The organism is Selenomonas timonae, assembly GCF_014250475.1.
Taxonomy (GTDB): domain Bacteria; phylum Bacillota; class Negativicutes; order Selenomonadales; family Selenomonadaceae; genus Centipeda; species Centipeda timonae.
In genome coordinates this window covers 287,936-690,000 of the sequence record NZ_CP060204.1, presented here as the reverse complement: position 1 = coordinate 690,000, position 402,065 = coordinate 287,936, and the positions used below count along the sequence as shown (strand labels likewise).

At 58.5% G+C, this 402,065-nt stretch carries 362 protein-coding genes, 7 tRNA genes, 2 rRNA genes, 1 other RNA gene, 4 pseudogenes and 1 riboswitch (2 of these 377 running past the window's edge); of the genes and pseudogenes, 189 read left to right on the top strand and 187 right to left on the bottom strand.

Annotated features, from left to right (window positions below; genetic code table 11):
- The 3 genes from rpoN to H1B31_RS03175 form a co-directional block, all read right to left on the bottom strand.
- A protein-coding gene (rpoN, locus tag H1B31_RS03185) for an RNA polymerase factor sigma-54 (RefSeq protein ID WP_226372140.1) crosses the window boundary here: on the bottom strand, positions 1–1,262 show its 5' portion. The gene continues 97 nt to the left of window position 1, outside the view; 1,262 of the gene's 1,359 nt are visible here — the first part of the coding sequence; it begins with the start codon at positions 1,260–1,262; its stop codon lies beyond the left edge, outside the window.
- Positions 1,263–1,289: 27 nt separating this feature from the next.
- On the bottom strand, positions 1,290–2,042 hold the full coding sequence (locus tag H1B31_RS03180) for a nucleoside/nucleotide kinase family protein (protein ID WP_185980878.1): 753 nt from the start codon (positions 2,040–2,042) through the stop codon (positions 1,290–1,292).
- A 420-nt stretch (positions 2,043–2,462) separates the two neighbouring features.
- A complete protein-coding gene (locus H1B31_RS03175; RefSeq protein WP_009440632.1) occupies positions 2,463–4,727 on the bottom strand; it encodes an anaerobic ribonucleoside triphosphate reductase in 2,265 nt (754 codons plus the stop codon).
- Positions 4,728–4,933: 206 nt separating this feature from the next.
- Here H1B31_RS03175 and H1B31_RS03170 point away from each other — a divergent pair, with 206 nt between their 5' ends.
- A complete protein-coding gene (locus tag H1B31_RS03170) occupies positions 4,934–5,197 on the top strand; it encodes a hypothetical protein (RefSeq protein WP_185980877.1) in 264 nt (87 codons plus the stop codon).
- Positions 5,198–5,602: 405 nt separating this feature from the next.
- Here H1B31_RS03170 and csaB read toward each other — a convergent pair whose 3' ends face one another.
- The 8 genes from csaB to H1B31_RS03130 all read right to left on the bottom strand — a co-directional run bounded on the left by csaB (position 5,603) and on the right by H1B31_RS03130 (position 15,506).
- Entirely contained in the window at positions 5,603–6,700 is a 1,098-nt protein-coding gene (gene csaB, locus H1B31_RS03165) for a polysaccharide pyruvyl transferase CsaB (RefSeq protein ID WP_009440635.1), read from the bottom strand.
- 268 nt (positions 6,701–6,968) lie between these two features.
- Positions 6,969–9,020: a DUF5693 family protein gene (locus H1B31_RS03160; protein WP_185980876.1), complete on the bottom strand. Its 2,052-nt coding sequence runs from the start codon at positions 9,018–9,020 to the stop codon at positions 6,969–6,971.
- A gap of 10 nt (positions 9,021–9,030) precedes the next feature.
- The gene (locus H1B31_RS03155; protein WP_185980875.1) at positions 9,031–9,705 is read right to left on the bottom strand and encodes a DUF2993 domain-containing protein; all 675 of its coding nucleotides are present in this window, start codon (positions 9,703–9,705) and stop codon (positions 9,031–9,033) included.
- 10 nt (positions 9,706–9,715) lie between these two features.
- A complete protein-coding gene (prfB, locus tag H1B31_RS03150; RefSeq protein ID WP_009440638.1) occupies positions 9,716–10,822 on the bottom strand; it encodes a peptide chain release factor 2 in 1,107 nt (368 codons plus the stop codon).
- Between the two features lie 230 nt (positions 10,823–11,052).
- A complete protein-coding gene (gene secA / locus H1B31_RS03145; protein ID WP_185980874.1) occupies positions 11,053–13,701 on the bottom strand; it encodes a preprotein translocase subunit SecA in 2,649 nt (882 codons plus the stop codon).
- Positions 13,702–13,871: 170 nt separating this feature from the next.
- Complete coding sequence (locus tag H1B31_RS03140) at positions 13,872–14,270, bottom strand: putative toxin-antitoxin system toxin component, PIN family (RefSeq protein WP_009440640.1); 399 nt, start codon at positions 14,268–14,270, stop codon at positions 13,872–13,874.
- The gene (locus tag H1B31_RS03135) at positions 14,254–14,523 is read right to left on the bottom strand and encodes an AbrB/MazE/SpoVT family DNA-binding domain-containing protein (protein WP_037346205.1); all 270 of its coding nucleotides are present in this window, start codon (positions 14,521–14,523) and stop codon (positions 14,254–14,256) included. The genes H1B31_RS03140 and H1B31_RS03135 overlap by 17 nt, the downstream gene beginning before the upstream one ends.
- Before the next feature lie 80 nt (positions 14,524–14,603).
- Positions 14,604–15,506, bottom strand: coding sequence for a LysR family transcriptional regulator (locus H1B31_RS03130; RefSeq protein WP_185980873.1), 903 nt, complete (start codon positions 15,504–15,506; stop codon positions 14,604–14,606).
- A 233-nt stretch (positions 15,507–15,739) separates the two neighbouring features.
- Here H1B31_RS03130 and H1B31_RS03125 point away from each other — a divergent pair, with 233 nt between their 5' ends.
- Positions 15,740–15,904 carry a hypothetical protein gene (locus H1B31_RS03125; RefSeq protein ID WP_009440643.1) on the top strand — a complete coding sequence of 55 codons (165 nt, stop codon included), beginning with the start codon at positions 15,740–15,742 and terminating at the stop codon, positions 15,902–15,904.
- Positions 15,905–15,990: 86 nt separating this feature from the next.
- Here the strand turns inward: H1B31_RS03125 and hypE are convergent, their stop codons facing one another.
- The 23 genes from hypE to H1B31_RS03010 form a co-directional block, all read right to left on the bottom strand.
- On the bottom strand, positions 15,991–16,998 hold the full coding sequence (hypE, locus tag H1B31_RS03120) for a hydrogenase expression/formation protein HypE (RefSeq protein ID WP_185980872.1): 1,008 nt from the start codon (positions 16,996–16,998) through the stop codon (positions 15,991–15,993).
- Entirely contained in the window at positions 16,988–18,097 is a 1,110-nt protein-coding gene (gene hypD / locus H1B31_RS03115; protein WP_185980871.1) for a hydrogenase formation protein HypD, read from the bottom strand. The genes hypE and hypD overlap by 11 nt, the downstream gene beginning before the upstream one ends.
- Positions 18,094–18,333 (bottom strand): HypC/HybG/HupF family hydrogenase formation chaperone, encoded by a 240-nt coding sequence (locus tag H1B31_RS03110; RefSeq protein ID WP_009440646.1) that lies wholly within the window; start codon positions 18,331–18,333, stop codon positions 18,094–18,096. Before H1B31_RS03110 ends, hypD begins: the two co-directional genes overlap by 4 nt.
- 180 nt (positions 18,334–18,513) lie before the next feature.
- Positions 18,514–20,850 carry a carbamoyltransferase HypF gene (gene hypF / locus H1B31_RS03105; RefSeq protein ID WP_185980870.1) on the bottom strand — a complete coding sequence of 779 codons (2,337 nt, stop codon included), beginning with the start codon at positions 20,848–20,850 and terminating at the stop codon, positions 18,514–18,516.
- Complete coding sequence (locus tag H1B31_RS03100; RefSeq protein ID WP_009440648.1) at positions 20,847–21,380, bottom strand: HyaD/HybD family hydrogenase maturation endopeptidase; 534 nt, start codon at positions 21,378–21,380, stop codon at positions 20,847–20,849. Before H1B31_RS03100 ends, hypF begins: the two co-directional genes overlap by 4 nt.
- On the bottom strand, positions 21,377–22,048 hold the full coding sequence (gene hypB / locus H1B31_RS03095; protein ID WP_185980869.1) for a hydrogenase nickel incorporation protein HypB: 672 nt from the start codon (positions 22,046–22,048) through the stop codon (positions 21,377–21,379). The genes H1B31_RS03100 and hypB overlap by 4 nt, the downstream gene beginning before the upstream one ends.
- A gap of 3 nt (positions 22,049–22,051) precedes the next feature.
- Positions 22,052–22,390, bottom strand: coding sequence for a hydrogenase maturation nickel metallochaperone HypA (hypA, locus tag H1B31_RS03090; protein ID WP_185980868.1), 339 nt, complete (start codon positions 22,388–22,390; stop codon positions 22,052–22,054).
- Between the two features lies 1 nt (position 22,391).
- Positions 22,392–22,634 (bottom strand): hypothetical protein, encoded by a 243-nt coding sequence (locus H1B31_RS03085; RefSeq protein WP_185980867.1) that lies wholly within the window; start codon positions 22,632–22,634, stop codon positions 22,392–22,394.
- Positions 22,635–22,889: 255 nt separating this feature from the next.
- On the bottom strand, positions 22,890–23,573 hold the full coding sequence (cybH, locus tag H1B31_RS03080) for a Ni/Fe-hydrogenase, b-type cytochrome subunit (RefSeq protein WP_009440652.1): 684 nt from the start codon (positions 23,571–23,573) through the stop codon (positions 22,890–22,892).
- Between the two features lie 12 nt (positions 23,574–23,585).
- On the bottom strand, positions 23,586–25,499 hold the full coding sequence (locus H1B31_RS03075) for a nickel-dependent hydrogenase large subunit (protein ID WP_185980866.1): 1,914 nt from the start codon (positions 25,497–25,499) through the stop codon (positions 23,586–23,588).
- Complete coding sequence (locus H1B31_RS03070; protein ID WP_185980865.1) at positions 25,496–26,584, bottom strand: hydrogenase small subunit; 1,089 nt, start codon at positions 26,582–26,584, stop codon at positions 25,496–25,498. The genes H1B31_RS03075 and H1B31_RS03070 overlap by 4 nt, the downstream gene beginning before the upstream one ends.
- 257 nt (positions 26,585–26,841) lie before the next feature.
- Positions 26,842–27,011, bottom strand: a riboswitch (molybdenum cofactor riboswitch).
- 258 nt (positions 27,012–27,269) lie between these two features.
- On the bottom strand, positions 27,270–28,061 hold the full coding sequence (locus H1B31_RS03065; protein WP_185980864.1) for a hypothetical protein: 792 nt from the start codon (positions 28,059–28,061) through the stop codon (positions 27,270–27,272).
- A 12-nt stretch (positions 28,062–28,073) separates the two neighbouring features.
- On the bottom strand, positions 28,074–28,997 hold the full coding sequence (locus H1B31_RS03060) for a M23 family metallopeptidase (protein WP_185980863.1): 924 nt from the start codon (positions 28,995–28,997) through the stop codon (positions 28,074–28,076).
- 94 nt (positions 28,998–29,091) lie between these two features.
- Positions 29,092–29,613, bottom strand: a complete 522-nt coding sequence (locus H1B31_RS03055) for a DUF4446 family protein (protein WP_009440659.1) — start codon at positions 29,611–29,613, stop codon at positions 29,092–29,094.
- Positions 29,614–29,650: 37 nt separating this feature from the next.
- The gene (locus H1B31_RS03050) at positions 29,651–30,655 is read right to left on the bottom strand and encodes a ParB/RepB/Spo0J family partition protein (protein ID WP_185980862.1); all 1,005 of its coding nucleotides are present in this window, start codon (positions 30,653–30,655) and stop codon (positions 29,651–29,653) included.
- Complete coding sequence (locus H1B31_RS03045; protein ID WP_009440661.1) at positions 30,642–31,406, bottom strand: ParA family protein; 765 nt, start codon at positions 31,404–31,406, stop codon at positions 30,642–30,644. Before H1B31_RS03045 ends, H1B31_RS03050 begins: the two co-directional genes overlap by 14 nt.
- A 38-nt stretch (positions 31,407–31,444) precedes the next feature.
- The gene (pfkA, locus tag H1B31_RS03040; RefSeq protein ID WP_009440662.1) at positions 31,445–32,428 is read right to left on the bottom strand and encodes a 6-phosphofructokinase; all 984 of its coding nucleotides are present in this window, start codon (positions 32,426–32,428) and stop codon (positions 31,445–31,447) included.
- 124 nt (positions 32,429–32,552) lie between these two features.
- Positions 32,553–33,875, bottom strand: a complete 1,323-nt coding sequence (gene dnaB / locus H1B31_RS03035) for a replicative DNA helicase (RefSeq protein WP_185981218.1) — start codon at positions 33,873–33,875, stop codon at positions 32,553–32,555.
- The gene (gene lonC, locus H1B31_RS03030; RefSeq protein ID WP_185980861.1) at positions 33,875–35,917 is read right to left on the bottom strand and encodes a Lon family ATP-dependent protease; all 2,043 of its coding nucleotides are present in this window, start codon (positions 35,915–35,917) and stop codon (positions 33,875–33,877) included. Before lonC ends, dnaB begins: the two co-directional genes overlap by 1 nt.
- A 77-nt stretch (positions 35,918–35,994) precedes the next feature.
- Positions 35,995–36,438, bottom strand: a complete 444-nt coding sequence (gene rplI / locus H1B31_RS03025; RefSeq protein ID WP_185980860.1) for a 50S ribosomal protein L9 — start codon at positions 36,436–36,438, stop codon at positions 35,995–35,997.
- Positions 36,410–38,422 carry a DHH family phosphoesterase gene (locus tag H1B31_RS03020; RefSeq protein WP_185980859.1) on the bottom strand — a complete coding sequence of 671 codons (2,013 nt, stop codon included), beginning with the start codon at positions 38,420–38,422 and terminating at the stop codon, positions 36,410–36,412. The genes rplI and H1B31_RS03020 overlap by 29 nt, the downstream gene beginning before the upstream one ends.
- A 44-nt stretch (positions 38,423–38,466) precedes the next feature.
- Entirely contained in the window at positions 38,467–39,423 is a 957-nt protein-coding gene (locus tag H1B31_RS03015; RefSeq protein WP_185980858.1) for a YybS family protein, read from the bottom strand.
- 93 nt (positions 39,424–39,516) lie between these two features.
- Complete coding sequence (locus H1B31_RS03010) at positions 39,517–41,298, bottom strand: MutS-related protein (protein ID WP_185980857.1); 1,782 nt, start codon at positions 41,296–41,298, stop codon at positions 39,517–39,519.
- A gap of 169 nt (positions 41,299–41,467) precedes the next feature.
- Between H1B31_RS03010 and H1B31_RS03005 the strand changes: the two genes are divergently transcribed.
- From H1B31_RS03005 to H1B31_RS02960, 10 genes are all read left to right on the top strand, one after another.
- On the top strand, positions 41,468–41,689 hold the full coding sequence (locus H1B31_RS03005) for a V-type ATP synthase subunit D (protein ID WP_226372139.1): 222 nt from the start codon (positions 41,468–41,470) through the stop codon (positions 41,687–41,689).
- Between the two features lie 33 nt (positions 41,690–41,722).
- A complete protein-coding gene (locus H1B31_RS03000) occupies positions 41,723–41,998 on the top strand; it encodes a hypothetical protein (protein WP_185980855.1) in 276 nt (91 codons plus the stop codon).
- A 423-nt stretch (positions 41,999–42,421) separates the two neighbouring features.
- The gene (locus tag H1B31_RS02995) at positions 42,422–43,126 is read left to right on the top strand and encodes a hypothetical protein (protein WP_185980854.1); all 705 of its coding nucleotides are present in this window, start codon (positions 42,422–42,424) and stop codon (positions 43,124–43,126) included.
- A gap of 258 nt (positions 43,127–43,384) precedes the next feature.
- Entirely contained in the window at positions 43,385–44,050 is a 666-nt protein-coding gene (locus H1B31_RS02990; RefSeq protein ID WP_185980853.1) for a D-sedoheptulose-7-phosphate isomerase, read from the top strand.
- Between the two features lie 22 nt (positions 44,051–44,072).
- Positions 44,073–45,581, top strand: a complete 1,509-nt coding sequence (locus H1B31_RS02985) for a phosphohexomutase domain-containing protein (RefSeq protein ID WP_185980852.1) — start codon at positions 44,073–44,075, stop codon at positions 45,579–45,581.
- Between the two features lie 187 nt (positions 45,582–45,768).
- Positions 45,769–47,502, top strand: coding sequence for a sensor domain-containing diguanylate cyclase (locus tag H1B31_RS02980; RefSeq protein WP_185980851.1), 1,734 nt, complete (start codon positions 45,769–45,771; stop codon positions 47,500–47,502).
- Between the two features lie 229 nt (positions 47,503–47,731).
- A complete protein-coding gene (locus tag H1B31_RS02975; protein WP_185980850.1) occupies positions 47,732–49,456 on the top strand; it encodes a GGDEF domain-containing protein in 1,725 nt (574 codons plus the stop codon).
- A 423-nt stretch (positions 49,457–49,879) separates the two neighbouring features.
- Complete coding sequence (locus H1B31_RS02970; protein ID WP_185980849.1) at positions 49,880–50,389, top strand: DUF805 domain-containing protein; 510 nt, start codon at positions 49,880–49,882, stop codon at positions 50,387–50,389.
- Positions 50,390–50,395: 6 nt separating this feature from the next.
- Positions 50,396–51,502, top strand: coding sequence for a DUF805 domain-containing protein (locus H1B31_RS02965; RefSeq protein ID WP_185980848.1), 1,107 nt, complete (start codon positions 50,396–50,398; stop codon positions 51,500–51,502).
- Positions 51,503–51,565: 63 nt separating this feature from the next.
- On the top strand, positions 51,566–51,844 hold the full coding sequence (locus tag H1B31_RS02960) for a zinc ribbon domain-containing protein (RefSeq protein ID WP_185980847.1): 279 nt from the start codon (positions 51,566–51,568) through the stop codon (positions 51,842–51,844).
- 58 nt (positions 51,845–51,902) lie between these two features.
- Here H1B31_RS02960 and H1B31_RS02955 read toward each other — a convergent pair.
- The 3 genes from H1B31_RS02955 to H1B31_RS02945 form a co-directional block, all read right to left on the bottom strand.
- A tRNA-Arg gene (locus H1B31_RS02955) sits at positions 51,903–51,979 on the bottom strand.
- Between the two features lie 94 nt (positions 51,980–52,073).
- Positions 52,074–52,292 carry a DUF2922 domain-containing protein gene (locus H1B31_RS02950; RefSeq protein ID WP_009440684.1) on the bottom strand — a complete coding sequence of 73 codons (219 nt, stop codon included), beginning with the start codon at positions 52,290–52,292 and terminating at the stop codon, positions 52,074–52,076.
- Positions 52,293–52,328: 36 nt separating this feature from the next.
- Complete coding sequence (locus H1B31_RS02945) at positions 52,329–52,544, bottom strand: DUF1659 domain-containing protein (protein WP_009440685.1); 216 nt, start codon at positions 52,542–52,544, stop codon at positions 52,329–52,331.
- A 238-nt stretch (positions 52,545–52,782) separates the two neighbouring features.
- On the opposite strand from H1B31_RS02945, the gene H1B31_RS02940 reads away from it, so the two are divergent.
- From H1B31_RS02940 to H1B31_RS02930, 3 genes are all read left to right on the top strand, one after another.
- Complete coding sequence (locus H1B31_RS02940) at positions 52,783–53,304, top strand: hypothetical protein (RefSeq protein WP_185980846.1); 522 nt, start codon at positions 52,783–52,785, stop codon at positions 53,302–53,304.
- Between the two features lie 101 nt (positions 53,305–53,405).
- A complete protein-coding gene (locus H1B31_RS02935; protein WP_185980845.1) occupies positions 53,406–53,846 on the top strand; it encodes an Rrf2 family transcriptional regulator in 441 nt (146 codons plus the stop codon).
- A gap of 47 nt (positions 53,847–53,893) precedes the next feature.
- Entirely contained in the window at positions 53,894–54,340 is a 447-nt protein-coding gene (locus H1B31_RS02930; protein WP_185980844.1) for a metal-dependent hydrolase, read from the top strand.
- 217 nt (positions 54,341–54,557) lie between these two features.
- Here H1B31_RS02930 and H1B31_RS02925 read toward each other — a convergent pair whose 3' ends face one another.
- The 4 genes from H1B31_RS02925 to H1B31_RS02910 form a co-directional block, all read right to left on the bottom strand.
- Positions 54,558–55,664, bottom strand: coding sequence for an ABC transporter permease (locus H1B31_RS02925; protein WP_185980843.1), 1,107 nt, complete (start codon positions 55,662–55,664; stop codon positions 54,558–54,560).
- 4 nt (positions 55,665–55,668) lie between these two features.
- Positions 55,669–56,589, bottom strand: coding sequence for an ABC transporter ATP-binding protein (locus H1B31_RS02920; protein WP_185980842.1), 921 nt, complete (start codon positions 56,587–56,589; stop codon positions 55,669–55,671).
- Positions 56,579–57,571 (bottom strand): HlyD family secretion protein, encoded by a 993-nt coding sequence (locus H1B31_RS02915; protein WP_185980841.1) that lies wholly within the window; start codon positions 57,569–57,571, stop codon positions 56,579–56,581. Before H1B31_RS02915 ends, H1B31_RS02920 begins: the two co-directional genes overlap by 11 nt.
- A 724-nt stretch (positions 57,572–58,295) precedes the next feature.
- Entirely contained in the window at positions 58,296–59,480 is a 1,185-nt protein-coding gene (locus tag H1B31_RS02910; RefSeq protein WP_185980840.1) for an iron-containing alcohol dehydrogenase, read from the bottom strand.
- A 171-nt stretch (positions 59,481–59,651) separates the two neighbouring features.
- Between H1B31_RS02910 and H1B31_RS02905 the strand changes: the two are divergent.
- Positions 59,652–61,146, top strand: a pseudogene (locus H1B31_RS02905) (SLC13 family permease).
- 57 nt (positions 61,147–61,203) lie between these two features.
- Here the strand turns inward: H1B31_RS02905 and mnmE are convergent.
- The 6 genes from mnmE to rpmH form a co-directional block, all read right to left on the bottom strand.
- Positions 61,204–62,580 carry a tRNA uridine-5-carboxymethylaminomethyl(34) synthesis GTPase MnmE gene (mnmE, locus tag H1B31_RS02900; RefSeq protein WP_185980839.1) on the bottom strand — a complete coding sequence of 459 codons (1,377 nt, stop codon included), beginning with the start codon at positions 62,578–62,580 and terminating at the stop codon, positions 61,204–61,206.
- Between the two features lie 292 nt (positions 62,581–62,872).
- Positions 62,873–63,991 (bottom strand): RNA-binding cell elongation regulator Jag/EloR, encoded by a 1,119-nt coding sequence (gene jag, locus H1B31_RS02895; protein WP_185980838.1) that lies wholly within the window; start codon positions 63,989–63,991, stop codon positions 62,873–62,875.
- A gap of 1 nt (position 63,992) precedes the next feature.
- A complete protein-coding gene (locus tag H1B31_RS02890) occupies positions 63,993–64,664 on the bottom strand; it encodes a YidC/Oxa1 family membrane protein insertase (RefSeq protein ID WP_185980837.1) in 672 nt (223 codons plus the stop codon).
- 63 nt (positions 64,665–64,727) lie between these two features.
- Positions 64,728–64,937 carry a membrane protein insertion efficiency factor YidD gene (yidD, locus tag H1B31_RS02885; protein WP_185980836.1) on the bottom strand — a complete coding sequence of 70 codons (210 nt, stop codon included), beginning with the start codon at positions 64,935–64,937 and terminating at the stop codon, positions 64,728–64,730.
- Complete coding sequence (gene rnpA / locus H1B31_RS02880; RefSeq protein ID WP_185980835.1) at positions 64,937–65,323, bottom strand: ribonuclease P protein component; 387 nt, start codon at positions 65,321–65,323, stop codon at positions 64,937–64,939. Before rnpA ends, yidD begins: the two co-directional genes overlap by 1 nt.
- A gap of 48 nt (positions 65,324–65,371) precedes the next feature.
- Complete coding sequence (gene rpmH, locus H1B31_RS02875) at positions 65,372–65,506, bottom strand: 50S ribosomal protein L34 (RefSeq protein WP_006305399.1); 135 nt, start codon at positions 65,504–65,506, stop codon at positions 65,372–65,374.
- Positions 65,507–65,860: 354 nt separating this feature from the next.
- Here rpmH and dnaA point away from each other — a divergent pair, with 354 nt between their 5' ends.
- The 11 genes from dnaA to H1B31_RS02820 all read left to right on the top strand — a co-directional run bounded on the left by dnaA (position 65,861) and on the right by H1B31_RS02820 (position 76,993).
- On the top strand, positions 65,861–67,297 hold the full coding sequence (gene dnaA / locus H1B31_RS02870; protein WP_185980834.1) for a chromosomal replication initiator protein DnaA: 1,437 nt from the start codon (positions 65,861–65,863) through the stop codon (positions 67,295–67,297).
- A 282-nt stretch (positions 67,298–67,579) separates the two neighbouring features.
- Positions 67,580–68,722 carry a DNA polymerase III subunit beta gene (gene dnaN, locus H1B31_RS02865; protein ID WP_185980833.1) on the top strand — a complete coding sequence of 381 codons (1,143 nt, stop codon included), beginning with the start codon at positions 67,580–67,582 and terminating at the stop codon, positions 68,720–68,722.
- Positions 68,719–68,934, top strand: a complete 216-nt coding sequence (locus H1B31_RS02860; protein ID WP_185980832.1) for an RNA-binding S4 domain-containing protein — start codon at positions 68,719–68,721, stop codon at positions 68,932–68,934. The genes dnaN and H1B31_RS02860 overlap by 4 nt, the downstream gene beginning before the upstream one ends.
- A gap of 2 nt (positions 68,935–68,936) precedes the next feature.
- On the top strand, positions 68,937–70,058 hold the full coding sequence (recF, locus tag H1B31_RS02855) for a DNA replication/repair protein RecF (RefSeq protein WP_185980831.1): 1,122 nt from the start codon (positions 68,937–68,939) through the stop codon (positions 70,056–70,058).
- 50 nt (positions 70,059–70,108) lie between these two features.
- Entirely contained in the window at positions 70,109–71,020 is a 912-nt protein-coding gene (locus tag H1B31_RS02850; RefSeq protein WP_185980830.1) for a DciA family protein, read from the top strand.
- A gap of 22 nt (positions 71,021–71,042) precedes the next feature.
- A complete protein-coding gene (locus H1B31_RS02845; RefSeq protein ID WP_185980829.1) occupies positions 71,043–71,384 on the top strand; it encodes a nucleotidyltransferase family protein in 342 nt (113 codons plus the stop codon).
- Positions 71,329–71,721 (top strand): HepT-like ribonuclease domain-containing protein, encoded by a 393-nt coding sequence (locus H1B31_RS02840; RefSeq protein WP_185980828.1) that lies wholly within the window; start codon positions 71,329–71,331, stop codon positions 71,719–71,721. The genes H1B31_RS02845 and H1B31_RS02840 overlap by 56 nt, the downstream gene beginning before the upstream one ends.
- 18 nt (positions 71,722–71,739) lie before the next feature.
- Positions 71,740–73,794: a DNA topoisomerase (ATP-hydrolyzing) subunit B gene (gyrB, locus tag H1B31_RS02835; protein ID WP_185981217.1), complete on the top strand. Its 2,055-nt coding sequence runs from the start codon at positions 71,740–71,742 to the stop codon at positions 73,792–73,794.
- Positions 73,795–74,706: 912 nt separating this feature from the next.
- Positions 74,707–75,336 carry an NAD(P)-dependent oxidoreductase gene (locus tag H1B31_RS02830; RefSeq protein WP_185980827.1) on the top strand — a complete coding sequence of 210 codons (630 nt, stop codon included), beginning with the start codon at positions 74,707–74,709 and terminating at the stop codon, positions 75,334–75,336.
- On the top strand, positions 75,333–76,106 hold the full coding sequence (locus H1B31_RS02825) for a protein-ADP-ribose hydrolase (protein WP_318842522.1): 774 nt from the start codon (positions 75,333–75,335) through the stop codon (positions 76,104–76,106). Before H1B31_RS02830 ends, H1B31_RS02825 begins: the two co-directional genes overlap by 4 nt.
- Positions 76,103–76,993, top strand: a complete 891-nt coding sequence (locus H1B31_RS02820) for an SIR2 family NAD-dependent protein deacylase (RefSeq protein ID WP_185980826.1) — start codon at positions 76,103–76,105, stop codon at positions 76,991–76,993. Before H1B31_RS02825 ends, H1B31_RS02820 begins: the two co-directional genes overlap by 4 nt.
- A gap of 84 nt (positions 76,994–77,077) precedes the next feature.
- Here H1B31_RS02820 and H1B31_RS02815 read toward each other — a convergent pair whose 3' ends face one another.
- The gene (locus tag H1B31_RS02815; RefSeq protein ID WP_185980825.1) at positions 77,078–77,197 is read right to left on the bottom strand and encodes a zinc-ribbon domain-containing protein; all 120 of its coding nucleotides are present in this window, start codon (positions 77,195–77,197) and stop codon (positions 77,078–77,080) included.
- A gap of 161 nt (positions 77,198–77,358) precedes the next feature.
- Here H1B31_RS02815 and H1B31_RS02810 point away from each other — a divergent pair, with 161 nt between their 5' ends.
- Positions 77,359–78,027: a TNT domain-containing protein gene (locus H1B31_RS02810; RefSeq protein WP_185980824.1), complete on the top strand. Its 669-nt coding sequence runs from the start codon at positions 77,359–77,361 to the stop codon at positions 78,025–78,027.
- A gap of 71 nt (positions 78,028–78,098) precedes the next feature.
- Here H1B31_RS02810 and H1B31_RS02805 read toward each other — a convergent pair whose 3' ends face one another.
- The 7 genes from H1B31_RS02805 to H1B31_RS02775 form a co-directional block, all read right to left on the bottom strand.
- Positions 78,099–79,877: an AlwI family type II restriction endonuclease gene (locus H1B31_RS02805; protein ID WP_185980823.1), complete on the bottom strand. Its 1,779-nt coding sequence runs from the start codon at positions 79,875–79,877 to the stop codon at positions 78,099–78,101.
- A 12-nt stretch (positions 79,878–79,889) separates the two neighbouring features.
- Positions 79,890–81,782 carry a Dam family site-specific DNA-(adenine-N6)-methyltransferase gene (locus tag H1B31_RS02800; RefSeq protein ID WP_185980822.1) on the bottom strand — a complete coding sequence of 631 codons (1,893 nt, stop codon included), beginning with the start codon at positions 81,780–81,782 and terminating at the stop codon, positions 79,890–79,892.
- An 85-nt stretch (positions 81,783–81,867) separates the two neighbouring features.
- Positions 81,868–82,779, bottom strand: a complete 912-nt coding sequence (locus tag H1B31_RS02795) for a DUF8370 family protein (RefSeq protein ID WP_185980821.1) — start codon at positions 82,777–82,779, stop codon at positions 81,868–81,870.
- A gap of 93 nt (positions 82,780–82,872) precedes the next feature.
- Positions 82,873–85,320, bottom strand: a complete 2,448-nt coding sequence (locus H1B31_RS02790) for a S8 family peptidase (RefSeq protein ID WP_185980820.1) — start codon at positions 85,318–85,320, stop codon at positions 82,873–82,875.
- Entirely contained in the window at positions 85,298–86,416 is a 1,119-nt protein-coding gene (locus tag H1B31_RS02785; protein WP_185980819.1) for an AAA family ATPase, read from the bottom strand. Before H1B31_RS02785 ends, H1B31_RS02790 begins: the two co-directional genes overlap by 23 nt.
- 446 nt (positions 86,417–86,862) lie before the next feature.
- Positions 86,863–87,756, bottom strand: a complete 894-nt coding sequence (locus tag H1B31_RS02780; protein WP_221933452.1) for a 5'-nucleotidase, lipoprotein e(P4) family — start codon at positions 87,754–87,756, stop codon at positions 86,863–86,865.
- A gap of 96 nt (positions 87,757–87,852) precedes the next feature.
- Positions 87,853–88,368, bottom strand: a complete 516-nt coding sequence (locus H1B31_RS02775) for a cysteine hydrolase family protein (RefSeq protein ID WP_185980817.1) — start codon at positions 88,366–88,368, stop codon at positions 87,853–87,855.
- Between the two features lie 206 nt (positions 88,369–88,574).
- Here H1B31_RS02775 and H1B31_RS02770 point away from each other — a divergent pair, with 206 nt between their 5' ends.
- Both H1B31_RS02770 and mcrC read left to right on the top strand, forming a co-directional pair.
- Positions 88,575–89,996: an AAA family ATPase gene (locus H1B31_RS02770; RefSeq protein ID WP_226372138.1), complete on the top strand. Its 1,422-nt coding sequence runs from the start codon at positions 88,575–88,577 to the stop codon at positions 89,994–89,996.
- Positions 89,989–91,023: a 5-methylcytosine-specific restriction endonuclease system specificity protein McrC gene (mcrC, locus tag H1B31_RS02765; RefSeq protein ID WP_221933451.1), complete on the top strand. Its 1,035-nt coding sequence runs from the start codon at positions 89,989–89,991 to the stop codon at positions 91,021–91,023. Before H1B31_RS02770 ends, mcrC begins: the two co-directional genes overlap by 8 nt.
- 49 nt (positions 91,024–91,072) lie before the next feature.
- On the opposite strand, the gene H1B31_RS02760 is transcribed toward mcrC, so the two are convergent.
- From H1B31_RS02760 to H1B31_RS02730, 7 genes are all read right to left on the bottom strand, one after another.
- Positions 91,073–91,357, bottom strand: coding sequence for a cell invasion protein SipA (locus H1B31_RS02760; protein ID WP_185980815.1), 285 nt, complete (start codon positions 91,355–91,357; stop codon positions 91,073–91,075).
- Positions 91,358–91,458: 101 nt separating this feature from the next.
- Positions 91,459–91,881, bottom strand: a complete 423-nt coding sequence (locus H1B31_RS02755; protein WP_185980814.1) for an MFS transporter — start codon at positions 91,879–91,881, stop codon at positions 91,459–91,461.
- 198 nt (positions 91,882–92,079) lie between these two features.
- Positions 92,080–93,801 carry an adenine deaminase C-terminal domain-containing protein gene (locus tag H1B31_RS02750; protein WP_185980813.1) on the bottom strand — a complete coding sequence of 574 codons (1,722 nt, stop codon included), beginning with the start codon at positions 93,799–93,801 and terminating at the stop codon, positions 92,080–92,082.
- 9 nt (positions 93,802–93,810) lie between these two features.
- Positions 93,811–95,139, bottom strand: coding sequence for an NCS2 family permease (locus tag H1B31_RS02745; RefSeq protein WP_009440721.1), 1,329 nt, complete (start codon positions 95,137–95,139; stop codon positions 93,811–93,813).
- Positions 95,140–95,421: 282 nt separating this feature from the next.
- Positions 95,422–96,045 carry an N-acetylmuramoyl-L-alanine amidase gene (locus H1B31_RS02740; protein ID WP_185980812.1) on the bottom strand — a complete coding sequence of 208 codons (624 nt, stop codon included), beginning with the start codon at positions 96,043–96,045 and terminating at the stop codon, positions 95,422–95,424.
- Positions 96,042–96,215 (bottom strand): hypothetical protein, encoded by a 174-nt coding sequence (locus H1B31_RS02735; protein ID WP_009440724.1) that lies wholly within the window; start codon positions 96,213–96,215, stop codon positions 96,042–96,044. Before H1B31_RS02735 ends, H1B31_RS02740 begins: the two co-directional genes overlap by 4 nt.
- An 82-nt stretch (positions 96,216–96,297) precedes the next feature.
- Entirely contained in the window at positions 96,298–97,659 is a 1,362-nt protein-coding gene (locus H1B31_RS02730) for an alanine/glycine:cation symporter family protein (RefSeq protein ID WP_185980811.1), read from the bottom strand.
- 462 nt (positions 97,660–98,121) lie between these two features.
- Between H1B31_RS02730 and H1B31_RS02725 the strand changes: the two genes are divergently transcribed.
- The 10 genes from H1B31_RS02725 to H1B31_RS02680 all read left to right on the top strand — a co-directional run bounded on the left by H1B31_RS02725 (position 98,122) and on the right by H1B31_RS02680 (position 109,693).
- Positions 98,122–99,132, top strand: coding sequence for a C4-dicarboxylate TRAP transporter substrate-binding protein (locus H1B31_RS02725; RefSeq protein ID WP_185980810.1), 1,011 nt, complete (start codon positions 98,122–98,124; stop codon positions 99,130–99,132).
- Between the two features lie 81 nt (positions 99,133–99,213).
- Positions 99,214–99,696 carry a TRAP transporter small permease gene (locus tag H1B31_RS02720; protein WP_185980809.1) on the top strand — a complete coding sequence of 161 codons (483 nt, stop codon included), beginning with the start codon at positions 99,214–99,216 and terminating at the stop codon, positions 99,694–99,696.
- A complete protein-coding gene (locus tag H1B31_RS02715) occupies positions 99,696–100,988 on the top strand; it encodes a TRAP transporter large permease (RefSeq protein WP_185980808.1) in 1,293 nt (430 codons plus the stop codon). The genes H1B31_RS02720 and H1B31_RS02715 overlap by 1 nt, the downstream gene beginning before the upstream one ends.
- Positions 100,989–101,017: 29 nt before the next feature.
- On the top strand, positions 101,018–102,856 hold the full coding sequence (locus H1B31_RS02710; RefSeq protein WP_185980807.1) for a sigma 54-interacting transcriptional regulator: 1,839 nt from the start codon (positions 101,018–101,020) through the stop codon (positions 102,854–102,856).
- Positions 102,857–102,890: 34 nt separating this feature from the next.
- On the top strand, positions 102,891–103,931 hold the full coding sequence (locus H1B31_RS02705) for a zinc-binding dehydrogenase (RefSeq protein ID WP_185980806.1): 1,041 nt from the start codon (positions 102,891–102,893) through the stop codon (positions 103,929–103,931).
- Between the two features lie 240 nt (positions 103,932–104,171).
- A complete protein-coding gene (locus H1B31_RS02700) occupies positions 104,172–105,632 on the top strand; it encodes a tagaturonate reductase (protein ID WP_185980805.1) in 1,461 nt (486 codons plus the stop codon).
- Between the two features lie 2 nt (positions 105,633–105,634).
- Entirely contained in the window at positions 105,635–107,140 is a 1,506-nt protein-coding gene (locus H1B31_RS02695) for a UxaA family hydrolase (protein ID WP_185980804.1), read from the top strand.
- Between the two features lie 14 nt (positions 107,141–107,154).
- Positions 107,155–108,108 (top strand): sugar kinase, encoded by a 954-nt coding sequence (locus H1B31_RS02690; protein ID WP_185980803.1) that lies wholly within the window; start codon positions 107,155–107,157, stop codon positions 108,106–108,108.
- Entirely contained in the window at positions 108,101–108,748 is a 648-nt protein-coding gene (gene eda / locus H1B31_RS02685; protein ID WP_185980802.1) for a bifunctional 4-hydroxy-2-oxoglutarate aldolase/2-dehydro-3-deoxy-phosphogluconate aldolase, read from the top strand. Before H1B31_RS02690 ends, eda begins: the two co-directional genes overlap by 8 nt.
- A gap of 234 nt (positions 108,749–108,982) precedes the next feature.
- The gene (locus tag H1B31_RS02680; RefSeq protein WP_185980801.1) at positions 108,983–109,693 is read left to right on the top strand and encodes a DUF554 domain-containing protein; all 711 of its coding nucleotides are present in this window, start codon (positions 108,983–108,985) and stop codon (positions 109,691–109,693) included.
- Between the two features lie 72 nt (positions 109,694–109,765).
- On the opposite strand, the gene H1B31_RS02675 is transcribed toward H1B31_RS02680, so the two are convergent.
- The gene (locus H1B31_RS02675) at positions 109,766–110,278 is read right to left on the bottom strand and encodes a hypothetical protein (RefSeq protein WP_226372137.1); all 513 of its coding nucleotides are present in this window, start codon (positions 110,276–110,278) and stop codon (positions 109,766–109,768) included.
- Between the two features lie 144 nt (positions 110,279–110,422).
- Between H1B31_RS02675 and amrA the strand changes: the two genes are divergently transcribed.
- The 4 genes from amrA to H1B31_RS11360 all read left to right on the top strand — a co-directional run bounded on the left by amrA (position 110,423) and on the right by H1B31_RS11360 (position 117,549).
- Positions 110,423–111,805 carry an AmmeMemoRadiSam system protein A gene (gene amrA / locus H1B31_RS02670; protein ID WP_185980799.1) on the top strand — a complete coding sequence of 461 codons (1,383 nt, stop codon included), beginning with the start codon at positions 110,423–110,425 and terminating at the stop codon, positions 111,803–111,805.
- Position 111,806: 1 nt separating this feature from the next.
- Positions 111,807–112,646, top strand: a complete 840-nt coding sequence (amrS, locus tag H1B31_RS02665; protein ID WP_185980798.1) for an AmmeMemoRadiSam system radical SAM enzyme — start codon at positions 111,807–111,809, stop codon at positions 112,644–112,646.
- Positions 112,647–112,695: 49 nt separating this feature from the next.
- On the top strand, positions 112,696–114,234 hold the full coding sequence (locus H1B31_RS02660) for a WG repeat-containing protein (RefSeq protein WP_185980797.1): 1,539 nt from the start codon (positions 112,696–112,698) through the stop codon (positions 114,232–114,234).
- A gap of 360 nt (positions 114,235–114,594) precedes the next feature.
- The gene (locus H1B31_RS11360; RefSeq protein WP_226372136.1) at positions 114,595–117,549 is read left to right on the top strand and encodes an autotransporter outer membrane beta-barrel domain-containing protein; all 2,955 of its coding nucleotides are present in this window, start codon (positions 114,595–114,597) and stop codon (positions 117,547–117,549) included.
- 171 nt (positions 117,550–117,720) lie between these two features.
- On the opposite strand, the gene H1B31_RS02650 is transcribed toward H1B31_RS11360, so the two are convergent.
- Positions 117,721–118,122 (bottom strand): hypothetical protein, encoded by a 402-nt coding sequence (locus tag H1B31_RS02650; RefSeq protein WP_185980796.1) that lies wholly within the window; start codon positions 118,120–118,122, stop codon positions 117,721–117,723.
- A gap of 137 nt (positions 118,123–118,259) precedes the next feature.
- Here H1B31_RS02650 and H1B31_RS02645 point away from each other — a divergent pair, with 137 nt between their 5' ends.
- On the top strand, positions 118,260–119,294 hold the full coding sequence (locus tag H1B31_RS02645; RefSeq protein WP_185980795.1) for a threonine aldolase family protein: 1,035 nt from the start codon (positions 118,260–118,262) through the stop codon (positions 119,292–119,294).
- A 504-nt stretch (positions 119,295–119,798) separates the two neighbouring features.
- On the opposite strand, the gene mnmG is transcribed toward H1B31_RS02645, so the two are convergent.
- From mnmG to H1B31_RS02625, 4 genes are all read right to left on the bottom strand, one after another.
- A complete protein-coding gene (mnmG, locus tag H1B31_RS02640) occupies positions 119,799–121,679 on the bottom strand; it encodes a tRNA uridine-5-carboxymethylaminomethyl(34) synthesis enzyme MnmG (RefSeq protein ID WP_185980794.1) in 1,881 nt (626 codons plus the stop codon).
- Positions 121,680–121,945: 266 nt separating this feature from the next.
- Positions 121,946–122,422 carry a deoxycytidylate deaminase gene (locus H1B31_RS02635; RefSeq protein ID WP_185980793.1) on the bottom strand — a complete coding sequence of 159 codons (477 nt, stop codon included), beginning with the start codon at positions 122,420–122,422 and terminating at the stop codon, positions 121,946–121,948.
- 470 nt (positions 122,423–122,892) lie between these two features.
- Positions 122,893–123,570 (bottom strand): MgtC/SapB family protein, encoded by a 678-nt coding sequence (locus H1B31_RS02630; RefSeq protein WP_009440738.1) that lies wholly within the window; start codon positions 123,568–123,570, stop codon positions 122,893–122,895.
- A gap of 346 nt (positions 123,571–123,916) precedes the next feature.
- Positions 123,917–124,396, bottom strand: a complete 480-nt coding sequence (locus H1B31_RS02625) for a CYTH domain-containing protein (RefSeq protein ID WP_185980792.1) — start codon at positions 124,394–124,396, stop codon at positions 123,917–123,919.
- A 188-nt stretch (positions 124,397–124,584) separates the two neighbouring features.
- On the opposite strand from H1B31_RS02625, the gene H1B31_RS02620 reads away from it, so the two are divergent.
- The 12 genes and pseudogenes from H1B31_RS02620 to aepY all read left to right on the top strand — a co-directional run bounded on the left by H1B31_RS02620 (position 124,585) and on the right by aepY (position 141,694).
- Entirely contained in the window at positions 124,585–125,907 is a 1,323-nt protein-coding gene (locus H1B31_RS02620) for an LCP family protein (protein WP_185980791.1), read from the top strand.
- A 310-nt stretch (positions 125,908–126,217) separates the two neighbouring features.
- Positions 126,218–127,462, top strand: coding sequence for an NAD(P)-dependent malic enzyme (locus H1B31_RS02615; protein ID WP_009440741.1), 1,245 nt, complete (start codon positions 126,218–126,220; stop codon positions 127,460–127,462).
- A gap of 237 nt (positions 127,463–127,699) precedes the next feature.
- The gene (gene trpS, locus H1B31_RS02610) at positions 127,700–128,710 is read left to right on the top strand and encodes a tryptophan--tRNA ligase (protein WP_185980790.1); all 1,011 of its coding nucleotides are present in this window, start codon (positions 127,700–127,702) and stop codon (positions 128,708–128,710) included.
- Positions 128,710–129,429 carry a phosphocholine cytidylyltransferase family protein gene (locus H1B31_RS02605; RefSeq protein WP_185980789.1) on the top strand — a complete coding sequence of 240 codons (720 nt, stop codon included), beginning with the start codon at positions 128,710–128,712 and terminating at the stop codon, positions 129,427–129,429. Before trpS ends, H1B31_RS02605 begins: the two co-directional genes overlap by 1 nt.
- A 93-nt stretch (positions 129,430–129,522) precedes the next feature.
- A complete protein-coding gene (gene aepX, locus H1B31_RS02600; RefSeq protein WP_185980788.1) occupies positions 129,523–130,818 on the top strand; it encodes a phosphoenolpyruvate mutase in 1,296 nt (431 codons plus the stop codon).
- Complete coding sequence (locus tag H1B31_RS02595) at positions 130,818–131,525, top strand: class I SAM-dependent methyltransferase (protein ID WP_185980787.1); 708 nt, start codon at positions 130,818–130,820, stop codon at positions 131,523–131,525. Before aepX ends, H1B31_RS02595 begins: the two co-directional genes overlap by 1 nt.
- Positions 131,526–131,528: 3 nt before the next feature.
- On the top strand, positions 131,529–132,623 hold the full coding sequence (locus H1B31_RS02590; protein WP_185980786.1) for a 2-aminoethylphosphonate aminotransferase: 1,095 nt from the start codon (positions 131,529–131,531) through the stop codon (positions 132,621–132,623).
- Between the two features lie 23 nt (positions 132,624–132,646).
- Positions 132,647–134,050: pseudogene (locus H1B31_RS02585) on the top strand (hypothetical protein).
- Between the two features lie 26 nt (positions 134,051–134,076).
- A complete protein-coding gene (locus H1B31_RS02580) occupies positions 134,077–136,230 on the top strand; it encodes a sulfatase-like hydrolase/transferase (protein ID WP_185981213.1) in 2,154 nt (717 codons plus the stop codon).
- Between the two features lie 17 nt (positions 136,231–136,247).
- Positions 136,248–138,374: a sulfatase-like hydrolase/transferase gene (locus tag H1B31_RS02575; protein ID WP_185980785.1), complete on the top strand. Its 2,127-nt coding sequence runs from the start codon at positions 136,248–136,250 to the stop codon at positions 138,372–138,374.
- Positions 138,371–140,518, top strand: coding sequence for a sulfatase-like hydrolase/transferase (locus H1B31_RS02570; RefSeq protein ID WP_226372135.1), 2,148 nt, complete (start codon positions 138,371–138,373; stop codon positions 140,516–140,518). The genes H1B31_RS02575 and H1B31_RS02570 overlap by 4 nt, the downstream gene beginning before the upstream one ends.
- A gap of 60 nt (positions 140,519–140,578) precedes the next feature.
- Positions 140,579–141,694, top strand: coding sequence for a phosphonopyruvate decarboxylase (aepY, locus tag H1B31_RS02565; protein WP_185980784.1), 1,116 nt, complete (start codon positions 140,579–140,581; stop codon positions 141,692–141,694).
- Positions 141,695–141,893: 199 nt separating this feature from the next.
- Here the strand turns inward: aepY and H1B31_RS02560 are convergent, their stop codons facing one another.
- Positions 141,894–143,522, bottom strand: coding sequence for an IS1182 family transposase (locus H1B31_RS02560; RefSeq protein WP_185980783.1), 1,629 nt, complete (start codon positions 143,520–143,522; stop codon positions 141,894–141,896).
- Between the two features lie 353 nt (positions 143,523–143,875).
- On the opposite strand from H1B31_RS02560, the gene nagB reads away from it, so the two are divergent.
- The 7 genes from nagB (at position 143,876) to H1B31_RS02525 (ending at position 150,582) form a co-directional block, all read left to right on the top strand.
- Positions 143,876–144,625 carry a glucosamine-6-phosphate deaminase gene (gene nagB / locus H1B31_RS02555; protein WP_185980782.1) on the top strand — a complete coding sequence of 250 codons (750 nt, stop codon included), beginning with the start codon at positions 143,876–143,878 and terminating at the stop codon, positions 144,623–144,625.
- Positions 144,622–145,779, top strand: coding sequence for an N-acetylglucosamine-6-phosphate deacetylase (nagA, locus tag H1B31_RS02550; protein WP_185980781.1), 1,158 nt, complete (start codon positions 144,622–144,624; stop codon positions 145,777–145,779). The genes nagB and nagA overlap by 4 nt, the downstream gene beginning before the upstream one ends.
- Positions 145,780–145,806: 27 nt before the next feature.
- Positions 145,807–147,384 (top strand): PTS transporter subunit EIIC, encoded by a 1,578-nt coding sequence (locus tag H1B31_RS02545; protein ID WP_066845155.1) that lies wholly within the window; start codon positions 145,807–145,809, stop codon positions 147,382–147,384.
- 132 nt (positions 147,385–147,516) lie between these two features.
- Positions 147,517–148,188, top strand: coding sequence for an N-acetylmannosamine-6-phosphate 2-epimerase (locus tag H1B31_RS02540; RefSeq protein WP_185980780.1), 672 nt, complete (start codon positions 147,517–147,519; stop codon positions 148,186–148,188).
- A gap of 150 nt (positions 148,189–148,338) precedes the next feature.
- Complete coding sequence (locus H1B31_RS02535; RefSeq protein WP_185980779.1) at positions 148,339–148,791, top strand: NanQ anomerase/TabA/YiaL family protein; 453 nt, start codon at positions 148,339–148,341, stop codon at positions 148,789–148,791.
- 25 nt (positions 148,792–148,816) lie between these two features.
- Positions 148,817–149,707 carry an ROK family protein gene (locus H1B31_RS02530; protein WP_185980778.1) on the top strand — a complete coding sequence of 297 codons (891 nt, stop codon included), beginning with the start codon at positions 148,817–148,819 and terminating at the stop codon, positions 149,705–149,707.
- A 32-nt stretch (positions 149,708–149,739) separates the two neighbouring features.
- Positions 149,740–150,582 carry a MurR/RpiR family transcriptional regulator gene (locus H1B31_RS02525; RefSeq protein WP_185980777.1) on the top strand — a complete coding sequence of 281 codons (843 nt, stop codon included), beginning with the start codon at positions 149,740–149,742 and terminating at the stop codon, positions 150,580–150,582.
- A 53-nt stretch (positions 150,583–150,635) separates the two neighbouring features.
- Here H1B31_RS02525 and H1B31_RS02520 read toward each other — a convergent pair whose 3' ends face one another.
- Positions 150,636–151,652 (bottom strand): CatB-related O-acetyltransferase, encoded by a 1,017-nt coding sequence (locus H1B31_RS02520; RefSeq protein ID WP_185980776.1) that lies wholly within the window; start codon positions 151,650–151,652, stop codon positions 150,636–150,638.
- 144 nt (positions 151,653–151,796) lie between these two features.
- On the opposite strand from H1B31_RS02520, the gene H1B31_RS11355 reads away from it, so the two are divergent.
- From H1B31_RS11355 to dsdA, 7 genes are read left to right on the top strand one after another with little or no spacing between them, the layout of a single operon-like run.
- Positions 151,797–152,378 carry a hypothetical protein gene (locus H1B31_RS11355; protein WP_226372134.1) on the top strand — a complete coding sequence of 194 codons (582 nt, stop codon included), beginning with the start codon at positions 151,797–151,799 and terminating at the stop codon, positions 152,376–152,378.
- On the top strand, positions 152,353–153,531 hold the full coding sequence (locus H1B31_RS02515) for a DUF456 domain-containing protein (protein WP_226372133.1): 1,179 nt from the start codon (positions 152,353–152,355) through the stop codon (positions 153,529–153,531). The genes H1B31_RS11355 and H1B31_RS02515 overlap by 26 nt, the downstream gene beginning before the upstream one ends.
- Positions 153,524–153,754 (top strand): hypothetical protein, encoded by a 231-nt coding sequence (locus H1B31_RS02510; RefSeq protein ID WP_009440768.1) that lies wholly within the window; start codon positions 153,524–153,526, stop codon positions 153,752–153,754. Before H1B31_RS02515 ends, H1B31_RS02510 begins: the two co-directional genes overlap by 8 nt.
- Positions 153,751–154,203, top strand: a complete 453-nt coding sequence (locus tag H1B31_RS02505) for a hypothetical protein (RefSeq protein WP_009440767.1) — start codon at positions 153,751–153,753, stop codon at positions 154,201–154,203. Before H1B31_RS02510 ends, H1B31_RS02505 begins: the two co-directional genes overlap by 4 nt.
- A 14-nt stretch (positions 154,204–154,217) precedes the next feature.
- Complete coding sequence (locus H1B31_RS02500; protein ID WP_185980775.1) at positions 154,218–155,792, top strand: AAA family ATPase; 1,575 nt, start codon at positions 154,218–154,220, stop codon at positions 155,790–155,792.
- Between the two features lie 53 nt (positions 155,793–155,845).
- The gene (locus tag H1B31_RS02495) at positions 155,846–156,331 is read left to right on the top strand and encodes a hypothetical protein (RefSeq protein WP_037346264.1); all 486 of its coding nucleotides are present in this window, start codon (positions 155,846–155,848) and stop codon (positions 156,329–156,331) included.
- 20 nt (positions 156,332–156,351) lie between these two features.
- Positions 156,352–157,680: a D-serine ammonia-lyase gene (gene dsdA, locus H1B31_RS02490; protein WP_009440764.1), complete on the top strand. Its 1,329-nt coding sequence runs from the start codon at positions 156,352–156,354 to the stop codon at positions 157,678–157,680.
- Between the two features lie 67 nt (positions 157,681–157,747).
- On the opposite strand, the gene H1B31_RS02485 is transcribed toward dsdA, so the two are convergent.
- The 3 genes from H1B31_RS02485 to gyrA all read right to left on the bottom strand — a co-directional run bounded on the left by H1B31_RS02485 (position 157,748) and on the right by gyrA (position 160,885).
- Positions 157,748–158,014 (bottom strand): type II toxin-antitoxin system RelE family toxin, encoded by a 267-nt coding sequence (locus H1B31_RS02485; protein WP_185980774.1) that lies wholly within the window; start codon positions 158,012–158,014, stop codon positions 157,748–157,750.
- Positions 158,011–158,232 (bottom strand): type II toxin-antitoxin system RelB family antitoxin, encoded by a 222-nt coding sequence (relB, locus tag H1B31_RS02480; protein ID WP_009440762.1) that lies wholly within the window; start codon positions 158,230–158,232, stop codon positions 158,011–158,013. Before relB ends, H1B31_RS02485 begins: the two co-directional genes overlap by 4 nt.
- 205 nt (positions 158,233–158,437) lie before the next feature.
- Positions 158,438–160,885, bottom strand: a complete 2,448-nt coding sequence (gene gyrA / locus H1B31_RS02475; RefSeq protein WP_185980773.1) for a DNA gyrase subunit A — start codon at positions 160,883–160,885, stop codon at positions 158,438–158,440.
- A gap of 136 nt (positions 160,886–161,021) precedes the next feature.
- Here gyrA and H1B31_RS02470 point away from each other — a divergent pair, with 136 nt between their 5' ends.
- Together H1B31_RS02470 and H1B31_RS02465 are read left to right on the top strand one after the other, a co-directional pair.
- Positions 161,022–162,761, top strand: a complete 1,740-nt coding sequence (locus H1B31_RS02470) for an O-linked N-acetylglucosamine transferase, SPINDLY family protein (protein ID WP_404828668.1) — start codon at positions 161,022–161,024, stop codon at positions 162,759–162,761.
- Positions 162,762–162,900: 139 nt separating this feature from the next.
- Positions 162,901–164,529: an IS1182 family transposase gene (locus H1B31_RS02465; protein ID WP_185980772.1), complete on the top strand. Its 1,629-nt coding sequence runs from the start codon at positions 162,901–162,903 to the stop codon at positions 164,527–164,529.
- A 194-nt stretch (positions 164,530–164,723) separates the two neighbouring features.
- Here H1B31_RS02465 and H1B31_RS02460 read toward each other — a convergent pair.
- The 6 genes from H1B31_RS02460 to H1B31_RS02435 form a co-directional block, all read right to left on the bottom strand.
- A tRNA-Gly gene (locus H1B31_RS02460) sits at positions 164,724–164,797 on the bottom strand.
- 50 nt (positions 164,798–164,847) lie between these two features.
- Positions 164,848–165,279 (bottom strand): LktC family protein, encoded by a 432-nt coding sequence (locus tag H1B31_RS02455; RefSeq protein ID WP_185980771.1) that lies wholly within the window; start codon positions 165,277–165,279, stop codon positions 164,848–164,850.
- A gap of 122 nt (positions 165,280–165,401) precedes the next feature.
- Positions 165,402–167,510, bottom strand: a complete 2,109-nt coding sequence (locus tag H1B31_RS02450; protein WP_185980770.1) for a TonB-dependent copper receptor — start codon at positions 167,508–167,510, stop codon at positions 165,402–165,404.
- A gap of 202 nt (positions 167,511–167,712) precedes the next feature.
- A complete protein-coding gene (locus H1B31_RS02445; protein ID WP_185980769.1) occupies positions 167,713–168,885 on the bottom strand; it encodes a phosphoribosylaminoimidazolecarboxamide formyltransferase in 1,173 nt (390 codons plus the stop codon).
- A gap of 98 nt (positions 168,886–168,983) precedes the next feature.
- The gene (locus tag H1B31_RS02440) at positions 168,984–169,769 is read right to left on the bottom strand and encodes an SDR family NAD(P)-dependent oxidoreductase (protein WP_185980768.1); all 786 of its coding nucleotides are present in this window, start codon (positions 169,767–169,769) and stop codon (positions 168,984–168,986) included.
- Between the two features lie 326 nt (positions 169,770–170,095).
- On the bottom strand, positions 170,096–171,187 hold the full coding sequence (locus H1B31_RS02435; protein ID WP_185980767.1) for a zeta toxin family protein: 1,092 nt from the start codon (positions 171,185–171,187) through the stop codon (positions 170,096–170,098).
- Positions 171,188–171,600: 413 nt separating this feature from the next.
- Between H1B31_RS02435 and H1B31_RS02430 the strand changes: the two genes are divergently transcribed.
- The 7 genes from H1B31_RS02430 (at position 171,601) to H1B31_RS02400 (ending at position 177,950) form a co-directional block, all read left to right on the top strand.
- A complete protein-coding gene (locus tag H1B31_RS02430; RefSeq protein WP_185980766.1) occupies positions 171,601–172,194 on the top strand; it encodes a hypothetical protein in 594 nt (197 codons plus the stop codon).
- Between the two features lie 19 nt (positions 172,195–172,213).
- On the top strand, positions 172,214–173,044 hold the full coding sequence (locus tag H1B31_RS02425; RefSeq protein WP_185980765.1) for a menaquinone biosynthesis protein: 831 nt from the start codon (positions 172,214–172,216) through the stop codon (positions 173,042–173,044).
- Positions 173,045–173,155: 111 nt separating this feature from the next.
- Positions 173,156–173,857, top strand: coding sequence for a 3D domain-containing protein (locus H1B31_RS02420; RefSeq protein WP_185980764.1), 702 nt, complete (start codon positions 173,156–173,158; stop codon positions 173,855–173,857).
- Between the two features lie 11 nt (positions 173,858–173,868).
- Positions 173,869–175,752 (top strand): phosphoethanolamine transferase, encoded by a 1,884-nt coding sequence (locus H1B31_RS02415; RefSeq protein ID WP_185980763.1) that lies wholly within the window; start codon positions 173,869–173,871, stop codon positions 175,750–175,752.
- A gap of 100 nt (positions 175,753–175,852) precedes the next feature.
- Entirely contained in the window at positions 175,853–176,854 is a 1,002-nt protein-coding gene (locus H1B31_RS02410) for a pyridoxal-phosphate dependent enzyme (protein ID WP_185980762.1), read from the top strand.
- Positions 176,855–176,858: 4 nt separating this feature from the next.
- Entirely contained in the window at positions 176,859–177,770 is a 912-nt protein-coding gene (locus H1B31_RS02405; protein WP_185980761.1) for a Ppx/GppA phosphatase family protein, read from the top strand.
- 21 nt (positions 177,771–177,791) lie between these two features.
- The gene (locus H1B31_RS02400; protein ID WP_185980760.1) at positions 177,792–177,950 is read left to right on the top strand and encodes a hypothetical protein; all 159 of its coding nucleotides are present in this window, start codon (positions 177,792–177,794) and stop codon (positions 177,948–177,950) included.
- A 471-nt stretch (positions 177,951–178,421) separates the two neighbouring features.
- On the opposite strand, the gene H1B31_RS11350 is transcribed toward H1B31_RS02400, so the two are convergent.
- The 5 genes from H1B31_RS11350 to H1B31_RS02375 form a co-directional block, all read right to left on the bottom strand.
- Entirely contained in the window at positions 178,422–178,985 is a 564-nt protein-coding gene (locus H1B31_RS11350) for a type II toxin-antitoxin system RelB/DinJ family antitoxin (RefSeq protein ID WP_226372132.1), read from the bottom strand.
- A gap of 112 nt (positions 178,986–179,097) precedes the next feature.
- Entirely contained in the window at positions 179,098–180,333 is a 1,236-nt protein-coding gene (locus H1B31_RS02390) for a PLP-dependent aminotransferase family protein (RefSeq protein ID WP_185980759.1), read from the bottom strand.
- Between the two features lie 165 nt (positions 180,334–180,498).
- A complete protein-coding gene (locus tag H1B31_RS02385) occupies positions 180,499–181,818 on the bottom strand; it encodes a serine hydroxymethyltransferase (RefSeq protein ID WP_185980758.1) in 1,320 nt (439 codons plus the stop codon).
- Positions 181,819–181,953: 135 nt separating this feature from the next.
- Positions 181,954–183,213, bottom strand: a complete 1,260-nt coding sequence (locus tag H1B31_RS02380) for an SLC13 family permease (RefSeq protein ID WP_185980757.1) — start codon at positions 183,211–183,213, stop codon at positions 181,954–181,956.
- Between the two features lie 228 nt (positions 183,214–183,441).
- The gene (locus H1B31_RS02375) at positions 183,442–183,696 is read right to left on the bottom strand and encodes a DUF1653 domain-containing protein (protein ID WP_185980756.1); all 255 of its coding nucleotides are present in this window, start codon (positions 183,694–183,696) and stop codon (positions 183,442–183,444) included.
- 225 nt (positions 183,697–183,921) lie between these two features.
- Between H1B31_RS02375 and H1B31_RS02370 the strand changes: the two genes are divergently transcribed.
- Positions 183,922–184,776: an aldo/keto reductase gene (locus H1B31_RS02370; RefSeq protein WP_185980755.1), complete on the top strand. Its 855-nt coding sequence runs from the start codon at positions 183,922–183,924 to the stop codon at positions 184,774–184,776.
- A gap of 72 nt (positions 184,777–184,848) precedes the next feature.
- Here H1B31_RS02370 and H1B31_RS02365 read toward each other — a convergent pair whose 3' ends face one another.
- Entirely contained in the window at positions 184,849–185,577 is a 729-nt protein-coding gene (locus H1B31_RS02365; protein WP_185980754.1) for a FadR/GntR family transcriptional regulator, read from the bottom strand.
- 259 nt (positions 185,578–185,836) lie between these two features.
- On the opposite strand from H1B31_RS02365, the gene H1B31_RS02360 reads away from it, so the two are divergent.
- Genes H1B31_RS02360 through H1B31_RS02330 form a run of 7 tightly spaced genes read left to right on the top strand, consistent with a single transcriptional unit; the run spans position 185,837 to position 192,519 of the window.
- Positions 185,837–186,718 (top strand): transketolase, encoded by an 882-nt coding sequence (locus H1B31_RS02360; RefSeq protein WP_404828684.1) that lies wholly within the window; start codon positions 185,837–185,839, stop codon positions 186,716–186,718.
- A gap of 1 nt (position 186,719) precedes the next feature.
- Positions 186,720–187,658, top strand: a complete 939-nt coding sequence (locus H1B31_RS02355) for a transketolase family protein (RefSeq protein ID WP_185980752.1) — start codon at positions 186,720–186,722, stop codon at positions 187,656–187,658.
- Positions 187,659–187,701: 43 nt separating this feature from the next.
- A complete protein-coding gene (locus tag H1B31_RS02350) occupies positions 187,702–188,568 on the top strand; it encodes a phosphogluconate dehydrogenase C-terminal domain-containing protein (protein ID WP_069179636.1) in 867 nt (288 codons plus the stop codon).
- A gap of 52 nt (positions 188,569–188,620) precedes the next feature.
- Positions 188,621–189,679: a DctP family TRAP transporter solute-binding subunit gene (locus H1B31_RS02345; RefSeq protein ID WP_185980751.1), complete on the top strand. Its 1,059-nt coding sequence runs from the start codon at positions 188,621–188,623 to the stop codon at positions 189,677–189,679.
- Between the two features lie 36 nt (positions 189,680–189,715).
- Positions 189,716–190,228: a TRAP transporter small permease gene (locus H1B31_RS02340; protein WP_185980750.1), complete on the top strand. Its 513-nt coding sequence runs from the start codon at positions 189,716–189,718 to the stop codon at positions 190,226–190,228.
- Entirely contained in the window at positions 190,228–191,505 is a 1,278-nt protein-coding gene (locus H1B31_RS02335; RefSeq protein WP_221933450.1) for a TRAP transporter large permease, read from the top strand. The genes H1B31_RS02340 and H1B31_RS02335 overlap by 1 nt, the downstream gene beginning before the upstream one ends.
- Positions 191,506–191,556: 51 nt before the next feature.
- A complete protein-coding gene (locus H1B31_RS02330; RefSeq protein ID WP_185980749.1) occupies positions 191,557–192,519 on the top strand; it encodes a D-2-hydroxyacid dehydrogenase in 963 nt (320 codons plus the stop codon).
- Between the two features lie 529 nt (positions 192,520–193,048).
- Here H1B31_RS02330 and treC read toward each other — a convergent pair.
- Positions 193,049–194,686, bottom strand: a complete 1,638-nt coding sequence (gene treC, locus H1B31_RS02325; protein ID WP_185980748.1) for an alpha,alpha-phosphotrehalase — start codon at positions 194,684–194,686, stop codon at positions 193,049–193,051.
- A 257-nt stretch (positions 194,687–194,943) separates the two neighbouring features.
- Here treC and H1B31_RS02320 point away from each other — a divergent pair, with 257 nt between their 5' ends.
- From H1B31_RS02320 to H1B31_RS02285, 8 genes are all read left to right on the top strand, one after another.
- Entirely contained in the window at positions 194,944–196,173 is a 1,230-nt protein-coding gene (locus H1B31_RS02320; RefSeq protein ID WP_185980747.1) for a glycerate kinase type-2 family protein, read from the top strand.
- A gap of 22 nt (positions 196,174–196,195) precedes the next feature.
- Positions 196,196–196,918 (top strand): 16S rRNA (guanine(527)-N(7))-methyltransferase RsmG, encoded by a 723-nt coding sequence (gene rsmG / locus H1B31_RS02315; RefSeq protein ID WP_185980746.1) that lies wholly within the window; start codon positions 196,196–196,198, stop codon positions 196,916–196,918.
- Positions 196,919–197,039: 121 nt separating this feature from the next.
- On the top strand, positions 197,040–197,804 hold the full coding sequence (locus tag H1B31_RS02310; protein ID WP_185980745.1) for a hypothetical protein: 765 nt from the start codon (positions 197,040–197,042) through the stop codon (positions 197,802–197,804).
- On the top strand, positions 197,804–199,981 hold the full coding sequence (locus tag H1B31_RS02305; RefSeq protein WP_185980744.1) for a putative bifunctional diguanylate cyclase/phosphodiesterase: 2,178 nt from the start codon (positions 197,804–197,806) through the stop codon (positions 199,979–199,981). The genes H1B31_RS02310 and H1B31_RS02305 overlap by 1 nt, the downstream gene beginning before the upstream one ends.
- 191 nt (positions 199,982–200,172) lie before the next feature.
- Positions 200,173–200,838: a sigma-70 family RNA polymerase sigma factor gene (locus tag H1B31_RS02300; RefSeq protein ID WP_226372131.1), complete on the top strand. Its 666-nt coding sequence runs from the start codon at positions 200,173–200,175 to the stop codon at positions 200,836–200,838.
- 55 nt (positions 200,839–200,893) lie between these two features.
- Positions 200,894–201,118: a type II toxin-antitoxin system RelB/DinJ family antitoxin gene (locus H1B31_RS02295; protein WP_185980743.1), complete on the top strand. Its 225-nt coding sequence runs from the start codon at positions 200,894–200,896 to the stop codon at positions 201,116–201,118.
- 174 nt (positions 201,119–201,292) lie between these two features.
- Complete coding sequence (locus tag H1B31_RS02290) at positions 201,293–202,063, top strand: class I SAM-dependent methyltransferase (protein ID WP_185980742.1); 771 nt, start codon at positions 201,293–201,295, stop codon at positions 202,061–202,063.
- Between the two features lie 57 nt (positions 202,064–202,120).
- Positions 202,121–204,346 (top strand): TonB-dependent receptor domain-containing protein, encoded by a 2,226-nt coding sequence (locus H1B31_RS02285; protein ID WP_226372130.1) that lies wholly within the window; start codon positions 202,121–202,123, stop codon positions 204,344–204,346.
- A 116-nt stretch (positions 204,347–204,462) separates the two neighbouring features.
- Here H1B31_RS02285 and H1B31_RS02280 read toward each other — a convergent pair whose 3' ends face one another.
- Both H1B31_RS02280 and H1B31_RS02275 read right to left on the bottom strand, forming a co-directional pair.
- Positions 204,463–205,215 carry a phosphatase gene (locus H1B31_RS02280; RefSeq protein WP_185981207.1) on the bottom strand — a complete coding sequence of 251 codons (753 nt, stop codon included), beginning with the start codon at positions 205,213–205,215 and terminating at the stop codon, positions 204,463–204,465.
- An 85-nt stretch (positions 205,216–205,300) separates the two neighbouring features.
- Positions 205,301–207,274, bottom strand: a complete 1,974-nt coding sequence (locus H1B31_RS02275; RefSeq protein WP_185980741.1) for a methyl-accepting chemotaxis protein — start codon at positions 207,272–207,274, stop codon at positions 205,301–205,303.
- Between the two features lie 294 nt (positions 207,275–207,568).
- On the opposite strand from H1B31_RS02275, the gene H1B31_RS02270 reads away from it, so the two are divergent.
- The gene (locus tag H1B31_RS02270) at positions 207,569–207,829 is read left to right on the top strand and encodes a DUF997 family protein (RefSeq protein WP_185980740.1); all 261 of its coding nucleotides are present in this window, start codon (positions 207,569–207,571) and stop codon (positions 207,827–207,829) included.
- Entirely contained in the window at positions 207,826–209,277 is a 1,452-nt protein-coding gene (gene panF, locus H1B31_RS02265; RefSeq protein ID WP_185980739.1) for a sodium/pantothenate symporter, read from the top strand. The genes H1B31_RS02270 and panF overlap by 4 nt, the downstream gene beginning before the upstream one ends.
- A 328-nt stretch (positions 209,278–209,605) precedes the next feature.
- On the opposite strand, the gene H1B31_RS02260 is transcribed toward panF, so the two are convergent.
- The 8 genes from H1B31_RS02260 to H1B31_RS02225 all read right to left on the bottom strand — a co-directional run bounded on the left by H1B31_RS02260 (position 209,606) and on the right by H1B31_RS02225 (position 217,679).
- Entirely contained in the window at positions 209,606–210,907 is a 1,302-nt protein-coding gene (locus H1B31_RS02260) for a glutathionylspermidine synthase family protein (protein ID WP_185980738.1), read from the bottom strand.
- 1 nt (position 210,908) lies between these two features.
- Positions 210,909–211,475 (bottom strand): hypothetical protein, encoded by a 567-nt coding sequence (locus H1B31_RS02255; RefSeq protein ID WP_185980737.1) that lies wholly within the window; start codon positions 211,473–211,475, stop codon positions 210,909–210,911.
- Positions 211,476–211,486: 11 nt separating this feature from the next.
- A complete protein-coding gene (locus H1B31_RS02250; RefSeq protein WP_037346792.1) occupies positions 211,487–211,918 on the bottom strand; it encodes a DUF350 domain-containing protein in 432 nt (143 codons plus the stop codon).
- A gap of 45 nt (positions 211,919–211,963) precedes the next feature.
- Positions 211,964–213,064, bottom strand: a complete 1,101-nt coding sequence (locus H1B31_RS02245) for a DUF4178 domain-containing protein (RefSeq protein ID WP_185980736.1) — start codon at positions 213,062–213,064, stop codon at positions 211,964–211,966.
- Positions 213,065–213,146: 82 nt separating this feature from the next.
- Positions 213,147–213,458 carry an AzlD domain-containing protein gene (locus H1B31_RS02240; RefSeq protein ID WP_009441531.1) on the bottom strand — a complete coding sequence of 104 codons (312 nt, stop codon included), beginning with the start codon at positions 213,456–213,458 and terminating at the stop codon, positions 213,147–213,149.
- Positions 213,451–214,191, bottom strand: coding sequence for an AzlC family ABC transporter permease (locus H1B31_RS02235; protein ID WP_009441530.1), 741 nt, complete (start codon positions 214,189–214,191; stop codon positions 213,451–213,453). Before H1B31_RS02235 ends, H1B31_RS02240 begins: the two co-directional genes overlap by 8 nt.
- A 300-nt stretch (positions 214,192–214,491) precedes the next feature.
- On the bottom strand, positions 214,492–214,995 hold the full coding sequence (locus tag H1B31_RS02230; RefSeq protein WP_185980735.1) for a hypothetical protein: 504 nt from the start codon (positions 214,993–214,995) through the stop codon (positions 214,492–214,494).
- A 47-nt stretch (positions 214,996–215,042) separates the two neighbouring features.
- A complete protein-coding gene (locus H1B31_RS02225; RefSeq protein WP_185980734.1) occupies positions 215,043–217,679 on the bottom strand; it encodes a heavy metal translocating P-type ATPase in 2,637 nt (878 codons plus the stop codon).
- Between the two features lie 160 nt (positions 217,680–217,839).
- Here H1B31_RS02225 and H1B31_RS02220 point away from each other — a divergent pair, with 160 nt between their 5' ends.
- Positions 217,840–218,274 (top strand): flavodoxin, encoded by a 435-nt coding sequence (locus tag H1B31_RS02220; protein WP_185980733.1) that lies wholly within the window; start codon positions 217,840–217,842, stop codon positions 218,272–218,274.
- Between the two features lie 83 nt (positions 218,275–218,357).
- On the opposite strand, the gene H1B31_RS02215 is transcribed toward H1B31_RS02220, so the two are convergent.
- Genes H1B31_RS02215 through H1B31_RS11340 form a run of 3 tightly spaced genes read right to left on the bottom strand, consistent with a single transcriptional unit; the run spans position 218,358 to position 219,206 of the window.
- Positions 218,358–218,633, bottom strand: a complete 276-nt coding sequence (locus H1B31_RS02215) for a GNAT family N-acetyltransferase (protein ID WP_185980732.1) — start codon at positions 218,631–218,633, stop codon at positions 218,358–218,360.
- Positions 218,630–218,788, bottom strand: coding sequence for a hypothetical protein (locus H1B31_RS11345; RefSeq protein ID WP_226372129.1), 159 nt, complete (start codon positions 218,786–218,788; stop codon positions 218,630–218,632). The genes H1B31_RS02215 and H1B31_RS11345 overlap by 4 nt, the downstream gene beginning before the upstream one ends.
- Before the next feature lie 52 nt (positions 218,789–218,840).
- Positions 218,841–219,206 carry a DUF4303 domain-containing protein gene (locus H1B31_RS11340; RefSeq protein WP_226372128.1) on the bottom strand — a complete coding sequence of 122 codons (366 nt, stop codon included), beginning with the start codon at positions 219,204–219,206 and terminating at the stop codon, positions 218,841–218,843.
- A gap of 151 nt (positions 219,207–219,357) precedes the next feature.
- Here H1B31_RS11340 and H1B31_RS02205 point away from each other — a divergent pair, with 151 nt between their 5' ends.
- Positions 219,358–220,986 carry a malolactic enzyme gene (locus H1B31_RS02205; protein ID WP_185980731.1) on the top strand — a complete coding sequence of 543 codons (1,629 nt, stop codon included), beginning with the start codon at positions 219,358–219,360 and terminating at the stop codon, positions 220,984–220,986.
- A gap of 237 nt (positions 220,987–221,223) precedes the next feature.
- On the opposite strand, the gene H1B31_RS02200 is transcribed toward H1B31_RS02205, so the two are convergent.
- The 6 genes from H1B31_RS02200 to H1B31_RS02175 all read right to left on the bottom strand — a co-directional run bounded on the left by H1B31_RS02200 (position 221,224) and on the right by H1B31_RS02175 (position 227,578).
- Positions 221,224–221,439 carry a hypothetical protein gene (locus tag H1B31_RS02200; RefSeq protein WP_185980730.1) on the bottom strand — a complete coding sequence of 72 codons (216 nt, stop codon included), beginning with the start codon at positions 221,437–221,439 and terminating at the stop codon, positions 221,224–221,226.
- A 58-nt stretch (positions 221,440–221,497) separates the two neighbouring features.
- Complete coding sequence (locus H1B31_RS02195) at positions 221,498–223,531, bottom strand: autotransporter outer membrane beta-barrel domain-containing protein (protein WP_185980729.1); 2,034 nt, start codon at positions 223,529–223,531, stop codon at positions 221,498–221,500.
- A 1-nt stretch (position 223,532) separates the two neighbouring features.
- Positions 223,533–224,495, bottom strand: a complete 963-nt coding sequence (locus tag H1B31_RS02190; protein ID WP_185980728.1) for a glycosyltransferase family 8 protein — start codon at positions 224,493–224,495, stop codon at positions 223,533–223,535.
- A gap of 275 nt (positions 224,496–224,770) precedes the next feature.
- On the bottom strand, positions 224,771–225,880 hold the full coding sequence (locus H1B31_RS02185; RefSeq protein ID WP_185980727.1) for a Txe/YoeB family addiction module toxin: 1,110 nt from the start codon (positions 225,878–225,880) through the stop codon (positions 224,771–224,773).
- On the bottom strand, positions 225,880–226,134 hold the full coding sequence (locus tag H1B31_RS02180) for a type II toxin-antitoxin system Phd/YefM family antitoxin (RefSeq protein WP_185980726.1): 255 nt from the start codon (positions 226,132–226,134) through the stop codon (positions 225,880–225,882). The genes H1B31_RS02185 and H1B31_RS02180 overlap by 1 nt, the downstream gene beginning before the upstream one ends.
- A 121-nt stretch (positions 226,135–226,255) precedes the next feature.
- Positions 226,256–227,578, bottom strand: coding sequence for an S-layer homology domain-containing protein (locus H1B31_RS02175; RefSeq protein WP_185980725.1), 1,323 nt, complete (start codon positions 227,576–227,578; stop codon positions 226,256–226,258).
- Between the two features lie 264 nt (positions 227,579–227,842).
- Here H1B31_RS02175 and dpaL point away from each other — a divergent pair, with 264 nt between their 5' ends.
- Positions 227,843–229,042: a diaminopropionate ammonia-lyase gene (gene dpaL, locus H1B31_RS02170; RefSeq protein ID WP_185980724.1), complete on the top strand. Its 1,200-nt coding sequence runs from the start codon at positions 227,843–227,845 to the stop codon at positions 229,040–229,042.
- A gap of 299 nt (positions 229,043–229,341) precedes the next feature.
- On the opposite strand, the gene H1B31_RS02165 is transcribed toward dpaL, so the two are convergent.
- The 6 genes from H1B31_RS02165 to H1B31_RS02140 form a co-directional block, all read right to left on the bottom strand.
- Positions 229,342–229,716, bottom strand: a complete 375-nt coding sequence (locus H1B31_RS02165) for a TIGR02328 family protein (protein WP_185980723.1) — start codon at positions 229,714–229,716, stop codon at positions 229,342–229,344.
- Between the two features lie 259 nt (positions 229,717–229,975).
- The gene (locus H1B31_RS02160; RefSeq protein WP_185980722.1) at positions 229,976–230,866 is read right to left on the bottom strand and encodes an LPP20 family lipoprotein; all 891 of its coding nucleotides are present in this window, start codon (positions 230,864–230,866) and stop codon (positions 229,976–229,978) included.
- A gap of 66 nt (positions 230,867–230,932) precedes the next feature.
- Entirely contained in the window at positions 230,933–231,601 is a 669-nt protein-coding gene (locus tag H1B31_RS02155; protein ID WP_185980721.1) for a CsgG/HfaB family protein, read from the bottom strand.
- A gap of 331 nt (positions 231,602–231,932) precedes the next feature.
- Complete coding sequence (locus tag H1B31_RS02150) at positions 231,933–233,057, bottom strand: hypothetical protein (RefSeq protein WP_185980720.1); 1,125 nt, start codon at positions 233,055–233,057, stop codon at positions 231,933–231,935.
- A gap of 101 nt (positions 233,058–233,158) precedes the next feature.
- Positions 233,159–234,082 carry a DUF3829 domain-containing protein gene (locus H1B31_RS02145; protein ID WP_009441512.1) on the bottom strand — a complete coding sequence of 308 codons (924 nt, stop codon included), beginning with the start codon at positions 234,080–234,082 and terminating at the stop codon, positions 233,159–233,161.
- Between the two features lie 132 nt (positions 234,083–234,214).
- A complete protein-coding gene (locus tag H1B31_RS02140) occupies positions 234,215–235,234 on the bottom strand; it encodes a hypothetical protein (RefSeq protein WP_185980719.1) in 1,020 nt (339 codons plus the stop codon).
- Between the two features lie 640 nt (positions 235,235–235,874).
- On the opposite strand from H1B31_RS02140, the gene H1B31_RS02135 reads away from it, so the two are divergent.
- The 4 genes from H1B31_RS02135 to H1B31_RS02120 all read left to right on the top strand — a co-directional run bounded on the left by H1B31_RS02135 (position 235,875) and on the right by H1B31_RS02120 (position 238,831).
- Positions 235,875–237,080 carry a hypothetical protein gene (locus tag H1B31_RS02135; protein WP_226372127.1) on the top strand — a complete coding sequence of 402 codons (1,206 nt, stop codon included), beginning with the start codon at positions 235,875–235,877 and terminating at the stop codon, positions 237,078–237,080.
- 55 nt (positions 237,081–237,135) lie between these two features.
- The gene (locus tag H1B31_RS02130) at positions 237,136–237,660 is read left to right on the top strand and encodes a hypothetical protein (protein ID WP_226372126.1); all 525 of its coding nucleotides are present in this window, start codon (positions 237,136–237,138) and stop codon (positions 237,658–237,660) included.
- Positions 237,661–237,747: 87 nt separating this feature from the next.
- Positions 237,748–237,823 (top strand) — tRNA-Thr (locus H1B31_RS02125).
- 123 nt (positions 237,824–237,946) lie between these two features.
- Positions 237,947–238,831: a DMT family transporter gene (locus tag H1B31_RS02120; protein ID WP_185980717.1), complete on the top strand. Its 885-nt coding sequence runs from the start codon at positions 237,947–237,949 to the stop codon at positions 238,829–238,831.
- Between the two features lie 165 nt (positions 238,832–238,996).
- On the opposite strand, the gene H1B31_RS02115 is transcribed toward H1B31_RS02120, so the two are convergent.
- The 6 genes from H1B31_RS02115 to H1B31_RS02090 all read right to left on the bottom strand — a co-directional run bounded on the left by H1B31_RS02115 (position 238,997) and on the right by H1B31_RS02090 (position 245,653).
- Positions 238,997–239,728, bottom strand: a complete 732-nt coding sequence (locus H1B31_RS02115; RefSeq protein ID WP_185980716.1) for an NAD-dependent protein deacylase — start codon at positions 239,726–239,728, stop codon at positions 238,997–238,999.
- A 359-nt stretch (positions 239,729–240,087) separates the two neighbouring features.
- Complete coding sequence (locus tag H1B31_RS02110; protein WP_185980715.1) at positions 240,088–242,013, bottom strand: TonB-dependent receptor plug domain-containing protein; 1,926 nt, start codon at positions 242,011–242,013, stop codon at positions 240,088–240,090.
- A gap of 12 nt (positions 242,014–242,025) precedes the next feature.
- Positions 242,026–243,060: an ABC transporter substrate-binding protein gene (locus H1B31_RS02105; protein WP_185980714.1), complete on the bottom strand. Its 1,035-nt coding sequence runs from the start codon at positions 243,058–243,060 to the stop codon at positions 242,026–242,028.
- Positions 243,057–243,830 (bottom strand): ABC transporter ATP-binding protein, encoded by a 774-nt coding sequence (locus H1B31_RS02100; protein WP_185980713.1) that lies wholly within the window; start codon positions 243,828–243,830, stop codon positions 243,057–243,059. The genes H1B31_RS02105 and H1B31_RS02100 overlap by 4 nt, the downstream gene beginning before the upstream one ends.
- Positions 243,827–244,852 carry a FecCD family ABC transporter permease gene (locus tag H1B31_RS02095; protein ID WP_404828683.1) on the bottom strand — a complete coding sequence of 342 codons (1,026 nt, stop codon included), beginning with the start codon at positions 244,850–244,852 and terminating at the stop codon, positions 243,827–243,829. Before H1B31_RS02095 ends, H1B31_RS02100 begins: the two co-directional genes overlap by 4 nt.
- Positions 244,853–245,020: 168 nt before the next feature.
- Positions 245,021–245,653, bottom strand: a complete 633-nt coding sequence (locus H1B31_RS02090) for a PdaC/SigV domain-containing protein (protein ID WP_185980711.1) — start codon at positions 245,651–245,653, stop codon at positions 245,021–245,023.
- Between the two features lie 251 nt (positions 245,654–245,904).
- On the opposite strand from H1B31_RS02090, the gene H1B31_RS02085 reads away from it, so the two are divergent.
- On the top strand, positions 245,905–247,332 hold the full coding sequence (locus tag H1B31_RS02085) for an aldehyde dehydrogenase family protein (RefSeq protein WP_185980710.1): 1,428 nt from the start codon (positions 245,905–245,907) through the stop codon (positions 247,330–247,332).
- 59 nt (positions 247,333–247,391) lie between these two features.
- Here H1B31_RS02085 and H1B31_RS02080 read toward each other — a convergent pair whose 3' ends face one another.
- The 5 genes from H1B31_RS02080 to H1B31_RS02060 form a co-directional block, all read right to left on the bottom strand.
- On the bottom strand, positions 247,392–247,880 hold the full coding sequence (locus H1B31_RS02080) for a pyridoxamine 5'-phosphate oxidase family protein (protein WP_185980709.1): 489 nt from the start codon (positions 247,878–247,880) through the stop codon (positions 247,392–247,394).
- 63 nt (positions 247,881–247,943) lie between these two features.
- Positions 247,944–248,019, bottom strand: a tRNA-Ala gene (locus H1B31_RS02075).
- A gap of 65 nt (positions 248,020–248,084) precedes the next feature.
- On the bottom strand, positions 248,085–249,842 hold the full coding sequence (locus H1B31_RS02070) for a 1-deoxy-D-xylulose-5-phosphate synthase (RefSeq protein ID WP_185980708.1): 1,758 nt from the start codon (positions 249,840–249,842) through the stop codon (positions 248,085–248,087).
- Between the two features lie 148 nt (positions 249,843–249,990).
- Positions 249,991–250,542 carry an NAD(P)H-dependent oxidoreductase gene (locus H1B31_RS02065; protein WP_185980707.1) on the bottom strand — a complete coding sequence of 184 codons (552 nt, stop codon included), beginning with the start codon at positions 250,540–250,542 and terminating at the stop codon, positions 249,991–249,993.
- 3 nt (positions 250,543–250,545) lie between these two features.
- Positions 250,546–252,303 carry a 1-deoxy-D-xylulose-5-phosphate synthase gene (locus H1B31_RS02060; RefSeq protein WP_185980706.1) on the bottom strand — a complete coding sequence of 586 codons (1,758 nt, stop codon included), beginning with the start codon at positions 252,301–252,303 and terminating at the stop codon, positions 250,546–250,548.
- Between the two features lie 170 nt (positions 252,304–252,473).
- Between H1B31_RS02060 and H1B31_RS02055 the strand changes: the two genes are divergently transcribed.
- From H1B31_RS02055 to H1B31_RS02045, 3 genes are all read left to right on the top strand, one after another.
- Positions 252,474–253,037, top strand: a complete 564-nt coding sequence (locus tag H1B31_RS02055) for an acyl-CoA thioesterase (RefSeq protein WP_185980705.1) — start codon at positions 252,474–252,476, stop codon at positions 253,035–253,037.
- A 130-nt stretch (positions 253,038–253,167) separates the two neighbouring features.
- Positions 253,168–253,437, top strand: a complete 270-nt coding sequence (locus H1B31_RS02050) for a type II toxin-antitoxin system RelB/DinJ family antitoxin (RefSeq protein ID WP_009441494.1) — start codon at positions 253,168–253,170, stop codon at positions 253,435–253,437.
- Complete coding sequence (locus tag H1B31_RS02045) at positions 253,430–253,687, top strand: Txe/YoeB family addiction module toxin (RefSeq protein ID WP_185980704.1); 258 nt, start codon at positions 253,430–253,432, stop codon at positions 253,685–253,687. Before H1B31_RS02050 ends, H1B31_RS02045 begins: the two co-directional genes overlap by 8 nt.
- Here H1B31_RS02045 and H1B31_RS02040 read toward each other — a convergent pair.
- The gene (locus H1B31_RS02040; RefSeq protein WP_185980703.1) at positions 253,678–254,166 is read right to left on the bottom strand and encodes a methylated-DNA--[protein]-cysteine S-methyltransferase; all 489 of its coding nucleotides are present in this window, start codon (positions 254,164–254,166) and stop codon (positions 253,678–253,680) included. The genes H1B31_RS02045 and H1B31_RS02040 overlap by 10 nt on opposite strands.
- 124 nt (positions 254,167–254,290) lie before the next feature.
- Here H1B31_RS02040 and H1B31_RS02035 point away from each other — a divergent pair, with 124 nt between their 5' ends.
- Both H1B31_RS02035 and H1B31_RS02030 read left to right on the top strand, forming a co-directional pair.
- Positions 254,291–254,494 carry a Clp protease gene (locus tag H1B31_RS02035; RefSeq protein WP_185980702.1) on the top strand — a complete coding sequence of 68 codons (204 nt, stop codon included), beginning with the start codon at positions 254,291–254,293 and terminating at the stop codon, positions 254,492–254,494.
- Positions 254,469–255,074 (top strand): ATPase, encoded by a 606-nt coding sequence (locus H1B31_RS02030; protein ID WP_185980701.1) that lies wholly within the window; start codon positions 254,469–254,471, stop codon positions 255,072–255,074. The genes H1B31_RS02035 and H1B31_RS02030 overlap by 26 nt, the downstream gene beginning before the upstream one ends.
- An 81-nt stretch (positions 255,075–255,155) precedes the next feature.
- On the opposite strand, the gene H1B31_RS02025 is transcribed toward H1B31_RS02030, so the two are convergent.
- The 9 genes from H1B31_RS02025 to H1B31_RS01985 form a co-directional block, all read right to left on the bottom strand.
- The gene (locus tag H1B31_RS02025; RefSeq protein ID WP_185980700.1) at positions 255,156–255,728 is read right to left on the bottom strand and encodes a hypothetical protein; all 573 of its coding nucleotides are present in this window, start codon (positions 255,726–255,728) and stop codon (positions 255,156–255,158) included.
- Positions 255,729–255,741: 13 nt separating this feature from the next.
- Positions 255,742–257,052 carry a TPM domain-containing protein gene (locus tag H1B31_RS02020; protein WP_185980699.1) on the bottom strand — a complete coding sequence of 437 codons (1,311 nt, stop codon included), beginning with the start codon at positions 257,050–257,052 and terminating at the stop codon, positions 255,742–255,744.
- A gap of 12 nt (positions 257,053–257,064) precedes the next feature.
- Positions 257,065–258,186: a TFIIB-type zinc ribbon-containing protein gene (locus tag H1B31_RS02015; RefSeq protein ID WP_185980698.1), complete on the bottom strand. Its 1,122-nt coding sequence runs from the start codon at positions 258,184–258,186 to the stop codon at positions 257,065–257,067.
- A gap of 11 nt (positions 258,187–258,197) precedes the next feature.
- The gene (locus H1B31_RS02010; RefSeq protein WP_185980697.1) at positions 258,198–259,034 is read right to left on the bottom strand and encodes a TPM domain-containing protein; all 837 of its coding nucleotides are present in this window, start codon (positions 259,032–259,034) and stop codon (positions 258,198–258,200) included.
- A gap of 12 nt (positions 259,035–259,046) precedes the next feature.
- Positions 259,047–260,165 carry a TFIIB-type zinc ribbon-containing protein gene (locus H1B31_RS02005; protein ID WP_185980696.1) on the bottom strand — a complete coding sequence of 373 codons (1,119 nt, stop codon included), beginning with the start codon at positions 260,163–260,165 and terminating at the stop codon, positions 259,047–259,049.
- Between the two features lie 29 nt (positions 260,166–260,194).
- A complete protein-coding gene (locus tag H1B31_RS02000; protein ID WP_185980695.1) occupies positions 260,195–261,619 on the bottom strand; it encodes an SPFH domain-containing protein in 1,425 nt (474 codons plus the stop codon).
- A 169-nt stretch (positions 261,620–261,788) separates the two neighbouring features.
- The gene (locus H1B31_RS01995) at positions 261,789–262,409 is read right to left on the bottom strand and encodes a response regulator transcription factor (protein WP_185980694.1); all 621 of its coding nucleotides are present in this window, start codon (positions 262,407–262,409) and stop codon (positions 261,789–261,791) included.
- Entirely contained in the window at positions 262,406–263,794 is a 1,389-nt protein-coding gene (locus H1B31_RS01990; RefSeq protein ID WP_185980693.1) for a sensor histidine kinase, read from the bottom strand. The genes H1B31_RS01995 and H1B31_RS01990 overlap by 4 nt, the downstream gene beginning before the upstream one ends.
- Entirely contained in the window at positions 263,782–266,235 is a 2,454-nt protein-coding gene (locus H1B31_RS01985) for a type 2 periplasmic-binding domain-containing protein (RefSeq protein ID WP_185980692.1), read from the bottom strand. Before H1B31_RS01985 ends, H1B31_RS01990 begins: the two co-directional genes overlap by 13 nt.
- A 213-nt stretch (positions 266,236–266,448) precedes the next feature.
- Between H1B31_RS01985 and H1B31_RS01980 the strand changes: the two genes are divergently transcribed.
- Positions 266,449–267,639 carry a hypothetical protein gene (locus H1B31_RS01980; RefSeq protein ID WP_226372125.1) on the top strand — a complete coding sequence of 397 codons (1,191 nt, stop codon included), beginning with the start codon at positions 266,449–266,451 and terminating at the stop codon, positions 267,637–267,639.
- 65 nt (positions 267,640–267,704) lie between these two features.
- Here the strand turns inward: H1B31_RS01980 and H1B31_RS01975 are convergent, their stop codons facing one another.
- Together H1B31_RS01975 and H1B31_RS01970 are read right to left on the bottom strand one after the other, a co-directional pair.
- Positions 267,705–268,562, bottom strand: a complete 858-nt coding sequence (locus H1B31_RS01975) for an RsiV family protein (RefSeq protein WP_185980691.1) — start codon at positions 268,560–268,562, stop codon at positions 267,705–267,707.
- A 12-nt stretch (positions 268,563–268,574) separates the two neighbouring features.
- Positions 268,575–269,117 carry a hypothetical protein gene (locus tag H1B31_RS01970; RefSeq protein ID WP_226372124.1) on the bottom strand — a complete coding sequence of 181 codons (543 nt, stop codon included), beginning with the start codon at positions 269,115–269,117 and terminating at the stop codon, positions 268,575–268,577.
- 243 nt (positions 269,118–269,360) lie between these two features.
- Between H1B31_RS01970 and H1B31_RS01965 the strand changes: the two genes are divergently transcribed.
- The 5 genes from H1B31_RS01965 to H1B31_RS01945 all read left to right on the top strand — a co-directional run bounded on the left by H1B31_RS01965 (position 269,361) and on the right by H1B31_RS01945 (position 275,123).
- A complete protein-coding gene (locus H1B31_RS01965; RefSeq protein WP_185980689.1) occupies positions 269,361–269,726 on the top strand; it encodes a hypothetical protein in 366 nt (121 codons plus the stop codon).
- A gap of 195 nt (positions 269,727–269,921) precedes the next feature.
- Complete coding sequence (locus H1B31_RS01960; protein ID WP_185980688.1) at positions 269,922–271,460, top strand: ABC transporter substrate-binding protein; 1,539 nt, start codon at positions 269,922–269,924, stop codon at positions 271,458–271,460.
- Positions 271,461–271,613: 153 nt separating this feature from the next.
- The gene (locus H1B31_RS01955; protein WP_185980687.1) at positions 271,614–273,518 is read left to right on the top strand and encodes a hypothetical protein; all 1,905 of its coding nucleotides are present in this window, start codon (positions 271,614–271,616) and stop codon (positions 273,516–273,518) included.
- Entirely contained in the window at positions 273,502–274,377 is an 876-nt protein-coding gene (locus H1B31_RS01950) for a hypothetical protein (RefSeq protein WP_185980686.1), read from the top strand. The genes H1B31_RS01955 and H1B31_RS01950 overlap by 17 nt, the downstream gene beginning before the upstream one ends.
- Positions 274,374–275,123: a DUF6339 family protein gene (locus H1B31_RS01945; protein ID WP_185980685.1), complete on the top strand. Its 750-nt coding sequence runs from the start codon at positions 274,374–274,376 to the stop codon at positions 275,121–275,123. Before H1B31_RS01950 ends, H1B31_RS01945 begins: the two co-directional genes overlap by 4 nt.
- Positions 275,124–275,166: 43 nt before the next feature.
- Here H1B31_RS01945 and H1B31_RS01940 read toward each other — a convergent pair whose 3' ends face one another.
- Positions 275,167–276,786, bottom strand: coding sequence for a DNA cytosine methyltransferase (locus H1B31_RS01940; RefSeq protein ID WP_185980684.1), 1,620 nt, complete (start codon positions 276,784–276,786; stop codon positions 275,167–275,169).
- A 205-nt stretch (positions 276,787–276,991) separates the two neighbouring features.
- Here H1B31_RS01940 and H1B31_RS01935 point away from each other — a divergent pair, with 205 nt between their 5' ends.
- Positions 276,992–277,873 carry a restriction endonuclease gene (locus H1B31_RS01935; protein ID WP_185980683.1) on the top strand — a complete coding sequence of 294 codons (882 nt, stop codon included), beginning with the start codon at positions 276,992–276,994 and terminating at the stop codon, positions 277,871–277,873.
- A 109-nt stretch (positions 277,874–277,982) separates the two neighbouring features.
- Here H1B31_RS01935 and H1B31_RS01930 read toward each other — a convergent pair whose 3' ends face one another.
- Positions 277,983–278,870 carry a fructose bisphosphate aldolase gene (locus tag H1B31_RS01930; RefSeq protein ID WP_185980682.1) on the bottom strand — a complete coding sequence of 296 codons (888 nt, stop codon included), beginning with the start codon at positions 278,868–278,870 and terminating at the stop codon, positions 277,983–277,985.
- A gap of 207 nt (positions 278,871–279,077) precedes the next feature.
- Here H1B31_RS01930 and H1B31_RS01925 point away from each other — a divergent pair, with 207 nt between their 5' ends.
- On the top strand, positions 279,078–279,887 hold the full coding sequence (locus tag H1B31_RS01925; protein WP_185980681.1) for a DUF6630 family protein: 810 nt from the start codon (positions 279,078–279,080) through the stop codon (positions 279,885–279,887).
- Between the two features lie 58 nt (positions 279,888–279,945).
- Here the strand turns inward: H1B31_RS01925 and H1B31_RS01920 are convergent, their stop codons facing one another.
- From H1B31_RS01920 to H1B31_RS01880, 9 genes are all read right to left on the bottom strand, one after another.
- The gene (locus H1B31_RS01920; protein ID WP_226372123.1) at positions 279,946–280,815 is read right to left on the bottom strand and encodes a hypothetical protein; all 870 of its coding nucleotides are present in this window, start codon (positions 280,813–280,815) and stop codon (positions 279,946–279,948) included.
- A 5-nt stretch (positions 280,816–280,820) separates the two neighbouring features.
- The gene (locus H1B31_RS01915) at positions 280,821–281,684 is read right to left on the bottom strand and encodes a hypothetical protein (RefSeq protein WP_226372122.1); all 864 of its coding nucleotides are present in this window, start codon (positions 281,682–281,684) and stop codon (positions 280,821–280,823) included.
- Between the two features lie 14 nt (positions 281,685–281,698).
- Positions 281,699–281,911: a hypothetical protein gene (locus H1B31_RS01910; protein WP_185980679.1), complete on the bottom strand. Its 213-nt coding sequence runs from the start codon at positions 281,909–281,911 to the stop codon at positions 281,699–281,701.
- 191 nt (positions 281,912–282,102) lie between these two features.
- A complete protein-coding gene (gene sucD / locus H1B31_RS01905) occupies positions 282,103–283,008 on the bottom strand; it encodes a succinate--CoA ligase subunit alpha (RefSeq protein WP_185980678.1) in 906 nt (301 codons plus the stop codon).
- Positions 283,009–283,027: 19 nt separating this feature from the next.
- The gene (gene sucC / locus H1B31_RS01900) at positions 283,028–284,218 is read right to left on the bottom strand and encodes an ADP-forming succinate--CoA ligase subunit beta (protein ID WP_185980677.1); all 1,191 of its coding nucleotides are present in this window, start codon (positions 284,216–284,218) and stop codon (positions 283,028–283,030) included.
- Between the two features lie 210 nt (positions 284,219–284,428).
- Positions 284,429–285,502, bottom strand: a complete 1,074-nt coding sequence (locus H1B31_RS01895; RefSeq protein ID WP_185980676.1) for an aldose epimerase family protein — start codon at positions 285,500–285,502, stop codon at positions 284,429–284,431.
- Positions 285,503–285,606: 104 nt separating this feature from the next.
- Positions 285,607–285,801, bottom strand: a complete 195-nt coding sequence (locus H1B31_RS01890; RefSeq protein ID WP_037346837.1) for a ferredoxin — start codon at positions 285,799–285,801, stop codon at positions 285,607–285,609.
- A gap of 123 nt (positions 285,802–285,924) precedes the next feature.
- Positions 285,925–287,658 (bottom strand): phosphoenolpyruvate--protein phosphotransferase, encoded by a 1,734-nt coding sequence (ptsP, locus tag H1B31_RS01885; protein WP_185980675.1) that lies wholly within the window; start codon positions 287,656–287,658, stop codon positions 285,925–285,927.
- Positions 287,659–287,744: 86 nt separating this feature from the next.
- Entirely contained in the window at positions 287,745–288,011 is a 267-nt protein-coding gene (locus H1B31_RS01880; RefSeq protein ID WP_006696600.1) for an HPr family phosphocarrier protein, read from the bottom strand.
- Between the two features lie 277 nt (positions 288,012–288,288).
- Here H1B31_RS01880 and H1B31_RS01875 point away from each other — a divergent pair, with 277 nt between their 5' ends.
- From H1B31_RS01875 to H1B31_RS01840, 8 genes are all read left to right on the top strand, one after another.
- Positions 288,289–289,032 (top strand): tetratricopeptide repeat protein, encoded by a 744-nt coding sequence (locus H1B31_RS01875; protein ID WP_185980674.1) that lies wholly within the window; start codon positions 288,289–288,291, stop codon positions 289,030–289,032.
- Between the two features lie 28 nt (positions 289,033–289,060).
- Positions 289,061–290,020 (top strand): PRC-barrel domain-containing protein, encoded by a 960-nt coding sequence (locus tag H1B31_RS01870; RefSeq protein ID WP_185980673.1) that lies wholly within the window; start codon positions 289,061–289,063, stop codon positions 290,018–290,020.
- A gap of 187 nt (positions 290,021–290,207) precedes the next feature.
- The gene (gene cytX / locus H1B31_RS01865) at positions 290,208–291,383 is read left to right on the top strand and encodes a putative hydroxymethylpyrimidine transporter CytX (protein WP_185980672.1); all 1,176 of its coding nucleotides are present in this window, start codon (positions 290,208–290,210) and stop codon (positions 291,381–291,383) included.
- The gene (gene thiM, locus H1B31_RS01860; protein ID WP_185980671.1) at positions 291,380–292,201 is read left to right on the top strand and encodes a hydroxyethylthiazole kinase; all 822 of its coding nucleotides are present in this window, start codon (positions 291,380–291,382) and stop codon (positions 292,199–292,201) included. The genes cytX and thiM overlap by 4 nt, the downstream gene beginning before the upstream one ends.
- A gap of 12 nt (positions 292,202–292,213) precedes the next feature.
- Positions 292,214–293,014, top strand: coding sequence for a bifunctional hydroxymethylpyrimidine kinase/phosphomethylpyrimidine kinase (thiD, locus tag H1B31_RS01855; protein WP_185980670.1), 801 nt, complete (start codon positions 292,214–292,216; stop codon positions 293,012–293,014).
- Between the two features lie 10 nt (positions 293,015–293,024).
- Positions 293,025–293,513 carry an energy coupling factor transporter S component ThiW gene (thiW, locus tag H1B31_RS01850; RefSeq protein WP_185980669.1) on the top strand — a complete coding sequence of 163 codons (489 nt, stop codon included), beginning with the start codon at positions 293,025–293,027 and terminating at the stop codon, positions 293,511–293,513.
- Between the two features lie 51 nt (positions 293,514–293,564).
- Positions 293,565–293,753: a type II toxin-antitoxin system HicA family toxin gene (locus H1B31_RS01845; protein WP_009441442.1), complete on the top strand. Its 189-nt coding sequence runs from the start codon at positions 293,565–293,567 to the stop codon at positions 293,751–293,753.
- The gene (locus H1B31_RS01840; protein ID WP_009441441.1) at positions 293,750–294,172 is read left to right on the top strand and encodes a type II toxin-antitoxin system HicB family antitoxin; all 423 of its coding nucleotides are present in this window, start codon (positions 293,750–293,752) and stop codon (positions 294,170–294,172) included. Before H1B31_RS01845 ends, H1B31_RS01840 begins: the two co-directional genes overlap by 4 nt.
- Positions 294,173–294,322: 150 nt before the next feature.
- Here the strand turns inward: H1B31_RS01840 and H1B31_RS01835 are convergent, their stop codons facing one another.
- The 4 genes from H1B31_RS01835 to H1B31_RS01820 all read right to left on the bottom strand — a co-directional run bounded on the left by H1B31_RS01835 (position 294,323) and on the right by H1B31_RS01820 (position 298,874).
- Positions 294,323–296,137, bottom strand: coding sequence for a TM1812 family CRISPR-associated protein (locus tag H1B31_RS01835; protein WP_185980668.1), 1,815 nt, complete (start codon positions 296,135–296,137; stop codon positions 294,323–294,325).
- Positions 296,138–296,167: 30 nt separating this feature from the next.
- On the bottom strand, positions 296,168–296,569 hold the full coding sequence (locus tag H1B31_RS01830) for a hypothetical protein (RefSeq protein WP_185980667.1): 402 nt from the start codon (positions 296,567–296,569) through the stop codon (positions 296,168–296,170).
- Positions 296,570–296,662: 93 nt separating this feature from the next.
- Entirely contained in the window at positions 296,663–297,649 is a 987-nt protein-coding gene (locus tag H1B31_RS01825; RefSeq protein ID WP_185980666.1) for a WCX domain-containing protein, read from the bottom strand.
- Positions 297,624–298,874 (bottom strand): WYL domain-containing protein, encoded by a 1,251-nt coding sequence (locus tag H1B31_RS01820; protein WP_185980665.1) that lies wholly within the window; start codon positions 298,872–298,874, stop codon positions 297,624–297,626. The genes H1B31_RS01825 and H1B31_RS01820 overlap by 26 nt, the downstream gene beginning before the upstream one ends.
- A gap of 195 nt (positions 298,875–299,069) precedes the next feature.
- Between H1B31_RS01820 and H1B31_RS01815 the strand changes: the two genes are divergently transcribed.
- Positions 299,070–299,303, top strand: coding sequence for a hypothetical protein (locus H1B31_RS01815; protein ID WP_185980664.1), 234 nt, complete (start codon positions 299,070–299,072; stop codon positions 299,301–299,303).
- Between the two features lie 49 nt (positions 299,304–299,352).
- Positions 299,353–300,591, top strand: a complete 1,239-nt coding sequence (locus tag H1B31_RS01810) for a M48 family metalloprotease (protein WP_226372121.1) — start codon at positions 299,353–299,355, stop codon at positions 300,589–300,591.
- Between the two features lie 54 nt (positions 300,592–300,645).
- Here the strand turns inward: H1B31_RS01810 and H1B31_RS01805 are convergent, their stop codons facing one another.
- The 3 genes from H1B31_RS01805 to H1B31_RS01795 form a co-directional block, all read right to left on the bottom strand.
- The gene (locus H1B31_RS01805) at positions 300,646–301,065 is read right to left on the bottom strand and encodes a pyridoxamine 5'-phosphate oxidase family protein (protein WP_185980662.1); all 420 of its coding nucleotides are present in this window, start codon (positions 301,063–301,065) and stop codon (positions 300,646–300,648) included.
- 19 nt (positions 301,066–301,084) lie between these two features.
- The gene (locus H1B31_RS01800) at positions 301,085–301,567 is read right to left on the bottom strand and encodes a DUF4879 domain-containing protein (protein ID WP_185980661.1); all 483 of its coding nucleotides are present in this window, start codon (positions 301,565–301,567) and stop codon (positions 301,085–301,087) included.
- Between the two features lie 126 nt (positions 301,568–301,693).
- Positions 301,694–303,721 carry an OPT family oligopeptide transporter gene (locus tag H1B31_RS01795; RefSeq protein WP_185980660.1) on the bottom strand — a complete coding sequence of 676 codons (2,028 nt, stop codon included), beginning with the start codon at positions 303,719–303,721 and terminating at the stop codon, positions 301,694–301,696.
- 835 nt (positions 303,722–304,556) lie between these two features.
- Between H1B31_RS01795 and H1B31_RS01790 the strand changes: the two genes are divergently transcribed.
- The 3 genes from H1B31_RS01790 (at position 304,557) to H1B31_RS01780 (ending at position 307,216) form a co-directional block, all read left to right on the top strand.
- On the top strand, positions 304,557–305,324 hold the full coding sequence (locus tag H1B31_RS01790) for a cyclase family protein (RefSeq protein WP_185980659.1): 768 nt from the start codon (positions 304,557–304,559) through the stop codon (positions 305,322–305,324).
- Positions 305,325–305,456: 132 nt separating this feature from the next.
- Positions 305,457–306,542 carry an aminofutalosine synthase MqnE gene (gene mqnE, locus H1B31_RS01785; protein WP_185980658.1) on the top strand — a complete coding sequence of 362 codons (1,086 nt, stop codon included), beginning with the start codon at positions 305,457–305,459 and terminating at the stop codon, positions 306,540–306,542.
- Positions 306,543–306,580: 38 nt separating this feature from the next.
- A complete protein-coding gene (locus H1B31_RS01780; protein ID WP_185980657.1) occupies positions 306,581–307,216 on the top strand; it encodes an LUD domain-containing protein in 636 nt (211 codons plus the stop codon).
- Between the two features lie 68 nt (positions 307,217–307,284).
- Here the strand turns inward: H1B31_RS01780 and H1B31_RS01775 are convergent, their stop codons facing one another.
- The 5 genes from H1B31_RS01775 to H1B31_RS01755 form a co-directional block, all read right to left on the bottom strand.
- On the bottom strand, positions 307,285–309,807 hold the full coding sequence (locus H1B31_RS01775; RefSeq protein ID WP_185980656.1) for a tetratricopeptide repeat protein: 2,523 nt from the start codon (positions 309,805–309,807) through the stop codon (positions 307,285–307,287).
- Between the two features lie 13 nt (positions 309,808–309,820).
- Complete coding sequence (locus tag H1B31_RS01770) at positions 309,821–311,791, bottom strand: suppressor of fused domain protein (protein WP_185980655.1); 1,971 nt, start codon at positions 311,789–311,791, stop codon at positions 309,821–309,823.
- Complete coding sequence (locus H1B31_RS01765) at positions 311,769–312,200, bottom strand: hypothetical protein (RefSeq protein WP_009441424.1); 432 nt, start codon at positions 312,198–312,200, stop codon at positions 311,769–311,771. The genes H1B31_RS01770 and H1B31_RS01765 overlap by 23 nt, the downstream gene beginning before the upstream one ends.
- Before the next feature lie 9 nt (positions 312,201–312,209).
- Positions 312,210–313,295, bottom strand: a complete 1,086-nt coding sequence (locus H1B31_RS01760; protein WP_185980654.1) for a hypothetical protein — start codon at positions 313,293–313,295, stop codon at positions 312,210–312,212.
- Positions 313,296–313,434: 139 nt separating this feature from the next.
- Positions 313,435–314,763, bottom strand: coding sequence for an MATE family efflux transporter (locus H1B31_RS01755; RefSeq protein ID WP_185980653.1), 1,329 nt, complete (start codon positions 314,761–314,763; stop codon positions 313,435–313,437).
- A 129-nt stretch (positions 314,764–314,892) separates the two neighbouring features.
- Here H1B31_RS01755 and mqnE (H1B31_RS01750) point away from each other — a divergent pair, with 129 nt between their 5' ends.
- The 5 genes from mqnE (H1B31_RS01750) to H1B31_RS01730 all read left to right on the top strand — a co-directional run bounded on the left by mqnE (H1B31_RS01750) (position 314,893) and on the right by H1B31_RS01730 (position 319,833).
- Entirely contained in the window at positions 314,893–315,990 is a 1,098-nt protein-coding gene (gene mqnE, locus H1B31_RS01750) for an aminofutalosine synthase MqnE (RefSeq protein ID WP_185980652.1), read from the top strand.
- Complete coding sequence (gene mqnC / locus H1B31_RS01745; protein ID WP_185980651.1) at positions 315,987–317,012, top strand: cyclic dehypoxanthinyl futalosine synthase; 1,026 nt, start codon at positions 315,987–315,989, stop codon at positions 317,010–317,012. Before mqnE (H1B31_RS01750) ends, mqnC begins: the two co-directional genes overlap by 4 nt.
- 1 nt (position 317,013) lies before the next feature.
- Positions 317,014–317,862 carry an MTAP family purine nucleoside phosphorylase gene (locus tag H1B31_RS01740; protein ID WP_185980650.1) on the top strand — a complete coding sequence of 283 codons (849 nt, stop codon included), beginning with the start codon at positions 317,014–317,016 and terminating at the stop codon, positions 317,860–317,862.
- A gap of 535 nt (positions 317,863–318,397) precedes the next feature.
- A complete protein-coding gene (locus tag H1B31_RS01735) occupies positions 318,398–319,357 on the top strand; it encodes an L-lactate dehydrogenase (protein WP_185980649.1) in 960 nt (319 codons plus the stop codon).
- A 119-nt stretch (positions 319,358–319,476) separates the two neighbouring features.
- Positions 319,477–319,833, top strand: coding sequence for a winged helix-turn-helix transcriptional regulator (locus H1B31_RS01730; protein WP_185980648.1), 357 nt, complete (start codon positions 319,477–319,479; stop codon positions 319,831–319,833).
- On the opposite strand, the gene H1B31_RS01725 is transcribed toward H1B31_RS01730, so the two are convergent.
- The 5 genes from H1B31_RS01725 to H1B31_RS01705 are packed head-to-tail and all read right to left on the bottom strand — an operon-like array spanning position 319,825 to position 323,095.
- A complete protein-coding gene (locus H1B31_RS01725) occupies positions 319,825–320,316 on the bottom strand; it encodes an NAD(P)H-dependent oxidoreductase (RefSeq protein WP_185981203.1) in 492 nt (163 codons plus the stop codon). The two genes, H1B31_RS01730 and H1B31_RS01725, sit on opposite strands and share 9 nt — an antisense overlap.
- A 51-nt stretch (positions 320,317–320,367) precedes the next feature.
- Positions 320,368–320,898, bottom strand: coding sequence for a 2-oxoacid:acceptor oxidoreductase family protein (locus H1B31_RS01720; protein ID WP_185980647.1), 531 nt, complete (start codon positions 320,896–320,898; stop codon positions 320,368–320,370).
- A 1-nt stretch (position 320,899) separates the two neighbouring features.
- On the bottom strand, positions 320,900–321,751 hold the full coding sequence (locus H1B31_RS01715) for a thiamine pyrophosphate-dependent enzyme (RefSeq protein WP_185980646.1): 852 nt from the start codon (positions 321,749–321,751) through the stop codon (positions 320,900–320,902).
- Positions 321,748–322,899 (bottom strand): 2-oxoacid:acceptor oxidoreductase subunit alpha, encoded by a 1,152-nt coding sequence (locus H1B31_RS01710; RefSeq protein WP_185980645.1) that lies wholly within the window; start codon positions 322,897–322,899, stop codon positions 321,748–321,750. Before H1B31_RS01710 ends, H1B31_RS01715 begins: the two co-directional genes overlap by 4 nt.
- Position 322,900: 1 nt before the next feature.
- Positions 322,901–323,095 (bottom strand): 4Fe-4S binding protein, encoded by a 195-nt coding sequence (locus H1B31_RS01705; protein ID WP_185980644.1) that lies wholly within the window; start codon positions 323,093–323,095, stop codon positions 322,901–322,903.
- Positions 323,096–323,313: 218 nt separating this feature from the next.
- Between H1B31_RS01705 and H1B31_RS01700 the strand changes: the two genes are divergently transcribed.
- Together H1B31_RS01700 and H1B31_RS01695 are read left to right on the top strand one after the other, a co-directional pair.
- The gene (locus tag H1B31_RS01700) at positions 323,314–323,766 is read left to right on the top strand and encodes a DUF3290 domain-containing protein (protein ID WP_185980643.1); all 453 of its coding nucleotides are present in this window, start codon (positions 323,314–323,316) and stop codon (positions 323,764–323,766) included.
- 1 nt (position 323,767) lies between these two features.
- Positions 323,768–324,403 carry a DUF421 domain-containing protein gene (locus H1B31_RS01695; RefSeq protein ID WP_185980642.1) on the top strand — a complete coding sequence of 212 codons (636 nt, stop codon included), beginning with the start codon at positions 323,768–323,770 and terminating at the stop codon, positions 324,401–324,403.
- Between the two features lie 85 nt (positions 324,404–324,488).
- On the opposite strand, the gene H1B31_RS01690 is transcribed toward H1B31_RS01695, so the two are convergent.
- Together H1B31_RS01690 and H1B31_RS01685 are read right to left on the bottom strand one after the other, a co-directional pair.
- Entirely contained in the window at positions 324,489–327,524 is a 3,036-nt protein-coding gene (locus H1B31_RS01690; protein WP_185980641.1) for an efflux RND transporter permease subunit, read from the bottom strand.
- Positions 327,521–328,570, bottom strand: a complete 1,050-nt coding sequence (locus H1B31_RS01685; RefSeq protein ID WP_185980640.1) for an efflux RND transporter periplasmic adaptor subunit — start codon at positions 328,568–328,570, stop codon at positions 327,521–327,523. The genes H1B31_RS01690 and H1B31_RS01685 overlap by 4 nt, the downstream gene beginning before the upstream one ends.
- Positions 328,571–328,706: 136 nt before the next feature.
- Here H1B31_RS01685 and H1B31_RS01680 point away from each other — a divergent pair, with 136 nt between their 5' ends.
- A complete protein-coding gene (locus H1B31_RS01680; RefSeq protein WP_185981202.1) occupies positions 328,707–329,399 on the top strand; it encodes a class I SAM-dependent methyltransferase in 693 nt (230 codons plus the stop codon).
- 25 nt (positions 329,400–329,424) lie between these two features.
- Positions 329,425–329,895: a DUF3887 domain-containing protein gene (locus H1B31_RS01675; protein WP_185980639.1), complete on the top strand. Its 471-nt coding sequence runs from the start codon at positions 329,425–329,427 to the stop codon at positions 329,893–329,895.
- A gap of 52 nt (positions 329,896–329,947) precedes the next feature.
- Here H1B31_RS01675 and H1B31_RS01670 read toward each other — a convergent pair whose 3' ends face one another.
- Both H1B31_RS01670 and H1B31_RS01665 read right to left on the bottom strand, forming a co-directional pair.
- Positions 329,948–330,952: a hypothetical protein gene (locus H1B31_RS01670; RefSeq protein WP_185980638.1), complete on the bottom strand. Its 1,005-nt coding sequence runs from the start codon at positions 330,950–330,952 to the stop codon at positions 329,948–329,950.
- Between the two features lie 13 nt (positions 330,953–330,965).
- Positions 330,966–331,376: a hypothetical protein gene (locus H1B31_RS01665; protein WP_185980637.1), complete on the bottom strand. Its 411-nt coding sequence runs from the start codon at positions 331,374–331,376 to the stop codon at positions 330,966–330,968.
- Between the two features lie 197 nt (positions 331,377–331,573).
- On the opposite strand from H1B31_RS01665, the gene H1B31_RS01660 reads away from it, so the two are divergent.
- The 14 genes from H1B31_RS01660 (at position 331,574) to H1B31_RS01595 (ending at position 345,450) form a co-directional block, all read left to right on the top strand.
- The gene (locus H1B31_RS01660) at positions 331,574–333,100 is read left to right on the top strand and encodes an LPS-assembly protein LptD (RefSeq protein WP_185980636.1); all 1,527 of its coding nucleotides are present in this window, start codon (positions 331,574–331,576) and stop codon (positions 333,098–333,100) included.
- On the top strand, positions 333,094–334,092 hold the full coding sequence (locus H1B31_RS01655) for a bifunctional heptose 7-phosphate kinase/heptose 1-phosphate adenyltransferase (RefSeq protein WP_185981201.1): 999 nt from the start codon (positions 333,094–333,096) through the stop codon (positions 334,090–334,092). Before H1B31_RS01660 ends, H1B31_RS01655 begins: the two co-directional genes overlap by 7 nt.
- A complete protein-coding gene (rfaE2, locus tag H1B31_RS01650) occupies positions 334,086–334,550 on the top strand; it encodes a D-glycero-beta-D-manno-heptose 1-phosphate adenylyltransferase (RefSeq protein ID WP_185980635.1) in 465 nt (154 codons plus the stop codon). The genes H1B31_RS01655 and rfaE2 overlap by 7 nt, the downstream gene beginning before the upstream one ends.
- Positions 334,551–334,612: 62 nt before the next feature.
- Entirely contained in the window at positions 334,613–335,635 is a 1,023-nt protein-coding gene (gene waaF, locus H1B31_RS01645; RefSeq protein WP_185980634.1) for a lipopolysaccharide heptosyltransferase II, read from the top strand.
- Positions 335,636–335,672: 37 nt separating this feature from the next.
- Positions 335,673–336,869, top strand: coding sequence for a glycosyltransferase family 9 protein (locus H1B31_RS01640; RefSeq protein ID WP_185980633.1), 1,197 nt, complete (start codon positions 335,673–335,675; stop codon positions 336,867–336,869).
- 45 nt (positions 336,870–336,914) lie between these two features.
- On the top strand, positions 336,915–337,913 hold the full coding sequence (rfaE1, locus tag H1B31_RS01635; protein WP_009440982.1) for a D-glycero-beta-D-manno-heptose-7-phosphate kinase: 999 nt from the start codon (positions 336,915–336,917) through the stop codon (positions 337,911–337,913).
- Entirely contained in the window at positions 337,910–338,881 is a 972-nt protein-coding gene (gene rfaD / locus H1B31_RS01630) for an ADP-glyceromanno-heptose 6-epimerase (RefSeq protein ID WP_185980632.1), read from the top strand. The genes rfaE1 and rfaD overlap by 4 nt, the downstream gene beginning before the upstream one ends.
- The gene (gene gmhB, locus H1B31_RS01625; protein ID WP_185980631.1) at positions 338,871–339,377 is read left to right on the top strand and encodes a D-glycero-beta-D-manno-heptose 1,7-bisphosphate 7-phosphatase; all 507 of its coding nucleotides are present in this window, start codon (positions 338,871–338,873) and stop codon (positions 339,375–339,377) included. The genes rfaD and gmhB overlap by 11 nt, the downstream gene beginning before the upstream one ends.
- An 18-nt stretch (positions 339,378–339,395) precedes the next feature.
- On the top strand, positions 339,396–340,664 hold the full coding sequence (locus H1B31_RS01620; protein ID WP_185980630.1) for an AAA family ATPase: 1,269 nt from the start codon (positions 339,396–339,398) through the stop codon (positions 340,662–340,664).
- Between the two features lie 5 nt (positions 340,665–340,669).
- A complete protein-coding gene (locus H1B31_RS01615) occupies positions 340,670–341,338 on the top strand; it encodes a hypothetical protein (protein ID WP_185980629.1) in 669 nt (222 codons plus the stop codon).
- 15 nt (positions 341,339–341,353) lie between these two features.
- The gene (locus H1B31_RS01610) at positions 341,354–342,121 is read left to right on the top strand and encodes a glycosyltransferase family 2 protein (RefSeq protein WP_185980628.1); all 768 of its coding nucleotides are present in this window, start codon (positions 341,354–341,356) and stop codon (positions 342,119–342,121) included.
- A 25-nt stretch (positions 342,122–342,146) separates the two neighbouring features.
- Complete coding sequence (locus H1B31_RS01605) at positions 342,147–343,352, top strand: O-antigen ligase family protein (protein ID WP_185980627.1); 1,206 nt, start codon at positions 342,147–342,149, stop codon at positions 343,350–343,352.
- Positions 343,353–343,390: 38 nt separating this feature from the next.
- Positions 343,391–344,536, top strand: coding sequence for a glycosyltransferase family protein (locus H1B31_RS01600; RefSeq protein ID WP_185980626.1), 1,146 nt, complete (start codon positions 343,391–343,393; stop codon positions 344,534–344,536).
- Positions 344,537–344,550: 14 nt separating this feature from the next.
- Positions 344,551–345,450: a DUF535 family protein gene (locus tag H1B31_RS01595; RefSeq protein ID WP_185980625.1), complete on the top strand. Its 900-nt coding sequence runs from the start codon at positions 344,551–344,553 to the stop codon at positions 345,448–345,450.
- Between the two features lie 59 nt (positions 345,451–345,509).
- Here H1B31_RS01595 and H1B31_RS01590 read toward each other — a convergent pair whose 3' ends face one another.
- The 7 genes from H1B31_RS01590 to H1B31_RS01560 form a co-directional block, all read right to left on the bottom strand.
- Entirely contained in the window at positions 345,510–346,613 is a 1,104-nt protein-coding gene (locus H1B31_RS01590) for a tyrosine-type recombinase/integrase (protein WP_185980624.1), read from the bottom strand.
- Between the two features lie 133 nt (positions 346,614–346,746).
- On the bottom strand, positions 346,747–347,874 hold the full coding sequence (locus tag H1B31_RS01585; RefSeq protein ID WP_185980623.1) for a M20/M25/M40 family metallo-hydrolase: 1,128 nt from the start codon (positions 347,872–347,874) through the stop codon (positions 346,747–346,749).
- A 6-nt stretch (positions 347,875–347,880) separates the two neighbouring features.
- Positions 347,881–349,161, bottom strand: coding sequence for a C4-dicarboxylate transporter DcuC (gene dcuC, locus H1B31_RS01580; RefSeq protein WP_185980622.1), 1,281 nt, complete (start codon positions 349,159–349,161; stop codon positions 347,881–347,883).
- A 113-nt stretch (positions 349,162–349,274) separates the two neighbouring features.
- Positions 349,275–350,660: an aspartate ammonia-lyase gene (locus H1B31_RS01575; protein WP_185980621.1), complete on the bottom strand. Its 1,386-nt coding sequence runs from the start codon at positions 350,658–350,660 to the stop codon at positions 349,275–349,277.
- A gap of 32 nt (positions 350,661–350,692) precedes the next feature.
- The gene (gene pcp, locus H1B31_RS01570) at positions 350,693–351,313 is read right to left on the bottom strand and encodes a pyroglutamyl-peptidase I (RefSeq protein ID WP_185980620.1); all 621 of its coding nucleotides are present in this window, start codon (positions 351,311–351,313) and stop codon (positions 350,693–350,695) included.
- Between the two features lie 37 nt (positions 351,314–351,350).
- Positions 351,351–352,211, bottom strand: coding sequence for a DUF979 domain-containing protein (locus H1B31_RS01565; protein WP_185980619.1), 861 nt, complete (start codon positions 352,209–352,211; stop codon positions 351,351–351,353).
- Between the two features lie 12 nt (positions 352,212–352,223).
- Entirely contained in the window at positions 352,224–352,907 is a 684-nt protein-coding gene (locus H1B31_RS01560) for a DUF969 domain-containing protein (protein ID WP_185980618.1), read from the bottom strand.
- Between the two features lie 62 nt (positions 352,908–352,969).
- Between H1B31_RS01560 and H1B31_RS11330 the strand changes: the two are divergent.
- Positions 352,970–353,092: pseudogene (locus tag H1B31_RS11330) on the top strand (secretion protein HlyD); the annotation flags it as partial.
- A gap of 2 nt (positions 353,093–353,094) precedes the next feature.
- Here H1B31_RS11330 and H1B31_RS01555 read toward each other — a convergent pair.
- On the bottom strand, positions 353,095–353,541 hold the full coding sequence (locus H1B31_RS01555) for a gamma-glutamylcyclotransferase family protein (protein WP_185980617.1): 447 nt from the start codon (positions 353,539–353,541) through the stop codon (positions 353,095–353,097).
- 246 nt (positions 353,542–353,787) lie between these two features.
- Between H1B31_RS01555 and H1B31_RS01550 the strand changes: the two genes are divergently transcribed.
- The 6 genes from H1B31_RS01550 to H1B31_RS01525 all read left to right on the top strand — a co-directional run bounded on the left by H1B31_RS01550 (position 353,788) and on the right by H1B31_RS01525 (position 359,612).
- Positions 353,788–355,770, top strand: a complete 1,983-nt coding sequence (locus H1B31_RS01550) for a BglG family transcription antiterminator (protein WP_185980616.1) — start codon at positions 353,788–353,790, stop codon at positions 355,768–355,770.
- Positions 355,771–355,774: 4 nt separating this feature from the next.
- A complete protein-coding gene (locus H1B31_RS01545; protein WP_185980615.1) occupies positions 355,775–356,230 on the top strand; it encodes a PTS sugar transporter subunit IIA in 456 nt (151 codons plus the stop codon).
- A 2-nt stretch (positions 356,231–356,232) separates the two neighbouring features.
- The gene (locus H1B31_RS01540; protein WP_009441603.1) at positions 356,233–356,511 is read left to right on the top strand and encodes a PTS sugar transporter subunit IIB; all 279 of its coding nucleotides are present in this window, start codon (positions 356,233–356,235) and stop codon (positions 356,509–356,511) included.
- Positions 356,512–356,523: 12 nt separating this feature from the next.
- On the top strand, positions 356,524–357,798 hold the full coding sequence (locus H1B31_RS01535; protein ID WP_009441604.1) for a PTS ascorbate transporter subunit IIC: 1,275 nt from the start codon (positions 356,524–356,526) through the stop codon (positions 357,796–357,798).
- A gap of 63 nt (positions 357,799–357,861) precedes the next feature.
- On the top strand, positions 357,862–358,680 hold the full coding sequence (locus tag H1B31_RS01530; RefSeq protein ID WP_185980614.1) for a transketolase: 819 nt from the start codon (positions 357,862–357,864) through the stop codon (positions 358,678–358,680).
- Positions 358,680–359,612, top strand: a complete 933-nt coding sequence (locus H1B31_RS01525) for a transketolase family protein (protein WP_185980613.1) — start codon at positions 358,680–358,682, stop codon at positions 359,610–359,612. Before H1B31_RS01530 ends, H1B31_RS01525 begins: the two co-directional genes overlap by 1 nt.
- An 87-nt stretch (positions 359,613–359,699) precedes the next feature.
- Here H1B31_RS01525 and H1B31_RS01520 read toward each other — a convergent pair whose 3' ends face one another.
- On the bottom strand, positions 359,700–360,158 hold the full coding sequence (locus H1B31_RS01520) for an Hsp20/alpha crystallin family protein (protein ID WP_185980612.1): 459 nt from the start codon (positions 360,156–360,158) through the stop codon (positions 359,700–359,702).
- Between the two features lie 222 nt (positions 360,159–360,380).
- Here H1B31_RS01520 and H1B31_RS01515 point away from each other — a divergent pair, with 222 nt between their 5' ends.
- The 4 genes from H1B31_RS01515 (at position 360,381) to H1B31_RS01500 (ending at position 364,630) form a co-directional block, all read left to right on the top strand.
- Positions 360,381–360,746 carry an arsenate reductase family protein gene (locus tag H1B31_RS01515; RefSeq protein ID WP_185980611.1) on the top strand — a complete coding sequence of 122 codons (366 nt, stop codon included), beginning with the start codon at positions 360,381–360,383 and terminating at the stop codon, positions 360,744–360,746.
- A gap of 101 nt (positions 360,747–360,847) precedes the next feature.
- Positions 360,848–362,818 (top strand): methyl-accepting chemotaxis protein, encoded by a 1,971-nt coding sequence (locus tag H1B31_RS01510; RefSeq protein ID WP_185980610.1) that lies wholly within the window; start codon positions 360,848–360,850, stop codon positions 362,816–362,818.
- Positions 362,819–362,949: 131 nt separating this feature from the next.
- Entirely contained in the window at positions 362,950–363,933 is a 984-nt protein-coding gene (locus H1B31_RS01505) for a YeiH family protein (RefSeq protein ID WP_185980609.1), read from the top strand.
- Between the two features lie 79 nt (positions 363,934–364,012).
- Positions 364,013–364,630 (top strand): hypothetical protein, encoded by a 618-nt coding sequence (locus tag H1B31_RS01500; protein WP_009441612.1) that lies wholly within the window; start codon positions 364,013–364,015, stop codon positions 364,628–364,630.
- A 54-nt stretch (positions 364,631–364,684) separates the two neighbouring features.
- Here H1B31_RS01500 and H1B31_RS01495 read toward each other — a convergent pair whose 3' ends face one another.
- Positions 364,685–365,971, bottom strand: a complete 1,287-nt coding sequence (locus H1B31_RS01495) for an adenylosuccinate synthase (protein ID WP_185980608.1) — start codon at positions 365,969–365,971, stop codon at positions 364,685–364,687.
- A 26-nt stretch (positions 365,972–365,997) separates the two neighbouring features.
- Positions 365,998–367,290: an adenylosuccinate lyase gene (gene purB / locus H1B31_RS01490; RefSeq protein ID WP_185980607.1), complete on the bottom strand. Its 1,293-nt coding sequence runs from the start codon at positions 367,288–367,290 to the stop codon at positions 365,998–366,000.
- A gap of 176 nt (positions 367,291–367,466) precedes the next feature.
- On the opposite strand from purB, the gene H1B31_RS01485 reads away from it, so the two are divergent.
- The 6 genes from H1B31_RS01485 (at position 367,467) to H1B31_RS01460 (ending at position 374,000) form a co-directional block, all read left to right on the top strand.
- The gene (locus H1B31_RS01485) at positions 367,467–368,204 is read left to right on the top strand and encodes a metallophosphoesterase family protein (protein ID WP_185981200.1); all 738 of its coding nucleotides are present in this window, start codon (positions 367,467–367,469) and stop codon (positions 368,202–368,204) included.
- A 79-nt stretch (positions 368,205–368,283) separates the two neighbouring features.
- Positions 368,284–369,591, top strand: a complete 1,308-nt coding sequence (locus H1B31_RS01480) for a purple acid phosphatase family protein (protein WP_185980606.1) — start codon at positions 368,284–368,286, stop codon at positions 369,589–369,591.
- Positions 369,592–370,158: 567 nt separating this feature from the next.
- Entirely contained in the window at positions 370,159–370,695 is a 537-nt protein-coding gene (locus tag H1B31_RS01475) for a biotin transporter BioY (RefSeq protein WP_037346944.1), read from the top strand.
- 12 nt (positions 370,696–370,707) lie between these two features.
- Complete coding sequence (gene bioD / locus H1B31_RS01470) at positions 370,708–371,388, top strand: dethiobiotin synthase (RefSeq protein WP_185980605.1); 681 nt, start codon at positions 370,708–370,710, stop codon at positions 371,386–371,388.
- Positions 371,389–371,409: 21 nt separating this feature from the next.
- On the top strand, positions 371,410–372,756 hold the full coding sequence (bioA, locus tag H1B31_RS01465; RefSeq protein WP_185980604.1) for an adenosylmethionine--8-amino-7-oxononanoate transaminase: 1,347 nt from the start codon (positions 371,410–371,412) through the stop codon (positions 372,754–372,756).
- A gap of 143 nt (positions 372,757–372,899) precedes the next feature.
- Positions 372,900–374,000, top strand: a complete 1,101-nt coding sequence (locus tag H1B31_RS01460) for a hypothetical protein (protein ID WP_185980603.1) — start codon at positions 372,900–372,902, stop codon at positions 373,998–374,000.
- Between the two features lie 54 nt (positions 374,001–374,054).
- On the opposite strand, the pseudogene H1B31_RS01455 reads toward H1B31_RS01460, so the two are convergent.
- From H1B31_RS01455 to H1B31_RS01435, 5 genes and pseudogenes are all read right to left on the bottom strand, one after another.
- A pseudogene (locus tag H1B31_RS01455) lies at positions 374,055–375,529 on the bottom strand (MATE family efflux transporter).
- Positions 375,530–375,875: 346 nt separating this feature from the next.
- Complete coding sequence (locus tag H1B31_RS01450; protein WP_185980602.1) at positions 375,876–380,642, bottom strand: TonB-dependent receptor plug domain-containing protein; 4,767 nt, start codon at positions 380,640–380,642, stop codon at positions 375,876–375,878.
- Positions 380,643–380,918: 276 nt separating this feature from the next.
- Positions 380,919–381,731 carry a MetQ/NlpA family ABC transporter substrate-binding protein gene (locus H1B31_RS01445; RefSeq protein WP_185980601.1) on the bottom strand — a complete coding sequence of 271 codons (813 nt, stop codon included), beginning with the start codon at positions 381,729–381,731 and terminating at the stop codon, positions 380,919–380,921.
- Positions 381,732–381,937: 206 nt separating this feature from the next.
- Complete coding sequence (locus tag H1B31_RS01440) at positions 381,938–382,591, bottom strand: methionine ABC transporter permease (RefSeq protein ID WP_185980600.1); 654 nt, start codon at positions 382,589–382,591, stop codon at positions 381,938–381,940.
- Entirely contained in the window at positions 382,560–383,612 is a 1,053-nt protein-coding gene (locus H1B31_RS01435; protein WP_185980599.1) for a methionine ABC transporter ATP-binding protein, read from the bottom strand. Before H1B31_RS01435 ends, H1B31_RS01440 begins: the two co-directional genes overlap by 32 nt.
- Positions 383,613–383,906: 294 nt before the next feature.
- On the opposite strand from H1B31_RS01435, the gene H1B31_RS01430 reads away from it, so the two are divergent.
- From H1B31_RS01430 to H1B31_RS01415, 4 genes are all read left to right on the top strand, one after another.
- On the top strand, positions 383,907–384,473 hold the full coding sequence (locus H1B31_RS01430; RefSeq protein ID WP_037346953.1) for a DUF3793 family protein: 567 nt from the start codon (positions 383,907–383,909) through the stop codon (positions 384,471–384,473).
- A 43-nt stretch (positions 384,474–384,516) separates the two neighbouring features.
- Complete coding sequence (locus tag H1B31_RS01425; protein ID WP_009657010.1) at positions 384,517–384,951, top strand: flavodoxin; 435 nt, start codon at positions 384,517–384,519, stop codon at positions 384,949–384,951.
- 180 nt (positions 384,952–385,131) lie between these two features.
- Complete coding sequence (locus H1B31_RS01420; RefSeq protein WP_185980598.1) at positions 385,132–386,049, top strand: hypothetical protein; 918 nt, start codon at positions 385,132–385,134, stop codon at positions 386,047–386,049.
- Between the two features lie 371 nt (positions 386,050–386,420).
- Positions 386,421–386,954 (top strand): hypothetical protein, encoded by a 534-nt coding sequence (locus H1B31_RS01415; protein WP_185980597.1) that lies wholly within the window; start codon positions 386,421–386,423, stop codon positions 386,952–386,954.
- A 31-nt stretch (positions 386,955–386,985) separates the two neighbouring features.
- Here the strand turns inward: H1B31_RS01415 and H1B31_RS01410 are convergent, their stop codons facing one another.
- From H1B31_RS01410 to H1B31_RS01400, 3 genes are all read right to left on the bottom strand, one after another.
- The gene (locus tag H1B31_RS01410) at positions 386,986–388,269 is read right to left on the bottom strand and encodes a glucosaminidase domain-containing protein (protein WP_185980596.1); all 1,284 of its coding nucleotides are present in this window, start codon (positions 388,267–388,269) and stop codon (positions 386,986–386,988) included.
- Between the two features lie 76 nt (positions 388,270–388,345).
- Positions 388,346–389,122, bottom strand: a complete 777-nt coding sequence (locus tag H1B31_RS01405) for a class I SAM-dependent methyltransferase (protein WP_185980595.1) — start codon at positions 389,120–389,122, stop codon at positions 388,346–388,348.
- Positions 389,119–389,697: an HD domain-containing protein gene (locus H1B31_RS01400; protein WP_185980594.1), complete on the bottom strand. Its 579-nt coding sequence runs from the start codon at positions 389,695–389,697 to the stop codon at positions 389,119–389,121. Before H1B31_RS01400 ends, H1B31_RS01405 begins: the two co-directional genes overlap by 4 nt.
- Before the next feature lie 169 nt (positions 389,698–389,866).
- Between H1B31_RS01400 and pheA the strand changes: the two genes are divergently transcribed.
- Both pheA and aroF read left to right on the top strand, forming a co-directional pair.
- Positions 389,867–390,721, top strand: a complete 855-nt coding sequence (gene pheA / locus H1B31_RS01395) for a prephenate dehydratase (RefSeq protein WP_185980593.1) — start codon at positions 389,867–389,869, stop codon at positions 390,719–390,721.
- 16 nt (positions 390,722–390,737) lie between these two features.
- Positions 390,738–391,772 carry a 3-deoxy-7-phosphoheptulonate synthase gene (gene aroF, locus H1B31_RS01390; RefSeq protein WP_185980592.1) on the top strand — a complete coding sequence of 345 codons (1,035 nt, stop codon included), beginning with the start codon at positions 390,738–390,740 and terminating at the stop codon, positions 391,770–391,772.
- Between the two features lie 69 nt (positions 391,773–391,841).
- On the opposite strand, the gene H1B31_RS01385 is transcribed toward aroF, so the two are convergent.
- Positions 391,842–392,213 carry a RidA family protein gene (locus H1B31_RS01385; protein WP_185980591.1) on the bottom strand — a complete coding sequence of 124 codons (372 nt, stop codon included), beginning with the start codon at positions 392,211–392,213 and terminating at the stop codon, positions 391,842–391,844.
- Positions 392,214–392,382: 169 nt separating this feature from the next.
- Positions 392,383–393,798, bottom strand: a complete 1,416-nt coding sequence (pyk, locus tag H1B31_RS01380; protein ID WP_185980590.1) for a pyruvate kinase — start codon at positions 393,796–393,798, stop codon at positions 392,383–392,385.
- Positions 393,799–393,976: 178 nt separating this feature from the next.
- Between pyk and H1B31_RS01375 the strand changes: the two genes are divergently transcribed.
- The 11 genes from H1B31_RS01375 to H1B31_RS01325 form a co-directional block, all read left to right on the top strand.
- Positions 393,977–395,410 carry an alanine/glycine:cation symporter family protein gene (locus H1B31_RS01375; protein WP_185980589.1) on the top strand — a complete coding sequence of 478 codons (1,434 nt, stop codon included), beginning with the start codon at positions 393,977–393,979 and terminating at the stop codon, positions 395,408–395,410.
- Between the two features lie 132 nt (positions 395,411–395,542).
- Positions 395,543–395,633: transfer RNA gene (locus tag H1B31_RS01370), tRNA-Ser, on the top strand.
- Between the two features lie 33 nt (positions 395,634–395,666).
- Positions 395,667–395,766: signal recognition particle sRNA small type (gene ffs, locus H1B31_RS01365), an RNA gene on the top strand.
- An 85-nt stretch (positions 395,767–395,851) separates the two neighbouring features.
- A complete protein-coding gene (gene dnaX, locus H1B31_RS01360) occupies positions 395,852–397,690 on the top strand; it encodes a DNA polymerase III subunit gamma/tau (protein WP_185980588.1) in 1,839 nt (612 codons plus the stop codon).
- 59 nt (positions 397,691–397,749) lie between these two features.
- Positions 397,750–398,076 (top strand): YbaB/EbfC family nucleoid-associated protein, encoded by a 327-nt coding sequence (locus tag H1B31_RS01355; protein WP_009441643.1) that lies wholly within the window; start codon positions 397,750–397,752, stop codon positions 398,074–398,076.
- A complete protein-coding gene (gene recR / locus H1B31_RS01350; RefSeq protein WP_185980587.1) occupies positions 398,076–398,672 on the top strand; it encodes a recombination mediator RecR in 597 nt (198 codons plus the stop codon). The genes H1B31_RS01355 and recR overlap by 1 nt, the downstream gene beginning before the upstream one ends.
- Position 398,673: 1 nt before the next feature.
- Positions 398,674–398,913 (top strand): pro-sigmaK processing inhibitor BofA family protein, encoded by a 240-nt coding sequence (locus tag H1B31_RS01345; protein WP_185980586.1) that lies wholly within the window; start codon positions 398,674–398,676, stop codon positions 398,911–398,913.
- Between the two features lie 301 nt (positions 398,914–399,214).
- A 16S ribosomal RNA gene (locus tag H1B31_RS01340) occupies positions 399,215–400,758 on the top strand.
- Between the two features lie 97 nt (positions 400,759–400,855).
- A tRNA-Ala gene (locus tag H1B31_RS01335) sits at positions 400,856–400,931 on the top strand.
- A 310-nt stretch (positions 400,932–401,241) separates the two neighbouring features.
- A tRNA-Ile gene (locus H1B31_RS01330) sits at positions 401,242–401,318 on the top strand.
- 181 nt (positions 401,319–401,499) lie between these two features.
- Positions 401,500–402,065, top strand: a 23S ribosomal RNA gene (locus H1B31_RS01325); it runs 2,370 nt beyond the window's last position.
- Together the 16S and 23S rRNA genes with 2 tRNA genes alongside form the textbook arrangement of a ribosomal RNA operon.

The window sequence follows — 402,065 nt, the reverse complement described above, 5'->3', positions numbered from 1 at the left end:
ATCTCAGCGATGTGCGCGTCCGAGAGCGGTTTCGCCGCATCCTCTGCCGCGATGATAGCGCCGATCGCCGCGCGCACCTCTCCGGCGCTGTGCGCTCCCGCTTCCGTGCCGACGGCAGAGGAGAAGAACGATTTGAGCGGGACGAGTCCGCGCGGCAGGTCGATGTATTTGTTCGCAACGGCACGGCTGACGGTCGACTCGTGCATCCCGAGCGCCGCCGCGACGGTCTGCATCGTGAGCGGCCGCAGTGCCCCTGTCCCATGCAGGACGAAATCCGTCTGCCGCCGCACAAGCTCCTCCGCAACGCGGCGCAGGGTCTCGCCCCGCTGCTCGATGCTGCGGATGAGTGCGCGTGCCGCATAGATGCGCTGTGCGATGTAGTCGCGCGTCTCCGCATCCATCTCCGCCGTATTCCGATAGAGACGGGAGACGCGTAGGCGCGGCAGCTGCTCGTTGCAGACAGCGAGCTCAAATCGTCCGTCTGTCACCGTAAGCCGCACATCGGGGCGGATGTAAGCGGGCGCCTCCTTCCCATAGGCACTGCCGGGCTTGGGCGAGAACGTCCGCAGGATGTCGACAGCCGTCTGCACGTCGGCAAGTGCCGCGCCCTCCGCGTGTGCAATCGCACGATAACGCCCGTCCGCAACGGCGCGCAAATGCCGCTCGATCATGGCGCGCAGCAGCCCCTCATAGATGCCTGCCCGCTCTGCCTGCAGGCGCATGCACTCGGTGAGGTCACGTGCACCGATGCCCGCCGGCTCAAAGCTCTGCAAGATGCCGAGGATGTGCTCGACCTCTGCCTCATCCGCACCTGTCGCACGTGCCGCCTCGGCGAGCGGCACAACGAGATAGCCGCGCTCATCGAGCGAACCGACAAGGAAGACGGCAATGGCCTTTTCACGCAGATCGGCGAAGCGGATATCCACCTCGCGCAGAAGCTCCTCCTCGAGCGTGAGGGCAACCGGCGCAGAGAGCTCCCGCTGCTCGTGCGCAGTCTCCGCCTCATAGAAGTCATCAGCATCATAGGGCGCGGCGAAAAAATCCCGTTCCTCTGCAAGGGAGCGTTCCGCAGCCTCGTACGTGGAGGCCGACTCCTGCACAGGATCAGCGTCCTCCATCTCAAGGAGGGGATTCTCGAGAAAGGCGTGCTCAATCTCCTCCTGCAGCTCGGGTGTCGACAGCTGCAGGATGCGGATCGCCTGCTGCAGCTGCGCCGTCATCACGAGGCTCTGCGTCTGTTTGGTCTCCTGTGTCAGCCGCAAGGACAGCCCTCCTTTCATCGTTCTGCGCTATCCGCGCACGAAGTCGCCGTCTGCCTCCATGCGCCAGACCTCGTCAGCTGCTCCTGCGTGCGCCGCGAAGCGCAGGACATTCGGCGCGTCGCTTCTCTCGTAGAACGCTCTCGCGTCCTTCACCGAAAGCCCGCCCTGTACCTTGCGGGCGATGAGACGGTCACGCAGGAGTTCAGGCGACACGTCGATGCGGAGGGTGTAGTCGGCGAGGGCATGCAGATTGCACCACGGCTCCTCATCGAGCAGCAGCCAGTTCCCCTCGACGAGGAGAATGGGTGCATCCACTGTAAGCGCATCGAGACGCGGGTCGTGGATGCGGCGGTCATAGACGGGAAACGCCGTCACGCCCTTCTTTGCCGCGCGGAGCTTTTCCGCAAGCAGCGCCACGTCGAAGGTCTCGGGCGCACCCTTGATGTTTTTCAGCGGAATCTCCGCGCCGTCCCGCAGAATCGTATGCGCGGCAAGATAACTGTTCAGGTAGTGAAAGCCATCCATCCCGAGCGCCTGTGCGGGTGTCAGCACCGCGTGAATGCGCGTCAGCTCCTCGAGAAATTGAAGGAGGGTAGATTTGCCCGTCGCGGGCGGCGCAGCAAGAAACACGAGGATGCGGCATCCCGCTTTCCGCTGCATCTCCGTGAGGCGACGCAGCAGCGGCAGAAACAGCCCCTCCACCGTATCGGCGTTGTAGCGGATCTTCTGCGGCAGACCGTTCACCGTCATTGCGTAGCTGCGCCATCGTTTCTCGTGCATGAGGATCTCTCCTTTCATTGTTTTATTGTAGCAGAGAGTCGGGGGTTTGGAAATACTGAAATCCCTTGATTGACGGTGCATACGATACTTCAACTGCATCGTTCATGGCACCCCTTCCACCGCTTCGCGGTCCCCCTCCCCCGTGGCGATCAACGTCATCCAATCACACTTCGCTAACGCTTGTGTTCTTGGGACGTTTTCGCATACGACCTGTTGCCCAATCAGCTGTGTCCTTTCGGACTTGCTTCTTGGACAGGTCAGCAACGGGGGAGGCTTGGGAGAGCGGTATATGAACTTCCCCCGTCACAACGGGGAAGTGGCACACCATAGGCGTGACGATAGGGGCGCTTCGAACGAGCCGCACAAAAAGAGCTGCTGCACGAGTCAAAACAACTCATGCAGCAGCCCAAATATTCTATTTTAGTCCTTCATGCGCGGCACGGTCATGGTGCCGAAGGTATGCTCCTTGCGGTGGCAGTGCGGGCACTCGTTCTCGATCAGTCCCGTGTAGCCGCAGACAGGGTCGCGGTCGACGGGGTGGTTGATGGAGAAGTAGCCCATGTCCGCGTCGTGCATGGCGCGCACGACCTTCTCGAACGCCTTGACGTTCTTCGACGGGTCGCCGTCCATCTCGATGTAGGCGATGTGCCCCGCGTTCTCAAGCGCGTGGTACGGTGCCTCGATGCAGATCTTGTCGTACGCGCTGATGTCGTAGTAGACGGGGACATGACTGGAGTTCGTCATGTAGGAGCGGTCGGTGACGCCGGGGATGATGCCGTACGCCTTCTTGTTTGCACGCTGGAACTGTCCCGCTGTGCTCTCCGCCGGCGTGCCGAAGGTCGACCAGTTGCGGTGCTCCGCCTCGGTGTACGCATCGGTACACTCCCTCATGTGTCCGACGATCTTGAGCCCGAGCTCCTGCGCTGCCGCGCTCTCGCCGTGGTGCTTGCCCGTGAGGACGACCAGGCACTCGGCAAGCCCGCAGAATCCGATGGAGAAGGATGCGTGCTTGAGGAGATCCTTGATGGAGTCGACGGGGTTCGCCTTCTCGCTGTCGAGCCACACACCCTGTCCCATGAGGAACGGATAGTTGTAGACGTGCTTCTCCTCGATGATCTTCAATCGGTCGAGGAGGTAGTCATGACACAGCTCGATGTAGTAATCGTAGAGCTCCCAGAATTTATCGAGGTCGCCCTTCGCCTCGAGCGCAAGCTTCGGCAAATTGATCGTCGTAAAGGAGAAGTTGCCGCGGCTGCCCGACTGCTCGGGACCGTTGACGTTGCTCATGACGCGCGTGCGGCAGCCCATGGTCGCGACGCAGCTGTTGTAGTCGCCAGGCTTGTAGTACTGGAGGTTGTACGGCGCGTCGAGGTTGACGTAGTTCGGGAACAGTCGGCGCGCACTGACGCGGCAGGACTCGATGAAGAGGTCATAGTTCGGATCCTCGGGGTTGTAGTTGACGCCCGCCTTGAGCTGGAAGACGGAGATCGGGAAGATTGCCGTCTCGCCGTTGCCGAGCCCCTGCCAGATGGCGCTGAGCACCTCGCGGATGACGAGGCGTCCCTCGGGCGAGGTGTCCATGCCGTAGTTGATCGAGCTGAACGGCACCTGTGCGCCCGCGCGCGAGTGGAGCGTGTTGAAATTGTGGATGAGCGCCTCCATCGCCTGATGGGTCTCCTCCTCGACGCTCTCGCACGCAAGCTGATAGACGGTGTGTGCATCCGCCTCGAGTTCCTGTGCCACAGGCGTCTCGAACGCGGCGCTGTAGACAACGTTCAGCGCGCGCAGGAGTTCGGCACGCGCCTTCTCCGCGCGCTCATCATCCTGCTTCTCTGCATAGACGCAGACGGCAAAGTCGAGCTCTGCACGCAGTGCTTTCTTGAACGCCTCATGTGTGAAATGGCCGCGCCCAAGGCGGTAGAGCAGCGCCTTCCATGCCTCCTCGACAATCGCCTTGCGGAAGGACTTCTTCACGCCGTCCGCCATTGCGTAGTCAAACGCGTTGATGCTCTGCCCGCCGAACATATCGTTCTGGTTCGACTGGATCGCAATGCACGCGAGGCTCGCGTACGCGCGGATGGAGTTCGGCTCGCGCAGGAATCCGTGTCCCGTGGAGAAGCCGCCGCGGAAGAGTTTCAGCAGGTCGATCTGGCAACAGTTGAACGTGATGAGCGAGAAGTCCTTGTCGTGGATGTGGATGAAGTTCTCGCGGTCAGCGGTCGCATAGCGCTCGTCGAGGACGTAGTTGTCGACGAAGTGCTTCGCGCCCTCCGCGCCGAGCTTCAGCATGATGCCCATGGACGCGTCCGTGTTGATGTTCGCGTTGTCGCGCTTGAGGTCCGAGTCGACGGAGTCCGCGAAGAAGATGTCGCGGTAGCTCGCCATGAGGTGCTTCTGCGCAAGACGGCGCTGCGCATGGCGCTGGCGATACGTGATGTAGCGGCGCGCGATGTCGTAATGGCCGTGCGCGAGCAGCTGCTTCTCGACGAGATCCTGAATCTCCTCGACGCTGATCTCCGTGCGTGCACCGAACGCCTCCTCAACTGCCGTCGTCACCGCGTCGATCTCGAGCGCCGTCATCGGATGGACGTACTCCTTGCTCGCCGCCGCGATTGCATTGCGGATCTTCGCACGATCATAGGGCACGGCATGCCCCGCGCGCTTCGTCACCGTTGTCACTGTCATGTTTTGAACTCCTTTGTAAAACACTATATCTTGTGTTTATCATGTCGTTGTAGCAGAACATATTGTATCAGAGGATGAGGGAATTGGCAAGAAAATTTTGCGAGGGGTGCTCCCTTATTTTCCGATCCGCAAACTATACAGACAATTCTGAACCACGTTATGCTATAGGAAGAAATTTCCTCTGCAAAAAGAAAGGAGCTGTCCCCATGGGTCCCATCCTCTCCATCGGACTCATCGCCCTCCTACTCTCCACGGCGGGCTGCGCGAATCCCGTCACCAAGGTGATCGACAAGCTGACGGATGATGAGCCCGCCACTTCGCAGCAAACGACAGAGAGCGCCCCTGCACCCGCACAGACGCAGACACAGGGGCAGCCCACCGCGCAGCAGCAGAACGCCGCCCTCGCCGCACAACAAGCGCAGCCCGCAGCGCCTGCATCCGCATGCACAACAGCGATCTCCTCACGTTGAAGTCACAGATTGATGTCGGTACGCAGGTGGCAATCGAAGAGTAAGAGCATACAAAAAGCCGCCCCCTTGCATGGAGATGGCTTTTGTGTAGAAAATCTGTTTGTGTTTTTTCGTGCCACAGTGTATAGTGCAAATGAAACGTCCTTGGGCGGGAGCAATCTCGCGGCGGTGTCTTTCCCCCGAAGGGGGGTGAGCGGATATGTCTGAGATTGGAGCGATTCTTTTTTGATCGTTGCCACAGGCTACATGCTCGCGATGACAAAAAAGTAACCGCCCATTCCCACAAATGAGCGGTTATAGATCATAACTTAGCGACTTTGGAAAGATGCCGTCATAGGACGTTTCTTTCTGTTTTCATTATAGCAACGATTGTATTGATTGACAAGAAGAAAATGCAACGAGAAATTACAATTTTTTCCGCACAAGCCCCATCGCGAGCTCTGCGTTGCGCGCCGCGAGTCCCCGCATCTGTGTGAGGAGGTCGGCGTTCGCCGCCGTGAATTCGTGACGCGCCGCCCATTTGCGGCGCACCTCCTTCAGGACGCTCGCAGTCGTAATGTCCTGCAGATCGTTGACGGGCTTCTCGCCGATGGAGCGGAGGAAGCGGTCGACCTTCGGATCATATGAGATGCCGATCATGGGAACGCCCATGACGCCCGCAAAGATGAGGGCGTGCAGACGCACGCCGATCATGAGATCCATGTTTGCGACGAGGGAGAGCAGCTCACTCGTACTGTACTCATCCGCGAGGACGGTGCACTCCTCCTGCGTCCATGCGGCAACGGTCTTTGCCGTCTTTACATCCTCGGGGTACTGCATGGGCAGGAAGATGACGCGCGCGCCGAGTTCGCGTACAACAGCATCGCTGATCTCGGCGAGGATTTCCTTGTAGTGCTGCCAGCCCTGCCAGTCGCGCACGGAGATGCCGACAACGGGCTTTGCCCCATCTGCGCCGCAGCTGCTGAGGATGGCGCGCCCCGCCTCACGGCCGACGGGATGGATGCCGAGTACGGGATCCGCCGTGCATTCCATCGGCGGGCGCGTGATGCCGAGGCGGCGCAGCTCCGCCATCGAACCCTCGTCACGCACGGTGATGAGCGAGACGCGGTTGCCGAGCCAGCGCATGCAGTGGCAGGCAAAACGCCCCGTGACAGGGCCAATGCCCTGCGCATACAGCATGACCTTTTTCCCGAGGAGGAGGGCAAGCAGGATAATGCCCATGTAGTAGTAGAGGCTGCGACGACTTGTGACGTTCTGCAGGAGGCTACCGCCGCCGCTGATGAGGAGGTCGGCGCGGCGCAGTGCACCGAGGATGCCGCCCATGTCAAAGGAGCCGACAGCGTGCACGCCGTGCCGGCGCTCGGTGTCAGCAGGGTCGGCGGTGATGACGGTGATATGAAGTTCCGGGTCCAAATCCGCGAGTACCTCGAGCATCGCCGCGAGCATGGCTTCATCGCCTGCGTTCTTTGCCCCGTAGTACCCCGATACAACGATCCGCTTCATCGGGTAGAATGCCCTCCGTTCCGTTTCCCATTCCTATGATTGCTTCCCCCGCTGCGGCAGGGAAGGCTTTGTTATACGGTATTGCCGTACAAAATGATGCGATGCTCTGAGCGAACCCTAGTGGAGCAAGCGGAGCAGAGTGTGCGACCCGCCCCCGACGGATTTCTACCGTTCAAGCGAAGCGCGTTTGAAATCCGTCGGTATTTAGGCGGACGAGCACACGACCGCTTGCGCAACTAAGCGTTCGCGAAGAGCACGCATGAAAAGGCTATCCTTCCCTTTTCACGCGCTCCAAGAGATGATTCCATGCGGCGACAAGTGCCACGAGTACCGCGCCGATTGCACCACCGAGGAAGATGCCGCCGATGCCACGCACAAGCGACATCTCGATCGGCGTGCGCATATGCGCAAAGGTTTCCACCATCGACCCCTGTCCGATGGTCGCGACGAGCACGAGTCCGAAGATGATCCACGTCCGCCACCTGCGCGCCGCACCATAGAGCGCGAGCAGGAACGCAGGGTGCCCGATCAGGAACTCCTTCGTGCGGGGGCGCGCGTAGAAGAGCTGCTCGAGTGCCGCGCGCATCTTCAGCTCGATGCCGGGCACAGGCATGCCCGAGGTATGCCCGCTGCGCAGGACGAGCACGACGAGCGCCCCGATGAGGACGAGCCCGCCGAGGAGTGAGCCAACGCGCACGGGCGTCGCCATGATCTCGCGCAGCTGCCCAAGCACCCCCGCCGAGGCGTCGAACTGCCCGTCAAAGATGTCAAACCGCTGCATGAAGGCAATGGCGACGAGCACCATCGGCAGGACAAAGGTCAGCTTAATCCCACGGAAGATGTCGAACTCGAGAAGATAGCGCGTGTCCGTGAGTGCACCCGAGAGATAGGACGCGCCGATCAGCGACAGCGCGCTCGTGATACCGAGCAGCACAAGACCTGCGACGAGGATGCGCCACGTAGGCGCGTTCTTCTGGAAGCGCCGACCACGCAGGAGATCGAGAAGCACAACGATGGCGAGCGTTGGAAAGAGATTTGCACTCGCAAGTGCCGCGACAACCCGCACCTTGCTCCCCGCGCCGATGAGGATCGGCATCATCGTGATGAGAGCCGAAACGGCGAAGAAGAGCAGGACGGCTTTTCTGCGGCGATTGAACGCAGGAATGACAAGCGAGAGATAGAGCACACCTGCCGCCGCAACGCCCATGATGACGAGGGCGCGCAGTACGCGCGATGGTTCATAGGAGGCGAACATGCCAGCCCGCCCGATCTTGAATCCGTGGGACTCGAGCGCCGCGCGCGTGTCTCCGAAGTACTTCATATTTGTCTCGAGGAGGCTCATGTTCGGCGCGGGTTCGTCGTAGATGCGCAGGAGGTTGATGCGGATGTTCCGCTCCTCGTCCGTCGTCACCCAGCGCTCGACGGCATCTGCGATCTTGAGCTTCTTCAGCTCGTCCTTCGGGATCGAGTAAAGGCGCGCAACATTGCCGTAGCCGACGCCCTCCGCGATCTCGTCCATGCCCTGCTGGCGGTAGAACTGCAGCTGGGTCACGCCCTCGATGAGACCGAGGGGGAGACGGCGTGCGCGCATCTCGTCGATCGTCGTCTGTAGCGCCTTCGGTGCACCGAGGGTCTCCTGCCCCGAGAACACAATCGCCGAGACCGCAATCCCGTCCATGCGTGAAAATACCGCACGCACATCGTCCGGCCTGCAGTCGTGGTAGTTCGAGGGACGCGCGATCACGTCGAAGCCCGCCGCATTGACGGCGCGCATCTCATTGGACGGCAGCCCGATGTTGCGCTTTTCAAATGCTTCGTAGTGATCCTTGACGGCGATGACCTCGTCCGCACCAACTGTGTGGACGGTGACGCGCGCCGCGCCGAAGCGGCGGAAGAGATCCTCCTTGAGCTCGGCATAGGTCACGGGGTCATGTGAAACAACATAGATCTCCGTACCGACAATCTTGCCTTCCTCGACGAGCGCACGCCAGCGCGGGTCGGTGAGCGTTCCCGTATGGTAGGCGGCAAGGAGATCCGCGCCCTGCACTGCGTTTGCCTTCCCGTTTTTGTTGAATTTTTCAAAGGTCGTCTCGTAGACAGCGAGCGAGGTGATGCCCACTTCCCTGGCGCGGGCAAGCACATCCTCTGCGGGCAGTCCCTCACGCGCGGCGAGCTCGAGCAGCCCCTCGTAGTCGACGGCGAGCTCCACCGTGCGTGAGTTCTCCTCTACAGCGTGGCGCTCCATGCCGATCACGAGGCTCGCGATGAAGCCGACGAGGATCGCCGCCAAGAGGATCGGATGATAGTGAAATTTCTTCATGTATGATTCCTTATTTCCCCGCCGTCAGAATAACCACGCCGTCCTTCTCCTCGACGGTCTGGAACGCGAGCCCGAACGGCAGCGTGTCAGCTCGTGCGACGAGCACATCCGGGAAGAGCCCATCGAGACTCAGCACATTCAGCCCCATCCCACGCGCAGAGATACGGCGTGCCTTGTAGTAGAGGTCGCCGCTGACGATGGAGAAGCCTCCCTCAATCGTGACCTCAAAGGTCTGTCCGAACGCGCGCGTCTTTGCTGTTGTGAGGACGCTTCCCGGATGCACCGTGACGGCAACATCGGTGAATTTATCCGCTGCATTCGTAATGAGCTCGCGAATCGCGTCCGCATCGACGATGCCGCGCATCTCGACGCTCTCTGCTGCGGTGAGGACAAGCTGCTGCTCGGAGAGGAGCTGCCTCATGTCAAAGCGCAGGTTCGTGCCCGTGACGGTCAGCTCGCGCACGAACACCTTCCCGATGCGTCCCTGTCGGATGACGCCGTCCAGTGCACCGATCTCGCCGAAGACGAGGCGCGGGCTGTCCGTGATCGAGATCTGCACATCCTCCGCGCTCGTGCGGTCACGCAAGGCGTCCGTAATCATATGCGTGACCACAGTGGGAAGCGCAAAGATGCCCGCAGCGACGGCAACAACGATGGCAAGGACGACGGCTGATGCTTTCCACATGGGATTCTCCTTAGAATTCGTGATTCGCCTTTGCGTTTAGATACGCACGGATAAAGGGATCGATCTCCCCGTCCATGACCGCCTGCACATTGCCCGTCTCGGCGTTCGTACGCACGTCCTTCACCATCGTATATGGCTGGAATACATAGGAGCGGATCTGGCTGCCCCACTCGATCTTCTGCTGTACGCCCTCGAGTTTGGCAATCTCCTCTTCCTTCTTCTCCTGCTCGAGCTCAAAGAGCTTTGCACGGAGCATTTTGAGGCACTGCTCCTTGTTCTGCAGCTGCGAGCGCTCGTTCTGACACTGCACGACGATGCCCGTCGGCTCGTGCGTCATGCGAACGGCAGACGAGGTCTTGTTGATGTGCTGTCCGCCCGCGCCGCTCGCACGGAAATAGTCGACGCGCACATCGTCCATATTGATCGGGACTTCCACAGCATCGTCAATCTCGGGCATCACATCGCACGCAGAGAACGAGGTGTGGCGCCGCGCCTGCGAGTCAAACGGAGAGATGCGCACGAGGCGATGCACGCCCTTCTCGGATTTCAAAAAGCCGTAGGCATTGTGTCCCTTGATAAAGAGGGTTGCAGACTTCACGCCCGCCTCATCGCCCGGCTGCAGGTCGGCGGTCTCGACGGTAAAGCCGTGCCGCTCTGCCCAGCGCCCGTACATCCTAAGGAGCATCTGCGTCCAGTCCTGTGCCTCCGTGCCGCCCGCGCCCGCATGGAGCGTGAGGATGGCGTCGTTTGCGTCGTAGTCGCCCGAGAGCAGCACCTCAAGCTGGAGTGTCTCAAGCCCCTCGGCAATGAGGGTCAGCTCCGCGCGAATGTCACCCTCCATCGTAGGATCGTTCTCCTCGATGCCCATCTCGTAGAGCGTCTCGGCATCCTCGTATTTTGCCTTGAGCTCCTCGTAGGTATCGACGCCGCCCTTGAGCGCGGCGAGCTCCTGGTTCAGCTTTTGCGCCGCCGCCGCATCGTCCCAGAAGGACGGCTCGCTCATCTTGTACTCGAGCTCGGCGATCTTCTCCTCCTTCGCGGGGATCTCCAGAGAGATGCGCATCTGATCGAGCTTTTCGCCCAGATCATTCAGTATCGGTTTCAGATCTTCCAGCATAGTTTCCTTAAATTCTCCATTTATTTCCGTATCAGACTGACACGCGTCAAGGTGTGGGGTATACTGCCCAAAAGTGAACCCTAGTGGAGCAACCGGGAAAAGCGTGCGGTATGCCCCGGCGGATTTCGTTGTTCAACCGAAGGGCGTTTAGAAATTCGCCGGTATTTGAGCATACAAGCACGCGAACGGTTGCAGAACGAGGCGTTCACGTTGGGTAGTGGCCTCCTCTTTTATTTATCCTTCCCGTGGCAGTTCTTATACTTCTTGCCGCTGCCGCAGGGACACGGATCGTTGCGCCCGACCTTTTTCCCTTCCTCGTTCTTTGTCGCCTTTGCCTCGGCGGGGACGGACTCGTCACCATGCGAGGCGCGTGCGTTCATGAGGTGATCCTCAAGCTTCGAGCGCTCGCGTGCAAGCAGCTGCTCGGCGCGGCGCTGTGCCCCCTCGTCCATAACGGGCGCGGGACGCGGCGTGCCGTCTGCGGAGACAGGCGCCTCTGCCTGTGCCGCTGCAGCCTGCGGGGTGACGATGCTCACATGGTACATGAGGGAGGCAATCTGATCCATGATGGACGCCTCCATCTCCTCGAACATCGTGAGTGCCTCGATCTTGTACTCGACAAGTGGATTGCGCTGTCCATACGCACGCAGGTTGATACCCTCACGCAGCATATCCATGTGGTCGAGGTGATCCATCCACTTCTGATCGACAACACGGAGCATGACGACCTTCTCGAGCTCGCGCATATTCTCCTCGCCGAACATCAGCTCACGTGAGCGGTAGCCCTCCTCCGCGACCTTCTCGAGTTCCTCCTGGATCTCGTCGCGTGCAAGTGCCTCGAGTTCCGCTTTTTTCAAGCGACCCGCAGGTGCATACACCTTCTCCGCATCCTCGATGAGCGCGTCAAGCTGCCACTCCTCGGGGTAGAGTTTTTCGTTTGCGTACTGCGTCATCTCGTCCTTGATGATGTGCTTTACCATCGCAAGGATATTCTCGCGCAGGTTCTCGCCGAGCAGGATCTTCTTGCGCTCGCCGTAGATGACCTCGCGCTGCTGGTTCATGACATCGTCGTATTCGAGGACGTGCTTGCGGATGTCGAAGTTGCGCGCCTCGACCTTCTTTTGCGCGTGCTCGATCGAGCGCGTGATGATCGCGTGCTCGATCGGCTCGTCCTCCTCCATGCCGAGGCGATCCATGATGCCCGCAATACGGTCGGAGGCAAAGAGCCGCATCAGATCGTCCTCGAGCGAGAGGAAGAACTTCGACGCGCCGGGGTCGCCCTGACGCCCCGAACGTCCGCGCAGCTGGTTGTCGATGCGCCGCGACTCGTGGCGCTCCGTGCCGACGATGTAGAGTCCGCCGAGCTCCTCGACGCCCTCACCGAGCTTGATATCCGTACCGCGTCCCGCCATATTTGTCGCGATCGTAACCGCGCCCTTTTGACCGGCGTTGGCGACGATCTCGGCTTCCTTCTCGTGGAATTTTGCATTCAGGACGACGTGCGGGATGCCGTTCTTCTTGAGGACATTCGACATCTCCTCAGACTGCGTGATCGAGGTCGTGCCGATGAGGATCGGCTGCCCCGTCTCGTGGATCTCCTTGACCGCACGGCCGACGGCGCGGTACTTCGCTGCCTTCGTCTTGTAGATGACATCCGCCTCGTCGACGCGCTGAATGGGCTTGTTCGTCGGAATGACGATGACGGGGAGGTTGTAGATCTTGAGGAATTCGTTCTCCTCCGTCTTTGCCGTGCCCGTCATGCCCGCGAGCTTGTCATACATGCGGAAATAGTTCTGGAAGGTGATGCTCGCGAGCGTCTGCGACTCGCGCTGGATCTTGACGCCCTCCTTCGCCTCGATTGCCTGATGCAGACCGTCGGAGTAGCGGCGTCCCTCCATCAGACGTCCCGTGAACTCGTCGACAATGACGATCTCGTCATCGCGCACAACGTAGTCTCGGTCGCGATGCATCAGCGCCTTTGCGCGCAGCGCTGCCGTGAAACAGTGCGAGAGCTCGATGTTCTCGGGCGCGTAGAGGTTCGTGATGCCGACGATCTTCTCGATCTTGGGCACGGCGGAGTCGGCAGGCGCGACGGTCTTTGCCTTCTCGTCCACCGTATAGTCCTCGCCCTCCTTGAGATGGCGCACGGCCTCCGCCATGACGCGGTAGTTGTCCGTGGACTTCGTGCCGGGACCGGAGATGATGAGCGGCGTGCGCGCCTCGTCGATGAGGATGGAGTCCACCTCGTCGACGATCGCATAGTGCAGGGGGCGCTGTACCATCTGTCCCTCGGAGAGCACCATGTTGTCACGCAGGTAGTCAAAACCGAACTCGTTGTTCGTGCCGAATGTCACGTCTGCGGCATACGCCGCCTTGCGCTCGGGGAAGTCCATGTTGTGTGCGATCAGACCGACCGAGAGCCCGAGATAGCGGTAGAGCTTGCCCATCCACTCGCTGTCACGGCGCGCGAGGTAGTCGTTGACCGTGACCATGTGGACGCCCTTGCCCACGAGCGCATTGAGGTAGACCGCCGTGGTGGCGACGAGGGTCTTGCCCTCGCCTGTGCGCATCTCGGCGATGCGCCCCTCGTGGAGGCAGATGCCGCCGATGAGCTGCACGTCGAAGTGGCGCATGCCGAGCACGCGGCGCGAGGTCTCGCGCACGACGGCGAACGCCTCGGGCAGGATTTCCTCCATCGTTACGCCTTCTGCGAGCTGCTCGCGGAATTTCCGCGTGTAGCCCGTCAGCTTGTCATCCGTGAGGTTCATCATCGTGGGCTCAAGCGCGTTGATCTGCTCCACGATCTCACGGTAGCGCGCGATCTCCTTGTCATTGTTGTCGCCAAGGAAGCGTTTTAGAATCGAAGATATTCCGAACAAGTAGTTTCACACTCCTGTATATGATAATAGCGTACCATTCGTTGAAAGACAATATTCGTTTCATTATAACACAAAGCCCCCGCCTTTGCATAGGGAATATACAAAGACGGGGGCGGGAGGGAATTGCAAGACGGAATTGGTTGAGTAGACTGCGATGGAAAAGATTGCTTCTACGCTTCAATCCCCTCGTGCATGAGGAAGTCAGCCGCCGTCATACAGGTGGGACGCACGATCGCAAGGCTGAGAAAGTCCTTATCACCCGTAAGAATCACATCCACATTCGATGCGATTGCGGCATTGAGAATCGGCTGATCCTTCGCGTCCCGAATGCGCTCAGATGTGCGTTCCTCCTCGGGAATCAATTCATATGCCATCGTAGCAAGAAGCTCCTCCGCGGCCGCCAAATACCTCACAGCCTTACGCTGCAAAATCTCACGCAACTCACTCACATTGCGTTCGCACAAGACAACATGATGATGTTCCACAGCATGAATCAGTGCGAGCGCAGGCTTGGAGCGCGGGAAGAGGAGCGCCGAGAACAGGACATTCGTATCAATCAGTATCCGCATAGCGTACACCGCAGCGCAGTTCATCGACAAGCGCCTGCACCTCATCCTCACTATGTACGCCCATATCCTCGGCCGCACCGGCAAACGCTTCCTGTGCCCGCTGGATTGCCGCTGTCGAGGCGTTGCTCACAACGATTTCGCCGCCATGTGTTTGAAAAAAGAGGATCTTATCACCGGATTTTAGCTTGAGCATACGCCGGATTTCGAGGGGAACCGTAATCTGACCGCGCGCGGAAACTTTCGCCAAATTCATAAGAAACACCTGCCTCTGCATCGTGAGATAAAAGCGCTCGTTCTATCCCATCATAGCCCCTCGCAGCCGAAATGTAAAGATCAGCGTCCCTTCTTCCCGCCGCCCAGCAGCTCCTTTGTCAGGCCGCGCAGGTAGTTCATGACGAGGCGCACGTCGTCGAAGGTCTGGCGTCCCTTCTTCGTGACGAGCCCGCTGTTGATGAAGATCGGGTCGATGAGCGGGATCTGGACGAAGTTGTCCGTCGGAAGCACGGACGGGCGTGCGAGGAAGGTCGAGCCGATGCCCGCGTGCACAAGGTTCTTGACCGTGTGCAGATAGGGCGAGTAGTGGATGACATTCGGCTTCTCGCCCATGCGCCCGTATGCGTCCTGCACGAGGCGGTCAACGAAGAAGTTGCTGTCGAGCATGATGAGCGGCTCGTCCCGCAGGTCTGTAATACTGAGTGAATGCCGCTCCGCAAACGGATGGTCGGGCCGCGTGACAAAGGTGCACTCGCAGTCGAAGAGCTTTGCATAGGAGAGGCGCGCGCTGAAATCGACGGTGTAGTTCGTCAGCGCAAAGTCGAGTTTTTCCTCCTCGACCATCTGCAGGGCGCTCACGCCGCCCGTCTCGATGATCTCGAGGTCGATCTCGGGATGATCGCGGCGGAAGTCGCCGAGGATGTGCGGCAGGAAGACGACGCCGAGCTGCAGGGGCATCGCAATCCGTACCTTTGCGTGGCGGTGTGCCATATTGCGGATCTCATCGTCGAGGCGCGAGACCTCCGTGAGGATGTAGGAGACCTTGCCGAGCAGCTTTGCGCCGTCGGTTGTGACGGTGATCTTGCGCCCCTCGCGGTGGAAGAGGTTCAGCCCCGTCTCCGCCTCGAGCGCCTGCATGGCGACCGTGACGGTTGGCTGCGAGACGTGCAGATGCTCTGCCGCCTTCGTGATGTTCTGCCATTGGCAGACCTCATAGAAATACCGCATTTGTACCAACGTCATCCGATCATCTCCCTTTTCACAGAGCCATGCATCCTTCGATTTATGATTCAGAAAAACTATTTCGCTTATTAGTTTACTATATATGTCAACAAAAGAACAGTATAAAAGTCACAGATAAAATATTTTTATAGTCGCAGGCTATTATTTTATCGTAAAGAAATATTTTTATTTATGCGGAAAAAGTGCTAAGGTAAGGTCACTACAGAAATATGCAATAGAAAAGGGGAACTGAGATGGCAGTATATTTCGCAGATGCAGTGGAGCGTTTCGTAGAGGACATGCTCGAGGCAAACGCAGACAATCTGAAGGCATTCGAGACAAAGACGGGCGTGTATTCCAACGTCGACCCGGACACGCATCACGATGTCCAGATTCCCGACGTGCATCTCACAAAGTAACCTACTATCATCCTACTACAGATAGATAAGGGAAAAAGCGGGCGGCTGACCACTGCCCGCTTTTTTCGTGCGCGGAAAACAGGATTTCAGCAAATCCTTGGCACAAGCTCCCCGAGGGGCAGATCGACGATGCGGATGCCGCCGAGAGCGGTGCGCAGCCCCACTTCGCCCGGTGCCTCCGCCGTTGTGTGCCCGATGACGCACGCCGCACGCCCATGCGGGTCGGCGTGCATGACATCCAGCACGCGTGCCGTGTCCTCGGGCGGGACGAAGGCGAGGAGCTTGCCCTCGTTTGCAAGCGTGAGCGGGTCGAATCCGAGGAGATCGCAGACACCCTGCACGGCGGGATGCACGGGGATCGCGCCCTCCTCGAGGAGAACGCCGACGCCCGCCGCTCCTGCAAGTTCGTTCAGCGACGCCGCAACGCCGCCGCGCGTCGGATCGCGCAGGACAGCAATGGAGGGTGCCGCCGCGAGCATCGCCGCCGTCATGTGGCAGAGCGGTGCGCTGTCGCTCATGATCTCGGGCGGAAGCGTGAGATTGTGCCGCGCCGCCATGACCGTTGCCGCATGATCGCCGAGCGTGCCAGAGACGATGATGTCCATGCCCGGTTTGATATTCACGGGGGCAATGTCCACGCCCTCAATCATCTCGCCAACACCCGCCGTATTGATATAGATGCCGTCCCCGCAGCCGCGCGGCACGACCTTTGTATCGCCCGTCACGAGGAGGACGCCCGCCTCATCTGCCGCCGCGCGAATATCGCGCACGATGCGGCGTAGGGTCTCGATGGGGAAGCCCTCCTCGAGGATGACGGCGAGCGAGAGCCAGCGCGGTACTGCGCCCGTCATCGCGAGGTCGTTGACCGTCCCGCAGACGGCGAGCCGCCCGATGCTCCCGCCCGGGAAGAAATGCGGCTGCACGACATAGGAGTCCGTCGTAAACGCCGCGCGTCCCGCGAGCGGCAGGACAGCGCCGTCATGCAGCGTATCGAGAATCGTATTGCCGAGCTCCGGCAGCACAACCTCCTCCATCAGCGCGTGACTCATCTGTCCGCCCGCCCCATGTGCGAGCGTAATGACCTCATGCTCCATAGCGGAACCTTCCTCCCCCATATTTATACCATGCAGCGCACGTCCCCTCAACCGAGACCATGCACGGCCCTATGGCGTGCTCCGGCACACACGCCTTGCCGAAAAGATTGCAGTCACGCGGCACAATCGCCCCGCGCAGCACCTCGCCGCAGCGGCAGCCGTGGCGCCCGTCACCCACAGTCTCCACCGAGAGCGGGCGCACGCGTGCAAAGTCAAATGTCGCGTACTCCTCGCGCATGGCAAGCCCCGAGGCGGGAATCTCGCCCAGTCCGCGCCAGCGCACCGATGCAGGCTTATAGACGCGCTCGATTGCCGCACGCGCAACGGGATTGCCCGCAGGGCGCACAACCGTCTCATAGGCGTTCTCGATGCGCGCCTCCCCCGCCCCGATCTGGCGCACGAGCAGCTGAATCGCGCGCAGGATCTCAAGCGGCTCGAATCCGCCCACAACCCCCGGCACAGAGTAGTCCCGCGCAAGGAACTCGAACGTCTCCGTCCCCGTCACCACCGAGACGTGTCCCGGCAGGAGGAAGCCGTCAACATGCGTCTCCCCGCCGTCGAGAAGCGCGCGCATGACGGGCGGCACAAGCTTCTGCGCCGAAAAGAGGAAGAAGTTCCGAATCCCCTGTGCCTCTGCCGCGAGCACCGCCGCCGCCTCGGTCGGTGCCGTCGTCTCAAAGCCGACGGCGAGGAAGACAACCTGTTTCGTCGGATTCTCCGCCGCAATCGTGAGTGCATCAAGTGGCGAGTAGACGATGCGGACATCCGCACCTGCCGCCTGCGCCTCGGCAAGGCTCGAACGCGTGCCGGGCACCTTCAGCATATCGCCAAACGTCGTGATGATGACATCCTCCATCCCCGCGTACGCAATCGCCGCGTCGATGTAATCGTCCGCCGTTACGCAGACGGGGCATCCGGGTCCTGAGACGAGCTCCACCTCCTCGGGGAGAATCTGACGCAGTCCCGCGCGAAAGATCGCAACCGTATGCGTCCCGCAGACCTCCATCAGGCGGATGCGCTTTCCGTGCGTGCCGACAATATCGCGCAGCTCTGAGATAATTTCCGCCGCACGTGTCTGCGTGTCCTGCGCGCTCCTCATGGGATACTCACCACCGTACGCGGTGCACCACGCATCTCCGCACGCAGCGCCTCGATCCGCTCCGCCTCGTCCGCCTCGACGATCTGCATCGCAAAGCCCGCGTGGACGAGCACATAGTCGCCAATCGCCGCCTCGGGCAGCAGCATGAGGCTCGCCGCGCGGCGCACCCCGTTCACCTCCACCGAGGCAAGCTGATCCTGTATCTCAACGACTTTCGCCGGAACTGCCAAACACATATTTTCTCCTTTATCTTAACCCATCATGGGGATGTATCATCCTATCGTTATGCTGCACCCAATCGTTCAAGGCGCCCCTTCCACCGCTTCGCGGTTCCCCTCCCCCGTGTCGCACGGGGGAGGCTTTTTATATCGTGCTGCCGTCAGCGGCGCAAACACACTGTATTAGCCGCTTTTTCCTCACATTCCCATCCTTGCCAACGCGACCGCCGCCTGTCCGTATGCAATCCCACCATCGTTCGGCGGCGCAGCGTGCGGCAGAAGCACGCGGAAATCCGCGAGATACGCAAGCAGCTCCTCAAGGAGCAGCGCGTTCTGAAACACGCCGCCCGAGAGCACCGCCGTGCGCAGCCCTGTGAGCGCCGAGAGCAGATGCAGCACCTCTGCGACCGCCGCCGCCATTGTCACATGGAAGTCGAGCGCACGCCCCGCACGTTCTTCCGCCGAGATGCACTCCACACCGTCCGCAAGCGCTGCGAGCACGGGCAGGAAGTCCACCGTGATCGGCGCCGCCGTTAGGTTCACACGATAGGGCAGGATAACGCCCGCGCGCCGCGCACGCCGTGCAAGCAGCTCCAGCCCAATCGCCGCCTGCCCCTCGTACGCATTCATGCGGCACAGGCCGAGGAGCGCCGCCGCCGCATCGAAGAGACGCCCCGCGCTCGACGTCAGCGGTGCATTCACCCCTGCCGCCGTCGCCTGCACGAGCAGCTCCCAGCCCGCAGGAAGCGCCTCAATAAATTTCGGCGCGCGCCGGGCTATTTCCTCCCCGTACATCGTATGCAGTACCCAGAGCGCAAGCCGCCACGGCTCTTTTGCCGCGCGGTCGCCGCCCGGCAGCGGGAGATAGGCGAAATGTGCGCGCCGCTCGTAGTCCCTCATATCCGCCGCGAGGAACTCCCCGCCCCACGAAGCCCCATCCGCGCCGTAGCCTGTCCCGTCGAGCGTGACACCGAGGACGCGCTCCCACACATCATGCTCTGCGAGCACCGCTGCAATATGCGCGTGATGATGCTGAACACTGACGAGCGGCAGCCCCTCGTGCGCCGCACGCGCACGCATATACTGCGTCGAGAGATAGGCGGGATGGAGATCAGCGGCGAGCAATGCGGGGCGCACCTCGAAGAACGCCTCGTAGTGCGCGATCGTCTCCTCGTAGGAGCGGAGCACGGCATGCTCCATCAGGTCGCCGATGTGCTCGCTCAGAAAAGCCTCCTGCCCGCGCGTCAGGCAAAAGGTATTCTTTAGCTCCGCCCCACCCGCAAGCACCGATGTCCCCCCATCAAAGGGCAGCGCGAGCGGCGTCGGCGCAAAGCCCCGACTGCGGCGTACGATCTGACGCCCGCCCGCCGTCATGCGCAGGACGGAATCGTCCACGCGATGCACAATCTCCCGATTGTGCACGAGAATCGCATCCGCAATCCCCGCAAGGCCGCGCACGGCAATGTCATCCTCGTAGATGATCGGCTCACCACTGAGATTTGCGCTCGTCATCACCCAGAGATCATCCTCCGCAAGCAGGAGGAGATGCACGGGCGCATACGGCAGGAGCACGCCGAGGTATGCGTTCCCCGGCGCAACACTCTCCGCCGCCGGGTTCCGTGCATCGGCGCGCCGACGCAGAAGGACAATCGGTGCAGCAGGCGATGTCAGCCAACGCTCCTCCTCATCCGAGACCGTGCAGAGCCCCCGCACCGTCTCCATACTGCCCGCCATCACGGCAAGCGCCTTCGCCTCGCGCCGCTTGCGCTGTCTGAGCCGCGTGACCGCCGCCTCGCTGCGCGCATCGCACGCGAGATGATAGCCGCCGATGCCCTTGACGGCGAGAGTGCCGCCCCCTGCCACAATGCGCCGCGCCGCCGCAAGCGGGTCACCCGCTGCCTCCGCCCCGTCCACGAGGAGACGATAGGAGGGGCCGCACGCCCCGCACGCATTCGGCTGCGCGTGAAAGCGGCGGTCGGCGGGATCATCATACTCGTGCTGACATGCGGGGCACATCCGAAACGGAGCCATCGAGGTCAGCGGCCGATCGTAGGGCACACCGCGAATGATGGAGTAGCGCGGCCCGCAGTTCGTGCAATTCGTAAAGGCGTAGCCATGCCGCCGATCTGCCGCAGAGAGGATCTCACGCCGACAGTCCGCGCAGACCGCAAGATCGGGCGAGACGAGCGTCCGTGCCGTCGCCCCCTGCGGGCTCTCCAGAATGCGGAACGCCTCCTCCCCCTGCGACGGAATATCCGTGAACGTCACAGCCGTCACCGACGCCGCAAGCGGCGCCTCCGTGCGCAGGGCATCTGCAAAGGCGTCGAGTGTCGCCGCCGTGCCCTCCGCCTCGATACCAACGCCCGCGCTGTCATTCAGCACCCAGCCGCTAAGACCGTATTTTGCAGCGAGCCGATAGACGAAGGGACGAAAGCCCACGCCCTGCACAATCCCTGAGACACGAAAGGCGCGCCTTTCCCGCGCGCCCCCGTTCACGGGGCTCTGCCCCGGCGGCGTATGTCCACAATCCGTCATGCCGTCTGCCTGCGCGGCACACTGCGCTCCTTCGGAATAACGCCGAAGCGCACGAGCTCCTCCACCGCACGATGCGCAAAGGAGGGGAGCGCCGCCGCCATCTCGGGGCTGAGCGTCAGCCCCGCCGTCAGCTCATAGGGCTGCATGCCGAGCACAACGACGTTCGGAATCGACCGCCCCGTCACCGTCAGCCATGCGAGCACGTCCTGAATCCCGATCTCATGCGAGGACATCTTCTCCTGAAAATGCGCCATCACCGCATCGTTCTCGAAGCGATAGACCGTTCCAGGCGCGGCGTCACCCGCAACAGCGTCGAGGATGAGCAGCTTCTCCGTGCCCGTCACGAAATGCAGCAGCTCGGGGCCAAGCGTCCCGCCGTCGAGCAGGCGCACCTCCTGCGGGAAGGAGTAGTGTTCCTCGAGATACTCCATCGCACGCACGCCGAAGCCCTCGTCGCGCAGGATGATATTGCCGATCCCGAGCACCGTCACAGGCGCAACGGGAACAATTTCGTCATAGATGCTCTTCACTGCTGCCCTCCTCCGCGCTTCTTTGCTGCAATCTCCGCGCGCAGCCAATCGTACCACGCCGCAAGACCCTCGCCCGTCCGACACGAAATCGGCAGAACGGAGATCCCGGGGTGGAGCGCCGTAATGTCCGCGCGCGCCGCCTCCATATCGAAATTCGTATAGGGCAGGATGTCCACCTTGTTGAGGAGTGCAACTGCCGACTCCTTGAAGATCAGCGGATATTTCAGCGGCTTGTCGTCCCCCTCCGTGATGCTGAGCGCGACCGCCTTCCGATCCTCACCGAGCGCAAACTCGGCGGGGCAGACGAGGTTACCCACGTTCTCGATCACGATGAGGTCGAGCGCCGTGAGATCGAGTTTCTCCAGCGCCGCCGCTACCATCGCCGCATCCAGATGGCAGCCGCCACTCGTGTTGATCTGCACGACAGGGGCGCCGCAGCGTTCAATGCGCGCCGCATCCTTCGTCGTGAAGAGATCGCCCTCGATCACCGCCATGCGCAGCTCTTTGCCGAGCGCCGTGAGGGTCTGCTCGAGCAGTGAGGTCTTGCCGCAGCCGGGCGATCCGAGGAGGTTCAGCGCGTAGATCCCGTGCCGCGCAAAGAGCGCCGCGTTCTCCGCCGCCGCCACCTCGTTCCTGCCGAGGATGTCCGCCTTTACAACTACCTTCATAACCTATTCCATCTCTATATAGTCCACGCGCATCTCGCGCCCGCCGATGATCTCCATGCCGCCGCCGCAGTCGGGGCAGAGGTAGTCTGCGGGGCGTATGCGGCGCTCTCTGCCGCAGTCATGACAGCGCCCCGTAAACGGAACTCGCTCCCATGTTAGCGCGGCGTTCTCTGCAATCGTCCCGCGGATGACCGAAGAGAACGCAAGAGAGAGCGCCTCCGTCTCCACCCCCGAGAGTTCCCCGAGGAGGAGATGGATGCGCTCAATCCGCTGTGCCGCGTGTGTGCGCGCATGGTCGAGGGCGATATCGAGGATGCCCTCTGCAATCGCCATCTCGTGCACCCTAGAGCTCCGCCGTGAGACCGTGCGCGGCAAAGGTGCTGATGAGCTCCGTCATCTTCGTCTTTGCCGGGTCATAGTCCACCGTCGTCTCCCCGTCATGCGTATGGATATGCACATAGAGGACACCCGAAAGGCCAAGGAGCGCCTTCTCCACAGCGGCGGCATTCTCCTCCGTATAGCCCTTCACAAAAAACTGCAAATGCGTCGTGCTCTCCGCGAGCCCGCAGCCGCATTCCTTACACATAGTTTACTCCTTTATTTCCAAATCAACGTACTTGATGAAGCGCCTCCCTCGTCGAAACGGGGGAAGCTAAGGAAGCACTGATAAATTCAGCACCATCATCTTGACGCATCTTTTTTGCCCGCACTGTGTCGGCAAATCCTCCACATAGCTTTGGCTATGCGTCCGGTTTGCCTCCTTGTTCGGACGAAAAAATCTACGCCAATCTGACGGACTTCATTTTATCAGCGATTCCCTAATATCGCGCCCCCAATGCACCTACTCCACATCCCTCGCATCAACAGGCGTATGACGCAGGAGCTTCGAGCCTGCGAACATGCTCGATACCTCCGCCTCGCCCTCCATGAACTCGGCACGCACAACCATGTAGAAGTGCCCAATCGCGAAGAGGATAATCGCCCACGCCGTATAGTGATGGACGAAGTGCGACATAAACTCGTTGCCGAGCATGCGGTTCACCCACCCGAACATGATGCCGCCGGGGGCAAACGGCTCTGTCATATAGTACATGGCAAAGCCCGTGAGCACCTCGATGGCAACGAGCACATACAGCCCTGCGTACGAGGCGCGCGCCAGCGGATTGCGCAGGAACGGCTCATGCGACGGCTTGATGAGCATGTAGTGCAGCCCAACGTCCATCATGTCGCGGTAATACTGCTTTTTCCAGAAATGCGGGAAGAGGCGGTCGCCGCGGTTGATGATGAAACCGTAGACGCGCCCAATGAAGCCCGCACAGAACGCAAACGCCGCAATGAAGTGGATGTTGCGCACGAGGTTCATGAGGAGCGGCGTATTCGTCGGCTCCGAGGCGAGGATCACGGGCGGCTTCGTGATGAGAAAGCCTGTGATAAAGAGGACGATGATCGCAATGACCATCAGCCAGTGAAAGATACGCAGAAAGGGACTAAAGAGGTAGTACTCCTGCCGCTGTTCTTTTTTCATGCGGATCGCCCCCTATTCGTCCACGCGCACGCCCGCATAGGGATCGGTCGTGACGACGCGGATCTTCTCCCCCTTCGCGTTAAAGAGGTGCGTCGAGCACGCCATGCACGGATCGAACGAGCGCACCGCCTTCACGATCTCGAGCGGCTTGTCCGCGATCTTCACGGGCGTATCCATCATCGACATCTCGTACGCGCCGTGTCCCGCCGCATCATCGCGCGGGCAGGCGTTCCACGTCGTCGGCACGACCGCCTGATAGTTCGCCACCTTGCCGTCCTTGATGACGACCCAGTGACTGAGCGCGCCGCGCGGTGCCTCGTAGAACCCGACGCCCTTTGCCTCCTTCGGCCATGTCGAGGGATCCCACTTGTCGTTGTTCACCACGCGCGTGTCGCCGCTCTTGATGTTCGCAACGAGCTTGTCAAAGAAGAACTTGCTGATCTCCGCCTGCAGCTGCGCATCGAGCGCACGCGCCGCCGTGCGGCCGACCGTCGAGGGCAGCCACGCCTCGGCGGGAACGCCGAGCACCTTCGTCACTGCGTCGATCTGGTCGACAATCATCTGCTCCGCCCACGTGAGGTCGCCGAGCAGCCCCTGCTTTGCCTTCGTGTAGAGGACGATGTAGCGCGCGAGGGGGCCAACCTCGCAGAGCTTGCCGCGCCACTTTGGCGTCTTGAGCCACGAGTATTTGCCCTGCTCGTTCAGCGCCTTCCACTCCGTCTTCGTGCCTTCCTTCGGCTCCGTGTAGTGCGGCTTCGTCTCGCCCTCCCACGGATGCAGCCCCTTGCTGTCGCCGCCGCTGTACTCGTACCAGCCGTGCTCGACGCTCTCGCTGATAACCTCGGGGTCGGAGACATCCTCCATCTTAAAATCATAGACCTTCGCCTGCATCACGCCGCCCGCAAAGTTCTCGACAACGCCGTTGCAGCGCACGAGCAGATCCTTGAAGAAATCGCCGTTCGTCGCGCCGCTGAACGGCTCCTGCGGGAACATACCGAAGGCGAGCACGCGCTCCTTGGCGAGGCCGCCGCCCGAGACATAGCCCTTCTGCACGTAGAGATGCCCGATGGCGAGCACGTCCGGCAGGTAGTAGTCGTTCATCATATGACGCGCAGACTGGATCGAGCGATCCACGATCGCGAGGCGTGCCGTATTGATCGGGGCGTTTCCGTCCTCCATCGAGATGGAGCAGGGCATGCCGCCGAGCACATAGTGCGGATGCGGGTTCTTGCCGCCGAAGACGACGTGCGGCACGACGAGGTCGCGCTGCTTGTCCAGCATCTCGAGGTAATGCGAGATCGCCATGAGGTGCACCTCGGGCGGCAGCATCTGATAGTCGGGGTGATCCCACCACTGCGCGGAGAAAATGCCGAGCTGGCCGCTCTCCACGATCTTCTGCACCTTCGCCTTGATCGCCGCATAGTACTCGGGGTTCGAGACGGGCACGTCGTGCGGATACGCCTCCGTCTCAAGCCCCGCAGGGCCACGGAACGGCAGACGATAGGTCGCGAGCACCGTGTTCTGGAGCGCCGCCGTCGCCGCCGGATCAGCCTTCAGCGCCTCGAGTGGGCTGACCCAGTCGAGTGCGTGCAGATGGTAGAAATGGATGATATGATCCTGATGCCCAAGGCACGCCGCGATGATGTTGCGGATGTAATGCGCGTTCTTCGGGATCGTGATGCCGAATGCGTCCTCCACGGCACGCAGACAGCCCAGCGCATGGGACGACGTGCAGACGCCGCAGATGCGCTGAATGTATGCCCACGCATCGCGCGGATCACGGTCGTTCATGACGAGCTCAAGCCCGCGCCATGCCGTACCGGAGGAAATGGCGTCCTCCACCTTGCCCGTCGCCTCATCCACCTGGATCTCGACGCGCAGATGTCCCTCAATGCGGGTGATCGGATCTACGACTACGTGTTTCATTCATGCACCTGCTTTCCCTCTTGCTCCAACTGCTTCTCATGATGCTTCTTCTGCACAAGGCTCGCGCCCGCATGCGCCGCAACGCCGACTGCCGTCGCGACGGCAAGGCCTGCGCCGACCATGTCGACATCGATGCCGTCGTACTCAGGCAGACGCCGCGAGAAGGGCGCATCGTCCCAGAAGTTTGCATTGCTGCAGCCGATACAGGGTGCGCCGGACTGGATTGGATAGGACATCCCCTGATACCAGCGCAGATTGCCGCAGGAGTTGTAGGTCTCAGGGCCTCTGCACCCGAGATGATAGAGGCACCAGCCCGCCTTTGCGCCCGCATCGTCGAAGCGGTCGGCAAACATGCCCGCATCGAAGAAGGGACGGCGGTAGCAGGTATCGTGGATGCGGTTGCCGTAGAACTGGCGCGGACGCCCCTCCGCGTCAAGCGGGGGCAGCGTGCCGAAGAGCGCGACGTGCATGACGACGCCCGTCATGACCTCGGCAATCGGCGGACAACCGGGCACGGCAATATACGGCTTCGCGCCGATGAAGGCACGGATGCCCTTGGACTCCGTCGGATTCGGCGCCGCCGCCTGAATGCCGCCCGCCGTCGCGCACGTGCCGTAGGCGATGACCGCCTTTGCGCCCGCCGCGACACGCTTCAGCGTCTCCTCGAAGGGATGCCCGCCCGACATGCAGGTGTAGGCATGATCGCCCGTTGCGACCGCGCCCTCGACCGCGAGGATGTACTCGCCGTAGTACTTTTTCATCGTCGCCTCGAGATGCTCCTCGAACGGCTCGCCGCAGCCCGCACTGAGGACGTGCGTGTACTCGAGCGCGATGCTGTTCAGGACGAGATCGGATGCGAGCGGCGCACCCGAGCGGATGAAGGACTCATCGCAGCCCGTGCACTCGTGCCCGTGAATCCAGATCACGACCGGCAGCGGCTTCGTCTCTGCCGCCTCGACGACCTTCGTCATCATGTCCGTGCTGAGTCCCATCAGCGAGGTGAGCGTCACGCAGCCCTTCAAGAAGCTGCGCCGACTCATACCCTTCGCGAGATAGGACTCCCACAAGCTCTCCCTCTTACTCACATGAATCCTCCTAACAAATACACAGGCGTCCTTTTGGGCGCTTTATTGAGAACCAATACTAATCATAGAAAATATTTATTATTATACATCCTGAAGGGCGAAAAAGAAACATTGTTTTCGCTATTCTAGGAGCTAATTTTATGTTCGATTTCTATGCCTAAAAAGGCTGTCCCCCGCACCAAAGGTACGACGAACAGCCTTCAAAATTCGATGGGTAGGAACGCACGCCGAAAAAACAGCGTACAACGCTCTGTAATGAGGCAATTCTGTCGCTTCCTTTTCAAGGGGAGGCGCGAGCCTCCAAGGGGAAGGCCCGCGCATTTCTGTGTGAACCCTGTGCGCGTTTTGCATAGACCGCTCAGCGCAGGCGCAATATCATAGGCTCTGCTCAGCCCTTAGATATTTTTGCTCGGAAACGTGGAGGGATGCGACGCCCTCCCGCATATTTAATTGCAGGTTAATTCTAACAGGAATCGCCTGCACTGTCAATATGCGACATAAGAAAGCGCTGATACATTCAGCACCGCCATCTTGGCACATCCTTTTCGCCCTGCCTGTGTCAACAAATCCTCCACATAGCCCCCGCTATGCGTCCGGTTTGTTTCCTTGGCAGGACAAAAATTCTGCACCAATCTGACGGACTTCATTGTATCAGCGCTTCCTTTATTCTCACAATGCCTTGGATTTATTTCTTGTATTTCAGCTTCTTCGCCGCCTTCTTTACGGCATCGCGCTCTTTCTCCGCCATGGTGTTCGGGCGGATCTCGGCAGCATGACCGTCGCGGTCGCCGTCCGTGATGACCGTGTTTTCGCCGTCATAGGCGATGATCTCATAGGTGCGGATTGTGTTCTTTTTGAGATCCAGCACGCGGCGCTGCAGTGTATACGCCAGCTTGTCATATTCTGCATCGTGCATTGCTTCAACGAACTGTGCCCGTCCGAGGTCATTGTAGAGGATGAGCTGCCAGTAGGAGATCGTGCCGTCCGTGTTCTTCGCCATCATCGAGCGGTCGAAGAACCAGCCGCGCCGCTCATCCCCCTCGATGAAGCCCCAGTCGCCGCCCGCAAGGCTGACGGGCATGATTGCAGTGAGGTCACCGTAGGCAGCGGCATCATAGGCGGAGGAGCGTCCCTCATCCGTACCGTAGCCGTACCCAATCGCCTCCTGCGGGGCTTCGTCCTTAGCCTTTTCGGCGGACGCGTCCTTTGCGGTCGTCTCTCCGTCATAGGGCACGGGGATGATCTTGCCGTTCTCATCGCGCTCGTCGAGAGACTCATCGCCGAGATCGTCCATCTCCTCATCGAGGGCAGACTCCCCCTTTTCGGGCGCTTTTGCCGTGTCTGCAGACGCATCCGACGCGGTGCCCTCCGACTCCGCCGCCGTCATCACCGCATGGATGTCCTTCTTCTCCGCGCTCTCCCCGTAGGCGGGGAGGAGGAAAATGCCTGCGGCAAGCAGGAAATAAATCGCTTTCATTGTGTTCCTTCCTTATAGATACCCTGCGGGGTTGACGGGCTGACCATTGACGCGTACCTCGTAGTGGAGATGCGGGCCCGTGGAGTAGCCCGTGGAGCCGACGTAGGCGATCACCTGCCCGCGCCGTACCTCCTGACCAACCGTCACGGCAACAGCGGAGGCGTGCCCATAGCGCGTCACGATCCCGCCGCCGTGGTCGACATCGACCATGTTGCCGTAGCCGCTGCCGTTCCATCCCGCTGATGTCACAACGCCGTCTGCCGTCGCAACGATGGGCGTGCCCGTCTCAGCGGCGATATCGATGCCCTGATGGAACTCCGTCCCGTTCCAGCGCAGTCCGTAGGGCGAGCTGACATAGCCCGATGTCGGCCAGATCGACGGCACAGTATGTGCCGCATCGTCCGAGGTGTAGGCGGCTGCGCCCGGGAAGTTCGCACGCATCGTCTGCGCAAGCAGATCGAGCGAGGAGCGGCGTGCTGCCATGCGTGTCTCGATCATCTCGAGCGCCTCGCCGAGTTCGTCCGTTGTCAGGTCATGCGGTGCGCCGCCCGTGGGTGCCTCTGCCGCCTCCCGTACGGGTGTCACCTCGTCCGCTTCGGCAGGCGGCGCACCAATGAGCGCACGCAGACCATCCTCGGAGCGATGGAGCGTGTCGAGATCCTGCTGGAGCGCGGCTGCCTTTTTCGAGACCTGCAGGATCTGCTCCTGCTGGATGCGGTTTACCTCGCGCAGCTGTGCCGTCTCCGCCTCATGCGCCTGTCCGTTCATAAGGGTGTAGACAGAGAGCACGGATGCCGCTGCGAGGACGGCGACCGCTGCCCCGGCTCCGACGGCAATCATGCGCAGGGAGCTGAGGGAGAGCTTCACCGTGCGTGTTACGTCTTCCTCATTGTCGATGAATTGGATTTTATAGCGCTTTTTCTCTTCTTCGTTCAAGTTCTTCTCCTCTATATGTCATCCGTATTTCGTCCTCCTATCCTAGCCGAAAAAAATGAAAACCTGCTGAGTGTCAGCAGGTTTAATATGAGTCTCAATACTGAATCGGCAGGGGCTGAGACATTGCCTCTTTCAGCACGCCCTTTTCCTCGTCCGTAAGCGAATACTCCGAGGAACCGTTCTTGATTGGCTTGATGTAGCTGCGCGAGTCCGCACGTGCGAAGATGCTCGAGAAGATCACGCCGTCGTTGTTCGCGTCGAGCATGGCGACAGAGTAGCTGAGATCGCCGCCCATATCCTCGAATGCGCGAAAGCGCACGGAAGCAACGCGCACGAGCGCCTTGCGGATGAACTGGCGAATGAGTTCATTTTCCTCGAGGATGCGCGCGTTCGTCGCAGAGACCTTCTCCACCTCATGAACGTGCTGGATCAACATGCTCTCGAGATCCTCCGTCTCCGAGCCGCGCATCATCGCACGATAGCGGCTGTTCATCGTCGAGAGGCGCACCATCGTGTAGATGACCAGTATCAATAAGACCAAAATCAGCAGCATGGAGGCGAGCAGGAGCGTCGTCTCATGCGATGCAATATAGTTGACGAGATTGTTCAGAAACAATGCTTTCTTCCCTTCTTTCCTACATTTCTCGGCATGTTCACACGGTAAATTTTTGTGTGGAGATGGCGCGCAACGCCGCCCGCTTGTCCTCCTTTGCCGCGCCGTCTGCGCCGGTGAGCAGTCCCAGCAGACGCTCAAGATCATCTGCGGAGAAATAGCTGATCTCGAGGCGTCCCTTGCCCTGCTCACGTCCCTCCTGTATGCGGACTTTCGTCCCAAGGCTGCGTGTCAGGCGCTCCTCCGCCTCGCGCACGAAGATATCCGGGGTGCGCTTTGTGACGGGCTGCGCCGTCTTCTTGAGTGCGTTCGGATCTTTGATGAGACGCTTCACAAGTGCCTCTGCCCCGCGCGCGGAGAGCTCATGCTCCTGGATATACTCTGCCGCCTCGCGCTGTAGTGCCGCACTGCCGAGTGTGAGGAGGGGACGTACCTGTCCCATCGTGAGGACACCATTTGCAACAAATGCCTGTACCTCATCGGCGAGCCGCAGGAGACGGACGCTGTTTGCAATCGCCGAGCGGCTGCGCGCAACGCGTCGCGCCAGCTCCTCCTGTGAGAGGCGGAACTCCGTCAAGAGGCGCTCGTATGCACGCGCCTCCTCGATCGGGTTCAGATCCTCGCGCTGGATGTTCTCGATGAGTGCCATCTCCGCCAGCTCTGCATCCGATGCCGTGCGAAAGACGACGGGGACAGTCGCGAGCCCTGCGAGTCGTGCCGCGCGCAGACGGCGCTCGCCCGCGATGAGCTCGTACTTCCCTCCGCCAATATCGCGCACGGAGAGGGGCTGGAGGATGCCATGGCGCACGATGGATTCACGCAGCTCCTCGAGCGCAGCTTCGTCGAACTCGCGGCGCGGCTGGAAGCGGTTCGGAACGATGGCGTCCACGGGCAGCTCTGCTGGTTTTCCCGTCTGCGCCGCAGGCGCCTCTGTCTCCGGGGGAGCGGGCTGTTCTGCCGGTTTCGACGCGCCTGCAAGGGCATTTTTCCCAAGCCCGAGTGCACCGAGTCCGCGCCCGAGTCCGCCTGTCTTAGCTTTCTTCACGCTTCATGACCTCCCTTGCCAGTGCGATATAGGTCTCCGCGCCGCGCGATGTGATGTCGTAGGAGGTGATCGGCTGCCCGAAGGACGGTGCCTCCGAGAGGCGCACGTTGCGCGGAATCAGGGTTTCGTAGAGTGCCGCACCGAAGACATTTTTCACCTCATCGACCACCTGTGTCGCGATGCGCGTGCGGCTGTCGTACATGGTCATGACGACTCCCTGCACGGTGAGCGCAGGATTCACGCTCTCCTGCACGAGGCTGATTGTGTTCATCAGCTGCGCCACCCCCTCGAGCGCGTAGAACTCGCACTGGATCGGGATGAGGACGGCGTGCGCCGCCGCGAGCGCGTTCAGCGTGAGGAAGCCGAGGGACGGCGGACAGTCGATGAAGATGTAGTCATAGTCATGCTCCACGACAGTCAGGGCGTCTCGAAGGCGCGTCTCCCGCCGCTCCATCCCCGCGAGTTCCACCTCCGCACCCGCGAGTTCGACGTTCGCGGGCAGGACATCGACGCGATACTCCGAGGCGACGATAGATTCCCGAAGGCTGCGCCCCTCAATGAGGACGCGATAGGTCGTGGACATGAGCATATTCTTGTCGATACCGAAGCCGCTCGTCGCGTTCCCCTGCGGGTCGATGTCGACGAGCAGGACGCGGCGTTTTGCGCGTGCGACAGCAGCGGCTAGGTTGACGGCTGTGGTCGTCTTCCCGACGCCGCCCTTCTGGCTGGCAATCGCTATGATCTTTGCCACGGGATCATCCTTTCTGCGCGGATGTGGAATCTTTCTTTTTAGAACAGCACCTTCGCGAGGTGCAGATACTCAGGGTCGAGCTGCTTCTTGTTGTTCACGGCATCGTAGAGGTTGACCGAGACGACATGCCCCTTGCTGTATCCGAAGACAACGCCCGAGAGACCCGAGATCAGAGCAAGAGCCGCCTGCTCACCGAGCTGGCTCGCACGGACGCGGTCGATGACCGTCGGTGCGCCGCCGCGCTGAATGTGCCCGAGCACGGAGACGCGCGTCTCGATGTCCGTATGCTTCGCGATGTAGTCGCAGACTTCCTGCCCGCTCGCCGCCCCCTCGGCAACGACAATGAGGATGTAGCGCTTGCCCCTGTCATACGCGGCAGTCAGGCTGTTCGTGATCTCCTCAAGATCGAACTCCTCCTCAGGAACGAGGATGTACTCCGCGCCGCCCGAGATGCCCGCAACGAGTGCGAGCCAGCCGCAGTTGCGCCCCATGACCTCGAGGACAATGACGCGGCGGTGTGCCGACGCCGTGTCGCGCAGCTTGTTGATTGCATCGATGATTGTGTTCGCAGCCGTATCGCAGCCAATCGTGTAGTCCATGCCCCAGACATCGTTGTCGATCGTGCCCGGCAGGCCGACGATGGGGAAGCCATATTCCTCCGAGAGCAGCTGCGCGCCGCGCAGAGAGCCGTCACCACCGATGACGCAGAGCCCCTCTATCCCACGTTTAATGAGATTTTCATGGCCAAGGCGGCGTCCCTCAGGCGTCTGCCAGCGCTTGCAGCGCGCCGTCCCGAGAAAGGTGCCGCCACGCTGGATGATGTCGCCCACATCCTTGGACTCCAACTCACGCAGATCCTCCTCAAGCAGCCCGTGATAGCCGTCGTTGATTCCCCAAACTTTCACACCCTCGTAGAGTGCAGTGCGTGCAACCGCGCGCGCTGCCGCATTCATCCCCGGGCTGTCTCCCCCGCTCGTCATGATTGCAATACTCTTTAACACGACTCTTCCTCCCCTGCCCATTTGTATATACGCACAAAAAATGCGCTTCCATATTCATTGAACTTCCTTCATCATATCATAAATGACAAAAAAAATCCCCTCTTTTTTGAGAGGATTGCATGAAATTGTTTCACGTGAAACAATTTCATCCTTCACGTGCGAGATCACGGAAGCGCGTGTATTCCTTCTGGAAGAACATCTTCACTGTGTCGGTCGCGCCGTTACGATGCTTTGCAATGCTCAGCTCCGTGATATTTGCATTTTCCGTGTCCTGATTGTAGTAGTCCTCGCGATAGAGGAACATGACGATGTCAGCGTCCTGCTCAATGGAGCCGGACTCGCGCAGATCGGAAAGCATCGGTCGCTTATCCGAACGCCCCTCCGTTGCACGTGAGAGCTGCGAGAGGACGATGATCGGCACACTCAGCTCGCGCGCCAGTACCTTGAGTGAGCGCGTCATCTCTGCAACGGCAAGCGTGCGGTTCTCAGCGCGCCCCGGTGCCTGGATGAGCTGGAGGTAGTCGATTGCAATGAGATCGAGTCCGCGCTCCGCCTTCAGACGACGTGCGCGCGTGCGAATGTCCATCACCGTCGTGCTGCTCGTATCGTCAAAGTAGAGGTTCGTCTTTATCATGCGGTCTGCGACCTTGACGAGGCGGCTCCACTCCTCCTCATCCAGCTCTCCGCGTGCCAGATGGGTTGCATCAATCTGCCCCTCGGCACAAAAGATACGATGCATCAGCTGCTCGCGCGGCATTTCGAGGGAGAAGAATGCAACCGTGCCCCCCTGCAGGGCGACATGGGTCGCGAGGTTGAGAACAAACGCCGTCTTGCCCATTGCGGGGCGTGCCGCAACGATGATAAGGTCGGATTTTTGGAGGCCACGCGTGACGGAGTCGAGGGTAGCCAGCCCCGTCGATAGGCCCGTAATGCCGCCCTTGGACTGCGCGAGCTGATTCACACGATCCACGGCATCAAAGACAACGTCCTTGATCGGCGTGAAGGTGCCTGTTGTACGCCCGCCCGCAATCGCAAGGATCTTCTGCTCGGCACCATCCAGCTGGACAGCAATATCCTCGCTCCCCTCGTACGCCATGCCCGCAATCTCCGTACTCACATCGATGAGTGAGCGTAGGATCGCCTTTTCCTTGACGATCTTCGCATAGTGGGCGAGATTCGCCGTACTTGGCACACTGTTCGTCAGATTTGCGAGAAAGGTAATTCCGCCGACCTGTTCGAGGAGCCCGCTCTTTCTAAGCGACTCCGTCACGGTCACGATGTCTACGGGTTCGCCCTCACGCACCAAGCTCTCCATCGCCTCGAAGACAACGCGGTGCGCCTGGCGATAAAACTCATCTGAACGCAGGAGTTCAATCGCCTGCGTGACAGCCTCCTTCTTCAGCATCATTGCCCCGAGCACGGACAGCTCCGCCTCGATGTTCTGCGGTGGAACGCGTCCTTCCGGCATCATTCTCCCTCCTTCTCTTTCCACTTCTCATCCGCAAAGAGCACGGAAAACGCCTCCTCCGCCTTCTTCAGGCGATGGATTGTGAGCCCTAGATGCTCCTCGGGGATGTCCTTCTTGTTCTCCCACGGGATGATGAGCGTTGAGATACCCGCCTGCCGTGCGCCGTACGCCTTCTCAAAGACGCCGCCCACGGGTTTGATCTCTCCCTGCAGGGAGATCTCGCCCGTCACAGCCACATCCTGCCGAATCGCTGCGCCCGTCACGGCACTCACGATTGCAGCGAGAATTGCCGTACCCGCGCTCGGGCCGTCGATGTTGCCCCCGCCAATCACGTTTACGTGGATGTCATAGTCGTGGATGTCTCGTCCTGTGAGCTGTCGCATGACGGACGCTGCATTGAATACGGAGTCCTTCGCCATAGAGCCCGCCGTCTCATTGAAGCGCACGGTTCCCTTCCCCTTCTCCGCCGCAGGAAAGGCGACCGCCTCGATCTCGATGATCGATCCGAGGAAGCCCGCAACACCGAGGCCAAAAACTCTGCCGACGGCGGGTGTATCTGATGCCTTTTTCCGCCCAAATTGATAGAGGCGGCTGACCTGGGCGACCTCGTAAATGTCGTCCTTTGTGACGAGGAGAGGGGGCGCGGCGGGGGCGGATGATGTTTCACGTGAAACATTGCCTTCGCTTTGCTCCGTATCCTGCGGCACGATTGTTTCACGTGAAACAATCTGCTCGATCTCCGTATCTGCAAGGCGGTTCAGCGCGAGACTGTAGGCGTCCGCGAGGATGTTGATCGCCTTGCGACCCTCAATCGTATACTCGCTGATAAGCTGCGCCGCGCCGTCGCCAAGCCTGACATTCAGCCTCTCAGCCGCATTCTCGACAATCGTCAGGATGTGCGCGGGTGTCAGCGGCTCGAAGTAGATCTCCGCACAGCGTGAGCGCAACGCAGGGTTGATATGCTCTGCGTCACGCGTTGTCGCACCGATGAGGACAAAGTCCGCAGGCGCACCCTCCTCAAAGAGCTTGCGAATATAGGGAGGCACGCGCTTGTCGTCGGGATCGTAATACGCCGACTCGAAGTAGGCACGCTTGTCCTCGAGCACTTTAAGCAATTTGTTTTGCAGCATCTCGTCCATCTCGCCGATCTCGTCGATGAATAGAATACCGCCGTGCGCATCCGTCACAAGTCCCGGCTTCGGCTCGGGGACGCCGCTGTCCGCGAGGCTCTTCTGTGCACCCTGATAGATGGGGTCATGCACGGAGCCGAGCAGGGGGTTCGTCATATCGCGCGGATCCCAGCGCAACGTCGTCCCATCCGTCTCCACAAAGGGAGCCCTCTCGCCGAACGGCGATACGGCACGCTTCTTCGCCGCCTCGAGCACGAGGCGCGCTGCCGTAGTCTTGCCCACACCCGGCGGCCCATAGAGGAGGAGATGCTGCGGATAGGGCGAGGAGAGCTTTGCCATGAGCGAGCGCACAGCGCGCTCCTGCCCCACAATCTCATCGAAGTTCTGCGGACGCAGGAGCTCCATAACAGACTGTGTAAGGCGGATACTCTCGAGCTCCTCGAGATCCTCACGCTTTTTCTTGTCGTGCGGCGACTCCGTCCCCGGGCTTTCCTCGGAGATCACCTGCCGGCGTATGTCGTCCACATACTCCTCGTGATCCTTCTCGAGCTTCTCGCTTACCTTGCGCTCGATCCGATCCTCGAGATCACGGCGTGCGAGGATACCCGCAAGCTGCTCCGTCATGCGGTTCAGGATCTCGGGAAGCTCTGCCTCCGACGGCGGCGGCGAGAGCAGCGGATCCTCCTCGAGAATGCGCATGAGCGCCAACACACGCTCACGTCGGTTCTCCGAGCGCATGAGCGCCATTGCGTTCATCTTACCCGCCTGAATGACGAGTCGTTCTGTACCCATCGAGTCGGCAAGCATGCGAAAGATCACCGCAATCTCCGCATCAATGCGCGCCTCGGGTGACAGCTCGGGCGGCTTCTCCTTGTGCCCGTCGCCACCGAATAAGTCCTTAAAAAATGACATAGAAAATGTTTCCTTTTGTATAAGAGAGGCTGATGAGATGATCCTCATCAGCCCGATGGATGAAATTGTTATACTTCCTACTCTTTCTTCACGTGAATCTTGATCGTGGTGGAGATGTTCGGATGCACCTTGACGATTGCCTCGTACAGCCCCTCACCCACAACCTCGCCGCGAATCATAATCTTCCGGCGATCCACGTCAATGTTCTTCTTTTTCAGCGCCTCGGCGACATCCTTGCCCGTCACAGCGCCGAAGAGGCGCCCGTTCTCGCCGATGCGTACGGGAATCTCCACCTCGACCTTCTCGAGCTGGGCGGCCATCAGCTTCGCCTCATCGACCGCCATCGCGTCCTTGCGCGCCTTTGCGCCCGCCTGCGCCTTTGCAACATTCACATTCTCGCTGCTCGCGGGCAGCGCGAGCTTCTTCGGCAGGAGGAAATTGCGTCCGTAGCCGTCCGCAACCTCCACGATCTCGCCCTTTTTTCCGATATTCTTAACGTCCGCCTGCAGTATGACCTTCATGGTTGTCACTCTCCTCTATATATGCCCTAGCGCGCTCGACGACATTGCCCCGCACCACGCTGAGCGGCACGCCCTTCACCTGCGCGCCTGCCACATTTGCGTGCCCGCCGCCACCGAACGCCTCCATAATCACCTGAACATTCATCTCGCCCGTCGAGCGCGCACTGATGCCGACCACATCGCCGGGCAGCTGGAAGACGTAGATGCTCATGCGCACCCCGTCCACGCGCAGCATGCCGTCCGCCGCCTGCGCCGCGATGATCTGCCCATTCGGCAGACGCTCGGGAATGCTTCCGACGATCAGCCCGCCGGGGAAATACTCCGCATTTGCCTTCGCGCGGGCGAGCGCCACCGTCGTTTCATAGTCACTCTGGAACAGCGCCCGGACGAGCACGGGATCTGCGCCCGCACGTCTGAGGTACGCCGCCGCATCAAAGGTGCGGACACCCGCGCCGACGTTGAAATTCTTCGTATCTACGACCACACCCGAGTAGAGCGCCGTCGCATCGAGACGCGTCGGCCGCACACTGTCGCCAAAGTACATGAGCAGCTCCGTCACCAGCTCACTCGCCGAGCTGGATGCTGTCTCGATGTAAACGAGCAGCGGATTCTTGACGAAATTCTCGCTGCGGCGGTGATGGTCGATCACAACGATCTTCGGAATGCGGTCGAGCAGCGTCGGATCGGCAAGGATGTGCGGGATATGCGCATCCACCACAACGAGCAGCGCAGAGAGGGATGCAACGCCCGCAATATCGCCGGGACGGACAAAGAGACCGTCGTATGCCTCATCCTTCTGCACCATGTCAAGAATGCGGTCGATGCCCTCGTTCATATCACTGAGGACGATGTGCACGGGCTTGCCGAGCGCGCGTGCCATGCAGGCAACGCCCATCGCAGCGCCGAAGCAGTCGTAGTCCTCGTTATGGTGCCCCATGACGTAGATCTCGTCCGCACCCTCCATAATGTCGCGCAGAGCATGTGCCACCACGCGCGCCTTGACGCGTGTGTGCTTCTCGACCGCCTTTGCCTTGCCGCCGAAGAACTGCGTCTTGCCACCAATATCGAGCGCCACCTGATCGCCGCCGCGTCCGAGTGCGAGATCGAGCTTTGCCTCTGCCTCCTCGCCGAGCTCCTTCAGCGACTGATCGTCCGCGAGCGAGAGCCCGATCGAGAGCGTCACGGGGAGCCCCTTCGAGTTGACAATCTTGCGCACCTGATCGAGGATATCGAATTTCTCCGCAATCGCGTGATCGAGCGAAGAGCGATCCAGCATCGCCACGAACTCTCCATCGGAGATGCTGCGCATAAATCCGCCGAGTCCATTCATCCAGGCATCCAAACGCTCACGCACAGCGAGCAGCAGCATGGACTTCTCCGCCTCCGACTGCCCCTGCATGATCTCATCGTAGTTGTCGAGCTGAATGTAGAGGAGGGCAGTACGGCTTGCGCGGAAGCGCTGCTTGAGATCGGCAAGCTCCGTCTCATCCTCGACGTAAAACGCCATCAGAGGATCCATCTGCGGCGGCGTCGGCACCGTACGATGGTAGACATGATAGGTGCGCCCCTCATGTGCGAAGCGATACTCCCCCTCCGTGCCCCAGATCTCCTCGATTTTGAAATCCGGCCAGAAATCCAAAACCGGCGTCCCCTGCTCCGGCTTTATCCCGCCGAGATACTCCTCGACCTGACGGTTGCACCATTCGAGGTGTCCGTCCTTCTCCACCACGAGGATCGCCTGCGGGAGCCGATCCACAGCGTAGTTCATCACATCGTTGACATTGCGGATAATGCCCATACAATAGCGTTCAAATCGCCGTTCCCTGTCACGACATCGTTCCCACGCAAACGCCGCAAGCAACGCCCACAAAAGGAGCGCGGCAGTCCCCACGTAGGAGTTGTAGCAGAACGTCACAAGTGCAAGCGCGAGCATGACGATCAGGTGGACCATGAGATCGACCCACGCGGATAAATTCCGCGGCATAGAATCACCTTCTTTATATGGATAACGTATATACAATATATTTCTTATTGACGTTCACGGAACTTCTTTCGATAGTCAAACGCGATGTCGAACAGCCCCGTCCACGAAACGATCTGCGTCATAAAGCCGTTCACCGCAATGAAGATATAGATGATGATGCGCATGAACGAGGACACATTGAACCGCTTCATCAGGAACTGCACGAGGGAGAGCCCCTGCACGAGCCCCGCAGCAAACGAAATGAGATAGCCGTTCAGCGCCGCCTGATAGAGCCACGAAATATCGCGGGTTGTGCCCCAGTAAATCCCGATCAGCGAGAACGCAAAGAGATAGGAGAAGAAGATCGGCAGCCGCCACTCTGTAAAGGCCGGCAGCCCCTTCGCCGGAATCCCTAGGCGGACGAGTACCTTGCGCAGCACGACAAACGATGCCGTGACCTCAATCACGGAACTCCCGAGGAAGAGCGCGGGCAGCATCAGCACAAAGAGCTCAAGCACCTGCGTCGACGCCGCGCGTGTCTCCTCCAGCTGCGCCTCGTCCATTCCGAGGGAACGGTACATAGCAAGGGTCTCATCCATCGTCTCATTTGCCATCGAGACATCCATCGCGAACGGATTCAGCCCGAAGATCAGGAGCATCATCCCCGCAGCAGCCGCCTTGCCCGCGAGTGAGGCAAGCGCCCCACCTGTAAGGGCGCGTACGGTGTCCGCACCGCGCCGAAAGAGCGCCCCGAGGACAAGCCCCGTCGGCGCAAACGAGAGGACGAAAAACGCCCCCGTCACGGGCGTTGCAAAGAGCATCGTAAGGATGAGAGATGCCGCTGCCGCAAGCATCCCCCAGCGCAGACCCTCGCGCACAGTCACGAGCGCGATAAAGACCGGCCAGAACATCCCCATCATCATTGTCAGCATGGGCAGATAGATTGCCGCGAGCGCGTAGACCACCGCCGCGGCAGTCATCACCCCCGCCGTCGCGGCGGGTCTTGCACCTTGCTCACTCATTCCATATCCTTTCAGCGGATTTGTCCGCATATCGTTACATGTTGAAAGACTTACCTATTATAGCAGATTTTAGCTGTGCTGTCACGGAGTCCATCAGTCCCCCATAATGCCCGCCATCCTGAGCAAGTACTGCGCATTCGTCGTGCGGCAGCGCCCCTCGCGAATCTTGAAGTCAAAGAGGATCTTGTCCCCCTCGTAGTGCTCCTCAAAATGCGCATTCTCCACGGGCACGCCCTCGCTCCCGAGATCGCAGAGCTCGAAGTCATGCGTCGTCACAATTGTGATCGCGTGCGGCAGGGTCAGACGACGGATCGCCTCGCGCGCGCCGACAATGCGGTCGGCAGAGTTCGTCCCGCGAAAGATCTCGTCAATCAGGATCAGCATGGGACGCCCGCGCTTGCTGTACGTCATCATCTTCTTGATGCGCAGGAGTTCTGCGTAGAACGTCGAGATGCCGCCCGCGAGATCGTCGCTGATCTGAATGGAGGTGTAGACTGCCATCGGGGTGAGGGCAAAGGACTGTGCGCACACAGGAGCTCCAGCGTATGCCAAGACAGCGTTAGAGCCCAGCGTTCGCATATACGTTGTCTTGCCAGACATATTCGAGCCCGTGATGACGAGCGTGCCCGCAGAGAGATGCGCATCGTTCGGCGTCGCCGCCTCCTCGGAGATCACGAGCGGCATTGCCCCCTCTGCCATGAGCTGCGGCGCATCCCCCTCCAGGAACGTCGGGAAGGCATGCACTGCACGCGTATGTCCGATGCGCGCGAGTGAGAGCAGCACCTCCACCTCTGCCCAGACCTTCAGCCAGCCTGCAGCAGCTTTTCCCGCCTGTATCCGCCAATGCGAAAAATACGCCATGCAGTGCAGATCCCAGAGCAGAATTCCATTCGCAAGGAAGAAGAAGACAATGTTCCGCCGCGTAGCCGCACACTGCGCGAGCGTCGTCAGACGACTCTGCGCCTGTGTCGCACGCACGGGCGCAAAGAGCGGCGCAAGCACCTCGCGGAACGCTTCCCCGCGCAGGGGTGCGCGCTCGAGCGTGCGAAAGATCCGCCCGTAGAGCCTGAGTTCTCGTGCCATATGTCCGAGCGGGGCGAGTTCGCGCTGCGTGCGCGTGTAGAACGCCATTGCCACCGTCAGATTGAACATGAAGAGCACAATCGGAATCGTCCACGCGCCATGAAAGAACGCCGCCCAGAGAAAGGAAAGAACGAACGCATTTGCAAATACAATGCCAATACAAGAGATGAGTTTTAGCGAGCCTTTAAGAGGATGTGCGAGCTCCTTTGCCAGTTCGCGTGTATCGTGCCCATCCGGCAGACGTGCCCCGCGTGCCTCAAGCTCGATGCAGAGCAGGGGATGCGCGAGGAGCTCCGCCACCGCCGCCTGACGACGCCGCGTGCGATCCAGATCGCGCGGCGTCGCCGTGAGCGCCGCCGCCAGCCGCTCGCGCCCCGCCTGTGTACGCGCCGCGCAGAGATACTGATAGAGGGATGCCGTGCCGAAGATATGCAGATCGCGGTCGGGCGGACGCTTTTCCTTTCCATAGGCAGCACCGTCCTCGGGCAGATTCTTCCACGCTCCCGAGAACCGCTCGAGATAGCCCGCCGTCACCGCGAGATACGCCTTTGTCAGGAGACGCAGGCGCTCCAGCTTCCGATGGCGCGCCACGAGCACGACGAAGAGCAGCAGGAGAAAGCCGCCCAGCATGAGTTCTGCCGCCGACTCCACATCATAGCCGTGAATCAGCGTGATGAGCATCGCGGGAAAGACAACGGTGCGCGCCAGAATATAGCGCGTGCGCTGCGCATTCTGTGAGCGCTCGAGCGCAAGGGTATTCTCCCGCACATTTTCATAGAACAATTTATTCAAGAGGAGACTCCTTCATAAGGAGGCACTGATAAATTCTGCACCAATCTGACGGCCTCATTATTACCAGTGATTCCTTGATTTTTACAATAATTTTTATTATAACACAGGATCAGCACCTCATGTAGACAATTTTTCCCAAAACTGTTACAATATGCAGGAGATTGGAGGGATGCTCTTGCATGATTTGGACGCTGCCATCCGACGCACGGAGGAAGCCATGCGGATCCTCGAGCGACGCATGCAGCACGCTGTCGGCGACCTCGACTACGAGTCCTATCTCCACGAGAAGCGCGCCCTCACCGCCGCCCTCCTCGCCCTCCGAAAACGCCGGGAACGGGAGGAAAATTTCAGTCAAAATTCAGTATCGTCGGATAGGATAAAAGACAAATAGTCAGATGTTTGATGAGAAAGAAAGGAAATTACGATGTCACAACGCATGACCATGGAGGAAGTCCTCAAAGAATACGGCGTCCCGCAACTGCGCCTCGACGTGCACGCGACGCGCACCGACCTGCTGAAGCTGCGCGAGAAGCTCATGGCGATCCGCGACCTCTCGGACGGGCGCGAGCAGGGCTATCTCGACATTGACTGCAAGCTCTACATCGACGTGGACGACATCGACCGCTATCTCTCGGGCGAGCTCGACACGGTCGGCGAGATCTACGCCTTCCCCGAGGACGTGAAGTCCTATCGGGAGTAAGGCATCCTCGCGTGCTCCTCGCAGAACGCCTCGTTACGCAAGCGGTCGTGTGCTCGTCCGCAAGGGAATCACGGACGCATTCAGTTGTCCATCTTGGCACATCTTTTTCGCCCTCTCTGTGTCGATAAATCCTCAGCATAGCCACCGCTATGCTTCCGGTTTATCTCCTTGATAGGACGGAAAATCTGCACCAATCTGAACAGCATCATTGCGTTCGTGATTCCCCAATACCTGCGGATTTCAAACGCGCTTCGCTTGAACGGTCAAAATCCGCAGGGGGCGGGTCGCACACTTTTTCCCGCTTGCTCCACTAGGGTTTGCTACGGAGCACCGCTCGTCAAGGTATTAATTTGCGTTTTTCAATTCAGTTACGAATACCGGGGTTATCCCCGTATCGAATGATATATTAAAGGAGAACATCGAATGAAACTAAAGAAACTTATCGCTGCGGCGATGGTCGGCTCGCTGACCGTTGCCACCGCCCCCATCATTGCGCCGAACGCCGTGCAGAGCGTCATCGTTTCGCAGGCAGAGGCAGCAAAGGGCGGCGCACGCATCGCGCCGAAGTCTGCGCCCGCGCCGAAGGCAGCGCCGAGCACGCAGAGCGGCAGCCAGAGCAAGTCCGTCTCCGGCAATGGTGAGGGATATGCACCGTCCAAGAACGCAAGCCAGCTCGATAAGAACGCACCCACTGCAGGGGCAAAGGCGAATACGCCCGGCGCAGCAAATGCCGCAAACGCAGCGCAGAGAGGCACGGGCTGGGGCAACACCCTGCGCAACATCGGACTCCTCGCGGGCGGTATGATGCTCGGCGGACTCCTCGCCTCCATGTTCGGCATGGGCGGCGGAATGCTCGCCGACATCCTCGGTGTCCTCACGAACGTCGCCATGGTATTCGTCGCATTCATCGCGATCCGCTGGCTCTGGAACCGTTTCCGCGGACGCAAGGAAGAGAACGTCTACCAGAATGCGGCGCGTCCGCAGCAGGCAGCAGCACCGCAGCCGCCCATCACGGACATCCGTCCGCAGGGCGCACCTGCGCCGCGTATGGCATCCCCTGCACACACGCAGATGGATGTTGCCGGCGAAAGCCCGCGCACGATTGCCGACCATTATCGGAACCGCTAAAATAAAAAGGAGCTGCTCTGAGAGCGCCCCTTCCACCATGCTTCGCATGGTTCCCCTCCCCCGTACTGACGGGGGAGGCTTTTTATTTCCCTAGCTTTATGATAAATAAAAAACAATTATATAAAATAACAATAAATATCTATAAATTAGAATAAATAACGATAGAAAATACCTGCATTCCCACAGATTTCCCCTTGAAAAAGACTTTCATATCGTCCATAATAAGAGACAGCTAGGATTTGTAAAGGAGAATATCATATGAAAGCATCAGCCCTCGCCGCCGTCGACACCCTCATTGCGCGCTATCCCGCGCTCGAGCCCTGCGGCGGAGATATCCGCGCCGCGATAGAGGCGCTCACCCTCTGCTACCGTGCGGGCGGCAAACTCATCGTCTGCGGCAACGGCGGCTCTGCCTCGGATGCCGAGCACATCGTCGGCGAGCTGATGAAGGGCTTCCTCCTGCCGCGTCACCTCGATGAGCACATCCTCTCAAAACTCCACGCAGCGTGCGACGCAACCGATCCCAGGACGGTCGACTACTTCATGCAGAACCTCCAGGGCGCACTCCCTGCAATCTCCCTGCCCTCCCAGCTCGCGATCAGCACGGCATTCTCGAACGATCAGGCGCCCGACCTCACCTTTGCCCAGCAGGTCTTGGGACTCGGAAAGCCCGAGGACGTCCTCCTCGGCATCACAACCTCGGGCAACTCGACGAACGTGCTCTATGCGTTCCGCATGGCGCAGGCGCTCGGACTCACAACCATCGCCCTCACAGGCGCCTCGGGCGGCAAATGCGCGACGGGCGGCTACGCCGACATCACGATCAAAGCACCCGAGGAGGAGACGTACAAGATTCAGGAGTACCACCTCCCCATCTACCACACCCTCTGCATTGCCGTCGAGGAGGAGTTTTTCGGCGCATAATTTTATTAAAGGAGGAATTCCCATGCCACTCACCCACGAGGATTTCATGAAGCTCGCAAACGGCAGTGACATCCGCGGCGTCGCCGTCGCGGGCGTCGAAGGCGAGCCCGTCACCCTCACCCCCGAGGCTGCGAACCGCATCGCGGCGGGCTTTGTCCGCCTGCTCACGGAGAAGACCGGCAAGAAGCCCGAGGAACTGCAGATCGCCGTCGGCCACGACTCGCGCATCTCTGCGCTCGCGATCAAGGACTGTGTGCTCACAGGTATCACCCACACGGGCGCACACGGCATCGACTGCGTCCTCGCCTCCACCCCCGCCATGTTCATGGCGACCATCTTCGAGGACACAGCGGCGGACGGCTCCATCATGATTACCGCGAGCCACCTCCCCTACAACCGCAATGGGCTGAAATTCTTCACCTCAGTGGGCGGCGCGGAAAAATCCGATATCCAGAAGATCCTCACCTACGCTGCTGAGGCCGAGGAGGCGCACGGCACCCTCGACAACGTGCTGAAATTCGACCTCATTGGCCGCTACAGCGAGCACCTCGTCCAGAAAATCCGCACAGCACTCGGCGGAGAGGAAAAGCCGCTCGCGGGCATGCACATCGTCGTCGACGCGGGCAACGGTGCGGGCGGATTCTTCGCGGGGCGCATCCTCACCCCGCTCGGCGCGGACACCTCGGGCAGCCGCTACCTCAACCCCGACGGACACTTCCCGAACCACATCCCGAACCCCGAGGATCCGAAGGCAATGCTCGCCATCAAGGAAGCCGTCATCGAGAACGACGCCGACCTCGGACTCATCTTCGACACCGACGTCGACCGCATGAGCGCCGTCCTCGCGGACGGTACGGATGTCAGCCGCAACGCACTCATTGCCATGATGGCGGCAATCCTCGCGCCCGACTACCCCGGCTCCACCATCATCACGGACTCCGTCACCTCCGACGGCCTGCACGACTTCCTCGAGAACGACCTGCACCTAAAGCATCTGCGCTACATGCGCGGCTACAAGAACGTCATCAACGAGTGCATCCGCCGCAACGAGGCGGGCGAGGTCTCACCACTCGCCATCGAGACCTCGGGGCACGGCGCACTCTCTGAGAACTACTACCTCGACGACGGCGCCTACCTCGCCGTGAAGCTCATCATTGCAGCCGCAAAGGCACGCGCCGAAGACAGAACGCTCGACAACCTCATCGTAAACCTCCGCCAGCCGGCTGAGGCACGCGAAATCCGCATCAAAATCAAAGATGTGGACGATGTGAAAGCGTACGGCAAGGAAGTCCTCGCCGCGTTCGAGGAACGAGCAAAGGCAAAGGGCCTCACGATTGCAGAGCCGTCCTACGAGGGCGTGCGCATCGTCTTTGACGGCGGCTGGGCACTGCTGCGCATGTCCCTACACGACCCGAACATGCCGCTCAACATCGAGGCGGATGCCGCGGGCGGCGCAGACGAGATCGAGCGCACGGTCAAGGAGCTCATCAGAGGCTTTGACGCCCTCGACCTCTCGGGCTTCCAGAACTAAATATACACACAGACTGCCGCATGACGCACTCATGCGGCAGTTTTTCTATCCTCACTTAGCCCCACAGTCTCATTTTACAATTTGCGCTCCATATTATAGTATGCATTATCCTTATTTTATGATATACTATTCATTATTCTAAAGGAATCGGAGCCTCCCCACCCGAGACCAGAGGGAAAGCAGGAACATGACAAAATTCTTTCACAACATATGGGACAGCCGTGTTCTGCTCCTGTGCGGCGCGCTGATTGCAGCGCTTGCGGCGCACACATGGCAGACGCTTTCGCATGCGCCGTACACGCCAACCCATTTGCAGTATGCCGTTCTCGAGGGAGAACCCGAGTACAAGGACATCATCAGCTTCGACCCCGCGCATTTCGATTGGCAGCCGTATGACTATCCCATCCCGCCGCCCATGCCGCCGGGGACGACCACGGTCTACCTCTCGTGGCAGATTCCTGCAACAATACCACTCTTTGTCGACCATGTCCTCTTTACGACGACAAATCAGGACGCCTACGTCTACCTCGACAACGAGCTCATCTACATCCACGGCGACTGGTCCGATCTCACGGACTCACGCGGGCGGACGCTTCATTTCCTCCACGTAGACGAGGATCTCGCGGGGAAGCGCGTCACAATCATGCTGCACACGGGCTATGCGAACTGGCTCGGCAGCCTCGATTACTTCCTCATCGGCAGCGAAAAATCCCTCATCCGCAAGATCAGCACGGCGGATGCAATCTACATCGCGAGTCTCTCGATCGCACTCTCCCTCATTGTCTTCCTCGTCATGGATCTCGTCTGGCGCGACATCCGTACACGGCGCAAAATACAGGTCTACCTCATTGCCTTCCTCGTGAGCTTCATCCTGTGGACGGCGGGCATATCGTCCTTCTTCCCGCGCCTCCTCGGCATCCCTGAGCTCTGGTGGGAGCTCCACCTCATGATGCTCTACATCATGCCGATCACATTCGCCAAGATCACGCAGGAGATCACGGCACCACAATATAAGAAAGCCGTGCGAGTCGTCATCATCGCATATGCAAGCCTCTTTGCAATTGCCACGATCCTTGAAATCTGCGGGCTCGACGGCTATATGAACCTGCTCTTCCTCTTCTATCCGATTCTCCTCGTCAGCTGCCTCGCGCTCATCTACATGCTCTTCCGTTCAGATTGGTCGCAGTATCCTGCTTGTCGTTACGGCGTGATTGCAATGCTTTCGCTGACCATCTTCGTCGGCATCGATGCCCTGCATTGGGAGTATCACCTCCTCGCATCTATGCTCTCGACCACGATCTTCTCGATCTACGCCGTCATCCCCTTCGTCTTCTTCCTCATCCGCGAGCAGATGCAGATGGACGCGCAGCTCGCACAGCAGAATGAAGTGCTCGCGCGCGAGCTGCAGGAGTCGCAGGACGAAGCGAGCCGCGACTTCCTCACAGGTGCGTTCAACCGCCATCAACTCGCAGACGGCATTACGAAATACGGATCACTCGCCAACACGCGCGGATTCAACTTCTCGTTCGCCATCTTCGACGTGGATCACTTCAAAGAGGTCAACGATACGCGCGGCCATCTTGGGGGCGACCGCGTGCTGAAGCAGATCGCGGATACGGTTCACGCACACATCGACCGCCGCCATATCTTCATCCGCTACGGCGGCGATGAATTCGTCCTCCTCGCCCTCCATCACAATCTCAAGGAGATGGTCGCATTCTGCGACGCGCTGCGCCAGACTCTCGCGGAGACATTGGACGGCGTTACCCTGAGCTTTGGCGTCTCGACATGGCACGGCGAAGCGGATCATATGGCGGCGCTCATGGAGCGCGCCGACCGCGCCCTCTACCGCTCGAAGGAAAAGGGGCGCAACGCCGTCTCCGGCGAGGACGAATGTCTGGAGGAGCCCGAGACAGTTTGACGCGCGGCATAACAATAGCGTAACTTTCCCCATAAATACAAAACATAGCTGCCACATGAAAGCATTTGCTCTCATGTGGCAGTCTTTTTTCGTGTATACCTCGTTCTTGCTTAGCAAAATTCGTATTCTTTTTCATTTTCCTATTGTTCTCTATCTAATAGGATGATATAATCAAGATAAATATAAGTGAACGATCGTCTCTGCTCCTCTCTCGAAGGAGGTGCACCCCATGAATAAAATACTTGTGTTTCTGCGGGGGAATGTACTCACACTGCTCTGTGTATCGCTCCTGATTGGAGCAACGGCGCTCGCGTGGAGCCTCCTTGCGACACCGCTCGATCCCTATATGCGTGCCGAGTACGCCGTCATGAAGGGGAACCCGGAGTACAAGGACATCATCGGATTTCGTGCGGGCAATTTCGACTGGCAGGAGTATGACTACCCGGCGCCGCCGCCTATGCCGGATGACACCACGACGGTCTACCTCTCGTGGCGCATCCCGCTCTCCGCGCGCTTTGTGAACGACCACATCCTATTTGCGACGACGAATCAGGATGCCTACGTCTACCTCGATGACGAGCTCATCTATATGCACGGCGACTGGAGCAAGCTCACGGACTCACGCGGGCGCGCGTTCCACTACGTGCATCTCGATCAAGATCTGGCGGGCAAACGCCTAACGATCATGCTGCACTCGGGCTATCCGAACTGGCTCGGCAGCATCGACTACTTCATGATCGGCTCCTCGCACCTCTTTCTGCGGAACCTCAGCCTCGCCGATGCAATCTACATCTCGAGCCTGTCGGTCGCAGTCGCGCTGATCGTCTTCCTCGTCATGGATCTCGCCTGGCGCGGCGCTCATGCACGGCGGCGCCGCATGCAGCTCTACCTCATTGCCTATCTCGCGGGCTTTATCCTGTGGACAACGGGCACCTCCTCCTTCTTCCCGCGCATCTATGGCATGGCAAATTTCTGGTGGGAGCTCCACCTCGTCACGCTCTACGTCATGCCCCTGATCTGTGCGCAGATCACGCAGGAGGTCGTCTCGCCGCAGTTCGTCACGCATGTAAAAACAACAATGAAGGTGTTCGCCCTGCTCTTTGTCACGGCGACCATCACGGAGATTGCAGGCCTCGACGGCTACATGGAGCTCCTCTTCCTCTTCTATCCGCTGCTGCTCATCGGCAGCCTCATCCTCATCTACACCCTCGTCCGCTCGAACTGGGAGTATCACCCCGCCTGCCGCTACGCTGCCTTCGCCATGACCGCGATCGTCATATTCGGCGGCATCGACGCGCTGCACTGGGAGTATCATCAGCTCTCCGTCATGCTCTCGACCACCGTCTTCTCGATCTATGCGAGCATCCCCTTCATCTTCTACACGATCCGCGAGCAAATGCTGAAGGACGCGGCGCTTGCGCAGGAGAACGAGGAGCTCGTACGCGAGTTGGAGATCTCACAGAACGAGGCACAGCGTGACTTCCTCACGGGCTGCTACAACCGCCACCAACTCGGCAATGGCTTTGCAAAGTTCTCCGCCCTCGCCTACAAGCGCGGATTCAAATTCTCGTTTGCCATCTTCGACGTCGACCATTTCAAGACCGTCAACGACACGAAGGGGCATCTCGCAGGCGACCAGATCCTCAAGGAGATCGCGGATACCATCCACGAGGAGATCGACCGCCGCCACCTCTTCATCCGCTACGGCGGCGACGAGTTCGTCCTCCTCGCCCTGCACTACGACCTCGAGGCAATGGTTGCGTTCTGCGAGCATCTCAGACGCATCCTCGAGCAGCGCCTCGACGGTGTCACGCTCAGCTTCGGCATCTCCACCTGGCACGGCAAGAAGGATCGTCTCCGCGCGCTCATCGACCGCGCCGACCGCGCCCTCTACATCTCGAAGAAAAAGGGACGCAACACCGTCTCCGCCGAGAACGAGGAGGGTGCAGCGTAGATGCGGAAAAGATGCACCCGACTGAGGAACACCTCGGCTTGGCAGCAGATTTTACGTCCAAGCGGAACGTATCCGTGCGATACTCCTAAGCAAACCCTAGTGGAGCAAGCGGAAACGAGGGCACGTTCTGCCCCCTGCGGATTTCTACCGTTCAAGCGAAGCGCGTTTAGGAATCCGCAGGTATTTAGGCAGATAAGTGCCCGACTGCTTGCGCAACGAGGCGTTTGCGTGGAGTTCGCACGACAACGACACCCATTGACGCAGCCCCCATACCACAACCTTCTATATAGACATGGAGAGAGCGCCGTTTCCGCAGACGGCGCTCTCTCCATTTTCTTCTCATCCTGTTTTTTTGCCAAGACCCCTGCAATATGCTACAATGAGGGCGTTTTCATCTATCATCGATATAGTAAGGAGAATCCAATGCACCAGATCGATACCGGCATCAAAGAAAACTTCTTCCAGTGGAAGGGCCGCCTCAACCGCAAGCGCTACCTCAACCGCACCATCGTCATCTTCCTCGCAGGCCTCGCCATCTACATCCTCATGGCACTCCTCGCGCTCCTCGTTGGCGGCGACCCCGCACACCCTGACGAGACCGCCGCCATGGGCGTCGTCGGCTTCTTCACGCTCCTGCGCATCCCGCTCACCGTCGCGAGCTTCATGCTCATGATCCGTCGTCTGCACGATGTCGGACTCTCAGGCTACTTCTGCCTCGCGGCATTCGTCCCCTTCGTCAATCTCGGACTCGTTCTCTACCTCTTCTTCAAGCAGGGCACAGTGGGCGATAACGCCTACGGCCCCGACCCGCTCGGCGGCGCAGTTGGAGCAGCTGCACCCAGCACCCCTCAAAGACCGGAGAACCCCTACGCACGCGCCACCTACGGCGACACACCGACGGACATCGCACCGCCGCGCGATCAGAAAGACTGACCGCGCATGAACGAACATTTTTTCAGCGGAACAGGCAGGCTCACGCGCCGCGACTACGCCCTCCGGATCGGGGCACTCTTCGGCGCGACAACACTCGCCCTCAACATCGCGTTCTACCTCCTCGTGCCCGCCGCCTATACTGCGGCAACAGCCTTCTTCCGCGAGGCGACCGCCGCGTTCTGGATCTTCCTCATCATAGGATTTGCGCTCATCATCACCCTCGTCTACACCCTCTTCCCGCTGCTCGCCATCCCGGCCACCGTCCGACGCCTGCACGACATCGGCTGCAGCGGCAGCCTCGCCTTTCCCCTCCTCTTCGCGGGTCTCATCCCCATCGGGCTGCCCATGCTCGCTCTCCTCTTTCTCGCTGGCGTGCTTGAGATGATGAACCTCAGCCCCGACCTCATCTTCTTTGACAGCCCCGAGGAGGTTGGACTCGTACTCGGCGGCTTCGCATTCGTTTACATCTTCCTCGTCTTTGTCGGCATTTTCGTGCTTGCCCTCTTTTCCGCGTGGATCTTCCTCAAAAAGGGGGATCCGATGGCAAATCGCTACGGAGAACCGCCCGTCGAGGAGGAGCTGCCCTCCGTCCGCGCGGCATACTTCCCGACGCAGGGAACGATTGCGCGCACGCCGTTCATCATGCGCTCCCTCCTCCTCCTCGCCGCTGCCGCCATCCTCGTCCCCTCCCTCATCGAGGCGACCCTCTACCCCGTCGTCCTCATGCTGGACGGCATACGCATTCTGCCCACGGGACTCGACTTCTTCGTCCTCCTCCTCAGCCCGAATCTCTTCCCGCTCGCGCTCCTGCCGCTCATCCTCTGCCGTCTGCGCACCCTCGGCAGGAGCAAATGGGAGGCGGCGCTCACATGCGCACCGTTCCTGCCGTGCCTCCTCCTCTCCTGGAAGATCTCCGCCGTCCTCGGCGAACTCGACCGCGTCGACGATGCCACCCCGCTCGACAGCATACCTCTGTATGACTACATCTCCATCAGCAGCGACGGCAACAGTTTCTTGATCGCGCTCTCCATCCTCTGCGGCATCCTCGCCCTCATCGGCATCATGCGGCTGCTGCACAGAGATGCGGAATACGATAACACTTCATCGTCCTGATGTGCGGCAGATTCCCATCTCCTGCCGCATACTCTCTGACCTCATAGAGAAAGCGAGGCAACCATGTTCTGTCCGAAATGCAGCAAATTCGTCCCCTCCTCCGCAAACGCCTGCCCGAACTGCGGCATCCCCATCATCACGGGATTCTCGCCGAACTACGGCGCGGGCTTCGACCTCGGCGACGACGACACGGAGAGCCGAAACGATGCAAAGCCACGCAAAATCATGGACAGCGACCTATATGACGATGTTCCCGATAATGACATCGTCATAACAGACAGCGACAAACCAACAGGCATCGGCAGCAAACTCAAATCCCTCTTCGGCTTCGGCAAAGGCTGAATCTACTCATACAAAAACGCCCCCATAAGCGTCGGGGCGTTTTTTCATATCAAAGAAATGGTGCGATTGGCGCGAGTCGAACGCGCGACCCTCTGCTTAGGAGGCAGATGCTCTATCCATCTGAGCTACAACCGCAAGCCTATTGCATTTTATCAAAAGACAGCGCGATATGCAAGTGCATACAAAAACCCCGCAGGCATTCCTGCGGGGTTCGGGTGACGGAGCGCTCTTAGGCGAGCTTCTCCGTATCCACCGTCTGAATCGCGATGTCCTTCACCGAGACGGGGTACGCCTCGCCTGCGACAATCGCCTTCTTATCGATGACATCCTGCAGGCAGGTCGTGACCTCTGCCTTCGTCAGACCGTCCTTCGGATCCATCAGGCTCACCGTCATCTCCTTGCCGCTCGACATCTTCATCGTCATGCGCAGCTGTTTCTTCGTCGACATATGAACTCCCTCCTTTCTATGATCTTAGTAGCGTTCTCAGTCCTCGAGAACGGCCGTGTCCGTGCGCGTCACGAGGCTCAGGCCGTGCTTCTGGAGACCCGCGAAACCGCGGCCCACCGTCAGCGCATCCGCATCCGTGAGGCTCGGCGCAATCCCGCTGATCGTGCGGTTCTTGTAGAGCGTCTTGCCGTCCGCGCCGACTCCCGTCGTCACCTTGAGCGTGATCTTGCTCGCTGCATCTTTGCGTGCCATGTGGATCAACTCCTTTCTCTTTGTTCTCCGTAAGCGCTTTACACATGGATACCTGCCGCAAATAGAAAAAGGAGGAGGCACACTCAAAAAATTCTTTACACAAGAACACATTTTCTATATAATATCATCCAGAAAGGAACAGGTGATTGTTTTTAATTGCTCGTGCCTGTGCGCTGCGCCGGCGGCAGGCAGGAGGGGCAGCAGGTACTGCCCGTTAGGGAATGAAAGGAGATCCGAAATGAACCGGACGAAGAGAGAAATCCTCATGCAGAGACTTCCCGCAGCGGCGGACATTCTCGCACTCGTACCCGACAGTGGCGCAAACGGCTCCGGCGAGACCGTCGTCCATACCGCCGCAGGGGACAGACTCAAGCTCCCCGCAACCACCGAATACGTCCTCTCCTGCCTCGCCGAGCGCGAGGACAAGGAGATCCGCCTCATCCGCAGGAACGCCGCGCGCCTCCTCGCACGCCGCCGCAACATCATCCTCCCCATCCTGCACGGCTGCGTCCTCGCCCCCGTCATGGTGCGCCCCGTACAGAAGCGCTGCGGCAGACTCGGCTACATCAACATCGCCCGCGCCCCACTCGTCGCACACAGCGCGCACGGCACCGACGTTGCCCTCACGAGCGGCACCGTCATCCACTCCCTCTGGCAGCCGCCCACCGTAAAGAAGCTCGTTCAGGAGGGGCGCGCCGTCCACTACAAACTCCTCCTCGACGTACGCCGCCAGCTGCGCTCGGCGGAGGAGCTGGGCTGAGCGTTATTAGGCTGCGAAAAGGATGTGTCCCTAAGCGAACCCACTTGCATTTTCCCTTCATTCATTGTATGATATAGATACAGAACAACGGAGGGTACAATATGCAAATCTCAAGCCGCTTCACCATCGCCATCCACATCCTCATCTGCGTCGAACTCTACGGCAACGACGCCCCCGCCACGAGCGAGAGCCTTGCGGGCAGCATCGGTGCACATCCCGTCGTCATCCGCCGCATCCTCGGACAGCTGCGCCGCGCGGGGCTCATCACCGTTGCGCGCGGACGCGAGGGCGGCGCCCACATTGCGCGCCCCCTTGCGGACATCACCCTCGCCGACGTATTCCGCGCCGTCGAGAGCATCGCAGACAACACACTCTTCAGCTTCCACGAGAACCCGAACCCCGCCTGCCCCGTCGGCCGCAGCATCCACACAATCCTCGACGGCCACCTCGCCGCAATCCAACGCGCAATGGAGCGCGAGATGGAGAAGACCACCCTCGCGGACGTGATGAACGAGGCGCGTGTGGAGGTCGACGCAATGTGAGTAATGGCGGCAGGGCGGATCAACGCAACATGAGAGGAGACTCCTGAATGAAGTGGGTATCCCACGTCACCCTCACGGGCACCATCGCCTACGCCATCACCGCCGATCCCATGTGTACCGCAGCCGCAGCGCTCGGCGCCGTCCTCCCCGATAAGATCGAGGGCACGCCGGCGAGCCAAGGATGGAGTACATGGCGCAGCCGCCATCGCGGCTGGTCGCACTGGCCCGTGCTCTACCTCGCCCTCATCGGCGGACTCGCACAGGCAAAGGCGTACTTCTTCTATGATGCCGCATTCTTCTCCGTCCTCACATGGCTCTTCATCGGCGCTCTCCTGCACATCGCGGAGGACGCCGTCTGCGGCAAAGTCCCCGGCATCACGCCCACGCAGAAGGTCGGCATCCGCCTCTTCTCTGTTGGTTCCTTCCGTGAATATGCATTCGTGCTCTTCTGTATCGTTGTTGTATATGCAGGACAATATATTCTACGCATATAAAAAGCGCCCTTGTCAAAGAAGGGCGCTTTTGCTATAATGTGAATAGAAGGAAACGTCCTATGCGGCATCTTTCCTTGGTTGCGAATTGTTTTTGAACAACCGCTCACTTGGCAGAGTGGGCGGTTACTTTTTTGCTATTGTAAGCAGATATCCGGTGGCAACGACCAAAAAGGGCTATTGCACGAAGTCGTTTTGACTTGTGCAATAGCCCCTATTTTTATACCACCGACCGCTTGAATTTCCGTACGGCGGTGCCGAAGAACACGAGGGTGAAGAGCGCGAGGAAGGCGGTCTCGTCCCAGAGTGCCGTGATGCCGCCGCCCTTGAGGAAGATCATGCGCAGGATCTCGATATAGTGCGTCATGGGGATCGCGAGGCTGATGTATTGAAAGAACTCGGGCATTGCCGCGCGCGGGAACATGAAGCCCGAGAGCAGCATGCCCGGCAGTAGGGTCGCGATGCTCATGAGCCCTGCCTGCAGTTGGTTCTGCGCGAGCGATGAGATCATGAGCCCCATCGTGAGGGAGGCGAGGAGAAAGAGGGTTGTGAGCGCGTAGAGGAGGACGATGCTCCCGCGCAGAGGTACACCGAACACAGCCAGGGCGACGAGGACGCAGATCGTCGTCTGGATGTAGCCGAGGATGATGTAGGGCAGGATCTTGCCGACGAGGAGCTCCCATACCGAGAGCGGCGTCACAAGAAGCTGCTCGAGCGTCCCGGCCTCGCGCTCACGCACGATCGACATGGAGACCATGAGCACCATCGTGATCGTGAGGATGATGCCCATGAGCGCGGGCAGCATGTAGTAGGAGGTGACGGCGTCGGGGTTGTACCACGCGCGGATTCGCACGTCGTAGGCGGGTGCTGCGGCAGTTGCGGCGCGTGCAGCGACGGGCTGCAGCCGCATCCCGAGCCCCGTCACCGCCGCGATGGCGGAGGTCGAGGCGATGGAGTCCGAGGCGTCGACGATCACCTGGATCGGCACCGTATGCCCCGCATTTGCCTCACGCGCGAGATCGGGCGGAAAGACGACGCCGATCTTCGCATCGCCGCTCTCGATGCGCGCGTTCAGCTCGTCATAGCTCCACGCGATATAGCGCAGGTCGAAATAGCCGCTCGCCGTCATCGCCGCGAGGAAATTGCGGCTCTCCTCGCTCCGCGACTGATCGAACACAACGGTCGACTGATGCCGCACGTCCGTACTGATGGCAAAGCCGAACACGACGAGGTAGATGACGGGCAGGAGAAAGGTCACGCCGATCGTCATGGGATCGCGCCGCATCTGAATGAGCTCCTTGACGAGGAGCGCCCATATGCGCATCATCCCCTCACCCCCTCTGCCGCCGATCGTAGTAGATAAAGACGTCCTCCATCGTGAGCTCCCACGGCGCTGCGTGCAGCTCCTCGGGCAGGACGGCATCCCGCGGGACGAGCGCGCGCACCTGCCGTCCGAACACATAGACCTCGTCGAAGGCAACCCCCGCCGCACGGAGCGCCGCCTCCCCCGCCTCCGCAGCCTCCTCTGGGAGGACGTAGAGCCGCGCGGGCAGTTCCTCCTTGAGCCGCGTCGGCGAGCCGGAGGCGATCTTCCTGCCGCGCTGCAGAAAGGCGATCTCGTCGCAGTGCTCTGCCTCATCCATAAAATGCGTTGTGACAAAGATTGTCGTCTGCTCCGTGCCCGCCATCTCCGAGAGCAGATTCCAAAAGAGCCGCCGCGAGGTCGGATCGACGGCGGAGGTCGGCTCATCGAGGACGAGGAGCGCCGGCCGATGGAGGATCGCACAGCCGAGCGCGAGCCGCTGCTTCTGCCCGCCCGAGAGACCGCCCGCAAGCACATCGCGCTTGTCCGTCAGCTGCATCCGCACGAGCACCTCCTGTGTACGCGTGCGCCGCTCGTCGCGCGTGAGGCCGTAGAGCCCGCCGTAGAACATCATATTCTCCGCTACGGTCATATTCGCATAGAGGCTGAATCGCTGTGACATATAGCCAAGTGACTGCCGTGCGCGCTCGGGATGCGCGGCCGTGTCGCAGCCGAGCACGTACGCCGTGCCGCTCGTCGGCGGCAGGAGCCCGCAGATCATGCGGATCGCCGTGGATTTGCCCGAGCCGTTCGATCCGATGAACCCATAGATTGCCCCGCGCGGCACGGCGAGGTTCAGCCGATCGACAGCCGTGTAGCTGCCAAAGACGCGCGTGAGCGCGTGCGTCTCGATGACGGGCGCGGCTGCGGCGCTTTTCCTACTGTCCATCGCGCAGCTCCAGATCGACATCCGCCGGCATGCCGGGCTTTAGGATGCCCGCGGCATTGTCCACCGCGACCTTTACGGCAAAGACGAGATTCGCGCGCTCGTTCTTCGTGATGCTCTGGCGCAGGGTGAACTCCGCCGCATCGCTGATCTCCGTGACCGTGCCGGGAAGAGCCTCCGCCTGCCCGTCGATGTAAATCTTTGCGGGATTCCCGATGCGCAGGTCGCCGAGCACGTCGGTCGTCACGTAGACCTTGACCCAGATGTCCTGCGGATCGATGAGCGTTGCGAGCGGCGTACCCGCGCGGACGAATTCGCCCGGCTCATAGTTTTTCGTGAGGACGACGCCGTCCTTCGGTACGCGGACGGTGAGATCGCTGACCGCAGACGAATCGATTGCGAGGATTGCCTGCTGACGCCGCACATCCTCCTCCGCCATCTGGATGTCCTCAGAGCGGCTGCCGCGCTCCATCAGCCGCTGCTCCTCCTCACGCGCGCGCAGATTCGCGTCCGCCGTATCGCGTGCCTCACGCAGGGCATCAAACGCCTGCTGCGAGATCGCCCCGTCTGCGATGAGCGCCGTTCCGCGCGCATAGTCCGCATTCGCCTTCTCGGCGGCGGCGCGTGCCGCGCGTGTCCGCTCCGCCGCCGCGCGGATCTCCTCCGCGCGGTTCCCGCTGCGCGTCCGCTGAAGGCTCGTCTCGGCATGTGCGAGCGCCGCCGCATCGCGCAGGAGGGCGGCATCCAGATCGCGGCGCCCAATGCGTGCCGCCACATCGCCCGCGTGCACCGCCATTCCTTCCTCCAGGAAGAGCTCCTCAATGTAGCCGCTCTCCTTCGTGCTGACCTCCACGCGCCGCGCCTCGACCGTCCCAGTGAGGAGATGCGCGCGCTCCTCCTGCGCCGCGTATTCACGCCAAGCAAATGCGCCGAGCAGTGCGAGGGCGATCAGAACGAGCACGATCCGCACCGTCTTTGTCTGCATGCGGCTTCCCCCTTTTCACCAAATCGGAATATCGCATATAGGAATCGCTGATAAAAATACGCCAAGATGGCAGTGCTGAATTTATCAGTGCTTCCTATAGTATAGCACCGACAGGAAGTGAGAGGAATTGATATGCGATTAGGAATGTGAAACAGAGGACGCTGCACGAGACAGAACGACTTTGTGCAGCAGCCCCATTGAAAAATGAGGAAATCTATGCTATAATCGTCATCGAAGTGAAAAAGTGGAAAATGATCCGCAGGGGCGCGCAAGCCGCATTCTACCGCTCTGATTTTCCAAAACGGCGCAGCCCGCGCCGCACAAGGAGTAGAGGCGATCTGCCACGCGATTTTCCGTTCGGAGAACGCATTTTGGCAGCAAAAACAGCGCGAAAAACGGACGACTTTCCAAAATGGCTTCTCAGCCCACGTGGGACAAGGGCTGGGGACGACAGAGTCCCAACACATAGAATGCTGCGTGCGGCATTGAAACTCAAAGATGCTTTCTACCACAAACAGTACATCCCTTGTCCCAACACATAGAATGCTGCGTGCGGCATGGGACAACAAAAAAACACTGTGCTTTTCTGCACAGTGCTTTTTTTATGCCGAAGAAACGGCGCTGCTGCATGAGCGCCCCTTCCACCGCTTGCGCGGGACGTGTAGAAGTGGCGAGTGAAACGAGCCGATAGGGGCGCTCCGAGAGCAGTCCCATTTCATATCCCTCAGTGATTCGCCGCCTCGTAGATGGCGATGGCATCCGCGCGCGTGAGCGGGCGGAAGTCGCCGAGGCGGATTGTGTCGTTCGCCGTCGCGGCGCTTGCAATCTCCTCGATCGCGCCCTTTGTGAGCACGCCGACACCGAGTCCCGCGAGGCTCGTGGGCATGCCGATCTCGGTGAAGAACTCCTCCATCTTGCGGATGCCGGCGCGTGCGCGCTCCTCATCCGTGCCCGCATCGACGCCGAAGATGGCAGCGGCGAAGTGGGCAAAGCGCGCCGCGTCGTCGTGATAGACATGCCGCGCCCACGATCCCCAGAGCGCGGTGAGCGTCATCGCGTGCGTCGCGTCGTAGCGCGCGGAGAACTCGTGACCGAGCTTGTGCACAGAGAAGTCCTTTCTGCGCCCGAGCTCCGTGAGTCCGCTGTGCGAGACGCTGCCCGCCCACATGAGCTCGCTCATCGCGTCGTAGTCCTTGCGGCTGACGAGGAGGCGTTTGACCGACTCCATGACGGTGAGGAGCAACTGCTCGGCAATGCGGTCGGTAAAGAGATTCGTCTCCTTGACACTCGTAAAGTAGCGCTCCATCGTGTGCATCATGATGTCCGCCGCCCCCGCCGCGATCTGCTCACGCGGCAGGGTGAAGGCGAGCTCGGGGTTCATAAAGGCGATGACGGGACGGTTCAGCTGCGTGTTCAGCCCGATCTTTCGCCCCGTATCCTCGTTCGTCAGCACCGCCGAGTCGCTCGTCTCGCTGCCCGCAGCGGGGATTGTGAGGACGGAGCCAAACGGCATGGTCTTCGTCAGCTCTGCCTTGCGCGTCCAGATGTCCCAGATATCGACGGTCGGGTTCGCAATCCCGTGTGCGACCGCCTTTGCCGAGTCGATGACACTGCCGCCACCGACCGCGAGGACGAAGTTCACATCCGCCGCAATCCCCTCGCGGATTGCCTCACGCACGAACGAGACGCGCGGATTCGGACGGACACCGCCCATGACGAGGAACGCGAGCCCCGCAGACGTCAGATTCTTCTCGATGCGCGAGAGCAGCCCCGAGCGCTCGGCGCTGCCGCCCCCGTAGAGGATGAGCACGCGGCTCGCCCCGAACGCGCGCAGTTTTTCGGCGACCGCATTCTCCGCGCCCCGCCCGAACACAACCTCGGTGGGGCAGTGAAAGGTAAAGCTTTGCATGAAAATCCTCCTCTGTATCCTGCACAAATTTACCCCTTCATTATAGCAGAAAACGCAGAAAAAAAAAGTTAATCTATCCAACAGAAAATAGTTGCCAAAAGGGTTGAAAATTTCGTATAATAATAATCGGGCAAGGAAATTATTACCTAAATGTATAAGGAGGCTGAAAAAATGAGTGCTGATCAAAGCAAAGAAGCCCAAAGAATTCATGAGGCAGAACAAAAGTTTGATCGGACACGACGTCTCGTCGGATTGTTCGGCGCACCAGTGCTTGCCCTGCTGGTGTTCCTGACACCCATTGAGGGACTGACTGTCGCATCACACAAGCTGCTCGCCATCATGGTTCTCGTTGCTCTCTGGTGGATCACCGAACCCGTTCCCATCCCCGTTACCTCCCTGATCGGTCCGACGCTCGCCGTCGTCACCGGTGTTGTCACGGCAAAGGATGCCTACGCCGCCTTTGCAAACCCGATGATATTCCTCTTCATGGGCGGATTCATCCTCGCCAAGGCGATGATGGATCACGGGCTGGACAAGCGGTTCGCCTACTGGCTGCTCTCGCGCTCATGGGTCGGCTCGAACCCGCGCCGCATCTTCCTCGCGATCGGTCTTGCCGCAGCGCTCTGCTCCGGCTGGGTCAGCAACACGGCAACTGCCGCGATGATGTTCCCGATCGCCCTCGGTCTCCTCGGCGCCATCAAGGAAATGATGGCCGCCAACGGCAAGGAGATCGACCTCCACGACTATAAATACGCAACGGGTCTCATGCTGATGACCGCGTACTCCTGCTCGATCGGCGGTGTTCTCACCCCGATCGGCACACCGCCGAACATCATCATGCTCGGCTTCCTCGATCAGATGGCGAACATCCATATCTCGTTCTTCGAGTGGATGACGTGGGGCGTTATCGCAATGGTCGTCTATTTCGTCATCACATACTTTATCCTCATCCGCATGTTCCCGCCCGATGTGGAGCGCATCGACGGCGCAGAAGAACACGCTCGTCTGCTTCCTCGTCGCTGTTGTCCTCTGGGTCTTCCCGGGCATTCTCTCGATGACGCTCGGCAGCACGAGCCCTGTGCTCAAGATGTATAACCATCTCTTCCCCGAGGCGGTTGCGGCGATGTTCGGTGCGCTACTCCTCTTCCTCATGCCGATCAACTTCAAGGAGCGTCAGTTCACGCTCGAGTGGAAGTCGGCTGTTGCAGGTGTCGAGTGGGGCACGCTGATCCTCTTCGGCGGTGGTCTTGCGATGGGCGGCATGATGTATAAGACCGGCCTCTCGCAGTGGGTCGGCGACAAGATCGTCGGCATGCTCGGCGGTGAGCCCTCCGAGTTCGCACTCGTTGCGATCTTCTGCGTCATGGCGCTGCTCCTCTCTGAGCTCACAAGCCACACGGCAGCGACCAACATGATTGGCCCCCTCGGCATCACGGCAGCAGTTGCTGCGGGCTTCAGCCCCGTGCACGTCGCAGTCGGCATCGCACTGTCGTCCTCACTGGGCTTTATGCTGCCCGTGTCGACGCCGCCGAACGCCATTGTCTACGCGTCCGGCTACATCCCGATCACGAAGATGATCAAGACCGGTGTCTACATCGACTTCATCGGCATCTTCTGCGTCACCATCCCGCTCGTCCTCTACTTCGTCGTCTGGGTCGTGGGATAATACTTCTTTTCGTACACAAGAAAAGAGCCGCTCTGCGGCTCTTTTTGTTTTGTGTCTTTATTTCCCAATGCAGAACTCGCTGAAGATGCGGTCGATGAGGTCGGTGTCGACGGTCTCGCCGAGAATCGCGCCGAGGGTGTCGTAGGCACCGCGCAGGTCGATGGAGATAAAGTCCGTGCCCATCTCCGCCGCGAGGGTCTTCTCCGCCTCGGAGAGGTGACGTGCGGCGCGCTGCAGCGCCTCTACCTCGCGCTCCTTGTTCGGGAGTGCACCGTCGCTGAGATCGCCCTCCATCATCTGCACGCGCGCGGCGATGGTCTCGCGCAGGGCATCGAGTCCCGTCCCCGCCTGTGCGGAGATCATGAGGACGGGCGCATTCACACCGTCAAAGTCCGCGACGCGCAGGACGCGCGCGCAGTCCTCCTTGTTGCAGAGGATGATGGTCTCGGCGTTCATCTCGCGCAGACGTGCAATGAGCTCATGATCCTCCTCTGTGAGCTCACTGGAGCTGTCAAAGACGGCAAGCACGAGCTCCGCGTCCCGCATATGCTGCTCTGTGCGCGCGACGCCAATCTGCTCCACCGCATCCTCTGCCGCGCGCAGCCCTGCCGTGTCGAGGAGGCGCAGGGGGATGCCCTCGATGCTGATCTCCTCCTCGATGACATCGCGCGTCGTGCCCGGCACATCGGTCACAATGGCACGCTCTGTGCCGACGAGGGCGTTGAGGAGGCTCGACTTGCCGACGTTCGGACGCCCGACGATGACGGTCTTGACACCCTCACGCAGGATACGCCCCGCATTTGCCCCCGTGAGGAGACGCCGAACAGCTGATGCCGCCGCCGTAATATCCTCTCTGAGTGCGGCAGCGGAGGCGGCGGGGATGTCGTCCTCGGGGAAGTCGATGCCCGCCTCGATGCGCGCAATCGCGCCGAGGAGGCGGTGGCGGATCGCTGCGATCTCCTGCGAGAGGGCGCCTGCCATGCGCTCGCGTGCGGCGCGGGCGCTGCGTGCGCTCTTTGCCGCGATGAGCTCCATGACGCCCTCGGCACGCGTGAGGTCGAGCCGTCCGTTCAGAAAGGCGCGCTTCGTGAACTCGCCCGCCTCGGCAGGACGCGCACCCGCCTCCCACGTCCGCAGCAGCACCTCACGCAGGACGATGCTCCCGCCGTGGCACTGCAGCTCCACGACATCCTCGCCCGTATACGAGTGCGGTGCACGCATGGGCAGCAAGATCCCCTCGTCAATGACGCCGCTGTCCGCCGCTGTGATCTGTCCATAGTGCGCGCGGTAGGGCGTGATCTCCCCAAGATCACCCCGCACAGGGCGGAAGATCTGCCGTGCAACGGCAAATGCGTCCGCTCCACTCACGCGAATGATGCCGATGCCGCCCGCGCCGTATGCGGTGGCGATCTGGCTGATCGTATCCTCTGTCATTTTCCAATCCCCTGTTCCCGTTTCCATATGTAGTTTATAGAAGAGCGCACCCAACGCGAACGCTTAGTTACGCAAGCGGTCGGGCACTTATCTGCCTAAATACCTGCGGATTCCTAAACGCGCTTCGCTTGAACGGTAGAAATCCGCAGGGGGCAGAACGTGCCCTCGCTTCCGCTTGCTCCACTAGGGTTCGCTTTTGGGCAGCGCTCTTTCTCTCCCCGATACTGAAATCATGCAAAGAGAGGTGCTGTACGAAGTTCCCTCGCTTCGTACAACACCCCTTTTCCTATCTTCACCGCTCGTAGCGGTCGTAGCTCGGCTCCTCGTAGTCACGCGTGTAGCGCCGGCGACGCGGCACGATGACAACGTAACGGCGCGGATTGTCGCCCGCGCTGTAGGTGGTGACGCGGCGGTTGTCCTGCAGCGCCATGTGGATGATCTTGCGCTCGTGGCGGCTCATCGGCTCGAGGTGGATCTCCTCGCCGATGCGGCATGCCTTGTCCGCGAGATGCCCCGCGAGGCGCGTGAGGGTCTCCTCACGGCGCGCACGATAGTCCTCCACATCGAGGATGATGCGCGCATAGCCCGTCTCGGGAATCTTGTTCACAACGAGGTTCGTGAGGTACTGGAGCGAGTCGAGCGTCGCTCCATGCTTGCCGATCAGGATGCCGAGGTTCTCGCCCTCCATGTTAAAGATCGTGCCCACAGGCGTGTCCGTGCGCGTGAGCGTGACGCTGAGATGCATCGCGGCGAATATATCGCCAAGGAATGCCTCTGCGGCTGCATGCATCTCATCGGTAAGCGGGATGAGCTGACTGTCCGTCCGCTCGCGGTGGCTGCGCTCCTCATAGTTCGCATCGCTGCGTTCGTAGGAGGGACGTTCTCTCCGCTCCTTGCGGAAATCCTGTCCCTGACTGCGGCGCTGCTCACCGTAGCCGCCGCGTGCGGAACGCTCCCGCCGCTCTCCATAGCCGCCCTGCCCGCTGCCCTCGCGCGGCGCACGACGATCCTCGCTCGTACGCGCAGGCCGCTCCTGACGGTCGCCATATCCACCGCGTGAGACAGACTGCTCCGAACTCTTGCGCGCCGAGGAGCGCAGATCGGTATGGAAACGCTTGCGTACGCCGAATCCATCCTCCTGCTGTCCCTGCTCCTGAGATGCAGGAGCAGGGGACGATGCGATCACGGTCGGCGGCGCAGGGGTCTGGATCTCCGTGCGCTGCGGCGGAATGACAGGGCGCGTCGTGACGCGGATGCGCGCCTCGCGTTTGCCCCAGAGCCCGAGGAATCCACCCGACGGCTCCTGTACGATCTCGTAGGTGACCTCGGCTCTGCCGCAGCCGAGTTTGTCAAGCGCATGCGAGAGTGCATCCTCGACGGTCTTGCCGGTGGTCTCGATGATCTCTGCCATGTCAGTGTGCCTCCTTCGCTGCGCCCTCGCCGCGGTACATCCACCACTGCTGCGTAATCTGCACGATGTTCATCGTGACCCAGTAGAGCACGAGTCCCGAGGGGAATGTGAGGCTGATCCAGCCGATGAAGAGCGGCATGACGGTCATCATGATCTTCATCTGTGCATTCATCTCGGTGGAGGTCATCTTCTGCTGGAGATAGGTGGTCGCCGCCGAGAGCACGGGCAGGATGTAGAACGGGTCGGGCTCGCTCATGTTCGGCAGCCAGAAGAACGCCGCCGCCTCCGGGCTTGGGAACGTGAAGTTAAACAGCGCGTAGTACATGCCCATGAGGATCGGCATCTGCACGAGCAGCGGCAGACAGCCGGCGAGCGGGTTGACGCCCGACTCGCGGAAGAGCTCGCCCGTCTTCTGCTGGAGCATCTGCGGGTTGTTCTTGTACTTTTCCTGGATCTTTTTCATCTTCGGCTGGATTTCCTGCATCGCCTTCATGGATTTGATCTGCTTGACGGTGAGCGGGTAGGTCACAAGCTTGATGAGGATGGTGAGAAGAATGATGGGAAAGCCGTAGCTGACGAGGCCTGCAGCGCTCGTGACGGTGTAGAATCCCCCGAGAATAAACTGCAAAATATGAATGATCGGCTGAAAGAGATTGCTAAAAAATTCGATCAACTGTAGTTCCTCCTACTGTGCGGAAGTATGTGTTATTTCGTTCAAAATACGCAATAAAAATTTTCATGGTACGGGGTCGTAGCCCCCCTTGTGAAACGGATGGCAGCGCAGGATGCGCCGGAGTGCCATCCAGCCGCCGCGCCATGCGCCGTAGCGCTCAATCGCCTCCAACGCATATGCCGAGCAGGTCGGATAGTAGCGACACGATGGGGGGAGGAGCGGCGAGATGCCGCTCCGATAAACGTGCACGAGAAGGAGGAGCAGCCGCTTCATCACTGCTCCCCCGTGCGGCTCTTTTCCCGTCCGTCCGCAAAGATCTTGGCGCGGCGTGCGAGCATTCTGAGCTCTGCGGCGGCGTCCTGCATTTTGCCCGCAGAGAGTCCTGCGCGCCCGATGAGGAGTATCCCAACATCACCGCGCAGCTCGTGCTGCATATGGCGATATGCCTCGCGCAGGAGGCGCTTCGTACGACTGCGCACAGCGGCACAGCCGAGCTTTTTCCCTGCGGCGAAGCCGACCTTGCCCGCAACGCGCGCGTCACGCAGAACGTAGAGGATCATCCGCCGCCCCGCGAAGGATGTCCCCTTTTGATAGACATGTTGAAAATCGCTGCGGCGCTTGATCATCTTTGCGCGCGGCAGTGTGAGTTTTTTTTCCATATCGTTAAAAAAGAGGTCACCCGCGGTGACCTCTGATCGTCTGAGGGCTTACGCCGACAGCTTCTTTCGTCCGCGCTGACGCCTTCTCTTCAATACGAGGCGGCCGCCTTTCGTCTTCATGCGCTCACGGAAACCATGTGTCTTCTTTCTCCAATGATTGTTGGGCTGAAATGTTCTCTTCACCTCACGTCACCTCCTTTGCTGCCGCGCTTCGCGGCATATGCCGTGCGGCGATTCAATAAAATAGATTGCTAGGCGACATTATAGACGAAAAAAACCGGCACTGTCAAGGCGTGGACACGGTATTTACGCGTTTTTTTCGCCGGATGAGGCAAAAGCCCCTGTTGATAAGTCGCCATTTTTTTGCTAAAATATCCTCATTGTATTTGTGGAAAACCTGTGAAAAAGACGTGCATAATTTTGTCTCTTCACATTTTATCTCTCCTTGTTCGTCGCCGCATTTATCAACAACTGTGAATAAGTCTGTGGATAAACGCTCATATCATACCAAAAATTTTTTTGAAGGGACGCAGATGTATGTCCGTAGAACAGACCGCCGCCCTCGCGCAGGAATGGCAGAAGGTACTTGAAAAGACCGTAGGTATCATCCACGAGGATGCCGTGAAGAAGTGGATCGCGCCCATGATCCCCGTCGCTCTCGAAAACAAGGAGCTCATTCTCGCCGTAGATACCATCTTCACGAAACAGTACATCGAGCAGCGCTACCTCGTCCTGCTCGGCGATGCCGTACAGCAGGCGCTCGGCGCAGGCTATACATTCAAGATCATCGTCGACCCCGCGATCGCCGACGCACAGAAAGAACCATCCGCACAAAAGGAAGCGCCCGCAGAAAAAACCGAAACCGCAGAGGCAGAGGAGGAGAGCGCACCTACACAGGGCAGCCTCCCGCTCGCATCGGAGGGGACGCATGCGCCCGCACCCGACGACGCGACAACGCTGAATTCGAAATACACCTTCGATGCCTTCGTTATGGGACGCTCGAACCAATTCCCATACGCAATGGCAAAGGCGGTCGCAGACGCGCCGGGACTGCCCGCGCACAACCCGCTCTTCATATACGGCGGCGTGGGACTCGGCAAGACCCATCTCATGCACGCAGTCGGACACAAGATTCTCGCAGACCATCCCGAGAAGCGCGTCCTCTACATCGCGAGCATGGACTTCACGAACGAATTCATCCGCTCCATCCGCGAGAAGAGCATGGACGCATTCCGTGAGAAATACTACAACATCGACATGCTGCTGATCGACGATATCCAATTCTTCGCGGGGCAGGAGCAGACGCAGACCGAGTTCTTCCAGACATTCAACAAGCTGCGCGACAGCGGCAAGCAGATCATCCTGACCTCTGATCGACAGCCACAGGACGTTAAGGATCTCGAGGATCGCCTCATCTCGCGCTTTGCGGGCGGCGCAGTCGTGGACATCCAGCCGCCGGAGTTCGAGACGCGCGTTGCGATCCTCCAAAAGAAGGCGCAGACCGAACAGGTCGACATCCCCGAGGATGTTGTGACCTATATCGCAAGCCGCGTCGACAGCAACATCCGTGAACTTGAGGGTGCGCTCACGCGTCTCATCAAATACGCCTCGATGATGCGCATGCCGATCGACGAGACCACCTGCGTCGCCGCACTCGGCAACTATCTGCACGGCGAGAAGGGGCGCCGCATCACAATGGAGATGATCGAACGCATCGTCTGCACCCACTTCAAAGTAACGAGCGAGGACATCCGCTCGACCAAACGCAGCAATGACATCGCCTACCCGCGTCAGATTGCAATGTTCCTCTGCCACGAGCTGACCGAGGTCTCGTGGCCAACCATCGGCGGCTTCTTCAACCGCGATCACTCGACCGTCATCCACGCGCACAAAAAGATCCAGAACCTCACGGAGTCCGACGGCGCCACCAAGGCGCTGATCGAGTCGCTCACCATCCAGATCAAGGGGATCTAGCGACCTGTGGATATCCCTGTTCACATCACGCCGCATTTCATGTGGATGTTTTGTGGATAATAGTCCATCCACCGCTCATCTGTGTAAACTGTGGATAACTAAAGCATAACTCCGCCCAACTTATCAACAGCCCTCCCCGTGATTTTCTAGGGCATTTTCCACTTTTCAACCAATCCACAGCCCCTACTACTATCACTACTAAATTTATTTACTACACGCATTTATAGAAAAACGAGTACACGGATGAGCAAAACGCTCTCCTCCCATTGGAAAGGAAATACTATGAACATCACGCTTGCAAAGAGCGATCTGATCTCCGCGCTGCAAATTGTCAGCAAGGGACTCTCCACCAAGCCGCAGACCCCAATCCTCTCAGGCATCTACATGACAGCAAAGGAAGGACAGCTCGAACTCCAATCCACAAACTACGAGCTCGGCTTCATCGTCACCATCCCCGCCGAGATCCACACCATCGGCACCGCAGTCCTCCCCGGCAAATACCTCACAGAATTCGCACGCAAACTGCCCGCAGAGGAAGTCTCCATCGACACAGGCAGCTCTGACGGACTTGCCGTCATCCGCTCCGGCAGCGCACGCTTCACCCTCCGTACAATGGAGGTTAGTGACTTCCCAGTCCTACACCGTATGGAAGGAACACTGCAGTTTACTATCAAAGACCGTACGCTCGCGCGCCTTGTCAAGAAATCAACCTTCGCCTGCCTGCGCGAGGAGCAGCGTGACCGCCGTCCCATCTTCACGGGCTGCCAGCTCGAAGTCGAGGGCAAGGAAGTCACATTTGCCGCCACGAACGTCCACCGTCTCGCCGTCAAGAGCGAGCTGCTCGAAGAGGATGCAGGGCAGATCCGCATCATCATCCCTGCGAAATTCCTCGAGGAGGTCACGCGTACCATCACGGGCGACGTACCGACCGACATCCACGTCACCTGCTCCTATAACCAGATCAGCATGTCATCCGGCAGCATCTACATGACATCACGCCTCATCGAGGGCGCATTCCCGGACTACCGCCGCGTCATCCCGCAGGAGGAGAACATCCGCACGCGCGTCACACTCGACGCTGCTACCTTTGCCTCGGCGGTCGAACGCGCCTCGCTTATCGCACGCACCGATCAGTATAACATCGTCAAACTCGCATTCGAGCAGGGGCTCATGCGCATCTCCTCGAACAGCCCCGAGATCGGCGAGGCAGAGGAGACCATCGCCGCAGAGGTTACGGGCGATGATGTGACGATTGCATTCAACGCCTCCTATCTCATGGATGCTGTGAAGTCCCTCGACAGCGATACCTTCATCCTCTCGTTGCAGGGGGCGAACGCACAGGGCATGAACCTCTCGCCGATCACGATCCGTGAGGAAGCCGATCCAAACTATATCTACGTTGTAACGCCTGTGAGGACACATTGACAGACATCGAGATTCACACTGAGAATATCCAGCTCGACCAATTCCTAAAGCTCGCGGGCGCTGTACCAAGCGGCGGCGTCGTAAAGGAACTCATTGCAGAGGGAGCTATCCTGCGCAATGGGGAGGTCGAGACTGCACGCCGCCGTAAACTTGTCCAAGGTGACATCATTACAGTAGATGGTACAGATATTTACCGTGTTACGCGTGCGTAATTATGCGAATTACATCGTTACAACTGCGTTCCTACCGTAACTATGATGAACTGCACCTCGACTTCGATGCGGGTGTGCAGATCTTTCTCGGTGCGAACGCGCAGGGCAAGACGAATATCATCGAGGCGCTCTACTATGCCGCCTTTGGACGCTCCCATCGCACCTCGAGCGATGCGGAGCTTATTCGCATGGGTACGGACGGAGCGCATATCGCGCTCTCCTTTCTGCGGCACGATGTTCCTGCGGAGCTTTCCTTTACCTTTCGGCGCGGCATGCGGCGGCGCATCGAGTACGCGGGGGAGCATCTGAAACAGCGCGAATTGGTCGGCATCCTGCCAATGGTGCTCTTTTCCCCCGAGGATCTCTTCCTCGTCAAGGGCGCGCCTGCACTGCGTCGTCGCTATCTGGATGCCGAGCTCTCTCAGGCAAGCCCCGCCTACTACGGCGAGCTCCTGCGCTATACGCACATCCTGCGCCAGCGCGGAGCTCTCCTGAAGGACATTCGCGAGCGGCTTATCCCGCCCGATGCACTTCTCCCGTGGGACGCACAGCTCGCAAAGAGTGCGGCGTACATCGTCACGCGCCGCATCGCAGCAACGGAGCAGCTCGGTGCGCTCTCCGCGCGCGTGCAGGCGGTGCTTGCGGCGGGCGAGGAGCTCGCGCTCTCCTATGAGATCGCGCATGCGCCTGCAGAACTCACGCGTGATAAAGATGGCATGACAGAACGCCTCGAACTATGGTATAATGAGATGTTGCATGATGGGCGTACGCGCGACATTGCACGCGCCACAACGGGGATAGGGCCGCATCTCGACGATATCGTCCTCAGCACCTCCGGCATGAGCCTCAGGAGCTACGGCTCGCAGGGACAGCAGCGCACGGGCGCGCTCGCGCTGAAGCTCGCCGAGCTCTTCTACCTGCGCGAGCACGTCGGCGAGGCACCCATCCTACTGCTTGACGATGTGATGAGCGAGTTGGATGCCGCACGCAGGTCTGCGCTCCTCTCCTTCATCGAGAGCGAGCAGATCCAAACATTCATCACCGCAACCGACGCGGCATATTTCCCCAGTGAGCGCATGGGCACGTACCGCTATGTGGAGGCGGGACGGGTGAGGGAAGAGTAGAAACATTGGAGATTAGGGGAACATATGGCAAGCTGATAGGAGGCACAGCGATGCGCACAACACTTGGCACAGCGGATACGGGCGAAGACGTGCGCGCCGCCATCCACCGCCTTGGCCCCGCCTTCGAGCGCGACTATATCACGCACACCACCCTCTCCCATTGGGCAGACATCATGGGCGACATGATCGCGCGCCGCGTCCGCGCTGTCGCCGTGCGTGACGGCAAACTCTTCCTCTATACACCCGACGCCACATGGAAGAACGAGATGCGCATGAGCGCGCCCGAGATCGTCCAGTGTGTCAACAACTACGCGGGCGGGCGCATGGTCAAGGAGATTGCCTTTGCCCGCTCTGCGCGCCCCGAACCCATTCTGAGCGAGGAGGGGGTGGATACAGAGACGCCTGCCGCCTATGCGCGCGCCGTCGTGCAGACGGGACTCACAGATGAGGAGATTGCACGCGGTACAGCGCTCGCGGAGACGGTCAGTGACGGCGAACTCGCAACGCGCATTCAGCGTGCCTATCAGATCTCGCGCAAGGCACAGCGCCTCAAGGAGCAGCGCGGGTTCGCCTCCTGTCCCTCTTGCGGACGCATGGTGCAGGGCGTCTGCCTCGACTGCCGGCGCGCAGAGGAGCGGAGCGTGCGCCGCGAGGTACGTGCCATCCTCCGACGTGAACCGTGGGCAAAGCTCGCCGACATCGTGCGCCGCGTCCCATCCTGTGATGCCCTTATGCTCGGCAGCGAGCGCGCCGACCTCGTCCGTCAGATCGCGGGCGAGAGCGAGTACACCGCACAGGACAGCGAGAACGCACGCTTTCTCACCATGCTCCATCGCGGACTCCCACCCGAAGAGGTCACGCCGAAAAAAATTCAAAGCACCTTCTGGGAACTCAGGAACGAACTCATCACCACGCGTGAGTTCTGGGAAGAGATGAAGAAGCGCAAGGCGAAAAAGAAATAATTTACAGAAAGGGGCGATCCCCATGATTCTCACCATCGACGAAATCCGCACGAAAATCCGCCCTATTTGTGAACAATATAAGATCGAAAAAGTCTGGCTCTTCGGCTCGTATGCACGCGGCGAGGCGCGTGAGGACAGCGATGTAGATGTCTATGCGGAAACTGATCGCAGCATGAAACTGCTTGATCTGGTTGCCTTTCATCTGGATATAGAGGAAGCTCTTGCGAAAGAGGTGGATATCATCACGCGCATTCCGACAGAGTATCCGATTTTTACGAAATACATAGAGAGAGAAAAGGTACTGCTTTATGAATCTCAGCTCGAAAGACGCGCAGATCCTGCAAATCATCGTGCAGTACTGTGATGATATCATCAGCGCAATAGAGCGTTTTGGTGCTACACAGGAAGACTTTATGCGGGATCGTCACTATCAGCATACGTGTTCCATGGCATTGCAGACCATCGGAGAGGTGGCAAAATCCTTTTCCAATGAATTCATCACGACTCATACGGAAGTTCCGTGGAGACTTATCAAGGGAATGCGTAACTTCTTCGCACATACCTACCACAGCTCCATCGACATGACTGCAGTCTGGGACATGGCTCACGATGACATTCCGCCGCTGCGCGTATACTGTGCTGATTTGTTGAAGGAAAACAACTGCGAAATCATTCGTATAAAGCCGATTCCGAAAAAGTAGACCCCCAAGGAGGACATGATGGCAAAGAATATCGACCTGAATGCAAACGAGGAGCAGGCGGAGGTACGTCCGCTTACGCCGGAGGAGGCGAAGGAAGCCGCTGAGATGGCAGATATGCCCGACCTCTCGGGCATCGCCATCTCCGCCGAGGAGATGGGCGACGAGGTGACCGCTGTCGATGCCGACTACGGCGCGGGACAGATTCAGGTGCTCGAGGGACTGGAGGCGGTGCGCAAGCGTCCCGGTATGTACATCGGCTCGACATCAGAACGCGGACTGCACCACCTTGTCTATGAGGTTGTTGACAACTCCATCGACGAGGCGCTTGCGGGCTACTGCGACACAGTCGAGGTCGTCATCCACAAGGACAACAGCATCACCGTCACCGACAACGGGCGCGGCATCCCCGTCGACATGCACGAGAGCGGCATGCCCGCCGTCGAGGTCGTGCTCACCGTTCTCCACGCAGGCGGCAAGTTCGGCGGCGACGGCTATAAGGTCTCGGGCGGTCTGCATGGCGTCGGCGTCTCCGTCGTCAATGCACTCTCCTCGACGATGGATGTTGAGGTGCGCCGCGACGGAGAGATCCATGCCATCTCCTTTGCGCGCGGCGTCACGCAGAAGAAGCTGCATACGATCGGCACCTGCGAGACCACGGGTACGCGCGTCCACTTCGTCCCCGACCCCGAGATTTTCACCGTCACGACCTACGGCTTCGAGACGCTGAAGCATCGTCTGCGCGAGCTGGCGTTCCTCAACCACGGCATCACCATCACCCTTGTGGATGAGCGCGGGGAGGAGGAGCGCCGCGAGACCTTCCACTTCGACGGCGGCATCCGTTCGTTCGTTGCGCACCTGAACCGCAAGAAGGAGACGATCAACGAGGAGCCGATCTACTTCAACGGCGTAAAGGATGATACGGTCGTCGAGATCGCGATGCAGTACAACGACAGCTATCAGGAGAACATCTACAGCTTCGTCAACAACATCAACACCGAGGAGGGCGGCACGCACCTCGCGGGCTTCAAAATCGCCCTCACGCGCGCGGCGAACGACTTCGCGCGGCGGCTGAACGTGCTGAAGGACAAGGACGGCAACCTCTCGGGCGAGGATGTGCGCGAGGGTCTGACCTGCGTCATCAGCCTCAAGGTGCGCGAGCCGCAGTTCGAGGGTCAGACCAAGACGAAGCTCGGCAACTCCGAGGTGCGCGGTATCGTGGACTCCATCGTCACAGAGGGGCTGATGGAGTACTTCGAGGAGAACCCCGCCGTCACAAAGAGGGTGCTCGACAAGGCTCTCATGGCGTCCCGTGCGCGCGAGGCTGCGCGAAAGGCACGCGAGCTCACGCGTCGCAAGAACGCGCTCGAGGTATCGAGCCTCCCCGGCAAGCTCGCTGACTGCTCTGTGAAAGACCCTGACCAGTGCGAGATCTACATCGTCGAGGGCGACTCTGCGGGCGGCTCTGCAAAGCAGGGACGCGACCGCCGTTTCCAGGCGATCCTGCCGCTGCGCGGAAAAATTTTGAACGTCGAAAAGGCGCGTCTGGACAAGATCTTTGCCAACGCCGAGATTCGTACGATGATTACTGCGTTCGGCACGGGCATCGGCGAGGAGTTCGACCTCGCGAAGCGCCGCTACAGCAAGATCATCATCATGACGGATGCGGACGTGGACGGCGCACACATCCGTACGCTGCTCCTCACCTTCTTCTACCGCTACATGAAGCCGCTCGTCGATCACGGGCACGTCTACATCGCGCAGCCGCCGCTCTATCAGATCCGCAAGGACAAGAAGCATTTCTACACTTACTCCGACGAGGAGCAGGCGAAGAAACTCGACGAGATCGGACGCGACGGCGTGACGATCCAGCGCTACAAGGGTCTCGGCGAGATGAACCCCGAGCAGCTCTGGGAGACGACGATGAACCCCGAGGGGCGCACCATGCTGCAGGTCGGTGCGGAGGACGCAGAGGCGGCGGACGAGCTCTTCACCATCCTCATGGGCGACAAGGTCGAGCCGCGCCGCCAGTTCATCGAGGAAAATGCACGTCTCGTGCGGAATCTGGATATTTGAAGAATCGCATATAGAAGAATCCCCTTGACGCTGTGTGCATCAAGGGGATTTTCTTGTCATACGTATGTTCTTGTGTTATACTAAACGCAAGCACTGTCGAAAGGGCGGTCGAATCTTGCCCCCTGGAAAGGGGGAGGTTGGTATGGAGACCTACGAATTTCTCACTTTTCTCGTAGTGTTCACCGTGCTGATTATATCCGTGAAACGATAAAAGAGAAAACCCCGCCTTGCGTCTACCAAACCCTGGCGGGGAAATCTCGCTTGTAATGGGGGCGACCGCTAGACAGTGCCCTTTTGTATCTCTATTCTATCATTTGTGTGCATCTGCGTCAAGAAGCGATGCCATATCAACTGCATATGAAAAGCGTTACGCTCGCCAAGAGGCAAGTGTAACGCTTTTTTGTGCCTAACACCAATCTGGACAAAGCCGCACGCAGCATTACATGTGTTGGGACCTTAAACGAAGGGAAGGACTTTTCTATAATTAAGGGTTTCAATGCCGCACGCAGCATTCTATGTGTTGGGACTCTGTCGTCCCTAGCCCTTGTCCCACGTGGGCTGAGAAGCCATTTTGGAAAGTCGTCCGTTTTTCGCGCTGTTTTTGCTGCCGAAATGCGTTCTCCAGACGGAAAATCGCGTGGCAGATCGTCTCTATTCCTTGTCCGGCGCGGGCTGCGCCGTTTTGGAAAGTCGCAACGGTGGAATGCGGCTTGCGCGCTCCTGCGGATCATTTTCCACTTTTCGCTTCGATAACTATCATAGCACAGATTTCCTCATTTTTCAATAATGCGCTTCGTACGCTGATTATTTTTCAAAAAAGTTTTATTGTATCTCTTGACGTTATGTTTTCTCTGTGCTATACTTCTCTTGTAATCAAGTTAATTACAAAATAATTTTATGGAGAGGTACAATATGAAAATCGCAGTTGTAGCAGCAAATGGAAAGGCAAGCCGTGCGATCATCGAGGAGCTCATCGCACGCGGACATGCGGTGACGGCATTTGCACGCAGCGAGAACAAGAGCGCGGCAAAGGACTTCGTACAGAAGGACATCCTCGATCTGACGAAGGTGGATCTCGCGGGATTTGATGTGGTGGTCGATGGATTCGGCGCATATACGCCCGATACCCTGCCGCTGCACACGAAGACGAGTCAGCATCTCGCCGATCTCGTGGCGGGGACAGCGACGCGCCTCTACATCGTGGGCGGTGCGGGCAGCCTCTATGTCGATCCGGCGCACAAGGTGCAGCTGCTCGATACGCCGGAGTTCCCCGCAGAGTTCTACGCGCTCGCGAAGGCGCAGACGGATGAGCTCGCGGCGCTGCGTTCCCGCACGGATGCAAAGTGGGTCTTTGTCAGCCCTGCGGCGGATTTCCAGGCGGACGGCGCAAAGACGGGCAAGTACATCTTCGGCGGCGAGGAGCTGACGCTGAGCGGCGCGGGCGAGAGCGTTATCAGTTACGCGGACTACGCGCTCGGCATGGTCGATCTGATCGAGAGCGGGGCTCATGTGGGCGAGCGCGTGTCATTGGTGCAAGCGTGAGTATTCAAAAACTCAACACCCTACTCCTCGATGAGATGCCGGAGTACCGCGCACAGGCAGTGCAGGTGGGGGAGGATCATGCGGCACAGCGGGGTCTCCTGCGCGCGCTGATGAATGCCCGTCCGCCGCGCCCGATCTCAGAGGAGTTCCTGCGCCTGCAGGATGAGCTGCTCTCGGCGGAGCGGGAGGGGCGCGGCGTGGTGGACGTGATGACGCTCCCCGCCGTGCCCTCCGACCCGCGCATTGTCCTCTGGCAGGGTGACATCACGCGCCTTGCAGCAGATGCAATCGTGAACGCGGCGAACTCCGCGCTCCTCGGCTGCTTCATCCCGTGTCACCGCTGCATTGACAACGCAATTCACTCGGCGGCGGGCTTGCAGCTGCGTGCGGAATGTGCTGCGCTCATGGAGCGACAGGGACATCCAGAGGAGACAGGCAGGGCGAAGCTCACGGCGGGCTACAACCTCCCCGCGCGCCACGTCCTCCATACGGTCGGCCCCATCGTCGCGGGCGCGCTGACGGATGAGGATCTGGCGTTGCTCGCCTCCTGCTATCGCTCCTGTCTCTCCCTTGCGGCGAAGCACGGGCTGAGCTCCATCGCATTCTGCTGCATCTCCACAGGCGAGTTCCACTTCCCGAATGAGGCGGCGGCAGAGATCGCCGTGCGTGAGGTGTGTGCCTTCCTGCGCGAAAATGACAGCATCGAGCGCGTCATTTTCAACGTGTTCAAGGACGAGGATCGCGCGATCTACGAAAGACTTTTACGATGAACGAATCCATTGCAAAACTAAAAAATGCCCTCGCATCTGTCGAGTGCATCCTGATCGGCGCGGGGGCGGGACTATCAACGGCAGCAGGATATGACTATGCAGGGGCACGTTTTCTGAAATACTTTTCGGATTTTCACGCGCGCTTCGGCATCGAGGATATCTACAGCGGTGGATTCTATCCGTTCCCGTCGCGTGAGATGTTCTGGGCGTGGTGGAGCAGGAGCATCTACATCAACCGCTATGCGCCGCTGCCGGGTGATGTGTATGGGAATCTCCTGCATCTGGTCGCAGGGCGGGACTACTTCGTACTGACGACGAACGTCGATCACGCCTTTCAGCGGGTGGGTTTTGAGAAGGAGCGGCTCTTCTATACGCAGGGCGATTTCGGCCTCTTTCAGAGCAGTACACCGCATGGGGCTTCTGCGCGGAAGACCTACGATAACGAGGAAATGGTGCGCGCCATGCTCACGGCGCAGGGGTTCACGTTCGATGAGGATGGAACGCTGCTTCTGCCGACGGACGGCGCGCCCGCGATGGAGATCCCGACGGCGCTCATCCCATACTGTCCCGACGACGGCGCGGAGATGACGACGAACCTGCGTGCGGACGCGAGCTTTGTCGAGGATGCGGGCTGGGATGCTGCGGCTGCGCGCTACACGGACTTCCTCGCGCATACGGAGAGGAAGCGGACGCTCCTCCTCGAGCTCGGCGTTGGAATGAATACGCCCGGCATCATCAAGTACCCGTTCTGGCGCATGACGGCATCGCGCACGGATGTCACGCTCGCAAGCGTAAGCCTCGGAACAGCATTCGTGCCCGACGAGATCGCCGCGCAAAGCATCGTGATCGACGCGGATATTGCAGAGGTGCTGCGATTGATGGCATAGGAAAAGTGATGTTACACGAAAGTCGTTTTGATTCGTGCAACATCACTTTCTTGTAGTTTTTCGTGCTGGGTGCTCAAAGCGCCCCTACCACCGCTCACGCAGTCCCCCTCCCCCGTGTCGCACGGGAGAGGGCTGCGCGCCGCAGTTGGTACAGAACCGCTCTCCCGCGCCGAGCTGATTCCCGCAGTTTTCACAAAATGCCATGATAATATCTCCTTATACGATGAGTTTGAATATATATTTCCAAAAAAAGAATAACATAAATGGATTGTTTTGATTAGAAGGTCTTTCGTATTGTATTTTTTCGTATTCTACTATATGATATAGGTATTAAATTATGAGAATTTCCAGAAAGGAGCATTTTCATGAAACTCATCGACCGCCTCCTCCCCATGACGGCGCGTGACGCAGGAGGGCACATGCGCCGCTCCATCCTGAGCGCTGTCAGTGCTGCACTCTTCGTCCTCACCACGCTCGTCACGCCGCAGATCGGCACGGACACCGCCCCCTCCATCGGACAGACCGCTGTCGCCGCAGAGGTGCGTGCGCAGGAGCAGCCCCCCTACTGGAAGATGTACTACAACTTTGCCCCGCCGACCGATGAATTCATCGCGGAGCTTGCCGCCGAACAGGGCATGACGTACACCCTCGGCAAGGGGGGCGAGGCGCGCTTCTATGCCGACGACGGCCGCCCCATCTACCCGAGCAACGACGGCGCGGTTGGTGTGATTGTGACGGTTACGCTCCCCTCGGGCGATGTGCTGACGCGCTACGGGAAGCCGACGGGTCGCTATGTCTCGCCCGACGGCATGACGTTCGAGCAGCGGGCACTGCCGAGCAGCACGAGCGAGGGCGACTTCCACATCTACATCGTCGAGCGCAGCATTGACGGCGTCGAGAAGGGCAAGATCGCCCCGTGGTTCGGCCGCGCGGGCGGCGGCATCCAGTACAAACTCCCCGACCGCATCGTCACACTGATGGAGGCACAGCCGCCATTTCTGAGTGAGATGGAGGAGGAGAGGGAAGCGGCGTAACGGAATAGACAAAAGTATAGGGCACATGCACGAAGAAAGCATCGTACATGTGCCCTATTTTTGTGCAGCTCCTATTTCCTATACGAAGAAAACTCCTCTGCCGCTTTATGTGCTTCGACATCTTCATATACATATGTACTCCGCGCGCTCTCCATGAGCATCTGTGCGCGACTTTGCACAATCTTCTCCACATGCGCCTTCCATAGAGGCGCATCCATTGCCGCACGATCTTTCGCACAGAGGAGGAGCAGCTCGCGCACGCGTGTCGGCACCGCATTGCCGGACGCAAACATCGCATTGAAATACGTCCGATACTGCGCGAGCGTCAACGGGACGATCTGAAGCTCCTGCCGCTCCTCCTGTTTCGTATACCATATCCCGTGACGGAAGGTTTCGGCGGTATTCGTATCAATCTTCACCGCGATGAAGAGTCCGTAAACAGGCTTTGGTGCCCAGCGCAAAACAGCGTCAGAGACATGCCGCCGCACCGGCTCCCCCTCCATCGCTTCCTGCCGCGAGGACGAGGACATCGTAACCTCCGTGAGGATCGCAAAATCGTCGAACTCGCTGTAGAGATCGCCCTTGCCGCCGCCTGCGGTGCTGACCGGCATAAAGTCCGCATCCATCTTGAATCCGCGCACCTCGTACGGCATTGTAGTCAGGTGATTGATGGCAAGAATTGCACGCCACAGAATCCACTCGAGGTACACAGGCAACTCATCCCGCGGCACCTCGATTTCGTAGTCCTCATCATAGCTCTTCTTCCCGCCGCCGCGCAGGATAAGTGTCATATAGTCCGAGATCTCACGCCACTCGTGGCATTGGCGCTGCGCATACTGTAATTCGTCCGTCTGCGCCAAGAGCTGCTCAAGTCTCTGTCGTGCAACATTGATCTGTACCGCTGTCTCGAGAGGTGGCGCGGGAGGCTCAAATGCGATGTGCCGCTCCTTTAGGAGTTTTTGCAGCGCATCCAACAATTTACGCGCAACGGGAACATCGTCCGTCGGCAGAGGAGCTCCGGCACACAGCATTTTATATGCATGCAGGAGCGAATTCTCCGACACCGATGACTGCGCAAGTTGCTCCGCCAGAACATGCTTCGTCGGCAGGATCATCAGACCTCTGCCTCTGCGTTGGAAGATGCCTGTGATCCTGAGATAGCGCATATTCATATCTGCGTAGTCGAGAAAATTATCCGCTTTCTTGTGGTAGCACTCCGCACGCCGCTCGATTTCGCCGCGATCAAATTTCCTCTTCAACGCAGCATGTTGACGACGCTCCCTGAGGTCAAGTATGCGATCCACAACGGCAGAGAGATCGTCCTGCGGTGTTGTCGTCTGTGCCCAGAGGGCAAACTCGATGCGACTGATCTCAGACAAGCCCGTGCGTCGCTCGAGTTCCAACATAATTGTCAGCACCCAACGCAGTGGTGCGAAATAACCTTCCCCCGGCAACGGAAACTGTGCAACGCTCATCGCACGCAGAAAGCACTCCTGCATTGCAGGATAGGTATCCGCCGCGAGGAATGTCCGCCCAAACGGCGTAATCGCATCAAGCGCGCCAAGCTCCGCCTGCGATCCGTCCACCTTTTTCAGCGGTGGATAGATCAGCCCATTTTTCGCAAACATCAGCCGCCACTTGCGCGCATGACTGCCGGACGCATCCTTCCCCGCCTCGTTGTGAATAATCCCGCGCTCGTTCAGGAGATTCATAAAGCCGATCTCATTGTCCCGCCCGCGAAAATTCCCCACAAAGGGAGACTCCGCATAGATGCGAAAGCCCTCTTGAATGCGGTTCGGACTGCGCAGCCCCGTATTGCCGACCAGCCAGATGTCAATGTCCCGCTCCATCTGTGCGCCCCCTCAATAGCCAACGAAGAGATATTCCTGCACCACATTCCGATGCGTTTTCGCCGCCGCCTGATTGCCAAACGCATACTTGTAGTCCACAGGGATCACCTCAACGTGCTCCTTGTACTTTGCCATCAGCGCGAGCATCTCATCCTGCGTCGGTAGACTGTTCGAGGAATAGGAAACCACGAGTACGCTCCGCGCGAATTTCCGAAACAGGCGGTCAAATGCCTCTGCCGCCCCGAGCCGTGTCGAAAAGGGCGTCGGATATGATTTAAACTTCTTCGTCAGCGTATGCTCCTGAATCTCCACTCCCTGCCAATCGCGCGCCAGACCCTCGACGAAATGATAGCGCCGCACATATTCATTGTCCGAGAGCGGCGAGTAGTAGGGCGGATCCATGTAGACGAGATCCGCCTGTGTGCGCAGTGTCATTGCATCGCCTAAGCGTGAGCGATGCGTCCCGCCGTTGTCAAAGACCGCCGCATTCACCGCCTCCACCGCCGTGAGGAAATGTTCCTCTAGCGACTTTTGCAAGTCCTTCCTGCCATCGTCATAGCGATGTCCCGTATATGTAAATATACCGCGGGGACGTTTCTTGATGCAGGCACGGATAAGCGCGGTCATCGCAATCGCACGCTCATAGGGGCTCCGAAGCGCGGCGATATTCGTCCGCAGCGTATCAATCAGATCATTCTCCGCGTCCGTATAGTAGATTCCCCGAAACGTCCGCGCCACAAAGTGATCCGATTCCCTCTGCGGGACGAGCAGTCGTTCCGCCATACTGCGCGGCAGAGTCGTCGTACTGTTTTCCACCATCGCCTTGGAAAACGTCGCCGCCATCGCCATATAATCATTGCTCAGGACAGTCTTGCCCTGAGCCTTGAACATATAGCTGACAATCCCCGAGCCAGAAAAGAGATCTGTAATGGTCTCTGCGCCAAACTGTGACGCGACCGCCCAAACCTCATGGAGAAGCTTCTGCTTCGACCCCATGAAGCGCGTCGGCGGATAGTGTGAAACCTGCGGCGAAAGGGGAGCCTCACCGAGCGTAATACTCGAGTACGGCGCAGGGATTGCCGTTACGATTACATCTTCCCCTTTACGACTCTTTCCATTGCAGGAAATATGGCGCTTTGTCTGGATGGTGTCAATCCGGTATGGCGCATAAAGCTCATGCACGAGCGGATGATTCGAGTTCGTAAGGATCACATAGCAGCCACGCTCGTGGAGGCGTGCAACCATCTCTGCGAGGCGCACATGATCCTCCTCGTAGAACTGCTCCTTCGTATAGCGCTTGAAATCCGCATACGCCGAGATCGGCAGATACGGCGGATCCAGAAAGATCAGATCCCCCGCCGCCGCATGATGCTCCAATACATCCAGATAATCGCCACAGATGATCTCTGCACGCGAAAGGACACGCGACGCCGCAAGAATCGCCGCACGATCACAGATTTTTGGATTTTTATACCGCCCAAAAGGAACATTGAACTGCCCCTTTTTATTGACACGATAAAGCCCGTTAAAACATGTCTTGTTGAGGAAGATCATCCGTGCAGCAGCCTCTGCTGGAGGCAGGTACTTCCAATCGAGTGCTCGCACCTCATAGAAGCGCTCGCTGGTATTCTCATACTGCTCCAGATATGCGATAACCTGCTCTGCGTCCGATGCGACTTCACGGTACATATTGATGAGCTCCGGATTGCTGTCCGCAAGAACGGCGTACTCCGGCTCCAACGCGAAAAACAATGCCCCGCCACCAAAAAACGGCTCAATGTATTTCCCATAGTGCGACGGTACCTTCGCGCACAACTCCCCGAGCAGCTGCGTCTTCCCGCCTGCCCACTTTAGGATGGGCTTTGCCTTATATTCTTCTGTCATGTCCATATTCGTTGCTGTCATGTACGCGTCGCTCCGACCTCCATGCTGGTATTATAACATATTCGAAGGGCTTACGGAATGTTTGCATCCTTCGAATATCTATTCCTTATCTAACGATATATCCATATACCCATCTGTCTAAAGTATTGTCGTCTACGATATTCCTTTTTTCTTTATAAAATAAAGGTAATTTTTCATGATATTCTCCTAACGCATCATTCTGATTTTGTGTGTGTAGAATTGTTTCATCATATTCCCAATGTTTTCCGCTTCTCCTTTTCTTTTTTACGATCTCTCGTTTAGGTATGGGTTTTCCATCAAACATATACCCTCCATCTTTTCGTTCACGATCGATAATAATTCTAGTAAAATATTGATGTACACTAAAAAGATAATTCTTTCGAACAATATTCTTAGGCACAAGAAGTAATTCCTTCCCCTCAATGGCGTAGGCCGGTCTTTCTACTTCTATCCACATCTTATTTTCGCCATCCCACGTCCAGAACTTCAGCAAGTCTTCACTCTCGATGCCGTATTTAGCCATTTGGTAAGACGTAAATTGATTTAACTCATCATGTAGAATATTGGTCAACATATCTGAGAGCCCGTCTTCTGCAAAGTTTGGAATAAGTATGGATAAATCTTCGGCTTTTTCTATCGTTGAAATTTTGAAAATATGCTCTTCTAACGGAGCAAAAATTTCAAGGAGACCTTGTGCCGTATTTCCTTTTCCGTTATCTCCACGACCATAACCAAAACGTGTTCCATTTTGTTCACCAGCATGTGATAACAACTCTTTTTTCCGTATATTATCTGCCTGACGATATGCCTCATAAAAAGCATCAAAAAAAGATTGTATCAATACATTTGCCTTTTTACTCCACTCATCGCTGTTGTTTTGAATCAATATAGGATCAATAAACAGTAAATTGTCACTATTCGTTGCTACATCTATAAACTCATGATGTTTATGTCCTTTCACACTATTCCAGCATTCTGATATATGTTTCTTTTTCATAATACTCCTCCTCTGCAAAACCTTTTCTTACAACCTAGAGGCTCTATCTTCCCCATTGGAATATATTAAATGATTTAACCATACCGCAATCTCTCAGTCTGTATTAGAATCCTTTTCTATACGGACATATTCTCTTATCTCATTCTTGAGTTTCACATCCGAATACACAAAACCTCTATCCTGAAGCTGCTGCGTGACCTCATTATATACTGGCGCTTTCCCCTCGGGATCTCGGATCGTGAGCAAAACGCAAAACTCCTGCTCCAGTTTTTCTCCCGTTTCTCTGAATTCCCGTTCGATTGCCTCACGGCACAGCATCTCGATCCTCATATACCATTTGCGATCCTTCCCAAGGAGCTTCTTTCTATTTCCGGCGGTCATCTCGTCAAGATCAATCGCATATTTTTTGATCGGGTGAAACTTCTTTCCATACCGTAACAGAGTTCTTTCCTTTGCAAATGCTTTCTCTTCCGTCACACCAAGTATTATTTTGCTGTAGTAATCTTCCCGCAGGAGGTTTGCACCATTTTCCGAGCCATAGGGGTTTAGAATCATTGGCTTACTGGTATCACGCCGCTTGATTCCCGTCATCGTTCCAAATCTCACGCTGATATCCGACTGGCAGTATTCCGCTCCTTCCGATGCGCGCAGAATGGGCGCACTGACTACGGTAAGCGTAATCTGACCACGATAGAACCCATCATCACGAACCAGGCTCTTCGGAAAGGGAAACTCTAAAATGTTGATAAACTGACTTTTGGGAAGTGAGTCCCGCAGGATCAGCGTGATCTCATGCTCCGAGTTATACAGAATATCCCGGATTCCAGGCGGCATTCCAAACCCCATGAATTTGACCTTGTCTTCCATGTTCATGCGCTGTCCCGCGGGATAGCCTGCATTATGAACCATGAGAGCCTTGATGAGCAGCGGGTCGAAATCCTCCGCCAGGAGGTGATTCAGCTCTGCCGCGATTCGCGCGATCCACGGCGTGGAAAAGCTCGTCCCCGGTGCGCGTGCAACCATCCCTGCACGATCAAGAACCCTCACGCCCGTCATTGTAGTAGTGCCATCCGGACGCCTTCCCGTATTGCCCCCGTAAGCGACAAGATCCGGCTTGATAACGTAGGCAGGTCCGGGACCGCATCTTGTAAACGGAGACGGTGTATCAATCTCAGCGATATCATACTGCCCTTTCTCCCCCGCAATGGAGCCGACAACGAGTGCCCTGACGGAATCTGCCATCTTTGTAATCCGCTCATGTTCGTCCCCGTACAGAAAAGCGTTGCTGTTACCAGCAGACTTGATAATGAGCACATTGTTCTCATCGGCAATATTATCCAGTGCTATTCCGTATTGCGAAAATGAGTTTTTGGCACATTCCTCAATCGTACCAACGGACATCGTCCAGATCTTGATGTCCCGGTGTCGCTCAATTGCATCTCTGACGTTATCAATGATATCCTCCGGATAAACCGTTTCTTTCCGAAGATCGGGGACAATGACCGCATCCATCATCATGACACCTGTGGCTGCAGTATCGTCCGTACCATTGAGTTCATCGCTGTATTCCAAGACGGATGCCACCATGGTACCGTGCCCTCTGTCCTGATACTGGCCTTCATAATATTCCTCACCGGCTCTAAAAATCCATGGTGACAGGTATTTGTTCTTTTCGATTCCGCTGTCAAGGACACCGACAACGGGGTATGTTTCACCTTCTACAGGCTGTTTTGCCGTTGGTACGAGAGTATCATCAAGGGAATCCATATCCATGCGGATCGGAATCGCCTCTTCAATCGAAAAGATACCCTCAAAGCCAAGCATGATCTCCAAATTGGTCATGCTGTCGAGCGATACGCGATACAGATTCATATCCCTGGTGTATCGGGTCTCCCGTTCAATTTTTATTCCATGCGCATGGCATTTAGCCTTGAACAAATTTTGTGCCAAGGTGTTTGTATGCGGATCCCGATAGTCAATCAAACGGATACGATACAGACGATTGTCCGGGTTATAGTCAACACGTTGCGCTTCAAACGGCTCGATTTCTGCAATCGCCGAAATCAGTTTGGCAAAATTTTGTGTGTCCTGCAGCGCGTGCTTGATACGCAAGATGAGCTCGTCTGTGGTCACTACGGATAGGAGCCGCCGTGTTTCTTTCGATTTCGGCGGCCCTTTGTCGCCCTTTGCTGGATTGGACACATTTGAGGGTTCATCGAGCTGCACAGCAGATGCAATGCCGATGACATTGGACTTCCGATCACTGTCGAGGAGGTCAACCACCTGCCCGCGATGTGACTTTGCAATCGCATCCTCTACAATCGTAGTTGCAACGACCATGGGGAGTTTACGTTTTTCCTGTTTGCGTGTTGCAAAGGTGGCAGCGACCTGTGACATATTTGATACAAGCTGCTGCGAGCGGTGCGTAAGTGCATCCCCGTGCAGAATCCATGAATCTTCTCTTTGGCTGCCGCCACCTTCGGTGCGCTGTTCGTCTCTTATTCTTTTTTCAAAGAATTTAATTGGAAGCCGTTTCTCCATAGTTACGCACTCCTTTCCCCAGGTAGTTTCTGACCTGCCGTTCAGAGATCCTGAAGTGGTCACCGATCACTTTCTGAGTCACGCCATGATCGCTTAGATACTGTATCATGTCCACCTGACTGTAGTTCCCATGATGTTTGAACAGGAATACCTCGATAATGTAATCCAGTATCCCAATCTCCATCTTTTTTTGAAGCACAGCCTTTTTCAGCATATTTTGGACGATGTCCTTGATATCGGAATATGAGAGCCCTTCCATCGTTCCCAGTATGTGTTTCCATTGCGTCTCGGTAATACCTGAATCATCCGCAATCTTGGGGAACTGCCTGATAAATCTGCGAATCTCATCGCGCTCCGGCGCAGGAAGTTCAATGACAGTCTGAAACCGACGCCAAACCGCCTTATCGAGCATCCCGGCATGATTGGTCGCTGCGAGGAGTATCCCCTCCTGGGAAAAATCATCAATGTTCTGGAGGAGACTGTTCACCACCCGTTTCAGCTCACCAAGCTCATGTGCGTCATCTCTGGCCTTTGCAATCGCATCAAATTCATCCAGGAACAGAATGCACGGCTGTTTTTTTGCATACGCAAAGATACGATGAATATTCTTCGCCGTATTCCCGAGCAGTGATGATATGAGGGTGTCAAACCGTGCCGTAACAAGAGGAAGCTTCAGCTCCGAAGCAAGATATTTTGCTGCACTTGTCTTCCCACAGCCTGGAGGTCCGTAAAGGAGTAGTGTTGTACGGAGGTTCAGCCCCATGGATATCATTTTGTTTTTACTTTGGATGGTATCCCTGAAGTCATCCAATACTGCCTGAACCGATTTACTAAGAATAATGTGCTCAACAGAGGGCGCATAGTCAATCTCCGCAATATCGAGGCGGCTTTCTTGATCTACAGGCAGCGTTGTCAATGTGTCCATAACCGCCTGACTTCCACCCACACGATTCAATGCAGACAGGATACGTGTGCTCCCCCTGTTTTCCCCGTCAGCCTCCATCTTCTTTGCAAGGAGACGGGAATAACTGGCAACTTTGACTGGATCCTTTCGCATTCCGGATTCTATGATTTTTATGATTTCTGTATAGTACATAGACGCCTCCTTCTATACGTTTTTATTCTATCACTATGATTTCCTCTTTTCAAGTTTTTTGCTATTTATTTTATAAAAACGTCGATTTATTTATATATAACGTCATTTTTACGTCTATCTCGTGCCGCTTAGTTCGATGATTCAATAATATATCACACTACTTGTCATTCGAAAATACGATCTCATGATACAGGAATGCACCTCCTTTATATAGAATTGTAACTCCTCAGATTGGCGTAGATTTTGCTGTCCGATTGAGGAAGCAAACCGGACGCATAGCCAAAGCTATGTGGAGGATTTGCCGAAAAAAACGGGAAAAAAGATACGCTAAGATGGCGCGGCTGAATTTATCAGGGCTGCCTATAGTGTCCGATCTTCTATAAAAGCCCGCCCCTGCTCTCCTGTGCAACAAGAGAGCAGAGACGGGCTCTTTTCATTGTGTTCTGTTACTCCGTCAGTGTCTTTGCATAGAACTCCTCGCGCGCCTCGGGGGTCATGGTCATATATTCCTTCGACATCGCGCTGATCCACGCGCCGTAGGCGGGGTTCGGGAAGACGATGTACTGGGTGCCGAACTCCTCCCGCGCAGCATCAATGGCGGCATTGCGTGCGGCGCGGTTCATACCCTTTGTGCCGAGCGGCAGATCGCCCGCATTGTCGCCCATGTAGACGACGATGTCATAGTCTGCGGCGATCTTGTCAAAGCGCGGCTGCTTGTCGCTCTGTGTCCGATCCTCCATGAGGAGAACGTGCTCCGCGTCCACGGAGGGGAAGCCGAGTGCCTTGAGGTTCTCGATGGTCGGCTCGTAGTTGACCTCACTCCAGCGGTTGCTGACGTAGAAGATGGCAACACCGCGCCGTACGACTTCGTTCAGGAAGTCCGCCGCGCCCGGCAGTGCCTCGGAGCGTCCCTCGTGCACGGTCGCGCGCCACCAGAGCGCATCAAACCGACCGCTGCCTGCGGCGACGCTCGCCGCCATGGCGCGTGTGTTGTCCGTGACGGTCTCATCGCAGTCGAGAACGATGGCGAGCGGCTTGCCGCTACGGGCGGCAGGGTTCGCCTGCGCCCGGTCGATTGCCATGAGCGCCGCATTGTAGCCCTGATAGCAGAGCGCACGGTATTCTGCCGACGTGCGCATCCAGAGGAGTGCCATGTACTCGGCATCGGCAAGCTGCTGTGCGCTCACCTCCTCCTCGGTGAGCGGCAGGGGCATCGGTGCGTTCGCTGCATTCTCCGCATACGTTGCGCCTACTGCCGCAGGTTCCGCCGCCCATGCCGCCCCGCTGCCGAGCAGGAATGCCGCAGCGCCGAGTGCAAAAGATTTCTTCCATGTTGTCATTTGTCCTTCTCCTTTATGACGTAATTTTCGTTCTATTATAACATAAATACGCAAATAAAAAAGCTGCCATCGCATGAAAACGACAGCAGCCTCATTTCATCTCACCTCCACCTGACACATCCGCATCGCCGCGAGCGCATTCGCGTGACTCTCAGGCGTGACGCCCGCGCAGCAGGAGGCGTCGACGGAGACGGGCTTTTCGGGGTAGAATGCCTTCACGAGGAGGGCGTTGGAGATGACGCAGATGTCGGTGCACAGACCCACCAGCTCGATCTCGTCATAGTCCGCGAGTGCGGCGGGCAGCGTCATCGCGCCGAAGGCGGGCTTCTCGATGACAGCGGTAGCCTCACGCACGAAGGGGTGCAATGCGGGCGCGATCTCCCAGCCCGCCGTGCCGCGGATACAGTGCTCCACGGGCAATTTCTTCCCCTCCTGCGTCGTGAGGTAGTCCGCGCCGTGCGTATCCATTGTGAAGATGAGCGCCGTGCCCTCTGCGCGCGCGGCGGTGAGCTTGTCCACCATATGCGGCAGCATCTCCTGCGCCTCCCTCGTTCCGAGTGCCCCGTCGATAAAGTCATTCTGCATATCTACAACAACGATTGCTTTGCGCATGATGTTTTCCTCCATTTACCCGTACATGGTCTTTCTATGCCCCGATTTCCTAAATCACTGGAATGTCAAGGGCGCACAGCGACACATACCCATCAATGTGATAATCATTCGACAAAAGGAAGAGAGACTCCTTCATAAAAGGAATTTTTGAATATTCGAAGAATCATATCTGTAGAATTGCTACGATGGAGAGAAAGGGGTTCCATATGACAGACATGGAAAATACGCCGAAGCTGACTAAAGGGGGACAGCCATCTGTGACGAATAGCGCCCGTCGTTATTGGATCTATTCTCCCGGCGAGAAGGCGCGGCACTGGCAGGAATTCTACGCAGATAAAATTATGGGGATTGGTTGGGACGAGCTTGGTGATCTTTCGCAGTACACCTCAAAAGAGGATATGAAAACAGCTATGAGAGACAAGTACGACCCTGACAAATCCTATATAAATGACGGTCATGCCGTATGGCAGTTCGCAAACGTCCTCAAAGTCGGCGATGTTGTATTCGCCAAACGAGGGAAAAAGGCCTTGATTGGACGCGGCATCGTTACATCGGGCTATGTCTATGACAAAACGCGCGGCGAGTACAAACATATCCACAATGTAGATTGGACACATAAAGGGGAATGGGCGCATCCAGGGGAGGCAGTAACCAAGACACTGACCGATATTACACCATACACCACGTACGTTGAGGAGCTGGAATCGCTCGTACTTGGCGAAGCAGTCGATTTAGAGCGAGACGATGAACCCGTTGGCAAATTCCCTGCTTACACCAAAGCAGATTTCCTTCGCGAGGTCTATATGAGCGAGGATGCCTTTGAAACGCTGAAAGCTCTGCTCCATCGCAAGAAAAATATCATCCTTCAGGGGGCGCCGGGTGTCGGTAAGACCTTTGCCGCAAAGCGGCTGGCATACGCCATCATGGGCGAAATGGATAAACGCCGCGTGAAAATGATCCAGTTTCACCAGAGCTACAGCTATGAGGATTTCATCATGGGCTATCGCCCGAATGAGACTGGTGGCTTCAAACAAAAATGCGGACCTTTTTATGATTTCTGCAAGAAAGCAGAGGAAGACAACGAGCGTCCCTATTTCTTCATCATTGACGAGATCAACCGCGGCAACCTCAGCAAGATCTTCGGTGAGCTGCTCATGCTGATCGAGGCGGACAAGCGCGGTGCATCAAATTCGCTCCGCCTGCTCTACAACGATGAGCAGTTCTGCGTGCCGGATAACGTCCACATCATCGGTATGATGAACACCGCCGACCGCAGTCTCGCCCTGATCGACTATGCCCTGCGCCGCCGCTTTGCCTTCTATGATATGGCACCGGCATTTGACTCCGATGGATTCAAACAGATGAAAAGTGCGATTAACAATAAGAAATACAACGCACTGATCGACAAGGTCATCGCACTGAATCAGGAGATCAGCAATGACTCGGCGCTCGGCGATGGCTTCCGCATTGGGCACAGCTATTTCTGCACGGATGCCCCCATTGATGATGCATGGCTGTCCTCGGTTGTTGAGCACGAACTGATCCTGCTGTTGCAGGAATACTATTTTGATGCACCGGACAAGCTCAATAATTGGGTCGGGGAACTGAGGAGTGCCCTAGATGTCTGATAACCACATGATTCGCAACATCTACCATATGCTCGCCTATGCATTCGAGGCTCTGCGCAAGGATGACTGGGATACGCTTGCTGCCGAGGATTTCGAGCACATACATGACCTGCTTGCGGCAATCCTCGTGTATGGTATCCCCATACAGATCAAGCGAGGTCTGCACCGTGATTATCTGCGGCAGGAAGGAGGTATTGCAGGTGTACGGGGGCAAATTCTCATCTCTGAGACCCTGCGGCAGCAGACTCTGCCGCAGGGCAGACTCGTATGTGCCTACGACGAATTCGTCACGGATACGCCGCATAACCGCATCCTGAAGACAACCATGCTTCTCCTGCTGCGGCATGGCAGCGTGAATGCCGTACGCAAGCAAATCCTCCGCAAGCTGCTTCTCTATTTCGCAGAGGTTCATGAGATCGCACCTGCCGCTATCCATTGGACTGCGCTGAAATACCATCGCAACAACGCCTCATATCGGCTGCTGCTCGGCATCTGTCAGCTCGTCATCGAAGACTTGCTGCTCACGACAGAGAAGGGGACGCATCGCCTCGCAAATTATTTTTCAGCCAAGGCAATGCACTGGATCTATGAGCACTTCGTGCGGAACTACTATAGGGCAGAGCATACGGATCTGAGGGTCAGCGCCATGCATGTCAAGTGGGACACCACCACGCCCAGTAGATATCTGCCTGCGATGAAAACGGATGTTTCGCTGGAGAAGAATGGCAAGCGACTAATTATCGACACAAAATATTATTGCCATACCATGCAGACAAATGAAAAATACACGAGCACAACATTTATCTCTCACAATCTCTATCAGATCTATGCCTATGTGAAGAACTGTGACACCCATCGAACAGGAAATGTCGCAGGCGTCCTGCTCTATGCCATGACCGACGAAGCGATTACGCCGAATGAGGATATGATGATTGCAGGCAGCCGAATCAGCGTGAAAACGCTCGATCTTGGGCAGGATTGGTCTGAAATCAGAAGACAGCTCGATCAGTTCTGCAGCTGGTTCTAACATAAACCCCCCGCTTCAGCCGAAGCGGGGGGTTTATCATATGGAGATATTAGGTATTCTTCGCGATGATCGCGCCAATGACGGCACCCGCGATGATGGCGGTGTTGACACTGCCCTGTGAGTACTTCTTGCCGCCCTTCTTCTTGCGCTTGCCGCCCCATGCGAGCTGCTGCATGTCCGCGCTGCCGTCCGCCGTGGTGAACGCCGTCTGCGTGACGCGCTGCGGCGCATTCAGTGCGCTCGCAGAGACCTCTGCCGCACCGACAGCACCATAGCCGAGCACACCGACGAGAGCAGCAACAGCCGTTTTCTTCATCATCTTTGTATTCATCATGTGACTCACATCCTTTTCGCGATTGGAGAAATCTCTTCCCGTTACATGGCCATAATAGCGCCCATACATGGGAAATGTATTCGATGGGGATGCGAGTTTCGTTAGGACTTGCTCCTAATTTTTGTTGTTGAATGAAAATTCTTCGATGCCCCATCTGGTTCCGAGAGGAATGCCATTGCCGCCGCGCACAGGACGAATGCGGCGATGATGATGCACATTGCCGCGGGCGTCCCGTCGGAGAAGATGGCGAGGAGGACGGAGGAGATCATGCCGCTGCCGTATTGGAGCGCGCCGATGAGCGCCGCCGCCGAGCCTGTCACCTCGTCGGGGACGCACGAGAGCGCAGCTGCGTTGGAGCACGCCGCAATGATTCCGTTCGTGCTGAAAACGATCAGCATTGGAAGGGCGATACCCCAGAGCCCAAGTGCCCCGGTGAGTCCGTCCACGAGCAGCCAGAGCGAGGCAAACGCCATAAATGCGCTCAGAATAACGAGCAACGAGATGCTCCTGCTGCTGCTGTCCATAAAATCCTTCCCTCCTCGTGACAAGTGACTGCATTATATAACGCGGTGCGCGCTTTATCAATTTGTTTTTCCAATCGAAAACAGCCCGCCTGCCTATGCAGGGGGCTGTGCTTGGATAACGGCAGATTAGCTTCTCCCGCCAATGCAGAGCCTGTGCGCGGGACACGTAGAAGCGGCGATCACCGGAGGCAGTCAACGTCAGCCCCTCGTCTCCAAAATCAGCGGCGCAACGGCGCCTTTTTTCACGTCGATGATCCCCTTGTCGGTCAATTTGAAATACGGGCTGACGGGCAGGGAGAGGGTGCTCAGGGACATGATGACGTTATCGTGGCGGTAGCCGCAGTCCGTGAGAGCGCGGCGGACGCCGGCGATCTGTTCGCCGAGGACGGGCAGCGGGCGATCGGAGAGGATGCCCGCGATCGGCAGCGGGGCAAACGCCTGCACACTGCCGTCCCGCACCGCGACGAATCCGCCCTGCGCCTCGATGACGGTGTTGGCCGCCATCTGCATGTCCGCCGCCGTCTGCCCGAGGACGAGCAGATTGTGGCTGTCATGCGCGTAGGTGGTCGCCGCCGCACCGCAGGTGAGCGCCGTCCCGCCGATGAGCGCCATGCCGCAGCCGCCATTTTTGCCGTGCCGTTCAAAGACACAGGCAAGGTTGTAGGGGCTGCTCTCCCAGTCGATCACGCCGCCGCGCACAGGCAGCTCCGCGCGCTCCTCCGCAACAAAGGTCGTATGCTCCTGCACCGCGAGGATGCGGCAGAGAGCCGTCCCCTCTCTGATCGGCGCACGCAGGACGAAATCCTCGGCCGTGCGCGGCGACAGATGAACGCTGTGATAGAAATGCGCCGGGAACGACGTATCGCGCTCCGGCTCCTCCCACGCCTCGCCGCGTGCAAAGACCTGCGCCCCCGCGTGCCAGACGCTCTCGATGGCAAAGGCTCGCAGGTCGGAGAGCACGACAAAGTCAGCGATGCGCCCGGGCGCGATGGCGCCCTTGTCCCGGAGTCCCATGTGCTGCGCGGGCGCATAGGTCGCCGCATAGATCGCCTCCTCCGGCGCGAGGCCGAGCTCGATGCTCCGCTGCACGAGATGGTTGAGCTGTCCGCGCCGCACGAAATCGTCCGGCATTGTGTCGTCCGTGACGAGGGCAAAGCGCCCCGACAGGCGGTTCTCCATGAGGTAGTCGAGGAACTCCTTCTTCAGCGTCTTTTCCTGCAGCTGGATGAACATTCCATTCGCGGCACGCGCGGCGAGCCCCTCCATCGACTGATCCGTATGATCCGAACGGATGCCGCGATAGAGGAGCTGCGCGAGCTCCCATCCGACGAAGCGCGGACAGTGCCCCTCGATGGAGAAATCCGGCCGCCCGTGCTGGATCTGCCGGATCAGGCGGTTCGTCTTGGAATGCGCGTCCGCGAGCACCGCGCGGCAGTCCATGACCTCGCCGAGGCAGATGACCTGCTCCATGTGCATGAGCGCCTCGACATCATCGTTCTCGATCGCAGCGCCGGCGGTCTCGAGCGTCTCATTCGTCGACGGGACAGACGAGGGGATGGCGATCCGAACGTCGCAGGGGCCGTTCTGCGTCGTCTGCATCAGCGCGCGGATGCCCGCAAGGCCGAAGACGTTTGCAATCTCATGCGGCTCGGGAATGAGTGTTGTCACGCCGTTGCGTGCAGCGCCGTTCATAAATGTACGTGGAGCGCACATCGTACTCTCAATGTGCATATGACAGTCGATCAGTCCCGGGATCACATACTGCCCCGCAAGATCGATCGTACGCTGCGGCGCGATCGGTAGCGCATCGGTGCCGACATAGGCAAAGCGGTCGCCGCTGACCGCAATGTTTCCCGCGACGAACTTTTTGAGATAGCTGTTGTAGACCTGACCGTTCGTCAGAAGTACGTCGATGTTCATGGCGACCCCCTATTTCACGCCCGCAATGGCGTAGAAGTAGTATGCGAGGAGGAGCGCGAGCAGATAGTGCCCCTTGTGCAGCTCATGCATGCGCCCAGCGGCGAGCTTCATGAGGACGAACGCGATGAACGCGACGGAGATGCCGTTCGCAATGTTGAACGTGTACGCGGTAAAGGCGATGCAGAGGAACGCCGGGATGTACTCGGCAATGTCCGTGTAGTCGAGGTTGCGCATACCCGCCATCATGCTGACCCCGACGTAGATGAGGACGGGTGCAGTCGCCGCCGCTGGGATCATGAGCGCGAGCGGGGTCACCGCGAGGATGAGGAGAAAGGCTGCCGCTGTCGTGCATGCCGTCAGCCCCGTACGTCCACCCGCCTCCACGCCCGCGCCGGACTCGAGGTAGGTGATGAGAACCGGGATGGTGAAGAAGGAGCCGACCGTCGCGGCGATGGAGTCGACGTGGAAGACCTTGTCGATGTCGGGCAGGTCGCCATTCTTGTCGAGGAAGCCCGCCTTGCCGCCGATGCCGATCGCCGTGCCGAAGCTCGAGAAGAAATCCGGCAGGAAGAACGCAAAGAGGAACGGCAGATACTGAAGGTCAAGTGCGCCGACAAGGTCAAAATTGAAGAAGATCGGCGCAATGCTGTCCGGCATGCGAAAGATGCTCTCGGGGATCTTCGTGAGCCCCATCGGGATGCCGATGACCGTCCCCGCGAGGATGCTGATGAGTGCCGCGCCGCGCACCTTGCGTGCCGTAAGCACGAGGAGGATGACGAAGGTGATCGCAGCGAGGATGACGACGGGCTGCGTGAGATCGCCGAACGAGAGCGCAACCTTCTTTGCGTTGACGGCGAGCAGCTTTGCATTGCGCATGCCGATCACAGCGAGGAAGATGCCGACGCCCGCGCTGATCGAGATCTTGATACCGCGCGGGATCGTCATGACAATAACCTTACGAATACCAAGCACCGTAACGATGATGAACAGCAAACCACTCAGAAAGACGATGGCACTCGCGACGCCGATCGGCACATTTTGAAGCTGCACCATGGTGATCGAGAAGATCGCAACGCTGCCCATGCCGGGCGCGAGCGCAAAGGGGCGGTTCGTGTAGAGCCCCATCGCCATCGACGTGAGGAAGATCATCAGCACCATGCCGGTGAGCATCGCTCCCTCGGGAACGCCCGCCTCGCCCATCATGTGCGGCACGACAGCGAGCACATAGCCCATCGTCGCGAACGTCGTGAGACCCGCGATGATCTCCGTACTGACGGAGGTCTGGTGCTCCTGCAGTCGGAACTGCCGTTCAAACTGCTCCTCTAGGAATGAATTCATTGGATGTCCCTCCCAAAAAGACTGCTAGGGAATCACTGATAAAATGGAGTCCGTCAGACTGCTGCAGAATTTATCGGTGCTTCCCTAAAATAATCCATCTTCATTATAACCCCATTACGGAGCTTTGCCAAATAATTTCATCTTCTTTAGCGTAAAACGGAGCTGTTGCACGAAGGCAGATATAGTCTGCGTGATGCACTGTGGGGCTTGGGCGTCGCTTCTGTTTTTTGGCAGAGGTATAACAGCGCATGAAAAAAGACCGGCATCTGCCAGTCTTTTTTCTTAGAAAATACCATGTGCCCGATAATACTGCGCTTTCCCGCGCAGGACATCGCCGCCGCGCGTGCCATCCGTCGCCCACGGGTCGAACACGGGGCTCTCCTCTGTGCCGAGGTACTCCAGATCCCAACGCTCGCAGGTGGAGCGCGGGCCGTAGGGCGCGTGTGCGCGTATGCCGTCCTCGTTGTCCGCCGCCTCGCCGTGGGTGAGGATGCGCTCCTTGTCGATCGTGAGCCAGAGGCCGTCCGCGAGCGCCGCCGTTGTCTGTGCCATCGACTCGATCTGTGCGGCGGTCGGCGGCTCCGTCCCAAGATCGTCGGTGGTTGCACCGCACGCCGCGAGGAGGGCGATGCTCACGCTCCCGCTGTTACGCAGATAGGTCGCAGCAAGCAGTTCGTCAAGTGCGCCCGCGCCAATCACATAGATGCCGCCATCCGCATCGATCTGCACATGGTAGTCCGCAAAGAACTGCCCGTAGTGCCCCGCCGTCCAGTGGAGGTACAGCTTCGTCTCACGCGCGCACCGCGCGGCGGCGTACATCAGGGCGGGACGGTACGCCGCAGCGAGTTCACGCAGTTCGGTGCAGGTGACGCGGTGCATGGCAGAGCGGGGGAGGACGGCGCTCATCGCGTCCCCTCCTTTTCACCCCGCATCATGACCGTGCGCCCAAGGAAGCCGATGAGTCCCGAGGCGATATTGCTCGTCAGCTCCGCACTCCCATAGAAGACGGAGAGGATCGCAACGATGACGAGTCCCGTCCCGACCATCCAATCCACGCGCGGCAGATAATTTCGCATAAAAATTCTCCTTTCTCTTGTCTGCAAAATTTCTTTCCATAAGAAATACTTGCTGCAAACAGGAAAAAGGAGAGTGTGGTATTTATTTCCGCATCCGCGCCCCGCGCCGCACCTTCTCGAGATAGTGGCGCGTCTCGTGGACGACGATCCCAGAGAGGGCGATGAGTGCGATGAGGTTCGGGATCGCCATGAGCCCGTTCACAATGTCGGCGAGCACCCAGATCGCCTCGAGCTTCAGGAATGCACCGCACGCAATGAGCGCGATGAAGACGAGACGATACGGCAGGATGGCGCGCACGCCCGCGAGATAGAGCACGGCACGCTCGCCGTAGTAGTTCCAGCCGAGGATGGTGGTGAACGCAAAGAGCGCGAGTGAGATGGTGAGGAGTGCGCCGCCGATGCTACTGTAGAGGCTCGAGAACGCCGCGCCCGTCATCGCCGCGCCGGCAGTGTCGCCGTGCCATGCGCCCGTGAGGACCAGCACAAGCCCCGTCATCGAGCAGATGATAATCGTATCAATAAATGTACCTGTCATAGAGATCAGCCCCTGCTCGGCGGGCTCCTTCGTCTTTGCCGCCGCCGCCGCAATCGGCGCGGAGCCGAGACCCGACTCGTTCGAGAAGACGCCGCGCGCAATGCCGTTCTGCATCGCCATCATGACGGTCGAGCCGGCGAATCCGCCCGCCGCCGCCGTGCCCGTGAACGCACTGTCGAGGATGAGTGCGATTGCCGCAGGGATCTCACCGATGTGCATGAGGATGATCCCCGCGCAGATCACGATGTAGAGCACCGCCATAAAGGGGATGATGCGCGAGGCGACCTCGGCGATGCTGCGCAGCCCGCCAATCGTGATCGCCGCGATCAGCGCCGTGAGCGCGAGATCGGTCACGATGCGCGGCACGCCAAAGGACAGCTCCACAGAGTCGACAATGGCGTTCACCTGCGGGAACGTGCCGATGCCGAAGAACGCCACGAGCACCGCCGCCGCCGCGAAGAAGCCCGCCATTGGACGGTATTTCTCCCCCATGCCGCGCCGAATGTAGTACATCGGGCCGCCCGCGATCTCGCCGCGCTCGTCCGTCGTGCGGTACTTCACGGCGAGCAGACCCTCCGCGTACTTCGTCGCCATGCCGAAGAACGCCGCCATCCACATCCAGAAGATTGCGCCGGGGCCGCCGACCTTCACCGCCGTTGCAACGCCGACGATGTTGCCCGTGCCGATCGTCGCGGCAAGCGCGACGCAGAGCGCCTTGAAGCTCGAGATGTCGCCCGCGCCGCGATTCTTTGCCTTGAGGATCAGCCCGAGCGCGCGCGGCAGGTGCACCACCTGGATCAGCGAGAGGCGCACGGTGAGGAGGATGCCCGTCCCCACGAGCAGCGTGATGAGCGGAACGCCCCAGAGAAACGAGTCAATGGCGTTCAGCATGGGAAGAAATGATTCCATGTAGATACCCCCTAATTAGTTCATTTTCATTTCTCTAAAAATGAAAATATGCGGGTATTCTACCATGATAAAGGATGAAAGTCCATGTATACATGCATTTCTGTACCACATTTTACAGCTGCCGTAAAATAAAGTACAATTCAGTTATAGAGCCTCTCTAAAAAGATATCAATTCTCTATTTCAAAAACGAATAAATCATCGATTCATTTCATCAAGAAAAGCATGGTTTTACAAAATGAAATATCTCTCCTTTTCCATTTGAAATACTTCGCCGAGCGATGTGATTTTTCGTCCGATGCAGAAATTTTTTCCAGCCGCAAACAGGCGTCATGATGCGATATTTTTATTTTATGATAAATTTGAGTTAGGATGCCAGCAAGGTTGGCACGGAACTTGCTCTATACTATAGGCAGAAGCAGCAATGTTTCAGATCGGGCAAAATCAAAGGAGGAACTATCATCATGAAACGTATTCTATTCGGACTCTTGAGCACAGTCCTCGCGATCACCCTGCTCGCGGGCTGCGGCGGTCAGCAGTCGGCATCGAAGGACGGCAAGGTCGTCATTCAGGTGGGCTACGAGAACAACCCCGGCGAGCCGTTTGACAAGGGCGTGAACAAGTGGAAGGAGCTGCTCGAGCAGAAGTCGAACGGCACGATGACGATCGAGACCTATCCGTCGAGCCAGCTTGGCAGCAAGAACGATCTCATCGACCAGATGATCGCAGGTCAGCCGGTCGTGACGCTCGCGGACGGCGCGTTCTACGCGGATCGCGGCGTGAAGGATTTCGGCATCGTCTTCGGCCCGTTCCTCTTTGACAACTGGGACGAGTGCTGGAAGCTCGTCAAGAGCCAGTGGTACGCAGACAAGAGCAAGGAGCTCGAGGGCAAGGGGCTGAAGCTCCTCGGCTCGAACTGGGTCTACGGCGCGCGCCACACGCTGACGACGAAGCCCGTGAACACCGTCGAGGATCTGAAGGGTCTGAAGATCCGCGTCCCAAACAACGGCATCCAAGTCAAGGGCTTTGAGGTGCTCGGCGCGGTGCCGACGCCGATGCCGCTTGGCGACACCTATACCGCTCTCCAGCAGGGCACGATCGACGGCGTGGAGAATCCGCTGCCCGTGCTCTACAACGGCAAGTTCCAGGAGGTCGCAAAGTATCTCATCCTCGACGGTCACGTCAAGAATTTCACGACGCTCGTCTGCGGCGCACAGTTCTTCAACAGTCTGACGCCCGAGCAGCAGAAGCTCCTCGTCGAGACGTGCGAGGAGGCGGGTCTCTACAACAACGAGCAGCAGGCAGCCTCCGAGAAGGAAGTGCTCGAGAAGTTCCGCAGTGAGGGCGTGACAATCGTCGAGCCCTCCGATACGGTGCTCGCGGGATTCCGCAATGCGTCGCAGAAGTTCTACACGCTGCCCGACTTCGGCTGGTCGAACGGCCTCTATGACACGGTCAAGGCTGCGATGAAGTAAGCGATTCCGATCTGCAAGGACGCGCCGCCTCGGCGGCGCGCTTTTTCATCAGAAATATTTTATGGGAAAAGGAGAGATTATATGGAAGCGAAAGACAAGGAGCTGGGGATTCTCGAGAATCTGGACTATGTCATCGCAGGGATCGCGCTCTCGGTGCTTGTCCTCGTGACATTCGTCGGCGTCTTTACGCGCTACTTTCTGAAGATGCCGTTCGCGTGGGGAGAGGAATTCCAGCTGGCGTGCTTCGTCTGGATCACATTCCTCGGCGTCGGCGCCGCGTTTCGCTCGGGCAGCCACGTCGCGATCGAACTGCTCGTGGAGCGCATGCCAGAGCGGGTCGCACGCTATGTCGAGCTGGGCGGCTACGCTGTCTCGATGATCATCTTTACATTCTTCCTTTACTACGGCACGCAGATCGTACTCTCGATGGTCGCGATGGGGCGCACGACGAACATCCTCGGCATCCCCTATGCGGCGATCTACATCGTTGTGCCCATCGGCTGCCTCCTGATGATGTATAATTACACGCGTATCATTTTGAAAAAAGGAAAGGAGGCACACTGATGGAAGGCACAGTCATGCTTTCGGCAGCCGTGCTGCTCGTACTGCTCTTTCTCAAAGTTCCCGTCTTCGTCTCCGTCCTCGCGGGTGGCGTGACGTACTTCCTCATGGTGCCGAATCTGCCAGGCACGATCTTCGTCCAGCGCGTGATCGCGGGCACGGAGAGCATCCCGCTGCTCGCGATTCCGTTCTTCGTCTGCGCGGGCGTGTTCATGAACTACACGGGCGTAACGAAGCGCATCATGAACTTCTGCAGCGTACTCCTCGGCACCTTCGTGGGCGGTCTTGCACAGGTTGCCATCCTGCTCTCGACGCTGATGGGCGGACTCTCGGGCTCGAACCTCGCGGATGCAGCGATGGAGGCCAAGATGCTCGTCCCCGAGATGACGAAGCGCGGCTTCTCGCTCGAGTTCTCATCCGTCGTCACGGCGACCTCGGCGATCATCACGCCGCTGATCCCGCCCGGCATTGCAATGATTATCTACGGCTCGATCGCAAACCTCTCGATCGGCAAGCTCTTCGTCGGCGGCGTCGGGCCAGGCCTCCTGCTCTGCGTGGCGATGATGATCCTCGTCTCGATCATCTCCCATCGGCGCGGCTACAAGCCGATCCGCACGGAGCGCGCCACCCCCGAGGAGTTCTTCACTGCGCTGAAGGCCGCGTTCCTCCCGCTCTGCCTGCCGATCATCATCATCGGCGGCATCCGTATCGGCCTCTTCACGCCGACGGAGGCGGGCGCGGTCGCGATCATGTACTCGCTTTTCCTCGGCATCATCTACCGCGAGATGCACCTGCACGATGTCATCACGGGCATCCGCGAGACGGTTACGACCTCCGCGTCCATCATGATCATCATCGGCGCAGCGTCGACCTTTGCATGGATTCTCACGAAGGAGCGCATCCCGCAGGAGCTCGCACAGATGATGATCGTCTTCCTCGAGACGCCCGCACTCTTCCTCATTGTCGTCAACATCTTCCTGCTCATCGTCGGCATGTTCCTCGAGGGCAATGCAGCAATGATTATCCTCGTGCCCCTGCTCGCGCCGATCGCAGCATACTTCGGCATCAACGAGTATCAGTTCGCGATCATGTTCATCTTCAACCTCGCGATCGGCGCGCTCTCGCCGCCGATGGGCACGCTCATGTTCGTCACCTGCGGCATTACGAAATGCAAGATGAGCGCATTCATCAAGGAGGCAGTTCCGTTCTACATCCTCCTCGTCGTCTGCCTCGCACTGCTGACGATCTTCCCGATCTTCAGTTCTGGGTTCATCGACTTCGTCTACGGCGGGTAATTTTATCTTGAAAGGGGAGGCGCAGCCTCATGTCACTCATTCTGTTTGCCGCACCGGCGGCGGATATCGCCCAGAAGGCGGAGCGCATCATACGCCGCCGTCAGCTCGACATGCCCGTCATCACGGCGGATGACAAATCCGTGCGCGATGCGGTGCTCGCCTACCCCGACCCGTTCGTCGTCATCAGCCGCGGCGGTGTCGCCGAGGAGATCAAACAGATCCCCGGCCGCACGGTCGTAGAGGTCACAACCTCGTTCAACGACATCCTCGCCGCCGTCGCCTCCCTCGATGCGCATGGCATGCGGCGCATCGCCGTCGTCATGCGCGGCAATATCCTCTTTGAGACGCCGCAGAACTTCTCGCTCTCGGGGTTGGATATCCTCGTCCGCCCCTGTGACACGTACGAGGAGATCGAGGCGACGGTGCGCAGCCTCGCACAGACGAAGAAGGTGGACGGGATCGCGGGCTGCCGCTACGCCGTGCGCGTCGCGGAGGAGGTGCGCATCCCGAACGCCTACGTCGATACAAGCGAGAAATCCATCGAGAAGGCAATCGACGACGCACTGAAGATCCTCGACGCAAAACGCAAGGAGTCGCTGCAGCTCGAACGCCTCGAGGCAGTCATCGAGAACATCGACGAGGGCGTTGTCGTGCTCGACGAGCAGGATCGCCCCGCATTTTTCAACGACGAGGCGAACGACCTCTTTCGCGGCAGCCTGCACACGGATTTCGCCGAGGTCATGGGTACGGAGCTCAAGGAGTACGCGGGCGAACGGCTCGTGACCATCCAGGGGCGCAAGGCACTCTTTCGCATGGTGCCCGTCGGGATGCGCAACCGCCGCGAGAACACGGTGCTCATCTTCCACGAGGCGGAGGCGATCTCCAAGCAGGAGCAGAAGGTGCGCTCCTCCCTCTACCAAAAGGGATTCTACGCGCGCATCCGCTTCCCCGACATCCGCACGGAGTCCGAGCGCATGAAGGAGATCATCGCGCGCGCGGAGAAATTCGCGCGGACAAACGCGAACGTCCTCATCCTCGGCGAGACGGGCACGGGCAAGGAGGGCATGGCACAGAGCATCCACAACGCAAGCCATCGAGCAAAGAAGCCCTTCGTCTCCGTGAACTGTGCGTCCATCCCGCCGTCGCTCATCGAGAGCGAGCTGTTCGGCTATGTCGAGGGCGCGTTCACAGGCGCGCGGCGCGCGGGGAAAAAGGGGCTCTTTGAGCTCGCGGACGGCGGCACGATCTTCCTCGACGAGATCGCAGAGCTGCCGCTCGACATCCAAGGGCGGCTGCTGCGCGTCCTACAGGAGCGCGAAATCATGCGCGTCGGCGACGATCGGATCATCGCGCTCGACATCCGTATGATCTGCGCGACGAACAAGGATCTGCGCGCGCTCGTCGCGGAGAACAAGTTCCGCGAGGATCTCTACTACCGCGTCAACGTCCTCAAGGTACAGCTGCCGCCTCTGCGCGAGCGGCGCGAGGACATCCTGCCCCTCCTGCGGCACTACTTTTCGCGCTACGCACCGCAGGAGGACTTCGACCAATTCATTCAAAAGCACCTCCAAGAGCGCCTGCTCGCCTATGATTGGCCGGGCAATATCCGCGAGCTGCGGAACATCGCAGAGGTCTTTGCCAGCCTCGGCGACGCGGCACCGGATGCGGCGCAGCTGGACGAGCTGCTCGGCGCACACCGCGCATCGGCAGCGCGCGACACGATCGAGATCCCGCTCGGGCTCTCGCTCAAGGAGGTCGAGCTCGCACTCATCGAGCGCATGCTCGAGACCCATACGCCGGACGAGACCTGTGCGGCGCTCGGCATCAGCCGCGTGACGCTCTGGCGGCGCCTGCGGCGTGAGATATGAGATAGACAACAGCTTCGGAAAAGGAGTTTTACAGATGAAAGCAATACGTATCAATCAGCCGGGAGAAGCGGAGATCTTTACCGCCGAGAAGCCGACACTGGGTCCCGGTGAGGCACTGCTTAAGGTGCTCTACGGCGGCATCTGCGGCAGCGACCTCGGCACCTATCGCGGGACGTTCGCCTACGCGTCCTATCCGCGCATTCCGGGACATGAGTTCTCGGCGCAGATCATGGAGATCTCGCCCGAGGACGCCGCGCAGCGCAATCTCCACGTCGGACAGATCGTCACCTGCAACCCGTATTTCAACTGTGGGAGCTGCTACTCCTGCACGCGCGGCTTCGTCAACTGCTGCGAGCACAACGAGACGATGGGCGCCCAGCGCGACGGCGCGTTCATGGAGTACATTACGATGCCCGTGGAGCGCATCTACGACGGCAAGGGGCTCTCGCCGCTCGAGCTGACGCTGATCGAACCGTTCTGCATCAGCTATCACGGCGCAAGCCACGCGAACATCCAGCCGGGCGAGAAAGTACTCGTCATCGGTGCAGGCACGATCGGCGTACTCGCTGCTGCGGCGGCAAAGGCGGCGGGCGCAGAGGTCTACATCGCGGACATCGCGCCGAAGAAGCTCGACCACGCCGTCGAGATCTTTGACCTCGCGGGGCGCATCCTCAACGACAGCCCGGAACACTTCGCAGAGCAGGTGCATGAGATCACGAACGGCAACGGATTCGACGTGACGATCGAGGCGGTGGGGCTGCCCGCAACCTTCCTCTCCTGCGTGGATGCAGCGGCATTCGGCGGGCGCGTCGTGCAGGTCGGCGTCGGCAAACGCAATGCGGATTTCAACTTCACCCTGCTGCAGAAGAAGGAGCTGAAGCTCTACGGCTCGCGCAACGCGCTGAAGAAGGACTTCCTCGCGCTGATCGACCTCGTGAAGGCCGGGAAGATCGACATCACAAAGGTGGTCACGAATACGTACGAGCTCGCGGATGCACCGCAGGCGTTCAAGGATTTCTCCGAACACGCCGACACGATGCTGAAGGTCGTCATCCACTTCGCCGATCCGGAATGAACATCGTCCCGTAAGCTTCTGCAATGCGACCCCGACGCGAACGCTTAGTTACGCAAGTGATCGCGCGCTTATTCGCCTAAATACATGCGGACTTCTTAAACGCGAGCTGCGCGCTTGAACGAAAGAAATCCGCAGGGGGCGAAACGCCCGCTTTACTCGCTTGCTCCACTAGGGTTCGCTTAGGGGCGTCGCATTGCATTCCATAATCGCATATGAAGCCCAACAAAGGAGAGTGCCGCAATGAAAGAAATTCAGGAGATCTACAGCCCCGAATCGCATCCCGTCCGCATCATGCAGTTCGGCGAGGGGAACTTCCTCCGCGCCTTCGTCGACTACGCCGTCGACGTCGCGAACGAGGAGAACGACCTCGATGCGAGCGTCGCCATCGTCATCCCCATTGCGGGCGAGCGTCCTCAGTTCGCCGTGCAGAAGAACCTCTACACCGTCTGCCTGCGCGGCCAGCAGGAGGGTGCGGCGTACAAGGAGAACCGCGTCGTCCGATGCGTCGATCGCGTTCTGAGCGCATACGCCGACTACGACGCCTATATGCAGCTTGCGGAGCTCGATACCCTGCGCTTCGTCGTCTCCAACACGACGGAGGCGGGCATCGTCTTTGACCCTGCCTGCGCGCTTGCGGATCGCCCGCCAAAGGCGTTTCCCGCGAAGCTGACCCAGTTCCTCTACGCGCGCTTCCAGCACTTTGGCGGCGCGGCGGACAAGGGGCTCCACATGCTGCCCGTCGAGCTGATTGAGCACAACGGGCAGGAGCTGAAGCGCTGCGTTATGGAGTATGTGAAGCTCTGGAGCCTTCCCGCAGACTTCGCCGCGTGGCTCGATACGGCGTGCACATTCTCCGACACCCTCGTCGACCGCATCGTTGTCGGGTATCCGCGCGCAGAGGCAGCCGCCTATGAGGAGGAGCTCGGCTACCGCGACGCACTCCTCAACCAGGCGGAGCCCTTCTCCCTCTGGGTCATCGGCAGCGAGGCGGTCGGAAAGGAGCTGCCGCTCGCCTCAAGCAAGTTCCACGCCATCTTTACGAGCGACGTGGTGAAGTACAAGGAGCGCAAGGTGCGCATCCTGAACGGCGCACACACCTCGATGGTGCTCGGCGCATACCTTGCAGGGCTCGACTACGTCGGCGACTGCATGAAGGATCCCATCATCCGCCGTCAGCTCGATCAGTCCGTCTACGACGAGATCGTCCCGACGGTACACCTGCCCGAGGCGGAGTCGCGCGCATTTGCTGCGGCGGTCTTCGAGCGCTTTGAGAATCCCTTCGTCCATCACGCGCTGCTCTCCATCTCGCTCAACTCCATCTCGAAATGGCGCGCGCGCGTCCTGCCCTCGTTCAAGGACAGCCTCGCCAACACGGGCAAACTCCCGAAGTGGCTCACATACTCCCTCGCGGCGCTCCTCGTATTCTACCACACGACGGAGCAGGGCAATGGCTGCCTCATTGGACATCGCGGCGCGGACAGCTACGAGATCCACGACGACGCGGACAAGCTCGAGCGGCTCGCGGTATGGGCGGCACTCCCGAACAGCGCATATGTCCACAATGCGCTCGCGGCAGAGGATTTCTGGGGCGAGGATCTGACGAAGATCGCAGGGCTCGAGGCAAAGGCGCTCGAACACTTTGAGCGCATCGGTGCCGTCGGTGCGAAGGCACACATCGAAGAACTTGGGAAGGTCTCGTAACGATGGCGGAAAAACTCTTTCAAATCCAGCCGCAGGACAACGCCGCCGTCGCGCTCTCGGACATCACGGCGGGCGAGACGGTCACGCTCGGGGATGCCTCGTACACGGCGCGGGTGGCGATCCCTGCGGGACACAAGATGGCGATCCGCCCCATCCGCATGGGCGAGGACGTGCTCAAGTACGGCTTCCCCATCGGCACGGCGCGGCGCGACATTGCCGTCGGCGAGCATCTGCATACGGACACGGTGAAATCGAAGCTCGGCAGCCTGCTCGAGTACCGCTACGAACCGGAGAAGGCGCCGCACTGGGATCCTGCGCAGTACAGCTATCTGCGCGGCAAGACGTTCGACGGCTACGCGCGCCCGGACGGCAGAGCCGGCATCCGCAACGAGATCTGGATCATCCCGATGGTCGGCTGCGTCAACGCCATCGCGCAGGCAATCGAGAAGCGCGCGCAGGAATATCGCGAGGGCTCGATCGACGGCATCTACGCCTACGGTCACCCCTACGGCTGCTCGCAGCTCGGCGGCGACATGACGAACACGCAGAAGTACCTCGCCGCGCTCGTCCAGCATCCGAACGCGGGCGGTGTACTCGTCCTCGGCCTCGGCTGTGAGAACAACGAGATGGCGCAGATGCGCGATCTGATCGGCCCCGTCGACAGGCGCCGCGTGAAGTTCCTCCTCTGTCAGGAGGTGGAGGATGAGGTCGAGGCAGGCGCACGGCTCGTCGCGGAGATCGCGCGTGAGGTGCGTGACATCCCACGCACGCCGCAGCCGATCGAAAAGCTCGTGCTCGGACTCAAATGCGGCGGCTCCGACGGATTCTCGGGCATCACGGCGAACCCGCTCGTCGGCGAGGCGTGCAACGAACTCGTCGCGGCAGGCGGCACGGGCATCCTCACGGAGGTACCCGAGATGTTCGGCGCGGAAACGCTGCTGATGAACCGCGCAAAGGATGAGCGTGTCTTTAAGGACACCGTGCAGCTCATCAACGGGTTCAAGGAGTATTTCATGCGCCACGGCGAGAAGGTCGACGAGAACCCCTCGCCCGGCAACAAGGCGGGCGGCATCACAACCCTCGAGGACAAGTCCCTCGGCTGCGTGCAGAAGGGCGGCATTGCGCCCGTCATGGACGTGCTCGCCTACGGCGATGTCGCGCGGGAAAAGGGGCTCCTGCTCCTCTGCGCGCCCGGCAACGACCTCGTCGCGTCGAACGCCCTCGCGGCCGCAGGCGCGCACATCGTCCTCTTTACCACGGGGCGCGGCACACCGTTTGCCTGTCCCGTACCCACGGTGAAGATCGCGAGCAATCCGCATCTCGCGCAGTACAAATCGGGCTGGATCGACTTCAGCGCGGGACGCCTGCTCGAGGGCGAGACGATGAAGGAGGTCACGGCGGACTTCCTTGACCTCCTGCTCGCCATCGCCTCCGGCAAAGCGCACGCGAAATCCGAGGCGCTGGACAAGCACGACCTCGCGATTTTCAAGGATGGGGTAACGCTATAGGAAAGAGGTACGGAATGAAAGGGCTGATTCTCGCAGGGGAACCGATGGGGCTTCTCATCGCGCAGAGCGAGGGGGCACTCGGGGATGTGTCGGGCTACGATCTCGCTGTCGCGGGCGCGGAGTTCAACGTCGCGGTCGGCGTTGCGCGCCTTGGTCACCGCGTCACCTACATGACGAAGCTCGGCCGCGATCCGTTCGGTGAGCGCATTGTCCGCGTTCTGGGTGCGAACGACATCGGCACGGAGTTCGTCGCGTGGAGTGCGGATCGGCGCACGGGCTTCATGCTGAAGGGGCGCGTGCACGAGGGCGATCCACCGATCTTTTACTTCCGCGCGGGCTCTGCCGCATCGACGCTCGCGCCCGAGGATGTGGAGGCAATCGACTTCTCTGCCTACAGCCACATCCACCTGACGGGCATCCTGCCCGCGCTGACGAACGAGACGCGCGCGGCGGTGAACCTCATGTTCGAGCGCGCACGCGCAGCGGGGCTCACGATCTCCTTTGATCCGAACCTACGCCCGCAGCTCTGGCCGGACGAGCGCACGATGCGCGAGACGATCAACGCCCTCGCTGCACGCGCGGACATTGTCCTGCCGGGCACAGCCGAGGGGAAGATCCTTATGGGCAGCGACGATCCCGCCGCCATCTCCACGTTCTATCAGGAGCAGGGCGCGCAGATCGTCATCACGAAATGCGGCAGCGCGGGCGCGTATGTCGCCGACGGCGCAGAGCGCTATCACGTACCGGGCTTCCGCGTGCGCAAGGTTGTCGATACGGTCGGCGCGGGTGATGGCTTTGCCGCAGGCGTCATCACGGGTCTGATGGAGGATCTGCCACTGCGGGATGCCGTGCGGCGCGCGGCGGCGATCGGGGCGATCCAGGTCATGAGCCGCGGCGACAACGAGGGGCTGCCGACACGGGCGGCGCTGGAGACATTTATGAAGGAGGCGGATTCTGCTCATGAGTAAACAACTGAAGACCATATCCGAGATCGGCCTCGTGCCGCTCATCGTGCTTGAGGATGCTGCGTGTGCAAAGCCGCTCGGCGAAGCGCTCGCTGCGGGCGGCATTCCCGTCGCCGAGGTCACGTTCCGCACGGATGCCTGCCTCGACATCATCCGCGCGATGAAGGAGATCCCGAATCTCATCGTTGGCGCGGGCACGGTACACACGGCAGAGCAGGCGGCTGCAGCCGTCCATGCAGGTGCGACCTACATTGTGACGCCCGCGTACAATCCTGGCGTCATTGAATGGTGCCTTGCACACGATATCGATGTGATCCCAGGAACAGTCACGCCGGGCGAGATCGAGGGGGCATACGCATACGGCATCCGCCTCTGCAAATTTTTCCCCGCCGCCGCATATGGCGGTACAATGACGCTCAAGGCGCTCGCAGGCCCGTTCGCCGACGTGCGCTTCCTGCCGACGGGTGGCGTGAGCCTCGAGAATATGATCGACTATCTTGCCCTGCCGAACGTCGCGGCAATCGGCGGCAGCTTCATGACACCGGAGAAGCTCGTCGCGGCGCAGGACTGGGCGGGCATCACCGACACCTGCCGCACGATCGTTGAGAAAATGCGCAGCGCGCTGCCCATGCGCCAGAAATAGGCCTGAGAAAGCACACAGCCTCACCATGTAATCATCTGCATGATGAGGCTGTTTTTCATGAGTACGTACAGCGCCCTATTCGTCCCTGACGATACCGATGCGCGTGTGCGGATTTTTCGCGCTGCCACGCCTTTGCTGACCCGCTGTTGATCTGTGTTTCCTCTCCCCATTTTACATATGCAGATAAATAGGGTACAATGAACCTTTCAATGAACTGAAACGGAGGGGCGCAATATGCCGGGCATCGGAATCATTACAAACGTCGTCGCCATCCTGCTCGGGGGACTCCTCGGGCTCGGGTGCGGGCGCTTCATCTCGGAGCGCTTTCAAGAGACGCTCATGCGCGCGTGCGCGCTCGCGGTGATCTTCCTCGGGCTCGGCGGAACGCTGCGGGAGATGCTGCGCATCGGCACAGATGGGCAGCTCATCTTTGGCGGCGCGCATATGATGCTCGCCAGTCTCATCGGCGGCGCACTCATTGGCGAGCTCATCAACATCGAGGATCGCATGGAGGCGTTCGGCGCGTGGCTGAAACGTGTGTCTGGCAGCAGCGGCGATGCACGCTTTATCGACGGCTTCGTCACCGCCTCGCTGACCGTCTGCGTCGGTGCCATGGCGGTCATCGGCTCGATCAACGACCGCCTGCTCGACGACCCGTCCGTGCTCTTTGCCAAGAGCGTCCTCGATGCGGTTGTCGTCATGCTCCTCACCGCGACGCTCGGGCGCGGCTGCATCTTCTCGGCGGTCTCGGTCGGACTCTTTCAGGGCGCGATCTTCCTCGTGGCCGGCGCGATCGAGCCCATCATAACACCCGCAGCACTCGCGAATCTCAGCTACATTGGCAACATCCTCATCTTCTGCGTCGGCACGAACCTCCTCGGTCTGCCGCACATCCGCGTCGCGAACTTCTTCCCCGCTCTCGTCATTGCCATCCTCTGGCAGTGAATTCTTCACATAAAACAGCCTACATACTGTCCATAATCGGACGGAATGTAGGCTGTGTTCGCATATGCACGATTATTCGTACCCGACAATGCCGATGCGCGTGATGCGGCCTTTCTCCACACTGAATCCGATGTGAATATCGTACGGATCGCGGTAGACGAAGCTCTCCTCGCCGCTCTCATAGCGCGTATAGCGCTGCGGCTTGCCGTACGTGCGGGTGATCTTGTCGGCCGGGTCGCCAACCGTCACGCCTGCCGGTGTTGCAATCCCGTTGTGCGCACTCGTATTGATATACATGACCGTATCGCCGACAAATGTAACCTGAAACGACGTGCCGTACGTATAGCGATCCATCATCTCATCGAGTGCCGCGCTCTTCGCCGGCTCCGTGCGCTCGGTCGGCGCACCGTAGATCGCCTCGACCTGTGCGCGCTTCATCCCGACCATGATGCCGCCGAGCGCGATCTCATTGTACTGCAGGACATGATCGTCCCGATTGATCTGGTTCGCGCCCGCAGCCATAGTAACTGCCGAAAACGCCAGTACGAGCACAGCCACCAGCCCGACAATTCTCTTCCCCATCATTCTCATCCTCCTTGCAGATGTTAAAATCTCTTTGATTTTTTCGACAACAAAACGCAAAATCCTCTCTCATATTAAAATCATGAAGGGCTTTTTCATCATGTGGCGAATCAATAGACATATAGAATTCCGTAAGGAGGTTGTCCTATGTCAATCCTTGCAGCCTATGTCGTCCCCCATCCGCCGCTCATCATCCCCGAGGTCGGGCGGGGCGAGGAGAAGAAGATTCAGCTGACGGTAAATGCCTACGAGCGTGCGATGAAGGAGGCAGCGGATTTTGCCCCCGATACGATCATCGTCGTGAGCCCGCACACGGTCATGTACGCAGACTACTTCCACATCGCACCGGGCGAGGAGGCGTCGGGCAGCTTCGGTCAGTTCGGTGCGCCCGAGGTCGCGGTGACAGCACGCTATGACAGCGTGCTCGCAAAGGAGCTTGCGTCCGTGGCTGCGGCGGAGGGCATCAAGGCGGGGCCCGTCGGCGGGAGAAATGCCGCGCTCGATCATGGGGTCATGATCCCCCTGCACTTCCTGCACGCATATACGCGCGACTTTCGCCTCCTGCGCGTCGGCATCTCGGGGCTCTCGCCTCTCGCGCATTACAACTTCGGCAAGTGTATTGCACGCGTGGTCGAAACGCTCGGACGCCGCGCCGTCTTCATCGCGAGCGGAGACCTCTCGCACAAGCTGACGCCCGAGGGACCCTATGGCTTTGCGCCCGAGGGACCGCGGTTCGACAAGGCGTGCATGAAGTATCTCGAGGAGGGCGACTTCCTCAAGCTCCTGCGCATAGCCCCCGCGCTCTATCAGGCGGCGGCAGAGTGCGGTCTGCGCTCGTTCTGGATGATGGCGGGTGCACTCGATGCAAAGGCGCTCAAGATCAAGAAGCTCTCCTATCAGGGGCCGTTCGGCGTCGGCTATGGCGTTGTCTCCTGCAAGGTGACGCGCGAGGATGCGCGCCGCAGCTTTGCCGAGCGCTATGAGATCCTCGAGAAGCGTGCACGCGAGGAACGGCGTGCCGCTGAGGATGACTATGTGCAACTCGCACGGCACGCGATTGAGACCATTGTCCGTACGGGTGAACCCGCTGCACGCCCGCAGGGACTTCCGTCCGAGATGGCAGAGCGCGCGGGTGTCTTCGTCTCGCTCAAGAAGGACGGGGAACTGCGCGGCTGCATCGGGACATTCGAGCCGACAGCGAAGAATATTGCGGAGGAGATCATAAAGAACGCCGCCTCCGCCGCCCTGCGCGACCCGCGCTTCCCGCCCGTACGCGCAGACGAACTGGATGAGCTCGTCTACTCCGTCGATGTGCTGACGGAGCCGGAGCTCGTGGACAGTGCGGACGATCTCGATGCGAAGAGATACGGCGTCATTGTCGAGTCACGCGGGCGCAAGGGGCTGCTCCTGCCCGATCTCGCGGGCGTCGACACGGTGGAGGAGCAGCTGCGCATTGCACGCAAGAAGGGCGGCATCCCCGAGGACGCCGCCATCCGTATCTGGCGCTTTGAAGTGACGCGGCACGTCTGAAATGAACGCCGCCCTAGTGACCTGCCGCCTCTGCCCCCATGCCTGCCGCCTCGACGCGGGCGAGACGGGCTTCTGCCGTGCACGCGCGAACATTGGCGGCACCATCCGCCCGAAGAACTACGGGCGGCTGACCTCACTCGCACTCGACCCGATCGAGAAGAAGCCGCTGTATCACTTTCACCCCGGCGGCTTCATCCTCTCGGTCGGCAGCTTCGGCTGCAACCTTGCCTGCCCCTTCTGCCAGAACGCCTCCATCGCAATGGCGGACACCTCGATTGAGACGGAGAACGTGTCGCCCGCGCAGCTCGCCGCACTCGCCGAGGAGCTGCGGCATCAGCCGCGCGGCAATATCGGCGTTGCCTTTACCTACAACGAGCCGCTCGTCGGCTATGAGTACATCATGGACACCGCGCCCCTTCTACACGCGGCAGGGCTGAAGGTGGTGCTCGTGACGAACGGCATGATCTGCACGGAGCCGCTCGCGCGCCTCCTGCCGCACGTCGATGCGATGAACATAGATCTGAAGGCATGGCACACGGACACCTATCGGCGGCTCGGCGGCGATCTGGAGGCGGTGAAGTCGACCATCGCACGCGCCGTCGCCCACGGCGTGCACGTCGAGGTGACAACCCTCGTCGTCCCCACGATGAACGACAGCACCGAGGACATGGACGAGGAAGCGCACTGGCTTTCCACCCTCTCGCCCGACCTCCCGCTCCACATCAGCCGCTATTTCCCGCGTCACCGCATGAGCACACCACCAACACCGATTGCCGCCATCGACCGTCTTGCTGTCATTGCCCGCCGTCACCTGCGGCACGTCCATCGTGGGAACTGCTGAGCGAAGTATAAGTATTGTATAATGATATATTTTCAAAGGAGATGACCCCATGACAAAACACAAGAAGCTGCGCGGGATGATCGCCGCAACGACGGCGGCGGGTGTACTTTGTGCGATGCCCGCAGGATTTGCGGCAGAGGAACAGGCTGCACCCGCCGCAGCGCAGGCGATGTCCGCCGCGCAGACGCAGGTCGGCACCTCCACCCCTGCACTGCAGTCCTCCAAACCGATCGCCGTTGTCCGCGTGGGCAAGAAGTGGGGCGCCGTCGCCCCCTCGGGCAGCCTCACCATCCCGGCGGAGTACGATGAGATCGCCTCCTACTCAGCGGACGCGGTCGCCGTCCGCCAGGGCAAGACATGGGGCATCGTCCGCCTCGACGGAACGCTCATCGTCCCCGCCATCTACAAGACCATACAGCCGCTGTCTGCGGATGTCATCATTGTCAGCGACGCAAAGGACAAGGTCGGCGCGTACAATACGGCGGGCAAACAGATCCTGCCCGTCGAGAACCTCGCAGTCGGCTCATTCAACGATGGAATTTCCTGCGTACAGCGCCCCGACAAGAAGTATGTCTTCTGCCGCCGCGACGGCAGTCTGTTGACGAACGATGTGTACGATGCGGCGTATTCCTTCTCCGAGGGGCTTGCTCCCGTCAAAACACCAAGCGGGAAGTACGGGTTCATCGATACCACGGGGACGTTAGTCATTCCTGCCGCCTATGATTGGGCAGGCGGTTTTCAGGAAGGACTGAGCCGCGTCGAAATCAAGAAGAAGATCGGCTTTATCGACAAGTCCGGCACAATGGTCATCCAGCCGCAGTACCGCCCCGGAGACGTCTGGGACTTCCAGGACGGGCTTGCAATGGTGAAGGAAAAGAAGTACCGCGCATTTATCGACAAGACGGGCGCAAAGGTGATCCAGACGCGCTACAGCGACGTCATGCCGTTTGAGAACGGGCTCGCCGAGGTGCGCCGCGAAGTCAAGGTCGGACTGCTCGGCGGCTTCCTCACCAGTGCCGTCTCCTTTGCCACGGGCGTGCCGACGTTCGGGGTCGGTACCGATCTCATCGGCGAGAAGGTCAAGCGCGGCTACATCGACAAGACCGGCGCAGAGATCATCTCGACGAAGAACGACTACAACTCCATCTTCATGGACGGCGTTGCGCTTGTCCGCGTCAAGAGCAAATGGGGTATCGTCGATCGGAAGGGTGCTTACGTCGTCGAGCCGAAATATAAGGGCATCCACTTCTTCTATGACGATCGCGCGGCAGTGCAGGACGGCGACAAGTGGGGCTTTGTCGACCGTACGGGCACGGTCGTCATCGAACCAAAATACGACGAAGTACACGACTTCACCGACGGAATCGCCGCCGTACGGCAGGGATCAAAGTCCTTCTTCATCGACAAGACGGGACGCGTCCCCTTCCTCCTCCCCAGCACAGTCACGGAGATTGGAATGTTCAACGAGGGATTTGCACCTGTGAAGATAAACGACAAGTGGGGGTTTATCGACCACACGGGCACGGTCGTCATCCCGCCCACATACAACGAGGTGCGCACGCACCAGTACGAGACGGACCGTCTGTAACGGATACAGATGATCCTTTCAGGAAAAAATCATCTTTCTTCAATAACATTTAATGCGTCAAAATAGGACTGTATTGCGTCATATCGCACTACAGTCCTATTCGTTTGCGCGAAACTCTAAGAAATGCGAAACACATTGTCAAATATGCGTCTGCAGAACGGTTTGCACAAATGATCCGATTTGATATTTAATACTACGCCCACACTATCCGAAGAAGGCCAAGGAAGTCCCGATCCACCTCCTCCTTTTATCTCATTTACCCCCTCTATGGATTATGTTATGAAATAGATAGATAGGTTTTCGTTCATTTGTTCCAGATTAGTGTATAGGTGAGCGGGATTAGCGAAAGGAGTCAATTTTATGAGGAGCCACGGAAAACACACGCGCAGAGGCCTCGGCGCACTGATCGCGGCAGGACTGGTACTCGGAGGGACGAACGCATCTGCATCACCAATCGAGGACAATCATAATATCACGGTGACGGACGGTAGTCAGCGCGCGGTATACGGTGGAGATGCCGAGCTGCGGCACGATAACGGAGACGGCACGGCGTCGGCGAGCAGCAATACACTTACCGTGCGGAGCAATGACGAGCTCGGCTTCCTCGCAGGCGGCTGGGTCGAATATCAGCGCTACAATAACGCGACAGCGCCGGGCGCGACCACGCTCACGGCGAGCGGGAACACCGTCACGCTCACGACGGGGAAGACGACCCATCTCTACGGCGGCAATATTCGCGTTTATGCGACGCAGGGAGGTCCCGTCACCTATCGGACCAATGAGAATACAATTCTCGTTGATGCGGGAGGCACGCAGATCGGCGACCTCTACGGCGCGCACATCGAGCAAAAGGCTGCGGGTGCGGGTACGTCCTTTACCGCCGAGGCAAAGGGGAACCGCGTGACCAACACGGGCGGTGCGATCAATCACGCCGCCGCCGCCTCGGTCGATCTCATCGGAACGACTGCCACGCGCGTCAGCGTGACGGTTGATGACAACGACATCAGCGGCACGGGCGGCAAATACTCCTATGTGTTCGGCGGCGGCTTCGGCTCGATCAAAACGGACAGCGGCGTGGCGGAGACAATCGTCACGAACAACGATATCACGATCGACGGCGGCACGCTCACGCATGGATTCTCCGCGCAGGGCGGCTTTGCCCGAGCCGAGACGGGGAACGGCGCAGCAGAGGCGCACGCGGACGTGAACAGCGTCACTCTCAAGAATTTATTGAGTGACAACGGCGGCTACATCGGCGGCTCAGCCTATGCCAACGCCTCGGGCGCACGCGGGACAGCATCGGCAGATCGGAACGTCGTCACCATCACGGGCGGCAGCTATTTGGACGGGCGCAATGTCATAGGCGGCTCTGCAACTGTCCTGAACGGCGCGGGCACAAACCTTGCGACGGCAAACGCAAACCGCGTCACACTCAGCCCCACGAACGCCGCATGGAAAGAGATCAGGGGCGGTAGGGCGATTGCGAAGGGGATATCTGCCGCGTCCACGGCAACTGCGGACGGCAATATCCTGACGCTCAGCGCGGGCACCTTCGAGGAGCCTGTCTACGGCGGTGATGCGAGTGCCGCATCGAGCAGCAATACGGCAGTCGCTGCCGCAGAGAGCAATGAGCTCCATATCAGCGGCGGAAAATATGAGGACGCGATCTATGGCGGGCGTGCAACGACGGACGGCTCTGCGGGAACAACGGCGATTGCGCGCGGCAACATCGTCGAGATCTCAGGGGCTCCCGATCTCAGCGCGGCACACCTCCACGGCGGCGTGGCTACGGCGGCAAATGTGACACGGGAAAACAATGCACTCATCGTGCGCGAGACCAAGGGGATCACAGCCAAGAGCATTGCGGATTTTCAGCGGCTTGCGTTCTACGTGCCCGCAGGCATGACTGCGGACGACACAATGCTGCGCGTCACGGGGAGCACGAATACGAACCTCAACGGCGCCGCACTCGAGGCGTACATGCCGGGGAGCAGCACAGCGAACCGCCTCCGCCTCCTCTATACAGAGAACGCGCAGATCGATACGGACGCCGCGACCACGATGACCGTCTACGAGGGCGTCTCGGGACATCGAACGGCAAAGATGGGCGTAACGAACAATAAGAAGGAGCTCGTGGTGAAGGTCGACGGCAGCGCCATCGACGGGGGTACAACACCAACGCCGAATCCGAACCCGAATCCCAATCCGAACCCCAACCCGAACCCCAACCCGAATCCAAATCCAAACCCGAACCCGAACCCGAACCCGAATCCAAATCCGAATCCGAACCCAAACCCCAACCCGAATCCAAATCCAAATCCGAACCCCAACCCGAATCCCAACCCGAATCCAAATCCAACCCCCGGCAATAACGGATTTGTCCTGCATGAGAACACGAAGTCCCTTGCTGAGACCATGACGGGGACTGCCGCATTCCTCGGCGCGAGCGGCGATCTCATCGCGGGCGGCGGCATGACAATCGCCTCGGCAGAGGCTGCAGGAGCGAGCGGATTCGCCCCCTTTGCTGCCGTCGGCGGATCGAGCCTGCGCCACGAGACCGGTTCGCACGTCAACGTCCGCGGCATGAATCTCGCCGTTGGATTCTCCCGCGAGGTCATGCGCGGTGATGACCGCATCCTCTTCGGCCCCATCGTCGAGTACGGACGCGGCAGCTACGACTCCTACCTCGACGACGGCACCCATGGTGAGGGCAATACCCACTACGTCGGCGGCGGCGCCTTCCTGCGCCAGGAGAAGAAGGGCGGCATGTTCTACGAGGGCAGCCTGCGCTTTGGCCGCATGAGCACGGACTACGAGGCAGACCTTCCCGTCGGAGGGATCACGCGCCGCGCATCCTACGATACGGACGCGAACTACATCGGCGCACATCTCGGCGTCGGCCACACGGCAAAGGCCGCAAACGGCACCGAGCGCGATCTCTATCTCCGCTATTTCTACACGCGGCAGAACGGATCGAGCGCGACCCTCTCGACGGGCGACAGCTACGACTTCCACGCCGTCGAGAGCCACCGTCTGCGCACGGGCGCGCGTTGGACGATCCCACAGGGGAGCGGCGCGCTCATCCTCGGCACCTCCCTTCAGTACGAGTTCAAGGGCGATGCGGGGGCGACATACCACACGGGCGGCTTCTCCTACGATACGCCAAGCCCTTCGCTCAAGGGTCTCTCGGGCAGCCTTGAGCTCGGTTACCGCGCGAACCTCAGCAAGCGCGCCACCGCCGACCTCAGCGTCGAGGGCTGGGCTGGCAAGCAGCGCGGCGTCACCTTCAAGGCAGGACTGGACTGGAGATTCTAAAATATGCCGTAATGAAAAGCCTCCCCCGTGCGACACGGGGGAGGGGAACCGCGGAGCGGTGGAAGGGGCGCTTTGAGCGTCTGAACAACACGAACAAAAGCATAACGAAGGGGTGTTGCACGAAGTCGTTTTGACTCGTGCAACACCCCTTTTTTGCGGCAGTCCAAGATGCTAAAGCATCGCGCTGACGAGCCCTGCCGTTGCGACGGACGCCTGTGCCGCCTTTGACGCGAGCAGCGGATCCGCCGACTCCTCGAGCGTGTTCGGCTTCAGCTTTTCGATGCGCTCGGTGATGACCGCCTTGCCGCGTTCAGGGTGCGCGCCGCGCGTCATCGTCTGGGCGATGAGCTTATTCCCCTGATAGATCTGCGTGACAACCGAGCCGTCCGCGAGCACGCGCGTGATGACGGTATCGCCCTCCTCACGCTCACGTGCATCCGCAGATTTCGACTCTTTCAGATTTTGCAGCATTCGCGCAAACGTCTCATCGACCGCCTCTGTCTTGGATGCCTTCGTTTTTGCAGGCGCGTTCGCCGTAATGGCACGGCTGCCAAAGATTTTCTCCAGCTCCATTCATGTCCCTCCCTTCGCGCTTCCTGCCGTGAATTCTTTTCCTTACCATTTCTATCGGAGAAAAAGCGGTGTCCTTAACAATTTCCCTTGAATTTGCGCGGCTTTTTCGCTACTATAAAAATACAAAGGGAGGACATATGATGAATGGAATGCTTTCGTTCGGCTCGGACTATATGGAGGGCGCGCACCCGGAGATCCTGCAGCGCCTCATCGAGACGAACATGGATCAGACCGCAGGCTATGGACTGGACGAATACTCTGAGGCGGCGCGGGAGAAGATCCGCAAGATGTGCCGCGCACCGCACGCAGAGATTCACTTCCTGTCGGGCGGCACGCAGGTCAACCGCATCGTGATCTCGGCGCTGCTGCGCCCCTATGAGGGCGTCATTGCCGCCGATACGGGGCATATCACCGTGCACGAGGCGGGCGCAATCGAGTGCGGCGGTCACAAGGTGCTCGCCCTCCCGCACACGGACGGCAAGCTCACTGCACGCGCCATCGAGGAGTGTCTACGCACCTTTCACGAGGACGCAAACCGCGATCACATGGTGCGCCCCGGCATGGTCTACCTCTCGCATCCGACCGAGTACGGCACACTCTACACGATGGACGAGCTTGAGGTCATCAGCGCCATCTGCCGCGCGAATCGGATTCCGCTCTTTCTCGACGGCGCGCGGCTTGCATACGCCCTCGGCTGCCCTGCGAATGAGCTGACGCTCCCCGCCATCGCGCGCCTGTGCGATGCGTTCTACATCGGCGGGACGAAATGCGGTGCACTCTTCGGCGAGGCGGTCGTCTTCCCGAAATCTGATACCGTGCCGCACTTCTTCACCATCGTCAAGCAAAGCGGCGCGCTGCTGGCGAAGGGACGCGTGCTCGGCATCCAGTTCGACATGCTCTTCACGAACGGCCTCTATGAGCGCGGCGGCGCGCACGCGATCGCCATGGCTGACCGCATCCGCGCGGCGCTCACGGAGAAGGGCTATCGGCTCGCCTCCGACGCACCGACGAATCAGATCTTCCTCTCCCTCACCCCGGAGCAGCTCGCCCATCTCTCTGCACACGTCGCGATGGGCTTCTGGGAGAAACAGGGCGATACGACCGTCATGCGCATCGCCACGAGCTGGGCGACACGGGAGGAGGATGTGGAGAGGCTGATTGCACTGCTGTAAACCCGTACGAAGCGCCCCATTGAAAAGTGCAGAAATCTATGCTATAATCGTGATCGAAGCGAAAAGTGGAAAATGATCCGCAGGGGCGTGCAAGCCGCATTCTACCGCTATGATTTTCCAAAACGGCGCAGACCGCGCCGCACAAGGAGTAGAGGTGATCTGCCACGCGATTTTCCGTTCGGAGAGTGCGTTTCGGCAGCAAAATCAGCGCGAAAAACGGACGACTTTCCAAAACGGCTTCTCAGCCCAGATGGGACAAGGGCTGGGGACGACAGAGTCCCAACACATAGAATGCTGCGTGCGGCATTGAAACTAGAGATCCGCTCCAAATATGTTGCCATATCCAGGTCCCAACACATAGAATGCTGCGTGCGGCATTGAAACCTCTCCAAGTCAACGGCATAAAGCTTGGACTTCTGTCCCAACACATAGAATGCTGCGTGCGGCATGGGACAACAAAAAAGCACCTGTCCTACAAAGGCAGGTGCTTTTTATATGCTGAAATTATTGTGTCCGCCGCTCCTTCTCCAGATAAACGAGCAGGACGGAGATGTCGGCGGGCGAAACGCCGCTGATGCGCGCCGCCTGTCCGATGGAGCGCGGGCGGATGGCGGCAAGCTTCTCCGCCGCCTCGAGGCGCAGGCTCGTGATGGCGCTGTAGTCGAGCCCCTCGGGAATGCGGCGGCTCTCGAGACGCTCCATACGCGCGATCTGCTCCTGCTGCTTTTTTATATAGCCGTCGTACCGCGCCATAATCTCGACTTCCTCCTTGACATCCGCCGCAAGTGCGGGGAGGTCGAAGAGGGAGGCGAGCACATCATAGCGCCCCTCACGCGAAAGGAGGGCGCGGAGCGTCATCGGCACGCGCAGGGGCTGCAGTCCTGCCTCCGCAAGACGCGCCTCGGTCTCGGCGCTCGGGCTGAGTTTCGTACAATCGAGGAGGCGCAGGGTCTCCTCGATCGCATCCCGCTTCGCCGTAAAACGTGCCCACCGCTCATCGCTGACAAGGCCGATGGAGCGTCCCATCGGTGTGAGGCGCAGATCGGCATTGTCCTGCCGCAGGATGAGGCGATACTCGGCGCGGCTTGTCATCATGCGGTACGGCTCGTCCGTCCCCTTCGTCACAAGATCATCGATGAGGACGCCGATGTAGCCATCGCTGCGGCGCAGGATCAGCGGCTCCTCGCCCGTGATCTCCCGTGCGGCATTGATACCTGCGATGAGTCCCTGTGCCGCCGCCTCCTCGTAGCCGCTTGTACCGTTTGCCTGTCCTGCGGAGTAGAGTCCCGCAATGTGCTTGACGGCGAGTGTCGGAGTAAGCTGCAGTGGGTCAAGGCAGTCGTACTCAATGGCATAGCCAGGCCGCATGATGCGTGCGTGTTCGAGTCCCGGGATGGTCGTGAGGAATGCCTCCTGCACATCCGTTGGCAGGCTGGTGGACATACCCTGCACATAGATCTCATTCGTATGCAGTCCCTCAGGCTCGAGAAAGAGCTGATGGCGCTCCTTGTCCGGAAAGCGCGCAATCTTCGTCTCGACGGACGGGCAGTAGCGCGGTCCCACCCCCTCGATGACGCCGTTCGCCATCGGTGCGCGGTGGAGGTTCGCGCGAATGACCTCATGCGTCGCCTCGTTCGTATAGGTGAGGTAGCAGGGCGTCTGCTCCGCGCGCATCTCCGTGGTCAGAAAGGAGAAGGCGGGCGCGGTCGGATCGCCCTCCTGTACGCTGGTCTTTGTGAGGTCGAGCGTGCGGCGATCAACGCGCGCGGGTGTGCCCGTCTTAAAGCGCATGAGTTTCAGCCCGAGCGCGCGGAGCGAGTCCGAGAGCGCCATCGCAGGGCGCTGACCGTTCGGCCCGCTGTCGTAGATGGTCTCGCCGAGGATGATGCGCCCGCGCAGATATGTGCCCGTTGCAAGGATGACTGCGCGTGCCGTGATGCGCTCCCCCGTCTCGCAGAGAACCCCCGTGACGCGTGTTCCCTCTGCATTCCCCTCGGTGAGGAGCTGCGTGACGAGGAGCTGCCGCACATCGAGGTTCGCCGTATTCTCGACGGTTTCCTTCATGATACGTTGGTAGAGGAATTTGTCCGACTGCATGCGAAGGGAATGGACGGCAGGCCCCTTGCCTGTGTTGAGCAGGCGTCTCTGAATGCTCGCCCTGTCCGCCGCAATCCCCATCTCACCGCCGAGCGCGTCGATCTCGCGGACGAGGTGGCTCTTGCCGGGGCCGCCGACAGACGGATTGCACGGCATCATCGCGATATTGTCCAGCGAGAGTGTGACGATGAGGGTACGCCGAGCCATGCGCGCCGCCGCAAGCGCCGCCTCGACGCCCGCATGCCCGGCGCCAATCACGATGATATCATAATCTGTAGAGGTATTCACATCAGGATTCCTTTGGATTATATCACATAAAATATGTTATCTTTGTATTATCTCGATGTTTGATACGCTGTAATCATATTGCCATGCAGCACTCTACGCAAACCCTAGTGAAGCAAGCGGAGAATAGCGTTCGACTCGCCCCCTGCGGATTTCTTTCGTTCAAGCGAAGCGCGTTTAAGAAGTCCGCAGGTATTTAGGCGAACGAGAACGCGACCGCTTGCGTAACGAGGCGTTTGCGTAGAGTGCTGTTTGTGCATTCAGATCGTTTAACTCACAACCTCGAACTTCACCGGCACCTCGTCGAGATCCGTCTCCATGCGGCGCCAGCGAACGCCCGCAGAGTCAAACATCCGCTTGGAGATCTTCGTCGCCTCGGTCGCGGCGTACTTGTCCGATAGGTAGATGACCTCGCGGATGCCGCTCTGGATGATCGCCTTGCAGCACTCGTTGCACGGAAAGAGCGACACGTAGATACGGCACCCCTTGAGCGAGGTGCTCGCGTTGAGGATCGCGTTCAGCTCCGCGTGCACGACGTAGGGGTATTTCTGCTCGGCGAATTCGCCCGTCCGCCCCCACGGGTACTCTCTGTCGTCGCAGCCGTTCGGCATGCCGTTGTAGCCGACGCCGACGATGTGCTTGTCCTCGTTGACAATGCACGCGCCGACCTGTGTGTGCGGATCCTTGCTGCGGTAGGCGGAGAAGATGGCAACGCCCATGAAGTATTCGTCCCAAGAGATAATCATATCGGTTCCTCACTTGCACAACATATGTTCGTCTGTTATAATGGAAAAAGGCACTGCTATCAAATACGGTAGGCGGTTAGGCGTCCCTCATGGAATCAGCCACTCATCTTGACTTATCTTTTGTGCCCTCTCGTCGTCGACAAATCCTCCACATAGCCACCGCTATGCGTCTGGTTTGTCTCCTCGATAGGACAAAAAACCTAAGCCAATCTGAAGCGGCTTCACCCCATGAGGGACGCCTTTTCTCGCCCCCGAAAGGGGGAATATATATGGATACCTATGAGTTCCTATCATTTCTCATAGTATATACCATACTGATTCTATCAGTGAAAAGATAAATGAGAAAACCCCGCCTTGCGCTCCAAATCGTAGGCGGGGAATCTCTCTGTCATAGCGTTAGGGGCGGCCGCCCATCAGCAGTGCCCTTTTTCTATGCCTATTTTACTGCAAACGGCGGATTTCGTCAATCCTCACACGAGATCCACGCGCAGCACGCCGTCGATTTGGCGCAGGGTGTCTACAATAAATGTGGGCTTTAGATGCTCGCTGTTGTACACCTCGAAGTTGAGGTAGACGCGCCGCTCGCCGCCCGTCTCTGCCTCGTCCTCGTCGGTCTTCACCTTGACGCCGCGCGAGCGCAGGTGCAGATCCTCGATGCAGGCGCTGATGCGCATGATCTGCCCCGGCCGATCGACGGTATGGATGGAGAGCGAGAGCATGTGGTCGTGGTCGACCCACGCGTCGAGGCGCGAGAGATTGCCGAGGATCAGGAAGACGATTGCGGTTGTGACGCCCGCGCTGAGGTAGAAGCCCGCACCAACGGCAAGCCCAACACCTGCGACAACCCAGAGCGTTGCGGCAGTCGTGAGCCCCGTGACGGTCAGCCCCTCCTTCATGATTGCGCCCGCACCGAGAAAGCCGATGCCACTGACGACCTGCGCTGCGAGACGCGCGGGGTCAGCGTTCGTCCGCCCCTCGACGTTATCATAGAGCGCCTGCGACATGAGCATGATGAGGCAGGAGCCGAGCGCAACGAGCATATTCGTCCGAAGCCCCGCCGACTTGTGCCGCAACTGCCGCTCGTAGCCGATGATGCCGCCCATCGCGCAGGAGAGCACGAGGCGCAGGCAGATTTCCCATTCTTGCATTGGTAAAAATCCCTCTCTCATGTAGTAAATTGCTGAAATCCACAGCTCGAAAAAGTTATCCCCTGCTGTGTAGAACTCTGTGGATAAATTTGTTTAAAAGCCCGAAAAAGCCTTTATCAACAGTCTTTTACACAGTGTGCATAATTTTAGCGAACGATTTTTCAATTTCTGTGGATAATGTGGATAAAATAGTGGATAACCCCATATATTGGATGATTTTCTCCCTCAAATTCTATATTTTGTAGCATATCTTAGGGGATTTGTCCACAGCTTTGTGGAAATCTCCCGCAGATTTTTCCCCTGTTATCCTCATCGTTTTCCACAGTATACACAGAAAGGCACCGCCTCAATCTCCGCGCTCCTCCGCACTCCATATATTGTAGGGATGTGCGATCAGTGCGGAATTATAGTAGCGCTTTTCGCCCGTGACCTCCGCGCCCGCCCATGCAGGCAGGACGAAGGTCTCCACCTCAGAGGAGAGCTCGATCTCGGCGATGACAAGTCCCGCGTTCGCGCCGTGGAAGACGTCGACCTCCCAGACATGCCCCGCAACGGTCTCGCGGTAGCGCGTCTTCTCCACGAGCGGCTGCTCGCAGAGCGCAAGCAGCTCCCGCGCCTCCTCTGTGGGGATCTCATACTCGTATTCGAGCCGCGCCGCACCGTGCGTTTCGCTCTTGATCGTGAGGTATCCCTGCATACCTGCGATTCGGATTCGTACGGTTCGCTTCGGATCGCGCGAGAGATAACCCTGAGCCATTGAGATTCCGACGCCCGTCGGTCGGAAATCATCGGCAACCTTGAATTTTCGTTCGATTTCAACGCCCATGAAGCCGCGTCCTTCCTAGATTCTTATTGAAGTATACCTTGCATATTCCGCGCGTTTGCTATATATTATGTGATACTGAACGGATGAGATTATTTTAGCAGTGCGTGCACAGGAACGCAACCGCACCGCGCTGAATACACATCCGTAGGTAGGGAATCCATCTAAGGGAGGAAAGGATCGATCCCGTTTTGACAACATTACCACCGAAAAGACAATCAACGAAGAAACGCGTCTGGCCGTACGTCCTGCTCGGAACCATCCTCGTCTTTGTCCTCGCTGCCGTCGCGGGCGCGTTTTTCGCGCAGAGCAGCCTGCTCGACCGCGTGCAGAAGGAGCACAAGGAGGAGCTGCTCACGGCAAAGGACAAGGCAACGATCATGATTATGGGCGTCGACGAGCGCGAGGGCGACGTGGGGCGCAGCGATACACTCATGGTCGCGACCATCGACCCTGTAAAGAATGAGGCCTCGCTCCTCTCCATCCCGCGCGACACACGCGTCGCCATCCCGCGCAACGGCTACGACAAGATCAACGCCGCGTACGCCTACGGGGGCGAACAGCTCACACAGCGTACAGTGGAGGACTTCCTCGGCATACAGATCGACCACTACGTCATCATCAACGTCCACGCCTTTCAGAAGATCGTAGATGCCATCGGCGGTATCGACATCGACGTCGAGAAGCGCATGTACTACGAGGATCCGTGGGATGACGACGGCGGGCTCATCATCGACCTGCGCCCAGGGATGCAGCACATGGACGGCAAGACCGCCGTCACCTACGTGCGCTACCGCGACGAGGAGGGCGACATCGGCCGCGTCAAGCGCCAGCAGAAATTCATGCGCGCCTGCGTCGACGCCGTCACCACACCCGCCATCCTGCCGCGCCTGCCCGCGATCATCTCCAGTGTCATCGACAGCGTAAAAACCGACCTCAGCGTCCGCCAGATGCTCGAGTTCATCGGCACGCTCAAGGAGTCGCAGGCAAAGGGGCTCCGCACCGAGATGGTGCCCGGCCGCCCACTCTACATCGACGAGGTGAGCTACTGGATCCCCGACATGGCTCAGCTGCGGCGCGGCATGGCGAACGCCCTCGGCGTCACCCTCACGAGTACCGAGCGCAGCCGCATGGAGCGCGCCGTGCGTGAGTACGAGGAGTCCATCCCCGCAGACGCCACCGAGCTGCCCGCAGGAGATACCTCCGTCGGACGCGCCGTCAGTGCGGACGAGGCGCTCGATGCACGCAGCCGCAAAAAGTCCTCCGACAAGGACGATACCGACGCGAAGGACACGCGCAGCAGTAACGACCGCACGCGCACAAACGGGCGCGACACATCGGACGAACGCACCACGCGTCCCGGCCGTGCGAGCGAGACGACAAGCTCCTCCGACACGCGCCACGCAAGCTCGCGTCAGAGCGCATCCGACTCCGCCGAACAGCCATCGCAGCGCTCCTCGCGCGCAGACAGTGATGCGCCGGCACGCAGCGGCAGCCCCGGCAAAGGGGAGTAGGGCGATAAAAGCCTCCCCCGTTGCTACGGGGGAGGGGGACCATGCGAAGCATGGTGGAAGGGGCGCTTTGGGCGACGTATATTTCTCTATCGTAAGAAAGTCGCGATCGTCACTGGCGCCCCTATCGGCGCACGATGTGCGCCACTTCCCCCACTCCGGCGGGGGAAGCTCATATACCGTAGGCCAAAGCTGCCCTATCACTATCAGCGTTTTTTAAACAAATCATATATCATCAACATAACAGGGCACTGTACTGTGCATTGCCCAAGGAGAGCAAACGGGAGATTTCCCGCAGAAAGGAAGATTCATCATGGCAAGTAAATTTGATGCAGAGGCACTTGAGCTCCACGAGCGCCATCACGGCAAACTCGCGATCACCCCGACCGTCCCCATCGCCACGCGCGACGACCTCAGCCGCGCCTATACGCCGGGCGTCGCGGCACCGTGCCTCGCGATCAAGGATAACCCGGACAAGATCTACGACTACACGACCAAGGGCAACATGGTCGCCGTCGTCACGAACGGCACCGCCGTCCTCGGCCTCGGCAACATCGGCGCGGGCGCAGGTCTCCCCGTCATGGAGGGCAAGTCCATTCTCTTCAAGGGCTTTGCGGGCGTCGACTCCGTCCCCGTCTGTGTGAACAGCCAGAAGGTCGAGGACGTCGTCAAGGTCTGCCAGCTCATCGCCCCCACCTACGGCGGCATCAACCTCGAGGACATCAAGGCGCCCCAGTGCTTTGACATCGAGAACGAGCTCAAGAAGACCCTCGACATCCCCGTCTTCCACGACGACCAGCACGGCACCGCCATCGTCGTCGTCTCCGCGCTTCTCAACGCGTACAAGTACCTCGAAAAGGATCTGCGCACGGCGAAGATCGTCATCAACGGTGCGGGCGCGGCGGGACAGGCAATTGCGCGCCTCCTCTTCTCCTACGGCATCCAGACCGTCGTCCTCTGCGACACCACAGGTGCGGTCTACGAGGGGCGCACGGAGAACATGAACCCGTACAAGGACAGCCTCGCAAAGGTCTCCAACCGTCAGAAGGAAAAGGGCACCCTCGCACAGATTATCAAGGGCAAGGACATCTTCATCGGCGTCTCCGCGCCGGGCAGCCTCACCCCCGAGATGATCAAGAGCATGAATCCGGATCCCGTCATCATGGCGATGGCGAACCCCGTCCCCGAAATCCTGCCCGACGAGGCAAAGGCGGCGGGCGCGCGCATCGTCTGCACGGGTCGCTCCGACTTCCCGAACCAGGTCAACAACCTCCTCGCATTCCCAGGCATCTTCCGCGGTGCGCTCGACGTGCGTGCCAAGGAGATCAACGATAAGATGAAGATCGCCGCCGCAGATGCGATCGCCTCCCTCATCTCCGAGAGCGAGCTCAACGAGACCAACATCATCGCCAGCCCGCTCGACCCGCGCGTTGCGCCCACCGTCGCTGCCGCCGTTGCAAAGGCAGCGCTCGACACCGGCGTCGCACGCCGCACCGACATCACCCCTGAGGACGTCGCCAACCATACGCGCGAGCTTCTGGGGCACGCGGTTGGCTAAATAAATAAAAAGCAGGGACTGCTGTACGAAACATTTGTGCAGCAGTCTTTTTTGTTGGAAAATAAATCAGGAGGGATTTGTATGAAATTCAGCGAGGCTTTGTTGATCCTTGGTAGGAAAATTTCACATTTTGCTGCTGCGGATACCTGCGCACAGGCACAGGCGATTCTTCCTTTGCTTATACCGCTTTAATGGTATATAATGGAGAAACATTCTACAGATAAAGGAAGGTACGTCATGAACGACACGAACGCAGTCACCCCCCGCCGCAAGATTATTCTGAGCGGCATCCAGCCCACCGGCACATTCACCCTCGGCAACTATCTCGGCGCGGTGAAGAACTGGCGGCGCTTGCAGGAGGAGTATGACTGCTATTATTTTGTCGCCGATCTGCACGCGCTGACGGTGTACCACGAGCCTGCTGCACGGCGCAAGGCGAGCCGTGAGGCGTTCGCGCTGCTCCTCGCGTGCGGGCTCGATCCCGACGAGAGCCTCGTCTTCATCCAGAGCCACGTGCCCGCGCACGCGCAGATGGGCTGGATGCTGTCCTGTCTCAGCCCGTTCGGCGATCTCTCGCGCATGACGCAGTTCAAGGACAAGTCGGCGAAGCACCCCGAGGACATCAACGCGGGTCTGTTCACGTACCCCGCGCTGATGGCGGGCGACATCCTGCTCTATCAGGCGGACTACGTGCCCGTCGGCGCAGATCAGACGCAGCACCTCGAGTTCACGCGCAATGTCGCAGCGCGCTTCAACCACGTCTACGGCGAGACGTTCCGCCTGCCTGAGGGCTATTTCCCGAAGGCGGGCGCGCGCGTCATGAGCCTACAGGAGCCGACGGCAAAGATGAGCAAATCGGACGAGAACGCAAAGGCGACGATTTACATTCTCGACGATGAGAAGACAATCCTCAAGAAATTCAAGTCCGCCGTGACGGACAGCGAGGCGGAGGTCGCGTTCCGTGAGGGCAAGGATGGCATTAACAATCTAATGACGATTTACGCGGCGATCACGGGCAATTCGATGGAGGAGATCACGGCGGAGTTCGCGGGCAAGGGCTACGGCGACTTCAAGACCACTGTCGGCACGGTGGTCGCCGAGGAGCTGCGCCCGATCCGAGAGAACTACGCGCGGCTGATGGAGGACAAGGCGTATCTCGACGCGGAGATTGCAAAGGGCGCGGAGCGTGCCACGCACATCGCGGAGAAGACGCTGCGCAAGACGATGCGGCGCATGGGGCTCGCCTGATGGGTGCGCATCGTGTGACGCGCGCCGTGATCCTCGCAGCGGGACGCGGGACGCGTCTCGCGCCGCTGACGGATCGCGTGCCGAAGCCGCTCGTGCCCGTGAACGGCACGCCAATTATCACAACCATTCTCGATGCACTTAACGCGGCGGGGATTTCGTCGATTACTATTGTGCGGGGCTACTGCGGGGCGGCGTTTGACGCGCTGCACGCGGCGTATCCGCACCTCGCCTACATCGACAATCCCGACTGGGAGACGGCGAACAACATCTCCTCGATTGCGCTCGCGGGGCGTGATGGGCTGCTCGAGGACAGCTACGTCATCGAGGGCGACCTCTTCCTTGCAAATCCCGCAGTCATCACCCCCACGCAGGAGCGCACGAACTACATTGCCTTCCCCGTGGAGGCGACGGACGACTGGTGCTTCGATACGGACGCGGCGGGGAAGATCACACACATCGACACGGCGAGCGACCATCCCTGCCACCAGATGCTCGGGCTGTCCTACTGGACGGCAGAGGACGGACGGCGCCTTGCAGCGTGTGCAAACGAGCTTTACCGCGAGGAATGCTATCGTCAGCTCTACTGGGACGAGATTGCACTGAAATACTATCTGCCCGAGTTCTCCGTGCACATCAGGGAGTGCACGCGCGAGGACGTGTGGGAGATCGACACAGTGGAGGAGCTGCGGGCACTCGAGGAGCGGATAAAGAGCGTTTAGTATCGTGGTCGGATGGAATCTCAAATCAGCTTCCCCCGTCAAGACGGGGGAGGCTCAGAAATACGATATCATGGGAATAGAGGGAAACAAAGAATGAAGAAAGTATATACCTGCTTCTGCACCGACATCATCCACGAGGGGCATCGGAACCTCCTGCGTGCGGCGGCGGAGCTCGGCGAGGTCACGGTCGGCGTGCTCTCCGATCCGGAGATGGTGCGCTACAACCGCTTTCCGACGAAGACGCTCGAAGAGCGCATGGAGATGATCCGCGTGCTCCCCGAGGTCGCAGAGGTCGTCGTGCAGGAGCATATCATGTACGACGAGATCATTGACCGCCTGCGCCCCGACTACGTCGTGCACGGGAGCAACTGGGCGCAGGGACCCGAGTCCTCCATCCGCAAGAACGTATGCGTATGCCTTGCGCGCTATGGCGGTCAGCTCATCGAGCCGCCGTACACCGAAAACGCCGAGGTACGCAACATCGACTGGCGCATGCGCGAGCAGCTCGCAATGCCCGAGGCGCGGCGCGGGAGACTCCGCCGTCTCCTTGCGATCGTGCCGATCGTCAAGACAATCGAGGTGCACAACGGGCTCACGGGGCTCATTGCGGAGAAGACTGTCGTCGAGAGCGACGGTGGGCTTGACCAGTTCGACGCCATGTGGATCTCGAGCCTGTGCGACTCGACCTCGCGCGGCAAGCCTGACATCGAGCTCGTCGACCTCTCCGACCGCATCCAGACCATCAATGAGGTCATGGATGTCACGACGAAGCCCATCATCCTCGACATGGACACGGGCGGCACAGCGGAGCATTTTGCCTACAACGTCCGTACCCTCGAGCGCCTCGGCGTCTCTGCCGTCATCATCGAGGACAAGACGGGCGCGAAGCGCAACTCCCTCTTCGGCACGGAGGTCGCACAGACACAGGACACGATCGAGAATTTCTCCGAGAAGATCGCGGCGGGCAAGGCGGCACAGCGCACAGAGGAGTTCATGATCATCGCGCGCATCGAGAGCCTGATCCTCGAAAAGGGTCTTGACGATGCCCTCGCACGCGCGGAGGGCTACGTTGCGGCGGGTGCGGACGGCATCATGATCCACTCGCGCGCGAAATCGCCCGACGAGGTCATTGCATTCTGCGACAGCTTCCGTGCGAAGCATCCGAATGTCCCCATTGTCGCCGTACCCTCCTCCTACAACACGATCACGGAGGCAGAGCTCGCAGCGCACGGCGTGCGCATCGTCATCTACGCGAACCAGCTCACGCGCAGTGCCTTCCCCGCGATGGAGAACGCGGCGCGCTCCATCCTCACGCACCACCGCGCACACGAGATCGACAGCACGCTGCTGCCGATCAAGGATATCATTCGACTGATTGAGGTGGTATAGTGAGCAATGAATGGAAAGCCGTCTGGAACCGGCGGCAGGCAGCGGAGGTCGCCCTCTCGGGCGACTGGCAGGATGTATTCCTCGAACTGAAGCGCCTCAACGGATTTGACGTTGTGGACGGCGGCATTCCCCTCGACTCGCTGCTCATGCAGGGGCGGCGGATTGTAGAGCTGTTGCACCTCTCGCCGGGCATGAGCGTCTACGATGTCGGATGCGGCGCGGGAGCGAACCTCTACCTCATGCAGCGTGAGGGCATCGTCGTCGGCGGCACGGACTACGCCGCCACCCTCGTCGAGACCGCGCGCAGGGTACTCCCCGGGGCACGCGAGCTGACCTGCGGTGAGGCAGACGCGTTCGATACCACGCTCAAATACGACGCTGCGCTCTCGAACAGCGTCTTTTCCTATTTCCCGAGCGAGGACTTTGCCGCGCGTGTGCTCACGCGCATGCTGGAGAAAACGACGGGTGCAATCGGACTGATTGATCTCCACGATGCGGCGAAGGAGGAGGATTTCCTCGCTTACCGCCGCGCCACCATCCCCGACTACGATGAGCGCTACAAGGGGCTCAGCAAGTTCTTCTACCGCCGCGCCTTCTTCGAGGATTTTGCACGCGCACACAACCTCTGCATCGAATACCCCGCCATCGAGATGGAGGGGTATTGGAACACCCCGTTTGTATTCAACGTATTTATGTATCGGAAATAAACTATGAACATACAGAGAAATATCCTCCTCAACCCGGGACCGGCGACCACGACCGACACGGTCAAGATGGCGCAGATCGTCCCCGACATCTGCCCGCGCGAGCGGGAGTTTGGCGCACTGATGCGCGAACTTGGCACGGATTTATTAAAGGTTGTCCATGCCGATCCTGCGGACTGGACGACCGTCCTTTTCTGCGGCTCGGGTACGCTCTGCATGGACGCGTGCGTCAGCTCGCTCATCCCCGCTGACGGAAAGCTCCTCATTGTCAACAACGGAGCCTATTCCGCGCGGGCGGCAGAGATGGCGCGTGCCTACTCTGTGCCGCATATCGACCTGAAATTCCCAATCGACGGGCTGCCCGATCTCGCTGCGGTCGAGCGCACACTCATCGAGCATCCCGACATCACTGCCGTCTACACAACGCATCAGGAAACGGGTACGGGCATCCTCAATCCCGTACGGGAGATCGGTGCGCTTGCCCATGCGCACGGCGCGGTCATGATCGCGGACACGATCTCAACCTACGCCATGATCCCATTCAGCGTCGACGAAATGAACGTCGATGTATGTATGTCCTCGGCGCAGAAGGGCATTCAGGGCATGACGGGGCTTTCGTTTGTGCTCGCAAAAAAATCCGTCCTCGATGCAGCAAAGGCGTATCCCGTGCGCTCGTACTACACAAACCTCGTCATGCAGTACGAGGGATTCGAGCAGACGGGCGAGATGCGCTTTACCCCGCCCGTGCAGACCGTCTATGCGGCAAAACGCGCCCTCGCAGAGTATTTTGCCGAGGGCGAAACGAAAAAATGGGCACGCCACACGCGCACGATTGACGCCATCCACGCAGGGCTTGCACGGCTCGGTCTCACGGAGGTCATCCCGCGCGAGCTCCAGTCGGGACTGGTGGTCGCTGTTGCATATCCGTCGGCGGACTTTGACTTCACGCGCGTGCATGACTACTGCTACGAGCGCGGCTATACGATCTATCCGGGCAAGATGCAGACCTCAGCGACATTCCGCCTCTGCGCTCTCGGTGCGATTGACGAGACGGACATTGCGGGCTTTTTCCGCGTGTTTGAAGATGCGCTGAACGCGTAATCCATGTGAGGGGATAGGGAGAAATGCAGGACGATTTTACGGTATTCTGGCACAATGATGAGCACGCCTCTGCGCTCTTTTACGATCTCCTCGACCGCGCAGAGCACAGCGCATACGACGATGATTTCCTCGCGCAGCTTGCCGCCTATCGGGAGGCTGCGCCGGATTCAGAACGCGCAGATATCTTCGCTGCACAGTACCTCCTCCACCACGGTGATGCAGAGAATGCCGTCATCTGCGCGGAGCGCGCGTATGCCCGACGCCCCGTGAACTATATGGTTTGGACTCTGCTTGCTGAGATCTACACAAGGCTGGGGCGCACGGTGGACGCCCTCACAATGTACGGCTATGCGCACGGCCGGTATCTCACGCCGGAGATTCCAATGGGGGGCTGCTCCATCGCGGCGGCATCGAGGGGCTGAACCGCCTCTCCGTCGCCACGGGGCTTGGCACGGGTGCGCCGCTGTCACAGACGCGTGCCGTACTGAATGACGGAGAGTTATATATGATCCTCGACGCGTTTGTCGGGGAGCATCTGCCGCTGACACCACCCGAAGGATGTGCGCGCCACTGGGTCGGTGCCTATGTCGAAAACGCCTTTCTCTCAGACAAGAGTGCCCTCATCGAGGAAATACGTCATTCGTCCGTCTTTGTCGACAAGATGCAGCGTGATTTCCCGTTCCAGTTGCAGCGTGCGGAAGAAATCCGTGGCACGGTGACGATCGAGATTCCGGAGGGAATGGAGGTCATCCTCCCCGTCGCAGGAACACAGTACCTGCAGGAGCTGCAGATCGAGAGCGAGCATATGCCGCCCGCAGCAGCATATCTTGGGAAATGGGCATTCAGTCATTTTCGCCTCACGGAGACAACCCGTCTGACGGGCACAGATGCTGCCCTCTATGCCGTGGGCACGCCGAAATTCCGTATTCACAACGCCGACGGGCGGCGTCATTGATATCATCGGAGAGAACTCGACGCGCGCAGCATGGATGATGCGCGGTGCGGGCATTCCAAAGGGATTGGTCGCAGACGAGCTGACGAGCATTGCAGACATCTATCCGACGCTCGCACATCTCTCAGGCTTCCCAGTCGCCGAGGACATCGACGGCAATCTGCCCGCCGTGTTCGGCGGCACCCCACGAGACGCAGTTTACAGTCTCTCGATCTTCCCGCGACAGACGTTCAAGCTCGCCGTACGTACACACACGCATGCGCTGCGCCTTGAGACGCGTGGCTATACCGAGGATGACGGTACGGTTGACTTCGCAGAGGCTCAGGTCGGGATCTATCCGCGCGGACATGAACGCGAGGAAGGCTACGCGATGGATTCCCCAGAGCTGCGCGCGTTCTTCTACCCGCGCGCCCGCGATTTCGTGCGCGAGATTGCAAACAACGGGGAAAGCTTTCCCCTGCCGGAGCAGGTATGAGCCAAATCGACGGAAAGGACGGCCGTATGACGGACGATTTCACCATATTCTGGCGCAATGATGAGCATGCCTCTGCGCTCTTTTACGATCTTCTCGCGCGTTCGGAGCGCGGCGCATACGACGATGATTTCCTCGTGCAGCTGGCTGCATATCGGGAGGCTGCACCGGAATCCGAGCGTGCGGACATCTTTGCCACACGCTATTTACTTGCGCATGGCGATGCAGAATCCGCAGTTATTTGCGGTGAGCGCGCCTATCGAAAACGCAGCATCAATCTTGAGGTCTGGAAGGTCCTCGCTGCCGCTTACAAAGCCCTCCATCGGGAGATGGAGGCGCTCGAAATACAGGGCCGTGCTTATGGCCTCTATGGTGCACCGAAACCTGTAATCAATCTGCCGGAGACCGATGTAAAGGAGGGCTTGGGGCGTCTTTCCCTTGCCATGGGGAACGGCCTGTATACGCCCAATTCGACTGGCCGTGCCTGCCTAGAGAACGGAGCGCTGCACTTTCGTCCCGATATCTTTATCGGCGAGGAGATTCCGCTCACGATGCCGCCCGACAGCGCACGTTTTTGGAGTGCCGTTTATACGGAAAACTCCTGTCTGTCCGATCACAGCCATATGCTGTCCGCACTGCGCCATACGGATGCGTTTTCCCGCTACGAGCATCATGAGTTCTTCTTCAACCTGCAAAAGGCAACGGAGGTGCGCGGCACAACGAATATTCAGCTCCCTCCCGGCACGGAGGCGATCATCCCGATCGCTGGAACTGCAGTAAACCAGCCGCTCTCCGTAACCACCGCATCGGGCGGCGCGCAGGAAACTCCACTCGGCAAATGGGCATTCAGCTACTTCCGCCTCAGCGAGGACACTGCCCTCCGCTCCGCGGAGGATACGCCCTACGCTGTGGGCACTCCGATCCGCCTCGGGCACAGCCCGCAGCGGCGCAAGGTTGTCCTGAATCTGTTCATCGATGGTCTGTCATGGGCTGCGACACGCCCCTATGCGGCGACACATATGCCGAACATCATGCGTTTCTTCTCCCGCGGCGTGATCTTCGATCAGCATTTCTCGACCTCAGAGTACACACTGCCCGCGCACCCCGCCATCGAGACCGGCTGTTATCCCCATCATACGCAGATATTCAACATAAAGGCCGGGGGTGAGCTCCCGCGGAACATGCCGACCATCGCGGAACGCATGAGCGCGCTCGGCTACTACTGCGCGGCTCCGGCAGCATCCACACAGGGCATTTCTCATGGTGTGTTGCGTGGATTCGATCGCGCAATTGCTGCTTCCTGGATACTGAACTCCTCCTTTGGCGCGGACTCCGCAATTCGTCACATCCGGGCATTCGATGAAGCAGACCAATTTCTCTTTCTCGATATACTTGACATACATCCGTACAATGCCATCGGATTCAAATTCGATACCGCCGTCGAGACCCACCTGCCTCTCTCGGAGCGGTTCTTCCCTCATGATGCAAACACGGCAAGCGTTCGCTTGCCCAGCCTCAAAATCTATCAGGAGCAGTATCTCGAACGGCTGCAGCAGACCGACCGCAATCTTGGCCTTTTACTCGCCTACCTGGAGGATCATTTCACAGAGGATGAATTCCTCGTGAACCTCTACTCCGATCACGGCATTGCCATATTCGGAAGCACCTCGACGGGCATCATCGACGTCATCAGCGAGTGCTCCACCAGCGCTGCGTGGATGATGCGCGGTGCCGGTGTGCCGGAGGGCGTGACCGTCAATGACCTCACCAGCTCCATTGACATTTACCCCACCCTTGGAAAACTCTGCGGATACCCCGTCACAGACGATATTGACGGCCAGCTTCCCGCCATCTTCGGCGGGACGACACGTGACGCCGTGTACAGTGCCTCCCAATATCCAGGACAGACATATAAGCTCGCTGTACGCACGCATGAGCACGTGCTGCGCCTGGAGACACAAGAGGTCGTTGACGAGGACGGAACGGCCGACTTCATGATTACGCGCACCGGCATCTATCCACGCGGACATGAGCTCGAGGAAGCGCATCGCATCGACTCCGCAGAGCTGCGTGCATTCTTCTGGCCGCGTGCGCGGGACTTTGTCAAAGAAACGGCCAACAACGGCGAGTTCTGGCCCGCGATGCGCGCAGCGCGTCCCGCGTGGTTCGGCGGGCCAGCCTAGTGTTTGGAAAAGAGGCTATGATGGACGATTTCACCGTATTCTGGCAGAACAACGACCGTGCCCATGCGCTCTTCTACGATCTCCTCGACCGCTCGGAGCGCGGCGCATACGACGATGATTTCCTCGTGCAGCTGGCTGCATATCGGAAGGCTGCACCGGAATCCGAGCGTGCGGACATCTTTGCTGCACAGTATCTCCTCCATCATGGAGATGCGGAGACCGCAACGCTCTGTGCCGAGCGATCCTATCGCGCACGGCCTGTCCAGCATGCGGTCTGGTCTGTGCTCTCCCCTGCGTACAAGGCGCTCGGACGCTATGCAGATGCACTCGTCATGCAGGGGCATTCTGCACAGCTCTATAATGTTCCGATTGCAGTCGAAGACTACCCCTCAGAGGCAATTACAGAGGAGGCGCTCGATCGCCTGTCCATCATGCTGTCCCGTCCGGGTTTTGGGCCAATGGCGACACGTGCATCCTATAATCCGGAAAAGGGGATTACGACGGAGGGCGGTGTTTTTGCAGGGGAATTTCTCCCCATCTCACCGCATATTGCGCCGCTCTACTATGTCGGTGTCTATGCCGAGCAAGGTCTTCAGGGCGATAAGGCATGGCAGCTGAACACGCTGCGCAACGCTTTTGGCGTTACATATTTCGGCGCAGGAGATTTCACCTTCGATGTGCTTCGTGCACAGCGTGCCCCGGGTGCGGCGCATATTGAACTGGATCCCGGGGAGGAAGTCGTGCTCCCCATCATTGGGACGGTGCTCCCCGCGTATGGAATGCGCGATCCGCAGCGCATCCGTGTGCGTACCGACCACATCAACGAGCTCGGGTGGCTGAACGTGGCAACCCCGAACTACTTTCGACTGAATGAGTCGACCGACTTCACCTCGGAGCAGGATTTTCTTGTAGGTCGACCAATCCCGGTGGGCAGAAAATCGTCACGCCCCCGTCTCGTCCTGAATATTCTTGCCGATGCGATGCCGTGGCAGATACTCCGCAGCTGTTTTGCGGAGCAGATGCCGCAGACGGCACGCTTTTTCGCGCAAGGACTCATCTTCGATCAGCATTTCTCCGTGGCAGAGTATACCTACCCGTCCTTTGCCACAATTGAAACGGGAATGTATCCGCAGCACAGTCAACTCTTCAACAACAAGATTACCGTTACGCTGCCCGAAGACTATGTGACGCTCTCTGAACGGATGCGCAGCGCCGGCTATGCGACGGCAAATCTCATGGGTATTGGCGACGGCATATACAACGGTGCAACGCGCGGCTATGACCGTTTCCTGATCTCACCCTATCGACAGCAGAACTATGAAGCCATGGAACGCGTTATTCGCCAGCTCGAGAGCATGGGGGATGCTGATAATTTCATCCTCGTTCACTCCTCCGATGTGCACCCCTGGCCTTCTCCAATGTTCCAATATCCGACAGCCGCACAGGCGCGTCTGCCGCTTGCAGAACGCATGACCGAGACGATCGAGACCCCGCCGAGCCCGTATCTGCGCCCCTGTCCCCTGAATCAGGAGGCATTCTGGCTGGGCGTGCGGGAGCTTGACCGGACGCTTGGCATGCTCTTTTCCTATTTGGAGCAGAACTATGCTCCAGATGAGTATATTGTAAATCTCTACTCCGATCACGGCGTTTCGATCTTCAGCGAGCAGCCGTACATTGTGGATCCGTTTCTCACAGGGGCAACGTGGATGATGCGTGGAGCAGGCATCCCTACGGGCGTGGTCTCAAATGAGCTGACAAGTCCCGTGGACATCTATCCGACACTGGGACATCTGCTGGGTTTCCCCGTGGATGACTATATCGACGGCGCTGTGCCGCGCGCATTCGGCGGAACGGGACGTGAGATCACGTTCAGCAACTCACTCTTCCCGACAAAGCCCTATTTCCTCGCGGTACGCTCGGTGACGCATACCCTCTGCCTTGAGACGGAGGAAGCGGTCGCAATGGACGGAACGGTCGATATCGCAAAGGCGAAGGTCGCCATCTATCCGCGTGACCATGAACGTAAAGCAGGCTATGAGGTGGACAGTGAGGAGCTGCGTGCGTTCTTCTATCCGCGTGTGCGCGAATTCCTGAAGAGGATCGCAAGCAACGGGGAAAGCTTTCCCCTGCCGGAGCAGGTATGAGCCAAATCGACGGAAAGGACGGCCGTATGACGGACGATTTCACCATATTCTGGCGAAATAACGAGCGCGCCTCTGCGCTCTTTTACGATCTCCTCGCGCGCTCGGAGCGCGGCGCATACGACGATGATTTCCTCGTGCAGCTCGCGGCATATCGAGAGGCTGCACCGGAATCCGAGCGTGCGGACATCTTTGCTGCACAGTATCTCCTCCATCACGGAGATGCGGAGACCGCAACGCTCTGTGCCGAGCGATCCTATCGCGTCCGTCCCATGAGCCCCGCCGTCTGGGAGATACTTGCCCGTTCGTACAAGACGCTCGGCCGCTATACAGATGCGCTCGTCATGCAGGGCTATCTGACCGGCTGCGGCATCCCCCTCGCGCTCAATCTTCCGCGCGCAGCATTGAACACACATGCACTCGACCGTCTCTCTATTGCCATGTCCGCGCCGTCCTACGCTCCATTTGGCACGCGCATGGGCTATAACCCGGAGGAGGGACTGGTCGAGCGCGACGCGCTTTTTCTCGGCGAGACGCTGCCCGTCAGCTCCCACATCGAACCGCCCTACTACGTCGGCGTCTATGCAGAGCAGGGGATGCAGGGCGATCACGTGTGGCAGATCGACGCGCTCCGCAACGCACCAGGTCTCTCCTATTTCGGCGGCGGCGACTTCACATTCGATCTCATCCGTGCACAGCAGGTGCCAGGGCGTGCCGATCTGCAGCTTGCTCCGCAGGAGGAGGTGATCCTCCCCGTCCTCGGAACAGTTCTCCCTCTGCTGGATGTGCAGGAGGCACAGCAGCTTCGCATACAGACGGACGAGCTGGATGATACGGCATGGCTGAACATCGGAACGCCGAATTTCTTCCGTCTGAATCAGAGTGCGACACTCTCTTCGGCGCAGGATTTTGTCGTTGGTATACCGATCCATATCGGGCACAGTCCCACGCGGCGCAGATTCGTGCTAAACCTCCTCATTGACGCACTCCCTTGGACTGTGCTGCGCGACTCTTTTGCCGACAAAATGCCGCAGACCCACCGTTTTTTTGAGAAGGGAACGATCTTCGATCAGTGCTTCTCCGTGGCGGAGTACACCTATCCGTCAATCGCTGCGATCGAGACGGGAATGTATCCGCAGCACAGCGGCATCTTCAATGACAGATTCACCATCGATCTTCGTCCCGATGATGTGACGATCTCGGAGCGAGCGCGGACGGCGGGCTATGCGACAGCGCAGCTGATGGGATTTGGAGGCGGGGTATACAACGGCATTGCGCGCGGTTATGACCGCCTCATTGTCTCCATGTACCGCGCACAGATCTATGAGGGTGTCGAGCGCGTCATTCGCCATCTGGAGGCATTTCCCGATATCGACCATTTTCTCCTGCTTCACGCAAGCGAGGTGCATCCGTATCCGTCGCCGCTCTATCAGCTCCCAAGTAGCGTACAGGCGCATCTCTCCCTCGCAGAGCGCGTCACAGAGGCTCCGTCTATGCCCAGTCCCTATATGCGCCCGAACGCGGTGAGTCAGTGTGCATTTTGGCAGAGCATCCGCGATACGGATCGTGCGCTCGGTACGCTCTTCGCCTATCTTGAGCAGCACTATGCGCCCGAAGACTACCTCGTGAATCTCTACTCCGATCATGGGGTTGCCATCTTCAGTGAGCCACACGACATTGTGGGCACGCATCTGACGGGGGCGGCATGGATGATGCGCGGCGCGGGTGTGCCCGCGGGTGTCATCGCGGATGAGCTCACGAGTACGGTGGATATCTACCCTGCACTCAGTCATCTCCTCGGCTTTCCCGTCGGCGGAAATGTGGACGGTGTGCTGCCCAAAATATTCGGCGGTACGGGTCGTGAGGTCGCATTCAGTAACTCGCTCTATCCGACGAAGCCCTACTTCCTCGCGGCGCGCTCCCTGACACATGTACTTCGTCTCAATACGGAGGAGGCGGTTCTCACGGACGGCACGGTCAATCTCGAAGGAGCATGCGTCGCCATCTACCCGCGCACGCATGAAGGAGAGCTTGGCTATGAGATCGACAGCCCGGAACTGCGTGCATTCTTCTATCCGCGCGTGCGGGAATTCCTGCAGGGGATCGGAAACAACGGAGAAATGTTCCCCCTGCCGGAGGAAATGTAGCAAACTATGGCGAGCGCCGGCCGACGATATACCTGGCATAGTCACATAGAAGGAGCATCTATGAACGTCAATGATTTTATCTCTGCACTCGGTACGGAGTTCTACGCGGGCGTGCCGGACTCGAAGCTGCGCCCGCTCGTCGACTGTCTGATGGATATGTACGGCGCGAATAGCCCCACGCATATGATCGCCGCAAACGAGGGGAATGCAGCGGCGCTCGCGGCGGGCTATCACCTCGCGACGGGCAAGACGCCGCTCGTCTACCTACAGAACAGCGGGCTCGGCAACATCGTCAACCCCCTGCTCTCCCTGCTACATGAGGAGGTCTACGGCATCCCCTGCATCTTTGTCATTGGCTGGCGCGGCGAGCCCGATCTCCACGATGAGCCGCAGCATCTCGTGCAGGGGCGGCTCAGCCTACCACTGCTCGAGACGATGGGCGTTCATACGATGGTGCTCACGCAGGAGACAACGCCTGCAGATGTTGCACAGTGGATCGAGAAGCAACGCACGCATCTCGCGGCAGGCGGGCAGTGCGCCCTTCTTGTATGCGATGGGGCGCTCACGTATCCGAAGCGGAAATATACAAATGACTTCCCCCTGCGCCGTGAGGAGGCAATCGCCACGATCCTTGCTGCCGCGGGAGACCCCATTATTGTCGCGACCACGGGAAAAACGGGGCGTGAACTCTTCGAGCTGAGGGAGGCGCGCGGTGAGGATCATGCCCATGACTTTCTCACCGTCGGCTCAATGGGCCATGCAGCGGCAATCGCCCTCGGCATCGCACTCCACCGCCCGGAGTGGCGCGTGATCGTGCTCGACGGCGACGGCGCCGCACTCATGCACATGGGTGCAATGGCAACCATCGGTGCAGCCGCCCCGACGAATCTCGTGCACATCCTCCTCAACAACGAGGCACACGAGAGCGTCGGCGGTGCACCGACGGCAGCACACAGTGTCAACTTCCCCGCCATCGCTGCGGCCCTCGGCTATCAGGCGATACAGACGGCAGATACAAAGGATGACCTTACGTGCGCGCTTGCCGAACTCCAAACCGCTGACGTGCTCTCCTTCCTGGAGATACGCACAGCAATCGGCTCACGCGCCGATCTCGGCCGCCCCACCACGACACCGCATGAAAACAAAGAAGCCCTGATGCAGACGCTGCAGGGATGATACCACGAAATATATAGGGGGCTGTTGCACGAAGGTAAATTTATCTTTGTGCAACAGTCCATCTTTTCGTATAGGGGCAGATCGGTGAAACAACGGTAACGAAAACTTGCACCTCTACAGAAATAGGGCACACGAATAAGGACGATTGCAATGCTCGCCCTTATTCGTGTGCCCTTATTGATTTATTTCCGACGTCTTCTTATGCCGCTTCTCTCAATGATACCAGATGCCGCTCCAACGTGCCGCTCTGTATCTTTTGATGCAGTTTGAAGACGTTGTGTGCCAGTGCCAGCAGAATCGTCTCACCCAAGACATTCGCACGCCCCCTCGTAAGAAAGCGGCGAAATCCAAAGGCTCCCTTGATCTGTGCAAAGACACCCTCTGCTTGGATACTGCGGTTCATCCGCAGGACGATTCCTTCCGTGCTCTTGGTCCGTGCAAGGTTCTTTGCACGCTCTCGTTGAAAGACCTTGGCAACCTCCAATCTCTTGGTTCGTTCCTCCATTGGTATCTTGCTGTGGTTGCCATGGATGCACTGCTTCTTTCTTTCGCAGCCGTTGCAGTCGGTACACGTGTACATGGTCTTTTCGCTCACATACCCGCGCGCACTCTTTGTCCTGCGCGTCCCCGTCACAACAAGTCGCCGCCCCTCAGCGCACCGGTAGACATCCTCCGCCGCAAGGTAGTTCATGTTCTCCCGCCGCCCGATGTCCTGCTTCCATTTGCGCTTCTTGCTCACTTCGTAGTTGTTCGGCTTGATGTAGGAGGCCTGTCCCTTTTCCCTCAAATACAGGTAGTTCTCCTCACTCTCATATCCTGCATCGGCGACGAGTTTTCGGCTCCTTTTTCCGATGTGTGCATGAAAATCCTCCAAAAACGGGATGAGTGTCCGTGTATCTGTTGGGTTCGGGTAAACACCTGCCCATACGATAAAGGATGCCTCCACGCCATATTGCAGATTATATGCCGGCTTTAACTGACCGTTCTTCATTGCATCTTCTTTCATCCGCATGAAGGTTGCTTCATAATCTGTCTTGGAAAAGCTGTTGCGCTCCCCACAGATGTGCAGTTTCTTTGTGTAGTCCTTCAGACGGCTGATGTAAGAGTCCAATGTCTCCATGGTACGCTGAAGCACGGTCTTTCGTCTTCCACTCCCGTAAACGAAGATGATGTTTTGCTCTTTTTGGATGCGTTTCAAACGTCGGCGCAGACGTTTCAGATGGTGCAGGCGAATCTCAGAGCCACGGCGCAGGTGAATACCGAACTCTTTTTCTACGCCGGCAAGAAAGGTGTCGAGTTTCTCCATGAGTTTGGTACGGTTCTTTGCAACGCCTTTTTTCCAAACGAAGGTGTACTTGCCCGCAACGGCTTCGATCTTTGTACCGTCGACAAAGAGGTTCTCAAACGAGATGGCTCCAACGGATGCAAGAAACTGTGCCATTTGTGCCAGAATCTCCTTGGCGCAGGGGGCAAAGTGATCCCTGCGAAAACGGGCAATGGTTGTGTGATCCGGTGCGGGTTGCCCTTCGAGCAGATACATGAAGTGGATGTCCCTTAGGCATACCTCCTCGATGCGGCGGGAACTGTAGATTTGATTCATGTATGCGTAGATGAGGATGGCAAGCAGCTGATGCGGTGATACGAGATTCCGCTCGGCACGCCGAAAGCTCCTGTACAGTGGTGTAAGATCCATTTGATGGATGCAGTGGAGCAGGAGGCGAACGGGATCGTCCTTCTTGATTTGAAATTCAAAGTTGAGGGGGAGGCTGGGTTGAAATGTGCCTCCGTAGGATGTATAATCCTTATGTAAAATTTGTTGCATACTCATATTTTACGCCAGAAGCCGGTGTTTGAAAACACCGGCTTCTGTGTTTTTTCACAAAATTGAGGCTTCTGCACGTTGGTTTCGTGCAACAGCCCCTTTTTGCGCGCTCACCGCTCATCTTACCGCTCCACTCTTAATTTTTGATTCTGTTACGCTCTGCTGTCCGATTTGATATTCCAATTTAGGATGAGAACACATCACGTGCGTATTTTTATATCTAAAAAAGAAATATATTTTCTTTAATTATGCAAATAAAATATTTATCAGCAATTTTATGAAATATAATTGCATTATTTTTTGAATTGTGCTATATTATAGGAGAATTCAGGACAGATCCTATAGAAGGGAGTATCGCAATGCGTATCATTTTTACGGATACCTATAAAAAGATGAGCGAGGAGGCGGCAAAGATCATTGCGGGGCAGCTCTGGATCAAGCCGGACTCGGTGCTCGGGCTTGCAACAGGCAGCACCCCGGTCGAGCTGTACCAGAACCTCGTCTGGCTGTATCAGACGGTTGGGCTGGACTTCTCACAGGCGACTTCGTTCAATCTGGACGAATACGTCGGGCTTCCGGCGGACGATCCGCAGAGTTACCATCGCTTCATGCACGAAAACCTCTTCGACCATGTGAACATCCGCAAGGATCACGTCTTCTTCCCCAACGGGCTTGCGAGCGATCCCGCGCGCGAGGCGGAGGAATATGAGGCGGCAATCATGGCGGCGGGCGGCATCGACATGCAGCTCCTCGGCATTGGGCGCAATGCGCACATCGGCTTCAACGAGCCGGGAGAATCGTTCACACGCACAACGCACAAGGTCGCGTTGAAGGAGAGCACGATCGAGGCAAATGCGCGCTTCTTCGCCTCGGCGGCGGAGGTGCCGCGCGAGGCGATGAGTATGGGCATTGGCACGATCTTTCGCGCGCGTCATATCGTCCTGCTCGCGAGCGGCGCGGAGAAGGCAGAGGCGGTGCGCGACGCGGTCAAGGGCGCAATCACCCCGCAGGTGCCTGCCTCCATCCTGCAGCTGCATCCGAGCGTGACCCTCATCGTCGACCACGAGGCGGGTGCACTCCTGAGCGAGGGAAAGCGTGACTCCCGATGAAGGCGATTCGCAACGGTGTCCTCATCATTCCCGATGAAGACGGACATTTTAAGGCACAGACAGACGATGTCCTCTGCTATGATGAGCAGATTATGCAGATCATCCCTGCCGCGGAGTTCAGTCCGTCCGATGCGGATGAATTAATCGATGCTGCGGGTGCGTATGTTGCGCCGGGCTTTCTGAACGTCCACATCCACGGCTGCGACGGCGCAGATACAATGGATGAGGACGCGGGAGCACTCGCACGGATCGCCGCATTCCAAGCGAGGACGGGCGTGACCTCCTTCCTCCCGACCACGATGACCTGCGCGTTCGATTCCGTGGAGCGTGCACTCGTGCGCATCCGCGCGGCAATGGCAGAGCAGGGGTTGCGCGGGGCACGCATTCTCGGGGCGCATATGGAGGGGCCCTTCATCAGCCCCGCGAAAAAGGGTGCACAGGACGAGCATTACATCCTCCCCGCTGCATTTGAAAAAATTGAGCCTTATGCGGATGTCATCAAGATCATCACGATCGCACCCGAGACGCTGACGGAGAAGGACTTTATCGAGAATTGCAGGGCGCACGGCATTGTCGTCTCCATCGGTCACACGTCGGCGGACTACGAGACGGCGCGTGCGGCAATCGCGGCGGGCGCGACGCACGTCACGCATCTGTGCAACGCAATGACGCCACTGAATCATCGTCATCCGGGCCTGCTCGGTGCGGGACTTGATACGGAGGCGAACTGCGAGCTGATCGTGGACAATGTGCACGTCCATCCCGCAATGCAGCGCATCATCTATCATGCAAAGCGCGGGAGAAACCTAATCCCCATCACGGATTCCCTGCGTGCCTGCGGTCTCGGCGAGGGTGTCTCGGAACTCGGCGGGCAGAGGGTCTACGTCAAGGGCACACTCGCAACGCTCGCGGACGGCACGATCGCGGGCAGCGTCCTCTGCATGAACGACGGGCTGCGCATCCTACGCGCGAATACGGGCGCAGAGATTCCCGCCGTTGTGGAGATGGCGACGCGCACCCCCGCCGAAGAACTGGGCGTCTACGACGACCTCGGCTCGCTCAGCGTCGGAAAATATGCGGACATCGCGATCTTTGACGAGGAGTTTCGGATACGGCGTACAATTGTTGGCGGGCGGGATTGCTTTGTTCCATAAAATGTTATTTTATGAGGAGGTATTTTTATGAGTTTATTCGGACAAACAAGCGGCGAGAGTTCATTTTTCGCCAAAGCACAGCGGTTCGGGAAATCCTTTATGCTGCCGATCGCTGTGCTTCCTGCCGCAGGCCTTCTGCTCGGCATTGGCGGCGCACTGTCGAATCCAAATTCGGTCAAGGCGTATCCATTCCTCGATATTGGTTGGCTGCAGAATATCTTCACAATTATGGCATCCGCAGGCAGCATCGTCTTTGCGAACCTCGCTATTCTCTTTGCTGTCGGCATCGCCGTCGGACTTGCGCGCAGCGATAAGGGAACGGCAGGTCTTGCCTCTGTGCTCGCGCTGCTTGTGATGAACGCGACCATCAATGCACTCCTTATCATTACGGGGACGCTTGCGAAAGAGAACCTTGCAAGTGTCGGGCAGGGAATGAGTCTCGGCATTCAGACCTTGGAGACGGGTGTTTTCGGCGGCGTTGTGGTTGGTCTTATGACGTATCTCCTGCATAAGCGATTCAATAAGATCGAGCTTCCGCCGTTCCTTGGATTCTTTGGCGGATCGCGTTTTGTACCGATCATCTGCTCTTTTTCCTCGATTTTTCTCGGGTGTATTATGTTCTTCGTATGGCCGCATTTCCAGCAGCTGATCTTTGGGCTTGGCGGTATTGTTGATGCAACGGGGTACATCGGCACACTGATCTATGGATTTGTCCTGCGTATGCTTGGCCCGTTTGGACTGCACCATATCTTCTATCTTCCTTTTTGGACAACGGCGCTCGGCGGCTCTGAGATCATCAACGGGCAGCTCGTCGAGGGGACACAGCGCATCTTTTTCGCCCAGCTTGGCGATCCGAACACACAGCATTACTATATCGGCATCTCACGTTTCATGTCAGGACGCTTTATCACAATGATGTTCGGACTTATCGGCGCATGTCTTGCCATGTATCAGACGGCAAAGCCGGAGAATAAGAAGGTCGTTGGCGGTCTCCTCTTCTCTGCGGCACTGACCTCCTTTATGACCGGCATCACGGAGCCGATCGAGTTCTCCTTCCTCTTCGTTGCACCGGCACTCTATGTGCTGCATGCGTTCTTTGACGGCTGCGCCTTTATGATTGCGCATATCCTGCAGATTACGGTCGGGCAGACGTTCTCGGGCGGCTGTATCGATCTCATACTGTTCGGTGTGCTGCAGGGCGATGCAAAGACGAACTGGCTCTACATCCCGATGGTCGGTATCCCCTGGTTCTTCCTCTACTACTTCTCCTTTAAGTATCTCATTCTGAAGTTTGATTTCAAAACACTCGGACGTGAGGATGAGACGGAGCCGCAGGAAGCACCCGTCGCCGCGGAGAGCGCGTCGGATCATTATCGTGCCGATCTCGTGATCGAGGGACTCGGCGGCAGGGATAATATTGAGGAACTTGACTGCTGTGCAACGCGCCTTCGTGTGACGGTAAAGGATGCCGGCAAGGTCAGCGAGCGTCTGCTCAAGGAATCCGGCAGCCGGGGATTGCTCGCGAGCGGGAATGGTGTCCAGGTCATCTATGGACCGCAGGTAACTGTAATTAAAAATGAAGTTGAGGAACAGTTGAACCTCTGACGAATATGATTGTGAAAAATACGGAAATATATCTCCTATGGCTGAAAATATTTTCGTATTTTTCTTTTTAAAAACAATATAGAATAATATATAATAAATTATTATAAATAAAAATAAATTGGAGGGCTTTGGATGAATTTCTTTGATCAAGTGAAGGGAAAACTCATCATTTCCTGTCAGGCACTGCCCGATGAGCCGCTGCACAGTCCGTTCATCATGGGGCGCATGGCACGCGCGGCAAAGGAGGGCGGCGCGGTCGCGATCCGCGCACAGAGCGTTGCGGACATTGAGGAGATCCGCGCCGTCGCGCAGCTGCCCGTCATCGGTCTTATCAAGCAGAACTATGCGGACTCCCCCATCTTTATTACGCCGACCATGCGCGAGGTTGATGCACTCATCGGCACGGGCTGTGAGATGATCGCGCTCGACATGACGGCACGCGACCGCCCACAGAAAACCGACGTACGTGATCTCATCGCACGCATTCACGCCGCGCACCGCCTTATTCTCGCCGACATCTCTACCTATGAGGAGGGCATGAGGGCGGCGGAGCTCGGCGTCGATGCGATCTCGACCACGATGTCGGGCTATACTCCGTACAGCCCGCAGATCGCGGGACCAGACTTCGAGCTGATGCGCCGCCTCGCGCAGGATGCGCCCATCCCCGTCTTTGCCGAGGGGCGCATCAATACGCCGGAGGAACTGGTGGAGGCGATGCAGACGGGCGTCTTCGGCGCGATCGTCGGCTCCGCCATCACGCGCCCACAGGTTATAGCGCGTCGTTTCGCCGACGCGATTGCATGAGGCACCTGCAGGGACGACGGTCTTTGGCGGGGGAGAAAGAGGAGGCGTGGAATGCGTCGTCGAACAAAGTGGTCGGCTGATCTTCGTCCGTACAGTTGCGCGGCACACGCGGGACTGATACAATAGGGAAAAAGCTTCAAGGAGGTTTCTATGATCTACGGCAGCATCCATCACGAAAAGACCTATGCATTTCTCCCGCCGCGCATCCAGCAGGCGCTTGCCTTTGCACGGGAGCACGACCTCGCGGCGCTGCCCACGGGGCGCAACGAGATCGCGGGAGACGATCTCTACGTCAACATTGCGCACTATACAACGGGTGAGCGCAGTGAGAAGATCTGGGAGGCGCACCGCGCCTACATCGACATCCACGTTCTCTCCGAGGGCACGGAGATCATCGACGTGAGCCTGATCGAGCGGATGCAGATCCATCCCTACGAGGAGGACAAGGACTACGTGCCCGCAGACGGCGCAGTCACGTCCTCGACCATCATGCGTCCCGGTGACTTCCTCATCTGCTATCCCGAGGACGTCCACCGCTCCGGTGTGAAGGTGGACGAGGCGGCACCGCTGAAAAAGGGGATTTTCAAGGTGCGCGTGGAATAGAGGGGATAGAACGGAGGGGAAATCCATGGTTATCTGCATCGACATCGGAGGCACCGCCATCAAATACGGCGTGGCAACTGCGGAGGGCATATTTCTCACGCACGGCTCCGTCCCCACCGAGGCAAGGGAGCACGGCGGCGCAGGTATCGTCCGCAAAGTCACGGCGATCGTGCGTGAGGCTTTGGCGGCACATGCGGTGAAGGGCGTCGCCATCTCCACGGCAGGCATGGTTGATCCTCAGGAGGGCTGCATCGTTTACTCCCTTGAGGATGCCATCCCGAACTACACGGGCACGAACTGGAAAGCCCTGATGCACGATGCATTCGGCCTCCCCACCTCCGTCGAGAACGATGTCAACTGCGCCGCGCTCGGCGAGATGTGGAAGGGCGCGGGACGGGGCTGCTCCTCCCTCTTTGCCATGACCGTCGGCACGAGCATCGGCGGATGCCTTATCGTGGATGGGCGCGTCATACACGGCGCATCCATGAGCGCGGGCGAGATCGCCTATATGCGCGTCCCCGGCGGACGTCTGCATGACCGCTGCTCCGCAACCCATCTCGTCAGCTCCGTCTGCCGCACAAAGGGACTGCCCTCGGGCAGCATCGACGGGCGCGCCGTATTCGATCTCCTCGCCAAGGGCGACCCTGCGGCGGCAGAGGAAGTCACCGCGCTCGTCACCGCGCTTGCGGATGCAATCACTAATGTCGTCGCAGTCGTCAATCCTGAGTGCATTGTCCTCGGCGGCGGCATCATGGCGCAGGAATCAGCGCTGCGCCCGCCCCTTGAGGCAGCGCTCCGCGATCGTTTACCGCCACGCGTCTACGAGGTGACCAAGATCGCATTTGCTGCAACGGGAAACGATGCGGGGATGCTTGGCGCACTCGTACATTTCTTGCAGGAGCATGGGGAGAGCTAAAAAATCTGCTATGATAGCAGCGAGGTGATACGGTGAAGATACTCAGCCAGCTGGACAACCCGCCGTTCCGTGTCTCCAAGGGCGACCGCAAAATCATCAACTGCATCCGCGCGCGCCTTACGGACATCCCGCGCATGACCATTCGCGAGATTGCGCTTGCGTGCGGCACAGCGGAGGCGACCTGCACGCGCTTCGTGCGGAAGATGGGCTTTGCGAGCCTCGCCGACTTCAAGGCGGCGCTCGCCGAGGAGGGCGCGGAGCTCGGACGCTATCTCGACCGCGGCAACATTCGGAACAACGAGAGTGCGCGCGAGACCGCACGCAAGCTCCTCTCCACGAACATGATCGCCCTCGAGAAGACGCAGGACATCATCCGCAACGAGACCATCGACACCTGCGTTGATCTCCTCATCGGGGCGCAGCGCATTGCCTTCATCGGGCTGGGCTACTCAGGTATCATCGCGCAGGACTCCTATTTCAAATTCCTGCGCATCGGCATGAACTGCATCGCGCCGCGCGACAATCACACGATGCGCATGATCGCCGCCATCATGGAGCCGGGCGACGTCATCTTTGCCATCTCGCACTCGGGCGAGACAGCGGAGATCCTCGAGACCGTCGACATCGCACGCGCGCGGGGACTTCGGATCATCTCGCTCACGGAGAACCATCCGTCCAGCCTGCGCCGCGCCTCCGACGTGAGCCTCACCTACATCGCCGAGGAGACCCCGCTCGAGACCGGCTCCATTGCGTCCAAGATGGCACAGTTCTTCCTCGTCGATCTCGTCTACACAGAGGTCTTGAAGATCCTCCCGCCGAGTGCGATGGAAAAGAAAATCCGCACAACCGAAGCCGTCTGGCACAGTAAGATATAGCAACACGAAAACGCTCCGCCTCTCCATGTGGGACGCGGAGCGTTTATATGTCATCAGTCGATTGGGGGGAAGAGCAGTGCCCTCTGATCCAGCCCGTAACGAATTGCAATCCCAGCGTCCGCCGCGTAGTCGACAGCATAGGAGCAGACAGGCTTACGCGTCGTGATATAAGCGTTCGATGCCTTGAGCGCGGCGATGGAAAAGGGAAAATTCCTGCCGCACGTATGCGTAAGAATGAGCGGTGCACGCGCCCCGACCTCTGCGATGCGGGCGGCGATTGCCTGCGCATAGGTCTCTACGCCCTTAGTATCGGGCAGGGCAATGATAAGTGCCGCCTTATCTTCGCTCGTATACGTCTGAAGGAAGCTGTCAATCACGCGTGTCCATACAGTGTACGGGAATTGTATTTCAAAGTCGGGAATAAGGTAGGAGACCTCATAGCCCTCGGCGCGCAGATCCATGATGGAGGTAGCCGTTTTATCCGGATTCTCCCCTATCTCTGGTACATCAAATTTGTCGAGGAATCCCGCCATATCGTCGCCATACGCTGGAATATATTTTTCAATCTTTTCTTGCGGCCAATTCCACCACTTGATCCGCTGAAGACGCGCAATGGTCTCTTCATCGAAGCGATACTTGACGACGTGTGCGGGATTCCCGACTACAATCGCATACGGCGGAACATCCTTTGTCACCACGGCATCTGCGCCGATCACCGCCCCGTTTCCTATATGGATACCACTCATCAGCGATACGCTTGCGCCGATCCAGACATCGTGCCCGATGATGATCTGATGGTGATTATACGACGCATGCTGATTTTCATCCGACGCATTGAGGATAGATGCGAACGGATACGAGCTAATCGCATGATGATTGTGGTTCATCCCAAGGTAAAAATCCAACTCATGTGCGAGAGAGCAGTAATTACCGACGAGGATATGCGCATCTGTAGTAAAGGCATGCGCCGTTCCCGATGTCAGATAGCTCCGTATACCGAGCGTCAGAAGCGCCATCTCTGGATAGGCGTCAAACGGAACACTGCGAACGCGTGGTGAGAAATCCGACATATTGATATCCTGATATATGACCCTCAGCCTCCTTTCACTCTATATCTGAATATATTCGTGTTCTTGCAGGAGATTTCCTGCTTCTCGAAAACGACAATCAATGCTATAATCATCTCGTATCATTGGAAGAAAGAAAGGAAATGTATGAGCAATCGGGTGATTGCGCAGGCGGATCTGTCGCATATCGCGAGCCGTCTGCGGGAACTGGGCGACTATATCGACACAACGAATGGGAATGTGATTGCTGTCGGCAGGGAGGTCGAAGCTCTGCGCGACGACCTCGAGGAGCTGACGCAGGATTTCCACGCATTCGTGGATGCGCAGAAACTCTCGAGCCGTGCGCAGCTGGCGGAGACGCGTCTCGTGAAGCTGCGGCAGGAACTAGAGCAAAAGTATGGACATTACGCAGTCATTCGCCGCACTACGAAGGGAATATTGCAGGCGAATGACCTTGCTATTGTGCGGCAGGAGACGATCCGTGCGGCGAGTGAGGAGCTGATGCTGCGCGCGCCCGAGTATTGGCTCGCGCCCGCGCTCGTCTCCCTCTCGGCGTGGATCAGCGACAACGAGGAGATCGCACAGCGCGCGCTGAAGGAAGCCCTGCGCCGCGACGAGGAGAAGACCTCGCTCTTCTTCGCGCTCGTCTGTCGCCGCGCGGAGCGCAGCGCATCCGCCCCTGCGCTGGGCACAGCACTATCTCATGCGGCAGGACGAGACATCGCTTGACCGCAAGGCGATTCTCATCGTCGACGCCTATGCGAGCGGCCTCCTCGGACGCGATACGGAGGGTCTGCTCACGCGGCAGATCGATGCGTGGATCGAACGTCTCTCGGAGAAGGCGGGCTTTGTCGAGGAGCAGGAACGCCGCTGGAAAAAGGCGCTCGACGTCATGCAGCCGGAGAAACCCGAGGAGGACAGCTATCCCTACCTCGCGAAGTACAGCCCGCTCATCGTCCACATGCAGCGCGTCCTCGGCGGCGCATATCTGCACGAGAAATTCTACGGCCATCTAAAGCAAGTCTTTGAACAGCAGCCGCCCCTGCGCACTCTCGTACAGGAGCTCGACCGCATCCTCACGAGCCTTGTGACCGACTTCGACGCGGCGGAGCAGCCCCTGCGCGCGGCGGCGGCACTCGAGCAGCTCGTCGTCGATGCGGGCGGCGATGAGGAGCGCGCAAAACGCGAGATGAAGCTGAAGGAAAAGGCATTCGAGGAGCGGCGCGACTTCATGCAGCTCCTCACGGATGCCGCCATGAATCCCGCGGAGTCGCATGCGAGCGTCATGACACAGAAAATGGCGCTCGCCGTATCGCGTGACTGGATTCTCTCGGCCTACCGTGACCACATCGCCGAGAATCGCGCCGCCGTTCCGAACATCATCTCGTTCAAGATCGGCGGATTCGAGGGCGAGACGGCGGACGGCGAGAACGAAGCGGAACTGCTCAAGCGCTTTCAGGCGTGGAACGACTACGAGCGCGACCTCGCGCTTGCAAATCTGCGCCTGACGAACGGACAGAAATTTGCGCAGTGGGGCGGCATCCTCACAGCCGTCCTCGGATTCTACCTCGGCGGCGCCGTCGGGCTCGTCATCGGCATTGCCATCGGCGCGTATATGTACTACTCCTACCGTACGGCTGTACGCGCACTCGAGGAGCAGCGCGCTGCCCTGATGGAGGACTATGCAAAGCAGGGAGAGTCGGGCATGGCAATCCTGTGCGGCATCCTCGCCGAGGTCGTGGACTACCGCGACGAGTTCGCACAGCGCGATGCGGAGAGCAAGAACGTCATCGATTTCCTCTCGGAGCTGAACCCCGCAGAATTCCGCGTCAGTATGGACAAAGGTCGTCGTATACAGATACAGGAGGGGAGCCATGTCTGAACAGAACCCGTTTGCGGCGATTCCAAAGGAGTCGCTGCGCAACGATGAGGGAAAGCCCATGCGCCCGTCCGAGCGGCACAGAGCCGCATTTGCGCCCATCCGTCCCGCTGCCCCGGCAGCGGAGGATATGAGCGCCTATGGAACGACGGAGGTGCTCGCCGAGGGGCTGCCCGCGTGGAACCTCGAGCCGCCGATGGCGCCCGTGCGGAGGAAGCGCCCATGATCGCTCCGCCGAAGACCTATGCGGAGTGGACGGCACTCCTGCGGCAGTTCGCGGAGGGCACGGCAGATGAGGATATATTGCACGCGCTGCAGACAGGAACGCTCGCATGGCAGTCCGGCGTTGCCGAGCGATTTGCAAAGCGCTTCTCAGATGCAATCAACGCGCGCATCAACACGGCATCTGACCGATTTGACCGCGATATGCAGCACGCGACGGAGGAGCGCGGTATGATCGGCGCGCTCCTCAGCCTGCGCCGCACCCTCGCCTACCTGCGCACGGCAGCAGATCTCCCTGCACTCCCAGAGGAGCAGCGCGCGTCCTTCGTCGACCTCGTACAGCACGCCGCCGACCATATGCAGGAGAGCCTCGAGAACTCTGCAAAGAGTGACCGCAGCGGCAAGATGAGCGCCCTCGTGCGCAGTCATCGGGTGAACATTTTAGTATCTTGACAGGGAGGTTTCCTATGACCGCACGAAACGAGTGTAAAGAACTTCTCGCGCGCTACGGCATCGCGCGCATCCCCTTCATCGCGCTCCACACCGTTGAGCGCGCCCGCGCCCTCGACCTGCTGAAGGAAGTCGCGGCAGAGCTCTCCCTCCCGTTCTGCATCCACACCCTCTCCAAGGGCGTCTACGACCTCGCGACCGATAAAATTCTGAACGAGGACAAATCCATCTACGGCGCCATCGACTTCATCGGCGAGCAGATGAAGCACCGCGCGAACCTCACCCTCGTCCTCACCGAGATCCCCGACCTCTCGACCGACACGAGCGACGCGCGCCAGCTGCTCGACCTCGTGACCCTCGCGAACGAGACCGGCGGGCAGATCATCGTCCTCACAACCTCCCCCATCTGGAACCCCCTGCAGCGCCTCGGGCTCACCCCCTCGCCGCCGCTCCCCCATGAGGACGAGATGTACGCCATCATCCGCGGCTATATCGACGACTACCGCGCAGAGATCACAATCGAATGGGATGATATGGACATCCGCGAGGCAGCGTCCATACTCAGTGGAGTCACCGCCATTGAGGCAGAGAACGTCATGGCGGCGCTCATCGCGAAGAAATCCATCCGCAAGGAGGACATGGACGAGGTGCGCACGGCAAAGGATCGCCTCTTCTCCGACATCTCCGGACTCGAGAAGATCGAGGTTGACGAGAGCGTGCGCGATGTCGGCGGGCTTGCGGGTCTCCGCAACTGGCTCGACGAGAAACGCCTCCTCTTTACGGCAGAGAAGCGGAGCCTCCTGCGCGAAAAGGGGCTCAAGTCCCCGCGCGGCATCCTCCTCGTCGGCGTGCCCGGCTGCGGCAAGTCCCTCTCAGCAAAGGCGATCTCCGCGAACTGGAAACTGCCGCTCTACCGCCTCGACTTTGCAACCGTACAGGGCAGCTACGTTGGGCAGACCGAGCAGCAGCTGCGCGACGCACTCACCACCGCCGAGAACGTCGCGCCGTGCATCCTCTGGATCGACGAGATCGAGAAGGGGCTCTCGGGCGCAGGCAGCTCGAATGACGGCGGCGTCTCCACGCGCATGGTCGGGCAGTTCCTCTTTTGGCTGCAGGAGTGCCGCAAGCAGGTCTTTGTCGTCGCAACTGCGAACGATGTCTCCATGCTCCCCTCCGAGCTCTTGCGGCGCGGGCGCTTCGACGAACTCTTCTTCATCGATCTGCCGACCGCTGACGAGCGCCGCGACATCCTGCGCCTCTATATGCGGAAATATCTGGAGCTCGACTTCGCGGGCGCATTCGCTGACACCCTCGTCGCCATGACCGACGGCTTTACGGGCGCGGATCTTGAGTCCACCGTGCGCGATCTCGCGTATCGCGTCATCGCGAATCCCGATTTCCAATTAAATGAAGAAAATCTGCGCACGGCATTCGGCAACGTCGTCCCGCTCTCCGAGACCGCACCCGAGAAGATCGCCGCCATCCGCGACTGGGGACGCGAACGCGCCGTCCCCGCGAGCGGCCGCCCCATCGGCAGCGAGACCGAGCTGAAGAAATCCACTGAGACACGCACGCGCAGAGTGTTGGTATAATGCGTTCGCGTCGCCGCGGCGCAGCATTATGATACATTTCAGGGAGGAATAATATGCCGCGACCATTACTCAATCGTACAGAGAGTATGCAGACGGCGAAGCTGAGTCTATCGACAGCGGCGCCCGCAAAGACCGAGAGCAAGACCGACGCGATGCAGACGGCGCGCCTCCTCAAGAAGCAGCGCTCCAAGGCATACATCGAGGCAATTCATAAACTCGACGCGGGCGGACACACAATGAACGCAGCGGAGCGTGAGGCAATCCTCGCCGCCATCCGTGCAGAGTTCCCCGACGTACTCGATCTCGCGGGCGTCCTCATCGGCATTGTCTCGAAATGCTACCTCGGCGACCCGTACGAGGTGCACACCCTCACCATCGCAGGGGGCATCATCGAGCACTACAAGCGCGGAGAGCCACTCCCCGCAGGGATGGAGCGCGCCCGCTCCCTCGCCGCACGCGGCGGCTACGAATTCGTCGAGGTCTATACCGACGTCTGCCGCGCCATCAGCAGCGACGGTTCCGTCTCTGTCGTACAGTAAATGAACAGGAGGAGATTTCAATGAACAGAGACGCCCTTATCGCCGCTGACCCCGCACTGCGCGCGGTCGCGGATGCAGAGGAGACCGCGTGGATCAACCCGCGCCTCCTGCCGTTTGACATGGTGGACGGTCTCTCTCAGCTCGTCGTATCCGATGCAGATATTGCGGATGCAGCTGCGCGGCTCCAGCGCTTTGCCCCGTTCATCCGCCGTGCATTTCCCGAGACGGAGGAGACGAACGGACTCATCGAGTCGCCCCTGCGCCCGATTCCGAAGATGCAGCAGCGCCTTGCGGCAGAGTATCACGCTGTGATCCCCGGCCGCCTCCTGCTCAAGATGGATAGCCACCTCGCCATTGCGGGCTCAGTCAAGGCGCGCGGTGGCATCTATGAGGTGCTGAAACACGCGGAGGATCTGGCGATCGGTGCAGGACTTTTGACCATAGATGACGACTATGGTAAGCTCGCCGATATGCGTGATTTTTTCGCACGCTACACCATGCAGGTCGGTTCCACAGGCAACCTCGGCATGTCCATCGGCATCATGAGTGCGGCGATCGGCTTCCGCGTGCGCGTGCATATGTCGGCGGATGCAAAAGCGTGGAAAAAGAACCTCCTGCGCAGCCACGGCGTCGAGGTCATCGAATATGCGGATGATTACTCGCGTGCAGTTGCAGAGGGGCGGCGTGCCTCGGACGCCGATCCGATGAGTCACTTCGTCGACGATGAAAAGTCCGTCGATCTCTTCCTCGGCTACGCCGTCGCCGCCGAGCGCCTTGCCGCGCAGCTTGCCGACCTTAATATTACAGTGGACAGCGAGCATCCGCTCATTGTCTATATTCCTGCGGGTGTCGGTGGTGCGCCGGGCGGCGTCTCGTACGGACTGCGCCGCCTCTATCACGACAACGTGCACTGCTTCTTTGTCGAGCCGGCACAGTGTCCCTCCGTCCTCCTCGGCGTCGCGACGCAGCGATACGAGCAGGTGAGTGTGCACGACATCGGCATCGCGGGCAAGACGGATGCGGACGGTCTCGCCTGTGCCAGCCCATCCAGCCTCGTGACGCGCATCATGACGAACCATATGGCGGGTGTATTTACGGTCTCGGAGGCGCATCTTTACGACTATCTGCGCGACCTCAATGCGAGCGAGGGCATCCGCATCGAGCCGTCGAGCTGTGCCTCGTTTGCAGGGCCGCTCGGACTCCTGCGCTTCCCCGATGCGCGCGCCTACTGCGCCGTGCACGGACTTACGCCAGAGCGCCTCGGGCATGCGACGCAGATCGCGTGGGCGACAGGCGGCCGACTCGTCCCCGAGGAGATCTGGACAGAATATCTCGCGACATATCGCTGAAGTTCATATTGTTGCACGTAAAAACGCTCCGTTTCTCTGGGTGAGAAGCGGAGCGTTTTGATGTCCGTTAATCGTAGACGGCGCAGCGGTGTGCAACGCGCACAACGAGGATAATGACCCTGTCGTCCTGAATGTCCGCAATGAGGCGGTAGTCGTTTACGCGGTAGCGCCACTGACCGCTGAGGTTCGCCGTCAGTCCTTTGCCGTGAAGGCGCGGGTTAGTGCATCCTTCGAGATTACGACGAATCCATGCGATGATTGTTGCGTAGACGTAGCGGTCGAGTTTCTTTAACTGCTTTTTCGCCTGTGGGCTGAACTCGACATGATAACTCATGCAAGTCCCAGCTCTTTCTCTACCTCTTCCAAGGTGTAGGTAATGGGGTTCTTGCGGAACTCTGCCATGGCCTCCTCATATGCCTGACGGTCGAGTTCGTCCTCCATGCGCTCGCGCATGGCCGCAGCGGCGAACGCGGAGAGGGTCATGCCGCTACGGGCTGCGTGCTTCTTAAAGAGCTTCGCATCGCGCGGGTTCAGATGAACGGCAAGGCTCATGGGACGCCTCCTTTCTGACGACGAGAGATTTCAGTTCCCTCTAGTGTTTTCGTCTACAGTATACCATAGGCGTGGGAGAGCCGCAAGAATTCCGACAAAAAGCATCCAATCGACGCGATCGGAATGGGGCGACTCCCCAGACGGAGGCAATCGATTGGATGCTTTTTCATTCTATCAGATGGTTGCGCCTTTGTAAATCCTGTGCTTACTCGCTCGGCGCGTCAACGATGCGGTTCATCGTCGCCATCGAGGCGACGCGGTCGCTCTCGCCGAGGGTCATGAGCTTGACGCCCTGCGTGTTGCGGCTGATCAGCGAGATCTCGTCGACGGTCGTGCGGATGACGATGCCGTCCGTCGTGATGAGCATGAGCTCCTGATTCTCGCGCACAACGCGGATGCCGACGACGGAGCCGGTCTTGTCCGTGACCTTCATGTTGATGAGTCCCTTGCCGCCGCGCGTCTGCGTGCGGTACTCCTCGGCGGTCGTGCGCTTGCCGTAGCCGCCCTCGGTGACGGTGAGCACCTCGGAGTCGCTCTTGAGGATGTCCATCGCGACAACTTCATCGCCGTCGCTGAGGCTGATGCCGCGCACGCCGCGCGCGATGCGTCCCATCGAGCGCACGCCGTCCTCAGGGAAGCAGATTGCCTTGCCGCCGCGCGTACCGAGCATGATGCGGTTCTCGCCGTCCGTGAACTTCACGCCGATGAGCTCGTCGTCCTCGTCAAGGTTGACGGCGCGCAGCCCACTCTTGCGGATGTTGGCAAACTCGGCGAGCGGCGTCTTTTTCACCACGCCGCGCTTCGTGCCAAGGAAGAGGAAGCGGTCGGGCTTGAACTCCTTGACCTGAATGACGGCGGTGATGCGCTCGTCGCTCTCGACAGCGAGGAGGTTCACGATGGCGGTGCCCTTCGCCTGCCGCCCGCTCTCGGGGATTTCGTATGCCTTCAGCACGAATGCGCGCCCGCGGTTCGTAAAGAAGAGGATGTCGTGATGCGTCGTCGTGATGAGGAGGTCGCTGACGATGTCCGTCTCCTTCGTCCCCATGCCCTTCACGCCGACGCCCCCGCGCCGCTGTCGGCGGTAGGTGTCGAGCGGGATTCGCTTGATGTAGTTGTTCAGCGTGAGCGTGACGACGACATCTTCCTCGGCGATGAGGTCTTTGATGTCCATTTCGCTCGCGTCAAACGTGATCTCCGTGCGGCGCGCATCGCCGTACTTGTCGCGTACCTCGATGAGCTCGTTCTTGATGATGGCGAGCACCTTTATGCGGTCGGCAAGGATGCCCTTCAGCTCCTCGATCATCTTCAGAACTTCCTGATACTCCTCCTCGATCTTCTCGCGCTCAAGTCCCGTGAGGCGCTGGAGACGCAGATCGAGGATCGCCTGTGCCTGCTTCTCTGTGAGCTTGAACCCATCCATGAGTGCCGTGCGTGCGATGTCCGCTGTACGGCTCTCGCGAATCGTTGTAATGACAGCGTCGAGATGATCGAGGGCAATGGTCAGACCTTCGAGGATATGGGCGCGTGCTTCCGCCTTTGCGAGCTCGTACTGCGTGCGCCGCGTGATGACCGTTTCCTGATGGCTGATGTAGTGCCCGAGCATCTGCTTGATGTTCATGATGACGGGCTGCCCGTCGACGAGGGCGAGCATGATGATGCCGAAGCTGTCCTGCAGCTGCGTGTGCTTATAAAGTTGGTTCAGTATGACGTTGGGGGCACTGTCGCGGCGCAGCTCAATGACGATGCGCATACCACTGCGGTCGGACTCGTCGCGCAGATCCGTCACACCGTCGATCTGCTTGTCGCGGACGAGCTCGGCGATCTTCTCGATGAGACGTGCCTTGTTGACCTGGTACGGGAGCTCGGTGACGATGATGCGCGGCTTCCCGTTGCTCATGGTTTCAATGTGGGCACGGGCACGCATTTTCACCACGCCGCGTCCCGTCGTATATGCCTTGCGGATCTCCTCGGTGCCGAGGATGAGCCCTGCCGTCGGGAAGTCGGGGCCCTTGATAACGCCCATGAGTTCCTCGATGGTCGTCTCAGGATTGTCAATGAGCATCAGCGTGCCATTGATGACCTCGACCATGTTATGCGGCGGGATGTTGGTCGCCATGCCGACGGCGATGCCCGCCGTGCCGTTGACGAGGAGCTGCGGGAATTTCGCGGGGAGAACGGTCGGCTCCTTCTCCGAGCCGTCGTAGTTGTCCGTGAAGTCCACCGTTTCTTTATCAATGTCGCGCAGCATGAGCTCGGCGATTTTCGACATGCGCACCTCGGTGTAGCGCATTGCCGCCGCCGAGTCGCCGTCGACCGAGCCGAAATTGCCGTGCCCGTCCGCGAGCATGTAGCGCATGGAGAAGTCCTGCGCCATGCGGACGATCGCATCGTAGACGGAGGTGTCGCCGTGCGGGTGATATTTACCGAGCACTTCACCGACGATGCGCGCGGACTTTTTGTAGGGCTTCGAGCTCGTCATGCCCGAGCCCTGCATCGCGTAGAGGATGCGGCGATGCACGGGCTTCAGACCGTCGCGCACGTCAGGCAGGGCGCGTGCGACGATGACGCTCATCGCGTAGTCGATGTAGGAGTTCTTCATCTCGTGTTCGAGGTTGACTGGGACGATGCGCCCCTGTCCAAAATCCAGATCCAAAATGTCACCTCTTCGTGTTCGTTCCACAATAATCCACGATGATTATAGCATTTTCGCGGCGAAAAGTCTATGTTTTGCGAGACAGAGGCTTCTCCAAAAAGGATTTCACATCATCCCGTCGAATAAGGAGGGAGCTATGTATAGAGAGAGGGGTGACGCTGTGGAGGATGTGCAGGGGCTGCGGCAGGAGATTCTCATGCAGGTGAATGCGCTCTACGAGGCGAAGGAGTACGCGCGGGCGGCGGACATAGCGCAGGAATTCCTTGCCGTATTGCCCGAGGATGCGGAGATGCGCTATATCCGTGCGGCAGCGCTGACGGGCTGCGAGGCGTACGATGAGGCGCGTGCGGAGATTGCGCGGATTCGCGCAATCGAGCCCCACCATGCAGGGGCAGCGCGTCAGGAGATCTACATCGACCGCGCGGAGGGGAAGATTCGCACACAGGTTGCGCATCTGCGCGCGTTCATTGCCATGCTCGAGGAGCGGATCGACGCAGGAGACAGAGCCGCCTATCACACGGTATTCCTTGCGAGCGCGTACAGCCTCCTCGGGGAGGCTCTGACGCTGACGGGAGAGAGTGCGGAGGCGGTGGAGGCATTTCTCGCCTCGAGCCGCCTTGAGACAGCTCGTGAGAAAAAGGCAATCGAGTACAGCAACGCGCTCTTTGCCTCGAACTATCTGCCCTCAGAGCGGCGTGCCGCGTATGCGAAGCTCGCACGCGGCTACGGGGCGCTCTATGCGGATGTTCACCCGCTCTCAACTGCGTCGGATGCGCGGCGCGGACATGACCGCATCCGCATCGGCTACATTTCACCCGATCTGCGCACGCACCCCGTCGGTACGCTGATTCGTCCGCTCCTCACCGCCTATGACCGCACGAGATTTGCCGTGTACTGCTATGCAAACTGCGCGGAGGACGGTCTCTCGCAGGAGTTTCGCGCGGCGGTCGATATGTGGCACAATATCTTGGGCATGCCAGAGGAGGAGACGGCGGCACTTGTGCACAGCGACGAGATTGACATCCTCGTGGATCTGGCGGGGCATACGCAGCACAACGCTCTGCCCGTGCTCGCCCATAAACCTGCGCCCGTGCAGGTGACGGGCATCGGCTACTTTAATACAACGGGACTGGCTGCGGTCGACTATATGCTCTCGGATGTGCACGTCGATCCCCTCGAGACGGATGACGATGCCTTTACCGAGGAGATGATCTGCCTGCCGCACAGCCATTTCTGCTACACTCTGCCATCGGATCTGCCCGCCATCGCCCTGCCCCCAATGGAGCGGCGCGGATATGTGACGTTCGGCAGCTTTAACAATTTCAGCAAGGTGACGGATGATGTGCTGCGCCTCTGGGGCGCTCTGCTCGAAACGGTGCCAAGCTCACGTCTTCTCCTAAAGAGCAAACTCTTCGGCAGCGCCGAGGGGCGGGAGATCGCGGCGGAGCGATTCACGCACTACGGGATTCCCACGGAGCGCGTGGAGCTGCGCGGATTTGGGCCGCATCATCTCGCAGAGTACGGGGATATGGACATCGCGCTCGACACCTTCCCCTATACGGGTGGCATCACCACCTGCGAGGCGCTCGCGATGGGCGTGCCCGTCGTGACTCTCTGCGGAACAAGCCACGGCGCGCGCTTCGGCGAGAGTCTGCTCATCAATGCGGGACTGCCCGAGCTCATTGCGGCAACGCCCGAGGGCTACGTGCAGATCGCGGCGGCGCTCGCCTCCTCACCCGATACCCTGCACGCCCTGCGCACGAATCTGCGCAGTATATTGGCGCATTCGCCGCTCACGGATGCACGCACGTATGTCCGCGATGTGGAGGCGGCATATATGGAGATTTGGGAGAGCTTTGTGCGCAGGAATGCGTAGATATGAACTGCTATGACTCAGCGTCTATGGCAGGGTATAATAATAGGGGGCTGTTGCACGAAACCAACGTGCAGAAGCCTCAATTTTGTGAAAAAACACAGAAGCCGGTGTTTTCAAACACCGGCTTCTGGCGTAAAATATGAGTATGCAACAAATTTTACATAAGGATTATACATCCTACGGAGGCACATTTCAACCCAGCCTCCCCCTCAACTTTGAATTTCAAATCAAGAAGGACGATCCCGTTCGCCTCCTGCTCCACTGCATCCATCAAATGGATCTTACACCACTGTACAGGAGCTTTCGGCGTGCCGAGCGGAATCTCGTATCACCGCATCAGCTGCTTGCCATCCTCATCTACGCATACATGAATCAAATCTACAGTTCCCGCCGCATCGAGGAGGTATGCCTAAGGGACATCCACTTCATGTATCTGCTCGAAGGGCAACCCGCACCGGATCACACAACCATTGCCCGTTTTCGCAGGGATCACTTTGCCCCCTGCGCCAAGGAGATTCTGGCACAAATGGCACAGTTTCTTGCATCCGTTGGAGCCATCTCGTTTGAGAACCTCTTTGTCGACGGTACAAAGATCGAAGCCGTTGCGGGCAAGTACACCTTCGTTTGGAAAAAAGGCGTTGCAAAGAACCGTACCAAACTCATGGAGAAACTCGACACCTTTCTTGCCGGCGTAGAAAAAGAGTTCGGTATTCACCTGCGCCGTGGCTCTGAGATTCGCCTGCACCATCTGAAACGTCTGCGCCGACGTTTGAAACGCATCCAAAAAGAGCAAAACATCATCTTCGTTTACGGGAGTGGAAGACGAAAGACCGTGCTTCAGCGTACCATGGAGACATTGGACTCTTACATCAGCCGTCTGAAGGACTACACAAAGAAACTGCACATCTGTGGGGAGCGCAACAGCTTTTCCAAGACAGATTATGAAGCAACCTTCATGCGGATGAAAGAAGATGCAATGAAGAACGGTCAGTTAAAGCCGGCATATAATCTGCAATATGGCGTGGAGGCATCCTTTATCGTATGGGCAGGTGTTTACCCGAACCCAACAGATACACGGACACTCATCCCGTTTTTGGAGGATTTTCATGCACACATCGGAAAAAGGAGCCGAAAACTCGTCGCCGATGCAGGATATGAGAGTGAGGAGAACTACCTGTATTTGAGGGAAAAGGGACAGGCCTCCTACATCAAGCCGAACAACTACGAAGTGAGCAAGAAGCGCAAATGGAAGCAGGACATCGGGCGGCGGGAGAACATGAACTACCTTGCGGCGGAGGATGTCTACCGGTGCGCTGAGGGGCGGCGACTTGTTGTGACGGGGACGCGCAGGACAAAGAGTGCGCGCGGGTATGTGAGCGAAAAGACCATGTACACGTGTACCGACTGCAACGGCTGCGAAAGAAAGAAGCAGTGCATCCATGGCAACCACAGCAAGATACCAATGGAGGAACGAACCAAGAGATTGGAGGTTGCCAAGGTCTTTCAACGAGAGCGTGCAAAGAACCTTGCACGGATCAAGAGCACGGAAGGCATCGTCCTGCGGATGAACCGCAGCATCCAGGCAGAGGGTGTCTTTGCACAGATCAAGGGAGCCTTTGGATTTCGCCGCTTTCTTACGAGGGGGCGTGCGAATGTCTTGGGTGAGACGATTCTGCTGGCACTGGCACACAACGTCTTCAAACTGCATCAAAAGATACAGAGCGGCACGTTGGAGCGGCATCTGGTATCATTGAGAGAAGCGGCATAAGAAGACGTTGGAAAGAAACCAATAAGGGCACACGAATAAGGGCGAGCATTGCAATCGTCCTTATTCGTGTGCCCTATTTCTGTAGAGGTACAAGTTTTCGTTACCGTTGTTTCGCCGATCTGCCCCTATACGAAAAGATGGACTGTTGCACAAAGATAAATTTACCTTCGTGCAACAGCCCCTATCTTCTCATATGGAGCGGGCAATGGGAATCGAACCCACCTCTAAAGCTTGGGAAGCTTTCATTCTACCGATGAACTATGCCCGCGATGTTGAGTATCATAGCAGATTCGCGGCGTTTTGTCAAACGCGAATGTCTCACTCCTCAGGCAGGAGCAACGCGAGCTCGGGCATGAGCTTTGTGATGTCGCGGATGAAGACGCGCAGGACGCTCACCATGACCTCGGGGTCGAATGCCTCGGGGTTGTGCGGGACAACGACGTCGGCGAGGATGGTGGTGTCGGAGGTGAGATAGAACTTCACGAGGCGGCTGTCCTGATTCTGCCGCATGAGCCAGCCCGTGAGCAGCATGGCGTTCGTGTCGTCGACAGCGTTCTGAGCGAGGCGGATGCGAATGGTGGCGTATGCGGTGGAGTCGATGATGACGACGATCGGGAGCCGCCGCCCCTCGACCTCGATCTCGCTCTCAAAGATGGCGGTATTGCGGTCGTCGCCCGCCTCACGGATCTGGAAGCCCGTGATATTTTCCTTCTTAATATATTCCTCGAATGTTTTGGCCGCTTCGATCACGACCAATCACCTCCCCATTCTGTGCGCATCATTCCAATAATAATTTATTATAGCATAGAGGAGCGAAAAGGGGAAGAAAAAAAGCCGCCGCACGATGTGGCAGCTTCGTCGGGAAATATGTGTCAGAATTTATAGCTGCTCTTGAACCAAAAGGTGCGTCCGGGCTCTGTGATGTGACCGCCGGCGGGGATGCCGAGGGAGGCGATTGCCGCCTCGCTGTAGTTGACGAATTCGGCGTAGGTCTTGTTGAAGAGGTTGTCCACACCGAAGGAGAACGTCAGGTTCTCGTCGGGTCGGTAGGCGAGACTAAGGGAGAAGATGCCAAAGCCGCCCGTCGGGCCGTAGTCCGTGCCCGTGACGCTGCCGTAGCCCTTGTGGAAGCGGTTCTGGTGGCTGACGAGCCGCCAGACGGCGTTCGTCTCCAGCTTCTTGTGGCTGTATTTCGCCGTGAGCGTCGCCTCGAGAGGGGCGATCTGCGGGAGCGCCGCATCGTTCGTGCGGTCGTCGCCGCGCGTGTAGGCAAGCGATGCGCCGAGCGTCCAGCGCGGAGAGACGGTGCGCGTGACCTCCGCCTCGAAGCCGTAGAGGCGTGCATTCACGTTGCCGTAGGGGGTGCGTGCATTCATGCCCATGCCGATCTGCGGCAGACGCAGGATGAAATCATGGATGTGCGCATAGTAGAGGGAGAGACTTGCATTCGTCTTCTCGCCCGCGTAGACCCAGCCGAGGTCGAGCTGCGTATTCTTCTCCTTGCGCGGACGTGTGGCGGCGGGGGTGGCGTTCATGCCGAGACGGCGATTGCTGTAGGCCGCCCACGTGTGATACGCCTCCCAGTAGTCGGCGGGGCGCTCCGCGTGGCCGAGGCCGACGTAGAACGTCAGCGGCTGCTTCTTTGCCGTGTTTTCCCAGCGAACGAAGCCGCTGACGGCGTGATCGCTCGCACTGCCGGGAACGAGGTTGCGCATGAGCATCCCCATGGGATTGCGGAAGCGGGCGTTGTGGTAGTCCGTCTCCGTCCGATCATAGCGCAGTCCTGTGCGCAGGCGGCTGCGCGCGGCAAGGTCACGGTTGTACTCGAGGAAGATGCCGAAATTCTTGATGTCCATGTCGTTGTTCGGCGACCCCTTCAGCCGTCTGTGCGCCTCGGCGAAATAGTGTGCGTCGCGGCGCAGATCGATGCCGACGGCGCCCGTTGCCTGCGGGGAGAAGCGCAGGTCGGTGACGGCGCGCATACCGTACTGCACGCGCTTGACATCCGTGCCCATCATTCCACCCGGACGGAATGTGTAGTTGTCCATGATGTGGTCGATGGTATCGTTGTTGAAATTCAGCGTGAGTTTCTCCACGACGGGTGAGAGATGCGCCCGCTCGAACTTCACGGCGTAGCTGTCGCGGTCGAACTGACTGCCGTCCATCATGCCGTGTGCGTACTTCGCCCAGCCGCGGCTGCGGTCGTAGGAGACCTCAAAGAGGGTGTCGGGGTCGGGCGTGAGACCGACGATGCCCGTGAGGCTGTGGCGGCCGTAGCCGGAGTGGATGCGGCGTCCGCTACCGTCTGCGTAGTCACGCGCATAATTGCGCGTCTGGATGATGCGCGCGTAGCCCTCTTTTCCCCCTGCCGTGACATCGGTCAGCTCGTCAAAGCGGTGGTTCGATGCACCGAGGACGGAGATGTTGCCGCGTACGCCGGGCTTTTCAAAACGCTCCGTCTCGCGCTCGAAGATGACGCTGCCCGCAACGCTCGCGCCATAGCGGACACTCTGCGGCCCCTTGTTCACGATGATGCGGCTGAACGTCTCGGGGAATGCGTAGGTCGATGTGGGGTCCATGCGGTTCGGGCAGCCGCCCGACATACCGCCGCCGTTCATATCCATCACCATGCGCGAGCCGCCCATGCCCCGCATCATCGGGTCGCCGCCGAGCCCGCCCTTGCGGACGACGGAGAAGCCGGGGATGGTCTTGAGGTAACCTGCACCATCGGCGGCGGGAATGGGCTGGCGCGGACGCTGCGGGTCGGTGGAGAGGGTGAGCGGCGTTGCCGTGCGGTAGCCCGTGATGATGACCTCATCGAGGGTGAACTCGTACATTCCGTCATCAGCGGCAGCGGGCGTGCTGTTCATCGTGCCGTGCATATCCATCTGCATTGTTTGGGCTGCGTATGCGTGCGCACCAAAACATGCCGTACTGAGCGCCATGCCGAGCAGAGCAAGGCGGCGGTGTGATCGGTTCATTCCGTATACCTCCTGTAGAATAGAAAATGAGACTTATTATACAACAGATAGCAGAATGATAGCACAATTCTGATAGGAAAATCAAATAGAAATATTTAATAACAGAACGATATATGAGAATAGGATGCGAAAAACATTCAGTGAAATGAAACAGCCTCCCTCATATCGTGCGGGGGAGGCCGGAAAACGGAGGTGATGTATCTCAATGATGGAAGAGGCGGATGTGGGTCATCGCCATTGCGATGCCGTACTTGTCGCACGTCTCAATGACGTTGTCATCGCGGATGGAGCCGCCGCTCTGTGCGATGTAGGAAACGCCGCTCTGGTGGGCACGCTCCACGTTGTCGCCGAACGGGAAGAATGCGTCCGAGCCGAGCGCGACCCCCTTGACGGTGCGGAGGTAGGCACGCTTTTCCGCACGCGTGAACGGTGCGGGTTTCTCGGTAAAGAGCCGCTGCCAGTCCGCCGTGAGCAGGGCGTAGTCGTCCTCGTCACCCGCCGTGTATACGTCGATGGCGTTGTCGCGGTCGGGGCGGCGCACATCGTCCTTGAACGGGAGGGCGAGCACCTGCGGGCTCTGGCGCAGCTGCCAGATATCCGCCTTGTTCCCCGCGAGGCGCGTGCAGTGGACGCGCGACTGCTGTCCTGCGCCGACCCCGATCGCCTGTCCGTCGACGGCGTAGCAGACCGAGTTGGACTGGGTATATTTCAGCGTGATGAGCGCGAGCAGGAGGTCGCGGCGAGCCTCGGCGGGGATGTCCTTGTTCGCCGTCGGGCGGTCGGTTAGGCAGTCCTCTGTGATCGCTACTTCGTTGCGCTGCTGCTCGAAGGTCACGCCGTACACGTCCTTGCGCTCCAGCGCGGGCGGCGCGTAACTCTCGTCCATCTGGAGGATGAGATAGCCGCCCTTGCGCTTGCTCTTTAGGATTTCAAGTGCTTTCTCCGTATACCCCGGTGCGATGATGCCGTCGGAGACCTCGCCGCGCAGGAACTCCGCGAGGCTCTCGTCACAGATGTCCGAGACGGCGGCAAAGTCGCCGTAGGAGCTCATGCGGTCCGCGCCGCGTGCACGCACATAGGCACACGCCACAGGCGAGAGCTCGCCTTTCGGCGCATGGGTCGCCCGCGCGAGCGTCTCCGTGAGCGGGAGGCCGAGCGCCGCACCTGCGGGGCTGACGTGCTTGAACGATGCGGCGGCGGGCAGCCCCGACATTTCCTTCAGTTCGCGGACGAGCTGCCAGCTGTTCAGTGCGTCGAGCAGATTGATGTAGCCGGGGCGGCCGTTCAGTACGGTGAAGGGCAGTCCTCCGTCCGCGTAGACGCGTGCGGGGGTCTGGTTCGGGTTGCAGCCGTATTTGAGTGCGATTTCGTTCATTGTAAGCGCTCCTTTTTCGCAGTGTATTGCTTTGCTTCCATTATAACGGCGCACGGGGAGATTTTCAACCGGGGAAGACGCACGCATCCTTTGCCCCATCATACCTTTTGATTGCGCGCGGAATTGCCGGCATAGGGGAGCTGTGGTGCGCACAGGCGGAAGGTATAGGTCTCGCGGTCGACGATGCCGAGCGTTTCGTCGCTGTCGTAGAGGGTGAGCAGGAAGTCTGCCATCTCGGCGCTCGTGTGGTAGGTGCCGAACGCCTTGTCGTAGTCGTAGGCGGGGTTGTCGTTCGCGACGGCGCCGAACTCGGTCTGCGTTGCGGCGGGGGCGAGGAGCTTTGCACGGAGTTTCGCGCCGCGTGCGCTCAGCTCGTGGGCAAGCCCCTCGGTAAAGGCGCTGACGTAGAATTTTGTCGCGCAGTAGGTGACAACGGTCGGGACGATCTGGTAGCCGCCGACAGAGGAGATGTTGATGAGCTGCGCATCCGCAACATCGGCAAAGTCGCGTACAAAGAGCGTGGACAGGATGGTCAGTGCCTCGATGTTCAGGTGAATCATCTGCGTGATTTTGCCGAGCTCCTGTGCGCCGACGATGCCGTAGCTGCCGAAGCCGGCGTTGTTGATCCACGTTCCGATCGGGAGTGTGCGCAGATCGTCATAGAGGTGTATGACGTTCTCGGGGACGGAGAGATCGGCAGTCCTCACGATGATGTCGAGCGACGGATGCGCTGCGTGAATTTTGTCCTTGAGCGCGTGCAGCCGCTCGGTACGGCGCGCAATGAGGACGAGATTGTGTCCGCGCGCGGCAAATGCCGTTGCTGCGGCGGCGCCGATGCCCGCGCTCGCGCCTGTGATGACGGTGTATTTGTTGTTCTGATTCATATAAAATCCTCCTTGACCGATGCGGCGAAAATGATTTGACGGATTTTCTCTCGTGTCGTATAATGAGCGTAGAAAAGGTGCTATCGTGTAAACGGTCAGCCCTTATATAGTGGAAAAGTAACCGCCTATAGATTGGACTCCTAGGGGCGGTTTACTTTTTGGTTAAAAGTAAAACTAGAACGATGAACAGCAACAGAGTTACATTTGTTTCGTTCATAGCCAATCACCGCCGATCTAAGGCTTCGATTGACCGCCTACCGAATAGATAGCACCACAGCTATTATAGCACAGTATGACAGCTTCGGCTGTCTTTTTTGCTGCAGAACTCAGTAGGAGTGCAGCGCCTCATCAAGCAGCTCTTCTGGCACATAGGGCGCGTAAATGCGGCGGAGGTCGTCGCGCTCTTCGGCGGAGAAGGGGCGTGCCATTGCGCGGCGGAGTGCTTCGGCGGGGCTTCCTCCCTGTTGGTTCTCCTCATACAGACAAGCACCTGTGCGGTCATAGAGGCGGATTGCATCGAATCGGTGCATCTGGTCGAGGGCATCGAGGTTTGCGGCGATGTCCCGCACGACGCGGTCGTGATGATCGCGCGGCGTCCTGCGCGGATGCATGCCGAATTCCCGCATGCGCGCATAGCGGCGCAGCGTGCCGAGGTATGAGAGGATGGGCGGGACGGCGAGGACATTCAGCGAGACGCGATAGCCGCGCGCGGCGAGGAGCTCTCGTGTGCGCACCGGCGCTTCCTGTGTGCGGAGCGTGCCCTCGATGATGAGGTGATAGCCCTGTGCGTTGAGTACGTCGATGAGTGCCTCGGTCATTTTGCCCGCGAATTCCTGCGTGTGGAGGACGGCATCGTCACCGAAGTGCGCACGGAGCTCCGCAATGTGCGGGTGAAATGGGCGATAGGCATCGCCGCTGATGAAGATGATGTTGGCCGCGTGCGCGCGTGTGAAGAGATCTGCCATCGTGGTCTTGCCCGCGCCGGGCTGTCCTGCAATGAGATACGCCTGCGGGGATTCGGCGGGCGTGCGTCCCTCGGTGAGGATGCGGATCAGTGCGTCCCGTTGGTGTTGGAACTCTTCGGATGTGACGCTTGCAAGCGATTCGAGCAGCGTGCCGTCCATCTCCTGCGGAGCAGCTGTGCGGGCGGGCGTGTCGTCATCTTGCATACCCGCAAGGAGCTCGCGGGCAAGTCCATATGCGCCGCGCAGCATGGCGATCTCCTCGCGCGTGCGGTAAGTCGTGCCGAGCAGTGTGTTCCACATACGGCACAGGGCGTCATAGAGAAGCGTACGCGCGTGTGTTTCTGCGTCCTCCATCTGCCGCAGGGCGTTCGCGAGGAGCGCGGCAATCGCCTCGTAGAGGGCTTCCTTCTGCTCGGTGACTTCATAGTCGAGTGCAATCTGTTCGTGCTGCATATTGTTCTCCTCTGTTGGCAGAAAAATGATTTGACGCAGTCTTCGTCCTGTCGTATAATAAGCGTATAAAAGGTGCTATCGTGTAAACGGTCAGCCTCAATACGTGTTTTGGTGAGAGACCCGCCTAAACTTTGCTGGAGCAGGCGGGTTTTCTTATGCCTTTAACGCAACAATGCAGATTGTTACGAGGAATACCAACGACAAAAAATCGTAGAACTCCATGAGCTTCGCCCCCTTTCAGGGGCTGAATTGACCGCCTACCGAATAGATAGTACCAAAGATATTATATCACGAAAGGCAGCACTTGGCTGTCTTTTTGTTTCCCATAGTGTCACAAGCGATTGTGAAAATACTGTATTTTTCCACGAAGAAGGATTATAATAGAGGATATGAAGAGTGAACGGAGGTAGATCATGGAGGAGCAGAGGCTTTCGACGATTGAGATTCTGGAGGGGCATCAGGGCTCGGCGTGTTTTCGGATCATGCCGGTGGCACTTCCCGATGAGGGCCTGTTGCCGGGCGCGGGCGATGAGGTTTTCACGCAGGTTCTGCGGCGTACGGCTGAGGAAATCTCCATCGATGAAGACGATGTGGAGATGTTTTTGTTTTATTTCCTCAAGCGGAATTACAATCAGGAGCGCTCCATGCGCTACCGCAGGCTGGAGCATCCCGAGCCACTCGGCGTGGAGTTTGAGTGGAATCTGGAGGATAACGTATACAGTTATGACGAGATGCGTCGGCTGCTCGCGGAGATGCGGGAGACGGCTGCGCGGCTGGTCTTGGACTACGATGATCCGTCTCTTGCGGGTGTGAAGGAACGCTTTCGTGCGAGCGCCTTTGTGCATGAGTCTGTGTCTGTTTGGGAGATGACTCCAGTGCAGGAGCAGGTGTTCATCCAACCCAATATTGCTGTGGCAACGGATTTCTACGAGCGCTTTGCGCGGCGCATGGAGTTGATGATGGCGCGTGCGCCGCAGTTCTCGGACATTTCGTTTACAGGCCCGTGAGGAGAGAAAGGGAGAATGTATGAGTGTGCGGCTGGGTCATATCGCGTTTTTGAATGTGCTGCCGCTGACGTATGCGCTCGCGCACGGGGCGGCGGAGGGGCTGGATATCCTGCGCGCCTCACCTGCACAGCTGAACGGGCGGCTTGAGGCGAAGAATCTGGATGTGTCGGGGGTGTCCTCGATCACGTATGCACGGCACGCGGCAGATCTGCTCATCCTGCCTGATGTGTGCATTGCGTCCGACGGCGATGTGCGGAGCGTGCTGCTCGTCTCGCGCGCCCCCGCCGAGGAGATCAAGGACGGCCGCGTCCTGCTCTCAGATAAATCGGCGTCCTCGCACGCCCTGCTGAAGATCATACTGCGCCGCGCGTATGATGCAGCGCCAGTCTATGAAACACGGGCGCTCACGCCGGCTGACCCCGTGCCAGATGGGGCGGTGGGCGCGCTCTTCATCGGGGACGATGCACTCGAACTATATCATCACCCGCCCGATGGGATCTACATCTACGATCTCGCACGCGAATGGAAGCGGCTCACGGGCATGCGCATGGTGTTCGGTATCTGGGCGGCGGCACGCGCATTTGCGGCGGCGCATCCCGAGGAGCTGCGGCTCGTTCACGGGCGGATTGCGGCGGCGTTTCGCGACTGGCAGACGGTCAAGGATGCGGCAATCAGCGAGGTGCTTGCAGATGGGCGTTTCACGCGCGAAGAGCTGCGGGCATACCTCGGCAGCGCTGTCGTTTGGCAGCTGGATGAGGAGACGATCGCTGGACTGCGCCTATTCTATCGGTACGCGGCGGAGGACGGGCTGATTGTACGTGCGCCTGAGATCGAGCTTGCCTGTGTTTGACGTGACTTCCACTTTATAGTAAAATATTCCCAACAAAACGTAATATGATTGGCGCGCGCCGCATATGGCCGGCGCAGAATAAAGATCGCAAAGTGAAGGGAGCACGATGGAATGAAGATACGGAAACTCCTTTTGGCAGCACGAAAATTGGTACAGGGAGCGCGGCGGCACAGGGAGCTGCGGCGCTTCAGAGGAGCACTCTCGATCGGTACGGCACTCGCCGTGACTGTGCCGCTTGCACTCCATGCGCCTGCCGAGGCGGCACATATCCTCGTAAAGGAGGGAATGCGCGGTGCAGCGGTGCAGCATGTGCAGGAGCTCCTCATCAGGGGGGGCTATCTCGATGGTGCAGCGGACGGCGTTGCAGGCCCTCTTACACGCGCGGCAATTGAGCGCTGTCAGGAGAAGAATGGCCTCGAGGTGGATGGCATCTGCGGTCAGGCGACGTATCTTGCGCTTTCGGGCGGTGTCCCGTATGACCCTGTGGCGCTCGGGATTCGTGAGGAGCGCGCGCATGAGGTCAGCCGCGGCAGTAGCCGCTCGGTATATGTCTCGGCGACGGGCTACAGTGCGTTCGATCCGGGCAACGGGAATCGTACGGCGACGGGGACGATGGTACGGCGCGGCGTGATCGCTGTTGATCCGTCTGTCATTCCGCTCGGCACACGCGTCTTTATTCCGGGCTATGGTGAGGCTGTGGCGGAGGATGTTGGCGGCTCAATACATGGTTATCGTATTGACGTTGCATTTGATAGCCACGCTGAGGCACTGATGTTTGGCAGACAGGATCTCGAAATCTTTATCATGGAGTAGTACGGCAGAATATGAAGGTATCGACAGAGCGGGCAAATGAATGGATCCGCTATGCGGCGGCGGCAGGAGCGTATTTTCTGACGCTCGTCGCATGTTACATCAATATGGGGCAGGATATGGGCGCGGAGTATTTTCTCCCCGCGCTCCTTCCTGTCCTTGCGGCGCTTATGCTCATGCAGTATGGGACGGGTGTTCCGCTCTTCTCGCGTGGAATGCTCGGGGCGATGGTGCCCGGGCTGCTCTGGTGTCTTACCTTTCCGCTTCTCTATGCGTGGACGTATCGGCAGGACTGGTATCGCTCGCTGATCTTCTATGACTTTCTCATCGGGACGGCGTATATGCTCGTGCTCGCGGCACTGGGCGGTGTCCTTTTCCACCTTGGGCATCGGCGGCTGACGGCAGCGCTCCTCTCTGTGCTCGGCTTCCTCATGTCGCTCATCCCACTGACGCAGATTGCCTATTATATGACGGTCTGGCATGCGCTCAGCCCGGCATCGCTCATGGCGCTCTATCTGACGAACTGGCATGAGGCGGGGGACTATATCCAGTCGACTGTGGGGGTTCTGCCCGCTGCGCTCGTTGTACTCCTCCTGCTGTTGCTCATCTATCTCTCCTACCGCAGCTACCTCGTGTTCGCACGATGCATCTATCCGAGCGCGGAAGGATCGCGCATGGGCAGCCTTGTTCTCGTCATGATCGCCGCAGCAGGGATACATGTCGCACTCATCCCCGAGAGTTCGATTGCGGGCCTCTACAAAGATGTGACGAGCTATGTTGAGGAGACGCAGTCGTATAGCCTGCATCAGGACGAGAGATATGCGTCACTCATCATCGATATGGAGAATACCCTTGCGACACGTGCGCCGGGGACGGTGATCTTCGTCATCGGCGAGTCTGCTTCGCGCAACTATATGCACTACTATACGCCGTCCTTCCCGTATGAGAATACACCGTGGATGGAGCAGATGGCGGCCGAGCGTGAGGGCTTCCTCGTCTATCGGAATACCTACTCCTCGTGGACGCAGACGGTGCCTGTTCTCGAGCGCGCGCTGACGGAGAAGAGCCAGTACAACGACAAGGAGTTCTTCGAGTCGGCATCGCTCCTCGATGTGGCGAAAAAAATCGGCTACCATACCTACTGGTTCAGCAATCAGGGGCGCTACGGGCAGTTCGACAGTGCGATCACGATGGTCGCGAAGACGGCAGACGTGGCGGAGTGGACGGATGATTCGTACACCTTTACGACAAAGTATGACGAGAGCCTGCTCCCGTATCTCACGCGCATTGACCCGAATGTGAATAACTTCATCGTCCTACATCTGATGGGCAGTCATATCTACTACAACAACCGCTATCCCGATGAATGGGCGAAGTTCGCCGCCGAGGACGGCGAATCGGCGATGACAAGCGCGCCGTCGTATGCGAACAGCATCCTCTACACGGACTACATTCTCTCGCAGATCTTCAGCTACGCCGAGAAGAATCTGAACCTCCGCGCGATGGTCTATTTCTCTGACCACGGCGAAAATCTCAAGATCTCACACAATCCCGACGTGTTCAGCTTCGATATGGTGCGCATCCCGTTCTTCATTTATCTGTCGCCCGAGTACCACGCGGCGTTGCCGCAGCGTGCAGCGATGCTCGAATCCCGCCGCGATGCGTATTTTACGAACGATATGATGTACGATACGGTCTGCGGACTCCTCGGTGCGCCGAACAACCGCTACGATCCGCGGCAGGATTTCTCGAGTCCTGCCTACGGCTTCACGCGTGAGACGCTGACGACCATGTTCGGCAACCACGCGCTGACCGAGGATCATACGGATGAGGGGACGGGCGGTAATTTAGCTTCCCCCGTCGCGACGGGGGAAGTGGCGAACGAAGTGAGCCGATAGGGGCGCCCCTTCCACCGCAAGCGATCCTCCTCCCGCATTGGCGGGGGAGGCTTATCTCCCTATATCGTTACAATCTCATACGTTCCGAAGGAGGTTCATCATGCACTTCTACTGTGAGCGCTGCAAAAAGGAATACCCCGTCGCAACGCACGCCTATGCGTGTGAATGCGGTGGGCTTTTTCGTCTGTATCAGAGCGCGATGGACGCGGGCGACCGCCACGAGGCGGTGACGCTCGGTGAGGTGGAGACGCCGCTCCTGCCGCTCGTCATCGACGGATGCCGCTACTACTTCAAAATGGAGGATCGTCAGCCGACCGGTTCGTTCAAGGATCGCGGGGCGAAGCGCCTCATCGGCGAGCTTGCACATCTTGGCATCGACCGTGTCGCAGTCGACTCGGCGGGCAATGCGGGCGCGGCGGTCGCGGCATATGCGGCGGCGGCGGGCATCGCGTGCAGGGTCTACGTGCCCGATGACATCTCTGCCGAGCGCGCAAAGCAGATCACGGCGTACGGTGCCGATGTCGTGCGCGTGCCGAACGGGCGCATGAACGCAAGCAGTGTCCTGCGCGCGGAACTCGGCAGCGACTACTATGCCTCGCACGTCTACAATCCGCTCTTTGCCGATGGGATCAAGAGCATGGCACACGAGATCTATCACCAGCTGGATGATAACGTGCCCGACTACATCATCGTCCCCATTGGGAACGGTTCACTTCTCCTTGGGCTCTATCAGGGCTTTGCAGAGCTCGGCCGCCTGCCGCATTTCGTCGGCGTGCAGAGTACGAAATGTGCGCCCGTGGTCGAGGCATTCCACGATCTGCCCGAGACACCGCGCAAGAATACGATTGCCGAGACCATCCGCGTGGGTGCGCCGCCACGCATGGAGGACATCCTGAAGGCACTGCGCCGCAGCGGGGGCGATGCCGTCGCCGTCGAGGACAGCGAGATCCTCAAGGCGGCAAAGACACTCAACCGACGCGGCATCTACGCCGAGCTGACCGCAGCGGCGGGGCTTGCGGGCGCGCGTGCCTTCTTTGCGGACGGCATGCCCGACAACTATCGCGTCATCATCCCCGTGCCCGGCAGCGGGCTGAAGCGGTAGCCCCATGCTGCACGCAATCATCGACATCGGCTCGAACACCATCCGCATGGCGGTCTACCAGATCGATGGCAGGGAGTTCACCCTCCTGCTGAAACGCAAGCATACGGTCGGGCTTGCAGGCTATCTCTCGCACGGACGGCTCGTGCGCGAGGGGGTAGAAAAGACGGTCAAGATCCTGCGCGGCTTCATGGAGTTCATCGAGACATTCGGCATCGCGCACGTTCATGCCTTTGCGACGGCGGCACTGCGCTCTGCGACCAACAGCCGCGCCGCGACCGAGGAGATCACGCGGCGCACGGGCGTCTCCATCCGCATCATCAGCGGCGAGGAGGAGGCTGCGTACGACTTCATCGGCGCGACCGCAAGCATCGCCCATGCGGACGGCATCATGGTCGACATCGGCGGCGGCAGCACCGAGATCATCTCCTATGCGGCGCATAAGATGCAGGGGCGTTGGAGCCTCCCGATCGGCTCGCTTGCCATGTCGAAGGCGCACGTTGCGGGATTGCTCCCGAGTGGTGACGAGTGTGCGGCGATTCGTGCGGCGGTCACAGCAATACTGGACAGTGCCCCCGAGGTGCGTGCGCTGCGCGCGCAGCATATGATCGGCATGGGCGGCGTCCTCAGCAGCGCGAGTCGCATGCATGGGCTGCTTTATCCCGATGAGACGCCGCGCCTCATCGACGCGCGTCATCTGCCTGCGATGATCGGCCTGTTTTCTACGGGACAGACCCTCAGCGAGGCTGATACCGCCGTCCTCCTGCGCTCCGCCCCCGACCGCCTCCACACAATCATCCCTGGCATGGTCATCGCTCACACCCTCGCCGAGATCTTCGCGGCCGAGGACATCCTCTACAGCGACTCAGGCGTCAGAGAGGGATATATATGGAAAGAAATCATCGGGGTGGAGCAGTGATGATGGGAGGACATAGATCTCGTGCATGTTATTTGTAAAATTGACCGCACAATCTATTCCGTTGTAACGCCCTGCATCACGACGGATGCGGTTATCATTACGGATGCGCAGATTGACCATATTAAAGATCACCATCCACAGGATTACGAGGAGATGCTGCGTATCTTCCCGATGCGTTGATACAGCCGGATTATATTCTGGAAGCGAATCGTCCTCATACGGCGTTTGTACTCAAGGCGTTTCGGGTGGATGGCGTTCGCTTTCAGCTAATTCTGCGGCTTGTCACTGTTGAGGACCCTGAGGGGTACTCCAACTCAATTATTACATTTCTAAAAATCAGTGAGAAGAAATGGAATAAATATCTGCGCAACAAAAAATCCTTTACAGTCGCATGGAGAGTGATTTATAATAAGGACAAAGAAAGAGACTCTTTGAGGTGGTAAATTTCGTGTCAACCACACGCCGCTGGTACGGACAGGGGAAACCCGAGAGATGCAGGGGAACGGCACGCCTGCCAAAGAGTCTCTTTACGACAAGGACGCCCTGCGGGGCGTCTTTTTCTATGCGCTGATACATTCCCATGAAAATGTATCACTCGCTCTATGCCTCTTGTCAAAGCCCCTGCGGATATCTATAATGGGAATATAAGTGTTACAGGTGTAACATGATGAAAATAGGGAGGATGCGATGAAATACACAGGGACAACTTATCGGCCGCCGTATGAGGCGGATTCGCTGCTCGTGTAGGTGACGCAGGGGTGCAGCCACAATCGGTGCAGCTATTGCACGATGTACCGCGACGTGCCGTTCGCGGTGGAGACGATGGAGCAGATCGAGCGCGATCTGCGCGAGGCGCGGCGGTACTACGGTGCGGTGGAACGCATCTTCCTCCTCAACGGGGATGCGTTTGTGCTGGGCTTCGACCGTCTGCGTGCGATTGGGGAGAAGATCATCGAGATCTTCCCAGAGGTGGGGTCGATTGGATGCTATGCCCTCTTCGTGTGCAATCATCGAGGCATGCTGCATTGCGCGGATGCCGCGCATCATCGGCGCGTCATCCAGATGCATGTGAAACGGGATTCCGCGCTCGCGGACGAGGCGGGAGACACACATACGAAGATAGGTCGGGAGATCCATGCCGAGTGCAGCACAGATTGCAGCGGCTTTCGTCCGCTCCGTCTCATCTGTGCGAAATTGTACCAAAGCGTTTGCCATAGTGAGCACCTCCTTTTTGTTTTCAGCATAGCATCAAATGCATTCATCTGCAACGAAATACGCCCCGCCGATCATTCTCGGTGGGGCGCGTTTCTATGCAAATATTGTGTGGTCAGCCCTCGGAGTCGCCCATCCACTCTTCGGAGAAGACGGGGGCATCCTTGACGAGGGCGACGATCTCCTGCCGCGTCTTCTCGATCTCCTCAGGGGAGAGGACGGTGGTAAGCGGTTTTGCGAGCAGGGAGCCGATGTAGGCGATGTCCTCCTCGCGCATTCCGCGCGTCGTGGGGTTCGAGGTCGAGAGGCGCAGGGCGTGGAGGAAGAGGCCGGAGTTCATCGTGGGGACGTTGTCGGTCTTGACTCGGATGCCCATCTGTCCGATTGCCTTGACCGCCGCATCTGTATCGATGCCGGCGGCGGCAGAGGCGAGGACGAGGTGGGTATCCGTACCGCCGCAGAGGACGGAGGCGCCGTGGTCGGCGAGGGTGCGCGCGAGTACCTGTGCGTTCTGTACGACCTGCGCGGCATAGCTGCGGTAGCGCTCACTGCCTGCCTCGCGCAGGACGACACCGAGCGCGGCGAGGTGGTTCATGTGCAGCGCCTCATGCCCCGTGTTGATGACGGCGGCATCCATGCGCGCGGCGATGTCGCGCTTCGTGAGGAGGACGGCGCCGTCGGGGCCGCGCAGCGAGTCGCGCGTGGAGAAGGTGACGACATCGGCGAGGGGCACAGGCGAGGGCACGAGCTTTGCCGCGACGAGTCCGACGGACTGGCTGATGTCGACCCAGAGGTAGGCGTCGACGGTCTGCGCAATCTCGTAGAGGATCTGATAGTCGATGGTACGCGGGTAGCTGACGGGCGAGAAGATAATGAGGCGCGGCTTTACGCGCTCCGCCTGCTCCCGTACTGCCCCCCAGTCGATCTCCTGCGTGCCCGGCTCGATGCCGTAGTTCTCAAAGTTGTAGGAGAGTCCCGCGACGTGATCCTTTTTCCTGAGGTTGAAGGAGAGGACGGTGTCGCCAGGCTCCAGCAGCGCCTGAAAGACGACACGCGAGGCGGCGACAATGTTGCCGAGGCGCACGATGGCGTGGTCGCTGTGGAAGAGCTCCATGGCGCGCTTGCGCACGATGGCGTCAAGGTGGAGGCCGCCGCTCGTGGTCTCGTCGTGGCGGTCAAAGAAGCTGTTCGTGAGGACGCTGCCCTCGAGATATTTCGCGAACGGCGACATGGCGTTCATGTTCGGCATGAGGGAGAGAGTGTAGCGCTGGCGCTGGCGTTCCTCCTCCAAGAGACCATAGATCTCGGGGTCGAATGTCTTCAGGTGGTTGACGACTTCTTCACGTTTCATGGGCAATTCTCCTCTTCCGTAAAAATGGGATTCGTTCAGTCTTGTTCCTTTAGTATAGCACAATGCGGCGTACAAATCATCCATTTGTTGACGCTTCTGAATATTTTACGATAAAAAATCCGACCGCATACGACTGCACGCGGTCGGAGGTTGTTTGATGCTCCGTTATTTGAATAAGCTCTTGAGGATCGTTTTCCGCTCGTTGGCGGCGTGCTCATGGACGCTGCCCGTGTCGGAGGTGGGCGCGACAGTCTGTGCGGCTGCGCCCTCGTTCATCCACTCCTCGGAGAAGGTGGGCTTGTCCATGAGGAGCTTTGCGATCTTCATGCACACCGAATCCTCCTCCTCGGCGGGGCATTTCCCGCTGAGGGTGCGCGCGAGTACGTCGGCAATGATGGACATGTCCGCCTCCTTGAGCCCGCGCGTGGTCGGGTTCAGTGTCGAGAGGCGCAGCGCGGAGAGCATGATCTCGGGGCGCATGGTCGGGATCTTGTCGCGTTTGACATAGATGCCCATGCGTCCGAGGGCGTGCACCGTGTCCACGATGTCAACGCCCGCCGCAGGAGCGGCGAGGATGAGATGGGTCTCGGTGCCGCCCGCGAGGAGGTTGATGCCCTGCTCCTTGAGGGCTGCGGCGAGCGCGCGGCTGTTCGCGAGCACCTGCTCCCCGTACGCGCGGAAGCGCGGCTGTGCAGCTGCATGCAGGGCAAAGCCGAGCGCGGCGAGGTGGTTCATGTGCAGGGAGATATGCCCCGTGTTTGCGACGGCGGCGTCCATCTGCGGCGCAAGCTCCTTCGTGCAGAGGAGGATCGCGCCGTCAGGCCCGCGCAGCGAGTCGTTCGTCGGGAAGCTGACAACATCGGCAAGCGCTACGGGCGAGGGGATGAGCCCCGCCGCAACGAGCCCGACGCACTGCCCGATGTCGACCCAGAGATATGCGCCCACGGCGCGCGCAACGGCGGCGAGCCGCTCGTAGTTCGGCACGCACGGATAGCTGACAGGCGAGAAGATGATGAGGCGCGGCTTCACACGTTCGGCGAGCTGCATGACCTCGTCCCAGTCCACCTTTTGGAGGGCAGGGTCAATGCCGAAGTTCTCGAAATGGTAGTTCAGCCCCGCACAGTGCTCCTCTTTCCTGCGGTTGAAGGAGAGGACGGTATCGCCCGGCTGCAACAGCGCAAGAAATGCGACACGCGAGGCTGCGGCGATGTTGCCGAGCCGCACGACAGCGTGCGCGCTGCCGAAGAGTTCCTGTGCGCGCGTGCGGACAAGCTCCTCGACGGAACTGGCATGACGTGCTCCGCAGCCCTCGAGGGTGCTGTTTGCGAGCGCACTCCCCTCGAGAAAGGCAGCGAGCGGCGACATGGCGTTGACCGTCGGGATCAGCGAGAGAGTGCAGCGCTGCCGCTGGATCTCGTCCTGCAGGAAGGTGAAGATCGCGGGGTCGAATGCCTTCAGATGGTTCAGCATTTCTTCTTTTTTCATGATATTCTCCTTGTGTGCCATGAAATGACAGGTGTACCCGAGGATACACCTGTCATGCGGTGAACGACTTTTCAGTTCAGTTCGATTCATTCACGGTCGTGCAAGGAGACGCCGTTTATCTATATATGCTCTCGATTAGAACGGCCAGACGAGGGGGATGACGACAAGGCAGACGATCAGCGAGACGAAGACGAGCGGAACGCCGACCTTGACGTAGTCCATGAAGCGGAACTGTCCGGGGCCGAGAACGAGGGTGTTCGGCGGCGTTGCAACCGGCGTCGTAAATGCGCAGGATGCAGCGATGCCGATCGCCATGACGACCGGATATGGGGAGACGCCGATGGACTGCGCGATGGAGATCGCAATCGGCGCGAGGAGCGCGGCTGCCGCCGTGTTCGACATGAACTGCGTCAGGCCGCACGAGAGGGCGAACATTGCACCGACGATGAGCATCGGGGACGGATGGTCGCCGATGAGTCCGACGACGAAGTCTGCAATGAGCTTGCCTGCGCCGCTGTGATCCATCGCGCTGGCGAGCGGGAGCATACCTGCAAAGAGGAAGATGGTCGTCCAGTCAACGCCCTGATACGCCTGCTTCTCCGAGAGGCAGCCCGTGAGGACGCAGAGGAGACCGCCGATGATCGCCGAGGTCTGCATCGGGACGTTGATCTGCTTTTCGAGCACCATTGCGACGACAACGCCGATCAGGATGACGGCGCAGATGACCATCTTGCGCGGATCCTTTGCCTCCTCCGCCTCACCTGCGACCGCCTCGCTGTCCACGAGCTTGCGCGGGCAGAGCTTGCGGCCGATCGTGAGCATGTAGATCATGCCCGCGATGGAGAGCGGGATACCAATCCATGCGAATTCGAAGAAGCCGAACGGCGTTAGTCCCGAGGCACCGAGCGTCGCGCTCATGAGGATGTTCGGCGGCGTGCCGATCATCGTGATCGTACCGCCGACATTTGCCGCGACGGCGAGCGCCATGAGCTGCGGTGAGACGGGCAGTTTTGCCGCAGCGCAGATCTGGATGACGACGGGCATGAGGCACGCGACTGTCGCCGTATTCGAGGACACGGACGAGAGCACGATCGTTATGAGCATCAGTGCCGCCATTAATGCACGCTCGTCATTGCCCGATTTTTTGACGACGGCGATGCCGATTTTTTGCGCGAGTCCCGTCTGGAACATCGCGGCGCCGATGATGAACATACCGGCGAAAAGGACGACCGTGGAATTGGACAGTCCTGAGAATACCTGTGCCGGGGTGAGCACCCCCAAGAGTCCGAGCGCGATCGCCGCGCCCATTGCCGTGACGGCGAGAGGGATAATCTCTGTGGCGAAGAGGAACGCCGCCACCCCGAGAACACCCAATGTCAGCATTGCTGCATCCATGAATACATCTCCTATTCATACAGTTCGTTCGGGATTGCTGCGGGTATCAACAAGCCCGATTAGTTTCCGTAATATATTTCGGAAACTTTCTTTCGACGAATTCTTATAATTCTCTCTCTATTCCGTTTTTCCTGCTATATTTTGGACAAAAGCCCTATGAAACTTTGACATTGAAAACATAAATGGCAGTTATGTTTTATTTATGGTCATATACTACGGCGTTTATTTTCAGAGGAGAAAAGCGTCCTTTGGCTGCACTCTTTCGAAGCGATATTTCTGTGTTGCATCCGGGTACTTGGCGCGATCGACCTCGCTCAGGAACATCGCGAGCGGGCGCGCGTAGATGCCGTACGTCCCGTAGAGTGCCTGATAGACGGCGAGCAGTTCGCCCGTCTCCGTGTGCTCCGCCACTGTCTCAATGCGGTAGAGATTCCCCTTGAAATGCCGCCAGATCTCGCCGTGCTTTGGTTGTTTGCGTGTCATATTCTGCTCCCTGTTTCCTGTATTATGGGATGCTCCCTGCACGATTATAGAGATTTATTGAGCCACTGTCAAAAGTCCTTTTCTTACGTATTTTTGAAAAAGAAAATCGTGCAAAGGGTTTCATCATGCCAAGTATTCGTGTAGAATTGTAAATGAAAGAGTACCGAGATAATGGTATTTGCCCAAAGGTCATGTACTCTTCCAATAGGTAAGGAGCGTGATAATATGAAACACATGGTCAAGCTGTCAAGCGGGGTCTCTGTCCCCGCACTCGGGCAGGGGACATGGTACCTTGGGGACTCCGCCGAAACACATGCGCGGGAGATCGAGGCACTGCGTGCAGGCATCGAGGCGGGCATGACCCTCATCGACACGGCGGAGAACTATGGTGACGGGCGCTCGGAGCGCCTCGTAGGTGAGGCAATTCGTTCCTATGACCGCACCAAGCTCTTTCTCGTGTCGAAGGTCATGCCGTCGAACGCGTACGGCACACGGCTCATGGAGTCGCTCGACCGAAGTCTCTCCCATCTCGGGACGGACTATCTCGATCTCTACCTCTACCATTGGCGCGGCAGTCACCCTCTCGCGGACATGGTCGCGGCGATGGAGAAGGCACGCGCGTTGGGCAAGATCCGCGCGTGGGGCGTGTCCAACCTCGATACGGCAGATATGGAGGAGCTGTGGCGTATCGATGGCGGCAGGAACTGTGCGGTGAATCAGGTGCTCTATCACATGGGTTCGCGCGGCATCGACTACAGCCTCCTGCCGTGGATGCGGGAGCATCATGTTGCGCTGATGGCGTACTGCCCGCTCGCGCAGGTGGGGCGGCTCGGCTGCGACCTCCTCGGGAGCAGTGTGCTCGGTGAGATTGCGGCGAAGTACGGCGCGACACCGGCGCAGATCGCACTCGCATGGGCGATCCGCGACGGCAATACGATCGCCATTCCGCGTACGGGACGGCGGGAGCACGCCGTCAGCAATGCGGGCGCGGACGCATTCGACCTCACGGCGGAGGACTGCGCCGCGATTGACCGCGCGTTTCCGCCGCCGACGCGCAAAGAGCCGCTGCATATTGAGTAAAAAACGACAACCCGCATAGCAAAAGACCCCGATGGTATAATACAGCCATCGGGGTCTTTTGCTATGTGTGTGCTACGCCTGTGGACGCCAAGGAGCGAGGGAGAAGCTTACACTCTCCTCAACACGGTCGATGGCGCGATCGTCGATTGTGGATAGGAGACTGCGATGGCTTTCGAGGACGCGCTCAATACTCTGCGCGGCGTAGGAATCGGCCATCGAGCGTTGGAGATAGTCGATAAGACTCCGATAGATGGAGCGGATGACGTGGTTTTTACACGCATCTGCCATGATTTTATGGAAGTCCATATCATTCGCAAGCAGTGTGTTGCTGTCACAGTTCGTTGAGGCAAGTGCGGTGAGTTCGTTGAAATTCTCATGCAGGAGCACCCGCTCAGGGGCGTTGCGTTTGTAGTTGCGGATGATGAGCTCCATAATATCAATCTCAAGGATCTTGCGCAGCTCCTCGATCTCGTCCAACTCAGGATCTGCAAGACAGAGATTGTAGAAGAGAGTATCGCGAAACGCTTTGCCGCGGCCGTCTGATACGAACGTTCCGACACCGGGCTGCAGCTCGAGCAAACCCTGTGCGCGCAGTGTGCGGATTGCCTCGCGCAGGGAACTGCGGCCGACGCCAAAGACCTCGCACAGTTCTGTTTCGGGCGGCAGTCGGTCGCCCGCGCGCAGACGGCGGTCAATCAGTTGCTGTTTGATGCCGGTGACGACAAGCTCCGCAGCAGACATGGATTGGTGTTTGAAATCCGGTTGTAAATGCACGGCGGTGCCGTTTGCCTTCATAAGCATCGATAGATCCTTCCTGCGTCCATTCCCTGTTCTCTGTGCCCCATTATAGCAGAAGCGATATGAAAAGGCGAATAAATCATTTTGCGTACAACAGTTTTTGATTTATCAGAGAAGTTGGTGAAGTTGTTCTATAGCGAATTTGCGCAGTTTTTGCACAAAAACCGATAAATATCCTTTACATTAAGATAATAATATGTTATATATAGAGTATAAGAATCAGACGTCTGATGTCTGACCATAGTTAGGATGGAGGAAGAGGATACGGCCGCATCGGAAACAAAGTCTGCCGCATCTTCCCCAAGTAGAAGGAGGAAAACGTATGGAATCTGCGGAACTGAAAAAGATCGCAAAGAAGCTGCGGTTCGAGGCTGTTCGCATGATCTATGAGGGCAAGGACGGGCATCCGGGGCCTGCTCTCTCGATCGCCGATATCATGGCGGCGCTTTACTTTGACATCATGCGCGTAAATCCTGATCGGCCGGACGATCCGGATCGTGATCGCTTCATCCTCTCTAAGGGGCATGCATGTCCTATCTTTTACGCGGCACTGAATGAGCGCGGCTTCGTAAAGCCGAAGGTGCAGGACTATCGTCTGCGTGCACTGGACAGCATCTTCCAGGGACATCCGTCCATGCACAGCGGTGTCCCCGGGATCGACATGACGAGCGGCTCCCTCGGGAACGGCATTGCAATTGGAGCGGGGATGGCGATCGCAGCAAAGGTGCACAAGAAGGATTTTTACACTTACGTGATCTGTGGTGACGGTGAGCTGCAGGAGGGCGTCATTTGGGAAGGGGTGAATATCGCGACCGGACGGAAGCTCGATAACCTCATCGTCTTCATCGACAAGAACAACTGGCAGAGCTACAAGTCGGTGGAGTTCACCGTCGGCCTCAATAATGTTGCGGAGCGCTTCCGTGTATTCGGCTGGGACACGCAGGAGATCGACGGACATGATATGGATGCGATCAAAGCGGCTGTAGCGAAAGCCAAGACTGTTGCCGGCAAGCCGCACGCGATCGTTTGTGACTGCATCAAAGGCTGCGGCGTGAGCTATATGGCAGACAACAACGCATGGCATAAGGGTGTTCCGACGGATGAAGAGTGGGCGATTGCAAAGAGCGAGCTGGGAGGCGAGTGAGATGGCAAAGTTTAAGGGAACCCGCGAGGCCTTTGCGGCAGCAATGATGGATTTGGCGGATGAGGGCAAGGATGTCTACGGCGTCTACCCAGATGCGCTCAAGGCAATGCGCGCGGTTGCGTTTGGCGATAAGTACCCGGAGCGCTACATCGAGTGCGGGATTGCCGAGCAGTGTGCAGTTGCTGTTGCCGCCGGCATGGCGAGCGCGGGCTGCATTCCGTTTGTCGGTACCTACTGCGGCTTTATGACGATGCGCGCGGGTGAGCAGATGCGCACCTTTGTCGGCTATACGGATCTCAATGTGAAATGCGCGGGCTTCAATGCGGGCTGCCTCGGCGGCGAGCGCGAGGGTGTGACGCATCAGTTCTATGAGGATCTGGCGTTCGTCAGCTCCCTGCCGAACTTCACGATTCTGACGCCGGCGGACGGCAATCAGATGTATAAGGCTGTGCGCTATGCGGCGGAGATCGAGGGTCCGGTCTATATCCGCGGCGGCTCGGGTCGCGAGGCGGATGTCTTCGCACCGGAGGCACCCTTCTCTCTCGACGGCATCACCGTGCTGAAGGAGTACGGGACGGATGCAGTGATCTTCTCGAACGGCTTTGTCCTTGACCGCGTGATGGCGGCAGCGAATGAGCTGAAGGCTCGCGGCGTGAATGTCACAGTTGCGGACATCAATATCCTCTATGGCAAGAATCCGCAGAAGATCCTCGATGTCATGGCTAAGACCGACTGCGTTGTCACGGTTGAAGATCACAACATCAACGGTGGACTCGGCTCCTACATCAGCCGTTTGGCGACCGAACATAAGCCGGTGCGTGTGAAGCGGATTGCACTCACGGATTATGCGGAGTCCGGTGCGGCAAAGGAACTCGGAGACCGCTACGGATTCAGTCCTACAGGCATTGCGGAGGAGACGCTGAAAGCCCTTGGAAAATAATCTCTGAACACTTTGTTCAGAGCGGCAGAAAGGAGCCGAATCTATGAGTAAGATCAAGGTCGCAGTCATTGGTGCAGGCGGCAAGATGGGGACGCGCACCTCGAATAACCTCATCACGAAGTTCCCTGATAAATTTGATGTGAAACTGGTGGAGACTTATCCGCCTGCTGTCGAGCGCATTGAGAAGGAACGAGGCCTCTCGGTGACCCCTGTCAAGGAAGCCCTTGACTTCGCCGATGTCGTCATCTTCGCCGTACCGGATACGATGATCCGGACACTTTCGGCAGAGTATGTGCCGCTCCTGCGCCCCGGTACGGTGTTTCTCATCCTCGATCCTGCGGCTGCAGTCGCCAAGGAGCTGACGCTGCGTGATGACTGCACCTTCGGGGTTGCCCATCCATGTCATCCGTCTTATTTCAAGTGGCAGAAGGAAGAGGATGCATATCTTGACCGTTTTGGCGGCGAGGGCGGACATCAGGACATTGTCATGTCGAAAATATGCGGCGATGATGCAAAGTTCGATCTGGCACAGGAGACGGCACGCTGCATGTACCGTGCGGACAAAGCGTACATCATGACCTCCGAACAGATCGCGTTCCTCGAGCCGACACTCGTAGAGATCCTCGGCGCGAGCACGCTGTACGCGATGGCAGAGACGGTGGATGAGGCGGTGCGCCGCGGCATTGAACGAGAGGCAGCGGTCTCCTTCCTGACGGGACACATCTTCAACCTAAGTGCGAACTTCCTCGGCTATCTGCCGGGCAATCCGCCTGTCTCGGACGCCTGCAAGGTCGCCATTGGCATTGGTAACCGTCATGTGCTACGCGACGACTGGAAGAAGATCTGGGAGGACGATATGCTTGAAAAGGCGATCGCCACGATGCTTCACCCTGAGAATCCCAAGCTTTGAGGCTCCTGGGCAGATGAGTTTTATTTTCTAAGAGAGAAAAGGAGAATCCAACATGTTGAAGCGACTGACACTCCTTGCCATGACGATGATTATGGCGCTCACAATGATTGGCTGCGGCGGCGGGGATAATGGTGCTGCGCCCAAAAATCAGCAGAAGGGCGATGAGGTGAAGCTCCTCGGCAGCGAAACGGCAAAGACACATCTCAAAGTCGGTACGACAACGGCACCGGACGGACACTATGTTCTCGGATTGGTCGAGATGCAGAAGAAGCTCGAGGAACTTTCGGGCGGCACCATGACCATTGATATCTACCCGAACTCTGCACTCGGCGGCGAGTCCGACATGATCGACAACGTTTCGCTCGGTACGCAGGATATGGTGCTTTCCTCGACTGGACCGATCTCGACATTCTCGGATGCGACGAAGAACTGGAGCACGCTTGACCTGCCCTATCTCTTTGAGTCGCGCGAAGAGGCATATAAGGTGCTCGACGGTGATATCGGCAAGGAGCTGCTGGGGGCATTTAACGGCACGGGTGTCAAGGCAATCGGCTTCTGGGAGAACGGATTCCGTGAGCTGACGAACAATAAGAAGGAAATCAAGACACCGGCAGACCTTGCCGGCATGAAGATTCGTACGATGGAGAACCACGTCCATATGGCGAGCTACACGGCTCTCGGAGCAACACCGACGGCAATGGCGTGGGGTGAGATTTTCTCCGCACTCCAGCAGGGCACTGTCGATGGGCAGGAGAATCCGCTTGCGATCATCCTGACGGCAAAGGTCTATGAGGTGCAGAAGTACATCTCGATGATCGACCTGTTCTACAGCCCCTGTGTACTGATGATCAACGAGGATACCTACAACAAGTTCACCGACGAACAGAAGAAGTGGTTCGATGAGGCAGCTGAATACGGCAAGATGAAGGAGCGCGAAATCTCCAAGAGCATCGATGCTACGGCACGTCAGCGCATGACGGAACAGGGAGTTGTATTCACGGATGTGAACAAGGCAGAGTGGATGAAGGTGACGGAAAGCGTCTATCAGGATTCCTCCCTCAACATCGACCAGGGTCTGCTCTCTCGCATCCGCGCCATTACTGGACGCTGAGTATTTGCAGCGAATCGCCGAATCTGAGGTGGGCTTATGAAAAAATTGGTTGACTGCTTTGCGAAAGTCGTCGAAGCCTTTTTGGTTATCCTCATGGCGCTCATGGTTCTGGTCGTCTTTCTGGCGACCGTCGGGCGGTACTCGCAGCTTTTTGCCATTCCGTGGAGTGAGGAGTTCGCGCGCTACTGCATGGTTGCGATTGTCTACCTCGGACTGATGCTTGCATCCCTGCAGGAGCGCCATTTCATCGTCGAACTCGTACCTCTGCTCTTTCGAAAATCGCCGCGCATCATTCTCGGAGTGAGTGTCGTCGTCACCATCCTGCTCGATGTGTTTGCCGTATTCATGGCGAGGTATGGTTGGGACATCGTATCAAAGATGCTCACACAGGGGAAGCTCAGCCCCATGCTGAAACTCCCCCTCGGCGGTGTCTATGCGCTGATCCCCATCGGGATTGTCCTCATGGCGGTATTCTATACTTATCGTACGGTGCAGAAAATCCGTACGGCGGGAGATGCCCCGCAGGATGAGAAGGAGGCGGCGGGCTGATGGGAATTGCAGGAATTCTCTTTGCAGTACTCTTTCTTGTTCTCTTTTTGGGTGTTCCCATTGCGATCAGTCTCGGCATTGCAGCAGTTGTCACCATGTTGGTAACGAGCAATCCGCAGTATCTCGCCTCGGTGCCGACGCGTATGTTTACGCAGCTGGATAGTTTTACCCTTATGGCGGTACCGTTTTTCATCCTCGCAGGCAACATCATGGCGGTCGGCGGTATCTCGGATCGCCTGATCGGCTTTATCGAGCTGCTGTTGCGGCGTCTGCCCGGACGTCTCGCGTGTATCTCTGTTGTTGCGTCGGCATTCTTCGGTGCGATCTCGGGCTCCAACCCCGCGACGGTGGCTGCTATTGGCGGCATCACCTCACCGAAGATGCTCGAAAAGGGATATCCGCGTGACGTGACGGCGGCAATCGCGGCCTCTTCGGGGACACTCGGCGTTGTTATCCCGCCGTCCATCGGCATGGTCACCTATGCCGTGACGGCAGGTGTATCAGTTACGGCAATGTTCATGGGCGGATGGATTCCGGGCATTATGCTCGCAGTTGGCCTATGCGTCATGAATATGTTTAAGTGCCGCAAGTTTGATACACCGGATCGTACACCGTACCCTGCAAAAGAATACGTCGTACGGTTTAAGGACGCGTTTCTCGCACTCCTGATGCCTGTGATCATCCTCGGTGGCATCTATACGGGCGTATTCACGCCGACTGAATCGGCGGCAGTTGCCTGCGTCTACGCACTGGTCGTTTCTGTCTTTGTCTTCCGCGAGGTGGATGCAAAGAAGCTGTACGATATCTTTGCAGAGAGCTGCGTCAGCTCGGCCATCGTCATGTTCATCATCAGTATGTCGGCACCGTTCAGTTGGTTTATGACGACGGAGAATATCCCGACGATCCTTTCGACTACGATTATGGCAGCGTTCAGCAGCAAGTATGTCATCCTTCTGATGATGAACCTCCTGCTGCTCTTCCTTGGCTGCTTCCTTGAAACGCAGTCCATCATCCTGCTTGTAACACCGATCCTGCTCCCGATTGCTGTGGCACTCGGCGTTGATCCAATTGTTCTGGGGCTGATCATTATCGTCAATACCTCAATCGGTATGATTACTCCGCCGATGGCAGTCAACATATTTGTTGCAAGCAGTATTACCAAGGCGAGTATCGGTGCAATTTCGAAACGGGTCATGCCTTACCTGATCCTCGAATTTGCCATATTGCTCTTCTATATGTACGTGCAGGTCGTCTTTGACATCTCCTTCGCCCCATGATAGAATTTTCTCACAGAGACAAGGACGTACATTAACAAAGGAGGAAATGCGATGAAGATTGTTGTACTCGATGGATATACGGAGAATCCGGGGGATATCAGCTGGGCGCCGCTGGAGGCGCTTGGCACGGTGACGGTCTATGACCGCACTGCATACGAGGAGTCGCCGCTGATCGCCGAGCGCATCGGTGACGCGGAGGTCATTGTCATCAACAAGACGCCAATCTCGAAGGCGACGATGGACAAGTGCCCGAATCTGAAGGTGATTGCCGTGCTCGCGACGGGCTACAATGTTGTGGACTACGAATATGCGCGCACGAAGAACATCCCTGTCATGAATGTGCCTGTGTATGGCACGGACAATGTCAGTCAGTTCGCGATCGGGCTTCTGCTTGAGGCGTGCTCGCACATCGGCGATCATGACCGCTCCGTTCATGCGGGCGAGTGGGCATCGAATCCGGACTGGTGCTACTGGCATCATCCGATGATCGAGGTGAGCGGCAAGACGGCGGGTATCATCGGCCTCGGACGCATTGGCGTCAATACGGCGAAGGTGCTGCGTGCGCTCAATGTACGCGTTCTCGCGAGCGATGCGCATGAGTCGGATGCAGGGCGTGCGGTTGCTGAATACGTCAGCCTAGACGAGCTGCTTGCGCAGTCGGCTTTCATCTTCCTGCACTGCCCGCTTTTCCCCGCAACGGAGGGAATTATCAACGCGGCAAACATCGCGAAGATGAAGGACGGCGTCATCCTCATCAACAACAGCCGCGGACCTCTCGTTGTGGAGGCGGATCTGGCGGCTGCGCTGAACAGCGGCAAGGTCGCGTGTGCGGCGCTTGATGTTGTGTCGACAGAGCCGATCAAGGCGGACAATGTGCTGCTCACGGCAAAGAACTGCATCATCACGCCGCATATCTCATGGGCGACGAAGGAGGCGCGCGAGCGCATTATGCAGACCACGGCAGACAACGTGAAGTCGTTCATCGACGGAAAGCCTGTCAATGTTGTGAACTGAGGACGCTCTGACCGAAAAAAGCCCGTTTGGACTGTGCTCCAAACGGGCTTTTTTCGGAAATATGTTTGGCTTTTACTGTTCACGCCCAATATAATAGAAGCGAAACGTCCTGGGCGGGAGTACTCCCGCGGCGGTATCTTTCCCCCGAAAGGGGGAAGGCTGCACAGACTCGTTCAACCATCCGTCTCACAGCATCTTTTTCGCCCTGCCATCGTCAACAAATCCTCCACAGAGCACCACTCTGCGTCCGGTTTGTTTCCTTGGCAAGACAAAAAATCTGCAGCAATCCGGACGGTCTCACTTCGTCCGTGCAACCTAGCTCGTATGTCTGAAATTGGTGCGATCGTGTTGTTAATCGTCGCCACAGGCTATATCTTAGCGATAACCCAAAAGAAATAACCGCCCAGCTTTGACCGGTCGAGCGGTTATTCTCTATGAATATAACACTTGATTATGGAAAGATGCCGCATAGGGCGTTCTTTCTATGTCCATTATAACAGGCGGGCGTGCGATTGACAAGGGCTGTTTCTCAGTCTTTCTCTAACACAACGACCTCGTAGGGACGCAGCTCCGCCGCAAGCCCCTCGTAGTTGCCGAGGAGCTTTGTCCAACCTGCGTCCGCAAGAGATGCGAGGGTGTCTTCCATCAGGGGGACGTTCGCTGCGCGAAAGTTGCAGTAGACGCGCAGCTTTTGCCCTGCATGGGCGCGCTCGTAGGCGATGACGCTCGCGTTTTCGCGCTCGAGGAAGAAGATGTCGCCCTTCTGGATGATGGGCTGCTCCTTGCGCAGACGGATGAGCGTCCGATAGAAATGGAAGATGGAGTCTGCGTCCGCGCGCTGCGCCTCGGCGTTGATCGTGCGGTAGTTCGCGGGCGGGGCGAGCCACGGCGTGCCCGTGGTAAAGCCCGCGTTTTCGTCTGCGCTCCACTGCATCGGCGTGCGGCTGTTGTCGCGCGAGCGCGCGGCGAGGATGGCGAGTGCCTCCTCCCGCGATTTCCCCTCATCGAGCAGGATCTGGTAGTAGTTCAGGCTCTCCACGTCGCGGTACTGGGCAATGTCCGTGTACTTCGCGTTCGTCATGCCGAGCTCCTCGCCCTGATAGATGTAGGGCGTGCCGCGCATGAAATGGATGCACGCGGCGAGCATTTTCGCGGATGCGACGGGATAGCACGCGTCGTCGCCGAGGCGGCTGACGACGCGTGGCTGATCGTGGTTGCACCAGAAGACGGCGTTCCATCCGCCGCCCGCCGCCATGCCCTCCTGCCAGATGCGGAAAAGGTTCTTGAGCGCCATGAGGTTCGGCTCCTGCAGTGCCCACTTCGCCCCATCCTTATAGTCGATCTTCAGATGGTGGAAGCTGAACACCATCGAGAGTTCCTTCTCGGCGGGGTTCGAGTAACGGATGCAGTTCTCGAGGGTGGTGGAGGACATCTCCCCGACGGTGATCATGGCGTCGATCCCTGTGTCGCGCGTGAGTTCCTTGAGGAATTCGTGGACGTGGCGGCCGTCGGTGTAGAAGCGGCGGCCGTCGCCCTCCGTGTCGTTTTCGAAGACGGCGGGCTTGGAGATGAGGTTGACGGCGTCGAAGCGGAAGCCCTCGACGCCCTTTTCCTTCCAGAAGCGGACGACGTTCTTCAGCTCCTCGCGCACGCGCGGGTTCTCCCAGTTGAGATCTGCCTGCGTCACGTCGAAGAGGTGGAGGTAGTATTTTCTGAGTGCGGGGACATACTTCCACGCGTTTCCGCCGAATTTCGAGACCCAGTTCGTCGGCGGCGCGTCGGGCGTGCCGTCCTTGAAGATGTAGTAGTCCATATAGGCGGGATCGCCCGTGAGCGCGCGCTTGAACCACGCGTGCTCGGTCGAGGTATGGTTGAAGACCATGTCGAGCATGATGCCGATGCCGCGCGCCCGTGCCGCGTGGATGAGTGCATCGACGTCCTCCATCGTGCCGAAGCGCGGGTCGACGGCGCAGTAGTCGGCGACGTCATAGCCGCCATCGTTCTGTGGCGAGATGAAGAACGGCGTGAGCCAGAGGAAGTCGACGCCGAGTTCCTTCAGGTAGTCGAGCTTCGCGGTGACGCCGGGCAGATCGCCGAGGCCGTCGCCGTTCGTGTCATAGAAGGATTTCGGGTAGATCTGGTAGACGACCTTGTCCTGTATATTCATGTTGTTCTCCTTATTGTATCTATAATAAGCTTCCCTCACTTTTGCGGGGGAAGCTTATATGCCGTGCCTCAAAGCCTCCCCCTCCACAGAGGGGGAGGCGAACCGCGCAACATATCCCTTATGAGCCTATTAGACCATAGAAAGGTGTTTCGGTCAACGGGGGACTTTTGGAGTGAGAGCAACTTGTGATATAATGAAGTCAAATTGCCATATACGTTGTGCAGCAAGCACAGGCTCGAACGAAAGAGAGGAATAATATGAACCTGCGGAACGATGCCGACGGCATCATCAAGGAATCATTGGCGGCAATCTTGCCGGATGCGGCGGTGGAAAAGGCGCTGAAGGGACATACCTTTGCAAACGGGCGGATTGTGCTCGTCTCGGTCGGCAAGGCGGCGTGGCAGATGGCGCGCGCGGCGGCAGACGTGCTCGGTGAGCGCATCGACACGGGGCTCGTGATTACAAAATACGATCATGTGATGGGCGAGATTCCGCGCGTGCGCTGCATGGAGGCGGGGCATCCCGTGCCCGATGAGAACTCATTTGCTGCGACCCGTGAGGCGCTTGCGCTGACGGAGAACCTCACGGCGGAGGACACGGTGCTCTTCCTGCTCTCGGGCGGCGGGAGTGCACTCTTCGAGCAGCCGCTCATTCCTGCCGCAGAGCTGACAGATCTCACGGAGCAGCTGCTCGCCTCGGGTGCGGACATCGTTGCAATGAATACGCTGCGCAAGCGCATGAGTGCGGTGAAGGGCGGCCGCTTCGCGGAGCACTGTGCGCCCGCTGCAGTGTTCTCGATTGTGCTCAGCGACATCCTCGGCGACCCGCTCGACATGATCGCATCGGGCCCCGCGCATCCCGACAGCTCGACAGCGGCAGATGCGCACGCTGTCGTGGAGAAATACAGGCTGCGTCTCTCGCCCACCGCGACCGCGCTCCTCGACAAGCCGCTGCCGACGGCGCTGCCGAATGTGGAGACGCATATCACGGGCAGCGTGCGCGAACTGTGCGCGGCGGCAGCGGCGGCAGCAGAGCGGCGCGGCTATACGCCCGTCCTCCTGACCGATCAGCTGGCCTGTGAGGCGCGCGAGGCGGGACGCTTCCTTGCGGCGATTGCGCGCACGCACGCGAGCGAAGGATCGTACGCCTATATTGCGGGCGGCGAGACCGTTGTGCAGCTGAGGGGCAAGGGGCGCGGCGGGCGCAATCAGGAGCTTGCCCTTGCAGCGGCGGAGGGCATCGCAGGTCTCATGAACATCGCCGTGTTCAGCGTCGGCAGCGATGGGACGGACGGCCCCACGGATGCGGCGGGTGGCTATGTCGACGGCGGGACGGTCGCGGCACTCGCACGCGAGGGGAAGAGTGCCGCGGCGGCGCTCGCCGAGAACGATGCCTACCCTGCGCTGAACGCCGTCGGCGGGCTCATCATGACGGGGCCGACGGGCACGAATGTGAACGATGTCGCCGTGCTGCTGATTCGCGGATGAGCTTTTCTTTCAGGAGGGACGTATGACCGAATTCGAGGAGATTCTGACCGCGCGCGCGGCAGAGGTGCAGATTCCGTTGACGGAGGAGCAGGTTGCGCAATTCAGCGTCTACAACGAGCTCCTTGTGGAGTGGAATGAGCGCATGAACCTCACGGCACTGACCGCGCCCGCCGACGTCGCGGTGAAGCATATCATCGACAGTCTGACGGCGTACGATGCCGCGCTGTTCGATGCTGCGCAGACACTGATCGATGTGGGGACGGGCGCAGGACTCCCCGGCATCCCGCTCGCTGTCTATGCGCCGCACATCGAGGTGACACTGATGGATGCGCTGGCAAAGCGCGTACGCTTCCTCACGGAGGTGACGCGCGCGATGAATCTCACGAACGTGCGCTGCATCCACGCACGGGCGGAGGAGGCGGCACGCCAAAAGGAGCACCGCGCGCACTATGATATTGCGGTGAGCCGCGCGGTGGCGCGCATGCCCGTGCTGCTCGAGTATACGCTGCCGTTCGTACGCGTGGGCGGCGCGGTGCTCGCGCTCAAGGGACGCGCGTACGCAGAGGAGGCAGCGGAGGCGCGCGGGGCGGCGGAGCGCCTTGGGGGCGGTGCGATCACGGCGCGTCCCGTGCAGCTGCCGGGGCTTGACGATGTGCGTGCAATTCTCTCGGTCACGAAGGAGCGCCCGACGCCGAAGGCGTATCCGCGCCGCGCGGGACAGCCGGAGCAAAGTCCGCTGAAATAATTTAATAAAGGATTTATCTGCTTTATGTCGAAAATAATTAAAGACGTATATGCGTATATTTGCTGTGCAATTTTCGGTGCGGCATAAGATAAGGAAAGCGATTCGATAAGGGGATGACGAGATGAAACGATGGAGAGGTCTTGCACTCGGAACGCTGACGGCATTCCTCCTGTCTGCACCCGCTGCAGATGCGGCGGAGAGCACGGTGCAGGAGCGGGGCAACGTGCAGGAGGCGGCTGTAGAGTCTCAGCCGATGTCGCTGGCTGAACGTATGGAAAGTCAGCGTGCGGCTGTGAGTGATGACAAGGCGACAGCAAAAGCGGAGAAAAAGGCCGTTGCGGCTGCGGCGAAGGAAGAGAAAAAGGCACAGCGTGCGGCTGTGCGTGCGCAGAAGAAGGCTGCAAAGGCAGAAAAAAAGCGTGAAAAGGCTGCCCGCTATAAAACGCTTTTTACCGACAACGGTTTTACTTACTACATGGATTCTAAGAATACGCGCTGGATTCCTAAGCCGTACCGTCCCACAGAGAAGATCCTTGATGTCTGGATCCGACTTGTGGAGAATCAGACGGGGGATGCTGTGGCGGAGGATGGGAAGATCCGCCCGACAAAGTACTTCTTGGAGCACTACTACATCAGTCCGGATGAGCGCAAGATTATGTTCATCTCGGAACTCGAGGTCACGGGAAGGCCTGAGAACGCAATTAAGGAGCGTTCCTACGATCCGGCCAATTGGGAGCATCTCGTTCCTGGCTCTGTTGAGGATGAAATTTTCGATGCGGTTGTGGCACGTGCGAAGAAGCCGGGGCAGCGCTCAGGGATCCTCAGCGGAACGAGTGGGATGAGTTTGCGTGATATGGTGGAGGAATTTGGCCGTATCTCACTCTAATGGTTACGGATGGGAATGGGGGACTCAGTTTGCTGGAACAATACGGCGAGCGCGATCTCTGTCAGGTCACGGGGTTGCTGAATATGATGCAGTTTATGCGCCATGCATCGGCGCATCTGCAGGATGTGTTGGCGGATCCGCTGACGTTCATGTATTTCGATATCGAGAATTTCAAGAGTTTTAACCAGCGCTACGGATTCCAGCAGGGCAACCGCCTGCTGCGCTATGTGGCAGATCTCCTGCGCGAGACGTTCGAGGGGAATCTCGTCGCGCGCTTTAACGACGATCATTTCGCGGTGGCGACGCACAGCGAAAATCCAGCGGACTGCATCCAGTTCATCCACGAGCGCATCCGCGTCTATGATCTGGGGCTGCCGATGGAGGTAAAGGCGGGGATCTATCACCCACCGGAGGATGTAACGGATGTCGCGCTCATCATGGATCGCGCGAAGATTGCCTGCAACAGCATCAAGAATACCTACGATCTGACGTGGGCGGAGTTTGACCCCGCGATGGAGGAGGAAATTAATTTCCGCAGCCATATCATTCGCTCATTCCAGGAGGCGATGATCGAGGGCTATATCGAGGTGTTCTATCAGCCTGAGATACGTACGATGACGCGTGAAATCTGCGGGTTCGAGGCGCTCGCGCGCTGGCGCGACCCTGTGCATGGGATGATCTCGCCGGGGGTGTTCGTGCCCGTGCTTGAGGATGCACATCTCTCGCCGCAGCTCGACCTCTACATCATCGAGCGGGTATGTCAGGATATCTCCCGCATCCGTCGTGAGCTGCCGAGCTGGGAGCTGCTGCGCGTGTCGGTGAACCTCTCGCGCGCGGATTTCCGTCTGATGGATATGGTGCAGGCGGTCGAGGATGTCCGTCTGCGCTACGATATTGCACGTTCGTTGCTCAACGTCGAGGTGACAGAGGGCGCGCAGAGCGATGATGAGAAGTTCCTGCAGGGCGAGATTGCACGCTTCCGCGCGGCGGGGTACGAGGTCTGGATGGACGATTTCGGCAGCGGCTACTCCTCGCTGAACAATGTCAAGGACTATGTCTTTGACGTGCTGAAAATCGATATGAATTTTCTGCGCTCGTTCGATACGAATCCGAAGTCCGCGATTGTCATCCGCTCGATTGTGAATATGGCGAAGGAGCTCGGGCTGCATACGCTCGCGGAGGGCGTGGAGACGGAGGCACAGTTCGAGTTCCTGCGTGAGATCGGCTGCGAGAAGGTGCAGGGCTATCTGTTCAGCCCGCCGATGCCGCTCGACAAGGCGATCGCATACTGTCATGGGGAGACGGCGCAGGTGAAGGTGGAGCCGCTGCGCCTCGGCAGCTACTATGCGGAGATCGGTGCGATCAATGTGCTCTCGAGTGAGGCGATTGAGCGGCGCGGTTCGCCGGAGATCGGGGATGCGCTCTCACTTGCGGTGCTCGAGGAGGAGGGCGGGGAGATCCGCTATCTCTATCAGAGCCGCATGTTCAAAATGTTCCTGCAGAACATCGAGCTGGATCAGGACAGCGTGCATACGCCGCACTACGAGCGGCGTAAACGCCAGAATGAGCGCATGATCGCGCGCATGATGGAGGAGGCCGACCGCACGGGGCGCGAGGTCTATACGGACTTTATCACGCGCAACTCGTTCAACTCGGTGCGCCTGCGGCTCGTGACGCGCGATGTGGATGATACGCGTGCGGTGTTTCTGATGGCGACGGTGAACATCTCGCGGTTCAGCCCCGAGGCGGGTTCAATGCAGGAGGCACTGAACCAGATTGTTGCGCTCTATGACCGCGTGGATCTCTTCGATCTCGGCTCGCGCAAGCTCACCCAGCTCTATCGAGATGTCTATGAGCCGAACTATACGCAGGAGTATGGGCACTTCGAGGAGCTGGTCGCCCACTATGCGGAGGAGAAGATTCTTCCCGCCGAGCAGAAGCTGTTCAAGAAGTTTTACAGTGAAAAGCATCTGCGCGCCGTCCTTGAGGATAAGGCGGGGCGTGAGGAGGTCGCGGTACTGTTCTACAAGCGTATGCCGGACGATGGGCGCATGTTGCGGCTGCACCATCTCGTGCCGTTCCGGCTCGAGCAGCGCGACTATGTGATCTCCTGTGTGCAGGCGATCAATGAGAATATCATCACCGCCGTGACGGCGGCACTCGCGGAGGATACGTAGGCGGGCAGGGCTCGGGTGGTACGTGGAGCGTATGCGCAGTATGCTGTAGAAGGGGCGCCTTGGACGATCAAAGGCGCTCTTTTTTGTACGCATCTTTTATGCCCATCGCGCTGATACGATTTTTGCATCGTATGTTTTCTTTTGTTATACTTCTTTTTGATAAAAACATTTGTTTGAAGGAGGTATATCAAATGAAGGAACGAAATGACGTGAGGACGCCTGCGGAGCGGCAGAAATGTTCGGTGCGTGAGACCCGTTGGGCGCATCCGCCGCTGACAAAGGCGGAGGAGGATGTGCTGATTGCGCGCGCGGTGCGCGGGGAGGCGGGCGCAATGGCGGAGATGCACGCGCGCTACCGGGGGCTGATCGTCGCCGAGTCCCGCGCCTCATATCTCAGGAATGCCGCACTCGCGGCGGATGCAGAGAACATCGGCGTGCTCGCCTTTATTGAGGCGCTGCATGACTACGATCCGAAGCATGGCGCGCCGTTCGCGGGATTCGTGAAGGGGCGCGTGCATCACGCGCTCTATACGGAGTTCCGCCGCGAGCGGCGGCTCTGGGAGCGGACATCACATCCCGAGCAGACGGCTGATGGGCGGGATGCGTGGGAGCACTGCGGCGGGACAGAGAATCCGACGGAGTGCGCAGATCTGCGGCTTCTTGTGCGCGGGCTGCTGAGAAATGTGATGCACCGCCTCACGGAGCGCGAGAAGGAGATCCTCTCCCTGCACTACTTCCGCGATCTGACACTGCGGCGCATCGCTGTGCTCCTCGGCACCTCGGCGAGTGCAGTCTCCAAGAGCAAGGCGAATCTCCTGCGCAAGCTGCGCGCAGGTGCAGGGGTTGCATATGTATGAGAAATGTGGTATTCTGGCTGTGAGGGAATATGGAATTGTAAAGGAGATGTCCTACATGGCACAGACCAGCATTAGCATTCGCATGGACGCTGAACTCAAAAAGAACTTCGAGACCTTCTGCGGCGCAGTCGGCATGAATATGTCTACGGCGATCAACATGTTTGCCATCGCCTGCGTGCGCGAGCAGCGCGTCCCGTTCGAGATCTCCGCGCAGCGTGCGCTGCCCGGCGAGTCGCTCGATCTCTTTACGGATACATCGTGGAGCGACGGGGAGAATTGAAAAAAGAGGGGCGGTCGCCCCTTTTTATATGAGGAGCGCCTTGGCCGATCAAGGCGTTCTTTTTTTGCGTTTTTTTCAGCATGTGACTATTGCAACAGAATCGCGAAGCATTCTCATCTATAATGAACGCATCGATGATAGATGTTTTCAATTATATAGATGGGAGCGATAGCGATGACAGAGGAAAAGATGCACGAGCCGGGACATGAATTCCTTGCGCGTCTGGGCAAGACGCGGCTGCGTCCGGGTGGACGCGAGGCGACGGAGTGGCTGCTCGGCCACGTTGACTTTACGGCAGATACGCGCGTGCTTGAGGTCGCGTGCAACATGGGCACGACGATGGTCGCCCTGGCAGAGACGCACGGCTGCCGCATCACGGGGCTGGACATGAATCCGAAGGCGCTCGAGAAGGCGCGTGCGAATATCGAGAAGCACGGCCTCGGCGATGTGATCGATGTGGTGGAGGGGAATGCCCTCGCGCTGCCGTTCCCCGATGCGTCGTTCGATGTGGTCATCAATGAGGCGATGCTCACGATGCTGCCGCGCGAGAACAAGGCGAAGGCGATTGGCGAGTACTTCCGTGTGCTGAAGCCGGGCGGCATCCTCCTCACGCACGATGTCGCGCTGCGCGTGACGGATGAGGCAGAGGCGGCGGAGCTGCGTGCGGGCATCTCCCGTGCGATCAATGTGAACGTCGATCCGCTCCCGCACGCGCTCTGGGAGAAGCTCTTCCGCGACGCGGGCTTTGCCATCGAGGTACAGACGGGCGATATGACACTGCTCGATCCTGCGGGGCTCGTGCGCGACGAGGGATTCGACGGTGCGATGAAGATCATCCGCAACGGGCTGCGGACGGAGAACCTCGACCGCTTCCGCAAGATGTTCAACTTCTTCTTTGACCACAACAAGGAGTTTTCATACATCGCCATCGTCAGCAAAAAGTAGGTGGATCAGGAGAGCGAACGAAGGCATCCATGTGTCGGACAGATGAGGAGGAATCGTATGCGAATGACAAAGCAGAGGGCTCTTGCGGCGGCGGTCGCGCTCACACTTTCGGGCACGGTGCACGCCGTCTATGCAGAGGATACGCAGGCGCAGAAAGAAGGCTATGAGACAGCTCCCGTTGTGGTGACGGCATCGGGCTTTGAGGAGGATGTGCGCTTTGCGCCCGCGAGTATCTCGGTCATCAAGGCGGATGAGATCGCGCAACGCGGCTATACAGATCTCCGTCAGGTGCTTGATATGGTGGAGGGTGTCGACACGTTCGGCGCGACGGGGCGGTTCGATACGCCCGCAGTCTCGATTCGCGGGATGGACGACGGCTATACGCTGCTCCTCGTGGATGGGGTGGCGCAGGTGGGACCCGGCATCGCGGGCGGGATGATGCGCAGCTTCAACCAGCTCGCGAACACGAGCCTGCCCACACCGAGCCAGATCGAGCGCATCGAAGTGGTGCGCGGCCCGATGTCGACACTCTACGGCTCGGATGCGATGGGCGGTCTCATCAACATCATCACAAAGAAAGTGACGGACGAGTTCCACGGCTCTGTCTCCGTCGGCAGTATCCTTGAGACGACGGACGACAAGTCGAACACGATGAAGTACAACTTCAACGTGGCGGGGCCCATTACGCGCGGCAAGGTCGGGATGCAGATGCGCGGCAGCTATCTGAAACGCGGCCCGTCAGCATTCGGTGTGGACAAGGAAAAGCGCGACTACGACAACTGGAATCTCGGGACGCGCGTGACCTACACACCCGCCGCAGGGCACAGCTACTATCTCGATATCGATCGCGGGCAGAATATGCGCGACGGTGATTTTGCTCAGCGCGGCAAAATGAAGCCCCCCTCCCCGCCCGCGCCGCCGTACGCAGAGGTGGTGACGAAGCTCGACGGCGATGTCGCGCAGCGGTTCGACCGCATGAAGATCGTGCTCGGCGCGGAGAACAAGGTCGGCAAGGAGGGAACGTGGACGAATACCCTGTCCTTCCTGCGCAACGAGATGCACCTCGATGCGGATATGACGGGGACGGCAAAGCCGAACATCCTGCCGCTGCGCATTCCGATCCGCTCACAGATCCGCAACAACGTGAAGAATGACTTTGTGACGTTCGACACGAAGTATGTCACGCCGCTCGGCGACGATCACACACTGGCGGTTGGGGCACGCTGGCAGCGCGAGGGCGTGGACTACCATCTGAAGCGGCAGATGAGCCCCATCTCTCTGTCGATGCTGCCGCCCGCGCAGCAGGCAATGTTCCGAAACATGATGCGTCAGCGCAGCTCGAACGACAACGGCAGCCTCTCGCGTTCGAGCTGGGCGCTCTACGGCGAGGATACGTGGGCACTCACGAAGAAGCTCGTCTTTACCTACGGTCTGCGCTACGACCACCCCGAGGACTACGACGACAATCTCAGCCCGCGCGGCTACCTCATCTATATGCCGAACCGCAACTTCACGGTGAAGGGCGGCGTTGCAACGGGCTACAAAGCTCCGACGATGCTCCAGTCCGCGCCCGTGGACATCCACCTCAATATCACGGGCGAGATCTATCGCGGCAATACGGGGCTGAAGCCGGAGAAGTCGACGACGGAGGAAATCGGGTTCTACTACCACAACGAGCACGATACGGATGCACACGTGACGTTCTTCCATACGGATTTCAAGAACAAGATCGACCTCAGTGATGCGGTGAGTGTCGCGGGTGTCGGCGATGTCCGCACCTATGAGAATGTCGGCAAGGCACGCATCCACGGCGTAGAGGTCGGAACGAAGTTCGCGATCGCACCGAAGGTGACGGCGGGACTGAACTGGACGCTGCTCACCAGTCAGATAAAGAGCGGCAAGAATGTCGGTCAGCCGCTGCGCTCCACGCCGAAGCAGGCGGTCAACCTGAGACTCGACTGGATGCCGACGGATGCGACGGATGTCTGGCTCAGTGCGCAGTACCGCAGTGGGATGTACCGCTCGAAGCAGGCAGCGGGGATCGCCTCGCACTATCGTCCGTTCACCGTCCTCAACATGGGCGTGACGCACAAGTTGCGTGACGGGCTCTCCATGCAGTTCGCCGTCAACAATCTGCTGAACCGCAACTTCGACCAGACAAGAACAGCGGCAGACGGCACGAAGTACGGCGACTACTATGACGAGATCGACGCGGACGGCATCGCGGGCGGCTCGTATCTCTCCCGCCGCAGCTACTGGCTCGGTCTGACATACGACTTCTGATGATCGGATAAAAAAAGAAGCTGCCTCCGCCGATTTATTTTCGGTGGAGGCAGCTTCTTTGTATTTATAAAATAAATAACGATAAATATATATAAATAACTATAAAAAGAAAACAATTAAGAAAAATATTTTAATCCATGTACGCCGTTTCGTGCGTGACGCACTGCAATCCATGCCTTGAGGCGGGCGGGATCTCTGTTCAGCACGAGTTCCTCGGGGAAATCAATGTCCGCGAGAATGGCGTGCGTATGACTGTGCTCGCCGACATCGATGTCGATGTGCGCGTCGCTGCCGATGAGGATGTGTGCGCCGTGACGGCGGCAGGCGGCAAGGAGATCCCGTGCGAGGAGTTCCGAGCCCTTGCGCGGGCCGTCCGGGTTGTGCGAGGCGTTGTTTGCCTCGATGAGGACGTGCTCTGCGGCGGCGGCACGGGCAAGCGCATCGAAGTCCACGGGGTAGGCGGGGTTGTCGGGGTGTCCGATGACCGTGACGTAGGGATTTGCCATTGCACCGAGGAGGGCGCGTGTATTCTCCTCCTGTGTGCCGGGCGCAATCACGACATCGTGCAGACTTGCGATGGCATAGTGCATTTTCTGCAGGACGCGCTCAGGCAGATCGACGCCGCCCTCGTAGTCCATGATGTTCAGCTCCGCGCCCATGATGATGTCGATGCCGTAGGCGGCGGGGCGGATGACCTTGAAGTTGCGAAAGTACATCTCGTGAAACGTGCCGGGCAGCGCGGGCGCATGGTCGGAGATGCCGACGAGGGCGAGCCCCTTCTCCTTTGCCATCGTCGCGATCTCACGGATCGTGCTGTAGGCGTGCATACTGGCGATGCTGTGCGTGTGGATGTCGATGATGTCGGTCATGCGTGCGCCTTTCTTTCCAATCAAATGGAGCTGCTACACGAAGAAGAAAATGTCTTCGTGCAGCAGCCCCACATCTCATTTATGCTCAGAGCTTGAACTTGTTTGTTGTGTTCTGGAGGTCGGTCGCAAGCGTTGCGAGCGACTGGGATGCGGAGGCGATCTCCTCGCTCGATGCGGACTGCGACTCGGACGAGGAGGAGATGCTCTGCATATTCTCCGCCGTTTTCTCCGTAATCTCACCCACTGTGGTGGCGGACTGGATAATCAGCTCCGTGCCATGTGTGACGGTCTGCATGGACTTGTTGATGTTCGCGATCTGCTCCTTCATCTCGTCGACCATGCGCGTGATGTTCTCGAACTGTGTGCCGACCTCGCGGATGGCAGCCGTGCCCGCCTGCACTTCGCTCGTGCCGCTCTGCATGGCGGCAACTGCCTGTGCGGTGTCGCGCTGGACGCCCGCGATGCGCTCCTTGATCTGGTCGGCCGCCTCACGCGACTGTTCGGCGAGCTTTCGGACCTCCTCGGCGACGACGGCGAAACCGCGTCCCGTCTCACCCGCACGCGCTGCCTCGATGGCGGCGTTGAGGGCGAGGAGGTTGGTCTGGTCGGCGATGGCGGAGATGGTCTCGACGATCTCGCCGATCTGCTTGGAGCTCTCGCCGAGTTTCTCGACGACCTCGGCGGAGCGCAGGACGCTCTGCTCGATGCCGTTCATCTTTGCCATGGCGTCGTTCATGAGGCTCTCGCCCTTTTCGGCGGCCTCGGCGGTCGCGGTCGAGCTGCCCGCGACGCGCTCCGCCTCGTGCGTGACACGCTCGATGTCGCCCGAGACGATGTCGATGTTCTTCTTCGCGCCCGCGAGGCTGTCCAGCTGACGCTCTGTGCCGTCGGCGACGGCGCTGACAGTCCCCGCGATCTCGGTCGCCGCCTCGGCGGTCTGATGCGCCCCCGCCGTGAGCTGCTCAGAGGCGGCGGCAAGCTGCTCGGCGGTGCCCGCGACCTGGCGGATGACGTTGCGAATGTTCTTCATCATCGTGTTGAAGTTCGCGGCAAGCTGCCCAAGCTCATCCTGCGAGGTGACCGGCAGGTCATCGAGGCCGAGATCGCCCTTGGCGAGGGCATCGACGTGGTGCATGAGACGTCCGGTCGCCCCCGTGATGGTCGTAGCAAAGCGCAGGAGTGCAAAGATGATGCCCGCCACGAGCAGGATACCAATGAGGCTCAGCACGCTGTAGGTCATCTTGAGGCTTGCGAGCTGTGCAAAGGCGACACTCTCAGGTACGGCGACAGCGACAATCCAGCCGGTGGAGGGAACCGTCGCATAGGCGATGATCTGCTCCTCGCCGTCCTTTTCCATGGCGAAGTAGCCGTTCTTTTTCTCGCGCATCTCGGGCAGGCGCTCCTTGAGCACAGGGTTCTCCTCTGCCTTGTGCATTGCCATTCCCTCGGTAGAGGCAATGATGAGGCCGTTCGGGTCAATGATGATGCCCTCTCCCTCCCCGTGGTATTTCAGATGTGTAACGCGCTCTCCGAGTGTATCGAGTGTGATGTCGGAGCAGATCGCGCCCGCGAATGCGCCGTCCTTCCCATAGTATGGAACAGCGACAGAGACGATCATCTTCTTCGAGATGGCATCCTGATAGACCTCGGTGAAGAGCGGCTTGCCGGCCGCCTTCGCCTGCTTGTACCAATCGCGGCCGCGCGGGTCGGTGTCGGAGATGTCCCCGTCAGTCCAGCTGATGAAACGCCCATCTTCCGCACCGTTCGCGAGATCAAGTACCTCCTTGTCGTTGGAGGCGAGACTCATCATCTCGCGATCCATCATGACAGGATTGCCGTCGTATGCCTCGAGCAGGTTCGCAGCGCTCACCGCCAGCTGCTCCTTCCGTGCAAGCCAGGCGTTGAGATCCGCCGCCTGGACGTCGAGGAGTGCCTCAACTTCCCCTGAGATGCTCTCTGTAAGAGCTTTCTGCGCTTTGTAGTAGCCGATGCCGCAGATTGCCACGACGAGCAGTGCCATGAGTACGCCCATCAGCAACAATTTTTGTTTAATTCCCAAAATTCTTCCTCCATTTCATATATTTAATAGATATCTTCAATTTTATACTTTTTTTAGGGCAGAATCAAGGAGTTTTATCATTTTAAACCAAAAATCTATGACCGTTGAAGGCCGTATATATGACTAATGGATCGGCTGAACAAAGAAAATTTTGAATAAAGAACGATTGCGCATATCTCAAAGGTGTGGTAGGATAGGGCGGTATTTGTGAGAGTGTCGCCGATGTGCCGGCAGCGCTCGGGATGCTGCGGAGAGTGAGAGCCTCCGACGGCACAACTGTATAGGAGGTTCATCATGCACGATGAAAAAAAGGCGGCGGACGCCATCGCTCGCGAGGCGAGGCGTACCGCTGCCGCAGGTATTCTCTTTGCCGTCCTCTGGACGGTGCTTGGCTTCGGTCTTGCAGAGGTCGATGTGACAATCGCGGGATTCCCACTCTGGGCGGTTACGTCGAGTGTCGGCGTGCTCGCCGTGGGGGCTGTGCTCGCCGTCTATCTGGCATTTGCAGCGGAGGACGTCCCCCTCGATGAACGCGGAGAGGGGGCGGCACGATGAACGGGAATCTCATGGTGCTCCTGCCGCTCCTCGGCTTCATGGCGGCAATGCTCGCGCTCGGCATCTATGTGCGGCGGCAAAGTCACGCGGGTGGCTTCCTCTCGGGCTACTTCGTCGGCGGGCAGACACTTGGCGCGTTCGTGCTCGCGATGACGATGGTCGCGACCTACAGCTCGGTCAGCTCGTTTGTCGGCGGGCCGGGTATGGCGTACGAGATCGGCTTTGGCTGGATCTACATGGCGGTCATCCAGACCATGACGATCTTCCTCGTGCTCGGCATCTTCGGCAAGAAGGTCGCACGTCTGGCGCGGCGCATCCACGCTGTCACCATTGTCGATATCATCCGTCACCGCTATCAGTCGGACGCTCTTGCGGCACTCGCGGCATTCGCCATCGTGGTTTTCTTTGCCGCGTCGATGGTCGCACAGTTCGTCGGCGGGGCGCAGCTCTTTGCCGCCGTCACGGGCTACAGCTATGAGCTCGGTCTGGTGCTGTTTGGTATTGTGGTTGTTGTCTATACGTCGATCGGCGGATTTCGTGCCGTTGCACTGACAGATACCTGCTGTGCGATTGTCATGATGCTCGGCATCGTCCTGCTGTTTTACTATGTACTTGAGGCGGGCGGCGGTCTTGCAGCGATTCTGGCGAATCTGCGTGCGGCACATCCCGAGATGCTGACACCGACGGCAGCGGGACGTATGCCCATCTCCCTCTATATCTCACAGTGGCTGCTCGTTGGGGCACTCACGATTGCCCTGCCGCAGTCGGTTGTGCGCGGCATCAGCTATCGGAGCAGCCGCGATATGCACCGCGCCATGATTATTGGCACGGTCGTCATCGCCTTTATGAACATCGCCGTGAACCTCGTCGGAGTCCTCGGACGTGGGGTGCTCGGTGTCGATGCAAAGGCACTCGGTGGTGTGGACAGTGTCATCCCACAGCTCATGGCGCAGGTCATGCCCCCCGAACTCCTCGGATTTGCCATCATCGGCCCCTTGGCGGCGTCGATCTCCACCATCTCGGGCGTGCTTATCGTCGCCTCGTCGGCGGTGGTGAAGGATGTCTACCTCCACCATCAGCAGCAGCGCGGCAAATGCGTCGAGGAAAAGACGCTGCGCCGGCTCTCGATGGGTGTCACCGCCACGCTCGGCATCATCGTGTTCGTGCTTGCCATTGCGCCGCCGTCGCTCATCTGGCTCATCAATATGTTCGCGTTCGGCGGGCTTGAGACGGCATTCTTCTGGGTGCTCGTCTTTGGGCTCTTTACCACATGGGCGCGGCGCACGGGCGCACTCGCCGCAATGGGCGGCGGCACGCTCATCTACTGCGCGGCGATGGCGGTGGGATTCAAACCGCTCGGACTGCACCCCATCGCCGTCGGCATCACCGCCTCGCTCGTTCTCTTCCTCGCGGGAAGCTATTGGGAGCGGAGCAGAGAGCGCGCTTGACAATCTTTTGTTGTAACGATATAATAAAGACACAAAAAGAGTGACTGACGAGTAGTGACGTCGGTCTCTCCCTAGTATTTTGGTACTTGAAGAAGGAGCCGGCGTAACCGCGTACGGTTCTTTTTTCTGCTTACAGGTGTAGCAGATTGAAAATGATGCTAGTTATGAGTGTGAGCACTGCAACTAGAAGCGACAGCTTTTCATAAAGCGTCACATGCATCACCTCCCCTGAGGGAGGCCGAACCTTGTCAGTCACTTAAGTACATTATAGCACAAAGTTTCGATGAACGGAATAGGCAAAAAGCCTGTTCCGTTTTTCTTTGGCCCATTATTCCCTCACGACAAGCGGCAAAAAGTATGCCTCTGTGCCCGCGATCTCGGCGGGGGAGAAACGTGCGCCGACGGCAGAGGGCGTGTCAAAGAGCATGAAGCACGAGAGGGTCAGACAGCCGTCGATCGTGCCGGAGTCGACGGTATGGACGAAGCGCGGTTGACGGACAAAGTCCTGATACATCGCCGCGCGGCTCTCGCGGCAGATGATCTCGTCCGCGTTGTCGGGCTGCTTCTCGTGCACGGTTTTCGCGTGCTCGCCCTGCTTTTCGACCAGACGGACGTTCTTCCCCTCGCGCCCCCAGATCTCTTTGCGGATGTATGTGCCGTCCATGAGCGCGGCAAAATCCTCCTCGAAATACGAGGGGACGAGATAGCGGCGAACAAGCGCACACTCCTCGGCGGTTAGGAACTGCTCCGTCCGCGCGAGTGCATAGACGAGTGCCATAAAGGACTTGTTTTGCAGGAGAATCGCCTCGGGCGGATTCATCAATGCAAATTTTCCTTCCTTATATAAATCCAGAAATATCGCACCGAGCGGTTCACCGTCCGCTGTGCACTCATCAATCAATATCTCCATCGGGTGCAGGCGATAGAGTGCTGTCGCATATCTGCTGTCTATGAGAGGGATCCCCTCATCGTCAATCTCCATCTCGTAGAACGAGAGAAAGCGGATATCGCCGTGCGGAACCCCCTCCTGCATCTGCTCCATGAGGAAGCGCGTCGTTGCCAGATCCTCGGGATAGTCGTCGAAGCAGCTGAATACGAAGGGGCGGTGCGTGAGCGTTTGTCGCTTTAAATCGGCGATGGGTGCAGCAAGCTGATTGTGGATGTGCGTGAGGAAATCCCGCAGCTGCGCCCGTGCCCCCGCGTTCGGGTCACGTCGGCCATGGTACGCTGCCGCAACCCCATTGGCATAGAAGGATTCTACAATAAAACAGGGCGTATCCGCATTGATCTCGACCATGCGGATATGCCCTTTCTCGTCGAGGACAAAGTCAAAGCGCGAGAGCCACGTCGGCAGTCCGAACGCATTCGGTATGCGCAGATAGGGAAGCAGTTCGCGTGGCAGATCCATCGCACGCGCAAAGTCGTCGGGAGCGTTTTGCAGCACCTGCGCTGCCTTGCAGAAGATGTGAAACAGCCCCGCTGAGGCACGGCGCATCTCGTCATAGAACTCCTGTGGGAACTCCTGCACCGTATGTGTGGGGTAGCGGTCAGCATAGTCACCGTATTGGATATAGGTGAAGATTGTCGGGTCAAGTGCGTCGATGTAGGTCTCTTTGTGTGTGCTGCTCACGTTACGAACCTCCCGAGGAGCGGATGCCCGCCTGTCCGAAGCCGGATCTGCGACTGACCTCGCCCGACTGGGAACTCTTTCGCTCGTTGTAGTTGCCGCGCCCCGCATAGCTGTGATTTATCCCGTGTGCATGTGTGCCCGTGCCGGATGCGGTATATTTTTTTGGCAGCGGCGTGAGCGGAGCGTTTGCGCGGTAGGTCATCTGCGCGAGATCCATTGTGCCGCCCGCGTAGGAAAATCCGTGAAATGCGAAATAGTTCGGCGCGAGGGGGGCGAGGAGACTTGCCGTGCCGTAGAGCCAGACGAGGTCGCCCGCGCCGTCGTGGCGAAAGGTGACGGCAGTGCTGTCGTCATAGAGCGCGGTCTCCGTACCGTCGCCGTTGTTGAGAAGAGTATAGCGGCGGTCATAGGCATCCGCAAGCCGCGCCTCGCCCGCATTCCACTCGGGATGCACGGCATCAGCGATGGAAAAAGCGATGTCATGGCGATAGACGTATGCCGCGCCAAGTGCTCCGACGGAGGCAAATGCAGCGGCGAGAATGGCTGCCTTGCGCCCTATGTTTTCCATGCAGAATCACCTCAATGCACTGCGCCGCTGATGACGAGCGACAGCCCGACGAAGATCCCGAACACGAAGATGCCCGCTGCCGTATTGCCGCGCTGAATCTCGGCGGCAAGCTCATATTTGCGGTGCCACGCGTTGATAATGAAAAAACCGACGATGAAGCAGAGGATGCCGACGGCGGCGTAGACGGCACTTGCGACAACTCCCTGCACGAAGTCCGCCGTCAACGCCTCGTATGTGGGAGACATGATGACAGCACGCAGGATCTCACCGATGCCGATGAACGAGCCCGCCGACAGCCATGCGACCGCACGGTTGCCGCGCCGAATCTCGGCGGCGAAATCGCCGGGGATGAATAGGTCGATCACAATGTTGGATACAACCATGAGCAGAATGCCGAATGCGGCATAGAATACGGTAAGCATCAGGGTGGACAGATCGATCATGTGGGTTCTCCTGTCTTTCATATCATTGCCCGCAGAGCGGTGCAGTCAGTGTGCAAGATGGCGCATTCGGCGCGGTGTCTCCTCGCTCGCGGAGGTGGTCGGTGCGGGCGCAGTCGTAGGGGGTGCTGCTGCCGTTGCCGCTCTATCCGCAGGTGCGGCAGAGGGAGTGTCGACCCTCGGACTTTCCTGCAGCACCACGCCGGCACGCCCGCGCTGATCGCCCGTGCGTACAAGCTCGGCATAACGCATGAGGACGTAGCCGCGTTCCAGTTTTTCGGCAGCAGGTGTGAGGTCGGGCGTTGTCTCCGTGAGGATGATGTGCGTTGTGCCGTCCGCTGCGCTCGTAATGCGTGCAGTCTCCTGTTGTGTGCGAATCACGAGCGGGGCATCCGCAGCGGCCTTTTCGATAAAGGCATCCTGCACCATACCGTCCACCCCCTCGATGAGGTCGAGGGCAGCCGTACCGTCGTCGATCTGCGCCGCATAGAGCCGTGTACCGTTCTCCGCAGCCCCCTCCTTGTAGTAGGGGGCATCTGAGAGCCGCTCATGCAGCGCATAGGGCATGCTGACGAAGCGGCGGAAATCATGCCAGTCCCGCGTGTCGAAGTCGGGCACGCCGGATAGGAAGAAAAGGACGATGCCGACGGCAGCCAGACCTGAGCCCGCATGGACGGCTAAATCGCGCAGCCCCGAGCGCAGATACACCGCTCGTGCTCTCTGCCGCGCACCGACATCCGTGTCTGCGACGATGACAGCGGCGGAGATCTTTCGTCCCGCGGAGCTGCTGCGCCTGCCGTTCCAATGTTCGACAAAGAAGGTTGCGTTGCCGTCTGCACTTTCATACTGTTCGTATTCCGTCTCATCGCCGACGGAGGCATCCGTATCGCCCCATACACCCGTTACGACCTCTGTGCCGCTGTCATGGAGACGGTAGCCCTTCGGCATTTTGTTTCCCACAGGGGAGGAGAGGCTGCACGATAGTCCATCTTCTGCGATGCTCAGCCAGAGACGCACATCACTTTTGTCTGTGATAAGTCCATACTCTGTCCATACATCATCTGATGTTTTCTCCTTGTAGCGGATCTTTTCTGCGATGATGTAGGATGCTTCTCCGATTTTGAGACTTGTCCAGCAGTCGAAATCCATGCATTCACCTCCAATTCTCATTTTATCAGTCGATTCTTAAAACTTTATGACATAGAAAAAGAGCCGCGCGCGCAGCTCTTTTTTACAGCGAAAACACAATTCCCTCCACGATCAGCACCATCACGGATGCCCCTGCCGCACAGCGAAAGAGGCTCGCGCCGTTCCACGCGAGATAGAGGGCAAAGACGAATGCCGCCGCGCCCGCGACGGGGGTACGGGTCGCCTCCACAATCGCAGGGAAGGTCATGACGGCAAGCGTCACATAGGGAACGTAGAAGAGGAAGGAGCGGACAAATACATTCTTGATCTCGCGCCGCAGGAGGAGGGCGGGGGTCAGACGAATCGCAAGTGTCACCGCGCTCATGACCGCGATGTATAGCCAGATGTCATTCATGTTCTGCCTCCTCTTCCTCGTGGACGGGGAAGAGCGCCGCGCCCACCCCTGCGATCAGCAGGGTGAGGAGGATCGTGCGCGTGCCGCCCGAGAGCTCGCTCGTGACGGGTGCATAGGTTGCCGCGAGCGAGAGAACGCAGCTCGCCAGCACCATGCCGCCGATGGGGCGGCTCCGCTTCGCGGCGGGGAGGACGACCCAGACGAACATCCCGTAGAGGGCGACCGAGAGTGCGGAGACAACGGCGGAGGGGAGGATGCCGCCCGCGAGGATGCCCGCCGACGTGCCTGCCGCCCACGCGGGCACGGAGATCGCCATTGCACCGTAGTTGTAGTAGGGACTCACGGCTCCGCCGCGCGCGACCGTGATGCCGAAGATCTCATCCGTCACGCCGAAGCTCACGGCGAGCCGATGGAGGAGCGATGTCTCGGGTGCGAACCGCTGCGTCAGTGCCGCCGCCATGAGGAAGTAGCGTGCATTTGCAACGAGCGTCAGCACGGCGATCTCAAGGTAGGGTGCTTGTGCCGCAATCACCGTAAAGCCCGCGTACTCGCCCGCCGAGGCGATGTTGACCGCACTCGTCACGAAGCCCTGCCACGGGGTCAGCCCCGCCGTCTTCGCGAGAATACCGAGCGTGAACGCCACGACGAAGTAGCCGAGCGCAATCGGCACGCCATCGTGTACGCCAGCCATAAACACCGAGCGTCGCGATGTGTCAAGTCTTTCCTCCATCATCGTCACCTCACAGATTGATTTTCTTATTGTAGAATAAATCTGTCATTTTGTAAATCTATGTGAGGATACTTTTCTTTAGGGAATCGCTGATAAAATGAAGTCCGTCGGATTGGTGCAGATTTTTTGTCCTGTCAAGGAGACAAACCGGACGCATAGCCAAAGCTATGTGGAGGATTTGTCGACGATGGCAGGGCGAAAAAGATGTGCTAAGACGGCGGTGCTGAATTTATCAGTGCTTCCTTTAGTGCATAGAAAAACGTCCATGCGCATACATGGACGTTTCCCGCTGTATGGAGAACATTACCACGTCACATCAAGCTGCTGATAGAGATCGGGACGGTCGAACTTGACATGCTGCATGACCATCTGTGCCATGCCGGAGAGGTTCACCGCCCATTTCTGCGTTACGGGATCAAAGGGCTTGTGCTGTGGCGCAAAATCTTCGATTTGCTCCCATTTGATCGGGTTGCCTATGCCCCAAAGCTGATTTTTGGGGTCGACCGAAAAGAGGAAGCTGCTGAAATGCTTCAGGTTCTTCCCGCGCAGGATATGGACAGGCAGCTGAATGATCCTGCGTCCGCCCACGGTGACAACGCGGACATCCGCATCGTGAAACACATAGTACCCCTTGAGGTTCGCGCCCGACTCGGGTGTCCATCGCAGCGTCTCGGCGACGATCCAGTCTGTATTCTCGATCTTCTGCAAATAGTCGTAGATCGGAAACGGCTTTGCCAGAGCTGTACTCGGTGGAGTGCAGACGATGAGGGCAAATGCGGCGAGAACGAGCGGAATCATTTTTTTCATAGGGCATCACCTTTCCTTCCACAATGATATAGGAAGCACTGATAAATTCAGCCCATCTCGTAGCCCGCGTCGTCGAGGACGGCGGCAAGTTCTGTGTCGGGGATGTCGCGGGCGGCGGTGAAGGTCACCGTACCTGCTTCGAGGTTGACGGTGACATCCGAGATTCCGTCCATACCGCTGAGTGCCTTCGTGACGTGCTTGACGCAGTGCGGGCAGGTCATGCCCTTGACATTGATGGTCTTTTCCATGGTAAAATCTTCCTTTCCCTGTGCGGCGGAAGTATCCGCCGTTTCTTCATGTATGTCATCCACCGCGAAGGCGATGGGGCTGACCGTGACCTCATGGCGCGTATGCGCCGTCTCCGCTGCAGGTGCGTGTTCGATGGCGAACAGGCGCAGACGCAGCGCGTTCAGTACGACGCAGACGCTCGACAGGCTCATCGCCGCCGCGCCAATCATGGGCGAGAGCTTGATGCCAAAGGCGGGGTAGAGCACGCCCGCCGCGAGCGGAATGCCGATGACATTGTAGAAAAATGCCCAGAAGAGGTTCTGCTTGATGTTGGTCATGACGCTGCGCGACAGACGGATCGCGCTCACAGCATCGAGGAGGTCGCTCCGCACGAGCACCGCGTCTGCGCTGTCGATGGCGACATCCGTGCCCGCGCCGATGGCGATGCCGAGATCCGCCGCCGCGAGTGCAGGCGCATCGTTCACACCGTCACCGATCATCGCGACGCGGCGACCCTCGCGCTGCAGACGCTCTACATGGGCGCGTTTGTCCGCAGGGAGAACGCCCGCAATCACTTCCGTGATGCCAAGCCGCGCGGCAATCGCTCGTGCCGTGCGCTCATCGTCGCCTGTCAGCATGACGGGTATGAGGTTCATCGCCTTCATCTGCGCGACCGCCGCCGCACTCGTCGGCTTCTCCGCATCGCGCACACCGAGGAGGCCGACGATGCGCCCCGCGCGTACAACGATGAGTGCCGTCTCGCCGCGCTCTGCCATCTCCGCCCGCGCCGTCTCAACCGCGTCCGCGAGCGGGATGCCAAGCTCCGCGAGGAGTGCCGCATTGCCCGCCGCACAGTCCACGCCCGCCACACGCGCACGCACACCCTTGCCGAACACCGCCGCGAAATCCGCAGCAACGGGGACGGTCAGCCCCTTTTCCGCAGCATAGCCCGTAATCGCTGCTGCAATCGGGTGCTCGCTGCCCTGCTCAAGCGCGGCCGCCAGTGCGACAAGTGCGTCGGCATCCATCCCGACGGGACGGATGCTGACGAGCTGCGGGCGACCCTCGGTGAGCGTGCCCGTCTTGTCCATCAGCACCGCGCTGATGCTGCCCGCCGTCTCCAATGCCTCGCCCGACTTGATGAGAATGCCGTGCGCCGCGCCGCGCCCCGTACCGACCATGATTGCGACGGGGGTTGCAAGCCCGAGCGCACAGGGGCAGGAGATGACGAGAATCGAGATCGTGATGGAAAATGCGAACTCCACCGTCGCGCCCATCATGAGCCAGATGGCGCCCGCCGTGAGGGCAATCGCAATCACGACGGGGACAAAGACCGCCGAGACGCGGTCGGCAAGACGGGCGATCGGAGCCTTGGACCCGCTCGCATCATCCACCAGACGGATGAGCTGACGGATCGTCGTATCCTCACCGACCCGCGTTGCGGTGAAGCAAATCGTCCCCTCGACGTTCAGCGTGCCCGAGGTCACGCTGTCTCCCTCCGTTTTTGGAACGGGCATGGATTCGCCCGTCACGGCGGATTCGTCGATGCTCGTCGCACCGTCCGTCACCGTTCCGTCCACGGGGATGCGTGCGCCGGGACGCACGATGACCGTATCGCCGAGGACGAGCGTCGCCACAGGCACGACCTGCTCCACGCCGCCGCGCACGACCGTCGCCTCGGCGGGTGCAAGCTGCATGAGGGCGCGGAGTGCGCCCGTCGTCTGCCCCTTCGCCCGCGCTTCGAGATATTTACCGACTGTGATAAGCGTTACGATCATACCCGCCGACTCGAAATAGAGGTTCGTGCTGTATTCCGCCGCGAGCGCGAGATCGCCGTGCCCCAGCCCCCAGCTCATGCGGAACATCGCGAACACGCCGAACAGCGCGGATGCCATCGAGCCGATCCCGACGAGCGTATCCATATTCGGCGCACCGTGCAGGAGATTACGGAATCCATTGACATAGTATGGACGATTCACATACATGATTGGGAGAACGAGCATGAACTGCGCGAGTGCGAACGTCAGCGCATTCTCCGCACCCCAGAACACCGCCTTGAAGCCCGCCGCATAGGGCATGCCCCACATCGCGAACATTGGGCTCATCGCAAGATACATCGTCGGCAGGAGGAAGAGGATGGACGTGAGAAGCCGCGACCGCATGGCACGCGTTGCCCTCTCTGCGGCATCCGCCCCTGCATCCGCTGTGCTTCCACCCTGCGGAGCTGCCTGTGCGCCCCCTGTCCCCTTCACGCTCGCGCCGTACCCCGCGTCCTCGACCACGGCGATGATCGCGGCGGGACTTGTAACTGCTGCATCATAGGCGAGTGTCATCGTATTCGTCAGGAGATTGACGGAGACCTCCGCCGTTCCCTCCATCTTCTTTACGGCGCGTTCCACCCGCGCCGAACACGCCGAGCATGTCATGCCCGTTACCTTGAATGTTTCTTTTTGCATATCATACCTTTCAATATTTTAGAAGATATTTTGTTACAGTATAACATTCCTGTCAAGTACAAATAGTAATGAGAAAAAATTTCAAAATAGATTGCATGAGAGCCTGAGAAATGTTATCATCGTAAAAGTAAGTGAATATAATCCCAAAGGAGGTTTTTACATGGCAAAGATTGCAGTTGTATTTTGGAGCGGCTCGGGCAATACCGAGGCGATGGCGAACGCGGTCATGGAAGGGGTTGCAAAGGGCGGCGCGGAGGGCGAGCTCATCCGCGTCGGCGACTTCTCCGCTGACCGCATCGCGGACTACGACGGGATCCTTATGGGCTGCCCCGCCTGCGGTACGGAGGAGCTCGACGAGGGCGAGTTCGAGCCGTTCTTCGTCGAGGCGGAGAACCATCTGAAGGACGTGAAGGTCGGGCTGTTCGGCTCATACGGCTGGGGCGGCGGCGCGTTCATGGACACGTGGACGGAGCGCGTCAATGCGGCGGGCGGCACAATGGTCGCGGACGGTGTGACCTGCGAGCTCGAGCCGGATGACGATGCACTCGCTGCGTGCACGGCACTCGGTGAGGCGATGGCAAAGGCGGTCGGCTGAAAAGAATAAATGCAGAAAAAGGGACTGTTGCACGAAGTTTTCTAACTTCGTGCAACAGTCCCTTTTTGTCGAACGGATTCCACTCAGTCTGCAAGCACGTCGGTGTATTCCTCCCTGCCGCGCATCATCTTCTCTGCATAGGAGCAGATGGGGACGATCTTTGCCCCGTCACTGCGTGCCGCCGCGATGAGCACCTCGATCAAACGGCGTGCGATGCCCTGCCCTCCATAGGCGGGGTCAACCTCTGTATGCGTGATGACCCAGCGTCTGCCCTCGTCCTCGATCTCTGCAAATCCGACGCGTTTTTCACCGTCATACGCCGCGCTGCGGCTCGCCTCGGCTTCCCATATGATGTTCATGCCAATGCTCCTTTCACACCCGCCCTTGCAAGCGCATCTGCGGGATCTTCGTCATGGTCGATGCAGAACGAGATAAAGTCCGCTGTTTTCGGTATGCGCTTGAACACGTCCGTTTCGCGAAACGCCGCCAGAATCTCATCACAGAGTTGGAGCATGTCGGCGCATTGCCGTTCGATATCGTCCTGATATTGCGCAGCAAGTTCGTCTTCACTGAATAACTCGATCTCCGAGTTGGAGCATGTCGGCGCATTGCCGTTCGATATCGTCCTGATATTGCGCAGCAAGTTCGTCTTCACTGAATAACTCGATCTCCGAGATATCCGTATGCTCCCAATCGCCGGGATTGTATCGGAGATCCTTTATGGACGCCGCATCCGTGCAGTAGCGCTTGTCGTCCTCCTGATAGTCCCGCAGCGTCTGCCGGAAATCGTCCTCTGTGTTCATACAGACTAGAAATTCAGCGTATTCCGTATTGCAGTCAAATGCCAGCGCGTAAAATGCCGAATGCAGATGTTCGTTTAGAAAATTTTCCATATCGGCAGAAATCTGCGTAATGATCGCTTCTTTTTGCATGTCCGTTCACCTCGCTGGAATTATTATATCATAGCCGGGCAAAAAAGGGGCATTGCAGTGCAGCTGATTATAAACATCTGAGATACAGGAAAACGACGCGCGCTTCCCGAATATAGACAGAAGGGGATTCATCTGCGAAAAGGAGAAAAATATGGACAAGAAGGGGTACGAACTGCTGGGCGATCCGTTTCTGAACAAGGGGACGGCGTTCAGCGCAGAGGAGCGCGCCGCATATGGGCTGACGGGGCTGCTGCCGCCGCACATCGACACGATCGAGGAGCAGGCGGAGCGCATCTATCAGCAGATGGAGCGCAAGAGTTCGGGGATCGAGAAGCGCCGCTTTCTCATGGAGGTATTCAACCGCAACCGCCGCCTTTTCTACTATGTATTCCGTCAGCACATCGTGGAGTTAATGCCGACCGTCTACGATCCCGTGATCGCGGAGAGCATTCAGCAGTACAGCGAGCAGTTCATCAACCCTCAGGAGACCGCCTATCTCTCCATCGACCGCCCCGAGGAGATCGAGGAGACACTGCGCGCGGCGGCGGGCGGGCGTGAGATCCGCCTGATCGTTGCAACGGATGCGGAGGGCATCCTCGGCATCGGCGACTGGGGGACGAACGGCGCGGACATCGCCGTCGGAAAATTGATGGTATATACAGCGGCGGCGGGGATCGACCCCGCGTCGGTGCTGCCCGTCATGCTCGATTGCGGGACGAACCGCGAGAGTCTGCTCCGCGACCCGCTCTATCTCGGCAATCGGCACGCGCGCGTGCGCGGCAAGGCGTATGATGATTTCATCGACAGCTTTGTGCAGACAGCGGAGCGGCTTTTCCCGCAACTCTACCTGCATTTTGAGGACTTCGGGCGGCCGAACGCCGCGCCTATCCTACGCCGCTACCAAAAGACCTATCCCGTCTTCAACGACGACTGTCAGGGGACGGGCATCATCACGCTCGCGGGGTTGCTCGGCGCGATGAAGATCAACGGGCAGAGGCTCACGGAGCAGACCTATATGTGCTTCGGCGCGGGCACGGCGGGCGCGGGCATCACGGCGCGCATCTGCCGCGAGATGGTCGAGCAGGGGCTGAGTGAGGAGGAGGCGCGCGCGCGTTTCTACCTTGTGGATAGGCAGGGGCTGCTGTTTGACGATATGGGAGATCTGACGCCCGAGCAAAAGCCGTTTGCGCGCAGCCGCAGTGAGTTCGACCATGCGGACTCGCTGACGAGCCTGACCGCCGCCGTGATGGCGGTGAAGCCGACCATCCTCGTCGGCACGTCGACGATGCCGGGCGCGTTCACGGAGACCATCGTGCGTGCAATGGCATCGTGGTGTGACCATCCGATCATCTTCCCCCTGAGCAATCCGACGGAACTTGCCGAGGCGACGGCGGAGGATCTGATCCGCTGGTCGGACGGGCGCGCGATGGTCGCAACGGGTGTTCCACGTGATCCCGTGTCCTACCGTGGCACGACGTACGAGATCGGACAAGCGAACAATGCGCTCATCTACCCGGGGCTTGGGCTTGGAAGTATGGCGGTCGATGCACGGCTCGTCACAGATGAGATGATCTCCGCTGCGGCGCACGCGCTCGGCGCGTTCCTCACGCCAGAGGCAAAGGGGGCTGCTGTTATCCCTCCCGTCGCACGTCTCACAGAGTTCTCGGCTGCCGTTGCCGTTGCCGTTGCAGAGTGCGCCGTAAAGCAGGGGCTGAACCGTCAGCCCGTATCGGATGTGAAGGCTGCCGTCGAGGCGATGGTCTGGAAGGCAGAGTATTAGGGAGGCGCTGAGAATGCGCTCAAGATCTCGGAGAATGGTCTGCTCAGACTGCTCTGAGCGCGTAGGAAAAGACAACCGTACGAAGGTCAAACGCCTTCGTGCGGCTGCCTTTTGTGTTCCTGTGCGCCCTTGCTCAGTCGGCAAGCACGTCCGCGTATTTCTTCCTTTCCGTGCAAGCGGTCAGAATAAATCGCTGTGCGTGCCGGTTCGTACAAGTGTGAGAGTAATTTTTGCTCTTCAAATTTGTAAAGCCTTGAGATCCCTCATCAGCTCCTCTACGCTGTGGAAGGGACCCACGAGGTTTCGTTGATGCTCAACGTCCTCAATGGCGGCACGCGTTTCCTCATTGTAGGCGGCGGTGTATGATGTGAGGGAGCGGCGGGCAAGTTCTTCCAGCGTGATTTGCTGATCGGCAGCAACGCGGGTGAGATGCGCCGCGAGTGAATCTTTCATGGATAGAAAAAAGCTGCGGCACGGGGATTTTGCCCCCATGCCGCAGCCTTTGTGTTTCTTAGAACCCAACACGCACGCCGAGGTTTGCTTTCCAGTTCTCCTTGATGGCATCTGCGCCCGCGGTGCGGCTGACCTCGCCGTAGAGATCAGCTCTGCCGACGCGGCGCGCAAAGCCGAGACCATACTCGAAATAGCTGTCCCGCGCCGAATAGCTGCGGTCAATGGCGGTGGAGCCATAGGTCGCACGCATATGGAGGTCGCCCTTGAACTCATGCAGGAAGCCGAGTTTCAGATAGACCGAGCCCATCGCGTCCTCATAGCCGATCTGCGTGCCGATGCGCCCGATGAGGGTGGTGACGGCATCATTGTCAACGCGCGCGCCCGGCAGTCCCGCCGCACGCATTGTGTAGGAAGTGCCGCCGATGCGTCCGTAGTTCAGCTCCGCCTGTGGCGTCCAGTAGAAATGACCGCGCAGGGGCATCCGCCGCCCGTATTCGACGGAGATATTCCAGCCGTTCACGCCGTAGCCGCCCGTAAATGCCGACCCATCAAAGACGGCAGTCGCATTGTTCGTCATGCGCCCGTATTTCACAATCGCGTCGAGGTAGTCGCCGCGTTTGCCCATGTAGCTGCCGTATGCACCGAAGAAATGCGAACGGTAGCTGCCGTCGAGATCGCTGTTGCGTGCGCTGCCGTTCATCATCGAGGCGGCGACACCCGTAAAGAGGGTGCCGTCCTTCAGCGGGGCTGCGCGGTCAATGCCGACCTGTACGCCGCTGTACCGTCCCGTCGTAGAGTGTCTGCCGAACTCGTTCCTGCCGCCGTAGCCGCGCACCCATGCGCCGGACTCCCCGCCCGCACGCAGCGCACCCATGCGCCGATGGAGATCGTTGTTCTCGCCGCGCCATGCGCTCATCTGGGCAACCGCCATATCCATGAGGACATCGGCGGCCTGCAGCGCAGGACCCTCCGCCTCCTCATCCGTTACTAGGAGCTTCGTTATGCGCACAACCTTGCTGCCGCTCTCCACCGCCTCACTGAGCACCGGCTTTAGCGTGAAGTCGCTTCTCAGGAGACCCGCCACCTCGGTTTTCCGCATGGTGTACTCCGACGCCTCCACCGTATCGTTCGCATTGGATGAACGGAGCACCTCGATGCCGCCCGCCACCGTGGGCGCAATCTCATAGTTCGCCCGGCGCAGGGCATCGTTGACCCTCGGATTGGAGGCAACTTGCAGCTTGTAGTTATTGCCCGCCCCTGTAGCACCATTCAGCACGATATTGTCCGCCTTGTTCTGCGCGAGGTCGGTGGAGATGCGGAAGGTCGCGCCATTCAGAGCCGTCTGCGTATTGTTAAAGATCAGCGTGCGCTCCCCGACGGCAGCCGCACGCGGTGTATGCGGTGCGGCAAACGCCATGTCGATCACGCCGCCGTTCGCCGAGAGGTGGAGGCCGCGCGGCTTATTCGGATTGGTGACCCCACCCGTCCTGCCAAAATTAGCGGGGTTATTGGGATCGGAATCTGAGAGCCTATGTTCCTCCCACTCCGGGTACCACGTCGCCCCCTCCGAGAGTTCGAGGCGCACGCCGCCGTAGGCTTCCAGACTATCAGTCGCGTTCTCTTTAGTATCGCCCGCAAAGTAGGAGTCCTCGCCCCTCAGATAGAGATTAATATAGCCGTGTTTCGAGCCACCAGACGTAGACACATGGATTTTTCCTTGCAGCTGCACCGTCTTCGTTCTGTCCGGATTGATGATCAGAATCCCCGTATAATCGCCACTCGTCGCACCCCCTCTTCTGAGCGACTCAAGGATTTGGCGCGGCGAATTCAACGGATTTATAATCCTGACGTTGCCCTTGAGGGTTGCTGTATGGTCCTCATGCCGCCTTGACCAGTCATTGAAGCCCGTCACGATGATCGTTCCATCCGCTATATCCACATCATCCGTCACCGTCACATTCTCTTCATAGGTCCGAGACGTTGTGATGGTCTCAGCGAGCGCCGCTGCAGGCAGGATGCTCATGCCTAGCGTGAGTGCGAGCGCGACCTGCGCGCGCAGGCGCATCTGTTTCTTTTCTGCATTCGTCTTCATTTCAATTCTCCTTTTCGTTTTTTCCCATACGGTGTGTATGCTCCAGATAGAACTCCATCAGCCGCTCCGCCGCTGCGTGAAAGTACTGCGCCGCCGTGCGGTAGTCCTCCTCCTGCTCGGCGTGATAGCCCGCGAGGTAGGCGATGCGTGTCTCCCACGGCTCGGAGGGCGTGAGATCGCTCCACGGCGAGCCGCGCACGACCTCCCAGTACGGCGCGCGCACGCGCGGGTCTGCATAGCGAATCCACGGCTTCCCCTCGTTGAGGAAATGCCAGATCGTGTACTGCGCAGAGAAATCCACATCCCACGGCGCAAAGGCATCCATCATCCGCACATATTCCTGCCCGAGCGGCAGGAAGTCTCCGTCCAGTACATAGTTGAGCGCGTCCTGTTCGAGCAGCACGAATGACGCGCCGTGCTCCGCCCATGCCGCGAGCGTGCGTGCCGTGAGCTGCTCTGTGCGCCAGCGCGCGAGGTCGATGAGCATGACCCCCGCATTGAGGTATGCGGATCCCCTCATCCCGATCTGCGCCGCCCTCTGCTGCGCATCTCCCTCGGGTGCGGCGGCGAGTGCTGCACCCGCGAGATCGAGCGACCGGAGCGCATCCATGCGTCCGACGCAGAGCGTGTCGGCGTCGAGATAGAGGATGCGGTCAAGGCTCTGCGGCACGAGTTCCGGCATGAGAATCCGCGTAAAGACGCTGCGGTTGAGCCGCTCACGCGGGATGCCGCGCGGGAAGGCGATCTCATCCAGTGCCGCGCGTGCGTCGTAGATGCTGACCTCAGTCTGCGGAAAAGCAGTACGAAATGCTGCCAGACGGCTGATATCCTCGTCCGCAATCCCGTCGCAGACGAGATGGAACCCGAGGGGCTGCCCCTCGCTCTGCATGGCGACGGATGTCATGGCGATGCCCGCATACTTCACATAGCGCGCGTCCACACCGAATGCAATCTCGCAGCGCATTATTTTCACCACTCTCTGAAAGAATCTGTTTATACTATTGTTATTTTCTCATATATTAAGAAAAAACTCAATAAAAGTTGTCATAAACGCTGAAAGTATGTCATGAACGCAAAAGGTTTCAAATCATACGTGTGTATTTTAGTTTTTCATAGAATATTCTAAGAGGAATATCCCGAAGCCTTTACCGCAGGATTGGATAGAAAAAGGCTGCGGCATGGGGGATGACCCCGTGCCGCAGCCTTTGTGTTTTTCGAGATGTGGGAACTCCTCGCACATCATATTTTCTGATTGCCGACGCTCCAGACCTTTTTCTCGCCGTGTGTGGCGGGGCTGTTCTGCGCCATGACGCCCGAGAGCGGGTGGGGGCGATACGGCTCCTCAAGATACGCAATCTCCTCGTCCGTGAGCGTGAAGTCCACCGCCGCGACGGGGGCATCGATGTGATGCAGCTTTGTTGCGCCGACGATGGGCGAGGTGACCTTCGTGAGCAGCCATGCGAGTGAGATGACCGACATCGGGACATCGTGCCGATCGGCAAGCTCCATGACGCGCGCAATCACAGGCGCGTCCATCTCTGCCGCCGCATCGTACTTGAACCGCGCGTAGCTGTCGGCGGCAAGGCGCGCGGAGGTCTCGCCGGGACGGCGTGCGAGCCGTCCGCTTGCGAGCGCACTGTAGGGCGTCGCAGCAATGCCGCGCTCCGCGCAGTACGCCATCAGCTCGCGCTCGTCCTCGCGGTAGATGAGGTTATAGTGGTTCTGTACGGAGATGAACTCTGCCCAGCCGTGTTCGCGCGCGAGGGCGTTCGCCTCAGCAATCTGCCACGCATAGGCGTTTGCGATGCCGATATAGCGCGTCTTGCCCGATTGCACCACCGTATTCAACCCCGCCATCAGCTCCTCCATCGGGGTGTTGTAGTCCCACATATGATAGATGTAGAGGTCAACGTAGTCCATGTCGAGATTTGCGAGACTCTTGTCGAGCATGCGGCGGATATGCTCCTGCCCCGAGATGCCCGCAGCGACATCATCCGCTGTGCGCGGCAGTGTTCGGCTTCGTATCGAATCTGCATGGCGATTCCTCCTTTGTCTATTCGTAATGCATCCACATCCGTTTGACGAGAATGATGCCATCGTAGAGCTCTCCTGTCGGCGCAGCATAGCCCTCGATGTTTTCCAGCACGCATATACCAGTCGATGTTGGATGTTGATACGCCGCGAAAGATTCCCGCTCAGATTGCCAACGAGTTTTTCGTATGGCGGCGGGTTCTGAAATGGGTTGTCCTGCATGAGATTCAGCAGTGAATTTGCCTTTGTCTCAAGTCCCGCGGCCTTGAGGCGTGGCTTATCCTTTTCCGTCTGTTTGCTGAACTTAATGAGGTACATCACCACGCCTCGTCTGGGTCATACGTCGCACAGGTATCGAGCGGCTCGTGGTCAGCGGCGAGAATGCTCGCGGTCATGCCGGGGATGGCGTTCAGATAGAGCGTTTCCTGTACAGCGTTCCAGTCCTCCTCGGAGAGCAGAACCGCGTTCTTGCCGCGTGTGTTCGTGATGATGACAGGGCTGCAGTTCTCGTTTACCTCTGAGATGAGCTGATAGAGATTCCGACGTGCCGCAGTGGCGTTGATCGCAGTCATATACGCTCCTCCTTTCCATGCTTTCATTATATTGCACGCTTTTGCGTGCGTCAACGATATGTATGTGTACAAAAATACCGCAGACCGAAATCTGCGGTATCTGTGTGTGAAAATAGGGGAATCAGAAGAATAACTCGACGCGGCCGAAGAATTTGTTCATGCCGGTCTTTCCCTCGGGTTCTGCAGAGAAGATCTGATTGCCGCGGAAGTAGATAAGAGAGCCAACGATGTTCTTCTGCAGAGTGTACTGTCCGCCGAACTCCCAGCCTTTCGTGTTCCACATCGCGCCATCGAAGGTCGGGGCGATTGTTCCTGCACCGCCGATGTAACGATAGGCTGCGTAGATGCCGAATGAGCCGGGATCTGCCTCGTTTGCGCCCTTGTAACCGAGCTCAATGTTGTAGGACTTCAGATGTTCTTTCTTGATCTCTGCCGTTTCGTTGCTGTTGTTCTTCCAGTAGCCGCCAGAGAGATAGACCGTCTGCGTGGGGTGATAGGTCATGCCGAAACCATAGAAATTAAGTGGATTTTTCATCCCGATCATGTCATGGATGGCGGCCTTGTTGCCGACTCGTAGGTAGTCGATACCAAGGTGGAACTTCTCCGAGGGATCCCAGTTTGCCGTCACGCCCTGCACACTCGCCGTGGTGCCGCCAGAATAGAGCCCTTTTTCGATCGACTCCTGGATCTCATCGCCCCATGCGGCGTTCAGGAGGTTGTAGCGTCCGGCGTAGATCGTGCCCGAGACCTGCTTGTCCTTGCCGAGGGTAACAGCTGCGCCCGAAATCGTATCATCGAACAGCATCCCCTGCTCCGTGAAGATGGGCAGCTTGCCGAGCTGAATCACGGTTGAACCGTACTTGCCCTCTGCATAGGCGCGTTTGAGTTTTACATTGCCGTCATTGCCGCTGTCGGTTCGGAGGTCGATCTTGGAATCCAGTCGCGCCTTGACCGACCAGTGGCTGTTGACCTCAGCGGTGGGGTTGAGACGGAAGAGCAGCTCGTTATTCGTCTTTTTTCCGCCCGCATATTTGTCCAAGAATTCGCCGCCTGTGCGCTCATAGGTGTACTGGAGTTTTCCCTCCCACTTCACCATATCCGCATGCTTTTCGAGGTTCGACACACGTACGCCGAGGTTGTTCAGCTCGTCCGCGAACTCCGCAGCGAGGCGGTCGACGAGTGCCTTGTCCGATGCGGACATATCGCCCTTTGCCATCGCCTTTGCCGTCATCTGCGCCATCTCATAGCGCGTGATGTTGCGGTCGCCGCGATACGTGCCATCACCGTAGCCCTCGACCACCCCGTCGGCGGCGAGCTGCGACACCGCATCGTACGCCCAGTGGTCGCGCGGCACATCGCTGAACGGGTTTGCTGCCGCGAATGTCGTCGATGCTGCGCCGATGACGAGCGCCGCGCTGAGCGCGGATACCAGAGATTTCTTCATGAGAACTCCTCCTTTTGAATCTGCGGGAGGAAGACGTGCCTATGTTTCCAATGAGATGCATTGTGTCTGCGGCGAATATCTTCCTTCCGCACCAATACTGAGATTAAATCTTATTATATAGCGCAATGAAAACAATTGTCAAGCGAAAGATTCAGAAAAATACATCATGAAAAGAATATATTCGATGATTTCCTTACTAATGATTTGCGTGTGTGCTATAATGAAAGAAAAACGTGGGACAATGATTGTTGGGAGGAATCTACGATGAACGAATCCATCAAGGCGGTGCATCTTGCACATATGGACAGCGCACGTGCAGATGCCACGGCGTTCGATTCGGGCGCAACGGCACGCGCGGTCGCGTTCCATCGGAGCCTGCCGGACTATGAGCCGACGCCGCTTGCCGATCTTCGGCGGCTCTCGACAGGACTCGGACTCGGGCGGCTCGCGGTGAAGGATGAGAGCAAGCGGTTCGGGCTGAACGCATTCAAGGGGCTCGGCGCAAGCTACGCAGTCGCATGTTATCTCGCGCAGTACCTCGGACTCTCCGAGGGCGAGATGACCTATGAGAACCTACAGAAGCCCGCGTACCGCGAGCAGCTGCGCAAGGTCACGCTCGTCACGGCGACCGACGGCAACCATGGGCGCGGCATCGCGTGGGCGGCAAAAATTTTTGGGCTGTTTGCCCATGTCTTTATGCCCAAGGGCGGCTCGACCGAGCGTCTGGCGAACATTCGCGGACTTGGTGCGGAGGCATCGTTTACGACGTACAACTATGACGACACCGTGCGCCATGCGGCGAATCTCGCAAAGGAAAAGGGCTGGGTGCTCGTGCAGGATACGGCGTTTGACGGCTATACCGAGATCCCGCTCCGGATCATGCAGGGCTATACGACACTTGCACATGAAGCCATAGAGCAATACGGCGAACTGCCGACGCACATCTTTTTGCAGGCGGGTGTCGGGTCGCTGCCCGCTGCGATCACGGGCTACTTCGCCGCACACGATCGGGAGAAGCGCCCCGTCATCACGATTGTCGAGCCGAACCGCGCGGACTGCATCTACCGCACGGCTGCCGCCAGCGACGGTGAGCGGCATATCGTGACGGGCGAGATCAACTCCATCATGGCGGGGCTGTCCTGCGGCGAGCCGAATCCAATTGCATGGGAGATTCTGAAAGACTACGCCGACCACTTCGTCTCCGTGCCCGAATGGGTCGCGGCAAAGGGCATGCGCATCCTCGGCAATCCGCTCGATGATGATCCGCGCGTCATCTCGGGCGAGAGCGGTGCCGTCACCACGGGTCTCATTGCCGAGCTCATGCAGAACACGAGCCTCGACTACCTGCGCGACCGCATCGGACTCAATAAGGATTCGCGCATCCTCTGCATCTCCACCGAGGGCGACACCGACCGCACGAACTATCGGCGTGTGGTGTGGGATGGATTGTATCCGAGCTATTGATCATAAATAGACACAAAATGCCCCTGCGCCGAAACGGTGCAGGGGCATTTTCATAGGCGAAAGTGTTCCTGTCGCATCATATCAAATAAGGATCTTGCAGTTCTTGTACATCTCCCTCAGCCAGAGAAGCCTCCGCTCTTGCAGTCGTGCGACAAATAGTACCATGAGAAGTCGTACCGCTTCTATATTTCAAGGATTACAGTATGTTATTTGTCTGCGAAGTTTGAGTCATATAATATTTCTCTTGATACAGCTCCCTTTTCCAGTTTATCTTCAACTTCTTTTATTTTTATATCAATCTACTCCTCCACAACTAAATGTATCCCTTTATCTCTTAAATTTTCTATGCAATCAGCCAGATATTCAATATTATGCTCTTTGTAAATTGGACTGCCTATAATTTCCTCTTTAAGATTATCGTACTTTTCTGCTGTCCTTCCTCTATAATTTTTATCTTTCCATTCCGCAGAAACATTATATCCTCTTTTTTCCATCTCCTCCATAACCAATACATGGTAAATAAAAAGATGATACGGGGAATATGTAAACACATAGTCCACAGTTTTATGTTTCTTTTTCCATCCATTGCCCCTCAGAGCACAACATTCCCTATGTTGTCCAAGAAGCTGATTTTTGGGCAATAAGTGGATAAGTTTTTCATGCCATAGTCTCATATTGTTCTCCTGTTAACAAAGTTGATTTTTCTAAGGAATCGCTGATAAAATGAAGTCCGTCAGATTGACGCATCTTTTTTGCCCGCACTGTGCCCACGATCCTCCACATAGCTTTGGTTATGCGTCCGGTTTGCCTCCTTGTTCGGACGAAAAAATCTACGCCAATCTGAGGGTCTATTTTATCAGCGATTCCCAAGATTCATAACGCAAAAACTCCCGAGGCTGCCCTCGGGAGTTTCGTATCTGTCGTTCTTGCGGATCAGCGGACAAAGACGACGGAGCCGTTCATGAGCATCTGACTCTGTGCATTTGCCGCGAGAATGCGGTCGCCATCGTCAACGGAGACAACGACGTTGACAGGGTTCGTGGAGTTGTTGCCGCCACGCACCTGCACTGCCTTGACGACGAGCGGGCTGCCGCCAATGCGCGGGAGGGTCTGCGCGGAGGAGAGGCTGCTGGAGTAGCCAACCATGCCCTGCGAGATCGCCTGATCGTAGTTGATGTTGGAGACGCCGTAGATGGCGCGGCCGTTCGTGTCATAGATGACGGGGGAGAAGCTGGGCTTGAGACCCATGCCGCTTGCATCCACAATGACGCCCGTATAGCCTACGCCGCTGGTCTGGATCTGCGCGGTGATGGTGGCGGAGATGACCGGCGGAGGCGGGGTGGGCGCCGTGTTCTGACGGATGGCGGGCATGATCGCGGAGGAGAGTCCCTGCGTGCCGTACATCGGCATGGACATGACCACGTGGTAGCTGCCGTCGGGCATGAGCTGCTCTTCGACGACCGTCGCGCCCTTGACGAGGGCGCTAACCTTGGTCTTCACGACATCGCTGGTTGTGACGAAGTTCTCGACGGTGGTCTCAGCGTCCACCTGCACGCCATTGATCTGCTCGGCAAGGTTGCGCTGTGCATCCACGATTGCCGCACGGCGCGCCATGATGTTTGCACGCGAGCCGTATACGCCGGTCGGCGGCGTGCCGAAGCCCTCTGCTGTGATCGCGCCCTCGTCCCACATGGCTGCCGCATGGGCGGACTGCATGAGGGAGATGGAGGGGAGGAGGGTGTCCGGCGTTGCCGCAAAGCCTGCGCTCAGGGCGAACACGCCTGCCATGGCGCTGACGAGCGCCTTTTTCTTCAGGTTCTTCATAGTCGTCGCTCCTTTGAATTGAATCGGAAAAGTTCTGGGGAGACAGATCCCGTGGAATCCGTCAAATTAATGCTTCTTTCCCTTGTTGACGCCCATCTTCGTAAAGATGCCCTCTTTGCCGTTCACAGCGTCCTTGGTCGCCTTGGAGACGGCGTTGAACGCCATCTCTTCGCTGATGCCTGTCGAGCCGACCATGATGATACCGCCGTCCGTGGCAGCGCCCGCAGAGACGTGCTTCGAGGTGCCCTTGCCCTGTCCGACGAGGACGACGCGTCCCGTGGAGACCTCGACGATGCGGATTGTGACGTTCGCGGTAACGCTATCCTGACTGCCAACCATGCCACCGAGGAGTGCGCCGAGTGCCATCGTATTGCTTTTTGCCGAGAGGTTCGTGACGGCGCCGAAGATCTTGTACTCCGCGCCGCTGAGATTGCCGACCTCGACGGCGGTATCCGGGTTAACGAGACCGGTCATACCGAGGCTCTGCTCATCCACGAGTCCCTGCAGCTCGATACGCTCGATGACCTGGAAGACATCGGGGCGGTCAGTGATGAGGGCGGTAAGCTCCTCGGTTGCGATGCCCGCGCGGTCGCCGAATCCGTCCCACTGGTATGGCACCTTGTTCTGGAAGGGCATGATTGCCACAGTGGGGTTGTCGTAGAGTCCCGCCTGACAGACGGAGCCCACCATCAGGCCTCCGAGAAGGACAATGATGCCCATCATTTTTCTAAACATACAATTCCTCCTTAAATGATCCAATGGCTCCCTGCGTGCACCGCGCGGACGGGCGGAGGTCGATGGGGGCAGAAAACACGCGCACTGCCCACCGTGGGTGCATGGATGATGACATGGATATGTCGTCTCATATTTTAACATAAATGAAAAGAAATGGGAACTGTAGTATATGACAGGTTAAAAAGTCCTGTTTTCTGAATAGTTACGTGAAATGACAGGATTCGCGCGGCTTACGGGGATTGCAGCGGACTTAGGAGGTGGAAAAATTTTTTTCAAAAAAATTAAAAACCGTCCACATGAAGCTCTACTTCATGTGGACGGTGGATTCTCCTCAGCGGAGGGTAATCTTGATTTCGCTTGCGCTGGTGCTCTCGACGAAGATGGAGAGGCTGGTGTCGCGTTGGAGCATCTGAAGGATGGTGAACGGCTGCTGCGAGGAGGCGATGTCGATGGTCGTCTTGCCCGCATTCGTGCCGCGCACGTAGACATCCTGTACCCCGCGCAGACCCTTCAGCTCCTTGACGAGCTGCTCGACGAGCGAGAAATCGCTTGCGCGGACGGTGAGCTGGATGCCGGAGAAAGCGCTCGCCGCTGCCTTCAGGAACTGCTGCTCGAGCTTCTCTGCCGCCTTGACGGCTGCCGTCTGACGCGACTTGCGGCGCGCGAGGTTTTCACTGTTCTCGACGCCCTGACCATCGACGGAGTAGGTGCCGATGATTGTGCCTGTGCCGAACGAGATGATCTTGAGGTCGAGATGGGTACGCGCCGAGGACATGGGCGACGTGATGTAGCCGCCCTTGTTGTTCGGGAGCTTGATATCATAGCCCTCTGCGTGGCTGCGTCCGATGACGAGGTAGTCGATCGGGCGGTCAGCACTGCTCGTACCGTATGGGAGGAGGCTGTCGCCGCGGTACATGGCGTTCAGCACGGCAGAGTCCTGCAGCTGCGAGACGAGGTTCACGTCGACGACGTGCTTGAAGCCGACCTCGAGCAGACGCTCGTTGAGTGCGGTCTCGAGGATCGTGTCATGACCGGGGAGGCCGTTGTAGCTGTTGTCGAGATCCGAATCGTCGGAGAGAATGACGACGCCGATGCGCGGATCATTGAGGCGCATGACGGCATCGAGACGCTTCATGAACGCTGAGTTCGCATCGGTGTTCACGTCGACGTTTGCACGGACGCGGTACTCGCCGCCCACGTTGGACTCGCTGATGACCTGGATGTTCTGAACGTAGCCCTGGGCGTGGGAGAGGATCTCATCCAGCTCCACGGCGGTGTTCGAGACAACGGTATTGGAGTTGATATACATACCCGCGACCTGCTCCACGGCAGTGCGTGCAGCGTCGCGCATGGCGGAGTCGCGATCGACGCCCACGCCGTCAACAGTGACGGTCTGTGCGAGCGCAGTCTGTGCAATCGCCATGCAGAGGAAAAGCGCGATGAGAATTTTCTTCATAACGATAAAACGCTCCTTTCTTTGCTCAAAGAAATGCGCGTGTTTTCTGCATTCTCATCATACCATAAATTTTCCCGCGCGTATAGGGGGGAGAAGTCATATTACTTCTTCTTGTCCAGCTCGGCGAGATCGAGGTTCGAGGAGGAGCGCACGAAGTCGTTGAAGTCGTCCACGACCTCGTTGCCGTCTTCCTGCCCTGCGACATAGCTGCGGAACGTGCCGATGAAGCGGTTGAGGCTCGACTTGTACGTGGCGAGCGAGGGGATGTCCGGCACCTTCGGGACGAGCGCGTTGATCTCGGCGATCTTCGCCTCGGCAGCGGCGTTATCGATCTGCTCCTGATCGAGCATGTCCGCGAGCTCACGCACCTTCATGTTCAGCTCGAGGAATGCTGCCGCGTTCACTCGACCCTCCTTGCGCATATCCTCGAGGCGGGCGAGCTGCACTTCCTTGAAATGTGTCGTGACGGCGGCGTCGAACTTGTCATACGCAGGCTCGAATGCGTCATAGAGCGGGAGGTACTGCGCGATCATCTGCGTGCCTGCCGCATAGTCGTCCGCCAAATATCCCTTGGAGGAGTAGTAGGACTCCATCTTCTCTGAGAGCGGGGCGAGATCCTTGAGGATTGCAAGCACGGCGTCCGCCTCTGCGTCGATGTCCTTGTAGACGCCCGCCGTCTTCGGGTTCGCGCGTGCTTCCTCGAGCGCTTTTTTCAGCTCACTGAAATGTGGGAGGGAGACGTAGGTCATGCGCTTGCCGCTGCGCATATCCTCGAGCGAGGGCGTGAGGGCGTAGTCGAACGTGACGATGTGGCGGTTGTAGTCGTTCGTCGCGTCGAGGTAGGGCGAGATGGCATCCACCTTGTCCTCGGTCGTGCTGCCGCCGAGCAGTGCACTCACAGCTGCGGCGGGGTCTTCGCCCTTGCTCTCATCGCTGCCAAAGCAGCCCGTAAGGAGCACGGCAGGTGCACAGAGGAGACCGCCGACGGCGAGGATGGAGAGTGTACGACGCATGGGATGAAACATGTGAATCCTCCTTAATATAGGCCATAAAACAAACGGGGCGATGTGCCCCGCACCTAGCAAAGTATAGCGGAAGGGGCTGGCGCTTGTCAAAGCAGGACAAAAGGCTCTGCAGTGTGTTTGCCGTTTCGCTGCCTACGGAACGACCACGACGCCCCAGCTGTGCGCGCCGCCGTCCCCGTGCACGCGATGGCGGCGCTCCTGCTCGGCTCTGCGCTCGGCGCGGCGCAGGCGCATCCACAGCGTATCGTCCGTCTTGTCCGAGGCATCCCACGCGCTCATGAGGTCGCTGACGGCATCCTCCCAGCGTCCCGCATCGTACGCGATCAGCCCGCGGTACTCGTAGAGGCGCCAGATCGGGTACGTGCCGTTCGTGTGCGGCGTGCGCTCCGCTGCGTCGAAGTCCGCGCGTGCGAGGCGTGGGCTCCGTTGGTCGTAGTAGGCGCGTCCGCGCAGAACGTAGGCGTAGGCGCGCGCGTCGCCCGTGACACTCGGATCCTGCAGCAGCAGGGAGAGGTCGGCGACGGCGTGTGCGTACTCTCCGCGCATGATCATCGCCTCCACATCCGCGAAGATGGTCGGGGTGGGAGTGGGCTCATGGGAGCGCGGCTCCTCTCCATAGACGGGCACAGAAACGCCGCCCGTCTCGCCATAGATGGGGGCGGGCGGGATAAGGACTGCGCCGCGCGGCATCGTCGGGCGGCTGCGCAGATCGTTGTTCTCGCGCTGCAGGGCGTCGCGCTCCCGCGTCAGGCGCGCCAGCTCCGCCTTGTCCCGCGCGAGTGCGGCGAGGTCGATCCCATCCGTATCCACAGAGCAGACAAGGTGGACGCGATAGCGCCACGCATCGCCGACGAGCTCGGGCGTTACCTGCTCGTCGAGCACGCGCAGGACGGCGGCGGCGACCGTGCGGATCTCGTCGCGCGTCAGCGCATAGTCCTGCACCTCACTCACACTCTCGATGTAGACGCCCGCGCGCTCCGTCGCTGCGCGCATGGCTTCGTTTCGCGCGGCATCGCGCGCAGATTTCGGTGTATCGTTGTCGCCCATCATATAGATGCCGTCCGTCTCGATGATCTCGGGCGCGGCGAGCGCACCCGCAGGGATGATGAGGAAGAGCGCGCAGATGGCGGCGCACAGAATTTGTTGTAACATTGCATTCACTCCCGCCTGTATTGTTCCAAAATGTGATTAAAGTGCAGTGAAAGAGGGATTAGGTACGTGTTGAATTTTGCGCTGAAAAATTTTATATGCAGCAGGTGTTTTTCCATCGTGAGCAGAATGTATAGGGGATATTAGTTTATTAAGGAAGGGAATACATATGACTGTTTCAATGGAACGAATCGAACTGAAAACCATACCTTTTCCTTCCCCGAATGAGGGGAACGAAGAGGAATCTGTTGTCGTAAAAGTAAACCCTTTTCAAAATTTGCTTGAGATGATTACCTTTTATTATGGTGTCGCAGAGCGGAATGATCCTGATGAGCTGGATGCGTTTCTTGACAATGCGTTTTCAAAAAATAAGGATAAGTATCCTAAGCTTATCAACGCAGAGGATATTAACGATTTTATTATCTGCTCCGTTTTTGACAGTACGCTTGAGAAGAATAGTCAGAGCGAAAATGAACCGTGGATGGATTTTGATGAGGAGACTCTAAAGGAGCTGCTTCAAAAACCGTTCTTTGATGAATACAATGCCATCGTTATCCATCGAGAAAAGGATCTGTGTGATGGAGCGGAGTCCCAAAAATCAGAAGTGACGAAGCAAATGAAACCTTTCAAAAGAAACTATGGTATGCTCGAACTCTATACCTATACGAGGCTCCAAGCGCAGGCTGCATGTGCTCTTACGGAAAATCGGGCGAGCATGATGTGGCATCTATGGTGTTTTGATGACGTGATTGAGCAGCTTTATGAATGCGGCTTTTATACGTGCATCGGTCAGACATACAGGAAGTACGGCAAAGAATGGTTTTTCCGGTCAAAGATGAATGGGACGAACTTTGATCCCATCCTGTTCAAATGGGCGGCCTATGCGATATATGCCGCCCATCGTGCAGAAACGGTCGAGGACGAAAAGTTAAAACATGATCTGGTAGACCTGATGAGCGAGTTTGTCCTATCGGCGGCACTGACAGAAAAAATGTCCCTTGAAGCCGAAATCGCCCTGTGGCTGAAAAATGCGATTGTCCACTTCGATGACGAACAGGACACGCTCCTACAGGATCGGATTGCCGGGCTGGAGCATGAGAACTATCAGTTGAAAAAAGACTATGAGACCCTGCAAAAGAACTACGAGATGCTGCGTGCGCAGATTGAGGATATGCAGGAAGATCATACGCGAACGGACGATGAAAAAATCGACGCAATTCTGAAGCGAATTTACACCTTCATGCCGGAGGACATCAGCTTTGACCAGGATGCGCATCGGCTCGCAGATATCTGGGAGAGTTTTTCTCCGGCAACGCAGAAGGACATCAGAACCTCGCTCGCCCTCTACGAGAAGATGAAGACGCCCGATCTGGCTGCGCTCGTCTTTGTCAGCAGCCTGGAGCGTGAGATGAAGCGCAACTTCTTCGAGCCGTTCAAGGAGAGCGCGGCATTCAAGAAGATCAAGAATAAGTTCTGTCCCAACAAGAATTTGTTGGATGTTCATCGAGCGCTCGCGGAGATCGATCGTCATCCGACGCTCGGCAATATCCCCTTTATCAAAAAGGCGATTCTGTCTCAGCAGTCCAAGCGTGACAGTGCGGTTGTTGCAGCCTTTGCGCAGTTTCTCGGGAAGGACAGAGAGGCGTTCTGCAGCATCTGCGATGCCGTTGAGAAATATCGGCTCGGCACGAAGAAATATACGGTCGTCAAACTCCGCAACGGCCTCGCGCATGGTGACGAGGCGGTGAAGGAGGGCTGTGATGAGCGCTGCTATCATGATTTGATGAAGATGTTCTACGAGCCGCCGATTCAGATCATGTTCTCGATTATTGCACATTCCAAGAAGTAGGGGAGGTGTCTGTCCCATGTCGATCTTTTTGAAGGGCTGGAATGGAGGTATCTTGATGAAACGATTTTTTGCACTGGTGGTTGGCCTCTGCGTATTTATACTCTCGGGAGTGGCATTTGCAAACTATCCGACGTATCTGAACGGTGACCGCAATCTCATCCTGTGCGACGGGCATATGGGAGTCGCATGGTATGTTGACCGAACCTCGCTCGTTGTGCAAAAGTACGAGCCGCCGCAGTACATCATCGCGGTGAATGTCGTTACGGCGGACAGCGCCGTTGGTGATGAGCGCGACTTTTACAGCGGCGGTAAGGGCAGGATCAAGGAAGTGCGGACAATGCGCTTCTTCTATAATTGGGATCTGCGGCAAATGTACGTGGGGAAGGGCGGAGCCGATGATTGGCGGTTCATTCCTCCGACGGGCTCGTGGGCGGAGACGGGCATCTCCATGCCTGCGGGCGAGATCGCGTTTGCGCTTGCCTACAATATGCGCTTCTATGGGAGTATGCCCTTTTATGACAAGCTTCTGAAGCGCGAGGTTATGGTTTTTAACGACGATTTTTATGCGCGGATTCCGTGAGGCGCGCAGGATGAAAATTTTTCTCCGGCGGGGTTGACAGGAACGCCGCCCTCGGGTATAATTCCACTATCGCTTGTGAGGCGGTATGCTGATTTAGCTCAGTTGGTAGAGCAGCTCATTCGTAATGAGCAGGTCGTAGGTTCAAGTCCTATAATCAGCTCCATTTGAACAAAAAGGCTTTCGAGAAATCGAAAGCCTTTCTTTTTTGTGTATGCAGGAAAACAGGTGCGTGCGGCGAAGTAGGGGACAGTGGTCAAGTAAAGGCGATGGATGAAGGAGTCTTGTCATGCAGGGGCAGAAACGTGTCTATTTCTATGCGGTCAGTGCGGTCGTGATCTGGTCGACAACGGCGGCGCTGGTAAAGAGTCTCCTCTCGACGATTCCAACGTATGAGGCGCTCTTTCTGAGCACGTTTGCTGCGAGCCTGTTCCTGCTTGGCGTGCAGCTGGTGCGCGACGGTGGGCGCGTGTTTCGCACCTATGACATACGCAACTATGCGGCGATGGTGGGGCTGGGCTTCCTCGGGCTTTTCCTCTATTCGGGGCTTTACTACTATGGTCTGACGCAGCTGACCTCGCAGGAGGCCTGCATTCTCAACTTCCTTTGGCCGATGATGATCGTCCTTTTTGCGGCACTCCTTCTCGGGGAGCGGATCACGGTGCGCACCGCCGCTGCGCTGCTCCTCTCGTTCTCCGGCGTGGTGGTACTCACCCTCGGCGGGGAGGGCAGCGCCGAGGGAAATGGAATGCTCGGCGCCGCCGCCTGTCTGCTCGCGGCACTCTGCTACGGCCTTTTTTGCGTGCTGAACAAGCGGCGGAACATCGACCAGACAGTAATGATGATTATGGCATGGGGAACGACGGCAGTCTGCTCCCTGCCTATGACACTGCTCGTGGAGGAGTGGGTCTCTCTCTCGTGGACACAGTGGCTCGGCCTCTTGTGGCTCGGCGTCTTTATCGATGCCGTGGGCTATCTTTGGTGGGCGATGGCTCTGCAGGAGGCGCAGAACGCAGCAATGGTGGCGAACCTCGCCTACTTCGTCCCACTCCTCTCGCTCGTCGTCTCTGCCATAACGCTTGGTGAGGAGATGAGCAGCGCGGCGTTCCTCGCGCTCGTGCTCATCATGGGCGGGATACTGCTGCAGAGTGTAAGGCGGGGGAAGGTGCGTTGAAAAACAAAAGGAGGGCTGCTCTCGGAGCGCCCCTTCCACCGCTTACGCGGTCCCCCTCCCCCGTTGTGAACGGGGGAGGCTGAGGTTACGGTATATTGGCTTCCCCCGCCGAAGCGGGGGAAGTGGCGAGCTTGCGAGCCGATAGGGGCGCCCCAAATGAAGCCTTTATTCCTCTGGCAGCGCCTCGTGCAGCACATCCCCGATCGGTTCGCGGATGACGAGCTCGGCACGTCTGTCTGCGCGCGTCTCGCTCCTGTTGATGAGGACGAGGTGTGCCCCACGGAAATAGTCGATCAGCCCTGCCGCAGGGTAGACGATGAGCGAGGTGCCGCCGATGATGAGTGTGTCCGCCGCGCGGATCGCCGCGATCGCGCCCTCGATGGTCGCATTGTCGAGACTCTCTTCATATAATACGACATCGGGGCGGACGATACCGCCGCAGGAGCAGTGCGGCACGGGGCGATGGTGCAGGATGTAGTCGAGCTCGTAATGCGCGCCGCAGTCTGTGCAGTGTGCACGGCGGATCGAGCCGTGCAACTCGTAGACCGTCTTGGAGCCCGCTGCCTGATGGAGGCCGTCGATGTTCTGCGTTACAACCGCCGCGAGGTGTCCCTGCCGCTCAAGCTCCGCGAGGGCGTAGTGTCCCGCGTTCGGCGCGGCGGAGAGATAGACGAAGCGTCGCCGATAGAAGTCGAAGAACTCGGCGGGGTGCGCCATGAGAAAGCTGTGCGATGCCATCTGCTCGGGGGCGAACTCCCTGTGCAGCGTCTCGCTGTAGATGCCGCCAGCGCTGCGAAAGTCGGGGATGCCCGACTCGGTCGACATGCCCGCCCCGCCGAAGAACACCGCGCAGCGGCTCTCCGTGAGGATTTCTCTGAGTCTTGCAATCTTCTCCATCGTATACCTCCCTTGACAACTTTTTCGTGAATCGATATAATGAGAATACAAAAGGACGACTGGTGATTGGATCCGCCGGTCTCTCCGCAGAATTTTATGTTCTTGAAAGAGGAGCCGACGTGAACCGCGCGTACGGTTCTTTTTTCTGTTACTTCATCAGAAATATGATGTTGACTACGAGCGTTGCCGCCGCAATCAGAAGCGATAGCTTTTCAAAAAGCGTCACGCACATCACCCCCACAAAGGGAGGAAACCGACATTCACCAGTCGCTGGGTTCATTATAGCACATAGATTCGTTATGAGGAAGTGAAAACGGAGCAGATATTTGTCTGCTCCGTTTTTGTGTGCGATGGGGAAATCAGAAATTGTACGTTCCACCAAGGATGAAGTGGCGGCTCGGTGCCGCATAGCCGCCCAGGGGCGACCAAATAGACGGTGTTGCACCCATGGATTCATACGATTCATCGGTGAGGTTGACGCCCTTCAAGTAGATCTTGAAATCCTTCGTCACATGATAGTTTACGCCGAGATCAAGCGTCAGATAGCGAGAGTCGGTATAGTGTACCGTGCTGCGTCCTGTCACATAGTTGAGGTCGAGATCCGCATCCCATTTTCCCTGCGTGTAGGAGACACCGAGATTGTAGCCGTTCGGGCGTGTATTCGTCCGAAGGAAGTCCTTGGCGGGATCGGTGGAGTCGACATGCGCATAGCTGTATGCCGTGCGGATTGTCCAGTGGTCGTCGGCGCGATAGCGCGTGCTGAGTTCGAGTCCACGGCGGTATTCCGTATCGACGTTCTCGTAGTGACCCGGATTACCGCCCGTTCCGTTCACCCAGTTGAGCGCATTCTTTAGCTTGCTCCAGTAGATGCTGGCAGAGACGTTCCACTTGCGCGTGATTTGACTGTCCGCGCCAATGGTGAAGGTGTGGGATTTCTCCTGTTTGAGATCAGGATTCCCAATCCAGAAGGGCGTTCTTGCATAGCGCATCTTGAGGGACGGATTGTTGACCGCCTGCCCCCATGAGATATAGGCGTGCGTTTTGCGGTCGAACTTCTTGTTGAGGCTGATGTGCGAGGTGACATCCGTGCCGAAGTCGTTGTGATGTTCGAGGCGCGAGCCGAGCTTCAGCGAGTAACCGCGCCCGAGCTGCCAGTCGTCCTCAAGGAATAGTGCCTTTGTAACAGCAGAGGCGTCCATCGGAACATAGCCGCTGACTTCACTGATCTTCTCTTGCGACCAGAGGAAGCCGCCGATCAGCATATTCTTGTCGCCAAGCATCCAGAGCTTCTGCCCCTCGAAGGCGTTGCGGCGCAGGTCGTGACTATATTGAGAGTTAAAGCCGCCGTCCGCTGTGGACTCATTCCGATAGAAGCGTAGGAATGTGCCCTCGCCCTCCTTCTCCGAGCCGAACATATAAGTGATGCCGTAGCCCGTATCGACGATGTCTGTGCGTCCTTGATACATGGATGCACCGGTTCGCGGATTGCTCAAAAGAACGCCGTAGCCGTCGTCCGCCTCGTGGCGACTGAACTCGAGGCGCAGGCGGTCATTGCCAAGGATGCGGTCAAATCCGACATTGTAGTCCGTGCGGTTGATGTCACTGTTCTCAAAGGTGTGCTTTTCGCCATAGGCGTTCTTATATTGGAAGTTCCTGCGGCGCTCATGCGCGATGCCGACCTTGATGGTGTTCTTTTCATCGCCGCCGCTGACGTTCACCCCCGCACGCTTTTCGCCCCACGAGCCAAGCTGCATGTTGAAACTGCCGGACGGTTTTCCCGTCGTCGGACGCTTTGTGATGATGTTGATGACGCCCGAGATGGCACGTTCACCGTACAGCGAGGAGTTCGGCCCGCGTACGATCTCAATGCGCTCCACGTCGCCGATGGCGATCTGATCCACATCGACGGCGTTCGTGTCCCCACTGACGACGAGGTGATCCCAGTTGACCTTCTTGCCGTCGACCATGACGAGGACGCGCGAGTCACCGTTGATGACGGGATAGGCGGCAAAGCCCTTCTGCACGACGTTGATGTTCGCACCCTTGAGCGCATCGGAGACGCTCTTGTAGTTGCCGCGCTCGATCTGCTCCTCCGAGATCAGCGTGACATCTGCGGGTACGTCGCTGATTGCCGTCTCGCTGCGGCTTGCCGTAACGACAATGTCGTCCAGCACATAGGTCTGCACCGCATCATCCGTTGCCTCTGCGGCGCTCACGGGGAGCGCATAGCCCGTTCCGACGGTCAGCGCAGTCGCGACGAGTCCGCTCAAAATCCTTTTTCTCATCTGTATCCCTTCCTATTCATCCATGAGGGCATCCAGCCCTGCAGCTATATCCTCAAGCGCCGTGATACAGCGCCCGTTCCCATTGTTCACGTCGGAGAAATTCACGACGATGATGCGGTTCTTCCGCACAGCTTTCATATTCTGGAGGTTCGGATCGGCGCGCAGCTCTGCGCGCGCCTCCTCCTCCGAGATGTCCTTCGGATTGACGTAGATGATGACATCGGGCGCAAAGCCGAGGACGCGCTCAGGGCCAACCGAACGCATCTGACGGTCGACAATGTTGTCTGCGCCCGCCTTGCGCGCAATGTCGTCGATGATGTAGGCGGGGCCGTACATGCTGTAAAGGCTTGTCCCGTGTGACTGCAAAATCATTGCGGAGAAACGCCTCCCACGCGCCTCGGTGCGATGCTCGACAGCGGCAACACGTGCCTCAAGTCCCGCAGTATAGTCCTTTGCACGGTCTTCCACGCCGAAGATATGCCCTATATCCGCAATGAACGGATAGACCGTCTCCTCGAACGTCGGGCGTCCCTTGCGCACGGTGGCGGGCACGATGTAGGCGCCGACGCCGCGATCAAAGTACGCATACACATCGCCAAGTGCATCAGGCGTGAAGTGGTGCGACCAGCCGATGATGAGATCGGGACGCAGAGCGACGACCTCCTCGCGGCTCGGTACGTAGGGCGCGGCGAGAATCGGGAGCGCGGCATAGGCATCGGCGTATGCGGGCGGCTCTGCGCCGTAGGGCGCAATCGTGCCGATGATGCGATCCGTGAGACCTAGGTCGATCAGAAGCTCCGTCGCCCCCGGATAGGAGACGAGCACGCGCTCAGGCGTACGGGGAAGCGTGAACTCTGTCGGTCGCCCCTCACTGTCCGCCGTCGTGTAGGTGATTCCTTCGGTGATTGGCTCTGCCGCCTGTGTGCCGCGCCCGTCTCGCATGGAGAGTGCGAGGACGAGTACAGCGCACGCGAGAAAGGGCAGGAGCCTCAGGGCGTTGCCCATGCGTTTCAAGGTGCGCCCCGAATTCTGCTGTGCGCCGCTCATTGCAGCTGCTCCGTACGGTAGTCGACGAGTGGCAGCCCCGCAGCGTCGTAGGTCACATTCGCATTTACGCCGTAGATGTGTGCGAGCATTTCCGCCGTGATGATCTCATTCGGCGTTCCGATGCGTTCAATGCGCCCCGCCTTCATGACGACAATGAGGTCGGCATACATGGCGGCGAGGTTGAGGTCGTGGAGGGCTGCGATCACGCCGATATTCAGCCCTTTGACCAGCTCTAGTATATGCAGCTGATATTTGATGTCGAGATGGTTGGTCGGCTCGTCGAGGATGAGCAGCTGCGGCTCCTGTACGAGCACACGTGCGAGCATGACACGCTGCTGCTCGCCGCCCGACAGTTCATTGAAGGAGCGTGCGGCGGCGTCCGCCATGCCGACGCGTTCGAGTGCGTCGCGGACGAGCGCGTAGTCCTCCTCCGTGTCGTCCTCAAAGCTCTCCTTGTACGGGGCTCGCCCCATGAGGGCGATCTCCTCGACGCTGAAATCGAAGTCGACGGCGTGGAACTGTCCCATGACGCCGATCTCCTGCGCCGCCGCGCGCAGTGGAATGTCTGCGAGTGGGGTGTCGTCCATCGTGACGCGCCCCTCCTGTACCCTGTGCACGCGGTAGAGATGCTTGAGCAGGGTGGACTTGCCGCAGCCGTTCGGCCCGAGCAGTGCGACAAAGCGGTCGGTCGGGAGGTCTGCGGTGATGCCGTGGAGGATTTCCTTGGCGCCGATGCGGAATTTCAGATTTTCGATGTGGATTGGTTTCATCGCGAACCTCCGAAATTCCCGCTGCTGCCGAAGAGCAGCTTCATGAAGAGCGGCGCGCCGATGAGTGCGGTGATGATGCCGATGGGCAGATCGCCCGCGGGCAGGAGGGTGCGCGCGAGGAGGTCGGCGACAACGAGGAAGATGGCGCCGACGAGGAGCGCGGCGGGGAGCAGTCGGCGATGCGATGCGCCCGTGAAGGAGCGCACGAGATGCGGGACGACGAGTCCGACGAAGCCGATGATGCCGCAGGTTGCGACGAGGACGCCCGTGAGGAGGGCGAGCAGACCCATGTAGAGGCGGCGCTTTGCACTCGCGTCGATGCCGAGCGTCACGGCAAGCTCCTCGCCGAGGAGCAGCACGTCGAGTGTGCGCAGCTGTGAGAGGAAGTAAACGACGAGCCCCGTGACGATGAGGACGGGCAGGAAGAGGCTGTGCCACTTTGCATCGGCGAGCGAGCCCATCGTCCAGAACGCCGCCGACTGCATGCCCTCCGCATCCGCCGCCATGTAGACGATGAAATTCGTTGCCGCCACGCAGAGTGCGCTGATCGCCGCACCCGCGAGCACGAGCTTCACCGTCGAGACGCGGCGGTGCATCCCTGCGAGCATGAGCACGGCGAGTGTGGCGAGGATTGCGCCGAGGAAAGCGCAGCCCGGCACGCCAAAGGGGATTGCCGCCGTCCCAATGAGGATCGCGAGTGTCGCGCCGACGGATGCGCCCGAGGCAATGCCGAGGATGAACGGCTCTGCGAGGGGATTCTGCACACTCGCCTGCATGACGACACCCGCAAGTGCCAGTCCCGCTCCCGCTGTCATTGCGAGCAGAACGCGCGGCACGCGCAGCGACCAGATGATGTCTGTGATGGCGGGATCGACTACAGGGACGCTCCCCGCCAGCTTCGCCGTGATGACGGCGAGTGTATCGGCAGGTGGCACGGAGACACTGCCTGCCGATATTGCACAGACAGCTGCGAGGACGAGAAATATGGTGAGCGCGAAGGGCGAGGAGAGTAGTTGGCGGATAGGCAACGTAGGCTCCTTTCTGTGAGTACATTGAAACGTTCTTAAAAAGGAATGATATTCATGTTGAGAATACGGCATTTTATGATCGCTGTCAATGAAAATCTTTCGCAAAATAAAATCCGTCTGCACCGCGCGGGTACAGACGGGAAATGGGAGGTTTGGGAAGTGTTATGCGTCGAGGTCGATGTCGAGGACGCCCGCCGCATAGGAGGCGGCCTCATAGCGCTGAATGAGTACGTGGATGTGGCCGTCGGCATCCATGTAGATGTCCTTGGGGGCAGCTTCAAGCGGCTTATATCCCTCGGGCGCACCGTTCTTCGGCTCCGTGAGGCGGTGGTTCAGCGCGTCCAGCGTATAGCGGGCGGCATGATCCTTTCGATCTGACATTTGCTGCACGTCGTCGAGGGTGAGCGCCTTGCCGTCGGACAGGCGGAAGAGATAGCCGTGCGTGTAGGACATCGGGTGTGCCGCGCCCTCTTCGGAGATGAGTTGCTCCGTCTTCAGGCTGAGCAGGTCGTCGCCGCTGTTTGTGATCTTGTAGCTCATCTCGGCAGAGGTCTTCTTGTTGCCCATGCGTGCCATATCGATTTCCTGCATGAACGCCTTTACATCGTCCTCGATCACAGTGTTGATGCGCTGCTGTGCGTCAGCCGCGTCGGTTTGGACGATGGGATAGGTGAGGACTGCGCCCTCACTGGTCTCCTGTCCGTCAGTGACGGTCGGCATGGCGAACGCCGCACCGGAGAGCATTGCTGTCATTGCCGCGGTAAGCGCCGCAGCGCGCAGAGTTTTCTTCATCATGGTTCCTCCGTTGTTCTCTAAGGATGCGCCGACAAAATGAAGTCCGTCAGATTGGGCTGAATTTATCGGCGTTTCCTTAATTGTTATCGACGAATGATAGTGTAGCAGATCGAATGGAGGAGGGCGTAAGGATGGCGTTATATATCCGTAAAAATACGACGCCTGTGATTTCTTGATTTTTGGAAGAAGTGTCCCTATAATGAAAACAAAAAGACAGCCAACATGAAGCTTTCGAAGGGAGACCGATAATAATGAAGACCATCGAGATGTTCATTGGCGGCGTTCGGGTCGCGGGCGAGGGAACACTTCCCGTTTATCACAAGGCGACGGGCGAGGTGATCGCCGAGATCGCCGCAGCGGGCGCAGAGCATGTGCGTGCGGCAGTGGATGCGGCGGAGCGTGCCTTCCATGAGGTACAGCTCAGTCCCTACGAGCGCTATGAGATCATCATGCGTGCCGCAAATCTGATGAAGGAGCGGCGTGAGGAGTTTGCTGAGGCGCTCTCTGCCGAGGCGGGCAAGCCCATCCGCGACGCACGTGGTGAGATCGACCGCGCCTATCAGACGCTCATCCTCTCGGCGGAGGAGGCGAAGCGGCTGCGCGGGGAGACTGTGCCTCTGGCGGGCGCACCGGGCTGCGAGCGCCGCATGGCATTCACGATCCGCCGTCCACTCGGCGTCGTCTGCGCCATCACGCCGTTCAACTTCCCCGTGAATCTCGCTGCGCACAAGATCGGTCCTGCGCTCGCAGCGGGTAATACCGTCATCTACAAGCCCGCCTCTGCCACGCCGCTCACCGCATCCCTCCTCGTCGAGGTGTTTCAGGAGGCGGGATTGCCTGCGGGCTGCCTCAACCTCATCTACGGTGCGGGCAGTGCGGTCGGGAGGCTGCTCACGGCGGACGAGCGCATCCGCATGTTCTCGTTCACAGGCAGCGTCCCCGTAGGCAAGACACTGCATGAGGCGGTCGGTTTTCGCCGCATCGCCCTCGAGCTCGGCTCGAACTCCGCAAACATCGTGCACGAGGATGTGGCAGACGTTGCGTGGGTCGCCGAGCACTGCGCGCGCCATGCGTTCGTGAACGCGGGACAGGTCTGCATCTCCTGCCAGCGCGTCTATGTCGCGCGCGCGATTTACGAGGAGTTCTGCGCGGCGGCCGTCGAGGCGGCGCAGAATTTCAAGAGTGGCGACCTCATGGATGTCCACACGCAGATCGGCTCGATGATCTCGGAGCGCGAGGCGGAGCGCATCGAGGCGTGGGTCGATGAGGCGGCGGCGGCAGGTGCGCACCTCCTCGCGGGCGGACATCGGACAGGCGCGTTCTACGAGCCGACCGTGCTCACGGATGTCACGCCCGCGATGAAGGTCGTCTCCGAGGAGACCTTTGCGCCGGTCTTCAGCATCATCCCCTACGACACAATCGAGGATGCCGTACGCATGGTCAACGATACGCGCTACGGCCTGCAGGCGGGCGTCTTTACGCGCTCGCTTGCAGTCGCGAACTACTGCGCCGAGCACCTCGATGTCGGCGGCGTCGTCATCGGCGACGGTGCGACCTTCCGCATGGACAACATGCCCTACGGCGGCGTCAAGGACAGCGGCATCGGCCGCGAGGGTCCTGCCTATGCCATCCGCGAACTCACCGAGGAGAAGCTGATCGTGCTGAACGTCGAGGGATAGATGTTGTTGCTCCGTCAAAAAACGGTCACGCATATTGCGTGACCGTTTTTGTCGTTGTATTATCTTTTCTCTGTGAGGACACGTCCTTCTTTGCCCGTCATATGTGCGATGCTCATCTCAAGCATACAGAACCGCTCCCATGTACGGTCGATCATCTCGTTATGCTGCTGCTCAGTATTGTCGGGCGCGTATTTGAGGGCGAGCTTGCGGACGGCAATACGCTTTTCCTCCTCGTCCTCGATGGTGCGGATGCTGCCGAAGACAATAACGCTGCGGTATGCAGTCGTGTATTTCTCGGGGATGACCTCATCCTGATCGATCACGGCGAAGGATGCGTTCGGATTCCGCTGGATGGCGTCGATCTTATGCCCCTCGAGCGCACTGTGGAAGTAGATGTGCTCGCCGTCATAGACGTAGCTGATGGGCACGGCGTATGGGAATGCCTTGTCACCCGTGAGGGCGAGTACGCCTGCCGTTCCGCGCATAAGCACAGCCTCCGTCTCCTCTGGTGAAAGCTGCTGTACCTTGCGGCGCATTTTGTGGAACATCACGCACCTCCATATCAAAAAAAGGAGGATATCCGAATGGATTCCTCCGTATATGGTCAAAAATGGTGGAGACGAAGAGGATTGAACTCTCGACCCCCAGATTGCGAACCTGGTGCTCTCCCAGCTGAGCTACGTCCCCGTGACTGACAAGGGACATTATAGCGCGCGCGCGTGAAAAATGCAAGCCCTTTTTTCACCAAGCTCTCACGCAAGTTCCCGCAGGACATCCGCTGCGATCTGCGTGGCGGTGAGGTGGTACTCACGTGCGAGTGCCGCAGGGGTATAGCGATTGAAGAACTTCTTTGGCAGACCGTAGTTCCGCACGCGCACGCCGCCCGTACGGGCGTAGAATGCGGCGACTTTCTGCCCGAAGCCACCCGCGAGGATGCCGTCCTCGAGTGTGAGGATGAGGCTGTGCTTTTCCTTTAGTGAGTCGAGCAGCTGCTCGTCGAGTCCCGAGAGATAAAGCGGATTGATGACGGCTGCGTGAATGCCCTCGTGTGCGAGTTCCTCTGCCGCCTCGGAGGCGAGCGCGGCGAAGTTGCCGACGCCGATGAGGGCGACATCCCTGCCCTCTGTGACGACGATAGATTTGTTCAGATCTCTGTAGTCCGTGCGCACGGGATAGGGGCTCTCCTCGTAGCCAGAGAAGGGCATGCGGATCATGACGGGGTGCTCCCGCTGCTCCACTGCCCAGCGTAGGACGGCAATGTGCTCGGCGACGCTCGTCGGCGCGAGGTAGACGAGGTTCGGGATGTTCGAGAAAATGGAGATGTCGTAGAAGCCAAGGTGGGTCACGTCGGTGGAGCGGTAGAGCGATGTGCCTGTCGCGAGAAAGACGGCAGGACTGCGGTTGATCGCGACATCCTGCGCCATCTGATCGTAGGTGCGCTGGAAGAATGTGCTGTACGTGCCGAAGATCGGACGCGCGCCCGCGCGTGCAAGCCCCGACGCCATCGCGACGGCGTGCTCCTCGGCAATGCCGACGTCGACATACTGGCTCCCAAGCTCCGCTCGCTGAGCAGGGCTGAGGTTGATGCCCCCGACGATGCCCGCTGAGAGGTAGATGAAGTTCGGATTTTTCCGCGCCGTCTCGAGGACAAAGTCCACGGTTGCGGCGGCGTATGGCTCGGACGAGGCTGCCTTCTTTGCTATGCCGGTCTCAAGGTGGAAGGGGGCATGGCGGTGCCAACCCTCGGGATCGTTCTCGGCGAAGGAGAGTCCCTTGCCCTTTGTTGTGTGGATGTGGATGACGACGGGGCTTGTACTGTCCTTTTCCTCGGAGAATACGCGGATCAGCGCCTCCGCGTCGTTGCCGTCTGCGACGTAGCGGTAGCGGAGTCCCATCGCGCGGAAGAGGTTGTCCTCCGCCTGACCGTTTGTCTCGCGCAGTTCTTTGAATTTGCGGTACATACCTCCGTGGTTCTCGGAGATGGATTGATCGTTGTCATTGAATACGATGATGCAGTTCGTGCCCATCTCGCCAACGACGTTCAGTCCCTCGAGCGCCTCGCCGCCCGACATGGAGCCGTCGCCGATGATGGCGATGATGTTCTCCGTGCCGCCCGCGAGGTCACGCGCCTTTGCAAGTCCAGAGGCGAGACTGATCGAGGTTGAGGTGTGCCCAATGTTGAAGATGTCGTGTGCGCTCTCGTCCGGGTTCGTAAAGCCGGAGACGTCGTTGTACTCTGCTGCGCGCGTGTATGCGCCAGCGCGCCCCGTGAGCATCTTGTGTGGATAGCACTGGTGGGAGACATCGAAGATGATCTTGTCGCGCGGCGAATCAAAGACCGTGTGGAGTGCGATGGTCGCTTCGATGATCCCAAGGTTCGGCCCGATGTGCCCGCCGACGAGGCTCGTGCGCTCGATGAGCGCCTCGCGCATCTCCTGCGCAAGGATGCGGCGCTGCTCCGCCGTATAGCCCCGCAAGTCTCTGGGCGCGTTGATGTTTTCAAGATACAAGGGAAAAGCCCTCCATTGACATATGCTAATATCTGCACTCTATTATAGCATAAATTCTAAGAAAACGCCGATAAAATTCAAAACGTTCCGCACATAGGCAGACAAAAACCTCGGAGCGCGTGGCTCCGAGGTCTGTAAAACAGCGAAACTACATCAGGGAGGCAATCTTTTCAGCGAGGCGTTTTGCATGCGTGTGCGACACGGCTGTCATATCGGCGGCGCGCGCGGGATCGGTGCGGTCGGCGTAGGAGACACCGCCCGTGTAGACATAGCCCTCGTAGATCATGCCCGTGAGCCCTGCCGTCTGAACAAAGCGCCCCGTCAGCGCATCCACGGGGAATGCCGCGTCATACGCGCTCTCAGGTGCGCCCGTGGTAAAGGACAGCACGAGTTTCTTGCCCACGAGTGCCTTGCCCTGCGAGCCGTGCGAGAAGCCGCGCACGAAGACATCCTCCATCCACTTTGCGAGCAGTGCCGGCATGCTGTACCAGAAGATCGGGAACTGCAGAACGATGACGTCCGCATTCCGGAGTTTGTCCTGCTCCGCCGGAACGTCGATGCGGTAGTCCGGATAGAGCGCACTGAGGTCGTCGATGACAGCGCTTGGCAGCTGCTCCGCCAGATCGGCAAGGATGATCTTGTTCGCGAATGAGTCGCTTGCGAGGTCGGGATGTCCTGAGACGATGAGAACGTTTTTCATAGATTATCCTTTCAATGCAAAGAGCGTATCTGCTACGATCTGTTCGGCAGTGAGGTGATACTCCCGTGCGAGTTCGGATGCACTGTAGCGGTCGTGGAACTCCTTTGAGAGCCCGTAGTTACGGACACGGATCTGCGTGTCCATGCCGTAGTACGCGGCGATCTTCTGTCCGAATCCGCCGTCGAGGATGCCGTCCTCGAGCGTGAGGATGAGGCGGTGCTTTTCCTTGAGGCGGTCAAGGAGGGCGGTGTCGAGACCCGAGAGAAAGATCGGATTGATGACGGTTGCCTTGATCCCCTCTGCCTCAAGCTGTGCGGCGGCAGCGCCCGCAAGCGCGGCAAAGTTGCCCGCACCGATGAGGGCGACATCTGCGCCCTCCTGCACGACCTGATACTTGTTGAGGTCGCTGTAGTCTGTGCGCACGGGGTAGGGGCTTTCCTCATAGCCGCCGACCGGCATGCGGATCATGACGGGATGGCGCGTCTGCTCCACCGACCAGCGCAGCACGGCCATGTATTCGTCGAGGCTCGCGGGTGCGAGGAAGACGAGGTTCGGGATGTTCGCAAAGATGGGGATGTCGAAGAAGCCGAGGTGCGTCACATCGTTCATATAGTAGATGGACGCGCCGACGGAGAGAAAGACGGCGGGGCTGTTGTTGACCGCGACATCCTGCGCCATCTGATCGTAGACGCGCTGGAAGAATGTGCTGTACGTGCCGAAGATCGGACGTGCGCCGCCGCGTGCAAGTCCCGATGCCATCGCGACCGCGTGCTCCTCGGCGATGCCCACGTCGACGTACTGATTGCCAAGTTCCGCGCGATCCTTGGGTGAGAGTCCAATGCCGCCCATCGTGCCGGCCGCGAGAAAGACGAAGTTCGGATTCGTCTTTGCCTGCTCTTTGAGGAAGTCCTTGGTCGCCTCCTGATACGGGTCGGTGTACGGATGCTTCAGCGCACCCGTCTCGATGTCGAATGGCATACGATAGTGCCACGTCTCTGGATCCTCCTCGGCGAACTGGTATCCCTTGCCCTTCTGCGTGACGATATGCACAACGACGGGCTTTGTACTGTTCTTGACCGCAGAGAACGCCGCAATCAGTGCCTCGCAGTCGTTGCCGTCCGCCACATAGCGGTAGTCGAGTCCCATCGCGCGGAAGAGGTTGTCCTCCGCTGTGCCGTTTGTCTCGCGCAGCTCCTTGAACGTGCGGTACATCCCGCCGTGGTTCTCTGCGATGGAATGCCCGTTGTCGTTGAATACAATGATGAAGTTCGTCTCCATCTCACCGACAACGTTCAGCCCCTCAAGTGCCTCGCCGCCCGACATGGAGCCGTCGCCGATGAGGGCGATGATGTTCTCCCTGCGCCCCGCGAGATCCCGCGCCTTTGCAAGCCCCGAGGCGAGACTGATCGAGGTCGACGTGTGGCCGACGTTGAAGAAGTCGTGCGGGCTTTCCTCCGGATTCGTATAGCCCGACACCTCGTCGTACTGCGCCTCGTTGATGTACGCCTCCACGCGCCCCGTCAGCATCTTGTGCGGGTAGCACTGGTGTGATACGTCATAGATGATCTTGTCCGTAGGCGAGTCAAAGACCGTGTGCAGTGCGATGACCGCCTCGATGATGCCGAAGTCCGGACCGAAATGCCCGCCGTGAATGCTTGCACGCTTTAGGAGTGCGTCGCGCATCTCCTGCGCGAGCATCGTGCGCTGTGCCACCGTATAGCTCTTGATGTCGGCGGGCGATGTGATCGTTTCCAAATACATAGAGATCCCTCCCCTTGGGGGCAACTGCGCCCCATTCCCTTTGCCTAAGCAGGATTATATCATCTGCGCGTATGCGGCTGTCAAGGGAATGTATCCGATGCAACGGATTATTTTCAGCAAAGTATGGTAAAGTGAAGGCTCTGAAAAAATATTTTGATGGGGGCATATAAATGAAAGAATGCAAGATGAAGGACAGTCGCATCGTTATCAGCGAGGTTATGATGCCCAGTCAGGCGAACCCGAACGGGAATGTGCATGGCGGCGAGATTATGAAGTTGATGGATTCGGCGGCGTACGCGGCGGCGCGGCGGTATGCACGGTCGAACGTCGTGACGGCACGCGTGGACGAGCTGGAGTTCCACCTGCCCATCCGCATCGGCGACCTTGTCGTTGTGACGGCAGACATCGTCTATGTCGGGCACAGCTCGATGGAGGTCGCCGTCAACGTCATCGTCGAGGATCTGGACGACGGCGGCGATCCGCAGCTCGGCCTCTCGGCATACTTCACCATGGTCGCACTCGACCGCAACGCACGGCCGAAGTCCGTGCCGCCGCTCATGCTCGATACCGAGGAGGCGCGTGCCGCGTTCGAGGAGGGGAAGCGCCGCTACGCAGAGCACAAGGCACGCAAGCGCGGCGCGGTCGCGCCCGCAGGCGGCTGCGTCTGTGAGGCCATTGCGCAACAGGCGAAGGCGGCAAACACCGCGCACACGCCAAACGAAGCGAAGAAGTAAAAACAGCACTTCGCATATTGTAAACGAAAAACGCAGCTTCGTGCGAGGGCTGCGTTTTCTTGTGTGGGGGAGAATTTTTGTGGTATAATGAATGCAGCATTTGGCGGATATATGATAGGAAGTGATACAGATGGCGCAGGATGTTATGGTGCGTATGGATGATGATTTGTCGATGCGTCTGCATGAAGTTTGTGACGAGATCGGGTTGCCTATTTCCACCGCATTTCTGATTTTTGCGAAGCGCGTCGCACGAGATCGCAAAATCCCATTTGAACTCTCTGCGGAACCGGATCCGTTCTACTCGGAAAGCAATATGGCACACCTGCGTCGGGGAATTGCCCAGCTCAATGCCGGCCGGGGCGTGCAGCATGACTTGATTGAGGTAGCAGACGGTGAATAAGACATGGTCGGATGAGGCGTGGGAGGATTATATCGGCTGGCAGTCAGAGGACAGGAAGACGCTGAAACGGATCAATCTCCTGCTCAAGGATGTGGAGCGACATCCGTTTGACGGCGTTGGAAAACCGGAACCGCTCAAGGGTGAGCTCGGTGGGTTTTGGAGCAGAAGAATTGACGAAAAGAATCGACTGATCTATCGCATTGTCCCAAATGGATTGGAAATTCTTTCCTGCAAAGGACATTATGAATAAAAACCCTCCGTCCGCAGCAAATACTCCTTCTTATCGAGTCCGCCCGCATAGCCCGTGAGGCTGCCGTCCGCACCGATCACACGGTGACATGGGATGAGGATGGAGATCGGATTGCGCCCGACCGCGCCGCCGACCGCCTGTGCCGACATTCGCTTTTTCGTTTCTTCTTCGAGGCGGCGTGCGATCGCGCCATAGGTCGTCGTTTCTCCGAATGGGATAGTCTGCAGGATTGCCCATACCGACATCTGAAACGCCGTGCCTGTGGGATTGAGCGCAGGGCTGAAGTCCGGCTCCTTGCCGGCGAAATATAGATCGAGCCAACGCATGGCCTCTCCGAATACGGGGAGGTCTTTTTTGTGCGCTGCCGAAAGATCGGGGAAATCCCTCTCCCCATCGAAGTACAGCCCCGTGAGTGCGATGCCGTCACTTGTGAGCGTAATCCCGCCGAGCGGGGAATTGTAGTGTGCTGTGTAGATCATGGGCGTTCTCCTGTCAGTTGATGTAGTTCTATTATAAGGGAAATAATTGCGCTGTGATAGTCCCCCGTGTGTTTTCAATCAAAATATGATATAGTGAAAGAAAGATACCGAAGGAGGCTGCACGATGGCGACAACGGAGATGACGGATGATATGGTTGTGCAGGGGGCTCGCGCGGCGGTGCGTATTGCACTGGCGAAGAACAAGGCAAGAGGCGTGTCGAGTGTTGTTTACGACCGCAAGACGAAGACACTCTATGAGATCAGGAGCGATGGGCAGCGTGTGCCTATACGAGCAGAATGTGATGGAAAACGTGCAGAAGAAGCCTGAAATCATCGTTTTTGCGGGGCCGAACGGATCGGGCAAGAGCACGTTTACAGAAATTCTGCGTCCTCCTCAGATGGATTATATCAACGCGGATGAGATTAAGAAAAACCTCAAGTGTGATGATCTTGAAGCGGCGCAGACTGCCGAACGGCAGCGAGAGGCATGTCTTTCTGACAAGAGAGAGTTCTGTTTTGAGACCGTACTTTCCACGTCGCGTAATTTGAACCTTTTGAAACGTGCGCGGGAAATGGGCTATTTTATTCGCTGTTACTATGTTCTGACCATAGACCCGATTATCAATGTCTATCGTGTAAAAGCGCGCGTGGCATCGGGCGGGCACGATGTTCCCAAGGAGAAGATCTATGCGCGCTATGATCGCGCAATGGCTCTCGTTCCAGAGATCATTGCCGTAAGTGATATTTGCCACATCTATGACAACTCAGAGGAGGAGCCGTTTCGTATCTTCAAGAAGCGGAAGGATGAATACTTTTACGATGAATGCGATGACTGGCAGAGGGAAGACATTACGGCTCTTACGGGGATAACGGAGATGGAGCAGAAAGACTTGAATCAGCGCGGATAAAATATTTATACATAACAAAAGGGCGGATCGTGAAGGAAGATTTCACGGTCTGCCCTGTTTTATACAGCAGAGGGAAGAATCTCAGATCTCGGTGCGGAACTTGATCGCCTGAATGATCCCTGCGCCGTCGATGTCGAAGGTGAGCTCGGCTGCTTTGTCATCAAATGAATAGGTGCAGGCGGTGAGTCCGTCATCGCTCGTGTCGACAGAGGAGGGTTCGCCGTACATCTCTTCGATGTCCTCGTAGCTCTTTCCGACACGGAGTCCGCCGAGGGTGCGGACGCTCTGTCCCATGATATCGTAGCTCGTCACGGTCAGCGCATCGGCGTCGCGCGTGTCCTTCGCTCCTGTGACAGCGCGGAAGACGAAGGGCTCGGCACCGTTGAAGGTATAGGTGACGAAGCACATGCCGTCGCCTGAGGAGTCTTTCTTCTGGTAGTCATCCGCAAGTCCTGCGCGGACGATAGCCCTGCGAGCATCGCCGAGAGTGGCTTTGCCCGCTTCCAGCCTCGTCTCCCCGCCCGTAGCCGTATCATCCAGCACAAGTGTCGCTTCCCAATAGGTCATGCCGTGGGCAGATGCTGTCGCCGCGCCGAGGAGGATGCCTGCGGCAAAGAGGGCGGTGCAGAGAAGGCTGAGGAATCGTGTTTTCATGATAATCACTCCTTTAGTATTTCCCGCCGCCGCCGCCGTGGCTTTCGTCGCGGCTGGAGGTGGAGATGTAGGAACCCGAGGAGGATGATGATGTCTCCTTGTGCTTCGTCTCACGGGACTCTGTGGTACGGAGGAAGACGTCCTCTCGGTGTGTGAGGCGGAAGCTGCCGCGCTCGACGTAGTCGTCTGCCTCGTGGGCACTTCGGACACTGAACATGCTGTCCGAGAGATTGGCAAGGATGAACCAGTAAACGATGGCAGCAGGGATCAGCGCACCGACGAGGGTGACGATGGTGAGCAGGAAGGCATCGGGATTGAATGGTTTGCCTTCCTTCTCGTAGTATGTCACCATCTCATCCACAGCGGCGGCAAATGCGGTGAATCCCTCGGCGTATTTGTTCTCCTTCAGGGAGGGGACGAACTGCCCCGCGAGGTGTTCGATGCCGTCGTCGTCGGTAATGCGCACGCGCATCTTGTTGTCGGTGGAGATGTAGAAGTCGCGCTCCTTCGGTGCGAGAAGGAGGACGATGGTGCCGTTTGCACCGCCGTCCGCGATGCGGTCGACGACGGCATTGGCAACCTTGCCGAGCACCTGTTTGTGCGTGTTCTTGACCGTGCCGATGAGGATGCGAATGCCGTGCGCCTGTTCATACGCGGCGAGCTTCGCGTCGAGTGCCTGCTCCTCGGCATCGGTGATGAGGTCGGACTCGTCGACCACGCGCACAGTGCCCAGTCCCGCATCCCCTGTCTGTGTTCCGCCAGCTGCGACGGCACGTGCAACGGCACTGAGTGCGCCGCCCGAGGTGAAGGGCTTGCCCTCCTTCTCGTAGTAGGTGAGCATTTCGCCCGCGACTTGACCAAATGCCGTGAACATATCGGCGTATTTCTTGCTCTCGAAGGCGGGCAGGAATTTCTCCGTGAGGTGCTCAATGCCCTCGTCGGTGATGCGCGTAGCGAGCCTTGCATCGGTGGCGACGTAGTAGGTCTTATTTTCGGGCGAGAGGAGGAGCAGGACTGCGCCGTGCTCACCGCCGGGGGCAATGGTCTTGATGATGTTCTCTGCGAGCGGCTTCAGCGGCTTGTCTTTCCAATCACCGACGATTGCCGCGAGGATGCGGATGCGGTGTGTCCGTTCCACTGCCGCGAGCTGCGCATCGAGTTTTTGCACCTCGGCGTCAGAGAGGAGGTTCATCTCGTCGATGACGCGTGCGTTTCCGATGCCCGCCGCATCTGCCGCCTTGGGGACGGCGAGGACGAAGATGCTGAGGCAGAGGAGGAGCAGGGCGAGGAGCGTGCTGCGTCCATATTTCATTTCGTTCATCATGTGCCGCACCTCCTACAAGTTAAACATGAGCCGGCCGAGCCAGAAGAGGACGGCGAAGACGAGGGCGGACGGGATGAGCGGGTAGACGTACTCCTTGAATGTATCCTTGGGCAGATCCGCACCAACGAATTTGCCGGTCTGTCCGTTCATCATGAAGGTGTAGGGCTTGCCCTGATAGTTCGTGGTGAGGATCCAGACGGGCATCATGGCGTAGCGGACATCGCCCGACTGCTTTCGGATCTTCGAGCTGCCGCTCGGGGCGGTGCTGTCGTAGCCGCTGACGGTTTTGCTCAGCGCGTGGATGACGCTCGCCGTGAGGCGCGTGTCGGCGCGCGGCAGGGATTCCTTGACATCGACATCGAATTTGTCGGCGAGGTGTCCCGTGAAATACGCAGCGGAGAACGGGCGGAGCTCGCTGTAGTCGAACGGCTCGATGCTGTCCATGTACTTGTCGTCCAGGCGTTTGCTCGCGTCGACGGGGATGCCGCGGAACGTCATCTCGCCGCTGCGCTCACAGCGGTAGTGGCTGGTCTCGGTGATGATCTCGTCCGCCGTATCGCGCCGACTCCTCGTTTCCGCGCTGAAGTCCATGCTGGCGCTTACCTGCGCGTCGAAGAGCCAGAAGGGGACATACATGGACTGGATCTCCTTGATGCGGTTCTCGTCGCGGAACGCCTTCGGGAGCAGTTTTTTCCCCTTATAGAATTCCTTGAGTGCGGCGATGGCATCCTCCTTCGTCTTCTTAAATGGAATGACATAGTCGGGGCGCAGCATACCGTCGAAGCGGCGCGGGATCATGTTCGGGCTGCCGCAGTAGGCGCACTGGGTCGCCATGGTGTTGCCGTCGGAGACGAGCTCCGCACCGCAGGAGGAGCAGGTCTGGATCATCATGTGCGCCGTCTCGGCGCCGTCCCATGCGCTGCCTGCATTCTCGGTGTTCCACTGTGCTTCTTTTTCCTCTGCCTTCTCTGCCGCCTGTGCCGCCTGCTCCTCTTTCTGTGCATAGAGGGCATCCATCTCTGCAATGCTGATCTTGGCATCGCAGAACTCACAGGTCACATGGTTGTGCCCCGGGAGGAAGGTGAGGGGGGCACCGCATTTGGGACATTTGTAGCTGACACTTGTATCTGCCATAGTGTTGCCTCCTAAAACTTTCCACCGCCGCCGCCGTGGCTGCTGTCGCTGCTGGAGGTGCTGACATTGGAGCCGGAGGAGGAGGATTCCTTCTTTTCCTTAGTCCGACGTGTGACGGTGGTATAGAGAAAGTTGTCCTCGTCCTGCGTGAGCCGGAAGCTGTCGTGGTTCAGGTAGGCATCCGCCTCCGCTGCAAAGGTGACGTTGCTCTCGTACTCGTACAGCACATAGTAGATGGTGCCGCCGAGGATGAGCGCACACGCGAGGGCGATGCCGAATGCCATGAGGTTAAAGGCATTCGCTGGATCGTACGGCTCGCCTTCCTTCTCGTAGTAGGTCAGCATCTCGTCCGTGGTCGCTGCAAATGTGGTGAATGCAGCGTCGTATTTGTTCTCCTTCAGATCGGGGAGAAATTCGCCCGCAAGGTAGTCCACGCCCTTGCCGTCGGTGATGCGCGCACGCATCTTGTTGTCGGTGGAGATGTACCAGTCGCGCTCCTTCATCGAGAGGAGGAGGACAATGGTGCCGTTGTCGGCGGGGATCTGGTCGACCACGTTGTTCGCGATCTTGCCGAGCGGCGTGCCGTCCGTACTCTTCATCGTACCGATCAGGATGCGTACCTTGTGCGACTGCTCGATTGTGGCAATTTTCGCATCAAGTTCCTTTTCCTCACTGTCTGTGAGAATATCCGCCTCGTCGATGACGCGATCCGCGCCGATGCCCTGTTCCTGTGTCTGCGCCTTCGGCGGCGGCGCCTGTTTCGACACGGCGAGAGTGATAGAGGTAAAGCAGAGGAGCAGGAGGAATGCAAGGAGTGCACTGAGGCGCTTTTTGTTTTTTGTAAACATCGCTGCACCTCCTCAGTCCGACAGAACGAATTTCGCGAGGTAGTAGAAAATGGGGATACTGACGATGGCGAGAATGACGGAGTAGAGCAGCACCTTCGCCCGGTCGATGGGGACGGAGCCGACGACCTTGCCGGTCTGTCCGTTCATCATAAAGGTGTAGGGCTTCTCGTGATATTTCGTCGTGAGGATCCAGACGGGTGCCATCGCGTAGCTGACGGTGCCGTCCTCCTTGATGACGGTTGCCTCGCCGTCGAGGGAGCAGCGATCGTAGCCCTTGACGGTGCTCTCAAGAACACCGATCGCGCTCTCATTGACGCGTTTGTCGGCACGTGGGACACTCGCCTCGGCATCCACGTCGTATTTGTCCGCGATGTGCCCCGTGAAGTAGGCGGCGGAGAAGGGGACGAGCTCCGTGTAGTCGAACGGCTCGATGCTCTCCATGTACTGATCGTCCATGCGCTCGCTGCCGTCGACGGGGATGCGCTCAAACGCCATGGAGCCGCTGCGCTCGCAGCTGTAGTGACTGGTCTCGGTGATGATCTCGTCCGAGGTCTCGTGCACGCTGTCGTTCTCGGCGCGGAAGGTCGCGCTCGCGCGTACCTTTGAGTCGAACAGCCAGAAGGGGACGTACATGGACTGGATTTCCTTGATGCGGTTCTCGGATGTGAACGTGCTCGGGAGGATGTATTTCCTGAGACCCTCGCTGTAGAACTCTTTGAGGGCGGCGATGGCGTCCTGCTTCGTCTTTTTGAACGGAATGACGTAGTCGGGGCGCAGCATTCCTCCGAACTGGCTTGGGATCATGTTCGGGCTGCCGCAGTAGGCGCACTCGGTCGCCATCGTGTTGCCGTCGGAGACGAGCTCCGCGCCGCAGGAGGAGCAGGTCTGCACCTTCATTGTCTCTGCCTCGGCACTGTCCCATTCGCTGCCCGCGCCATCGGTGTTCCACTTCGATTCCTTCGCCTCAGCGGCAAGCGCTGCCTTTTCCTGCGCTTTTTGAAAGAGATTTTCGACGGTTGCAACGTCGAGCTCGGTGTTGCAGTACTCGCAGGTTATGTGGTCGTGTCCCGGGAGGAAGGAGAGGGGCGCGCCGCAGTTGGGGCATTTGTAGCTGACGCTTGTGTCTGCCATATCAGTCACCTCTCTTCTAAAAGAAAGATTTACTGCTTGTCGTTCTCGTCAAACACGTCGCCGCACTGCGGGCAGAACTTCGGCGGGTGGGTGGGATCGTCGGGCTTCCAGCCGCACTTGTCGCACGCATAGAGCGGTGCGTCCGCCGGTTTCGGCTTGCCGCAGTTCGCGCAGAACCTGCCCTGATTCATTGTGCCGCAGGAGCAGGACCACCCCTCGGCAGAGGGCTGCGGTTTGCCGCACTCGGCGCAGAACTTCCCGGTATTGCCCGTGTGTCCGCAGGGGCAGCTCCATGTATTCACAGGGGCGGGCTGTGGTTTGCCGCACTCGGCGCAGAACTTGCCCGTGTTGCCCGTATGTCCGCAGGGGCACGCCCATCCTGCCGCGCCGCCCGCTGCCATGCCGCCGACTGCGGCGCCTCCTGCGAGCGGATTGCCCTGCGGAGGCGTGCCGCCCTGTGGACCGAATGCGCCCATCGCACCGGCACCTGCGTTGCCTGCCATTCCCATACCCATGAAGCCAAATGCACCGCCCATGCCCGCCTCGTTGCCGGCGGCAGTACGCATGGCATCTGCCGTCGCGCCCGCGAGACGACCGGCGCGCAGATTCGGATCGCTCATGATCGCGCTGTCTTGGATCTCCTTGATGCGTTTTTCGTCCTCTTCGTCCGCCTTGACGCTTGACACACCAAAGGAGACGATCTCAATGCCGCGCCGCTTGCCCCAGTCGTCGGACAGTTCGTCGGCGAGCTCGTTGCGGATATCCTTCGTATAGTTGATCAGCTGGGTGTAGCGGATGCCCTTCGCGGCGATGCGCCCGAACGCGGGCTGCAGCGCGGTCAGCAGCTCGCTTTTCAGCTGTGAGTCGATCTCGCTGCGCTCATACACGTCCGCAATGTTGCCGCAGACGTTCGTATAGAAGAGGATCGGGTTCGTGATGCGGTAGCTGTACTCACCGAAGCAGCGGATGTTGACGTTCAGCATGTATTGGCCGATCATGGTCTCGAACTGGATGGACTGCGCCGTCCCGTACTTGTTGCCCATGATCTCCTTTGTGTTGAAATAGTAGATGCGCTGATCCTTCGGTGCGTCGCCGCCGAATGTGAAACGCTTGCCGATGTTCTTCAACACGGACACGAGGTCGCTCGCGAGATCGCCGCCGAAGACGGTCGGCTCGGTGGAGCTGTCGTACGTGAACGCGCCAGGCTCGGCACAGATCTCGACGACCTTGCCCTGCTCGACGATGATCATGCACTGCCCATCGTTCACGGCGATGCCGGAGCCATTGCTGATGATGTTGTCCGTTGCACTCGTATTCGAGCTGCGCCCACTGACGCGCTTCTGTCCCTTTGCGACGAGCGTGTCCTTGTCGAGGCTGTCGCAGTAGAAGAATTCCTTCCACTGATCAGCGAGGACGCCGCCGACCGAGCCGACGGCAGCTTGGATGAGGCCCATAAATCTTCCTCCTATTCCGGATAAACGTGAGTGTTCTGAAAGTTCTTCTCTATTGTAACATACCATGAGAAAAAGCGTACTGTCATAAATAACAGGTCGGACGAAAAATTTTGAAAAAAGCCGCAAGAAAGGTGCTGCACGGAGCCTGAAACACCTTCGTGCGGCACCTCTATTGGGCACTGTCCGTATAGCCCTTCTCCGTTGCCTCGACGGCGAGCCCGACGATGCTCTTGTAGCCCGTCTTGACGAGCATGTTGCCGACGTGGAAGTTGACCGTTCGCTTGGTGATTCCGAGCGCAGCGGCGATTTCGTCATAGGACATACTGCGGCAGATGCAGCGGAGGATGTCGAGCTCGCGGTTCGTCAGCGGTGCCTTAGTACCACCGAAGGTGGAGTCGGCACACACGTCGGGATAGATGTGCGCGCCCTCCATCGTCGTGCGGATGCAGGCGGCGAACTCCTCGCCCGATGCCTCCTTGTAGATGAAGCTGTCCGCGCCCGCTGTCTTTGCCCGCGCGAGAAAGGCGATCTCCTGCATGCCTGTCATGAGGATCACACGCAGCTCTGGGAACCGTGCTTTGAGATGCGCGCAGATCTGTATGCCGCTCGTGCGCCCCTCCATGCAGATGTCCATGAGGACGAGATCGGGTGTAAGGCGTGCGCACGCCTCCTCCACGAGCTCTGAGAGGAGGAGGCTGCCGACCACCTCCATGTCGTCGAGGGGGGTGAAGATCTGCTCCAGTCCTTCGAGCAGAATTTTTTGATCGTCCACGAGCAGAATTTTGATCATCCTGTGTTCTCCCCTATCCGTGCATCTATTTCAAAATGTGGTGTATGGGTAATGGTGAGCCGTCCGCCAAGCTCGTTCACACGGTGCATCATCCCCGACAGTCCGCCGCCGGGGTGCAGCTCTGTGCAGCCGATGCCGTTGTCACGGATGTGCAGCCGCCGCTCGTCGAGCGTGATCGTGACCGCATTCGCACGCCCGTGGCAGACCGCGTTGCTGAGTGCCTCGCGCGTAATGGCGGCAAAGGCGCGTGCGCGCCGCAGATTGTGCGGCAGGCTGCCTGTGACCGTGAGCCGTATGCCGAGCCGTCGGTAGGTGTCCGTCATATCGGCAAGCAGGGTTGCGGGATGGGGCTCCTGCTCGAGCGGAACGGACTCCAAGAGGCTGTCGATGCGGACAATCGTACGGAGCGCATCCTTTGGTGCAGAGCTTGCAAGCAGCTGCTGGAGCATACTGATCCGCTGCCCGAGGATATCGTGCACGCGTGAGGTGATCTCCTGCAGCGTTCGGCTGCGCTCCGTACGCTCGAGATTTTGAAGGAGCTCCTTCTGGGCGCTGAGCGTAGTGCTGAGCTCCTCATTCTTCTCTCTGAGTTCCTGCGTGACGGCGTCCAGCTCCGTAACGCAGGAGGCTGTCAGCTGCCAGCCAGGGAGCGCACCCAGCAGCTGCACGCGCTGCACGAGCCACACATCGCCTGCGGTAAAGCGCAGGAGCACGGCACCCTCGCGCTGCCGTTTCTCTGCGACAGCGGGCGCGTCAAACGCCGTGAGAGCCTGCCAGAACACCGCTGCATTCCGATACTGGCGCCCGAAGAGGCGCTCCATGAAGCGCAGCATGGTGATGTTGACGAGTACCGCAGCGTGATCCTCACGGGCAAAGAGGATTCCCTCGGGCAGGAGGTCGAGTCCTGCACGGATGGAGGAAACCGTCACCTCGCGTGTCCTGCGTGCACGTGCACGTGCAGCAAGCAGTACGAGCCGTACGCCGAGCAGCAGAAGGACGAGCGCGGCACTCATCGGGAGGAAGGCGTCCATCATCGGCAGCGAGCAGAGACCCGCAAATGCGAGCAGGAGCGCAGGAAGCAGTCTGCGCTCGCAGGCAGTGAGCCCGACGACGAGGGAGAGGAGCCCCGCTGTCCACCGCTCCGCTGCGAGCCAGCCAATCGGCGGCAGCTCTGCAAAGAAGAGCTTCCATGCACCGCCGAGCAGCAGCGTTGTGAGGAGAACGACGGAGAGTGCCGCCGCCTCCGGCAGCAGGTAGCGGATCCGGCGGCGCGGGAGATGGGCGAGCGCCCAACAGAGCGCGGCACTCTGGGCGATGAGGACAAGGCTCGCAAGCAGTACAAGGATGAGAATCTCCCCATAGCTGTATGTGGTCAGCCGTTCCATGGCGCATCCCTCCGACCCTCGTCCTGTGTACTGCGGGCATCCTCTGCAGCGTATGCGGCTTTGCCGCCGGTTCTCTTCCCCGCCGCCGCGGTGGGATGGATGGTCAGCGTGTGCGCATAACCGCGATCCTCTGTGGTGACGGCTGTACCGTGTTCCTCCTGCCATGCCGCAGCCCACGGCGCGATCCAGTCGGCGTCTTCCAGCAGGAAGGTCAGCGTGTCGTCCGTGAAGCGGCAGAAGATGCGCTCCATCCCCGCAGCGGCCGCGCGCGTCAGGAACTCTGCAAACGCATCGAAGAGTGCGAGCGCCGTCTCCGTGTACAGCAGCTCCGTCTGCGTCCATTCCACACCGACGCGCAGTCCGAGGGGACGCAGGTAGGTGCAGGTCTCCGAGACTGCCATCGCGAGCTCGTCGGTGCGGACCGTACCGTCCTCCTGCCCCTTGAGGAAGAGTACGCAGCGCTTCTTCAGATAGGAGGAGAGCAGATTGAGCCGTCGGATGAGACGCACGATCTTCTCCTCGTCCTGCGTTTCCATCAGCTCCTCGCGAAAGCGGCGCAGAAGCGGACGTTTGGCGGCAAGGATCGCCTCCAATTCCTCGGAGAGCTTTCGCCGGAGCGTCAGGGCGAGCAGTTTTCTACGGATTGTGTGCTCTGCACGCAGGAGGGAATGGGAACGCTCCAGTGCATCGCACGCGAGGGCGAGCTGCCGCTGCCGCTCATGCAGGAGCCGCAGATCCTCCTGCCAGAGGAGAGCACCGCCGTGGATCTCCATGCGCGAGGTGCGTGTATCGCGTCCGGATTCATCCCACTGCAGCGCCGAGGCAAAGACGGGAGCCCCCTCCGCATTCACAAGCCGCATCGCGAGCCGTGCGTGCGTAAAGAATGCCTCGTGCAGGCGGTTCGACGGCATGAGCCCCGTGTGCAGACAGATCTCAAGGAGTGCGAGGAAGAAGAGCGCCGTCAATGCCGTCAGCTCCGGCCACTGCACCCACGCCACATACTGATAGGCGATGGAGTACGCGATAAAGAGCACGAAGAAGACAAACGGGAGCATCATCATGGGGCGCAGCACCTGCTGCTGTTTTGCCTTTTCGAGGAGGAGGAGGAGCGCCGCGAGGATCTCGCCGAACCAGAGCGTCCAGTAGACATACGCGCCCCATGCGAGAGCCTCCTGCCACTCCTGCAGAATGTTGTCCCATGTGAACACGAAGAACTGCTGGTGGAAGTCGTTGCAGAGGATGAGTGCGGCGAGCAGGAGATTGAGGCCGAACACCGCCTTCAGCCACGGCGGCATCCTGTGGTTGATCGCGTCCTCGTCCGCGCTCCACGCGATCCAGAGGAGTGCGACCGAGAGCCCCGCACGGAACATGTAGAAGAGGTACCAGAGCGTGCGCTCCAATGTGCTGTCGTGTACGAACGTGAGGATCTTCGCCATACGCGTCAGCTCCCAGAGGAGCAGCATGGCGATGAGGAGGACAACGGCACGGCGCGCCCCGTGATGGAGCACACGGCGGTAAATGTACGCGCCCCAGATGACCGTGAGCGGCAGCATCAGCACGAGAACCATAAATCTCTCGTGCGCCTCTGCAGGCATGAACGCAGGTCGCTCCATGATCTGTGCATGATAGCGCGTGTTCACCGTGCGGAGGACGTGCGGGAAATCAGGCGGCATTGCGTGGACCGTTGGGGCAGACGGGGGGAGCGGCGGATAACCTGCGGCATCCAGCTCCTTTGGGAGCGTCTCTGAGAATGTGATGGGGGCACGTGAGAGCACACCCTTTGTCAGTGTGATCGTCCCCTCGGCGGGCACGACGATCCGCAGCTGTGCACCGCGTCGAATGAGGCGTTCCGCCTCATGGGCAAAGAGGACGTAGACATCGTTTGCACCCGCATTGGCAAGAATGCCCCACGTTCCGCGGTGCATCGCGTAAAAGCGCAGCCGCCCCTCCGCCTTCATCTGTGCGAGGTGCGCAAACGCCGTATCGCGATTGGCGGAGAGCCCCTGCGTCAGTGCCAGAAAGAAGATCTCACGCTCCGGCGACTGCTCGGGCATGGCGATCGTGACGCCCTCCCTGAGATCCGCCCATCCGTGGACGGGGATACGGGGATCCGTGCGTACGGCGAGCACCACCGTTGCTGTGTAATGCGGGTACCAGTAGAGCTCCTCTGCCGCCCCGCGCAGGAACTGTTCTGCCTGAAAATCATAGACCTCGGCCGCGTCCACGCGGCGATCCTGAAACAGCTCAAGCTGTCTTCGCGTATACCCCTGCGCCTCGATCGGCACATCGGCGGTGCTCTGCAGGATGGTCACATACGCCGTACCGTAGTTGCGGTCGTAGGCGAGCGAGAGCGCATCCGCATGGGCGGCATGCAGGAGGAGTGTACAGAGCAGTGCGGGCAGGAGGGCGAGGAGCAGAGGGAGACGCTGCAGTCTGCCCATTCCCCCACCTCCCTTGCACGATTCCTATGTATTGAATCATATATATTTCGCCTGTTATCAACAAAAATCCTTGTGAAAAAAGTCCTAACATGTAAAATATATATGTAAATTATGAATAAAATTTTATGATTTGTTGTGAAAACCGTGTTTTCATGCTAGAATAGCATAAAATTGCGACGGAATGTGTCATGCTGTTTCGAATGGAGGATGCCCATGCGACACATTCATCAGGTTCTGCCCCTCGCGTTCCTCTGTGCGCCGCTCTCCTGCGCTGCGGCGATGCCTGCTGCCGCAGAAGCGCCTGTCGTACATGCGGAGGATGCAGATCGCCGCGCAGCGGAGGAGGCCGACGCGCAGGAGAGTGCAGCCGCTGCACCCGCCGACCGCACGCAAAAGGTGCCGCGTCTCGATGTCTGGGGCGACTACCGCTGGCTCTACGGCAAGGCACGCATGGAGCTGCCCTCCGTACACCAGAAGCGGGACGTGTTCCTCTCCACGCGTCGTTTCCGCATTGCCCCGACGGTTCACCTTGGCGGCGGATGGAGCGTCGGCGGGATGCTCGAGGACAGCCGCTATGACAAGGACACGATCGCGGGTGCGCACAAGAACGATCGACATCTCTACCTCTCGCGCCTCTACGCCGAACACGAGAACGGACATGGTGCGAAGATCCGCGCGGGCAGATTCATCTTCACCCCGTTCGAGGGCAACGTCTTCGACAAGCGTGTCGAGGGGGTGCGCTGGCGGTACGGCGACAAGAGCGTCGGGATGACCTCCGTCTTCTATGGGCGCACCGTCGCGCCGACGGGGGACAAGCGGAAACGCGGCATCATCCTCGGCTATGAGCGGAACTGGACGAAGTGGATGGGCGGTGCGTTCTACTACGATATGGAGACGGAGCTGCCCGCTGTCACGCGGGCGGCGGTGAGAAGGAATCCGCTTGCCCTCCACAACGGGATCGATCGGCAGCGCATCCTCGAACTCCTCGCGGGCTATCGGTTTGATCGATACCGCAGCCTCGAATTCGAATATCTGCACGGGCACGCGCGCACCGATCTCGACCGCTATGACGACAAGGGGCACGGGTATGTGGCGACGCTGCGTCTGCGCCCCTCGCCCGATGTGGAGAAGGCGGGCGACTACGGCGCATGGATCTCGTACTACCATCAGCCGCGTGCGACCTATCTCCACCACGCGATGGACGGCGATCCGACCTTCTTTGGGCGTGCGGGATTCCGCGGCTGGGGGGCGCGTGCCGACATCGTCCTCGTGCGCGGCGTTGCGCTTGCCGTCGAGGGATTCGACCTGCGCCCCGCACGCCCCTCGACGCCCCTTTTCATGGGGCGCACCTTTAGCGGCGCACGACAGAGAGTGCTCGGGATGAGTTTGACGGCGTATTTTTGAAAAATAACAAAACAGGTCTTTGATGCAAAATCTCGCTTCGAAGACCTGTTTTTTGTACGACGATGTCAGTTCATTGGATACGCCGCCGTAAAGAGGCGCGGTGCATCCTGCCGTGCAATCGTGAGGGTGAATGCACCCGCTGCGTAGGAAGCGAGCACGGAGTCCGGGTAGTAGATCACGAGACTCCCGTCCGCTGCCATGTACCAGCAGAACGACGCGAGCCCCTTCTCTGACGGATGTTGTATGAGCAGCGCCTCCATGACACCGTGCGGGAAATCCCGCTCCACTGCTGCGGGATACTGCGTTTGGAATGCCGCCTCGATGGCGGCGATCAGGAGCGTTCGGTTCGTGACAATCTCATCGAGCGCGATCTGCCGCCCCGTTTTCCGATCAAAGGTATACGCATCGACATGGGCGATGGGATGTGCGCCGCCCACATACGATGACCCCTCCATAAAGAACGATACGAGATGCTCATCCACCCGTCCCCACCGCGAGATCGGCGTGATGTCGCTGTAATAGAAGGGGAGCTCGTACCCGTCCCTGCGCGCTTCCTCGCTGGCGGTACGGATCGAGCTGTGCCATGCGCCCATGCTCTGCTCCGCAGACCACTCTCTCAATGCCTTTGCCAGCGGTGAGGTGTCATCATCCACGAGTGCAATCTCGGGATAGACGGCGCGGTAGGCTTTGCTGTCGTTCTTGTCGTAGACCGTCAGGACATGATCCTCGACCGTGAGCCACGAGACAGGGGTCTCTACGGAGCGCGACCAGTCCCGCGCAGCCCTGTCCTGCACGTTTTCCAGGGACTGCGGCGGCCGCGTGTGCTCCTCCGTTCGGTCGCTTAGGACATTTTCTGCCGCCGAGAGAGGCGCGCAGAGCAAGACGGCGGACAGGAGGGCGGATAGAAACGTTTTGGTATGCATGATTGTTCCCCTTTACTTCTCGTGCAGCCAGATGGAGCGGATGCCGGGGCTGTGCTCGGCGCAGATGTAGAATGCGATCTGCGCTGTGTCGCCGTCGTAGAAGTAGCCGCAGACGGGCGGCGCGTTGTTGCTGCACTTTGGCTTCGGCAGGTAGCCGTATGCCTCCTCAAGATCCTCCGTCGTACTGTCCAGATGGATGCCGCGCGGTGTCTCAAGGCTCTGCGCCTCCTCGGACGGCTTCACGTTGTACTCGTTTACGTCGTTCACGCCAAGATGCACACTGATGACGTGCCAGCCCCTGTCCGAGCTGCGGTACGTCACGCTGAGCGACGCGCCGTAGTCGATGACGTGTATGCCGACATCCTCGCCGTTCCATACATCTACGCCGTCCGCGACACGATTGCCCCTGCCGTAGAGTTCCTCTACCTCGGCACGCGTATCGCCGATGTGGATGCCGCCGAGTGCGAACTCCTCCTCCGGAAGATTGGCTGCCGCACACAGCTGCGCGGGGACGAGCAGGATGCACATGAGCAGGGCGTACAGTATTTTTTTCATCATGTCCTCCTTCGTTCGGTGATTCCTATAGATAAAAATGTGAGAATTCGATTGATTTCATCTTAGCATAAAGAGAAACGCTTGTGACCTGTCATAAATGACAGGTTTTTGAAAAATTTTTTGCGCGACCTGTTATTTATAACAGTACGATTCTCCATCATTCTCGGATATAATAAGAGAAATGAACTGCGCAGTTTCATTTTCCGAGCTATCTGTGTTGATGTGAAAAGGAGATGATGTACGATGAAACGGGCAGCAAAGGTGATGGCGCTGGTCTTTACGCTGATGCTGGCAATGTCCTCTATGACATTTGCCATGTGGAGCGGAACGATCAGCCAGAGCGACTTCCAAAACCATGTGAAGGCGGGCAAGTTCGCGATCTTCGTCAAGGACGGCAGTTCGATCAAGATGTACGAGCCGAGCTCGCCGTCCTCTGCGGTCAGCGAGTTCAAGAGTGCGCTGCCGAGCGGCAGGTACACAGTCTATACGGGCAACAATGCCGTGCGCGACTACCTCGAGGAGTATGGCTACTACGACTACTACCATCAGGATGTGGACATCGGTGGAGGAGCGCGTGCCTACGAGTTTACCGCATGGGAGAAGATGTGAGTAAAGCCGTAAGTATGCGAGCGTAACGCGGGGCTGTACGTCGAAGCTGAAACGTTTCGACGTACAGCCCCTTCTTGATTCAGTACAGCATGGAGCGAAAAATTTTGAAAAATGCACGACAATAAGCAGGAATACAATAAGGGGATAACGAAGCTCTACCAATCATAAATTTGCTTTGATAAAGGGAGGGATGAGATGAAGAAGCTGCTGCTTTTGTGCCTGGCGTTTGCACTGCTGGCACTTGCGGGCGGCTGCGGCGGGGAACGCGCCGATGAGGCGCACGGGGGGCAGCTCGTCTATGCCACAAAGGACTACGAGGGGATCAATGTACTGGTGGGTGAGTACGCCGAGATCGGGCAGCTGCTGTTCGACGGGCTGATGCGCCGCGATGAGAACGATGCCATCGTCCCCGCGCTTGCCGCGTCGGTGGAGTACGATCCCGAGACCTACACCTATGTATTTCGCCTGCGCGAGGGCGTGCACTGGCATGACGGGAAACCGCTGCGGGCGGCGGATGTGAAGTTCACCATCGAGGCGATTAAGAATCCGCTCGTCGATTCCCTCCACGCACCGAACTTCGAAGAGGTGCGCGAGATCACGGAGGTCGACGATCGGACGGTGCGCATTCGCCTGTCCGCACCGAACGCGGCATTCCTCGACTATATGATGCAGCCGATCCTGCCGGCACATCTCCTTGAGGGCCAGGACCTCACAACGACGGGATTCTTTCGCAGCCCCGTCGGAACGGGCCCCTTTCGCATGGAGAGCTGGGAGGCGGGCAAGGAGATCGTTCTCGTAAAGAATGAGGACTACTATCGCGGCGCACCGAAGATCGATCGCTTTGTCGTCAAGATCGTGGCGGACGATGCCGCCGAGGCAAAGGCACTTGCCGATGGGACGGCGGATCTGGCACGGCTGTCACCACGAGCAGCGGCACCCTTTGAGGGGAAGGACGGCTACCGTTTCTACGCGATGAAGACCGCGAACTTCGGCGCGATTTTGATTAACTGCGCCCATCCCTACTGGCAGCGCAACCGCGACCTGCTGCCTGCCATCGCCTACGCCGTTGATCGTGCGGCAGTCATAAATGACGCATTGCTCGGGCATGGGATTCCTGCATACAGCCCCCTGCAGCGCAGTTCTTTCAACAATCCGAACGTAGAGCACTATGACTATAATCCTGCGAAGACACAGGAGATTCTCGAGGCGGCGGGCTGCAGGAAGGGGGCCGATGGTTACTACACACGCGGCGGAGAGGAGGTCGGATTCATCCTCACCGTGAAGAATGACAAGTACAGCCGCATCGATATCGCCAACGTAGTGGCAGCGCAGATGCGCGCGGTCGGAATTCACTGCACCGTGGAGACCCCCGCAAAGGTCGACTGGGACGGGCAGATGGCATACCTCAGCGGCGTGGGGAACGAGATCGACCCGGATGCACATACCTATAAGGTGTTCTCGACCAATGGGCGAGGGAATGACGGCCACTACGCAAACCCACGCGTGGACGAATACCTCCTCGCTGCCCGCCGCACAACCGACACCGCCGAGCGGATGCGCCTCTACGGGCTCTTTCAGGAAGAAGTGACGAAAGACCTCCCCTATATCTATATCTGCTACCTCGACTTCATCTACGTGACGAACGCACGCGTCCATGGCATCACCCCGAACCGCATGCTCGGCTACAACGGCGTCGGCTTCTTCTGGAACGTCAACGAGTGGACGGTGGAGTAGGGCCAGAGAGATCTGTGGTATGAAGGTGGTTTCGGCGCAGTGCCCCCAATGTTAGACATGGGAAATCTATTGAATTCTAGATTACAGATTATGAATGGGTTGAAGGTCGTTGTTGCAGATGTTGAAGGCTTATCATAGAAAGCGTAGGTTGATATGGGGCAGAAGCGCAAATGGAACTTTCCATCCAATAATTTCGGGCAGATTTTTGGAATCGCGGATTCCGGCGTTGAGACTTTCAAAGGAACGCCGATGAAATCTCTGGCACGCGAGATTTGCCAGAACTCCCTAGATGCCAATGATCAGAGCGGACAGCCGACGAAAATCGAATTTAAGGCTTTTCAGCTTGCACCTTCGGACATTCCGGATTTCGAGGGGTTATACGACGCACTGAAGCGTTCGCTGGCGTTCTGGTCTGGGCAAACGACGGATCGGGCAAAGTCTTTTTTTGAGACGGCACTCTCCGTCGCCAACAACGTCGCAATCACTTGCTTACGCATTAGTGACTACAATACAACCGGACTCACGGGAGCGCGAGAAGAATATAACTCCGCGTGGTGCAACTTGACGAAGTCGTCCGGTGCATCGGACAAAAGCGGGAGCAATGGCGGCTCGTTCGGTATAGGGAAGTATGCCCCTTTTGCCTGCTCGGTATTTCGGACCGTGTTCTACAGCACCTTGGATTCAGCCAATCAGTCTGCTTACCAAGGTGTTTCGCGTCTCACATCGTTCCGAAACGCAAGCGAGGAAATCACACAAGGCATCGGGTTCTATGGGGGAGAAAAAAATGCACCTGTCTATGAGCAAATCTCTCTGGACTCGGAGTATCATCGCCCTGTGGGGCAACATGGAACGGACATCTTCATCCTTGGATTTAATGGGGATGAACATTGGCGAGAGCAGATGGTGGCATCTATTTTGGATGGGTTTTTATACGCTGTTTTCAATGGGACTCTTGTCGTGGATGTGGATGGCACTCAGATTTCTAAAGATACGCTTGACGGATTGGTCGAATCGCATAAGGATTATTTTCGTGAACGCGCAGATGAATACTATCAGACGCTACTCAATCGTACAGAAGTGTGTACGTTTGAAAAGCTGTTTACAGAGGATCCGGAAACCTGTGGAAAGGTTACACTTCGCCTCATGATCGAAGCCGGGTTTCATCGTCGGGTTGCGATGGTTCGGCAGACTGGGATGAAGATCAAGGACAAAGGACATATTAACGGCATCATTCCATTTGCGGGTGTGCTCTATATCGAAGGAGTGGAACTCAACACGTATCTGAGGACCCTTGAGAATCCGCAACATCTCGAATGGGAAGTGGAGCGTGCCGACAATCAGAGAAAGGCAAAAAAACTGTTGCAGCAACTCTCTCAGTTTATTCGTGAGAGCTTGAATGAGATGCGGGATGACAGTAGTGAGGAGGAACTGGATCCCCCTGTTGGAGAGTATCTGTCTGCAAAACAGGAAGAAGAGGCGGCAAATGAGAAAAAGGAAGAGCGTATCATGGATACCATCCATGATGTTGATTCCCGTGTGACTGAGGTGAAGCCACCGTCGTCGGGCGAACAGGATGAAGACACGGCAGAGACACAGCACCCGAATGATACGGGAGAGATTTCGGTTTCTGGGTTTCCGGGTGAGGGGGGAAGTGGTGATCAGGGCGCAGGAAATGGGGGTGGTAATGGAGGCGGACATCATGCAGGTAATGGTGGTGGTGATATTCCCAAAGAACATAGACAGGCACTGTCGACAATCCCGGCAAGCCATATCCGCAATCTGGTTCGAGATCGGAAAGAGGGCAAGTATACCATCATCTTTACACCGGCGATCTCTGCCTGTGATGGCGTGATTGAGATATTCATGTCCGCAGAATCCCAGGCATATGATGCTAACATTCTATCAGCACATTGCGCGACACATCCAAATCTGACGGTTGAGGGAAACAAAATTCAAAACATCAACTTTACAAGACAGCAACCGCTAAAGATTGATGTTCAAATCGACTATCATGACTACTGCCCGATGGAGGTGAAAGGGTATGGAAATAAAGTATAGGCTCTATCCCTATCCGGTTCTTTCCACCTATTCCGATGATTATCAATCGGGAAAATTCAATGCCGTGATTGAACCCCGCAAAGAAGGATATCACCTGCGCGTTGACTTCACCGCAGAGCTAACAAATGATGCACTAAAAAAACTGATCCGATCTGGTCAGGCAAAATATGTCTATCATATGGAATGTGCACAAACGGGCTTTCGTAAGGTATTTCAGACAGGAGAGGTCATAGCTAGTGAGCTGCTCTCCGATAAAAACCTCAATGGGACGCTTCAAATTTGTTCGTTTATCGTGGCAGTTGAGGATATTCAAGGATATTCCAGCGAGGATTTTCATGAGGACTATCGTGGTATCTCCTTTGATATCGAGGCTGGCTGCATTATGGCATCCGGAAAGATGGTAGCGGTACATATTTCAAAGGATGTTGATGAACTGGAGCACATGCCGTCCATATTCAGTATCGCGCGAAATGCCGATGATACTTGTAAGCACATGATGGTGGACTACTCTGGCAGAAAGATTGTCATTAAGTTGCCTATGGATGACTATTATAGTTATAAGCAACTGAGTAAGACACCTCAAATTCAAGCAGTGCTGAACTCCCTGACGATAGTGCCAGCTCTCATCTATGTCCTTGGTGAGTTGAAAAGAGTATCTGTGTCGGAGCGTGAAGAGAACGCAGAGAATCTATGGTATCGCGTTTTAGCCAAAACACTTGCAACAAAATTTGACTGTGACATTTCTTCAGAAGAATTTGAGGAGCAGGATGTGATGCGTCTTGCACAAAGCCTCATCAATGAGCCTGTATCAGATGCCTTTAAGATGCTTGCGGGGTTCTCCGGAGGGGATGACGAATGAAAATTCAATTCGTGAGCTACGATAATATCGATCTCATTAAGACGAATCTTTCAGTGTGGATAGAGCACTTTCGGGCAGAGTCATCAAAACAGTTGGAGGCGGAGCTGGAACATCCGCTCTTTACGGATAGCAAATTTGTGGAAGTTCAGGATGTCGTGCTTGATATGTCAGCAGAAAAAGGATTTCGGACAGACGCGGAGAATGCGAAACGCATCTATGAAAACTTCCGGTTTCTATCCGAGTCGCAGGCATCGGATGAGCGATTGTGGGCGGGACTTTGCCTTGGCCCGTTTTGGAAATACGTCAAATATCGCTGGGATGTTGATGCAAAATGTACGGTACCTCATATCACACAGCACTTTTTCTTTGGGTTCGGGCCACGTCGATCCCTCACACGCAATGCGCTTTCTCGTCTCTGGTGGATTGGCCGCTTAACTCATGATGAGAGACGAGATGATCCGTGGGAGTTGACGCGGTTCATATGCGAAAATGCGGACTACATCATGCACGTTTTGGAGCGTAATACTTCGAATAATCCATCGATCACACGCGGGTTTCTGTCTGCCGTTATTGATGCGCGCAACAACGGGATGCGGATCGATACAAATGTTGTCGGAGAGCTTGCAAAGTATCTCAATCTCCTTGGTGGCGTATACATTCTAGACTGCTTGCCCGAAAAACATATATATGAGAAAATATATGAAAAAGCAAAAGAAATAAATTCTGTGCCCACACAGGCAATATGAAAAATGGGGCGATTCATCCGATGCGGACGAATCGCCCCATTTTTCATTCATCTGGCAGTTGATCCAATACGTCAAGGAGACTGTGTGCAATCGCCTTTGCTAAAAATGGAGGAACAGCATTGCCAACTTGTTGATATTGGGCATCTTTTGTCCCTTCAAAGATAAAGGAATCTGGAAAAGTCTGCAACCGTGCCGCTTCTCGGATGGAGATTGCACGATCCAGCGTGGGGTGAATCCACATGGATTTCCGGACGTTTACGACCGTTCCGCAGGGCTCGTCATAGCGTAGACGCATGTAGATCGTATTCTGTGTGCGCGTGGTATCGGTATATGTGGTCTTGAGGGAGGAATCGAGATCGTGGAAGTTCTGACCTTCCTGTAACGCACGGAATCGTGTCAATGCAGTATCGCCTGTTGCTGTTACTACATGGTTGTAAAGACGCATTCCTCGCAGATTTTTTGCAAGCACGGAGACATCGCTCCGTGGAGGGAGTTTAATGGAATCACTATCGACATCAACAGATGGAGAGATTTCCTGAAGATCGCCGATAGCATCGCGCACGGTCCGATAAAAGCCCTCATGATAGAGCGCTGTTGGCGGTGTATATTCTGCTTGGCAACTGTGTGATAATCCGACGAGGATAAAGCGCTCCCTTCGCTGTGGTGCGCCATAGTGTAGCGCATTCAGTGTGTGCTCGTACAAAGTATATTTATGCGGCTCAGCATCCAACATTATTTTGATGTAGTCAAGTACGGCATAGGACTTGACTAGGGCGACAATAGTCCCTTTCTCTTCGCAATAGTCAAAGATGTGAATGCGATTTTGTGCAAGCTCCCTTGATTTTCGGAACGCATGCTGCAATAGAAGCACTTCCTCCATGCTTTGTATCATCATGGAAAAGTCGGTTTGTTGCGCTATGTATGTGAGCAGTCTCTCTGCGAAGGCGGCATCCTTTTCCTGTAGGAGCTCGGAGGCCGCATCCGTTTTCTCCCTCTGCCCGAGTTGTTTTAACTGTGGCAGGAGTGTCGAGCTATGTTTTTGTAACGAGGCATCGAATTTATCTTGATTTTTACGGAAACGATAGAGTGCTCGGATCGTTTTATAGAACGATTCTACCCAAAAATAGGAATCATTGTTGTCAAACGTTCGCATAAATTCCAGTGCGCCGTTGAACACTGCCCTTGCAGGAAGTATATCGAGGGAATCATCTCGTAGCGTCAGTCTCATAGTACGCTCGTTGCTCAGGTCTGATTCGTCTACAAGGAAACGGTGAGCTTCTGAGCGCAGTGCCGCGACGTTTTCCATGATGAATGCCGTCGGTCGCAACGTACAGATTGCATGAACGTATTCTTTTACAAGGCGATTGTTCATATTGATCAGGTTGGTATGCTGGCGATTTGCATTGGAAAACCCCTGACATGGTGGTCCTCCGATCACCATATCAATCTGTCCGACGGATGCTTTTAGTTCTGCATAATCAATCGCACAGACATCTGTATAGAGTTGTTTTACATGAAAGTTTCGTTTGTATGTCTTTCTTGCGTTGGGGTTAATCTCTGCCGCCGCGACGATGTTCATCCGTCCGGTTTGTCGGAATCCAAGGCTAAGACCTCCAGCGCCGGCAAAGAGATCGATAATGTTATATGTCTTGATAAACGTCACCTAATTTCTGATTGTTGCTATGGCAATATTAGACGATTTATGATCGATATGCAAGAGAAAACAACTCTTATAATCGAAGCTGATGGCTCTCATATGAAACCTGAGACAGTTTGGTGGGAGAATGATTTCTCCTACATAAAGGCAGGTAAACTGTTTCTGTAAGTCGAATATAGTGTATATCGATTTGAGAGGTGGATTATCGAATATGACGCGCAAGAAGAAGCAGACGAAATGCCCTGATTATCGACTGTTGATAGAACCAACATGGTACGCTCTCGTTCAATTAGGAGGCTCAGGTACCAACAGTGAGATTGATGCAGAGATTATCAGACAGTTGGGGTTATCGGATGAAATAGTTGATGAACCCCACAAAGAGACTGGAAATGAGACAGAGCTCGAATATCGTGCAAAATGGGCGCGAACATATTTGAAAAAATATGGGTTGATCGAAAATAGTGCTCGGGGCGTATGGTCAATTGCTCCTCAGTATCAGAAAATGGTGGAACAGGTAGAAATTGATAAAAATGAAATTATCCGTACTGTGCGGCAACAGCTTTCCCCCAACAGAAATGACTTCGCTGACAATACGAATGAACAGGGGCTGACAATAGCAGAGGTTCCGGATGAGAGACAATCATGGGAACGGCGTCTTTCGGGTATTCTCATGGAGATGAACCCCTATGGATTTGAAAAATTAGCGCAACGGCTCTTGCGAGAATGTGGATTTTCTCAAGTCACTGTGACGAAGAAATCGGGGGATGGGGGCATTGATGGGAATGGAAAGTTGAAAGTCAATGGCGTTCTCACATTTAATGTGGCGTTTCAGTGCAAGCGATATAAAGGTGTTGTAGGAGCAGCAGATATTCGAGACTTTCGTGGATCATTGACTACGGATATTGAAAAAGGTATCTTCATTACAACAGGCACCTTTTCTAAGGCGGCGAGAGATGAGGCGGTTAGTCCCGGAAAACAACAAATAGACTTGATCGATGGAGAAGAACTGGTGCAAAAATTAGCAGAGTATAACATAGGCCTCTATCCAGTCAATAGTTATGAAATTGACGAGGAATATTTTATGAGCCTTTGATGGCATTCTGGGATGATGAAGAATATTTTTAACAACAAATCCCCCGCCACAATTGGCGGGGGATTGTTCGTGAGAATATAGGGGAAAGGACGGCACTGTCAGGCTGGCATCAGGTGATGGATGCCTGATAGATGCTGTCGATTGCCTTCTTGAGGACGGCGTTGAATTCATCGTCGCTCTGCGAGAAGCGCAGATCCTGCGCGAGGGCGCGGGAGAAGCTGGCGATGAGCCCGTGGTTGCGGGCGAGTTTTTCGTTCGCATCGTCCATGGTGTAGCCGCCGCTAAGGGCGACGACACGGACGACGTGGCTGTCCTTCATGATCTCTGCGTAGAGGTTGTCGACGGTCGGGATGGTGACCTTGAACATGATCTTGGCATCGGCGGGCAGCTTTGCGAGGTGCTCCTTCATGCAGCCGAGCATGATCTCCTCTGCCTTTGCTTTGTCGGGGCAGTGGATGTCGACCTCGGGTTCGAGGATGGGGACGAGCCCCTTGCGGACGATCTGCATTCCGACCTCGAATTGCTGGTCGATGATGGCACGGATGCCGTCGGGGTTCGCCTGTTTGATGACGGAGCGCATCTTTGTGCCGAAGATGTGACGCTCGTTCGCGCGGTCAAGCAGCTCGTCGAGTCCCGGGATGGGCTTCATGAGCTGAACGCCGTCCTTCTCGTCGGCAAGTCCCTTGTCGACCTTGAGGATGGGGACGATGCCCTTCTGATTCCAGAGGAAATCAGCGGAAAAGAGGCTGTCGATCTTGCGATCCATCGTGTTCTCAAAGAGGATTGCCGCGAGGATACGGCTCTTGTCGAACGAGGGGCTCTTGATGATGCGGGTGCGCATCTCGTGGACGCGCGTGAACATCTCCTCCTCGCCGTGATAGGCGCTCTCGTCGACGCCGTACGCCTTGAGTGCCTTCGGCGTGGAGCCGCCGCTCTGGTCAAGTGCGGCGATAAAGCCTTTGTCCTCGGTCATGCGTTTGAGCTGCTGCTGATTCATTGGACATACCTCCTAGTTGTGAACATATGAGAGAGGGGAAAACTCCCCTGTTGGATTCTGACCTTATTATAACGCAGTTGAGAAGTGAAATCAATTGTTATAAGAGGATTTATCAAAAATAAATGATGTTCGTGTATCCTTGTGCTTGACCCACCCGCTGAAATATCGTAAGGTAACGGCATCGAATATATGGGGAGGATTCCGCTGATGCGCTTATATCATTGGATTCAGGCAAAGATGTTCAGCACCTATGAAGACTGGTGCCTGAAGTGCAGTTCGATGAACCGTCACGGCTTTCATATTGTGGGGACCGAGAACGAATTGAAGTCCATGCGGGACGGATACAATATGTTTGTGGAGATCTGCCCGCCGCAGGCGGTCGAGGGCTGCACGTCGATGAAGGCAATCAGCGGGGCGACTGCCGATCAGGTGAATTTGCTGTTGGAAATGGAGGGAAAAAGATACTGTCGCGCGGGACTTTCGTATGACGATGCGGCGCAGATCATGAAGGCCTTTGTGCAAAAAAGAGTGCTCCCCGATGTCGCGGAATATGAGCCGACCGAAGACGATCCAAAAGCGATTGCGGACACATTCGCTGCGCTTGCCAATATTCTGTGCGTGGATGTCGCAGATGGGAAGCGGCTGCGGAAAAAGTTACAAGCATCGGGGGCAAAGGGCATTGACGCCGCATGGGAGGCACTTTGCAAAAAACTGGTGCGCAGCGGCAGGGCAGTGGGGCTTGACTGGAAGAGCGAGAAGGAGGACTTCGTCGCTGCCGTAGAGGCCCTGGCGGCGGATATGGGACTTGCTGTCGATGCGGATCTGCTCGGCGAAATGGATGGGATTCCTGCCTGGAGCAAGGCGGTGAATGCGCCGTGGGAGGATCATGTCCTTGCCGCACTGGATATGAACAGCGAGGACTATGTTCTGCTTGTTTTGACAAGGGCAGATTTTGTGCGCGCGGCAGAATGCGCCCGTGTTCTCCTGCACCGAATCGCGCGGGCAGAGGAGATGTGAGATATACAAAAACAGCGATTTGCACGCCTTTGCAAATCGCTGTTTTTGTATGTCGTGATTATTCCTCGCTTTCGTACGACCAGCCGTACCACGAGGAGGCGAGGGCGGTGCGTGCATCCTTGTCGAGTGCCTGCCAGTCGACGAAGTTGATGCGGCGTCCGCCTCTATCGAGTCGTTCGCGCTGGAACTTCTCGGCTTCGATGCCGTAGGGGTCGACGTCCTTGTTCAGATAGAGGAGGTTCATGGAGGTGTAGAACGGCTCGACCTGCTCCCCATGGACACTTGCAGTCCCTTCCGCATGGGCGTTCGTTCCGACGCCAAGGTCGACGTCGGCCCAGAGAATCTGGGCATCGTATACGATGTCGTAGCGATCCGTTGCGCTCGTCCAGCTTTTGTTGCGCGGCATGCGCTGCGTATCGACCATGTAGATGTAGTGTCCATCCGTCTTTCTCCCTCGGATGTGGAGACGCGTGAGGTCGGGGAACTGCGTGTTCGCATGATTGATGGCGTACGGCTCGAGCGTCGATCCGTCCACGCTGATCTCGTATGCCTCGCCGTAGACCTCGCTCGGATAGTTGTTGCAGAGGTATTGGAGACCCTTTTTCTGCTCCTCTGAGATGCTGTCCCCTGCATAGTAGAGTGGATCTCTGTTCAGGAAATGGCTGCTGATGAGGAGCTCGAGTCGTCCGTTGTGGTTGAGGTCGGTGACGGCGGCATAGAACGTGTAGTGACTGCGCTTCGCCATGCCGCTCTTTAGGATGCCGTCCCATGTGTGATAGAGGGTGTTGATCTCCTCCTGGATCACACCCGATGCCGCCATGACATCGAGCTGCGCTTCGGCATCGGGCGCGGGCGCAAACGGCTCGGCTGCCACAGAGCCTGCGGTGAGTACGAGGGCGGCAAGTGCCGCGCAAAAGAGTTTTTTCATGGCATTCACCCCCTTGCCTCGCGCAATGCGCCGTAGGCGAATCCGCGCCATGAGGAGGAAAGTGCCTCGCGCGGGTCGCGGTTGAGTTCGTCGCCGCTCACCCAGCGGATGGAGCTTGGCGGCAGGAGTGACTCGTCAAAGGTCTGATACAGATATGTCTGCTGAAATTGCCGTCCACTCATATTCGTATGGGCGGGATCGCCGTCAAAGACACTGGCGGAGACGTGGATTTTCCTGCAGGTGGAGGGGCTGTCCACGTCCCGATAGCTGCCTTTTTCCACGGCGAGCAGCTGACAGCGCAGCGTTCCATGGTCGAGGGCGACGCGCTGATAGGACGCTGTATAGGTGTAAGAAGGATCGTTGTCCGTGAAGCAGCTGCCCCGGGAGACGGTCACGGTGCGGACATGATGCCAGCGCGTGCCGTGCTCGTCAACCTCACTGAGGGGGTGGAGGTTCATCAGATCGGGCCAATCGTAGCCGTTCTCTGTGCGGAGGCGTTCGAGCCGTCCGTCCGCAGAGATCTCGTAGGCGGACAGGCTGATATCGATCGGGATATCCACAACACCCGCCGCATGGGGGCCGGATATATCCATCAGCGTCATCGCATGGCGTACGAGCAGCTCAAGTCTGCCGTTGTGGTCGAGGTCGGTGACGGCGATGTGCGTCAGACGGCGGTTGAAGCGCATGAGGTAGGGATACGGTGTCTGCCCCTCGTCCCAGCGCGCGACGAACTCATCCTTCCACAGCGGTTCTGCCTCCGCGATCATCTGCAGCTGTGCCTCGGGGCTTGGCGCGGCTGCGGCGGGGGCTGCGGTAAGTGCAAACGCGGCAAGCGCTGCACCGAGCGTTTTTTTGAGTGAGATTGTCATAATGTGCCTCCTTTTCATGAATGGTTATCCCTTTCCGTCGATGACACCGTAGACAAAGCCTGCCCACGAGGCGGCAAGGGCTTTGCGAGCAGATCGTTTGCCGTGACGGTCGTCGTGCCGAGCAGCCGGCTTCCGGCGGCATCCGCCGCAGGACTGCCGCCGAGAAGCAGGAGCGTGAGTGTAAGAAGGGATGCAAAGAGTGTGTGTACACATCTGCTGCCGTTCATACCTTCCATATCCTTTCAAACAGAATCCGTTGTATATCAATCTTACTCTAACATATTCTTTGAATTTTTGTAACTGTCATATATAACAGGTTCAAACGTCCTTCTTATAGAAAAAGTACCGAAATTCTCTTTTGCACACAAAAAAACGCTCCCGCATACGCAGGAGCGTCTGATGTGTTATGAAATTCGCCTCAGCAGGTGTGGCACTTGTCGTAGAGTCCCTTTTCCTTGAGGAGCTTGACCATGGTCTCGCCGATATGGGCGACGGTGTCGGCGACGGGGATGCCAGCAGCGTTGAGGGCCGCGACCTTATCCGCTGCCGTGCCCTTGCCGCCGGAGATGATCGCGCCTGCGTGACCCATGCGCTTGCCCGGAGGCGCCTGACGACCCGCAATGAATGCGGAGACCGGCTTATCCTTCATGTTCTCCTGAATCCACTTTGCAGCGTCTTCCTCCGCCGTGCCGCCAATCTCGCCGATGATGAGGACGGCGTAGGTGTCGGGGTCGTCCTTGAAGAGCTGGAGCGCGTCGATGAAGTCCGTGCCCTTGACGGGGTCGCCGCCGATACCGACGGTGGTCGTCTGGCCGATGCCCGCGTTCGTGAGCTGGAATGCCGCCTCATAGGTGAGTGTTCCGGAGCGCGAGATGAGTCCGACGTGGCCGGGCTTGCTGACCGTGCCGGGCGTGATGCCGAGCTTCGACTGACCGGAGGTGAGGAGTCCGGGGCAGTTGGGGCCGACGAGGCGCGTCTTTTTGCCCTGCATATAGCGGCGCACCTTCACCATGTCGAGCACGGGGATGTGCTCGGTGATGCAGACGACGAGATCGAGCTCTGCGTCGACCGCCTCAAGAATGGAGTCCGCCGCAAAGCGCGCGGGGACGTAGACGACAGAGGCGGTTGCGCCCGTTGCCTTCACAGCGTCCGCAACGGTGTTGAATACGGGCACGCCCTCGACGGTCTGACCCGCCTTGCCGGGGGTGACGCCGCCGACAATCTTCGTGCCGTAGTCGAGCATCTGCTTCGTGTGGAACATGGCAGCCTTGCCCGTGATGCCCTGTACGATGACCTTGGTATCTTTATCAATCAGAACTGACATTGTATGACCTCCCTTTCGATCAGGCTTTTGCCGCCGCAACGAGTTTGACGATCTGCTCTGCGCCGCCTTCCATCGTGGGCGCGGGGAAGACGTTGGCGATCGGCGTGTTCTTCAGGATCTCGCGACCCTCTTCGACCTTCGTGCCCTCGAGGCGCACGACGACGGGAACGGGGAGGGATTTCCCATCCGTGGAGATGATCTTTGCCGCCTCGATGATGCCGTTTGCAATGTTGTCGCAGCGGTTGATGCCGCCGAAGATGTTGACGAAGATGCCCTTTGCCTGGCCGCCCTCGAGCATGATGCTGAACGCCTTTGCAATCTTCTCGGGCTCGGAGTCGCCGCCGACATCGAGGAAGTTTGCGGGCTCGCCGCCGTAGTGCTTGATGATGTCAACGGTTGCCATCGCAAGCCCTGCGCCGTTGACCATGCACGCGACATCGCCGCCGAGGTTGACATAGTTCAGCCCCGCAGCCGCAGCCTCACGCTCCTTCGGATCCTCCTCCGTCTCATCGCGCAGCTCCGCAATGTCGGGGTGGCGGAAGAGCGCGCTGTCGTCGAAGTTCAGCTTCGCGTCGAGCGCGATGACATCGTCGTCCTCGGTGACGACGAGCGGGTTGATCTCGACCTGCGAGCAGTCCTTGCCGATGAATGCCTCATAGAGTCCCTGCATGAGCGCCGCTGCCTTGCGGACTGCAGGTCCTGGGATGTTGATGGCGTAGGCCATGCGCGTCGCCTGGAACGGTGCGAGTCCGATGACGGGGTCGATGTACTCCTTGATGATCTTCTCGGGGGTCTCCGCCGCGACCTTCTCGATCTCGACGCCGCCCTCCTCGGAGCCCATCATGACGATGCTTGCCGTCTGACGGTCAACGACGAAGGAGAGGTAGAATTCCTTCTTGATCTTCGAGCCTTCCTCGATGAGGAGGCGTCCGACGACCTTGCCCTCGGGGCCGGTCTGATGCGTGACGAGGGTCTTGCCGAGAAGCTCCTGCGCGTAGGTGCGGACTTCCTCTTTATTCTTTGCGATCTTGACGCCGCCTGCCTTGCCGCGGCCGCCCGCGTGGATCTGTGCCTTGACGACGATGACGGGGGAGCCAAGCTTCTCCGCGTTTGCAACAGCCTCGTCGACGGTGAACGCCGGCAGACCGTTCGGTACGTTGACACCGAACTCCCGCAGAACCTGCTTGGACTGGTACTCATGAATATTCATTTAGTCAATCCTCCCTTAATTTTTGTGAGCAGAAGTCTTTATAACTCCTATCTTACGCTTCTTTGATAGAAAAGTCTAGCTGTTTTATATAAATGAGTAATTGAAAAAATTGACTTGTTATAAGTATCTGCTATAGATGAGATGTGATCATAAAGATAGAAAAGGGAATTATACGAAGTCGTTAGCTTCGCATAACACCCTTTTCCTTCCTCATAAATTATCGAGTTTGTAGACGGTCTCCGCTTCCCAGACCTCATCCATGCGCAGTTCGGGCTGGGGGAATGCCGGATTCGCGGGCGCATTCGGGAAGAACTGCGTCTCGAGGCAGAAGCCGCCGCGCCGTGGGAACTGCCTGCCGCCTTTGCCGATGAGTGGCTTCTTCGCGAGGGCGTTGCCGGTGTAGAACTGCATGCCGACCTGCGTCGTGTAGCAGGAGAGGGCAAGCCCCGTCTTCGCAGAGGTCACGCGCGCCGCCTTCTTCAGATGCGAATACGGCTCGGGTGCAATGTCGCCGCGCAGCACCCAGTTGTGGTCATAGCCACCCGCCATCTGCAGCTGGTCGTAGTCCGCGTCGATGCGTTCGCCGATGCGGTGCGGCGTCGTGAAGTCCATCGGCGTGCCGAACACCGTGAGGATGCGCCCGTCGGGCAGGGACTCCGCATCCGCCCACGTGAACTCGTCCGCGTAGATCTCCGCCTCGTGATCGAGCACGCTCTCCGCCGCCCAACCCTCGAGGTTGAAGTAGGTGTGGTTCGTGAGGTTGCAGATCGTGTCCGCGTCACTGACAGCACGATAGGAGATGTGGAGTGCGTCGTCATCCGTGAGGCGGTAGGCGACCTTTGCCTCGAAATTGCCGGGGTAGCCACCCTCGCCGTCGGGACTGATCGCGGTGAACTCTACGCCGCCGTCCACGATCTCCGCCGTCCAGAGGTGATAGTGCAGCCCCTTTGTGCCGCCGTGGATGTGGTTCTGCTTGTGTGAGCCCGAGTTCAGCTCGAGCTGATAGGGGCGCCCTGCGATCGTGACGCGCCCGCCCGCAATGCGGTTCGCGTGTCGTCCAACAATGGCACCCATCGAGGCGGTGTCGGCAACATAGTCCTCGCCCGTCTCATAGCCGAGCACGATGTCGAGCGGCGCGCCGTGCACGAGTCGCTCGAATTTCACGAGGCGCGCGCCGTAGGTCGTGATCGCGACCCGTGTGCCGTGCTCATTCGTCAGCGTGTAGAGATCGATCCGATCCCCGCCCGGCATTGTGCCGAACGGCTCCAACTTCAATTCCGTCATTGCAGATTCCCCCCGAAACAGAAACGACAGTCGAAAACCCTTCTCTATTGTAGCACATTCTCACGTATTTTCCACGAAAAAAAGATAGGGAAACGCTGGTTTTATCAGTGCTTCCTTAAAACAATCGCGCCCGCAGGGCAGTCCTCCGCCGCCTCGATGGCATCGTCCTGTTCGGCGGGCCGCGGCTGGCGCACGATAACCGCAGCGCGTGCCACGCGGTCGATGCGGAAGACGTCGGGCAGCCGCTCCGCGCACATGCCGCAGGAGACACAGGCGTCGGTGTCGATGGATAGTTTCATCGCGCTCTCCAAATGAAAATTTCCTGCTGCACCGAGGCGCAGCAGGAGTCTTTTCATATCAAATATAACACACGCCTACAGTATGAGCTATATGTGCGCAGATGTCTGTGACTGTAGCAACAATCAGATCCCCGTGCTTGCGTCCGAGCCCTCGAGCATCTTGTGCAGGTATGCGCGGATCTCGACGCCGTGCTCCATCTTCATGACATCGGCGAGGAGTTCCTTTGCCTGCGTCGAGGTGACGGAGCGGATCATTTCCTTGACACGCGGGATGCTCGGCGCACTCATGGAGAGCTCCGTGATGCCCATGCCGAGGAGGATGACGGCGGCGTACGGGTCGCTCGCCATCTCGCCGCACATGCCCGCCCAGATGCCGCGCTCGCGCGCGCTCTGGATCGTGCGCTGGATGAGGCGGAGGACGGCGGGATTGAACGGGTTGTAGAGGTTCGCGATCTGTGCGTTGCCGCGGTCGACCGCGAGCGTGTACTGGATGAGGTCGTTCGTGCCGATGCTGAAGAAGTCGACGTACTGGGAGAGGAGTGGGGAGACAACAGCGGCGGCGGGCGTCTCGACCATGATGCCGATCTGCACGTCGTCGGAGTACTCCTTGCCCTCGTGGGCGAGCTCGACCTTTGCCTGCTCGACGAGCTTCAGTACGCGCTGGATCTCGCTGACGCTGATGACCATCGGCACCATCATCGCCGCCTTGCCGTAGAGTCCTGCGCGCAGGATCGCCTTGATCTGTGGGAGGAAGAGGTCATGACGGTCGAGGCTGATGCGCAGTGCGCGGTAGCCGAGGAACGGATTCTCCTCGGGGTCGATGTTGAGGTAGGGCAGGGGCTTGTCGCCGCCGATGTCCATCGTGCGGATGACGCAGATGTGGCCGCCGCATTTCTCGACAGCGGCGCGATATGCCTTGAACTGGTCTTCCTCGCTTGGGATTGTCGTGGAGCCCATAAAGACGAACTCGGAGCGGAAGAGGCCGACGCCCTCCGCGCCGTATGTGAGCGCGTTGTCCACGTCCATATGCGTGCCGATGTTCGCCGTCAGCTCGATGCGCACGCCGTCCTTCGTCACAGCCGGGAGATCCTTGAGTGCCGCGTAGTGCGCCGCGAGCTTCTTCTGCTCCTCGATCTTGCCCTGATAGAGTGCGCGCTCCGTTTCGGTCGGACGGATGATGATGTCGCCGCGGCTGCCGTCGAGGATGAGCTCGTCGCCGTCCTGGATGAGGTTGATCTTGTCGCCGATGCCGAGCACCGTCGGAATCGCACGTGCCTTTGCGATGATGACAACGTGGCTCGTTGCACTGCCCGAGCCGAGGATGACGCCCGCAATCTGCTCCGTGGGCATCCCCGCCACAACGGACGGCTCGATCTCCTCGCCGCAGAGGATGACCTGACCCGCGCCGATCTCAGGCTCCTTGACGCCGAGAACGTACTTGGCGATGCGCTTGCCCACATCGCGCAGGTCGATCGCGCGCGCGGCGAAGTACTCGTCCTCCATCTGTTCGAAGAGCTGTGCCTGCTCGTTCGCCGCGTCGAGGATGCCCTGCGGTGCGCTGCCCGATGCATCGATCTTTGCCTTGATGTTCTCCGCCATCATCGGGTCCTGTACCATCATGCGATGTGCCTCGAGGATGGCTGCCTGCTCCGCCTGCTCCTCTTTGCGCAGACGCTCGATGGTCGCGAGCAGAGTCTCGGTGACGGCGACGAGTGCCGCCTCCGCCTTGCTCTGCTCCTCTGCGACGGAGCCGGGCTTATAGGCTGCAAGATAGCCGTCGAGGTTCTGCCCTGCGAGCATGACCTTGCCGACGGCGATCCCGGAGATGACGCCTTTTCCACGGATTGTTTCCGCCATATCTAACACCCTCCCTATTCCTATGAAAAAACGCCGCGAGGCAAACAGTGTACTGCAAAACCTCGGGGCGTCCCGTAGTTATCCGATTACTCTTCGCCGAACTTCGAGTTGACGAGATCTGCGAGCTCCTTCACGGCTGCTGCCTCGTCCTCGCCCTCGGCGATGATGGTGAGCTCCGTGCCCTTGACAAGCCCCATGCTCATCAGCATGAGAATGCTCTTGGCGTCAACTTTCTTGCCCTTTGCCTCGATCTGGATCTTGGACTTGAACTTCGTTGCCGTCTGAACGAACACCGATGCGGGACGTGCATGAATGCCCGTCTTGTTCTCGATCATCACTGTTTCCTGCGTCATGTGAACCTCTCCCATCCGTTAGTGAATCAGCCTATATTCCCCTCACGCACACGACTTGCATCTGCGCACGCGAATGAATGTCACAGCCATTATACTATAAAATAAGAAATGAAAAAAGAGCCGAAAGAAAAAAGTTTTGGAAAAAGAGCGGCGAAATTTTTTAATATTTACGGTATCCAAAGAAGGAATTTGCGCGTTCATGTCGAAATCGTCTTAGAATACCTATCAGTATGCCCGCTGTATCGGGGGTTGGTCGTGTGAAAAGGGGGCGACGGCATTGCAGCAGCAGATTCGCCTTTCCTCGCTCATTTTTGCCGTCCTGATAAGCATCGGCGTCGTTGCGGGGCTGATCGCTCTGCGCCCGCCGCTCACCGAGGTCTACTATATGCAGATGGGCGCGCTGATTGCGGGTGCGGGACTCATTGTAACGCTCTACAACCGCTTTCTCACGGCGCGTGCAGGGCGACGTGCGCAGACGGTCGAAATGCAGGAGGCGCTCGCGGCAGAGCCGGAGGCAGAGACGCCGACGGTGGATCGTGTGCCCGCGCTTGCACCGGCGGTCTACGCCGAGACGCAGGAGTGCGAGCTCCCCACGGAGACGCTTCCTGAGCCGCAGCTGACACAGCTGCCGGAGCTGACAGCGGAGAGTCTGGATGCACTGCTGGATATTGCATACGAGGCGGCGGAGAGCGAGCCGCTGCGTGCCATTGCGGCGTATCGCAGAGCGCTTGCGCGCTATCCGGATGACTCCTATATGCCGTATCTCATCATCGAGCTCTCGACGCTTTACAAGCGACGCGGGGACTACGATGCGGCGCTCCGCCTCTTTGACGAGGCGCGCGCGCTTCCCATCATTGCACAGAACGCCGTCATGGCTCAGGAGTTTGAGCGCTCCCGCAGAGCCCTGACCGTCGTTTCTCATATGCTCGCGGCGCAGGGAACGCCCTCGCTCCCCTTTGGCGATGTTCCAAAGGAGATCATTGTGGAGGCGGATCGGCGCGCAGATGAGCCGAACACCTGACATTTTATAGTAAAATGGAGGAATACACATGAAGAAAAGCGTTGACATTCTGGGACTTCCCGTCATCAGCATCACCGAGGGGCGCGAGCTCGGCATGAGCAAGACCCTTCTCATCGATGCACCGAACCGCGTTGTAGCGGCAATTACAATTGAGGACGAGGACTGGTATCGCGGAGTCAAGCTCATTCCCTACGATAATGTCATTGCGGTCGGCGAGGATGCCGTCACGATCAACAACAGCGAGAACATCCTGACGCTCGATGCGGCGGGCGATTTCGAGACCCTGCTCGACGACAACATCCGCGTCATCGGCACGAAGGCAATCACGCGCACGGGTGTCATTCAGGGCACGATCACCGAGATTTTCATCGGTGACGACGGCAACATTGAGAAATGCGAGATCACGACGCCCGAGGGCTCGACCTCCGAGGTGACGGCGGATCAGGTCTCGATCTTTGGCAAGGAAGTTACGGTTATCTCCCCGGAGGGCGATGCCGGAAAAAAATCTGATGCAGCGGTTGCACCGGCGGCACCCGCTGTGACAGCGCCCGTGGTCGAAGAGGCTGCGGCTGAGCCGGTGGCTGAAGTTGCTGCACCCGCGGTGGAGGAGCCTGCGGCTCCTGTTGCTGAGGTTCCCGCCGAGGAGCCGGTGGAAGAGGCTCCGGTCGAGGAGCCCGTACCTGCAGAAGAGCCTCCTGCTGAGCCCGAGCTGCCTGTTGTGGAGGAGGCACCCGTTGAGGTTCCTGCGGAGGAGCCCGCAGCACCTGCCGAGGAGCCGGCAGCGGCAGAGCCCGCTGAGGACAAGAGCACGGATCGCGTGAACGAGGATCGTCATCGCCGCTTCCTGCTCGGCAAGAAGGCGACGCGTACGATCAAGATGGACAACGGCGTTGTCATCGTCGAGGCGGGCGCGGACATCACCGAGGAAGTCCTGCAGAAGGCGAAGCTTGGCAATAAGTTCATCGAGCTGTCGATGAGCGCACAGTAAGAGCAAGTATAATAGAATAGGGGAGCTGCCATGCGGCGGTTGAGAGGGGACAATGCGTCCCGACCCACGACCTGATTTGGATAATGCCAACGTAGGGAAAGACGCACGCAGCGCGGCTATGTCATTGGCATAGCCGCGTTTTTGATATTACGCGGCGGTATCCCCACATAGTGAGGAGAGATTCATCATGGAAAAGAGGACAGGACTCGGCGCGAATGCGCTGATTTGGTTTGGTGCGGGCGTCTCGCTCGCGGAGATATTGACGGGCACGTTTTTTGCGCCGCTCGGCTTTCGCGACGGCGGTATTGCCATCGTTGTCGGGCACGTGATCGGCTGCGCGCTGCTCTTCCTTGCGGGGCTGATCGGCGCGCGGACGCGGCGGAGCGCGATGGAGACGGTCAAGATGGCGTTCGGGGCGCGCGGTGGACTCCTCTTTGCTGCACTGAACGTCCTGCAGCTCATCGGCTGGACGAGCATCATGATCTATGACGGCGCGCTTGCAGCGGGCAGTGTCATGGCGATATCGCATTGGATCTGGTGTCTCGTAATCGGGGCTCTGATTATTGTATGGATTCGCATCGGTATCCTGCGCATTGAGCGCGTGAACGTCGTCGCGATGACAGCGCTCTTCCTTCTCACCGTGCTCCTCTGCTCCGTCATCATGGGCGGCTCGGGCGCGGCGGAGTCCTCGCCTGCGGGCGAGGCAATGAGCTTTGCGATGGCGCTCGAGCTGTCGATTGCAATGCCTCTCTCGTGGCTGCCGCTCATCTCGGACTATACGCGCGAGGCGGAGAAACCCGCCGCAGCTGCCGCCGTCAGCGCTGTTGTCTACGGTCTTATCAGCTGCTGGATGTACTTCATCGGCATGGGGGCGGCAATCCTCACGGGGGAGTCGGACATCGCGCAGATCATGCTCCACGCAGGGCTCGGCGCGGCGGGGCTCGGCGTCGTCGTCCTTTCGACGGTTACAACCACCTACCTTGATGCCTACTCGGCGGGCATCTCGAGCGAGAGCATCGTGCGCGGCATCTCGGGGCGCGCGGTCGGCATCGGCGTCACTGTCTTCGGCGCGGTCGCGGCATCCCTCTATCCGATGGATGACATCACGGGCTTCCTCTACATCATCGGCTCGGTCTTTGCACCGATGATCGCCGTCCAGATTGCGAGCTACTTCATCCTGCGCGAGGATGCGACGGGGCGCTCCGTCCACGCGGTCAACCTCGCTGTCTGGCTCGTCGGATTCCTCTGCTATCGCTATCTCATGACACTCGACACTCCAGTCGGAAGTACACTGCCGACCATGACAATCACCCTCGTGCTTGCACTGCTGACGCATCGCATATTTGAAAGGAAATCCCAATGAACAGCTCCATCATCGAAAAGATACGCCTCGCTGCGCCCCTGATCCACTGCATCACAAACTACGTCACGGTCAACGATGTGGCGAACGTCCTGCTCGCCATCGGGGCGCGCCCCGTCATGGCGGACGACCCGGAGGAGGCGGAGGAGATCACCGCGCTCTCTGCGGGGCTCTGCCTTAACATCGGCACGCTGAACGCGCGTACGATCCCGAGCATGCACGCCGCAGGAAAGCGCGCGCGTGACCTCGGGCATCCCGTCGTCCTCGATCCTGTGGGTGCGGGCGCGAGCAAGCTCCGCACCGAGACCGCGATACGTCTCCTCGATGAAGTGCATCCCACTCTTGTGCGCGGCAATATCTCCGAGATTCGGACGCTTGCCGTCGGTACGGGCACGACCTCGGGCGTCGATGCGGATGCGGCGGATGCCGTCACCGAGGAGAACCTCTCAGCGTCGGCAGATTTCGTGTGCGCCTTTGCAGCACGCACGGGCGCACTTGTCGCTGTCACGGGCGCAATCGATCTTGTGACGGACGGTAGCTCCTGTTATGCTGTGCGTAACGGACGTTCCGAGATGGGGCGGGTCACGGGCACGGGCTGTCAGCTCTCCGCGCTCCTTGCGGCGGCACTTGTCACAGCACCGAGCGATCCCATTGTCGCTGTCGCGGAGACGGTCGCCCTTATGGGCGTGGCGGGGGAACTCGCTTGGGATCGTATGGGGGAACATGACGGCAACGCCTCGTATCGCACGCGCATCATCGACAGCATTTACTGCATGACAGACGAAGAACTTGCGGCACACGCGAGCATCACCAAACTTTGAGGAGGGAACACGATGAAAATGTATACGGCACTCACGATTGCGGGCAGCGACTCGAGCGGCGGCGCGGGCATTCAGGCGGATTTGAAGACCATGACCGCGCACGGTGTCTACGGCATGAGTGCACTTACCGCACTCACGGCGCAGAACACGACGGGCGTCACTGATATTCTCGCCGTTCCGCCCGCATTTCTCGCGGCGCAGCTCGACGCCGTATTCACCGACATCCCGCCCGACGCCGTGAAGATCGGCATGGTCGCGGATGCGGCGCTCATCCGTGTCATTGCGGAGAAGCTGGATGAATACAGGGCAAAGAATATCGTTGTCGATCCTGTCATGGTTGCAACCAGCGGTGCGCGGCTCATCAGCGAGGATGCGGTCGATGCGCTCGTGGAACTCCTCCTGCCGCGCGCGGCGATCATCACGCCGAACATCCCCGAGGCGGAGGTGCTTGCCGATATGTCGATCACCGACCGCACGGCGATGACTGCGGCAGCGGCGCGCATCTACGAGCGTACGCACAGCGCCGTCCTCATGAAGGGGGGGCACAGCGTTGACGATGCAAACGACCTGCTCGTCGATGGGGCAGGTGCACGCTGGTTCGAGGGGCGGCGCATTGCGACCGCGAATACCCACGGCACGGGCTGCACTCTATCGAGTGCGATTGCCTCGAATCTCGCGCGCCGTATGAAACTCGACAGCGCGGTCGAACGTGCCAAGGCGTACCTCTCTGGCGCACTCGCAGCGGGGCTCGACCTCGGCGCGGGCAGCGGCCCGCTCGCGCACAGCTTTGACCTCAAGAGTGAATACATCTAAGGAGACTCCAATGCTTGACACACGTACCCGCAAACTCACACTCGCCGGCATCCTCGTTGCCGTTGCTGTCCTCGGCGGACTCTTCAGCTTCCCCGTGCTCGGTAGCCGCTGCGCCCCCGTGCAGCACCTCGTTAACATCCTCGCCGCCGTATTCCTCGGCCCCGTGTGGGCGGTCGGCGTTGCATTCGCTGCAAGCCTCCTCAGAAACATCGCGGGGCTCGGCAGCCTCATGGCATTCCCCGGCAGCATGATCGGCGCACTCCTCGCGGGGCTCGCTTTCTATTACACACGCCGTCTCGAACTCACTTGCATCGCGGAGATGCTCGGCACGGGGATCCTCGGTGCACTCGCCGCCTATCCCGTCGCTGCCCTCCTTATGGGGCTGACGCCCGCGAGCTACACCGTCTACATTGTCCCCTTCCTCCTCTCCACAGGCGCGGGCAGCATCCTCGCGTATGTCCTCCTGCGGTTCCTGTTGCCGAAGATTCGGCGGGATTGAAATACGTGTTGATATGTGTTAGTATATAGTCAGCTTTACTGTGAGGAGGCGATGGCTACGACCTCGAAGGAATTGCTGAAAATCCTAAAGAAACATGGATGGTATGTTGAGCGTGTACACGGTTCACATCATATACTAAAACATGATGAAAACCCAATGACTATTGTGCTTCCACTACATAATACGGACATGAAGCCGGGGATACTACATTCTATTTTACGGGATGCAGGATTAAAATGAGGAGTTGGTTTAAGATGTCGAAAAAACAATATACCGCAGTTTTTCATCCTGAACCGGAGGCTGGGGGATACTCTGTTTTTTTTCCTGACTTACCGGGGTGCTATACACAAGGCGATACACTCGACGAGGCAATCTCTATGGCGGAAGATGCGCTCGGACTCTACCTCTACACACTGAAAGTGGACAAGAAGCCGTTCCCACCTGCGACTGACCCCGCCGACATCAAGACGAGCGGGCGCGACTTTACGACGCTCATCGCGTGGGATGAGGCGGCGTACTTGCGGCGCGTGGACAGCCGCTCGGTCAAGAAGACCCTCACCATCCCCGCATGGATGGATACGCTTGCGCGCGAACGCAACATCAACTTCTCTCAGCTCCTGCAGAATGCAATCCGCAGGGAGTGTGGGATTTCTACTTAACGAAATAACATAGAGCATCCATCGACTGTTCTACGTATAAAGAAAAACCACGTGATAGTCGCGTGGTTGGAGAGCGTTTAAGCGGTGAATAGAAGAGGCTGTTGCACAAGTCAAATGACTTCGTACAACAGCCTCTTCCGTATATATGGCTCAGGGGGTGACTGCGCGCTGATAGGCGCGCAGTTTTTCGATGTATGCTGTAATGGTCTTTTCGAGCTTGCTGCTCTCCTGATCGGCAGTGACGACAGCGTGGTTCGACTGGTTGCGCTCCTCGCGGATGTCGAAGTAGCCGCGCAGGTAAGCAAGTGCCTCATCGGGTGGCAGGTCGCTGCGCATTATACGATTTGAATCGCTGAACATCCTGCGGTAATCTGCTTCGCGATTTGCCCACTTCTCCTCGCGCTGCGCGCGCAGATCCTCGACCGTGGGTTGCGGTGCAGATGTTTTTGTCGGGCGGGCAATATCCGCAGCGGAGAGGCTGAAGATCTTCATGACGAGGGCTTCGGAAAGGAATCCGAGGCGCTCGGGGATCAGCCGATAGAATAACCCTTTCACTTGCTTTTGTTGTTTTGCAGATTTCTTGAGCTGATCGATGGCTCGCCTTAGGGATGCGTTATTGGTATTGATCGAATCCAGTAATATATCCTTGTTGGCGTATACGCCAAGTTTACTGTTGTAGGCATGAAAGAAGCTGTGTAGGGGCTTCTGTAAATCCTCGGGCAGCTCCGCGATAAGGTCGTTTCGATTGTATTTCAAAATATAGCGGAACATGTCGCCTGCATCACCATAAGGGATTTTTTCTTCTTTTTGGCTGTTTGTGGAGTCATGCGAAATAATGAATTCCTGCTGCCAGCTGCGAAGACTGCTCTTTGCTTTTTTCCTACAGCTGCGCATGGCAAAAATATCCTCTGTATAGCATATTCTCTTATCCACGATGATCTGCGGAATCCATTCGGTGCAGAGGGTCATTGCCTGCTGAAGGAATTTCTTGCGCAGACACCATGCGATGATGTTCAGGCGGCGCTCCTCGCTCGTGCCGCTGCCGAGGACGGTGCCGTATTCCCGTTCGAGTACGCGGATGATCCGCCGAAAGAGCTCCTCCTGTATGGGGCCGCCGCTCTGATTGCGGAACACGCGGATGTGTTCGCCGAGGCTTTCCAGTTCCTTCTCGATGATGCTCGTGCGGCAGATGCGTATGGCGTCGGAGAAGCTGCGCATTGCGCCGAGGAGGCTGCGGAATGGCTCGCTGTACGCTCTGGTGTCACCAAAGTATTCGTCCAGTGCCTGTACGCTGCCGTATTTTTGAAACTCGTCCATGCCCGCGATCATGTCGAACATGCGATGGATATCGTCGGCAAACACAATGTTCCCCTTTGGTGCATTCCGATCTTTTCCTGCATAGAGGACGTGACCAATGCGAATGCCCATGTATTTCGAGAGCTGCATGATGGCGAGCATCATCATCGAGGTATGGCGAAATCCACCCGTCATGTCGGCGTGCAGGACAATGTCGTGCAGACCCGCTGCCTCCGCCGCCTCCTGTTCACGCTGGATGACGTCGCCGAGGGCGGCGATGTAGCGCATTGCCCCCTCCGTGCCGGCGTCCTCATCGAAGGCGCTTTCCTCGAATCGCTCTGCGAGTTCCGGGTGTTTTTCCTTAACTCGCTCCTTTAAGAAGCCGATGGCGGACATGGCGGGGCACCCGTATTCCTCAAAAAGACTTTTCCATGCCTCCCCTAAATGCGTTTCTCTGACCGCTTTGCTTGTGACGAGGATGATCCGATCCAGTCCTCCCGCCTCGCGGAGACTGTGCTGCAGCTGATAGATGCCTGCCTCATTGGTCTGTATACCACAAAAAGCGGTGCCGTCGTCCGCACCGCTATACTCCACCGTCTCCGGGATTCTGGGCAAGCTGCTCACAAATGCAATCATGATGTTGTAGGTCTTTTTGTCCAAGAGGATCATCCTTTCTTCTCAGTGCTTTGAGAGATTTCCTTAGAAAAAGTCGGAGCCTCCTCCCCATGAGCTGTCATCGCTGCTGCTCCAACTGTCGTCGCTCCCCCAACTATCACTACTATCCCAACTATCGCCGCTGTCCCAACTGCTGTCGCTGCTCCAATCACTGTCATCCGAGGAACTCATCATATCATCCGCCTCCCAATGCGCATCATCCATCGCTCTGTTCATATCGTCCGTCATCATCCGCATGCTCTCCTCCGATTCCCACATTGCCTCATCAGTTACCCGCTGCGCCTCCTCTGTCGTCCACTGAGCCACTTCGTCCGACTGCCGCATCGTCTCGAACATCTGCCGCTGCTGCTCATCCTCCATCCATGTCTGCTGTGCCTCTTCCTCCGACGAGCGGAACATACCCATGATTGCCGAAAAGATACTCATACTTTTTTCCTCCTTGATTCCTAACTTCTCTTGTTGACAGGATGTATTATATCCAATCGGAGGAATGAAGTCATTGCAATAAACCTGTGGAGTTCATTGCATAGGAGAAAAATTGCTGTGGGCGCGTTGCCATGCCGTGCGCCATGTCTCGGCGACGGAGCTGCGGAGCTCCTCGGGCGCGAGCACGATGGCGGCGGCACCGAGGGAGAGGATGTGGCGGCGCACCTCCTCGTAGTCGAAGTCATAGTAGTGGATGGTGAGGAGATAGCTGCCGTCCGCGCTGTCGACGGCGGCGTCTTTTTCGTAGCAGGCAAAGATCATAAAACAGCGCTCGACGGCGTTGTTTCGCGGCAGAACCCGCATGCGGAAGCTGCGGCGCCTGCCCTCCAAAAATCCGCGAAAGTCCGCCTCGGTATCTGCGGGGATGGGCGCATCGAGCACGTGCAGTGTGCGGATACTGCGGAGGTTCAGCTTGACCGCACGCATCTCCACCGTATCCCAGACGATCGCGCGGAAGCGATTGCTCTGCGCGTCGTATTCCAGACGGCAGGGCGCAGCTGTGTGCGCGTGGCGTTTGCCGCGGCCGTCGATGTTGACGTAGGAGATCATGTGTCCTGTGGTCAGCGCCTGCCAGAATGAGGCGAGCGTCGTTTGGAGTGCGGGCAGATCATCGCCCTGCTCCCGCTCTGCCTGCCATATATGTGTCGGGTAGGCAGGTACGTCGGCGAGGCGCGTGCACAGCTTTTCGCGCAATTCTCTGGGGAGAAGGAAAGCTGCCGCGGGATCTGTGAGCATGGTTTTCAGCCAGCGCAGCTCATCCGTAGTCGGGCGATGGGGAACGGGGAGATCTGCTGCGAGGACTGCTCTGCCCGCCTCGTCGAAGGAGAAGACCGCGTCCGTCAGCGCTGCAAGACGCTCCTGACTCAGGTGATCCACGAGGTCGAGCCCCTCCATCTGTCCGAGGCGGCGCAGGATGTCTGCGCGCGAGAGTCCGGCGCCCGCATGAACCTCGTTGCAGAGGAGGCAGAGCCAGAGGTATGGATAGGAGTGAACCTCATGAAAGAGCGGGCTGTATGCCATAGTTCTTCAGCGCCTCCTCGGCATCATCTCTCATGCGCCGGGCCAAACACGGCGAGGCATCGTCTGCAATACAGATCCACGGGTGAAAGGTGCGGATCCACGGGAGCAGGCTCAGATCGTCCGCAATCTCTACGGCGGCGTAAAAGCAGCCCTCTCCTTCCGTGAAGACGGCAGTGGGGAAACGCGCGCGGATGCGCTGTGTGAGGCGCGCGCGGTGACGTTCGCTCTCATAAAAGAGCGTGAGTGTCAGCGTATGCGGGGGCGGTGCGGGGCACGCAGCAGCGCATATAGGCTTTGCGGGAGCAACGCGCTCCATGCAGTCGATACGGAACCGGCACGTCTTTGTAAACGCGGCAGATCCCCTCCGCTGTATGGCTGCGCACATATACTGCCGCCCCGTGTGAAAGTCGGTGATGATCTCCTGCGGGACAGCGATCGTCTCACGATTCCGATAGGAGAAGGTGACGGCGCATTGCTCCTCGATGGCCGTGATGATCGTATGCAGCACCTCGTCGTCGAGAATGCGCGTGATGGGGCTGTGCTTGATCTGGACGGGGAGAAACGGCTCCGCATCCTCCGGATATAGGCAGCGGAGTGTCGCCGCGAGGAAGTATCCGGGCACGGAAAGGACGGCGACAAAGCGATAGAAGCCGATGGCGTAGTAGAGCGTGCGCCGTTCGTCTGCCGTGAGCTCCGCGAGCGGCTGCTCCGCCATGGCGTAGCAGAGGGCGTTCCCTCGCATTGTGCGCCGCAGAATCCCGAGAGACTCCAGCTCACCCAACTGGCGAAACACGGTTGCAGGGCTGACCTTCGGCGCAGCCTCTGCCTGTTGCTCGCTGATCGGCAGCAGATCGTACGCACGGACAAGCGCCGTTTGGCGCATTGGTTCCTTTGCGGTGGCGAGCGTCTGGAGGAGAAAGATGAGTGAGGCGATTGCCCGTCCCGTGAGCGCCTTGATCTGATAGGTACGCGCGAGGAAGTTGCCGGCGAGCTGATAGGGATCGCTGCGCAGTCCGTGGATCTCGCGGCGTGACTGCCGCGCGGAGAGCAGCATCTCCCCCGGCAGACAGAAGCATACGCGCGCCCAGTTGTCCTCGGCGCTGCGCGTGCTCTGTCCAAGACGCTGCGCGAGTGCCTCCTTGTCGTAACAGCCGTAGGAGACGAGGCGCAGAAACGGGCGCAGCGTGTCATAGTCGCCGATGAATTTGTTGAAGCCGGTGCCCATGCCATCCCCCTCTCATTTTTACCATTATAACATGCGAGATGTGCAGGCGTGAAGAAAATCTGCATTTTTATGAAAATCCAGAAAATAGGAGTTGACAAGGCGTTTTTCTCATGATAATATACGAATCTTTCCCGTCACAGGGAAGCAGATGTATACACCCCACGGATGGGGCGATGAAGAAAGGGATGTGATTTGATGTTGGATGCATTTGCAGAGTGGTATTATTATCATTACATTGAGGTCTTTACGCGGCTGTTCGGTACGACGCCCGACACCGCCCTTGGCACGGCGATCAGGGTGCTCACGATGCTCGCGTATCCGATCACATGGTATCTCACGCAGAATCGACGCTGTCAGCGGGGATGGGCAGCTGCGAAAAAGTATGTGACGCCGGCTGTGCGCCGGGCAGCGCACCGAGGAGAGGAATAAGGGACACTCCCTACGGATGGGGAGGAGATTTACAAAGGAGATGTATGGAATGAAGAAGTATATATTTTCCATGGGGCTTATGTTTGGGCTTTTGCTGGCAGCGGCGCAGCCGTTCTCGCCTGCACAGGCGCACTTTATGACGAGCGCGGAGGAGCGCGAGATCGGTGCAGCTGCGGCGGAGCGTACGGAGGAGAAGTACGATGTCGCGTGGGACGATGACATCGTCGAGATCCAGAAGCGGCTGATTGAGTGCAACCCCACGCAGCTCAACTGGAATGACGGCAGGCACACGCGCTGGCTGGCGCCGATGAAGCTGTACCATTCCGATCATCCGAATGCATTTATGCTCCGGGGCGGGTATTCGTATATGGCGGATTCGATGGTGAACTTTATGAACACTTATCAGAATGACGGCTATACGAATAGTAACAACCTACGCCCAATGAATAGGTCAAATATTTATAATACGTCGTCTGTTGCTTTTGTGATGGGGCACGAGTTCGGGCATTGGGCTGGAAAAGATCATCTTGAGGGTTATGATAAACAGTTTGGTTTGAATCTACTTGTTGGTATCTTTGGTGGACAGGCTGGATCTGTTGGTGGCGCTCTCGCTCAGAGTGCTGGTGTGAACCTTGTTGATACACTTATTGATCGTCAGATGTCGTTCAATCAGGAGAAGGGTGCTGACGAGTGGGGGATTAAATTCCTTGAAAACGTTCCTGAGTATTCAACTGGTGGAGCGTTAACGAAGTTTTATAGGTTCATGAAGCTTGAAGAGATTCGTTATCCCGATGGAAAACGCCCTAAGAATTTCCGAAACCCTCATCCTGAGACACAAAAGCGTTTTGATCGCGTGGCAGATTATATTAAGAAAAGTTCGAATGGGCGGGTTGGTGTTAATAGTTATGGAAACGTATTCTTAGACAGAGTACACCTTGATATTCCTTCACGTATGGATGTTGCTGATGTAGAACGCAGCTTTTACATTGCAGGACAGATTGCTGCGGCAATTAAAAAAGATATTTTTCATCGTGAAAACATAAGCGTTGTTGCACCGAGCGAAAGTCGGTATGGATATGATCCAAACATCCCAAGAATGAGTTATGTTGTGTTTTCGAGCAAGGATGGTTCAGAGGTTAAGATCCTTGATTTGATTGCATACGATAAGACGCGATCTTATGAAGAGAATCTTAATAGCAGCATCTATGGTAAAGCTGAGATTAAGATGATGGATCAGATTATTGGTCTTATGGAGGAGTACGATCGTACGCATCCGCGCAGAAGGTGATTGACAGAATATGGATGCAAAAAGGCTGCGAATTCGCTTCGCAGCCTTTTTGTGTTAGAGTACGATTGTCTCGCGCTTTCCAAGATCGAGGTTTACGACTGCCTCTGTCAGCGTGATCTCGTAGAGGATGAGGTCGTCGCCGACGGCGTTGATGAACTCGCGCACGCGCGGGCATTTCTCCGCAAAGACATCGGCGAGCTCGTGGATCGTGCGGGCAGATTTGACCGCGTGTCCCTGTGCGCGGATGTGCTCCATCGTGTTGTTGTGCGGCACGGTGCTGAAGGCGATGTTTGGGTTAGCGGCAAGCTCGACGACCTTCTCGTTGTCCTTCAGCGTGGCGAAGTAGACGCGATGCTCCTTAGATGCATAGTAGAAGTTTACAATGCGCACATGCGGCAGCCCGTCCGTCATCGTCGCGAGTGCAATCTCGTACTGCTCGCGCATCATGCGCTCGAATTCTTCCCTCATGTTCATTTCTCTTCCCTCTGTTTCCTTACTGTGGTGCTTTTTCCGTCCGTATCCCGCGGACATAGGCATATCTCGGCGCGCCGCTCCCCGCATCGGCTGCCGCAATGCAGAGGTCGACTTCGCCCGTGCCGAGCTCTGCAAATGGGATCATAACCGTCTGTTCGTAGCCGATGATGATGCGTGTGCTGTCTGTGAGCGGTCTGCGCTCCACCTCGGTATAGGAGAGGTCGCGCCCCGTCTCCGACACGCTCCGATACGTCAGCAGATTCCACGCGGGGTAGCCGATGAAGCGGGTCTTCACGTAGAGGTGCTCTCCACGAAAGACCACGCCCTCGGGCAGACGGTTCGGGTACGCCTCCTCGGCAGGGATCCATACGGTCTCCTCTGCGCGGAGCGCGATGGGTACAACCTGCGTGAGCGCGGGTGCGGGCGCGGCGCTGACCTGCGCCGCAGAGGCGAGGCAGAGGAGAGCGAACACGGCGCAGAGCGTACAAAGTATTTGACGCATACAACCTCCTTTATTGTTTGTGACTAGGACAAAAGTTCGATCTGTGACTGTATTGTATCACAGAACTGTGGCATTTTGAACATATAAATACGCCGGCAGGATGCTGCCGACGTGTTTAGCGTATGATTACGAGGATTTCTTCCCGCTCAGTACCACCTTACTGAAGAGGGCGAGGATGGCAAGGAAGACGATGAGGCCGAGCATCTCGGCGGTGTCGGCGAAGTCGCTGCCGACCATCGCGAGCGGATTCTCGTCGCCGCCGTTCGAGACGGAGAGGACGATGAGTCCTGCAAGCAGGACGCCGACGATGGACTCGCCGACGATCAGCCCCGAGGCAAAGAGCGTGCCGCGCCTGAGACCCGTCGCCTCCGCCTCCGCACCGCCCGTCTTGCGCAGGTGGCGATTCAGGAAGTAGCCGAGGATCGCGCCGACAACGAGCGGTGTCTGGATGACGGGCGGGAGGTAGATGCCCATGCCGACAGCGAGCGGCGGTAGGCAGAGATTGCGCGTCGTGCGCTTGAGGAAGAGGTCGATGAGGACGAGCACGATGCCGACACCGATGCCAATGTAGATGTATTCCCACGCGAGCTTGCTCGAGAAGATGCCCTGTGCAATCGTCGTCATGAGTACCGCCTGCGGTGCGGAGAGCGCCTGTGCCGGATCCATGCCCTCGCGCGGCATTGCACCGGGGAAGCCGTATGCCTCGTAGAGGAGGTTCAGCACGGGGGCAATGACGAGCGCGCCGACCACGCAGCCGATGAGCAGCGCGACCTGCTGACGCCAGGGCGTTGCACCGACGAGCCAGCCCGTCTTGAGATCCTGCATATTGTCGTTCGAGATACACGCAATCGCGAGGATGATCGAGGTTGTAAAGATGGCGGTCGCCGTCGCAAACTTCTCGCCGCCGGGCATGTCAAAGATGCCGAACGAGGCGCAGAGCGAGTACATGACGAGGGAGGCGACGATGATACCGAGGATGCCGATGCCCGAGATCGGGCTCGAGGATGTGCCGACAAGCCCTGCCATATAGGCACAGGCAGCGGCGACGAAGAATCCCATGAGCACGGCGACACCGACGCCGACGATGGTGAAGATGAGTTTCTGACTCGGTGGGATGTTCTCGGGGCTGACAAAGACGTAGAAGATCGCGAGAAGTCCGATGACCGTCACACCGAAGACGAGCGCAATGCTCTTCATCGTCATGTCGATGTCCATGCGGTGCAGACCCCTTTCCGCGTCATCCGCGCGTGCGCCTGCGATGGATTCCTTCACGCCGTCGATGACGGGGCGGGCGAGGGTGATGAGCGTCCAAATCGCTGCGACGCCCATCGCGCCTGCGCCGATGAGGCGTACCTTCTGCTGATAGACGGCTCCTGCAAATTTTTGGAGGGTCATGCCGTCGGGCAGAGCCTCCGTCATGGTGAAGTAGGGGACGAAGCCCGCCCATGCGATGCCGATACCCACCAGCATGGCAAGTCCACTTGCAATGCCGATGAGGTAGCCCGCACCCACGAGCGCGGTGGAATAGCCGAGCGGCAGCTGGGTCATGCCGCGGCCGACGTGGAACCACGCCGAGAGCGAGCCACCGAGCACCTGCAGACCGTTCGTTAGGAATGCGATGATGCCCGCGACGGCACTGCCTGCGAGGATTTCCTTCAGACCTGAGTCTGACTTGCCGTCCTCCTTTGTGTGGCTGCCGACCTTTAGAATCTCAGCAGCGGCAACACCCTCGGGGTAGGCGAGGTCGCTGTGCACGACCATTGCGCGGCGCAGGGGAATCGTGAAGAGCACACCGAGACAGCCGCCGCACGCCGAGACGACGAGCGTCTGCCAGAACTCGAAGCCCTGCCAGTAGCCGATCATGAGCATACCCGGGATGATGAAGATGATGGCGGACAGCGTTCCCGCCGCCGACGCCTGCGTCTGCACCATGTTGTTCTCGAGGATGTTCGCGTCCTTTGCCATCTTGAGCACTGCCATCGAGATGACCGCCGCCGGAATCGCGGACGAGAACGTCAGACCAACCTTGAGGCCGAGGTAGACGTTCGAGGCAGTGAAGATGATCGTGAGGATCGCGCCGAGCAGCATGCCGCGCACGGTCAGCTCAGGGAGTCTGAGCTCGTGCTGCATGAACTCGTTCTGCGAATCTTTCATGCGATAACCACCTATCCTTTTCTTCGGTAAATTGAAAAATAACATCAGTATTATAGCATAGAAATCTGGAATGTAAAATCACAGATTCTTATGTATACAGAAAATTTGCGAAAAATAAAAACTCTGGACAAAACAAAACCGCCGACAGGCTTTCTCGTCACCTGTCGGCGGTCATGAGGAAAATACGGGAAGTGATAGGTAACTCTCTTGCATCCAAACGATCTTTGCTTCGTTCCTCTCCGCAGCTAGCATGTGGTGGGGAACTTTCCTCCAAAACGCTGAAAAACAAAACGCTGAGAAACTACCTCGACGTACATGCGGCACAGACGCCACGACTCCACTCGTGGGAAAACGATCTCATATCTGTGTCCTATACGCCCCTGCGCCCGTCCTCTGCGGGCTGCCGCATCCTCCTTGCCGCACCTTCGCTCGGCACCTCTTCCCATCACGTGCTAGGACGCTGTGCACTCGTGCGGACAACCCTGCGGCCACTCAATGACCCATCGGAATCTCCTCCCAGTCCGTCGGGGAACTCCGGCCGTGCCGGCTCCGCTCAGCCAGCGAAGCTGCACCGCCGTAATCCCTCTCCAACAACCGTCGGTCAACACTGTGGAAACTCCGGAGAACTCTGCCCACACGCTTACGGATCGTATGGACGCTGCCTGTCCTGAATCAGGCTGCTACGAATCCTCCTTAACTATCTTTAGTATAGTCAAACTTCAGAAGATTGTCAATACCGTGCTGAGAAAAACTTTATTTTACGAGGATTGACAAATTCTCCGTTTTGTCATAGGATAAACATATATTTTTTATATGAAATAAAGGAGATGGGGATATGGCATATCATCTGTGGAATGTTCTGGACGAGCTGAAGTCCGACGCGTATGAGTGGGTGGATCTGACGCATCCGCTGAACAACGACAGTCCGTATTGGGCGGGGATTCCGGAGGGATCGGTGGAGCTGTCGAAGACCTGCTTTGACTGGGGCAATCCGATGCTCGACTGCCTGATCCAGACGTTCAAGTTTCCGGGGCAGTTTGGGACACACATCGACTTTCCGGGGCATTTCGTCCGCAACCGTCCGCTTGCTGAGTCCTACGGGGCGCAGCACATGCTCTATCCGCTGTGCGTGATCGACGTGACGGAGCAGGTCGCGCGCGATGTGCACTATGCGGTGACGGTGGAGGACATCAAGGCGTACGAGGCGAAGTACGGCGCAATCCCAGACGGTGCGTTCGTTGCGCTCTACACGGGGTGGAGCAAACATTGGCCGGATATGGATGCGATCTCCGGCACGGCGGAGGACGGCAGTGAGAACTTCCCCGGCTGGTCGATGGATGCGCTGAAGTACATCTACGAAACGCGCAATGCAGCGGCGAGCGGGCATGAGACACTCGACACGGACGCCTCGGTGGAGGCGGCAAAGGCGGGGGATCTTGCGTGCGAGCGCTATATCCTCGACAAGGGGAAGCTGCAGGTCGAGGTGCTGACGAATCTTGACCGCATTGCACCTGCGGGCGCGCTGCTCTTCGTCGCGTGGCCGAACATCGAGGGCGCGACGGGGCTGCCTGCGCGCGTGATTGCGATTACACCGAAGAAGTAAAGATAGGCACGGGACTGCTGCATGTTAGAGTGGCAGTCCTTTTGTTTGCCCTGCGCACGGGTATATTGGCAGGAGTTTTACTGTTGTGCGTCGAATTTTCAATCGAATATATCTATTTTAGGAGAAGAACGATTGCACAGCGAATACTTGGATATTGAGAAAAAAATCGAGTGCGGCGAGCGGTTGACGCGCGAGGATGGGCTGCGGCTCTTTGCGTGCCGTGACATCGCATGGATCGGTGCGCTTGCCGACCGCGTGCGGCGCGAGAAATGCGGCGATATTGTCTACTACAACGTGAACTGTCACGTGAACCTCACGAATATCTGCCTTGCGCACTGCAAGTTCTGCGCGTTCGGACGCGATGCCGAAGACAAGGGCGCCTATGAGATGAGCGTGGAGGATGCGGTGGCGCACGTTGCGGATGCGATGCGTGATCCGCATCTGGCGGGGCTGCACGTCGTGAGCGGTCTGCACCCGGACTGGACGTTCGAGGACTATCTTATGCGTCTCAAAGCTCTGCATGAGGCATTTCCAACGCTCTACCTGAAGGGCTTTACGGGCGTGGAGATCACGCATTTTGCAAAGAGTTCGGGGCTCTCGGTGCGCGAGGTACTCGTGCGTCTCAAGGAGGCGGGGCTTCAGTCCATCGCGGGCGGCGGTGCGGAGATCCTGACCGACCGCGTGCGCGAGGAGCTATGCCCGAACAAGGCGACGGCAGACGAGTGGCTCGAGACGCACCGCACGGCGCACGAACTCGGCATCAAGACGAATGCGTCGATGCTCTACGGACACATCGAGACGCACGAGGAGCGCGTGGAGCATATGATGCGTCTGCGCGATCTGCAGGACGAGACGGGCGGCTTTCAGACGTTCATCCCGTTCCCGTTCCTGCCGTCGAATACGGAGCTCGGGCGGACGGTGCGGCAGACGTCGATGTGGGACGATCTCCGCACGATTGCGATTTCGCGTCTGATGCTCGACAACTTTAAGAACATCAAGGCGTACTGGGTCATGCTGACCGTCCCCGTGGCGCAGGTCGCGCTGTGCTTCGGTGCGAACGATATTGACGGCACAGTGCACAAGGAGACAATCCTGCACGATGCGGGAGCAAAGAGTCCGCGCGCTCTCTCGGAGGATCATATCATCCGCGTCATCCGCGAGATCGGGCGTACGCCCGCCGCGTGTGACTCGAACTTCAATATTATTGAGACGTATTGAGGTTCTGCCAATATGTCCCGAGCGAAGGAGGAAGGGCAATGTCTGACACGGCATATGAGGAGCGCATTGTCCGCACGCTTGCGGCGTTCCAGAGGAATCGCTACGATGTTGCACGCTTCGCAGAGCGCACGGCTGCGGCGGACTATCTCGCCCGCGAGATTCGCGGCAAGCGTGTCGGCTTCGGCGACTCCGAAACGCTGCGCGCCCTTTCCCTCTATGAGCGGCTGAGTGAACACAACGAGGTCATCGACCCGCCGCGCGCGGGGCACGTCGGCGGCATCGAGGCATTTCTCGCGGCAGGGCGAGAGGCGCTGATGACGGATGTGTTCCTGCTCTCAGCGAACGCCATCACGGAAGAGGGGCAGATTCTCAACATGGACGGTGCGGGCAATCGTGTCGCGGGCTCGCTTTTCGGGCATGAAAAGACCTACTTCGTCGTCGGCATCAATAAGCTCGTCCCCAACATCGAGGCGGGGATTGCGCGCATCCACGAGATTGCCGCTCCGCGCAATGCACACCGCAAGGGGAAGAAGACGCCCTGCGCAAAGGACGGTATGCGTTGCTACGACTGCGCGGCACTCGAACGCATCTGCAACGCCCTCACAATTCACTACAAGAAAATGAGCTACCGTCCGATGGAGTTGGTGCTGATCGAGGAGGAATTGGGGCTGTAAAAGCAGCAAAATCAACACATTGGACACAAGAAAAGGCGGCTTTATGCCGCCTTTTCGTATGATGTTATTTACTCCTCCGCCTCATCTTTCGGGTTGCCGTCCTCATCGAGCGGGATGTAGACGGGATTCTCCTGCCACGGGTATTGATACACGAGTGTGACACTGTTGTCGAGCTCGAAATGCACGGCGGTGAGGACGCCCGTGCCCTGCTCGTCCGTGCGGCTCGCCCAGCGCCCGTCGTCGAGGCGTGTCTTCTGCGTGCGCAGCCATGCAGGATCGCGCTTTGAGATCCCTGCCTCGTTCATGCGGAAGACGAGCTGCACCTGCGTGTCGCCGACGGGATAGTGGAAGCTGCAATAGGGCGCGTTCTTCTCGTAGTCCTGCGGGTCGGGGCGGAAGAGCTGACGGAAATAGGCAAGCCCCGCTTCGTTCACGCGAATGCACGCGATGACGCGCTGCTTCTCGTACATATCCTCCGTCGCATCTACGGTTGGGTGCGGTGCGAGCTCCTCTCCCTCAGCCGTCGCCTCCTGCAGTTCACGGTCAAAGTTGGGATCGATCCAGTGGTAGGACATCTGCTCGATGGTTGCACCCTCCTCGATCTCACGTGCAAGCGTCAGAAATTCATGATCGTCCGGCACGAGCGCAAGCCCCTTTGCCACGGCGTCGAGTGCACCATCGCGGTCACCAAAGTGAGCGCGCAGCTTGCCGAGTTCAAGATAAACCCACGGATAGTCCGGCTCCTCGCGTGCGCCCTGCTCGGCATAGCGCAGCGCATCGTCCAGCCGCCCGCAGTGCATGAGCGCGACGGCGTAGCGATAGTAGTACGTGCCGCACCCACGCGCATTCGCCTCTGCTGCCGCCAGATACATTGTGCTCTGGTAGTAGTACGCATAGTCGTCGATGTTGTTGCACGCATAGGCGTACCAGAGGGCGATTTGAAGATCGGCGAGCGCCTCCTCGCGCGTAAAATTCCCCTTGATGACGCCGTTGCGGATGTAGCCGTCGAGATAGTTCAGCATCTTGTAGAAATAGCCGCTCGAACCCTCGTCCATCGCTTCGAGCTTCCTGACTGCGGCGGCGGAGAGCAGGGACTTTGCGGGCGTGCCCGCATTCTTTTCGCTCTCGTCTTCTGTTCGGTCAAACAGGGTAACAGGCTGTGCATCGCGGCGGAAGGAGTGGAAGACCGCCCAAGGCAGCTCACTCTGCTCGAGGTGCGCCTTTGCCGCATCCAGTACCGTCTGCGCATCCCACGCGAGGAAGTCCAGATAGCCGACCTCCGTCCCTGTCGCGGCACCGAGGAGGCAAAAGGCATCACCGTCCGCAGCCTTCGTGACCGCCGTGATAAGATCATCGCGGAAATCGAGAATAGCTTGTGCGTCACCGTCGAGTGCGCCCATCAGCGGATAGGCGATAAAGCCAGCCACAATCCCGTCCGCATGGTAGTCGTCCACGAGCTTCGGGTCGCCGGACAGATAAGTGCTGATCGCGGAGGGCAGGCGTATGAGGCCCGTATAGATATCGTCACGCCAAGTGAGCTCAGAGCCGGTGTCCGGCTCACGCTCGTAGGCAAGGTATGCGTTATCGAGATATTCCTCCGCGTCGTTTGTGAGGGAAAGGCCCTCTGCGCGGAGGGCATCGGGCAACTCTCTGAGCGTGACCGACGCACCCTCTTGCGGCGTGTCGACGATATCGAGATCGTGCAGAAGCCGCATGGCGGCAATCTCGCCGAGCGTCTGGTCGAGGAGCAGGGTGAGCATCCACCACACTCTGTTTTCGTCCCTCTGCAGGAGCGGCAGGAGCTTTTTGCAGTAGAGCGTGAGCGTGACTTCCGACTCTTCCGCGCGCTCATAATAGACCGTGACGTCCTTTGCCTCGACGCTGTCCTCCTTCGCACGCAGGGCAAAGCCGACGGATGCCGCGCGTCCGACGCGGATGTTCCAGTGCTCCAGCACAGAGGCGGGAGCTTGGCGTGCAAAATAGACGAGCGCGAAGAGTTTGCGGCGCTCCCCCTCGGGCGAGAGGATCAGCTCGTATTTCTCCGCGCTTTTCCCCATCTCGAACGACACGTCGTCAAAGGCAATGTGCAGGATGTCTCCGCAGCGCGCGATCATCTCCTCGCCCTGATCCTCCGCGTCCATCAGCGCGCGCAGGTCTGCCTCCGCCTCCTCGAATGCACTCCATGCTTCCGTGACACGCGTGCGGAATGGCCGTTCAAAGAGCGGCAGCGTGATGCGCTCGCGGCACGCCTCAATCAGCTGCTCCGTGTCCGCATCGCCGGGGAGTGCGGCGAGCGCCGCTTCGAAGTAGGGCAGGGCACGCCCCTCCTGGTCGAGATAGTAGTAGGCATAGCCCATGCGGAAGTTCCAGAGATGATCGCCCTCGAAATGCTCTGCGTGCGGTTTGAGGAGTTCGATTGCACGCTCGTAATAGTCCCTCTGCCCGAGATCCGCTGCATTGTTGTACGCGCGCGCCAGCTCGGAGTCCGTCTCCGGCGTGCGCTCCTCTGCGGGCAGCGCCTCAAGCGCCTCGATGATCTTTGTGAATTCGTTCGCCTCGTGCCAGACTTGGCACTGCTCCAACAAGGTCATAGAAAAGCCTTTCTTAATCCCACCAGAAATACCAGATATTCGAGCTGCGCAGCTCGTTTGCCAGCTTGCCGACGCTCATGCCAGGCGTGCCCTGATCGATGATGTCGGCGCAGAACGCATACTGCTCCTTCGCCAGATCCAAGGCGCGCTCCTGCGGCTCTATGGGCGCGGGAACGCTGTATTCGAGCGTATCATAGGTGAGGACGGCAGGCACAGCGCCGTGCCGTTCGTGCCAGTATTTCGACACCGCCATCAGCGCGGCGGTGTCGGGGCAGTCGTTCCACCCGCCGAACGGCAGATATGCAAACACTGTCCACGGATGTTTCACGGGAATCTTGGCGAGAATCATCGGCTGCGTTTTCTGCGTCTCGTAGTCCCAGTAGCTGATAAAGTGGTCGGTCTCACGGAACTCTTCCCCATCTCCATCGTCCGGTGCCTCCTCTCGGCTCAGTTCAAAACGTTCGCCGAGCCGCTCCGTCAGAATCAACTTGCCGTCTCCGATGGGCTGTGCAAGGATTTTCTTGCGGTACTTTTCCACGGCATCGGCATCGAAATCATAGTCCTTGAACGCGCCCTTCTCCGCTTCCACATTCATCGTCAGGCTCTCCCACAGTGTATCGCTCGGGACGATGAGCAGGGGGACATAGCCCTCGCGGACGCCAAGCCGTGCAGCGTAACTATATGCCGCGACAATCGGATCATCGTCCGCCATCGGTGGGAAATACATCAGGGAGCAGTCCGCCCTGCCGCAGTTCAGGTACTGCATGATTGCGGCAGCGACGTCGCTTGGCGCCTCATCTTCATTTTCCTTTCGCTCGTCGCTGTTCCGCTTCCATGCGTCCCATCGCTGTGCGATGAGCTGCGCCATCGCCGCATAGTAGTCCTCGTCGAACGGGACAAAGAGGTATGCCTCCTGTTTGAACTCGTTCGAGTGGTAACGCGCCGCACCGAAGTAGGAGAGGGCATAGTTGTCGATGTCCGAGGGGAAGGAGGGAGCTTCACCATCGTAGTAATACTGTGCGAACGCCGTGCCCTCCTCGCCAAAGAAACCGCGCATCAGAATGCCGTGCAGGTCGTCGCGGATAAAGGGGCGCAGGTCGGTATCTGCCGGATGCTCCCGCACAGCGCGGACGGTCGCCGCATACTGGCGGACGAACCAATCCGCCATCAGCTCGTGCTCGATGCAGTAGCGCAGATAGATCGCGAGGTGGTTGTACGCCGTGATTTCGTCCACGGGCAGCTTCTTTTCGCGCAGGCTGTCGAGGTGCCACTGCGCATTGTCCATTACGAGATCGGTGAAGTCCTCGGACGCGAGTGCGCTGCGCCTCTCCGGATCAATGACGAAGCTCACACGACGCTCGGCGAAACGGTCGAGCAGGGCATTAGCGTCATGTTTCAGTTTATATTTGAGTTCGTCCTTGTGGAGCGGGATGATCTGATAGAAATTGACCTCATCGCCGTTCGCGAGGGGGCAGACGGTGTCTCCTCCGCCTTTGACCTGCGCGCTGACGAGCAGGGCAGCGCGCAGATTGGTGCTTGCGGCATAGGGCGATCGGTTGCTGATCGTGTGTCCCCATGCGAGCCATGTATCGTTCTCGATCGGCAGACGTGCGAGGTTCTTCAGCAGGCGGATCGGCCAGTAGTGCACTTCGTCGTCCTCGTGGATCTTCCAGTCGGGGGGCAGGGCGATCGCGAGTTCCGCGCGTTCGAGCTTATATTCGGCGAGCTCTTTTGGCACGTTCATGCGGTGCGCGCCCATTCCGAGGGTGACGAGCATATAGTAGTTGCGTTCCTCGGTCGGATCGATAATGCAGATGTCCAGGTGGATGTCCGGCGAGACAATCTCATGAAAGACGTTTGCATACGTGCCGAAGTTCGTCTCAATGTAACTTTCGACGGTCTCCAGTTCTTCCTCAGTATAGACCTCTGTGGGCATGGGGGCTTTCTTTTTATATGCAGAGTTATTTCTGCCAATTTTTTTCATCGTGTTCTCCTTTATGACTGAGGAGCAGGCTCTCCAGCATCGTTTCCAGAAGGCTTGTCGGTGTGATGACGAATCCCTCCGCCGTAATTTTTTCATTGAAGAAATCAACGGAGCGGTCGTGGTCAAGGAAGTGATTCCGTGCCAGGTATTGCCTGACATCGTCGAGGGTAAAGGCACATTCCCTGAGCACCGTGTCGGTGAAGGCGTTGGCGTAATGGATGCTCTTCATCATGCGCTTCAGCTTTGTCGCTGGGTAGGCATTGCATAGTGCCTGTCGGAGAGCTGTCGCCATTTGTGCGGGCGAGGCATCCTCTGTGACCGGCATGGATGGGAGGATGCGCTCACGGCAAAGGTGCGCGTACAGTGTGCGAAACTTTTCTGCAAGTACGGTATCATCATGGTCGGTCATGGCTGCGCCTCACGTCTGCTGGTGCTGCATGGAGACAAGCTGACAGTCGGGGCAGAACTCGATGTAGAGCGTGCCCTCCATATAGTCCGTCAGCGCCTCCCAATGAATCTGCATGAGGTACTTCATCGGCTGCCCGCAGTCGGGGCACGCTGTATACTCCCAGTCCTGCCACCAGAGCGCAAAGCCACCGAGCGTGCAGGTGTCCTCGAAGCGTGCGCCGTAGAACAGAGGAACGGGCGTCTCGCCGAGGATGAGATCGTTTTCAAAAATCCTGACAAGCTCCTCTTCGATATACGTGGTATCGCCCGTATCTTCGTAGGAAAGCACCTCGCTGCCGCCGTCGAGCGTATAGCGGCTCAGTATCGGCTCTGCATAGGCAACGCAGTTCGGACAGCAGGTCGCTGTGAGGATGCCGTCGATGCCGAGGAAGCGCAGGCGCGCATCCCGTCCGTCGAGGACGAGCATATCCGCCATGCGGCTGCCGCAGTGCGGGCAGTTCTCCTCCCGTGGTCGGGCAATGCGGACGGGCGAGCGGCAGAGCTCTTCCTCCGATGCGGCGTGCACCAGCGTATAGCAGGTGTCGTAGTTCAGCGTGCGGCGCCGTCCCTCGCGGTCGAATGTCCAGCCGCCGCACTGCGCATAGACGGAGGGCTCGACGTGCAGCTTCCCGTGCCACGGGCGCGGATTGCGTTCGAGCGCAAGGAGTGCCGCAAGGGATTGGTCGTCTCCCTGCATACCGAGGCACATCATAAGCTCGTTCGCCTCATGTGCGGCATCCGTCTCCATCAGTGCTGCGATCAGTCCGTCCCGCACGTCCGTCGGTGCATGATAGTAGAGTGCCGAGGGCCAGAAGGAACGTGCCGCGAGTGCCGCGCGTGGGATCTCCGGCGCGAGCCGTCCGCGACAGCAGAGCAGATACCAGAAGTCATCGGGAACATCCTCGATCTGCGCGATGATCTCCTGCTCCTTTGCCGAGAGCTCCTCGGGCGTCCATGCGAGTGCCGCACGGCGATTCGCCGCCGTCCTGCAGCGCCAGCAGAGTCCCTTGTAGCCGAGCTCCGTGCCGCAGTCGGGGCACTGGTAGGGCAGCGTCATGATCGGCTCCTTTCCGTGATTCCTGTTGTGGGAATATTCATCTGTTTTATGATAATATAGATGTATTACGGCTTCAATAGGTCTTTTGGGTAAGATTGACCATCAAGAACAGTCTTGACATGGATCAAGGCAGTCTTCCCTACAGATATCCGTATTGCTTCCACTTCTGCCAAAGGAGCAGGAAGGTGAGCGATGCGCCGAGGAAGTCTGCGGCAGGCGTCGCCATGAATACGCCGCCCACACCGAAGATGTGCGGCAGGAGGAGCAGGAAGCCGAGCAGACAGACGAGTGTGTCCCAGACGGAGAGCAGGGCAGAGGTGCGCCCGTCGCCGAGTGCGGTGAAAAGCGACGAGCCGTACATGCTGAATCCGAGGAAGAGGAAGGCGATCGCGTGGATGCGGAAGCCGTGTACGGCGAGTTCGTAGACGTGCGTGCCCTCGGCGGCGAAGATGCCTGTGATCGGCGCGGCGATGAGGATGCTGAGGGCGGTGGTAAAGAGGGAGAATGCGGCGATGAGTGTGAGACTGCGGCGCAGAATTCCACGCAGGGCGTGCGTGTCACGTTTGCCGTAGTTGAAGCTCGCCAGAGGTGCGACGCCCTCGGCGTAGCCCATGTAAATGGCGGTAAGCAGACCGGAGATGTACTCCGAGATGGCGATTGCCGCCACACCGTCCGCGCCCGCCAGACGCATCATCGTGTTGTTCATGACGATCATGATGAGGCTCATCGAGAGCTGCATCACCATCTCGCTTGAGCCGTTGCCCATCGCGGAGAGGACGGCACGCAGCCGCCAGACGGGACGTACGAACCGCAGTGTGCCGCGCCGATGAATGGAGAAGTAGTAAAGTCCTACGAATGCGGAGATGGAGTAGCCCGTTGCTGTGGCGATGGATGCTCCCTCCAGCCCCCAGCCGAGGATAAAGAGGAGGAGGTAATCGAGCACCATGTTGACGATGCCGCCGACGAAGGAGGAGAGCATCGCGAGACGCGGCTGTCCCGCCGCAACGAGGAAGATGTCGAGGATCAGCCCCGCCATTGTGAGCGGTGTCGAGACGAAGAGAGGTACGGCGTACACTTCGCAGAGCGGATAGAGGGCATCGTCCGCGCCAAAGAAATAGAGAATCGGGTGCAGGAAGGTCATGCCGAGCACGGCAATCATCGTGCTGAGAATGACGCAGACGAGGACGAGCAGGGAGAAATTTTCGCGTGCATGGCGATTTTCGCCCGCGCCGAGCTGTGCTGCAACGAGCGCACTCCCGCCCGTGCCAAGCATGGTTGCAAGCACAATCGTGAGCGGGATGAACGGCATGACGATGTTGATCGCCGACAGCCCGTCCGTCCCGACGGCGTGCGCCACAAAGAAGCCGTCGACGATGAAGTTCACATTCATAAAGAGTTGAGACACGATCATCGGCACGGCAAACGCGAGCAGTGTGCGGTAGGTGATGGGCTGGGATAGCTGCGGCATTTCGTCTCCTCCGTTGATAGTAGGCGCTATCATAGCATGGAACACGGGGGAAAGCAAGCGCGGAGGATTTGCAAAATCCCGCCGCTTTTGGTACACTTGCGGGAGTGTTGTAAGGAGAGAATATCGTACATGAGTGATCGAAAGAAAGCCCGTGCCGCCGCCGAGCGCGGGGCGCGGCTGACGAGGGAGGATGCGCTCGCCCTCTATGAGGATAACGACCTCCTCGCGCTCGCCGCATGGGCGCGTGCGGCGAAGGAGCGTGCGAGCGGGAAGAACGTCTACTATACGGTGAACCGCCACATCAACCTCACGAATATATGCAGCGCGAACTGCCCTCTCTGCGCGTTCCAGGTGGAGCAGGGAGATACGCGCGGCTATATTATGGAAACGGATGATGTCGCACGCGTGCTGGAACTGGCGAAAAATACGCCGCGCCTCACGGAAATCCATATCGTGAGTGCCCTGCATCCAGATCGTCCCTTCTCCTACTACGAGGGCGTGGTGCGGCAGGTGCGTGCGGCACTTCCGCACGCGGATATCAAGGCGTTCACGCCCGTGGAGGTTGTGAACTTTGCAAAGACGGAGGGGACTTCTGTCCGCGACATTCTGCGTACGCTACAGGCGGCGGGACTGTCATCCCTCCCCGGCGGCGGCGCGGAGATCCTGTCCGACCGCGTCCGCGCAATCATTTGCCCGAACAAGGCAACGCGTGCCGAGTGGCTCGACTGTATGCGTACGGCGCACGAACTTGGCATCCGCACAAATGCGTCCATGATGTACGGGCACATCGAGACGGTGGAGGAGCGCATTGACCATCTGCTTGCTCTGCGCGAACTGCAGGATGAGACGGGCGGCTTCCAGGCGTTCATGCTCTTTCCGTTTCATCCCGAGAACACGGCTCTCGGTGCAGAGAAGAAACTCATGCGCGTCGGCTCGTGGGAGGATATGAAGATGCTTGCGCTCTCACGCCTTGTCCTCGATAATGTCGCGCATTTTAAGGCGTTCTGGGTCATGTTGACGCAGCCCATCGCACAGCTCGCGCTTGGCTTCGGCGCGGACGATCTCGACGGCACGATCGGCGAGGAGAAGATCATCCACGCAGCGGGCGCACAGACGCAGACGGGCATCACGCGGCGCGAACTCGACGCAATGATTCGCGAGGCGGGCTATGAGCCTGTGGAGCGCGACACATTTTATCAGCCGATTGCGGCGGGGGAGGGCGCATGAGACTTTCGGAGCGGGAGGCGGCAGACCTCCTCACGAGCGGCGACCCCATCGACCTCGGACGCGCGGCGGACGCGGAGCGGCGGCGGCGGTTCGGCGATACGGTGACGTTCATCGTTGACCGCAACATCAACTACACGAATATCTGCGTGAACGAATGCCGTTTCTGTGCGTTCTATACAAAGGTGGGCGCGGAGGATGGCTACCTCCTGCCGATGGAGGAGATTCTCGCGAAGGTCGGCGAGACGGCGGCAGCGGGCGGCACGCAGGTCATGATCCAGGGCGGCATTCATCCCGATCTGCCGCTTTCCTACTATGAGAATATGCTGCGTGCGATCCGCGATCGCTATCCTTCCATCGTGATCCACTCCTTTACGGCGACGGAGATTCTGTACTTTGCCGAAAAGGAGGGCATTACGATTGAGGACACGCTGCGGCGGCTGCAGGATGCGGGGCTTGCCTCGCTCCCCGGCGGCGGTGCGGAGATCCTCGTCGACCGCGTGCGAAGGCTCATCGCACCGAAGAAGATCATGACCGAGGATTGGCTGCGTGTGATGCGGACGGCGCACAAGATTGGGATGGAGTCGACGGCGACGATGGTGATTGGTTTTGGCGAGACGATGGCGGAGCGCGTGGAGCATATGGAGCATATCCGGCGGCTTCAGGAGGAGACGGGCGGCTTCCGCGCGTTCATCACGTGGACATTTCAGCCGGGCAATACCGCACTCGGCGGGGAAAAGACTTCGAGCTGGGACTATATGCGGACGCTTGCCGTCACGCGTCTCTACATGGACAATGTCGCGCATATCCAGGGATCGTGGGTCACGCAGGGAGAGCGCATCGGACAGCTGACGCTCGGCTTTGGCGCGGACGATCTTGGGAGTATCATGCTTGAGGAGAATGTCGTGCGTGCGGCGGGAACGCGGTACAATATGTCGATTAAGAAGATGATTGATCTGATACGCGGTGCGGGCAGAGAGCCGGCGCAGCGCGACACGCGCTACCGCGTGATACGGAGGTTTTAGCATGGCAGAGCAACAGGTTCCTGCGGCGGGATATGCCATCATCGGCGGCTCGGGGACGCTGTCGAGCGACTTCCCGCGTGCCTCGATGGCGGACGATGTGGAGATCCTCGCAGATGGGCTGCACTTTGCGACACCGTACGGCGAGAGTCCCGCATTCCGCCTGTTCTCCGTCGCGGGGCGGCGCGTGCTGACCTGTCGTATGCACGGCTGGCGCAGCGGTGTGACGCGCGCGGACGCATCGCGGCAGGTGTTCTGGGTGCTGCGAGACGCGGGCGTGCGGCGCATCCTTTCCGAGGGCGGCGTGGGGACTGTGAATCCCCTGCTCGATCCGCGTGACTTCCTCATCCCCAACGACTATCTCGACCTCTCCGTACGCAAGGATGTCATGCTCGACGGACGCTATCTGCTCGTGATGCGCGACGCACTCTGCTCGGAACTTCGCACGACGCTCGTTGCGGAGACAAAGAAACGCTATACGGGGCGCATCTTTGACCGAGGCATCTACGCCGTCACAGATGGGCGGCATTTCGAGAGTCCCGCCGAGATCGCCATGCTGAAGGGGCACGCGGACATCGTCGGGCAGAGCCTTGCACCCGAGGTCTATCTCGCACGTGAGATCGGCGCGTGCTATGCGGGGCTGTACTTCGTCGTCAACTATGGCGAGGGTATCCGCCCGTGGTCGCACGATACACTCTCACAGATTTTCTACGACGATGCGCCCATGATCGGCGACATCCTGCTCGCCACCATCCGCAGCGTCCCCGCCGAGGAGAGCGCGTGCGAATGCCGCAGCCTGCGCAAAGAGACACTGCTCAAGGATGTCTACAATGCAGAGTCGGATAAGGGTTGACGGAAATACACGGAAATTGTATAATAAACAGAGAAAAAGGTGTTGCCGGTAAACGGTCAGCCCCGTAATCTAAGAAATGGTTATAAGAAACCCGCCTAGAGTTGGTGACTGCAGGCGGGTCTTCTTATGGTCTCAAGGCTACGATACAGATCGTTACAAGAAAGATGAACGACAGAAAATCGTACAGAGTCACAAGTATCGCCTCCTCTCTTGAGGAGACTAACCGCCTACCGCTGTTGACAACACCTGCGTGCATTATAGCACGAAAATATTTGTCTGTGAACTGTCGTTTCACATTGACCCATCGACAATAAAAACCATCTTGTATACACGTCAAACTCCGTCAAAAATCCATTGACAATGATTCCCTGTGGTGCTACTATGATGGCGCAGGAAATCCTGCGGCAATGTCCTACTGAAAAGAAGTGCAATCCACCATGAAACGGCTGGTTTCCACGCAGTTCGTCATGAGTCCATAGCGTCCAAGCGCATATCTATGCGTTCGGACTTTTTTGCATTTTTGGGAGGTTTTACCATGTCAGTCAACAGGGGAAAAGTCGTCATCATCGGAACCAGCAATGTCGGCTCCGCCGTGCTCAACAAGATCACGGATTTTCAGCTCGCATCGGAGATCGCACTTATCGATCTCGATATGGATCGCGCGCGTGGCGAGGCGCTCGACACAAGTCACGCCATGTCCTCGCCGTACAGCACCAATATCAAAGTTCATACAGGCACCTATGAGGACTGCCGGGACGCGGCATTCATCGTCATCACGGCGGGTCCTTCGATCCTGCCCGGTGAGACGCCTGACCGCCTAAAGCTCGCGAGCACAAATACGAAGATCATGCGCTCCATCTTCTCTGAGATTGTGAAATACACGAAGGAAGCCATGATCATCATGATTACGAACCCGCTCGATGTCGCGACCTACGTCGTATCGACGGAGTTCGACTACCCGCGCGAGAAGATCCTCGGCACGGGCACGATGCTTGAGACCTACCGCTTCCGCTACATTCTCGCCGAGCACTACGATATGGATCCGAAGAACATCCACGGCTACGTGCTCGGGGAGCACGGCAACGACGCCTTTGTCGCATGGTCGACGGTCAACTGCGCGGGGCTTGGCATCGACCATCTCGACGAGTACTTTCACTTTAAGAACAAATTGAGCCGCAAAGAGGTCGAGCAGGGGCTCATCCAGACCGCGTACGATGTTATCAACCTCAAGGGCTTTACGAATACGGGCATCGCGATGGTTGCCTGCCGCTTCATCAAAGCGATCCTCTACAACGAGCATACAATTCTGCCCTGTGCTGCCGTTATGAATGGCGAGTATGGCATGCGGGACGTGGCGCTCTCCATCCCGCGCATGATCTCGCAGGACGGTATTGTACGCTCCCTCGAGGTACATCTGCCCGAGGACGAGATGGAGAAACTCGTACGTGCACAGAAGAGCGTCCGCGCCGCGCTCGATGGTGCCGGGGTGAAGTGAGCGCTTGACGGACAGACTGTGCCATCCTATAATAGGAATAGTTGAAACGAAATGAGAAGAGCCGCCTGTATGACCGATAGAGGGCGGCTCTTCTGATGTGTATGTGATTGGTGGGATATATGGAACATGGCAGCTGTGTCCCGCAGGGGACGGAGATCACGCGGACGGGATTTCACTACACGCTGTCGCTCATCGGCGGCAAATACAAGATGGCGATCCTCTATCTGCTCACAGAATGTGGCGTGCTTCGTCACAATGCGATCTATCGCCGCATCGAGGGAATCTCGTATAAGACCCTTTCCGTCATGTTGAAGGAACTCGCGGCGGACGGTCTTGTTGTGCGGAAAGAGTATCCGCAAGTGCCGCCCAAGGTGGAGTATATGCTCACGGAACGCGGACGCTCTCTTATTCCGATTCTTCACAACATGTGCGATTGGGGCGAGCGCCACAGGGGTGATGTTCCTGCGTCACGATAGCGCCTCTGCAAAGCGAACATAGTCTCGCGCACTTTGTTCGATCTCCTCTGCGCCCGAGTGATACTCCTCGCCCGGCACGCACTCCGCACCGTAAAAGGCGAAGAACGGCCGATAGTCGGCACGGCAGTAGTATCGCAGTGTGGTCTCAAACGGGGCGAGCAGCTGCGCGAGCGTATAGTGGTATCGTCCGTCGATGTTGTAATCCTCCGCGCGCACGCCCGTCGTGACCGCGAGCGCGACCTTGCGCCCCTCCAATTTATCCCCGCCGTTTCTTCCATACGCCCAGCCGTGCGTCAGCACCTCGTCGAGCCATGTTTTCAGCAGCGGCGGGCAGGAGAACCAATAGATTGGGAACTGGAAAATCAGACTGCCGTGTGCCTCGACGAGCCGATGCTCCTGTTCTACGTCAATCCGACCGTCTGGATAGCACGCGGAAAGCCTGTGGATCGTATAGCGATCGGGCTGTTTGCCCAGTTCCTCCAGCCATCGCTTCCTAAAAAACCTCCCGCGTACTTGCGAGAGGTTTTTGGCTGTTTAGTTCTTTGCCGCCTCGTAGCCGACCATGAGCGCCTGCATATTCGCGTCGACGGTGTGCGGCGGGACACGGCTTGCGACGGCGGTCTTGACGGCGTCGAGCGGGACGAGCCCGGAGACGCGCGTGATTGCGCCGAGGGCGACGATGTTCGCAAAGAGTGCCTTGCCGATCTTCTCAATCGCGAGCGTCGTGATGGGCACAGCGACGACGTGTGCCGCCTGTGGGACGTTCGGAACCAACTCGCTGTCGACGATCAGGATGCCCTTTTCGGAATCGAGGTCGCCCGCATATTTGTCCGCCGCTGCCTGTGTCATCGCGAGCACGATGTCGGGATGCTCGACGTGTGGATGGTAGATCACATCGTCGCTGACGATGACCTCCGAGCGCGATGCGCCGCCGCGCGCCTCGGGGCCGTAGGACTGCGACTGTGCGACGTTCATGCCGCACGCGGTCGCCGCCTCGGCAAAGATGATGGCGGCAGTGATGACACCCTGCCCACCCGAACCTGAGAGACGAAGTTCCTTCTGCATATCACAGCCCTCCCGCGCGCCGCTGGATCTCAGCGTTCGCCTTGCCGTACTCCTCGCCCTCGCACGCATAGAGAAGCCCGATGGGGAATTTCTCGGGCGTGCGTTTCTCGGGCGGCAGCTTGTCCCACGCCGTCTTCATGACGGCGGCGTCGCGCATCCATTCGAGCATTGCGGCGGGTGAGCCCATCTTGTTTTTGCGCCCGTAGGCAGTCGGGCAGTGCACCATCGCCTCGATGAGGGCAAAGCCATGGTCGGCAAGCCCGCCCGCAATCATCTGCGTGAGATGCTTGACGTGGAATGCGGTCGAGCGTGCGACATAGGTTGCGCCCGCCGCCTCGGCGATGCGGCACGCGTCAAGCGGGCGGTCGATCGTGCCATAGGGCGCGGTCGTCGTGTTCTTGCCCGGCGGCGTGGTCGGCGAGGACTGCCCGCCCGTCATGCCGTAGATATTGTTATTGAAGAGAATGACCGTCAGATCGACGTTGCGGCGGCAGCCGTGCAGGAAGTGATTACCACCGATGGCAGTACAATCGCCATCTCCCGTAATGACAATGACGTTCAGCTCGGGACGTGCGAGCTTGATTCCTGTTGCAAATGGAATCGCACGTCCGTGCGCTGTATGTACTGTGTCGAAATCCATGTAGCCTGAGCCACGTGAGGAGCAGCCGATGCCCGAGACAATGACGGTATTGTCCTGTGTGAATCCTTCCGCACCCTCGATTGCCTGCGCGATGCACTTGAGCGCCGTGCCGTTGCCGCAGCCCGGACACCAGAGATGGGGGAGGCGGTTCTGACGGAAGAACTGCTCGAAGCCGCGGTCGATCTCCACGTGTGTGTTCATATCCGTGCTCATGCCCGCCCCTCCTCGCTCATTTCGCGGATTGCCGCCGCAATCTCCTGCGGGGTGAAGTCCAGCATATTGTATTTGAGACAGGGGCGGACGGGCGTGCCATGCGCCGCGCGCGTGACTTCGCCCACGAGTTGACCGTAGTTCAGCTCCGCGACAAGGATCTTCTTCACGCGATCTGCGAGCCGTCCGATCGCTGCATCCGCGAACGGCCAGATGGTCTTGAGGCGCAGGAAGCCGACGCGGATGCCCTCCGCGCGTGCCTCGCGTACCGCCTCGTACGCCGTGCGCGCGGTGCCGCCGTAGCTGACGACGGCGAACTCCACATCCTCCATGAAGTACTCCTCTGTGTGGATGATCTCCTCGCCCACGCGGTTGATCTTTTCATGTAGACGGTGGAGCATTGTCTCCGTCACCACGGGGCTGCCCGAGGGGAAGCCCGTCTCGTCGTGGAGCAGTCCCGTCACATGGATGCGGTAGCCATCGCCGAAGCGCGCCACATCGGGCACGAGATCCTCGCCCACGGCAAAGGGCTGATACCCCTCGGCGCGTGTCTTGTTCGGCAGACGGCGCGGATAGATATCGAGTTCGTCAGCGGAGGGGAGGACGACATTCTCGCGCAGATGTCCCACAATCTCATCCGTCAGAAGGATGACGGGCGAGCGGAAGCGCTCCGCGTAGTTCACCGACATCACCGCCATATCGAACGACTCGCGCACGCTCCACGGCGAGAGCGCAATGATCGGATGGTCGCCGTGCGTGCCCCAGCGCACCTGCATGACATCGCCCTGCGACGGTGCCGTCGGCTGTCCCGTCGAGGGACCGACGCGCTGCACATTCACCACGACGCAGGGAATCTCTGCGCACGCCGCATAGCCGATCAGCTCCTGTTTCAGCGAGAAACCGGGGCCACTCGTCGCGTCCATCACCTTTGCGCCCGCGAGCGATGCGCCGAGGATGGCACCCATCGCCCCGATCTCGTCCTCCATCTGGAGAAACGTGCCGCCAATCTTCGGCAGCATTTTTGCCATTTGCTCTGCAATCTCCGTCGACGGCGTGATTGGATAGCCCGCGAAGAACGTCACACCTGCGGCAATCGCGCCCTCGGCGACCGCCTCGTTGCCCTGCATGAGCCGCGCTCTCGTCTCAGCCATATCACGCCCTCCGTTCCACGAATATCGCAAAATCGGGACAGCGCATCTCGCACTGCCCGCACGCGATACAATCATCAGGACGGACAGGCGTGATCTTGCCGAGGAGGCTCACCTCGAGCACCTTCTTCGGGCAGAACGCAGCGCAGATGCCGCAGCCCTTGCACCGCTTCTCCTTGATAAACAGCTCACCTTTCATGGCGTTCAACTCCCGCCGGGATGCGGAAACACATCCCATATACACAGATTTTCTAGCTCCATCCGTTCGTTGCCGTCGGATGATTTCATCATTATAACAGAAAATATAGACGAAATATACTGCGGGTAATGAATACATGGGGATGAAAAATCTTTTTGCGGGTGTTGTTGACGAACACCTCCCGACGTAGTAATCTGTGAGCGTTTGGAGGTGTTTCTTTGTCATTCTATACATATGACTACATCACAGCGCACAGCCAGTTTAACGATACCCTGTGGTACGTCCTGTCATTCCTCGCGCTCGCAGCACTCTTCGTCATGAGCGTCAAACATCTGCGCAGACGGCTCGTCACGCGTGACCGTGATCTCATCGTCATCCTCTTCCTTGCCGTCGCATTCCTCGGCGGCGTGCAGTGGAACAGCTACAATGCGGCGCAGAGCGACCACGAGCAGACTTCGCGCATGGTGACCTTCCTCCATAGTCTCAGCGAGGATCTGAACGTGCCGGTGACACAGATCCGCACGAACTCCACCTATCTGAAGCAGGGGATGCTCGTCGATGTGCAGGGGGCGTTCTACGCCGTGACATTCAATGCGGACTTCACCGCGTTCCAGTACGAACGAACACATCTCCTGTATCGTGACGTGAAGATTGTGGACAAGGAGGACTGACATGCTCATCTACTCGCTCATGCTTGCAAAGCTCGCGCTCGGTCTCCTCTGTCTCATCGTGCAGATCAACCTCCTCGGCAAGGGCAACCTTGCGCCGAACTCCGCGACCGATCAGGTGCAGAACTATGTGCTCGGCGGCATCATCGGCGGCGTCATCTACAACAACAGCATCTCGATCCCCGACTTCCTGCTCGTCCTCATCGCGTGGACGATGCTCGTGCTGATCCTGAAATATCTGAAGTCGAACAGTGCCGTGGTCAAGGGCTTCGTCGACGGGCGTCCCGCCGTCCTCATCGAGCGCGGCAAACTCATGGTCGAGGAGTGCATGCGACACGGACTCCTCGCGCACGATATCATGCTGAAACTCCGCATGGCGGGGGTCTACTTCGTAAAGGACGTAAAGCGCGCCGTACTCGAACCAAACGGACAGCTCACCGTCATCCAGTACGGCGAACAGAACGCCCGCTATCCGCTCATCCTCGACGGACAGCTGGATGAGGACATCCTCGAACTCATCGAAAAGGATCGCGTCTGGCTGAACGGCGAACTGCGCGCGGCAGGGTACGAGCTGAAGGATGTCTACATCGGCGAGTACAAGGACGACGCGCTCGCAGTTTACCCGTATGAGAGTCCGTGAGGGGCATACGAAAGCCGCCCGACATTTCGTCGGGCGGCTTTTATGTGCAGCGGGACGCCTACGCCGCCTGCATAGTGCGGCTCTTCTATTCACCCTTCACACGATACGCGACTGCATACATGACAGGCAGCACCAAGAGGGTGAGTACCGTTGCGACGATGAGGCCGCCCGCGATGGCGACCGCCATTGGTCCCCAGAAGACGCTGCGCATGAGGGGGAGCATGCCGAGGATGGCGGCGGCGGCGGTGAGCATGATCGGGCGAAAGCGCAGGACTGCCGAGTCGATGATGGCGTCGAGGGGCTTCTCGCCCGCATCCTCATGTTTTTTGATCTGGTCGATGAGGATGACGGAGTTGCGGATGATCATGCCAAAGAGGGCGAGGACGCCGAGGTAAGCGACGAAGCCAAGCGCGGAGTCGGTGAGGAGCATCGCGAGCGCTACGCCGATCAGTCCGAGCGGGGCGGTGAGGAGGGTGAGCGCCATCTTGCCCATTGTGCCGACCTGCAGCATGAGGAGGGTCATGATGATAAAGACCATGGCGGGCACGGGCTGCACGAGGTAGCGCATCGCCTCCGCCGAGTCCTCAAGCGCGCCTGCGGGAGTAATGCTCGCCCCTGCGGGCAGGGAGGCGCGCAGCTCCTCCGTCGCGCGGTAGATGCGCTGCGTCGCGTCGTTGCCCTCGCCGCGCACGACATCGCCCTGCACCATGATGGTGGGCAATAGGTTGCGCCGCTTGATGAGTCCGTCCTCCGCCGCATAGGAGAGGTGTGCGATCTGGGCGAGCGGGACGTAGCCGCCCTGCGTTGCAATCGGCAGCTCGCCGAGCCGCTCGAGATTCGTGCGGTCTTCGTCCGCGAGGCGCAGGACGATGCCGATCGTGCGGTCGCCCGTGTAGAACTCTGCCGCCTGTGCGCCCGTCAGCTCGGTGTAGAGCATCTGCTTGACATCGTGCGCGCTGATGCCGTAGAGCTTCAGCTTTGCCTTATCAAAGTCGATCTGCACCGCCTTGGATTTCTCCGTCCAGTCGAGATGGATGTTCGTCGTGGCGGGATCGTCTGCGGCAATCGCTGCGACCTGCTCTGCGATACGGCGCACCTCGTCCGTTGTGGAGGCAGAGACACGCAGCATGACGGGGAAGTCGGCGGGCGGCCCTGTCTGGATGTACTGTGTGGCGACGCGCACGCCCGAGAGTTCGTTCAGCTGTGCCCCTGCAATGAGTGCGGCAAGCTCCTCGCGCTCCTTGGTACCGTTCGCTGTGATGACGAATTGGGCGCGGTTGTCCGCGTCGGCTTTGACATTGACGGGCAGGACAAAGCGTGGCGAGGTGCGCCCGACGTACGCGGCATAGTTTGCAATCTTGTCGCTGTGGGCGTCGAGGATGTCGGAGAGCACCTTTGCCTCGCGCTCCGTTGCGGCGATGGATGCGCCCTGCGGCAGGGTCAGCTCAACGAGGAGCTCGGGGCGCAGCGAGGGCGGGAAGAAGGTCTGCTTGATGTGCGGAAATGCGGCGATGGATGCCGCGAAGAGGAGCACCGTACCGATGAGGACGGCGGCGCGGTGACTGAGAAAGAGTGTGAGCACGCGCCGAAAGCGTTGGTAGAAGGGGCTGCTGTAGGGATCGTGCGCAGCTTCCGCGCCCTTTTTCACACGGATCAGATAGTAGCCGAAGAGCGGCGCAACCATGACGGAGACGATCCAGCTGAGGACGAGCGCGATGCCGATGACGGGGAAGAGACTGCGGCAGAACTCGCTCGCCATGCCCTTTGAGAATACAACGGGGATGAAGCCCGCGCAGGTGATGAGCGTGCCCGTGAGCATGGGTTTCGCCGTCTGGGTAAAGGCGTAGCACGCAGCGTCAAAACGCTCCATGCCGCGCTCGAGCTGGACGCTCATCATCTCGACGGCGATGATGGCATCGTCCACGAGGAGACCGAGCGCGATGATGAGCGCGCCGAGGGAGACCTTGTGCAGGTCGATGCCAAGCATATACATGGCGACGAATGTGCCCGCAAGGACGAGCGGGATGCAGCCCGCGACAACGAGCCCGGTGCGAAAACCGAGCGAGAGGAAGCTGACGGCGAGCACGATGATGATTGCGAGTGCGAGTGTCTCGACGAAATCGTGGATGGAGTGCTGCACGACGGCGGGCTGGTTCGATACCTCGTTCAGCTCCATGCCGAGCGGGAGATCCTGCCGTATTTCGTCGGTGAGTGCAGCGAGGTTGCTGCCGAGCGCGAGGATGTTGCCGCCGTCCTCCATGGAGACGGCGATGCCGATAGCGGGCGCGCCGTTGTAGAACATCATCGGCTCGGGCGGGGTGGCCGTGCGCCGCTTGACGGTGGCAATATCGCCGAGGCGGAAGACGTTTCCATTTGCGGCAATCGGAAGCGCGCGGATGTCCTCAAGGCTCTCAAATACGCCCGAGGCGCGCAGCTGCACGGTGTCCGTCTCCGTCTCGACCGTACCGCTCGTCGTCATTGTGTCCTGCGTATGGAGCGCGTCCGTGATCGCGGTCGGCGGGATACCGAGCTGCGCCAGACGCGCGAGGGAGATCTCGACGTAGATACGCTCGGGCTGTACGCCGAGGAGGATGACCTTCTGCACGCTCGGGACGGTGAGGATGCGGCGGCGCGCCGCCTCCGCCATGGCGCGCAGTTCCTCATAGGAGTAGTCCGCGCCTGTGATAGCGTAGATCGAACCGTACACATCGTCGAATCGGTCATTGTAGTAGGGGCCATAGACGCCGTCGGGGAGTTCGCTTTTGATGTCCTCGCCGAAATTCCGCACGTCGCGCCACGTTGGGCGGATGAGGCTGTCGTCAATGTCGGAGCGCAGCTGGATGTAGATGATGGTCTGCCCCGCGCGCGTCTCGCTCTTGATGTCCTTGAGTCCCGGCGTATCCTGAAAGCGTCGCTCGAGTTTGTCCGTGACCTGCTCCTGCATCTCCTCGGCAGTCGCGCCCGGCCATGCGGCGGTAACAACCATCTGACGGATGGTGAAGGCTGGGTCCTCCATGCGGCCGAGTGCGTTGTATGCGAAGACCCCGCCAATGGTAAAGAAAATGATGAAATACCAGACAAGGGCGCGGTGGCGCAGGGAAAGCTCTGTGAGATTCCTCATTTCGTCCGCACCTTCTCTCCGTCGTGGAGTTGGTGAACGCCCGCCGTCACGATGACTGCGCCGCGCGGGAGTCCCGTGACAACGGCGTCGCTGTTATGAAACTCTGTGACGGTGACGGGGACGAGACGCGCCGTGCCGTCCTCAACAACGTAGACCCCGGCCGTATCACTCGTCTGATAGAGCGCAGAGAGGGGGATGACCGCGCCTTTTGCCGCATCCTCGCCGAGGAAGACGCGCGCCGTCATGCCAAGCGGGAGATCGGCGGGCGCATCTGTGAGCGCGATGCGCGCGGCGTAGGTGCGGCTCACGGTGTCGGGCGCAGGAGAGAGCTCGCGGACATAGCCCGTGAGTGCGGCGTTATTCGCCCAGAGGGAGACGGCAGCGGGCATGCCGATGACGATCTCGGAGAGCTGGCTCTCGGGGACGGCGATCTCAACCTCGCGCTCGCCATCCTGCGTGAGCATCATGACGGTCTGCCCCGCCGCAACGATCTGCCCCTCCTCGGCGGTGATGTTCGAGATCACGCCGTCCGCGCCCGCGATGAGGTTCGTGTAGCCGAGTGCGTTGCTGCTCGCGGCGTTCTGCGCGACTGCCTGCCGATACGCTGCCTCGGCGGCGCGCGCATTCGTGCGGTACTGGTCGAGCATCGCCTCTGAGATTGCCTGTGCGGCGTACAGTTCCTCGTAGCGTTTGAGATTTGTCTGCGCGAGCTGCAGCTGTGCTTGTGCAGAGGAGACACTGGCATTTGTCGCGTTCGCCTGCTGCTGCACGTCGCGTGCGTCGATGACCATGAGCACATCTCCCGCGCGGACGTGCGCACCCATATTTACATTGCGTGAGAGAATCTGGCCGCCGACCTGAAAGGCGAGCCGCGTCTCGTAGCGTCCGCGCACGGCGCCCGTATAGCCCGCCTCTGATCGGGCGGCATCGCCCACCGTCATCGTCCGCACGAGGGGCGCAGGTGTCTCCTGCACCTGCTCAGTGCCGCAGCCCGCCGCAGCGAGAGCTGCCGCAAGCAGGACTGTGATATAGGTACGCTGCTGCATGATGATCTCCCTTTCGTTTGACGTAATTTCCTAAATTTTACCACTGAAACGGGAGTGTGTCCATAGAGAGAGGATTTGAACACGTGCGCGTTTTATGCTAGAATGAATGGCGATAATGATGAGAAAGGATGTCACGATGGACGAGGAACTGCGGCGGTATGAGAAGATCAGGGGGGCGTATCACTCGGTGGGGCGCCTCGCGAGTCTGTACGATGGCATGATGACGTACTCGACGTGGTCGGGGAAGTTCGTCTCGCGGCTCGTGTGGGGATTGGACAGAAACGGTGTGAGCCGCTACGTCGGTCTTGCGCTGCGTGCGGCGCATGAGGGCTTTGAGGGACGGCTGCTCGAGGTGCCGGTGGGGACGGGATGTCTCTCGCTGCCCGTGTATGCGGAGCTGCCGAACGCAGACATCACCTGCCTCGACTACTCGCCCGCGATGCTCGCGGCGGCGCGCGCGCGTGCGGATGCAATCGGCATCCATAATGTCGCCTTCGTGGAGGGCGACGTCGGACAGCTGACGTTCGAGGATGATTTCTTCGATGCGGCGGTCTCGATCAACGGATTTCATGCGTTCCCGGACAAGACGGCGGCGTGGAGCGAGGTGCATCGCGTCCTGCGTCCCGGCGGACGGCTGACGGGCTCCGTGTTCGTCCTCGGCGGGAATCCGCGCACAGAGTTCGTTGTGAAACATCTCTACACGCGCATGGGCTTCTTCACGCCGCCATATGATACGAAGACGGGACTCGAGGCGCGTCTGCGTGCTCTTTTCCGCGAGGTGGAGGTCGAGTGCGTGGAATCGCTCGCGTGCTTCTCCTGCATTAAGTAAGTTTCGATTGACATAGGAGGTTTTTATGAAATTCCGTACACTTTCCCGTATGCTTGCCGCTACGCTCGTTGCCGGCGGAGCATTCTTTGCAGCACCTGCCGCATACGCCGAGGAAAATGCGACTCCTGCTGCCGAGCAGGAGCAGACGCAGGAACAGGCGGCAGAGAAGACGCCGTTTGACGTGCAGGTGGTCGAGCAGCACGTGATGGCGACGATTGCACGCTTTGAAAAGGACGATGTGACCGGTCTGCAGGCGGAGGCGACTACGGAGCTGCGTCCGCATCTGACGGCGGAGCAGATCTCTGGTGCAAAGGCGGAGTACGCGCCGAAGTGGGGCGCGCGTGCCGGCGTTGGCAAGCCTCTTATGACGGCGGGCAAGGAGGGCGACAAGTGGTATGTCATCTGCGAGCTCGCCGTGGGCTACAAGGCGACTGCCGTTGTCTACCGTCTTACGTACGATGAGAATATGAAGCTGGCGGCCTTCTTCGTCCGCTGATTGATTGACCACATACAAAAAGCTCACGCTGTGCGTGAGCTTTTTGTATGCGTTACACGTTATCGTTGTAGACGCTCGTGTCGTTGTTCTCGCTATGCGAGGAGGTTGCTGCCGCAGCCTGGAACGGCGCAGCGCTGTCGTAGGTGGTCTGGACGCCGTAGACGGTGGTGTCGGTCTGCGTCTGGATGTAGAGCTCGGTGCCTGCGGGGAGGTCGATGTTCTTACCGTGGACGAATGCACCCGCGACAACACCGAGAGGCCCGAGGACGGCGATGCCCGCGAGCGATGCACCCGCAGCCATGGCGAGATGCTGCATTTCCTTCTTCGCCTCTTCGCCGATGAAGGTCGTGACGTAGGTGCCGTCGAGCGCCTTCGTGTTTTTGAAGTCGATGTCAACCTGCGCGTTGCGCCCGAAGTTCTTTGCCTGCTTTACCTTCGTGACCGTGCCCTCGCCGCGCGAGCCCTTTGTGAAGACGAGTGTATCGCCGACGAAGACGTCCTCCGCAACCTGATACTCGATCGTGTCGCCAACCTTCAGGTTCTTCGCGTTGACGGGGGTCACGAGTGCGACCTTGACGAGGGTGTTCGCGGGAACGGAGACGGGCGTGACGGGGATCTCCTTCGTGCCGAAGGATGCCTCGGAGAGGGTGGAGATCCGCTTTTGGAACGTGCCCTCGGCGGTCTTGCCGAGCAGTGCGACCTCCATCTCGCTCACGCGTTCCTGCACGGGGCGCAGACTCGTCTCGTGGTTGATGTTCCACTCAATCGCGTTGAGGTTCATGAGGACGGACGGCGTTGTGCTGTTCGTATAGACCTCGTCGTAGATGGCGTCGATGCGCGCCATCAGGCTGCCCGAGCGGTGCTTGCCGTCATAGTCGCGCTCAAGGCGGTTGATGCGGTCGATCAGCGCGCCCGTCTGCTCCTGTCCGTAGGTGTCCTGCTCGATGAGTGCGAGCTTGGACTGGACGGCGTTGGGCGGCTCGGCCGCGAGCGCCGTGCCGAAAGACGTGAGCGCGAGCACGAAGGTCAGCACGAGTGCACAGATTTTCTGCTGCATGAATGATCTCCTCCTACCGTGGCGGCTGCTGTTTTGTCGTCAGCAGCTCTTCAATGAAGTCCGCGATGCTTCTGAGGGGCGACGCCGGCGTGTATTTCTGCGGCACGTCCATGCCCTGCGTTGTACGCAGAACTTCCTTTGTATCGTAGATCTCAACCTGCGCGGAGACGAATTGGTACGTTCCCGCCTGCGGGTTGAGGCGTGTGCGGTACAGATAGCGGCGGTTCTCAGTCGCCTTCACGACAGCAACAACGGCGTCGCGCTCCGTATCCGAGACGCGCACGACGGTCGCTGCATCGACATAGTAGCCCGTGTCGTCCTCCGCGTCGACGAAGCGCATGTCCTCTGCCGCATTACACACGTTGAAACTTGTGAAAAACACGAGAGCAGCAAGCAGAATTCCGCCGCGCATAAAACACTGCATTTGTGGGATAGCCCCCTTCCGAATTTTTCTGTGATTCGGATTCATTATAGAGTAAAAAATTTTTTGCGTCAAATTTATCTTGTATGAGACTGCAATTTTACCTCGATGAGTATGCGCTCTTTTCAGTTGCGAAAACTCTGTTTATGATGTAGTATAAGAACGACAGAATTCTTTGTAAAAGACAGGAGAACGCGCCGATGACCAAGGCTACAAAAACGCGCATCCTACTCGCTATGACTACCGTCTGTACCGTGCTCCCACCGGCTGCACATGCTGCCTATCGCGGGGACACGGATACGGGCTTTCAGCATCTGGATTTCATCGAGAACGAGCGGCGTGAGGAGCGTGCGAATCGTCTCACGGAGGAGCAGAAGAAGCTGCTCGCCGATGTGGGGGAGATGGAGAAGTACCTGCGTCATCCCGTGGATGCGACGGCACCGTCGCCGATTGCGTTTGAGGGCGATGATTTGACCTATGACGAGCGCACGGGCGACTTCACAGCGAAGGGGCATGTGGACATCGTGCAGCTTGCGGCACGGCGTTTTCAGGGCGACTATGTAGAGGGCAACACTGTCTCGGGCGAGGTCTCCGTCCCTGATCGCGCGCATATGCTGCAGCTGACAGAGGGCGCGGCACGCGTGACGCTCGATGGCTACCGCATCAACTACAACTACAAGACACGCGAAGGCACGATGGCGGAGGCAAAGGGCAAGGTCGGCGGCTACTACATGACGGGCAAGCGGTTCGAGTTCTACCCGGACAAGATCGTGGTCTACGACGGCACGCAGACGAAATGCTCGGCACAGAAGCCGGACTATCATCTGAGCGCGGATGTGGCAGAACTGTATCCGGGCGACCGCATGGTGCTGACGAATGTGAAGTTCTGGATCAAGAACAAGGTTATTTTCAAGAAGAAGCACTATGAGGTGGATGTCTCGCATCCCATCCAACGTAACTTTCCGACGGCGGGTTATGACAGTGACGACGGTTTCTGGCTTGAGCAAGTCTTTGACTACGACATTGCTCCGCGCGTGACGGCGCGCGCAAACCTCTACGTGACGACGAACAAGGGCTGGCGCAGTCACTACGATCTCGGATGGGGAAACGGAGGAGCGAGTGCTCTTTTGACATACGGCGTCTTTGACGACGGGGATGACGACTGGGTCAAGAAGGAGCCGTCCCTGATCCTAAGCTATGGAAAACGGTTTGGAAACACCCCGATCACTTATCGCCTCTACTCCGAGTATGGGCGCTGGTATGGCAGCGGCATTCACAGTAACCATTGGCAGTACGGCATCTCCGCTGCGCATGATACGATCCCATTCCACGGCTATGGGCTTGATCTCGCGGCGGGCTACTCCATCACACGCGAGAGCTATGACCGCTCGCGCGTCCAGGGCTTTAACGCGAGTGCCTATCTCACGAAGAAGTTCAACGATCGCTTTGCCGCCTACGTCGGCGGTATCTATACAAAGAGTACGAAGCAAAATGCGCTCTTTTACTTCGATCAGGAGGATTACTCAAAGGTGCTGCAGGCGGGACTGAGTTACCGTCTCGACGAGCGCAACCGCATCGGTGTCGCCACGAAGTACGCCGTCGATCCGCACAAGTGGACGGATGTGGACTACTACTGGTTCCACGATCTGCACTGTTCGCAGATCATCCTGCGCTACCGCTCGAAGCAGGATTCGTGGAAGGTTAAATGGGAGTTTACGCCATGGTGAATGCGCTCACACAAATGGCTGATACCCCTGTCCTTATCATCGGGGATATGGTGGCGGATGTCTATCTCGACGGCACGATTGCGCGTATCTCGCGTGAGGCACCCGTGCTCGTGCTCGAGCAGCGGGAGGAGCGTGTGGTTGCGGGCGGCGCGGCGAATGTCGCAAACAATGCGGCGACGCTCGGCGGGCTCTCCTACGCCGTGGGCGTCTGTGGCACGGATGTGAGCGGCGGTGCCCTCCTCGCCGTGCTTGGTGAAAATGGCGTGCATACGGAGGGCTTTGTGCGCGCGCAGGCGCATCCGACGATCACGAAGACACGCATCATCGCGGGCGGACGTGCAACGGTCAGTCAGCAAATCGTGCGTGTCGACCGCGAGTGGCACACACCGCTCACGGAGGAGACAGAGGAGGGGGTGCTTGCGCAGATTCGTGCATTACTCCCACGTGTGCGCGGCGTTGTGCTCTCGGACTACGGCTCGGGAACTGTGACGGCACGCGTGCGCCGCCTCGTCATCGAGGAGACGCGCAGGTTGGGAATTCCAAGTATCGTGGACTCGCGCTATGACATCCTCTCCTACGAGGGCATCGGCTACGTCAAGCAGAACGATGCGGAGCTGGCAGCAGCACTGGGACGGGAGCTGTGCTGCGAGGAAGAGATCTGTGCGGCGGGGCATGAACTGCGGCAGCGGCTCTCTGCAGACGGTGTTCTCATCACGCGTGGAGATAAGGGGATGACACTCTTCCTCGCGGACGGCACGGCGACGAATATCCCCGTGAGCGACCACAGCGAGATTTTCGACGTGTCGGGTGCGGGCGATACCTGTGTCGCCGTTGTGATTCTCGCACTCGGGGCGGGCGTTGACCCGTTGACGGCGGCACGCCTCAGCAATATCGCCTCGGGGATTGCCGTGCGCAAGCGCGGGACGGCGACCGTCTCATACGAGGAACTGCGTGCCGCACTGACGGCGGGGAAGGAGGCGGAGCGATGCTGATTCCAAGCGAGCGGATTGAGGAGTACGCGGCGATACTGCACGCGGCGGGGCTGCGCGTCGTCTTTACGAACGGCTGCTTTGACATCCTGCACGCGGGACACGTCCGCTATCTCGCGGCAGCGCGCTCTCTCGGCGATGTGCTCATCCTCGGGCTGAACAGCGACGCATCCGTGCGCCGTCTGAAGGGCGAGACGCGCCCCGTGAATATGGAGGCGGATCGTGCGGAGGTCGTGGGTGCGCTGAAATCCGTGGACGCTGTCGTCATCTTCGGCGAGGATACGGCGGAGGAGCTGATTGCAAAGGTGCGCCCTGCGGTGTATGCGAAGGGCGGCGACTACACGCGTGAGACGCTGCCCGAGGCGCGCATTGTCGAGCGTTACGGTGGCGAGGTCGCCTTTATCCCGCTTGTGGCGGGGAAATCTACAACGAACATTATTGAACGGGCGGGACGGAAGTAGGGGGCGCGTTCGCGTGGGACAAGCACCAGAACCAACCTTTGACGATGAAAGGAGGGCAGGACATGAAGAACATCTTGGTTGTCAAACTGAGCGCAATCGGCGATGTGATTCATGCCCTGCCCGTTTCCTATGCCATCAAGGAGCGCTTCCCCGAGGCACACCTGACGTGGGTTGTCGAAAAGCCCGCCTATCCGCTCCTCGAGGACAATCCCTACATCGACGACATCATCCTATTTGAAAAGGCAAAGTTCCGCAGCGTCAGCGGCTTCCTGCACGAGATCGGTCCCTTTCGCCGCCGCCTGCGCGCGCGGCGCTATGACGCCTCGCTCGACTTGCAGGGACTGTTCAAATCGGCGGCAATCGTGTGGAATGCGGGCGCACGCCAGCGCGTCGGGACGGCGAATATGCGCGAGGGCGCACATCTCGTGAGCCGCCCCGTACGCGGCGCACACGCAGAGGGGCACATTGTTGAGCGCTATCTGGATGTGGCGCGTGCACTTGGCTGCACGGTCGACGAGGTGCGCTTTCCCGTTGCCGTATCCGAACGCGACCGAGCGGCAGCAGAGACCTTGCTTGCGCGCGAGGGCGTGCAGGAGGGGCGCGCGTTTGTCGCCTTTGCCATCGGTGCGAACTGGCCGAACAAGCGCTGGCCCGTGGAGCATTTCGCCGTGCTCGCCGACCGGCTCTACCGCGCGCATTACGTTCCTGTCCTCGTTGGCGGCGGGCGCCTCGATGAGACGCTTGCGCAGGACATCATGGCGGCGAGCGAGATCCCGCCAGTGAACCTCGTTGGGCGCACGAATCTCAAGCAGCTCGCACACATCTTCACGCGCGCCGCGCTCGTTCTCGGCGGCGACACGGGTCCCATCCACCTTGCGGCGGGGCTCGGCACGCCGACTGTCATGCTCATGGGGCCGACGGACGCGAACCGCAACGGCCCATACGGACAGCAGGAGAACGCGATCGAGGTTGACCGCCCCTGCCGCGCGTGCTGGAAGCGCGCCTGTCCGAAGGGGCTGGACTGCCTTGCGGCGATTACGCCGGAGATGGTCGTGGAAAGAATGAGACCGCTGCTTTTGCGGTAGTGTGCAGGGCAGTATTCGCCTGTGGGAGGCTGTAAGTTTGTACCGAAACATTCTCGTCATCAACCTCATGCACCTCGGCGATCTGATGCTTGTGACGCCCGTGCTGCACACGCTGCGCCAGAACTATCCAGAGGCGCGCATTACCCTGCTCGCGGACGCGAAACTCGCGGACATCGTGCAGGAGAATCGGAACATCGACGAATGTCTCCTGATCGACAAGAAGGGGAAAGACAGCAGCCTCCTCGGCATCCTGCGCTTTGCATGGCATCTGCGGGAAAAGAAATACGATCTCGTCGTCAATCTCCACCGCAACGAGCGCGCCTCCGCGCTCGCGGCACTCAGCGGCGGCAAGTACATCATCGGCTATGCAAAGCCCGGCTTCGCGCTCCTCTTTGACCATGTCAGTCCCGATCAGCATATGATGATGCACGAGATTCACTCGCACTATGCGGCACTGCGCGCGGCGGGCGTAATCGACGAGATTGCGGATGCAGGGCTCGAGATGTGGCTCACCCCTGCGGCAGAGGAGGAAGCGGCGCGCCTCTGGGCGGCGCATTTCGCGCCGGAGGACAGGGTGATCGCGCTCAACATCGGCGCAAGCTGGCTGACGAAGCGGTGGGTGGACGAATACTTTGCCGAGGTGGCGGATACCTACCTCACGCGCGGCTATCACATTGCTGTCATGGGCGGGCCGATGGATGTGGAGATTGTCGAGCGTTGCCGCGCACAGATGCGGGATCGGGACAACGAGCGCCTGCACATCTTTACGGGGAAGGTCAGCCTCGGCGTTCTCGCAGGGCTCCTGCGGCGCTGCATCCTCTTCATCACGACGGACTCGGGTCCTATGCACGTCGGCGTTGCGATGCATGTGCCCGTCCTCTGCATGTTTGGCGCGTCGCCCATCCCTGGTTTCTACCCGTACGATGCGCGCAGCATCTCCGTGCGCGCGCCCGTGCCGTGCCATCCCTGCCGCATTCACGAATGCCCGCTCACGGGCGAGGAGCATATGAAGTGCATGAAGGGGATGCCGCCCGATCTCATCATCCGCTATGCCGATCAGATGCTTGCGGAGTGCGGGGAGCAGCCCGCCTATGCGCTTGCGCCGCCGACGGCGTTCGAGACGCGGGTAGTGGAGCAGGTGGACGGTACATTCGTCCTCGCGCCAAAGGGGGCGGCGGGGCGCGTCGTTCGTCCCGTGATGCCCGCAGGGCTCAAAGCCCATGGGTTTGATTGAGGGAAGCATTGATTTTCGATTTCCACAAAAGATAGGAGCGTTCTCATGGATATGGCAAAGATCCGCGCAACCGTTGCGGAGAAGAGTGTACGCAGCAACATTCTCGTCGTCGGCGATGTCATGCTCGATAAGTATTACTCGGGCGAGGTCACGCGCATCTCGCCCGAGGCGCCTGTGCCGATCACACATGTGACGGGGACGCGCGAGACCCTCGGCGGTGCGGCGAACGTCGCACACAACCTCGCGCTGCTCGGGACGAATGTGAGCATTGCGGGCTATGTCGGCGATGATGCGCACTGCAAGAGCCTCCTTGAGAAATTCGCCGCGCGCGGGATTGACTATGCGGGGCTTGTCCATACGGATCGCCCGACCACGACGAAGATCCGCATCATCGGCGGGCATCAGCAGATGCTCCGCCTCGACTTCGAGGACGCCAGCCCGATTGACGGCGCGTATGCGGAGCAGTATCTCGACTACATCGACAAAAAGCTGAACGAGAGCATGGACTGTGTCATCATCTCGGACTATGGCAAGGGCGCGTGCACGGAGTTTGCGTGCCAGCACATCATCCGCGCGGCGCATGATCACGGCGTGCCCGTCATCGTCGACCCGAAGGGGGCGCAGTGGGCAAAGTACCGCGATGTCGACTACATCACGCCGAATGTCAAAGAGATCAATGAAATCATGCTCGAGCCAATTAAAAATGATGATTTCGAGGTCGAAAAGGCGGCGCGCTATGCCATCCGCAAGTTCGGCATTCGCAATGTCGTCCTTACGCGCTCCTCGAAGGGGCTTTCCCTCATTCACAATGAGGAAGTTGTCCACGTTCCAACGCGGGCACAGGAGGTCTTTGATGTCTCGGGTGCGGGCGATACGGTCATCGCCGTGTTCGGGCTGGGGCTTGCAGGCGGACTGAAGCCTGCAGACGCGGCATATCTCGCAAATCTGGCGGCGAGCGTTGTCGTCTCGAAACTCGGAACGTATGCCGTGAGCAGGGAAGAACTGCTGCAGGTGCTCGACCGTCAGGAGGGGGCAAATTCATGATTATCGTTACCGGTGGTGCCGGCTTTATCGGCAGCAATCTCGTCCACGCGCTGAATGCGCGCGGGCACAAGGACATCCTCATCGTCGACGATCTTGCAGACGGCGAGAACTACAAGAACCTGCGCGGGCTGCATTTCATTGACTACCAGCAGAAGGACGACTTCCTCCACCTCATCGAGGAGGGGGACTTCGACGGCACGGACATCGACGCAATCTTCCACGAGGGCGCGTGCTCGGATACGATGGAGTATGATGTCAACTACATGATGAAGGTGAACTACTCCTACTCCAAGGCGCTCCTGCACTTTGCGATGGGGGCACGCATCCCGTTCTTCTACGCCTCCTCCGCCTCGACCTACGGCGGCGGGAAGCACGGCTTTACCGAGGGCGGACGCTGCGAGGATGCGCTCAATCCCTATGCATTCTCGAAGCTCGCGTTCGACCGCTATGTGCGGCAGGTCATTCCCGAGGCGCGCAGCCCCATCGTCGGGCTGAAATATTTCAACGTCTACGGTCCGCAGGAGCATCACAAGGGAAAGATGGCATCCATCTTCTACCAGCTCTACCATCAGATCATGGAGACGGGCGAGGCGCGTCTCTTCCGCGGGACGGACGGACTCGAGGACGGCGAGCAGCGGCGTGACTTTGTCTATGTCGGCGACGTGGTGCGCGTCAACCTCCATTTCTTCGAAAATGGCGGCGAGAGCGGCGTCTACAACTGCGGCACGGGCGTCGCGCACAGCTACAACGAGGCGGCGCGTGCCGTCATTGCTGCGCTCGGCAAGGGCAAAATCGTCTATCGCGACTTCCCCGAGGTGCTGCGCGGCAAGTATCAGAACTACACGCAGGCAGATACGACTGCGCTCCTTGCGGCGGGCTATGACGGCGGCTTCACGCCGATGGAGGAGGCAGTCAAGGACTACTGCGACTTCCTGACGGCGGGCGGGTACTTCTCCTATGCCGAATAAGGCGATCTTCTTCGACCGTGACGGCACGCTCAACGTCGACGTGCACTACCTCCACGAGCCTGAGAAATTCGTCTGGATCGAGGGAGCAATCGACGCGATTCGCTGGGCGAATGAACACGGCTATCTCGTCATCGTCGTCACGAACCAGAGCGGCATTGCGCGCGGCTACTATGATGAGGCTGCCATGCACCGCCTTCACGACTGGATGAATGCGGAGCTTGCCGCGCATGGCGCACATATCGACGCATTCTACTACTGCCCCCATCATACAGAGGGAAAGCTCCCTGCCTATGCGAAGAGCTGCGACTGCCGCAAGCCCGCCCCCGGCATGATCCTGCGCGCGATCAGAGAGCACAATATCGACTCCGCCGTCTCGTGGATGTTTGGCGATGCGGCGAGTGATGTTGCTGCTGCTGAAAATGCGGGGGTAAAGGGAGTACGGTATACGGGGGGAAGTCTGTGCGAGCTTATAAGAGCAACGATTGAAACCTCATAGATAACGGATGGAAATAAAATGAAGCTGAGACTGAAGAATTTTGCAAAGATAAAAGAGGCAGAGATTCATTTTGATGGCCTGACTGTCATTGCCGGGGATAATAATACGGGAAAGAGTACGATTGGCAAGGTTCTGTTTACTCTGTTTCATTCGTTGCGGAATATGCCTCAGCAGGTTCTTGAGGAAAGAAAAGAAGTGATAAGAAACTTTTTTTCTGTTTTATTTAGGCGTGAGGTTGAGCAGTATCGTTTTCTTCGGTACGTAGAGACAGGGCGGTGGTCTGCTCTATTTCATGGACTTGATGAAATAGACAATCCTGTACAGTCATGGTATGAAATTCTGCTCCGTAATATCAAGGAAGAACTACAGCTAGAGCTATCAGAGGAAAACAAGCAAGAACTTAGAGATGTGATTGAAAACGCATGGACTCCTTCTGATGATGAGATAGAAAAATCCCTTGTTGGCAATGGCTTTTCTGATATGTTTGCAGGACAGATCAATTCAGTCCATGATGATGACGAGGCTCGTGTATCCATATATGTGCAAGGAAAATCGAAAGATATTTTCTTTTGGTTAAACGAATGCGAAAATTATAAGAGCGACATAGAGTTGCTTGAAGACGCTATTTATGTGGATGATCCTTTTCTGATAGACCAGTGTTTTCAGGTGAGCCTTTCGGAATTCGGGATAGACAATAATCCCTCGAGAGAAGGCTTGCTCAGATATTTGGAAACAGATGGGCGTCCGGGTGTCATTGAAGGACTTGAAATCAAAAGGAAACTTGCTGAAATACTTTCTCTGTTTCAGCAGATTGTGCCTGGCAACATTGTACGTCAGAGAAGGCGTTTTGCTTTGGAACTGGACGATCAAGACGGTGTACTCAACGTAGAAAACTGGTCAGCCGGCATCAAATCGTTTGCCATTCTGAAGCGTTTGTTGGAGAATGGCACACTGCATCAAAAGGGAGTACTCATTCTCGATGAGCCGGAAATTCATCTGCATCCTGAATGGCAGATGCGTTATGCCGAAGTCCTTGTCCTGCTCCAACGAGAGTTTGATTTGACAATACTCCTGACGACGCACAGCCCCTTTTTCCTTGATGCTATTGAGTTATATGCATGCAAACATGAAATTGGAGAAAAGGCACATTATTATCTTTCTGAGAATGATGGTAAGCAAGTCATGTTCCGTGATGTTTCCAATGAAATTGACAAAATCTATGAGAAGATGTCAAATCCCGTACAGGCATTGGAAAATCTTCGCGCAGAACTCCAAATGAGGCATTGAAGGCTATGGACAAAATGCCCTCATATTTGCAAGAACATCGTGCCACGCTACATGAGACTTCCTCTGATAAAACGCAGAAAGAGTATATGTGCAACAGCACGTTGACGGTTTTTGACTTTGACGGGTTGAAAGATTGGTATGTCGAGAACCACCTGCCGAAACTGACACAGACACCCTGCTCCAATGATGCACTATGGCTGGATGACAACCATGTCGTTTTCATCGAGTTCAAGAATGGGAAGATCGGACCAGTCGAAAATAACGAGATCGTTTTCAAGCTGTACGACAGTCTGCTTTTGCTCCTCGATGATAAATTTGATCTTTCGTATTGTCGTCCGGATTTCAAGCAGAACATCTCCTATACACGGGAGCATATGGACTATATACTGGTCTATAATGCAGATAAATATGATGAAGAACATCATACGCCTCATACGAAAAAAGGTCTGGAGCGACAAGGTGTTCAATTTTCAAAACTTGAAGAGGCATCGAAGCGGCAGAACCCTCAAAACGCGAAATCACGAACGGCAATCTATAAAGCATTCAGAGCATTGGGGAAAAGGAGCATCATCCTCTTCGGTCTGGATCGCTTCAAGGGCTATCTGTTTCGTCAGGTGTATACAATGAATCAGTCAGAGTTTGAACAGTATTTACAGGAACAAGGCGTTACATAGATCGGAGGTGCTCATGTGAAACTTGCCGTTATCATTCTCACGCACAATGAGGAGCGGCACATCGAGGCGTGCATTCGGAGCGCCTCGTTTGCCGATGAGATTCTCGTCATTGACGACGAGAGTACGGATCGCACGGCGGAGCTCGCGCGTGCAGCGGGAGCGCGCGTGATTACACATCCCTTGGCGGGCGATTTTGCGGGGCAGCGTAACTTTGCTCTCACGCAGACGGATGCGGACTGGGTGCTTTATGTAGATGCAGATGAGCGTGTGAACGAGGGCGCGGAGGAGGAACTGCGCCGTGTGATGACGGAGGATGCACGCGCTGCGTACGAAATCAAGCGTATCAATGTCGCCTTCGGTCAGGAGATGCACTACGGTGCGCATCGCCCCGACTATCCCTGCCGCTTCTTTCCGCGCGATTCCGTGCGCTGGGAGGGGCTTGTGCATGAGCGGCCTGTGTCCGGCCTGCCCGTGCGGCGTCTTCGCGCCAGCCTCCTGCACTATACCTATACAGACTGGGATCGCTATTTTCAGAAATTCAACCAGTATACGACACTGATGGCAGAGCGGCAGTACAACGATGGAAAGCATGCATCCTTCCTAAAGGTTCTCCTCGATCCGCCGTTTGCGTTCTTTCGATTTTACATCCTTCAACGCGGTTTTCTCGACGGACGGCTCGGATTTATCCTTGGGATGTTCCACGGATTCTATACGATGGTGAAATATGTGAAACTATATTATTTGGGCAAAGAAACGTGCGTTGATACAAACGAGGCAGATTGAAGAAATGTTTTGGAGGGATATGGCTATGCGGCTGAATGAAATCAGCATCGAACGGATTCACACATGGGCATTTTATCTGCTCTGTGGTTTTGCACTATTCAGCAATATCTCGATTGCGATTGCAAATATTTTCCTTGGGACACTCACCGCCCTTGTTCTATTCCGTCTCTGGCGCAAACACGATGATTGGAAAAATGCACTGCCGGACGGACACATCGGAATAGCTCTTTTGATCCTGATGGGGGCTGTCATCCTCTCCTCATGCTTTTCTACGGATATTTCGCGCAGTCTTCGGTTCTTTGGTGACTACTATGGCTATCGTATGCTCGCGCTGTACGCTGTGATGCTGATGATCTGGGAAAAGCGGCAGCTGGCATTCATCGGTGTGTGCGTTGGCATCTCGTTTTTCATCAATGATTTGGCGGTCATTTTTCAGGGGCTTGTGCAGGGGAACTATAGGGCATCGGGGTTTTCTATTTACATGTCAGTGGGCGGTTTTCTCTCCATGCTGCTCCCCGTGCTCGTTCTGCTCCTCCTAAGCGGGCGGCTCGATATGCGCTATCGGATTCTGGCGGCAGTTACGCTTGTGATCGGCTGTATGGCGCTCCTCTTCAATGGAACGCGCGGCGCGTGGCTTGCCGTTCCGATTGCAACGTTCATTTGTGCAGCGTTCCTCATCCGTGATAGGAAGAAACTGCTCGTCGGCACGGCGATCGGCGCACTCATCTTTGCGGGGATCTTTGCCGCCTCGCCTGCCCTCTCCTCGCGATTTGCAACGATCGGCGATACGAAGATGCAGAGCAACTCGGAGCGTTTCCTCCTCTGGACGAGCGCAGCTCATATGTTTGCGGATCATCCTGTGTTCGGAATCGGTTTCGCGGGATTCAAGGAGGCGTATCAGGGGCAGTATATCCTGCCGGAGGCAAAGGAGCCTTATCTGGAGCATGCACACAGCAATGTTATGCATATGCTCGCGGAGTGCGGGATCATTGGTCTTGCGGCACTCCTCTTCTGGTGGTGGACGTGTCTGTCCTATGGCTTTCGTACATGGTTGGCGACGCACGAGATCGCAGCGCTGCTCATCCCTGCAATTCTCCTTGGTCTGATTTTGCAGGGGCTGACCGAGTACAATATGGGGAACTCTGCCGTGATGAAGCTGCACTGGCTCCTCATGGGGCTGTGTCTCCAATGGCTGCAGCTGAATGAGGGGGCGCGGAGATTCTCTCGCTAACCGATACGATAGTATATTGACTCAATGTGGGTGAATACATGAAGATTGCCATCTTTGAAAACATCATGACGCCCGGCGGACATGAGGTGGATTTTGACCGCATTCTTGTGGAGGAGCTGAAAGCGCTCGGACATGAGGTCATATTCTACGTGCCCGAGGTCTTTCGTTTTGGCATGGACTATCATGTGCCTGTGTATCACCTTCCCGGCGCACCCGTCCTCTATACAAATGCACGCGGAATCCGGAAGCTGTTTCTCTCTGTGCAGCGCGAGCGCCGCCGGTTCGGATGGTATCGCGCACTCTATGAGGCAGCGGAGAAAGGGGCATTCGATGCGCTCATCGTTCCAACATCGACTTATCGGTATCTACGTGCACTGCGTCAGAGCGTGCTGCGCCGCTCACCTGTGCCTGTGCTGTTCATCCAGCATGGAATCAACCCGAGCGAGGCTCCGAGATTCCTCGGTGCTGCGGATGCGCTGGCAGAGTTCTCGAATATCCGCTCTGTCGTGCTTACGTTTGGTGATACGATTTTCGGAGAGCATCGGGCGAATGTCCGCCTCATTCCTCCGCCGACCTTCATTCCGCGAGATATAGATGTACAGCTCCGTCCGCCTGTCGGTGCGGACGATACGCTCACCATCGGCTTCTTCGGGCAGTTCCGCAGGGAGAAGAGACTTGAGGATCTCCTGAAGGTCTACCTCGCAGGGCACTATACGCGTCCTGTGCGCCTCCTTGTCCAAGGATCAACAATGCACGAGGAGGATGCGGCAGAGTTTGAGCGCATCATTGCAGCCTACGAGGGGCAGGGCATCACCTTCCTGCATCGCGGGCTGATCGGCCCAGAGTGGCAGCGCGCGATTGCAGAGGTGGATGCGCTTCTCCTGCCGTACTCTGCGCCGCGCTATCGCTATCATTGGGGTGCGATGCTCTTCACGGCGATCGGCTTTCAGAAACCTGTGCTCACGAGCGATGATATGAATCCCGAGGTCTTCGAGCGCTTCCCTGTCGGCGTGACATTTCCGAGCGGCGACCTTGCGGCGCTTGGCGGCGCGTTGGAGCATTTCATCAACGAATATGACAGCCTTGCGCCGCAGTGGCATACAGCGCTGGCAGCTGCCGCACGTTGCTATGCGCCCATGCAATTTGTTGCACAGATTGCGGCGATCCTTACAGAGAGAAATTGAAATGGAGTTCGTCTATGCTTGCTGAGATTCGCGCTGTCGCACACCGTGCCTATCGGTTTGAAAATCCACGCGAGCGCCACCGTGCGCTCGTCTTTATGGTGCGCGGACTCCTGCATAGAAAACAGCTGCGCGAGCTGTATGAGTTCTTTCAGGAGACGGGAGCACGGCGCGCCGTCTACGAGCGCAACCCGTTTCCCATGGAGCAGGCGACGCGCGCCTTTTTTTATGCAGGTTCGACCGTGCGCACGCGGATTGCACTCATCAAGGAGCATTATGCCTTTCTTGAAGCACGTCTGAAGCCTGCGGATTTTGTCGATCTCGCACTCGACCGTCCACGCGAGATCTGGCGTTCACCGGAGACGGATATAGAGTGGACTGCCTGTCTGAAACTCGAGCCGGGACAGCGCAAGGAGGGGCTGCTCTCCGTTATTATGGCTGTGAATGGGACGCCACTCTACCAGATTATCTTTTGGATCGAGCAGCGGGATCATGTGCCGACGCTCGTGATCGGTGCCATGCAGGGACCAAATACCGAGGATGCGCAGGACTTCGTCCGCGAGATGACGAAGCGTGCCCATCGTTTCCGCACGAAAAACCTCATTCTCTACATGACGCAGGCGGTTGCACGTGCGCTCGGCATACAGCGCATCCTCGCCGTCTCGAATGCGGGCTACTACGCGAACAATCACATCCGCCGTGACCGTAAGCTGAAGACCGACTTCGGCGCATTCTGGGAGGAGGCGGGTGGTTGGAAGACGGAGGATGAGCGCTTCTACGAATTGCCGCTCACACTCCCGCGCAAGACGATGGAGGAAGTACCGACACGTAAGCGTGCCGTCTATCGGAGGCGCTTCGCATTCCTAGATGAGATTGATCGGGAGATTGAGGAACGTGTCGCTGAGATTCTGCAATAAAGCACAGTAGATGAAAAGCCCGACGGTGGGAGCAATGCTCTCGCCGTCGGGCTTTTATTTCATTTGTTTTCTCTTGTTGCGGCGGTCGATTCTCCCTGCACCGCCTCTACACTCACCCCCGGCGTAATCCCACGCGTGACACGGTTTTCCATGCGGTCGTGGACGTGGGCGTATTTCGCCGTGACTTTGGGGCTGCGCTGGCGCAGGGTTTCCTGCACGACGCGCAGATCCTTGGTCTCCTGATAGAGATTCGTGCCGCAGCTGTGGCGGAAAAGGTGGCAGGCGTAGCCGGGCTGCTTGAGACCCGCATCCGTGAGCGCCTTGTTGATGACGTAGCGGATGCCGACGCGCGTGATGCGCCCGTTTCGATTGTTCGGTGAGCAGGAGATGATGGTCGGCGTGAGACGCTTCTCGGGCGGGATGGCACCGCGTGTTTCGATGTATGCCTTGAGGAGCTGAAAGGTCTCCTCGCACGGGTAAATGATGCCCGCGTGTCCCTTGCCCCGTATCTCGATACGTCCGCGCTGCCAGTCGATGTCCTCGTCCGAGAGGCGCATGACCTCAACGACACGCAGCCCCTCGACCCCCATGAGGTAGACGATGAGGAGGTTGCGGAGGCGGCGCAGGGCGTTCTTGTCCGCAGCAAGTCCCTCGCAGATCTCCTTGATCTGATCGACGGTGAGGTATTTATAGTCCTCGTCGAGGTGCTGCGGATTGCGCAGCTGCAGGTCGGCGCAGGGGTTCTCGGCGATGAAGGAGAGCCGTTCTGCGACCTTGTAAAAGGCGCGGATTGCCGCGCCCTTGATCATGAGTGTCGCCGCGCTGTAGCCGCGCGTGCGCATCTCCTCCATGTAGACGCGGATCTGATAGTCGTGTACGTCGTTCAGTGGATGAAGTCCCTGCTCCATACACCAGTGGAGGAACAGGCGAATCGCGAGTTCGTAGGTGTCGCGCGTGTCCGCCGTGGGCGCACCGCCCGCGATGTAGCGCGGGAGATACTCGTAGAAGTGGGCGATGAAATACTCCGGTGTAATGGCATCCTGCCGCACGCTCGCCGCGACCTCGCCCATGCGCCGCACATTGCCGGGCGTACTCTCTGCACGCCGCGCAGGAACGCCCAGCTGTGCTGTGCCGCCGCTGCGGTAGCTTTCGTTTACCGCCAAAATATCACCCGCTTTCGTTTTCTTCGATGAAGTGATTATAGCATGGAGCGAGAGGGTTAGCAACAGGTGTTAAACTATGCATAAAATAACGCTGCTCTACGAAGCTACAAAGCCTCGTAGAGCAGCGTTTGTTTTATCCTTTTTCTGCAATCTCGCGCACGATGGCGAGCGTGAGCTCTGCCGCCTCGTAGAGGTCGCGCTCGCGGATGCTCTCTTCCTTCGTGTGGCAGTCCGTCATGCCGACGCCGAGGACGGTGGTCGGCACACCGTAGGCGTTGAAGTGGTTCGCGTCCGAGCCGCCGCCCTCCTCCTCAAGCACAACGGGGAAGCCGAGCTTCTCTGCGGTGCGGCGCAGATACTGAATGGGGAGCGCGTCGGGGGGCAGCTCGTAGGGATCGTAGTCCTTCTTGATGTGGATCTCTGCCCTGCAGCCTGTCCCGTCGAGGGCTGCGTTCACACTGTCCACCATGCGCTGTGTGAGTGCGTCCAGCTTCGCCTTGTCGCGGCTGCGCGTCTCAAAGTTCAGCGTGCAGAACTCGGCGACGACATTGGTCGCCGTGCCGCCCTCAATCTTGCCGACGTTGCAGGTGGTCTCCTCGTCGATGCGTCCCTGCGGAACGGCGGTGAGTACTTTGCCCGCTGCGGTGATGGCGTTCCTTCCTGCGTCGGGGTCGATGCCCGCGTGCGCCGCCTTGCCCACGATGCGCACGGCAAGCTGATTCTTGCCGGGGGCTTTGAACGCTGCCGTGCCTGCGTGTCCGTGCGTGTCGAGCGTGTAGCCAAAATCGGCGGTGAGGAGCGATGCGTCGAGGCAGCGCGAGCCGTTGACACCACCCTCCTCGGCAACGGTAAATACAATTTGGAGATTGCCGTGTGGGATGTCATGTTCCTTCAGACAGCGCAGTGTTTCGAGGATGGCGACCACACCTGCCTTGTCGTCCGCACCGAGGATGGTCGTGCCGTCGGAGCGAATGACACCGTCCTTGAGGATTGGCTTGATATTTGCGCACGGCTCGACGCAGTCCATGTGCGCCGTCAGCATGACGGTAGGGACATCCGCGACGGTGCCCTTGAAGTTCGCGACGATATTGCCCGTGTTTCCGCCGAGTGCCTTGCCCGCGCCGTCCTCGTGAATCTCCGCCGCACCGAGGTCACGCAGACGCGCTGTCAGCAGATCGGCGATCTCACGCTCGTCAAGCGTGGAGCAGCGGATGGAAACCAGTTCGAAAAATTCGTCCAGTACACGCTTTTTGTCAATCATGGCTGCCTACTTTCCGAGGAAGAGAACAATCATAAAGGTAATCGTGGCGAGCAGCATCGGGAGCGCGTTGCGCTTCGACAGCTCCATCGGGCTGACCTTGGCAAGTCCCGCGCAGACGAGTGCCGCACCCGCGACGGGGGACATGGAGCGTCCAATCGAGCCCGCCATCTGTGCGAGCGAGCCGAGGTCGATGATGCTCATGCCGAATGATGCCGCCTGTGGTGTGATCGCACCGTTGAAGGCGAGCGCGGCGGCATCGCCCGAGCCGGAGATGACGGCGATGATGAATGGGCCGAACGCGCCCGCAATCTTGGCGATAGACTCCGAGCCCTTCATCGCCTCGATGAGTGCATCCGTGAGCCCCATCGCGGACATTCCTGCGGTAAAGACCGCCGCAGAGACGATGAGACCGATGACACCGCCGTACGCCTCGCCCATGCCGTCGAAGAACTTCTTTGTGATCTCCTGCGGATTCTGCCGCGTGACGATGAGGGCGAGCACCGTGCCGACGATCATCGCCGTCGGGACATCAGTGAGCGGCAGGACGGCGATCTGCTTGCTGCCGAGGACGAGCAGGACGAGAGGAACGAGGGGGACGAGTGCGTAGAGCGGATTGACCTTGAAGTCCTTGCCGCCCTCCTCCTTTTCGAGCTGTGCATGATAGGCAAGGCGGCGTGCCTCGTCGGGCCCTTCCTTACGCATCGTTGCAATGATGGTCAGTGCGACAACAGCGACGATGGACGCGACAATCGCGGCGGGCACCTGCGCCATGATGACGGTCATGAGGTCGGTCTGCGCGAGATCCGCGACGAAGATGTTGTGCGCCTGCCCCGGGCTGATGGCGCTGCCCCATGTCCCTGCGAGGACAGCCGCACCCGCCATTGCGGGATGCACGCCCGCCGCCATGAGCGTTGGGATGAGGATGCTGCCGACCGCCGCCGAGCAGCCCGCCGCGCTCGGGATGGCGATGTTGATCCACCATGTGAGCAGCGTTGCGAGCGGGATGAGGATGAACTTGCTCCGCGTAATCACGCCCGAGATGGACTCGACGAGATGGCGGTCGCAGGTCGTGATCTTCATGACGAACGAAAAGCCCATGACCGTACAGATCACGGGCACGAGTGAACCGTGTACCATCGTCTTGCTGAACGTCGCGACTGCATTGCCCGTGACACCGCCGATAAAGCACATGAGAAAGCCCGCAGCGAGCAGCACCATGCGCGTCTCATACTTCTTGATGATCGCGGCAAAGGCGATGATGACAATAATTCCTCCGGCAATAGCCAATGAAAGGACCTCCTTTGAAACAATCGAAAACTATACAAGTTTTCGACAAAAAAGAATAAATTCCTTCATACAAAAGGGAAGTATCAACGGCGATACTTCCCTCTGTTTAGTTGCTATGCAATTCCCGGACGCGTCATCTGACGTGGTGAGAGGATGTGATCCAGCTCTTTTTTCGAGAGGATGCCCTGCTCGAGGATGATCTCGCGGATGGGCTTGCCCGTCGTGTATGCCTCGCGTGCGAGCTCGGCGGACTTCTCATAGCCGATGTGCGGCAGGAGTGCGGTCACGATGCCGACGCTGTTGTCGAGCCACTTCTGGCACTGCTCGACGTTCGGCTTCAGATCGATGAGGAGCTTGTCGACGAAGGTGTCGACCGCGCGCGTGATGTAGTTCAGCGAGTTGAACATGTTGAACGCCATGACCGGCTCCATGACGTTCAGTTCGAACTGTCCGTTCTCCACGCCGAGCGTCACGGCGAGGTCGCCCGCGATGACTTGGTAGCACGCCTGATCGAGCACCTCGGCGATGACGGGGTTGACCTTGCCAGGCATGATCGACGAGCCCGGCTGCCGCATGGGCAGATGCAGCTCGTTCAGCCCGCAGCGCGGCCCCGATGCCATGAGGCGGAAGTCATTCGCGAGCTTGATGAGGACGAGTGCCGCATTCTTGAGCGCGGAGGAAAAATCGGCGAACGCGTCCGTGTTGTTCGTCGCATCGATGATGTTCTGTGACGTACGGTACTGCTCGCCTGTGATCTCCGATAGCCGTTTGGCGACCGCCTTGATGTAAGCGGGCTCGGCGTTCAGCCCCGTACCGACGGCAGTGCCACCCATGTTGATTGTGTGGATGTGGCGCTGGACGTAGCGGATGCGGCGCATGGAACGCCGCACAGCGGAGGCGTATGAGCCCATCTCCTGTCCGAGTGTGATGGGGACAGCGTCCTGCAAATGGGTGCGTCCCATCTTGAGGATGGCGCGGAACGAGGTCGCCTTTTTCTCAAGCTCCGTGGCGAGGCGGTCGAGCGAGGCGAGGAATACCGTGCTCTTTGCCGAAAGACAGACCTTGATGCCCGTCGGGAACGCATCGTTCGTCGACTGCGCCATATTGGCGTGATTGTTCGGCGAGATGATATCGTAGCGTCCCTTTGCCTCCCCGCGCAGTTCGAGCGCGCGGTTGCAGAGCACCTCGTTCATGTTCATGTTGACGGATGTGCCCGCGCCGCCCTGAATCGGGTCGACGGGGAACTGGTCGATCAGACCGCCCGCGATGATCTCGTCTGCCGCCTGCACGAGCACGTCGCCGATCTCGTGCGGGAGACGGCCTGTATCCATGTTCGCGAGAGCTGCCGCCTTCTTCACCGTGGCAAGTGCTTTGATAAAATCGGGGTCGAGCTTCTGTCCCGTGATGTAGAAATTCTCGATGGCGCGCATCGTCTGCACGCCGTAGTAGACATCATCGGGGACATCCAAGTCGCCGAGAAAATCGTGTTCCGTTCTCATGATGCTCTCTCCTTTCGATGACTGCTGTATTGTCAGTCCAATGCCTCAATCATCGCCGTAAAGCCCTTGACGAGCGTCTCGACACCCATCGTCGGGTACTGGCTTTCGATCCCCTTGCGCACAGCCATCTGCTCGGGCAGGTAGGGGATGTGGACAAAGCCGGCGGGGATGTGCGCCTTGCCCGCTGTGGCGAGGAGGTGGAGCGTGCCGTAGAGCAGGTGGTTGCAGACATAGGTGCCCGCCGAGTTTGAGACGCTTGCGGGGATGCCCGCCGCCTTCATGTTGGCGACCATCTTCTTGATCGGGAGCGTCGCCCAGTAGGCGATGGGACCGTCCTTCGCGACCGGCTCATCCACGGGCTGATTGCCCTTGTTGTCGGGGATGCGGAAATCATCGACGTCGATGCCGATGCGTTCGACCGTGATGTCGGGGCGGCCGCCCGCCTGCCCGACGATGATGACGGCATCGGGCGAGATCTCGTCCACCGCCGAACGCACCGCGTCGAGTGCCTCATAGCGCACCACGGGGATTTCACGCGCAACGACCTCATAGCCGTTGATGTTCTTGCCGGCGAGCTGCTTGACCAGCTCCAGCGCAGGGTTGACCGTCTCGCCGCCGAAGGGCTGAAAGCCCGTGATCAGAAGTTTTTTCATAGCGTATTCGCGGCGGGGATACCGCCGCCGCCCCCTTTCAGTTCTTATCCGTTGAATCCGAGGAAATACATTTGCTCTGCATCTCAAGCAGTGCCGCAGGAACGATGTTGAAGTTTGCCGCCATCGGTGTCATGAGCGTGCCGCAGTAGCCCGCGAGCATCGCAATCGGAGCGACAATGAGAGGATTTGCACCGTGCGCGACGATGACAAGGGGAATGCCAATGCCGCTCGTGATGACCGCGAATGCAGCGAACGCATTGCCCATAATGATGGTGAAGATTGCCATGCCGAGACAGTAGGCAATCACAACGGCAAGTGCACTGTCCGTCGGAATGGCACTTGCCACGATGTCGGAGACAATCTTGCCGATGCCCGCCTTGGCAAAGAGCGAGCCAAGTGCTGCAAGCAGCTGTGAGAGAATCGCAGCCCAGCCGATGGCATCGATGAGGCGACGCCCCTCATGGAACGTCTGGAGCGGTGCGCCACGCGTGATGGCGAGCGCAATTACAATGGCGACAATGGAGGCGATGCCGAACGAGACGAGTGCACCGAGCTTCGTTGTCGCCGCGAGGATCAGCGTGATCACGCCGACCGCGAGGACGGGGATGAGCAGACGGTTGCCGAGTTGTTGCGCCGAAGCATTTTTTTCCTCCTTGGAGGTCTCATGATAGTCGCCGTGTCCCATCTGTTTTGCAGCGACAATGACCGCCATCAGGATGACCATCCAGCCCGCGTTCTCGTTGCCGAGTGCTGAGCCGCCGAGGAACGTGATGCCGTAGACAAGCCAGAACAGACCCGTGCCGAAGCGTTTTAGATTTTTGCTGTCTCCGAACGAGAGCACCCCGAAGAGGACGAGGTAAATCCCGCAGAGGAGATAGACGTGATCGAGTGTCAGCATAGCAGTCCCTCCTTAGCCTTTCTTCGTCTCGTTGTATGCCGCAATCTCCTGCTCGATGCGCCGATCGAAGAGATGGAAGCGAATCGCCGCAAAGAGGAAGGCGACCACGGCGGTTGGAATGCAGTAGAGTGCCATCGTGACGAGATCCACCTCGTAGCCGTGTTCCTCGAGCACTCCTTTGATGAGGAGCAGCCCGCCCGCCGCGATAAAGACGTTCTGCGCGAAGAAATTGCCCGCGTTCTCCGCCGTCGCCGCATGGCCGCGGATCTTGTCGAGGATCTCGGGCGATGCCTTGCGTCCCTTGAGTGCCGCAGCCTCGCCCATCGGCGAGATCAGCGGGCGGATGAAGGTCGGATGTCCGCTGAGAGAGATGCCGAGGGCGACCGTGACCTGCCGCACAAGCATATAGAGCAGGAAAATGCGCCCTGCCGTTGCGGCAGAGATCTTCGAGATGAGATGTTCGGCGCGCTCGCGCAGTCCAAACCGCTCCGAGAGTCCGATGACGGGCAGCACGAGGATGAAGAGCGACATATAGCGGTTCTTGATGAATGCTTCGCCGATGACCGTGACGATCTCCTGCAGGGACATCCCTGCGGCAAATCCCGTGACGAAGCCGGCGACGATGACGACCAGCAGTGCGTTAAACCGCAGTGCGAGCCCCACCACCATGACGAGGATGCCGGATAGAACAAGCATAGATGATACCTCCTGTGAAAATTGGAATCGCTGATAAAATGAGGTCTGTCAGATTGGTGTAGATTTTTTGTTCAGTCAAGGAGACAAACCGGACGCATAGCCAAAGCTATGTGGAGGATTTGTCGACGATGGCAGGGCGAAAAAGATGCACCAAGATGACGGTGCTGAATTTATCAGTGCTTCCAAGTTATTTCCTTGCGGCGCAGTCGAGAATGTGCGGATCAAAGCCGAAATCTTCAAACCCTGCGCGGCAAGCGGCGACGTAGTCGGCATCAGGCGTGCCGAGCGGCATCCCGTCCACCATCGTGTAGAGGAACACCGCCGTGTCTTTGATGACACCCGTCTCCCGCTCCATTAGTTGGACGTGCCGTACCTCCTTACGGTAGAGCGCAGGGAAAATCTCATAGCTGTCGAGCGCCTTTTCATCGCTCTCCGTCACCGACCAGATCCCGAGGGGCGTGGTCGCGCCCTTTTTCTCTGTGACCGTCAGATAGACGCGCGGCGGACTGCCGCGATACTCCAGAGCAGTGTCCGCGAGCTGCGCCGTACCGACGATGACCGCGTTCGGACATCGCTCCCGCATCGCCGCAACATTCAGATTGCTGCCATAGGCAGCATAGAGTCTTTTCATCATATTCCTCCTGTTTTCAACAGTTGTATACAGTATACCACAAAAACAAAGGATGAGAATATTTTTTTAAAATAAAACTTTTCTTCTGTGTGAGCATACATTTTTTTGTGCTGCTTGGTTATAAGTTCATTTTCAATCCGTTGATTATCCGCATTTATCCAATTATTTGCAGGATTGTGCGGCAGAGATTCGTTCTTGTTGCAGGATTCTATCTCTCCTATAATGGGAAATACGGGAAGGAGGTGGCGTATGGAAGGAAACGAGCGACGCAAACAGTTGGCAAAATTTCTGCGCGCTACCCTCTCAGCCGCACCCGTCACGGCTGAGAATCTGGCACGAATGCTTGCGGTATCCGTCCGAACCGTACGCTACGATCTGGACGCGCTCACGGAGGAGCTGCGGTGCGAAGGGCTGTGCATACGCTCGCAGGCACGGCGCGGCATCTGGCTGGAACGCGTGGAGGTGCAGGAGGCGGTGACTGCCGCGCCGGTACTGGATCGCAAGGAGCGGCGTGACCGCATCATCCTCGCGCTCCTCGGCGATGAGCCCTGTTCGATTGATGGACTTGCGGAGGAGCTTGCCATCAGCCGCAACACCCTCATCAGCGACCTAAAGGATGTTCAGACAACGCTCGAGCAGCGTGGACTTGCGTACGTCTCAAAGCGCGGCGCGGGCATTGCAGCGACCGGGGGAGAGCAGGAGCTGCGCGATATGCTCATCCATATCTTCGCCAAAGAAGAGCATGATTTTCGCCATTTTGATCGTACGGATGCAGCCTCCTCTCCGTTTCGCCGCTATGCACATGACCTTCCAATGGCAGAGATTGCGGCGTTCTTCCTCGACCTCCTGGGCAGACACGGCGTGCTCGGGAGCGATCTCTCGATCAACCGTATGATCTGCGCGCTTGCCGTCCAGATGCAGCGGCTGCGCGAGGGGCATCAGATCACCGAGGGGCGTCCCGTGGATTTTCTGTCAAATGAGGGGGAGGCAACGGAGTCTCTGGCTGCGGAGATTGCGGCAGGGATGGCGGGCTATGCGCCGGAATTCCTGCACGCAGCAGAGATCCAGCACATTGTCAAGGAGCTGCTGCACAGCCGCATCTACGTCTTTCGCGAGGAGCCGGGACGCACTCAGGAGACGGCGCGCGCACTTGCACGGGAGTTTGTCGCATATGCACAGGTCTGGTTGGATGATACGTATGCAGACGATGAGGAGCTGCTGCGGAATCTTGCGGTACATCTCCGTCCTGCACTTGAGCGGGCGCACGTCGGCATTGTGTTGACGAATCCGCTTCTCGAACGCATTCGGGAGCAGTACCGTGCCATATTTTTGATTGCTGCGCGCGCAGCGGAACGTCTGGGGGAGCGGATGAATCTGCGCTTCTCGGAGGATGAGATCGGCTATTTGACGCTTTACCTCGGTGCTGCGATCGAACGGAAGAAGCTGCGAAAGTCGCGCAAGCTGCCTGTGGTGCTCATTTGCGGCAATGGTGTCGGCACGGCGACCTTGCTTGCAAATACGATCCGCAACCGTCTGCCGAACCTGCACATCGTACGCATTCTTTCTTACTACAACATGAAGCCGGAGGATGTTGCCGATGTGGATGTCGTTATCAGTACGGTGTCCGTGCAGCTGCCCGAGAAGACGGTACTGCGCATCTCACCGATCCTGACGGATGCGGAGAGCGAGATCATCGAGGAGCAGCTGAAATATCTCTATGACAGCCGCTTCATCATGGAGGGGAATACAGTACGCATATCGGGCGGTATGCGTCTCGTTGACCTCCTCACGGAGGAGATGATCGAGCTTCATGCACAGGCGGCTGATTGGGAGGCGGCGGTGCATGCTGCGGGGCATCTGCTCCATGCGGCGGGGGCGGTCGATGCGTGTTACATCGGGCGGATGGTGGAGAGCGTGCAGGAGCTCGGTGCGTACATCGTCGTGTGCCCAGGGGTTGCGATGCCACACGCACGTGCTGCAGACGGGGTGCGGCGGCTTGCCGTCAGTTTTGTCCGGCTGGCACATCCCGTTGCCTTTGCAGAGCGGGACGGCGCGGAGGCGGATCTGCTCTTTGCCTTTGCAACGCCGGATGAGAAGGCTCATCTTGAGCTTTTGCTCGATCTCTGGACAATTTTCAGCGATGCGGAAACGCTGGAGTATCTGCGGAAATGCCGCACAGCGGAAGAAGTTCGAGCCGTGATAGGTCGCTGCACAGCAGCGCGGAAGGAGTGAATTTATGCTGGGAGATTATATTTCTCCGGGAGGAATCATGCTGCAGGAGACGTGCCGTGATTGGGCGGCGTGCATTGACCGAGGAGCTGCACCGTTGCTCACTTGCGGCGCGATCCTGCCGTCCTATCCGGAGGCAATCAAGCGTAGCCACCGTGAGATGGGACCCTATATGGTTATCGCGCCCGGCATCATGCTTGCACACGCCCGACCGGAGGCGGGGGCGAAGGCGGTGGGGCTTACGATTCTGACGCTGCGCGAGCCGATCGCGTTTGGCAGCGAACACAACGACCCCGTGCGACTCGTCATCACGCTCGCGACACCCGATGCCAAGAGCCATGTGGAAATGCTCGAGGCACTGTCAGAGTTCCTGATGACGGAGGGGATGGCGGAGCGGCTGATGGCGGCAAAGTGTGTGGAGAGCGCAGAGGCTCTGTTTGGTAAAAAGAAAAGGAGTGCGTGACAATGAAGATTCTGGTATGCTGCGGCAGCGGTCTCGGCAGCAGTTTCATGATCGAGATGAACATCAAGAAGGCTCTGCAGGAGATTGGCGTGGAGGCAGAGGTGAATCACAGCGATCTCTCGTCGGCGGCGGGCATCAAGGCGGATATTTACGTGGGGACACGCGATATCGCTACACAGCTCGTCGGGCTCGGTGGCGAGGTTGTCTCGCTCAACAATATGATTGACAAGAAGGAGCTTGCCGAGAAGATTGCGGAAGCAGTCGCCAAGGTAAAGGGATAAGGAGGAATTATCATGCTGAGTTTTATCCTTGACATTTTAAGCGTGCCGGCGGTTCTGATCGGTCTCGTCTCGATGATCGGTCTCATTGCGCAGAAAAAGGGGCTCTCCGATATCCTCAAGGGCTCGATCAAGACCATCATGGGTGTTCTGATTCTCGGCGGCGGCGCGGGGCTTGCCGTTGCCGCACTCACGCACTTCGGCACGATGTTTCAGCACGGATTCGGCATCAACGGTGTCGTTCCGCACAACGAAGCGATTGTCGGTATGGCTCTGAAGGAGTTTGGTACACAGACTGCGCTCATCATGGCATTCGGTATGGTCGCAAACATCCTCATCGCGCGCTTTACGCCGCTGAAATTCATCTTTCTTACGGGGCATCATACGCTCTACATGGCGTGTATGATCGGGATTATTCTCACGGTTGGTGGGTTTGAAGGCGTGACCCTCGTGGCAATCGGCTCGATCCTGCTCGGCTTCGTCATGGCGTTCTTCCCCGCAATCGCACATCCGACGATGAAGAAGATTACGGGCAGCGATGATGTTGGTTTTGGCCATTTCAGTACGCTTGGCTATGTATTCTCGGCGTGGGTTGGCTCACTCGTCGGGAACAAGGAGCGCTCGACAGAGGACATCAACTTCCCGCAGAGTCTCGCGTTCCTGCGTGACTCCTCGCTCGCCGTCTCACTGGTCATGCTCGTTCTCTTCCTCATCGTTGCCCTTGCCTGTGGCCCGCAGTATGTGGAGACGGAGCTGAGCGGCGGGCAGAACTTCCTCGTGTTCTCGCTCATTCAGGCGATCACGTTCGCGGGCGGTGTCTACGTCATTCTCGCTGGTGTTCGCCTCATTCTCGCGGAGATCGTGCCCGCATTTACGGGAATCGCAACGACACTTGTGCCGAATGCAAAGCCTGCGATCGACTGTCCGGTCGTCTATCCCTATGCGCCGAACGCCGTGCTTATCGGCTTCCTATCGAGCTTCGTTGGCGGTGTTGTGGGCATGGCGGTACTTCTGCTTGCGGATAAGTCCTTCCCGGGGCTGCCCATCATTCTGCCGGGCGTTGTACCGCATTTCTTCTGTGGTGCGACGGCAGGTGTCTTCGGCAATGCGACGGGCGGTCTGCGCGGCTGTATCGCGGGTGCCTTTGCACAGGGGCTGCTCATCACATTCCTGCCCGTATTCCTCATGCCGGTTCTCGGCAACCTCGGCTTTGCCAATACGACGTTCAGTGATGCGGACTTCGGTGCGGTCGGCATCATCCTCGGCAATGTGATTCATATGCTGAAGTAATTTATCCAATGAAAAAAACCGCTTTGGCAGTCTGCCAAGGCGGTTTTGCGCAAGGAGGAAAAGATGGAACTCGAAGAACTGAAGGAGGCGGCGCGCAAAATCCGGCGCGCGACGATCCAATCCATTCATGCGGTTGGAACGGGGCATGCGGGCGGTGCACTTTCGATTGCCGATCTGCTCGCCGTGCTGTATTTTGATGAGATGCGTGTGCGGCCTGCAGACCCGAACTGGGCAGAACGTGACCGTTTCGTGTTGTCGAAGGGACATGCGTGTGCCTCGCTCTATGCAGCACTTGCAGAGCGCGGATACTTTCCTGCGGAGGAGCTGCTGACCCTGCGCCAGTACGGTTCACGTTTGCAGGGGCACCCCGATATGAAGGTGACGCCGGGGCTGGATATGTCCTCCGGCTCGCTCGGACAGGGGCTCTCCATTGGAAACGGTATGGCACTTGCCGCAAAGCTGCGGAGGATGGACTATCGTGTCTACGTTCTGCTCGGCGACGGTGAACTCGAGGAGGGGCAGATCTGGGAGGCGGCGATGACGGCGCGTCGCTATGCACTGGATAACATTGTTGCTATTGTGGACGCGAACGGGCTTCAGATCAACGGAACAGTCGAGGAGGTCGCGGGGCTGTCGGATATTGGCGCGCGTTTTGCCGCCTTTGGCTGGCATGTCATTGATATCGACGGACACGATCTCGCGGCGATTCGCGCCGCATTTGCTGCCGCACGCGAAACTGCAGGCGTACCGACGGTGATTGTCGCACATACGGTAAAGGGAAAAGGTATCTCCTACATGGAGAATCAGGTAAAGTGGCACAGCGGCGTGCCGTCTGAGGACGAATACCGCACAGCTCTGCGGGAACTCGGAGGTGAGGCGTAATGGGAACGGCAATGCGCGAGATTTTTGGACGTGTCCTGCAAACGATGGCGGAGGATCCGCACCTTGTGGTACTCGATGCGGATCTCGGCTCGGCGACCAAGGTGCTGATGTTTCGCGATGTATGTCCCGAGCGGTTCGTGGATGTCGGCATTGCAGAGCAGGATATGATTGGCACGGCGGCAGGGCTTGCCTCCTGTGGGATGATTCCCGTCGCGGCGACCTTTTCCGTCTTTCTCGCGGGCAGGGCACTCGACCAGATCCGCAACAGCGTCGCCTATCCGAAGCTGAACGTAAAGCTCGTGGGGACACATGCGGGTGTGAGCGTCGGCTATGACGGTGCATCGCATGAGGCGGTCGAGGACATTGCCGTTATGCGCGCACTGCCGAATATGACAGTACTCTGCTCCTCGGATGCGGTCGAGACGGAGGCGATGGTGCGTACGGCAGTTGCTCATGAGGGTCCTGTCTATTTGCGCATCAGCCGCATCGGCACGGCGGACTACCATGCGCCTGACTATGAATTCGTCGTCGGCAGGGGCGAGGTCGTTACGGACGGCAGCGACTGCACGGTCGTCGCGACGGGTATCATGGTCGAACAGGCAATGATCGCCGCTCGCGAGCTTGCGCAGGAGGGCATCCGCATCCGCGTTGTCAACATGCCTTCGATCAAGCCGATCGACCGCACACTGCTCGTCGATTCCGCCCGAAAAACGGGTGCTGTCGTCACGGCAGAGGAACACAGCATCATCGGTGGACTCGGCTCTGCCGTTGCGGAGGTACTCGCGGAGGAGTATCCGGTACCAATGCGTTACGTCGGGATTCGTGACCGCTTTGGAACGTCGGGGGATCCGAATGTTCTGCTCGAGGCGTACGGCCTGCGTGCCTCACATATCGCCGCGGCGGTCAAGGATGTACTGCACGCAAAGGGATAACGTTGCTTTTGCACGAAAATCGGGGCGTTGTACGAAGTTTTTCGCTTCGTACAACGCCCCGTTTACGTGCGCATATTGCGCTGTTCTTCAGTGAATCTCAATCTGCTTGCGTGCGGGTGTGTCCGCTGTCTTCGGCAGGTTCACCTGCAGCACGCCATCCTTGAACTCTGCGTGGATGTTTGCGTCGTCGATGCCGTCGATGTAGAACGAGCGGCTGACTTCACCCGTGTGACGCTCACGGCGGATGTAGTTCCCTGCATCGTCTTTCTCATCGTTGGATTCCGTGCGCGAGGCGGCAATCGTGAGATAGCCGTTCTCGTAGTGGAGGGCGATGTCCTCCTTCGTCATGCCCGGCAGATCGGCGGTCAGCTCGTAATGGTCGCCGCTGTCCTTCACGTCCACCTTGAACGAGCTTGCCCCCCAATTCGCAGTGGGGAAGTCATCGTGGAAGAAGGAATCGCGCATTGCGTCGAAGAGTGCAAACGGATTCGCGCTGTCACGCTGCGAAAGGTTACGGCGTCCGGCAAAAGGTACAAGTCCAAACATGGTAATCAACTCCTTAGAGATTTGGGGCATATGCGATGTTTGGTATTCGATATGCCATTCAGTTGCTTTTGATTGGGAAGGTGGTTTAAATCACCTTTCGATTGTTATTATACCTCAAATAGTCAAAAAGTCAATAGGTCAAAAAGAAAAAGTTTGAAAAAATTTTGGAAGGGGATATAATGGAGAAAGTAATTCCATTGATTTTACGAGGAGGAATGATATATGGATAAGGATATCCTTTTCATCGGCTATCCGAAGTGCTCGACCTGCCAGAAGGCGGAGAAGTTTCTGCGTGCGCATGGGTGCAACGCACCGATGCGTGACATCAAGGCGGAGAAGCCGACGGCAGACGAACTGCGTGTGTGGCACGAACGGAGCGGGCTGCCGTTAAAGCGTTTCTTCAATACGAGTGGCATGCTCTACCGCGAGCTTGGGCTGAAGGACAAGCTGCCTGCAATGACGGAGGAGGAGCAGTACGCCGTACTTGCCTCGGACGGAATGCTCGTGAAGCGCCCACTGCTCATCACGAAGGACTGTGTGCTCACGGGGTTCCGCGAGAAGGAGTGGGCGGATTGCATGGCGGAATAAACCTCAAAAAAAATTAAAGCATATATAGACAAGGGCGAACAAAAAATGTAAAATATATGAAAATAAACGTGACTTTCTTATAAGGGAGGATGGGGGTTCACATGAATTTACGCGCAAAGATTATGATGCTGGTCGGCGTGCCGCTGATCTTCGTTTTCCTCATACTGCTGGGGACGATTTATTGGAAGGCGTCGGACAGCATCAAGGATGTCGCATCGCGTGAGATGATTCAGATGGCGGAGGTGAATGCTGCCAATATCAATACGGCACTTCAGGCGAAATCCCGTCAGCTTGAGACAGTTACGCGGCTGTGGGGGACGGAGAATGCCTCGTACGATGAGATGATGTTGGGGGCGCAGGAGTTTGCAACCAAAACGTCTGATTTCTTTGTCGGGTTTCCCGATCAGCCGTTCATTGACGGCGCAGGATTTGATATTCCCAGCGATTTTGACGCAACCTCGCGCGGCTGGTACAAGGAGGCGGCGGAATCGACGAAGGTGTGTCAGTCGGCTGTCTATAAGGCGGCCAACGGTACGCCGGTCGTCAGTTTCAGCGCGGCGATTCGGAGCGGCGGAAATCTTGTCGGCGTTGCGGGCTGCGATCTGAACCTCGATATGGCGAGAGACCTGCTGTCGAAGGCAAAGATTTACGAAACGGGGAAGGCGTTCCTGATCTCGAAGGAAGGCAACTTCATCTACCATGACAAGTACTCCCTCGACAATAATATCTCCTCGGTGGACGATTCCGACCTAAAGGCGCTGGCGTCGACATTCCTCTCCGGAAAGCCCGTATTCACATCGAGTCCGAACAGCTCGGATAATTTCTACGCCTCAGTGCCTGTCGGTGATTCCGGATGGGTGCTCGTTCTGTGCGTGCCGCAGGCGGAGGTGTATGCCTCCTCAACCGAGCTCCTCGGCATCATGGTGGGCATCACGATTGCGGCATTCGTTCTGCTCGCAGCGATCCTCTTCTATATCGCTCGCCTCATCTCCGTTCCGGTCGAAAATCTCGCGGCGTTCGCGTCGAACGTTGCACGCGGGGATCTGCGCAGCGTACCACAGCCTCTGGATCGTACAGATGAGATCGGCACGCTTCACAACGCATTTTGCAATATGACGGAAAATCTCCGCAAGCTCATACGGCAGGTCAGCGAGACGGCAGGAAGAGTTGCGGCATCCTCCTCCGATCTGACGGCGAATACACAGGAAGCGGCTCAGGCGTCCGAGTTTGCCGCAAACTCCGTCGCGCAGATTGCAGAGACCTCGACGTCGCAGAGTGAGACGATCGTCTCTGCCGCAGCGATGATGCAGGAGGCATCCTCCAGCATCGGCGAGGTGGCAGATGTCATCAAGGAGATTGTCTCCTCCGCGAAAATGACGGAGGAGGAGACACGTGACGGACAGGCCATTCTCAACCATACGATCAGCAAGATGAATACACTGAAGGATGGGGCGGCCGTTGTTACGGAAACCGTGCGCGGCCTGCAGGAGAGTGCACATGAGGTCTCGAGCATCGTCGAGATGATCACGAGCATCTCCGAGCAGACGAACCTCCTTGCGCTCAACGCTGCGATTGAGGCGGCACGTGCCGGTGAGCATGGCAAGGGCTTCTCCGTCGTTGCGGATGAGGTGCGGAAACTCGCCGAGCAGTCGAAGGAAGCAACGGCGAATATCTCCGAGCTCCTCAATGGGAATGCGGTTCAGATGGATAAGACGTTCCGTGCAATGGAGGAACAGTCCGTGAATGTCGAGAACAGCGTGGAGGAGATCCATCGTTCCGGTGAGAAGTTTACGGCAATCGCCTCGCACATTGAGTCTCTCTCGGAGAGCATCAACCACATCGCACAGATCGCGCAGTCGGTACAGCAGAACAATCAGCGTGCTGTCAACTCCATCGAGGAGCTCAGCAGCGGCTCGAGCGATGCGGACACGAAGATGCAGGAAGAGGTATCAAACATCTCAGCCGTGACCGAGGAACAGGCTGCCTCCATGTCGGAGATTGCGGCTGCGACCCGTACCCTGTCCGAGATTGCCGGGGAGCTGCAGCAGATCACGAAGCAGTTCCAGACCTGAGATTCATAACAGAAAACATACGACAGTCTGCGATCCTTACGAGGAGAGCAGACTGTTATTTTTCGTGCATTCCGCGGGGAAAAGGTGTAAGATAAAAGAAACAATACACATATGTTGAGAGAGGGATGTTTATGAAACGCGAATATATGGACGGTATCCTCTACGCCCTGCTCTTTGCAATCCCGGCGTACATTCTGGGGCTGTACTTTCCGATTGTGGGCGGTCCCGTGTTCGGCATTCTGCTCGGTATGCTGTTTGCGAAGAAACGGCGGCCGCAGGCGACCGAGAGTGGTATCAAATTCACGGGCAAGAAGATTTTGCAGTACGCGATCATCCTGCTCGGCTTCGAGATGAATCTCTTTCATGTGGTCGAGGTCGGGGAGCAGTCGCTCTATGTCATGATCTTCACGCTGCTCGCGGCGTTCGGTGCGGCGTTCCTGATGGGAAAGGTTCTGGGGATGGATCGCGATATGACCGCGCTCGTCGGTGCGGGGACGGCGATCTGCGGCGGCTCGGCGATTGCGGCGGTCGCACCCGTGATCGGAGCGAAGGATCGGGATGTTGTGATCTCGATTGCGACGATTTTTTTCTTCAACGTGCTTGCGGTCTTTATCTTCCCGTTCCTCGGGCATAGTTGGGGAATGTCGGACGCGGGGTTCGGCATGTGGGCGGGCACTGCCATCAACGACACGTCGTCGGTCGTTGCGGCGGGCTATGCCTACAGCCATGATGCGGGCGCGTATGCGACCATCGTGAAGCTGACGCGCACGCTGATGATTGTGCCGGTCTGCCTGTTCTTCGCTCTGCTCATGATGCGCAGTGCGGCGCAAAGCGGCGCGGGTTTCTCGCTGAAGCGCATCTTCCCGATGTTCGTGCTCTACTTCGTGCTCGCGTGCATCGTGAATACGACGGGCATTCTCCCCGCCGAGGTTTCGCATGGGCTTGGGATGCTCGGCAAGTTCTCCATCGTGCTCGCGATGAGTGCAATCGGTCTGAACACGGATCTGCCGTCCCTCCTCAAGCACGGGACGCGCCCGCTCCTGCTTGGCATGGTCTGCTGGATTGCGGTCGCGGGTACGTCGCTCATCGTGCAGCATGCACTGGGGCTGCTGTAATAATTGGTGCGGGTTCACTTAGGAACACCGCACCAACTCTCTAAGATACATCCATCTTGTCTCGAAGAACGGAGGAAGTATGACTGACACACAGGAAATTGAACTGCGTCCGTTCCCACCATTCCTGCCGCCGAAGGCGACGGTACTGATGATGGGAACGTTCCCGCCCGCGCCGGAGAAGCGGACGATGGAGTTCCACTATCCGAACTTCCAGAACGATATGTGGCGTGTCTATGGACTCGTCTTCTTTGGCGATGCTGCGCATTTTCAGCGTGTGGGTGAGAAAGCGTTCGATGCGGAGCGGATCAAAGCGTTCCTCACGGAGCGCGGCATCGGTTCGTGCCCAACCGTGCGCCGCGCGATCCGCACGCATGGCAACGCTTCCGATGCGTTCCTCGAGGTCGTGGAGAAGGTCGATCTGCCCGCAGTGCTCGCAGAGATCCCGGGCTGTCGGCGCATCTGCACGACGGGCGGCAAGGCAACGGAGATCCTGCTCTCCCTGCTTGAGGCAGAGGTAAAGGCAAAGGATTTCAAGACGGGCGAGACGATCTCTGCGCGCTGCGGCGACCGCGAACTCCTCGTTACGCGCCTGCCGTCCACCTCGCGTGCCTACCCGATGAAACTCGAAAAGAAGGCCGAGGTATATCGGAAGTTTTTCGTTGAGGCGGGGTTTACGGTGGCAGAGCAGAATAGATAAACAAAAACGGCACGCTGTGTGCAAAACACGCAGCGTGCCGAAATTTTATATTTTTTAGAACATATCCTTGTCGAGGATGATGGTCTGCTCGCGCGAGGGGCCGACGGAGATGATGCCGAGGGCGATGCCCGTGACCTCCGCCATGCGCTCGAGGTACTTGCGCGCGTTCTCGGGCAGCTCCTCGTAGCTACGGATGCCGGAGATGTCCGTCTTCCAGCCAGGGAACGTTTCGTAGACCGGCTCAACCTCGGCGAGGACGTTGAGGCTCGCGGGAACGCCCTTCAGCAGCTGTCCCTTGTACTTGTAGCCCGTGCAGATCTTGATCTCGTCGAAGCCGTCGAGGATGTCGAGGCGCGTGACCGCCATGTAGTCGATGCCGGAGAGCAGCCCTGCGTGGCGGACGACAACGGCGTCGAGCCAGCCCGTGCGGCGCGGACGCCCCGTGACAGTGCCAAACTCATGCCCCGCCTCACGTAGTTTGTCGCCAATCTCGTTCAGCTGCTCGGTGGGGAAGGGACCCTCTCCGACGCGCGTGCAGTATGCCTTGACGACGCCGACGACCCTGTCGATCTTTTTCGGCGCAACGCCTGCGCCGATGGTGACGCCGCCCGAGATGGGGTGGGATGCCGTGACGTAGGGATAGGTGCCGTAGTCGATGTCGAGCATGGTCGCCTGTGCGCCCTCGAAGAGCACCTTGCGCCCGGCATCGATCTCCTCGTTGACGAGAGGGATCGTGTCTGTGACGAGCGGACGCAGACGCTCGGCATAGCCCTCGTACTCTGCGAGCACTTCGTCATAGTCGAGCGGCTCGTGGAAGTAGACGGCGGCAAGCTCGCCGTTCTTGACATCGAGGTTCTTTTTAAGTTTTTTTGCGAACTCGTCCTTCTCCATGAGGTCGCAGACACGGATACCGATGCGGTCGTCACGATCCATGTAGCAGGGGCCGATACCGCGTCCCGTCGTACCAATTTTGTCAGCGCCGCGCTGCGCGTCGCCGATGCCGTCCATCAGGCGATGATAGGGCATGACGACGTGCGCGCGGTCGGAGATGCGGATGTTCGACGTGTCGATGCCGCGCGCTGCCATGGCGTCCATCTCCTGTAGGCAGACCTCGGGGTCGAACGCAACGCCGTTTGCGATGATGTTGTGCGTGCCCTTGTAGAGGATGCCCGAGGGCAGAAGGCGGAGCTTGTACTCCTCGCCTGCCGCGACGACGGTATGACCCGCGTTGCAGCCGCCCTGGAAGCGGACGACCGTGTCCGCCTTGCTTGCGAGGTAGTCGACGATCTTCCCTTTGCCCTCGTCGCCCCACTGTGTTCCCGTGATAACGATGGTTGACATAATTGAGTCCCCCTTAATTCTTTCCCTCAAAGATCAAAGCGCGCGAAGATGGAATCCACGTGGCGCAGGAAATAGGTATAGTCGAAACAGGCGTCGATCTCTTCCTTCGTGAGATGAGCGGAGATGTCGGCGTCCTTTTCGACATTCGTGCGGAAATCTTCCTTCTCGAGCCAGCGCTTCATGGCGTTGCGCTGCACCCAGACGTATGCCGTCTGGCGCAGGATTCCCTTGTTCACGAGTGCCGTGAGGATGCGCTGACTGTAAATGAGACCGCCCGTGCGGTTCATGTTGTGCAGCATGGCGTCGGGGTAGACGAGGAGCTTGTCCACGATGCCGGTCAGCTTGTGCAGGCAGTAGTCCACGTTGATGGTTGCATCGGGCAGGATGACGCGCTCGACGGAAGAGTGCGAGATGTCGCGCTCGTGCCAGAGTGTCATGTCCTCGAGTGCTGCGACGGCATTACCGCGCACGAGGCGTGCCATGCCCGAGACACGCTCGCAGTTGATCGGGTTGCGCTTGTGCGGCATCGCGGACGAACCCTTCTGCCCCGCCTTGAAGAACTCCTCTGCCTCGCGGATGTCCGTGCGCTGCAGGTTGCGGATCTCGGTGGCGATCTTCTCCATCGTGCCCGCGATGATGGCGAGTGTCGTGACGAACTCGGCGTGACGGTCGCGCTGAATGACCTGCGTTGCGAGGCGGACGGGCGTGATGCCGAGCTTCTTGCACGTCAGCTCCTCGATGCGCGGGTCGATATTCGAGTAGGTGCCGACTGCGCCCGAGAGCTTGCCGACGGAGACGACCTCCTGCGCGCGTGTGAGGCGTTCGATGTCGCGCTCGATCTCCGCGCTCCACAGGAGCAACTTCAGTCCGAATGTCATCGGCTCTGCATGGATGCCGTGTGTACGTCCAATGCAGGGCGTATGGCGGAACTCCTTTGCGCGGCGGCGCAACACCTCGCGGAACGCGCGCAGATCGTCGAGGATGATGGCTGCGGCATCGCGCATCATGACGCAGTATGCCGTATCCTTGACATCGCTCGAGGTCAGCCCCTTGTGGATGTACTTTGAATCCTCGCCGACGTTCTCCTCAAGATTCGTGAGGAAGGCGATGATGTCGTGGTCGGTGGTCTTTTCGATCTCGTTGATGCGTGAGACATCGAACTTCGCGTTCGCCTTGATGTTCTCCACGGCAGCGGCGGGGATCTCGCCGAGCTCCGCCATCGCCTCGCACGCGGCAATCTCCACGTTCAGGATGGTCTGCCACTCGTTCTGGATCGACCAGAGATGTCCCATCTCCGGACGCGTATAGCGTTCTATCATTTGCTTCCTCCTGCTCATGTGCATGAAAGACATAAAACAACACCTTTATCATAGCTCTGTGTGCGAGGATTGTCAATCACGGCTTTGTGTCCGTGTAAAGCACAATAGTTCGGTACAATCATTTTCATTTCAGACAGTATAGGGTATAATAGGATAAATGAAAGGGGGCGGCGATGATGGCGTTTCGTCGGATTCTTGCAGTGGGCGATATTCACGGTCATATGGAAAAGCTGCGTTCCCTTTGGAAGCAGATCGCATTCGACGATAAAGAAGATATGCTGGTCTTTCTCGGCGACTATATCGATCGCGGTGCTGCTCCCGTCGAGGTCTTGCGCTTTGTGTGCGCGCAGGTGGAGCGGCACACGAATGTCCATGCGCTCTGCGGCAACCACGAAGCGATGATGCTCGGCTATATCAAGACAAATGGGCTTGATGATTTCGACCCCATGGATATTTGGCTGATGAACGGGGGCAAGGTAACGCAGCAGCAGCTCGAGGCGCTCCCCACGGCGGAGTCGGAGTCCCTCGTTGCATTCGTCAAGGCGCGCCCGCTCTATTTCCGCACGCAGCACAGCGGGCAGAGCATCCTCTTCGTTCATGCGGGCGTGCATCCCGCGCGCAAGAAGCAGACATCGAGTGATCTGCTCTGGATTCGCGATGACTTTTTCGATCTCTATCGCGGCGCGGAGCTTGTCGTTGTCGGGCATACGCCGACGCAGGCGATCGGCGGGCGAGACATGAGCCGCAATGTGCCGCTCTTCCTGCCGAACAACATCATTGCATGCGATACGGGCTCGTTCCTCCCCGGCGGGCGGATCAGCTGCGTGGATGTGACGCGCTGGCTCGACCTATGCGCAGATGGACATACGCTGACGGCAGACGAGCTTTCCTCCTGTTATATGCAGTCGGCATGAGCTGATGAAAAACACTTGACTTGGAGTCCACACCAGGAGTTATGATGGGGGGACGTGGAAATGTATGAAGGAATGATCTATGAAAAATAAGAAGATGAATCGTCGAAATTTCATTCGTGCGGCTACGGCGACGGGCGTGCTTGCGGTGGGAGGGACCGCGCTCTGGCAGCTCGATCTGCTGCGAGGCGTGCGCGATACGGCGCTGCGGCAGTTCCCGGGCGTATTCTATATCGAGCGCCTGCGGCAGATTGTCGCGGCGGACAATGCGCACGCACGCGCCCTCATGTGGGAAGTGACGTCGCCCGTCGATCAGCAGATGATTGAGCTGCGTCTGCAGGGGACAGAGGATGTGCGCCGCATTGCTGCAGAGGATGCACGCTTTACCGACGATGGCACCGAGGTCTATCAGTACACGGCGGAGCTCGATCAACTGACGCCGGGGCATATGTATCAGTACCGCATTACGGCGGGGGACGCGGCGACGGACTGGCAGCCGCTCTATACACCAACTGCCGATGAGAACTATAAAATGCTGATTTTCCCGGACTCCCAGTCCTCGGACTATGCGGACTGGAAGCAGCTCGCGCATCTCGCGTGGGCGCGCAATACGGACGCAGAGCTCTTCACCTGCATGGGGGATCTCGTGGACAACGGCGAGGATCGGCTGCAGTGGACGGAGTTCTTCGTCGGGGTCAAGGAAATGCAGCGCTCGATTCCAATGGTGCCGCTCATGGGCAACCACGAGACGTACAATCTTGACTGGAAGGTGCGCCTGCCCGAGGCGTATCTGCATTACTTCAAGACACCGCGCAACGGGAGCAAGGAGTTTGAGCGTTACTACTATTCCTTTGACTACGGCGACGCGCATTATATCGTGCTCTGTACCCAGCAGAAGGAAATCGGGGAGTTCAAGGATGGGCTTGTCGAGGAGCAGCTCGCGTGGATTCGCCGCGACCTGAAGGCACATCGGAAGCGCTGGAATATTGTCTTCATGCACAAGGATGTGCTGCAGTATCGGATCAATGGGCGGCCAGAGCGCACGGAGGGCATCGACGAGGACAACGGACGAGTATGGATGCCCGTCTTTGACGAGCTTGGCATCGACATTGTCTTTACGGCGCATCTGCATACGTATCGCAACCGTGGGCATATCTACGGCTTTGAGAAGACACCGGACGCGAAGGGGCCGCTCTACATCCTCACGGGCGTTGCGGGCAATGTTCGCTATCCGAATCTCTGGATTGATCATGCCTTTGATGAGGTGACACTCCCGCAGCCTGAGACGGACAACTATCTCACGATGGATGTCTCGCGGGATGCGATCGAGATCGCGTGCTTCCTGACCGACGGCACGGAGATGGATCGCGTGCGCGTGACGAAGCGATAGTACTTGGGAAGCACTGATAAATTCAGCACCGTCATCTTAGCGCATCTTTTTTGCCCGCTTTTCGTTAGCAAATCCTCCACATAGCTCTGCTATGCGTCCGGTTTGCTGCCTCAATCGGACAGAAAAATCTGTGCCAATCTGACGGACTTCATTTTATCAGCGATTCCCTTGAAAAGATTTGTGTTCTGTTGTATAATACACATAGAAAAAGGTGCTATCGTGTAAACGGTCAGCCCTCTCATATTGGGATATGTAACCCGCTTAAGTTCGCTGCTTGGGGCGGGTTACTTTTTTGTTAGAAGCAACACTAGAACGATGAAAAGCAACAAAGTTACATTCGTTTCGTTCATAGACAACCACCGCCCTTCCGGGCTTGGATTGACCGTCCACCGAATAGATAGCACCACCTGTATTATAACACATGAGACAGTCTGTGTACTGTCTTTTTTTGTGCGAAAAACATTCGTAAACCAAAATAAAATAAATTGGTTGACAGTAAAATACGAAACGTGTATGATAAAGCAAGTTTATTTCACCGATAAATACGCTTGGAGGTATCTGAACATTATGAAGCTACGAGAAATAATCCTTTGCGGGCTATTCATCGCACTTGTTGCGGTCGGCGCATTCGTCCGCATCCCCGTCGGGACGGATGTCTACACGCTCCAGTTCCTCTTTACGCTGCTGGCGGGGCTGATGCTCGGCGCACGACTTGGGGCACTTGCGGTGGGCACATACGTCCTGATGGGGCTGGTCGGGATTCCGGTCTTTGCCTCGGGTGGCGGTCCCTCGTATGTGCTTCAGCCGACGTTCGGCTATCTCGTGGGCTTCATCATTCAGGGCTGGGTGACGGGCGCGTTTGTCCGCACGGGCGCACCGACCTTCCGCCGCGCACTCACCGCGTGTCTTTTGGGCATGGTGGTGGTCTATGTCTTCGGCATCTCGTATTTCTACTTTGCATCGAACTACATCATCGATGCGCCGATCGGTTTCTGGGTGGCGATCTGGTACTGCGGCGTGCTGCAGGTTCTGCCGGACTTTCTGCTCTGTGTTGCGGCGGCGTACATCGGCGTACGGACACAGCGGGCGGGACTGTGGTTGTAAAAGGAGCGCAGCATGGGTAAGGCATTATTTATCACGGGTACGGGCACGGACATCGGCAAGACGTACGTCACGGGACTGATCGTGAAAAAACTCGTGGGTGCGGGGCTGCGTGCGGGCTACTACAAGGCAGCACTCTCAGGTGCGGAGGTCGCCGCTGACGGGACGCTCCTGCCGGGCGATGCGCTCCATGTGGCGCACGCTGCGGGTCTTGCGCCGGAGGATGCCACCGTCTCCTATATCTATCGCGATGCCGTATCGCCTCATCTCGCCGCGCAGATCGAGAAACGCCCGATGGATTTCGACAAGGTGGAGCAGGACTACCATGTGGCGAAGGAACGCACAGATTATCTGACGGTGGAGGGGAGCGGCGGCATCATCTGCCCCCTGCGCTGGGACAATGAGGAGCACGTCATTCTGGACGATCTCGTCCTGCGTCTCGGGCTCTCCGCGCTCGTCGTCGCGGACGCGGGGCTCGGCACGATCAATGCGGCTGTGCTCACGGCAGAGCATTTGAAGATACGCGGTATTCCGCTCGTGGGCTTTATCTTCAACAACTGGACGGGCGGCAGAATGCAGGAGGACAACGTAACGATGGTTGAGACACTGACGGGGGCGCGTGTGCTTGCCTGTGTAGAGCACGACGCTGCGGAGCTGCCGATAGCGGCGGATGTACTTGCCGCACTGTATCAGTAAAGGAGAGAAAAGGAGAGAGCTATGCCGATGATTGAGGAGCGGGATCTCCGCCATATCTGGCATCCGTGCGCACAGATGAAGGACTATGAGCAGCTGCCGCCGATGGTGATCGACCATGCAAAGGGGGCATGGCTCTACGATGTGCACGGGCATTCGTATCTCGACATCGTGAGTTCGTGGTGGGCGAACCTCCTTGGGCATACAAATGAAAAGATCAACGCGCGGATCAAGGCACAGCTCGACCGCCTCGAGCACGTCATCTTTGCGAACTTCTCTCACCGCGGTGCCATCGAACTCGCCGAGCGGCTGGCGAACCTCGTGCCCGAGGGGCTCACGAAGTTCCACTTCAACGACAACGGTTCCTCGGCGGTCGAGGCAGCGCTCAAGATGGCGTTCCAATACTGCCAGCAGACGGGGCGCACGGAAAAGACGCGCTTTATGTGTCTCTCGGAGGGCTACCACGGCGAGACCATCGGCGCACTCTCGGTCGGGAGCATGGATCTCTTCGCCGAGATGTACAAGCCGATGATGATGGACAACATCCACGTCGAGGCACCCGACTGCTATCGCTGCCCGTATGGGAAGCTGCGCGGGAGCTGTGACTGCGCGTGCATTGAGCACGCGGAGCGTGCATTCGACGCGCATGGCAAGGAGACGGCGGCGATGATCGTCGAGCCGCTTCTGCAGGGGAGCGCGGGGATGCGCATCTATCCCGAGGAGTATCTGAGAAAGCTGCGCGCCCTCTGTGACGAGCACGACGTTCTCCTCATCGCGGACGAGATTGCGACGGGGTTCGGGCGCACGGGACGGCTCTTTGCGTGCGAGCGTGCAGGCATTACCCCCGACCTCATGTGCCTCTCGAAGGGGCTGACGGGCGGCTATATGCCGATGTCGATCACCGTTGTGAAAGAAAAAATCTATGAGGCATTCTACGCCGATTGGAGCGAGGGCAAGGCGTTTATGCACTCTCATACGTATGCAGGCAACCCGCTCGGGTGTGCGGCGGCACTTGCCGTACTCGACATCCTCGACGAGGAGAATGTATTGGAGTGCGCCGAGGAAACGGCGGCGTGGCTCACGGAGCGCATGACGGATGCCTTCGGCGCACATCCGAATGTCGGCGAGATTCGCCACATCGGGCTGATTCACGCGGTCGAGCTCGTTGAGGATCGTGCGGAGAAGCGTCCCTTTGACAGTGCACGCCGCCTCGGCTACGCCATCTATCGCCGTGCGTTGAAGAACGGGCTGCTCCTGCGGCCGCTCGGCAACGTGCTCTACTTCAACCCGCCGCTGAACATCGGCAAAGACGACCTCGAAATCGCCATCGAACGTATGAAGCTCTCGATGGACGAAGTCCTCGGCGCATAACATTGCATAAAAAAGACGCATCCGCACGGGTGCGTCTTTTCATATTCATAACTTTTTCGTTATCCCAAGGTGCATATGATTGAACGTCGTGCCGTTCAATGCTATAATGACAGCGTTTGTATTTTGAGCGAGGAGGTGCGGCGATGCCGATGGATGAGTTTGCGTGGCGTGTGAGACTTGCGCGTCGCCGCAAGGCGCATCAACGAAAATTTGTCCTCGCTGCGGGGATGATCGTCGTGATGATTGCAGCGCTCGCGTGGTACTTTGCCTACTACATCCAGCGTCCGGAGTATGCCCTCGCGCAGGCGGCGGAGGCAGTTGCGCAGCACGATTTGGAATCGTTTGAGCGCCATGTGAATCTCGCGGCGGTTGCGGATGCGGGCTACGATGATCTCACCTATGTTCTCTTTGCACGTGATACGCACCTCAAGGAGTCGGAGCGGATCGCCTCCGGTAAGTTCTATGAGAAAATCAAAGGGAGCGTCACAGAGGGGCTCGTGCGTACGATTGCCTATGCTGTGGAGCATGAAGTGTGGATGGAGCCGGAGGGTGTGGACGCGCTGAAGGGGCGGCAGCTCGGCATTGATTTCGAATACCTGATGGAGTGCAGTCATCTGCGCGATACGGAGCTGCTCGCGCTCGGCGAGATTGTGCGCGACGGGAGCGCATCGGTGGCAACGGTTACGGTGCGCGATGGCGGCACGGGGCTGGAGTTCCCCCTGCAGCTGCGCATGGAGAAGGGGGATACGGGCTGGCAGGTTGTGCGCGTGGCGAACTACCGCGCCTATCTCGAGGCGGTTCAGACGGCGACGGCGGCGGATGTCTCGCGCTATATCGAGGCGACGCGACCCATCGTCGACCGCTACAACGGTGTCTTCCGCTCGACACAGAGCGAGTTCCGCAGCCTGACGGAGACCGCGTGGAGTACCTATACGATCGAGCGCCGCAAGGCTCTGATCCGCCTCCTACAGGAGGATATGATCCCCGTTCTGAAAAAGTATCAGCGTGAGCTGGACGCGGTGGAGGTTCCGCGCGGCGCGGCCTATCTCGCCGCTCAGCGTAAGGCGGCTACGGAGGCCTCGATTGCCTCCTATGAGAGCTTTGTACGCGGGTTGGATACGGGGATGCCCGAGGACTTTGCGCGTGCCGAGACCCTTCACAAGCAGGCGCTCACCTACGATCTGCGCGTCGGCGACATGATCCGCCGCGGGGCAGTGAATGCAGAGACACCTGCGACGCCGTGAAGAATACACAAAAGGTCTTATGATACGAATAGCTGCGTATCATAAGGCCTTTTTCTATGCGCCAATCTGCTCTGCAGTGCGGCGCATTGCTTTGCGATAGCCGTAGAGAAGGACTGCGACCATGACGAAGAAACTCGCGTTGTAGGCGTTGTAGACGACGTGCATGGAGTGGAAGCCGACCGTGTCCCAACCCCAGCACCACGCGACGCGAAAGAGACAGTAGGCCACGAACGCGGCGACCATGGGCGTGAGGGTGTCGCCGAGTCCCCTGATCGCGCCGATGTAGACCTGATTGATGCCATAGAGCCAGTAGAAGGCGAACGTCCAGTAGACGGCGTCGAGGGCGTTCGCAATGACAGCGGGATCGTCGGTGAAGAGCGGGATGAGCGTCGGGGCGGCGAGACCTGCGATGAGCGCCATAAAGAGTGCGCCGAATCCCGCAAGGCGCAGACTCGCACGCAGCCCCGCGCGTACACGTGCAAGGTCGTGCGCGCCGACATTCTGGCCGATGAAGCTCGTGAGCGCAATTCCGAACGCAAAGAGCGGATAGTAGAGGAAGCCCTCGATGCGCGCGTAGACGGTCATGCCCGCCATCGCCGCATAGCCGAAGCTGTTGATGTAGGTCTGAATGACGAGCGAGGAGATGCTCATAAAGACCGCCTGCAAGCCCGCAGGAATGCTCGTACCGAGGATGGGCATGAGGTGTGCGGGCTGAAAGAAGGGGCGAACGGGGTGAAATGCCATGCACCGTGGAGGTGGAGGAGCTTTCGCAGGGCGAGGAGTGCCGATGCGTACTGCGCGATGATGGTCGCTGCCGCAGCACCCGCAATGCCGCAGGGAATGACGATGAGGAGCAGGATGTCGAGTGCGATGTTGAGTACGACGGCGGCAGCGAGGTAGTGCAGGGCGCTCGTTGTGTTGCCGAGGGCGCGCAGGATGGCGCTTGCCGTATTGTAGAGGAGCTGCGCGAGCATACCGAGCAGCGCGATTCGCAGGTAGAGGCTTGCCATCGGGATCAGCTCGGCGGGCGTTGCGAGTGCCGTGAGCAGCGGTTCGGTCAACACGATGCCCGCAGCCGTGAAGAGGACAGCGAAGGCGAGCACGGTGACGAAGATGCTCTGTACGAGCCCGCTCAGACGCGCATACTGTTTTTCCCCGTAGAGATGGGAGACGAGCACGCTGAGTCCTGCCGAGAAGCCGATGAAGAAATTGACAATGACGGAGAGGATGAGGCTCGCCGTACCGACGGCGGCAAGGGCGCGCGCCCCGAGCACCTGCCCGACGAGGGCGGTATCTGCGATGGTGTAGAACTGTTGGAGCAGCTGCGAGAGCAGGATGGGCAGCATGAAGATGAGCAGCTGCCGAACGATCGGCCCACGGGTAAAGTCCTGCTGATCGGCACTGTGGAAGAGCAGGACGTGCAGGTGGTGCATATTGTGATGGAGAAAGTCGTAGGTGAGTGGGTTGCGTATGCCGTAGATCCGCTCGCGGCGTTTGAGTGCGTAAAGTTTGCTGAGAATCTTATTCATAATGAGATATTTTATCATAGAGAGGCGTATAAGTCACGAGCGCCACTTCAGGGGGCTATGTCAAGTGTTATGGACTGCGATACTCCACGCAAACGCCTCGTTCGCAAGCGTTCGTGCAAATACTAAATACCAGCGAATTTCTAAACGCCCTTCGGTTAAATGACGAAATCCGCCGGGGCGTACCGCGCACTTTTCCCGCTTGATCCACTAGGGTTTGCTTTGGAACATCGCAGTCCGCATTCTTCCGTAACAATTATCATAGAACCGCAGGTGCTCTGGACGTAAAAGGAAAACGAAAAATCCTGTTCCCGATGTTTGGGAGCAGGATTTTTGTATGCGTGGAAATTTAGAACCGATAGGTGAGCTGGATACGTGTGTAGTCGCCGAGGCGGAAGTGCTCGGGCGTATAGAGCGTGTCGCGCATCTGCGTGCTGCGGGCACCGAAGGTATACATCGCCTCAAGCATGAGGTCGCGCGCGGGGACGAAGGCAATGCCGGTGGTGAAGGAGCGGATGCCGTCGAGGTAGCGGTCGGGCAGATCTGCACCCGTGCCGCCGAGGAATGCGCCGTGCTCGAAATTCTTGTAGTCGAGGTAGACACCCCAGCTGCCGGGAATATCCATGTCGGGGATGCCGAAGTCCAGACGCATGACCCAGAAGTATGGCACAGAGCCGCCGCCCGTATAGCGTCCGTAGCTGTCCCTGCCGCCGTGGAAGTAACGTCCCGTCGCAGCGCGGTTGATGCCGTAGTCGAAGGAGAACATCGTGCGCGGTCCGAGGACTGCGCGTGCGCCGATGCCGATGACATTCGCGATGGGGAGTTTCTCGCCCTTCACATCCATGCCGTGTCCGAAGGAGTGCAGTGTCCACAGCTCCGCGCCGACGCGGCTGCCGAACTGATGGCGCACCTTGAGGAAGGCTGCGCGCTCCATCCTCGGAATGACATCGTGTTTCAGCAGGAAGCCGGGCTGCCGGAAGGCGATGGGGGCGCCGGGGAGCGGGATGGGGGCATCGTTGAGCGGATTGAAGCGCTCGTTGCCCATCATTGCCGAGAAAAATTTTGATACGCCGTTGTATCTCCCAATCGAACCGCCGTAATTGCCGGGGATATTCTGGTCAAAATATTCCGCAGTTTCACCGACGAAGTCGTTGAACATACGGTCGATTGCTTCAGCCCGTGTCAGCGTCTGTCCGTCCTGCGTCTCATAGGTACTGCCCGCATCCTCAACTTCCTTTAGGATGTCGTCCATCATCGTGCGGATATTCTGCTCGCGGAGCAAACCCTCAACGCCGCCGTATTTCGGGTTGTCCACAGGCGAACTGACGCCTGATTCCTGAGAGAGGTTTAGATATTTGAGTGCATCGTAGTTGTTGTCGCGATAGAGGTCGCGGACGACGCCGTCGCTGCGCCGCACAACGACACGAGCACTGTAAAAATTACTATAAAACCTGAAGGTTGCCGTACTCGGATCTCCATCCCCGTTGAGGATCTTCTCCCATTTGCTCTCATATCCGCCGCCGCCGGGTGTTTCATTCGAGCGACGTAGGAGTTCCGCATCCACGGATTTGAGGATGCTGACAAATTCGCGCATGACTTCCAGTTTCTTCTGGGCAATCTGCGTATCGGAGAGTGCGGGATCGCGCACCCAGTTGCCGTTTGCGTCCTGAATCTTGCCCGCATTGTTGTACTTCTCGCGGAAGTTCGCCGGCGCATTTGGGTCGTATTCCATGGGATAGGGGGAACTGCTGACGTGCTGTGTGTGATTCTCTGCGTCGCGTACCTCCTGTGTATAGTAGCCGAACAGTTCGTTCAGCGTCGGGGCGCGGCGGATGATTGTTTCCTCCTTGTGACTGTAGGCACTGTCGTAGACACCCGTCGTGCGGGAGAAGTCGCCGAAGCCGGCGGCGACCTGCGTACGATCCTTTGTATAGAGGACGCGTGCGCCGTCGTACTCCTTGCCGAACCAGTAGCCCGTCACGCCCATCGGCTCGTGGATGCGCCCCAGTGTCCAGTCCCAGTGACCCGGGCTGCCCGTGACCTCGGCGCGCTCGATGTGGACACCGCCGAGTCCTTTATTTTCGTCTACGGGATCCGCCGCATCGTTCGCCTTGCCCGTTGCGAGCACAGCCTTGACCCCGAGCTTGTCGTCAATGCGGTAGTCCGCACCGATGCGCAGACGCTGCCCGAAGCCGTGTCCCGGACGGTCAGCGTAGTTGCGTGCCGCCGCTTCATCCGCCTGTGTCTCCTTCGTCTCGCGCATCTCCGCGCGATCGTAGCCGCGATAGGTGCTCGTACGCATACGGTAGTCGCCGAAGAAGTCGAGGCTGCCCTTTGCCCTGCCGTCCGTCGCTGTCTCGGGGCGGTGTAGGAAGAAGTCGTCTCCGTAGAAGTTTTTCAGCGGCACACCGTCCCGATCGACGAGTACGCCGTCCGCGTTGCGATGAATCCCCGTGCCGAGGAACGAGCCGAAGTCGTCGAATTTCATATTCACGCCGAAGCGGAACGTGCGGTCATGATAGGCGCGATCGTCGTCCTGATGGTTGAAGAGGTTGTCCACCCCTGCGTAGACAGTGAAGTCCTTGCGGATGTCCTTCTCGACGAGGAGATTCCAAATGCCGAAGCTCTTTTCGCGGTACTCGCCGCGCTTGCGAATGTAGTTGCCCGCGCCGTCCTTTTCAAACAGATTGTCTGTTTGAACGGAGTTGCTGTCGAGCATCCGGCTGAAGAAGCTGCCCCAGAGCGCCACACGCCAGCCGTGTGCATCGTCCTTGTAGTTGACGCCAACATCGAATTTATGCGTCGGACGATCGAGCAGGCGGTGCGGCAGATCATCATCGCTCGCGTTGATGGCATGCAGGTAGGTATAGCCGAGTTTTGCGCTCCAGTTCTTGCTGAACTTGTGTTGAACCTCTGCCTCGATCCCTGTGAGCTTTGCCTTGCCGATGTTGCGGAAGCTGTAGATGCGGTCGGGGACGTTGCGGAAACTCTTGCCGTGGAAGTTGAAGTCCACAAGCTGTCCTGTGAAGTAGTGGGTCATATAGTCCGAGATCTCGTTGTGGAACACACCGACCTTGCCGTAGGTGTGTTCGTTCTCTCCCTCGAATGCGAGGTCGATGTTCAGCGACTTCTCGGGTTTCAGGTTCGGATTGCCGATCCAGTACCAGCCGAGATGGTCTGCGCCCGTGCCGCCGTACATCTCCCAGTTGTAGAACAGCTCGCCGAGCCCCGGCTCGCCGTAGCCCGTGCCGATGTTCGCCTTGAGCCGGCGGTGTTTCGCAAGCATGTGTGTCATGCCGAGATTCGCTGTGACATGCGAGCCGAAGCGGTTGCTGTGGTCGATGCGCAGGATGGGCGTGAGGATGGTCTTCGGCGTGATCTGCCAGCTGTCCTGTACATAGGCGTAGGTCTTTGTGAGATCTGCTTCGCCGATCAGCAGTTGGTTTTTGCGCTCCTCGAACACCTGTCCGTAATATTTCCCGTTGAATGTGATGTTTTTGTCCTGTTTATAGGCCGGTCCGGATGATGATAACAGCCCATAGTACCCCAGTGCAGGAGCGTATTTATACAGCATGGGCAAGTTATTGAATTTGGGATCGCTGAAGTCGTTCTGTGCATTCAAGAGATCGTTGAACGCGTTGAATTTGTCTGCTAAATCAGGATCGGAGAAGCCGCTCTTAGCGTAGGCTTTTGCCTCTTCATACGTCATCGGCGGCTTTTCCGAGCCATAGTATTCGCCGTTCTTGTCCCAGACAAAGCCGTTCTCGTTGCGGAGGAATTTATAGTTGTGGACATACGTGTCCGGTTCATCATCCTTCCCCGCTGTATTGTCCTCGACCGCGAGCGACTTGTCATAGTCCCACGGGTTGATCCTTTTCGTGTAGCTCTTTGGTGCATTGCGCAGACGTGAGCCCTCGGCGTACTCCTTTTGCCAGCCGAATCCATAGCTGAGATAGTGCGCGTCGTTTACGGCGGTGTTGAAGTGCAGGTCGACGTTCGTCTGCGTGTGGTCAAGATAGTCCACACCTGCGAGACTGTTCTTGCCCGAGTATTTGTCACGCCCGCTGCTGTAGTAGGTGAGGATGGTTGAGTCGTCCTCACGCAGCTTGCCGTAGCCGTAGTTCAGCGTATAGTCCGTATTCTTGCCGATGCGGCCCTCGTAGCTGAGGCTGTACGTGTCGCGCTTGCGGTCACGCTGGTAGATCTGCATCGGCTCGAAGAACGAGCCGAGCGGGTAGAGCTCGCCCTTGTTGCGCCGCTGCATGTTCTCGCGCTCTGTCGTGAAGCGGAAGGAGAGCTTGTTCGCATCGTCAAAGCTGTAGGAGCCGCTCACACCGTCATTCTTGATCGAGCCGTAGAAGCGCAGCGACGGTTTGAAATCCTCGTACCAGTTCTCGCCGGCGATGAACTGCTTGCCGTGCGAGTAGACGGGCATGACCTCGCGCTTTGATGTCCACCCGCTGAGGTTTAGCTTGCCGATGTCGCCGGAGTCCGCACGCAGGTAGAAATTCGTCGGCAGGGTGTTCGTCTCCGTACCGCTCTGATTGCGAGAGCTGTGATAGCGTCCCTCGATATTCAGCGAGACGGACGGATTCTTTACGCCCTGCTTCGTGATGACATGGATCACGCCGCCGATGGCATCCGCGCCGTACTTCGCACTCGCCGCACCGCGGATGATCTCGATGCGCTCGATGTTCTCCGCGCCGATGCGCAGCAGCTCGTCGCCGTTGCCGTTGTACTTCGCCTCACCGCCGAGGACACGCTGCCCATCCACGAGCAGCAGCGTATGGCGCGGGTCACCGCCGCGGATCGATACGCCGACGTTGCCCATCGCGTCGATTGTACGCGTCACGCCGACCTCGTTGAAGATCACGTCCTCGACGGACTTCGCCTGTTTGCGTGCGATATCCTCCGCCGTGATGATTGTCGTTGACTGCGACTCGTATTTCGCATCTTCCTTTGCGGCATCGGCATCGACATGTATATCAGCAGTAGATACGCTGCCCCCCCCTTGTGTACCATCATCCGCCCATACGGTATAGGCAGGCATGGCAAGCCATGTCATAATGGCGCAGGTGAGCAGTCGGTGAAAATGTCGTCCCTTCCTTCGTGGCATAAGATACTCCTTTGATGATAAATATGATTCGACAAACATTCTGAATACAACACGAAAAAGAATGTGTATCAATTATATCACCATGAGAGTGAATGTCTATACCTTTGAGAAAAAATTATGATGATTTTGCCTCCTTTTTTGATCAATGATTGAAAACAGAGCGAGGAAGTGTCAGGCCGTAGAAGAGCGCTTGCAGTGATACGGGGCACATAAAGACAGAGGCTGTTGCACGAAGTTTTCTAGCTCCGTGCAGCAGCCTCTGCAACATGCAATTCCTCAGAATGCAGGGATGATTGCACCCTTGTATTTCTCATTGATGAAGTTCTTGACCGCCTCAGAGTGGAGTGCCTTCATGAGCGCCTGAATCTCGGGGCGGCTCTCATCGCCCTGGCGGACGACGAGGATGTTGACGTACGGGGAGGTCTTGTCCTCCATGAAGAGGGCGTCGCGCGTCGGCACGAGATCCGCCTGCATTGCCCAGTTCGTGTTGATGACGGAGATGTCCACATCGTCGAGCGTGCGGGGCAGCTGCGGTGCCTCGATCTCCTTGAAGACGAGCTTCTTCGGATTGTCGACGACATCCTGCACGGTTGCGGCAGCGCCGACGCCGTCCTTGAGCTTCAGCAGACCTGCGCGCTCGAGGAGGAGCAGGGCGCGTCCGCCGTTGGTCGGGTCGCTCGGGATGGAGACCTGTGCGCCGTCCTTCACTTCGTTGATGTTCTTGATCTTGTGCGAGTAGATGCCCATCGGCTCGACATGGACGCCGAGGACGTTCGCGAGCTTCAGCTCGGGATGCTCGGTGACGAAGTTCTTGAGGTACGGCTCATGCTGGAAGAAGTTCGCGTCGATTTCCTTGTCATTCGTCGCGAGGTTCGGCTGCACGTAGTCGTTGAACTCGACGATTTCAAGTTTGATGCCTTCCTTCTCAAGCTCGGGCTTTACGACCTCGAGGATTTCAGCGTGGGGAACGGGGGAGGCGCCGACCTTGAGAACCTTCTCCGATTTCGCGGCAGTGTTGTCCGCACCGCCGCCGCAGCCGACGAGGGCGAGCGTGGTGAGCGCGAGGACGAGGGTGAGTAATTTCTTCATAAAAACCTCCTTTGGTTCCGTGACACGAGTCCAACGCAAACGCCTCGTTACGCAAGTGATCGCGCGCTTGTATGCTCAAATACCGGCGAATTTCAAACGCGCTTCGCTTGAACGGTAGAAATCCGTCGGGGTATACCGCGCGCTTGACTCACTTGCTCCACTAGGGTTTGCTTTTGGACACGTATCTCGGTGAAACAACACGGTATCTATCTCTTATTCAGTCGTGCGGCGAGGCTGTTGCCCGCAAACTGCACGAGCTGGACGAGAACGATGAGAATGACGACGGTCGCGATCATGATATCAGGGCGGAACCTCTGATAACCGTAGCGAATCGCGAGATCGCCGAGACCGCCGCCGCCGATCGCGCCCGCCATTGCGGACTCGCCGACGAGGGCGATGATGACTGTCGTGAGCTGGCTGACGATGCCCGGCATGGACTCCGGCAGCAGGACGCGCATGATGATCTGCATCGGCGTCGCGCCCATTGAGAGCGCCGCCTCGATGAGTCCGTGCGGCACCTCGCGCAGCGAGGTTTCCACCTGCCGTCCAATGAAGGGGACGGCAGCGATGACGAGCGGCACCATGGCCGCTGTTGTGCCGATGGCGGAGCCGACAATCAGGCGGGTCAAAGGAATGATAGCAACCATCAGAATGATAAAGGGAATGGAGCGCACGGCGTTGACGACTGCGCCGACGGTGCGGTTGACCATCGGCGCGTCGAGAATCTCCCCCTTGCTCGTGACGTGCAGGAGCACGCCGAGCGGAACGCCGATGGCGGTCGAGATCGCCATGCTGACAATGACCATGTAGATTGTTTCGCCCAGCGCCTTAGTGAGGAGCGGCATCATTTCGGCGGACATAGCCGATCACCTCCTGTTTCAAATGCTGTGCGGAAAGATACGTAATCGCAGCCTCGATCTCCCTGCGCTCGCCGCGCATACCGATAATCATGCGGCCGAACGGCAGCTCCTTGATCTGGTCGAGCGTGCCGAAGAGCATCGTGACCTCGATGTCGGGGAAGAGACGGATCATGTCCGCGAGCACGGGATTGTCCGCGCTCTCCCCGAGGAAGGTGAGGCGCAGGAGCATGTAGCTGTCGGGACTCGGCGTCTCCTCGATCGGATTGCCGCGAAATGCCGTCGGCAGCTCGTTCGAGAGGAGGACGCTGATAAATTCCTTCGTAATCGGTTCGCGCGGCGCGGTGAACACATCCACCACGTCGCCCTCCTCGGCGATGACACCGCCGTCGATGACAGCAACGCGATCGCAGATGTCCTTGATGACCTGCATCTCGTGGGTGATGACAACGACAGTCAGCCCCATGCGGCGGTTGATGTCGCGGATGAGCGCGAGGATGGACTTCGTCGTCTGCGGGTCGAGCGCGGAGGTCGCCTCGTCGCAGAGGAGTACCTTCGGATCGCTTGCAAGTGCGCGCGCAATGCCGACGCGCTGCTTCTGTCCGCCCGAGAGCTGCGAGGGATAGGCGTCCGCCTTGTCCGCAAGTCCGACGAGGGCAAGCAGCTCCGTCACCTTCGGCTTTATTTCATCGGCGGATTTCCCCACGAGTTTCAGTGGGAAAGCAACGTTGTCATAGACGGTCGCGGAGGACAGCAGGTTGAAATGCTGGAAGATCATGCCGATGTGGCGGCGTTCCTCGCGCAGCTCGCTTTCGCTCATCTGCATGAGATCGCGCCCGTCAATCAGCACCTCGCCGCTTGTCGGCCGCTCGAGCATATTGATGCAGCGGATGAGCGTGGACTTTCCCGCGCCCGAGAGTCCGATGATGCCGTAGATGCTCCCACGCTCGATATGGAGGTCGATTCCGCGCAGCGCGTGAATATCTCCCTCGTATGTTTTGACAATATTTTTTAGATGTATCATTATGGTAGTTTTCCTTTGACTGAGATTCCGATTAAACGTAGCACAGACGCGGCTTTTTGTCAATGTTTTCGCTAACTGATGAAATGTGTTTACGTTAAAATCTTCCTATTCATAAATAAAAAAGATTCTGTTGTCACTGAGGGCAATCTCGGCTATAATAGGTGCAGACCATAGCAGAATACTCTCCTCTGTGAGAAAAGATGTTGCTAATGAGAATCGTTTACGGTATAATGAACTACCAGACGATTTTTCGGGGGCGTTTTATTGCGCCTTGGCGCAGAGGGGGATATGACAATGCGTTGTCCAGATTTTGAGCATTTGCTCGGCTATCACGCTGCACCCCTGCTGGCGGGTCTGACGGCGGGCAGTCTGCTGTCGTTCCAGAAGAGCCGCTTTCAGGATTTTGAGGCGCTGCTTGCGTCCTACGAACCCTGTTTTTCCTGCAAGGGAATCTCGACATTCCACGTGGCAGAGGGAGAGGAGTACGTCCTCATTCTCTTCTATCGCGCTGAGCTTGTAGCCCGCGCACTCGCTGTGCCGGAGGCGCAGACAATCCTGTGTGAGGCGGGCTACCGTATCACGGACAGCATGGAGGAGCGGCTCGAGTTCCTGCGTCTCCGTATGCGCGTACGCAAGACGCTCCCGCCGGAGGTCGGACTCTTTCTCGGTTATCCGCCGGCGGATGTACGTGAGTTCATTACGCGGCGGGGGCAGGATTTCGTCTACAGCGGATACTGGAAGGTCTACACGAACGAGGCCGAGGCACGGGCTCTCTTTGAGGAGTACTCGGTCTGTACTCAGGAGTTCTGTACGCGGTTGGAGGCGGGACGGCCTCTCGCCGAGTTGGTGCAGGCAGTATAGAGGGAGAGGATGATCTCCCGGTATTCTATGAGGAGGATTTCACATGGCAAAGGTAGCAGTTGTGTACTGGTCCGGCACGGGCAACACGCAGAAGATGGCAGAGGCTGTTGTCGAGGGCGCACAGGGCGCAGGCGCTGACGTCGAGCTCTTCGAGGTGGACAGCTTCACCGTCGATCAGATCGACAGCTACGACGGGCTGGCACTCGGCTGCCCCTCGATGGGCGCTGAGGAGCTCGAGGAGGGCTCGTATGAGCCGTTCTTCGCAGAGGCTGTCGAGAGCGGCAAGCTCTCCGGCAAGCCCGTCGTGCTCTTCGGCTCGTGGGGCTGGGGCGCTGGTGCGTGGATGGAGACTTGGTCCGAGCGCACGAAGGAAGCGGGTGCAAAGCTTGTCAACACCTTCATTGTCGAGAACGAGCCCGACGAAGAGGGCGTGCAGGGCAGCAAGGATCTCGGCGCAGAGCTCGTCAGCGCGCTCTAAGACGCACTGCATTTTACGATGGAAAAACAGAGTCGCTTCGCGCGGAGCGGCTCTTTTTCTATGCACTGCACAGTTATCTGGCAGGAATTTTTAGCCTGTATAGAGAATCTATACAGATATGCGCTTATGCGGTTATAGATGCTTATGTTGATAGAGATAAAGGGAAAGGGTGAATGATCTATGGGGACTGAGGCAACGGCAGCCGCCGTGCAGACGGTGGGCTTCCTGCACCCCGTGATGGCGGATGTGATGACGATACTCTCGTTCGTTCTCGTCGTGGCGAGTGTTGCGATCGCTGCTGTTGCGACGCACTATGCGTGGCGGCAGACAGGAGGGACGGTCGACGTCATCGAGGGACATGTCTCGTGGCTGCGCACGGAGGCGGAGCGACTTTCGGCAGAGATTCAGGCTTCCGTAGCAAAGGATAGTCAGACGGCGATTCAGGTCGCTGGGCTCAAGGAGCAGGTTGGACAGCTGGAGATTCGCATCGCACGGATGGAGGAACAGGCAAAGCTGTTTGCTGCCGACCTGGATGAGCTGAAGACGCGCCCTGTCGCCGCACCGCCTCCGCCGCCTGAGCCGGAACCAGAACCGGTGCCTGAGCCCGAGCCGGAACCTACACCGGAGCCAGAGGAGGAGATCGACCTCGACGCTCTGCTCGAGAGCAAGCCAATCTGGCAGGATCTGCTCGACGACTATCACGCACTGCGCGAGACCTTCTCCCCCGAGCGCGGTGCGGAGCTCTGCCAGCCGCTTATCGATAAGTATGCGCTGCATCTTCTCATTTGCTCGGATCATGCAGCAACGGAGAACGGCAAGACGATGCCGAAGTTCGAGACGGTCGATGATGTCAACGAGGCGACGTTCTGGGCGTATGACATCCCGGGGCAGCCGAACGACTTCGCCGTCATCCCGAGCCCTATGTTCCCGTACGATCAGAAACTGCACGAGGAAGCGGGCATGAAGGAGACCTTCGCTACGCGCTACGAAGCAGGCAAGAGTTACGACAAGCTCACTGTCGATATGCCCGCGCTCTTCTCCCTGCGCAAGGACAAGTGGAATATCGAACAGCCGGGTCTACTGAAGCTCGAGGAGTAAACTGCATACGAGAGCATCGAAGCTGCCGCATGAGGAGAACCTCTGTGCAGCTTCTTTTTCTTTGTGCTGCGGAAGATTTCCGCGACGTACGGAAATTTTTCGCCTATGGTATTTGCCCTGTGCTTGCTATACTGAACGAAAATGAGGAAGGAGGTGTGCTTTTGATTACCGAACGTCAGCGCAGAATTCTGGGCATTCTAAGGAATCGCTGATAAAATGAAGTCCGTCAGATTGGTGCAGAATTTTTGTCCTGACAAGGAAACAAACCGGACGCATAGGGGGGGGCTATGTGGAGGATTTGTTGCCACAGGCAGCGCGAAAAGGATGCGCTAAGATGATCGGGCTAAATTTATCAGTGCTTCCTTAAGGTCATGGACATATGCCGCGAAGCACCCGCCGTGTGCAGCACGTTCTACCTCTACTACGACAGCGTGGACATGCTGAAGGATGATATCGAAAACGCCGAGATGTACGAGATCGTCCGCCATACGGATGCGGTTGTCGATGTGCCCCTCGAGGTTGATATGATGTCTTTTCTGCGGGACACGATTGCATATATCCGTACGAAACAGGCGCTTTACTATGCCTTTCTGGTTCACGAGCCGAATGCTGACTTTATCGCGAAATGGAAGAACGCCATCAAAGAGCATATTCGAAAACGTCTGCGCGTGCTAGGGCTTCGCCCGAAAAACACCGAACTGCGTCTCGAGATCCTCGCCGCCGAGGCAATCGGTATCTATGCCTTCGTCCTCACGCATCCGCACGAGATCGATGAGGACGATATTGCCCACATCGCCATCCATGCGCTGCAGCTGATGGAGGGGGAGAGGCAAAAGAAAACACGGAGCGCCGAAAATGGTGCTCCGTGTTTTGCTATTCATCTCGATCATTTTCTTGGTCGCTGACTTGGTCAGTGCTGCGACCAACAACACACATCTATTTCTTCTTTTTCCCGTGTTTCTTGTCATCTGCGTCCTTGAGACACGCCTGCAAGAGAATCTGGTTGATGAGGATGTCCGTGTTCGTGGGGGCGATGGCGGCACCGTCTGTGAGAGCTTTCCATGCGCCTGCGTAGTCCTTTGTGTGTATGAGGGCGACGGCGAGGGCACTGTAGCTGTCCGCGTTCTGTGGGGCGCGGCGGATGGCGTCGCGCAGCGGAGCAACCGCCTTCACAGGGCTGTTCTCGGCGAGGAGGGTGAGCCCGTAGTTGTGGAGGGCAGCGGCATCGTCGGGGGAGATCTTCAGATAGACTTCGTAGGCGCGGTGAGCCTCCTTGACGTTTCCTGCGCCCGTATGGGCGAGTGCGATGCCGAGGTAGGGCTCACTGCGCTTCGTGTTGCGTTTTTGCGCGGCGGTGAAGTCGGCAAGTGCCTCGGCGTAGGCTGCGCGATGCAGATAGACGAGCCCGCGATAGATGTAGTTGTCGGCATCGCCCGCCTGCATGAGGTGGGCGTTCGCGGCGCGCAGAGCTGCATCGGAGCCGTCGGGCTGACGTGCACGGTCGCGGATGACGATGATCTCCTGCCCGTAGTTCTTGCCGGGGACTGCCCAGACACCGTTGAGCTGTGTCCAGCGTGTGAGCTGTCCGTAGATGTCGGGGCGGTTCGTGCGGATGAGGTCGTAGCGTGGGTCAACGATGGCGACGCGTGGTCGCTCCGTACGGCTGTATGCGAGGAGGTGTTGAATGTGGGCGCGTGCCCCTGTGCGGATGTTGGGGAAGGAGAGCCCCTTTGCACCGCCTCCCGTTGCGCCGAGTCCGCAGAAATTGTTCTGCTTCCAGTCCACGTCACCGCCGTATGCGAAGAAGCCCGTCTCCTTGAATGCCTGTGCAAGTGCGACATCGGCACGCACGCCCTCGTGCTCCGCCTCCTCGTAGTATGCGTGCACGAGCTCTTCGGGCGTGCCCGTGAGCTTCGGCTTCGGATTGCGGCGCAGGAGGTAGGAGAGCATCTGCTCCTCGGTCGCCGCCGCCTCGCCCATGATGGTGATTTCTGTCGGCTCTGCCGTGGGCATTGGGAGAATGTCGAGGTTCGCTTTCGGTGCGGCGAAGTGCAGCCCTGCGGCGAGTTTTGCGTCCACGGTCATGCCCTGCGGAATGGAGGAAGGAATCGCGGGGCGCGGGATGGCGGCAGTTGTCTCTGCTGCCGCTGTGTATGCGGGGGCAGAGAGAAGTGCGGCGGCGGTGAGGGCGGCGGGAATGGATTTGAAGAACACGGGCATTTTCCTTTCGGTGCTTGATATTTATCTATGTAGTGCAAGCCCCACGCGAACGCTTAGGAGCTTTGTACTGCTCCGGCTACTTCGTCCCGTAGAGCATACCGACGCCGCGCAGCATGAAGCGGACGGCGGGTGGCATCTCGATATTGCGCTCGGTGTTCGGAATGTAGGAGACATCGGCGATGCCCTGCTCCTTGAGATAGGCGACGAATACGTCCATATCACCGTACATATCCCTGTTGCCAAATGTGTCGTGCAGGGCGAATGCACCGCCCTTTTTCAGCACGCGCAGCGCCTCCTCGACGAGCATGAACTTATCCTTCTGCGTGCGTACCTCGTGAAAGACAAAATTGCTGACGACAGCATCGAAATAATTATCGGGAAAGTCGAGCTTTGCCGCATCCCCATGCTGGAATGCGCAGCGCTCCGAAACGCCCTCGGCGGCGGCATTGGACTCACACTGTGCCTGTCCGTAGTTCCACATCGGCGGCCAGTAGTCGATGCCCTGCACCTCTGCGAGCGGGAAGCGCTTTGCCGTTGCAATCGTGAGCGCGCCCGAGCCGCAGCCAACGTCAAGCGCCCTGCCAAGCCCGTCCCACGGCAGCTGATCGAGCAGATACGCGTGGATGCGCCGCATGAGCCCGCCGCCCTCGAAATCGAATACACGGCGGCAGTAGTACATATAGAGGACGACGATGGTCGCGATGCCGGCGAGGATCGCGAGGATGAAGAAGGGCGCAGTCACGCGGTCGTATATGACCGCATAGAGCACCGTGAGTACATAGAGTACGGCAGCGATGGCGACGAGTGTCTTCATCATTGGTGTGGAGATCCAGTTGCCATAGTTCGTTTTCATATTTTCTCCTCCTTTGTAAGCGAGGCAATGACAGCATCTACTTCGTGATTGACCTCTGTGCGCAGCGCCCTGAGCACGGGTGAGAACGCAGCCTCCTCGATGCCATAGGTGCGCTGGAGATCATATTCGAGCGGCAGCCACGTCGCGGGATCACCCTCGTTATGCGTGATGACCGCCTCCATGCGGTCGAGTGCCTTCGCGAGTCGTGCCTCCTCTGTTTCGCACGCGTCCATCTCAGCAAAGAGGTCGCGCACCTCAGCCGCATATGGGGGCGGGAGGGATTCAATCCACGTATCGCGGAGCGCGTGCTCGCGTGCACGGTCGGCATCCGTTTTCTCGAACGTCGGGATGTCGCCCGTAAAGACCTCGCCCATATCGTGCAGGAGCGCCATGAGGAGGACGCGCGTGAGATCGGCGTTGGGAAATGCGTCACGCAGGAAGTACGCCATCAGCGCCATCCGCCAGCTGTGCTCTGCGACACTCTCCTGCCGCCCCGACTTCATCCACGCGTGACGCGTGCGCTCCTTGAGACCGGCGATACAGTGCATAATAGCGAGGTATTCCTTTGGCGACATAGCTGCTCCTTTTTTGTATGAGAAAGTATCTCTATTATAGCACAGGTGCGGTGCAAGTGGAAATGCGCTTGAAATGAAAGTGTTTCCCATTGCCCTTGTCAACACGCCTCTCATATAGTATGATAGGAAACTATAGGAATCGGGGGATTCCTATCAGGGAGGAATGTGTGTGAGTCAGAAAATGGGCGTGCTCGGCCCCGTGGGGACGCACAGTGAGGCGGCAGCACTCTATCTCATGGAGTGGCAGCAGCTCGACCGCGAGATCGTCTGCTTCGCCGACATCGGTGAGTGTCTGCATGCGGTGGAGACAGGGGCAGTGGACGCTGCGTTCGTGCCCGTGGAGAACTCACTCGAGGGCGCGATTGCCGTGACGCTCGACACACTCGCGCGCTCGGATACGCTGCGCGTTCGGCGGGAGGTCATCTGGCCCGTGCACAACTATCTGATGGCGCGCGCGGGCGGCGAGATTCGTGCGGTCTACTCGCACGCACAGCCCATCGCGCAGTGCCGCGACTTCCTTCTGCGGTACTGTCCGCAGGCGGAGATCATCAAGACCGCGAGTACGGCGCGCGCGGCGGAGATTGTCGGTGCGTCTCCCGCAGAGGCGGGTCTGGCGGCAATCTGCACACACCGCGCGGGGGCTTTGAACGGTCTCATTGAGATCGCGGGCAAGATCGAGGATCGCGGCTCGAACTGCACGCGCTTCTTCGAGGTTGTGCGTGACGGGACTGTCGCTCCTCCGGTGGAGCCACCTGATACGGTACTCCTCGTCTGCCAGATCGACGGCGCACGCGCGGGGGCGCTCTACAATGTGCTCGGTGAGTTCGCACGCCGCGCGGTGAACCTCACGCGCATCGAGTCGCGTCCTGCGCGCACAGAGCTCGGCGCGTATATGTTCTTTTTCGATCTGGACGCGCACAGCTCGCCCGATGCCTTGCGCGACTCCATTGACGCTGTTGCGGAAAAGAGCGTCTGGCTGAAGGTGCTCGGTGCTTTTCCGGTACACACAGCACACAACGAATAGTGAAGGAGAGGATACAATGGTCGTTATTATGAATTCGGATGCTACACAGGCAGATATCGAGGGCGTCATCCGCGCCATCAAGGAGAAGGGGCTTGAGGCGAAAGTCATGGAGGGCGCGCGGCAGAAGATTGTCGGTGTCATCGGCGACAAGACGAAGCTCGCGGCGACCCCGCTCGACGCCATGCACGGCGTTGAGACGACCGTTTCGATCTCCAAAAGCTATAAGCTCGCGAGCCGCGAGTTCCATCCCGCGCCGACAGTTGTTGATATCCGCGGCATCAAGATCGGCGACGGCACGCCCGTCGTCATGGCAGGCCCCTGCGCCGTCGAATCACGCGAGCAGCTGCTGGAGACGGCAGAGCTCATCAAGTCGGGTGGTGCGCAGTTCATCCGTGGCGGTGCGTACAAGCCGCGCACCTCGCCCTATGCGTTTCAGGGGCTCGAGGAAGAGGGGCTGAAATATCTCGCCGAGGCGCGTGAAAAGACCGGGCTCGCTGTCATCACCGAGGTGACAGTTGTCGAGGCTGTGGATACGGTCGCTGCCTACGCAGACCTCCTGCAGATCGGCGCGCGCAATATGCAGAACTTCGGTCTCCTGAAGGCGGTTGGACGTGCGGGCAAGCCCGTCATGCTCAAGCGCGGACTCGCCGCGACCATCGATGAGTGGCTGAACGCCGCTGAGTACATCATGAACGAGGGCAATCCGAACGTCATCCTCTGCGAGCGCGGCATCCGCACCTATGAGACGTACACGCGCAACACGTTCGACATCAGCGCGATTGCAGCGATCAAGCATCTCTCCCATCTGCCGATCATCGCCGACCCGAGCCACGGCACGGGCAAGTGGCGTATGATCAAGCCGATGTCCCTCGCCTCCATCGCGGCGGGTGCGGACGGACTCATCATCGAGGTGCACCCGAATCCTGCGCGCGCCCTCTCCGATGGCCCGCAGTCCCTCACGCCTGAGAACTACCGCGACCTCATGAAGAGTGTGCAGAAGCTCAGCCGCTTTATGGAGGATGAGGAGATCGAGCCGATGGTGATGGAGTAAAAACATCATAGAAATAGAAAAGGAGACAATCCGCGTGGATTGTCTCCTTTTGATTTCGGACTATGACGCTCAGACCTCAGCGATAACCTCGATCTCGCAGAGCGCGCCGGCGGGCAGTGCCTTGGCTGCGACGCAGGAGCGGGCGGGCTTGCCCGTGAAGTGGCGGGCATAGACCTCGTTGAATGCGGCGAAGTCGCCCATGTCCGCGAGGAAGCAGGTGGTCTTGACGACGCGCGTGAGGTCAGTGCCGGCAGCTGTGAGGACGGCGCGCAGATTCGCACAGACCTGCGCTGCCTGACCCTCGACGGTGGTCGCCGTGATCTTGCCGACGACGGGGTCGATGCCGATCTGTCCCGAGGTGTAGATGAGATTGCCGACGCGCATTGCCTGGCTGTAGGGGCCAAGGGCTGCGGGGGCGTGGTCAGAGTGAATTGTTTCCATAAATGCTCCTTTCATCTTGGGAATCGGAGCGCCCCTATCGGCTCGCAAGCTCGCCACTTCCCCAGCTCTGGCGGGGGAAGCTAATATGCCGTAATGCAAAGCCTCCCCTGCCGAAGCGGGGGAGGGGAACCGCGCAAGCGGTGGAAGGGGCGCCCTTATGCAACTCTACTTACGCAATCGTCGTGACGCGGACGGCGACGGAGCCGCCCTCGTTGTAGGTCATACCAGCGACCATGACGACCTTATCGCCCTGCTTGACGTAGCCGTGTGAGAGTGCGCCACGCGTGCAGGACTCAATCATGTCCTCGACACTCGTCCACTTGCGTCCCTGCATGGGGTAGACACCCCAGCGCAGGTTGATGTGACGCGCAATCATCGGGCTTGGTGCGTAGGCGACGATCATCGCCTTCGGGCGGTACTTTGACACAACGCGCGTCGTGTAGCCGGACTGGGTCGGCGTCAGGATCGCAGCCGCGCTCGTCTCATAGGCGAGCTGCACGGTAGCGTGTGAGACAGCATCCGTCACCGAGGAGCGCTCACGGATGCTGCGCGAGCGGATGATCGTGTCGTACTCAAGCGATTCCTCCATGCGCAGGGCAATCGTGCTCATCGTCTTGACCGCCTCGACGGGATAGTCGCCGCTTGCCGTCTCACCCGAGAGCATGATCGCATCCGCACCGTCGAAGATCGCGTTGCCGACGTCCGAGACCTCAGCGCGCGTTGGGCGCGGGTTCGTCGTCATGGACTCGAGCATCTGCGTAGCAACGATGACGGGCTTGCCGACCGCATTGCACTTGCGGATGATCTCCTTCTGGATGACAGGCACGTCCTCGGCAGGAACCTCGACGCCGAGATCGCCGCGTGCGACCATGATGCCGTCCGAGACCGCGAGAATTGCGTCAAAATTGTTGACACCCGCGAGATTTTCGATCTTCGGGATGATCTCCATGTGACCGCCGTGCTTTGCGATCAGATGGCGAATCTCCTCCACGTCCGCCGGACGCTGAATGAACGACGCCGCAACGAAGTCCATGTCGTTCTGGATGCCGAAGATGATGTCGCGCTCGTCCTGCTCGGAGATCGCGGGCAGACTCAGCTCGATGCCCGGCGCCGCAACGCGCTTGCGCGTCGACATGGGGCCGCTGTTCTGAACCGTCGTCACAATGTCCTTGCCGCGGATTTCATCAACGACAAGCCCGACGAGACCGTCCGAGAGAAGCAGCGTGTCGCCCGCCTTCACCTCACTGTAGAGCTTCTTGTGATTGACACTGACGTGCGTCGCGTCGCCCGGCGTGTCCTCGTAGGTCAGCGTGAACTTCTGTCCCTTTTCAAGCTGCACCTTGCCGTCTGCGAACTCGCCGAGGCGCATCTCGGGCCCCTTTGTGTCGAGAATGAGCGAGATCACCTTGCCCGAGCGCTCCGCCGCCGCGCGCACCTTGTTGATGCGCACGAGATGCTCCTCATGCGAGCCGTGCGAGAAATTGAAGCGCGCGCAGTTCATCCCGTTCTCGATGAGTGCGTCCACAATTCCCTCGGGATCCGTCGCCGGACCCTGCGTGCATATGATTTTCGTCTTTTTCAGCATAACATATCCCCCGCTTTTTATCCCTGAAAATTGAAGCTATTGACATTCTACACTCTTTTTGAAGATAAGTAAAGGGCGTAGACAGACTCCGCCTATGAAAGAATACACGAATCCAATTTGACAAACAAAACGCTTTTCTATTATGATGAAGCGTATTCTTTTCAGAAAGGGTGGTTTTATGGACTTCCTCAATTCTCTTGTTGGCTCGATCAACGATTTCCTGTGGACTTATATCATCATCGTCGTGCTCGTCGGCTCTGGACTCTGGTTCACGCTGTCGACGGGGCTTGTTCAGCTGCGCGCACTGCCGGAGATGGTGCGTCTGCTTGCGGGCGATCTCGGACGGCGTCCGAGCGGACGCAAGGCGATCTCGTCGTTTCAGGCGTTCTGCGTCAGCACCGCCTCGCGCGTCGGTGTCGGCAACATCGCGGGCGTTGCCATCGCCATCGTCACGGGCGGACCGGGGGCTGTCTTCTGGATGTGGGTCATCGCCTTCATCGGGACGGCGACGGGCTTCGTCGAGAGTACGCTCGCCCAGATCTACAAGATTCCGCGTGGACACGGACTCTTTCACGGCGGCCCTGCGTACTACATTCAGAACGCACTCGGTCAGCCGGCGGTGGCAAAGCTCTTTGCCGTACTCATCTCCATCACGTTCGGTCTGATCTATGTATCGGTGCAGGCAAACACCATCGCGCTCTCGATGGAGAAGGCATTCGGCATCGACACGTGGGTCATGGGTGCGGTGCTTGCAGCGCTCTCGGGTGCGGTCATCTTCGGCGGCATTCAGCGCGTGGCAAACTTCTCCACCCTGCTCGTCCCTGTAATGGCGGGCATCTACCTCCTCATTGCACTCATCATCATTGTGTTGCACATTGACCAAGTACCCGCGATGTTCGCCCTCATCCTGCACGATGCGTTCAGCCCGCAGGCTGCTGTCGGCGGCGGCATTGGCACGGTCATCCTCACGGGCATTCGTCGCGGACTCTTCTCGAACGAGGCGGGCGAGGGGTCAATCCCGAACGCGGCGGCGACGGCGAACGTCACGCATCCTGTTAAGCAGGGGCTTGTGCAGGCGTTCGGCGTCTACGTCGATACGTGGATCGTCTGCTCGGCGACCGCGTTCATCGTCCTCCTCACGGGGCAGTACACCATCGGTGGCGACACGACGGGCATCGCTCTCGCGCAGGACTCGCTCGCGAGCGTCTTCGGCCCGTGGGCGTCGAGCCTCCTCGCCGTGCTCATCTTCCTCTTTGCATTCAGCTCCGTCGTCGGCAACTACTACTACGGCGAGATCAACATCCACTTCTTCGGCGGCAACACGGAGCGGGCGCTCTTCATCTACCGCCTCGGCGTCGTTGCAATGGTCTTCTTCGGCTGCATCGCGGCGCTCGGACTCGTGTGGAACCTCGCCGACCTCTTCATGGCGATGATCTGCCTCACGAACCTCTACGCCATTGCGCGGCTTGCACCGCTTGCACGCATCGCGCTCGCCGACTACTTCGCGCAGAAGGCGGCGGGGAAGAACCCCGTCTTCGACCCGAGCATCATGCCCGACCAGAAGGGCATTACGGCGTGGGGTGAGGATCAGTTCAAGCCGCAGAAACATTGATATTAGAATGGCAAAAGAGAGATCGGCTGCCTCTCGCTGGGCGCTGCGATCTCTCTTTTTTCTTGACAAGGGGGCGTGAGTCGTGCTAGACTAGCAAGCGTTGCAGAAGTGAATAGTTTTTTTGAATACCGTGGAGAGTTGTCCGAGTGGTTGAAGGAGCACGCCTGGAAAGCGTGTGTGCGGTGATACCGTACCGAGAGTTCGAATCTCTCACTCTCCGCCATTTTTATTGATTTTTCTCAGGGCGGGCTGCAATGCCTTGGTCTCGCGCAATGGGACCCTGTGAACCCCGTCAGGTCCGGAAGGAAGCAGCGGTAAGCGGATCGTCACATGTGCCGTGAGGGTGCCTGGGGATTGTGGCCTGCCGTGGGAGAAATCGGAATGCTGACGCAGCCTGAGAAGGGCTGCTTTTTTTATTGAGAAAAGTGAGGAGGTCTGACGATGTCGTACGTTGCGCTGTATCGCCGCTGGCGGCCGGAGACGTTTGCCGATCTCGTGGGGCAGGAGCATATCAGCCGCACGCTTGCGCGTGCCGTCACGTCGGGGCAGACGAGTCACGCCTACCTCTTTACGGGGCCGCGCGGCACGGGTAAGACTAGCACGGCAAAGATTCTCGCGCGTGCGCTCAACTGCGCCGAGGGACCGACGCTCACGCCATGCGGTGCCTGTGACTCCTGCCGTGCGATCAGCGACGGCTCGTCGATGGATGTGTTCGAGATCGACGCGGCATCGAACCGCGGCATTGACGAGATTCGCGATCTGCGCGAGTCTGTGAAGTTCGCACCGACGGAAGGGCACTATAAAATTTACATCATCGACGAGGTGCACATGCTGACGACGGAGGCGTTCAACGCCCTCCTCAAGACGCTTGAGGAGCCGCCCCCGCGCGTGATTTTTATCCTTGCGACGACGGAGCCGCACAAGGTGCCCGCGACGATTCAGTCACGGTGTCAGCGCTACGACTTCCATCGGATTACGGTGACGGAGATTCGTGATCGTTTGATTCGCGTCTGTCACGAGTCGGGCATTGCGGCGGATGAGGATGCGCTCGCCATCATTGCCGTGCAGGCGGACGGCGGTATGCGTGACGCACTCTCGATTCTCGATCAGTGTACGGCACTCGCGGAGGGCACGCTCACGGCGGAGCTCGTACAGGAGGCACTCGGACTCGTTGGGCGTGCGTGGATTGAGAAGATGGCGCTGCAGATCTCAGGCCGTACGGCGGCCCCGCTCATCACGCAGCTTGGGGAGCTGCTGCATAATGGGCGTGAACTGCGGCAGATTCTCGCGGAACTTGCCCAGTATTTCCGCAGTCTGATGATCGTCGGTGTGGGCGGTACGCTCGGGTCGGCAGAACTGCCCGATGGACAGGCGGAGGCGTTACGGGAGGCAGCGGCGCGCTTTACACAGGATGAGATCATGGCGATCCTGCGTAAGCTGAACGAGGCGATGCAGGAGATTCGCGTCTCGCCGCAGCCGCGCATTGCGGCGGAGAGTATGCTGATTGGGCTCTGCCGGCCTGCGGATGTCGCACCTGAGGGCGCACCTGTCACAGTGTCGAATCCTGCCGATACGGCGCGCATTGCACGGCTCGAGGCAGAGGTGCGGCGCCTGACGGAGCAGATTGCAGCGGGTGGCGTGTCTGCGGCGGGGAAGGCTGCGGCACAAAAGTCTGGCGTGCAGGGCGCGCCCGCTCCTGCACAGCAGACTGCACCGAAGACTGCGCCGCCGAAGCGCATCGCGAAGAGAGAGGCTGTAGATCCGGCTGCTCCGTCTGAACCCCGTCAACTGGATGCCGCACTCTGGAAGTCCTTTCAGGCGCGGCTCAAGGAGCGGCATCGACTCGCTGCGTCGCTGCTCTCGGGCGCGGGCTATGAGGGGGCGACCGAGACACATTTCTTCATCCGACCCGCGACGGATATGGCGCGCGACTATATTACGAATCGGCATCGTGCGGTGTTCGAGGAGGTTATGTCGGAGCTGGCAGGGCGTCCTCTCGTCATTGTCTGTACGGGCGGTGAGGACGAGAGTGCACCGCCCCCACCTGCGGCGGAGAAGGCACCGGAGTATCCTACCCCTGTGGCGGAGCTGCTGAAGATCGCGGGCGAGGGGGCGCGTGTCGAGGAGGTCAGTGCACCCGTGAAGAAGCCTGCGCCGCAGCCGAAAGCACCCGCATCCCCTGCCGCAGAGGATGCGGCGTACGAGGTGTACGAGCCGACGCCGGATGAGGAAGCGGAGATGTTCGGGGACGATGAGTTGCCGCCGGACGAGAACACTTGACGTTATGAGCAGATTTTGTTAGGCTAGGCATATCATTTCTACAATAAAGGAGAGTTACTATGTTTAACGGCGGCGGCAATATGGCCGGCATGATGAAAAAAGTTCAGAAGATGCAGAATGAGATGAAGAAGATGCAGGACGAGCTCAAGCGCAAGACAGTTGAGGTCTCCTCGGGTGGCGGCGCGGTGAAGATCGTCATGGATGGCGAGAAGCAGGTGCAGAGTCTCGTCATTGCACCTGCTGCAGTCGATCCCGAGGACATCGAGATGCTGCAGGATCTCATTTCGGCGGCGTTTAATGAAGCAACGAAGAAGGTTGATGAGATGATGGCGCAGGAGATGGGAAAGCTCACGAGCGGGCTTGGACTGCCGCCGGGACTTCTCTGATGCACACGGTTGCGCCGCTCACGCAGCTCATGGAGCAGTTTCGAGCGCTGCCGGGGATTGGGGCAAAGACTGCGGCGCGCCTCGCCTACCATGTCCTCGATATGGATATGGAGCGGGCACGTCGGCTTGCCTCTGCAATTATTGAGGCAAAGGAGAAGATCGGCTTCTGCTCCACCTGCTTCAACCTCACGGACAACGATCCGTGCGCCATCTGCACGGCGGAGAACCGAGACCATCGGACAATCTGCGTCGTCGAGCAGCCGCCCGACGTGGCGGCGATGGAGCGCATGAACGACTACAACGGCGTGTATCACGTCCTGCACGGCGCACTCTCGCCAATCGAGGGCGTGGGGCCGAACGACATCCGCATCCGCGAGCTTGTCACGCGCGTCGGGACGGCGGATGTGCAGGAGGTCATTGTTGCGACCAATCCGAACGTCGAGGGCGAGGCGACCGCAATGTATATTGCAAAGCTGCTGAAACCCATGGGCGTGCGCGTTACCCGCATTGCACACGGACTGCCCGTCGGCGGCGATCTCGAGTATGCGGACGAGGTGACGCTCGCGCGCGCCATGGAGAACAGAAGGGAGATCTAGGGTGGATATCATTGCAGGCATTGCCATCGGCATCATCATATTCGCGATTCTCGGAAAGCTGATCGCGCTGCCGTTCCACATTCTGTGGAAACTCATCACGAACAGCATTGTCGGAGCCATCATTCTATGGGGCATCAACCTCTTTGGTGCCGGCATCGAGATCACGTTTCTCAAGGCGCTCATCGTCGGTGTTCTCGGCATCCCCGGCGTTATTCTCGTGCTGATCGCACATGTGATGTGAGCTCCTACGAAAAACTTGAGAAAAAAGTTGAAAAAGGGGTTGACGAGAAGAACCCTCCTGTGTTATATTGTGACAGTCGCGCCGATGAGAGCCGCGAGGAACTGGAAAGAACCTTGAAGCCTTGTGCGGCGCAGGATGTACCCTGAAAACTACACAATGCAAAACATGTTAGAATTGAACTAACAAGCCAGATGCAACATCGTTGTGAAGGTGGAAACACCTTCGGTCAACGAACACAATTCTTTTACAAGAATGACATATTGAGCCAACAGGCTCTCGGATAGAAGTGGCAACACTTTCTTTAGCGGAGAGTTTGATCCTGGCTCAGGACGAACGCTGGCGGCGTGCTTAACACATGCAAGTCGAACGGGATGATTTAGAAGCTTGCTTTTAGAGAATCTAGTGGCAAACGGGTGAGTAACACGTAGACAACCTGCCGACAGGATGGGGACAACATTCCGAAAGGAATGCTAATACCGAATGAAGCGGAGGAGAGGCATCTCTCCTGCGTGAAAGATGGCCTCTGAATATGCTATCACCTGTCGATGGGTCTGCGTCTGATTAGCTAGTTGGTGAGGTAACGGCTCACCAAGGCGACGATCAGTAGCCGGTCTGAGAGGATGAACGGCCACATTGGGACTGAGACACGGCCCAGACTCCTACGGGAGGCAGCAGTGGGGAATCTTCCGCAATGGGCGCAAGCCTGACGGAGCAACGCCGCGTGAGTGAAGAAGGTCTTCGGATCGTAAAGCTCTGTTGATGGGGACGAACGTACGGAGTGCGAATAGTGCTCTGTAATGACGGTACCTATCGAGGAAGCCACGGCTAACTACGTGCCAGCAGCCGCGGTAATACGTAGGTGGCGAGCGTTGTCCGGAATCATTGGGCGTAAAGGGAGCGCAGGCGGGCATGTAAGTCTTTCTTAAAAGTTCGGGGCTCAACCCCGTGATGGGAAAGAAACTACATGTCTTGAGTACAGGAGAGGAAAGCGGAATTCCCAGTGTAGCGGTGAAATGCGTAGATATTGGGAGGAACACCAGTGGCGAAGGCGGCTTTCTGGACTGCAACTGACGCTGAGGCTCGAAAGCCAGGGGAGCGAACGGGATTAGATACCCCGGTAGTCCTGGCCGTAAACGATGGATACTAGGTGTGGGAGGTATCGACCCCTACCGTGCCGGAGTTAACGCAATAAGTATCCCGCCTGGGGAGTACGGTCGCAAGACTGAAACTCAAAGGAATTGACGGGGACCCGCACAAGCGGTGGAGTATGTGGTTTAATTCGAAGCAACGCGAAGAACCTTACCAGGCCTTGACATTGACTGAAAGTGCTAGAGATAGCACCCTCTCTTCGGAGACAGGAAAACAGGTGGTGCATGGCTGTCGTCAGCTCGTGTCGTGAGATGTTGGGTTAAGTCCCGCAACGAGCGCAACCCCTGTTCTTTGTTGCCATCACGTAAAGGTGGGCACTCAAAGGAGACTGCCGCGGAGAACGCGGAGGAAGGCGGGGATGACGTCAAGTCATCATGCCCCTTATGGTCTGGGCTACACACGTACTACAATGGAACGGACAGAGAGCAGCGAACCCGCGAGGGCAAGCGAACCTCAAAAACCGTTTCCCAGTTCGGATTGCAGGCTGCAACTCGCCTGCATGAAGTCGGAATCGCTAGTAATCGCAGGTCAGCATACTGCGGTGAATACGTTCCCGGGTCTTGTACACACCGCCCGTCACACCACGGAAGTCGTTCACACCCGAAGCCGGCGCAGCCGTCTAAGGTGGGGAAGGTGACTGGGGTGAAGTCGTAACAAGGTAGCCGTATCGGAAGGTGCGGCTGGATCACCTCCTTTCTAAGGATTCAGATGAACCAACGGTTCACAATCTTAGGTCGGTCATTTGGCTACGTTTTGCATTGTCTAGTTTTGAGGGTAACATCCATCATAAAATGGGGGCGTAGCTCAGCTGGGAGAGCACCTGCCTTGCAAGCAGGGGGTCAGGAGTTCGATTCTCCTCGTCTCCACCATCTTTTTTCTTATCGGGTGTAACCCGATATAGGTTGTACTAAGCAAAGCGAAAGTTTTGCGTAGGGCAAGGAATGAAGGAGAATCCAAGGGAGTCGTACTGAAACGTACGTCGACCGCAGGCTTCGACTGAATGACACAGCCATACACAAAAATCTCGCCTAGTTAGGTAGAACTAAGCAAAGCAAAAGCTTTCGCGTATAACAAGGAATGAGGAAAAACACAAGGGAGGCGTACTGAAAGGTACGTTGACCGCAGTGTTTGACCGAATGACACAGTTAGACGCAAAGATCTTGCTCTTGCGCCTCTTATGGGCCTATAGCTCAGCTGGTTAGAGCGCACGCCTGATAAGCGTGAGGTCAGTAGTTCAAGTCTACTTAGGCCCACCATTTTTGTTCACTGAAAACTGCACAGAAGAAACAAGAAAATCTAAAATGGGAAACGAAACGTTCTCATGTACGCTAGTTTCTCATCACTGAGGTCTTCTGCCGCAAGGCAGAAAGTAACAGAATAGATTTTCCCAAGCAAATTAGGATAAAGCGAAAATACCTAAGTAAACTTAAAGACGTAAGTCAAGTTTATAAGGGCATACGGCGGATGCCTAGGCGTTTCGAAACGAAGAAGGACGCGATAAGCTGCGATAAGCCATGACGAGCTGCAAGTAAGCATTGACTCATGGATTTCCGAATGGGGCAACCCGGCAAGAGTAACGTCTTGTCACTCTACCTTCGAGGTAGAGAGAAAACACCCGATGAACTGAAACATCTAAGTAGTCGGAGGAAAAGAAATCAAAGAGATTCCCTGAGTAGCGGCGAGCGAAACGGGAGGAGCCCAAACCAAATGACTTCGGTTGTTTGGGGTTGCGGACCTGCAACAAACCGGACACTTTAGTGGAAGCATCTGGGAAGGTGCGGCAAAGAGAGTGAGACCCTCGTACACGAAAGAGTGAAAAGCGGGCAGGGATCCAGAGTACCACAGGGCACGAGGAACCCAGTGGGAAGCAGGGTGGACCACCATCCAAGGCTAAATACATCGAAACGACCGATAGCGAAAAGTACCGTGAGGGAAAGGTGAAAAGAACCCCGGGAGGGGAGTGCAATAGAACCTGAAACCGTATGTCTACAAACAGTCGGAGC

Excerpts from the sequence above, each read along its gene's own strand:
- pyk (WP_185980590.1), bottom strand. The coding sequence starts at position 393,798 with ATGCTGAAAAAGACGAAAATCATATGCACGCAGGGTCCGGCGACGGAT.
- H1B31_RS01805 (WP_185980662.1), bottom strand. The coding sequence starts at position 301,065 with ATGAACATGAGGGAAGAATTCGAGCGCATGATGCGCGAGCAGTACGAG.
- H1B31_RS03130 (WP_185980873.1), bottom strand. The coding sequence starts at position 15,506 with ATGACGTTGGTACAAATGCGGTATTTCTATGAGGTCTGCCAATGGCAG.
- H1B31_RS02910 (WP_185980840.1), bottom strand. The coding sequence starts at position 59,480 with ATGCAAAGCTTTACCTTTCACTGCCCCACCGAGGTTGTGTTCGGGCGG.
- rnpA (WP_185980835.1), bottom strand. The coding sequence starts at position 65,323 with ATGGAAAAAAAACTCACACTGCCGCGCGCAAAGATGATCAAGCGCCGC.
- dnaX (WP_185980588.1), top strand. The coding sequence starts at position 395,852 with ATGTCGTACGTTGCGCTGTATCGCCGCTGGCGGCCGGAGACGTTTGCC.
- H1B31_RS01495 (WP_185980608.1), bottom strand. The coding sequence starts at position 365,971 with ATGTCAACCATCGTTATCACGGGAACACAGTGGGGCGACGAGGGCAAA.
- H1B31_RS01415 (WP_185980597.1), top strand. The coding sequence starts at position 386,421 with ATGGACATATGCCGCGAAGCACCCGCCGTGTGCAGCACGTTCTACCTC.
- H1B31_RS02385 (WP_185980758.1), bottom strand. The coding sequence starts at position 181,818 with ATGAAAAAAGAAGAAATGCTGAACCATCTGAAGGCATTCGACCCCGCG.
- rfaE1 (WP_009440982.1), top strand. The coding sequence starts at position 336,915 with ATGGATATGGCAAAGATCCGCGCAACCGTTGCGGAGAAGAGTGTACGC.
- H1B31_RS02350 (WP_069179636.1), top strand. The coding sequence starts at position 187,702 with ATGAGTAAGATCAAGGTCGCAGTCATTGGTGCAGGCGGCAAGATGGGG.
- H1B31_RS02965 (WP_185980848.1), top strand. The coding sequence starts at position 50,396 with ATGAACGAACATTTTTTCAGCGGAACAGGCAGGCTCACGCGCCGCGAC.
- H1B31_RS01655 (WP_185981201.1), top strand. The coding sequence starts at position 333,094 with ATGGTGAATGCGCTCACACAAATGGCTGATACCCCTGTCCTTATCATC.
- H1B31_RS02290 (WP_185980742.1), top strand. The coding sequence starts at position 201,293 with ATGACAGAGGAAAAGATGCACGAGCCGGGACATGAATTCCTTGCGCGT.
- H1B31_RS02650 (WP_185980796.1), bottom strand. The coding sequence starts at position 118,122 with ATGGAGCTGGAGAAAATCTTTGGCAGCCGTGCCATTACGGCGAACGCG.
- H1B31_RS02320 (WP_185980747.1), top strand. The coding sequence starts at position 194,944 with ATGAACCTGCGGAACGATGCCGACGGCATCATCAAGGAATCATTGGCG.
- H1B31_RS02155 (WP_185980721.1), bottom strand. The coding sequence starts at position 231,601 with ATGTTTAGAAAAATGATGGGCATCATTGTCCTTCTCGGAGGCCTGATG.
- H1B31_RS02735 (WP_009440724.1), bottom strand. The coding sequence starts at position 96,215 with ATGCGAAATTATCTGCCGCGCGTGGATTGGATGGTCGGGACGGGACTC.
- H1B31_RS02435 (WP_185980767.1), bottom strand. The coding sequence starts at position 171,187 with ATGCAGCACGAACAGATTGCACTCGACTATGAAGTCACCGAGCAGAAG.
- H1B31_RS01915 (WP_226372122.1), bottom strand. The coding sequence starts at position 281,684 with ATGACAATCTCACTCAAAAAAACGCTCGGTGCAGCGCTTGCCGCGTTT.
- mcrC (WP_221933451.1), top strand. The coding sequence starts at position 89,989 with ATGTCTGATAACCACATGATTCGCAACATCTACCATATGCTCGCCTAT.
- H1B31_RS03020 (WP_185980859.1), bottom strand. The coding sequence starts at position 38,422 with ATGCCGCGGAATTTATCCGCGTGGGTCGATCTCATGGTCCACCTGATC.
- H1B31_RS03085 (WP_185980867.1), bottom strand. The coding sequence starts at position 22,634 with ATGTGTAAGGAATGCGGCTGCGGGCTCGCGGAGAGCACGACGCATTTG.
- H1B31_RS01980 (WP_226372125.1), top strand. The coding sequence starts at position 266,449 with ATGCGACACATTCATCAGGTTCTGCCCCTCGCGTTCCTCTGTGCGCCG.
- H1B31_RS03125 (WP_009440643.1), top strand. The coding sequence starts at position 15,740 with ATGGCAGTATATTTCGCAGATGCAGTGGAGCGTTTCGTAGAGGACATG.
- gmhB (WP_185980631.1), top strand. The coding sequence starts at position 338,871 with ATGCCGAATAAGGCGATCTTCTTCGACCGTGACGGCACGCTCAACGTC.
- ptsP (WP_185980675.1), bottom strand. The coding sequence starts at position 287,658 with ATGGCGGAAACAATCCGTGGAAAAGGCGTCATCTCCGGGATCGCCGTC.
- bioA (WP_185980604.1), top strand. The coding sequence starts at position 371,410 with ATGCCGATGATTGAGGAGCGGGATCTCCGCCATATCTGGCATCCGTGC.
- H1B31_RS01715 (WP_185980646.1), bottom strand. The coding sequence starts at position 321,751 with ATGAGCACGGATATGAACACACACGTGGAGATCGACCGCGGCTTCGAG.
- H1B31_RS01895 (WP_185980676.1), bottom strand. The coding sequence starts at position 285,502 with ATGACGGAATTGAAGTTGGAGCCGTTCGGCACAATGCCGGGCGGGGAT.
- H1B31_RS02755 (WP_185980814.1), bottom strand. The coding sequence starts at position 91,881 with ATGGACAGCAGCAGCAGGAGCATCTCGTTGCTCGTTATTCTGAGCGCA.
- H1B31_RS01660 (WP_185980636.1), top strand. The coding sequence starts at position 331,574 with ATGACCAAGGCTACAAAAACGCGCATCCTACTCGCTATGACTACCGTC.
- H1B31_RS02165 (WP_185980723.1), bottom strand. The coding sequence starts at position 229,716 with ATGAGACTATGGCATGAAAAACTTATCCACTTATTGCCCAAAAATCAG.
- bioD (WP_185980605.1), top strand. The coding sequence starts at position 370,708 with ATGGGTAAGGCATTATTTATCACGGGTACGGGCACGGACATCGGCAAG.
- H1B31_RS01685 (WP_185980640.1), bottom strand. The coding sequence starts at position 328,570 with ATGCAGCAGCGTACCTATATCACAGTCCTGCTTGCGGCAGCTCTCGCT.
- H1B31_RS02535 (WP_185980779.1), top strand. The coding sequence starts at position 148,339 with ATGATCTACGGCAGCATCCATCACGAAAAGACCTATGCATTTCTCCCG.
- H1B31_RS02700 (WP_185980805.1), top strand. The coding sequence starts at position 104,172 with ATGAAAGAAATTCAGGAGATCTACAGCCCCGAATCGCATCCCGTCCGC.
- rplI (WP_185980860.1), bottom strand. The coding sequence starts at position 36,438 with ATGAAGGTCATACTGCAGGCGGACGTTAAGAATATCGGAAAAAAGGGC.
- H1B31_RS11350 (WP_226372132.1), bottom strand. The coding sequence starts at position 178,985 with ATGGCAAACGCTTTGGTACAATTTCGCACAGATGAGACGGAGCGGACG.
- trpS (WP_185980790.1), top strand. The coding sequence starts at position 127,700 with ATGAACGACACGAACGCAGTCACCCCCCGCCGCAAGATTATTCTGAGC.
- H1B31_RS01475 (WP_037346944.1), top strand. The coding sequence starts at position 370,159 with ATGAAGCTACGAGAAATAATCCTTTGCGGGCTATTCATCGCACTTGTT.
- H1B31_RS01935 (WP_185980683.1), top strand. The coding sequence starts at position 276,992 with ATGACGCGCAAGAAGAAGCAGACGAAATGCCCTGATTATCGACTGTTG.
- nagB (WP_185980782.1), top strand. The coding sequence starts at position 143,876 with ATGCGTATCATTTTTACGGATACCTATAAAAAGATGAGCGAGGAGGCG.
- H1B31_RS02815 (WP_185980825.1), bottom strand. The coding sequence starts at position 77,197 with ATGGCATTTTGTGAAAACTGCGGGAATCAGCTCGGCGCGGGAGAGCGG.
- amrA (WP_185980799.1), top strand. The coding sequence starts at position 110,423 with ATGTCAATCCTTGCAGCCTATGTCGTCCCCCATCCGCCGCTCATCATC.
- H1B31_RS01880 (WP_006696600.1), bottom strand. The coding sequence starts at position 288,011 with ATGACGCAGGAAACAGTGATGATCGAGAACAAGACGGGCATTCATGCA.
- H1B31_RS01615 (WP_185980629.1), top strand. The coding sequence starts at position 340,670 with ATGGACAAAATGCCCTCATATTTGCAAGAACATCGTGCCACGCTACAT.
- H1B31_RS02615 (WP_009440741.1), top strand. The coding sequence starts at position 126,218 with ATGGCAAGTAAATTTGATGCAGAGGCACTTGAGCTCCACGAGCGCCAT.
- H1B31_RS01840 (WP_009441441.1), top strand. The coding sequence starts at position 293,750 with ATGAGGAGTTGGTTTAAGATGTCGAAAAAACAATATACCGCAGTTTTT.
- dpaL (WP_185980724.1), top strand. The coding sequence starts at position 227,843 with ATGAACGAATCCATCAAGGCGGTGCATCTTGCACATATGGACAGCGCA.
- H1B31_RS02105 (WP_185980714.1), bottom strand. The coding sequence starts at position 243,060 with ATGAGCGGCGCACAGCAGAATTCGGGGCGCACCTTGAAACGCATGGGC.
- H1B31_RS02990 (WP_185980853.1), top strand. The coding sequence starts at position 43,385 with ATGAAAGCATCAGCCCTCGCCGCCGTCGACACCCTCATTGCGCGCTAT.
- H1B31_RS02250 (WP_037346792.1), bottom strand. The coding sequence starts at position 211,918 with ATGATCGATCTGTCCACCCTGATGCTTACCGTATTCTATGCCGCATTC.
- H1B31_RS02935 (WP_185980845.1), top strand. The coding sequence starts at position 53,406 with ATGCAAATCTCAAGCCGCTTCACCATCGCCATCCACATCCTCATCTGC.
- H1B31_RS02500 (WP_185980775.1), top strand. The coding sequence starts at position 154,218 with ATGACCGCACGAAACGAGTGTAAAGAACTTCTCGCGCGCTACGGCATC.
- H1B31_RS01735 (WP_185980649.1), top strand. The coding sequence starts at position 318,398 with ATGTCAGTCAACAGGGGAAAAGTCGTCATCATCGGAACCAGCAATGTC.
- H1B31_RS02255 (WP_185980737.1), bottom strand. The coding sequence starts at position 211,475 with ATGGAAAACATAGGGCGCAAGGCAGCCATTCTCGCCGCTGCATTTGCC.
- H1B31_RS02060 (WP_185980706.1), bottom strand. The coding sequence starts at position 252,303 with ATGTATTTGGAAACGATCACATCGCCCGCCGACATCAAGAGCTATACG.
- H1B31_RS02310 (WP_185980745.1), top strand. The coding sequence starts at position 197,040 with ATGAAACGATGGAGAGGTCTTGCACTCGGAACGCTGACGGCATTCCTC.
- H1B31_RS01835 (WP_185980668.1), bottom strand. The coding sequence starts at position 296,137 with ATGATCCTCTTGGACAAAAAGACCTACAACATCATGATTGCATTTGTG.
- H1B31_RS01440 (WP_185980600.1), bottom strand. The coding sequence starts at position 382,591 with ATGTCCGCCGAAATGATGCCGCTCCTCACTAAGGCGCTGGGCGAAACA.
- H1B31_RS11340 (WP_226372128.1), bottom strand. The coding sequence starts at position 219,206 with ATGCAAAAAGAAGCGATCATTACGCAGATTTCTGCCGATATGGAAAAT.
- H1B31_RS03135 (WP_037346205.1), bottom strand. The coding sequence starts at position 14,523 with ATGAATTTGGCGAAAGTTTCCGCGCGCGGTCAGATTACGGTTCCCCTC.
- dnaA (WP_185980834.1), top strand. The coding sequence starts at position 65,861 with ATGTCCGTAGAACAGACCGCCGCCCTCGCGCAGGAATGGCAGAAGGTA.
- H1B31_RS01890 (WP_037346837.1), bottom strand. The coding sequence starts at position 285,801 with ATGAAACTATCCATCGACACCGACGCCTGTGTCTCCTGCGGCATGTGC.
- H1B31_RS01665 (WP_185980637.1), bottom strand. The coding sequence starts at position 331,376 with ATGCAGTGTTTTATGCGCGGCGGAATTCTGCTTGCTGCTCTCGTGTTT.
- nagA (WP_185980781.1), top strand. The coding sequence starts at position 144,622 with ATGAAGGCGATTCGCAACGGTGTCCTCATCATTCCCGATGAAGACGGA.
- H1B31_RS02820 (WP_185980826.1), top strand. The coding sequence starts at position 76,103 with ATGAACGAATCCATTGCAAAACTAAAAAATGCCCTCGCATCTGTCGAG.
- H1B31_RS01675 (WP_185980639.1), top strand. The coding sequence starts at position 329,425 with ATGAAATTCCGTACACTTTCCCGTATGCTTGCCGCTACGCTCGTTGCC.
- H1B31_RS01925 (WP_185980681.1), top strand. The coding sequence starts at position 279,078 with ATGCGCTTATATCATTGGATTCAGGCAAAGATGTTCAGCACCTATGAA.
- jag (WP_185980838.1), bottom strand. The coding sequence starts at position 63,991 with ATGGCAGAGATCATCGAGACCACCGGCAAGACCGTCGAGGATGCACTC.
- H1B31_RS02590 (WP_185980786.1), top strand. The coding sequence starts at position 131,529 with ATGAACATACAGAGAAATATCCTCCTCAACCCGGGACCGGCGACCACG.
- H1B31_RS01485 (WP_185981200.1), top strand. The coding sequence starts at position 367,467 with ATGGCGTTTCGTCGGATTCTTGCAGTGGGCGATATTCACGGTCATATG.
- thiM (WP_185980671.1), top strand. The coding sequence starts at position 291,380 with ATGAACAGCTCCATCATCGAAAAGATACGCCTCGCTGCGCCCCTGATC.
- H1B31_RS02660 (WP_185980797.1), top strand. The coding sequence starts at position 112,696 with ATGACAAAACACAAGAAGCTGCGCGGGATGATCGCCGCAACGACGGCG.
- csaB (WP_009440635.1), bottom strand. The coding sequence starts at position 6,700 with ATGAAGCGGATCGTTGTATCGGGGTACTACGGGGCAAAGAACGCAGGC.
- thiW (WP_185980669.1), top strand. The coding sequence starts at position 293,025 with ATGCTTGACACACGTACCCGCAAACTCACACTCGCCGGCATCCTCGTT.
- mqnE (WP_185980652.1), top strand. The coding sequence starts at position 314,893 with ATGAGTGATCGAAAGAAAGCCCGTGCCGCCGCCGAGCGCGGGGCGCGG.
- H1B31_RS01920 (WP_226372123.1), bottom strand. The coding sequence starts at position 280,815 with ATGAAAAAACTCTTTTGCGCGGCACTTGCCGCCCTCGTACTCACCGCA.
- rsmG (WP_185980746.1), top strand. The coding sequence starts at position 196,196 with ATGACCGAATTCGAGGAGATTCTGACCGCGCGCGCGGCAGAGGTGCAG.
- H1B31_RS01420 (WP_185980598.1), top strand. The coding sequence starts at position 385,132 with ATGGGGACTGAGGCAACGGCAGCCGCCGTGCAGACGGTGGGCTTCCTG.
- H1B31_RS01760 (WP_185980654.1), bottom strand. The coding sequence starts at position 313,295 with ATGACGCTGCCCTACCAGTGCCCCGACTGCGGCACGGAGCTCGGCTAC.
- H1B31_RS02175 (WP_185980725.1), bottom strand. The coding sequence starts at position 227,578 with ATGAAGAAATCTCTGGTATCCGCGCTCAGCGCGGCGCTCGTCATCGGC.
- H1B31_RS01460 (WP_185980603.1), top strand. The coding sequence starts at position 372,900 with ATGCCGATGGATGAGTTTGCGTGGCGTGTGAGACTTGCGCGTCGCCGC.
- H1B31_RS02030 (WP_185980701.1), top strand. The coding sequence starts at position 254,469 with ATGGAAAACGTGCAGAAGAAGCCTGAAATCATCGTTTTTGCGGGGCCG.
- treC (WP_185980748.1), bottom strand. The coding sequence starts at position 194,686 with ATGAATATACAGGACAAGGTCGTCTACCAGATCTACCCGAAATCCTTC.
- H1B31_RS03180 (WP_185980878.1), bottom strand. The coding sequence starts at position 2,042 with ATGCACGAGAAACGATGGCGCAGCTACGCAATGACGGTGAACGGTCTG.
- H1B31_RS02240 (WP_009441531.1), bottom strand. The coding sequence starts at position 213,458 with ATGAATGACATCTGGCTATACATCGCGGTCATGAGCGCGGTGACACTT.
- H1B31_RS02495 (WP_037346264.1), top strand. The coding sequence starts at position 155,846 with ATGCCGCGACCATTACTCAATCGTACAGAGAGTATGCAGACGGCGAAG.
- mqnC (WP_185980651.1), top strand. The coding sequence starts at position 315,987 with ATGAGACTTTCGGAGCGGGAGGCGGCAGACCTCCTCACGAGCGGCGAC.
- H1B31_RS02355 (WP_185980752.1), top strand. The coding sequence starts at position 186,720 with ATGGCAAAGTTTAAGGGAACCCGCGAGGCCTTTGCGGCAGCAATGATG.
- H1B31_RS01520 (WP_185980612.1), bottom strand. The coding sequence starts at position 360,158 with ATGTTTGGACTTGTACCTTTTGCCGGACGCCGTAACCTTTCGCAGCGT.
- H1B31_RS01995 (WP_185980694.1), bottom strand. The coding sequence starts at position 262,409 with ATGATCAAAATTCTGCTCGTGGACGATCAAAAAATTCTGCTCGAAGGA.
- H1B31_RS02440 (WP_185980768.1), bottom strand. The coding sequence starts at position 169,769 with ATGAATCAGAACAACAAATACACCGTCATCACAGGCGCGAGCGCGGGC.
- H1B31_RS02345 (WP_185980751.1), top strand. The coding sequence starts at position 188,621 with ATGTTGAAGCGACTGACACTCCTTGCCATGACGATGATTATGGCGCTC.
- H1B31_RS01705 (WP_185980644.1), bottom strand. The coding sequence starts at position 323,095 with ATGAAAGGTGAGCTGTTTATCAAGGAGAAGCGGTGCAAGGGCTGCGGC.
- H1B31_RS02830 (WP_185980827.1), top strand. The coding sequence starts at position 74,707 with ATGAAAATCGCAGTTGTAGCAGCAAATGGAAAGGCAAGCCGTGCGATC.
- H1B31_RS02015 (WP_185980698.1), bottom strand. The coding sequence starts at position 258,186 with ATGGCAGATACAAGTGTCAGCTACAAATGTCCCAAATGCGGTGCCCCC.
- H1B31_RS02100 (WP_185980713.1), bottom strand. The coding sequence starts at position 243,830 with ATGAAACCAATCCACATCGAAAATCTGAAATTCCGCATCGGCGCCAAG.
- panF (WP_185980739.1), top strand. The coding sequence starts at position 207,826 with ATGAACGGGAATCTCATGGTGCTCCTGCCGCTCCTCGGCTTCATGGCG.
- H1B31_RS01955 (WP_185980687.1), top strand. The coding sequence starts at position 271,614 with ATGGGGCAGAAGCGCAAATGGAACTTTCCATCCAATAATTTCGGGCAG.
- gyrB (WP_185981217.1), top strand. The coding sequence starts at position 71,740 with ATGGCAAAGAATATCGACCTGAATGCAAACGAGGAGCAGGCGGAGGTA.
- H1B31_RS02545 (WP_066845155.1), top strand. The coding sequence starts at position 145,807 with ATGAGTTTATTCGGACAAACAAGCGGCGAGAGTTCATTTTTCGCCAAA.
- H1B31_RS02000 (WP_185980695.1), bottom strand. The coding sequence starts at position 261,619 with ATGGGCCTCATCCAAGCTGCCGTCGGCTCGGTCGGCGGCGTCCTCGCT.
- H1B31_RS01720 (WP_185980647.1), bottom strand. The coding sequence starts at position 320,898 with ATGCAGAAGGAACTTCGTCTCTCAGGTTCGGGTGGGCAGGGTGTCATC.
- rfaE2 (WP_185980635.1), top strand. The coding sequence starts at position 334,086 with ATGCTGATTCCAAGCGAGCGGATTGAGGAGTACGCGGCGATACTGCAC.
- H1B31_RS02980 (WP_185980851.1), top strand. The coding sequence starts at position 45,769 with ATGACAAAATTCTTTCACAACATATGGGACAGCCGTGTTCTGCTCCTG.
- H1B31_RS01795 (WP_185980660.1), bottom strand. The coding sequence starts at position 303,721 with ATGAAAGATTCGCAGAACGAGTTCATGCAGCACGAGCTCAGACTCCCT.
- H1B31_RS02780 (WP_221933452.1), bottom strand. The coding sequence starts at position 87,756 with ATGACAACATGGAAGAAATCTTTTGCACTCGGCGCTGCGGCATTCCTG.
- H1B31_RS02085 (WP_185980710.1), top strand. The coding sequence starts at position 245,905 with ATGAAGACCATCGAGATGTTCATTGGCGGCGTTCGGGTCGCGGGCGAG.
- prfB (WP_009440638.1), bottom strand. The coding sequence starts at position 10,822 with ATGCTGGAAGATCTGAAACCGATACTGAATGATCTGGGCGAAAAGCTC.
- dnaB (WP_185981218.1), bottom strand. The coding sequence starts at position 33,875 with ATGCCGGAAGGACGCGTTCCACCGCAGAACATCGAGGCGGAGCTGTCC.
- H1B31_RS03175 (WP_009440632.1), bottom strand. The coding sequence starts at position 4,727 with ATGACAGTGACAACGGTGACGAAGCGCGCGGGGCATGCCGTGCCCTAT.
- H1B31_RS01515 (WP_185980611.1), top strand. The coding sequence starts at position 360,381 with ATGGATAAGGATATCCTTTTCATCGGCTATCCGAAGTGCTCGACCTGC.
- H1B31_RS02305 (WP_185980744.1), top strand. The coding sequence starts at position 197,804 with ATGGTTACGGATGGGAATGGGGGACTCAGTTTGCTGGAACAATACGGC.
- H1B31_RS01385 (WP_185980591.1), bottom strand. The coding sequence starts at position 392,213 with ATGGAAACAATTCACTCTGACCACGCCCCCGCAGCCCTTGGCCCCTAC.
- H1B31_RS02575 (WP_185980785.1), top strand. The coding sequence starts at position 136,248 with ATGATGGACGATTTCACCGTATTCTGGCAGAACAACGACCGTGCCCAT.
- hypE (WP_185980872.1), bottom strand. The coding sequence starts at position 16,998 with ATGGAGCATGAGGTCATTACGCTCGCACATGGGGCGGGCGGACAGATG.
- H1B31_RS02930 (WP_185980844.1), top strand. The coding sequence starts at position 53,894 with ATGAAGTGGGTATCCCACGTCACCCTCACGGGCACCATCGCCTACGCC.
- H1B31_RS01425 (WP_009657010.1), top strand. The coding sequence starts at position 384,517 with ATGGCAAAGGTAGCAGTTGTGTACTGGTCCGGCACGGGCAACACGCAG.
- H1B31_RS01990 (WP_185980693.1), bottom strand. The coding sequence starts at position 263,794 with ATGGAACGGCTGACCACATACAGCTATGGGGAGATTCTCATCCTTGTA.
- H1B31_RS03170 (WP_185980877.1), top strand. The coding sequence starts at position 4,934 with ATGGGTCCCATCCTCTCCATCGGACTCATCGCCCTCCTACTCTCCACG.
- H1B31_RS01985 (WP_185980692.1), bottom strand. The coding sequence starts at position 266,235 with ATGGGCAGACTGCAGCGTCTCCCTCTGCTCCTCGCCCTCCTGCCCGCA.
- H1B31_RS03065 (WP_185980864.1), bottom strand. The coding sequence starts at position 28,061 with ATGAAAGCGATTTATTTCCTGCTTGCCGCAGGCATTTTCCTCCTCCCC.
- hypB (WP_185980869.1), bottom strand. The coding sequence starts at position 22,048 with ATGAAGGTAGTTGTAAAGGCGGACATCCTCGGCAGGAACGAGGTGGCG.
- dsdA (WP_009440764.1), top strand. The coding sequence starts at position 156,352 with ATGAACAGAGACGCCCTTATCGCCGCTGACCCCGCACTGCGCGCGGTC.
- H1B31_RS01505 (WP_185980609.1), top strand. The coding sequence starts at position 362,950 with ATGAAACGCGAATATATGGACGGTATCCTCTACGCCCTGCTCTTTGCA.
- hypD (WP_185980871.1), bottom strand. The coding sequence starts at position 18,097 with ATGAGGAGCGCGCAGGACACGCAGACACGTGCGGCGGAAATTATCTCA.
- H1B31_RS02760 (WP_185980815.1), bottom strand. The coding sequence starts at position 91,357 with ATGATGAATACAAAGATGATGAAGAAAACGGCTGTTGCTGCTCTCGTC.
- rfaD (WP_185980632.1), top strand. The coding sequence starts at position 337,910 with ATGATTATCGTTACCGGTGGTGCCGGCTTTATCGGCAGCAATCTCGTC.
- H1B31_RS01400 (WP_185980594.1), bottom strand. The coding sequence starts at position 389,697 with ATGTCGCCAAAGGAATACCTCGCTATTATGCACTGTATCGCCGGTCTC.
- H1B31_RS02180 (WP_185980726.1), bottom strand. The coding sequence starts at position 226,134 with ATGACTGCGATCAACGCCACTGCGGCACGTCGGAATCTCTATCAGCTC.
- H1B31_RS02675 (WP_226372137.1), bottom strand. The coding sequence starts at position 110,278 with ATGATGGGGAAGAGAATTGTCGGGCTGGTGGCTGTGCTCGTACTGGCG.
- H1B31_RS01375 (WP_185980589.1), top strand. The coding sequence starts at position 393,977 with ATGGACTTCCTCAATTCTCTTGTTGGCTCGATCAACGATTTCCTGTGG.
- H1B31_RS02195 (WP_185980729.1), bottom strand. The coding sequence starts at position 223,531 with ATGAAGACGAATGCAGAAAAGAAACAGATGCGCCTGCGCGCGCAGGTC.
- thiD (WP_185980670.1), top strand. The coding sequence starts at position 292,214 with ATGAAAATGTATACGGCACTCACGATTGCGGGCAGCGACTCGAGCGGC.
- H1B31_RS02970 (WP_185980849.1), top strand. The coding sequence starts at position 49,880 with ATGCACCAGATCGATACCGGCATCAAAGAAAACTTCTTCCAGTGGAAG.
- H1B31_RS02985 (WP_185980852.1), top strand. The coding sequence starts at position 44,073 with ATGCCACTCACCCACGAGGATTTCATGAAGCTCGCAAACGGCAGTGAC.
- H1B31_RS02705 (WP_185980806.1), top strand. The coding sequence starts at position 102,891 with ATGAAAGCAATACGTATCAATCAGCCGGGAGAAGCGGAGATCTTTACC.
- H1B31_RS02790 (WP_185980820.1), bottom strand. The coding sequence starts at position 85,320 with ATGGAGAAACGGCTTCCAATTAAATTCTTTGAAAAAAGAATAAGAGAC.
- hypF (WP_185980870.1), bottom strand. The coding sequence starts at position 20,850 with ATGACGGATTGTGGACATACGCCGCCGGGGCAGAGCCCCGTGAACGGG.
- H1B31_RS11360 (WP_226372136.1), top strand. The coding sequence starts at position 114,595 with ATGAGGAGCCACGGAAAACACACGCGCAGAGGCCTCGGCGCACTGATC.
- H1B31_RS02220 (WP_185980733.1), top strand. The coding sequence starts at position 217,840 with ATGGCAAAGATTGCAGTTGTATTTTGGAGCGGCTCGGGCAATACCGAG.
- H1B31_RS02375 (WP_185980756.1), bottom strand. The coding sequence starts at position 183,696 with ATGACACGCAAACAACCAAAGCACGGCGAGATCTGGCGGCATTTCAAG.
- H1B31_RS01525 (WP_185980613.1), top strand. The coding sequence starts at position 358,680 with ATGGGAACGGCAATGCGCGAGATTTTTGGACGTGTCCTGCAAACGATG.
- H1B31_RS02605 (WP_185980789.1), top strand. The coding sequence starts at position 128,710 with ATGGGTGCGCATCGTGTGACGCGCGCCGTGATCCTCGCAGCGGGACGC.
- H1B31_RS01820 (WP_185980665.1), bottom strand. The coding sequence starts at position 298,874 with ATGGGCACCGGCTTCAACAAATTCATCGGCGACTATGACACGCTGCGC.
- H1B31_RS02285 (WP_226372130.1), top strand. The coding sequence starts at position 202,121 with ATGCGAATGACAAAGCAGAGGGCTCTTGCGGCGGCGGTCGCGCTCACA.
- H1B31_RS01695 (WP_185980642.1), top strand. The coding sequence starts at position 323,768 with ATGCTCATCTACTCGCTCATGCTTGCAAAGCTCGCGCTCGGTCTCCTC.
- H1B31_RS02730 (WP_185980811.1), bottom strand. The coding sequence starts at position 97,659 with ATGGAATCATTTCTTCCCATGCTGAACGCCATTGACTCGTTTCTCTGG.
- H1B31_RS01770 (WP_185980655.1), bottom strand. The coding sequence starts at position 311,791 with ATGAAAAAAATTGGCAGAAATAACTCTGCATATAAAAAGAAAGCCCCC.
- H1B31_RS02335 (WP_221933450.1), top strand. The coding sequence starts at position 190,228 with ATGGGAATTGCAGGAATTCTCTTTGCAGTACTCTTTCTTGTTCTCTTT.
- H1B31_RS01445 (WP_185980601.1), bottom strand. The coding sequence starts at position 381,731 with ATGAAGAAATTACTCACCCTCGTCCTCGCGCTCACCACGCTCGCCCTC.
- H1B31_RS01845 (WP_009441442.1), top strand. The coding sequence starts at position 293,565 with ATGGCTACGACCTCGAAGGAATTGCTGAAAATCCTAAAGAAACATGGA.
- H1B31_RS02055 (WP_185980705.1), top strand. The coding sequence starts at position 252,474 with ATGAAAGAATGCAAGATGAAGGACAGTCGCATCGTTATCAGCGAGGTT.
- H1B31_RS02245 (WP_185980736.1), bottom strand. The coding sequence starts at position 213,064 with ATGGATTTCGACTGCTGGACAAGTCTCAAAATCGGAGAAGCATCCTAC.
- H1B31_RS02035 (WP_185980702.1), top strand. The coding sequence starts at position 254,291 with ATGGCGACAACGGAGATGACGGATGATATGGTTGTGCAGGGGGCTCGC.
- H1B31_RS01800 (WP_185980661.1), bottom strand. The coding sequence starts at position 301,567 with ATGCGTCAAATACTTTGTACGCTCTGCGCCGTGTTCGCTCTCCTCTGC.
- H1B31_RS02785 (WP_185980819.1), bottom strand. The coding sequence starts at position 86,416 with ATGTACTATACAGAAATCATAAAAATCATAGAATCCGGAATGCGAAAG.
- cybH (WP_009440652.1), bottom strand. The coding sequence starts at position 23,573 with ATGAAAAAAGAACAGCGGCAGGAGTACTACCTCTTTAGTCCCTTTCTG.
- H1B31_RS02420 (WP_185980764.1), top strand. The coding sequence starts at position 173,156 with ATGAAGATACGGAAACTCCTTTTGGCAGCACGAAAATTGGTACAGGGA.
- H1B31_RS01775 (WP_185980656.1), bottom strand. The coding sequence starts at position 309,807 with ATGACCTTGTTGGAGCAGTGCCAAGTCTGGCACGAGGCGAACGAATTC.
- H1B31_RS02115 (WP_185980716.1), bottom strand. The coding sequence starts at position 239,728 with ATGGAGAAGATTGCAAGACTCAGAGAAATCCTCACGGAGAGCCGCTGC.
- H1B31_RS11345 (WP_226372129.1), bottom strand. The coding sequence starts at position 218,788 with ATGCTCCAACTCTGTGATGAGATTCTGGCGGCGTTTCGCGAAACGGAC.
- H1B31_RS02580 (WP_185981213.1), top strand. The coding sequence starts at position 134,077 with ATGACGGACGATTTCACCATATTCTGGCGCAATGATGAGCATGCCTCT.
- pcp (WP_185980620.1), bottom strand. The coding sequence starts at position 351,313 with ATGAAAAAACTTCTGATCACGGGCTTTCAGCCCTTCGGCGGCGAGACG.
- H1B31_RS02850 (WP_185980830.1), top strand. The coding sequence starts at position 70,109 with ATGCGCACAACACTTGGCACAGCGGATACGGGCGAAGACGTGCGCGCC.
- H1B31_RS01740 (WP_185980650.1), top strand. The coding sequence starts at position 317,014 with ATGGCAGAGCAACAGGTTCCTGCGGCGGGATATGCCATCATCGGCGGC.
- H1B31_RS02470 (WP_404828668.1), top strand. The coding sequence starts at position 161,022 with ATGTATAGAGAGAGGGGTGACGCTGTGGAGGATGTGCAGGGGCTGCGG.
- H1B31_RS02800 (WP_185980822.1), bottom strand. The coding sequence starts at position 81,782 with ATGACAGCAACGAATATGGACATGACAGAAGAATATAAGGCAAAGCCC.
- H1B31_RS02415 (WP_185980763.1), top strand. The coding sequence starts at position 173,869 with ATGAAGGTATCGACAGAGCGGGCAAATGAATGGATCCGCTATGCGGCG.
- H1B31_RS01435 (WP_185980599.1), bottom strand. The coding sequence starts at position 383,612 with ATGATACATCTAAAAAATATTGTCAAAACATACGAGGGAGATATTCAC.
- H1B31_RS01480 (WP_185980606.1), top strand. The coding sequence starts at position 368,284 with ATGAAAAATAAGAAGATGAATCGTCGAAATTTCATTCGTGCGGCTACG.
- H1B31_RS03015 (WP_185980858.1), bottom strand. The coding sequence starts at position 39,423 with ATGAGTGAGCAAGGTGCAAGACCCGCCGCGACGGCGGGGGTGATGACT.
- H1B31_RS01975 (WP_185980691.1), bottom strand. The coding sequence starts at position 268,562 with ATGCATACCAAAACGTTTCTATCCGCCCTCCTGTCCGCCGTCTTGCTC.
- H1B31_RS01810 (WP_226372121.1), top strand. The coding sequence starts at position 299,353 with ATGAAGAAGTATATATTTTCCATGGGGCTTATGTTTGGGCTTTTGCTG.
- H1B31_RS02230 (WP_185980735.1), bottom strand. The coding sequence starts at position 214,995 with ATGAAAAAAATGATTCCGCTCGTTCTCGCCGCATTTGCCCTCATCGTC.
- H1B31_RS02925 (WP_185980843.1), bottom strand. The coding sequence starts at position 55,664 with ATGATGCGCATATGGGCGCTCCTCGTCAAGGAGCTCATTCAGATGCGG.
- H1B31_RS02920 (WP_185980842.1), bottom strand. The coding sequence starts at position 56,589 with ATGGACAGTAGGAAAAGCGCCGCAGCCGCGCCCGTCATCGAGACGCAC.
- H1B31_RS01620 (WP_185980630.1), top strand. The coding sequence starts at position 339,396 with ATGAAGCTGAGACTGAAGAATTTTGCAAAGATAAAAGAGGCAGAGATT.
- H1B31_RS02720 (WP_185980809.1), top strand. The coding sequence starts at position 99,214 with ATGGAAGCGAAAGACAAGGAGCTGGGGATTCTCGAGAATCTGGACTAT.
- H1B31_RS01600 (WP_185980626.1), top strand. The coding sequence starts at position 343,391 with ATGAAGATTGCCATCTTTGAAAACATCATGACGCCCGGCGGACATGAG.
- H1B31_RS02200 (WP_185980730.1), bottom strand. The coding sequence starts at position 221,439 with ATGAAAGATTCACTCGCGGCGCATCTCACCCGCGTTGCTGCCGATCAG.
- H1B31_RS02560 (WP_185980783.1), bottom strand. The coding sequence starts at position 143,522 with ATGAGTATGCAACAAATTTTACATAAGGATTATACATCCTACGGAGGC.
- H1B31_RS01945 (WP_185980685.1), top strand. The coding sequence starts at position 274,374 with ATGAAAATTCAATTCGTGAGCTACGATAATATCGATCTCATTAAGACG.
- sucC (WP_185980677.1), bottom strand. The coding sequence starts at position 284,218 with ATGAATATTCATGAGTACCAGTCCAAGCAGGTTCTGCGGGAGTTCGGT.
- H1B31_RS01765 (WP_009441424.1), bottom strand. The coding sequence starts at position 312,200 with ATGACCGACCATGATGATACCGTACTTGCAGAAAAGTTTCGCACACTG.
- H1B31_RS01545 (WP_185980615.1), top strand. The coding sequence starts at position 355,775 with ATGCTGGGAGATTATATTTCTCCGGGAGGAATCATGCTGCAGGAGACG.
- H1B31_RS01510 (WP_185980610.1), top strand. The coding sequence starts at position 360,848 with ATGAATTTACGCGCAAAGATTATGATGCTGGTCGGCGTGCCGCTGATC.
- sucD (WP_185980678.1), bottom strand. The coding sequence starts at position 283,008 with ATGTCAGTTCTGATTGATAAAGATACCAAGGTCATCGTACAGGGCATC.
- H1B31_RS02770 (WP_226372138.1), top strand. The coding sequence starts at position 88,575 with ATGACAGACATGGAAAATACGCCGAAGCTGACTAAAGGGGGACAGCCA.
- H1B31_RS02740 (WP_185980812.1), bottom strand. The coding sequence starts at position 96,045 with ATGAGCGCCGTCCTCCCCCGCTCTGCCATGCACCGCGTCACCTGCACC.
- lonC (WP_185980861.1), bottom strand. The coding sequence starts at position 35,917 with ATGTCATTTTTTAAGGACTTATTCGGTGGCGACGGGCACAAGGAGAAG.
- H1B31_RS02975 (WP_185980850.1), top strand. The coding sequence starts at position 47,732 with ATGAATAAAATACTTGTGTTTCTGCGGGGGAATGTACTCACACTGCTC.
- H1B31_RS02950 (WP_009440684.1), bottom strand. The coding sequence starts at position 52,292 with ATGTCGACGAAGAAACAGCTGCGCATGACGATGAAGATGTCGAGCGGC.
- H1B31_RS02110 (WP_185980715.1), bottom strand. The coding sequence starts at position 242,013 with ATGAGAAAAAGGATTTTGAGCGGACTCGTCGCGACTGCGCTGACCGTC.
- relB (WP_009440762.1), bottom strand. The coding sequence starts at position 158,232 with ATGAGCCTTGCCGTTCATCTGAACCCGCGCGATGCGAAGCTCTTTAAG.
- H1B31_RS02840 (WP_185980828.1), top strand. The coding sequence starts at position 71,329 with ATGAATCTCAGCTCGAAAGACGCGCAGATCCTGCAAATCATCGTGCAG.
- H1B31_RS02960 (WP_185980847.1), top strand. The coding sequence starts at position 51,566 with ATGTTCTGTCCGAAATGCAGCAAATTCGTCCCCTCCTCCGCAAACGCC.
- H1B31_RS02510 (WP_009440768.1), top strand. The coding sequence starts at position 153,524 with ATGTCTGAACAGAACCCGTTTGCGGCGATTCCAAAGGAGTCGCTGCGC.
- H1B31_RS01595 (WP_185980625.1), top strand. The coding sequence starts at position 344,551 with ATGCTTGCTGAGATTCGCGCTGTCGCACACCGTGCCTATCGGTTTGAA.
- aroF (WP_185980592.1), top strand. The coding sequence starts at position 390,738 with ATGGTCGTTATTATGAATTCGGATGCTACACAGGCAGATATCGAGGGC.
- H1B31_RS02340 (WP_185980750.1), top strand. The coding sequence starts at position 189,716 with ATGAAAAAATTGGTTGACTGCTTTGCGAAAGTCGTCGAAGCCTTTTTG.
- amrS (WP_185980798.1), top strand. The coding sequence starts at position 111,807 with ATGAACGCCGCCCTAGTGACCTGCCGCCTCTGCCCCCATGCCTGCCGC.
- H1B31_RS02995 (WP_185980854.1), top strand. The coding sequence starts at position 42,422 with ATGAAACTAAAGAAACTTATCGCTGCGGCGATGGTCGGCTCGCTGACC.
- H1B31_RS02945 (WP_009440685.1), bottom strand. The coding sequence starts at position 52,544 with ATGGCACGCAAAGATGCAGCGAGCAAGATCACGCTCAAGGTGACGACG.
- H1B31_RS02280 (WP_185981207.1), bottom strand. The coding sequence starts at position 205,215 with ATGACCGACATCATCGACATCCACACGCACAGCATCGCCAGTATGCAC.
- H1B31_RS02940 (WP_185980846.1), top strand. The coding sequence starts at position 52,783 with ATGAACCGGACGAAGAGAGAAATCCTCATGCAGAGACTTCCCGCAGCG.
- H1B31_RS01535 (WP_009441604.1), top strand. The coding sequence starts at position 356,524 with ATGCTGAGTTTTATCCTTGACATTTTAAGCGTGCCGGCGGTTCTGATC.
- H1B31_RS02080 (WP_185980709.1), bottom strand. The coding sequence starts at position 247,880 with ATGTTCCACAAAATGCGCCGCAAGGTACAGCAGCTTTCACCAGAGGAG.
- H1B31_RS02630 (WP_009440738.1), bottom strand. The coding sequence starts at position 123,570 with ATGCAAGAATGGGAAATCTGCCTGCGCCTCGTGCTCTCCTGCGCGATG.
- H1B31_RS03005 (WP_226372139.1), top strand. The coding sequence starts at position 41,468 with ATGCTCTTGCATGATTTGGACGCTGCCATCCGACGCACGGAGGAAGCC.
- H1B31_RS01560 (WP_185980618.1), bottom strand. The coding sequence starts at position 352,907 with ATGCTTGTTCTATCCGGCATCCTCGTCATGGTGGTGGGGCTCGCACTG.
- H1B31_RS02090 (WP_185980711.1), bottom strand. The coding sequence starts at position 245,653 with ATGATGAAGAAAACTCTGCGCGCTGCGGCGCTTACCGCGGCAATGACA.
- H1B31_RS01910 (WP_185980679.1), bottom strand. The coding sequence starts at position 281,911 with ATGAACGGCAGCAGATGTGTACACACACTCTTTGCATCCCTTCTTACA.
- H1B31_RS01605 (WP_185980627.1), top strand. The coding sequence starts at position 342,147 with ATGCGGCTGAATGAAATCAGCATCGAACGGATTCACACATGGGCATTT.
- H1B31_RS02005 (WP_185980696.1), bottom strand. The coding sequence starts at position 260,165 with ATGGCAGACACAAGCGTCAGCTACAAATGCCCCAACTGCGGCGCGCCC.
- H1B31_RS02235 (WP_009441530.1), bottom strand. The coding sequence starts at position 214,191 with ATGATGGAGGAAAGACTTGACACATCGCGACGCTCGGTGTTTATGGCT.
- aepX (WP_185980788.1), top strand. The coding sequence starts at position 129,523 with ATGAAGAAAGTATATACCTGCTTCTGCACCGACATCATCCACGAGGGG.
- H1B31_RS02425 (WP_185980765.1), top strand. The coding sequence starts at position 172,214 with ATGAGTGTGCGGCTGGGTCATATCGCGTTTTTGAATGTGCTGCCGCTG.
- H1B31_RS01555 (WP_185980617.1), bottom strand. The coding sequence starts at position 353,541 with ATGATGAAAAGACTCTATGCTGCCTATGGCAGCAATCTGAATGTTGCG.
- H1B31_RS02190 (WP_185980728.1), bottom strand. The coding sequence starts at position 224,495 with ATGCGCTGCGAGATTGCATTCGGTGTGGACGCGCGCTATGTGAAGTAT.
- H1B31_RS02295 (WP_185980743.1), top strand. The coding sequence starts at position 200,894 with ATGGCACAGACCAGCATTAGCATTCGCATGGACGCTGAACTCAAAAAG.
- H1B31_RS02795 (WP_185980821.1), bottom strand. The coding sequence starts at position 82,779 with ATGAAAAAGAAACATATATCAGAATGCTGGAATAGTGTGAAAGGACAT.
- yidD (WP_185980836.1), bottom strand. The coding sequence starts at position 64,937 with ATGAAGCGGCTGCTCCTCCTTCTCGTGCACGTTTATCGGAGCGGCATC.
- H1B31_RS02410 (WP_185980762.1), top strand. The coding sequence starts at position 175,853 with ATGCACTTCTACTGTGAGCGCTGCAAAAAGGAATACCCCGTCGCAACG.
- H1B31_RS02450 (WP_185980770.1), bottom strand. The coding sequence starts at position 167,510 with ATGAACCGATCACACCGCCGCCTTGCTCTGCTCGGCATGGCGCTCAGT.
- H1B31_RS01550 (WP_185980616.1), top strand. The coding sequence starts at position 353,788 with ATGGAAGGAAACGAGCGACGCAAACAGTTGGCAAAATTTCTGCGCGCT.
- H1B31_RS01960 (WP_185980688.1), top strand. The coding sequence starts at position 269,922 with ATGAAGAAGCTGCTGCTTTTGTGCCTGGCGTTTGCACTGCTGGCACTT.
- H1B31_RS03140 (WP_009440640.1), bottom strand. The coding sequence starts at position 14,270 with ATGCGGATACTGATTGATACGAATGTCCTGTTCTCGGCGCTCCTCTTC.
- H1B31_RS02540 (WP_185980780.1), top strand. The coding sequence starts at position 147,517 with ATGAATTTCTTTGATCAAGTGAAGGGAAAACTCATCATTTCCTGTCAG.
- H1B31_RS01690 (WP_185980641.1), bottom strand. The coding sequence starts at position 327,524 with ATGAGGAATCTCACAGAGCTTTCCCTGCGCCACCGCGCCCTTGTCTGG.
- H1B31_RS02205 (WP_185980731.1), top strand. The coding sequence starts at position 219,358 with ATGGACAAGAAGGGGTACGAACTGCTGGGCGATCCGTTTCTGAACAAG.
- H1B31_RS02530 (WP_185980778.1), top strand. The coding sequence starts at position 148,817 with ATGGTTATCTGCATCGACATCGGAGGCACCGCCATCAAATACGGCGTG.
- H1B31_RS01780 (WP_185980657.1), top strand. The coding sequence starts at position 306,581 with ATGTCTGACACGGCATATGAGGAGCGCATTGTCCGCACGCTTGCGGCG.
- aepY (WP_185980784.1), top strand. The coding sequence starts at position 140,579 with ATGAACGTCAATGATTTTATCTCTGCACTCGGTACGGAGTTCTACGCG.
- cytX (WP_185980672.1), top strand. The coding sequence starts at position 290,208 with ATGGAAAAGAGGACAGGACTCGGCGCGAATGCGCTGATTTGGTTTGGT.
- H1B31_RS02505 (WP_009440767.1), top strand. The coding sequence starts at position 153,751 with ATGATCGCTCCGCCGAAGACCTATGCGGAGTGGACGGCACTCCTGCGG.
- H1B31_RS01815 (WP_185980664.1), top strand. The coding sequence starts at position 299,070 with ATGTTGGATGCATTTGCAGAGTGGTATTATTATCATTACATTGAGGTC.
- H1B31_RS02625 (WP_185980792.1), bottom strand. The coding sequence starts at position 124,396 with ATGGGCGTTGAAATCGAACGAAAATTCAAGGTTGCCGATGATTTCCGA.
- H1B31_RS02445 (WP_185980769.1), bottom strand. The coding sequence starts at position 168,885 with ATGAACGAAATCGCACTCAAATACGGCTGCAACCCGAACCAGACCCCC.
- H1B31_RS02215 (WP_185980732.1), bottom strand. The coding sequence starts at position 218,633 with ATGAACATCATATGGGAAGCCGAGGCGAGCCGCAGCGCGGCGTATGAC.
- H1B31_RS02010 (WP_185980697.1), bottom strand. The coding sequence starts at position 259,034 with ATGTTTACAAAAAACAAAAAGCGCCTCAGTGCACTCCTTGCATTCCTC.
- H1B31_RS02750 (WP_185980813.1), bottom strand. The coding sequence starts at position 93,801 with ATGAACATCGACGTACTTCTGACGAACGGTCAGGTCTACAACAGCTAT.
- H1B31_RS01930 (WP_185980682.1), bottom strand. The coding sequence starts at position 278,870 with ATGAATCAGCAGCAGCTCAAACGCATGACCGAGGACAAAGGCTTTATC.
- H1B31_RS01830 (WP_185980667.1), bottom strand. The coding sequence starts at position 296,569 with ATGAGTATCTTTTCGGCAATCATGGGTATGTTCCGCTCGTCGGAGGAA.
- H1B31_RS01970 (WP_226372124.1), bottom strand. The coding sequence starts at position 269,117 with ATGAAAAAAATACTGTACGCCCTGCTCATGTGCATCCTGCTCGTCCCC.
- H1B31_RS02145 (WP_009441512.1), bottom strand. The coding sequence starts at position 234,082 with ATGTTTCATCCCATGCGTCGTACACTCTCCATCCTCGCCGTCGGCGGT.
- H1B31_RS02365 (WP_185980754.1), bottom strand. The coding sequence starts at position 185,577 with ATGCTTATGAAGGCAAACGGCACCGCCGTGCATTTACAACCGGATTTC.
- H1B31_RS01670 (WP_185980638.1), bottom strand. The coding sequence starts at position 330,952 with ATGCAGCAGAAAATCTGTGCACTCGTGCTGACCTTCGTGCTCGCGCTC.
- H1B31_RS02845 (WP_185980829.1), top strand. The coding sequence starts at position 71,043 with ATGATTCTCACCATCGACGAAATCCGCACGAAAATCCGCCCTATTTGT.
- purB (WP_185980607.1), bottom strand. The coding sequence starts at position 367,290 with ATGATAGAACGCTATACGCGTCCGGAGATGGGACATCTCTGGTCGATC.
- H1B31_RS01575 (WP_185980621.1), bottom strand. The coding sequence starts at position 350,660 with ATGAGAACGGAACACGATTTTCTCGGCGACTTGGATGTCCCCGATGAT.
- H1B31_RS02645 (WP_185980795.1), top strand. The coding sequence starts at position 118,260 with ATGATGAATGGAATGCTTTCGTTCGGCTCGGACTATATGGAGGGCGCG.
- H1B31_RS01730 (WP_185980648.1), top strand. The coding sequence starts at position 319,477 with ATGGAACATGGCAGCTGTGTCCCGCAGGGGACGGAGATCACGCGGACG.
- H1B31_RS02465 (WP_185980772.1), top strand. The coding sequence starts at position 162,901 with ATGAGTATGCAACAAATTTTACATAAGGATTATACATCCTACGGAGGC.
- eda (WP_185980802.1), top strand. The coding sequence starts at position 108,101 with ATGAGTAAACAACTGAAGACCATATCCGAGATCGGCCTCGTGCCGCTC.
- H1B31_RS01540 (WP_009441603.1), top strand. The coding sequence starts at position 356,233 with ATGAAGATTCTGGTATGCTGCGGCAGCGGTCTCGGCAGCAGTTTCATG.
- H1B31_RS01450 (WP_185980602.1), bottom strand. The coding sequence starts at position 380,642 with ATGCCACGAAGGAAGGGACGACATTTTCACCGACTGCTCACCTGCGCC.
- H1B31_RS03155 (WP_185980875.1), bottom strand. The coding sequence starts at position 9,705 with ATGTGGAAAGCATCAGCCGTCGTCCTTGCCATCGTTGTTGCCGTCGCT.
- H1B31_RS01710 (WP_185980645.1), bottom strand. The coding sequence starts at position 322,899 with ATGGCTGAGACGAGAGCGCGGCTCATGCAGGGCAACGAGGCGGTCGCC.
- H1B31_RS01565 (WP_185980619.1), bottom strand. The coding sequence starts at position 352,211 with ATGCTGACACTCGATCACGTCTATCTCCTCTGCGGGATTTACCTCGTC.
- H1B31_RS02300 (WP_226372131.1), top strand. The coding sequence starts at position 200,173 with ATGAAGGAACGAAATGACGTGAGGACGCCTGCGGAGCGGCAGAAATGT.
- H1B31_RS01965 (WP_185980689.1), top strand. The coding sequence starts at position 269,361 with ATGAAACGGGCAGCAAAGGTGATGGCGCTGGTCTTTACGCTGATGCTG.
- H1B31_RS02160 (WP_185980722.1), bottom strand. The coding sequence starts at position 230,866 with ATGAAGAACCTGAAGAAAAAGGCGCTCGTCAGCGCCATGGCAGGCGTG.
- pfkA (WP_009440662.1), bottom strand. The coding sequence starts at position 32,428 with ATGGGCAGGGGAGGAAGAGTCGTGTTAAAGAGTATTGCAATCATGACG.
- H1B31_RS01680 (WP_185981202.1), top strand. The coding sequence starts at position 328,707 with ATGGACGAGGAACTGCGGCGGTATGAGAAGATCAGGGGGGCGTATCAC.
- H1B31_RS02430 (WP_185980766.1), top strand. The coding sequence starts at position 171,601 with ATGGAGGAGCAGAGGCTTTCGACGATTGAGATTCTGGAGGGGCATCAG.
- recR (WP_185980587.1), top strand. The coding sequence starts at position 398,076 with ATGCACACGGTTGCGCCGCTCACGCAGCTCATGGAGCAGTTTCGAGCG.
- H1B31_RS02695 (WP_185980804.1), top strand. The coding sequence starts at position 105,635 with ATGGCGGAAAAACTCTTTCAAATCCAGCCGCAGGACAACGCCGCCGTC.
- H1B31_RS02150 (WP_185980720.1), bottom strand. The coding sequence starts at position 233,057 with ATGAAGAAAATTCTCATCGCGCTTTTCCTCTGCATGGCGATTGCACAG.
- H1B31_RS02710 (WP_185980807.1), top strand. The coding sequence starts at position 101,018 with ATGTCACTCATTCTGTTTGCCGCACCGGCGGCGGATATCGCCCAGAAG.
- H1B31_RS02130 (WP_226372126.1), top strand. The coding sequence starts at position 237,136 with ATGAAACGATTTTTTGCACTGGTGGTTGGCCTCTGCGTATTTATACTC.
- H1B31_RS01755 (WP_185980653.1), bottom strand. The coding sequence starts at position 314,763 with ATGCCGCAGCTATCCCAGCCCATCACCTACCGCACACTGCTCGCGTTT.
- H1B31_RS02270 (WP_185980740.1), top strand. The coding sequence starts at position 207,569 with ATGCACGATGAAAAAAAGGCGGCGGACGCCATCGCTCGCGAGGCGAGG.
- H1B31_RS03160 (WP_185980876.1), bottom strand. The coding sequence starts at position 9,020 with ATGAAGAAATTTCACTATCATCCGATCCTCTTGGCGGCGATCCTCGTC.
- H1B31_RS02025 (WP_185980700.1), bottom strand. The coding sequence starts at position 255,728 with ATGAAAACACGATTCCTCAGCCTTCTCTGCACCGCCCTCTTTGCCGCA.
- H1B31_RS03000 (WP_185980855.1), top strand. The coding sequence starts at position 41,723 with ATGTCACAACGCATGACCATGGAGGAAGTCCTCAAAGAATACGGCGTC.
- H1B31_RS01500 (WP_009441612.1), top strand. The coding sequence starts at position 364,013 with ATGACTGACACACAGGAAATTGAACTGCGTCCGTTCCCACCATTCCTG.
- H1B31_RS01825 (WP_185980666.1), bottom strand. The coding sequence starts at position 297,649 with ATGGCATACAGCCCGCTCTTTCATGAGGTTCACTCCTATCCATACCTC.
- H1B31_RS02515 (WP_226372133.1), top strand. The coding sequence starts at position 152,353 with ATGCGGCAGGACGAGACATCGCTTGACCGCAAGGCGATTCTCATCGTC.
- H1B31_RS02715 (WP_185980808.1), top strand. The coding sequence starts at position 99,696 with ATGGAAGGCACAGTCATGCTTTCGGCAGCCGTGCTGCTCGTACTGCTC.
- H1B31_RS01870 (WP_185980673.1), top strand. The coding sequence starts at position 289,061 with ATGAAGAAAAGCGTTGACATTCTGGGACTTCCCGTCATCAGCATCACC.
- H1B31_RS01585 (WP_185980623.1), bottom strand. The coding sequence starts at position 347,874 with ATGATTGACAAAAAGCGTGTACTGGACGAATTTTTCGAACTGGTTTCC.
- H1B31_RS02570 (WP_226372135.1), top strand. The coding sequence starts at position 138,371 with ATGAGCCAAATCGACGGAAAGGACGGCCGTATGACGGACGATTTCACC.
- H1B31_RS03110 (WP_009440646.1), bottom strand. The coding sequence starts at position 18,333 with ATGTGTTTGGCAGTTCCGGCGAAAGTCGTTGAGATACAGGATCAGCTT.
- H1B31_RS02775 (WP_185980817.1), bottom strand. The coding sequence starts at position 88,368 with ATGCGCAAAGCAATCGTTGTTGTAGATATGCAGAATGACTTTATCGAC.
- H1B31_RS02690 (WP_185980803.1), top strand. The coding sequence starts at position 107,155 with ATGAAAGGGCTGATTCTCGCAGGGGAACCGATGGGGCTTCTCATCGCG.
- H1B31_RS02140 (WP_185980719.1), bottom strand. The coding sequence starts at position 235,234 with ATGTTACAACAAATTCTGTGCGCCGCCATCTGCGCGCTCTTCCTCATC.
- H1B31_RS02725 (WP_185980810.1), top strand. The coding sequence starts at position 98,122 with ATGAAACGTATTCTATTCGGACTCTTGAGCACAGTCCTCGCGATCACC.
- H1B31_RS02330 (WP_185980749.1), top strand. The coding sequence starts at position 191,557 with ATGAAGATTGTTGTACTCGATGGATATACGGAGAATCCGGGGGATATC.
- H1B31_RS02065 (WP_185980707.1), bottom strand. The coding sequence starts at position 250,542 with ATGAAAAACGTTCTCATCGTCTCAGGACATCCCGACCTCGCAAGCGAC.
- waaF (WP_185980634.1), top strand. The coding sequence starts at position 334,613 with ATGAAGAACATCTTGGTTGTCAAACTGAGCGCAATCGGCGATGTGATT.
- H1B31_RS02040 (WP_185980703.1), bottom strand. The coding sequence starts at position 254,166 with ATGATCTACACAGCACACTACAATTCCCCGCTCGGCGGGATTACGCTC.
- dnaN (WP_185980833.1), top strand. The coding sequence starts at position 67,580 with ATGAACATCACGCTTGCAAAGAGCGATCTGATCTCCGCGCTGCAAATT.
- H1B31_RS02405 (WP_185980761.1), top strand. The coding sequence starts at position 176,859 with ATGCTGCACGCAATCATCGACATCGGCTCGAACACCATCCGCATGGCG.
- H1B31_RS01405 (WP_185980595.1), bottom strand. The coding sequence starts at position 389,122 with ATGAAAACGAACTATGGCAACTGGATCTCCACACCAATGATGAAGACA.
- H1B31_RS02050 (WP_009441494.1), top strand. The coding sequence starts at position 253,168 with ATGGCGCAGGATGTTATGGTGCGTATGGATGATGATTTGTCGATGCGT.
- H1B31_RS02185 (WP_185980727.1), bottom strand. The coding sequence starts at position 225,880 with ATGTACCTCATTAAGTTCAGCAAACAGACGGAAAAGGATAAGCCACGC.
- H1B31_RS02485 (WP_185980774.1), bottom strand. The coding sequence starts at position 158,014 with ATGAGTTATCATGTCGAGTTCAGCCCACAGGCGAAAAAGCAGTTAAAG.
- H1B31_RS01950 (WP_185980686.1), top strand. The coding sequence starts at position 273,502 with ATGGAAATAAAGTATAGGCTCTATCCCTATCCGGTTCTTTCCACCTAT.
- H1B31_RS02370 (WP_185980755.1), top strand. The coding sequence starts at position 183,922 with ATGAAACACATGGTCAAGCTGTCAAGCGGGGTCTCTGTCCCCGCACTC.
- H1B31_RS02915 (WP_185980841.1), bottom strand. The coding sequence starts at position 57,571 with ATGCAGACAAAGACGGTGCGGATCGTGCTCGTTCTGATCGCCCTCGCA.
- recF (WP_185980831.1), top strand. The coding sequence starts at position 68,937 with ATGCGAATTACATCGTTACAACTGCGTTCCTACCGTAACTATGATGAA.
- H1B31_RS02680 (WP_185980801.1), top strand. The coding sequence starts at position 108,983 with ATGCCGGGCATCGGAATCATTACAAACGTCGTCGCCATCCTGCTCGGG.
- H1B31_RS02810 (WP_185980824.1), top strand. The coding sequence starts at position 77,359 with ATGAAACTCATCGACCGCCTCCTCCCCATGACGGCGCGTGACGCAGGA.
- H1B31_RS02635 (WP_185980793.1), bottom strand. The coding sequence starts at position 122,422 with ATGATTATCTCTTGGGACGAATACTTCATGGGCGTTGCCATCTTCTCC.
- H1B31_RS02390 (WP_185980759.1), bottom strand. The coding sequence starts at position 180,333 with ATGAAACGTGAAGAAGTCGTCAACCACCTGAAGACATTCGACCCCGAG.
- H1B31_RS02120 (WP_185980717.1), top strand. The coding sequence starts at position 237,947 with ATGCAGGGGCAGAAACGTGTCTATTTCTATGCGGTCAGTGCGGTCGTG.
- H1B31_RS02020 (WP_185980699.1), bottom strand. The coding sequence starts at position 257,052 with ATGATGAACGAAATGAAATATGGACGCAGCACGCTCCTCGCCCTGCTC.
- H1B31_RS02745 (WP_009440721.1), bottom strand. The coding sequence starts at position 95,139 with ATGAATTCATTCCTAGAGGAGCAGTTTGAACGGCAGTTCCGACTGCAG.
- H1B31_RS02225 (WP_185980734.1), bottom strand. The coding sequence starts at position 217,679 with ATGCAAAAAGAAACATTCAAGGTAACGGGCATGACATGCTCGGCGTGT.
- H1B31_RS02805 (WP_185980823.1), bottom strand. The coding sequence starts at position 79,877 with ATGGAGCGGGACATTGACATCTGGCTGGTCGGCAATACGGGGCTGCGC.
- H1B31_RS03075 (WP_185980866.1), bottom strand. The coding sequence starts at position 25,499 with ATGAAACACGTAGTCGTAGATCCGATCACCCGCATTGAGGGACATCTG.
- H1B31_RS11355 (WP_226372134.1), top strand. The coding sequence starts at position 151,797 with ATGAGCAATCGGGTGATTGCGCAGGCGGATCTGTCGCATATCGCGAGC.
- H1B31_RS02380 (WP_185980757.1), bottom strand. The coding sequence starts at position 183,213 with ATGGATGCAGCAATGCTGACATTGGGTGTTCTCGGGGTGGCGGCGTTC.
- H1B31_RS01355 (WP_009441643.1), top strand. The coding sequence starts at position 397,750 with ATGTTTAACGGCGGCGGCAATATGGCCGGCATGATGAAAAAAGTTCAG.
- H1B31_RS01430 (WP_037346953.1), top strand. The coding sequence starts at position 383,907 with ATGCGTTGTCCAGATTTTGAGCATTTGCTCGGCTATCACGCTGCACCC.
- H1B31_RS01410 (WP_185980596.1), bottom strand. The coding sequence starts at position 388,269 with ATGCCCGTGTTCTTCAAATCCATTCCCGCCGCCCTCACCGCCGCCGCA.
- H1B31_RS01530 (WP_185980614.1), top strand. The coding sequence starts at position 357,862 with ATGGAACTCGAAGAACTGAAGGAGGCGGCGCGCAAAATCCGGCGCGCG.
- mnmE (WP_185980839.1), bottom strand. The coding sequence starts at position 62,580 with ATGACAGAGGATACGATCAGCCAGATCGCCACCGCATACGGCGCGGGC.
- H1B31_RS01790 (WP_185980659.1), top strand. The coding sequence starts at position 304,557 with ATGGCATATCATCTGTGGAATGTTCTGGACGAGCTGAAGTCCGACGCG.
- H1B31_RS02520 (WP_185980776.1), bottom strand. The coding sequence starts at position 151,652 with ATGTCGGATTTCTCACCACGCGTTCGCAGTGTTCCGTTTGACGCCTAT.
- H1B31_RS02135 (WP_226372127.1), top strand. The coding sequence starts at position 235,875 with ATGCTCGAACTCTATACCTATACGAGGCTCCAAGCGCAGGCTGCATGT.